Genomic DNA, 461373 nt, shown 5'->3' with positions numbered 1-461373 from the left:
GTTTATCAGCCAGACCAGGTGGTTTATCCGGCCGCCGAGCGGGCTTCCAATATCTGCGGCGGCATGGGCGCTTTGGCGGCCGATTTGCTGTTCTCCCGATTAGGGGGCTTGGGCGCCTGTTATCTATTGCTATCGCTGGCGGCCCTGGATTTCATTCTGCTAAGACGGCTAGAGGTCACGGCGCCGGCGCTGCGGATGTTCGGTTGGCTCGCTTCGCTGACTGGGCTGACGGCGCTCGCTTCGATGTATGCTCCACTGCTAGGAACCGGGCCTTTGTCAGGCGCCGGCGGCGTGCTCGGCACGCTTGGTTCTACCCTGCTGCATCAGCACTTTGCGGCCATCGGCGGAACGCTGTTAGCGCTGACCGTGACCGGCGTGGGACTCTTCCTTTGCACCGAGTACCAACTGTTGCGATTGGCGATGGTCGTGGGGATTAAGGGAATCGAGACCGCAGTTCTGGGCAAAGAAATCGTCGCCAAACGAATCAGCAAGAAGGGGGCTGCCGAAATCGCCGCGGCTGGATCGGAGGACAATGCAGAAGCTGCAACTGATCTGGAAGATGCCGAAGCAGAGATCACAGAAGGAATGACGATCCGCATCGGCGGTCGCCAGGTAGAAGCAGCTGAAGCCGACGACGACGAGAGCGAAGCCGAGGAAGCCGACGCCGAAGAGTGGGAAGAGGAAGAGTCGGTAGAAGAAGCGGAGGAAGACGACTCGGAATGGGAAGAGGAAGAAGACGAGGAAGAGGCGGAAGCGGAGAGCATCCCAGTCAAGACGTTGGCGGACAAAGTGGTCAAAGTCGAAGACGATCCGATGGCCGTGAAGAACGCGAAGTCCAAGAAGAAGGCCAAAGAGGACGATCGCGCCGCCGTCATCAAAGAATTGAACGCCGCCGCCGACGACGAGCCGAAGCATGAGCACTACGAGCTGCCGCCGATCGATCTGTTGATCGAGAACGAAGAGTTCTCGTACGAAGCCCAGGAAAGAGAAGTCCGGCAGAAGGCGAAGATCCTGGAGAAAACCTTCGCCAACTTCGGTTTCAACGTCAAAGTAGTCGAGATCGAAACCGGCCCGGTGATCGCTCAGTACGAAGTCGAGCTAGAGGCAGGGCTGCGACTTTCCAAGATCACCGGCCTGGCCGACGACTTGGCGATCGCGCTGCGCGTGCCGAGCGTCCGTATCGTCGCGCCGATCCCCGGCAAAAACACGGTCGGGATCGAAGTGCCGAACGAAGAACGCCAGATGGTCCGCCTGCGTGAGGTGATGGAAGAAGGTCTCGGACGATCAGCCAAGATGAAGATTCCGATCTTTTTGGGCAAGGACGTCTCTGGCAATCCGCTGGTCGTTGATCTGGCGTCGATGCCTCACTTGTTGATCGCCGGTCGTACTGGTACCGGTAAGTCGGTCTGTTTGAACGCGCTGATCACGTCGATCCTGATGACCCGACGTCCCGACGAAGTTCGCATGCTGATGATCGACCCGAAGATGGTCGAATTGAGCTGCTACAAAACGCTTCCCCACTTGATGCACCCGGTCGTCACCGACATGAAAAAGGCCGAGGCGATCTTGGCCTGGGCGGTCGAGAAGATGGAAGAACGCTATCAACTTCTGGCCAAGGTTGGCGTGCGACATCTGGCGGTCTTCAACCAGCTGAGCGCCGAAGAGATTTACGAACGTCTGGAAGTCGGCGACGAAGAAGATCGCAAGAGCGTCCCGACCAACTTGCCCTACATCGTGATCGTCGCCGACGAAATCGCCGACTTGATGATGACCTCGGGCAAAGAAGTCGAGCAGCATATCATTCGGCTCGCGCAGAAGAGCCGAGCGGTCGGGATTCACTTGATCCTAGCGACGCAAAAGCCGACGGTCGACGTCATCACCGGCTTGATCAAGTCCAACTTGCCAGCTCGCTTGGCGTTCCAGGTCGCCAGCCGTACCGATAGTCGCGTCGTGCTGGACGAGATGGGCGCCGACAAGTTGTTGGGCAACGGCGATATGCTGTTCTTGTGGCCCGGCACCAGCTCGCTGCTTCGCGGTCAGGGGACCTACCTGTCGGACGAAGAAATCAACAGCGTCGTCGACTTTGTCAGCACCGGCGAACAAGACTTTGTGAAAGAGTTGGTCCAGTTGAAGGTCGAAGATGGCGCCGTCGCCGACCCCAGCAAGATGAAGAAACGGGACGAGCTGTACGAGCAAGCGGTCGACGTGATCGTCGCCGAACAGCGCGGCAGCGTGTCGCTGCTGCAACGCGCGCTGGGCGTTGGTTATGGTCGCGGCGCCCGGTTGATCGACTTCATGGCTGAAGATGGCATCGTCGGACCTTACAACGGATCCCAGGCTCGCGAAGTGACAATCACCTCGATCGAGTGGGAGCAGATGAAGTCCGGCGATTCGCCTGCCGCCAAGATCGAGATCGAAGAAGACGTGATCGAAGCCAAGCCGAAAAAGAAAGCGGCGGCCGAATCAAAACGCTCCAATAAGGTTGTCCCGGTACCTGATATCGAAGAAGAAGAGGAAGAGGAATACGAAGAGGAAGAAGCGGAACTATTCGACGAAGAAGAAGCCGAGGACGAGGAGGAAGTCGAAGAGTACGACGAAGACGCCGAGTATGAAGAAGAGGACGGCGACGAAGAAGAATACGAGGAAGAGGAGTACGAAGAAGAAGTCGACGAAGAGGAGGAAGCCGAGGAAGAAGAGGAGCCGAAGAAGGGTGGGCGTCAGAAGCGGGCGTAAGCCATGCTTGCTGGGACCTACAAAAAAAGGACGCTCCCATAGAGCGTCCTCTGTTGCTGCGGCAAATCGCGTTTTACTTTGCGACGTTAAACGCCAGCTCGCTGGCGTTTTGCTGGTTGACGGTGGCTTCGGTGCGAAACACGCTGAACAATGCTCGTCCTAACGGGATTTCCATTTCGGGCTTCGCGTTTCCGTCATAACCATAAATCTGCACGCGGTAAGCCCCTTCTTGCATCCCGAATCTCGCGCCGGCAGTATTGAACTTGCCATCGATGATATCGGTAGTGAGAGCAGGTCCGGAGTTCCCTTGCGACGAGTCAGGACTGAATGTCACCGTCCCCCGCGGCACTGGCGAACCTTTGAACGTCACGACGCCGCTAACGGGGAAGCCCGTCGAATCTGCCGCACCGCAACCACTGGTCGCCAGCAGCATAACCGCGAGGAGGGCGCCAAAGGCGGATTGAATATAATTCATCATCAAAACCAAAGAGAAAGGCAAAGAGTTAAGACGAAACAAAGGATGCGCGGTGTCAGCAGCCGGTTAGTCGAGGGGAAGTGATTCGCCGCCTTTGCAACTAGCGGCCGCCAAATAGGTGTCGTGATCGATAGTTTCCGCGAGGAAGCGAACCGACGCGTCTCCCAAGGTGAACATCGCACCGCCGGGGTGACTGCTGCCGAAAGACATATCGTTGAAGCGTCCTGTTTGGTCCGAGTTGATCGCATCGTTCACATTTTTTGCTCCGACGCAGTAATAGCCGACGCGTCCGCCTCGCGACCAAGGACGATAGCGAGTCGCCTTGCCGTTGCGATCACTCCACGAGATCTCGCCGAACGCCAACGTATTACTCGTACCGTCGATCATGTCACGCATCGCACGAGTTTCGCCTTCATAAAAAATCCCTCCCTTAGAGAAACCTCCGTAAGCGGTGTCGGTGCCTGGATTATATTCGTAGGAACTGCCGGTCGCGGGATTGGTCCCCTTAGCGCCCAGCACGCCGTAATAATGCGTGGTGTAGTATTCAATGTTATCGTCGGCCATCGGTTCGTTACCGCTGGGGCAGAGATAAGCGTCTAGACGAGTTCTCAAAGCTTGCGCGTTCACTCCTGATCCGTAATTGAGCTTCGTGTCCATCTGGTCATACAAGCTGCTCTGCTCTAGGAACGGCAACAAAGCGACATGCAAGGCCGTCCGTTCCGAGTCTCCTTGGCAGCCGAGTGGAAAGCTGCCGTACGTATCGTGATAGTTGTGCAGCGCCAGTCCAAGCTGCTTTAAGTGATTTGAGCATGCCATGCGACGAGCTGCTTCCCGGGCTTGTTGCACCGCCGGCAGCAACAGAGCAATCAGCACGCCGATGATTGCGATGACAACCAACAGCTCGACCAGGGTAAAACCGGCCCGTCTGCGGAAAAGTACGGACATCAGAGAACCTATTTAACTAGAAGAGATAAGAATAGTATCAAAAAGCTAGAAACAGCCGCGCAGCAAAAAAGGAAAAGCAACAATGTCGATAGGGTAATGATCCCTTCAGCAGACCAAAGTGAGCCCGGCGCCCTTCAAATCGGACCGATGCTTGATTGGCGAAGATCACGCCTGCGATCGGCAAGCAATTACGCTCCCTAGTTCTTTGAATTACAAGGGAATGACTTGCTTTGTTCGCTAATCATCTTTTATCAAATTTTAAGTAGAATCTCAACTAGATTGCTTGCTTTTGTAGATTTCCCTCCTTCAGATCGGTAAATCGCGACTCTCAACAGGGCCAGCAAGGATAAATGGTCCTAATGGGGGCCACAGCGAAGGTGTCTATGGATTGACGATTGCTTATGCAATTGGTTAATGAAGAATCGCGAAGGGTCACCACGGATTGGCGAGCAGCCTAGAATGGGCAAGTTGCGAGCTTTATGTCCCGGTTGGTCACCCAGCGTCATTCCAGAAACAAGGGAATAAGAGGCCAAACCCGCAGCGCGAACCGCCCACCCGGCGGGAGCGTCTGGTTGACATAGAATCCTGGCAATTTTAGACTTACGTCTTCCGCACAATTTGTGAAAGACTGGCCGTTCGCCTGAAAAGGGTGCAGGGAAATGCCCAACACGCTGATCAACGTAGGCTCGCAGCAGGGACCGATTACGATTGTACAAATCGTAGTACCGGGCCGCTGTGGGCTTGGCTAGTGGAACGGCGAATCACCGACTTCCAACAGCCCTGAAGCCCTTCGCGGCCTCAGGGCTTTTTTTGTTTACTACCCGGCAGCGCCAAAAAACTAACAGCGCAGATACCCAACGTGGCTCGCCCCCGCCAATAGGGACTTTCTTCATGAGAAAAATCGAGATCTACGACACGACGCTTCGCGATGGCGCCCAGGGAGAAGGCGTGAGCTTTTCTTTGCAGGACAAGCTGTCGATTACGCAGCGCCTGGACGAGATCGGCGTTGATTTTGTGGAGGGGGGATACCCGCTGTCGAATGAAAAAGACGCCGAGTATTTTCGTCGTGTCCAAGATCTGAACCTGCAACACGCCAAGGTCTGCGCCTTTGGGATGACCCGCCGCAAAGGGATCAGCGCCGCGGACGACCCCGGGATGCAAGCGTTGATCGGCTCTGGCGCGCCGGTGGTGACCATCGTCGGCAAGACCCATGATTTTCATGTGACCGACGTACTGCGGGTGACGCTGGAAGAAAATCTGGCGATGATCGCTGACTCGATCGGCTACCTGATCAGCGCAGGTCGCGAAGTGATCTATGACGCCGAACATTTCTTTGACGGTTGGAAAGCGAATCCTGAGTACGCCGCCGAAACGATTCGCGCCGCCGCAAAGGCCGGCGCTCGACTGGTGGTGATGTGTGACACCAACGGCGGCAGCTTGCCCGAAGAGATCTCGGAGTTTGCCGCCAAAGCGATCGCCGCGCTCGCCGAATTCAACGTGCCGGTCGGCATTCACACGCACAACGATGGTGATCTGGCGGTCGCCAACAGTCTGGCCGCAGTTGATGCCGGGGCGGTGCAAGTGCAAGGGACGATTAACGGTTTTGGCGAACGTTGCGGCAACGCCGATCTGATTTCGGTGATCGCCAACTTGGGCTTAAAGCGCAAAGGATATGAGGTGATCGGCGGCGCCGGCTATCAGCACCTAACCGAGCTTTCGCGCTTCGTGTATGACACGGCCAACGTCAATCGTCGCAACAATCAGGCCTTTGTCGGACAAAGCGCATTTGCTCACAAGGGTGGCATGCACGTCCACGCGATCAACCGCGCCGCATCCAGCTACGAGCATATCGATCCGCAGACCGTCGGCAACGAACGCCGCGTGCTGGTCAGCGAATTGTCAGGCCGATCCAACATTGTCGCGCTGACGACCAAGCACAATCTGCAGGACGATCGCGAGCTGATGGATAAGATCCTGGCCGAAGTCGTCGCCAAAGAAAACCAAGGCTATCAGTTTGAAGCGGCCGAAGCTTCGTTTGACTTGTTGGTCAAGCGGGTTGCCGGCGTGTTTCAATCTCATTTCGAGGTTCTCAAATATCACGTCGAAGTTGAAGATTTAGTCGAACATCAGATGGTCGACTTGATGACCGAAGCGACTGTCAAAGTCTCGATCGACGGCGAGATTCGCTACGAAGTGGGTGAAGGGGATGGCCCGGTGCAGGCGCTGGACGTCGCACTGCGAAAGTCGCTGAACGGCTACTTTCCGACGCTCGAAGAGATGCATCTGGTTGACTACAAAGTACGTGTGGTGAATCAAGAAGCCGGCACCGCCGCGCGGATTCGCGTGACGATCGAAAGCGCCGACGAGCATGACGTATGGGGCACGATCGGCGTCAGCGAAAATATCATCCAAGCCAGCTGGAACGCGCTGGTCGATGCGATTGAGTACAAACTTTATAAAGATGAACAACGGGGTAAGTTGCCGGTGCGGGCTAGCGCCCAGTCAACTGCGGCGGACTAATCGTCGCTTGTCCCTGTTGCCAACCCCCGTTTGAGACCAAAGAAAGTGGAAGCTGTGACTTTCAATCCGAAAGATCTCCCGAATCGATTCGATTTTGTGGCCGCGCAGCAACGGATCTACCCGATGTGGGAAGAGCGGGGCTACTTTCACGCCGAGGTGAATCCCAGCAAGACTCCCTACACGATTGTGATTCCACCGCCCAATGTGACCGGCGCGCTTCACTTAGGGCATGCGCTCAACAGCACGTTGCAAGACGTGTTGATTCGCTACAAGCGGATGAAGGGTTTTGAGGCCTTGTGGGTGCCGGGTACCGATCACGCCGGCATCGCCACACAAGCGGTAGTCGAACGCCGAATCTTGGAAGAAGAAGGTCTTTCGCGCCATGATCTCGGCCGCGACCAGATGGTCGAGCGGATCTGGAAATGGAAAGATCAATACGAGACCCGTATCTTGGGTCAGTTGAAGCGGATGGGAAGCAGTTGCGATTGGGAGCGGACCCGATTTACGCTTGATCCGATGTGTGCCCGTGCGGTGCGTAGCACCTTCTTTGATCTGTTCTCCAAGAACTTGATCTACAAAGGAAAACGGTTGGTCAACTGGGATACGTTCCTGCAGACCGCCGTGAGCGACGACGAAGTCTCCCACGAAACGACCCAAGGGCACTTCTGGCACTTTAGCTATCCGGTGATTGATCCGCAGCCTGGCGAACCGCCGGTGGTGACGATCGCAACCACCCGACCCGAGACGATGTTGGGCGATACGGCGGTGGCCGTGCATCCCGATCCCCAGCGAGCGCTTGACGAACTAGAAGCGGAGCTTCGAGAGAAGCTCAAGACGGCGCCTGGCAAAGAAAAAGCGGAGATCCAGACCGAACTCGATCAATTGACCGAGCGTCGCCGCACCATGCTGCCGCAGTTAATTATCTTGCGCGATATGGCGCTAGCCGGCCGCAAGCTGATGTTGCCGCTGATCGAACGTGAGATTCCATTGATCGTCGACGAGTGGGCCAAGCCGGAAATGGGGTCTGGCTGCGTGAAGATCACGCCGGCGCACGATCCGAATGACTACGAAGTCGGCGTGCGGAATGAGCTGCCGATGATCAATATTTTGAATCCCGACGGGACGCTCAACGAGAACGCGGCTCAGTACAAAGGCTTCAAGATCTACGACGCTCGGGATCGCGTGGTTGCCGATCTGGATGCGATCGGTCTGCTGGACAAAGTCGAGGATCGTGAGATCGATCTGGCTCACTCCGATCGCAGCAAGACGCCGATCGAACCGTATCTGGCCGACCAATGGTTCATTCGGATGGATGAACTAGCGCAAAGCGCCATGGATGCCGTGACCGATGGTCGCGTGAAGATCTACCCGGCTCGCTACGCCAAAGGATACGTCGACTGGCTCAGCGAAAAACGGGATTGGCCGGTCAGTCGGCAATTGTGGTGGGGTCATCAGATCCCGATTTGGTCGCAAACTTGTCAGTTGGTGGAAGATCATAACAAGCTGGTTGCGAATTTAGAGGCTGACCCTGATATCACGGCTGGCCGCGCTTCGTATCAGATCGAGCGCGACGTCGAACGTCAGGCCGCCGAAAAGACCGGCACCATCCAAGGCGCCGCGCGCGTGGGGATGCCTTACTCGATGATTCACGTCTGCATCAACGAAGATAACGACGCGTTGGCGATGAAGTACGAGAAGCTCGGCTTTGTCCGTGAAGAAGACGTGCTGGATACCTGGTTCAGTTCGGCCCTTTGGCCCCACTCGACGTTGGGTTGGCCTGAGCAAACTCCAGAACTGGAGTACTTCTATCCAACCAGCACGTTGATTACCAGTCGCGACATCATCACGCTGTGGGTTGCTCGGATGGTGCTGGCCGGTTTGAACAACATGGGCGAGATTCCATTCCGTGAAGTCTTCATTCACCCGACCATCTTGGATGGAATGGGAGAACGCATGTCGAAGTCAAAGGGGAACGGCGTCGATCCGTTGGATGTGATCGAGAAGTTTGGCGCCGACTCGCTGCGGTTTGGGCTCGTCTATCTGACCACCGAAACGCAAGATGTGCGAATGCCGGTGCAATACGAGTGTCCGCATTGCGGCGCTTTGATTGACCAGACCAAGAAAAATCGAGTGCAGCACACGGTGGTCTGCAAAAAGTGCGAAGGAGTCTTCTCGACGCAATGGGCGCAAAGCGAAGCCGATCTGGCGTTGCCGCGCGGCGCTGTGGTCAGCGAACGCTTTGAGATTGGCCGCAACTTCTGTAACAAGTTGTGGAACGCCGCTCGATTCACGATGATCAATCTAGAAGGATTTCAGCCGGCGCCGGTCAAAGAGGCCGACCTGTTGCTGGAAGACCGCTGGATTCTCAGTCGCTTGGCTTCGGCCGAAGCCGAAATGACGCGCTGCCTAGAGACGTATCGCTATGCCGACGCCGCGCGGGCGTTGTACGACTTTGCATGGGACAATTTTTGCAGCTTCTATCTAGAGATGACGAAGGAACGTTTCACCGACGAAGCTTCGCGTCCGCTGGCGCAGCGGGTGATTACCTTTGTCTTGGATTCGCTGCTGCGGATGTTGCATCCGCTGATTCCGTTTATTACCGAAGAAATCTGGCAGTCGCTTGGTCTGTTGGCGCCGCAGCGCGGGCTTGCCAAAGTGACGACCGCGACCGACAGCATCATGATTGCTGAGTGGCCGTCGATCGACGCCGCCTGGCAAGACGCCAAGATCGAAACGCAGTTCGCCAAGTTTCAGGAAACGCTGGCCAGCCTGCGTGAAATTCGAAGTCGTCAAAACATCGCGCCGCGCGAGATGCTCGAATTTGTCATCCGCTGTGACGCCCAGACCGTCGAGCTGCTCGAAGCGATGGAGCCTTACTTTGCTTCGATGGCCAATGCGCGCGGCGTTGGCTGGGGCGAAACGGTGACCATTCCTGAGACCAACGCGCGGATTGATTTGCCCGGCATGGAAGTCTATGTCGACCTCAAAGACTTTATCGACATCGGCGCCGAAATTGAGCGTAACGAGAAACAACGCGAGCGTTTGCTCGGCATGATTACCGGCAAAGAGAAAAAACTGTCCAACGCCAGTTTTGTCGAACGAGCGCCGGCGGACGTCGTCGCCAAAGAACGTGAAGGGCTAGAAAACGCCCAGCGTGAACTGGAATCGGTCGAAGCGGCCTTGGTCAAGCTCCAGCAGAAGTAGACGACATCGCGGCGGTCTGCATCTGGCGATTTTCGCTTGGTCTGGCCGCCGCAATCGCTGCTCCGTTATAATGCAGGCGTGTCCTGTCCCCGTCTCCTCGCGAATCCACCCATTGGGTCTAATTATCTTATGCCGGTCCAAATGGAACTCTCGCGGATCATCATCAGCGAGATCAATGATCAGCAGGTCATCTACCTGAAAGAAATCGACGGTGATCGGCAGTTTCCGATCATGATCGGCATCTTTGAGGCGACCAGCATTCATCGCCGCGTCAAAGATTTTGCCTCGCCGCGGCCGCTGACTCACGATCTGATCTGCAACATCATTGATCAAATGGGGGGCGAGCTCGATAGCGTCGTCATCTGCGATCTGAATCAAGGAACCTATTTCGCCAACCTGCGGATCAAGATGGAAGGGGAGTTGATCGAAGTTGACGCGCGCCCTTCGGACGCGATCGCCATCGCGGTCACCAGTCAGCCCAATCTGCCAATCTACGTCGAAGAACATGTCTTGGACGAATCGGCTACTTAGACCTGCTCGACTAGCGCTGGCGGCCTGTTCTGCTCGTGAAGATAAGCGAAAACATGGCGTCCCAGAAGCGTAACCAAGCTTCGTTCGATTTTGAACTTTAGCGGTTGGGTTGTTTCGCGCGGCCAGAGGACTAGGATGACGGTTGGTCTCTATCCCCCGTCTTTGGAGTTCCCCCATGCTTCGGCCTCTTCTTACGCTGCTGATCGCAGTCTCATTCTCTGCTGCCGCGCTGGCCGGTCATCGGCTCGTGACGCAAGGCAACGGCAAGTTAGCCATTGTTGACGCCGCTGGCAAAATTGAATGGGAAATGCCGTTCAACGACATTCATGACATCCACGTCACCTCAGATGGACACATCTTCGCCCAAGTGGGGATGCGGAAGATTGTCGAGATTGATCCAGCCGAAAAGAAGATTGTCTGGTCTTACGACTGCGCGAATGAAAATGGGAACGCCGGCAAGCCGATCGAAGTTCACTCATTCCAACCGCTGGCCGATGGAAAGATGATGATCGCCGAATCGGGAATTGGCCGCATCATCGAGATCAACCGCGAAGGCAAGCTGCTGAAAGAAGTGAAGCTGACCATCGACAATCCGCACCCGCATCGCGACACTCGACTGGTTCGCAAGCTCGAGAATGGCAACTACCTGGTTTGTCATGAAGGTGACGGCAAGGTTCGTGAGTACGACGGCGAGTCGGGCGACATCGTCTGGGAATACGACGTGCCGCTCTTCGACAAAGAGCCGGCTGGTGGTCACGGACCCGAAGCGTGGGGCAACGCTTGCTTCGCCGCGCTGCGATTGAAGAACGGCAACACGCTGATCTCGACCGGCAATGGTCACGGCGTAATTGAAGTCACCCACGACAAAAAAGTTGTTTGGCGTTTGCAACAGAAAGAATTACCCGGCATCACGTTGGCCTGGGTCACCACGTTGGAAGTCTTGCCTAGCGGCAACTATGTGATCGGAAACTGCCATGCTGGCCCCGGTCAACCGCTGCTAGTTGAAATTGAACCGAAGACCAAAAAGGTGGTTTGGACATTCGACCAGTACGACCGCTTCGGTAACTCAGTCCCCAATTCGCAGATCTTAGACGTTGAAGGGGACGTGATTCGCTAACCACGAAGAAGGGCCATGCCTGCTGAAGCGCTGCTCAGCGGACAGCGCTTCTCTTCAATCCGTTATTCTCGCACAGCGCTGGACCAAGCGAATTGGCCAGCGCTTTCCACGGCAGACGCGGCTCTACGACACCAATACATCGGCGAAGGCTTTGTTGAGGGCCGCTAAGCCGGCTTTACCTTGCTTACCTTCGACGATGACGTTGACCATCACTTCGGACGTGTTGATCAGCTCGACGTTGATCCCGGCGTCACTGAGTGCGCGGAACATGCGGATGCCGACGCCGGTATGGCTGCGAAGTCCAATGCCGGAAACCGACAGCTTGGCGGCGTCTGTTTTGCACAAGATCTCTTCAGCGCCTAGTTCGGCGCCGATCCGCTTGGCGACCACCAGCGCCTGTTCGCTATCTTCTTTGGGGACAGTCAGGCTGAGATTCGCCGCGTCGCCGCGACCGACGTTCTGGACGATCATATCGACCAAGATGCCTGCGGCGGCGATTGCTTCAAACACTCGAGCGGCAATGCCGGGGTGATCCGGAATTCGTCGAACCGAAATAACCGACTGGGAATCGTCGAGGACAATGCTGTCGATCGTCAGATCTTCCATCGTTCGCAGCCGCGCAACCACTTCGGCAGCGTCTCGTTCACTATCGCGTGGTACGGCGGCGACTGACTCCGGTGCGTCCTCCGGCTTCACATCCAGCAAGAAGCCCGAGTGAACGGCAGCCAAGGCGCGCTGGGCGTCTTCGCGTGAGACCAGCACTGAGATCTTGATCTCGCTGGTGGTGATCATTTGGATATTGATGTTTTGGTCCGCCAAAACGCGGAACATCTTGTCAGCGACTCCAGACTGTTCGGCCATGCCCAGGCCGACGACAGAGATCTTTGAGACCTTCTCGTCATAGGCGACGCTAGCGTATTGCAAGATATGGGCCGCATTGCGGACGGCTTCCAGCGTTTGGTCCAGTTCATCCCGGGGTACGGTGAACGAAATATTGGCCCGGCCATCGGCGCCGATGTTTTGCACTACCATGTCGACCGAGATCGCTTTGGTAGCGATGCTGTGGAACAGTTCGTGCGAGATCCCAGGGATGTCCGGGACCCCTTCGATCGTGATCCGGGCTTCGTTTTTGGTCATCGCAGCGCCACTGACCGGACGCGACATCGATTCGGGCTGATCGACAATCATCGTGCCGGTGATGTCGGTAAAGCTGCTTCGGACATGAATTGGCACGCCGAACTTTTTCGCGAACTCGATCGAGCGGCTATGCATCACGCCGGCGCCCAAACTGGCCAGCTCTAGCATCTCGTCATAGCTGATCTGCAGCACGCGCCGCGCTTCGGCCAACAGTCGTGGGTCGGTCGTGTAGACGCCGTCGACATCTGTATAAATTTCACAGGCGTCCGCATTCAACACCGCCGCGAGCGCCACCGCTGTGGTGTCGCTGCCGCCGCGACCCAGCGTGGTGATGTTCAGGTTTTCGTCGATCCCCTGAAAGCCGGCGGCGATGACGATGTTGCCTGCGGCGAGCAACTCTTTGACGCGTTCGGTTTCGATCGAAATGATCCGCGCTTTGGTATGCGTGCTATCAGTGCGAATGCCGATCTGAGCGCCAGTCAGGCTGACCGCTTTGGCGCCGAGCGCATCAATCGCCATCGCCATCAGCGCAACGCTGACCTGTTCGCCGGTCGAGAGCAGCATGTCCATTTCGCGCGCCGGGGGGCGATCGTTGATCTGCCGAGCCAGTTCGACCAGAACATCGGTGTTTTTGCCCATCGCACTGACCACCACGACGACTTGGTGACCTTCTTTTTGGGCGCGGATCGCTTTACGCGCTGCGGCGACAATCTTGTCACAGTCGGCAACGCTGGTGCCGCCAAACTTTTGAACAATCAAAGACATGTTGGATTTCGGCCTTTCGGCAAGTGCTGCAGGGGGAGCTTGTTTTTTGAAATTGCGCTTTTGCGAACCGGATTGGACACTATTCCAAGGCGCAAGCCGAGGGAATTTGTCTAGCGACACCAGCACGACTTGAAGTGGCCATCTTCATTCCCTTGGCTTGCGCCTCGGGATCGTGTGACCACTTTTGGTTCATGCTGGCCGTGCTTCTCCGTTCGTCAGCTATCGAGGAAATGACGCATCATGCGCCAGCCTTCATCAAAGGAGAGCGTCGAGCTTCCGGCGTTTTCCTCGTCATACTTCGTATATTTGTCGGCAGTGACGCCGCTTCCGCAAATCGCGAGCGGTACAAAGCCATGACTATGCGTTTTGGTGCGAACCGGCGTCGGGTGATCCGGAGTGACCAGGATGCGATAGTCGCCCTGTTTTTTGAGGGCTTCATGCAACGGACCCACAATCAGGCGATCGATTTCTTCCAGCGCCTTGATCTTGGCGGCGGCGTCCCCTTCGTGCGATGCTTCGTCCGGCGCTTCGACATGGACGCAGATGATATCGGTCGTCGGCAATGCGTCGATCGCATACTTGCCTTTGGCGGCATAGTCGGTATCGGTATAGCCGGTGGCGCCTGGGACTTCGATTCGGTCCCAACCAACCAGCGCGGCCAGACCACGCAATAAGTCAACTGCGGTGATCATCTTGCCACTGCGACCATAAACATCTTGAAACGATTTGAGCGCGGGACGCTTGCCGATGCCCCATAGCCAGACGTTGGTCGCAGGCAGCTTGCCGGCGGCGATCCGCTGTTTGTTGACCGGGTGCTCGGCAAAGATCTCAACGCTGCGGCTCATCAACTCGGACAGCAAATCACTGCCGGGCCCGCGTGGGTAATCGTCAGCGACCGATTTGTCAGTCAGATCGTGCGGCGGCGTGGTGCGCGTATCTTGCGAGAACGGCGCCGGCGACTTTTCGCCGCGGTACAACAACAGGTTGCGATAGCTGACGCCGGGGATAAATTCGAGCAGATCGCCGCCGAGTTCGGCCTGGACTGCTTTCAGCAGTTCGGCCGCTTCTTCGCTGCTGATGTGCCCGGCGGTGAAGCTGCGCATTTGCTGGTCTTGCACCGTGACCAGATTGCAGCGAATCGCCCAATCTTCTGGCGCGAGCGAAATTCCCTGAGCCGCCGCTTCTAGCGGGGCGCGACCGGTGAAGTACTCGTTGGGGTTGTAGCCCAGCAGGCTAAGATTGGCCACATCGCTGCCGGCCGGCAAATGGTCAGGGACATTGTTCGCGCGGCCGACAACGCCGGCGGCGACAATTGCGTCCATGTTGGGCGTATGGGCGGCGGCCAGCGGCGACTTGCCGCCAAGCGATTCTTGAGGTTCGTCCGCGCAACCGTCGGGAATAATGATGGCGTATTTCATCGCTAGCTCGCTTTAATCTTGAACGCGAAGTTTACGGTTGCCGGCTCGCACGCTGTCGAGTCGAACGATTTCTTCTAACGCGGCGTCTGCATCGCCGTCGGTTGCGGTATGCGTCATGATGATCAACGAGACCACAGCGTTGTCGCCTTCATAGTCAGGCTCATGCTGAATGACCGACGCGATCGAAATGTTGTGCTCGCCCAAGATCGTCGCAATTTCGGCCAGTACGCCGGGACGATCGTCGACCAAAAACCGGAAGTAATAGCGACCAACAATCTCTTGCGGAGGACAGATCGCAATGTCTGGATTATGACTGGTGAACAGTTTGAGCGTGCGGAAGGTCAGCGCTGTGCGGCCCACGGCGGTATCGATCAAATCAGCGACCACAGCAGAAGCTGTCGGTTTTTGACCGGCGCCTAATCCGTGATACAGCAAGTCTCCCACTTGATCGCCGGTTACGCTGATTGCGTTGTACGCGCCGCGAACTTCGGCCAATGGGCGACCAATTTTGACCAACGTTGGCGAGACGTGCAGCTCCAAACCTTTGTCGGTCATCCGTGCGACCGCCAACAGTTTGACCCGGTAGCCCAGCTCTTGGGCAAACTGCAAGTCGACGGGGTCGAGCGAATCAATGCCGACGCGCGGAATCTCTTTCCAATCGATCGCTGCCCCAAAGGCTATATGCGCCAAGATCGCCAATTTTTGCGCCGCATCTGATCCGTCGACATCCATGGTTGGATCGGCTTCGGCGTAACCACGCTGTTGTGCTTCGCGGACGGCGTCGTAATAGTTGTCGCCATCTTCCTCCATCTTCGAGACGATGAAGTTACTGGTGCCGTTCAAAATGCCGACCAGCGACGTCACCTGGTTGGCGGCCATGCATTGCGTCAAGTTGGTGATGATCGGAATGCCGCCGGCCACGGCCGCGTCAAAGGCGATCGAACGCCCTAGTTCGTGCGCGCGGCTGAATAGCTCTGGCCCATGTTCGGCGATCAGCGCTTTGTTGGCGGTGACGATATCTTTGCCTGCTTCAAGCAGACGTAACATCGTTGTACGGGCGCAGTCGATCCCGCCCATCAGTTGGGCGACCACTTGGATCTCGGGATCGTTGATAATTTCGTCTAAGTCGTCCGTCAACACGCCATCAGGCAATTGGCAGTCGCGCTGGCGGCTTAGATCGCGGACGACCGCTTTTTGCAGCCAGAGCGTGGCGCCAGCATTTTTGGCGGTGCGATCTCCGTGGTCGAGTAGAATGCGCGCAACGCCGGCGCCCACGGTGCCGACTCCGACAATGGCGACTTTCGTTTTTGGCATGGCGATACGCTCTACTCCCCAAACTGACTGCGACTTCCAAGCGAATCATTCATCGTAGAGGGGCACGGTGAGCGTCGTCAACCGGGCTAAAGTTGTTATAGGGTAAAGGTTTCGGGGTTTCAAAGAACCGATCCCGCACGCCGTAGGACGCAGTTTGATATTCCCCGTGCTTCGGCCCTCAAATTCGGTCAGCATTGCCTGTCGACGCAGCCTGAGCAGGTCCAGGCGGCTTCTCAGCAGTAGGAAGCCTTGGCCAGGCTTACGGTTCGGATTTCATGGATTCGATTAGTGCGGGTTATCGACGGCCTGGGTAGGATCGTTGCTTATTGGAGCGATCTTGCCGTCGGAGGGGATCAGGTCGATTATTGCGGCGACCAGCGTTCGAGGCCGGAAGCCGAGGGTTCCGAAAGCCATCCTCGACAATTTGCTTGTGTCGAGCGTGCTGTTGAGTTTCTGAGGAGCCGTTAAGATAGAACCTTTGCCCCTTCGTTTTTTGTCTGCAAAGGACGTCATGGAATCTGCGCCGCTCGAATTCTTTAAGCGTTTGCTTGATACTCCCAGTCCCTCTGGCTACGAAAAGCCGGTTCAAGATCTGGTGCGCGACTATTTGAAGCCGATCGCCGAGACGGTTGACACCGACTTGCACGGCAACGTCATCGGCGCCAAGAACACCGGAGCTTCTCTCCGCGTGATGTACGCCGGGCATTGCGACCAAATCGGCATGCTGGTCTCCCAGATTGATGAAATGGGCTTTATCTACGCCCAAACGATCGGCGGCTGGGATCCGCAGCAATTGATCGGCCAGCGGATGGTGATCTGGACTGCGACCGGCCCAGTCCCGGCGGTGATTGCCCGCAAGCCGATTCACTTGCTGAGCGACGAAGAGCGAAAGACTGTGGTCGCCGCAAAAGACTTGTGGCTCGACATCGGCGCCAAGGATCAGGCCGAAGCCAAGCAGCTGATTCGCATCGGCGATCCGGTCACGTTAAAGCTGGGCTTTCAAGAGATGCGCAACGGTCTGGCCAACGCTCCGAAAATGGACAACACGACCGGTCTGTGGGTGGTGCTGGAAGCGCTGCGCCGCGCCGGTACGTTAAACTGCGCCCTCTATAGCGTTTCGACCGTACAGGAAGAGATTGGGTTGCGAGGCGCCAAAACGAGTGCGCACGGGATCAACCCGCATGTTGGGATCGGTGTGGACGTGACGCATGCGACCGACTGCCCCACGATCGACAAACGTCAGCAAGGGGAAGTGGCGCTCGGCAAAGGTCCAGTGATCTACCGCGGGCCGAACATGAACCCCAAGGTGGTCGATCTACTGATTGCAGCCGCTGACGACAAAAAGATTCCATACCAGTTAGCGGCTCTGGGCAAGCCGGCCTCCAATGACTCGAACGCGCTCCAGATGTCGCAAGCAGGTGTCGCAGCCGGCTGCGTATCGATCCCGAATCGTTACATGCACAGCGCCGTCGAGGTGGTTTCGCTCGAAGATATGGACAACGCCGCGACGCTGCTGGCCCGCTTCGCCGAGATGATTGAAGCCGAAGCCGATTTTCGACCGTAGGCTGCTCACCCTCACGTTTGGCGCCGCGGCGCTATGAGCCGCGGCAAGAGGCCGAGCAAGAAACAGAGCAGGGCGTCCCAATTGGTGACGCCCTGCTTTTTTATTGGACTGAACGAGACGGAAACTTATTCCCCGTCGCGAATCAGGTCGAAGTACTGTTGAGCGTTTTTCTCGTGATCGCGTGAGAGTCGTTTTTCGACGATTGCATCGGCGTCTTCCGACGATCCGGCCGACATCGCTGCTTTGATTTCGATCATAGTTTTACCGGCCATGTTCTTGCCGTCGACATAATCGACGATCACGCCTTTCCCTTTTTTCGGGTCGGCGCGAACTTGGGAATCATAAAAGCCGGTGTCGGTTTCTTCTTCGGGGCGATCTCCCTGACCTTGGCCTTCTCCCATGCCGTTGCCGGGACGCTGACCTTGTTGCATCCCCATCTGCCCCATGCCGTCCATGCCTTGACCTTGGCACGCTTTGCACATCGCTTCTTTGGCGGCGGTCATTTGGTCCATCGCTTCGTCCATCATTTCTAGCTCATCCATCTGGCTCTGCAGATCTTCTAGCTGCTGCGACATCTGGCTTAGCTGCTGTTGGGCTTCTTGCATGTTGCCGTTTTGCATTTGTTCGGCCGCTTCACCCAACTGCTTGGCCATTTGCTCCATGCGGCCCATTTGCTCGTTTTGCATTTCCATTTCGTCAAGCTGCTGCTGGAGCTTCGCGGCCGCTTCTTGATTGCCGGCTGCTTTTTGCTGTTCAATCTGTTGCTTGAGATCTTGTTTGGCTTGGGCCTGAGCGTCGGCCATTTGCTTCATCTTGTCAGCCATTTCTTTGAGCTGCTGACCGAGCGCCTGCTGCTCTTCTTTCGAGAGCTCGCCGTTGGCCATTTTTTGTTGCAGCGACTTCATCTCTTCAATTGCTTTTTTCAGGTCGCCATCTTTCAAGGCGTCGGCGATCTTATCGGCCGGACCTTTCGAGATATTTTTCAGCGCTTCTAGCTTGTCTTTCAGCATCTCGGACATGCCAAGCTCTTTGACTTTGTCTTTGAGCGCCTTGGCCAAATCGTTGAGCTCTAGCAGGGTGTTTTTTTGGTCGGCATCTTTTTTCTTGGCGAGCTTCTCTGTTCCTTCTTCCAGCTTTTTAAACAGCTCGCTGGCGTCGGTGAGACCTTTTTCTTCTGCTTCTTTGCGACGCTCTTCGAGTTTCTTTTTCAGTTCTTCGGTCGTCGATTTGACGATCTTTTTTTCCTGATTGACATTGGCGGCGACCGATTGGCCCGCGGTCGGATCGGGCTGCGCGTCTGGGACGAAGATCGCCACCATAAATGCGACTGCCGCAACCACGATCGGCAACAGGCCTTTCCACGAAGCACGCAACGGAAATTTTTCTCGAACGTCGATTCGCTCGACGCGACGAACCGCGTCAGAAACCAACGCTTGTCCAAATGCCGACTCGCGCTCTGCTTGACCCAGCGTCAGCGAGCTTGATACGCGTTCGCGCAGACCATAGCGCAAATCGATTTCGAGCGCCGCTTCCAGCGAGTTGCGCCGCACCACATAGGTCCAGATCACCGCGCTCCCCAGACCGAGGATCGCGGCGCCGGCTAGCCAGCTCCACTTCCAGATCTCACCATCAACGCCGATGGGCCAGATCTTGGGGACTGCCAAAGCGATTGCGGCCGCGAGATAAGCGAACAGCAAAGACCATACAAGTCGCTCTAGAAATTGCTGCGCGTTCAGTCGTCTTCGCGCCGCGCCAACTTGTTGTTGCAACTTGTCCATCATCAGGCCCCTTGGGGGATGCGAAAAATAGGGAGGATTTCTCGTAATTCGTGCCGAGAAGCTCCATCTAAGAAGTTTACCGGATTTCACCTACAAATATCCACCGAAATGGGGAAAATTTGTTGCGGTGGTACGCCGGTCGCAGTTCTTAGCTTGGGAAGTTTGCGACCGTCAGTTAGACTCCGCAGCAGGGACTTTTGTTTTCGCTATTTCGGCCGAGAATCGTTATGTTAACCACCACGCAAACCGCAGATCGACCGCTGGTAACCCCCAGCGAAGCTCCGGGGCGCGATGTGGTGATCTACGACGGGCATTGCCGGTTTTGTACAGCGGGAGTCCGTTGGCTCGACTTTTTGGGGGGGAAACGGCGGCTTTCTTACCTTTCACTGCATGATCCTCGTGTCGGTCCGTATGCTGGCGATCTGACCTTTGACCAGCTAATGGAAGAAATGTTTGTGGTCCAGCCCAATGGCCAGCGGCACGGGGGCGCCGAGGCTTTTCGGTATTTGACGCGCAAGTTGCCCCCCTTGTGGATCGTTGCACCACTCTTGCATATTCCCTACAGTCTGCCTATTTGGTCGTTTTTCTACCGTCAATTTGCACGTATTCGGTACAGATTTGGTCGAAATCAATGCGACGGGGATAGTTGCAAGATACATTTCGACTAGCCAGCGGCATTCGCCGATACCGATCTTATCTGACAATCCTCTCAATTCGTGCAGGGATGGGGCAGTCAAGGAGCCGACTACATGTTCGATTTTCGCTCGCGCGATGATGACGATAAGCCGGTGCGCATTCATCGCTTGGGGACCGAGATCGCCTTGGTCGAAACTCATGGATCGTGGCAGTTGTCGATCCAGCGCCGCAAGTGCGGCACGACCATTCGTCGACATGTCTACAGCGTTCAGCTCATCGGCCACGAGTCGCGGCTGCGCGAATTCATGACCGGGTTCTCCTCGCTCAACAGTGCTCGCAACGCCGCTCTCGACAAGATTGAGAAGCTGGAAGAGATGTACTACAAGCAGGCTTCGATCGAGGACGACTTCAAGCCGATCCCCGATATCGCCGACACGCTCAAGAAGCAAAAACAGATCAAAAAGACCGCCGGAATCAAACAACGAAGACGATTGGACTAAGAGCCTATCCGGATTTGTTCATTTTCTCGCTCGTTTGCGCGAAATTCTCGCTCTTTCGACTGCACGCCTATCGACGCCGCAGCACTTCCGTCAGATTGATAAGCAATGCGTCGCCAGCGCCGATCGGCCGTGTGACGCGTACAATTATCAGCGGAGGCGAGGCGCGCGAAAATGATCAGTGTTTTTGATTTATTCACGATTGGAATTGGACCTTCCAGCTCTCATTCGGTCGGCCCGATGCGGGCCGCGCATCGATTTCTGGCCACGCTTACCGAGGCCGGCCAGATCGACGCCGTTACACGAATCCAGGCCGAGCTGTTTGGCTCACTGGCCCTGACCGGCATCGGACACGGCACCGACAAAGCGGTCCTTGTTGGCCTGGAAGGAGAAACTCCTGAGTCGGTCGATCCCGAAGCAATCGTTCCCACCTTCGAGCGAATCCAGTCATCTCACCGGCTGAACTTGGCCGGAACTCAAGAGATTGCGTTCGACGTCGAAACCGACTTGCTGTTCCATCGCCGCAAGTCTTTACCGGCGCATCCCAACGGATTGAAATTCACCGCCTTTGCGGCGGACGGTGCTCTCCTGCAAGAGATCGCTTATTATTCGATCGGCGGCGGGTTTGTCGTTTCTGAAGCAGAGCTCACGCAAGGGCCGCCGCAAACGGCCGACCTCATCCCCTATCCGTTTGAAAAAGCGGCTGACCTGCTCCGTATCTCCCAGGAGACCGGCATGTCGTTCAGCAGCATCATGCTCGAAAACGAAAAGTCGCTGCGGAACGAAGCCGAAGTTCGGGCAGGCTTAATGCGGATTTGGGATGCGATGCAAAAATGCGTTGAGAAAGGTTTGGCCACCCCCGGCATTTTGCCCGGAGGGCTTAAGATCAAACGCCGCGCTCACGGCTTGTCGCAGGAGTTGATCAAACGCTATGGCGGCGCAAACGATCCTCTTTCGGTTCTTGATTGGGTGAATGCTTTTGCGATGGCCGTTAACGAAGAAAACGCCGCCGGCGGGCGCGTTGTCACCGCGCCGACCAACGGGGCGGCCGGGATTATTCCCGCGGTGTTGCATTACTATGCGCGCTTTTGCCCGCAAGCGAATGACGACGGCATCGTCCGCTTTTTGCTGACGGCTGGCGCCATTGCAGTGCTGTACAAAAAGAACGCGTCGATCTCTGGCGCCGAGGTCGGTTGTCAAGGCGAAGTGGGCGTCGCTTGTTCGATGGCGGCCGCCGCGCTGACCGAAGTTTTAGGCGGAACCCCGCAACAAGTCGAGCAAGCGGCCGAGATCGGCATGGAGCACAATCTGGGGCTCACCTGTGATCCGATCGGCGGGTTGGTGCAAGCGCCCTGCATCGAACGTAACGCAATGGGCGCCGCCAAAGCGATCAACGCATCGCGATTAGCGCTGCACGGTGATGGCACCCATCACGTCTCGCTCGATCGTGTCATCAACGTCATGCGCCGTACCGGCGCCGATATGTCGAAGAAGTACAAAGAGACCTCGCGCGGCGGCTTGGCGGTCAACTGGACCGAATGTTAGTTGCGTCCCGTTTCTGTGGCGTTCTTCGTGAGTGCAATAATGGAACGCGGCCAAGCCGCAGATAACGCACGGTAAAACACGATAGAGACTAAGCCAAACACTTTCACGCTAGCCCGTATCGCCGTCGAGGGAATACGACATGCAATAAGGACGCGGATTGAAGGCGAGGCCGCTTTCCCTCGCTTGCGCTGCGGGCTAGTGTTCAAGTGGTTCGAATGCACACGACCTCAAAATTCTATTTCTGGAGCGCGTCAAGAAACCGCACTCAGATCATCAAAACAACTTTACCCCGCATCCGCTAAGTCCTGCAGGTCCAATAGCCCGATCTCTTGCAGCACTTGGACCAGCCAACCGCGGATGCGCTCTTCGGTTTGATCCGATTCGTTATCTTCGTCAAGGCCCAGACCGACAAAGTGCTCGTCATCGTACATCGCCTGCGACTCATCAAACTGGTAGCCGGCGCTCGGCCACACCCCGACCAATTCAGCGCCCCGTTTTTGTATCGCTTGCCACAGCTCTCCCATCGCATCCAGAAAATTATCGGGATACCCATACGAATCTCCCATCGCGAATAGCCCCACTTTTTTGCCGGTCAAATCTAGATCGCCCAGCTTCCGCAAAAAGTCGTACCAGTCATCCTGCATTTCGCCGATGTTCCAGGTCGAGACGCCTAGCAGCAGTACATCGTACTGGCCAAGCTCGGCGGGATCTGTTTGACGGACATCGCCGATATGCGTCAGTAAGCCGCCCAGCTCTTCGGCCAATTTGTTGGCGGCCAGTTCGGTATTGCCGGTGGTCGAACCATAAAAAATTGCGATCGTGGTGCTCATCAATATTGCTTCCCAGAATGGTTGTTTTGTCGATTAAGAAACGGCCTCGAAAGAGTTCACACGCTCTGCATGGCGCCATGCTTTTACGGCGTCTTTATCCCATGAGCGTCTTTTCCAACCGTCGATTCAAGTACAATCAGGATCGAGACGCCGCGTGTTAATCGCTCGCGATTTCTATCATCCGACAGCGACAATAAGCGGCGCGTTCTTTATCGCCAAACTCAGCAAACAGCTCGATCAAGCGCGTGATGCAGCACGTGCAATCGACCGAGTAGAGTTCGTCGTGCGATGCGTCGGCGATCGCCAGGTAGGACTTTTCGATTTCGCCCAGCTGTCCCCACAAGGTTGCCAGAGACATGCGATAGCGAAACACTCGCGGCGCCAGATCGATCAGCTTCTCGACCAGAGGGATTGACTGCTCAGCAGGTTCACCCGCGCGAGACATGTAGTAGACAACTCCGTAGAGCGCGGCGTGACACTCAGGATTGTGCTGCACCGCCAATTCGCAGATGCGACGCGCTCGCTCAAACTCTTGTAGGCGCCCTAGCCCTTCGGCCAGGCAAGACAGTAATGTCGGCGGAAAATCGGTCCGCTCGGACAGTTCGCAATAGATCGAGCGGCCTTGTTCGATATCGCCCAATTGACAATGACAGTCGGCGATCGCCAACAGGGCGGCCATCGATAAGGGTTGCAGCTGACGTGCCTGCACCAACGTATGCAGCGCCGCGATATGTGACCCCTGCATTTGCAGGATCACTCCTTTTAATTCCAACGCGTCAGCGGCGACTTCACCTTCGGCCAACGCGGCGTCTACATGGTGCAGTGCTTCGGCCAACATTCCGCAACGGTAGCAAGCGACGGCGCGCTGCAAGGGATTTTGAATCACAGGCAATCTCTCCAAGCAATCAGTTGGTGAATCGGGCGTGACTAGTGATCCACGTCCTCTTCGTCAGTCGGTCGGTACGAGGAAACGGCCTCGTACTCAATTTGTGCGAGACGTGCGCGGCACGCCTCGGCTGGGGCGACTTCGCCACAGGCCGCCCACAGCAGACGTAACCGCTGGAGCGATGCGACGCAGTCTAAGGACTCGACCTCGATCACGCGCAACCGACGAACGGCGTCCAAGCGCCGTCCCGCTTCAACCAATCGCTTGATTACCGCGATTTTGTACTGGAGATTTTTGGGCTGCAGACGTTCGGCTTGCAACAGCAGCGGCAGCGCCGCTTGCGGGCCCAGTCCCGAGCGTTCCAAACCTTCGGCCACCAATACCAGCAGCCGATGGTTTTCACGAAAACGTCGCAACGAGCGCAGCCCCAGATCAACACCCACTCCAATCGCGTCCACACGCAGCAGCCCGCGAACCGCATCCACGGCCGAAGCTTCGTCGAGATTCTCGATTTCAGCCAAATGAACGTAGATACAGCTCGCCAAATCAGCCCGCTGCGAGCGGAGATAACACTCGGCTAACCGGCACTGAGCCGCCGCCGAGAGTGGAATAAGAACCGCGGCAGTTTCTAGCATCCGAGCCGCAGAGCCCAGTTCGCCCAGGCTAAATTGAATTTGTCCGGCCAACTGCCAACAGCGACCATCCGCTACCCACCGGGCATGATGACGCTGAAGCACGTGAAGAGCCTGACCACTTCGTCCCTGGCGAAACAAGTCTGCCGCAAGTGAGTAAAAATCCACCAAATCTCTCCTTCAAGCCGAAGCCACCGGTCGCAAGTAACTGCGCGAAAAGCGCAGCACACGCACCAAGCCAGCCGAGTCCGCCGTAAACGGCAAACAAGGTCGGAACATCCAGCAGAGCTGGCTTCTGCTTCAAAAAGACAGAATGGCTGGCGGCTGAAATGATAGTGAGTCTCAATAGCGATAATATAGCGAGGCACGGGTTCTGAGTCAACAGAATCGAAGCGATTTTTAGAGATTGGCCGTAAACGCCTGCCGGAGAACGAGCTACAGGGTGGCCCGGGCAGTTCGTCCAGAACTGGCCGGGTTGCGTCAGCAACAAGATGCCGTGCCATCCGATCGCAAGCTCAAGTTTGCTAAGAGAAACAACAAGACGTCAGCACGATGAGACTAGCTGGGCGCCATGCCGGCCCGGGCAAGCATTCAACTGCCGATATCTTCGACTCTAAATTCACGAAGGATTTCAGGAACGCCGTCGGTCGTAAGCTGATCAAGTTTTCGCTTGGCGGCTGCAAGCTTTTGGCTGTCGCGTGGATCGAGTGCGGCAATTTGGCCATTCAGTGCTCGCAAACGTGCGAGTTGCAATTGTTCGGCAAGTCTCAAGACCGTCTTCATTTGGCTGTGACGATCTGTCTCAGACTGTTTCGTACGCAAGGATTCAACGGCGTGCCGCAATTGATGCTCACGATCTTGCACCTTTGTAAGGTGAGTGTTTCCGCTGAACTGCCCAAGCCATTGTGCCATTTGAATTTTGGTTGTTGATCAAGGATTGGCATCGACGAACGTTGCGAGTAACGCGGCCAGTCCGGTAGGGTGGGTGGAGCAAAACCGAGAATGATTGAAACAACTTCATTCGACATGATCGGTTTGCGCAACCCACCGAACCAGCTTGCCGATACGCCGTAAATGGTGGGTTACGCAGGCCGAGTAGCAGCAGCGTCGGGATCGGAGAGCATTTTTTGAAAGCGTGATAGTTCAGCGCGTTTCAATGCGGGACCATAGTTTTTTATGCTGAGCCGCCGATTGTTGTGCAGGCGCCGTGGTCCACTTTGCGGCGCCTTGTCCAGCCTTTTGCAGCAACTGATCGAGGTCACTTGCAAACGTGGTAATCTGTTGGGGAAACGCGTTGTTGAAATAGATCGATTTCTGAGACGTCGATTGTTCGATCCACAATACCCATTGGGTGCCATCGGCGATTTGCGGGTCGGAGTACATTCGCCCCATGCTCGTCAGTTGCTTGGTGTTCACTAGGCTAACCAATGTTGCAACGTCGGTGGCTGACAGTTGAAGCGATGCCGATTCGGCACTCTGCCTTCCTTCGTAGCGGGAAAGTTGGACGGCGCCGGTCTCGTTGATCTTCACAATATCCAGACCGTGCCAACCACTGCCCCGGCCAAACTCGATGACGAAAGGCTGCGACGGATCCAGAACGAACGCGGGGCGAGCGTCGGGTTCGACCGTTAGAGTTGACATGCGCGTGTCACCCTGATTGCAGCCGACATCGAACGAGAGCAGCGTGAGAAGAATTGACCAGACCGTCGCCAAGCGAGCTCGTTTGTTATTCGATACAAGGTTAGTCAATGAGCAATCCATATCGAAGCATGCTTTCCATAGGCAATCAAGTCCGCGTCCAGAACTCTCGAAGTCGTAGCTCTTCCGGCATTCTACATCTTTGAAATGGTCGTGATCGAATTTTTCATCTACGCCGATTCATTGCCACGCAAGGCCTTGGCAACGGCACCCGTGCTCTTCTCACTAAGCCACGATCGAATCCGCAATCCGATCCGGCGAACGTGGGGGGGATGCAGGCCGATTCAGTGCCCTTTGACATTAGCGAAACCGAATTCGGCCTTGCCGCACCCGCTCTGCCAGACTGGGATGCTACTCGACCGTATAAGAGCTCCCGTTGATCGCGTTTACCACTCGCGTTCCTTTCGGAAACAGGACTACCACATCTGCGGCATTCACCGCTCCCTGCTTGAAGGCGTCGGCTTTTGTGTCCCAGACATTCGCGGCGCCTCTTTTTTCGGCGCGCGGCGTTCGAACTATTTCTCGTATTTCGGTCGGCATCCAAACATCTCCCACTAGTTCTGAGGCTTTTACCTCGAACGTTTCCGTGCGCCACTCGGATCCATCCTGCCAGCGCGCACGTCCTTGGATCGGCATAAAATCTTTGCTGATATCAAGCGTGAAGACGCGTTCCCCTTTGGCTTCGGCTAGGTGGAACGGGATCCAAGGGACGGTCAGTTCGACTGTCTCGCCGAGGACTTCACCGAAGCGAAAATGATCACGCTGGGATAGTAGTAGCGGAAACAAAAAATCGGCGTCTGGGACCGCTTCTCCAGAAAGCCAATAGCGGTAGCGGTTGTGTTTGATCACGGGGTCTTGTTGCGTATCAATTCGGCCGTTTTGATGCAGGGGATCTGTTTGCATTGCGGAGTAGTGCATCCCCAGTTCGATTTGCGGATTAAACGCGGTTTGCGTCGTCATCACAGGCTGTTCGTCGGTCGAGCGATGGAAGATCTCGGCGTCAATCCGATACTGTTGTCCTAACTGCCAGTGCGTGTAATAGTCCTTTTTGCCGGGCCCTAGCGCAGCGCCCAGCTTTCCGTCGGCAAATTCATAGTCCTTGATGACCACCGCAGCGTGATACTTCAGGTTTTGGGCGTGGTCTATTCGGCGAGAAATCGCATCCGTAACCACTTGTGTCTGTTCGCTCTCTGAGAGGTGGCTGAACTCCGACGGAGTAACAGCGAATGCTGACGCGTGAACCGTCAGCGCGATCCATAATGGAGCTAGGCCCGACCACCATCGAAAGGATCTGTTCATCTAAATCTCCGCCCGGTTTGCGATTTTCAACGACAACTTGGATGCAGAGAGGCCCGTCGGTACCCGTGCTTGCGCAATTGGGCTACGATTTTCCTCTGCCCGGCGCGATTGGTGGGTTGCGCAGGCCGATTGGAGGATGTATGAAATTGGTAATACCGATCGCGGCCTTCTTCACCCACCCTACTAGAATGGAGTGCAGTTACCCGAAGTACTGCACCGCGTTTTGGAAGATTTTCAGGCCGTCGCCCACTTCTCCGGCTTCGCCGCGGGTCCAGCGGGGGTGATGCGTCGGATCGAGATGACGTTCGGGGTGCGGCATCAGGCCGAAGACGCGGCCGGTTGCGTCGCAGGCTCCGGCGACGCCTAATTGGGCGCCGTTGGGGCAATCGGGGAACGCGGCTTCTTCGCCTGCGGCGTCGGTGTAGCGGAGGGTTAGTTGGCCCGACGTATCCAGCTGCTCCAGCGTTTTGGGGCAACGTGCGACAAAGCGGCCTTCGGCATGGGCGACCGGCAAGTACATTTTTTCAATGTCTTTGAGGAAGACGCATTTGTCGCCGGAGGTTTTCAAGTGGACCCAGCGATCGATGAAACGCTGCGATTCGTTCCAGGCCAAGGTCGCCGGCGCGTGACCATCTTCGTCGTCAGGAAGTAGAAGACCCGATTTAAGCAAGATTTGAAACCCGTTACAGATCCCCAGCACCAACTTGCCGGCGTCGACAAATTCACGCAGCACTTCGTCCAAGTGATGACGAATCAGGCTGCCGACGATTCGACCGGCGGCGATGTCGTCACCGTAGCTGAATCCGCCGGGCAAGCAGAGGATTTGGTATCCCTCGGCCAAGCTCGGCTGATCGAGCAAGCGGTTGAGATGGACGCGCTCGGCGGCGCCGCCGGCTGCTTCAAACGCAAACGCGGTCTCGCGGTCGCAATTGGTGCCAGGGGCTCGCAGGATCAACGCCTTGGGAGTCGCCATCGTCGGATACTTTTTCTTGAAAGGTGCTGCAAACAGAAAAACAGGAAAGTAAATCGCTTACCAGTCGAGCGGCGAGAGCCAGGCTTGCTTCAGTTCGTCGAGCGAAGCCGAAACCAGCGTCGTTTTGTCCAGCGAAATCGTCAGCTTCGGTTGCTCGACCACTGTGCCGATCGCCGCATGCGGAATGCCGGCCAACAGCGATTGGAACTGCTTCTCGTTCTCGGCCGGGACTTCGACCAAAAACCGCGTATTCGATTCGCTGAATAGCAAGCTGATCGCATGCTTGGCCGCTGCGTCATGCGGCATGTTGTCGAGCGAGATCTCGGCGCCAAACCCGCCTGCGAACGCCATCTCGGCGATCGCGACGGCCAAACCACCTTCGGAGAGATCGTGACACGCGCGAACCAGACCACCATGAATCGCTTTGTGCAGTGAAGCAAACGTGCTTTTGGCGACGGCGGCGTTGACCTTGGGGGCGGCGCCATCGGTTTGCTTGTGGATCAGCGACCAGTGCGAACCGCCTAGTTCGTTGAATGTCTTGCCGACGACATACAGTTTGCTGCCCACTTTTTTCAGGTCCATCGTCACGCAGCGACGGACGTCGTCGACCTGACCCAAGGCGCTAATCAACAGCGACGGCGGGATCGAGATCGTCTGCTTTTCGCCAGCCTCGTTGAAGTAGCTGAACTCGTTGTTCAGGCTATCTTTGCCCGAGATAAACGGCGTGCCGAGAGCGATCGCCATGTCATAGCAAGCGATCGCCGAACGGACGAGCGAGCCGAGCGTTTCGGGCCGATCCGTATAGCCCCAGCAGAAGTTGTCGAGGATCGCGATCTGCGACGGATCGGCGCCGACGGCGACGCAGTTCCGCATCGCTTCGTCAATCGCACTGGTCGCCATGTCGTAAGTGTCAAAATCGCCGAAGCGAGGATTCATGCCGCACGAGACCACCACGCCGCGCTGCGAAGTCAGCACCGGTCGTACAACCGCCGCGTCGCCGGGACCGTCATTCATGACGCCGACCAGCGGCTTGATGACGCTGCCCCCTTGGACTTCGTGATCGTATTGGCGAATGATCCAATGCTTGCTTGCGACATTGAGCGAGCCCAGGATCTGCTTCAGATCGCTGGCGAAATCGCACGACTTGGCGGCAGGCAGCTTCAGCGGTTTGATCGCGGCCGGCTTGTAAGTCGCTTCGCGGACGATCGGCGGACGCCCATCGTGCAGGAACTTCATATCGAGATCGCCGACTTGTTCTTTGTAGTAGAACAACTTCAAGCGGCCAGTTGGCGCGAACCGGCCGATGATGGTCGCTTCGACCCCTTCGCTGGAGCAAAGCTCTTCCAGCTCGTCCCATTTGTCATCCGGCACGGCCAAGACCATCCGTTCTTGGGCTTCGCTGATCCAGATTTCGGTATAGGACAGCCCGTCGTATTTCAGCGGAGCGCGATCGAGCCAGACGTCGGCGCCAAGCTTTTCGCCCATCTCGCCGACGGCGCTGGAGAACCCGCCGGCGCCGCAGTCAGTGACGGCGTTAAACAGGCCGCGATCGCGAGCTTCGAGCAGCACGTCGAGCACCATCTTCTCGGTGATCGCGTTGCCAATCTGCACGGCGCCGCCAGAGAGCGATTCGCTTTCGCTGGTGAGCTCAGCCGAGCTGAACGTGGCCCCATGGATGCCGTCGCGACCGGTGCGTCCGCCCAGGGCGACGATCAGGTCGTTCGGCTTCACTTCTTTGAAGGAGTGCTGCTGCGGGATCAGGCCAACGTTGCCGCAGTAAACCAGTGGATTGCCCAGGTAACGCTCGTCAAAGTAGACGGCGCCGTTGACCGTGGGGATGCCCATGCGGTTGCCGTAATCGCGGACGCCGCTGACGACGCCGTTCATCACGCGACGCGGATGCAACACGCCGGGTGGAAGCGATTCAGGATCCATCTCGGGCGGAGCGAAGCAGAAGACGTCAGTGTTGCAGATTGGCTTGGCGCCCATGCCGGTCCCCATTGGATCGCGGACGACGCCGCCGATGCCGGTGTTGGCGCCGCCGTAAGGTTCCAGGGCAGACGGATGGTTGTGCGTTTCGACCTTGAAAACAATGTTGTGCTGATCATCAAAGCGGACAATGCCGGCGTTGTCTTGAAAGACGCTGACGCACCAATCTTTGTCGCCCAGGCTTTTGCGGATCTCTTGGGTCGCGGCGAAGATCGTCTCTTTCAACATGTTGTTGAATTTGCGTTCGCCTTTTTCATCTTTGTAGGCGATGCGGCCGGCCAGGGTTTTGTGGCTGCAATGTTCGCTCCAAGTTTGCGCGACCGATTCCAGCTCGATATCGGTCGGATCTCGCCCGAGCTCGGCAAAGTATTTTTGAATGGTCTGCATTTCGACCAGCGTCAGATAGAGCTGGCCATCCTTACTAAGCTTGGTCAGACCAGCGTCATCCAACTTGCGGATCGGCGTAGTCGCCAGCGCAAATTCGTACGGCTTGCCGAACGAGAGTTGCTCGAACGGAATCGCGCCGACGATGACTTGCTCGATCGCATCGTTGGCCAACAGCTTGTTGCAAAGCTTGTCAAACAGCGGCTGCGGCAACTGCGGCAGCCAATATTTGCGGAACGTGCGGACCGCTGCGGCCGATTGACCGAAGTCAGTGATTGCCGTCATGGTGCTTTGGGCGACGGGGTCCATCACGCCGGGCTTCGGCAAGACGTAGACCATTTGCGACAAGCCGGGCGCCGGCGGCTCTGACAGAGAGTCGGCGCCTGCTTCGTCGATGATCGCCTGTTCGACGACGGTGTCGCAAAGCAATTGAGCGGACAGCAGCTCAACATGATTGCGGTTGAAGTCGGCCTGAATCAGAAAACCGCGCGACGTAGCGGCCTGCAGATCAGACACAAGGCCCAGATCGGCGGCAGCGGCGATTAGCGAATCAGCGGCAGCGTCGCGCTCGTCAGCGGACGGATAAATATCAATTTCCCACAGCGTCACGGCGATTTTTTCCGTCGTTTAGGAGTTTTTCGAGCTTGGCGTCGTTCTCTGCTTCGAGTGCTTCACGCAAAGCCGCCAGCACTTTCTCAAACTTGTCGAGCGCCTTCAAGACGTGGACCCGATTCGAGGTAAATATCTGTCTCCACAATGCGGCGTCGCCGGCGGCGATCCGCGTGGTGTCGGACCAACCGGTCGAAGTCAGCGGCAACCATTTGGCAGGGGTTGTCGCGGCGACCGCAGCGGCTGCCCAGTGTGGCAAATGGCTCGTAAAAGCCAGCGCCTCATCGTGTTCGTGGGGATTCATCCAAACCACCGTCGCCCCCAGGCAAGTCCACAATTCTTCGACCGCTTCGGCCGCTGCCTGATCGGTGTGCGGCGTCGGCGTCAGCACAACGGTGCGATCGACAAACAGGCAAGCGTCGGCATGTTTGGGACCTGCTTTGGCGCCCCCCGCTAATGGATGGCCACCGATGAATCGGGCGTTGGTGAGCCCTTGATCGAGGGCCGTCGTAATTTCATGTTTGGTGCTGCCGGCGTCGGTGACGATCGTCCCAGGGGGGCAGTGTCGATCGATTTCCTGCACTAGCCCGACGATTTTATCGACGGGGGCACAAACCACGACCAGATCAGCAGCTTGTACGCCTGCGGCGATGTCGGTGGTCGATTGGTCTATCGCCCCGACACGGTGGGCGTCGGCCAGGCTGTCTGGGTTATGCCCTACGCCCACAATCGACTTGGCCAAACCGCGGGCTCGCATCGCCAAACCGATCGAACCGCCGATCAGGCCGACTCCGACGATCGTGGCTTGATTCCACTTGGGCATGACGAGAAAGGGGGTGTTAGTCGTAAATGGCGAAATGCAAGATTCGGTTAGTTTAACAAAATCTGACCGCCTTAGCCGAGGGGCAAGGCGCTGCGAGAGACGATTTCCCCAGGTATCTTGAGAGAGAACCGTTCCAACTCCCTAAAACCGCGAGATGGCATGCTTTTTTCCCCACGCATCGGACTTCAATCGCTGGTTTTGCTCTGCCGGCGGGTCGGCACGCAGTTGGACGCCGGTGTGGATGACCGGACGATCTGGCGCCGCGAAGTCGAGCGAGCCACCGGATCACAGCGGCAGATGATGATCGAAATCCGCGACGCCGTCGAAAGCGGCTCGACCTTGGGGGATGCGCTGAAGCGAACCGGCGACTACTTCCCGCATGTTTTTCGCGAAATGGTTCGTCTGGGGGACGAAACTGGACATCTCGATCGGATCTTGCAGGAATTATCAGTGCGATATGAGCACCGGATGCAACTGCGGACTGCGTTTCTGGCCGGGATCACCTGGCCGATGATCCAGCTGGTGTTTGCGGTCGTTGTGGTTGGGCTATTGATCTGGATCATGGGGTTTATCGGTGAAATGACCGGTTCTCCGGTGGATATTCTCGGTTTGGGGCTGATTGGGACCAGAGGGCTGGTCGTCTATTTTTCGTTGATCGGCAGTTTGGTTTTTGGCGGCTGGGTGGTGTGGATGTTCTACAGCCGCGGGCAGCTTGACTTTTTGCCGATCGGCCGCATCCTGATGAGCATTCCCGGGGTTGGCTATCCCCTGAAGACCATCGCGTTGGCGCAGATGGCTTGGTCGCTGGCGCTGACCACCGGCGGCGGGCTTGATGCGCGAAGATCGCTGCAGTTGGGGCTCGAGTCGACGCATAGCGATTACTACACGCGATATATCGAGCAGGTCGATCGCGATCTGTTGGCAGGAGAAGATATCGGCGCAGCGCTGCGTCATACGAGCGTTTTCCCCGAAGAGTTTCTCGACGCGATCGATACCGGCGAAATCAGCGGCAATCTGTCCGAAATGATGGAAAAGCTGTCGGCCGACTACCAGGGTCGCGCCAAAGTGGCGCTGAACACCCTGGCGATGCTGGCCGGCTTTGGCGTTTGGCTGATGGTCGCTGGGTTGATTATTACATTGATCTTTCGTGTGTTTTTTACCTATTTGAATACGCTGAATGGTTTGTTGGAGGAGGTTGCTTAGAAGTCGCCGCGTTACGCATCTTCGCCGATTTTCAGCCCGGCCCCTTTCGCCCATAGCTGGATGATCTTGAGCTCGTCGGCGGTTGCTGCGCGGTTGGACTTACCGCTGAACTGGGCGATTGACCGGTCTTCGGTATCGACTTCGATCGTCAACAGTTTTGTGCGACGTCTAAGCGTTTCCAACTCCATGGTCCAGATAGACGAACGTCCTTCCAAGCACAGATCAATGTAGGTTCCTACGCAGTGATCCAGCGCTTGCCCTTCTTCGGCAACGGACTTGCTGTTGAGCAACTCGCGAATCGACCAGGCTTCCAGGTCTCCGCTGTCGCTTTCCTTGAGCAGGTCGAAACTTGGAACTCCGCAGGGCGCCCAATCAAACTTGCCAAACACAAAGGTTTCGTGCCGAGTCTCATGCCAGCGGGCGATCTGACGCAACAGAGACTCGGGCGTTCGTCCTCGCATCGAAAAGTTCGGCTCACGCGGCTGCCCCACTTCGGGCTGACCTTGGCCGTCGATTTCGTATCTCGGCACAAACCGTTGAAAGTGGATGTAATCCACGATCGAGTTAATATGCGAGCGAATCGATTCAAAGTGACGAATCATCCACTGCAGGACCACATTCCAGAACTTGGGGTGCTGGAAATCGATCGCCAATCGTGTGCGGATCACCGCGCGGGCTAGTTCGTCCTGGCCCCCCATCCCTTTCACTTCGCCCCAGCGCAGCGCTTGATCGACGCTGACGTTGTGAGGAGCCTGTTGAAGATGGTGAGCCATCTTCTTGGTGTAAGGAATCGGCATCGTCAGGCAATTCGCCAGGTTATGCCCAGCGGCTTGATGCAAGTACCAACCGCGAGCCGTACCTTGTCGACCGCCATGGCCTGAGAACCAGACCTGCTCGAAGAAGCGAGGCATTTCGTCGAACCGCACAAACAGATGTTGCAGCAGCGAGCGGAACTGACTACGCGGACTGCGACCGCTTGGTTTCCAAGTATGCAACGGCCGCACCCAGCGCTGATGATGCGCGGCAATCAACGGCAGCGCTTCGAGCGCTGTATTGCCGGTACGATCGCCAAACCGAGGAAAGTAAGGGGCCCCGTCCAGGAATTTGACTTTGCACTTCTGCAAATGCGTGAGCAGCGCTTCAAGCGTGACGCGGCAGATCTTGCGCTCGCTGTGGTGACCGTTATTTCGCCAGACAGCGAAATAGAACGCTCGAATCTGCGGACTCCAGAGCCCGTTCCAGAGTTGATCTTTGCAGATATTCGCCAGGGTATTCTCCACGCGGCGAGCTTCGCGACGTTTTTCCACCATCGCGGCGATTGCCTGTTTCCGAGCGGCGTGCTGGATCTCGCGGCGACGATTCGCTGGACTTTTATCGAGTCTGCGACAGAAACCATTCTCAGCGCACCAGCGGCGATACTGGGAGAGCGACGTCAGCGTCAGCGATTGGAGATGCAGCTTCAGTTGCGGATCGGTCTGTAGAATAATTTCGTTGGTTTGTTGGGTAGCCATAATGGATCAAGGGGGCGCATAGGATCTCTACAGTTTCGAAAGGACATCCGTAAACTCGCGGTGCAAGGAATCGGTTTCATGTTTAAAACTCCAATAGAAAGGGTGGATGTGGAGAGGGGGACACACATGGTAAGAGACGGTTCGCGCGCAGAGAATTTCGGAGGACGCGTCTTGACGCGCCGAGGCACAACGAGCTACCCAATCGTTGAGTATGGATTCGGCCCGCAGCGACTAAAGAAACTTCGGATCGTGATCGCCGGGCAGAATTCGGACGATTTCAACTTGATTGGCGCGGAGTCGAAAGAAGATCACATGTCGACCAAATGCAGTTGCTCGGACGTCTGCACCCAGCTCTTCCCTAGCGTCGCCGATATCGGGTTGACCTGCAACAAAGCGACATTTGTCACGCATCTTGCGAAGCCAGTATCTTGCTGCCTGCGGCTTATCTCGGGCAATAGAGAGGCAAAGAGCATTAAATCCGCTTTTGCAGCGGCAGAATATCGCAGTCGATTCATGTGGTCGAGCTCACCGCCGCTCTGATTCGACCTTGGAGATTGCCGATTCTGCTTCTGCGAAAACTTCGTCTTCGTCAAACGAATCGCCAGCATCCAATTGCCGAATTCCCTTGGCGATTTCAAGGCGTAACGCCTCTTGCGTTTGGAGCAGACGAATGCCAGCGGTGACTGCTGCTTCGATTGACTCGTATCTCCCGTTCTTCACCAAAGTCTGGAAGAATTCATCGAATTCGGTGGGAAGGGTTAGTTTCATCGAATTAGCCACAATCGAAAGAGTGAGTAGTTCACATGGTGAAGAGGGAAGCATTCAGGGGAGCTTTAAGTATAGGTCAGTCAGCTCCTAAGAAACAATCTTGTTCTCGAATACTGATCGCTTCGTCACTTGATCGGTTCGCCGGTATCTTCGACGCTGCCATCCGTTTGGATCTTGAAATTTCCTTTACGCAGCGGTTGCTTGCGATCTCCCTCGCGAAACAATTGCGAATCGACAAAGTCGACATCCTCCGGCGACAACCAATGGATGCCGAGGTTCTTGCCGGTCATGAGGTAGGTCTTCGCCGGTTTTTCCGGCGTCGAAGAGTCATAGTTGAAAGGCTGTTGCATTGAGTCTCCCTGGTCCGTCACCAGGGCGACCACGCTGGTATGCGTGGGATCGCCGGGATCGTTATCTAGATGGAAGGGCGATTTGCAACCGTGAAGTTGGCGATTGTGGGGACTGTTCCACGGTTCGTCGAATCGATAGTCCCGCAATCGCGGATCGAAATTCCGGTCAAAACCATCGTCCATAAGCCGCATCAAATATGCTCGCCAGCTATGCATCGGGCGTCCGTTGGCGTCGTAAGTGCAGCGAGGGAGGGACGCTTGATGAGTGTCTTGATAGTTGGAGATCGCAAGCATTACCATGCAGGTTTGATTTTTCGCGCGGAAGTGATCCATCTGCCATTTAGGATGCCCCATGGACGGGGTGAGAAAGACTAAAACGCACATCAGTAGCGGAACGCCGAGCAGCGCGATTGTTGTTCTGCGGGACGTCGTCTGAGGGCGATAGATCCAAAGAAACACCCAGACCACAATCAAGGCGACTGGTATGGCTAATAGGCCGGACTGGACGGCAATCGCCAGACACAACGCGATGCCGGCCGTAATCGCGAAACAAAACTTCAGATCAAATTGCATTGTGCATCCTTACAACTCCGGAATCGCATCATCCTTGCCAATCACTTCCCCTTCCCACACCGCCGTCTCGCCATCGTAAGACAAGATGCGGTGGGCGCTGCCAGGGGCGGCTGGGACATCGACTTTCGGTAGCCAGGTTGCCAGCTCTTGTTTCACGTCGGCTAGTTCGGCTTTGCCGGCCAGGTTGTTGATTTCGTGCGGGTCGGACTGCATGTCGTACAGTTCTTCTGATCCGTCGGCGTAGTGGATGTAGCGCCAGCGCTGGGTGCGGATGGTGTGGTTGCCTTGGTTGTGGGTAGTGATCGCCGGATGTTCTCGTGTGGTTGTTGCGTCTTGCAGTTGCGGCATCAGGGAGAGACCTTCGAGGTCGGGCTTTTTGGGGAGCCCGCACAGGTCGTTTAGGGTGGGGTAGATGTCAAGCAACTCCACCGGCTGCGTGCACTTGGCCCCGATCGCGACGCCGGGGCCGGCGAAGATCAGCGGGACGCGAGTCGAGCGATCCCAGAGGGTGTTTTTGCCGGTGATTCCTTTTTCGCCCAGATGCCAACCATGATCGGACCAGATGACGACGACGGTGTTTTCGGCATAGCCTTGTGCTTCGAGCGTCGCTAAGACGCGGCCGATTTGAGCGTCGACAAAGCTGGTGCAGGCCATGTACGATCGGACCAAATTGCGCCACTCGCCTGATTCCGCCAAAAACTTCTGTCGCGGTTCCGGCAACTTCCAGTGGAGATACCAAGAGAAGCGGGGCGTGTCATCCCGATCCGCCTGCATGAACGGCGGCAGTTGAACTTCGTCTTCCGGATAGAGATCAAACCATTTTTGCGTTGCGTAGCAAGGAACATGCGGCAGAAAGAAGCCGACCGACAGAAAGAACGGCTGCTGTGGTTTTGCTTCTAGCGTATCCACCGCCCAACTGGCGACCTGGTAGTCTCCCTTGTCTTCGTCGTTGTGGGGAAAGGTTCCCCAGTCGACCAGCGGGTGAGGATTGGGGGTTTTGACCAGCTTTTGTTTCGGCTGAGCGCCCACCGAAGCGTTGGGGCCAAGGTGATCGAACTCATCATCTTTCTTAGGACGACGTCCATAGGCGCCGTGATAGATTTTGCCGGTCGAATAAGCGGTGTATCCGTTTTGTCGCAAATACTGCGGCAACGTCACCAGTTCGTTGAGCGACTCGACATCGCGAAACCAGGGCGCCAAGCCATGAATGCCGGTGGTGCTGGGACGCAGCCCGGTTAGCAGGCTGGTGCGCGATGAATTGCAGAGCGGCGCCTGACAGTGAGCGTTAAGGAACACGGTTCCTCGCGCTGCGAGTCCGTCGATGTTTGGCGTTTGAACTTGAGGGTGTCCGCCGAGACAGCCGATCCAGTCATTCTGATCATCGATGGCGATGAACAGAATATTGGGCGTCTCGGCTTTGGCGAGCGAGCCGAACAGCAGCAGCGCGCAAACGGCGCAGAAGAGGGGACGAAGCATAGGGCAATCTTGGGGCGGGAGATAGAGCGAGCAGAATCAACTTGGTTGATTCTAGTCGATCAGCACGTGAGAAGCACGTGCTACGCCGTAGCGCCCTAATGGTCTACTCCGGAGATCGATTCTCGTCGGCACTATCATCGGCGCCTTGCTTGCGGGCTGCAAGGATTGCGTTGATCAACGCATCAGGCGCCGGCGGCGGCGGGTTCATCTGGTTGCAGCAAGCGGCTCTGCCCAGGATTAATGTTTCGCGGTAGTTGTCCAGGTAGTGCTTACAGCATGGACAATGTTCCAAGTGCGTTTCCATCACCGTCTGCTGGTTGGCCGGCAACGCATGGTCAAGAAACTCGGCGAGATAATCGTAGATCTCTTTGCAGGATAGTTTTGCGTGATTCATGGTTATGCACCTTGCATGTGAGGATCTAGCAAGGTTTTTAACGCCTGGCGTGCGCGATGGAGTCTGGTTTTTACAGCGCCGGGCGTCAGTTCCAAAACATCAGCCGTTTCTTCGGTGCTCATCTGTTCGATGTCGCGCAATAGCAAAACGGTACGGTAGGATTCTGGTAATTCGGCAATCTTTGTGCGAACCAATTCGCGGATTTCTCGGTCATTGACCGCGGTATCGATTGTAACGGCCCAAGCCGGCTCATGACCGTCGCGATGTCCGTTACCAGAGAATTGCGGCAGCAAATCATCAATTGGCTTTTCTGGTTTCCGGCGCCGCGTCCGTAGCTTCATCAGTGAAGCGTTCACTACAATGCGGTGGAGCCAAGTCGATAATTGCGAGTTCCCCTCGAATCGGCTAATTGACCGAAATGCTGACAGGAACGCATCTTGCAGCGCGTCTTGGGCATCCTGCTCTTGCGTCAAAAAGCGACGAGCCACCGCGAGCATCCGCCCGCTGTAGTCTCGCACCAGACGCTCAAAAGCGGCCGGATCACCGGATTGTAAGCCGTGTACCAATTCGGCTTCGGTAACGAAGGGATCGGCAATTGGGCGTTGAAAACTTTCCATGTTCGGAGAATACCAGATCGAGAATCGGTCGTCTATTCGGACAAGTAAGGTAGATTTTCCCAGGAATGCCATTGAATCGACGCTGGGCGAAGCGCACGATCAAATGAATTGCCGGGACAAAAACTAAAGGTATTGAGATGTCGAAACAGTTGGCGTGGATCATCCTGGCCTTGATCGCGGCTTTTCCGGGGACTTGTGTAGCCGATGGTCTCCGCGTCGCTTTTGGTGAAGTTGATCTGACTCCCGATTTAAAAGCGGGGAGACCGGTCTTTTTGGCCGGCTATGGCTACAACCGCCGAGCAACCGGCGTCCATGACCCTATTATGGGGAGAGCCTTGCTGTTGGACGATGGGCACAAGCGGATCGCCATCGTGGGCGTTGATCTGATCGGAATGGCTTTGCCTGATGTCCAGCGCATCCGAGATAGCCTGCCAAATATCGACTTTACGATCGTCGCGAGCACGCACAGTCACGAAGGCCCCGATGTGATCGGCATTTGGGGGCCTAACCCTTTGTCACGTGGAGTCGATGACCGATATGTCTCGTTGGTGGTCGATAAGGTTTCTCGTTTGGTCGCTTCACTCGAAAAAGAGTTGACTCCGGTAACGGTCAAATATGGCCAAGTCGAGGATGCGTCCCTGCTGCGGGATAGCCGCTTGCCAGAAGTTTATGACCCGATGCTGCGCGTTCTTCGCTTTCAAGCGATTGATAGCGGCGCCGATATCGGACTGCTGTTGCAGTGGAACGCACACCCCGAGGCGATGGGGTCAAGAAATACGTTGCTGACCGGCGACTTTCCGGCGACGACGGTCAGTGAGTTGCAAAAGAAGTATCAATGTCCGGTGGTTTATATTTCTGGCGCAGTGGGCGGATTACTCGCGCCGGCGCGTGGTCCGTTTAAGGACGACCAAGGCAGGGAATTGAAGGAGGGGGATTTCGCATACTGCGAAGCGTATGGCCGTGCGGTTGCGCAACGTGCCGAAACGGCGATTGATACGGCGAGTCCGATTACGGCGACACCGTTGGCGATTTCGACCAAACCAATCGCGATTCCAGTCGAAAACCCGCTTTACAAATTGGCTCGCAAGTTGAATGTGGTAAAGCGGCCCGGTTATGAAATGACCGATGACTTTGAAACCTTCGGCAAGCAGGTATCGAGAGAATTTCGTCCAGAGAATGCAGGCATAAAATCCGAGGTTTCGGTCGTTGCGCTAGGAGAACTGCGAATTGCCTGCATCCCAGGCGAACTCTATCCAGAATTGGTCTACGGAGATTACCAGAACCCGGTTGAGCCGAATGTTGATTTTCCTGACGCTCCGCTTGAACCGAGTGTCGACGCGATTTTCACCGACAAAAAGTGGATGCTGTTTGGGCTGGCGAACGACGAGATCGGCTACATCATTCCCAAACGCCAATGGGACAGCCAAGCTCCTTACGCCTATGGTCGCGATGATCGCCAGTATGGCGAGATCAACAGTTGCAGCGTCGAGGTTGGGCCGATCCTCATGGAATCGCTCCGCCGCCGCGCTGCTGAATTGGAAGCTGCTGTGGGTAAATAATCGCTAAGGTTTAGCCTTCCAGCTTTTCCTCGGCGGCACTCTTGCGAAAGTATTGTGGTGCTAGGCTCCAATGATCCCCGCGGAGGCCTGCCTGAAAGTCAGACCAAGCTAACAGCCCGACGGTCGCTGCCAGGGGGCGCCAACATGACTCGGGCAAGATTTGGACGCCAGCGGGGATCTCGTCCTGTAGTTTGGATAGTGCGGTTCCGCTGACGCAATCGCCGGCTTGCAGCGAGGCGATCCAGGCTTCGATTTCGACAATTGCAGTCGAGCCGTTGCATTTCCAATCACTTGCTTGCCGCTGGTATTTTGCGGCGAAAACTTCTTGCCGTTGGGCGTCGATGATAGTCTGGACGTTGTTGACGTCTGCCGGCGACTGGGCGGCGATGACGCGCAGCGTGTCGATCCCTAGGACTTCGGCCTTGGCGACGTAAGCGAGGGCTTTGGCGGTTGCGACACCGATTCGTAGGCCGGTAAAGGAGCCCGGACCGTGCGAGACGGCGATCAGCTCGACGTGGCTGGGCTCCCACTCGACACTGCGAAAGGCTTCGTCCAGAGCTGGAGTGAGTGCGGCGGCTGTTCGGAGGGCCGGGTCAAGTTCTACCTGTCGCAACAGTTGATCCCCCTCCAGCAAGGCAAAGGAAGATTGGCGGAGCGATGTTTCAAGTGCCAGCAGCTTCATGGCGATGTTGGATTTCTATACAGACGAAACTGGACGACGACGACAGTGTGGTTCATGCTTGACCTAGGTCTTTATCCTACCTAAACTTCGGGGCTAGGCCTGCAATCACAACGCCTAATAGGCTACCATTGATGCATCGCTCCGGTAGGGGAGACGCGTCAGCTGCTGTTCCGCAATACTCTCCCTCGGCATACGAAAGCCCTCGGTCAACGAAAGGTAGTCAGGCTTGAAACGAGCGCTGATTAGCGACATCCATGGCAATCTAGAAGCGCTGACCGCGGTTCTAGACGACATTCGACAGCAGGGTATCACTGAGATCTACTGCCTGGGGGATGTTATCGGCTATGGCCCCAACCCGGTCGAGTGCCTGGATCTGATTCGTCGCAAATGCACCATGTGTCTGTTGGGTAATCACGATCAAGCTGCCTTGTTTGATCCCGATGGCTTCAATCCGGTCGCGTTTCGCGCTATTTTGTGGACGCGCGACCAAATCGACAACTCTTCTGGCGGTCCCAATGTCGTCAACGAACGATGGGACTTTTTGGGCGAACTGCCGCGAACCCACATCGAGCCGCAACGGTTGTTTGTGCATGGGTCGCCGCGTGATCCCACCAATGAGTATGTCTTTCCGGAAGATGTCTACAATCAACGGAAGATGGAAAACCTGTTTGATCGACTTGATCGCTTTTGTTTTCAAGGGCACACGCACATCCCCGGCATTTTTACCCCGAGTCTCGAGTTCTTTGGGCCGGATGAATGCGACAACGTCTATCGTTTGGGTGATGAGCGAGCAATGTTTAACGTCGGCAGCGTCGGGCAACCGCGTGACGGCGATCCGCGGTCATGCTACGTGATCCTGACGGAAGAGTCCGTGATGTATCGCCGCGTCGAATACGATGTAAGCGTGACCTCCAAAAAAATCTACGATATCCCGGACCTCGACAATATGTTGGGTGACCGATTGAAAGACGGCAGATAGGATTTTGCCGTACTCCTTGCCGCTAGCCCTGCAGAGATGACTTCGATGAAACGCGCGATTGTCAGCGACATCCACGGAAATATCGAAGCGCTGACTGCGGTCCTGGCCGATATCGCGTCGATTGGGGTCTCCGAGATCTACTGCTTGGGGGACATCATCGGCTATGGGCCGAACCCCCGCGAATGCGTCGATGTTGCTCGGAAATTTGATTTCTGCATTCTGGGAAATCACGATCAGGCAGCGCTGTTTGACCCTGAAGGCTTCAGCCAGGGGGCCGAACGTGCAATCTTTTGGACGCGCGAGCAGTTAGAAGCCGGCGGCGATACCGATCCGGAAGTCGCGAATCGTTGGAAATTTCTGTGCGAATTGCCGCGAACTCGGCTCGAAGGGGACTGGATGTACGTCCACGGTTCGGCCCGAAATCCGCTGAATGAGTACGTATTTCCTGAAGATATCTACAACAGTCGCAAGCTGGAGCGAATTTTTTCGATCATTCCGAAGTATTGTCTCCAAGGGCATACGCATGTCCCCGGCGTGTTTGCCGACGATTTCACCTTTGTCGCTTCGGCGGATCTCGAAAATAGTCGATATCGCATGGGCAGCCGCAAGCTGATGGTCAATGTTGGCAGCGTCGGACAGCCGCGGGATGGTGATCCACGCAGTAGTTATGCCGTTATTCACGACGAAGAAGTCGAATTTCGCCGGGTTGCTTACGATTTTTCGGTGACAGCCGCCAAGATTCGGGCGATTGACAGTCTCGACAATACTCAGGCGGACCGTCTGTCGGACGGGCGTTAAATCCGCGATAATCGCTCTATTCTCGCTTGCAGCGGGTTAGCGGCCTCCACACGGCGTTTTGAGGCGAAATAGACGAAATGGTTTCGTTCTCTTTTGCGCGGCGTGGTTGCAAGATTTGTCCATCCCATGAGAATACAAGCAAATACGCTTTGATCACGCCGCCCAATTCAGGGTGACGTCTATTTTTATTGTCCAGCAAGGTTGAAGTTGTGGAACGTCGTGTAATTGCGTTTTCTCTGATCGCTGTCGCGACGCTCATGACGATGCAATTGCTTAGTCGTCGCAATGAAGACGCTAAGCAACCGAAACCGGATGCGGAGGTCGCTGAAAAAGCGGCTGATCCCCAGGCGAGGGGTATCCCCAAAGCCGACCAGCCCAATCCTGAAATCAAGCCGCCGGCCGAAGGGGGCGATGATCCGGTTGAAGAAGTTCGCCAGTCACGCAAGTTTGTGACCCTCGGTTCGGTCTCTTCGGCTGAAGCGGACATGTTGGTCACTTTCGACAGTCGCGGTGGCGCCGTCGCGCGGCTCGAGTTGCCGGCCGACAAATTCAAAAGTCTCGAAGATCGCCGCGATGGTGGTTATTTGGGTGGATTGATGCCGTTTAATGCGGCGGTCGGTTGCGAGATCCGTGTTGTAGGGCCGGGAACGCCTGCGGCGCTAGCGACCCCCAAAGATCCGGCGAGCGGTGTCGGTCTTCAGGTTGGTGACATCATCAAATCGCTGGCCGGTGAAGAGGTCGTCGACGTTCAGTCGTTTACTGACGCATTACGAGAAACCCGGCCCGGTGACACCATTTCGCTCGTGGTGGAACGTAAGGGTTCTGCTGCGGTTGCGTTGTTGAACTATTCGGCGACGCTGACCGAAACACCACTGGAAGTGATCAAGCCTGAAGTCTCAACGGTGGTCGACAAAGTGACCGGTTTGCCGCGGACTATTGAGCATCCGTCCGCCTACCTGACGTCGCTGTCACGAATCAACGGCTCTATGATTCCGGCCGAAGGGAAGTTGATCGAAGAATTGCCGCTGGTCAACAAGAACTGGCGATTGGTAGAAAACGACGATCCAACGATCGTTCAATTTGAGACCTTGGTGACGCCGGATGATTTACCGCAGGGAGTTCGTTTTGCCCGCTTGCGCTTGGTAAAGACGTATCAACTGCCAAAACGGCCAACGGACCCTGCTGCCGATCCTGACTACAACCCCTATGGCCTCAAGTATACGCTGCAAGTTTTCAACGACGGAACGGAAGCGGTCGACGCGGCGTTTCGTCAATTTGGGGCTACGGGGCTGCCGACCGAAGGCTGGTGGTATAGCAATAAAATCTCGCGCGGTTGGGGTGGCGCTGGCCTACGTGACGTTGTCTGGGAGTCATCCAAAGGGGACTTCAAGATGTTCACAGTGGCGGAGATCGTCGCCAAGGCGGAGGACCTAGAGAGCGATCGCCAAATTTCGATGTTCAAAGTTGACGACCAGACGCGAGCCAGCTTTGTGGGCGTGGACGCGGTTTACTTTGCATCGGCGATGGTTTTCCCGGAGCCTGAAAAGGGCCCGTCACTGTCGCGCGGCGCCGCATTTGTCGCGGCCGTTGTGGATCAAGAGCAAAAGCAGCGGACCGATTGTACTTTTCGCTTGGATGGAGCGACCGAAACGATCCAGCCGGGCGAACAACCGTTTGAAGTCTCGTGCACGATTTTCTCGGGACCGAAGAAGGAAGAACTGCTGGCACACTACGGACTGCAGAATCTTGAGTACTTCGGCTGGTTCCACTATGTCTCGACCGCACTTCTGGCCGTGCTGCACTTCATGCACGACTACATGTACATCCCCTATGGTTTGGGGATCATCTTTCTGACGCTGATGGTTCGTGCGGTGTTGTTTCCGCTGAGCCGCAAGCAAGCCCGCAATATGCTGGTTCAACAGCAGCTCGCTCCAGAAATGAAGAAGATCAGCGAGATGTACAAGGATGACCCGATCAAGCAGCGACAAGCGCAGCAAGAGTTGTTCACCAAGCACAACTTTAATCCACTGGGCGGTTGCGGGGTGATGTTCCTGCAGTTGCCGATCTTCCTGGGGCTCTATCGTGCGTTAGCTGTTGATATTCAGTTGCGTCAGGCGCCGTTTATTCCAGGCATTCAGTGGTGCTCTAACCTCGCAGCGCCCGATCAAGCGTGGTACTGGGTCGGCGTTTTGCCCGATTTTATGACGATCCATCCTTCTGCTAGTTTTCCGACCAGCTTTTTGTTCCTGGGGCCCTACCTAAACATTCTGCCACTCGTCACCATTGTGCTCTTTTTGATTCAGCAAAAGATGTTCATGCCGCCGGCGGTGGATGAGCAGCAAAAGATGCAACAGCAGATGATGACCTACATGATGGTCTTTATTGGCTTCATGTTCTTCCGCGTGCCGTCCGGTTTATGTATCTACTTCATCACTCAAAGCGTCTGGGGCATCTTAGAACGCAAGTTGATCCCCAAGCCGAAGTTGGCTGACGTGCCATCGGTGTCCGATACGGTCAACGCGAAAAAGCCGAAGAAGCGTCCGCCGGGTAAAAAGTAAGCCAACAAGAAGGCGACGGACCTAACATGTCGGCCGCACTGGAAGACACCATCATCGCGATCGGCAGCGGCGCTAGCGGAGCCCTGCGAGGGGTGGTCCGCATTAGCGGTCCTGCCGCCTACCGCTGTGTTGAGCCGTGGGTCGAGCTTTGTGATCCGCCGCCGGCTTTCGGGCGCCGGGCTGCGATGACGTCGGCGATCGCCAACCTCGGGGATCGCCAACTGGCGTGCGATCTCTACTATTGGCCCAACGACCGCAGTTATACGCGTCAGCCATCGCTCGAAATTCATACCATTGGTTCTCCGCCGCTGTTGGAAGAACTGGTCGCCGCCGCTTGTCGTCACGGCGCTCGCATGGCGGAACCAGGCGAGTTTACACTTCGCGCATTTCTCGCTGGGCGACTTGATCTCATCCAGGCTGAAGCGGTGCTCGGCGTTATAGATGCTGAAGGTGACAGCCGTTTAAAGCAATCGCTGGCGCAGCTTGCCGGCGGACTATCCTCTCCACTAGCCGAAGCGCGACGACAAATGTTGGAGCTATTGGCCCACTTAGAAGCAGGGCTCGACTTTGTCGAAGAAGATATCGAGTTCATCTCGTCGGAGGCTTTGTGTGCGCAGTTGCAGGAGGCGCAGCAATGCGTCAGGCAAGCGCTTGCCCAGCTTTCTGGCCGTGATGCTGGGGAGACCGCAATCAAGATTGTTTTTTGCGGCGCGCCAAATGTAGGAAAGAGCAGTCTGTTTAACGCGATGATCGGAGAGGCGACGGCGATTGTAGCCGACGTGTCAGGCACCACCCGTGACACACTGCAAAAGTTGATGGTCATCGGTGGAGAGCAAGTCGCGCTGATTGATACGGCTGGCCTGGAAGAAGTGCAGCAGGGACCTCAGATGTCGGCGCAGCGCTTGGGAGGCGAAGAGGTAAGCCACGCCGATATTCGCATTGTCTGCTTCGACGCGAGTCGCGTTGCAACCGATGTTGAACGGAAACTTTGGGACGATTCACCAGAAGATCGTCGCCTGTTGGTTTGGACCAAATGCGATCTGGTGAAGCCGGGCGCTACTGCTGGAATCATGACCAGCGTCGCGACGGGGCTAGGGATCGAAGCATTGCGCGCAGCAATCGGCAAGAAGTTGGCCGCTCTGCCGGCGGTCGAGGATGCGACGGCGAGTCGATGCCGCGCGAGTTTAGAGCAGGCGAGCGAATCGCTGGCGGCGGCGCTAAGTGCGGCCCAGTCTGGTTTAGGGGAAGAATTAATCGCCGTCGAGATTCGCATGGCGTTGGTCGAACTAGGGCGTGTTGTCGGTGCGATAGCAACCGACGATATTTTGGACGTAATTTTCAGCCGATTCTGTATCGGTAAATAAATAGCAAATTGAGATTCTTTGCGATCTCGGTAACGATGGGAGGGGATGCAAAAAACTGCCTAATTCTAACAATTAGTTGAGGAATTTTAACGGTTTCATGCTCGCTCTTAATTGCAGAATGTGCAGTGAACCTGTATCGTAGAGCAATACGGTGGTAAATTGTGCCCACTGGCGGTAGATCCAATTCAGGTATCTTCGTCCAAGCACAAACCGCCCGCCCTTTCTCTCAAAGCCACATCGATTTCGCTAAGTGTGAGCGACCTGCCTTGTCGTTTGTGGATGATGTTGATCACCGGATTAGGAGCTTCCCTCAATGACAATGAATAACAACCGTCGTGATTTTCTAAAGGTTTCGGCGGCTGCGGGCGTCGGCTTTTGGGCGTCGAATATGAAAGCGGCGGAATCAAAATCGCCGAATGAACAAATCAACTTTGCTTGTATCGGCGTGCAAGGTAAAGGCTCGAGCGATTCGCGCGACGCTAGCCGTGCCGGCAATATCGTCGCGATCTGCGACATCGATGACCATAACTTGGACAAAGCCGCAGGCGAGTTCGAGGGAGCGAAGAAGTACAACGACTATCGCAAGATGCTCGATGAGATGGACAAAGAGATCGACGCGGTGACGGTCAGCACGCCTGATCATTGTCACGCTGTGGTCGCTGCCACCGCGATGAAAGCAGGCAAGCATTGCTTCACGCAGAAACCACTGACCCACAGCATCTACGAAGCTCGTCGCTTGGGCGAAATTGCTCGTGAAAACAAAGTCGTGACCCAAATGGGTAACCAGGGGACATCGCACGCCGGTCTGCGTCGCGCCGTGGAGATCATCCAATCAGGCGCTATCGGCAACGTTACTGCGGTTCACGTTTGGACCAACCGTCCGGTTTGGCCGCAAGGTCAAGGATTCGCCGAAGTCGAACCGACTCCAGAATACATCCACTGGGATAACTTCATCGGTCCGGCCAAAGCGATCGACTATCGCCCTGACATTCATCCGTTTAAGTGGCGTGGTTTCTGGGAATTTGGCACCGGTGCTTTGGGCGACATGGCTTGCCATACGGTCAATATGCCTTACATGGCGCTCAAGCTGCGTGACCCCACGTCGGTCGAAGCGGTCACTTCAGGCCACAACGGGATCACCTACCCGAAATGGTCAACGATCACCTTCCAGTTCCCAGAACTCGACGGTCGTCCGGCTTGCGAATTGTTGTGGTATGACGGCGGCAAAATGCCTGACAACGCGCTGCTTGACGGCGTGCCGCGTGACGGCGAAGGCAAAGTCGCCAGCAGCGGTTGTCTGCTGATCGGTGACAAGGGGCGTCTCTATTCGTCCAGTGATTACGGCGCCAGCTTCCAGTTGTTGCCGGAAGCTCAGTACAAGGATTACGAAGGTCCGGCTGAGTCGATTCCGCGGTCGCCTGGGCACTTCAAAGAATTCGCCGACGCCATCAAGGGTGGCCCGGAACCGATGTCGAACTTCCCCAACTACGCCGGTCCGCTTACCGAGACGATCCTGCTCGGTAACTTGTCGGTTTGGGCTGGAAAGAAGATCGATTGGGACGCCAAAAACATGGTCGCCAAAAATGCTCCGGAAGTTGCGGACATTATCAAGCCGACCTATCGCGAAGGCTACAGCCTGTAAGGCTTGCCTTGGTCGAGCCAATAAATTTTGGGGGGAGAGTCGGTTGTCGACTCTCCCTTTTTTGTGCGCTGCTGCTCTCTGGCTGACCGATTGTTTGCATCTTCTACTCATTTTGCGATAACATAGAACGAGTCGACAGTCTCCCCTGTTTTACTTTCGCCTGTCAGTATCGCCATGCCATCCGGCCAGCCGACAACTTACTTGCCTGATGCGGCGACATTGCCGTTTGACTTGCGCGCATCGGTAGGGCATGCGGCGTGCGAAGATCGCCAACACATCATCGCGGATGATGACGCATTGTTGGTGGAAGCGATTAAAAGCAAAGATCGCGAAGCATTTGCAGCGTTTGTCTCTCGACAGCAAGGTTTCGTCTTTGGCTATTTGCGTTCACGAATGCTCGAACCATCCGATGCAGAAGATCTTTGTCAGGAAGTCTTCCTCCGTTGTTTCATCGGCAAGGTTCGCTTTCCTGAGCACGTGCCGGTCCGGCCGTGGCTGTTGGGAGTCGCACGCAATGTGCTGCGCGAACACATTCGTCAAGTGAACCGTCGCAAAGAAGTCGCCTGGACCGAGCTTTGTCTCGAAATCGATGCATTGGCTGACAATGACCACGACGACTACTCGGCCGTGCAAGGCTTTTTGAAGCAATGTTTGGATTCGCTCGGCAAAAGTGCTCGGGACGCCCTCGACATGCACTACTACGCTCAGATGAAGTTATCAGCGATCGGCGTTAAATTGCGACGTAGCGAGGGCGCAGTAAAGCTGCTCGTCTTTCGTGCTCGTCAAGCGCTGAAGAATTGCATCACGCGAAAGATCCACGCCAGCGCCGATGACTAACGAAGAACTAATTGAGCTGGTGCAGTCCCACACTCCGGCTGAGCTCAAGCTTGAAGAGATCGAATTGTTGCGCCAGCGGATTGCGGAATCGGCAGAATTGCGCCGCGTTCTGATCGATCAGTTGCAGATGGAGCATTATTTAACCGATGCTCTAGGGCGACTCGGTTTCTCCGCCGAAACTATCTTGGCAAAGTTTGATCGCAGTCAACGCCGCAAACAGACCATCCGCGCGATGTGGGGTGGTCTGGCGCTGATCTTCTTTGGGGTCACGGCCGGCGTCATTTATTTCTCGCAGCCCAAGACCGAAGTCGCCGATGTGACCGAGGTTCCGAAGCCCACCGAACCTGCCGATAAGCAGCCGCTCGAAAAAGAGAAGCCGATCGAACCGGAGAGCGTTGTCGAGCAATCGCCCTCTGAGATGACCCCGTTGGCTTCGCCTCGGAGCGGCGGCGCACAAGTTGCCGCTCAACAGGAAGAGTCGCAGCCAGGACCTTGGGATGTCTCACTGGCGCGGCCGGCTGTTAGTTTTGCCGATGCGTGGTATCACGATTTTGATCCGGCGCATGATGCGCCGACCGGAGACTCGCTGAAGCAATGGTTTACGCCGCTGCCCAAGCAGGGAGGTCGGTTCGAGACACAAAAGCATCACAACACGATGCGAACCAGTATGAACGGCGCCTTTCGACTGAATGCTCCTTGGACTCTTGGAGCGGCGCTGCGATTGTCTGTTTGGGACGCCGAGCAATTCGCGTTGACTTTTCTTCACGGCGACCAAGGAATATCTCTAGTTCATCACAACCGAGATTATGACCCTTGGTCGGCTTACCTCGTTACCCGGAAGCCGGGGGAAGAAAATGTCAGTCGTCGTACGCTGGCCGTCAGTGATGGTTTTGCCGATCGCCGTTCGGATCTGCACGAAGCGCCAATCACATGGTGCTACTATGATGATCAACAGCAAGAGCTGGTCATCTATCGCGGCGAAATCGAATTGCTGCGAGCGCCCCTCGCTGGCTCGCCGACCGAAGTTTTATTTGAAGGCAAAGCTTGGCTACGTGGGCTTGATTTTCAACGGCTTAGTGAATTGCCCCCGTCGAGTCGACTTGAACTTCCCGTCCTGACCGAAATCGACCGGCCTGCTGATCTCACTTGGACCGAGCGACTGCCCGAGACGGGAATTACCGTTCGCAAGCTTGACGATGGTGCTGTGGAGTTAATTGCAGAGCAGGGGGAAGGCTACATCACAGCGCCCATTCCAGGAACGGGGCTGCGCGTTGTTGATTTTCTGCTAGAAGATTTTGAAGTGGGAGGATCAGCGCTGCTGGCCTTTCGGGCGAACCCTGCTGAAGATCCGCCCCGCTACGACCCTGGCGTCGCCGTCGCCTTTGGCCGAAACAACGCGACCAACGAATACTTTCCGTTTCTCTCTTGGTGGGGAGACGATGGACGAAAAGATCAACGCAAGCCGCAGGAACTGCCGATTACCGATGTGGCAAGTCCGATCTGGATTCGGATTGTCGCGATAGACGGTCAGTCTCGATTTTGGACCAGCGTCGATGGCCGCAACTGGGCGATCAATCCCCAGCCAGCCGGCGGTATGAATCGTCAGCAAACGGAATTCGGCATTTCGATCAAAGCGGGTCAAAATCCGCGCAAGATTCGCTTACGCAAAGTAGTGGTCCGCGGGGTGAATCTGCTGTCCCAAGCCGTCACTAAAGAGTCGCTGGGCTCAGCGCCGACCGAAGTGAAACACTCGAGTGATTGGATCACCAAAGCGATCGCGGCGCGGCCGGCTGATGTGCCGCTCGAAGTATGGATGGCCGCGGCGGCGGAAAAATCCATCATTGCAGGGACCGACAATCCCCACGTTTTCAGGCAACTGGCGGACTCACTCGATGATCCCGCATCGCTTGAGAATTCGCTCGATCACCTACGCAAGTTCGCCTATCTGGTGAAGACTTGGCCAGCCGGTCAGGATGAAAAAGAGTGCTTTGAGTTTTTCGAAGCTTACGCAGCGAACTTGGTTGGTCGTCAATATGCGGATGGCCGAGCCTTTGATGTCGACGACATGCGACGCACGATGTTGGCGTTGCCAATTGATATGCGCGATCGCGTCGATCTGATGGATGAGCAGTTGATTCATCAGGCTCTCCTGCAGAAGCTTGCCCAGCACGAATGGAATGCTGCGATTGAGCTTTGCCTGAAGCAGCGAATGTACGCCGGCCAAGACGACTATCGGATGCGGCGTGATTATCAACTGCTGGCTTGGGTTTATTCGGCGGCGACGCGGGAAACCAATCTGCGGATCGAGGGAGATTGGCCTACGATCGATGCTCGCTATCGATCTCCCTTACTCGAAGAATTAAGCAAAGACGCTTACAACGTCAGCGCAGACTTGTCGGCCGCGATCGACAGTAGCGCATTTGCTGACGCTTGTCGAATCATCAACAGTGTCAACCTGCATGGAGCCAACGGCCTGGCGCCTGACCGTGAAGATCCCGATCTCTATTTTTCGCTGCCGGCCGCGATCACCATGGCGATGCGCCGCAATCCGCAGTTACGCGAAGAGATGAATCGCAATTTTTCTGACGTTGCGCGGTTGCGCGCCAGTTCCGAGATCCACTCAGGCGATGTCGAAGCGGTTGAACTGGTGACGCTGCAGTTCTACGGCACGCAAGCGGCGGCCGAAGCACACTTGTGGCTGGGTGATCAGGCGCTTGCCGTTGGTCAGGTCGCGCGGGCGATTGCGCATTATCGTCAGGCTGGTGGCGATCAATCGACGATTGACGACCAACTGTTGGACGCTCGCTTGGCGCTAGCCGCGGCAATTATTGGTGCGACGGAAAACGCGAACTTGACAACCGCGGTGTCGATCGGAGGAAAGTCGTTCTCGACAGCGGCGATCAAGCAATTTAGCGAGCAGCGTCAAGCGTCGGGTTCCGCCAATTGGAACGCCGCTCGCCCAGCGGCGCTGGAGGGAGGGAAGCTCGACTTCGCGCCGACTAATCTAAAAATTCAAGACGCCGTGCGATTGCAGTTGGACTATGGCGAAGGAGCCAATGATCGCGACAACCTCTATGCATCCAACGACGTTGACTGGGCGGCCGAGACGTTGGCCGCAACAATGACCGACGATCGCATCTTTTTGAACAATCGCTTTCAATTAGTGCAAATCAATCCCAAATCAGGCGAGATCGTTTGGAAGACGCCGCGGATTGACAGTCATCGCGCTCGCGCCCATGACAATTGGCAATTGACCAAAATGCGACCGCTCGTCGTCGGTGATCACATCTTTGTTCGAATGCTCCATTCCAATCGCCCTGAGCTGTACTGCTATCGCCGCGATGACGGCAAGTTGGTGTGGCGCGCCGAGGGTGAGCTGCCGGTCCTTTCGGATCCTCTGTGGATCCAAGGAGAACTGTTTGCGATTGTGGGAGACGAAGACTCCCAAAACTTGTGGGAGGTCCAACTGGCCCGCATTGACGCCGAAACCGGTGAGACGCTGCGCAAACATCCGCTTGTCCGGTTGCGACAGTCATGGGGTGAACGTCGGCTTTGTGCCGCAGTCGTCGCCGGCGACTTGATCGTTGCAGACTTAGGAGGCGCCGTCTTGGCTTGCGATTTGTCTGGCGGCGTGCGTTGGGTACGAAAACAAACGTCAACGCCTACTTCGGCGCGAGTCGATCTGGTCCGGCAACAAGAGATGACGCCGATTGTGAGCGAAAATCGCGTGATCGTGCGGCAACCCGGCGCGCTGTCGATCGATTGCATTGACATCGATACTGGCCGCCTCCTCTGGTCGAAGTTCGCCTCAGAGCTGGAGCGGTGCATCGGACTTGTCGATGGAAAACTGATCTATTTAGAGTCCAACGCCGCCGTCGCGATTGATACCAAAGATGGCGCTGTAGCTTGGCGGCGCAGCGACGATTGGCACGTTTATGCAGCGACGATCGCCGGCTCGCAACTAGTCGAAATTGCAGGAACCGGGCAAAAGGGGGGCAGTAACGAAATCGTTCCCTGGATTCGTTGGTTATCGCTTGCCTCGGGGGAAATGATCTCTGGCGTCCCTTTGGCGAAACTGTCAGCCAAAGATCCACAGCTCGGCAAACTACTGGTTCATCCGCAAGGCGCCTTTGTCAGCTTTCGCTCAGAAATGCGAGACCTGGATATGCGGCTGCATCGTTTGGAGCCGGAGGGAGATCCGCTTGCACTGGCGCAGTATAAACCGCTAGCAGCGACTAAGCCGCTCTCTCCCACTTTTGCCGCGGCCTGGGCAGGGCGCTTCCCGAACTGGCGGATCGTGGCAATCGAAACGACGGATAGCGCGACGATTATTGAGCAAGCTGGTAAGCTGGAGTTTCAGCTCAGTCTCCATCCGTCGAATGAATTAACGTTGATCCATCCTGTCGAAGCGGGAAAGCTCCTCTCCCTGACGGTCGATCGTACGCAAGTCAAGGGTCCAATCCGGATCTCGGTTCGCTGTGGACAGGAGACAATGTTGGAAGGAACGATGACCGACGAAGGGGATCTCGCTAAAGTCACCGTCAACTTGCCCCCCAATCGCCACCCCACGGATCTCGTACAGGTTTCTCTGCAAGGGGGCGGCAAACTTTTGGTGAGGGATCTAACGATTCAGTAGGTCGGGCAGGCAATTTTTGGTGAAACAACCAAACAGCCCGAGATTCTGCGTAACGATTCTGCAGAGTCCTTCCATATCATGGAAAGCGGTACTTTTCCCTGATTGATGGACTTGTCGTGCGATCCTATTCTTTTTCACCCAAACTTTTCGTCTGCTGGCTTTTGATCGCAATCAGCCTAGCGACCTCTCCGCCCAATGCCCGTGCGCAAGGGGATTGGGAAATCACGCCGGAAAGCGAGGCAGCGCTTGAGCGTGGTCTCGAATGGTTGGCCAAAAACCAGGGTCCCAAGGGAAACTGGGAATCGGACGATCTCGGACTGGTCGGGATGGGAACGTTGGCGTTTTTGGCGGCTGGCCATGCACCGGGACGCGGCAAATATGGCCGCACCGTGGAACGAGCGGTCGACTACCTGCTGACCAACGCTAAACCATCGGGGCTGCTTAATGTCGCCGATGCGCAGCGTGACATGTACAACCATGGCTTGGCGACATTTGTCCTCGGTCAGGCTCACGGCATGACCGGTGATCCGCGAATTAACTCAGTGCTGGATCGGTCACTCAAACTAATCGCGAATACGCAGTGCGAAGATGGAGGGTGGGACTATCGTGCTCGGCGTCAAGAGCATGGGCACGATCTCAGTCTGGCGGTGATGCAGGCCAAAGCTCTGCGGAGCGCCGTCGATAGCGGTCTAGAAGTTCCGCCGGAAGTAATTCAGATGGCGATTGCAAGCGTGCGTGACCATTACGAACCGGAAGGGGGCTCGCGCAACGCACCCGAATCGGAACAAATGAAACGGCCTGGTCAGTTCACCTATTCACGCAACGGCGGCAAATCCTCGACTGCGATGGCGGCCGCCGGAGTCGTTTGCTTGCAGGAATTCGGCCAGTATGACGATTGGCGGATTCGCAAAAATCTGGACATCATCAACGTCCAGATCGAAGAGCTAAACGACAAGCAAGAGCGTCATAATGGCAAGCTGCCGTTTGACGCCTATACGATGTACTACGTCGGTCAAGCGCTGTACCAAATTGGCGGCGATGATTGGAAAAAGTCATATCCAATTTTGCGAGATCGCGTTGTTGAAAGCCAGATTCTGCGTCCCGACACTCCTCGTGAGCATGGCAAATGGGGCGCTGGCGCTCATCTGGGCGGAATGCCGAGTGATCTGTACGGCACGGCCGTTGGATGCTTTATTCTGGCGATGCCCAATCGCTATTTGCCGATTCTGCAGGAAGGCCGTATTGAAGGCCTGTCGCAGCAGTTTAACTCGAACTAGCACTTCTCTTCCTTTTGCTTGTTACAGGCAGCGCTAATGAACTTTCTTCCCTCACTCACAGCAAGCGGTTTCGCCATTGCGGGACTGTTGTGTGCGGCGGGGCCGATCATCATTCATTTGATGAATCGTCGCCGCTTTCGCACGGTGCACTGGGGAGCGATGGACTTTTTACAGCAAGCGATGAAACGAAATCGTCGCATATTGCAGATGCGCGATATCTTGCTGATGATCCTGCGAACTGCCGCGGTGCTACTGTTTGGATTGGCTTTAGCGCGTCCCTTCCTATCGGTTGGCGCCAGTGATTTTGATGCTTCGCAACCTCTGCATGCCGTACTAGCGATCGACAATAGCATGAGCATGGGGATTGAGTCGCTCAATGGAACTTTGCTCGAGGAGGCGAAACGAGAAGCAATCGAGTTTCTCGACCAACTCCCTCCAGGCAGTCGCATCAGCGTGATCGCCGCTTGTGGATCGACTCGCACGTCATCGATCGATCCTTATCGCACGCGTGAAGACGCCGCTGCCGCGATTGCGGCGATCGACCCCACCGATCGTCAGGCAGACGTGATCGCCGTTGGAAATCAGATCGCCGTCGCCGCCGCTCGCACGCCGCAACTTTCGCCGCGAGCGATTTTTTTTACTGACCAACAAGCAGGCGCCTGGGATGACCTTCGCACGCCTGCCCAATGGGAGCAGTTCCCGCCGCTCCAAGTGGTCGAAGTTGGCGCGGATGACGCCAGCAATACCTGGATCTCTGATTTTGAACTCCAAGACTCGCTGGCTGATGTGGATACGCCCTCGACGTTCGTCGTGCGTGTCGCGCATGCTGGTGCAAATGCACGCGAAGATGTGCCGGTTGTCTTTCGTGTCAACGGAGAAGAAGTCGATTCGCAAATGATCTCGCTCGAACCAAATAGTGAGCGCGAATTGACGTTTGAATATCTGTTTGACGGCATGGCGATCGAACCGGGCAAGTCAACGTCGATCGCGGTCGAAGTTTCGCTTCCGCCTGATCGATTACCTGCTGATGACTCACGCACGATCATCGCTTCGGTCGTGGCGGCCCTGCCAGTCGTCTTTCTCGATTCGATGTCAGAAGTGGACGAAGACCCGCGCCGCAATCGATATGGTGAAACTTGGGCTTTGCGCCGGTTGCTAGCTCCGGTTACTAGTCGTCGCGAGGAGCAGCGTCAATTGATTCAAGTGCGTCATCGTCGACTCGAGGACTTGGATGCTCCCAGCTTGCGGGCGTTGCTGGAAGACGCACGCCTAGCGGTGGTTGGGGGAATCGCCGAACCGCCGGAGTTCGCCGTCGACGTCTTGACCGAGTTTGTCAACCAAGGAGGCCAATTAGTTATTTCGGCCGGGGGAGAATTTGACCCGGCGCGTTGGACTCAAGTCGCTTGGCGCGATGGAGCGGGGATATTACCAGTGCCGCTAGAACCGCTGCCGTTTGGGGTTTCATTAGACTCCAACTTCGATCGCTTAGAGCCGTTTCGCTTGTCCTATGACAGCATGAAAGACAATGCTTATTTTCAACTCTCGGGTCTCTCTGAGTCGCAGTTGCTAGATCTGTACGCCGAGCCTCTCTTTTTCAAATCGGTCATTCCGCGTGTCGATGAGGCGACAATGGCCACCATTGAAAAAACAATTCTGTCCAAAGGCAACGAGCCGGTCAATGAAGAGGAGATGACGACCAATCGATGGCTCCTGTGGCGCAATGATGTCACTCGCACAACGGGATTAACCGACGTTGCCGAACAGAAAACCGTTTCCGATGATTCAAAACAGGCAGGCGATGCTGCAGAGGCGAAGCAACCAGGAGACTCGTTTGACCGCCGTAATTTGCCACGTGTCCTCGCCCGGTTTGACAATGATCAACCCTTCCTGATAGAACGACAAATTGGCAGTGGGCGGGCATTGTTGGTCTCGACCGGCATCGACAATTTATGGAATACGCTACCTCGCACCAACGCCGTGTTGATCTTTGACCGCTTGTTGCGTGGGATGTTAGAAACCACGTTGCCGCAACGTAACTTTCCGACACTCGGCCAGATTTCGTTGCCGCTTGAATCGGCCTCGACAACGACAATGGTCGAACTCAGCCGTCCCGGCTCTGATGTTGCCGAAGAGCTGCCAATCGGATTTTTGGATGATCAAACCCGCGGCGTGACCGTGCCGCAGTTGCTTCGCGGCGGCAAGTACGAATTGAAAGTTAGCGAACGCCAACTGAGCAGCGATCCGACCCTTTCGCCGGAACCACCGCAAACCTTGGTGCTGGCCGTGCAACCGCAAGCAGGCGAATCACAAATTGATCGTCTGACTCGCGAAGATTTTCACCAGCGGGGACTTGACGAAAAGTTGAAGTGGATCACACCTGGGGAAGTGATCAGTTTGGCTGGCGCCCAAATCCGCGGACAAGACTGGTGGAAGTATCTGATCGCGTTGGCATTGGGCTGTTTACTGATCGAGATGTTGTTGATTGCTCGACCAGGTTGGGTCGATCGCATCATTTCTCGCTCGCCTGCAACGGGCGCGACTCCGCTCTCCGAGGAGGCTCGATCCTAGATGACCGAAATACTCGGCTGGCTCCTGAATATTCGTAACGCATCGTCGATTGACCATGTGCAGGTTTCGCTGGCGGCTCCCTGGGCCAGCGGCAATGCCTTTTGGGTGATCCTAGGCTGCGCGGCTGCGCTGGCCGCGTCACTTTGGTTTTATGCGAAGTTTCATCCGCGATTGAGCCTTTGGGCACGCTACTCGCTTGGGACGACGCGTGGCTTCTTGTTGGCGCTGTTGATCTTCACTTTGGCCGATCCAATCTTGCAAGTCACCGCGACTAACGATCCAGAGCCTGTGGTCTATGCCGTATTCGATGGCACCGAAAGCATGACAATCGCCGACGACTTGCCCCCCGAAACGCGTGAGGCGCTGGCCGCCGTTGTTGGACTTCAGACGCAAGGGAGTTCGGCAGCGCTTGAGACCTCTGGGTCTGCGGCTGCCTCACGCGTCCAATGGTTGCAAGCCTATCTACAAAATCCCGATGGCAATCTGCTAACCCGCCTGGCTAAAGAGCGAGGAGTGCAAATTGAACCCTTTATCTTCGACGGCCAAAATACAAGTCGCTTGCGAAGGTTGTTGGGAGATGAGGATGCGACTGACCAAATCGAACTAGCCGATGCAGCGGCCGAGTTGACGACCGAGGGACGTGTCACAGCGTTGGGCGATATGTTGCATGACTTGTCGACGCAACATCGCACGAGTCGCTTAGCCAGTGTTCTGCTGTTTAGCGACTTCGCCCAAAACGCAGGTTCTCCGCCGCTTAGCACATCTCGCAGCGGGATGAGTCCGGTCGAAAGAGTTGGCGCGCCGATCTATACGATTGGACTTGGCTCCCAGTCGGCGGTAGACATCGCCGTGGATGTACAGCCTCCTCCTAAGATGAAAAAAGCAGAGCGAGCCACGATCGCGGTTCGCGTCAATCAATCGGGCCTGACCGGCGAAACGGTGGATGTCAGCGTCTATGCCGAACCGCTGGAAGGGGACTCGCTGACCGGGATGTCCCGTATCGCAGTCGGAACCGAAACCGTAACGCTCGACTCAAGCGTCATGTATGTCGACATGCCGTTCACCCCAGAGCAAGCAGGCCGCTTTGCGTTCATCGCCGAAGTCGAACCGCAAGTTGGCGAAGCGACCCTCGAGAACAACACCTCGGTTCGCGCCGTTAACATCATCGACGACTACCTAAGATTGATGTTCATCGAAAACGAACCAACCTGGGAATGGCGCTTCGTCAAAGAAGTGTTTCATCGCGATCGCCTGGTTGGAATGCGCGGGTTTCGCACGTTCCTCCGTTCCGCCGATCCCAAGGTTCGGCAAAACAACGAACTCTTTCTGCCGACCCTGACCCCGCAGCGCAGTGAGTTCTTCGCTAATGATGTTATCTTCCTAGGGGATATGCCTTCGTCGGCGCTCAGCGATCGTTTTTGTGAGATGACCAAAGAATTTGTTGGTCAGTTTGGCGGCGGACTTGTGGTGATCGCCGGACCGCGGTTTGGACCGTCGCAACTCAATGGTACGGCTCTGGCTGACATGTTGCCGGTCAAGGTTGATGGCTCGTTGGCCCTGCGAGACGACAAAGAATTTGAGCCGCGATTGACTCCGCTGGGATTACAAACGGACTTCATGCAGTTGGGCGATACCAACGATCGCCGCGAGAATCTCGCCGCCTGGAAGTCGCTCGGCAAGCTCCCCTGGTATCAACCGGTGCAGGGAGTACATTCGCAAGCAACAGTATTGGCCGAACATCCGTTCGACCTGTGTGCCGATGGCAAAACGCCACAGCCGCTGATCGCGATTCGCCGTTATGGCGCCGGTGAAGTGATCTACATCAGCTTTAACGAACTATGGCGTTTGCGTCGTTTACACGGCGAGAAATTTTATCGCCAGTTCTGGTCGCAATTGATCAATCGACTGGGACTTAGTCACGCATTAGGCGCCCAAAAACGATTTGTGGTGAGAGCCGAACGGGATCAATATCTTGTCGATGAAAAAGCATTGATTTCGGTCGAAGCATATGACGAAAACTTTGAGCCGCTCTCGGCAACAACCTTAGCCGGTGGAGCACTGCAAGGCGAAATCGAAACCCCGGACGATGCCGGCCGAGCCATGTTGCCACGTGAGATTACGATTCCGGAACTTAGAACTGGCCGATTTGAGATCCGTGTGCCTGTCAGTCGACAGGGGCAATACATTGTACGAGTCAAAGATCCAGTGACCGACAAAGTCAGTGAGGTCCGCTTTCAAGCAACCGGCGCATCTGCCGAATTACGCAGCGCCGTTCGCAACGTCAGTTTGCAAAACGACATCGCCCAGCAGTCGGGCGGGCTTGCGGTAGAACTTCATGAGATTGATTCGCTGCTCGACAAAATCGTATTGAAAGATGTACGCGAAGAAGTAACCCGCAATGAGCCGCTCTGGGGGACGCCGTTGTGGTTTGTCTTGCTGGTCGGGTTGATGCTGGGCGAATGGTACTCGCGCAAGAGGGCGAACTTGGCATGACTCGCAGCAAACTAAATCAACTTCGTTGGCAACTTCAAAAACTGCGGCAAGCGCGTCGCAGCGTCCGATGGGGAAGTGCGCTGGCCGTTATTATCGGCAGCTTACTATTGGCGCTGTTGCTGGTGATGGGACTAGATGTCGCGTTGGAGATGAATGCCGCTCAGCGAATCATCATCTTGGTGATCGCGTCAGCCGCGCTGATCTGGATCTGGCGCCGCTTTGCTCTTCCTTGGCTGGGGAAGAGCGAAACTATGCTTGACATGGCGATGATGGTCGAACGCCGTCACGGTATCGAAAGCGATCTGGTCGGTGCGTTGCAATTTGAATCGCCAGAAGCGACCAAGTGGGGTTCGCCCGAATTAGAAACTGCCGTCATTGATTACGTCGCCGATCTCGGGGGCGATATTGACGTGTTTGACGGCTTCGATAGCAGCCCGCTTCGTAACCGTGCAACATGGGCTGCCGTCATTCTGGCGATTGCGATTGGGACGGTGATCCTCGCGCCTCGTCATGTGTTGACCTTTATGCAGCGTTTAGCGCTCAGTGAAATTCATTACCCGACCAAGACGACAATCGAGTCGCTCCGCATCGGCGGTGTGGATGTGGATCCCACGCAAGCCGCCCAAACGGTCGTAAAGATCGGTTTTGGACAGCCGTTTGACATTCACGTGCATGCCTCCGGAGTGCTGCCATCCAGTGGTATCTTTTCGCTTGCAGGCAAGAGTGGATCTACATCCTTGGATTTACTGCCGAACCTTGCGAAAGAGGAAGACGAACCGACAAGAACCTATGTTGCGGCGTTACCTAGACTCATGGAGCCGGCCGTCTATCAGGTTTCGTTGGGAGATGCTTGGACTGACCACGCGAGGATCGAAGTGTTGCCGCTGCCGACAATCGAGGCCGAGATGTCGGTCACTCCGCCTGAGTACGCCGCAGGTTTAGAGAGCGATGACTCGGCCCGCGGACTGCAACGCGCCGTGCTCGAAGGAAGCCGAGTCGATCTGAACATCACTAGTAGCAAACCACTGGCATCAGCCTTGTTGCAGCTCATGATCGGCGAAGAGATCCAATCGATCAAGTTGATCGCTGCGGACAACAATCAACAATCTTGGAAGTTGCCCAGCGGCGAAACTCCGTTGTCCAGCGTCGCCGCCCCAATTCGGTTTGAACTAGAGCTGAGAGATAAGGATGGCTTGGCGCCGCAATTTGTCCCGCGTGGTTATTTGCGTTTGAAAAACGATCGGGCGCCTCAGATCGCAGCGAGCGCCATCCATCGTGTCATTTTACCCACAGCCACGCCGGTAATCGCTTTCCGCACTAGTGACGATTACGGAGTCGCTTCGGTCAAGCTGCGACTAAAAATTGAACGGGGCGAAAACGAAGTCGCGGTAAAAACTTACGAACTTCTCGACTCACCGCTGAAAGCAAGTCAGCTTCCCTATTCGAGCGAGTTTGCGCTGCCGCTCTCTGAACTAATGCTCGAAAAAGGGGATAGTCTGAGCGTTACCATCGAAGCTCGCGACTGGCGCGGTCACGGCGAAGGGATGGCCGCGATTAGCGAACCGTTGGTGCTAGAAGTATCGGACGAAAGCGGCGTTCTCGCAGCGATCTCCGAAGCCGATCAACGGTCCGAAGAACAACTTACCGAAATCATCAAACGTCAACTCGGAATTGGAGAGGCGCGATGAACCGATACCTACATACAGCATTCGCAGCGGCGATCATGCTGATGGCGACCAGTTTCGTACTCGCACAAGAGCTGAATTCGACGACTCTGCGTAGACGCGAGATCGCTCAGGAGCGAGCTCAGACGATGGCCCGCGATTTGGTGACCAGCATCCTTGATATCCAGCTTCGTCAATTTGAAGAGAACGGGCTGGCCAAAATGCCGGTCTATGTCGAGATCAAAACGATGCGAAATAACGTCGATGGGCTGGTTGGCTCAGAGATGCAAGCAGTTGTCGAATTGCTAGTGAAAGCACAAGAGGGAGATCAGCCGACTCGCCTACAACACTTCAATGCTGCCCGGGATCAAATTCGGGAAGTTGTATTGGCGCTGATGGCCGAGCGGCAACGTCTTTATCGCCGTCTACAAATTGCCAAATTAGCGGCTCAAGTCCGCGAGTTAATCGCGATCGAAGAGAAAACTCGCGAACGGACCGTGGGGCTGCTGGATCAACCGATGCAAGAACGCGAGTCGATCGCGCTCGGTGTGATTCAAGATCAACGCGATGTCTCTGGCCTTTTTGTACGGCTAGTCCATGATCTAGGCGAAGTGACGCAATGGGGCGGCAAGGTTGGCGCTGGCGCAGCTGACGGCATTCGGATTTTGAAGGCCGCGCAAACCGGAACTCATCTCGATACTGCCGATCAAAATCTCTCGACCGGACTTTACTCGGAAGCGGGTGAAGAACAGGTCGAAGTGATCAAAGGTCTGAAACGCCTACTGGAGAAACTAGAAGAAACTCGCGGCCTGATCAGCAGCGACCGTGACGCCGCACGCAAACTGATTGCTGAGATCACGAAGAAACAAGAAGAGCTTCGAGACACGACCAAAGAAACCGACTTGACGCAGTTGACGCCGGATGCCTTAACCGAGAAACAGGAAGAAATTCGGAATGATTTAGGACAACTCGCACAGCAATTAGAAGAATTTGAACCGCTTCAACCGCTATTAGAACAAAGCAAAGCGGCCGCGCACGACGCCGTGGCTGAATTGTTTGAAGGGGATCAAGCCGAAGCGTTGGCCGATCAAAACGAAGTGCTGGGCGCGCTGGCCGAACTGGAACATCAGCTAGAATCCGCCGCCCCCCAAGATGACGCTGAGAAAAGCGCTGATGAGTTGGCTGAGGACGTCAAGAAACTAGAAGCGCTGCAAGAGAAGCTGACGGAAACAGCCAAAGATCAGGCCGCCGCCGCAGAAACTGCAAGCCAAGATCCCGCCGCCGCGCAGCAGAAAGAAGCAACCGTTGCGGAAGAACTGGCTCACCTAGCCGACGAAGCCTCGCCGACGCCTGTTGAATCGCGACTACTGGATGCTCAGGAAGCAGCCGCCGAAGCAGCGGAAGCATTGAAGTCAGCACAAGCAAACGCATCGCCAGAAGCACAGCAGACCGCTCAAGCAGCCATGCAAGAAGCTTCCGAAGCGATCGAAAAAGCCCAAGCGGAGACTGCAGCCCAATTGGCCGACCTCAAGCGGAAACAACTTGCGGTCGAGGTCGGTGAGTTAGCGCGAGCCGCCGAAGCACTCGAACGCGCTGCCGCAGCCGAACGTGACATCGCAGCCGATGCACAAGAAGCGGCGGCGATGCCCGCCGAAGCAGCGCAAGCCGCGGCAGCTGATTTGGCCCAAACCCAACAGCAAGTTGAAAAAGTCGCTGATGAAGTCGCTGCCGGGCTAGAGCACACTGCTCCCCAAGTTGCCGAAATGTTGAAAAAAACGGAACCTGCGATCACAGCCGCTGCAAAAGATCTGACCTCAGCTGCCGAGCAAAAGAATGCAGAGCAAACGGCGTCACAATTGAATAACGCTGTCGATGCCGCCCAATCAGCCGGTGAATCGCTTAAGCAAGCAGCAGCACAGTTGCGCAAAGAAGCGGGCAAGGCGGCGCAAGAGTTGGCCGAAATGACTGGCCAACAGTTGGCGCAAACCACCGCAGCCAAAGAAGCAGTCAAGCAGTCGCTTGACGCGGCCCCTTCCAGCGACAATCTACAACAATTGCAAGCCGCGCAAGAAAAAATTGCCGCTGCTCAAATGGAGCAGATGAAAGCGGAAGGAAAAACCGCCGCCGCCGAAGCCCAGCAGTTGGCGAAGGAAATCGGCAAAATCGCTCAGATGCAGCAGCAAGCCAATAATGCGGCCGCAGAGTTGAATCAAGGCAAAGCGAATTCCCCGGTCGACGCCGCCGCTCAGCAGCAACATGTTGCCGACGAAGCGGAAGGGCTTGGTGAGCAGACCGACGGCGCCATCGCCGAAGCATTGAGCAATGCAGAGAAAGCGGCTGCAACCGCCGCTAAAGAAACATTGAGCGGCGACCCCAACAAGGCCGCCGCTGCTCGTGAGGAAGCCGCTGCTCAACTTGCCTCCGCGCAGCGCAAAGCCGAACAAATGGCGACCGAGATGGCGGCGGAACCGGCTGGTCAGCCCGACGCCGCAGCTCAGGCAAAAGCAGCCGATCTTGCCGCCGAAGCGGCGCAACTTGCTGCAGATGCTGCGCCTGATGCGGCGGCGGCAGCTCAACAAGCTGCAGATGCTGGCAAAGCGGCAGCTGAGAATCTCGCCCAAGATAAACCAGAGGCCGCCGCTCAAAGTCAGGCCGATGCCGAAAAGTCTCTGGGCGACGCCTCTCAAAAATTGGCGACCGCCATTGAGCAAGCTGCTCAACAGATGGCCAAGGATCTTGCCAAACAATCGCCTCAATTGGATCAACTTGCGCAGCAAGCTGGCGCTGTCGATCCCAACGCCGCATCCGCTCTCCGACAAGCAGAACAATCTAGCCAAGAGGGGGCGGCAAGAGGAGATTCTCAGAAAGACTCTCCAGAGTCTGCAGCACCAGGGGAGATGCAACAAGCGGCAGACAGCGCACAACGCAGCATGCAACAAGCGGCGGCAGCGTTGACGGCGCGAGAACAGCAGTTATCGCGTGACAAATCAATCGCCGAGGCGCTCGCCGCTTTGTCTGAGCAACAGCAAAACGCACGAGATGAAATCGACCGTCAGGCAGACGCACTAGCCGAGAACATGCCGAGTCCTCCGATGGGTGAGCAAGCTGCTGGCCAAACGCCGCCAATTTCTCCTGCTGCTGCAGCCGCGGCGCAACAACTCGCCAGCGCTTCGCGTCAATTTGCGGAAGCGCAAACGGCGACCGGAGAAGGGGCTCAACAGATCTCAGGTCAGCAGCAAGTCGCCAATCAACCGCTGCGTGCAGGCTTGGAAGCTGCTTCGCAATTACCGCTGCCTGAACAATCACTTGCGCCTGCTCCTCCGGCTAGTGATCTAGCGATGGGAGAGGCTGGTCCCGAGACGAGTTCGCTTGGCGAATCCCCGGGCGGTGAAGCAAATCAACCTTCTTCCAATAGCCAACAACTGGGTCAGCCTGCATCGGGGCAAGGCCCCGGTCAGCAAATGGCCTCCAGTGACCCTGCCGAAGGGATGCCGAGCCCAGGCCAAGACTTGGGGGCAACCAGCAGTGAACTAGGAACCGGATTGGTTCCCAATTCGCCGCAAGCGACGGCAGACGCGATCGCAGGCGGTCAAGCAGTTCAGCAAGCGCTGCAAGCCATGCCGACTCCGCCGCAAGGCGCCATGCCGGGACAAGTCGCCGGGGCGCCAAGACCCGGCGTTGGCGATGGTCCTACAGCTCAAGCGCCGGCCCCATCCGTCGCTAGTGCTGCGACGCCGGGACAGCAGCCACAGCCTGGAGCGACTTCCAGCGTCGCCGCCGCAGGCGGAACTTCGCAAGGTGGTCAAGAGACGCAAAACCAGGATGGCGCCGAAACGCCGCTTTCCCTTTCGCCTGAAATGGAAGGAGGCGAATCGCAAGGAACGAAGTCGGCTGGAGATAGCGATGCGCAAGCGCGCCGCTTTGACAACGAACCATGGTTCGCCAAACTGCCGCCAGGCTTGCAGAAGGCGATTCAAGCAGGCGCTCGGCGTGAACCTCCCCGCGGCTACGAGCAACGACTCCGGCGTTATTTTGAAAACGTCGATTAACGAAACCAAATCAACCAGACCTATCCGATGGCGAATTCATCGCCTTCCATTTTGAGGAGCTTTCGATGAGCAGCGAACCGATTTCGCAAGACGACGTCGCCGCCGTACAGCGGTGCGAGCAGGCGTATGGACGGATTCGTGATGAACTGGCCAAAGTGATCGTCGGTCAAAACGACGTGGTCGAACAAGTCCTAGTCGCGATGTTCGCACGCGGGCACGCGCTGCTGGAAGGGGTGCCCGGTCTGGCGAAGACGTTACTCATCAGTTCGCTCTCGGACGCACTGCATCTTACCTTTAAGCGGATTCAATTTACGCCTGACTTGATGCCGAGCGACGTAACCGGCACCGAAGTAATTCAGGAAGATCCCGAAACGCGGCAACGTGGCTACAAGTTCCTCCCGGGACCGTTATTTGCCAACTTGCTCTTGGCGGACGAAATCAATCGTACCCCTCCAAAAACGCAAGCGGCGATGCTCGAAGCGATGCAAGAGCGTCAGGTCAGCGCCGGTGGTTCGGTGCATAAGCTGCCTGATCCGTTCTTCGTGTTGGCGACCCAAAACCCTCTGGAACAGGAAGGGACGTATCCGCTGCCTGAAGCCCAGTTGGATCGCTTCCTCCTACATATCAAGGTCGATTATCCTAGCGGCGCCGAAGAGTGGGATATCGCACGGCGCGTGACGACCAACCAAATGGGCAAGATCGAAGCCTGCGTGACCGGCGACGAGATCAAAGAATTCCAAAACCTGGTGCGCCGAGTTCCGGTCAGCGATCAAGTCTTGGGTTATGCATGGGCGCTGATTCGCGCGACGCGAGCCGGACAACCTGAAGCGCCAGACTTTGTTAATAAATGGGTCGCTTGGGGCGCCGGCCCGCGTGGTTTGCTCACGCTGGTCACATGTGCAAAAGCTCGGGCTATTTTGTACGGACGTTATCATGCCAGTGTTGCCGACGTGCAAGCAGTCGCCAAACCGGCGCTGCGACATCGGATCGCCGGCAACTATGCCGCCCAGGCCAATAACCTTTCTAGCGAAGATTTGATCGGAATGCTGTTAGATGCGATTCCTGCCGACAAAAAGTACGAACGTCCCGCCGCATAGTTTCTAGAAAGCTTAGTGATGTCTAGCAGCGTTTTAGCACGATATCTTGATCCTGAAGTTCTCAGCCGTGTCGCGGGTCGTAGTATCGAACCGCGCGGACTGGTGATGGGTAATCTGGCAGGTGCTCATCGTTCGCCGGCGTCTGGTTTTGCCGTCGAATTCGCCGGACACCGCGAGTATGTCCCCGGCGATGATCCGAAGCATATCGATTGGCGCATTTATTTCACGCGCGACAAGTACTTCATCAAACAGTACGAGATGGAGACGAACTTCACGTGCCATTTGCTGTTGGATATCAGCTCGTCGATGCGCTATGGCGAAGGGGACGAGCAAAAGTTGCTCTACGCTTCGCGGATGGCGACCGTTTTAGGGCATAGCATCGTCCGTCAAAGTGATAAGGTTTCGCTCGCGACGTTCGACACTCATATTCGTGGGCACATTCGCCCCAGCAATTCGATGCATCAGGTGGTGCGAATGACGCAGCACTTGGACGAAGTCGATCCGATCGAACAGACCAATCTGGCCCAGTGTCTTAGTGAACTGGCCGAGCGCATGCAGCGGCGCGAGATTGTGATGATCTTCAGCGACTTTTTTGGCGAATTAGACGCGGTGGAAGCAGCGATCCAGCGTCTAAGGTTTAGCAAGCACGAGGTTGTCCTGTTCCAGGTGATGCATCACGACGAACTCTATTTTGATATGGACGGGATGGTCCGGTTTGTTGGCCTAGAGGTCGCCGAGCAATACTTGGCGCAGCCCGAAGATCTACGAGCCGCCTATTTAGAAGCGGTTGGCGCCTTCAATGCTCAACTTGAAGAGATCGCGCTGCGAAATGGCTGCGACCATATTTTGGTCGATACCCGCGAAGATATGGCCGGCATGTTCGCCGACTATCTCAACAAGCGAATGCGGATGCCACGTCGCTGACCGCCATGCGTCGCACAGGCTCTGGCTGCCGAATGGGGCCACATGTCTCTTGATGGGGGGCGGTTTCATTTTTGCAGAAAAATGAGACCAGATTCCAATTGCGCCGTCTATTTATTCGGCATCTTCCCTTTTTTTCGACAAGACCCGAACTTGTGTTGTGGGCTAAGATTAGGGGGTGTCGTCCGTTTGGGGCGCCCCTAGAATCGCTCTCTAGATAGTTGCCCATCGAAACAGGGATTTCTCGATATGATAGTGCGAGTTGCGGCCAGCGCCGCGGTAACATGGCTGATTTTGATCCTGGCTCCGCTGGTTGTGGTGAGAGCCGAAGAAACGGAGAAGGCGGAAAGCGTGAGCAGCGAAACTGATCCCTACGCTTGGTTAGAAGATGTTGAAGGTGAACAATCGCTCGATTGGGTGCGGGCTCGTAACCTCCTCTCGCAGGCAAAGCTTGAAAGCGATCCAGACTTCTCTAAGTTACGTGACGATCTATTAGCGATCTTTGATTCCAACGATCGGATCGCATTTGTCCGTAAACGGGGAGAGTTCTACTACAACTTTTGGCGCGACGAAAAAAATGAGCGAGGAGTTTGGCGGCGGACCACCCTTGCTGAATACAAAAAAGCGGAACCCCAGTGGGAAGTGTTACTGGACCTGGACGAACTGGCTAAGGCCGAGAACGAAAATTGGGTTTGGAGCGGCGCCCAAATGTTGCGACCCGACTATACTCGCTGCTTGCTAAGCATGTCACGCGGCGGCGCCGACGCCGATGTTACCCGCGAGTTTGATCTAACCACGCGTACCTTTGTTAAGGATGGCTTTAATCGCCGAGAAGCGAAGGGAGAAATTAGCTGGATCGACATCGATCATGTCTTTATCTCGACCGATTTCGGCCCTGGTTCGATGACCGATTCGGGCTATCCTCGCATCGCCAAGTTGTGGACTCGCGGAACCAAACTAGAAGAGGCCAAGGTCGTCTACGAAGGCGAAATGACCGACTTGTCGATCAGTGCTTCGCATGACGATACGCCAGGATTTGAGCGGAATTTTGTCCGTCGAGCGATTGCGTTCTACAACAACGAGATTTACCTGCTCAACGACGATGGCTCGCTCAGTCAGATCGAAGCTCCCAACTCTGCCAGCAAGGGAGTTCATCGCAACTATCTAACGCTGGAACTACGTGAACCGTGGACAGTGGGCGAGACCACTTACACCGCCGGTTCGCTGCTGGTCACCAAATTCGACGACTTTATGGCAGGCAAGCGGAACTTCACCGTGTTGTTCGAGCCCAATGATCGCAGTGCTTTGTCGGGCTACAGCTTTACCAAAGACTACTTGCTGCTGAACGTGATGGAAGATGTCGCCAGCAAGTTATTTGTGATGCAAGCAGAAGCGGATGGCAGTTGGTCGAAGACTCCGCTGGTTGGCGCACCAACGTTAGGGACGGTCAGCGTTTCGCCGGTTGATGCCGACGAGTCGAACGAATACTTCATGACTTCGACTGATTATTTGACGCCGACTACACTTTACATGGGTGAAATCGGAAAGCAGCCGGAAGAACTAAAAGCGATGCCGGAGTTTTTCGATACGACCGGCTTGAAAGTGACGCAGCATTTTGCGACCAGTAAGGATGGAACCAAGGTTCCTTACTTCATGCTCTATCGCGAAGACATCAAACTGGATGGCGGCAATCCGACGTTGCTGTATGGTTACGGTGGATTTGAAATCTCACTGCAGCCAGGATATCGAGCTACAGTCGGCCGGGCTTGGTCAACTTTGGGCGGCGTCTATGTGGTCGCGAATATTCGGGGAGGAGGTGAATATGGTCCGCGCTGGCATCAAGCGGCGCTGAAGCAAAATCGCCTGAAAGCGTATGAAGATTTCGCAGCTGTCGGTCAAGATCTGATCGATCGCAAGGTGACTTCAACCGAGCATCTGGGGATCCAAGGTGGATCCAACGGCGGTCTGTTGGTGGGAAACATGGTCACGCTTTACCCCGAGTTGTTCAAAGCGGCCGTTTGTCAGGTTCCGCTGCTCGACATGAAGCGCTACAGCCATTTGTTGGCTGGGGCCTCGTGGATGGCCGAGTATGGTAATCCTGATTTGCCGGAGGAATGGGAGTTTATCCGCACCTATTCGCCGTATCACAACGTGAATCAAAACGTCGAATATCCGACCGTCTTCTTTACCACCTCCACCCGGGATGATCGCGTCCATCCCGGCCACGCCCGCAAGATGTTCGCGAAGATGGAAGGGTACGGCAAGGACGTGCTCTACTACGAGAATATCGAAGGAGGTCACGGCGGCGCCGCCAACAATCGTCAGTCGGCCTTCATGACCGCAATGGCGTTCACCTTCCTAAAGCAGCAGCTATTTCCACCCAAGAAAGAATAGTCTGCGCCTAAGTGTCGCACCCCAATCCAAAACGCGTTTCCATCTTAGGATGGAGACGCGTTTTGCTTTTCTAGCAGCGCCGCTTCTTGCTTTACGCGACGATTGGCGATGATCCGCCTCGCAATTTCGTCTGCAATTACGCCGATCAAGATCACGCCGCCGACGACCGCGAATTCCAGCTCTTGGATGGACCACATTTCGATTGAGTTTTGCAATACCCGCAAGATCGCCGTACCGATGACGACGCCGATTATCGAGCCTTCCCCGCCGCGTAAGCTGCACCCACCCAATACGGCCGCGGCAATCGCGTAAAGCTCGTAAAAGTTGCCGAAGGTGCTGGGCATGACGCTGCCGATGTCGATCGAAAACAGAACGCCAGCGACGCCGGCCAGGGCCGTGCAGATCATGTAACTGATGATCACTATCGTGTCAGTACGAACTCCGCTATACCGGGCAGCTTGTTCGTTTTTGCCGAGCGCCTTCAGATGGCGGCCAAATACAGTCCAGTTCAAAAAGATCGCGGCAATCACAGCAATCACCGCCAGGTAAATGATTGGCGGTTGCAACGGGACCCAATCGTACCAGTTAAGTGCAATTCGCTCCCCCGCCTCATTCAGGGCGAAGTGGCCGGCTTGATCACCTCTGCCTGGGATCCACTTATGGAAGCTCCAGTAGCCCTCGTTGATCCAGGGAAGAAATGGAACGGGAATGCTCCCCCACTCGTAGTTAATTAAGTAGCCTAGGCTTTGGAAACCGCCGACCGAAGTCCCACCGGCCGACGCACGGGCTAGTCCACGCAAGATCAACAATCCGCAGAGCGTCACCACAAACGGCTGCAGTTTTAACTTGGTGATCAACAATCCATAAACTAGGCCAAGCAGCGTTGACATCCCCAACACGGCCGCGATCGCCGCAGCCGGCGGAAGATTGTACTGCGACATGAGCACGCCAAACAAACAGCCGACCAACGCCAACATTGAACCAATCGAAAGATCGATGCCGCCGGTGATAATGACAAATGCGACGCCGATTCCCATTACCCCATACAGTGAAGTCCAGCGGATGATGTTCGCCAGATTTCCAGGCTCGACAAACCGGGGACGAAAGATGGCCGTCACCACGCAGATCAGCACCAGCAGAAATAGCATTCCCCAACTTTTATTCATATTCTGCAAACCTTGTATCGCTAGGTTGTCGCTGCGCTGTTAGCGCCGGTTGCTAGTCGCATAATAGCTTCTTCGCGCAAGTCGTTACGCTGTAGTTGTCCGGCGATGCGCCCTTCGTGCATGACCAGCGTCCGGTCTGACATGCCGATTACTTCTTCCATTTCGCTGGAAGCGAAGAGAATCGCGACCCCTTGATGAGCGAGATTCTCCATCATCTCATAAATCTCATGTTTCGCGCCAATATCAATCCCGCGTGTCGGTTCGTCGAGCAGCAAAACCTTAGGCCCCATCGCCAGCCATTTGGCGATCACCGCTTTTTGTTGGTTGCCGCCAGAGAGAAACTGAATGATCTGGTGGGGCCCCGGGGTTTTGATTCGCAGCTTTTGAATCATCTCGTCCGCTGTCGTTTTTTCCCATCGCGTTGGCAAAATGCCAGCGGTCGAAGCGCGCATCAGCCCGGGCAAGGTAATGTTCTCGCCCACCGTCATTTCAATCACTAATCCATCTTTTTTGCGATCCTCGGGAATCAGAAACAAACCCGCCGCAATCGCGTCGCGTGGACTTCGCAGTCGAACCACCTGACCGGCGACCTCCACTATTCCTCCAGCAGCGCGACGAACTCCGAACAGCGTCTCTAGTAGTTCGGTTCGTCCAGCGCCAACCAAACCGGCCAAGCCGACGATTTCCCCGGCTCTTAGTTCTAGATCGAGAGGAAAAGCAGCTTTCCCACGGACGCGGATGCCTTTTGCTGTCAGAACGACCTCTCCAGCAGCGTGCGGCGCATGCGGAAAAAATTGATCCAGATCGCGACCCACCATCAAGCGAACCATCTGCTCATGCGTTATCTCGTTTCGCGCCAGTTCGCCCGAGTTTCGCCCGTCACGCAGCGCCACAACGCGGTCGGCGACCTGGTGAATCTCGCTTAAGCGGTGCGAGATGTAGACGATACTGACGCCGCGCTGCCGCAGTGTGTTAATCACTTGAAACAGATTTTCGACTTCTCCGGTCGAAAGACTAGAAGTCGGTTCGTCCATGATCAGCACTTGGGCGTCAGATGCGAGCGCCTTGGCGATCTCGATTAGTTGTCGTCGTCCGATCGAGAGGGAAGTGAGGGAGGTCGTAGGAGGAATATCGAGCCCGACTTGCTGCAGCACTTCGGTCGCGCGACGATCCATTTCGCGGCGGCGTAAAAAACCACAGCGGCGCGGTTCTTTGCCCAGAAAGATATTCGCGGCGACGTCCAGGTTATCGCACAGATTCAACTCTTGGTGAATTAACGCGATGCCGTGCTTCTCGGCGTCACGGACCGTTCGAATCTCCACGCAATGACCATCGATTCGGATCTCTCCCCGATCAGGAGTTTGAATCCCGGCCAAGATCTTCATAAGAGTGCTTTTGCCGGCGCCGTTCTCGCCGATCACCGCCACCGACTCGCCGGCGGCAATCGTTAGACTGACATCCTGCAGTGCTTGCACGCCGGGAAAACGTTTCGAAACATGGCAGACTTCGAGCAGCGGCACGCTGGCGCCTTTCAATCGAGGGCAGTTGTTGCGGATCGCTGCTACTTGGTCGTCGGATCTTCCGCAGAGGCGGCGGCAGCTTCAGCACCGGCGGCGTATTGCGGCGGGATCGGCTTGTCGAGCAATTCGTCGATTACTCCCTGGCTGCGCTCTTGGGCGTTTAGCTGCTCTAGCTTGCCGACAAAAATTGCAACTTCGCCTCCGTCCGGGATTGCTTCTTTCACCAGCTTGCCGACGGCTCGTCCGGCGAGATAGTTGCCGGTGCCGATATAAAATAGCCGGTTCGTATCTGGAGCGTCACTGTCGTGACAGATCACTTTCATCTTTTCGCAAGCTCGATTGATCAGGTTGGTCTGATTCTCTTTGTCGATCGGCGAGAGGGCCAGTCCTTGGCAATCATCATTCAGCTTGCGTTCAATAAAACGCTTCTGTTCTTCGGCGCTGGCGGTCGGCGGATGATAGACATCGCACGACGCATTAAAGATTGGCTCGGCGCATTGAACGCCGCGTTCGGCCAAGGTCCAAAACGGATCGACCGTGTTGGTCAGAAACGCCAAGCTGACAGGCTCGGTGGTATCGTAATCTTCCCGTGCGCTGGCCGGGGCTTTTCCGTCGCCAGCCATCATCTGTTGGATGTCTGATTTGAAACCTGCCGCGTCCTCTTGGCGAATGACACGATGCGGAATGTAGAGAATTTCGCTCTCAGGCACATCGACTTGTTGGCCGCGAACTAAGGCCGATAGATATTCAACCGATTTGAAGCCGAACAAAAATGGTTGTTGTACGACGGTGCCAAAAATCTTCCCTTCCTCGATCCCTTTCAGAGTCTCAATATCTTCGTCGAAGCCGACAATTTTGATGCCGTCTAATTTTCCGGCATTTTCGACCGCCCGTAAAATCGTGGGGGGATTGTAGGCGTAAAGTCCGACCATGCAGTTCAGATTTGGATATTTGGAGATCGCGGCCTCAGCGTTTTGCTTGGCGCGATCATGATTTCCGCTGTCGGAGCGGACGTCGAGAATCGTGTATTTGTCATTGGAAAGAGGGAAATTTTGCTTGACCACTCCGCCTGATTCGCCACCGGTAGGCGATGAAGAACTGCATCCGGCTGCGGCCGAAGCGGCAACGGCGCACGCTTTCAGAAAGAGACGACGTTTCATAAGACTGGCCTAGCGCGGAGAAGGGGAATGGAGAAGGAATCAAAAGAAGGCAAGCCGCCATTTTAAAAGGACATTGGTTCATAGGCAACTGACGCACAGCAAAGCGAAGATTAATGTCAGGAAAATTCCCGTTACGATCGCGTCATTCGGTATCGCGCATAAAAAAACGCACGCCCAATGGGACGCGCGTCGGATTTTCGGATCTCCACAGTGAACCCTTGGGGTCGCTGGGAGGTCGAAATAGATAACTTAGTTGCTGGTGTTAGCCGGCGGAGGAGTCGTCGGGGGGGCCGACGGAGCACAACCGACAAACGGAGCGGCCAAGGAGGCCAGCACTACAGCAATCATCAGCGTCTTCATGATTTTCATCTTTGCGTAATCCTTCTTCAAATTGCGACGTTTCCACGTATGTGCCAGTCTAATGAATGGCATTCAGCTACTCAACTACGCGTATTTTTCCTTCGTGTAGGTTCATAAGATAAAGAGAGCGGTAAAATCGGCGCGATCAGGCTAACAAGATTCGTCGACGCCGCTTCGTGTTATTCGGTCGCGCAGACCGACTATTAGAAACAAGGTCTTTCACCTTTTTCCCCTTCCGCAGATGCTCATGCAGCCGACTCTTGTAAATCGAAAACTTCGCACCTCCACGCGCCAGTCGCTTGTGGGAGACTGGCGCATCGGCAATCTGATCGCGCGAGGTTCGTTTTGCGACGTCTGGCGAGCTCAGCCGATCGGCGGCAAGGGGATCGCGTGGGACTACGCAATTAAAACGTTACGACCTGAATATGCAGTCGATCCGTTAGCGATAGAAATGTTGCGGCGCGAGGTTCGTGTTTCGCAGCAGGTTGCGTCGCCGCGACTGACGACGGTTCTCGCCCACCAAATCAACGGCAGCGAAGAAGCGTATCTGGTCTTCCCTTATCTGACGGGGGTAACCCTTCAGCAGTTGGTGCCCCGACGTGGGCCGCTTGCCGCGCGGATTTGGATCCTGCGGCAGATTGCCGAGGGGCTTGCGGCGCTGCACGCCGCTGGTTGGCGACATGGCGATGTGAAACCAGAAAACGTCCTGATCGACGCCAGCGGCAGAGTGACGCTGATCGATCTTGGCTTCGCGACGCAAATCGGAATGGAAGAGGTTGTCGCCCAGCAGTACCAGAAGGGTACCCCGCGTTACATGGCGCCTGAACTGTTCACATCAACGCTGGCCGCTTCGGATGCGAGCGATCTGTATAGCTTGGGTGTGTTGGCCTTTGAATTGTTATCAGGGCATCGCTTGTTTGATACGGTCGACTTGGCGAAGATCGTCGCCGCTCATAAGGCGCACACTCCCCCTCCTCTGCGACGCTTCCTGCCCAATGCGCCTGCTGCACTTTCTACCTTGATTGCTCGCCTGTTGGCGAAAGACCCATTGCGAAGACCAGAGACGGCCGATGATGTGGCCGAGCAACTTCGCACGCTCGAGTTTGAGACGATCGGCTTGGTCGGTTAACCAGGTTGGCTCGCACGATCGCGAAGCCCACCTATCTGCACTATCTCGGGCTCTCGGTATTCGCTTTTTCATGGCGGCTTAAAACAACGACCCGATGCGCTGTCAGGTGAGGCCGCGTGAATTCGGCCGAGGTCGAAACCTGGCCATACAGCCCCACTTTTTGTTTCTGGTACCGTCGCAAGTTGATCCCCGGCGATGGCGTTACAAACTGTAGTACGTTGCCATCCGCGTCGGTTAACGCAAACGGCGGAGTGTAGCGGCCCGAGTTCTTCGCCGAAGAGGCGCGTTTTATTACCGGCATCAACCAGCCTTCGCCGTCAAACCGAGGATCATCTCCGACAATGTTGACGCCTGTGCCGACCGGATCCTTCGCGGCCGACGGATCGATCACATCATTGGACGGGGTAGCCGACATATTGGCCGATGCGACGTCTACGGCAGGCTTGTCGAGGGGGATTGTCGTGGAGATTTGCGAGGCTTCGCGTTTGCGAGTTTGAAGTTGTGAGAACTCCTCGATTTTTTCGACCATGACCAGCGCTTCTCCCCGCTCAAGCGGAGTGGCGCCGCTGTAACGTAATTGCTGGGCGGCCGCCTTCAATGAGTCAAGCTGCCAGCGATCGATCGGTAGCGCTACCATCTTCGTTAGTTCCGCCTCCAGCCATTGAATCGCCGCATGAAAGTCGCCGCCGAAGTCCGGCATCGTGGCCGGCGCTGCGACGGTCATTCCGGCGGATCCGATCGCCATTGAGCCGGGGACCATCGCGACTACGCTGGCTTTGGCGTGATTCAGCGGACCCGGCGGAAGACTCGCCGTAACAGGGATCTGGGCGCTGGGTTGAGCCGCGACAAATTGAGTGGTGCTGTTTTTGACCGGCTGCGGCTCGGGATTGTCGATGCTCCAGGGAGAATCTTCGGATCGCTTGCTCCATCCGCTGGCCGTCGCGTTCATCCGCGGCGACGGTGTGGTGCTGCCGGCTGCGGCGGTTGCTGCAGTATCCGAATGTTTTTCCGCCGTCTCGGCTTTGATCCAACGGAACTCGCCGGCAGGGGGAGCAATCTTGTACCATTTCTCGACCAAGCCGGTCTCTGAGTTCAGCGATTGTCCGCTCCCTAAGGTTTGGACAACTTCCCCGCGCATCAGGCGGACGTGTGCGGCGTCGCGGCGTTCTTCTAAGCGACTCCCAATAAAGCAAGGAGCTTCGTCGCGCGACACTTCCAGGAGGTTCGGTTTGTCGGTCGCGATCAACGCATCGGCCATTACCCAGCTAAAGCTGCCGTGTGGCGGTCGAATCGCAAGCCAGCCGTTTTCTTCGACGTCATAGATTTCGATCTCGGCGCCTTCTTCCAGAAAGTCGCAGACGTAGTAGTTTTCGCCAGGCCCACTAAAAATGTCCGAGACCTTCGAGACAATCACGGCTCGTTCTGGCTGCGGCGCAGCGGCGTGCATCACTGTCGCCAGCAGCAACTGAGCCACACAAGTAGCAGCAAATCGAGTTAGCGAAATGCGATCGAGTAGTCGTTTCATCAAATCGGCCCAGCTAGCGCAGTTTCCCCCCTGCGTAGATGCACTAGAGGAAATACTTGATTCGCCGCGGCAATTCAAGATCGATAGAATAGACTGCTAGCGAGAGCGACTGATTTTAGAGTGATTTTTATTGTCGATCTTATTTCCGAGTAAAAAGCGAGCGCCTCGATGTTCAAGACCGTCGCCTTCCTGCTAATCTTCGCCTTCATCGGGCTCGGCATTGCCGGAGTCGTAGTGGCCGACTTTCGTGGCTATCTATTCGCCGCTGGCACACTTTGCTTGATTGCCGGCTTCGCCCTCTGGAAATTGCGCCCGATTACCCAAGAGTAGGGCAGGGCAGGGCAGGGCATGCCTGCCGCTCGGCTCGGTTCCCACAAACGCACGACTTCCGCCATTCACCGCTTATTTCTCCGCCGCCATCTCTTTTAGTAGCGCTTGCGCGATGATATTGGCAGTTTGCCCCCCAGACGGCGTTGCCTGCAGGTTGGTTAGTACAATCAGGGTTTGCCCCGTTTCGGGATCATGTCCCATAAACGTATGGTAGCCAGGCAAAGATCCGTCATGCCCAAACATCGGACCCATCTTGGCAATGCCCAGCCCATAGCCGGCGCTTTGCGGATCGTCTGGATTGCTGGACTGGATGCTTTCGAGCTGTTCCTTATGCAATGCAGGCGACAATAGTTGGCCGCCCACAAGAGCTTCGACATACGTCGCTAAGTTTTCCGCCGTTGAAATCGCTCCACCGGCCGCCCAAGTCCACGACGGATTGGCGTTGGTCACATCGGTGGGAAGAAGCTTGCCAGCAAGGGCTTGTTGCTGTTGCTGCTCCGATAAATCTGGATTGACGTTGGTGCCAAATAAGTAACCATGCGCGAACGGAGAAGGCATCTTGGTATCATCCTGGGCCGGCAGCGACGTTCGCGTCAGCTTCAACGGTTCAAAAATGCGTTGCTGATACGCTTTCTCTAGCGACATTCCGGTCAATCTCTCGATGAGGACCCCCATCAGCACATAGTTGGTATTGGAATAATAGAACTCCGTGCCCGGCGCAAACAGCGGCTTTTGTTCGATCCCCATTTGAATCAATGCTGCCGGTGTGTAGGTCTTCTCGGGATGTTCATCCAGCATTTGATTGAAGGGCTTCAGATCGCTATAAGTCGGAATCCCGCTGCGCATTGAGAGTAGATCGGCAATCGTGATCTTGTCTCCTTGAGGAACCTCGGGGAAGAATTGCGAGACTTTGTCGTCCAGCTTCAATTTGCCTTCTTGGACCAACTGCAGAATCACCAGGGCGGTCATCGTTTTGGTATTCGAGCCGATCCGGAACGCCATGTCGGTTTGCATCGGTTGTTTCGTTTTGAGGTCAGCAACGCCGAATGCATTGAACCACTGTTGATCCCCTTTCCGCAGAAGGACAACTGCTCCGGGAACCGCATTGTCGGCAAGGATTTGCTCCACTGTCTTAGATAACTTTGCTGGGTCGGCAGGCCCCTGGCTATGCACATTGGCGCAAGTACCACAGACGAAAAGAAAAGCGATACCAAGCGAGAAAAGTCGAGAAATGTCCATGCGTCCAGTCACCGTTTTGTGGGGCAGTTCGTTTGATACCCAACTATACGTCATAAAGCTCATGCTCCCGTTCCGGCGATGAGGATTTGTGCGCTGAAACAGAGACTTGGCAGAGAGGATCGAATTGCGCGGCCCACAGAACGTCACCGAAAATCTGCCAATTAGGAGCACGCAGCCAAGTAAGAAATTTTCATAAAAAAACTGCCACTGCCGCTGGGTTGAGGAAATCGGGGGTTGGAGCGGTTAGAATCGAGCGTTCTCCTCCTGCGCTGTTGGTTACTTCTGGGAGCTTTCACGATGCCTCGATTTCTCACGCTCTCCGTCTCCCTATTGGCCGTACTTTGTTGGGTTTCGTGGTTGGATGCTGCCGATCGCCAGCCGAATGTCTTATTTATCGCTGTTGATGACTTGCGTACCGAGCTCGGCTGTTACGGCGATTCACATATCCACAGTCCCAACATCGATCGCCTGGCCGCCGCCGGCACCGTTTTTACGCGGGCCTATTGTCAGCAAGCGGTTTGCTCGCCATCGCGGACCAGTTTGATGACCGGGCTCCGGCCTGACTCGACCAAGGTTTACGATCTGGTGACCCACTTCCGCAAGAATGTGCCGGACGTCGTGACGCTGGGCCAGCACTTCAAACAAAACGGCTACTACAGCGTCAGCATGGGAAAGATCTTTCACGGCGGCTACGACGATCTACCGACCTGGAGTGAACCGGCGCGCAAGCCGAAAGGGGGCTCCGGCTATGTCTTGGCCGAAAACAAACAGACGATCGTTGATAAGCGTAAAGCGGCCAAAGCAAAGGGGCTGAAAGGTGTAAAGCTGAGCCGCGCCGCACGCGGGCCCGCGACCGAAATGGCGGACGTTGCCGACAATGCATACACCGACGGCGCCGTCGCCGATCTAGCGGTCAAATCCTTGCGAGAGTTAAGCAAGCGAGACGAGCCATTCTTTTTGGCGGTCGGTTTTGTGAAACCCCATCTGCCGTTCAACGCACCGAAAAAATATTGGGACATGTACGATCCGGCCAAGATCGAACTGGCCGCCAATCCGTTTCCGCCCAAAAACGTCACCCCTTATTCGCTGACTAGTTGGGGTGAAATGCGCGTCTACGATGGGATTCCGAAACAGGGGGATCTCTCGCCAGAGAAGGCTCGCGAGTTGAAGCATGGCTACTATGCCTGCATCAGCTATACCGACGCCAACGTCGGCAAGCTTTTGGACGAACTCGACAAGCTGAACCTGACGGATGACACGATCGTCGTCTTGTGGGGAGATCACGGCTGGAAGTTAGGCGAGCACAATTGCTGGTGCAAACATACCAACGTAGAAGACGACACCAACGCACCGCTAATCATTCGCGCTCCGGGGCAAAAATCACCCGGGGCCAAATCGACGGCGCTGGTCGAGTTTGTCGATATCTATCCGACACTCTGCGAGTTAGCCGATCTGTCGCTGCCGAACCATCTGGAAGGAACAAGCGCCGCGCCGCTGTTAGATAATCCGGATACGGATTGGAAAGCAGCCGCATTCAGCCAATACCCGCGCGGCCCAATCATGGGCTACACGATGAAGACCGATCGCTATCGCTTCACCGCGTGGAAGAACAAAAAGTCAGGCAAGGTGGTTGCGACAGAACTGTATGACCATCAAGCGGACCCGGCTGAGAATAACAATGTGGCCGGACTGACGGAGAATGCAGAGCTAGTTCTAACGCTTCAGAAGCAATTGGACGCTGGGTGGAAAGCGGCGAATCCATGAGGAGGCCCGAGTTAATTGTCTGGATAATCTTGAGTCTGATGGTTATCGCTATTGGTGCGGGATTGATCCTTGGTTTTCGTTCCGGCGTCCTCAGCATGCAGGAAACGGAGTTATTGATCCAAATCGAGGGGCCTTTCGGACTTCACGACACTTACTTCTACGACTTCTCTATGACGACTTCGATTTATGTTTTCGTGGCGATTCTAGGGGGGCCGCTTGTGCTGCTTGCGATCCTTGCCATCGGGTTGCTAAGCCGAAGCTCATGGCGAAGGAGCTAGGCAAATGCGTTCAGCTACTATTTGCGTGCTAGTTATTAGCTTGATCGTGGTCGCAATAGTTGCGGGGGTGGCAGTTGGCTTCTTTTCCGGCTTGTTCACGATCCAGGGTACTGATGTGATCGTCAATGTCGGATGGATGGATATTCGACAGGGTGTCCGGATCATTAGTTCGGACCCAATTTTGGTTGAGGCGCCGATCTATTTTTTTGTCGCCATGCTGGCCATGCCTCTCGCTCTGCTTGCGATCATCGCGGTTGCCTTAAATGGTCGAAATTCCAGACCTCGTGAGTAAGCCTAACAACTACGCCGCGATTCGCTTTTGCTCGCTCGCCGGAAGCCCCATCTCACAGTGCAAATCGGCAAACAGTTGCGCCAGTGCGTTGGTGCTCTTGCCCCAATCGAAAATCTGGCCACCAATTTCGGTCTCGGCGCCGACGAAGGAGCCCTGTTCCAGGCGGACAACCGTGATCTTTAATACGCCCTTCATCGCCAGCATGGACGAGGGGAACTCGGCCGTCAGCAGACAGCCGCCGTCACCTTGTTGGACCTCTTGAATCGGTTGGCCATTCTTCGCCAGGCTGCAGACAACTCTAGCAATCGCGCGACCAATCGGCGCGGCGATTTCTTCGGCCCGTTCTTTGCCGGTTCTCACGCCAACTTTGGCCCACATCGGCTGCACGACTTCGGCCAGACCTGCATAGGAGATCGGCGAGTCGATTACTTTGTCGCAGATCGCCAGAAAGGTCTCGGCCGACATTCCTTTTTTTGCCTGCTTCGCATGGCTGGCGATCACATCACGCACTTCGGCGACGTTAACGATCGCCTCATAACGGACATCGTGCTGCCAGTCGTCGGTCTGCGGCGGCGAATGAATCGCTAGCAGAGGATGACCACAGTGAGAACAAAACTTGCCTTGGGCTTTCGACCCGCACTCGCAGCAGAACATCCTTGTTCTCCGTGCTAGCTGAATGAGAATGACGTTGTGTCTCGTGTCTTAGTTCATCGGCAAGCAATGGGGGCGAAGTGAATCAACAAAAAAAGCCGCCAGCAATTCGCCGGCGGCCCGTCTTTTTTTGTAAGCAATGCTTGCAGAGCAACGTTTAAAACTGATGTCCCCTTTGGGGGCCGTCGTTGGTCAGCGTGAGGATCTCAGGTCCCGTTTCGCTCATCAAGATGGTGTGCTCAAACTGGGCGCTCAGCTTGTTGTCTTTGGTGCGAACCGTCCAGCCATCGCGGCGATCGAGGACTGTCTCGTGCGTGCCGAGGTTGATCATCGGCTCGATCGTGAAGCAAACGCCTGGCATCAGGAAGACGTTGTGCGTGGCGCGAGTCGGGACGTGCGGGATTGACGGTTCTTGATGGAAGCGGCGGCCCAACGCGTGTCCGACATATTCTTCGACGACGCCGTAGCCGTACTTTTTTGCTTCAGCGACGACGGCGCGGCCGATGATCGCGACACAGCACTCTGGGGTGATCGCGTCAATCGCGGCATGCATCGCGTCAAAGGCACATTGCGTAACGCTGCGAGCTTCGTCCGATACGTTGCCGATCAAAATGGTTTCGGACTGATCGCCGTGCCAGCCATCGACGATTGACGTTACATCGACATTGATGATATCCCCATCCTGCAGCACATAGCTGCCGGGTATCCCATGGCAGATCACTTCATTGACGCTGGTGCATGAACTTTTGGGAAATCCGTGGTAACCCAAACACGCAGGCACGTGTCCATGATCCAGGGTGTATTCGTGGATCAGGCGATCGATTTCGCCGGTTGTGATGCCGGCTTGTACGTGGGGACGGATGAAATCCATCAATTGGGCGTTAAATTTGCCAGCAATCCGCATCGCGTCGCGATCGGTATCGACCAGTCTCAAGTTCCTACGACCATCGAGCATGAAGGACAGCCTTCCAAGTTTTACGGTTGGGGGGCAAAATCAAACGCCGCACAGGCCCAGCGACGCGATTCATGAGATATGAAGAAGTTTAACAACGACCCGGCCGCAGGCCTACGCTTCCGCCAATAAATCAGCGCGTAAATCTTGAATCCGCAAGAAGATTGGGTTCATTTTTCGGTCCCTGCCGATTTTGCCGATCTGGGGCCGTCGATTGCGGCAAATCGGGCAAAGAATTAGAATCACGGCTTTCTTGGCGGTTGGCGAAAGCCGAACAAAGATAACGGCTTACGACCAATACCGCTTACTGACGCTATCCAAAAACCACGACAGACAGATGCCGCGCTACAATCCCGCCGAAATCGAACCCAAATGGCAGCAATTTTGGGAAGAAAATCGCACGTTTGCGACTCCAGAAATGCCGACCGGCGAGAAAATGTACGTGCTGGACATGTTCCCGTATCCCAGTGGAGAAGGACTGCACGTCGGCCATCCCGAGGGGTACACGGCGACTGATATTGTCTGCCGCTACTCGCGAATGCTGGGCAAAAGCGTGCTGCATCCGATGGGGTTTGACTCGTTTGGTTTGCCGGCTGAAGAGCACGCCATCAAAACGGGAACCCCCCCGCGAGTACAGACCGAAAAAAATATCGCCAATTTCACCCGGCAGCTGAAAATGCTGGGCTTCAGCTATGACTGGGACCGTCAAATTGCGACGACAGACATCGAGTATGTCCGTTGGACGCAGTGGATCTTTTTGCAGGTCTACGATACTTGGTACGACCGTGAGCAGCAGAAAGGGCGTCCCATCGCCGAGTTGCCGATTCCGGCTGATGTCGCCGCCGCCGGCGCCGAAGCGATCCGTGAGTATCAAGACGACCATCGTTTGGCCTACCTGAATGAAGCGCCCGTCAATTGGTGTCCTGAGTTGGGAACCGTGTTGGCCAACGAAGAAGTGATCGACGGTAAAAGCGAACGAGGCGGACATCCGGTGCAGCGAATCCCGCTGAAGCAGTGGATGATGCGGATCACGGACTATGCAGATCGGTTGGAAAGTGACCTCGAAGGCCTGGATTGGTCCGAAGGGATCAAGGCTCGCCAGCGCAATTGGATCGGCCGTAGCACCGGCGCCGAAGTTGACTTTTATATCGGCGCGGCTGACAAGCTGGCCGACTGGAAAAAGTCGCGGGCCATCGGTGGTTTTCCGCGCAAGCCCGGCAGTGATGTGCTGCGTGTCTACACCACGCGTCCCGATACGCTGTTTGGCGCAACTTATATGGTGATCGCGCCAGAGCATCCCTTGGTCGACGCGCTGACGACCAGTGAGCAAGCCGCGGCCGTCAAAGCCTATTGCAACAAAGCGGCCAGCAAGAGCGATCTGGAGCGGACTGAACTGGCCAAGGAAAAGACCGGCGTCTTCAGCGGTTCGTACGCGATCAATCCGGTCAATGACGAGCAGACCCCGATCTGGATTGCCGACTATGTGCTGATCAGCTATGGCACCGGTGCGATTATGGCCGTGCCGGCGCATGATGAGCGTGACTTTGAATTCGCGCAAACGTTTGATATCCCGGTGATCGCCGTCGTCGATCCTGGTGAATCGCAAGACGTTGAGCGGGCCGATGTTTTGGCGGGCAAAGTTTGCTCGACCGCGGATGGTGTTGCGATCAACTCTGGCAAATATGACGGCACGCCAACTTCTGAATTTAAAGGCAAGATCGCCGATGATTTGACAGCCGCCGGATGGGGGCGAACTGCCGTCAATTACAAACTGCGCGATTGGTTGTTTAGTCGGCAACGCTTTTGGGGAGAGCCGTTCCCGATTCTCAAAGAATTGGACGAAAACGGCGAGCCGAACGGTAAGGTCTTGCCGGTTCCGATCGACCAACTGCCGGTTAGCTTGCCGCATCTGGAAGACTTCAAGCCGCTGGGCCGCCCTGAGCCGCCGTTGGAAAAAGCGTCGCACGATTGGCTTTATCCGGTCATCGATGGGGTGAAGTACAAACGCGAAACCAACACGATGCCGCAATGGGCCGGCTCATGTTGGTATTACTTGCGCTTTATTGATCCCAAGAATGATCAGGTTTTGATTGATCGCGAAAAAGAAAAAGCCTGGATGCCGGTCGACTTGTACATCGGTGGCGCCGAGCATGCCGTGCTGCATCTGCTGTACGCGCGGTTTTGGCACAAAGTGCTGTTTGATCGCGGAGTGGTTAGCACGGCTGAGCCGTTCCAGAAGCTGGTCAACCAGGGGATGATTCTGGGCGAGTTGGAATATACCGGGTATCAAACCGCCGCTGGCCGTTGGGTTTCGCACAACAAGACCAAGTCCAACGCCGAAGGAGAGCGCGTCGACGCAAAGACGAGCGAGCCGGTCAATCTGGTCAAGCTGGAAGCCGACGCCGTCGAAAAGCAGGGGGACTCGTTTGTCTTGAAGGCCGACGCCAACATCAAGATTGACGCTCGCGCAATGAAGATGTCGAAGAGTCGCGGCAACGTCGTGAATCCCGACATTGTGGTCGAAGACTATGGCGCCGACAGTCTGCGGCTGTATGAAATGTTCATGGGCCCGATTGAGGCAACCAAGCCGTGGAGTATGACCGGCGTCAGCGGAGTGCGCAACTTTTTGGATCGCGTCTGGCGGTTGATCGTTGACGATTATGCCGAGACGACGTCGCTATTGGATGCGGTCCAAGAAATTGAACCGACGGTCGAGCAAAACAAAATGATCCATCGCACGATTGAAGCGGTAACGCGTGATCTGTCGCGGTTAGAGTTCAACACGCCGATCGCGCGGATGATGGAATTTACCAATTTCTTCACCAAAGAAGCGATCCGTCCGAAGTCTGCAATGAAGTCGCTAGTGCTGATGCTGTCGGCCTACGCACCGCATATTGCGGAAGAGCTGTGGGCCATTTTGGGCGAGACCAAGACGCTGGCCTATCATCCTTGGCCGAAATTTGATGAAAAGTTTACGAAGGATGACGAAATTGAAATTCCCGTGCAGATCTTGGGCAAGATTAGGAGCAAAATTGTCGTAGCGGCCGATATTTCTAAGGCCGACTTAGAAAAAGCGGCTTTGGCCGATGAACGAATCCAATCGCTGATCGAAGGAAAACAGGTCGTAAAAGTGATTGTGGTCCCTGGCCGCTTGGTCAATTTTGTCGTCAAATAAGTGAACTTGATCGCCGCTATCGGTGATTCTCCAGGCCCGCCCACTTTCTATTCTTTCATGGACAATCAGGACGAACGATGACGCACTCTTGGCACGACGTCAGCCCCGGCCATCGGATGCCGACCGAATTTTGCGCGGTCATTGAAATCCCTACCGGTTGCAGTCTCAAGTATGAGCTAGATAAGCAAACCGGTTTGCTACGGATGGATCGCATCCTTTATTCGGCCGTGCATTACCCGGCCAACTATGGATTTATTCCGCAAACGCTGGCCGATGACGACGATCCGTTGGACGTGCTCGTGCTTTGCCAAGAGCCGGTCTATCCATTGACGTTGATCGAAGCCCGCGTGGTGGGATTGATGACGATGATCGACAGCGGGAAATTGGACCATAAGATCATCGCGGTCGCGGTCAACGATCCCGAGTATTCGTCCTATCGCGAAGCGGTCGATCTGCCGAGCCATCGCCGCAATATGCTGCGCCGTTTCTTCCAGGATTACAAACAATTGGAAGGCAAAACGGTTGAAGTCGACGAAATGCAACCAACCGAGATGGCGATTCCGGTGATCGAAGAGGCGTTGCAGCGTTATAGCGAGCAGCGTCGCCGTGGCTTTATCCAAAAAGCTCCCGAGTAATCGCCTTGCTCGGCAGAACTTCTCCCGCGCCGCTCGATGCAACGCTTGCCAGAGCGGCGACGAGACTGATATGCTGGGGTGCAAAAGGGACGCACACAGAACAACTTCTTTGAGGAATCTCGGTCGTAATTATGCGTAATGTCATCTCACTGGTACTCGGCGGCGGTCGCGGCACGCGTCTTTATCCGTTGACCAAGTATCGATCGAAGCCGGCTGTGCCGTTGGCTGGTAAATATCGCCTAATCGATATTCCCCTCTCCAACTGCATCAATAGCGATCTGAATCGCATTTATGTACTGACGCAGTTTCTCTCGGTCAGTCTGCATCGTCATATCCGCCAAACCTATCGCTTTGACAATTTTCGCGGGGGGTTTGTTGAACTGTTGGCCGCACAGCAAACTGGCGATGAATCGACCGACTGGTACCAAGGCACTGCGGACGCTGTCCGCAAGAACCTGAAGTACATCAAGCAATTTGGCACGGAATATGTCTTGATTCTCGCCGGCGATCAGCTCTATCGGATGGATTACCGAAAGATGCTAGAGACGCATATCAAAAGCGGTGCTGACGTCACGATTGCCGGCATCCCGGTGACTCGCCAAGACGCCGGTTCGCTTGGCATCATGCGGTTGGATGATTCAGGCCGCGTCGTCGGCTTTGTCGAAAAACCGCAGACCGAGGAAGATCTGGATCTCGTCCGTATGACGCCAGAGAAATTGGAAGCGCTCGGAGTGAAGAGCCAAGGTCGCGACTGTCTAGCGAGCATGGGCATTTACCTGTTCAATCGCGACACGTTGGTTGACGTGTTGGAAAAGACCGACTACGAAGATTTCGGCCGCGAAATCTTCCCGGCGGCGATTCGCTCGCGTCATGTCCAATTGCATGCGTTTGACGACTACTGGGAAGATATCGGTACGATTCGCGCTTTTTACGAAGCGAACCTTTCGCTGGCGAATCCTAATCCGCCGTTCAGCTTTTCGGATGAAGATGAACCGATCTATTCGCGTGCTCGTTTTTTGCCGCCGACATTGATGTCAGAGGCGACGATCAAGCGTAGTCAGATCGCAGATGGTTGCCGAATCGGCGCTGGCTGCGTGATTGACAATAGCGTGATTGGACTGCGTAGCCTGATCGGCGAAAACGTCACCATCAAAGACTCGGTCTTGATGGGGGCGGATTACTTCGAGACCGAAGTCGAGTTGGACGACCATCGAAGTTGCGAACGCCCACCGCTAGGAATTGGTTGCGGATCGATCATCCAAGGTGCGATCATCGATAAGAATTGCAACATCGGCAAGAATGTCCGGATCGTCAATGATCTGGGGATCGAAGATAAAGAATACGACGTCGGCGTTACCGTCGTCGAAGGAATTCCGTGCGTCGAAAAGGGTGCACACATTCCGGACGGCTGGAAGCTGACCTAACGCAGTCAACGTTCTGAAACAACGATGAGAAACACCCTCTTCTGCAGAGGGTGTTTTTTTGTTGAAAAGTGTCAATTCTCGCTTTGCTTCTAGATTCGCTTGCTGGAGTATTTAGCATGTCGTATGGCCAAATGATCTTGCTCACCGCAGAGGAGCCGTGGAGTCTCGAACGAATAGAACAGCACTTATGCGTGGATTGTCAATCAGAGCCTGAGGTCGGCATGCTGATCTCTTCGCGCTCGGATGGCTCTCGTTTCCTTGAATTGCAGTGGGAGGATTGGGGGATTGCAGTCGCCTATGAGAGCGGCGAACTGGTGCTGCAGGAGTCAGCGGAAATCGCCCTGCAATATGCAATCTATCGCGACGACCAGGAGCGTATCGGCAACTGCTCGCAACGAATCATCGTCATGGCGAGTGACGATCCCGAGATGGACCATTTCAACGATTTTGTGCTGCTGCTCGAGTCACTTGAGAAACTGCCGGGCGCTGTTTTGTTTGATCCTGAAAATGAGACCTTCAATTAAGTTGTTACGCTTCGCAATTGGCACGCTGATCCGCTAAGCTAATAGGGTCGCGCGGGTCCATTTTCCAAGCTCACCCCATGAAAACAAGCCTCTCTCTGATTGTCTTCTGCACATTTGTGCAGTTTTCTGCGGCTCAGCCTCTGGTTGTCGCCTATGTGCCGACCTGGGTCGATCTGAAATCGTTTTCGCAAGAGATCGACTACGATCGGCTGACGCATATCAATATTGCGTTTGAAAATCCCAAGAACGCAATCGGCGAAATGTCGTATCGTCGCGAGAACGATCTGATTATCGCAGCAGCGCACAAGCATGGCGTCAAAGTCTTGGTCTCGATCGGCGGAGGCGCGGCCTCAGGCAACGAGCCGTTAAAAGCTCGCTATTTTGAGTTAATCGCCGAGGAGCAGCGGGCCGACTTTTGCCGCTTGTTGGTCGAATATGTCGAGCAACATGAATTCGACGGCATCGACGTCGATCTTGAAGGCCCTGCAATCAATGCCGATTATGGAAAGTTCATCACCGAACTTGCCGCTCAGTTGAAGCCGCGCGGCAAGTTGCTGACCGCCGCTCTGTCACAAGGTTACGGCGGTAAAAGTGTGCCTGACGATTGCTGGCGAAATTTCGACTTCATCAACGTCATGGCCTACGACAACGCAGGTCCCTGGGCGCCTGACTCACCAGGACAGCATTCTTCGCTCGCTGACGCCAAACGACAAATCGAATATTGGCGAACCGAGCGACGCGTGCCTGCCGCAAAGTTAGTACTCGGAGTACCGTTTTACGGACGCGGTTTCGGGAAAGACTTCAGCCATCAGGGCGAGCCATACGATCACGTCGTCGCCAAACATCCCGGCGCCGAGAAGGTGGATCAGGTTGGTGAAACAATTTGGTACAACGGCATCCCCACGATCCAAGCCAAAACGCAATACGTGATCGATGAGGCTCTAGGAGGCGTAATGATCTGGTCGTTGGACAATGACGCCAAGGGAGACAAGTCGCTGCTGAAAGCGATCGACGAAACGATTCGCAACAGTCGCGACTAACGCGCGAAAGCAGCCTTGGGCAGCGGATGAAATTGCTCTCCATCAAAGAACGTCGCAAGCGTCGCTCCTTCTGCAATCGTCGTCTCGCTTAGGTCAAAACGAACCTCTGGCGCGTAGGGACTGGCTTTTCCGCCGATAATCGCCACCGCGGCGCTATTATCGCCGGGTGAAATCTGCGATTGTCGGAGCTGGACAGTAGCCGAGAAAGGGAGCTCAGGATCGGCTTGAAAATGATGCCACAGCATTCCGCCGGCGGTCGTCAACTGCGAGCCATGCAAGTGAAATCGTAGCGGTGCGGTTGCTGCATGACTACGGACCAACCCGCCGACACCTGCATAGTGACACTCGTCCAGCCGAACCGCGGCTTCACCTGCGGCAGATACTTCAACTCCGATCAGCAGATGATTGAAGCGGCAATTCACCATCGACAGTTCAGGCAGAGATTGGACTCCGTTGGACATGCTTTCGGCAGGTTTCCAACGCACCGCAACTGTTTCGGAGTTAGCAGATCCTAGCCAGCGAAACGTGCAATCACGCAGCGAGATCGAAGCGGCGTCGACTTCTAATAACACCGTTCTACCGGCAGCTGAAGAACCATGGGCGAAAAAATCGATCCTCTCCAGCGTCAACTTCTGGGCCGACAAGCGGAGCGGTTCAGCGCCAATCTCGATGGCAGTACGGGCATTGTCCGCCGCGCAAATCGTCGAGTGATCCGCAATCGCCTGCGGAAACTCGCTTGCCGTCAAACTATTCGGCAAGACAATGCGCCGTGTTGCAGCTGTCGGGATCTCGATTGAGGCCAAGTGAATCTCAGGAGTAGGATCGCTTGGCTCCAACGTGGTTAGCGGTTTGGCCGCCAGCAGTGGAAGCAGAGCAGGGGAGCGGATTTCTCGCTCCGGCGAATTCATCGCAGAGGTTGGCCAAAATATTGTCCCCGAAGCGATCAACGCTACGACGCTAGCAACGGCGACTACGGTCCGTCTGCGTAGTCTCTTTGCTTGCTGTCGCAGGTGCGCAGGTAAGTTGGGCAACACCAGGGGCGGATCGCTAAAATAGTTTTGCAAGACTTGCACATCGGCAGCATCGGCGGGGCCTAGCAACGCGAACCAATCGGCCAAACGTACTTCAGGCTGGTTCTGACGCGCGTGCAGTTCGCACAGAAGCGGATCAGCAGTCAATGAATCAAACGGTACGCGCGGCGGTGAACCGTGGGCGATTCCGCATAGCAGTTGCCTCATCAATTGCGCCAGTTGTTGGGCATCGCTTGTCTTGCGTAGCGGACATGCCGATGGCCAGCGAATGCCGGGGAGCGGTGCGCTGCTGATTCCGTCGTCGCTCAGGAAGAGGGTTTCGGGAGAGACGCGCCCATGTCGCCGTCCTGCCGTTTCAAGCAGCAGCAGTTGGTGAGCGATCTGCCGCAGCAGCGCAATCACCACCATCGACGGCATTCGTCCGTAGCGAGTCAGCAACTCGGCCAAGGTTTTGCCTGGGGGAAGAATCGCCGCGCCCCAGTTAAACTTACCGTTTTGTCCGGTGGCGACAATTTGACCACGATAGCCGGCAAGCGGTGACAGCGTGCGGTCGCACAGCGGTTGATCTCCCACTGCTAGCAGATAGCCTGATTGGCTTTCGCTGGTGGCCTCGTACCAGGCGATCCCGTCGACCGTGATTCGCTTGCGCGAAATCAGATAGGGGCCGCAAGTAAGTTGCGATTCGCGGCCTGCGTAAAAGAATTCTGCTTGCGTTGGTGTCAGCAACGCCAGTCTTTGGAGCTTGTCGATCCAGACGATGTCCAGTTCACGCAGCGCGGCAGGCGTCCCGTGCAGTTGCTCTTCGGCGGCTTGCAGCGCAACCGGCTCGATCCAGCCGCAAGCGGCCAAGCGCTGAGAGATTCTAGCGGGGATCGACTTGGACATGAGAAAACCTGAACCGGACAAAAGAGTTCAGGCTAGTTGCTATCACAATCCCGCTGTTTGGGCAATGTTGTTTGGATAATCGAGAGTTGGCGATTCGGCTTAGTCAAACAATCGCGGGTTGCGGTACAGAATTTCCTGAATCCGATGGGGGCCGCGCTCTTCACCGGCGGGACGTTCGTGATGCCATTCGTCGTGAGTCGGCATCCAGCAATCGTCCAGCGGCCACGGATCGAACGGATCATAGCCAAGTTCGTCGGTCAGTTTGGTCGAGTTCATCGTGACATCGCCGGCTCGCGGCGGAATTGGCCCCGCGTCCAGTCGCATGCAGCCCATGAGGTTGTGAGGGTTATAGTCGCCGATCCGATTTACGATCTGAGCGATCTGATAAAGACTCAAACGACGTGGTCCGCCTGCATGAAAAATTCCGGCTGACGTACGTCCCAGCATGTCATCGATGACTCGGTTCAAGCAATCGGTGTAGGTGGGGGTTCGAATTTCGTCGTAGTAGAGAGTCGCCGGCTTGTCTTTCATGAAACGCGACTGGATCCAATCGATTGCCCCGGCGTGCCCGTTAAAGCTGACTCCCATCGGTAGCGAGATCCGTAAGATCGCCGACTCAGGGCGTTCGAGCTGAATCAGGTTTTCGGCTGCCGCCATCGTTTTGCCGTAGATCGTGACCGGATCGGTCGGTTCGTGCTCTTGGTATCCGCCTCCGAGCTTGTCGGAATAGACCAAGTCAATCGAAAGTTGCAGCAGCCGCGTGTCACTTCCTTCCAATACCGTCAACAGGTTACGAACGCTTTCAAAATTGATGCGCCAGGCCATCGATGGGTCAAGCTCGCAAGATTTCAGCGCACAGCAGCCTCCACAGTTGAGGACCGCCCGAAACTGATGCTTGTCAAACAGGCGTTTGAGACCGTCAATATCCTCAACATCGCAAGCAACGATATTATCGCCCAGCATGCGCCAATTGTTGACTTGGCGAACGCCGACGATTTGGCCTGGATACTTGTTGGTGAAGTAGGGGAGCGCATTAAAGCCGGGCACGCCTGCGACGCCGGTAATCAGCAGCGGCAAAGGGGTTTGTCGCCGATTGGTTACGGCTGACATTAGACTTACGCGATCACTTATTGAATTTTGAATCATTACCAGCGGTAGTCCGCTCCCAGCAGGCGACGAATTAGCCCGATTTGTCCGACGTGCAGCATCTCGTGCTGTCCACACCACAGCAGGCTGTCAAGTTTCGAATTGAAAAGAGAATGCGGCTCTTCAGGGGGTTCCGACAAGCGGGAAATGGTGAACTTCGGCAGCTCTTCCATGACCTGACGATGAACGTGGTGAAAAACTGCCAAAATCTCGTCCGGGCAAGGATAAACCTCAGGTTGCGGCACAGGCGTCGAACCTTTGCCGAAAACGCGTAAGAAATCGGCTGAAATCAGTTGCTCATCTCCCTCCGCTGGTCCCCGCAACCGCAGCAGAGCTAGGCGATATTGGGCCATCGCCAGATGGCCGACTTGCCATGCGATGTGTGAGACTCCTTCATCGGTCATCCGGTACCAATCCGCGTGATCAATTGACTTGATCAGATCGGTACTGTAACGACGAACCGTTTGGATTTGATGAAGAGCAACTTCCAGTGAATTCATCCTCTGTCTCTCCTAGTGCCACATTCTAGGCGCGTTCATTTCGGGTCGGTAGACCTTGGCTTCGGTACCATCCGCAGAAATTCGGGGATCCGTAGGGCCCCTTTCTCAAAAACACCCCCTTATGACTGGATTATTCGCCGCTAGTCCTTTAACTGCGATGTTTGCAAGCGGTGAAGAGGGTTATGCCGCTGGTTCCGGCTCAAATTAGGTATGCATAGCCGGGTATTGAATAAACGGTCGCTGATCGGATGGTTGCGGATCCAACTAATTAGCGAGCGAATTAGAAATCAGAAATTGCCGAGCCCACCTGACTGACCTATGTTTCACCTGGAAAATTGCCCTTGTCTATGGGAATTGATCCGTAAGCACAGTCCGAGTTATGGGTTTGACTATGTCCACCCTTCCAGGCGCACCTGCTGTGCCGACGAAATTGCTAGAACGGCATGCTGATTTGCATCGTCTCGAGTTAGTAAACCGAGAACTGCAAACTTGGTTTGGCGTTGATTTTACCTATTGGGATGGCGAGACCGGCGAGCTGATCCGCGCTGCCGAAATGCAGCCGCCTGGAGACGAGAACTATCTCTCGCCAATCGTTCGCGCTGTTTCGGCAAGAAAAAAACCGGAAATTATCGCGGAACAAGCGGGCGCATGCATTTTGGCGATGCCGCTAGATACCGGCGCGATCGTGGCGACGAGTCCGTTTCTGATCGGTGAAGCGTTCGATTGCGATGATCAGATCGACGCCCTGTCTCGCTTACTAGGAACGACCGCTGAGTATGCTTCGCAATGGGGCCGAGAACAAAATCGCTGGACAACGCAAAGCTTGGAGCGGATCGCTCGCTTGCAGTTGTCAAAACTGAGCGTGGAGGATGAGGCGCGACGTCTCTCGAGCGAAATCGATAAGATCTCGGATAGTCTCTCTTCGACCTACGAGGAAATTAGTTTGCTGTATGGGTTGACGCAAAATCTGCGTATCTCTAGCAGCGATGAGCAGCTAGGTGATTTGGCCCTGAATTGGTTGCTGGAAGTGCTGCCTTGCGAAGGATTGGCAATCCAGTTTTTGCCAAAGCTTGATGACGATGTTTCTTCTAAGGGAAAAAGCAAGTCGAAGACGCTGAGCGTCGGCATTTGCCCACTGGAACCGGAACGTCTATCGCAATTGGTTCAACATTTAAATCTCGGTGAAAAGGGTGCGCCGTTCGTTGCGAATCAACGAATCACCGCACGCGAAGAATGGCCCTTCCCGAAAGTTCGTCAGCTAATCATGGTGCCGCTAGCCGAAGGAGACAACATCTTCGGCTGGATCATGGCATTTAACCATTGCGAGAACAAAGGCTTTGGGACCGTTGAAGCCAGCTTGTTAAGCAGTGTCGGTGCAATTCTAGGTATCCACAGCGGAAACATTGAGCTCTATCGTCAACAGTCCGAGTTTGTCACCAGCGTGGTTCAAGCGTTGACTTCGGCGGTTGACGCGAAAGATCCCTATACCTGCGGTCATAGTGATCGCGTGGCGCGGCTTTCGGTTTGTTTGGCGCGACAAATGGGGCAAGATAAAGAGTCGCTCAACTTGCTTTATTTGGCCGGTCTATTGCACGATGTTGGCAAAATCGGCATTGACGATAGCGTACTGCGTAAGCCAGGCCGTCTGACGGACGCCGAGTACGAGCATATCAAGCTGCACCCCGAGTTAGGCTACAACATCCTCAAAGGATTAAAGCAGATCGAAAAAGTATTGCCTGTGGTGCTGCATCATCATGAGCAATGGGATGGAAAGGGCTATCCACACGCGTTGAAGGGAACTAACACCCCCTTGCTGGCTCGGATTACGGCTGTCGCCGACGCCTATGATGCGATGTCGAGTGACCGTCCTTATCGCAAGGGAATGCCGGAAGAAAAAGTGGATGCGATCTTCCGCGAGGGCGCCGGCCAGCAGTGGGATCCCGCTGTGATCAACGCCTTTTTTGCCGCGCGTGACGAGCTTCGTGCGATTATCAGCGAAGACTCTGCTGAAATCGTATTTGACGTTCGGGACTGGCTGAAATAAAACGGGTCGATTCGCAGGCTCAAAGCCCTATACTAGGTATATGGCGAAAAGCGAAGAAGACCGCGAAGATTTGCTGCAAGAAGCGACCGCTCTGGTCCGCCGTGGAGAATACCGCGCGCCGCAAGAGGTTGACGTGGTGACGATTGGTTTTCGCAGCAGCGGCGCGTTGAGTCTCTATTTTGGCCAAGATCCGGTCTACCAATTCAACGACCTTGGTCAACTCCGTCGCGGCTACGTCGAGGGAGATCTCTTTAAAGCGGATGACGCTCGTCTGATTCGGATGCATCGTCAGCATGAGCAATCAGCGACAACACTGGTGTCTACTCCGCTGAGCGATGTCGATCAAGCTGAGCTAATGATCAAGCTCGAATGGCGCATCAGCACGCTGGCCGAATCGATCGCCGAAGGAGAAGTTATCTGCCATGCGACGGTCCCCACCCAGGAGGATGTCGCCGCAGAGTTCCTCACCTGGTGGCAAGAGCGACAAATGAACATCCAGATCGCAGCCGCACCCAACGTCGTCGCGCCCAAGTCGTAAGCTCCACACTTCTACTTAAACTCTTGTTTTCGTCTTGGTAGCTTACGCTATTTGGCGCGACCATAAGAAACGGAATGCCGAGGGCACGGATAAATCACGGAATCTCACAGTAAGTAAGCAGATTCACCGGACGTTCAACTTACAGCTCTAGATCGCAGCGAAAGTTTCGCCGAATCGGGCTACAAAGAATTCGACGAGAAGGGAAGCGTCACGATCTCGACTGGTCCACTGGAGGTTTGCAAGGTTTCGCCTAGTTTGTCGAAGCCACGGCGGACCAGCGCCAGGCCGATCCATTGCTGAAGCGTCGGCGAATAGGTGGTCGATGTGACTCGCAGCACCGGCTTGCCTTCCACTTCATAGGTTGCGTCGGCGCTCGGCTCGGACGCAAACTTGATTCCTAGCACGCGACGATTTACATGGCCCAGTGCATCAATTCGCGCGATCGTCTCTTGTCCCAGATAACATCCCTTGGTGAAGCTGATCGCGGTCGCGTCTCGGGCGGCTTCTTGGGCAAGCTGCTCACTGGTCAGATCGCGGCCAAAGAAGGGAAAGCCTGCTTCGATGCGGAGCGTTTCTAAAGTCTCGTGCGATCCGACCGACTCTTCGCCGCCGAGTCTGCCTGCAAACTTTTCGCGTGCTTCGCCAAAGACGATAACGCCCCAGGCCGGCAGACCAACGTAAATGGTGCGATAGATCATCACGCCGTCTAGAGTGATCACTTGCAGCGGCGATTGCGGCGGAGTAATCCGCCACATTTCCTCGATCCAACTCGCTGCTTGTGGTCCAGCTACCAAGTATTCGTGCGTGTCGCTGGTTCGATCGACAACTTCGACATCTTCAATGACCGCATACTTTTGAAAGTGAGGAAGCAGCGCTTCGGCTTGATCAGGCGTGCCAGAGAGCAAGATCGAATCGTCCGTCGGCAGTGCGAAGAAGTGACCGAGGATTTTCCCTTGCAGCGTAGGAATAAACGTTTCACAACCTTGTCCTGCCGGTAGCTTCTTGATTTCAGCCGTCGACAAGTTGTGCAGGAATTTGACGCGATCGGCGCCAGACATTTGCAGGCGAGTACGGCTCGATACGTCAAAGCAGAGCCCGGATTGCTGGAGCATCGCCCATTGATCGGCAAAGGAGTTGTTGGCTGGCGAACTCATAGTGCGTACTGATCCCAATCGATATCGCTCGAAATCTCTTCCCCTTCGACCGCGACTTCAGCGAGTTGCCCATGACTGATGAAAGTACACGTTTCGTAGTACTCGCACACTTTGCGGGCCTCATCCAGATTGGCGACCGCCGCCATGTTCAGTTCGTCGACAATCGCTTCTGGCAAGTTGCTAAGCAGATAAATTTTGTTGCGGTCAAGCGTGGTCGCTAGCTGTAACGCGGCGACAGCGTCGCTGGTTCGTTCACGTCGAATTCGGCGGCGCTGATCATCCAGATCGTCATGTTCGGCAAGTTGCAACATGGTCGCCGAGGGATGCGTCGCTAGTTCGCAGCAGATCATGATCGCCCCGTTATCGTCGGCGGCAGAGGAAGCGACCGCAAGTGCACGGGCGAAATTGGCCCACGTTTGTTGTGCATGCCCGCCGCTGATTGCAACAACAGCTAGAGCGGCCCGCTTGGGAGGTTGATAACGCCACGTCTTGGCGAGTTCGGTTTGAATTTGCGCCGATAAGGTGTCAATCGCGCCGGCCCGAATTGCACTAATTGTTTCGGGGCCGTTCGCTTCGACTTGCACTCCAAACAAACAACCGAGGATATGGCCCACCTCGGTCGCTTCTCCGGCCCGGCGTTTGCGCAGCACCGGCTGTTCGACAAATGCAGGCGCCGAGAGTCGCTGCATCGTTTCGCGATCGGTGAAGGTGGGGAAGGCCGCCTCGTAGGGGCCAAAGTAGTCGAGCGACGAATCGAGACGCGCCAACCCAACCGGGATCACCATGTCAGCGTCACTGAGCGACCGATTGATCATGATCGGGCGATTCTCTTTGGTAGCACCGATAAACGCCAGCTTGTTGCGGTCATCAGGATCATGACGCTCGACCGTGACATCGGTGCGCTCCCCAATCATCTGCTGCACGATCGTTTCTAAATCTCTGGCAGAGTCGTGCGGCAGCACGATCGACAGTTGACGATCGGCCATATCAGGGCGAGCAGTTACCTGCAAAATTGCAGCGATGATTTCGTCGACTGCCGGAATATGACGTCCAATCGCAAAAGCGATCTGGTCGCCGGGAACGGTCGCGTCGGCAAGTCCGGGAAACTGCGGAGGCTTGGTCAGCGCCGCGTCGACCGCTTCCAAGACCGACGGCAATGTCGGTCCGGCGCCATCGCAGAGGGCGACGACTTTGTCATCTTTCAGTTCCAGCTCGAATTTTTGGCTTTCGCCGAACGACAGTGAGATTTGCATGGCCAGCTACGCGCGATGTGACAGCGAAACAATTCCTGCAATCTTAGAAGGGATTGTTGCTAGGGGTCAACGAGTCGAGGTTTACGCCGAGACGCTAAATCGATGATAATAGGACCGGTGCTGCGACCAGAAATTTGTCGGAAGGGATGACGTCATGCGAGTTTGGATCGTGCTTGTGGCCGTTGGCCTAGGTTTGGGGATAGGGTGCGAAAAATCGACCACTCCGGTTGGAATGCCGGTCGTCAAAACCGCAAATCCAGCGACTGAAACAGCCGCCGAAGTCCCCAAAAAGCCGATTGAACTGCTGCAAGGGATGGCCAACGCCTATGCCCAAGCCGATTCTTACTTCGATCGCGGGACGTTGCGGCTCAGCCGCACCTTAGCGGGGGAAACTACCTTTGACGACGTCCCATTCTCCGTCAAATTTAAGCGTCCCAATCAATTGCGGATTGACGCATATCAGGTGATGATCGCTTGTGACGGAAAACGGCTGATCGCCAAAATATTTGACGAAGCGACCGCCGAAATGGATCACCAGGCCCTGGTTCGCCCCGCGCCGGAGCAAATTAACGCAGAAGTTCTGTACCTCGATCCGGATCAAAGTGATCCGATTTTGTCGGAAATTTTGGTTGGCGGTCTCGTTGGCCCGCCGCCTACGTTGGAGATGTTGTTGGCCAAAGAGATGCCCGACTTTTCCCAGGAAGCGGTTCAATACGTGCTGGGAGTCGATGAGGAAATCAATGGCCGCCGTTGTCATCGCCTGGTTTACCAGACTCCCAACGGCACGCTAACGATGTTTGTAGATGCTCAAAACTTTCTGCTTCGTCGGATCGAGTATCCGCAAGAACCGATGCTCTCAGCGCTGAAAGCGTCGGATCCCGATGCAAAAATTTCGCTAGTGGCCGATTTTATCGATGCGGCGATCGACGGGCCGATTCATGAAAATGAATTTCTGTTCAATCTTAAAGGGGACGACAAACAGGTCACCTATTTTGTGCGTCCCGCGCAAGCGGCGACCAATGACCTGCTGGGACAATCACAACCAGAGTTCACGCTCGAGCGGCTGTCAGGCGGAGAAGTGATTTCGACCGACTTTCTGGGACAGCCAACTTTGTTAGCGTGGATTAATGATCACCCGTCAAGTCGTCAAATGACTGAACAATTGACCCGTTTCGCCGCCAACCCAGCATCGGGAGTGGATGTGAAACTGATTTCGGTCGATCCACGCGAAACGACCAGCGCCCAGATACAACAACGGCTTGAACAATGGGGCGCCAACTTTGCGAGTTACCGAGACATCCAGGCAATTGGCCAAAAGCAATTTCGCATCCCGGGCGCTCCTACCGTCGTGCTGTTGGACGCCAAGGGGCGCGTGCAATTGATTGAAGCTGGCGCTTCGCCTGACTTAGCAGAACGGATGTGGGGAATCGCCCAACGTTTAGCCAAGGGAGAGGATGTCGCCGCAGCGTCGCTGGCCAGTGCTAAAGCAGAACAAAAGCTATATCAAGCGGCGCTGACCGCATCCATGGCCGGTAAAAATCCGTATCGAGATTTACCGCTGCCGGCTGTCGCGCTAGCGCCTGCCCGTGAGCTGAGCCAATTTGCGGCCGAAACGGTCTGGTCAACCACAGATGTTGAGGAACCCGGGGCCGTCGCCGTTTTGCGCGATGCAGAGGGCGAACGCATCTTCACCCTCGATGCGGGGCGAGCAATTTGCGAACTCGACGTCGATGGTAAGTTGATCTCACGACATGAGCTCAACTTAGAAGATGGGGTTGTGGTCGATCGCTTGCGGGTCGCCTCGTCAGACAAAGGGCTACGCGTCGCGGTCTTTGCCGCGGGGGGGCAGCGTCTCTGGCTTTTGGATGAGCAGCTTGAGCCGCTCTATCGTTATCCGGCGAGTGATGCTTCTCACCCAGGGATTGCGGACGCTCAATTACTAAGCGGCGCCGAGCAGACGACGCTGGTCGTTGCCTTTCAGGGAGAAGTTGGCGCGCACGGTGTGGAGGAAAGCGGCCAGCGAATATGGAGCTTTCGCGAGATGCTGCAACTGCGCGATTTGGCGGTGGTCGGAGCGGGTGAGATCGCCCTGATGGACGCATCAAGCCAAGCTCTGGTTCTGGATCGCCAAGGAAAAATTCGCCGTGAAATCAGCATACCGGGACGCTCGATACTGGGGCTCGCCTATGACTTCATCTCGGGGGAAACGCTGGCCTTGGCGCTGGCTGAAATCGAAATGCTAGAGTTTGACGCACTAGCGAAAGATGGCGCGCCAACTTGGAGTTATCCTCTGCCAGCCGCTGAGTTGCCAAAGGCTTCGCCCCGAATGACGGCGGTTGCGATCGGTGCGAAGCGAGGCTGGTGCGGGCTCGGACCAGATGGCACGTTGCATCTGATGCAGGCTGACGGAGCAGCAACCGATCGTCTGTCGTTTGGAGAAATGCCGAGCGGGCTGACGACGGTCAACAGCACCGACTTAATTTCGACGCTGCCCGGACGAATTGTGCGACTTCGCTTTGCGACAGCGACGAAGTGATATCTGTTTGCTACAGGAGAACTAGCAGGGGACTCCGCTACGAATTCGGCGGCACACTCCAGCAAGCTGCCGAAATGCGGCGATCATCTCCTCAACGCTCGCTTGATTGCGACAGTCGGATTCAAGCTTGGCGGCGTAGGGAGTAATTTGTCCAAAGCCGTAACTTCCGGCCGCCCCTTTCATTTGATGGGCGATTCGACCGAGACCCTCCCAGTCTTTTTTATCGACGCAATTCAGCATCGCTTCGATGCGGTCGGGCATCTCCTCGACGAACATCTCGACGATTTCGGCCAAATCGGGATCATCCCCTAACTCTGAATAGAGCGGTTCCGTGATCGTTTGAATCGGCATGTTCGTACTCCTCTTCGGCGTGGGTTTGCCTGTGGCCCGTTGGGATGAGCGATCATTTCCCAAGTTTAGGTCATAAATCGGACGCCGATCGAGCTGAGAGGGGGAGCGAACGGGCAAGCGGCCTGATCTCGACTGCGTAAATTGCGATCTCCGGGCAATTTGCATCGGATAATCGCGCCGTTCGGCACGTTCGGACCAGGAAAATAAATCCGATCAGGAAATCAGCAACGAGGGGTTAATATGGGCGACCTGGGATGACGATAGCGTGTGATAGCGTTCATCAATGGACGAGTAGGTAATCTCTGCCAGCTGGCGATTCTCTTAGTATGTATGCTATCGAGACGCTGGCGCCGCAAGAGCCGTTTTTAGTTTTATTGTCGAGACATTTGGAGTTCTCACAGATGAAGAGCCGTCTTGTTCTCCCGGCGTTTTTGGTTGTCGCTTCGATCTTTGCCGTCGTTGCTGCCAACGCCGAAGCTGGCCTGTTTGGCCACCACGGTTGCGGATGCGAGCCCACCTGCTGCGCACCGGAACCGACTTGTTGTGCACCCGCCCCTAGCTGCTGCGATCCTTGCGATCCCTGTGGTTGCCGTATGGGCTTGTTTGGCAAACTGCGTGCGAAATTGGCTTCATGTTGCAAGTCGAGCTGCTGCGATTCGGGTTGTGGTTCGTGTGCCGCTGAGCCGACCTGCTGCGCTCCGGAACCGACCTGCTGCGCTCCTGAGCCGACCTGCTGTGCTCCGGAACCGAGCTGCTGCGAACCGTGCTGCAAGAAGCCTTGCTTCCTGAAGCGTCTGCTGAACCACTGCAAGTCGAAGTGCTGCGGTTCGAGCTGCTGCGATGCCGAGCCGACCTGCTGTGCTCCGGAACCGACCTGCTGTGGCTAATTGCCCACAACAGTAGGCCTGACTGATATTTAGAAAGAACCGCTTACCGCTGGTAAGCGGTTCTTTTATTTCTTGCATCCGCCAATACTTCTGGCCGATTCTGTTCTCGTTGATTGACGCGACCGACAAACGGCCGACAATAGACAGCAGCTGGTGATGTCCCCCCTAGCGGTTGGAACCAAGTCATCGCCAGCGTATTCGGTTCGCCAAACTCCTCCTCGTGCTCTTCGTTGGATTGAGAGAAACGCCATGTCTCGGCTTTTTCCTGTCGTACTCTGCTTTGTCGCCTTGGTCAGTTTGGGGCAGGCCTCGATGGTTTGGGGAGAGGGCCCTGATCCGATGATGGCTGACTTTGACGCGTTGCTGGTCGCCGGCGAGTTTCCGCCTGCGATCGATCTGGCCAAGCAAGCCAAAACCGCTGAGCAACGTGATCAAATGTTTGCACGCCTGGCGCGTGCTCAGGCCGCCGGCGGCGCCAAGCAAGCCGCACTCTCCAGTGCGCGCTCGATCGCCAACGATCAATACCGCACCGAAACATTGATCGGGCTAGAGAAGCCGTTAACCGCTCGACCCGGCGCAATGGGGGGCGGCGTTGAGCCTGACTTTGATCAGTTGATTGATTTGATCACCACTACGATCCAGCCTGAGTCTTGGGATTTGCTTGGCGGGCCCGGGGCCATCGCGCCGTTTGAAAGCGGCGTCTATGTAGATTCCAAAGGCACGCTGCAGCGCGCCCAACTGCGAGATCGGTCGGGACGGCTAGAGCTGATTCGCGAAGCGACTTTTGGCAATTCAGGCAACAGCCGCGCTGCGGTCAGCTCGCCGCTTCGCAAGATATCGCTCAACCGCCTAGAGCGTGAAGTTCATCTGCGCATGGCCGCCGGCGAACCCCTGACAGAAGAGATGGTGCGACTCGCCGGCATCTACAAAGTGAAATACGTCCTCGTCTATCCCGAGAGCGGGGACGTAGTGCTTGCTGGGCCTGCCGGAAATTGGGAACCCAACGCCGAGGGACGCATCGTCAGCGTCGAGACGCAGCGTCCCACGTTGCGTTTGGATGATCTGGTCGTCGTGATGCGCAACGCGCAGCGTGATCAAGGGCGGTTTGGCTGCTCGATTACTCCCTACCAAGAACGGCTCGCGGCGACGCAAGAGTTTTTAAAGCAATCGGCCGCGAAAAGTCTCAGCCCGCGTCAGCGCGATAAATGGCTAAACGACTTGCGTCAAACGCTCGGCAAGCAAGAGATCGAAGTTTACGGGGTCGACGCTGATACGCATGTCGCCAGGATCCTGGTCGAAGCCGATTATCACATGAAACGGATCGGCATGGGATTGGAGGCGGGAACGCTCGACGTCCCCAGTTATCTGTCGATGGTCGATGTGGGGCCTGGTGAATCGCCTCCGCCGATGGACGTGCTGCGGTGGTGGTTTGCCCTCAACTACTCGGCCGTGGCAACTACGGACAATCGTGACATCTTTGAAATTCGCGGGCCCGGCGTCCAAGTACTGAGCGAGAACGAGTTGCTGGCCAAAAATGGAGAACGCGTACATACGGGCAAAACCAGCACGCTCAACGAAACCTTCGCCCACAATTTTACCGCACATTATGAGGCGCTGGCGAAAAAGTATCCGGTCTATGCCGAACTGCAAAACGTTTTTGATCTTACGCTAGTCGCCGCGATCATCGAAAAAGAATCACTTGCCGGTCGCGGCGATTGGGGGCGAACCTATTTTGGGGTCGAAGGTCGCTACCGTCCTGAACGACTGTTGGTCGCCAAAGAAGTCGAAACGATCATGAACCACAAAGTGATCGACAACAAGCATATTATCGCCGGCATCAGCGGCGGCGTTCGTGTCGACGCGTCGCAGTTGATGAAAGACGAAAACTTCAAGCTCGACGAATACGGCGTGCTCGACGCCGATCTCAAAGGGAGCGTCGTCCCGCTAAAATTGGCGCCGGAAGCGTGGTGGTGGGACTAGCCGTGTGAAGACATCGCTGCTTATTGCAGCGACTTATGCGACCCATCGCATTGCGGCATTTTGTTGGAGAGCCCGCAAATGCAATCGTGTAGCCCTTTGCCGGCCAAGATTCTTGAAGTGGCTTGCTCAATTCGCGATTCGCGAGTTTTCGCTTGTTTAGCGCCGGAGAAATGAAGGAGATAGCCTCTTCTTCGCCCCGGCGTGAGCGCCTCAAACGCCGTTTTAAGCGTCGGGTTTTCGCGCCATTTTTGCTGCAGTTCGACAGGGATCTCCAGCTCTCGATTCTTGTCGAAATCAACTTTCAGGCCAGCCTTTTCGATTTCGATCGCTTCCTGGATATAGGTTTGCAGGATCGATTTCGCTTGGGTGATCTCACGTACGGCGGTGAACATCATCACCCGCCCCGCACGCGAGTTCTCGCCCGGTTTGGCTAGCACTTGGTGTGGATCTTTGAGCAATGCACCCTTTAGAAAGCTCAGCACGCAGCCTGCTTTCAACTCACCGATGATCAAGACGTTGCTGTTTTGATAGGTGTAACAAGGATTGCCCCATTTAAAGTCCTCGGTCAGCTCACAGGCAAGCAGGATCTTCCGCAATGCCTGAAGTTCACGCGGCCATTGCTTGGCGTTTTTTAGATACTCATCTACTTTAGGATTCATGCGATGATTTCTAAGAGTTGAGGTCCACCATTAACGCCTCTGCAGCGCGGCGGCCTGAAGCCATGGCGCCGTTGATCGACGCGGTGTCGCAATAGTCACCACAGCGGAAGATGCCGGGAGCGATACGCGGGTCTTTCGCCACCGGTTCGAGCGCTGGTGGAGTTTGACGGGGCAATGCGTATTGGATGGGGTAGGTACGCAGATGCCGCCAGTTGTCGACCTGCGAGCCGAACCAGGTACGAAGTTGGTTCAAGACCTCCTCCACTTCCGCTCCACCGAATGCCGTGACAGAGATCAGTGATTGCTCTGCCGGAGCATAATTCTTCGCAACTTGACTAGGGACACACACATTGTTCACCGGTCCACGTCCCTCGCCGTTGAGCAGCAGGATGGGCTCCTCTATCGGTGGCTTATCCGCAGCAAAGTACATGCACACGACGTGATTCGCTTCGCCGGCGAAGTGATTGCCAGTGAGTTGGCTCGCAGTTGGTGCGTCGGTCGCGACAACGATCTGTGGGGCTGTTAACTGCTCACCTGATGAGAGCTCTACTATTCCCTGGCTGACTTTCTTCACGGAAGAGTTCAGTCTTAAAACCCCAGCGGGAAGTCGATCTGCTAATTGTTGCGGAATGGCTTGCATTCCGGCAGCCGGCAATGTGGCGTCACCGTTGCTGAACATCCGAAACACAAAGTCGCATAAACGACGGGAAGTATTCAAATCTTGTTCTAAGAACACGCCCCCCAAGAATGGTCGAAAGAACCGTTCAATGACCAGCGGGGAGAAGCCACGCTCTTGAAGCATCTCGATCGTGGTGATCTCCGGCCGCTCGTAGAGTTGCTCCAGTTCACCCGCTGTAGTGTCGCTACGCAATTTTGCAATCCGCAGCTTGTCAAACATGGATGCTACCGGTGACAGCGCCGTCGCAATGAGATGGCGAGGTCGTCTCCAGGGATCGCTGAAACGTCGAAACGCGCCGTCGTACCAGATTAGGGCTCCTGGCTCAAACCGCTGCAATTGAAGCTCGGCGTAGTTGAGAACGCGCTCGGCCTCTGGATAAGCGGTCAATAAGACTTGAAAGCCCCGGTCAAGCAGAAAACCGTCAACGCGATCGGTCGCAATTCTGCCGCCTGGGGCAGAACTGGATTCGAGCACGAGTAGTTGGAGGCCACGCGATCGAAGTGCTTCCGCACAGGTCAATCCAGCGATGCCGGCTCCCACAATGATGACATCCCACTGCGCCATGCCAATTCTCACAATCCAGAGGTTTCCGGTTCGTCCTTCAATGGCCCAATAATTTCGGAGGTTCCGCCCTCACCGGAAAACATTTTAACAGCTTCATATCGCAGGCGTGCAGCTCAATTGCGTTGACGCGCGTTCTTTGACTTTCCACTAGCTATCCGGGCGATGTAATGCTTGATGCAGTCTACGAAGTTAGACCGGCCGAATCTTGACCGCAGTGCCGTAGGCCAAAACTTCGGTGGAGCCTTGCATGAATTCGGTCGCATCGTAGCGCATTCCGATGATCGCGTCGGCGCCTGCTTCCTGGGCGTGTTGCAGCATTAGCTCATACGCATGCTGCCGCGCCTCTTCGCAGACCGAGACATACTCAGGAATGTTGCCCCCGCCGATCGAGCGCAGCCCGCCGATCAAACCGCGAGCAATCCCGGCGGATCTGACAACAATGCCGCGAATGACGCCGCGATACTCGATGATTTGGTAGCCAGCAATTTCGTTTCCGGTGGTGACGATCATGGTTTGCTTTCGCAGTGGTTTGAATTCGATTGCTGAGATTGGGGAGCGTTTCGCGGCAGACGGCGTTGAGCCTTGCCGAATGTCAGTGAAACCCGATTAAAAGAAGTAAACTAGAACAGTGGGAAATTGCGACTCACTGCTTTGGGAACATCGCATTTCTACTCGACGGGCCGATGCATTTCAACTTCGTGCAATGTATCGAACAGGTCGCTTTCGCACCAATTGGCGATTTGCTCATCCACGACCTTAAATCTCAGTCGTAAGAACAGATCCACATTGCCTGTCTCTCGAATCGTGAACAATCCGAGCGCCGGGCAATTTCGCTGTATTGCTACCTGCTCCGCATAGTCCAGCAGAGCCGATGCAACACCGCGCCGGCGGAATGAAGGCAGCACGCCAAGACCGGTTATCCGCAGGAGCTTACCCTCGGAATAAAAACCGATGACGCCGACGTTAATTCCGGCGATCAACGCGATCGCATTGATTTGATCCCTTTCCGGCGGAGTTGAATTCGCGAGGACTTCCGCGAAGGGAGAGTAGATTTCTCGTAAAGATGCGAAGGATTCTGCTCGCATCGATCGTACCTGTTGTTGCTCTGTGGCTGGCGCGATGCGGATAGAAATCAAAAGAAGACTCTCCTAAAGGTTCATCTCTCTATCGTCTCACACCGCTTCCGGCACAAACTTCTCTGCAATATTTCCACAAAATCGCAGCTCAAACGTATTCCGCCGCGATCCTTCCATTGCAAACAGCACGCCCACTTCTGGATGCCGCTCGCAGTACGCATCCGTCTTGTCAGGCCCCATCACAAAGCAGGCGGTTGATAGGGCGTCGGACTCGGTAGCGGTGGGGGCGACAATCGTGACCGACAACACGCCTTCGGCAGGGCGGCCAGTGCGTGGGTCGAGGACGTGTCCGTAGCGACGGCCTCCTTCGATGAAGGTTTGGTACGCGGCGCCGGAGGTTCCGAGGGCTTCGTTTTGCAGCACCACTTCGCCGATTCGTTTGCCGGGCAGAAAGGGATGCGGCACGCCGACGCGCCAGCCGACGGCGCCATCGCCCAGTAGTCGCGACCCGCGACCCAGCACGCTGCTGGTGCCGCCGTGAAATAGAAAATTGTCGACTCCTTGGGCGACCAGGAACTCGCTGATCCGATCAAGCGCGTACCCTTTGCCGATTCCGCCGAGATTGATTTCCATCTCGGGCCGCTGGTAAAAGACCGAGTGGTTATCGGCGTTGAGCGTTAAGTACTGACTGCCAACTTTGGCTAGCGCCGCCGCAAGTTCGGTTTCGTCCGGCACGCGTCCTTTGCGCTGATAGAAGCCCCAGATTTTGGCGAGTGGGCCGGCGGTCACATCGAAGGCGCCTTCGGTCTCGGTATATATTTCTTGAGCTTGAACGAGCAGGCCAAAGAATCCTCGCTCGATCGGGATCGGTGCAAAATCGGCGGCGGCGTTGAGTCGCGATGCTTCGCTGTGCGAACGATAAATCGACAACTGGTCTTCGTATTCCTCTAGTTTGTCGAGCGCCGCGACCGCCGCTTCGGCGCCAAGTCGGTGTTGGCCGGCGTTCAAATAAATCGCAAACGAGCAGGCCATCGCGTCGCGACTGACTTCGACCAGATAACTGGACTGGTCTTCTGCGGCTTCCGCAGATTCGACGTTTTCGCTGGCTGTAGCTCCTTCGCCAGCGTGGCGAGCGGCCGGTTTTAGTGATTTTGGGGGCGGCAACGGTTCGGAGGTCAGCTCGTGAAGGGCGTCAACGGCTGATTTTCCCCGTAAAAAGTCACGGCGGTTCGATTTGCGAGAATTCATTCAGAGCTGTTTTACGTCGGATTGCTTGCCGAAAACTGTTTCTTCGTCGATACTTCGATTATAGCGCTCTCGGTCGGCGAAAGCGGAGTTGCCAGCGAATAAATGGTCCCAGGTCCCAATTTCGCCACAGAATTGGGGCCTGGGACCATTTATTCGCAAAGCATTTGTCGCTGACCCTTTGGCCTGCTTCTTGTGAAAAGGATCTCTCTCGTTATGCGTATCGCCCGTTTGCTGGCTCTGTTGCTTTCGATCTCTGCGGTTGGTTTGGCTGCTGCGCAACAACCGCAGCGGCGCGCGAAGCTGCCGGACAATTTTGACAATACAGGCGCCTCCTTCATTTTTTCCCGGGATGTCTTTGGCGAATTGTTAGCAGGGCAGCGTCCCGCGGCGCTCAGTCAAAAAGCGGCGCCAGCGATGGTTGCTTCAGGAGGAGGCATGTCTGGCGGCGGGATGTCGCCGCCAGCAGGCGCAGCGGCATCCAATGGAAGCGGCAAGGATTGGAGCTTTATCACGCCGGAAGTGATTCAGGACGAAGTCAAGCAATTGAATCTAGAGCTGGCTCCGATCGCGATGAACATTCGTGAGTTCAAAGGAGGTGGATACGCCATTTGCCGTCGGAACTTTACCGAATTGGCGATGTTGTTTGAGATCATCAACGAAACGTCGCAAGATGTTCGCTGGAAGGAATCCTCGCTCGGTGCGCGTGACGCTTTTTGGAAAACAGCCGACGTCTGCAAAGTAGGAACCGATCAATCATTCGCCGCAGTCAAGCAGCGCTCAACGGACCTCGACGACATGGTGCGCGGCAGTTCGCCTGCTTTTAGTGAAGGAGATCCCGAGGCGACATGGGACACCATCGCGGATCGTCCTCCGCTGATGCAGCGACTTGATATTGGCTTTGAAAAGAAGTTGAAAAAGTGGGTCGCCAACGAAGCTGAATTTCGCAGCAATAAAGCCGAGATCCTGCACGAAGCCCAAATCATCGCCGCGATCGCTCAAGCGATCAAGCAAGAAGGTTTTGATTACTATGACGATGACGACTATCTCGGCTTCTGCGACAAGATGCAGACCGCAGCCCTCGACATGGTCAAAGCCGTCAAGAATGATGACCCAGCGCTGGCTCGCGAAGCTGGCGGCGCAATCGCCGCTTCTTGTTCGGATTGCCACGGCAACTATCGGTAATATGCGAAGCGGCATGGGACGCAGCAACAGCCCAAGAAGCGATTTCAGGGCGGCGCAGTTGGCGAAACCGAAAGAGTCAATCATCGCTTTGCAAGCCGCTGGCTGATAGGCGCCCAAGAAAACGGTGATCGGCTTACGGCTTAGCGAAGCGGGGTAATAAGATGATCTCGTCTTCTCCGCTTCCATCGACTGCGGCGACAACGATGCGTTGCGGTTCGATCCGAATCTGATACGGCGCGCCAGTTAAATCATTGATCGGCGGCGATTGCGGCGGCTCTTCGCCCAGCGCCAGTTGCAAGGCCAAGTTCCAGGCGGTCGCCAGCGCTTGGTCGCGGGCCGCGATTCGTTGCTGTTGGGCGATGTCGACTAACAGCCATTGGGCGGCGACCGGCGGGTAGTCGTTGGTTCCCTCCAGCGCGGCCAGTTGAGTATGAAGGTGCGACAGCAGTTCGGTCCGTTGATGAAACGGAAGCTGAGCTGCTTCGATGATCTCGTGCATCTGTTGCAGGTAGACCGCTTCGTCGAAGTTGAGATTGCGGGAGACGGCTCGAACCGTTGCATCTAATTCGTTTTCGGCCTTCAGTCGCTGGTAATCTTCGCGGGGCAATGTCGAGAGGAACTGGCCGTCACGAATCATTTCATATTGATGCAAGCCGCAGGCTCGATCGGCGATCCAAGCGTCAGCGTCAGCGGGCCAAGCCTGAACATGGCCGGCAAGCGTTTTGGCGATGGTCGAAAGTTGCTCGCGAGTGACAGCGCTTTGCTTTGCTAACGCAGCGGCAGCCGGAAACGCTGCTTGACGCAACTCGGCGGCGATGCGGCGCGCATAGACGTGATTCACTTGGCCGAGTCGCGACGCCAGTTCCAAGGCAAATGCGATGTGTTCGGCGGCTGCGTCCAAGTCTTGATCAGCAATCGCGACGGCTGCAGAGAAAATTTCTAGCCGCGCCGCTACTCGGGTACACTCGACAAAATGAACGTCGGCCAAGTAGCCGGCAGTCGGTTGCCAGAAGTATTTCCACTGCTGCATCCGTAGTGCAGCGCGACCTCGATCAAGTTTGTCTTGATGACGCACGATGTAAGCGTTGATTTTCTCCAGCGTCAGCGGCGCGTATTGAAAGTCTTGGTTGGGGAGCCAGGCATTGGTGGTGTCGACCATCTGGTCGGCGATGGGGCCGGGATAGATCTTCATCAGCGCGACGACGCCGTTACTAGCTGGATCGAGTCCGGTGGTGATCGCTGCTTCTAGACCTTGTGGCGATTGGCCGGCGCCGATGATCGGGTCAAGCAGGCGCGTTAACTCAGGGTGGTTCACTTGACGCGTCAACGTTAGCCGGCCATAGTCGCCCGGTTTGTTCGGGTCGTGCACCAGCGGCTTTTCGCCGCAGCCGAAGAGCAACGCAGCGATGCAGCAGAAGTGGACAAAGGTAGTGAGCCGGACGAACATCGATCAGCGAACGCCAGTCGGGGAAGGCGAAACTTTTAGGGACACTGCGCTGATCGTAACAAAAGGGGCTTATAAAAGCTCGACCAATTCGGCCAACCCGGCTTCGACCAATTCGGGGCCGGTGACAAACTTGCCGGGGTGGGTCCAACGATTGATCAGCTCTTCGTCAACGCCAAACAGCTTTGCTAGCAGTACATCCATTTCTTCGTGCAAGAACTTGTAGTGTCGGACCCATTCGCGCGCTTCGGCCAGCGGGATGTTCTCTTCGCTTTGCCAACGCATCGGATGAAACAAAAGGACGCTCCAGCGCGTGACGTACCGCTGGTTGCACGCGGCGAAAGGCCAGAGCGCGGCGGAGGAGCATTCGCCGATGACGATGCCGGTCGCATTGAGCCGACGCAACTTGATTAACGAAACGAGCGCCGAAGCCGCGTACGAACTGCCGCCAGGCGAGTCGAAATAGAGAGTGCATTCTCCATCTTCCGGCACGGCGAGCAGCTTCTCGTAAAGGTCAGACATATCTTCGCCCAACTCGCCCGAGATCGCGATTTCGTACTTTTCTGGCTCTTGGTTCTCTTCCTCGTCGTGATTCACGCGGCGTTCTCACTTGAAAATAAGGGGGCAAGACTGCAATTCGGCAATCTACTCACAAATCGGTTCAGCGGGAATCGGGCCGAAATCGTCCCCAGGGGAGGCGAACCCCCTGCGTTGCATTGTATGATAAAGAGAGGGCTGAACGCTGCGGCGACGAGAATCTCAGCCTGCAAATTTACTCACTCACCAAGATCCTACGAGAGGTTATCCATGCGACAAAATCACATTCTAGCCGCATTTGTTGCGGCGATCGCGTTTGGCAGCGCTGCCTATGCTGCAGAACCAGCGAAGTTGGAACTATCGGACGGCAAGATGTCGCTAGTCGCTCCTGAAAGCTGGAAAAAAGTAGAGCCGGCAGTCCGGATCATTGATTTTGAATTTGCAGCGCCAGCCGCCGCTGAAGGGGGCGAAGCGGGACGCATTACCATTATGGGTGCTGGCGGAAGCGTCGAAGCGAACGTGGATCGTTGGGTTGGTCAGTTCGCCGGCGCCGTCAAACAACCAATGAAAGAAGAAAAGGTCGCCGGCCAAACGGTCTATCTGGTCGACATTTCAGGCGATTTCCGTGATCAACGCGGCCCATTTGCTCAGGCGGAAGTCAAAAAAGACTATCGCATGCTAGGGGCGATCATCAAGAGCGAAAAGGCAGGACAGTATTTCATCAAGTTCACCGGCCCCAAAGCGACGGTGGACCACAATGAAAAAGCGTTCAAAGCGATGGTCGACAGTCTGGAAGTAAAGTAGCGCCGCAGCGGACTCTATGCGAGCGAAACGAACGGACGAGAAATCGTCCGTTTTTTTGTCGCCATGCTAACTGAAAAAGAATTCACCCTGCGATTGGCCGTGGCCCTCCTTTTGCTTAGTCGAGAGCTATATTAGTTTGGTCAATTCAAGCGGACCGGGCTGATTGTAAGTAATTTGACGACAGAAGCGATAAAAACGCTGGTTTTCAGCGCTTCAGAAATCGGCGAGGCGAATCGATGAAGGTTGAACAGTTTCTCGAACATCACGGCATCCACTCGAACCCGTTTGCCGTCGAAGACGCGCAAACCGACACGGTGTTTAAAAGCCGCTGTATCGACAGCACCTATCACCCGGCCTGGCAAAAGGTGTACGGCGATCCCCGCGATCCCTCTACCTCGATCGTGTTTGGTGAAAAAGGCGCCGGCAAAACTGCGATGCGTTTGCAGATTGTCGAGCATGTCGCCAAACACAACGTCGATCACCCTGAATCACGCGTCTACATCATCGAATACGATGACTTCAATCCCTATCTCGATCGCTTCCGAGATCGGATGTACGGCCGCAATCGTTATCCAGAAAAAGCGCTGAAGCAGTGGAAACTGTGGGATCATATGGACTCGATCCTGTCGATCGGCGTCACTCAGTTGACCGATCAGATCCTGCAAACACGCAACGCCAAGCCGTCAGCTTGCAAAATCGAGCCGAGCGAAGCGAGCAAGCTAGATCGTAGCCAGGCCCGCGATCTGCTGCTGTTGGCCGCTTGTTACGATCAATCAACCGCCGAGACCTTCAAAGAACGTTGGCAGCATCTGCGCAGCAAGCTGCGGTTCTGGAATCCCAAAGCTTGGTGGCAATTTGCGGTTGGCGTCGGTATGACCCTCGTTACCATCGGGCTGCTGTTTCTGCTCATTTCGGGTGGATCGCAGGGGGTTCAGCCCCCCTGGTGGCTGATGCTGTTGATCTTTGTCGCCGGCTGGTCTCCTTGGCTCTGGAAAGCGTTGCGCGCTACCTGGAAAGCATGGGGAATCGTCAATCATGTCCGTACCGGCAATCGCGAGGTTTTCTCGCTCAGCCGGCTGTTGATGAACTTCACGCTCCCCGAATTGTCGTCGCAACCGCTCCCCACGCATGATCGAACCGACGATCGCTATGAGATGCTGGACAAGTTTTTTGGCGTGTTGCGTTCGCTTGGTTGCACCGGAATTGTGGTCATTGTTGACCGCGTTGACGAGCCGCATCTGATCAATGGTTCGCCCGAACTGATGAGATTGTTGCTCTGGCCGATGCTGGATAATAAGTTTTTAAAACAGCCAGGCATCGGCTTCAAATTGCTGCTGCCGATCGAATTGACCCAGTTTGTTGATCGGGAGACAAAAGAATTTTATCAGCGAGCCCGACTCGACAAGCAAAATATGATTCCGTCTTTGCAGTGGTCGAGCGAAGCGTTGCAGGATGTGGCCAACGCGCGTTTAGCGGCGGTCTCTGACAAAACGCCAGCGCCTACTTTGCGCGATCTGGTCGATGACTCGGTCTCGGATCAGCGTCTGCTCGAAGCGCTTCGTTCGTTGCGTGTTCCACGGCATCTGTTCAAGTTCCTCTATCGGTTGATGGTGGCTCATGCCAACGCCTATACGGATCAATCACCGGTCTGGCGCGTCTCGAGCCAAACCTTTGATTCGACGCTAGCAGTCTATCAACGCGAACAAGACGCGTTCGATCGCGGCTTGGGGGCTGGCTAGCAGTGCGCTCTTGAAGAGAAGGTCAGCGATTGACATTGACTCGGATCGCCGGCTTTGCAAGATTACGCCTGCGAAGTGCACCTTCGTGCGATGCTGCGGAATTCCAAGGAAGGAAGAGAATCCATGCTTTTACAACGATCCCTGTTGTTGCTGTCGGCGGCTCTATTGCTGGTAGGTTGTAACAACCAAAAACCCGCTTCTACCGCGGAAAATAGCGACGAAAACATCGAAGTAAGCTCGATTCAAGATCCGCTTGCGATCGCTTCGGTCGATCCAAAAACCGCAGTCGAATCCTTTCTCGCGGCGCTCCGTGATGGCAACAAAGAATTGACGTCAAAACTGTTGACGCAAAAAGCACGCGACGAAACGAGCAAGCACAATCTCGCTATCGATCCGGTTGGCGCTGTGGGCGCAAAGTTTGAAGTAGGTGAGACGATCTATATCACGTCCGAAAAGCGTGGGGCTCACGTCGAAAGTCATTGGTTTGACGTTGACCCGCAAGGCAAAGCGGTCTCGTACGAAATTGTCTGGATCATGCGCCGCGAAGCAGGCGGCTGGCGCGTCGCCGGCATGGCGACCGAGTTGTTCGCTGGCGAGCCGCCGTTGGTGTTGCCATTTGAAAATCCCCAGGAAATGTTCCAAGCCCAAAAGCTGGCCGAGCGCGAAATTCAGCGTCGCGGCGGAAATACTTCCCCCGAAGTTATGCCGGCCAGTCACACCGCTCGACCGGGCGAAGGGGCTGGTAGCCAATATTTCCAACGATAGTAATAAGGGGGGAGGCGGTAATTTGCCGCTCCAATCGATCCATAAGGGTGCTAGCAGGCCAAAGTCCTCGTTTTCGAGGGCTTTTTTTGTGCGCTTGTAGGGGTTAAAACATGCCTATCCGGCAAATGTTCATAATCTTACGTGCATGCCTTAATTTTTCTAAATTCCGGCTTGGCTGGTTGACTTCGCTTCTGGAGTTGATAATTTAACGACCTATGCTACGTAGTGCATGCGACCTGCGTATTCGGCAAACTTTATCACAGGATGTTCGCTGAATAAGCAGTCGCGGATTGTGGCCGCGGTCGTTATCCATGCCCTCGCAGAGGGCACGACGTACGGCTCTTGAGTTGTGGCGTGATGGTTCCCCCCTTACGCTTCAAATACAGTAGAGTTTCTTGGAGGATTCTGACATGAATCGCATTTTTGGACTTGGCATCGCGATCTTCTTCGCGATCGTCGGAATTTCCTTGGTCGGTGGTGAGCGTGAGGCGACCGCCGCCTGGGGTTGCAATGGTTGCAGTGAAGCTCCGGCTTGCTGTGGCGTAAAGAGCTGCTGTGGCCTGTTTGGTCATCGTTGCCGTGAGAAATGTAGCGGCTTGTTCGCTCATCGTGATCGTTGCTGTGGCCTGTTCGGTCATCGCTGCAAGACCAGCTGCTCGGCCGAGCCGACCTGCTGCGCCCCGGAACCGACCTGCTGTGCGCCGGAACCGGCTTGCGCTCCGGAACCGACCTGCTGCGCCCCGGAACCGAGCTGTGCTGCTCCCGAAGCTCCGGCCGCTCCGGCCGAAGTTAGCCCGAGCGACGAAGCTCCGGCCCCGCCGGCCGAAGCCAGCATTCGCATGCCGGTTCGCGTTCACACCGTCAGCTTCCGTCGCTAGTCGACATGGGGAAATGTGGATGACGGTTGCCCTGTGACAACCAGCGCCGCACGACCCTAAGAGGCAGATAATGATCGGGCTCCCAACTTGGGAGTCCGATTTTTTTATGCGCTTACCCAATTTATCACGGCAGACGTTTGATTAGACTAGAAGACGTTGTATGTTTTCCTGTTTCCCTAGATTATCGCAAATGACGTCCAACCAACCGACGACACCCGACCCGCTGCCGCTTTCCAGCAATACTCGATCGATCCTCTCGCTCGCGTTGATTGCCTATCTGTTTGGATTGTGGGTTTTGCTCAGTTGTCCGCTAGGCAACGAATACATGTCGGGTCTGCACATGCGGCTCGGGGGGCTCTTTCAAGCAGTCATGGGCGAATCGCTCGCGATCAGCGTGACTGGATCTCCGTATTACATTCATAGCGGCGAACCCTACAGCGACGATCATCTGCTACAGCTTGAATTAACCGAGGGAGTGGGGGCCGGTGAGACTGTATCGTTCAACGATCAGTTTGCCGATGGCTCGCAAGCCCAGCAGCGCCTGCGGATGTTAGCGATCTATATCGCGCTGCAAGTTCGCCTTGGCGAAGATGCGGCGCCGGCTCAATTCGCCACCTCTTTGGCAGCCAAAGCATTTCAAGAGACCGGCGCCACGCGCGGCGTCTTTCGGCTTCGCCGGCATATGTTTCAACCGATGGAATTGGGAGTTGATGGGGCCAAAGACCACAACAACCCCGGCTATTTCGAGACGACCTATGAGGCCGACGTTTGGCTTGATCGAGATGGTCAAGTTCGAGTTCTGAAACGTTCGTCGCTGGAACATGTTGCGCCTGCTGTGGGGAGCCAATCGTGATCGTCGCTATCCAAGAATATTTCGCTGATCTTTCGCGCTGCGTTACTGAGGCCTGGACCCAGTTCTGGTTTCGCGCTACTGACGCCAAATCGTTAAGCTTGCTCCGCATCGGCATTGCCTGCATCGCGCTGTTGTACGTGCTTGGCTACACGGCCGATTTGACGTTTTGGTTCGCCGCCGACGGCGTTTTGCCGGTTGCCCGCGTCTATGAGATCACCGGCATCACCGACCCCGAGGTGAACGCTTCTTATTGGTCGTTGCTTTATTATTTTCAAGATTCGACCGATCTGTGGATGCTGCACGCGTTCACGATCACCATGTTGATCGCGCTGGCAGCGGGACTTTTTTCGCGGGTCACTTCGATTGTGTCATTTCTGTTGGTCTTGTCATACGCTCAGCGTTCGCCGATCGTGCTCACGGGATTGATCGAACCGCTCCTTTGTCCGCTGCTGCTTTATCTCTGTCTGGCTCCGTGCGGCGCGCATTACTCGGTTGATCACCTGCTGCGTCAACGCAAAGGGAAGCCGGCGATCGGCAAAACTTACTCGGCCAATATCGCGATTCGTTTGATCCAAGTTCATGTCTCGATGTTTTTCGTGATGATGGCGCTTAGCAAGTTAGGCGCGAGCTACATCTGGTGGAACGGCGCAGCCATGTGGAACGTGCTCGCTCGGCCTGATTCTCCGCTGGTTGATTTCAAGTTCCTCCGCGATTATCCGCTGGTCGTGTATGCTTGGACGCATATGATCGTGTTGTTTGAACTCGCCTATCCCGTTGCGATTTGGGTCCGACCACTTCGCCCGTTGATGATCGCAGTATCCTTTCCGGTCTGGATATCGTACGCTTTAGCAAGCGGAAATTGGCTGTTTGCGTTGCTCATGCTGGTCTTAAACCTCGCGTTTTTCACCCCGCTGGTCGTGCGGCCGAAATCGGCAGTCGCCACCGCGGACAACAAAGCGACAGCGGACGCTGATCGAATTCCCGCCTCCGTTTAACTGCATGTCGAGAGCCCGTCGCGCTTGGACTCTTAACTGCCAGTCTCGCCCAAAAACTTGCCGGTAAGGAGAACTGCCCAGTGAACGATTTCACGCTGAATCGCCGTCAATGGATCGCCGCGTCAACTGCCATCGCCGCTTCCGCTGCTTGGGGCGCACCGCATGTCGCATCCTCCGCCGAGCCAATCGCCAATCGCACTGCGCCGCTGTTCAAGTTGAGCCTGGCCGCCTATAGCTATCGCAAGCTGTTGCAAGGGGATAAACCACAATTAACGATCGCCGATTTCATTGATGACTGCGCCAAAATGCAGTTGGATGGAACCGAGTTGACGTCGTACTACTTTCCGCCGAATGTTTCTCCCACTCAATTGCGCCAATACAAGCATCAGGCCTTTTTGCAAGGGATGAGCATCAGCGGCACCGCGGTCGGCAATGACTTTGGGCATCCAGCCGGCGCCGAGCGCGACAAGCAAATTGCTGACCTCAAAATGTGGATCGATAACGCCGCGATTCTGTCAGCGCCGGTGATTCGCATTTTTGCCGGCCATGTGAAAAAAGGGGTTTCGCCTGACGAGTCGCATCGGTTGATGGTCGAAGGAATGCAGGCAGCTTGCGACTATGCCGCCCAACAAGGGATCTTTCTCGCGCTCGAAAACCACGGCGGCCCAACAGCGACCGTCGAAGGCTTATTGAAGCTAGTCAAAGCGGTCGACAGCCCCTGGTTTGGCGTGAATTTAGACACCGGCAACTTCCACGGCGACGACATCTACGGTGATCTCGCCAAGGTTGCTCCCTATGCGTTGAATGTGCAAGTCAAAGTGGTCGTATCCGGGCCGGACGGCAAAAAGGTCCCGACCGATTTTGACCGGATCGCGAAAATCTTGCGTGACGCTAACTATCGCGGCTTCGTCGTCTTGGAATACGAAGAAAACGAAGATCCCCGCATTGAGTGCCCGAAGTATATCGAGCAACTCCGCGCCGCGCTTGCCTAAGCAATCGGGGATAACAGCGAAAAGCCGAAGCTCCTATCGCCCGAGCAGCTTTTGCATCTCGGCCCAACTCCGCGTATTGGCGACATCAGCTTTGGTCAATCCGCCGCGTCGGGCTTGTAAGATTCCGTAGCGGGCATAGGCCAGGCCTTCGGTTCGATGCGCGTCGGTATTGATTACAATCGGAATCCCACGCTGCTTGGCGGCAGCGCAGTAAATGTCGTTTAAGTCCAACCGCTTGGGCGCCGCGTTCAACTCTAGAAATTTCTGGTTGGCGAGCGCCGCCTGAAAGACCGCTTCCAAGTCAACCTCGTACGGCGGGCGATTGTTGATCAATCGCCCGGTCGGATGCGCGATCATGCAGACATGCGGGTTCTCCAGCGCTCCGACAATCCGGTCAGTGATCTGCTGTTTCGATTGATTTTGTCCATAGTGGACGCTGCCGATCACCCAGTCAGCTTGAGCCAACACTTGGTCAGGCAAGTCCATCCCTCCCGCTTCAAGGATGTCGCACTCGATACCTTTAAGAACCAAAAAGTCATCGTCGATCGACTCGCGAAATTCGTCGATTCGCTTCCATTGTTCTAGCAATCGCTCGCTGTTCAGGCCGTTGGCCATCGAAACTCGCTGAGAGTGATCGGTAATCGCGATATATTTCAATCCTTTTTCGCGGGCTGCGGCGACCATTTCTGCGAGCGAGTTTTGGCCGTCACTGGCATGCGTATGCATGTGCAAGTCACCCTGCAAATCACTTTCGACAATCAGCTGAGGCAGTTTGTCCGCCTCGGCCCAGCGAAATTCTTCTCGGTTTTCTCGTAGCTCTGGCGGAAAGCAGGGAAGGTCGAGCGCAGCGTAAACGTCAGCTTCTTCGGCGCCAACTAGATACGTCTCGTCTCCATTTTCCTCGACCTGAAAGACGCCCCATTCGCTGACCTTCATTCCCTTTTGTTTGGCGATGCTGCGCACGTGAACATTGTGCTCTTTCGATCCGGTGAAATATTGAAGCGCGGCGCCAAACGACTCTTCAGGCACAACTCGCAAATCTACTTGCAGACCCGTTTCGAGCCGGACTGACATTTTGGTCTCACCACGGGCCAGCGTCTCTTCGACCAACGGAAATTCGGCGAACCGATCCATCACCTCTTTTGCATCGGTCGAGACGGTCAAAATATCGATATCGCCGATTGTTTCTTTCCCGCGGCGATAACTGCCGGCAGGTTCGATCCGTTGGATGCTTCCGCATGTTTTAAAATGAGCCAACAGGTCCTGCACCACATGATCGGCCTTCGACCAATAGGTGCGATCGTCGGCAGCGGCGGCAATCTTGATCCCCTTCAAGATCGTTTCCTCGGTTTTAGCGCCAAACCCTTTCAACTCTTTAACGCGGTGCTCCTGACACGCCGCCTTTAACTGATCTAGATCAGTGATCCCCAGTTCTTTGTGCAATACGGCCGCCTTTTTTGGACCGAGACCAGGGATCCGCAAGATCGCCAAGACCGTCGCCGGCACCTTCTTGAGCAGGTCATCCAGTTGCGGCAATTGGCCGGTGTTGATCATGACGACGATCTTCTTCGCCAAATCGTCGCCAATACCGTCGAGTTCGGTCAGATCGCGCTGTTGCTCAACCATCGTCGCCAGCGGTTCGCCCAAATCCTGGATCGTACGCGCGGCGTTACGATAGGCTCGCACGCGAAACGAATTGGCTCCGTCGAACTCCAGAAGATCAGCAAGAGTCTCAAAACGGTTGGCGATTTGTTCGTTGGTCATCGGCTGGTTCCTCAAGCAGTAAAAGTGGGGGCCATGGTGCGGACAATTCACCTTGCACGATGGCTTGCAAGTCTTATCGTACTACCGATGGTTCGCACTGCGGACCCTACATCCAGACCGAAATCCCTTGGCAAGTTTCACGGAATGAAAATTTGCAAAAAAAAAAGAGGCCTGACGATTGTCAGGCCTCTTGGATCATGTTGTCTGTAGTAGCAAATTAGCGGCCGATTTGGTGCCAACTGCTTTTTTTGGCGGGGATCGAAACGGTGGGTATTTCATGGCTGACTTCGCGGGCCTTGGGAGTAGCGACTTTGTCCCAGGCGATCGGCACAATTTTGGCTGTCGGCAACAGGGCAGATTTGTCGTGCGGATTGAGCAGAGCTGGCGCCGGCGATGGGTTGGGCGTGTCGGTGCGCGTCGGGTAGTAATCAGGATCCGGGATTGGTTTGATCAACGGATTGAGTTGCGGACGTGCGACGCTGCTGGGAGCCGAGGATGGAGCCTGAGTCGTTTGTGACGACGAAGGAGCGTACGGCGTGAACGGGGCCTGCATCGGGCTGGTTGTAGGTGTACTGGGATTTGCTGTACTGGGCGAGGTCAACGCGGGAGCTGTCATCATCGCGGCGCCAGAGCCGATTGATGGCGTAGTGGTGCTTGGTTGCGGGTTGCTTGGCTGTGACGTGGTTGGTTGGGGCGATGGATTAATAATGGTAGCGCCAGGCGTGGGACGAAGCACCGAGTTTCCTTCGGGCGCTACACGCATGGTGTTTTGGCCGCCGTAGTTGGGCTGGGTCGCTTCGCCAGGGCGGAGCGTCGGCGGTTGATCGGCCGGTGTTCCGCCGGGATAGGGCGTTCCGCCTTGTTGAGGTCCGTTTTGCATCGGCGTCGCGCCTTGGTAGGGAGCGACGTTGTACTGCGAGTTGGGCATCGGCTGAGCCGCGCCTTGCGGATAGGTTGCCGGCGGATTGACCATCGAGCTGACTCCGCCTCCTTGAGCCGGAACCCATTGTCCCGGCTGGCCGGGATATTGTTGCATCGGCGCCGCTTCTCCTTGCGGATAGTAAGGGGCCGCAGCAGCACCAGGCGCGCCGTTGCAGTTGTTGCACGAGCCCATGACCGCCGGAGCGCCCACCTGCGGAGCGGCTTGCATGTATCCGACCGTCGCGCAGCTATTGACCTGCGTCTGGACGTTTTGGATCACCGGCTTGTAGGTGGTGTAGGGAACGCGTTCGGTTTCCCAGCGATAGGTGGTGCAGCCATTGTAAGCCAAGGTCGGCACGTTGCTGCCAGGCAGATAGACCGTGGTCGGTTGATAGACGGTCACCGGAATCGGTTTGTAGGTCGTTTGGTACTGCGTCTCGGGGATGTATCGCACCGAGGTCTGGTTTTGGAAGACCGGCGCACAACTCATCGGAGCCGCAGGCTGAACGTAGTTCACCTGGTAGGGCTGCGGAGGCCCGGCCGGCATGTATCCGGCGACTACTGGTTGTGGCGCTTCTTTTTTGCCACACAGCCAATCGGTCAACCAGCAATCGGCTTTGGCGGTGTCGCCAAACGACATCATCAATATCAGGGCCAGGATGGGGGCGCGCGACATAGGAATGCCTTTTCTCTCTCGCTCAAATCTTGTCGCGGATCCATCGCGTTTGCTCGGGGCAGGTCCTTGCCGCTCCGCTCGTCCGAAAAGACGATTTAAGGAAGGGTAGATCAGAAACATAAGCCAGAGCAGGAATTACAGCCGAAAATCTGCAGAAAGTCGCTGCTTGCTGGGCGGTCGCACGGCAGGGAGAAGCGGCGCCGAATAACGAGTAACGTGCGATGACACAAACTTTAGCGATCGTAGAAAATCAGCGGGGATAATTTGCATCGTCGGCAGCCTGATCGCGCAATTTTCGGCGCGATTCGTACAAGTGATACAACTGGAACAGGGTCTCACGCAGGTCAGCTGCGTTGCTTTCGCACATCATCCGCGCGTCATCCGCCGTGACCAGTTTGTCGCACTGCAACTGCAAAAGCTCGGTGAGCTGAACCGCCACAGCGGCGGTCGGTTGGGTGGTGAAGACAACCGGCAATCCGAGTGGTGCGTGACAGGTCGCCAATACTCGTCGGTGGGGCGAGGCGCATCTCCACAGCAGCCAACTGCGTGCTGGCCAGGGCAGCTGTTCGATCCCGTCGATGACCAAGATTTCAGATTGCTGCGGCAGTCGCAGCTTGCCTGACTGCTGGCCACCGGCGTGAAGCGTGACACGAACCTCGGTCAGTCCCTGCGCTGGCCAAAGGGGAGAGAGGGTTTCTAGCAGCGTTGATTTGCCAGAGCCGTGCGGGCCGACAATGGCGCCGCGCCAGTTCAAGCTGCGCAACCGGTCGATGATCTGGTTTGCCGAGTCTGGGGGAGAAAACTGAAACGGAATCGCTCCGGGACGAACCTGCCGACTTGCAAATGGGTTCGTACTAACCACGAGCGCCCCCCAAGCCGTCGCCAGCGCCCAGCGGTGGTTCGCCGCCGGCTTGGCTGAGCTCGAACTCTAACTCTTCGACCAAGTCGCGCCCCCGACCGACGAAGACCCGAACACGCACGACCCAATGGATTTTGACGATTTTGCCGGCGTAGGACAAAGGGCTGCGCGGAAGGCGAGTTTTGAGAGACTGCGGTCGAGAAAGGTCGCCATCGGCTTCGTCGCCGGGAATGAGCCGCACAAATTCGTGGGCCGACATATCTTCTTCGCCGGTTCCTTCGGTATGCCACAAGACCGAGGCTTCGATCACTTGAATATTGTTGGCAGGGAGATTGCTGATTTCAAACCGCGCAACAAGCTCGTCGTCAGCCGCGTACTGACGCGTCGGTCGATCGAGCGAAATCGAGATGTGCGGCTGATCGGTCATGCGTTCAACTTTACCACCGGATAGACGACGATCGGAAAGCTGCGGCGCTGGTTGCCAGCGCCTTTGACTTCGAGGTCGACGATCAGTTTCCAGTGGACGGCGTTGTGACTGGACTTGAACGAGTGCATCGCCGTGAGCGGAATCTGAAAGTGTAGCAGCTCTTCAAACGGCTTCCCGGGGCGAATCACCAAGCCGCGAAAGTTGGCGACCTCGGCGTCAAAGACTTTGGCGACTTCAGTTCGGACGTCGGTTCCATGCAGGAACGTCGCTTCTTCTTCGCAGATGAGTGTGACGCGCAGCTTTTTGACATGCATCCGGCCGGCTTGGGAAAGATGCAACTTGTAGTCGCGTCCCGGCAGCAGCGGGTGATTGGAGATCTCGATATAGGTCGGGCCAACGCGCGTATGCAGAGCGATCTGGCGTAAGAAATGATAGCCCGACCAAATGCCGACGGCGACCGAGGCCAGGGTAAGCGCCAACAACAGCCAATTGGGTGCGCCCCGTTCAAGATCGGCGATTGCGGCGAGGGCGAAGACCGCGGTCATCCCAGACCAAATCAAGCTGAACAGCAGTGTTGCAAACAGCCACCAGGCCGGCGAGACCTCGATTGGCAAACGATAGGCCAAGCGGACGCCGGGGCTATTGGTCAGATTCTCAGCACTGGGAATGTTGGGATAGGCGGAAGGAGGCAACAGATCGCCGATCAATTCCATCTTTTGCGCACTTTTCGCAAGCGCCGAGCGGCGCTCGGCCGAAGCGCCAAACAGCAGCAGCGTATAAAACATGCCGATCGTTCCGATCGTCGCAAACGACGCGAAGACCAGCAAAATGATCCAGAGGGTAAAGTTAGTCGAGCGGCGCAAGATCACGCTTGCCGGATCTTTGTCAGAATACCAGCAGGGATAGACCCAACCAGGGCGAAATCCATCGATCACTTTTTGCGCCGTGGATTGGTCTGCATACCAGGTCGAATTGCGGCGATAGGTCCAGCCGTAATAGTCTTGCTGACCGGTTTGGAGATGCACCAGAATCAACGGCTGATAGCGCGTCTCGCCACCGTCGAGCGTTTTTTGGCCCAGATCGGTCTCCATCACGACGCATTTTCCGGCGACAAAGGTCGCTTCAGGAAACAGAAAGGTCGCGACGGTCGATTCGAACGCAATCGACGCGACGACTGCGACCAGGCCGATGGAGCCGAGAAACAGCAGCGCAGCAAAAAACATCGCCTCTCCCACGCTTCCGAAGATCGGCGAGCCTGTGCGACGTTTTCCTCGTTTTTTCTCCCAAAGTCGGGGCCAGCGGGCCATGCGCGAGTCGATCCTCGAAGAATAGCAGCAGTGGAAATGCTGGGTGGAGTCGTTCCGGTACGCTAAAATATAGTCCGACTGACACTTCCGCCACAGGACGCCGCGCCGATGATCTGCTTACGAATCGCGTTATTTTTCGTCACGGTCCCCCTAATCGCCGTTTCTAGCCAAGCTGGAGAATGGCCGCAAATCCTTGGTCCCATGCGTAACGGCGTTGCGACCGACGAAAAATTGGCCGAGAAATGGCCAGCAGCCGGCCCACCGCTGCTCTGGAAAAAATCGGTCGGCGCCGGCTATGCCGGACCAGTGGTCGCGCGCGGTCAGGTTATTTTATTTCACCGAGTCGCCAATTTAGAGTTGGTCGAGTCGCTGGATCTGCAAACCGGCGACAAGAAGTGGAGCACCAGTTTTGATGCGACCTATCAAAGTTCGATCGTGCGTGACAATGGTCCCCGATGCACGCCGCTGATTGTGGATGACGCAATTATATTGCTGGGCGCGGCAGGCGACTTGTACTGCGTTGACTTTGAAACCGGCAAGCGGCGCTGGAATGTAGAGTTGGCGGCTGACTACGGCGCTCAAGACGGTTACTTCGGCTTCGGGAGCACTCCGATCGTGATGGATGGCAATGTGTTGGTCAACGTCGGCGGGCGTGACGGCGCCGGGATTGTCGCGTTTGATCTAAAAACAGGCCGCGAAAAGTGGAAAGCGACCGACTTTGGCGCCAGCTACGCAGCACCGACCGCAGCCAAGATCGGCGATAAGTCTTGGGCGATCTTTGTGACCCGATTGGACGTTTGTTCCATTGATCCGGCGACGGGGAATATCGGTTTTCAATTTCCCTTTGGGATGCGCGGCCCCACGGTCAACGGCGCGACGCCGATTGTGTGGGATGACAAGTTATTTGTCACCTCCAGCTATGGGGTAGGCGCCAAGTTGGCCACGATGTCCGTCAACAATGCGGCAGTGGTGTGGGCCAACGATAGTTCGTTGTCAAGTCAATACAACACGCCGATTCATCACCAGGGAGCGATCTATGGCATCAACGGACGAGAAGATGTCGGCACGGCGGCGCTAACTTGTATTGATGCGAAAACCGGCAAAGTTCATTGGTCGCGCGCAGACTTTGGGACGGCGCATCTGTTGTTGGCCGATGATAAGTTGGTTGCCGTCGCAAACGATGGCAATGTTTATTTGCTTAAGCCCAGCACCAAGCAGTACGAGCAACTTGCAAGCTTCTCTGGGTTTAGCGATGTGCCGCGAGCGATTCCGGCGCTTAGCGAGGGGCTGTTGATTGCACGAGATACGTCTGACGCAGGACGCGGGCTGTTGAAATGTTTTCGCGTCGGCCCGGTCGTGCAGAAATAAGGAACAAGCACGAAAAAGCCCGCAGTCGAGTACGGTCGACCGCGGGCAATTGTACGTCTTCCCTGAACGAAAGCGTCGCTCCTCATCGCGAACTTGGCGACTAGACGGCCATCGGTTGCGGAACCGCTTGGCGAACCTTGCGGAAAAAGCCGATGCTCTCTAGCGACGAGTAGACTTCTTCCAGCGTTTTCTCACCAAAGTTTGAAATGCTCAGAAGGTCTGCACGCGTGCAGTTGAGGAGGTCTCGAACAGTGAAAATACCACGTTCTTCAAGACAGTTTGTCGTGCGAACCGTGAGGCCGATTTCCGCGGTGCTCATTTCGAGCTTGGACATCAAGCTTTCGGATTCTTGAGCAGCAGCATTCAGAGGAATTCGCGTCATGGGTTCCCTCCCAGGCAATAGAATGGAAAATGGTTGCGGTTCGTCCCTGGAACCGCTAGTGGGTCGTTTGAAAAGCGGCGACTGCGGCGACTCGCTCTTCGAACTTGAGTTAATATACCTGTCGCGTTTTATTTGGACAGGACTTTACAAAATAATTACGAGAACAACTTGCTATCTGCTAGCACTTTTCGTAGTCAACACACCCTTAAGCAGCACGTAACGGATGACCGCCGACTTACTTCAATCTTTGACTGATCCGCAGCGGGAAGCCGTACTGCATGTCGATGGGCCGTTGTTGGTAATCGCAGGCCCCGGCAGCGGGAAAACGCGAGTGATTACGCATCGCATCGCGCATCTTTTGTCGCAAGGAGTCCGTCCTTCGCAGATCGCTGCGTTGACGTTCACCAACAAAGCGGCCGACGAGATGCGCGCCCGGCTAGACCGTTTGGCGCCCGGCGAAAATGTTTGGATCGGCACGTTTCACCGTTTTTGCGCGCGACTCTTGCGGCAATACGCAGAACTCCGCGGCTTGCAGCCGAACTACACAATCTATGACACCAGCGACTCGTTGTCGCTGCTAAAGCGAACCATTCGCGAGGCGGACGTCCAACTGACGCACGCAACTCCACAGCAAGTCGCGTCGGCAATCAGTTGGGCCAAGAACCATCTGATCGAAGCCAGTCGATATGTCGGAGGAGTCAACGCTACCGGTTCGATTGTCGAGCGCGTTTATCCCAAGTATCAAGCAGCGCTGCAGCAAGCCAACGCCGTCGACTTTGACGACTTGCTGATGCATGTCACGCTGCTGCTGAAAGAAAACGAAGAGCTGCGCAATTCACTGGATGAGCGTTTTCGTTACATCCTGGTCGACGAGTACCAAGACACCAACTTGCCGCAGTACGCGATTGTGCGGTCGATGTCGATCAACCATCCCAATCTAGGCGTTACCGGCGATCCTGATCAGTCGATCTATGGTTGGCGCGGCGCCAACTTGAAGAACATTCTGGAGTTTGAAAGTGACTTTCCCGCAGTAAAAGTGGTTCGGCTTGAACAGAACTATCGCAGCACTCCCAACATCTTGGCGGTCGCCGATGCGTTAATCGCCAACAACAAACAACGCAAAAAAAAGTCGCTCTTTACCGTAAATCCCGCCGGCAAAGCGGTCCGCGTGATTCAATACTCGACCCACAAAGAAGAAGCCCAAGCGATCGCCGCGCGGATCTCGGCCCAGGTTGCTCAGGGAAAACGTCACCCGCGAGACTTTGCGATCTTCTACCGCATCAATGCGCTGTCGCGCACCTTTGAAGATGCGTTGCGCGCCCAAGGGGTTCCCTATATGATCGTCAGTGGGGTCGAGTTTTATCATCGCAAAGAGATCAAAGATCTGCTTGCCTATGCGTTGCTAATGAACAACCCGCGAGATGATGTCGCGTTTGAGCGGATCGTCAACGTGCCGAAGCGCTCGATCGGTAAATCAACTTTGTTAAAGCTGCGCGTTCACGCCGCGGCTGAAGGGCTCTCGATGTTAGAAGCGGCCCGCGAAGCGGGGATGATTGACGGATTCTCCCAGCGGGCAGCATTGGCGCTGGCCAAGTTTGTGGCGCTCTTCGATCGGCTTTCGACCCGGATCAACGATCCAGTCGAAGCAATCCTGGGATTTGTGATCAGCGAGACCGAATTCAAAAAACAGTACGAAGGTTCGGACGACGTCGAAGATCAAACTCGGTTAGAAAACATCGAAGAACTCCTTTCGTCAGCGCGCGAGTACGACACCGAGCATCCGCACGATGGAACGCTCGAGCATTATCTGGAAGAGAAAACGTTGGTCAACGAGACCGACGACTTTGACGCCGAGATGGATCGCGTGACATTGATGACGCTGCATGCGGCCAAGGGGTTGGAGTTTCCGGTGGTGCATATCGTGGCCGTCGAGCAAGGCTTGCTGCCGCATGAACGCTCGCGCGAAAATCCAGAGCAGCTCGAAGAAGAGCGACGGTTGTTGTTTGTCGGGATCACGCGGGCCGAAGAAGAGCTTGATCTCAGCATGGCCCGCTATCGTGACTTCCGCGGCAAACGCAACATGACGATTCCCAGTCTGTTTTTGATGGAATTGCCTCGTGACCAGATGGAGGTGATGGAAGAAACAACTGCCTTCGCCCCTGATTTTCCTCTGGATGACAGCTTTTTCCCCGACTTTCCTATATCGGGCGAAAGCCCACTCGATTCGCCAAGACCGGCGCCCCCGTTGGGGATTACAAATATACGCACGGCCGCCGATCTGCTGGGTGAGCGCGCAGATGATGCGCAGCCGCGTGTCGATCCCAACGCGTTCATTCAGGGGATGGTCGTCACTCACGACGAGTACGGGCTCGGCAAAATCATCGCGCTCAGCGGTGAGGGAGCCAAGCGGACCGCGACCGTTCGCTTCGCCAGCGCCGCCGGTGAAAAGAAATTCCGAATCGCCTACAGTCCGCTACGTCCCGCCAATTCTGGTCGATCGTAAGTCGCATCGTTGAAGTCCGAAGAGATATCTGTGAAATACGAAAAAATTGCTCAACTGAAATCGGTCACGCAGTTTCGCGAGCGGCTAGACACCTTAGGCATTACCTTGCCGTGTGATGATGAGATTTTGACCGCCACAGGCGGATCTCCGTTGGCCGAACCATTGGCCTGGGGGCCGCTGACCGCCGGCAATCGGTGGACGATTCATCCGATGGAAGGTTGGGACGCAAATCATGATGGAACTCCGACCGAACTGACGATCCGTCGCTGGCACAACTTTGGGCTCTCCGGCGCCAAAATGATCTGGGGGGGCGAAGCGGCCGCCGTACAGCCTGATGGTCGCGCCAATCCGCGCCAAACGATGGCGATCGACAGCAACATCGCCGGGCTCGCACAACTGCGCGACGCGGCGGTCAGCGCGCATCACGCTGCGTTTGGTTCGACCGATGATCTGATCCTTGGTTTGCAACTGACCCATTCGGGACGCTTTTGTCGGCCGTCGCCCGATCATCATTTGCGTCCGCGAATCGCCTATCATCATCCGCTGCTCGACACCAAGTTTAAGATCGATCCGCAAGATGACTCGGTTGTTTGGACCGATGACGAGCTCGCAGGCTTGATCGACAGCTATGTCAACGCGGCGCGTTTGGCTCGCGAAGTGGGCTATCAGTTTGTCGATGTGAAAGCGTGTCATGGTTATCTGCTGCATGAGTTTCTCGGTGCTCGGCTGCGACCAGGCAAGTTTGGCGGCGACTTTGCAGGCCGGACGCGACTGCTTAAGACGATCATTCAACGGATCAAAACCGAGTTGCCAGGCTTGGAAGTCGGCGTTCGCTTAAGCGCGTTTGATTTTGTGCCGTATCAGCAGGGCGACGCATTCGGTGAGCCGATGGACTTTTCGGATTGTTTGCCGTACCAGTGCGGGTTTGGCTCGCGGCCCGAGCATCCGCTGGAGATCGATCTGGCCGAACCGATTCAATTGATTCGTGATCTCGCAGAGCTCGGCGTGATCGGCGTTAACATTACCTGCGGCAGCCCTTACTACAATCCACACATTCAGCGCCCAGCGATCTTTCCGCCGAGCGATGGTTATCAACCTCCAGAAGATCCGCTCATCGGTGTGGCTCGCATGATTGAGGTCGCAAGGCAATGCAAAGCGGCGGCGCCCAACTTGACGATGGTCGCAACCGGCTTCACTTACTTGCAAGACTATCTGCCGCACGTGGCTCAGGCGATCGTGCGCGAAGGTTGGGTCGACAGCGTCGGCCTCGGCCGTATGGTCCTCTCCTTTCCCGAGCTACCGGCCTCAACGCTGCAATCAGGCGAAATGCAACGCAAAAAAGTGTGTCGCACGTTCAGCGATTGCACCACGGCGCCACGCAACGGCATCGTCTCAGGCTGCTACCCGCTCGACCCGTTTTACAAAGCCATGGACGAAGCAAAGCAGCTGCGTGATCTAAAAAAAGCCGAAGTCGCCAAAGGCAATTAGCAACAGCGGACCGGACCGGATCGTTTTTTTTTGCGGGGGCAGATTCTTCGTAGCCCGAACGCGCGAGCGAGGGAAATGCGTTTGCAAGTCAATGAAGAAACGCAAATACCGAACATCGTCGCTAGGGATTCTCTTTAAGTCAGATATTGGTCCTTGGTCTCCCCCGATGGGACAGGCCACCGGACCGGACTCCACGTCGCTTTTTTTCTGGGAGACCGGATAACGGACTGTGGACTGTGGACTGTGGACTGGACCGCGTTACTTTTTTTTGCTTGTCTCCCATCTTCGTAGCCCGAACGCGCGAGCGAGGGAAATACGTTTGCAAGTCAATGAAGAAGCGCAAATATCGAACATCGTCGCTAGGGATTCTCTTCAAGTCAGATATTGGTCCTTGGTCTCCCCGATGGGGCAGGACCAAGTTCGAAGGACTGGACAGAGGACTGGACAGCAGTATTTTTTTGTGTGGACGTTTCTGATCCGATCTGACCGCCGTTGTCTGCGGCGGATTCGCAACCACCGCACTGCTTGTTTCAGGCTCAATCGCGTCCCCACCCCAGGCGCGCATCTTCAGCGCTCGGTCGATCTGCCGTCCATTCAGCACAGAATCCAGCCAGCGCAGCAAACAAACCCGTCAACCTCTCCCGAAGTTGCCGATCTTCAACGACAGAGCACCGCCCAAGTGAAAACAACCGGTCGCACTGTGCGCTGAAATGTATGACTAGATGCTAACAAAAGACTCAGTGTTTGTCAAGGGGCAATTTTTGCTGGGTGTTATGGCCACGGTCTTGCGTGGCCATGATTGCGTCGTGTGCCGCCCGACCGCAGAGGATAGAAGTTTTACCCACGACAAAGCCGGATGGACCTATTTTTATGCCTCTACAGACGGTCCCGCCGACGGCGCCAGAGGGCTTGTCGATCTTCTGATGATGATGCACTTCAAGAAAGAAGAAAGCGAACGGCAGGAGAAAGAATAAGACACGCCAACACGGCGATTTGTGAGGGAGGTATCGTCGATTGAACACAAACGATAATGCGCGTCTTTTGGAGTTGGTGCAAAAACGGTTCGATCAGTTTTTATCAAAGATTCCATCCGCGGTACTCCTCTCTCTCAAAGGGCCGTTGACCTGGATGGAGGAACAAGAAGGTCTAGAGTTGTTTTTTCGTGTACAGGTTCTTGAAAGCAGCGCTGAAGAAATTCATCTCGCCGTTTCGATCACGACACCCAGCCGATCCGTCGATCCGCAAACTGGTGCGCTCAATCTCGAAATATCGACGTCATTCATCCTTGGTAGAGAAAGTTAGGTTAGATTGCCGGATGGCATGGCGCTCGACTCAAGATCAGACCCTTTCCTCGTCAGTATTTTACATCCTGCTCAGGCGTCCCTTTGATTTCTACGACCTTCCCTTTTTTTACGGTGACCTCGATGACGATTGGCCAACTTTGTTTGTCGTAATCGAATTCCCCAATGGGTAGTTGCAGCGTGCCGGTGTACCAATCTGCTTGCACTGGTAATCGATTGGTCCCCACAATTTTAGCAGCGGGGATTGGCTTGCCAGCGGAAGTGGCTACAAACTTTTCTAGGTAGAGCTTGCCGTTCGAGATTGCCCACTCGGCCGTATAGCCTTTCCAGTTGGAAGGGGTCGTCACATCCAGAAACGATTTCCCCTCTCGTTTTTCCCCTTCGCGAATTTGCGATTCTAGGGGAGATTGAATGATGCTCCAACTCTGACCTCCCCAGGTAAGCTTGTCATGTTGCTGCGGACTATTTGCCACGGCGCTTTGTGGCCCAGATATTAGGCCGCAGAGCACAAAGATCGACACCAGCAGCCAGCTGAAATGATTCATGGGGAATGTCCTTCTGGTTGGGCAGCTTGAAAACATGTACTTATTTCTAGCGGAATCCCCAAGCTGGGATCGGCGATTCTCTGGCAATGTTGCCTGGAAAACAGGCGTTGCCATTGGCGCCCAGCTCAATTTTATTGACATTGCTTGGGTATTTCGTGGTCCAGAGCACGCAAATTCTCGTCATCTCTTCGCAATTAAAGCGGTATCCAGCGGCAGCGCACAGAAGTAATCAGTAGTACGGCTGAAATGGCATGAAATTTGTACTTTCACCCGCTACCCTGCAAATGAGATTACTGATAGGCGAATTTTTGAGGATGGTTCGAATGCCCAAAAAATCTGGTTTTACTTTGGTGGAGTTGTTGGTGGTGATTGCGATCATCGGCGTGTTGATCGCACTATTGTTGCCGGCGGTGCAGCAAGCCCGCGAAGCGGCGCGGCGGATGACTTGCTCGAACAACTTGAAGCAGCTGTCGCTGTCGATTCATAACTATCACGACGTGCACAATGTCTTTCCGCCGGCCGAGCTAATGCCGACGCCGGATCGCAAAGGGGGAGCGTCTTGGCTGACTCGCTTGCTGCCGCAAATGGAGCAGGGCGCCGCCTACGATCAGATGACCTTTGTCGACACCGACTGGAATGACCAGGTAGGGCCGAATCGCAATTGGAGGGTGATGAACGACCTGCGCGTCTCGGCGCTGAACTGTCCGTCGAGCCCGCTGTTGACGACGCGCGTCAACGCGACCTCTGGCGGAACACAGTCGTTGGGGGCGCCGGCCGAAATTGAATATCAGATCGCTGACTACGTGGGCAATGCAGGCTCGTTCTACAGCGGCGCTGACGCATCGTTGGATACCAAGCCCGGCGAGTATGCGATCTATGGCTATTCGGCTTGGAACGGCACGTTGATCTCAATTGATGAAATGAACACGAAAGCGATCGGATTTCGCGATCTGACCGATGGCGCAAGCAACACGATTACGATTGGAGAGCAGTCGAGTTTCTTCACGGGGCCTGACTGTGGGACCGGCAAATGCGATTGGCGCGGCGGCAGTTGGGCCGGCGGCGCTTGGTCCTGCGGAGTTGGTGGTTGGAACGAATGGTGGCTGAATGTCACGGTGGTCCGTCATGGAATCAACTGGAACGGCAGCGGTTATGGACACAACGCTCCGTACTATCGGCATACGGTGATTCGCTCGCAACATCCAGGCGGCGCTCAAATGGCCCGCGCGGATGGATCGGTATCGTTTTACGCCGAGACGATCGGATTAGAAACGCTAATGCGTCTGTTTGATCGTGCAGATGGCGCCGTGTTGGCCAGTGAGTAAATTGCAATCGAAAAGGAGCACGAGATGAAATTGCTCAGCATTTCATTGATGGTATCACTGGCCGCTTTGATCGGTTGCGGGGCCAAAGGGCCTGCGTTGGCGCCTTTGCAAGGAATCGTAACCGACAACGGAACACCGGTCGCCGAGATGAACGTCACCTTTTCGCCGCGCCAGGAGGGAGCGGCGTCGTGGGGAGTAACCGACGCCGAGGGGAAGTTCACGTTGAACTATATTGATGGTCGCCCGGGAGTGCTGCCTGGCGAGCATATTGTCTCGGTCGCGGCCCGCAATCAATTGGCCGGCGATGGTCAAACGACCCGAGCCCCGCGCCGCATTACGCGACCGCGTGAATACCGTCGAGCGATGGAAGTCGCCGTCGATCAAGATTTTGTCGAGATCGACTTGGCGGCGAAAAAATAAGCGGACAAGGAATACTCGAAAACGGCCGGCGATTATTGCTCGGCCGTTTTTGTTTCTTGCCAATCACGCAGTTCAAAACAGGCCATCTCTTCGCCGTTGCGGACATACAGCTTGCCAGCGTCGACGACCGGATGGTTCCAAGTTTTGCCGGCGAAGATACGGAACTTGGTGATTTCTTCGTGCGACTCAGGTGTTGCTTTGACCAGGGCCAACTCGCCATCTTCGCTGGCGATGATTAGGACGGCTGCGTCTTCGACCAGCAGCGTTTGTCCGTGGCCGTAGCGGCCTCCCTTCCAGATGCGATCGCCGGTCGCTGCTTCGATGCAGGTAAAGATGCGATCATCAAAGCCGTAGAAGTGGCCGTTGAACTGCACCGAGTCATTGAAGTACGGCTTCAGATTACGAGAGGTCCAAGCTTCGGTCGCCGACCAATTTTCGGCATTGTGGGCGATATCCAGCTTGCGAGTTCCCATTCCTAGGCCAGTGCCGACATAGACCGAATCGCCGATGATCTGCGGTTGCACAACCCGGTTGCCGGGCTGAATGTCCCATTCATTTTCCCATAGCACTTGCCCATCGCTGGCCGCTAACCCTTGCACGCCCCAATCGGTGACCATCACAATTTGATCGACGCCTGACAGCTTGGCCAGTTGCGGCGAGCAGTAGCTATGCTTGCCGCGTCCGCTGGTCCATTGGATATCGCCGGTTTCTAGGTCGTAGGCGACGACTGCTTTGCCGGTTTTTTCTGGTTCACCGGCGTACGATTGATCGCCTGCGAAGACGATGACTGTTTGACCGAGCACGAGCGGCGAACTGGCGAATCCCCACTCTGGGGTTTTGGCGTCGACATCTTTGGTTAGATCACGCTGCCAAATTTTCTCGCCGCTGACGGCATCGAGACACGAGAGAAAACCGGATCCCCCCAACGCGTAGAGCTTGCCAGCGTGGAAAGTAGGCGTCGCGCGGGGACCGGGTCCGGCTAGCGCTTCTTCAAATCGCGTTTCGATCGCGGACTGCCAGATGAGCTCGCCGTTGGTCGCGTCGTAACAAGTCACCAACTCTTGGTCGCCGCGCTGTTCTTGGGTGACGAGTTGTTTGCCGAGGATGCAGAACGAGGACCACCCGGGGCCGATTTTCTGTCGCCAAAGTTCTTGCGGCGGATGCTGGTCCCAATCGGTGGCGAATGTTGCGCCTCTTAAAATGCCATCACGTTGAGGACCGCGAAAGCTGGGCCAAGTAGATGTTAGTGCGGTGAGCGCCTGTTGGTCAGGTGCGAGATGCGCAGCCGGCGCCTGATCGAGTTCGGCGAGAAGCTCGGCTTCTTTGGTGGGATTCCAACGGGGCGAAAATTCGGCCGTGATCGTTCCACGAACTCCGTCCAGCCGCACGCAAAGGGTTAGCCCTGTCGCGATGACCATGACCGCCGCCAATGCGAATCGCTGTACTGGCCAGCCCAAGGGAAATGTAACCAACGCGACTATGGCGCAAGCGACTAGTGTCCAGGGCCATAGTACGACGCCCAGGACCATCGCGTTCATCGAGGGATCAGAGCCAAAGATCGCCGTCAACGCCAGCACCACGACCAGGCCGATCGCCAGCAGGCGTTCTCGCAGCCCCAAACGACAAAATGCGATTAACCACACAGCAGTCAGAATCAAAGTAGCCAACGCTCCCCACAGCATTGACATAAAATGAAACAGCGTGCTGGGCGCGATGCGACCAGGAATCGTCAGCACCGCCAACTGCAAAACGCCCAGCACGATCAACGGCCAGATCCGCGGTCGGCCGTTTGACGCAGCACGATTAGGGGGAGAGTCAGCGATTTCTGGTGGATTTGTCGTGAGTTCGCTCATTTTCTCGTTCCTGATATCGGCGCTAGGGTCTGAATTCGCTATCGAGGGATGTCGCAAACAGAGGGCTAAGCGGAAATTTATAGACCGGTACACAATTTGTCAATCAAGCGGTGTCAATTTTTTGAGATGAAGCATTGAAATCTGAAGAAGTCGCAGAAAAGATCGGGCGATTTGGCAAAGCATTCTCTCAATGGCTTGAGGTCGAAATGGCCGCGGCTGGGACGACTGCGTCTCGGGCTCGGCTGCTTTATGCGCTGAAATGCACCGGCACTTGCAAGATGAATGACCTCAGCAATCGGCTGCAGGTGACTCCGCGGAACGTGACTAAATTGGTTGACGCGCTGGAGAGTGAAGGGCTGGTCCAACGAAATCCGCACCCTGATGATCGCCGCGCCACGTTGATCTCGCTGACCGATCGCGGCATGTTGACCGTCAAAGAGACGATCCTGAAAAACGATGTGGTGCTGGAGCTGTTTGAAGAGCTGCCTGACGCCGATCGGGTAGAGCTAGGGCGAATTATCGAGCAATTGCTTGCCGGGTTGGCCCGCCGCGGGTTTTCGGCCTGAGCCGCTACCTTTCTGGACGGCAGTCAGGCTTGTGGGGGAAGTCCGTGCTGGCGTTTTGTTTCGCGCTCGTACTCTCGGTGAAACCATTGAAGTAGCATTAATGGGGCGGATATGCACTTTTGTGCGCTATTTTTCGGCAATAGTTGACAGGAACTCTTTCGTACACGTAAAGTGGTTCCAGTCACGCATCGAAAAATTCGGAAGTTTGCATGGGTGTTCATGACCGTTTGGAAGATCAGATCGCATTCGCATTGCGGCGAATCATGCGATCGATTGATCTCGAGTCGCGACAGCTGTTGCAAGAGATCGGGCTGACCTTTCCGCAGCTAGCCGCGTTGCAGGCGATTGATCGCTTGCAGCCGACCACGGCCGGCAAAGTGGCGCTCTCCATTCATCTCGGTCATGCCACGCTGACGGGCATTCTGGACCGACTGGAAAAACGGGAGCTGATTGCTCGTCAACGGAGCGAATCCGATCGGCGTCATATCAGCGTTCGATTGACTGCTGCTGGTCAAGCGTTGCTTGAGAAATCGCCGACGCTGCTGCATCGACCATTTCAGCGGCAACTGGATCGGTTAGAAGGTTGGGAGCAGATGCAAGTTGCCGCTACGCTGCAACGCGTCGCCGCGATGATGGAGAACTCAGGCGGTGAGTCGGCCAGTTTGGTTGAGTTGCAAGCAATCGAACCTAGAGTGAATGACCATTTTCCTGAAGAATTAGAATCGGCACGCCGCTTGCAAACAAATGATGGTTTGAATCGAGAGAGGCGAAACGATCCATAACCGGCCCACAGAAATCGCGCGTCCAGCCATCGCCTAAAAACGTTCGACGCCGAGCAATTAGAGGGAGGTAGTAGATGTACATCCAGCTCATCAGTCTTCACGGTCTTATCCGCGCATCGCATATCGAAATGGGACGCGACGCCGATACCGGAGGCCAAGTAAGATACGTGCTGGAGTTGGCCCGCAATCTGGCCGCTTTGCCAGAAGTTGACGGGGTCGATCTATTCACCCGCCGAATTAAAGATAAGCGAGTTTCGAGCGATTACTCTGAACCGATCGAAGAACTGGGCCCCAAGTGTCGCTTAGTTCGGTTGCCCTGCGGGCCTGGTCGCTATCTCCGCAAAGAACGACTGTGGCCTTACGTCGACGAGTTTGTCGACGCGATGATCACCTTCACGCGTCGCGAGGGGCGCACGCCGACCTTGGTGCACGGCCACTATGCGGACGCCGGCTATATCGCCAAAGAAGTTGCGTCAGTATTTGACGTTCCGTTTGTCTTTACAGGACACTCGCTCGGCAAGCCCAAATTGGCTTACCTGATGGACGAAGGTTGGACGCGCGCCGACGCAGACAAAGAACTTGCGATGGATCAGCGGATTCAAGTCGAGCAAGACTGTCTCTCGGTCGCTGATCTGGTAATTACCAGCACGCGACACGAGCGAGATCAGCAATACGCCGAATACTTCAAAGAAGAGGATCTCAACTTTCGCGTCATTCCGCCGGGAACCGATCTCGATCGCTTCTTTCCGTACTATGACTACGAAATGTCGAGCAACGGAATCGACGAGCAGTTCAAGCAGGCTCGGATGCGCATGCGGCGCGAACTGAATCGTTTTCACTTTTCACCAGAAAAGCCGATGATCTTGGCGCTGTGCCGCCCGGATCGTCGCAAAAATATCAATGCTTTGATTAGCGCCTACGGCGAAAGCAAAGAGCTGCAAGCGATTGCGAACCTGGCGGTTTTCGCCGGGATTCGTGAAGATATCGAATCGATGCCAGAAAATGAACAAAAGGTGCTGACCGACATGTTGATGGCGATGGATCGCTACGACTTGTACGGCAAGATGGCGATTCCGAAAAATCATAGTTCTGAATTTGACGTGCCAGAGCTGTATCGACTGGCCGCATCGGATCGCGGAATTTTTGTCAACAGCGCATTTATCGAACTATTTGGGCTGACGTCGATAGAGTCATCGGCGACTGGGTTGCCGTTTGTGGCGACGCAAGAGGGTGGTCCGCAGGACATTGCCGAGAATTGCAAAAGCGGCATTGCCGTCGACGTGACTGACTCTAAGGCGCTGACCGACGCGATGCTGACTTTGCTGACTGACAATGAAAAGTGGGACGAATGTTCTTCCAACGGCGTGAACCTGGTACGTAAGCTTTACTCTTGGGAAACGCATTGCCAGCACTATCTAGAAGCGGTGCGAGAAATCGTCTCGTCCCCGGCGCGCACTCCGTCAGCCGTCGGCAAGCCGGCGGTCGGACCGCGGATGGTCAATGTAGAACGAATGCTCATCACCGACATCGACAATACGTTATTGGGTGAGGATGAGACGCTTGAGCAGTTGAAGCAAGTGCTTAAAGAAAATCGTTCGCGCATCGGCTTTGGAGTTGCTTCGGGGAGAGCGCTGGAACTGATTGACGACGTGCTGAAGAAACACGATATCCATGAGATCGATGTGATTATTGGTTCGGTCGGCGCCGAGATGTACTATGGATCTGATCGCGTGCCGGTCAAAGGTTGGGCCGCTCATCTACGTTCGCGGTGGAAGCCAGAGCGTGTGCATGCGGCGCTGGATGACTTGCCGTTTTTGCATCTGCAGCCGGAAGCCCACTCGCAGCGTGAATTCAAAATCAGCTACTCGTTGGACGATTCGATGGAGCCCAGCGAAGCGCTGCCGCAGATTCGAGACGCTTTGTCCGAAACCGGCGTCGCCCATTCGTTGATCTTTTCGCATGGACGTTTTCTCGATATTTTGCCGCATCGCGCGTCGAAGGGAAAAGCGATTCGCTATCTCTCGTCGAAGTGGAACATCCCGCTCACCAACATCGCCACCGCCGGCGACTCGGGCAACGACCTGGATATGCTGACCGGCGAGACCGCCGGGATTGTGGTCGGCAACTATGATCCAGAACTCGAAGTGCTGCGCGAGAGTAAATCGTCACGCGTCTATTTTGCCGAAGCCCACTGCGCAGGCGGAATCCTCGAAGGGCTGGCCCATTATGGCTTTATCGAATCGCCCACAGCACAACTGCGGACGGTCGGCGCCTAACGCCAAATTGAGCAATGCAAAACTGCTGGCAATTTATGCTTCCGGCAGTTCAAAATCATCTTGGTCGAGCGCCGAGAATAGGTCATCGGCGCGAGTCGAGTAGGTTGATTCGTCGGCGGTCAATTCGTGGGCGATTTGATCTCCCCATGCGTCCATCACATTGACGATGGTCGGCATCGATAATTGATCGTTTCGCGCCAACTGTGCTGCGGTAACGTCGGCCAATTGCATGCTCTTTTGCGAGATCGCGGCACCTAGCGTAGTTCGTACGGTGGCGGCTCTTGAATCAGTCGTTGGTTGGGTCGCGGTGCGTGATTGCGCGACCGCGTCGATCTCGGCGCCAAACCGCAATGCTACCTCGGCGGCAATCGCAGCAACGTGGGCTTGGATCGCAGCCATCGTGGGAGAAACGCTAGCGGGCGTGATGTTGCTCACTTCGATCGATGTGGAAGCAGAACGAGCTTGGTGAGCGCTGACCGATGCCGACACCAGGTCTACAATCGACGACGCATGGTTCATCGCCGGTGTTGTCGCGGCAATGCGAAAGACCTGCGAGACCGATGTGCTGCCGTTGGTCGCAGCGATCGTAACGATGACCTCTCCGGTGAAATTGGTCGGCCGCTCTACGATCAGTTGGCCGTTTTCGATTCGCGCGGTGATGTTGCCCCCAGACTCGACGGCGCTTACCAGTGTGCTGGGATCTTCGTAGTATGCAGCATCTAGCGTGGCGATTCGGTTGTCAGCGCCGTTGTCGCCGGTCCACTTATACAGCACCGCCTGATCTCCCTCTTTGATCAGATAGTACCACTGGTAGTTCGCGTCGCGGATGAACTTCTCTTGTTGTCCATAGGCGTTGTAAGCATAGTTGGTGCGACGAAGGAACGGGTCGCTCACAAAGTTCGCTTGTTTATCAATCGCGTAGGCGTCCGAGTCCGACACGGCGGTTGCCGCCGCTTCAAGTCGGGCTGTTTCTCCCCTGGTCAGATAGTCACGCAGATCGAGCACATATCGCGATTCGCCGGTCGGAAATCGATCATTCGGAATCGGGGCAAGTTCTAGCGGTTGTTGGGCAAAGTTGACCTCGATCGAGCGGGTTTCGGTTCCGCCGGGTCGATTGGCGGACAAGGTTAATGTGACGCGCCCGGCGAATCCGTCGCGCGGAGTGACAATTAGCTTGCCGGTCGCTGGATCAATCGAGACGTCCACATCTGCCGCCGGCGAAGCCTGGCTGTTTTCATAAAACAGCTTGGGATCGTGGTAGTAGGCGAGCTCCAGCGTTGCGACGACGGTGCTTCGCACAAAACTCCCCTTCCACTCGTGCAGCAGCGCATGTTGGCCGTCAGTGGTGACAAAAAACCATTGACCGGTTTCTGTTTTGACATACTTCTCTGCCTGACGCTGGGCGTTGTAGGCGAAGTTTGTCCGCTCGAGAAAATCGTCTTTAACAATGCCATAGGGAGAAGAGCCATCGGCAGTTCCGCGGGGCACGACGACAGCAAAGCCGCTCGCTCCTTGGCCGAAGTCGTACTGCGACAAATCAATCTCAAGCGACGCGCCGGCAGCGCCCACAAATTGCGTTGGCAGCGGATCAGCGGCGATGGGCGGCGCCGAGACGCTGATCGCAAAAGTTTGCGTTGCAGTCGAGACGCCGTCCGATACGGCGATTGTAATGTGGACGTTACCGGCCGCTGCGCTGGTCGCGGAAAAGCGAAATACGCCGTCCACGATCTGGGCAGCGACCAAATTGCCGGTCTCGTCGATCGCGGTGGCGAGATAGGTGAGCGCGTCGCCATCGTTGTTGACGACCATCAAAGGAAGTTCGAGTAGACCATCATGAGCGAGTGTCTGGTCGGCAATTTCACCCAGCTGCACGGCATCGTTGGATACCGAAACGAGAAACTCTTGCCAGACCGTCTCGCCGTCGCGGGTGGCGCTGACACGGACCGTGAAATCGCCGACAAATCCATCAGGCGGATCAATCGTCAAGCGTTGGGTATCGGCATTCCAACTAACGTTTGCAGACGCCGTTCCCACCAGCGCCGCAGAGATAATAGCGCCGGGAGTCGCGGCGACATCCAGCTCAATCACATCTTGCGTGTGGTGAATCGTGACATCGTCAAGTGGATCGAGTTGGAGCGGCGCGAGCACCGGAGTTGACTCGATCGAGAAGTGCAGGCCGAACGAGTTAAGCGTGCCGACGTCGGACGAGAACGAATCGCTGACCCGCAGCTGCCAACTGCCTGCGGTCGACATCCCTGTGAACACCGAAAGATCGCCGCTCGGGCGGAAACGTCCCGTGAAAGGCGCCGCTGCGTCGCGGATCGACGTCGCCGCGTCATTATCCAGGATTGTTCCTTTGAAACCATCACCGGATCCGCCGACTGCTGCAAACAGGGTGATCTGCGTTCCATTGGGAGCGATCAGTAAGACCGTCAGGTCTGAATTCCAGGTATGGTCGATGTCGAGCCAGACATCGACGTCCGCGATCTGAAAGTTATCGGCGACTTGCAGCGGGATATCGATCGAGCCATACGTGGGCAGCTTGATCGGCCCGGTCGTTTCGTAGCTGGCGATATTTGCCAGAGCGATCGAAAACTGGGCGGTGACGCCTGAGCCGGCGTTGCCATACGCGTCGGTAACGGCGCCGGCGGCCAATTGATAGGTGACTGCGCCGTTGGCATGCGGTAGTTGCAGCCAGAATCGCGCGGTCCGATCTCCAATCAGTTCAACGGATGCGACGCTGCCGCTCGAAAGTTGCAGGTCGGTGGTGGAAAGCGATGTGGGATCGATCGCTTCGCTGAATTGTAGATCGAGATACTTGGGGAGATCATTGAGCACAGCGCCCTGCGTGATGCTGGTATCGGTCACCGTCAGTTTCGCCGCGTCATAGAAAAACTGACGGACGAACGAAGATAGTTGAAGGCCATCTCCATTTCTGGCGACCGAGCCAGCCAACAGTTCCATCCGTTGAGCCCCTTGCGTGGTGATCGGCGATTGCGAGAAATGGAAGGTCACCCGCTTGCCATCGACAATCGTCAGACTGTCAGCGGTCTGACCGTTGACGAAAAAGTCAGACGCCGAAACGGTTGACGGATCCAAATGGCCGCTGAATTCGATCGTGAAGTGAGAGAGAGGAGCATCGACCGCGGCGCCTTCGTCAATCGACGCACCGGTCACGCTGAAGTTGAGTTGTTGCAGCGTACTGAGCGCATTCAAGCGTCCGCCGGTCGCGACTTTGCCGTTTAAGCCGGCTACATCATCGGCGCCCCCGAGGATCGCTGCTTTGATTTGATCCATCGTCGCCGACGGATTGACGGCATAGGCCAATGCGATCACGCCAGAGACGTGCGGTGCGGCCATACTAGTGCCGCTGAGCGAAAGGTATCGCCCCCGGGTGATGGTGCTGACAATCCCAACGCCGGGGGCCGCAATATCCACGCTCGCGGCGCCATAGTTGCTGAAACCGGCAAGTTGGTCATTATGGTCGGTCGCTGCGACCGAGATCACGTTGTCGAGTCCGTAATTGGCCGGATATTGCGGTGTGACGTCGTTGTTGGTTCCGTTGTTACCGGCCGCGGCGACAAACAAGATGTTTTGGTCACCGCTGGCTTGGATCGCGTTGTAGAGGGCGGTGCTATATTCTCCACCACCCCAGCTGTTGTTGGTGGCGACCACATTGACCCCGTACAGTTTTTTCATCATGGTCGCGTAGTTCAAAGCGCGTACCGCATCGGCGGTGCTGCCAGAGCCCGAAGCGCTAAGAAACTTAAGAGCCATGATCGATGTCGATGGAGCGACGCCCACTACGCCGGTAGCATTGTCTCCCTCGGCGGCGATTGTGCCGGCGACATGCGTTCCGTGCATGTTGTCGTCCATCGGGTCGCCGTCGTTGTTCAAAAAGTCGTAGCCGTAGAGGTCGTCGACAAATCCGTTACCGTCATTGTCGATACCGTCACCAGCAATTTCGCCGGGATTGACCCACATGTTATGGATCAGATCGGGATGCGTGTAATCGACGCCGGTGTCGATCACTGCGACGACAACGTTGGGATTACCGGTTGTGACTTCCCACGCTGCAGGAGCGTCAATGTCGGCGTCGATTGTGCCGCCGGTTTGCCCCTGGTTATCCAGGCCCCATAGCGAATCGCCTTGCGGATCGCTGGTCGCCAAGTGAGCCGGGAGTAGTGCATTGGGCTCGAACGTAGTGACGATTGCTTGTTCAGAGAGCCATTGAGTGACGGCTTCTGCTTCAGCGTTAAAAGTGCGGAGCAGGAGTTGTCCGCTCAATCCCAGCCCCCCGATGATCTCAAATTGCAGCGTACCGCTCTCCAGCAGCGACGCCACCTCAGACAGCGCCGTAATCGAAGCAGAGATCGTTGCGTCGAGCTGAATAATCCATTCGTCGTTGTAGACATCGAGCGTGCTGTTTTTCCACGCGACCTCGGATGTCGACTCGGCGAGGGTGGCGTAGCCAGCATCGATTTGGGAATGCGCAGAAGTGGATAACTGCTCAAACCAAATCGGCGAAAGAAAGTTGGCCGAGTCGGCGGCGAACAGTTCGCGCACTTCCAGGCGTTCGATTTGGCCAAACGAGGAGCTCGCTTTTTTCGTTTTTTTAGGACGCGGCGGAAGGGGATTCAGCGCGTATCGGTGGAAGATAGACATGCAATGCTGTCGCGGACGTATCAGGTAGGAAGCGTTTTTTTGGAGGGGAGCGGTGGCGAGTGCATGTCGCAAAAGAACAACACTTGCCGCGAAAAGATAGGTCGATAGAAGCGACTCGTCGGATCAGAATTGAAACTCGCGGCGAGTCCCGGGCCGATGATGCGGAATGTAATGATTAGAAGGGATAGGGTGACGAACAAGGACTGCGGTTCGCCCTGCTTCTTAGACGTCAACGAGGAGCGACTATTTCGGGATATGTTGTCGCGTCAAAAACTGATCGATCTCGTGATTGTGCCGGGTAGACCACTGATGTCCCAAGCCTGGTGCTTCGATGAATTCAACTTGATATCCGGCCGCACGGTATTCGTCCGCATCGTGACGAACGGCGATTGCGGCTGGATCGTCTGTTCCGACGATCAATAGCATTGGGGTATTTGCGTGGGAGAGCGGAAAGTCTGCCGGCTTGGGGCCTGAATGAGCGACTACGACGTCGATATCAGATCGCGCTAACATCACGGCTTGGGCGAAGGTGGCCCCGTTGGACATGCCGATCAGAGAGACGCTGTCGATCGGCAATTGGGTCTTTAGGTGTGTTATCAACCGGTCGACAAATTGCAGGTCGCGATTTTCAGGCTGGTTCTCTGGCGTCAGCCCCATCACGCTCCACATCCCGTTCTTTCCAGTCGGATAGACGACGTAGCCATGCTCAGCGGCGGCTAGACGATCGAGCTGCGTATAATGGGCCATCGAGTCGACCGAATCTCCCACCCCATGCAGCGCGATGACCAGCGGAAGCGGAGCGTCGGGCAATGGATCAGGAACCACTAGTCGATAAGTTCTGGTCACTCCCTCCACTTCCAACGATTCGTGGGAAATGACCACGGATCTCGACGGGGAGCCAAGAATTTGAAATAGCACGATCAAGACCACCAGGGCGCATGTGACGATTGCGCACGTGATTCCCCAAAATTTTTTACTCAGTGCGTTGTGCTTCGTATGCATCGCTAGACTCGCTAAGCCAGCAAGTCCTGAAGCACGTGCCCATGCACATCAGTCAATCGGCGATCGATCCCGTCATTTCTGACGGTCAACTTTTGGTGATTGATTCCCAGTAGATGCAAGATGGTCGCATGCACATCGTAGACCTGCGTTGCATGATCACGATCCAACGGTTTGTATCCCCATTGATCCGAGGGGCCGTAGCTGACTCCTCCTTGAATGCCGCCGCCACACAGCCAGTTGGTGAAGACGTAGGGATTGTGGTCTCGACCTTTGCTCCCTTGCGTGCTTGGCATCCGGCCAAATTCGGTGGTCCATAAAACAATCGTGTCATCCAACAGGCCGCGTTGCTTGAGATCTTTAATCAGGGCCGCAGTACCGATCGCCATGCCGCGAGCCAGTGGGCCATGATCACGTTCGATGTCTTCATGACTATCCCAATTGCGGCGTGGGAAACCATTGTCGTTGCCGGACCAGATTTGGACAAATCGTACTCCGCGTTCTAGTAGGCGGCGCGCGATCAAGCACTTGCGGCCAAAGTACTCGGCTTCTTCGGCAGGATTGATTTCGCTGGGATATTCGGCCCCCAGCCGGTCGAGGCCATACATCTTTAAGATGTGCTGCGGTTCGGCCGAAATATCGAGCGCCGCAGGTGCACTACGCTGCATCTTGGCGGCCAATTCGTAAGAGCGAATTCGCGCTTCCAACCGCGAGTCTCCGGCGCGCTCGGCTGAGTGCCGCTGATTCATTCGCGCTAGTAGTTCTAATCCATCTTCGTCGCCAAGGCGTGTCACATAGTTGGAACGTGCGTGAAGATCTTCAATCGGATTGTCGCGCTGCGGAAAGATCGCCGTACCTTGCGAACTTGCCGGCAAAAATGCGGAACCCCAGTTCTTGGGACCATTGCTGGCGAAGCCGCGATGGTCGGGCAATACGACAAAGGTGGGCAAGTTGTTGTTCTCGGTCCCCAGGCCGTAGCTGATCCATGAACCCATGCCGGGAAAGCCGGGCCGATCAAATCCGGTCGCTTGCAGATAGGTCGCTTGCGAGTGAACGCCGGTCTTGCCGACCATGTTATGGATGAAGGCCATCTCATCCACGCAGGCTCCCAGCGGAGCGACCACTTCACTCAGCATCTTGCCCGATGCGCCGTGGGGAGCGAACGCGAAGGGGGATTTCATCCAAGGGCCGAGCCCGTTTTGAAACGCTTCGACATGCTCGCCGAAATCAGATTTTTCGCCATGCTTTTTCTCGAGCATCGGCTTGTGATCCCACAAGTCGATGTGACTTGCGGCGCCTGACATGAAGAGTTGGACAACCCGTTTGGCCTTAGGCGGATGATGCAGCACTTTCACTGCGCCACCGGTTTGGGCCTGAGCATCTTCGTGCAGCATCATCGCCAGCGCTAGACTACCGAGACCGGCTGATCCTTGGGCGAGAAAGTTTCTGCGAGTGAGCATCTGGTGATATTCCGCTTTAGTCGACAAAGACAAATTCACTTAGGTTCAGCATCAAGCGGCAAAGGTTGACCAATTGATGTTGTTGGGCATAGGAGATCATCTCGGCCCGTTCGATGTCACTGGGCGCTCGACCAGCGACCAGCCACATCGCGCGATCCATTTGAGCTGGCAAGTCGGGTGCTTCGCTTTCTAGGCGCGCGGCGAACTTCTCAGCCATGACGAGGTTGAAAGGATTGTTGAGCAGCGACAAGGCTTGCAGCGAAGTGAGCGTTTCATTGCGTCGCGGCGTACTTTGTGATGAGTCGGCGCAGTCGAGCGTCGTCATCCAAGGGTCGGGCTGCGAACGGACGACAAAGCGGTAGATGCTGCGACGATGCGACGCCGGATCGGACGGATCAAATTTGTGATATTCGTAATGGGGCGAGTGGGCGGTCTTCTCAAGGGCGAAGAGATAAAAGCCGGGGCCTCCCATCGAAAGATCGAGCGCGCCGCTGACAGCCAGGATCGAATCACGAATCTCTTCCGCTTCCAGGCGTCGCCGATTCATCCGCCACAAATATTGATTACCGGCGTCGATCTCTGCCGTCGCTGCGCGATGCTGCGATGACTGCTGATAGACGTTACTGGTGACGATCAGGCGATGCAGTTTTTTGAAGGATTGGCCGCCATCGCGGAACTCGCACGCGAGCCAGTCAAGCAGTTCGGGGTGCGTCGGCTCGGCTCCCATGCGCCCAAAGTCGTTGGGAGTCGCCACGATACCCTCGCCAAAATGGTATTGCCAGATTCGATTGACGATCGAACGCCAGACCAAGGGATGTTCTTTGCTGGTCAGCCATTTCGCCAGCGCCGCGCGACGTTCACCCTCGGACAAGCCAGGGGCTAGCCGCCAGTCGGCATCTTCCTCTAGTTGCAGCAACCCCGGCGATACTTCCTGCTGTGGAGTTTGCACGTCGCCGCGATGCAGCAAGTGGATGGTGCGCGGCGTTCCCTGGGTCGCATTGAAATTTCCTTGCGCGGGAAAGTGGGTCGCAGCGGCGTAAACCATACGACTGTTTGGCAGGGCAGCGATTTCTCGTTCGATCGCAGCGAGCGAAGCCTGAATGCGACTGCGTTGCTCGATTCGCTCCGGGGTTTCTAGCTTGGTCCGCTCTGCGATTAGACTGGCTAACTGCTCGGCTCGGGCTGGGGCACGGTCTTGCGCCCACTTGCCATCGGTCAGATTGTTGCGCGTCCAGCGAACCGGAGCTTCAATCGAATCGAGCGAAGTCACCTTGGCTGTCAACGCGACATTGGTTCCGGCTGCGTCCAAGGCTTGTATCTCGGCGAGCGCCAAAATATAGTCACTGGTTCGCTCGCTGAGTTGAGTCGCCGTCAAGCGGATAAAGCGGATCGGCGCCGCAAGTTCGGCAATCTCTAGCGGAGTGAGGCCAGGGTTCGGGAAATCGGTTTTGGTATAGTCGGCGACCGTCGCCCACTGGTTCGCTGCTGAAGCAACTTGCACTTGAAACCGAACGGGAAATCCAAATCCTGCGCCGATGCCGCCATAGTCATCATGACACGGATGGAGCACTATTCTGTCAATGCTGGTCGGCTGGCCAAGATCGATCTCGACCCATTTGGTGGTTGTTGCAGAAGCGGCGATGGCGCTGTGATAGCCAAACTCGGGCGATTTTTCGAGAGCGGCTTGGGCTTGCAACTCACGAATGGATTTCTCTAGTTCTTCAAATCGCGGGCCGTTGGATTGTTTGATCTGTTGCTGAAGCTTGGCTAACTCAGACTTGCGCTCCGCTTGTTTGGTTTCTAGTGTGCGTTTTTGCTGTTCGGTTTCAGGATCACTGTCGTAAGGCCGCTCGGCCCGATCGACTGCGGCGAAGATTGCTTGGAGTCCGTAGTAGTTTTCTTGCGTGATCGGGTCAAACTTGTGGTTATGGCAGCGAGCACATTGCACCGTCACGCTGCAGAAGCTGTTGATCGCGCTCGATAGCATGTCGTCACGGTCCAGGTTGCGGGCGACCTTGCCGTCAATCTTGGCTTCAGAAACTTCAACATGGCCGATAAAGTCCCATGGTCCGGCGGCTAAAAACCCAAGTCCCAACACGCCATCGGGTTCGCCAGGAAAAAGGACGTCGCCAGCGATTTGTTCTTCGACAAAGCGAGCATATGGCTTGTCTGTGTTGAAAGCACGGATGACATAATCGCGATAGGGCCAGGCGTTGGGCCGCAGTTTGTCTTTGTCGTATCCGCATGTATCGGCATACTTGGCGACATCCAACCAATGTCGCGCCCAGCGTTCACCATACTGATCAGACGCCAGCAGCCGATCGACTAGTTTTTCGTAGGCTTGGGGATCAGAGTCGTTGATGAATGCGGCGACTTCCTCCGGAGTTGGCGGTAGACCGATCAAATCGTAGGTAACGCGGCGAATCAATGTGCGACGATCGGCAGCCGGCGAAGGCTGAAGTCCCTGTTGGTCTAACTTTGCTAAAATGAACTGATCAATCGCAGACTTCGCCCAGGGATTGGCGGACTTGGGAACGTCCGGCGCGGTTAGCGGTTGATACGACCACCACGCGAAGTCCGAGACACGCGCCTCTTGCAGCCGGAAATCAGCCGGCCAGACAGCGCCATCCTCGATCCAAGTGCGGATTGCAGCAATTTCTTCGGCGATCAGCGGATCCGCGTCTTTGGGCATCGCCGCTTTGCCCTGACTGGGGGTGATCAATTCGACCAAATGGCTGGCCGACGAATCACCCGGTAAGATATAACCGTCGGCCATCGCCTGCTCGGCCGATTGCAGCGAAAAATCCCCTTTGGGCTGCTGGCCGCTGTGGCAGCTGAGACACTTCTGCTGCAAGATCTTGGCGACTTGCGGCGGAAAGCTGTCAGCGGCTCGCGTCGTGCTGACCAGGGCAAGCATCACCAGCGCAAAGGCTAAGCTAAAAACCGAATTTCGCCGGGCAGGGTTCACGATGGCGAATTCCTTGGTTGGGGCAGGTAGGGGGCAAAAGCAGAGTGGTATTATCTAAAATTGACCCGATGTAGCGAAGATTGGTACCAAAAAATCGCCGTAGGGGATACTTTTCTGGTACTAATCAGGGAGCGACCGCGCCACTTCTTAATAGCCAGTTATTCGCTTTACATCACCTCCCCGGCTGGGCTGGAGTAAACTGCGTGATGCGAAGGGTGGGAGTGCAGACCTTAGGGGGAGCGGCAAGCAGAGCCTGATGAACGACAATCCCGCCCTAGACTATGAAGAATTCCTGCGGCTTTTTACCCGCGATCAGTTGCGCGTCCTGGCCTATATTCGCTCGCTGATTCATGACCAGACGATTGCCGGCGATGTCTTTCAGGAGACGAGTCTTGAACTTTGGCGCAGCTTTGCGACGTTTCGGCGTGATCAAGATTTCACGCCGTGGGCGCTGGGAATCGCTCGACATCAAATTTTGAAGTATTGGCGCACGCGTGATCGTGATCGGCATATTTTTAGTGAGCCGCTATTGGCTGAGCTATCGGCCACGGCGATAGGCTTGGCCAGCGAAATGGAGCCGCGCCAAGAGGCGCTGGATGAGTGCGTCCGTCTGTTGAGCGATCGTCAACGCGAGTTGATTCAATTGTTTTACGGTGACAATCAGTCAGCGGCGACAATCGCCGAGCGTTGGCGGCGCTCGGTACATGCCGTCTACAAATCGCTGAAGGTGATGCGTCGTACGCTGCTAGAATGCGTAGAGTCGAAGCTAGCCAATCCCACCTAACGCCATCCACGGAACACGAAGAGAACTTTGGTGAATCGTCACGAGCAAATTCTGGAACTGGCCGATCGTCAATTTAACGCGGCGGCGACCCCGGAAGAGGTGGTCCGGCTAGAAGAATTGCTGGCCAATGATCCTAAGGCGCAAGCGGTCTACCTGCGTTACGCGCTGTTGCATGGAGAGTTAGGGATAACGCCGCCGGCGCTGCAGCGTTTAGCTGCTTCCGATGCGACGGCGCCACCACGCCAAATTGTCCATACGGCTTCGAAAGGATCCAGGCATTGGATCGGCGTCGCGCTGGTGATTGCGGCGTCGATCGTATTGCTCGCCTCGCTGACGGCTAGTTATGCAGTTTGGCAGGTTCCGCGTGATCCTGCTGCGGCGCCGCAGTTAGGTTGGAAGCCGCCGCAATCGCACTACGACAATCGCCAGCCGCCGATCGGAACCGTCGGAAAATTAGGCGCCAATGATTCGGGGCCGCTGACCTTGGCGATCCAGCAGGGAGAGGCCGAGTTCGCCTCATCAGGCGGCGCCAACTTGCGTGTGTTGGGCCCCGCTTTGTTTGGAGTGACATCGCCGCAAGGGGGCGTGCTTTACAATGGCTCGGTCCATGCGAAGCTCGAGAGCCCGCTCGCACGGTTTTCGGTGACGACCTCAAATTTACGTGTGGTCGACTCAGGCACCGAATATCAGGTTGCGATGCTCGATGATCGGCACATCCGCGTGCAGGCCTACGACGGTCAGGTTGACGTCCAGTCGCGGGTTCGTTTGCCTGCCTACTACTGGCACTTTGATGATCGAACGGGAGCGGCGGAACACCATTCTCCCACGATCTCGACGCCGATGACGTTTGGCGAGCACGCGCAGCGAGTTCCGGGGATTATCGGTAACGGCGCGGTCCGTTTCGACAATACGCCTAACTCTTATGTACAGATCGACGAAGGAACAGGCGACGAGGTTGGTAGCGGTTTAATGGCCTGCAGTAGTGGGATCACGTTGGAAGCCATGTTTATTTCAGAGTGGTCCGGCAAGTCGTTCGATTACGACGAGATTTTTCGCAAAGAAGATGGCGTCTACCGGATCTTGCTCAGCTTTCAAAATGATGGGGATGTTGGCGACTATGATCTGCCGGAAGTGACGCCGGGGCCTTGTTTGTCGTTTGGGCTGCATATCGAACAGCAGGGCTACAGCGAGTTAGACATGCCGTTGGATGGGCGAGATGGGAGACCCACGGTCGCTCAGCTGACCGACGGCCAACCGCATCATGTGGTCGCAACGTATGATAGTTTTAGCGGTCGCAAACAGATCTATGTAGATGGCAAGCTTTGTTTTGAGCATCAGTTTCCGATTGGCGGATTGATCTTGTGCGGCGGTCAGTCGCCTGCGGTGATTGGAAATATGTGGTCCAAGCAAGAGCCGTTTGCCGGCGTGCTGGACGAGGTGGCGCTGTATGACTTTGCGTTGACGGCCGATGAGATATCGTCGCACTATCAGCATGTCGCGCGGGGAGAACGCTTCTTTGGCGCCGAAGCTCAGCAACCATTGGCCGATCGTTGGAAATCAGTCACGCTGGTCGCTGCCGGAACGCATCGCATCTTTGATAAGCTGACAGGGCTGCCGGTCGATATCTTAATTCCGTAGCTCCGGCGATCACTTCACGCGATAGCCAAGCGCAGTCAGCGATTTGCGAACGCGATCGGCATGGTCCCCTTGGATTTCTAACAGATCCTCTTTCGCTTTCACCGTACCACCGCTGCCGCAATCATTCTGGAGTTGTTGAAGCAGCGTCGGCAGGTCGTTGGCGACATCCGTCAGTCCAGTAATGACCGTCGCTTTTCGTCCCCCTTTCCGCTTTTGCACGCCGACCACAGCTGTTTGACTTGCGGGCGGCAAGCGGGCCGCTTCGCGATGCAATTTTGCCGCCGCTTGTTGGCGCCGCGTTTCGCTCGCCGCTTTCTCGGCCGGCGTGCATTTGCACTGCGACTGTAGCTCACCGCAGTCGTCGCACTGCGGAGGGATATCGAAAGGCGTTCCAGCAAACAGTCGAGACATGATCGGCGGGCACTTTAGTAATTGTTGCGTGGGTAGGAAAGCGGAAGGATGCTGGATTCTTCTGGGCTTATTGGGCTGGTACTAGGTCAAGATAGGCTTTGGCGTAGCGCCGGCCAAATTCGCGGTAGGACTCAGCGTTGAAGTGGGTCTTATCGCCTTTGTGCGTTAAGCCCTCTGCCGAAACGAATGCGGCGTGAGGATGGGTTTCGGCATAGTGTTGCTGGGCCGTATCGACCTGTTGTTTGGAGTCATTCCAAGGGCTTTCAGGAAACTTACCCAACTGGCCGATGATAACGGGAACATCAGGGGCGTTCAGCTCTGTGCGGACACGGGTAACTAGCTCCTCGAGCTTTTGTTCGTAAACTTTGGCTTTCGCCGGGTTCGAGTCCCCTTCTCCTTGATGCCAAAGGATGCCGCAGAGAACGCCTGCTTCAAGGGCTTTTTTCGCACGCGGCAGCATGTCGTCATAGGGATGTGACTTGGTCGGTTTGTCATAGGCGCCGGGTTCCCACCGATCAATCGGCGTTCCGCCCACGGCACAGGGGATCAGTCCGACGGTGATCTCCGGATTAGCTTTGGCAATTTCTAGACCAAAGGTCCGGCCGAGTCCCACGCCTGCGATCCCTGGTTTATCAAAATGGATCGGGTCAGCTGCCGGGACCCATTCGCCTGCTTTGTTGAGGGTGAGGACGCGTGGATTGACTGCTTTGTCCTGGGGTTCGACTTTGCCACGACCGGCCATATTCGATTGGCCGATTAGCAGAAAGAGTTGGAACTTCTCTTGAGGAGGAAGCTCGACCCGCGCCGGCTCAGCCGAGAACGCAACGAGGGAGCAAGCAGAAAGCAAGATCAGCGATAGCGCGGCGGATCGAATAGACATGGTGGGGGGATTTACTCCGTTGGCAGATGAAAGCAGAGAATCTCGCGGTGGGAAAGTTCAGGCAATGAGAACCATTAGTTCACTTTACCTGGTGGAGAGTTAATCTCCAAAAAATAGGGATGGCGCCGCAACGGGCGCCATCCCTGATCGGTGGATCAAGTTGTCTGAGGTTCGACTTACTTGGTCAGGTGGTCGATCAAATATTCGGTCGAATTTTTGTGCTGCGGTTTCTCAGAGCCTGTCACAACTAGTTCAACTTCGACATCCGTTGCTTTTAAACGCTCGGCCAGCTTAACGCCCATGATGCCAGAATGAGTAGGATCTTTGGGCGAGTCGCCAACCACCGGAACGGGGCCCCCATAGAACAGACCGATCGGTGGATCATCTTTCGAGACATGCTCAATCGGTGAGTATTCTTTGATCCACGGCATGAGCGAGTCGCGATTTTCTATTACGGCTTCCAGATTTGGCAAACCAAAGGCATGGGCGCCATATTTATAGTTCGGAATCCACTCGCGCAGTTCTTTGGGGTCGAGCGAAACCTGAGCTCCGTTGACCGCCGCACAGTAAAGTCGCGTCGATTCGCGAGCAATCGGATCGTCGCTGTTGGGATCGGCCAGATCGTCATGAAACGCCAGCCAGAGCGAACTGCATGCGCCGGCCGAACCGCCGGTAGCGCCGATCTTCTCTTTGTCGAGGTTCCACTCTTTCGCTTTTGAGCGGACAAATTGCAGTGCGCGAGCAGCGTCGCTTAAAGGGGCTTTGACCGGCGGTTCTACTTTTTGTTCGACACCGTTTTGGACATAGCGGTAGTTGATCGCAACGACCGAAATCCCTTTGTCATTGAACGCTTTGGGATTGGTCTTTTTGTCTCCAGCACGCCAGCCGCCGCCGTGAATATAAAAGACAACCGGAGTTGGCTTGTCAGACTTCGCAGGATAAAAATCAAGCACCTGGCGCGGATGATCGCCGTAGGGAAGATTGAGCTGTTGTTTGAGCTCTTCGGCATGCAGTTGCTGAGTCAGCAACAAGAGCGCGAGCGTTAAAACAAGATGTTTCACGAGCTAAGTTCCTAGGGGTGGGACAATTGGAATGCAGGAGTTCTTTTTTATAGTATCAGAGAGCGGTTTCCAACCGAATTGAACGGAATGTTCGTAAATATTGCCATGAATCCACGGATGCGACATAAGTAATTTTGGAATTCACCAGCGAAGAACCGGAAAGTTGAAGCGAAGTACTCTGCAAAAACAACTTGAGGACGCTTGGAAGAGAGCGATCGAGAACGACTACCAGCATCAACGTATCAATTCGGAGCGTAGTCTACAGGCGTCACTTTGGGCGCAACTGAATGAAATCCTGCCAGCCAAAACGCGGAGAATGTTCCTTGAGCCAAGCATCGCGATATTAACCGAGACTGGGCGGAAAATTTTGTATCCCGACATCGTAATTTGTAACACGCGACAAGTAATCGCCGTGCTGGAGATTTAATACCAGCCGCGCAAACAGTTGACCACCCGAAAAGATCTCGCTACGCTTCAAGCAATATCCGCCAACCGAGCGGATTTATCCGTCAGTAATTCTCGTTATCGCGGCGATCTTACAGCTGCCCCAATCTACTCGATTTCTGTGAAAACGCTCTTTGTTTGGGCGGGAGTTCATTGCCGAAGTGAGACTCGTAGCGCCGGGCCGATGAACAGCGGTATTGCTGAACTTAGCGGATGCTTCTTAGAACTGCATGCCGAAACTAGCCATGTAAATGCGCCTCGTTTGTCTGCGAGGTTGGGTTGAGGTTCGTTCAACAGAAAACTTTATGACGCTTTGCCGTCATCGCTCGTTACTGCTGGGCGACTTCTTCACCGTCGACCAGGTTGCGTCCCTGGAAAGAGACTTCGGCTCCGAGCGTATTAACGCTGACATTCTCGATGACGCAATTGTCGACCAGCAGGGATCCTCCATGGATCCGCAGTTGGCCGCGTTCTGACTTCAGGGCGGTGGAGATCGAGACTCGCTGTAATTGCAACGCAAACGGCTGGTCTTTGGTGCGTGGCCCTGCGGACAACGCCAGCGCTGAAGTTGTATTGAGAATTTGGCAGTCAATCAGCGCATGCGATTTGCCAATCAACAAGACATCGGTGTTCACGTTTCCGTGAAACTTGCAATTGCGATAAACGGTCTCAGAAGCGTTGACATCGGCAATTCCATTTTCGTTGCCGTAGAACTTGCCGCCGGTGATTTCGCACTCGGCCGTTTCGTGTGCAGAGAACCCTTCATCGAAGCAATCGTAGCCTTGGATGTTCTCGAACCTCAGTTGACGGCCGTTACCGTGAACGTTGTATCCATCGTTCAAAAAGTTGCGAGTAACTAAATTTCGGACGACAAGCCGGCGACAATCGCCTCCTGTGGCGATCCCATTGACCCGCGTTGACCATTGGAGATTTTTGACGGATCCGCAGACATAAAGCCAGCCTGTTTTTTCGTCGATGTTCTCAAAGCAGAACTCGCCTGGTTGGAGATCGTCAGGTAGTGGGAAATCAGGAGAGCCAGCACTTTGTGTTCTTCCCATGCGTTGCATGACGCCGCCGAGGATTAAAAGATGGCGATCAAGCGGCGTTCGTTTCAACTGGCGGCGATAGAGTTTGTCGCCAACGGTTTCCCAACCATCTTCCGGCAAGGGATCTGCCCCATCAAGCGTGACGCCATTTCCTTCGATCGTAATGCCGGTTCGGTTGTTAAAGGAGCCTGACTGTCGATAGATTACCCCAGCCGGATAAAGCTGAATGACATCTCCATCCCTTGCCGAATGAATTCCCTTTTGCAGCGTCTTGAACGGCTGGTGCGGATCGCCAGAATTCGCATCATTGCCGGTCTGAGCATTAACACACCACTCACGAGCTGACAGCGGCGCCGTAATCAGCAGCAAAAGCACAAAGAACAAGCACGAGAAAATCTGACGCGTAGGCATAAGGGATCTAGGCAGGCAAGTAAAGAGCGGCAGGGATCGAGACCTTGGGTTGAATCGATCCTAGTTGGCGAACCAGCAAAAATCTATCCATACTGGACAGGAAATGCCTAGCAAAGCGGGGCGTGATCCCCTTGGCAAGGAATGGAGAAGTCATGCTGTACGATCGAAGAGCAGTACCGAGCGTTGTGCGGATAACGCGTCTGGATCAAACTCGAAATCAAGATGTTGTTGTAAAAAGGAAGGTTGCCCGCAGCCGGGGACCAGGCATTCCAGCTTGCCTTGCTTCGGGCAGGTAGCGAACTTGCAAATCCGCCCTAGGTAGCGATTTGTCTGCGGTTCGAACAGAAACAACTCGACGTCTTGCGTTGCGACCCCGATCGATTCTTCTTGGTAAAGTTCATTGAGCGCGAATGCTTTGGCGCGTTGCAGTTGTTTTAAACGCGAGAGATCGTGAATCCAGACGGCCAAATCAACGTCTTTGCACTCATGGAAAACTTTGATCCCTGCTTTGCGATAGGCTCGGAAGCGGGGGATTTCCATTTTCAAGGGAACGGCGACCGACCCGATCAGCGAGATTTTCTCGACTTCTGAAAACTTGGCAAGCGCTACAGCAATCCTTTCCGCCGCATTGCGGAAGTTCTGTTGTCGTTTTAGCAGGTATTCATTTTGACTTTGGATTTCGGCTTTGGTGGGCATGGAAATCATCCTCCGTATGCAGCTGATACATGCATCGCAAGGTGGCGTTATGTGGGGTTATCAGGAATCAAAAGACGACTTTACGTAATCGCAAATTGCCGCCGTCCTCCCCGAGCAATTGGCAAGCTTGGTGATAGGTCAACTGCGAGAGCCGCTCGTGAAACAAAGTAGCCGTGTTCCGCAATCTGGTGGATTCAACCATGGGCGGTTCCATCCAGAAAATAAAAGTGAGAGAAATCGCCGCGAGCCGACATCCAGGATTCGCTACATACTTGACGAGCATCGCGGACCGCCGATTTTAGCCAAGTTGTCGCTGTTAGCCAATTTCGGCGCTGAAAGATAGTTGGAGGGCGCATTGCCAAGTCGACCCAAAGCGGTCGCCGCTGCATCTGCCCAGATTGCCGTGGCTCGACCATATGGGACAAAACGCAGGTTGACATGGATTGTGCGATCCAGCCGGTTCAGCTTTTGAAATCGGCATAATTTAGCGAAGATATGTCGTGAAATCGTGGTTTATGGGTTCTAGCTAGTTTCGGGCAGCGTACCCCCAGCAAGCAAATTGCTGGTTTGTGGCGAAATATCAAAAAGAAACATTGCCTGGGATCTTGAACAAAGCGACAATCGGGGGCATCCCGCCTTGTTTTGCCTGCTCTCTGAGTCCTACCTAAAACTGGAACCGGCCATGCTACTCCGGAATCTTCTGTGGTTGTTTTCTCTACTGATCACCTTGGTGGTTGGCGCGAATTGCGTTGGTGAAGAGAACTTCCCTGCGGACGAACGCGTTTTCTTTGAGGAGAAGGTGCGCCCGCTGTTGATCGCTCAATGCTACGAGTGTCATTCGGTCGATGCGAAAGAAGTCGGTGGCAAGCTCTATCTAGATAGCCGCGCAGGAATTTTACGTGGCGGTGAGTCAGGACCTGCTGTCGTGCCGGGCAAGCCGGAGGATAGTCTGTTATTAGACGCGTTGCGGTACAAGACATTTGAGATGCCGCCTGAGAAACCGTTGCCGGAGACTGATATTCAGGTTGTTTCGCAGTGGATTCAACGCGGAGCTTGGGACCCGCGAACAGAGATCGCCGCAGCGACGCCGAAGGGGCTGGCCGTGGCGACGCCGATGGGAGAATGGAAATCGGAGGAACTGTGGTCTTTTCGTCCGCGACAGGTGATTGCACCTCCCAACGTCAACGATGAAGTCTGGCCGCATAATCCGATAGATCACTTCGTGCTTCAGCGAATCGAAAATGCAGGGACTCGGCCCACGGTCGATGCTGATCTGCGCACGCTTGTCCGACGGATTTATTACGATTTAATTGGGCTAGCGCCGACCTTGGCAGAGGTCGACTCTGTGGTAGAGGCCGCAACGCAAGATCGCCAGCATGCGTTGGAAGTCTTGGTAGATGATCTGCTGTCACGTCCGCAGTTTGGAGAGCATTGGGGCAGACACTGGCTTGATGTCGCTCGCTACGGCGAGTCGAACGGCAACGACGGCCTATCGCGCAACGCCACCTTTCCGCAAGCCTGGCGATATCGCGATTACGTGATTGACGCGATCAATCAAGATGTTCCCTTTGATCGATTTCTCACCGAGCAGGTCGCCGGCGATTTATTACCTGCGGCGTCGGCGGAAGAAAAAAATCGGCTACTCATTGCAACCGGTTTTTTGGCGATTGGCGCGAAGCCCGCCGCAGCGATGAACACGGACTTTGCGATGGACATTGTGGATGACCAAATCAATGCGGTGAGCACCGCGTTCTTGGGACTGAGTGTGGCTTGCGCTCGCTGTCACGACCATAAGCATGATCCGATTCCAACCCGCGACTACTATGCGTTGGCAGGTATCTTTCAAAGCAGTGAGACGTTGTACGGCTTGGCAGGCAACGAGAAGCTGACGGCGCCGCCGACCGACTTGCATGTGCTGAGTTCGCAGTTGCCTGAAGAGCGGGCCGAGCTAGAGCAGAAGCGGAAATCGCTGAAGTTGTCTAACAGCTATCTGGAGGAAGTTCAGCGGTTGAAGCCCATTTTTCACGCTCCGCTGGATCAGCTTCCGCCAGATTGGGAAGCAGTTGGTGCGGCCAAGTTCTCCGAAACCAAATTTGTGGAACTTAACGCAACCTATCTGCGAGGCGCAGTCCCCGGCGTCGGGAAAGACTACGCCGTCTCGTTCTGGTTTAAGAATGAGGAAGAGAATCATTCTCGGCTGATCACTGCTTATTTGTTTACCCGCGGGGAAGGGGGAGACAAAAGTATCCCCGGCGATCACTTAGGAATCGGCGGCAAGCATGATCCCAAGCGGGCAGGGCGCCTATTTGTATTTAATGGCAACGCGAAGAAAGCTTCGATCGGCGGAAGCACCGTCATCTCACCAGGCACTTGGAATCACGTCGTGATGATCCGTAGCCAAGGGCGTATTCAAGTTTATCTCAACGGCGCCCATGAACCAGAAATTGATAGCGAACTTGAACCAACTTTCGGAGCCGATTCGCACTTTTTCTTGGGAGGACGGAGCGATGGATTTGCTCCGTTGAATGGGAATTTGGCTCATTTCAGTCTGTTTGCGAAAGGGCTTGACTCGACTGCAGCCCAGACGCTGCATGCAGCCTCGGGGCAACCGCAGGGAGCAAAACAGCTTGGCTTGGCGATGGGAGTCCGCGAAAAGCAGAAGGCGATTGACTGTAAAGTTCATATCAATGGTACCGGCGCCAAGCTAGGCGCCCTCGTCCCGCGAGGCGCGTTGACTGCCTATTCCCAGGTAGCGACCGACAATCGATCCGCGGCAAATTTGCCAGAGCTAAAGATTCCAGAACAAGCGAGCGGTCGCTTGCAGTTGGCCGGTTGGCTGACCGATCCCCGTCATCCTCAAACGGCGCGCGTCATGGTGAACCGAGTTTGGTTAAAGCTGATGGGAGAAGGACTTGTCGCGACTCCGGACGATTTCGGCGTTTACGGCGCTCGGCCGACACATCCAGAACTCTTGGATTGGCTGGCGGAAAGTTTCATTGAAGCGGGTTGGTCGACGAAGCAATTGATTCGTTTGATCGTGCTTAGTCATACCTATCAACTTTCTAGTGATTGTGCTGCCGACATTGCCAAGCAAGATTCTGCAAACCAACTGTTGACGCGACATTGGCAGCGTCGACTAAGCGCTGAACAGTTACGCGACACCATCTTGCAGGCAAGTGGTCAACTGGACTTGGAATGCGGCGTAGGGAGCCCGATTCAAGAGATCGACGCGCTGATTAATAAGCCTCCCCATGAAGCGGCGACGTTGCATCGAGCGAGCAACCACCGCAGCATTTACCTTTGCTATATGCGAAATTCTCCACCACCTGAGTTAGCAGCATTCGATCTGCCAGATGGGTTGAAGGTGACAGGGAAACGCAATCAAACCGTGTTGCCGGCACAATCTTTGTTTCTGCTGAACAGTCCGTTTGTGGTTCAGCAGGCCGAACATTTTGCTGCAAGTTTGAACGCAAACGGCGCAGCGACCACCGTAGACAAGATCTCGGAGGGATTTCGCAGAGCTTTGTTACGTAGTCCCACGAAATCTGAATTGACGTCCGCCGTTGAATTTCTCGATCGACTGCAAGCCGATAACCCAACCCAAGACAATCTCCCCGAGTCCGCTGAGCAAAGCATCAATCCTTGGACTGCTTTTTGTCAGGCCTTGTTTGCGGTGAATGAGTTTCGGTACGTCGACTAAACTCGTCTGCCGGTATTCGATTCGCTTTTCAAGTTCGCATCTTTCAAACACTTGAGGCTTCCCATGATTCCATCTCGCAGAAATCTGTTGCAAGCAGCATCATGCGGGTTTGGGTACCTAGCCCTCTCGGCCCTTTGCCAGCAGTCGATCCAGGCGGAATCGTCTAATTCATTGGAACCGAAAGTTCCGCCCGTGCGGCCACGCGCCAAGCGAGTGATCTTTCTCTGCATGAGCGGTGGACCGGCCCAGTTGGACATGTTTGATTACAAGCCGCAGACGGGGCAAAAAAAGCATCCCGGGTCGGTCTATCCCTTCCGGCAGTACGGCGAGAGTGGGCAATGGATTTCGGATTTGTTGCCAGAAACGTCTCGCCATGCGGACAAGCTCTGCATCATCAATGGGATGTACGCCGACACCGGTAATCACGCCCAATCTTTTCTTCAGCTGCATACCGGCGAACGGCTCCGTAGCCGACCAAGTCTTGGCTCTTGGATCAATTATGGACTGGGAACCGAAAATCAAAACTTACCCGGCTTTATTAGCTTAAATACGGCCAAGCCCTCCGTTTACTCCAGCTCGTTCTTGCCGCCGGTTTTCGAGGGGACGCCGATCGGCACCAACGGCGAGAGCATGTCGACGGCCCACATCAAAAACATTCAGGGAAATCACCTTGCTAAAGGCGCCAAACGCCAGCAGTTGGATTTCATTCAATCGCTGAATCGGCGGCATGCCGGCGAGAGCCCCGACGCAGGCAAACTGGAGGGAGTCATTGAGTCGATGGAACTCGCGTATCGGATGCAATCGACCGCGCCGGCGTTACTAGATACCAGCACCGAAACCGCAGCAACGCTGCAACGATATCGGGTCGGCAAGTCGCTGTCGGTAGGGACCTGCAAACCTTCGGACTTTGGTCGTCAATGTCTGCTAGCTCGGCGATTTGCGGAAGCCGGCGTTCGCTTTATTGAGCTCAACCATGGAAGTTGGGACCAGCACACAGATCATCGGCGCGACTTGGAGGCCAACTGTGAAGTCACCGACGCGCCAATCGCAGCGCTGCTTGACGACCTGGAAATGCGCGGCCTGCTGGACGATACGTTGGTCGTTTGGGGAGGCGAGTTCGGTCGACCGGGGCTGACGCCTGAGGATGGCAAGAACGAAACCGGACATAACTACCGAGGATTTACCTTCTGGTTAGCCGGTGGGGGCGTTAAGCCCGGCTACACGCATGGCAAAACGGATGAGACAGGCTCACGTGCGGTAGAAGGGAAAGTTCATTTTCGTGATCTGCATGCGACCATCCTGCATGCGCTCGGACTCGAGCACGATCAACTGACCTTCCAGCACGAAGGGCGCGAGCATCGCCTGACCGGTCCTGAGGATTGTCACGTGGTTCATGAACTGTTCGCGTAGCAGTCTTGCGCTAGCAACTTCCAAAATCTCAACGCTTGTTGCATGCCCTGTAATTTAGATAGCGAGATTATCGGCGATTGGTTAGGAGCTGTTTTGAGCAGCTCGGCGTAATCCTCTAGGCAGTCTTACCGATAACTGACTGCCAGCCATCCGGAGTCCTTGCGATGCTCGCCTTCATCCTGCGCTGCTTCCTTTCTCTGATTTTGATCATTCAGCTCGTCGCCATTTCCCAAGCGGTCGAACCGACCGTTGTGCAACTTGCCAAAGGGGGCGCGGCGCCATTGTCGATTGTGATCGGCGAGCATGCTTCGGATGAAGTGCGGAAATTGGCAGACACGTTTGCCAATTACCTTACCCAGATGAGCGGAGCCAAATTTGCCGTTGAGACGGGGGATGGCAGCCACGGCATCGTGCTGGGTCGGACCGAAGATTTCTCGGCGTTGCCTTTCGCGGCGACCTTCGAGGGTGGGCCTTTTCACCGCGAAGATTACCTGCTTCGCACTCAACCGACTGGTCTGTATCTAATTGGTTCTACCGACATAGCCGTTTCGCATGCAGTCTGGGATTTACTCTATCGTCTAGGGCATCGGCAGTTCTTTCCCGGTGAAACCTGGGAGGTAATTCCAGCGCCGGCCGACCTGCAGATCGCGGTGGACGCCAACGAAAGTCCTGACTTTTACGCCCGACGCATTTGGTACAACTGGGGGCTGTGGGGTTACAACAACCAACCGTATCAAGCGTGGTGCAATCGAAATCGGGCGACCCAGGGATTTCAACTCCAGAGTGGTCATTCGTACGACGGCATTCTCGCCGCCAACCAAGAAGCGTTCGCCGCCCATCCCGAGTACTTCGCTCTGATCGACGGTCAGCGGAGAACCGAAGGCGGCGATATCAAGTTCTGCATCTCTAATCCAGGACTGCGAAAGCTGGTGGTCGATCACGCTGTTCGGGCCATCCAAGCGAACCCCACGCTCGACAGCATTTCGATGGACCCTAGCGATGGCGGTAACTGGTGCACTTGCGATGCCTGTCGCGCTCTTGGAACGCCCAGCGACCGGGCGCTGACACTGGCGAACGAAGTCGCCCAGGGAATCAACGCGTTAGGTCTCGGTGAGAAGTATGTCGGCATGTATGCCTACAACGAGCATTCACCTCCCCCGCAAGTCAAAGCGGATCCGCACGTGGTGATCAGCGTGACAACCGCCTTTTTGCGAGGCGGATACACATTTGATCAGATCGTAGAAGGCTGGCAGGCCCAGGGGGCGACGACAGGCGTTTACGACTATTTGAGCGTGGTCGCGTGGGACTGGAACATGCCTCGCGGCGGCAAAGCAGGGCGGCTTGCCGAAGTGCAGGCTTCGCTCCCTCGCTTTCACCAGCAAGGCGCCCGGTTCTATGACGCCGAGTCGGGAGACTGCTGGGGGCCATGCGGGCTGGGGTATTACCTGGCAGGCCGCCTGATGTGGGATGTCGAACAGGCCGCGCAAACCGACGCGTTGGTCGAAGACTTTCTCAGCAAAGCATTCGGCAAAGCGAAAGAGCCGATGCGCGAGTTCTATCGCCTGATCAACCAGGATGATAGTCGTCGTTCTGCGACGGATTTGATTGGCCGTATGTATCGCTGTTTGGATGAAGCGCAGAAATTGACGAGCGACCAGCAGGTCCTAGCGCGCCTCGATGACCTGTTGTTTTACACGCGTTATGCCGAGCTTTATACCCAATACTCGGCGGGGCAAACACAACTAGAGGCCGTCGCGCGGCACGCTTACCGGATGCGAAAGACGATGATGATTCATAGCTATGGGTTATGGTCGCGTTTGGTCAGTCAGCAGGCGGCCCTGACTGACGATCACCCTTGGAAGAGCGACGCCCCATTCACTGCGGATGAGCTAGCGCGTTTTTTAAGTGAAGGGATCGCCAATAATCAGCCGGTATCCCCAGGTTTTACTAGTGTCACGTTTAGTGAATCTTTGGTTCCGGTCCAGTCGCTGAACTTGCCAAAGGTAGAAATCGGCAGTTGGCCCAGCAGTCCTCAGGATCGCCAGAGTTATTTGATTTGGATCGCCGATCCTGATCAAACCCCGGTTCTTAAAGTTCGGGTTGATAAGGTCTGGGCGATTCGCGATCCGCAGTTTCGCCTGTTTTCACCGCAGGAGGTAAAAGTTGAGCCGGTCATGGTCTATCAAGACTATCGGCCCGACGGCGTCGAACACGAATTGAAGTTGGATACTCCCTACGACGGCTTGCACTCGATTGAGACGATCGACGGTGGCGATCACACCCGCATCCAGTGGCCAGCAGGAATGCCGGTAACGGTCGCGTCAGGCATCGACACGCCTGGCGTGACCAGTCACTTCCGCGGCGAATGGACGCTCTACTTCTATGTTCCGAAAGGAACCAAAGTGATCGGCGGTTGGGCTTCGCGGATCGCCAATTGGGCTCCTCGGATTTCAGGAACCCTCCGTGACGGCTCTGGTAACCAAATACTAGATTTTGCAACTTTGGATGAAGGATGGTTCACGGCGCCAGTTCCACCCGGCGAAGATGGAAAATTGTGGAAATTTGACAAATCGCAAGGGCAACGCTTGTTGATGACGGTCCCGCCTTACCTCGCTCCCTCGGCCGAACAGTTGCTGCTGCCACGGGAAGTGGTTGAGCGAGATGCTTCTCCGAGTGCAGAACCCGCTCGGTGAGAAGTTCTCTGCCGTTTAAATACGGAAAATAGAAGCATCACGGTATTGTGATCCCCGAGTCTTTTTCCGTTTCCTGGGAGCGAACAGCCCGCTTCACGAACACAGAACGGGGCTTAATGGTTAACAAAAAATAGCCAAGCCCTTTACTAGGGCTTGGCCGACTGTGATGACGATCAGATCACGCCGGTTTTGATTCTTTGAGACCGGCGGCGATTGCGTTGGAAACTACGCCAGCTTGTAGTATTCTTCCCAGCCTTGGCGTGGTTGGTTTCCTTTCAGCAGTTCGTTGGCTCGGGCGTTGTTTGTGATCTGCTGAGTCTTGGCATCGAACTGGATGTCCTCGCCCAAACGTTGCACGATACAGCCAAGCATAAAGACCTGGGTGAGCGGCCCCGAGATCGCAAAGGCTGAGTTACAGTAGGGATCGATACCAGCCGAGGCTTTCAGGAAGTTGTCCATGTGGTTGGTAGACGTTTTGCTGACAGCCGGTTTGGGGAGGTTGGCGGCAACTTCCTGTTGCTTCTTTCCGCCGACAATCTTGAGCGAATCCGAATGGGTGCCGCCGACAAATGTCAGATCGTCGCTATAGATCGCTTTGCCGCAACTGGGGAGCTCTACGCCCTGTTCGCTGGGCGGACGATTCTTCACGCCGTCATACCAGTTGATAGTCATAGCCGGCATGTCGGGGCCGCGCTCGGCGAAGTCGAACGCAATCGTGGTGCCGTGAGGGAAGATATACTCATTCGGCTTATCGATCATCACCGCTCGCACCGTATGCGGCAGACCCAGCTTCAAAAAGCGATGCACCGTGTCCAAGGTATGTGGTCCCCAGTCACCGAAGGCGCCATCACCATAATCGTACCAACCACGCCAGTTGCCCGGATCGAGCTTGCTGTTGTAGGCATGCTTGGGGGCGGTGCCAGCCCAAACGTCCCAGTTCATACCGGCCGGCATTTTCTCTGCTGGGGGGAAACCTTGGACATCTCCCCAAGGATGCCAGCGACGTCCGTTGTTCATGCAGGCATCGACGCGACGAACATTTTTGATAATGCCGTGATCGACCCACGATTCAAACTGCAGACGTTGACCGCTTGAGTGACCTTGGTTGCCCATCTGACATTTCACGCCATATTTTTGCTCCGCCTGCATCAACAGCTGGCATTCTTCGAAGGTATGGGCGAGCGGTTTTTCGACGTACACGTTGATGCCCAGCGACATAGCGAGCATGGCGATCGGAAAGTGCGAGTGGTCAGGAGTGCCGATGGTGCAAACATCAATCTTGTCCCCCAACTTCTCAAACATTTCACGGAAGTCGCTATAGACAACTGCGTCATCGCACTTGCCGTTCATTTTGCTCTTGAAGCCTTCGGCGCGTGAAGGAACCACGTCGCAAAGTGCAACGCACTGAGTCAAGTTGTGGTTGACCGCTTCTGAGCCAATCGCGGCGCCGCGGTTCGCACAACCGATGACAGCCAGGTTCAGCTTGGCATTCTTCGCGACTTCGGCTTTGGCAATATTCGATACCAGCAACGTTGCTGCGGATGCTGCGGCCGATTGCTGCAGTATCTGTCGACGATTGAGATTCTTCATGTTTCTATTCTTGTAATCCGTGTGCGTGCGAAATCCATAATCAGGTTTTACCGTTCCAGCTTCTATTGTTTCCGCTACGCTCCCTTTTTGCAACTTACTGGGGTGATCTGCACTCCACACGGCCGCTAGTGTGAATCTTGCGACCCTTACAATGAGTTCGATTGCTAAGTGTGTGCTGCCGTCCCTTTTATTCTTTGTTTCTATGCCGGCTATCGCTCGCGGCCATCCGATCTGAGATACGACTCTGCGTTGAGCAACTGGTTCGTCGTATCGCTTCTTCGTGGCGGGGCGTATTCTTTGAATTGCTCGTGCAGCAGACGAGCCGCGTGGAAAGCGAGAATGCCGTAAAGCGGCTTCAGCTGTTTGGATCTCGAGTAGCCGGGAATCCGCATGACCGGAGGCGCCTTACTAGCCGTACGGATGTACTGCTGCAGCAACGCCTCAGCGGCCCGCGGAAAGTTGCCCCAGCGTTCAATGGCCTGGAACACTGAGAAGACGACAATTTGATTCGGGTTTTCGATGGCATCCCCCTCCGTTCTCTCCGCTTCCGTCTTGAATTCCGGATGACCAGCCCAGCGATTCGCCCATTCCAGCAGCGGAGGCGTAGCATTTTCAGAGACGTCCTCCAGATGCTCCAGAATAAAATCGACACGCAACCCCAACGCTCCGCCTGGAAAACGAGTGCTGGTCGGATAATGCTCGCCGCGAGCCGTGCGGTCGAGTTGTTCGATCCAGTAGGCGATCTTCTTCGGCTTCGAAAGCTTGCGAGCGGCCTCTTTCATTGTGGCCTGCAGTTGGGCTTCGCAGATTTCTTCGTCATCGGGCGCCCTCTCGCTCCAACCGTACCAGCCGTCGTGTTCTTCAACCGCTAAGCGACAATCTTGGGCCAGCGGGAGCGATTGAAAAACACCGTTGTCACGCGCCTCAATCAAAACGTCCCGGCACATGGTCCCGAAGCACTTCGCCACTGTCTCCATCTCTGCGCTTGAAAGAAACGCGTGGCATGATGCATCGTGGCCGGTGATCGAAAGCACACCTTCCTGTTCTTGTACCTGATTGAACGCCTTGAACCAGCCGTTGAACGGATATGCCGTCTCCTCGATGTAGGATTGCCATTCGCCGTCGGACTCGGCATCCGGCCGCGTGTCGAAAACCATCGCCGTCCAGCCGGCCTGATCGAACTGAAAGCCGAGAGTGATCAACTGGATCTCCGCATCATCCTCGCCCGGCCCTGGATTGATGTAGATCGGATACTCTACAACCCGCCGCTGTATGTATTTACGAACCCGCTCTGCATCTTTCTTCAGATTTATCCGTGTGGGCATCAACTCTTCTTTCCGAAAGGGGAAATATGACTCCTGGAGGATCGGCGGCACAATGGCTCCCCGCCACAAGAAGAATCAGCTCGAACAGCTTCCTTCACTTGCATGAACATGCCTGAGAAGATGTGAGACTCAGGGGAATGCTTGCTCAAGGCTGTGCTCGATAAAGAAATGGGCGGCGGAACATACCGCCGAAATGATGTGGATTGTAAAGCCGCAAGGTAATGGTATTTTTGCCTGGCCGCAGTTTGCCGGCGAGCGGGGCGTCCCACTCAAAACGGTAGTCGTTGAGCCACCACATTCCTTGAAAGGGGCGATGGGCTACCTGCTCTCCATTAACGTACAGCCAAACTTCATTGAAGATCCCTGGAAACATCAGGTGAACCTCACCGGCGACCTGGGACTGCTCAAGGTCGACTTCTGTCGAATACCATATGTGCCCGGTGAAACTTTGATTGTCATCGGCCAGAATGCCTTGCGCCTGGGCGTATAGGTCGGTGCGTAGTGTTCTCCACTTTTCCTGGTTCGCGGCTTGTTGCCACTGCTCTTTTACTCCTATGTCGTCTGGGTCGCGGCGGAACGACCATTCCAGGGGTAGTTTGGCGATGAGGGTCCCCTGGTCCCCTGCGGTTTTCTGCAGCAACTCACTGTACTGCAGGACTTCTCCCGGCCACCAGGCGTAACCATTTTCGCCAATCCGGCGATACGTCGTAAACGTTTCATTCATGTCGGTCAGAGCTTCGCGGGCAGCCAGACCCCGTTTACCGGCCATGACCGCCTCAGCAAAGTCAATCTCGACCGCGGCGGCTGTTATCATCGCCCTATAATCCTTGAGTATTTCAAATCCACCGCGCGTGAATTTCATCCGCTCGAGATATAGTTTCTCGTTGCGATTTAGATCAGAGCGGGATTTCAGCGGCTGTAGCGTCGCCTCGGCCGCGGCCAAATGCCGCTGCAGTTCTGAAATGAGTTCCGGCGTGTAAATCGCGGGCGCAACAAAATACTCGTGTTCTGTGACGATCGTATCTTGCCAGGCTTTGAAAATCGCACCCCAGTAGGCCGACATCGGTTCTGCCGCCGGACCGTAAAACTTGGGGTAAAACTCGGCCAGCAACTTATCGACATCGGCGTCCGGATTCCAGGTCAGCTGCCCCCGCAGAAACAGATTGGTGAAGGTCGTCGCCATCGCGCCGCGGCTCTCGACCGAGATGCCCAGGATATTCGCTTTGCGATAGTGTTTGACATCACCGGCGAAGGCCTGATGCGAAGGATTGGGAAGATCCCGCCAAACCAGCATGCTTTGATCGTAATCGTAGATCACGACCCTGCCGTCCATCACCTCGGTCCACTTGTAGAGCATGTCGCGATACTCACGCCGCGGTGCGGAACGTGGGTCGTCCATGTCGTGGATCGGATCGATATCGATCGGGGCCAAGTAAGCCACGAGCGGCTTGGCCGCTTTTTCTACGCGGACCGGTGGCAACGTGATATTCGAGTAGGCCAGAAAACCAATTTTGGCATCGCTTTCGGGAGCCGCCTTCATCAGTCGCTGGGCGACCTTGTTATAAAAAGTCAAGAAGGCGTCGGTATAGGACTGAGACATCGTGTATTTGTCGTACTGTAACGCGATCAGCTCTTTGTCCTGGGGAGAGTTGGATTCATAAATCCCGTCTTCCATCCCCAACTGAACATCGTTCCCGGCAGCATAGATCGGCAGAACCTGACTGACGACATGATCTGCGGTAGCGTCATCCGAAATCGGGACGTTAAACATCGTCTTCCCTTCGGGCGCCAAGCTGGCGGTGTATCTTCCGAGGATATGGCCGTTCGGTACGCCTGCGTCATTGAAGCGGTTGCGGCGCTGGAATTCGCGAGCCCCAGTAGAGTCCGCATTCCAGGAGAGCCAATATTGGCGGACTTCAAAGGGAGACCCATAGGCATAGTCGAGCGTTTCGATCTTAAGAGTTGGCTCCAATGGTATGCACTGACCAATCGGCGTGGGCAGATACCAACGGCAGCCCCACCGCTCCAGCAATTCCACCACCGCGTAATAGTGCGATTCATCATTGCTGCCCGCCAGATAAACACGGTTGTCTACGCGGCGCAGCGCGATCGCGTCTGTCTGAAGCAATGGATTTGCTTTGGCGTGCTTGCCGATCACCTCCCGCAGCGCAGGCTCGAGCTTCAGGGCAAGCTGCCCGACGACAAGAACCGGCGATTTTCCGGCGAGAGCCTGGGTTATCGCGTTCTCATCAGCAGCGATCGCCGGTTTGGCGCCTGACATCAGGCCGATAAAGTGGGCAAGATCCTCAGCGGCTCGTTTCTCCCACTCTCCGGCGTCCGCCGCCACGACGATAACTGTAGAAGTCTTCCCGTTCTGGGTAATCATCAGGTTCTCTGCGGCGGCCAGTGGCAAACATGCCCAGAGGCTCCATCCAATCGCGTAGATGCCGATCAATGCACTTTTCATCATTTGCTCTGCCTTGCCTGTTGGATTGTGCGTGAAATCGATAGGGATTGAAGGGGCGTGCAATATTGTTAACGCCGGTTTGACAGGAGATGTGGTAAGTGTTGGAGAAAAGTCTTGCGACCAAGCAATGCGAGGCCGCAGCCAAGGAACAAACGCCAAGTGCTATTGCTTGGCCTGCGGCAGGTTGATCTTTACAAAGCTTTCAGGACCGATAGAACCGTTGCCGTGAACGATCCGGACACGGACCTCATGTTCGCCGGAAGTCGCGTAGAGCGAGCATCGATCGTTGCCCCAGCCAAAACGGCGGTCCTCTTTGACACCCGCCCAACCGAGACGTTCGCCGTAGGCCTCGGTGATGTTCCCCTCTGGCAGCTCCTCCCAACTGTGTCCGTCCACCTGAACCTGGTAGTGGTCGAAATCGATGTCGGCATTCCAGAATTGAAAGAAAATCAAATGGTTCTCGTTCGGGAAGACTTGGATCATAGCGTGGTTCGAGGGTTTCCAAGAAACGACCTCCGGATCAGAAATCGTCCAGGCAGTAAGTCGCTGATTGCGAATGTACCAAGCCGAGAACTTTTGGTCCTCCCACGGCACCGTTTTATCGTCTTTCCATTCGACGGTGTGGAGACGTTTGTTAAAGACGTCTTCCATATGCTTGTATCGCGGCGTGTTGGTGACGATGTCGTTTTGGGTCAACCATCGCAGGTAATAGAAAATATGGGCAGGGGCGGTATCCGTTGCAGGGCGGTTGCCGGTGTGGCGGACTTCGGTGACGCTCGCCAACGTGTCGTTCACAACATGGCCATGCATTTCCAAAGCCGATTGTGGAATTCCATTAACCGTATAATGGACGTCAAAATTCTCATGAGCCGTGGCGTCGATCACAGCCCATTTCTCATGTTCACGGAGGTAAATCTCTGTGATGAAGTGATTGGCGGGATTGTGCGGAACTCCGGTCTCGATAAATCGACACGGCATTCCCAAAGAGATGCAGGCCTGTTGAAAGACCATCGCCGCCTGACCGCACCAAACCGGCTCTTTGCGTTTAGCGCCTTCCAGCAGCGCGATGGCGCTCCAGTCTAGAAAAACCTTGGGTGCAGGTCGACCGTAATGGAGTGAGCCGAAGGTCCATCGCTTGAGGGCCAACGCCCGCTCAAGGTCAGTCGTCGCACCGCTGATGATCTTGTCCAGATCCTGCTCATTACGAAGTTGAACAATTTTGGGGTGACTGGGGCGATCGAAAATAAAGAACTCGGCCCACGGCGAAATGTCGGCGTGATCGTAGGCGACGATCTCGACCTTAGGTCCAAGCGTATCACGTAATGGCGAAGGGCCTAGGCGGACCAGATCTTGACCGGCGCCGACGGTTGCAAACCAGGGTAACGCGCAGATGGAGAGCAAGAGTGATCGAACCATTCATGCAGACTTTCGCCAGGGGGATATCAGGAGCAAGAGCAACGGGGACGAGAGGAAATTGTGCGAGTTGCATGCCTACTTTGGCGGATTTTCGATTGTTTTGTTGTTCACCCTCGAAGTATCCATCGTTCTACGCCAAAATCGCGACTACCATTGCGGAAAGGTTTACCATACCCTGAATCGGGGTATCAGCGACAGAAAATTCCCCACAAGCGCAAGACTAGGAAGCGTTAGCTCGGATCCAGACCATTCAGATGCCCATTCCCCGCATACCGATAAAGATTCTCAGCCTCGCTGGTGATTTTGCCAAAGGCGTTCTAGGCAATGTGATTGACGACGGTGATCGTATCGGTCAGCGCGTCGCTCTCCAATACATCGCGTCCTGCCAGGCTGCCAACCGCTGCGGGCAGCTTGAACCACGCGTCCCCAAAAGCAATCCGAAGTAGTACGATTTAGTGCAATTGCCACGAAACGTTCTGCGGGCAGAAATCGCTAAACGTTGCATCTAAAATGACTTGCGATCTACAGTGTCATTTGACGCCGTCCCCTTAATTCCTCGCACTCCTCTCTAGCCGTGTTTGAGAGTTTGTTGCCCTTTTTTGAGATGTCATGAAAGCCGCTACGATCAGTCAGTTGAAGAAGGAGCTTGTGAAGCTTGATCACGAGGACTTGTTGGACGTTTGCGTTCGGTTGGCCAAGTTCAAGATCGAAAGCAAAGAGTTGCTGACGTACTTGCTGATGAAGGCCGCTGATGAGATTGGTTATGCGGAGGATTTGTGTGATGAGATCGATGAGCGGCTGAGCACGCCGGGCAAGATTCACAAGAAGTCGCTTCGCAAGGTGGTCCGCTGGATGGACAAGTCGCTGCGTTTCTCTGGAGACAAAGAAACTGAACTGCGAGTGCGGATTCACTTTTGTCGACGGATCAAGCAGCAGCGAATCAGCTTCGGCGGCTGCCGCGTCTGCGAGAATATGGTCGCGACGCAGTTCAAGAAAATTGCCACGGCGATCGAGAAGGTGCATCCCGATTTGCAGTTCGATTACAACCAGCAAATCTCGGACCTTTAAAGCCGCCGCGAGTGGTCATTCACTGCGACGGGCTCGATCCCAAGAGCTGTCCTTATCGGGGGCTTGTTCGGTCGGGACATCCTTGCCCTTCCGTTTATCGAAGCTCAGCGAGTCAAGGTACAAACGTTCGACCTTCGCCCGCGCCCAATCTGTCTTGCGAAGAAATTTCAGGCTGCTGTTGATGGTCGGTTTGTCGTTGAAACAGTGGATGTTGATCCGCTCGCCCAACCGTTCCCAGCCATACTCCGCGACCAAGTATTCCAGGATCGCTTTAAGCGTGATACCGTGCAGCGGGTTGTTGGGCTGGGGTTCATTCATGACTATCTCGGGGCACTCGAACTCTCTCTATCGGCCAGATGTTGTAAACGGTGCTGCCCATATTAACACAGAGAGTTCGAGAGATTTGATGTCCTCTTCCCGTGCAGAACCCTCTTTGTGAAATTTCTCTGCTACCCAAATGACGGAAAGCGATCGCTCGCAATAGGTTACGGATTCCGCGTCCTTTTCGGTCCCCTCTGAGCGAACCGAACGCTTTACGAACAGAGAACTTTTGCTACCGATTCCGTAAAGCCCGCATCAGAGGATTTGTAATGCAATGATGGCGAGAAGCGGCGAGCCTGAGGATGAAGACATTGTCGATGGTGCGTCAATTTTGAGCATGGCTGATATCAAGTGCAATACGCGTCTGGGCGGAATGCTCAAAAACTACCACAAGGCCGCTTGAGAGTTGATGGTGCTCTCTGTCCTGGCGCCGCGGTTCCGGAGGAACGTGAGCGCCTCTCACTGATATTTCGCCTTTCTCACTGCTGTACGCATAAACCTCATGACAATTGAGGCTCAAAAATTGTCAATTCGCATCTTCGCGGATCGTTCGCCTGCTCGCAGATGCTAGGCTTTCTTTGTTGGAATCCTTATTGTACAGGGCGGGCAAATGTCCGCCGTAAACAATATTTCAGACACTTTTTTTTCGCGAAGCCTCTTGCTTGTGGGCGGCATTACCCCCCCCTATAATCTTCCCGAGCATGAGTATGAGTTTTACTTGTCTTAGCAACGAGAAATACGAATGGCATCGGGGGAGCAGCAAGAGAATCTTGAAGACGCGGGTGGCGGCGACTGGATCGGATTGGGAGTCGCGATTGCGGCAGCCGCGACGCTAGGCGCGTTTTGGCTCCTTTCTTGGCAGTTGGCTTTTCTCTTGATGTCGGTCGTGGTGATCTCCATTGTCATCTGGCAAGCCTGCGATCCGTTCGCTGATGCGGCCCAATGGATTGGTACGAAATTGGGCATCCCCGGCTCGGTTCGCGGCGCCACGCTCGATGCGATCGCAAGTTCGCTGCCGGAGCTGTTCAGCGGCATCTTCTTTGTGGTTCTCGCGATCAGCGCTGTGCAGGGAGACGACCCCGCCGCGATGGAAGCAGCTGGAGCGGAAGGCTTTGGCGCGACGATCGCCACGTGTGCCGGCAGCGCGGTCTACAACATGATGTTGATACCGGCCATCGTGACATTGACGATCGCTTACTATCGCCGGAGTCGACCTACGATTGATGTGGAAGACGAAGTTCTGGCGCGTGATGGCATTTGGTTCTTGTTGTGCGAAATGGCGCTGCTGGTTTTCCTCTTCCAGAACAAAATGTACTGGTGGATGGGGTTAGTCTTGATCGGGATGTATTTCGTCTACATCTTTCAGCTTTATCGCGACACGATCATTTATCGTAAACGGTTGCATGCTCTGAACGAGTACTTCAGCACCAAGGGAGTAGATACGCCAACTCCGACGGTCATCTCGGAGCTGAAGGCGCAGAACGTGAAAGTTCATTATCTTTTGGTCGATAAAATCCGTGACGAAATCAAGTCTGGAAGTTTCGATGAAAACGAGGCGGAGGACGAAGAAGACGTCCCGGATGGCGCTGGCGTGCTGTTCGGCTTTCTTGAGGTTCCATTGAATCAGATCACCGCCTGGGCGATCATTATCATCAGTACGTCAATTGCTGCGGGCGCCTGTTATTTTTTGGTCGAAGCGACCCGCCATACCGCAGTTGTTTTGGATGTTCCCACTTTTTTCGTGGCGGTGATACTTGCTGCTGCGGCCTCGAGCGTCCCGGATACCTTTTTGTCGATTGGTTCGGCAATGCGCGGCGACGATTCTGGCGCTGTATCCAATGCGTTTGGGTCGAACATCTTTGACATTTGCATCTGTCTTTCGGTTCCCCTGCTGTTGAACTCCTATCTTGTCAACTGGGGGCCGGTCTCTTTGACGCAGGACGGTGAACCAATTGCTGGGTTAGTGGGATTGCGCATCAGCCTATTTGTATTGACCGGCATTACGTTGGCGATCATGTGGCACAATCGACAGCTGACCTTTTTCAAAGCGTTGGTGCTATGTGGACTGTATGGGCTGTTCATCGCGTATGCGGTGCTCGGTTCTCTGGGAATGCTCGAAGCGATCGGACTTTAGTCGACGGTTTCTCCTGAGGAGCGGAAATGCCCGAGTGGAGCATGCCTGTCTCGGCAGGCTGGAAATTACGCGTTACTACCGGAACTTCAGCCGGTAAAGAATACGATTTGTCGCCCGGCGCTTATTTGCTGGGTAGCGGGCCGATGGCGACGATCCGGATCCCTGACGCGACGATCGCCGAGCGGCATGTCGAGCTCGATGTTCAAGCCGCTCAAGTGGTTGTGTGTGACCAGTCTGGTCGAAAAGATGGGGTGCTCGTGAATGGTGTGCCACAAGTGCGATATCACGCCGGGCCAGGCGATGAAGTTCGCATTGGCATTTTCGGCTTTCAACTTATCAACGCTGGTCTAGCTGCCGCTAAGCCCGCATCACCGTCCGGCTGGCTTGAGAGTCAGGTCGCTTCGGCGGAGAGTCGCCTTAGAAAGCTGCAGCCGCATTGGCAAGTCGCGATCGTATCAGGTTCGCTGGCGGCGGTGTTGCTGATCCTGCTGGCCCTGTCGTTTAACCCCATCATGGCCCCGATCACGGTGTTGGCGGCTAGTCTCGTCGCGCCAGCGACGATTATCACCTACTTGGTTGAGAAGTACGATAAGACAGGGATCTCGCTTCGTACTTTGGCGCTGACGTTTCTATTCGGCGGCGCAATTGGTTTTGCCGTGACCACTGTCGCCGGTTCGTTCGCCGAGATGTTCCTGGGGGGGCTCCTTTTGATACCTGTTTTCGCGGGGGTATTGGAGGAGCCCGCCAAATTAGTCGCGACCGCTTGGCGATGGCGGCATCCGGCCTATGATCGCCCCATGGATGGACTGATTTTGGGGGCGATGAGCGGCTTTGGCTTCGCCGTTTTTGAAACCGCGGGCTATTTTTTGACAATCATGTTAGTCGAGGGGGTCGGCCAGGGAATTATGGTCGTGGTCATACGCAGTCTCAGTGCGCCCTTCACGCATGGCGTGTGGTCGGCGATCGTTTGCGCCGCATTTTGGCAATCAGGGCGAAAGTTGAAAACGGCGATCTTTGACCGACGATTTCAGATTGCTTTAGGAACGGCGGTCGGTTTGCACGCGTTATGGAATTTGGGGGCGAGCGTCGGACCAATTGGTTTGCTGTTATGTATTGGTTCAGCGGCGTTAAGTTGGCGAGAATTCAACACTCGTCTCAAGAGTAACGGCTACATGCGATAGTCTACGTCGCCGACGAGATTCAAAGTGGAAATCGATATTACCCAAATTGATTCTCGAGTTGGCGTTAGCCAAATGCGCCGCCCAAACCAGATTTCTTTTCTCGCTTGGAGGCTGTGGAATCACTTTTGCTCGTTACATTTCCATTCACTTCGGCGCTTTGGGGACTAGCCGGCAGAACTGCGGGGTTTTCGTCTGGCCGCTTAGGGGGAGGTGGTGGGACGACACTGCTTCCCGGCGACTTTAGTGGAGGTGTAGGAACCTCGCTACTTTCCGGCGGCTTAGGTGGAGGTGGCGGAACGACGCTGCTTTCCGGCGGCTTAGGTGGAGGTGGCGGAACGACGCTACTTCCCGGCGACTTTGGTGGAGGTGGCGGAACGATGCTGCTTCCCGGCGACTTCGATGGAGGTGGCGGTACAACGCTATCGTTGGAGGAACCCGATTGATTGGGACTACCCGCTGACGCGGAATCTACTCCTGGCGAGCCAAATAAACTAGATCCCATTCCGGGGCGCCGTCGTTGTGATTGAACTGGATTGTTCGACGGAATATCGACATCGTCTTCGCTGGGGGCCGGCTTGGTTGGCGCTGCGGGTAATGCGGAATCAAAAACGCTTGGCGGCGTCGGGGCCGGAGGTTTGCGGACTGGGGGCTCTAGTCGATCAGGCACCGTCACGTCCGGCCCTGATTTTGGTCGGTGTGGATTGTTGGCAGGTCTGCGCGGTGGGGGAGGGATTGAAATTGGCGGCGCCGAGGGAGCTTTTGACTTAGCTGGAGGAGAAGACGCGGGCGAATCGCCCTCCTCTGCTGGTCCGACCGCCTCGTCGCCCGTAAAGAGTGTTTGCCAATCGTCCGGGACATAGACGTCCTGTCCGCTCCCCACCGCTTCCGTTCCGGTGACATGAATTGGAGTCGACGCATTCACGTTAATTGTTCGCGTCAACGACGCCGTGCGTATCGTAATGACTCCTCGCAGTATGGTGCCTGGCGATAACGCATCAATGACAAGCAACAATTTGACCGCTCCCCCAGGGCTGCTGCTTGGCTGGATGCTTAAACCAGCGATCTCACTTTGGAACTGACAGGGAGCCGGTGCGACGAGTTTGGCGGTGAAATTATGGGGATGATTCGATTGCAAACGCCCCAGTCGAATCGAGCGAGGATAACGCCACTCTCCGTCTTCCGTATCTAGACCAATGACATTGCCGCGAACGGAGACTCGGTCTAGCGTGACTCCTTTTCCTTTCGCGACCTGCAAGGCGCAAGCGTCTTTGCGATCTTGGTCATCCGGACCGGTCACTTCGACGTTAAGCGATTTCAACACAACTCCGTCCGACTCGACGAATAGTACGGGGCCCTTTTCGGCCCAAAGCGTGCAGGACTGACCTTCAATCGTCAACGGCTTCCGAATGACAGCTGGACCTTGAAACTCTTTTCTCGCTGGGGCGAGTTTTAAAACGCCGCCGGGGCTGACTTGATCGATTAGTTGTTGAATATCCTCGCTACTCATCAGCCTTTTCCACTTTGCGTCGCTACTTTGAAAATCGAACTTTCATCAGCCGGCCACGATCTTCTTTGGTAAGCAAGATTTCATCGTCGTCGCGAAGTTGACGAAACTGCTTGCGCGGCACTGGACTACCTGACGGAGAGACGAGTGAATCGAGTCCAACATTCCCCAGTAGCCATTGGCCTTGATGTTGGCGAATCGTCGCCAACATGGTCTTGTCCGAAAGTTCATTCAAACGGCGGTTTTGATAAATGTGCCATTCATGCAAAGGACGTTTGTCCCAGCATACCAGAACATGCGACTCGGAACGAAATTGTCCAGTTCTCGGTGCGTAGTAAAAATCAAGCAGCGGCAATTGATAGGGAAGGGTAGTACCGCACCAAGGGCAGCGCGGTTTCTCCCCCTCGATATAGACAAACCATTTCTCTGGACAACTGGAATTCGCGCAGGGAATCATCAAGTCCAAGGTTTTTCCAAAAGCTTCTTCCCACTCGAATGCCGACGGTCGGGCACTCGGTTCATGAAGTCCATCCACGAAGGCCTTGAGAAATACTTTACTCAAATAGGGTCCGAGTCGATCGAGTGCATGCTCCATCTTGGGCCAATCTTTGCCCTTGTGCCAATGATTGGAATCATCGTGGGGGTTTTCGATGAAAAGCGCCTTTTCACCCATCGAAAGCAGCGTGTCTTCTTCGGTTGAGACAACCGAGTTCACTTTCGGCCCTTCTAGTGGGTGACGCCGCAGCAGGTACTGGTAGAACAGCACCGCCATCGCATGCTGATCCGTGCGAGTTGACGGCAAGACTCTGAGCTTTTCTCCATGATCCATTGTTCGCAGCACTTCAGGAGCGATATATCCAGGCGTTCCCAAAACCTCTGCATCAAACTTACCCGGCACAACCAAAGCGTCGACATCAATCACGGCGCATCGACGATTGGGGGGATCCACCAACACGTTTTTTGGGGATAGGTCCGAGTGGGCTAACCCAGCTGCATGCATACGTCTGACCGCCTGGGCCATCAGCATGCACATCTGCACGTAATTCACCCAGTTGCCAAGATGCTCGTTTCCAAGCATCTTGCGCAGCTTCGGTTTGCAGAACCACGTGCCTTCTTTTTCTTTGCCCTTGAATCTTCCTGAAGCAAAAAAGAAGTTCGAAGAGTAGGTGGGAGCCAAGACGCCCAGTTTGGGTTGAATAATGATGCCGGTTGGCCAGCAGAACAAGTTTTTAAAATAGTCACCGGTTGTGCTGTGGGTTGTGGGATTATAGTCCCCCAAAATTGCTTGTAATCGCTGCATGCGATGTGGATCGCTCGACGCACTTTCATCTTTAAAAAAGCAGACGACAGAAGTTTTGTCAGCCGTGAAATAGACTCGCTTCATTCCACCTTCGCCGATTTGGGTCGGAATGTATTCGATGCGGCGTCCATCCGAGAGAATGGCGACTTCGTTTTTCACGCAAGCCTCCGGTGCAACAGGACGAGTGTCCGGTCATCGAAGGAACCCCGTTTTTCATACAGCAGCCACTGAGTCAGCCCCGTTCCGAGCTCGATGTCCGTCGCTGACCTTTCCAGCAATCCATGCAGTACTCCAGTGACGGGCTCCCCTTCGCTGGATACAAAGCCTTCGACTTCAATTGGATCGCCGCAAAATAGTTGTACGAGGCGTTTTTCCTCGGGAAAAAAGTCGTCGCTCACTCCATCCGACATTACCCCAATGCAACCGATCTGCCGCTTCACCGTGAATTTGACTCGACTGGCGAACTCGCGCTCGATTCCAGGCGTGGTCAAAAAACGCGTTTCGCTCGAATATTCGCCATGGTCCGCATCTCCCAGAACCGTGCAGTCCAAATCGCCGGCTTCGGACTTGTAGAGGACGCCGATCGCTCCGTCACCGATTTGAAGGGCCGCAACGATTTCGTGGTCGCCCCATTTCGTGTGTAACATCACCAGCAGGGTCGCGTACATGTCGCGAACGGTGATTTGACGCTGCTCGACTTCACGCAGCACACTCTCTTGCGCGATGCGGGCGGCATCGACCAAAAAGCTACGCATCCGCGTCAGGTCGCCGTTCAGCTTTTCCATATCGCCCGGCGGCGCGGTTAAACCATAATCTGTCAGTGTTGTTTTCAGGCTTCTGATCGCCACATCACAAGCGATTTGCGCAGCGACACGGGAGAGCCGAGAGGAGCCTGCTCCATCCGAAACGGCGACAATCGTCCACTTGCCGCACTCGGCGAACCCAAATGCATCGTCGCGAAATGTCCCTTTGTGGGCGTGTGACTTGCCGCGCACACTGGCGGCGATCACCTTCCAATCGTTCGCGGCGCCCACTTCGTGCTTTTCATTCGGCACGAAATCGAGATCGTCGCTAGGCGGGTCGATGTTTAACCATTGCGGCTTGACTGGAGTGAGCGGCGGCGGATCTGGTTGCGGCGTTTCTTCCTGTTTCGGGTTTTGGACGACTTCGTCGAGAGCAACATCCGACTCGGAAGATGTGTCGCTGGTCGCATGCGCATCTGTTTGGTCGGTGGAAGTAGGGACGTTGACTGGCAGCAGCTCGGCCATGAATTTGTGCTTGTCGTAGAGCTTCTGCCAGCGACGTTCTGCTTCTTGCGAGTCAGCAATCAACTCATTTTTGAAGCAGGGATTCAGGATTTCTTGGCTGAGTTCTGCGACGATAATCTTGTTGTTCAAATCAAATCCCCACTGCTTCTGAAGTGCGGAAAAGCCGAGCGAGTTGATCATTTTCAAAACGTTCGCAGCGTTCAACTCAGGCCTTGCGCCAGATTGTGCGTTTTCGCCAGACGTCGGTTGTGGATCCATCTATAAATATTCTCCAAGGCCGCACCGGCGACCAACTGGTTATGGCATCAAATTAATGCCGTCGCCCGCAGGCAGATTGGCCACATAGTTTTCCTGGGCTTGCGGATGAGCCCCTAGCGATTTGCTAGTACTGGCCACTGCTTGCGTCACCCATTGCATGAAGTTAATCAGCGTTCCGGGATTCGTATCCTTGAGGTGAATTACCGTATCACTCAGTACTCGAAGCGTTTCATCTTTGATGTCAGGACCTGCGCCGCAGACAATTAGTGACGCGAGATCGGCCAGGCGAAATTGTCCCGCCGTCTCTTGCCAGCGGTCGGTCGGTTCGCCGTCGGTGAAGAGAAAGGCCATAGGACGAAAATCCCCTTTCTGCTCCGGAGTAGTCTTCCGGACTTCGGCATCGATGCATTCGATCAAAACTTCGATTGCTTCCCCCAGCGCCGTCGCACCCTGCGGCTCAAAATCTGGCGGGCGGAACTCAGTCACTTCCATCAGCGGTACGCGTTGCTCGGCGACGCTCGCAAAAGAGATAACACTCACCCATACAGTGTCGATCGCTTGAGGATCGCTGTTCAAAGCGCTGACAAATCCTTGCAACCCCGTCTTAATCGCTTCGATCGGCTCGCCGACCATTGACCCCGAGCAATCGATCAGCAGATAAACAGGAAGCCGCCGCGATACGGGCATCGCAGAACCGACCATACGTCCTTGTCCTTTCTGATCCGAGTCAAATGAAATTGCCGATTTATGATGCGACCCCGCATTCTTTGCAAAATGCGAATGAGCTCATCATCCAGAAGTGCGCAAAACTTGCTACGGCACAATGACGATTCCTTCATCGGGAGTCGGCATCTTCACGGGGGCGTCGCCGTGCGCAGAAACGCTGGCGCTGGTGACGGACACCGATGCGGTAACCCAACGGAAAAAGGCCTGCAGCGTTCCCGGCGAAGTATCAGTTAGCTTGACGACAATCTCCGTTGCTCGCTTCAGCGAATTCTCATCGGCTCCTGAACCTGCGGCGCACGCGATGATGTTGCCGGGACGTTTTTTCTTCAGTTCATCCGCCGCACTTTCCCAATTGTCGGTTGCGATTCCGTCGGTCATCAGAAAGACGAGCGGCTTGAAGTCTCCCTTTTGTTCTGCACTGGTCTTTTTCACTTCGCGTTCGATGCATTCCAGCAACAATCGAATCGCGGCGCCCATGGATGTGGCGCCGCTGGCCTGCAACGTGGGCTCATGAAATTGATCAATGGGAGTCAACGGAACCACTTGTTTTGCGTCCGTCTCAAAGGTGATAACGCTGAGCCAGACAGTTTCGAGAGCCTGCGGATCGCTTTGCAAATCGGAACGTAAAAGCGAAAGGCCCTGTCGCACCGCTTCGATTGGCTCACCGAACATGGAGCCAGAACAATCCAACAGCAAATAAACCGGCAGGCGTCGCAGCCCTGGGCTGACTTCGGTCATGAAAAAATCCTTGTGAGAATCAGAAAAACTGGCCGCAGGCAATTCTTGCAAATGAGGACGCACAACGCCGCCTCATCGCGATGGGACACGAGCTATCCTTCAGCGCCGCTAATGTCAAATCCTCCATTGGCTTGCCCCACGGCGCCTGAAGACTTGCACTTGGGGCAAGTGATGACCGCATTGGGATCAATCGGACAGCACGATAGCGTCCCGCAATCACACATCACTGCAACCGGATTCGAGCAATACGGACAGGGAGGAACTCCACTTAGCTGAGACGTGTTGACCGATTGCGATGGCTCGCCCGACCACTCTTCCACAGCTTCTAACTTGTGAGCAGCAGCCGCATCATAGATATGGCTATGTTCTTCCCGGATAAATCGCATCAAATAGGGCTGTCGCGTTCGTACACACCAGGAGTAAAGAAAAACTTGGCGAGGCCGTGGATCACGAAATCCGCTTGATTGCGGCGCCAATTCCATCACGTCACTCGGAATACTCGGCATGGACATCGGCTTTCCTTCGCCGCCACGCTCCAAGGCGACGCTTGTGCTTTGCACCGATGCGGTCAGCCATACGAACATTTTTCGCCAACCTTCTGGCGTCATGTTTTTCAGATTGATCACAATGTCGGTAAAGCTGCGCAGGACGTCGGTATCCACATCAGGACCACAGCCGATTGCATAGATATTTGCCAGGCTTGGCTTGGTTGTCCGCAGCTTTGCAGCCGCAGCTTGGTACTCGTCGGTCGGCTGACCGTCCGTGAAAAGAAAGACAATTGGTCGGTAGTCTCCCTTTTGTGTCGCGGACGTCTTCCGCACCTCTTTTGCGATCGAATCGGCTAGCAGCCGCAGCGCATTTCCCATCGCGGTGCCCGGGCGGACGGTAAGCTTGGGAGGCTGGAACTGCACTAATTCAGTAAGCGGAATCTCTTGTTTGGCGTAGCGTGAAAAGGTAATAACGCTCAGCCACGCCGTTTCCAGCGCGCTGGGATCGCTCATCAATTCCGTCACCATCGCATTGATGCCGTGCTCCACTTGTTCGATTGCTTCGCCGGCCATCGACTCTGAACAATCTATCAGCAGATATACGGGTAGTCTGCGTAAGAACATAATAGCGCCTTGCGAAAAACGTTAATCGCGTTGAATCTTGTATAGGAGTTTAGCAGTCCGGTTTCGCGACTTCAAATTCAACCGCTCGTTTACAGAAAGTCGCTGGCATTTCTTGGCATGATCAGAGTTTGGGGATCTCGATCGTTTGCTTGATTCGCTTTCCGCCGGCCTCTAGCTCAAAAAAAGTGGAGTTGGCCGGCATGGTGAATGCGACCTTTGCAGGCAGCCCGTCGGAATACGATTTCACCTCGTTTCCAAAGCCATCGAATATTCGCCCGCTGGGCGCCACAATTTGATTTTCGCTTACCAGTTCGGCAAAAATCTCCATCATACTACGCATTTCTTTGGCGATCTTGTGATCCCAAATGTCAACATCGGTTCCTGAGTCGAGGTCGTCCAGTTCTTCCATCTGTTCGACATTGATGTCTTCGCCAATGCCGATCAAGACGCACTTCATGAAATTTCGCTGGCCTGCTTTCACCTGACGACAGATCTTGATCGTCTCTTGCTTCACTTCTTCGAGATCGTGGAGAGCGCCATCGGTCAAGAAAATATAGATGCCCATTTTGGCGTCGCGAAAACGTTCTTCAAAGTAGCGTAGAGCAGGGGCGAGTCGTGTTCCCTGTCCCATTTTGATTCGTTGGGGGCCGTTGAACTGAGCCGTTTCGCAATCTTCGGCGGTGAGATCACCGATCTCTTCCAAGCCGCCTCCATCGCCGCAGGCCCAATAGAGACAGGTCGTTCCACCATCGGCATCCAGTTCGGATGCAAGATAGGCCGTAACGCGACGGATGATCGGTTCGACGACATTTTTGGACCAAACGCAATTGCCTCGCCGTACCAGATCGGCCTGCGCTTCGTCGGAAAAAATGGGGAAGCGCTGGCCTTGATGTTCGACAATTTGCAGCCATCCTCTTTTCTCGTAGTCCGTCATTAATGCTCGATCGGGCCACTTCTTGGGCCCTTCCTCGAGTCCTCGACCGAAGACGTGAGACATCGATGCACTAGCGTCAATGGCCATGCCTGTCTGCCAGCCTTCGGATTCAGAGCCAGTTGGCTCCATCAGGATGGTGAAGTCAATTTCGGTAATCTCCTTGCCGACGCAAACATTGATCTCGCCAAACTCTTCAGCGACGATGCTGCTGGGAAGTTGGTGTTTCTTAGGCGCCGGCTCACTGCGGCCAAAAAGTCGATCCAAGAATCCCATGCTGTCCCTTAAACAAGGTCGTATGTGAGAACCTGCGTCAGTCGATAACCTTGGGCGGAAACACAGTCCACAGCTCAAGAAAAATTGTTAAAACACCACCGCCTGTTTGATTCTCTGCCCACCGACCTCAAGCTCAAAGTACTCACAATCCCCGGCCATCGAAAATGAGCCTTGAGCAGGGAGTCCGTCGGAGAAACGCTTCACTTCATTGCCCGCAGAGTCAAAAATGGCTGCGGTTGGAGCGACAATGCGATTCTCTCCAACCAGTTCAACGATGATTTCGCTCAGAGCACGCAGCTCGACGGCAACTTTATGATCCCATAAGTCGACTTCGACGCCGGTATCGAGATCATCGAGTTCCTTCATTTGAGCTTCGTCAATTTCATCACCAACGCCGATCAAAACCAATTTGACAAAACTCCGTTGTTTCGCCGCGATCTCTTGGGCAAGTTGAGTCGTATACTGTTTTACTTCGTTTAGATCATCGATTTTTCCGTCCGTGATGAATACATACATTCCGCGTTCGGCATCATCAAAGCGATCGATGAAGTACTTCATTGCCGGAACCAATCGCGTTCCATTTCCAAATTTCTCTTTTTGCGGGCCTTTCAATTCGAGTGTCTGGCACTGATCCGACGTGAAGTCGCCCAACACCTCGAATGCTCCGCCATCGCCACATGCCCAATAGACGACAGTCGTACCTCCATCAGCATCCAGCTCTGAAGCAAGATAAGCAATGAATTTGCGCGCCCATGGCTCTACGATGTTGTCCGACAGCTTCAGAAATCCTCGCTTCATCGCGTCTTTGTAGGCTTCAGGTAGTGCGACGCTTACCGTACGTCCATCCTGGTTGCGATTGACGATCAATCCTTTTTTTAGGTACTCGGCCGTCACATCATCAGGAATCTTCCCGACCAAGGCTCGTCCGTACCAATTCTTCATCGAAGCGCTGGCGTCCAACGCGACGCCAGTTTGCCATCCTTCAGCCATAGCGCCTTCGAGTTCCTGAATCCAGACGGTGAAGTCCACCTCACAGAGATCGCCGGTCCGTCGCACATAAACTTTTCCAAACTCCTTCGCAACGAGATTGCTCGGCACTTGAACTGCCTGGCTTCGAGCAGCTTGACCTTCGGAATCTGTCATCGTTTTCCCTTAGCCGCAATTGAATATTCTTGGAGGCGCAAAAAAAACTAGCGTCGTCGTTTAACCGCTAGGCGCCTGCTAACGCCTCGCTGATATCTTGAGTGACTTCGCCTTTGGGGGTGCTGACCTTAAAGCCTTTCGAGCCCGCTGGAAGCTTAAAGCGAAACTTGCCAGGCAGGCCGTCGCTGAAGCTCGAAACTTCGTTTCCTTTGTCATCAAGCACGCGACCATTGTCTGCGACGACAACCTCTTCGCTCATTAGCTCGCCAAAGACGACTCCCAAGATGTCATCCTCATCTTGCATATCCGCGGCTACGCCCGATGACCAAAGATCAATATCGCTGGCGAGCGCCGTTCCTTCAAACATGTCGTCGAATCGCTCAAGTTGACCAACATCCACTTCTTCGCCGATGCCGATCAAGACGAGCTTCAAAGAGTGCTTGCGCCGATGTCCGGCTTCCACTTGCTGCTTCAGTCCCTCACCTAGCTGTAAGCAGTAGCTGATGCAATCTTGTTCGTCTTCAATGATGCCGTCCGTGATGATTACTCCCATCACCCAGTCGGCTTGTGCAAAGTCGTTGTCAACGATTGACTTGATTACAGGAAGCAGTTTGGTCCCCTTACCCCAGTTTCGTTTGGGCCCGCTGATATTAGCCTTCTGGCAACCAGCGGCGTCGAAGGACCCGATGGCTTCGGTCTCTTCACCAAGTCCCATCGCCCAATACATCATCGAAACTTTGCCGTCTTTGGTTGTGTCAGCGAGGATCTCACCAATCTTTCGCGCAACGGCCTGAACATAGTTAGGGCTTCCTCCGCCAAAAGGTCCCGAATCGCCATAGGCGGCTTTAATAGAGCGCGAAGCGTCTAGCGCCAATACGGCGCGAGAACTACCTTCACCCGCGAGCAAGTCAGGATCCGGCATAAAACAAGTTTCCACGTCGACGGACCCGTCAGACTGCGGAAAGACATTCACTGTCGCCAACGGTTTATTGGGGGATTTGACCTTCGGCATTTTGCCTCTCCGAATCAGGCGCAGAATAGAAGAATTGAGAAAAAATCCGAGTCGTTTGCACGTCAAGAGGAAGTACGAAAAGCGTATCCTCGCCCCCCCCGAGAAGCAACCCCTTAGCGGTTTGCGAAGTGTACATTCTTCGAAAAAACTGATCCGCTTTACCGGGCGAAACCAATACACGTGCCAGGGCCGTTTACTGGGTGGAGTACTTTCGATTGCTGTACTATTTGCGCTGAAGGTCTAGTACTACATCGCTAGGTTGGTCGATGACGTCGAGTAGTGCGCCGTCATGCGGTGAGACGGGCCCCTGGACCGTCTTGCCGTTGCCGCGGCACTTTGGCCAATACGCTCGAATGATGGCGCGTTCGCGGTCTCTCACGAGTTCGTTGACGAAGCTATGAGCAGCGCCACGAGACGGATCGTAGCGGTCCCATCGCTTCAGAACGTGGAGGGTCAGTTCCTGCCGGTAGTCGTCGATGCCCGAGGGATCATGCAGTTTCTCCGACAACCGTCTGGCGCTTGTGTCACGCGATCAAAGCCAGGCGGCGCTTCGACACAAACGCCTTCGAGGTGAATCCGTAATGGTTCGCCCATCGCCACCAAGTCGGTTGAACTCCGCGCATCACCGACCACCACATCCAAAAACCGCGCTTCGCTATGACGAGAGAGCGCCTTCAACAGACCTTGCCGCGTCGCTGTGAAGTCAAGTTGCAACGCTTCCCACGTCATCGCATGGGCTGTCGCCGTCCACTCGATCACCGTCGCAACGCCCTCAAGACATGCTCTTCTCGCGAAGACGCGATGAGAGCATGGCGCCGAACGCCGTTGCGCAAATGGGCAAGCTTGAGCCGTAAGGCCTTTAATAGCAATGACTTACAGCAACATTCCAAGGCGATTCCGTAACGCGTTATGTGTAATAAGGTTACTGAGTCGATTGCGCAACGGCGTTCCATGGCACCCCGGCTGGTTGTTCTCGCTTCGTCGCCGAAGTCATCGGCATCGTATGACATGGGATCGTTTTCGGCGCCTTGCCGATAGATGGATCCCACGCCCAAGAATCCTGCACCCTCATTCCAACGAGCGCTTCTACGCCAAGCACCCAAAGTAGGAGCCGTATGCGGTAATTCCGCACGTACGGATCTGCGCGGGGGCCGCCCGGCAACGGGCGGTCCTACCGCAACCCGCTCACAAGCAAACCGTGAATTTACTTTTGGCACAGGACGCTATCGAACATCAGCTCGATAACCTTCGAACGAGACTTTGCGATCTGGCAATTCTTCGCTCGCGCTTGTGTGTTGGAGAAACAGATTTGTCGGTGTACGCCCAGATAACCACCAAACCTCACCATCCCCAAATACTGCAGCGACTCCATCAGGAGAATAGTCGCCAACTTGAGACCCATTGGTCAATTCTCGATACTGTAAAGAATCGTCCGCGAGGTACCAATTTGATGTGAAACTCATCGAACCGATGAGAAGCAATCGATTACGATTTCTTGATACGATCTCCACAGGCCAAACTCCGATAAACTTCCTCCGCGTATGTTCTAAGGAAGCTCCCGGTGTTGAGTTCGCAATAAGACGGGAAAATTGAGCACAATCCATTGCTTGACTGGAGTCAATCGCCTCCACGATTTCACTCGCTGGTCCGCCCTTCGGCTCGAACGTCGCCGCTAGTTCAATTTGCCAACCCAAAGAATCACCACACGGCGATTCGCCAAAAGAGAAACTAGGGAAGCGCCCACGTGTGTCGTAATAGAAATCAAGAAATGATGCGGCGTCACGACAGTCGATCATGACACGCCTGCGCTCCACCTCTGTCGCTGCATTTTTCAATTCCTTTTTAACCGACACGGCTACTGCCGAAACTATAATCGCCAAACTGATGAAGAGCGTTATCCACTTTAATCTTTTCACGATCTGCGTCACTCAAGACAAATATTATCAGGCGGACCATCGTAACCCTCGCCAATCGTGACTACGTAGTATATGACGTACACTGCCTTATTCCATTTCCAGGCTGAGCCTGCCCCAGCATGGGGGTCGTAGTGCTTGCCTCTGAACATGCTTGAGGCGTGATCCAAATGCGCCTCTGCCGCAACAATTACCGGCTTTCCCTGTCGCCCACCAATAACTCGAATGCTATCCGTCCCACCAAACCAAAGGTCACGACTTGGATCGTAATACTGAAAATCATATCGAGTCAAGCCGGTTGAAGTGTCAATGGAAATCGTGCCATCGCTGCGAATATGGATTGCTGGCTGGGTTGTTTCAGTAACTCGAGAACCCGGAAAAGCTGCGCTAATAATACCGAATTGCTCTCCAGGATGAGCTTTTTCTAGCTTGGCCTTGTTGATTTGCGCTTCCATAAACGTGGCATAACCGTACTTGCCGCGATTAAAGTATTGCATGACCTCGCCTCTGGATCGATTTACCCCAAGTCCGGTAATCCCGTAACATCCTTTTTCTACTTGATCGCCCCATGCGTTATCTCCCTTGATTGGGATAAAGCCATATGCATAAGACCATTTGCTGTGTGGGTACGATCCGTGGGCGATCAACGGAAACATCGAATAGTGGGCGCTGCCCCAGTCAAAGTAGACCTCTTTCCCATAGTTCTTAACAACTTGCCAGTGGTTTCCTTTGACTACTCGCACGTATACATCATCTGGAATTCCTGCCATCGATGGCGGCTTGTTGATATACTCGGTTTCGGGCCCTCCCCCCTGGACCGTCGGTGGCTTTACTATCTGAATAACTTCCAGTCCAAACGGGTCCTTTCCTATCAAGGCGCTGTTTCCCACATACCGAGCCAGATTCTCATCCCCCGCCGCAAACCCAATCGGGTCCTCGCTAATCCACCGTCCCAGATCCGCATCATAGTACCGTGCCCGGTTGTACTGCAGGTCGCTTTCTTTGTCTCGATCTCGCCCGGTGTAGGCGTAGATGTGGTCAATCGCGGCGTTGGTTTCGCTGACGATGTTGCCAAATGCATCGTAATCGATGCTGTTGGCGATTGTCACGTCTTTGGTGACCGCGTCGTAGTCGGCCAGGTGGCGGATGCTTCCTAGGTGGTCGGTCGCCGCCCACAGGACATCGCCGGCGATGGCGTCCTCGTCGGCGATGATCTGGTCGATGCTGGGGCCGTAGAGGTAGCGGTTGAGGATGGTTCCGTCCCCGTCCGTTCGGATGGCAATTTGCTGGCCGTCGTAGTAGTAACGTTCCTCGCTATCGCCGGCGTCGGCCAGGTCTCCGTCGCCGTTGGCGTCGATTTCTTTGGCGATTCGGCGGCCGAGGACGTCATACGCGTAGGCGACCGTCTTGAGCGTTGCGTCGAGCGAATCTTTCTCGGTGATGCCGATCAACCGGTTCCGATGATCCCACGAGTAAAGGAGATACGCGCCGGTGGCGATCTCGGTGCGGCGAATCCGGTTTCCTTCGGCGTCATACTGGTAATTGTAGACGCCGTTGGAGAGGATCTGGTTGTTCGGGCCGATAACATAGGCGCCGCTGATCCGATTGCCGTTTTCGTCATAGGTGAACGACTGATCGGCGCCGTCGCGATCGATGTCGGTCAGTTGATTCGTATCGTCGTAGGTGAAGTCCTGATCGCCAAAGACCAGGCTGTCCCACCCGGTCAGGCGATCGGCATAGTCGTATTGGTAAGAGTTCTGGTCGATCACCGACTGCCCGTCTCCATTGCCGATGATTGTGCCGGTGAGGGAAATCAGGAAAGAGGTCTCGTCCTCGTCGCTGGTGGTGAAAGAGAGCTGGCCGGAGTAGGATCCGGGGTAGATCGACGACAACTGAATCTGAATATTGGCCGATTGGCCCCTCCCCGTGCAGAACCCTCTTCGTGAAATTTCTCTGCTTATGAATTAACGGAAAGCGAAAGCTCGCAACAGGTTACGGATTCCGCGTCCTTTTCGGTCCCCCTCTGAGCGAACCGAACCCTTTACGGAATTATCAGGGGTTCGTCTCGGACCCCGAACCGAACCCTTTACGAACAGAGAACTTTTGCTACGACCCGACTAGACATTACGACCGGCGATCGAATCACGATGAAATGATTCGGGCGGGAATTTTGAACAGTACCGAGCCTGCTGCGGGGTGCAAAAAAGAAGATATCTCCAGCGTCATCAACGACTTCGGCATCTTAGCACGATGAAGTACATTTACCACAAATTGCTGCTCCTAATCGCCGGTTCGACCCAAAAAGAGCTGGCTGCTCAAATCCGATACCTGAAGGTCGAGAATGAGGTGCTGCGGTCCAAATTGCCCAGGCGAATCTCGGTCACCGCTCAAGAGAAGAGCCGGCTGATCAAGTTCGGCGCCAAGCTGGGCAAGGCCATTCATGAGGTGGTCTCCATTGTGGCGCCAAGTACAATGCTCCGCTGGATTCGCGAATCGAAGAAGCTAGGTGGCGTCAAACAAGTTCGAAAAGGCCGCCCACGAACCAAAGAGGAAATCCGCGAACTGATCATTCGGTTCGCGCGGGAAAACGACTGGGGCTACACCCGGATCATGGGAGAGCTCAAGAAGCTCGGTATCAAGCCGCCGTCACGCAACACGGTCAAAAACATCCTGAAAGAGAACGGGCTCGAGCCAGGACCGAAGCGCGGGGAAGGAACGTGGGACGAGTTCCTCAAGATGCATGCGGCGACGCTATGGCAATGCGATTTCTACGCCAAGCGGGTGCTGACGCTGAAGGGCTGGCGGGATCTGTATTTACTGATCTTTCTGAATGTCGAATCGCGTCAAGTCTACATCGCACCGTCGACGTTTCATCCCAATGAAGGGCGGGTGGTGGAGCAGGCCAAGGCATTTCAGAAGCACGCCAAGTCGGAAGGACTAGCTGTCGGAACGCTCATGCGGGATCGGGACACAAAATTCCAGCCTGCGTTCGATGCAGTCATTGAATCAGCGGATACTGAGGTGAAGGTGGGTGCGTTCCGCTCGCCCAATACTAATGCCTTTGTGGAGCGGTTTATCCAGACGATTCAGCAGGAATGTTTGGATCATTTTGTCGTGTTTGGCGAGCAGCACATGGACCATCTGGTGAATGAGTTCGTCGACTTCTATCACGAAGAGCGGCCGCATCAGGGGAAGGAAAATGAACTGCTGACTTCGATCGATGAGTCGCAGCCCGATGTCCTCGCGATCGGTTCCATCACCTGTCGCGAACGACTAGGCGGTGTGCTGAAACACTATCATCGCCCTGCGGCGTGAAGTTGCTCGCAACGTTTCATCCCTCTTCGACGATCAATCGCTAAATCTGGCCGCGCCATGCTGCGATCATCGTTACGCAATCGCACCGAGTCCTAGCGGGCGGCTGAAAGATCCGAGTGATGCGGGGCTCGGTCCGACACGTAATGGCGATCTCAAGAGATTTCACATCGGTCGAATACCGCGAATTTGCTTATTGCACAGGAAGGAAGCCGCGCCTGTCAAGTCCGGGCCACCTCAGCAGATCCACCCAATGCCAATAGGGTTCCGCCGCCTTCACCTTACCATCCTCTATTCTTGTTCGCGTTCGAAACAGCTTGAATTGAAGCAAACGGGGATTCCAGCAAACTCTTTCCGCAGTTTCTTCTTCTCCTCGTCGGACAATGAAGTCCCCAACAAGGAAACTACTTTCAGCTTCGAAAGTCGCTTCAGCGCGAGATAGTCATCATAAGCGAGTTGTTCAGCCCTTTGGGCCATCAGTTGTATCCGTTCAAGTTGCGGACAAGCTTTCGCAATTGCAACAAGATGTTCTTTCGACAATGGCGAATAAAGCGTTAGCTCTTTAAGTCCCGTCGATTTCTTCAGCTCAAGCAAGTCGCTGGGTTCAAGCTTTCCGCAACGGAACCGAAACGCGTTCAAGCCGGGCGCGTCGCCAATTAGAGCCAGCAAGCCATCCGCTTCGTCAAAGTGACGCCATACGTAAATCGAGTGAACTTCTTCAAGGTCTCTCAGGAAAATGTAGCGTGAGTTTTCAATTCCGCGATAATACTCCACGGAGAGCGAATTAATTGGGCCAACCTCTTTCAAGCGGGGCAACAATCTCGCATCAAACGGAGGATGAGCGCGGTCATCCGAGCCGATGATGACATTCAATCCAGTATCTGCGTTCCCGTACAAGCGAATGTTTGCGTCGTAAAACTCGCCATAAAGACTTGACGCAAACAACTTTTCCATGGTTGATTTCGCTTCACTCTGTTGCGCACAAGCTGTATTGACGAAACAAGCTGCGACGATCCACACGCTCCAAAGATCAATTCTCGCCATTTTCACACTCCGAACCACATTTGAACGTGACTATTAAAATATGCACCGCAAAACCTCGTGGACATTATTCACGAGGATAATGCTTAAAAGAAGCGACGCTCGTGTCGATCTCTTCAGCATCATGCCATTCCGGACTATATACTTTGCCAACGTTAGCGGTCATGGTCTCACCGTCTTTTCTGACCACGACCTCATAGCCCCACTCATAGTATCCAGCGACGGAGCCGCAGGTAACGAGATATGACTTGAAAATTGAGCCAGTGACGTACTTTTCTCCGGCTTCAGCGTTCACGTTAGCGTCGCGGTATTCTTTTCCAAATCGATCTTCCGTCAACTTGTCCCAGTCATAGTTGCTTGGATCAAAGTCGCGAAACCAAAACAAAGTTTTGCCAATCGGATCTTTCTCCGTTGGGTTTATTATCTGGTACGACATGCCAAGTCCTCCAGTAGGAACGTCAATGTTTCTCGATGGGGAGTCTCTGAGCGTTAATTCGCTAAAATCTTCATTCCACTTTGACACACCGTATGCGTTCGAGCCGAGGTTATCGGGATTCTCGTCTAAATGCGTCTTATCATGAGTAACTCGTCGGTGGCCATTGAGTTGAAGGACACCGCTATAGTTCACTAGATACTGAGACCAGTAGGTGTACTTCCCGTCGAGTTGTGAGTTCGGTCGCGCTGACTCGGTTGGAGTAAAGCTGAATTCAACGCTCAGACCAAAGCGGTCGCCTAGCGAAAGTTTGCTTATGTCTTTGGCAATATTGTTAGGCAGGACCGCACCGTATTTCAACCCATCAGGGGTCTGTAAGTTGGTCAATAGCGGAACGCCACCTAGTATTCTTGTGGAACGCCGTTTGTAAAAGAAGGCCAGCTTGTCATCGATCTTCTCGAACCTCTTGACCGCAACGACTCCTTCTTCTAGTAGGCCGCTTGGATCAATTAAACGTGTCGAGAAATTCCCCACATACCGATAAAGATTCTCATCCCCCGCCGCAAATCCAATCGGATCCTGGCTCATCCAACGGCTTAGTTCAGCGTCGTACCACCGATTGATATTGTACTGCAGCCCGGTTAGCGGGTCGATGTATTTGCCGGTGTAGCGGAAGCGGAACGCGTCAAGGGCGCCGTTCGTTTCGCTGACGACTTTCCCCACGGCGTTGTAGGCGATGTGGTTGACGATCGAGGTTTCGTCCAGCGCTTCGTCGTACTGGGCATAGTCGCGAACCGTGTTTTGATTGTCGGTTAGCGCCCAGAAGACATCGCCCGAACTATTTTCATCCGCGAGCAATTGATCGACTTGCGGGCCCCAGAGCATTCGATGCTGCACATCCCCAGCGTCGTTCAGTACGAAGAGGATTACGTTGCCGTCGTTGATAAAATGCCCCGACAGGTCGATGAATCCGTCGCCATTGCTATCGACCTCGCGCCCCACCATGCGGTTCAGGTAATCGTACGCGTAGCTGACTTTCCATTGCTTGACATCGGAATCGTCATACTTGGTTACGCTCGCCAGGCGGTTGCGATAGTCGTATTCAAAAACTTCGTAGTCGCCGGTGGCGACGTTCGTTTTTGAGATGCGGTTTCCTTCGGCGTCGTACGTGTGATCGTACGTGCCGTTGGAGAGGATTTGGTTGTTGTCGCCAATGACGTTACTGCCGTCGATCCGGTTGCCGTTTTCATCGTAAGCATACGCTTCGTCGTTGGCTGTGCCTGTGCGATCGGTGCCCGTCAGTTGGTCGGTGTCGTCATAGTTGTAAGTCGCGTCTTCCGCGGAGTATCCGTAGATACTAAAGCCGGTTAGGCGGTTTCCTTCGTCGTAGCTGTAGGTGTAGCCGGCGAGCGTACTGCTGCCGCCATCGACGTGCGTGATGCTCGTGAGCTGGTCGGTGTAGTCGTAGCCGTAGGTAGTGGTGACTACCGTTTCGGTACCGGCCAAGTCGGCGTAGCGTGTGATTGACGTGAATTGATACTTGTCTTCCGCGTCATACGTAAAATCAACTCGCTTTTCGGCGACGGCATTGCCGCCTGACTGGCCGGCCTGGGTGACCTGCGTCATGCGGTTCAGATAGTCATAGGCGTATTCGTTTTTCAGATCGTCCGTGCCGTCGATCTCGGCGGCCAGGCTGGTGCGGCGCCCCAGGGCGTCATACGCTTCGGCGAGTACCACATCGAAGCCGAGGGCGGCCAGGTCATGCTCGGTGCTGGTGTTGCGACCCAGGTTGTCATACGTGAACGTGTAGGTTGCGGCCGAGTCGCTCGCTTCGATTAGCTGCGATGCAGCGTCATAGTCGTACGAGATGGTATGGACCGTCGACATGCCGTCCATCCAGTTCTCGGCGATGCGGCGATAGAGATTGTCATAGTCGTACTCAATCACACGACCATTTCGGTCAGTGTATTGGGTCAGATTGCCGGCGGCATCGTACTCGTAGTAGCGAGTATCGCTCAACTCGTTCGTGTTGGTCAGCATCCGGTTGAGCGCGTCGTACGTCCAGGTGGTCGTATTCTCTTCTGGATCAGTCAAGGTGAGCAGATTACCGTTGGCGTCGTAGGTATATTCCGTCTCGCCCCCTTCGGCATCGGTTTTCAAGACGAGGCGGCCGAGGTTGTCGTAGTCGTACGACGTTCCATGCCCCAAGCGGTCGGTTTCGCTCAATCTCCGGCCAAGCGCGTCGTATTCGTAGGCCGTCCAGGAGGAGAGAAGTGAACCGACGCCATCGGGATCAGGCATGGTGACCTTAAGCGTGCGGCCAAGTCCGTCGTATTCGTAGCTGGTCGTGCCGTCGAGCGTTGACATCGACTCGAGCTGTCCTTCGTCATTGTAGACGTAGGTCGTAACAGGCGCCGCCAGTGGACCGGCGCCGTCGGGATCAGGCTCGGTGATCGTCAGGTTCCGCCCCAACGCGTCGTACGTGTAGGTTGTGACGCCCCGCGGATCGGTCATGGTGGCGACCTGACCAGCCGCGTTGTACGTGTAGCTGACATCTTGGCTTTCGCCATCCTCGACGCTGGCCAGGCGGCCGTTGACGTTGTACGTGTAAGTCGTGACCGGGGCGGTCAGTGCCCCGCCATCATCCGGATCAGGCAGCGTTTCGGTCAAGGTTCGACCGAGTGCATCGTACGTATAGCTTGTCGTGCGGCCGAGCGGATCGGTCATGCTGGTCAGTTGGTCAGACGCGTCATAGACGTAGATCGTGACCGGCGAAGTCGCCGCGCCAGCGCCATCCGGATCAGGGAGCGTGACCGAGATTTGGCGACCGAGGTTGTGCGCTCGCCACTACAGTTTCCGCGAGCCGAAGCGGCCATCGCCGCGGCGGGCCAGACTTCGCACCGAATCGAACAGGAAAATACGGCGGCAAGCAAAGCAATCTCTATCCTAAGTATGCACCTCGCAAAAGGGCTTGAGTTTCGCTGCGTCGCCGTGATGGCCTGCGACGACGAGATTATTCCGCTACAAGAGCGGATCGAGTCGGTCACCGATGATTCAGATCTGGAAGAGGTGTACAACACGGAACGACACCTCTTATACGTTGCCTGCACCCGGGCGCGGGATTGCCTCTGGGTTAGCGGCGTTGATCCGGCGTCGGAGTTCTTGGACGACTTGAAGATGTAGGTTGAAATACGATTCTCCAGTCGAGAATCCCTGTTCCGTTTCGGAATTCGAGCCTATCCAGGCTGTTAACCCAAAATGGCTTTGCGGTAGAGAGCGAGAGGGTCTCTCGTGTGACCATGGCAGATTGCCAATAACATCCGTCTGAGTGCGATCGGCAGAGAACGCTCTCGCAGCACCAGATTGCCGTAAACCCTTGCCACAAAGCCAAGAAACGACGAACGCCGGGAGCTTTCACTCTCGGCGTCGTGCGTTAACTCGATTGTCGGCGGAAATTCCGCAGACTAGATCAGCTCCCCGTGCAGAACCCTCTTCGTGAAAAGTTCTCTGCTACCCAAATGACGGAAAGCGAAATCTCGTATCAGGTTACGTATTCCGAGGCATTCGATGCGGTGATTGAATTTGCGGGCACGGAGGTAGGAGTGGGTGCGTTCCGCTCGCCCAATAACAATGCGTTTGTGGAGCGGTTCATCCAGACGATTCAGCAGGAATGTTTGGATCATTTCGTGGTGTTTGGCGAGCTGCACATGGACCATCTGGTGAATGAGTTCGTCGACTTCTATCACGAAGAACGGCCACATCAAGGAAAGGAAAATGAACTGCTGACGTCGAACGACAAGCCGCAGCCCGATGTGCTCTCGATCGGCTCCATTGACTGTAGTGAGAGGCTCGGTGGTCTACTGAAGCACTATTCGCGAAAATCGGCGTGATCGTCTTCGAGACGCTTTCTTAGCCCATTCTTCGGCTATCAACCTACAAAGCGGGCCGTGCACTGCCGCGATCATCGTTGAATAATTATTTTGAAGTTCGGTGTGGGGCTGAAAAATTCCAAGGACGCAGGGATACAGTTGGCATTGATAGACTGAACTTTGGTGCTTTCGCGACGATCTAAAGACGGGATTTAATTTTTTGCGTAGGACGGTGTGAATCATCCGTCGCTGGCAGGGCGAATTGCTTGGTCTATTACTTCTCGAAGCCTTGACAGAAGTTTCTCGCTTTCCCCTGGATAAGCGCGCAAGGCTTCAATGTCGTCCGCATAGCGCACTTCAGAGCCAGGATAGAGAATCGCGGCGTAGGAAACTGCGCGAAGCAGATCGCGATCACGAATCGCATCCCGATAGGCGTGCATTTTGTCGATGTCGACTTTCTTTGGAACTCCGGCTGGCGAAGCCTCGTCGATCTCGTCCGAAGGAGTGTGGCTATCTTCACTGCGCAATTTGTACTTCGGGTCAAAAAGTAGAATCCTGGTTTCGGCGTCCGGCGATTCAATTTCCAGGGCGATGTCAGGCCTTTGATGAAAGCTAATGGACTGAAGCGAGCCGGACTTCTTGTAGCTGCGCTCAGGAACCAATTTGATGACCACTCCGGACTGGGGATGGACTAGCACTAATGCCGGCTCGCCATCAGGAAGAATTCGAAAATAGAGTCCGCTGGCGCATCTTCGCATCAGTGAGTGCTTCTTGACCCGATAACCGGCTGCCGCCGCGCACTCGAGCACGACTTGAATCACCGCCATCGTTCCCCACAATTGGTACAGCGCCGGAACATTCTCGAGTGGCGTATCAAGTCGTGGCTCATCGATGCGGACCGCGTAAGATTTGCGAAACTCCAGGAAGCCTTGAAAAGCAGAGCGATAGGCTGGCCTGTTTAAGAGTACCATCGTTGTGCATGTAGGGAGTTCGTCAAGCAAACTAACGGAGCTGAGGAACGCTGCACGGCGTTTTGCCAATGCAAGCCGCGCGGAAAGCTGCTGTAGCTTCTCACGCAGTTGCAAATCCGAGCCGGCATTCCCGAGTGCGCGGGAAACAATCGCTAGGCGGATCTCAACTTGATGTAGGAAAAGCCGGATTAGCCGATTCTCGTAGACGTCGTATGTATGCTCCACTCGCGTATCGAGCACCGCCGCAGGGCGCTTGTCTGCGGCCAAATTGTAACCGCGACAAATTGCGTCCTTGATTCGCGCGGGATGCGGGCGGCGAGCCTGACTCGCTTTCACCCAAGGTTCATAGACTTGCAGAATCTCGTGAGGACGCTCGGCGATATCGGTGAGCACTGCCGCCAGCCCCGCTCGAGTAACTGTGCCATCGATGGCGCGATTCAGGCGCGTTACCTCCTGGGCGAGCGTCGTCTTGCTCGGAGGCAAGAGCTCAATGCCGGCGAATGCCCCCATTTTCTGCAAAGCAATTGCAACTGCTGCAGGGAACGCCATCTCTAAGTCGGAGAGCATTTGGACGAACGAGCTCTCGCTGATTTTCGTCGGAGTGATGGTCACGATCTGCCGTTCACGACCTCCCGGCCATTTAAGGTCGAGGCAGTAGTGGCCAGGATTGGACCGAGGCCACTCGGCAACCATTACGATGCGTTCTGCGAGTATTGCCAAACGAATCGGCAGATCGTGCTGCTGCAGCGTCAGCGCGGTCTTGGTCCAATCTTCCTGAGGAAGCAAGATTTCAATTTGCGCGGTGCTCCACTCCGGCGGAACCGCGAGCGGATTTCCGGCGCCGTTGAGAAAGCGCAGCTTAGAAATAGGAGGTGATTCCATGATGCCTCAATATGTCCAGCATGTGCTGCGCCTTGGAATGGCTGAGCGGAAACCCATCGCTGATCGATAGAAACTCTTCGAGCACCTTTTCGACTCGCTGCTCAGCCCCCTTTACCTTTGTCAGCACCTTCTGCAGGAGCTGCTCGTCGAGAGCTTCCTGCCACGGCACTCCGATTTTCTCGGCCTCGGCCACGTAAGACTTCACTTCGTCGATCACTCGAAATGCGAAGGGGGTGATGTCCTTGACGACATCCCAAATGCCGAGGAGGGCAGCGGCATAAGGCACTGGCCCCAAGTGCTCGGCGAGTGTCTCGCGATCAACGCCCATCTCAAGAAGTTGGGCCCGGTCGAACACTTTGTCTGCAAAGCCATGCGTTGTTTCGTCGACATTCACCGTCCCCACGAAGTAGAGATTGGGCGGCAAGTTGACATGTTCGCTGCCACCTAGATCAATTCGGGCCAGTGTGGATCGCGACCTTTGCTCCATCGCCGATAAGAACTTTGCGAAATAATATTCCACACGTGCGAGATTCATCTCGTCCAAGATCAGGTGGAAAGGACGAGCGGTTACGCCGGCCGCTTGAGACTCCTCATAGTGTTCAGCTGCACGCTGCAGGAACCGACTAAATGCCGTGTGGTGGTACTGACCGTCCATCGGATTGAAATACCCGATCAGATCCTCATTTGTCGTCCAATTAGGCGCGACGGGTACCAATTCTCGTTCCGCACCTACTGCTTTCGCGTAAAGCTCGGCTAGCCAGGTTTTACCTGATCCACTCAGCCCACAAAGGATCACGAAGCCGCGAGTTTTCAGAGAAAGATGATAGCGACGCAAAGTGCGATCTGGGATGCGCAACCGAGCGGCCGCAACATGTTCACGTATCTTGTCGAGCGACGGTTCAGTGTACTCCTTCAGAGGCGGCAACGTCTCAGTGGGCGGTTTCTCCTTACCGACGATGAACTCGTAAAGGTCAGGTGGCACTTCCGCGACCGTTGTCATCGCCCAGAATCCCTGCTTGGGAATATCCTTGGCGACTGATATATCCCATTTCACTTGCACCAAATGTGAGTACTCGTCGCGAGCAGGTTCTTGCTGAAAGTCGTATGGCGGATCGAGAACCGCTCCCACGCCCAGAACACGCGAGATCCCTTGATTTGCGACCACAATGTCGCCCGGACGAAGTTCGCGAAGCGTCCAGAGCTCGTTGGCCTTCCGGCTGATGGTTGGCTCGTGATTGTTGTATCCTTCCCCAAACTCCTCGGCGAAGGCGGCGCGAAACGCATCTTTATCAGCGAACTTTCGCAAATCGCCGATCTGCCCCCAGCCGACGCAGATATAGCCTTTATCTAGGCATTCCTCCCAGAAGCGAGCACCTTCGCCAGGTGCAATCTTGACGACGCGTTGTGAAGCCGGAGACGGAGAAATTTCTCCTGGCTTGAAGCGATCCGCAAACTCTGTCTTAAACCGTGAGAGGAACGATGGGGACAGGGCGAAAGCATATCCCTGCTTGACCTTCCCCTTCTTAGTAAAAGGGGCCTCACCGTTCGTTCGCCACTCTTCTGGTATCTCCTCCAGTTCAATGGGTGGGCTGGTATCGGTGTAACGCACGCGAACGAGGTTTCCAAGAGTACCGGCTTCCTCGCTTGGCATCGAGTCGGGCCTCGTTGTCACAGTAGGAGCCTCGATGACTTCGCCAATTGCCCGCAAAGCTCCTCGGCTGTAATGCAGCACAACTTGCCCTGGAGTCATCAGACCCAGGTTGGCATGATGCTGCACAACTCTGCCGTTGGCAGTTTCCAGCGGCGCAAAAATATAACCGCCTCGCCGTTCAGATTCAAACATCATTCCCTGGCAGACCCACCACGCATCTTGCGGCAAAGTGAGTCCGTCTAGTCCTTGGTCAAGCAGATACAGGAAATAGTCCAGCTCCAAAAAGTCTTCAGCCTGCAGAGCGTCACGTAGCTTGGTGACGATTTCCTCGAAGGCAGCTAGATCGCCTACGTGAAAGCCTAGTTTGCGAATCGCACTGGTAGAGGCGGCATTTTGAATTGCAAATTCTTGTGGATGAAACACCATCACCAAGCCGGTCGCGCTGTTGTTGCCGAACCCAGGAATTTCGAGAATTGCACTCGTCTTATTCAGCGCGTCCAAGTTATCGTCATTCAGGACTTCCAATGCTTGCCGGACGTATCCCAGGCGATCCCCGTCGTCACCTGGCACCATTGGGCCATAGACGCGCGTGGCGGTTCCCCACATGAAGTTGCCGTGGAGTTCTAATTGGCTGGACTGTAGTCCAGCGTTCAGCCGATCGAGCAGCTCGCTTGGAATTTTGGCCGTGGTCCCTAGCACCGCCTTGACGTCTTCTCCTTGACACGCTGCTGCGGAGGAATAGACCCAGATTTCGCGATTGAAGGTCGTCAATTCGATGGCATCAGGATCGCTGAGAAGATCACGGATCTGCTGGGCACGATGCCGTCGCATGCGCACTACAAATTGTGCTGACGGGTCTGCCTTGAATCTCGCGAACGCATCTATCAGCGGTTGATCAACGACGGTCGGATCAAGAACGTTTCCTTCGACTATGCTGCGGAGTTCGGTATTGCGGTGTAACAAAAATGCGATTCCGCCTGTTGTCCACAGGGGATGTTCCGAAGGGAAAAACTGCCGAAACGAGGGTGTGGCCGCAAGTTGCTTTGCCGCAGCGGCTGCAGTGATTAGTCGGGCTCCATACGACTCCATCTCCGTCGCGGATGGTAGATCGAACTGTTCGGCCATCCAGTGCCAGCGATTCAGCCGGCACTCAACGAATTCCTCCGGAAAGCCAGCCGTCAGAATGACACTGGTGAAGTATGCGGCGTCACCCCCGGATTGGTTTCCGCGCCGATTACGAAAGCCATTATCGAAAAGAGATTGGATAAAAGTGTCAATTCGTTCGACTGGTGGAGGCGTGTTCCCACCGGCAATAAGCCATTTGAACGACTCTGTTGCGATGTCGGACGACAGAAAGTCTTTAACCCGAGTGCGAAAACTATTATGGCCGCCCAGAATCGTCTTTCCCAGGCGTTTGATGCAATCCGCGACGGTCGACATCTCAAGCGGGTCCGCCATCAATGCATCGCGTAGTGCCGGGTAGAAACCGAATCGCTCGTCGACTTCACCCCACTCGTGTTCGACGAGCTGACGAGCGGCCACTGGCAAGTCACATTGCTTTCTCTCCGCCAGCCGCGCGAGAAAGTCACGAAATAGTTCTTCAGTTGTCGTCACAAGTACTACCTATCAAATGTTGCAATTTGCGGTTTGGCACGGCTTTTCGTGGCCTAGCATACTTGGCGATAGTTCGTAAGTGTATGGATTTCGAGAATAGACGAACTGCTTTCGACTGACATCCGTCCGGATTCGTCATCTGCAAGTCTGCTGTTTGGTAGTGGCCAAGTAGTCCTGGAATTGCTTTGCATATCCCTCAACAATACGTTCCGTAGGTGACTCAACAAGGATTTTGAACAAATGACCGCAGCCACACTCAGAAAGGATTGCAACCAATTCAGGATCGGACTGGATATCCGTTAACAGAAATGTCTCGATTTGATCAAGCTGGAGGCTTTGCTTCCAGTACCGAGAAAGTCCGAGCTTTTCGTAAAGCTTCTTGCCCTCAGGTGTTCCATTCATTGTAAGGAAAAGGAACGTTCGGATCAGAACTGCGTCGTCCACAACCTCAGCGGCAAGATAGCCCAGTTTATGAGCGTTCAGCCAGTACTCAACAAGGAATTGTCCAGGCTCGTCGCCTGCGACTAGTCTTGGCGTCTCGCGTAGGGATTGCCACAAATAGTCATGAACAGCCCACTCACCGTTCTCACTAAACAACTTCCGGCTGGAAGCCGGCAGGTTTAAAGATATTCGTGAGATTCGGACTGAAGTCCTCAACTCACGAAGGAGTAATTTGAAAATGGTCGCCGCCATCGCCGGGCTCGGTCCCGTCCTGGTGGCGGATGTATTCCTGAATCACCTCGTCGGTCACGTTGCCGCTGGTCGCCACAAAGTACCCGCGTGCCCACAAATGCCGCCCCCAATACTGTTTTTGCAAATGCCGAAACTCCATCAACAGCTTCCGTGAACTCTTGCCCTTGATGTACTGCATGATTTTGCTGGGCGCAAGATTCGGAGGGCACGACAGCAACACGTGAACATGGTCTCGGGAGACTGCCCCTTGCAAGATTTCAATCTCATTCGTGCGGCATACCTCGCGAACCAATTCCCGCAATCGAACGCCGACTTCCCCTCCGAGAATCGGCTTTCGATATTTGGTCACCCAGACAAAATGGTACTTGATGTCAAAACGACTATGCGAACTGGTGCGGTATCTTTCCATTCCCCGATTTTAACCGGAAACGGAAGAACCTAAAGGTTTCGCCTGAAGGCGAGGGTTTTAGACCCATCGCTTGGAAAATAAAGGATGCCCGCGCTTCGATCCGGTAGAGTTTGTCGAGGGTGTGTCCCTGCACAAAGACCGGCAATTGACGCTCAGGTCCAGGTAGTTGAAGTAAGGTCGATGGCCATTCAACCCATTCAATCCTTTTGGTTCCATAGGGTTGTCCGCATTGATACGCGACTCTTCGTCCTTCGCCTCGGGGAGTGAAATATCTCCGGCGAGGTTCTTGAACATGAAGAACAAATTGGATGAACAATATGTCATCTGAGGAACAGCTAATCTCAGGTTCGAGAAAATACAGCTCCTTGTCGATGCGTCCATGTAAAATCAAGACCTCGTCGCACGCATTGTGCAACTGTTTATAGCAGCGAGAGGAGACTTCATTATCGGCTAGGGCTTTGGTTTCGTACCGTTTTGCTTCAATATACGCGGAGAGCATTTGGTCATCGCACGGTGCCAAATGAATAGCGTCAACGATCGGCTTCACTATGGCGAAATAGTCAGTCGCCATGATTTTTCCAAGAATCGGTACCTCGATGACGACGTTGCTTATCGCGTTCTCAACATCGCGAATCATTTGCCGAATAACTGGCGTGTCCGGCGCGTCGGTCGAAGGAGCTACGGATACCTGTGGCTTGAGTGTGGTTAGAAGTTGCCGAACATAGTTGGTGTTAGCGAGTCGAGGCCAAAGTCCTAATTGGATAAGCAATCGTTTCGTGCGAGAGTCACGCCCATTTTTACGAGGTTTCGGACGGCAGTTACGTTTCTTGTTCATCGCGACAACTGTTTCAATCTCGGTGAATTGAGTAATTTAAGGTCGATTTTTCAATTTTGCTCACATGAGATTCCATGTAACGTCGGGGCCTCCTAAAGTGACACCAATTCTTGGCCGACTAAAAAAGGGGTGATCTCGTTTAACTTTCGGAAGATGACCGTGTCAATCAACTGCTCAGGACATTCCAATGCAGATGCCGAGCTTAGCAGATGCGCGACTTCCGCCATCTTCAGTTCTTTATCGATGGACCAAATCACCGATCTGCTACCGGCGAAAGATTCGGAATACACGAGCGATATTTTCTGCGTTGTTAGCATATCGACGATCAGCATTGAGTTCCAACGAATTCACCGACATAATACTCCCAGGCGACGATTTTCTGGGTGATCGCGATTGACGCACCGCTTGCTACAAAAACAGCCCGCCCGGCTCGTCGTAGATGCAGAAATGCTCTTTATGCCGAGTCGTCAAATCAATCGCCATCACCAGCGCCACAATCCCGTCAATCCGTTCCTGGCTTTTCTTCTTTGACGGCTTCCAGTTGTCTGCCGCGTCCTGCTCGATCGCCACGTTGCCTGCCATCCAGCGCAGCACGGGATTGCCAGCGTGTCGTAGCTTTCGGGCCAGCACCAGTTCCTCTAGCTTCTTGGTCGGCGCCGACATGCTCGCGTAGCCCTGGCCAAATGAAATGATCTCGAATCCATCGTCATCAAGTTGTGTAGCCAATTGCGTTGCGTTCCAGCGGTCGATGGCGATTTGTTCGATGCGGAATCGTTTTCCCAGTTCATTGATCCGGACACGGATGCGTTCGTAGTCGATCACTTCACCCGGCGAGGCATCGATGTAGCGTTGTTGAATCCAGGGGATATACGGGGCGTGATCTCGTTTTTCGCGTCGCCGAGCACCATCCTCCGGCACCCAGAAAAACGGCAGCACGTCGTAGTGGTCGTCACCGGGGAACACCAGCACCAGCGCCGAGATGTCCGTCGTCGACGATAGATCCAGACCCGCTAAACAGGTCCGTCCATCCAATTCCGCGAGTTCCTCATCGCACGCGTCCCACTTCTCCAGATTCAACCACCGCGATTCCTGCTGCGTCCATTGGTTAAGACGGTAGCGGCGGAACGAGTTTTCCTTGGCGGGTGATTCCTGGGCTTCCCGACAATCCTCAGCGAACTGTTCCGCGTCGATTGTGATTCCAAAACTCGGATTGGCCCGGCTCCAAACTTCAGGCTTGGTCCAGTCATCCTCCACATCTGCCGCGGAGACGTAGGGAAAAAACGCGGTATCCTCGACCGTTCCTTCCAGCACCTGCCGCGCATATTCGTGCTGTTCCCAGCAGATGCTGAGACGGTCGTAGCCAGCGGTGGTGATCGCCAGCATGAGCGGTTGTCTGCGAGAGGCGCCGGCGTACCGGAGCGTGTCCCACAGTTCCCGCGTCTTCTGGGCATGCAGTTCATCCACGAGTACGGCGTGAGCGTTGAGACCTTCTTTGGTGGGCACTTCCGCCGACAATGCGCGATAGACCGAGCGGCTGCGATGATCGACGATCCGCTTGGTGGATCGGACCACTTTTAACCGTGATGCCAAGTGCGGCGAATAGTCCACCATGTTGGCCGCCTCGTTGAACACGATGGAAGCTTGGTCTCGGTCGACGGCGGCGCTGTAGATTTCGGCGCCAGGTTCGCCATCGCACGTCAGTAGATAAAGGCTCAGGCCTGCGAAGAGTGTGCTCTTACCGTTCTTCTTCGGCACCTCGATATAGCCGCGACGGAAGCGACGAGTTCCATCGGCTCGTTTCCAGCCAAATAACGGCGCCACCACATCCTGCCATTGCCAATCCAGCAGTTCAAAAGACTTGCCAGCCCATTGGCCTTTCGAGTGTTTCAGGAATCGCAGAAAGAATTCACGTACGCGTTCGGCAGCTTTCTCGTCGAACCAGCAACCACGACTGACGGCGCGTTCGTCGTTGGAATTGCGAATCCATTCTTGCGGGACGGTCACTACCCGGCTCCTACAAAGAGATCGAACTGATCGTCGGCGGCTGTTTTGCGATCGACACGGATACGGCTACGGCTGGAAGGCGTCAGCCCGAACTCCACGAGAAACTTCCGCATCGTTTCCATCGCTTGATCCGCGACTGTCAGGTAGGGAGACTTCATCGGAAATCCCTTGTCGGGCGATTTAACGATGGTGCCAAACTTCTTCACTTGCTGTTCGGCATGGACCCAGCGGCTATAGACGGTGCAGTAGGCGGCCAACGCGGCGCGATCGGCGGTGCTGAGCAGTCCCATTTCGGTCAGGATCTGCGCAATGCGATGCCATTCTTCCTGCGCAACTTCATCGAGGAATTCTGGGCACGACGGAACGTCATCGGGCGCGTTTGGTTCCGCCTTGTTGATGGCCCGTTTGCCGGGATTTCCCTCGCGAATCTTCAGGACCGTCGGTTTCGGTTTACGTCCTTTCATGGTCGACGCCCCCCCGGTACCCAATTTCGCGGAAACGCGCGCGCCGGGAACGCGACGGTACAAGGCGCGTACCCCGGTATGAATGACCCCGCCCCGGTCCCTCTCGGCGGCTCCTGGGGCCTTCTGGCGGCATCTCTGCGGGTCTGTTGTTCTGTCGATAGAGCAAGCGCGGTGCTTGACCCAAATAGCTGTTTATCATGTTCCGTCTTACGTCGATGATGCGTTCGGCAGAGCACTTGCGTATTGCCTAACTCGAGTCGCCATTCGATGCGAACGTGCAGTGGAATGATGTGATCGACGTCGGTCGCCGAAGTAAGCAGGCCACGTTCCAAACAGGCTTGGCAGAGGTATCGATCCAGTTCACGGCGCTGCTTGGCGACTCGTTCCCAGTCAGCGTCATAGCCTAACGATCTAGGCGAGGGACGACGCACCTCGATGTTGCTTCGGCCAACACGTTTCACCGTTTCGCTTCGTCGCTTCATACGCTTCGGCATGGCGTCGTCTCCCTTGAAAAAGATTCTCTCGAATTGCCGCCAACAGCGCTTGATGTGTTTCTAATTGCATGGCTCATGTGTGTTAACGCGACACGGATCGCGACGAACCAATTCCAACGAACCGGAGCAAACACATGGCAACGAAGAAGACCACCTCGACTCGTAAACCCGCCGCCGCCAAGACGACCAGCACCAAAGGCGCCACCAAAGGACGAACGGCAAAAACGACGAAGTCCACGCCACCAGCGACCGAACCGAAACCGGATCCGAAACCGGAGACCAAGCCCGCGAAGGCAGAAGAACCCAAACGCATGTCGGCGATCAACGCGGCGGCGAAGGTTCTGGCGGAATCGAAAGAACCGCTCAACGCAAAACAGATGGTCGAGGCGATGGCGGCGAAGGGGTACTGGTCGAGCCCCGGCGGTAAGACTCCCCACGCCACGCTCTACAGCGCCATCTTGCGGGAGATCAACACGAAAGGGCAGGGCGCCCGATTCAAGAAGACCGAGCGAGGTAAGTTCGCCGCCAACGGCTAGGTTCCCGGACAGGTTCCGACACGACGCCCCACGCTCGCCACGGTGGGGCGTTTTTTCGTTTACGGCGTCGCTGGGCCAGATCTGGATTCGCTCGCAACACGGGGCAACGTCGCCCGCCGAAAGAAAGCTGCTGAATTCATCGCATCGGCACTTGATGTTTCCACGATTCCATGGCTCATGTGTTACATACGTAACCCCACCAACCACGGAGCGACGAAAATGACCAACGCCCACGAAACCAGACTTCGCGACGCCTTCCGCAACATGGACGCGCACCAAGCCCAGCGGATTCGGGAAGCATACTACAAAGCCGTCGAAGGCCTGCGAACCCTGGCGGAAACACTTGAGTTCGCTGACATCCCGATTGGCGAGGCGAACGACCATGCCCTCATCGAAGAGCATCTCATTGCCTGCGAGGCGATCGAGGCCATGAAGAAGAGCTTGCTGGGAAAGATTTTGTAAGACGCTCACAACGATTTCTCCTGCGGACGCTTACGATCCCGCCGTTTGCGTTTCGCCTCAACCGCCAACTCTGATGTGCAGCGACGACAGGTCCCGATCACACCGTTCTGGCCGACGTATTCGTAGAACTCCGTTTCGATGGGGCGTAACCACTGACAGCGGCGACATCGCTTCAGCCACGTATCGCCCACTCGAATGCAGCCACTGTGCACACGTTTGTGCTCAAGGCGGGTCAGCAGCCGCAAGTTCTCAATTCGATTGTCCAACTTGTCGCCGTTAACGTGGTGAAGTTCATAGCCATCGGGTATCGCTCCGTGTTGAGCTTCCCATACCAGGACGTGCTCGAACCTCAGGATGCGGTCCTTGCACATGAAGCGACGATAGCCGTACTTCGTGACATAGCCGTGCGCTTCCGGGTAAACTCTCATCGCATCGCCTCCTCGCGCGCCTTCATCGGAATTGGCGAGTCACCAGTTCGCTCCAAGATCGCTTGTTTGCCAGTGAACCTCTGGAAGCGGTCAACGATCGTGTCACAATAGAGCGTGTCGAGTTCCATCAGGAAGGCGTTGCGTCCGGTCTGCTCGGCGCCAATTAGAGTCGAGCCGCTGCCGCCGAATAGATCCAAAACATTCTCACCCACGACGGTGGAGTACTGCAGCGCACGCACAGCAAGCTCGGCAGGCTTGGCCGTTAAATGTTCCATTTGCTGCGGCGGGATCTTCTTCACGTGCCACAAGTCGGGCACATTCTTTGGTCCGTAGAAGCGATGCGCCGCTCCTTCACGCCAGCCATAGAAACTCCACTCATGTGCTCCCATGAAGTCTTTACGCGTGAGAACCGGGTGCTGTTTGTCCCAGATGATCGCTTGGCTGAAATAGAGTCCGTGCTTCTTCAGAAAAGGCGGGTAGTTCGCACAGTTGGCATATCCGCCCCAAATGTAGAAGGCCCGGCCCGGGGCGAGGACGCGAGCCATGTTGCCGAACCAGGCGTCGAGCAAACGATCAAACTCTTCGTCGGTAACAAAGTCATTCTCTAGGGGGCGATCTTTGGCACGTAGTTTCTTTGCCTTCCCATCCGACTTGTGTTTGCTTGGATCGGTAAAGCTACTGTTACCGGCCGCGATGGCTGCTTTCGATCTCGGCTCGACCTTCACGTTGTACGGCGGATCGCTATTCACGCAATGTATGACCGCGCCGTCCAACAACCGATCGACGTCTTCGTGCTTCGTGCTATCTCCGCAAAGCAACCGATGGTTTCCCAGGATCCATAAGTCGCCGGGCTGCGTGACTGCTTCATCCGGTTGCTCGGGAACATCATCCGGATCGGTAAGGCCCTCTTTACCATCGGGATGGAGCATCTTCGCCAGTTCGTCCTCGTTGAATCCGAGTAGCCCGAGATCGTAGCCAAACGACTGCAGATCTGCCAATTCGAGAGGAAGTAGAAGTTGGTCCCACTCGGCAATGGTCGCCGTTTGATTGTCGGCGATACGATACGCCTTGATCTGCTCCGGCGTCATGTCTGTAGCGACGTGGATCGGCACCATCTCCATGCCCAGCTTCTGCGCCGCTTTGAGACGGGTGTGCCCAACGATGACTATGCCCTGTTCATCAACCACAATCGGCTGACGAAATCCAAACTCCTGCAGACTCTTCGCAACCGCATCGACGGCGCCATCGTTGACGCGAGGATTATTAGGATACGGCGTGACATCCGAAATCTTCCACTGTTCGATCTTCATGAGACAGAGCTCACCAATACACGAGGGTTCGTGCTGGAAGCTCCAAGATACGGAGTGCGGCTCAATGCGAGCGGCGGGCAAGAGAACCAGAAATCTCCTGCCACTGAAGATGTCTTCATTCTAACCGATTACGCTATCGAGTCACTATTGGAAACGTGTCCAATTCGTTAGAAGCTGCTGAAAATCTTGCTGTCGACGGTGCTGAGATCGCGATGCGAGCGCGACGCCCTTTTCGACCAACGAGTCGCACCGTGATGCGCACACCATCGATCTCCACCATTTGAGAATCACCTTGCGAGTACCAGTCAATCGATTGGGCGACTGGGGTTTGGGAATCCGTTCGTTTCATGAGTTACTCCTTGTCCTGGTTGATTAACATACGACGAAGGTTTTGACGTTTCTTCGCCAACTCCAGCTGCTCTGCTTTCTCACGCTCGACCTCAGCCTCGAAGGCATCCAGGTCAATCACACCGCGAATCGAAGCCTCTACAATCTCTCGCAATTGCTCGGATGGGAGTGATTCAAGTTCCCAGGCCCGATTTCCGTGGAGTTGCACGAACCGGTCGTAGCGCGACGAGGTTTCCTTAGAGAGTTGACCTTCGTGCAGATCCATGGTGCGAACCTGTTCACTGGTCAGCGCCGCCTTCACGATATGCAGTTGATCTTCGGAGATTCCAAAGTCGTCTCGGAGCGACACGCCGAAGCTGCAGGGGATATCCTCACCCTCGGGATCAAAATCAGAGATCACGATCACCACCAAGCTCTCGCGACCACTCTCCCGATATCGGTCGACCATCGCCTTTCGGGGAGGCAGCGATGAGTAGCCGCGACCGCTGGTCATCGGCAGGCTGTACCGGGACGAAACGCTGCGCAACTGGCTCGCGACGGTATTCTTCTCAACCAACAATTCCACCCAGTTCGGCTGGCTCTGCTGCAGGTCGCGGTAGTAGTTGTCGAGAAACTCTTCGAACTCTCGACGCACAAAATCACCCACGCAGCGATGCATGTCCCAGATGACAACAGGCCGCGTCTCGTCTCCCACCGCCTCAAACGGTATCGAGCCGTCGAGACGCAACCGAGTCACCATATCGGTCGTGTCGTTGTAACAGGCGTTGTTGTTTACGAAGGGCGTCCGGGTCAGGTCGTTGCGCACCAAACCTTCGATATTCAGGAGTCTGTAGAAAATGAAGCGGTCGCTAATCGGCCAGTTGGGCTTCTCATCCAGCACGGTGCGAACGATGGCGGCGCGTAATTCCAGCTTCTGCGTAATCGCCGAACGCCGTTTTCGGATTCGCAGCGGAATCGTCTCGCTAATATCGACGTAAGCCGAGTCTTTCCGAAACCGCCGAACCCGGATATAGGCGTCGTTGGAGGCTAGGGCCAGTTCTTCCCGATACTGCTCCGACGTTGTTTTGACGCGCTGCCGATTAAAGCTTGCCAGCAATCGCATAAACTCGTCGTGGTTGCCAAAGAAGGAAACGTCGTAGCGGATGCGAACCGGAATTCGTGCCAATTGGAGCTTGCAGGCCGCCGCATAACGCCTGTGCCCCGAAAGGATATAAGCGTCGGCACTTACCACGATTGGTTCCAAAATCCCAAGCTCTGCAACGTTGGCGACCAGCGCCAGGAACGATGGCTCGTTCTCGTCCACCGGATCGTAAAGTTTGTCGTTGATCCAAGCGGGGCGTATCGCCGAAGTACACACCGCGGCGTGGCATGCCTCGACGGACTGTGTAGTTTCACCGCGCGGCAGGATAAGACCTTCTTCTTCGAGTTGCTTCCGGTGGTTCGAGACGGTCCGATTACTGACGCCGAGGCGACTGGCGATCTCTCGGTTGCTCGACCTGCGCCATTGCTCGAGAAGCGCCTCGCGGACCATTTTCGCTTTTTGGGATCTTGGTTTGGTAAGTGTCGCTGTCGCCATTGGTATCCATCCTTGAGAGTGATTAATCGTTTCCATCGAATTGGCGAACGCGCCGTCAGAGGTTGACGATTCGTTGCATCCACGTGCCTGCCAGCAGCAGCAATAGAAAGACGACGAACGCGTCGAGCGGCCCGATCACGCCGTCGACGATCATCGCCGTTCTCGCTGCCACGCTTTCCCAGCCACCATTGGTCTGCCGATTCTTCTCGTTCATGAATTCAGTCCCTCCATTGGGTGTTGCTACTGCTGCATACTGTCGCGACAGTTCCCATTGCAGTTGAGGTACGTACACGCGTGCGCGTGTGCGCGGGCGCGCACCCGCGATAACAATGGGAAGTGTCGCGACAGTGCGCGACAGTAGATGCCTGTTGGGTCTTGCCGAAACTTCCATGCTTGTCTCGTTTGACATTAGAAGGTTCCTTTCAGGGTGATCCCGTCATAGAACGGTTGCTGACCGGTACCGCGACGGCGAGTGACGCCGGGGACAGCGGCAGACAGATCGCGACCAAAAACCTGTTTCGTCGAGACTAGATTTCGCCCCTCGTCTTCGCACCAACGTTTCCAGGCGTCATACAGTTCATTGACGCCGATTCGGTTGCCAGGCTGCACTGCGCAACGGTCTCGTACGAAGGCGGAGACAGGAGACGAAAGGTCCTCGATGTCTTGAACGACATCCGCGACCCCGCTCGGCATCACAAAATGCCCTCGCTCTTGCAGACGCTGCCAACCTTCAATGGCCCAGTTCAGAATTCCCGGCAATTCGCCAAAGAGCCGATCGGTTAAACCCGAGTCTTCCTGGCCATAAAAAGTGCGCGTGAACCGTAAGATCATGAAGCGACCCGCTAACGCTCCGCTGGAATCACTTAGCCGCGGAAACTCGTTGGTCAAAAACATGAACCGCGTCCGCAATTTCAGCGTAAGGCTGCCCATAAACTTCCGATCGACCGTGAGAGCATCCTCTCCCGAAATGCAGAGCAGGCGTTCCACCACCGTGGCGATGTTGTCGCCGTGAAACCGGGCGTCGCTGACGATGGCCAGAGACTTGCCGATCAGCGGCTGCAGTCCAAACGCACCGGCTAGACTGGAAGTAGTCGGGCCGCTCACGTTGCCTTGGCCAATGAGGCGGGTTAACACGCGACCGATGGTTCCCTTGCCGCTCCGTCTTGGTCCGACCATGAGCAGCATCTTCTGCTGGGATGTGTCTGCCGTCAGGCAGTACCCGAACCATTCCTGTAATAGGTCGAGCGACTCCCTATCATCTTCAAACAACTGATGCAGGAACTCGTACCAGGCGGTCGGTGCAGGCGCTGATGGATCTGGATCGAACTCCAGAGCATTAAGCGTGAAAAACTGCGGCGTCGGCGGAAGGCGCTCCATCGTGGGCAAGTGAAGCAGCGTCGACCTGCAAGGTAGAAGTTCGTCGATCGAGAGGCCTTTCGGCGCTTCGCCCATCCAAGAAGGCGACTCGACCGAAGTAGGCAGGTGGACATGGTTTCGGATCGATTCAAGAGCCGCGTTGACTGTCGTTGGATTCGACTCGAAGTCGACCAGTTCCAGCCGATCGGAATTGCGATTGCGTCCATAACGCACCGCTCGGTGTAACCAGTCCTGCAGACGGTTCTTGACGGCGTCATCCTCGACCTCGACATAGCGGTTGTTCCGCCACTCCAAGATGTTGTTGGCGTACGAGTGAATCGTCCGTCCTTCCGGATAGAAGTGGAAGTCACGAACATACGCCTCGGCGGTCGGCAGCGTACGTTTGGAAGAAAGCACGACACGACCTGTTTTGGGATCGCGATTTCCAAGCGGAACGTAGCCCTCGCTGTCCGTCTCGAACGCCTGCCCACGCTGGCATCTTTGTTCGGCGTCGCGAATTCGCTTGAGGATCTCCTCGTCAGCCCAAACCTTCGGAAATGGCTGCTGACGAGCGTACTCCCGGATCGTGGCAAGGGCGGTTTGCTCATCCAGGTCATATTCGACCGTGCGACACGCGGCGACAAAGATACGATACGAGCCGTCGCTTTTGTCCGTGAGTCGGATGCGGAGCATGGCCGCTAAGCAGAGGGCGGCGCTATCGGTTGGATCGATAGCGACAGCGTTCACCTGCTTGGGCGCCATCGGGCACTTGGCTGGTTGCCTCACCGTTGCCGATGACGGATCCTCGCCGAGCTGGACCAACACGGCATCCGCCAGTCGCTGCACTCAGTCCAAGAGATCATCGGGATCGACAATCGCCGGTTCCGGATCCTCGTTTTCCCAGCGAATTGGATCTCCTGATTCATGCGTACTGTCTGGAAAAACCGTCTGCATGCCGGTCGAGCGGATTTCGACGAGCATGCCTACTTTTTTGCTGCGGAACTTCTTCGTCTCGAGCGGTCCAGTCACTTGATAGATCCGGTGGGAACCAGGTCTCGAAGTTCTGCCAAAGACTGCCTCCGTTGGCGGGAGGTATTGATCGGCTAGATCGACGGCAAGCGAATGATCTAGGTCGATGTCGATCAGCCAACCCGACGGTTCTCCCAACAGCACGCCGATGTTTTGGGGCGCGCCATTGAAGTATTTTCCGAGTTCCTCTTCGGTAATTCGCAGTTTCTGCCAGCCGTTAAAGCCGGGATTCTTCGAGCGATAAGGTACGGGTACGACCGACCATCCTCGCTGAGCGTATTCGAGGGCAGTGCTTGCCCCGGTTCGAACAATCATGCCGCGCCTCCTGGCTTCGCAAAGCCGTTGAGGCCTGAGTGAGAGTGGGCGGTCTTCTTCACCGCATCCTTCTCAATCCGTTCGACCTGAAAGCCGTCGTCACCGATTTCCCGCAGGAGAAAACCGGTGAACAGACGGCTCAGATCGACGCCAACCTCATTGCTGGCGTCGATCACACAGGCCCTTTGCGAAAAATCAAAGTGGTGAGCCGCGTCGAGCCGAATGCGAGCCCGACCATGGAGAGACTCCACGCCGAACAGTGCCAGGACGATGGCCGCCTGGACATCCTCCTGTTCGATGTGCCTGGCGAAAGTGAATCGATAAACAATCTTGGTCGCTGTCATGTTGGTGCTCCGAGCCGGGTTAGGTTGAGGACGAATCATCAGTTACGCCGTCTGCCTCCCGCGCGCTCGGAAAATCGATATATTCTCGAAGTCCTTGATCTTCGAAGTACTGGCCAATGAAATTCAGCGACCGATAAATGGCTCCTCGTGATAGTTGCAATCGTTTTGCAATGTCAGAAATGGAGTGACCGCTCCGGTACAACTGGCAGATTGTCTGCTCCGGGGCGATCAGGCCCTCGATAGCGGCGTCCACCTCGCGCCAATCTTCCCCGGGGACGGTCCGGTGATCGATGACGTCCAGTAGTGCGCCGTCATGCGGTGAGACAGGCCATTGGATCGTCTGGCCATTACCGCGGCACTTTTGCCAATACGCTCGAATGATGTCGCGTTCGCGGTCTCTGACGAGTTCGTTGACGAAACTGCCAGCGGAGCCACGAGCCGGATCAAAGCGGTTCCATCGCTTCAGAACGTGAAGTGCCAACTCCTGCCGGTAGTCGTCGACGCCTGATGGATCGCGTAGTTTTACAGCTAGGCGGTTGGCGCTCGTGTCGAGTAAGAAACTTGACTGCTGGATCGCCGTAGCGGCGTCGGGATGTGGGGAACGTTTCTGGATCATGCCGACTCTCCTGTGTTGGAGAATTGGCGAATGGCGTCGATGACTTCGAGCTCGTGGCGGATCTTTTCGATCGCCTCGGCGTCAAACAGTCGCAGAATGCCTGCTCGAGCGGCGGGCTTGATGTGAGGTCGCGTGGCCAGAATGTGCACCACGCGATGGAGAGGGGCGTCTAGCATTTTCGCTATGACGCCTGTGGTTCGAAGTTGGGGAACGGCAGTCATGAATCGTCTCGCTTTCTTTCTGGAGGAAAAATAACCCCTTTCCAGAGAGCGAAATGATCACGAAGTTTTTTTGAAATACCGAGAAAACAAGCGTCAAACAATGCGTGAGCGCGCATGCGCGTTCATGAGCACCCGCTATTTTACGCATTCCGGGGATCAGTTCCTAATCATCTTGAGCTTCCCTGTGCACCTGAATCCACTCTCGCATTGCCGCGGAATCACCGTAGACATCCGCTGCGGACTTGACGTGCCTCGACAGTTCTTCAGGGGAAGCCTCATCAACTAGTTGTTTGAAAATCTCATCAAACTCAAGTTTTACGTCAACGGTCTCAACGGTATCGGCTTCGCGCGACTGGGGTTGAGTATTCAGGTCCTGCTCACTTAGGCTGAAGATCTTCGCATTTCTCGCCCTTGAGCCCGCCCAACTTTGAAGACATGGGGTCTTTTTGATCGCCCTGCCAACCGTATTCGGAGCACATCCAAGTTCCTTTGCCAACTTTCGTTCACTTGTATATTTCTTGCCCTCAAGCATTTTCAATAAGAGCAGCGTACGGGCCTCCTGCCACGGCATCCCGTCCGGCCATGACATTCCGCCTTGCTGAGGTGCGTCATCGTCTCCGTTCGGTGGTATTGGACTCTCTTTTTCCACGTTGTCGGTTTTCGTTGGCGGATTTATCAGCAGCCTTACAATTTTGATCACAAGCCATGCCTTTGTGTCCTGTCCATCTTCTTGACGCATGATGGCCTTCTCGATCCTCTTGGCCAGAGAATCCACATCTCCTTTCATCGCGTGGTAAAGCAATCCGAGGGCTATCTTTCCATTCGCTTCCGCGATTTCTAGCTGATCGAGATTGGCCTTCCACCGATCCACGATGATCACATCGGTGACGCCAATCACGCGTTGGGCATACCAACGCCAATAGTTTGCCGGCGGTGGACAAGGATGCAAATCGTCATACTCCGGGTACTCACCCGTCTCGCGGTGAAACTTATCCGGCAACACGTTCAATTCTTGGAAGGCTTGCTCCAGGCGACGTTCGCGTTTGATTTCATAGGCTCGCACGGCCTCTCGATCCCGGCGCTGCTGCTCTTTGGCTTCTCCATCGGCTAACAACTCATCGAGTTCGACTTCGTTCATATTGGCTCTCCATAAGAATTTTCTGCGATCCGCGCGGATTCCGAGCGCACGAATTCGAAAGGGCGTATTGGAGATGCGAACCGGTTAACAGCTCGCACTAAAGAACAGGGTGATGAGAATGACGCACCGCTCGCATTACGGCATGGATGAGATGAACCCAATATACGAATTGACGACGATTTTGGCTCGCGCGATTATTCGTCGCATGCGAGTTCGGGGATGCTATCAGTCGCCGCAGACACCTTCGGTCACATTGTCGAAAACTTCTGCCAGCGACGCCTTGAGTTCGGCGCCGAGATACCGCTCTCTGGACACTCCTGTTGACGCAACCACTCTCACCACAGGAGTTTTTGAAAGATGAACATCGACAAAGAGGTCGCCACGATGGAGCGGATGACGGTTAACCAACTGCGGGAAAAGTACGCCGAGGTCTTTGGCGAACCGACCAACGGAAGGCATAAGCAGTGGCTGATCAAACGGATCGCGTGGCGGATGCAGGCCAACGCCGAAGGAGGTCTGTCCGAACGGGCACGGCGGCGAGCGATGGAACTTGCCAACGACGCCGATCTGAGGACGACCATCCCACGAACGCAAAAAACATCCGCCGCAGCCGAGTCACGAATCATCGCCGTCGCCACCAAGTCGCCGCAAAGTACACACCTCCTTCCAGGTATGTCACTACAGCGTGTGTACAAGGGCGAGACGATCCACGTGAAAGTGCTGGACGATGGCTTTGAGTGCCAAGGTGAACGCTACAAATCGCTCACGGCGGTTGCGAAGGCGATCACCGGCAAGCATTGGAATGGATTTCATTTCTTTGGTCTGCGTAAGAACGGCGGTGACAAATGAACAAACGTGCGAAGCCTCCCGCCGAGCCCGCCACGATCCGGTGCGCGATCTACACCCGCAAATCGACCGAAGAAGGTCTGGAGCAGGAGTTCAATACGCTCGATGCCCAACGTGAAGCGGGTGAGGCGTACATCCAGAGCCAGCGACACGAGAATTGGGTCTGTCTGCCCGACCGCTACGACGATGGCGGTTTCACCGGCGCCAACATGGACCGGCCGGCGCTGCGGCGCCTGCTGGCCGATATTGAATCGGGCAAAGTAAATTGTGTGATTGTTTACAAAGTTGATCGCCTCTCCCGCAGCCTTCTCGACTTCACGCGGATCATCGAAACGTTCGACCGAAACAAGGTATCGTTCGTTAGCGTAACGCAGGCCTTCAATACGGCTTCGTCGATGGGGCGGTTGGTCCTCAACGTGCTGCTCTCCTTCGCCCAATTCGAGCGCGAGATGATCAGCGAGAGAACCCGGGACAAGATTGCCGCCGCACGCCGCAAGGGAAAATGGTCGGGCGGTTTGCCGGTGCTGGGCTACAACGTCGAACAGACCAAGCTGGTTCTCGATGACGCAGAAGCACGCCGGGTCCGCGAGATATTTGAGATGTACCTAGAGCGTCAATCGATACTCGACGTAGGCAAGGAACTCGAAAACCGCTGCTGGCGAACCAAACGATGGACAACGAAGAAAGGTGCCGAGCGTGGCGGTCGACGGTTCGACAAGGGCTCGCTCTACGCTCTGCTCACCAACGTCGTCTACATCGGAAAGGTCCGGTACAAGACAGAAGTGCACAACGGTGAGCACGAGCCGATCATCGATCCAGAGACGTTCGCGAAGGTTCAGGCACTCTTGCAGCAAAATGGTAGCAGCGGCGGGAAGACGGTTAGAAACAAGCACCACGCTTTGCTGCGGGGACTCTTGCATTGCGCCGCCTGCCAGTGCGGGATGAGCCACAGCTATTCGAAGAAGAAGGGAAACCGGCTCTATCGGTACTACGTCTGCCAAAAGGCTCAGAAACGCGGATGGGATTCGTGCCCTGCGCCTTCGATTCCCGCGGGTGAGATTGAGCGATTCATCGTGAACGAGATCAAAGCGATTGGACGCGATCCGCAGGTAATCAGCGCAACGCTCGAACAGGTGCAGGTGCAGACCGCCCAACAAATCGAGCGACTTAACTCAGAACGGGCCGATCTGCATCAGGAACTACGCGACGCACATGCTGAACTTGGGCGCTTGGCGGCTATGGTCGGCCCCGGCGATTCTAGGCTGGCTGACGCCCATGATCGGATCCAGGAAGCGGAACGGCGTTCGACGGAGGTTGAAGACGAGTTGGCCGCACTTGGCGGTGATACCCTCGACCGGACCGAGGTTGCCGCCGCATTGGCCGAATTCGACGCCGTGTGGGCGTGTCTGGCCCCGCGGGAACAAGAACGCGTCATTGGGCTACTCGTCGAACGGGTCGAATACGACGGCGACGGGGGGAATATCTCGATAACATTCCGGCCGAGCGGGATTAGAACGCTGGTCGGCGAATTGGCGAACGTAAAGGAAGAGGTGGCGGCATGATTACGGTTCAGCGAAAGGTGGAGTTTCAGACGGCGCGGCGGGAGCGGAAGCTGCGGGAGGAGAAGGCCATAGTGGGCCGTGTGCCACGAGTGTCGCGGTTGATGGCGCTGGCGATACGGCTCGACCAGATGATTCAGAATGGCGAGGTTGCCGACCAGGCGGAACTGGCCCGGCTGGGGCACGTGACTCGGGCTCGGTTGACGCAGATCATGAATCTGCTGCAGTTGGCGCCGGATATTCAGGAGGCGATCTTGTTCTTGCCGGTGACCAAGAGGGGGCGTGATATTGTTACGGAGCGGGATTTGCGGCCGATCGCGAGCGATTTGGACTGGGGAAGTCAAAGAAGGCACTGGCAAGACGTTATCGATGACCTTTGATTCGCTTTTGCTTTGATATCGGCTCGCCAGTCAATTGGCAAATGGTAGTTTGTATTACCTTTCATCTCGATTGCACGAAAAAAATGCCAAATAGTCAGCCCAACTTCAGCACAAATTTTGTCTGAAAGGGGCATTCTACGAGGCTTCAAGGATTGGTAAGGTTAGCAGGTGCCCAATCTGATTGCTAAAAAGTTTTGAGAGAAGCGATGGAAAGACTTGATGAATACCTGACCATTAAGGACGCTGCTCAGTTTTTAGGCGTTTCTCAAAACACATTGCGTTACTGGGGACGAGATGGGCGCATTCCAATGCATCGAAATCCGATGAATGGCTATCGGCTATTTCGTCAGTCGGACTTGGAAGCGGTGCTCAAGCAGGCCGCCCAGACGCCGAAGGGTGCGAAGAAGCGCAGTGCAAAGTAGCATCGCGTTTATTTGCAAAGGTTACGGTTTACGAGTCGCTCATCGAGAAACGCGATGGATCCTGGAAATATTGTAAGTTGTCGAAACCGCGAATGGGTGCTACTGCCCAGTGAGGATAATCGCGTCGATTTGCTCCGGCCGCTTACCGGGGCTACCGACGAAGTTGTCGCTTTACACAAGTCGTTGACTGACTTGATCCGCTACTCTCTGGATAATGAGCAGGTTCGCTCTGCTACATTTCCGTTGCCCACAGTCAATGACCTAGCGGATGCGTCCAGTGCAGATCTGCTCTGGCAAGCAGCTAGGCTCACACTGCGCGAGGGGGCGGCTCCATTTCGATCTCTTGGCCGGATTTCAATTCGGCCCCGAGTCTACCAATTTGTCCCATTATTGATGGCGTTGCGAGTTGACCCAGTTAGGCTGCTCATTGCCGATGACGTGGGAGTGGGCAAAACAATTGAAGCCTTGTTGATCGCACGCGAATTGATGGATCGAGGCGAGATCAGAAGTTTCTGTGTTCTCTGCCCTCCTTACCTGTGCGAGCAATGGCAGAAGGAGCTTTCCGAGAAATTCAACCTTGAAAGTGTCATTATCCGGTCTGGCACTGTCGGGCAGCTCGAGCGCCGCAAGCATTCCAACCAAAGTATCTACAAGCACTATCCGATCCAAATCGCGAGCATTGATTTCGTCAAGAGCGATCGTAATCGGCATCTCTTTCTAATGGACTGCCCAGAGTTTGTAATCGTCGATGAGGCTCATGGCTGCAGCAATGCATCAAATCAACGCACAACCCAACACCAGAGACACTCGCTGGTCAAAGAATTAGGTGACCTGCCCAATCGTCATTTGATCCTGCTAACAGCAACTCCCCATAGTGGCATCGAGGACTCCTTTCGCTCGCTACTTTCCTTGCTTAATCCTGAATTCGGACAATGGGACACGAATTCCTTGTCGAGTGGGCAGCGGGACGAGCTTGTAAAGCACTTCGTCCAGCGAACTCGGCATGATATCGAGTCAACATGGGAAGGCGATCATTGTTTCCCGGTCCGAAAGCCAAGTGACGAGATTTATCGTTTGTCGAAGGGGTATCGCGAACTCTTTAAACAGACTTACGAGTTCTGTTCTGAAATAATTCAAGGCGGACAGTCGCTAGATAAGCGTCAGCAGCGGGTTCGCTATTGGGGAGCTCTTGCACTGCTGCGATGCGTTATGTCGAGTCCGGTTGCAGCCGTAGCGGCTTTGGAGAGACGGCACTCGAGACTTGAGACGGACGACAGCTTCATTTCACGCGAAGAGCCTGAGTACCGGGGCTTCGTGTTTGAATCGGACCAGCAGTCAACGGAGGACGACACGCCATCCGCACCAATTCAATCTGCTGACGAAACTCTGTCAGATAGTGAACGGAGGCAGCTGCGAGAACTTGCCAAGCTTGCCGAGAAATTGAAGGGGCCTGCGAAAGACGAGAAGATCGCTCGCTGTGCAGAGATTGTGTCTCGCCTCCTTGACGACGGAACCTTCCCAATCGTTTGGTGCCGCTACGTGGATACGGCCGAATATGTAGCAGAAACACTCGAAAAGGAATTAAAAAGAAAACACAAGGGTTTGCGAGTTCTATCGATCACGGGGCGTTTAGGAGATGAAGAACGTCGTGAGAAGATCAATGAACTTTCGCTTCATTCTCCTCGCATTTTGGTCGCCACGGATTGCCTAAGTGAAGGGATCAATCTTCAGGGGGCTTTCAGTTCGGTTTTGCACTATGACCTACCCTGGAACCCCAATCGTCTGGAGCAACGCGAAGGCCGTGTCGATCGATTTGGCCAACGGGCAAAGACGGTTCAATCCATTCGCTTTTTCAGTCCAGATAGCCCCGTCGACGGTGTCGTTATCGAAGTGCTGCTCAATAAAGCACAACAAATTCACAAGTCGCTCGGCACACACGTACCTGTTCCCGACGAAAGTGAAACGGTAACCGAGGCGTTGCTCAATGCCCTTTTCCTGCGAGGTGACAGGCAGATAGCAGCAGACCAATCTCAAATGAAGTTTGATTTCGGCGACGGTGAAGAGGTCTCGAAGTTTCATCAACGCTGGGACGGCAATGCAGAACGCGAGAAAATCAATCGAACACGTTTTGCTCAGCGAGCGCTAAAGCCTCAAGAAGTGCAAGCTGAGCTCGAAGCGACAGACGCGGTACTCGGTGATCCTTCAGCCGTTCGCCAGTTTGTACTCAACGCGGCGCAACGTATTCGCCTTTTGATCACGGATCTTAAGCAAGACGACACTTTCTCGATAGCGGTCAACGATGCCGACCGTTTAGCACTACCACGTCCGATTCAGTTTGCTTTGCCTCTAGGTAAGGAGGCTAGCTGGAAGGTCAGCTTTACATCACCAACCCCCGAAGGATGCGAATATCTAGGTCGCAATCACCGATTTGTAACAGCGCTCGCTCGCTTCCTGATGGAGGAAGCTATGACAAGAGGCAATGTCGCGACCGCATCGAGATGCGGCGTCATCCGCACACGAAGTGTTGACCGATTGACCGTCCTGCTTTCGCTCCGCGTTCGCTATCTCCTGAATCAGCCCGAACGCACATCGCTCCTATGCGAAGAAGTCGTTGTGATGGGGATTCAGCCAAACGGTGAAAAGAAGCGATTCACAAGCATCAGTGAAGATGATGCGTTGAGCCTGCTAGGAGAGGCAAAGCCCGACGCAAACGTCCCCATGCCGGAGAAGCGTGAATTGGTGGCCGCGATGCTCGATCGATGGGAGTTGTGGCAACCGTCAATCGAAGAGAGCGTGCGCAATCGTGCAGCTGAGCTTGCGAAGAGCCACAAACGAATCCGTCGAGCCGTTTCGATGCGGGTTCGCGAGCTATCGGTGGAACCTCAGTTGCCACCCGATTTACTCGGAATATTGGTCCTTCAACCGGTGGTCGAAGCATGACGCAGTTCCCATCGATTCGTATTGAAGGCGGTTTGCTCAGCAGCGATATTTTAGATCGGTTACTTACTGACTCGCTGCCGGGCCAGAAGCCAGCTGATTTTCGGTTGTCAGCGTCGCGAAATTTGACGGACGAGATCGCGATGAGCTTTGCTGACGCGCGATCCCTATGGGATGTATTTCAGCGTCGGCTCGATAAGCTTGCGCAAGATGATCTTGCTACGGGAGTTACCCGCGATGCCTGGATGATACCGTTTCTTGGGCTGCTGGGATTCGAGCTAAAGTACAACACCCGCGCGCAAGACATTGACGGTTTGTCCTTTGCAATTTCACACCGCAGTGGCGAGTCAGAGGCTGATCCTCCCGTTCATGTTGTCGGGCACCGTCAGCCCCTCGGGCGAGTTCCGGCGTCGGGCACTCCCCGCATGGCGCCGCATACCTTGATGCAGGAGTTCCTCAACCGAGATGATCGGCTGTGGGGAATCGTTACGAACGGGCAAACCATTCGCCTTCTTCGTGATTGCACCTTCGTGCGACGACAAGCCTACATTGAATTCGATCTCGCCGAAATTCTCGAAGAAAAGCGGTTTCAAGATTTTTCCGTTCTGTATCGGTTACTGCACCGAACTCGCTTTCCCAGCGACACGACGACCCCGGAAGAATGCTTCCTCGAACGATATTTCGAGCATTCCGAAGAGCAAGGCGGACGCGTCCGTGAGCATCTACGTGACGGCGTCGAAGAGTGCATTACACTACTTGCAAATGGGTTCTTGCGTCACGACAACAATATCGAATTGCGGCATCGAGCTTCGCCCCGATGCACCAGCGAAGACCGACTTTCCGCTGATGAGCTGTACCGCCAACTGCTTACTCTCATTTACCGATTCCTGTTCTTGCTGGTTTCGGAAGATCGTGGAGTCCTGAGCAACGTACCGATCTACCTTGATCATTACGGTGTCTCGCGTTTGCGTCGATACTTGGACCAGCCTGGTTCGAGCACCGAACACGATGACATCTGGCAATCCCTGCGAGTCCTATGGTTGGTCTTAATCAAAGACCAGTCTCAGCCCTCTTTGAATGGCGAAACCATGGCATCGGTCCTAGGATTGCCGGTGCTGAACGGAGAATTGTTTTCGCCACAGTTGCTCGATTCATGCACAATCAGCAATGCTGACTTCTTGCAGGCCTTTTGGCACTTGGCGTGGTACCGGGACCGGTCTTCGGGACCGGCTCGCCGAATCAACTATTCGGCGCTGGACGTTGAGGAACTCGGGAGTGTTTATGAAAGCTTGCTTGAGCTCCACCCCTACGTCGATGAACCCTCACGCGGTAACGTGTGTTTCGATTTCGCACGCGGAGGAGGACGCAAGGAGAGTGGCTCCTATTACACTCCACCATCTCTGGTAAATGAACTAGTTCAATCGGCGCTTGAACCAGTACTTGCCCAGCGTTTGAGTCAGTGCTCAACGGATGGCCAGCGCAGGCAAGCTATCTTGTCGATTCGCGTTTGCGATCCAGCCTGTGGCTCCGGCCATTTCCTGCTCGCTGCTGCGCGTCGTCTAGGCAAGGAGCTGGCTAGAGTCGAATCGGGCGAAGCCGAGCCGGCGCCAGAAGTGATTCGCACGGCGATTCGCGAAGTCATCTCGCATTGTGTCTATGGCGTCGACCGAAACCGACTGGCGGTTGACCTATGCAGAGTCGCATTATGGCTGGAAAGCCACACGGCAGACAAACCGTTGACTTTTCTCGATCATCGAATCCGATGTGGTGACTCGCTGATCGGTGTGTTCGACCTGGAGATCTTGCGAGATGGAATTCCCGACAAAGCATTTTCGGCTCTGGAGGGTGATAACAAGAGTTTCGCGAAGGATATGGCGAAACGCAATCGTGATGAACGTGCTGGCGCTATGGACTTGCCCGACTTCGACGTCAGCTTCTCATCACGCGAGCTTGGACAGCACAGTCGTGAAGTGGACGCGGTTGCCGACGACTCTCCGGAGGCGATTCGTCATAAAAAAAAGCTTTTTGAAGACAGTCACAAAGACCCACACTGGCGCAAGCAAAAGCACGCGTGTGATTTATGGACGGCAGCGTTCTTTCAACCTCTCCGCCCCGATCGCCCCGTGATTACCACGGCCACGCTCGATGCATTTCTGAAGGAAAAGCAGATCGACCAACAGGTTGCCGCAATGGCAACGGCGATTTCGTTTGATCAAGGCTTCTTTCATTGGCCACTCGAATTTCCCGAAGTGTTTGCCGATGGTGGGTTCGACGTGGTGCTATCTAACCCACCATGGGAGCGTGTAAAGCTACAGGAACAAGAGTTCTTTGGTCCTCGAGATGCGACAATCGCAAGTGCTACGAACAAAGCGGCAAGGAGCAGACTTATCAAGTCGCTCCCAAGTAAAAATCCTGGACTGTATGACGAGTACATCTGTGCGATTCGAGCTGCGACGGCTTCCAGTAGCTTTTTACGTGAAAGTGGCCGTTTCCCGTTTTGTGGTCGTGGAGACATCAACACCTATACCGTCTTCGCGGAATTTTGCCGCGATGCGGCGCGAAAGGACGGACGATCGGGAATCATTATTCCGTCCGGAATTGCATTTGCCGACACGACGAAGGTTTTCTTCGACGATCTTGTTTCCAGCGGTGAATTAGTTAGCTTGCTTAGCTTTTTCGAGATTCGCAAGTTCTTTTTAGCAACGGATAGTCGCGACCCGTTCTGTCTGTTGACTCTTTGTGGCAAACTCTCACTTGGTTGTGAACCTGCGATTTTCGTGTTTGACGCGAAGACGGTCTCTGAACTCCACGATGAGGAGCGGCGATTTTCTCTGACTGCGGCGGAAGTCGAATTACTGAATCCGAATACACGGACATGTCCGATTTTCCGATCTGTCAAGGATGCTGAGCTTACCAAAGCGATTTATAGGCGAGTTCCGGTCCTGTGGAAAGAAGCACGTGAGGATGTGCCGCAGGAAAATCCATGGCGAGTGTCATTTAATCGCATGTTCGATATGGCAAACGACTCTCATCACTTTCGCACTGCAGATGAATTGACCGAAGACGGATATAGTCTTGAAGGTAATATCTTCTCGAGTCCCTACGATCGATACTTACCACTTTATGAAGCAAAAATGCTGCACCATTTCGATCATCGCTGGGCGACATACAATTCGGCGACCGAATCGCGAAATGTAACGCTCGAAGAAAAGCAAGACTGTAACTTTGTGGTTCAGCCGCGTTACTGGGTGCGCGAAGAGGTCGTTGAGTCGGTTCTTCCAAAGTATCCCGAAGCGTTGGCTCGTGCCGTACGGCTTGAACACTACCCCAGCATTGACCGTATTCTTCGCTGGTGGGCTGCGGCCTACTTTGTCCGCGAAGGTCACTTTGATATTGGCGATCAGTTGCTAAAAATCAATAGCGACGACGAGCGAGAACCCACCATTGAACGCTTGCTCGGTGAGGGTACAGCTGAAGAAGTCGGCAAGCGTTTGCTCGACGACTATCCGCTTACAGAAGCAGACGCTCGAAACATCTTTTCCGAAGGCGTCGAACGACGAGGGTTCGCATTGGAACTGATCGAGCGGTTCAGCCCTGACCGATTACTCGCGTGGCGGAACATTTGTCGATCGACTGACGAACGAACTATTATCGCTTCAATCGTTCCTTTGTTGCCAATTGCTCACTCCGCTCAGTTGGCATTAATAAAACCATTCTCATCCGAAGTCAACAGTTTATTGCTTGCGGTATTGAATTCGTTTTTGATCGACTATGTAGCAAGACAGAAGCTTGGCGGAATAAATCTTACTTTTGGCGTGCTTCGCCAACTTGCGATTCCCGAACCCCAATTGTTCTGGAACCACCATGCAATACTTGGTGAGGTTCTGCCTGTAACTTGGATTTCGCGACTGGTGCGCGTGTTGGTGGTGTCCAGCGATGATATTGCAACGAGTGTCAAATCTAGTCTTGTCACTCCGTGGAGCGATGAGTTGCGTTTTCAGGCCCAGTGTGAGCTCGACGCGTTTCTAGTTCACTTGCTTTTACCCGCAGAAACCGATGGTACATGGCAATCTTCAAGCCGTGAAGGCAATCGCGAATTCCAAAACCTCTGTGATCTGTTTCCAACAGTTCGAGACGCTCTGGGATTCGTGATGGATCAATTTCCGCTGGTTGCTAGAAAAGACCATGCGGCATTTGGTGAGTTTCGTACGAAACGTCGCATTCTCGAAATATACGACGAGATGCTCACTGCTCAGCGATCCTTTAAACCCTTCAAAAGTAACGTCTTAGATGGTGACGGCAGATGATTTCTAAGTTGCATCTCCAGAAGTTTAAACGCTTCAAGGATCATACATTCAACCTCTCAACGGACTCCGTTTCACTTCTTGCCGGAGGGAATAACTCTGGGAAGTCTACACTTCTTCATGCGTTGGCCGTATGGGAATTCTGTCGTTCGTCGGTCGAGACTCAGTTAGGACGTGTCGCATTTGTAGGTGCCTTTGCGGGCAACGGCGTGAGTATTGGTGCAGATGAATTTTCGCCAGTGGCGATTCCCAATCTTCGTTACCTTTGGACCAACCTTAACACAAGCAAGAGGGGCAATCCCGGTCAACCGAATTCAACATACACAATGCGGATCGATTGTTCATGGAAGTTCCTTGACGCAAGTGGCATTAGTGTAGAACGTCAGCTGGAATTCGGCCTCAGTCTGCGTCACGACCGAATCTTCGTCAAGCCATTGTCGTCAACAGTGCAGACTGAAGATCCGATTCCTAGGTGCGCCTACTTGCCCCCCTTTGCGGGAATCACGCCCAGAGAGGAACGCATGTCGCTGGGAGCGCAAAGGAGAATGATTGGTCGTGGCCTTGCCGGAGCAGCGTTGCGAAACATCCTCTTTGATCTACATGATGGCTTTCAACACGCGCTGAAGGAGAAGCTCGCTGGTCGCACGCAATTAAACGGTCGAGAAAAAAGGGAATTTTACCAAACGAACCCTTGGTGCCAACTAATCGAGACGCTTCATCGCGTTTTCAAATGCGATTTGATCGTTCCTCCTTTCGATGATTCTTACCACGTCTCGCTTCAATTGGACATCGTTGCCGGACTTTACGATGATGGTCGATTCAAAAAGCATAATGGCTATGCGGCCCGAGATATCATGGTCGAAGGCAGCGGCCTACTTCAGTGGCTGAGTGTCTACGCGCTCGCGGTTTCCCATGAAATTGACGTCTTGCTACTCGATGAACCGGACGCGCATTTGCACCCGACTTTGCAGATGCACCTACTGGATCGGCTGCGATCGCTTGCCCGTGAAAATCAAAAGCAAGTGCTAATGGCAACACACTCGACGGAGCTGCTACGCAGTGTGGAGCTTTCAGAAATTTTCGAGATAAAGCGCAATCAAGGCAAATACTTGGTTGAAGATCAACAGCGCATAGCCCTATTTACAGGACTCGGAAGCGACTACGCACCCAATGTAGACAGAGCAAAGAGATTCAAACGCATTTTGTTCTTTGAGGGAACCTCGGACGATTCGATTGTTCAAGCAGTAGCAGAAAAGATCGGCAGGCGTTTGCCAGATAATCTGGTGATTTGGCAGACGAGCTTTAACCATAAGCAGCGTCGATCACTTTTTGAAATGCTTCGTCGCGAAATTCCGGGTCTTAGAGCGATCTCGTTGCGTGACCGTGACGAGGAGTCGCTTACAAATATAAATTCGGACTTAAAACATAACGACCATCTGGATACAAATGATTTTCAACCACGGACTTTGCGAAGGAAGAACATTGAGAATTACCTGATCGTCCCGGACGCAATCGCGAAGGCATCGGGAAAAACTGTTGACGAGGTTAACGAGTTCTTGTCAACCGAGTGGGGGCTCTCGGTGGGGCAGAATCATGCCAAATCCGATTGTGCACCGGGACTTATGGATATTGCAGGAAAGAAGTTGGTTGTTGAGGGATTGCTCCCAGCTGGCGCTGATACGGGGAAGCTCTCGATCCGTAACAAGTTCAATTGCGAACGGCATGAAATCGTCAAAATGCTCGAAGAAAACGATGTGGCCGATGACCTCAAGAAGTTGATTAACGATATTCACAAAATGTGCAGCTGATGAGGGCGAGGAAGTGAGCATCTTTGATTTACACGACCAAATTCTCGCGGATTATCGCGATTTCGTACGCTCATTCTTTGTGATTGAGGCGGATGATGCACGAACCTATGTTGAACAGCAGTTGCTCGAAACCGCACGCCTTTGGCCAGACTTTCTGCTGCAAGTCAGTCCGTCCTATGCAAGAAGCAGTAGCGTTGATGATCTTGCAGGCGAAGGCGTATTGCATCCGCTTACCGCTCAGTTGTTCCGCATCGCAGATGGATCGCCGTTCCATCTGTATCAGCATCAAGTCGAAGCTCTTCGCATCGCCGCAGAGCATCAGAGCTATGTGGTCACCAGCGGAACAGGCTCCGGTAAGAGTCTGACTTACTTTTTGCCGATCATCGATCATTTGATCCGCAACCCGACGACAGATCGTGTTTCCGCGCTGGTGATGTATCCGATGAATGCATTGGTGAATTCGCAAGTGCAAGCATTGGAGAAGCTGCGAGACGCGTATCAGCATCGGACGGGCAACACTTTTCCTGTTTCATTTGCAAAATATACCGGGGAGTCGGGCGAGACCGCGCGAACCGAGATGCGAAACCATCCACCTCAAATCATGTTGACGAACTACATGATGGCCGAGTTGATGCTTGTTCGTCCCGAGGATGACCGCTTCTTGGATCGACGTCGCGGTGGTTTAGAATTTCTCGTGCTCGATGAACTGCATACCTATCGCGGTCGTCAAGGCGCGGATGTCGCCATGCTGATTCGTCGCCTCAAACAGCGTGCTGCATCCGAAGGCCTGGTTCACGTAGGTACGAGTGCGACAATGGTCGCGGATCGCAACGCAACGCCATCGCAGCGTCGTCAAACAGTCGCCGATTTCGCTTTTCAAATCTTCGGCCAGCGCATCACGGCGGAGCATGTCGTCGAGGAGACACTAGTTCCCTTTACACTTGGTGACCGCCCGATTGGAGCGGAGTTGATCGCAGGAATGCAAACGCCGGTTCCCGATACGTTGGAATCCTTTCGCGCCCATCCGCTTGCGCGCTGGTCGGAGTGGGAGTTCGGACTGCAGACGGAAGCTGAGTCTCGTTTGGCTAGGCGCGTACCGCAGACGCTTTCGACGGCTGCTCAGCGACTGGCCGATGAGACTCAGCAAGATAGACAGACGTGTCGAGAGCTGTTGCAAGCAGTCTTGAATCAAGGCGGACAGTTGTTGCGTGATGACGGTGGGCGGGCGTTTGCGTTCAAACTGCATCAGTTCATCGGCCAAGGCCGGGCGCTATTCGCTACTTTGGAACAGGCGGGCACACGAGAGTTTTCACTCGACGGCCAGATTCTAGCTTCGCCTGGTCGGTTGTTCGTGCCGGTCAAATTCTGTCGGAGCTGTGGCCAGGACTTTTATCATGTGACGCGGGACGATTATGGAGTATCACCGCACCCAGTCGGTGTGACGCAAGAGGATGGTGGACAGGCAGGGTACTTGATGCTGTCTCCTGCACGGAATGATTGGAGCGATGATCAGGTTCCGGATGAGTGGCGCGATGCACGGGGGCGTCTAACTCGGACTTGGCGTGAGCGAGTTCCGCAAGAGGTTTGGGTTGACACCGACGGCCGTTGTTATTCGCACCCGCATGCCAGCGCGATCAAGATGTGGTGGCAGAAAACGCCATTCTCCCTGTGTTTGCATTGTGGCGAGTTCTACACTGCTCGTGAGAGTGACTTCAGCAAACTGGCGTCAATTTCAAGTGAAGCTCGCAGTAGCGCGACTACGGTGCTTGCCAGTTCAATGCTTAGGCACAGCGGGATCTACGATGGACCTCGTGACAAACTGCTGACCTTCACGGATAACCGACAGGATGCATCGCTCCAGGCGGGACATTTCAACGACTTTGTTCATGTGTCTTTGTTGCGTTCATCTCTCTACGCTGCACTGGACCAACATCGCCGGTTAACCTTTGACCAAGTTGCTCGTGAAGTCGTCTCGCATTGCGGATTGGTGATCCGCGATATTGCGAAGAATGCCGAATTGGATCCGCAATCGAATGCGGCGGCGGAAGTTTGGCGGGCTTTTACCGAATTGACCGAGTATCGGCTCTACGAAGATCTACGACGCGGTTGGCGAGTCGTCCAGCCCAATTTGGAACATGTCGGTTTGCTCCGAGTAGGCTATCTTGCTTTGGAGGAATTAGCGCGCGACGACACTCTCTGGTCCTTTCACTCTTCTTTGGCTGACTTGCAGGCTGCCGATCGCGAAGCAATCACTCGTGCGATTCTCGATCAGTTTCGTAGAAAACTTGCGATTCGCTGTCGATGCCTTCAAGAGACTAATCAACAACAGCTGCGACGACGGGCTGAACAACACTTAAATGAATTTTGGGGACTGGCTCCAGCGACGAATGAGCTGCGTGTGGCAAATCGCTTTGTAAGGACAGGCGATTCGGCTCGGCCTGTGGACGGATTCAGCCTTAACACTCAAAGTGCCATCGGGAAGTTTCTTAGGACACAACTCGATTTGACGACGGCGGAATATCAACAAGTTCTCGACGGCCTACTCTCCTTGCTGGTCAGCAATGGTTTACTCACCAGGCTCGATCCAGTCGACGACCATCAGCTTTACCAATTGGATGCCGGTGCAATCGTTTGGCTACTGGGTGATGGCAGTCCGCCTCCGGTGGATTTGATGTATGCGCGTCGTGCAACGGGGCGAGGATATGACTCCACACCCCAGCCAGTAAATACATTCTTTCAACGTTTCTATCGGGATTCTGCGTCGTCTCTGGCGGAGATGGAAGCGCGAGAGCATACCGCTCAGGTCGTCAAGTCAGGAGAGCGTGAAAGGCGAGAACGAAGATTCCGCTGGGAGGACAGCGATCAGAGCAAAGAGCAGGAGCTTGGGCGTCGCCTGCCCTACCTGGTTTGTTCGCCAACAATGGAACTTGGCGTGGACATCGCGGACTTGGATTTGGTTCACATGCGGAACGTACCGCCAACACCGGCAAATTATTCGCAACGTAGCGGGCGGGCGGGGCGTCAGGGGCAACCAGGTCTGATTTTTACCTACTGCGGAGCTCTCAACAGTCACGATCAATATTTCTTCAACCGTCGCGAAGAGATGGTAGCAGGAAGTGTGCGCCCGCCTCGCCTTGATTTGTCGAATGAAGCGTTGATGCGAGCACATGTACAAGCTTCATGGCTAGCCGAAATTCGTTTGCGATTGGGCCGTTCAATCGAAGAATCAATTGACACGGATATTGACGAACGACTGCCGCTTAGAACAGATACTTCGGCCGCAATCGAGCTGAATAATTCCCAAAAGACTCAATTGTTTGCGCAGATCCGTCAATCTCTATCTGCGGATGTTGCGACGCTCAGCGCTTCGGGCTGGTACAGCGACACATGGCTGCGGCGGATCATCGACGACGCGCCAATTCGGTTTGACCGTACTTTTGATCGTTGGCGAGAGCTTTTCCGTAGTGCGACACGCCAGTTGCTTGAGTCGCAAATGGCTCTTTTGCGTGCACGCAAGCCCGAGGACCAAGACGCAGCAAACCGTCGACAACAAGAGGCACTTCGCCAGCGAAATCTGCTGTTGCAATTGAATACTGGCCGTGAAGAGGGGGATTTCTATCCCTATCGCTACCTTGCCAGCGAAGGCTTCCTACCAGGATATAACTTCCCGGCACTTCCCGTGCGCGCGTGGGTGCCGCGAGATGATGGCGAGTTTATCACTCGCCCAAGATTCCTTGCGATCAGGGAGTTTGCTCCAGGAAACATTATTTATCACGAAGGTAGTAAATGGGAGATTTCTAGCTTTCAGTCTCCCCCGGGTGGACTTGACGAGCGTCGTTTCCAGCGGCGGATCTGTGGAGTTTGCGGTGCATTCTGTGATTCGACTCTCGATATTTGTCAGGTATGTGACACTCGGTTCGATGGCCAGAAGAGCGAAATGGTTTCGTTGTTGGAAATGCCCAACGTCCGCGTTCGGCGTCGCGAGCGAATCACATGCGACGAAGAAGAGCGAAGACGACGCGGCTATGAAATCGAAACTGCTTTTCAGTTTGCGACGGAAGCTGGCGAGGCCCGCACATCCGAGGCGGACGTGATGTTTAACGGATCAACGGTGCTCCGATTCGTATATGCACCGGCGGCAAACTTGATCCGAATCAATCAGGGCTGGCGCGGCACGAACCGATCCGGTTTCCTCGTCGACTTTGAAAATGGCGAAATCGTGACAGGAGCCGCTCAGACGGGCGGTCCACCGCGAACCCGACGAATCGATCGTACGAAGTTGTTTGTCCAAGGAACACAGAACATTCTATTGGTTCGCTTTGTCCGTCCTGATCTTTTGAACAACGAAGCGGTGCAAATCACCCTGCAGTACGCGTTGCAACGCGGATGCGAGCAAGTGTTTCAGCTGGACGAATCGGAATTGTCTGTAGAAAGAATTGGTACGGGGTCTCACCAATCAATTCTGTTCTACGAAGCCAATGAGGGTGGCGCCGGAGTTTTGGCGAAGATTGTTGACAATCCGAACGTCTTGTCTCAGATCGCCAATGAAGCACTGGAGCGGTGTCATTTTGATACTGATGGAAATGATCTTAAGCCGGACTGTCAAACCGCTTGCTATGAGTGCCTGCTGAGCTTCAACAATCAAACGCAAGCGATGCAGCTTGATCGGTTCAGCGCGAGGCAGGTTTTGATAGATCTGTCACAGTCGCAAACATTGCCCAGGATAGGTGGACGAGATTGGGCCGCGCACCTCGAGTGGCTCAGGTCATTGACCGATTCTCGCTCAGAGATTGAAAGACGTTTTTTGACCGCCATCGCTGAAAGTCATCTTCGTTTGCCAGATGAGGCGCAGAAATCCATTGAAGAACCGCGATGTATCCCGGATTTCTTCTACTCCCCCAATGTCTGCATTTTCTGTGATGGGGCGGTTCATGACCAACCAGATCAAAGGGTCTTGGATGCAAGGCTACGTGAGGCGCTTTTGAATCGCGGCTACCGTGTCATTGTTATCCGATTCGATCAGCCACTCGATGACCAACTTCAAAATTACCAAGATGTCTTTGGAAGACCGTAAATGGCTGCAGTTTTGAATGAATCCTTCGCGAGATAACCTTGCGAACGCCAGTAAATCACGTTTTTCAGAAGGTATTTTTGCGGATCAGAAAACTTCCTTGACATCTTCAGTTTGGGTTTCGCTACTTTCTTACATGGCATTTCGCGCCATTTTCGCGAGGGGCTGTTCTCGCCAAACGAAACCAATCAGATTGTTAACCCACGGCGGCCGTCGTGACAGAGAGCGAGAGAGTCTAGTGGGGAGCGTGGCGACGCACCAATAACAGCCGCCCACGTGCGATCGGCCGAGAACCCTCTCGCAACGCCAGATCGCCGCAAAACCCTTGCCAGCAAGCCAAGAAACAACGAACGCCGGGAGCTTTCACTCTCGGCGTTGTGCGTTAACTCGTTTGTCGGCGGATATTCCGCAGACTAAATCAGCTCCCCCGGTAGGACTCGAACCTACGACATAGCGGTTAACAGCCGCTCGCTCTACCAACTGAGCTACAGGGGATCGTCGAAAGAGTCTAATTTAGCTAGGTCGCTTTGAAACGCAACACCCCTTCGACTGTTTGAGGGTAGAGCTGGGCGACTTTTTGTTTGGTATTTTCCGTACGACCTGACCTGCTTGCTCGACCTGGGGAGGTCAGAGCTAGCAAGACCCAAATCGGGCGAATATTGCGCGGTTGGTTTTGCCGGGATCAGGGGAAACTCTTCCGATCAGGCCATGATCTGCGGGCGATGGAATTGCCTGGGATCAAAGAGCTGACTGGCGCCGCGGCAAGGACCTGGAGTGAGACGCTAGTTTTTTTCGATCGTACTTGCAATGACGAACTACATCGTCACTGCGAGCGGACTTTCTGCATGAAAACAGAGTTTCCACGATCGTTGTACTGCACCTCCGTCATGTAGGCTTTGATCAACATGACTCCACGTCCCGATTCGTTTTCCAGATTCTCTTCTTCGGTCGGATCAGGGACCTCGACTGGATTAAAACCAGGACCTTCGTCGGTGATACGAAGAGACACGCGATCGGCTCCGACGTTCATCTCAATCTGAACGCTTTTTTCTGGATTGTAAGCGTTGCCATGCTTGATCGCATTGACGATTGCTTCTTCCGCGGCCAAATGGATACCGAACACGTCGGACATGCCCCATGAATGCTCTTCCAGCTTGGAAAGAAGCTGCTTCACAAGACGCTGGCCTTCATGCGTGTCACTCGGAATAGTTTCCGAGCAAGTCCACAGCCAATTGTTACTTGCTCCCATAGTTTCTTGGGGGTTTCGGGAGTAACGGGAGTGCGACCTGGTAAGAGTCGCGGGACGAGCCACTAGCGGATTGAAGAAAAGAGAATGACGGCGATTGCCTGCGGTAAAACATTCCTAGCGGTTCGAACGCTATCAACTACGATTTGAAAGCGGCCAAAGCTTCTGGGACATCATCCCGAATATCAAACAACTTGTTCAGTTTAGTAATCGCAAAAACTTCCATGATTTCGGGTCGGATATTGCTCATACGGAGCTTGCCGCTGTGAGCTTTGACCTGCTTTTCTAAGTTGATCAACTTGCCCAGTGCAGAACTCGAAAGGAATTCAACATGCGCAAAGTTAAGCAGGATGTTCTTCTTTTGATCGTCTTCGACCAGCGCAGTAAATTCCTGGCCAATCTCTTGAATTTGCGAATCGTCGAGAATCTTGCGATCAATAAACTGGACGACAGTTACTCCGCTGACTTCGGAAACCCCAAGACGCCTATGATCGGCCATTTATGCACCTCGCTGGCAATGAAGCAGTTCAGCCGTCGCTTTGCCCAAAAGCAGATCGGCCATTTGACGTAACCCGTTATTTCAAATGATATTCGTGCAAACGGTGATGTCAACGCCTCCTCTTGCTAGCAGTGGGCAAGTTCCTCGATTTCGCCGGCCTGTTTAGGCCGGTTCTACTGACGGCGGCCTTTGAGCGTCACATGCTCGATCAGCAAGTAGTTGGATCCGCGATACTCGGTCACGATTCCCGAGACCGTCCAAGTGATCTTGCTGGCCGACTGCTCCATCGATTGGGCAACCCGTTCCATGGTTAGATTCTCTAAGACATGGAAATCTTGCGTTCCGTCATCGCTGATAAAGTTCATCCGGTCCCCCACCCAGTCGAATTGTCCCACGCTATCGGTAATCCGTGTTCCTTCGCGAACGCGGTTCCGACGCCGCTTTTCGTCGGCCTGGGCGCTGGCTCGGTCGGTCACCACTTCGACGTCGGGAGCCGATATCGGGGGGGGAGTTTGCGATTGCTGTTGTGCCCGAGCGACAAACGGTAGGGCGGCAAGCAGCAAAACGGCGATCACGCCTAATATGCGTAACATGGGGAACTGCTGGTGAAGGGGTGCTGAAACTACTGCGACGTAGCAATTTTAGGACACGCTTCAGGGGCGCGCGGCCGTTGCGTTATTGCCACAAGGTTGTTTTTTCGCCTCGACAAAAACTCTTGGTGAGCGTGGTCAAAAGCGTGTAAGCTAATGCTTTGCAACGCTTTAGGATCCATTTGGCCGCTGGCTTGACTGCTTTGGCGCCAAGGTTGCATTTTGGCACGGAAGACCATTTGTCCGCCAGAATTCGCCGAGTCGCCGATATGTACCTCCAGATTACGACCTTCCTGACCTGGGTGTTGCTCTTCTGCAGCCAAGCCAACGGATCTGATATCACCGTCCTGCTACAAAGCGGACGATCGCTCACCGGGACGGTTTCGCCCAAATCGAACGATCTGCAATTGTGGCTGGCGAGTGGAAAATCAGGCGTCCAGATTGTGCGCCCGATTGATTGGGATCGCATTCAGTCGGCGAAGGTGGCCGGAGAGACTATTTCAGCCGACCAGTTGCGTCGGCAACAGATTGACCTGGTCGAAGAGACCGAAGTCCACTTGCGAAGCGAAATCATTGCGCGCCCGGTGCAACAGGCGTCCTCTCACGAAGAAGCCGCTTCGTACGTCCCGCTGCTGTCGTCGCTCCACGTGAGCGCCATGCTAGAGAACTGGGACTACGATCTGATCGCGGATGGCTTGTTGTTGTCGATTGACGCCAGGGATCAATTTGGACGCTCTATGGATCTGCAAGGGCAGTACGACGCAGAACTGTATGGCTTCAACCGATACGATTTTTACACGGTTCCCTCAATGCGGGGAGTTGTTTCTACCCGGCTTGGGCGTTGGGGAGGAAAAATCGAATCGTTGAACGGATCAACGTCGATCCGGCTCCCGTATCGGGGATTTAATCCCGAGATCGATGACACGCTGGCGCCCAACGGACTGCTGAAAGTCCGTGTGATTGTGCCAGGGCAGGGGGTATTTGAACGCAAAGTCGACTGGGTCCGAATTCGCACTTACTCTCCCTATCGCGACTACTTAGAGCTGAACCAGGGATCGAACTTGCCCTACAATCGGCGGTAGTTCTAGCCGGGTTTGGGCATCGCAAGGCTGTGTAAAATCAAGACGCCACCAACCGACATCAGCGCCCAACCAAGCCACTCGGGAGGATTGATGGTTTGCTTGTTGCCGGCTTGTCGTTCGGCGGCGGGCACAAAGGCGGGGGGAATCTCGCCAGATTCCGTCTTTTGCTTGACGATCCGCTTGGCGATAAAAGAGCTCGCCTCGGTCGTCAGCGTGACCGAATCAATCACGCGAAATTGGATCCCAAGCGCAAGCACGATCAGGCCGATCATGAAGTATTGATTGCGATTTAGTTCCATGGGTAAGCTCTCAGTCGTCGGGCACATGAGCAGATGTATCCGTTAATATCGAGCTAGCGACCCCAGAATTTCAGCTGTTTCTGTGGAGACAGGGTTATAGCGCCGATGACGATCGCAGGCATATTTCGGCCTGCACGCAGCATGGGGGGCAAGTGGGGTCGGTGCAGAATGGCAAAGTGGTCTAACATTGGCGCCGAGCGGTGACTGTTTCGGGCGCCAAATCCGCGTCCTTCTTAACTGCCATGTTCTCTGCTACCCACTACTAGGTGGATTGACGCGAATCGGCTAACTTACCGGATTAAATTGCGGAACCTATCTGAAGCTATCTTCCATGAATTCTGACGCCGTGTCCTCGATCCTAAGCGACGCCGAAAGCGACGCCGAGCGCGATGATCTGTGGTCGACCAGTTTTCTCGGTTTGGTCGTGACCCAGATGCTGGGTGCGGTCAATGACAATATCTTTCGCTGGTTCGTGATCGGTATCGGCAAGGAGCAAGTCGCTACCAATATCGCTTCGGTACTGATGGCCGGCACCGCTTGTTTCGTGCTCCCCTATATCTTGTTCGCGGCGCATGCCGGCTATCTGGCCGATCGCTACAGCAAGCGGACGGTGATTGTCTGGTGCAAATGGGCCGAAGTCGCCATCATGGCGCTCGGCATCCTGTTTGTGATGACAAACAGCTTTTGGTGGCTGTTGGCGACCGTCTTTTTGATGGGGGCTCAAAGTGCGCTGTACGGGCCTGCCAAATTGGGCGCCGTTCCTGAGATGCTGAAAACCAAACATATCTCGGCCGCCAATGGACTGCTGGGATTAGGCACCGTCATCGCCGTCGCGGTCGGCACCTTCGTCGGCAATTCGCTCAGCGACTGGACCGATCAGGGGACGACCAACATTATGTTGGCGGCGGCGATCTTGGTCGGCACGGCGCTCGTGGGCGTGGGAGCCAGTTTGCTGATTCAGCCGCTACCGGTCGCCAATAGCAGCTTGAAGTTTCCTTGGAGCCCGATCGTCGCGTTCCACGAAACGATCCGCAACTTGCGCGTCTTGGGTGAAGACCGCGCTATCTTACGCGTCGCGTTGGGCACCGCTTTCTTCTGGTCGCTGGCAAGTCTCGCGCAGATGAACATCGATCAATTCGCCGCCGAGGGTGGGACCACCACGCAGCAGCAAGTTGGCCCCCTGTTGATCGCACTGGTCTCTGGCGTTGCTGTCGGTTGCGTCCTGGCCGGCTACTGGTCGCAAGGACATGTCGAGCTTGGTATCTTGCCGTTGGGCGCCGCAGGCATGGCGCTTAGCTCACTGGCCTTGTCCTTTGTGCATGGCGCCATTGTAAATCCTGACGAGACGCTCAATGCGACTTACGGGATTACTTGCGTGCTGTTGTTTTCGTTGGGGGTATTCGCTGGGCTGTTCGAGGTTCCTCTGGCCGCATTCTTGCAACACCGGAGCGATCCGCGCAAACGCGGCGTCATCCTCGCCGCTTCTAACTTTCTTACGTTCAGCGGTTGCATGCTGGTAGCAATTTTATTTATGGGCATGCGCTGGCAAGTGCGTGAGGGCTCCGTCCAAAATATTGCAGCGGTCCAGTATGTAGGCTCCCCCGAATTTGAACGAGAGCTTGCGGCTCAAGTAAAAGCCCATCAGCAAGAGTGGGAAGCAGGCCAGGGGACACGCATCACGCTTGATCAGATTGATCGCTTCGCTACAACGGATGAGCAGCGCCGCAAAGCAATTGCTGAGTTGCTGTGGGTTGAGCTGTCCTACCGATTTAAAGTTGCCGACCCGGTCGATCGCAGCAATCAGCTTGCTCGGTTTCCAGAAGACAAACAGTTGGCGGCGGCAGTTTTTCAACAGGCCGCAGGCTTGCCTCTTCTGACGTCTCGTTTTATTTTCCTCTTCTGCTGCATCGCGACGGTGCCAGTGTTGTGGTATATCCTGCGACTGATCCCCCAGCCCACCATCCGCTTTTTCGTTTGGCTCGCCAGCGAAACCTGTTATCGCATTCGGGTTTATGACCGCGAAAATCTGCCGATCAATGGCGGCGCGCTCTTGGTCTCGAATCACGTTACCTATCTAGACGGAATATTGCTGCTGCTGACCAGCAGTCGTCCCGTCCGCATGTTTGTCTGGGCCGGGAATTTCCAGAGCAAATGGGCGCGCGAATTTGCCGAATGGCACGGCGCAATCATGATCGACAACGGCCCCAAAGGGATTTTAAAAGCGCTGCGCATCGGGAACGCTGCGATTAAAAATGGCGAGCTTGTATGCATCTTCGCCGAAGGTGGCATCACCCGCAGCGGCCAAGTACAGGGGTTCAAACGCGGCCTGATGAAGCTTGTTCAAGGGACCGATGCGCCGGTGGTGCCGGTTTATCTTGACGAACTATGGGGAAGCATATTCAGCTTTTCAGGCGGCAAGTTTTTCTGGAAGCGTCCCCAAGCCTGGCGGACGCCGATTTCGATTCACTTTGGCAAACCGATTGAGGCGCCCTACGACGTGTTTAAAATTCGCCAAGCGGTGCAGCGACTTGGTTCTCATGCATTTGCGGTACGACATGACCGAGTCATTCCTCCCGTCCAAAGTTTTATCGCCGCTTGCAAAAAGCGCCTCTTCAATCGTAAAGTCGCCGACTCGACCGGCGTCGATCTAACCGGCGGTAAGTTGCTGGCTGGTGCCATGATCATGCGGCGGTTGCTCAATCGTCACGTGCTGGCCGATCGCCAGACAGAGCCGATGGTTGGCATTCTGTTACCGCCTACCGGCGCCGGTGCGATTGTCAATGCAGCGCTGGCGCTTGATCGCCGGACGACGGTCAATCTCAACTACACCGTCGGCAATGAGGTGCTGAACTCCTGCATTCGCCAGGCTGGTATTAAGCATGTGCTGACTAGTCGCAAATTCATGGACAAGTTTGAGTATCAGCTCGATGCCGAAGTTGTTTTTCTAGAAGACCTAAAGACGAAGCCGACCACGTGGGACAAAATCGGCTGCGCGGCAGCTGCGTTTTTGACTCCTAGTCGCATCTTGAATTGGCAGTTGGGGATCGATCAGATTCAGCCAGAAGATCTGGTGAGCATCATCTTTACTTCTGGTTCCACCGGCGAACCCAAGGGCGTAATGCTCACGCAGGCGAATATCGCTTCCAACGTGCAGGCCGTCGATCAGATGGGGCATCTGCATAACAAAGATGTGATGATCGGCATCTTGCCCTTCTTTCATTCGTTTGGTTATACGTTGACGATGTGGCCAGTCCTGTCCCTCGACATCGCCGGCGCGTTTCACTTCAGCCCGCTCGATGCAAAACAGATCGGTCAGCTGACCCACAAATACGCCGGCACGTTGATGTTCTCAACGCCCACCTTTTTGCGCGGCTTTATGCGTCGCGTTGAACCAGAGTTATTCCGTACGTTGGAAGTCGTCATCGCCGGCGCCGAGAAACTGCCGCGTGATCTGTGCGATGAGTTCGAGCAACGCTTTGGCGTTCGGCCGGTCGAAGGTTACGGCGCGACCGAATGTTCGCCGCTGGTGTCGTGCAATATTCCCCCCAGTCGCTCGTTTGACAATTTTCAGCCCGATCGCAAAGAAGGGACCGTTGGCCGGCCAATCCCCAACGTCTCAGCGCGCATTATTGATCTCGATACGCACGAAGAGCTCGCGTCGGATCAGCAAGGAATGCTGCAGATCTCTGGCCCCAACGTCATGCTGGGCTATCTGCATCTCCCTGACAAAACCGCCGAGGTGCTGCACGATAACTGGTACACCACCGGCGACATGGCGGTGATCGACGAGGATGGGTTCATTTGCATCACCGGACGCATCAGTCGGTTCTCAAAGATCGCCGGCGAAATGATTCCTCATATTCAGATCGAAGACGCGCTGGCTTCGTCCCTTGGTCCGACCGAAGACGAGAAGCCGCGAATCGCCGTTTCGGCCGCTCCTTGCCCCAAGCGAGGAGAACGGCTCATCGTCCTCTACACCAATATTGATAAAACGCCTGAGCAACTGCGTGAAGCGCTGGTTGCTCGCGGTTTGCCCAACCTATTTATCCCGGGGCAAGATTCTTTTTACCAAGTTGCCGATCTGCCGCTGCTAGGGACCGGCAAGCTGGACCTGCAAGCAATTAAGGAGCTGGCGCTCTCACAGGCGAATCGATAGCGTAGCAGTCGGCCCAGCCCGAAGAACACCCAATAATCCCCCCTTCGCCAAATCTGTGGGCAAACCGACTGGAAAAGTTTGACATTCTCCAGACAGAATTCCATGATAGGGGGGGCGCCTAGCGGCAAGGAATTGCCGCAATATTCCGCCTGCTAAAGCGAATACCTGGTGAACATCTAGTAACTGGGGATTCGTTCCTCACGAAAGGGGCGGTAAATGACCACCATGTATTTGATCTGCGCCATTGTAGGCGGCGCCATCTTATTCATGCAGTTTGCGTTGGCGATCATCGGCATCGGCGGCGACTCGTTGGACTTTGAGCACGAAATCCCTGACGATTTCGACTTGCCGGATTCCGACCTGTCGACAACGGCTCATGGATCGACTTGGCTCTTCGGCGTGATTTCGTTCAAAACGATCGTCGCTGCACTCGCCTTTTTCGGTGCTGCCGGCATGGCGGCCGAATCGGCCGGAGCTGGTGGATTCGCAGGACTAGCGATTGCAACCATCTTTGGTCTAGCGGCAATGTATCTGGTCCACTGGATCATGTTGTTCGTCTATCGACTCGGAATCGATGGCACGGTCAAAATTATGGATGCCGTAGGACTGCCGGCCAAGGTTTATGTGCCAATTCCCGGAGAAAATCAGGGGCAGGGTAAAGTCCAAATGCAATTGCATAACCAGATCGTCGAGTACGCGGCAATGACCGCCGAAACCGAAAAACTCTCGACCGGAACGCCGGTTCGCGTGGTGCGAGTGATCGATGAAACGACACTCGAAGTCGCCCGCCTATCGGCATAGTCGTTAACTCTGTCATAACCCGCGTCGCTGTAACTTCTACGTGACGCATTTCACTGGCGATCTCCTCGCGCCTCGCAAGGGGCGACGTACACCTATTTAGGCACGAAGTTCACACCCACACGAATTGGATCGTCCATCATGCTTAATGCTCTCCCCTCACTCTTTGCCCTCTTTGGACTTAGCGACACCGTTTTTTGGACGCTGGTGATCCTTGGGTTCATCCTGATGATCTTTTTTGTGGCTCTGATCTTCATCGCCAAACAATACAAACGCTGTCCCTCGAACCGCGTGCTGGTCATCTATGGTCGCACCAACAAAGGAAGCGCCGCCAAAACAATTCATGGTGGAGCCGATCTGGTTTGGCCGTTGATTCAAGACTACGCCTATCTCAGCCTCGAGCCGGTCCAGATTGACATCCCGCTTCGCGGCGCCCTGTCGTCCGAAAACATCCGCGTCAACGTACCCAGCTGCTTCACCGTCGCGATCGGCACTTCGCCCGGCGTGATGGATAACGCGGCCGTCCGTTTGCTCGGTTTGACCGTCGGCGAAATCCGCAAGCATTCCGAAGAATTGATCTTCGGCCAGCTGCGTCAGGTGATCGCGTCAATGCGGATTGAAGAAATCAACCGTGATCGCGATAAGCTGCTCGAACATATCCAAACGTCGCTGGAGCCGGAGTTGAACAAGATCGGACTGATCTTGATCAACGTCAACATTACCGACATCACCGACGAGTCAGGCTACATCGACGCGATCGGCCAGAAAGCGGCCTCGCTGGCGATTCAAAATGCTCGTGGTGACGTCGCCGAAAACTTGAAGATGGGCGAAATCCGCGTCGCCGAAGCTGACAAAGCCAAGTTGGTCTCGGTCGCGCTGGCCCAAAAAGAACAAGTCATCGGCACCCGCGAAGCCGAACGCGATCAGTCGATTCGCGTCGCCGAAATGCAAAAAGAACAAACGATCGGCGAACGGACCGCTGAGTTCGAGCGTGAAGCGCAGGTCAAGAACGCCGAGCGTGACAAACGCGTGAAGATCGCCGACGCCGACGCGACCGCGATCGAAGGCGAAAACCTCTCGAACGCCAAGATCGCCGCCTCGCAAGCCGCGCTCGCCGTCAAGCGGGCCGAAGCTTATCAGATCGGCGAAACCCGCAAGAAAGAGGCCGAAGCGGCGGTGCTGGAAGCGCAAAACCGCGCTATGGCCAAAGCGGCCCTCGCCGAAGCCGAACGCGTGGAAGCCGAGAAGCGTGCGTTGTTAGAAGCTCCGGCCAAAGCCGAAAAAGCGAAGATGGAAGTCGACGCCTCGGCCGAAGCATCCAAGCGCCGCATTCTGGCCCAAGCCGACGCCGATGCGATCTACGCTAAGCTAGAAGCCGAAGCCCGCGGTGAATACGAGAAGCTGGCCAAGAAGGGTGAAGGTCTCAAACAAATCGTCCAAGCGTGCGGCAGCTCGAAAGAAGCGTTCCAGCTCATGCTGCTCGAACATCTCGACAGCCTGGCCGAATCGTCGGCCAAAGCGATCTCGAACATCAAGTTCGACAAGGTCGTCGTCTGGGAAGGGGGCGGCAACAAGGATGGCCGCAGCAGCACCGCCGATTGGCTGTCCGGCATGGCCAAAACCTTGCCCCCGATGATGCAAGTGCTAAAAGACATCGGCGGCGTCGAACTGCCCGAAGCCTTCATCCGCTACGCCGAAGATGGCCCCGAAGGCTTGGCCAAGTCGATGGAGTCGAACGGAGCAGTCGCCACGGCCGCGAAGGAGGAAGACGAAGACGCGTAAGCGGTTTCGAGATCAAAACACCATGTATTACGCAGTCGCTTTCCGGAAAAGCGGCTGCTTTTTTATGCGCCAGGCTACTCGCTACTCTTCATAAAACCGACCAACAGCCAAGTGCTTCGATTCTATGCTTTGACACCCGATTAGCACCGTCTGTTCTTCTCGATCGGAATATATGTCGATTGACAAGGTGCGCGGAACTTAGGTCGATTGGGTGTTGGATAAAAACAGCAACAGCGGCTGGCAGTCTGAAGTAGCCTGGGCGCCATGGCTAGTTTCGGTAGGCCGCTTTGGGCATCGGTCCGAGGGAGCGTTGGCAAAGATTGTCCCTTGAAAAAGTCTTAGGATCTAGTTATGATGTATTCGTACATTTAAGTGCGCCGTGCGACCTGCTGGTATCAGTTTGGCGGGGCTTTGTCGTTGAAGATCGACAACTTCGAGAGAGGTTGCCGGGCCTTTTTGCTGCGCGGTAATTGGTTCTGGGGCATTGAGCGGCAAATCTGTCGAATGCGCACCTACGGAGGTGGCCCAATTCGGCGAAAAAAAACGACGTGGTCCGGTCCGCTCTGTCCGCGCCGAAAAAAACAACTGCAGGCTGGTCCAGTCCATTTGGCTGCTCAGAAAAAAATGATTCAGTCCGGTCCGGTCCAGAGTCCACTCAGCCGCTCAGAAAAAAAACATAGCAGTCCGGTCCGGTCGGTCAGGCTTTGTCGCTAAACCACGCAGCTTAACACCCAGGCAGCATGGGAGGTTCGACAAAAAATTTCGTTTGCGGTCCGGTCCAGTCCGCCAACGCCGCAGAGAGCCTGCATTCACCCGGGATACGCCGCCTAAGGTGATTCGATATTTCGTCATTGATTCGACATTCTGATTTCGACCTTCGTCATTGAAATCCGGTCGCATTCACCCGTGAAATTTGGCCCCTCAAGAAAATTCGGAAAAATCTTCCCACCCTGGGACCTATCGTGTCACGGCCCTGGGCGAAGCTATATCCGTCGCAGCAACGCGGCCGCAAGAAGTGAAAAACAGGCCCCTCGGTGAATAAGGAAATTTCCCATGATTCAGCACGAAACGCTCCTCTCGCATGCCCCATTGTTCGACGACGTCCTTTCCATCTCGCAGGCGCCGTTTGACGACAGCTGCCTGGACGACTTGTTCGAGGGCGCCATGGTCGATCCCCGGCCTTACCAGTTGCGGATCGCGTCGAAAGCGATCGCTGCCTTTGAAGCACACCGAGCGGATCCGTTTCATGAACTCTCTGCTTCCGGGGCGTCGGTCTTGGTCGAAAGTCCGACCGGCAGCGGAAAGACAGTCATGGGATTGGGCATCGCCCAGTGGATGCAAAAACATTATGGGCTAAGCATCGGGTGGGTTTCGATGCGTCGGAATCTGCTGCAACAAGCCCAGGAAGAAAATCTACGCCGTGGGTTTGACGTCAAGCTTGAGCTGATTTCGATGTTCGACAAAAACCCGCCCAAGGTCGATATGCTGATCGTCGACGAAGCGCAGCACGACGCCGCTAGCAGCATGGCCAATCTGCATTGTTCGGTTCGTCCGACCTACATTTTGGGACTGACGGCGACGCCGTTTCGCAGCGATCGGGTGAAACTTTGTTTTGATACGGTGATCAAAGACGCGGGGATTCACCAGCTGATTCAAGATGACTACCTAAGCCGGTTTCATCACTTCACGATTCCGGAATATACGCCGGAAGCGGTCGCCGAACACTACGCTCAAAGCCCTCAACATTGGGGCAAGTCGATCATGTTTTTCCATCGTCGCCAACAGTGTGACATCGCACAACGCGCACTCTCGCTCTACGGCATTCGCAGCGAAGTGGTGACGGCGACCAGTGATCGCGATCGCCAACTGGCAGATTTTATCGCTGGACGCGTGCAGGTGTTAATCAACATGAGCATCTTGACCGAAGGCTTTGACTGTCCCGATTTGAAAACGGTTTTTTGCCGACCATCGAGCCGGGCCTGCACGATTCAGATGTGCGGACGAGTCTTTCGCAAGCATGCGGCCCATCCGTTCAAACAGATCGTGCAATGCCGTAACACGCCACATCCAATCTTGAAAACTGCGACTGCCGCCGAGCAGTATGTCTGGAACGGCGAGCAATGGCGCAGCCTGAAGATGAATCGCGAGATCAGTAAAATCAGCACGCGGACGCGGCAGCTGATCGCCGGCGCCGAAGTCAAACTGCCAAAATTGGTCGCCGCGGCCCGCACGTCGAAACCGTTTTGGCAGCAGGTTCGCGAAAGCTTTTAGTCAAATCAACACCGTTGAAGAGTTGGGCGCCACGACTGTTTGAGCCGCGCGAAGCGCCGATCGATCCGAACTTTCACCCCCCAGGCGAACGAAGACACGGCTCACAGCGCCGTGGCACACGGAAAAACTGATCCACTTCCAAAAACCCATGCACGGGAGACGATGCGATGAAATGGAACTTCGAATACGGAAATGCCCGAATTAAAGATTTTCAAGTCGCCGCCGAGCGCGATCAACGCAGCGGCAAGGTGCACGTTAAGTCGATCGATCTGCACGGTGAGAAGCTAACGCCGACGCCGCGTTTCTGGCGATCGATGTTCATTCGCTTCGGTTTTTCGGAGAGCGTCTTCCGTTACTTCGATCATGGCGAAGTCTTTCAGCGTATCGCCGCGCGGACGCCCAGCGATACGGTCCGCTTTTGCGTCGAGCGCTCTGCTAAGGGAAGTCCTCGTTTGCTGTCGGTCAGCAATCCCAAGCGGCCGGTGATCATGCACGACGAGGTGATCGACCTAGTGCAGCGTTATGACGGAGACGACGTCGACTATGCCAACGGCATGATCACTAGCACGCATCGTCCCCGCAGCGGCGATTGCACGTTTGAGATCGGCGGCGATCATTTCAAGCATCGATTTGTGATGGAGACCCCGATCGACGGCTTCAGCCAACCGCGGATTTTTCTCTCATTTTTGCGGATGGTCTGCTCGAATGGGGCGATCGGCTATAGTCGCGCATTTCGCAGTGACGTCAGTTTGGGCAAAGACATTGGCCACTGCATCAGCCGGGCGCTGGACAGTTACGACAACGGCGAAGGCTATGCGGCGTTGCGACAGCGGTTTGAAAGCGCGCAAACATCGTGGGCGTCGCTGCACGAGTGCAACGCACTGTATAAGATCTTGTGCAAGTTTGATCGCAGCAAATCGTTCTCGGCCGAGAGCGTGATTCCCGACTTCCATAAAATGACAGGGCGCCTGCACGAACTGTACGGAATGGCCAATCTGGACGCGCTGAGCGAGAAGCGACAACGTATTTTGCCGGCGAAATGTCGGATTTATGACCTGGTAAATTTCGCCAGCGAGGTCGCCACGCATCACAGTGACGCGGACGCCAATCGTAGTCTGCAAGCTTATATTGGCAGCCTGATTTCGGACGAATATGACATGGAAGGCACAGCCGCTGATTCGACCGAGTTTGCTGATCTGCTGCTAGGCGAGTCGGCCGCGACCCTCAATTAACCGCGCGACCGTTGCCGACGGGGGCTGCTGCGGGTTACACTGCCAGTTCAAGGAGCGACGTCGCTCTAACCGCGTGAAGCGATTCGCAACTTCGTTCACGGAAGAACTGGTCCGGTGGCACGCAACGAACAACTGATCCGTCAGCATAAGATCCTGCAAATCCTCGAGCATTCGCGCTATGGGTATTTGCTGGAAGAAGTCCGCGACGATCTGGTCAGCCAATTGGGCCTGACGTCGCTGCATGTCCGCACGGTTCGCCGTGATCTAGAAGCGTTACAAGCGGCCGGAGTCGACGTCGACTCGCACGAATCGCCGCGCGGGCGCGTCTGGAAAATGGGGACCGGCGCTCGCGGGATGCACAAGATCAACGCATCGGCCACCGAACTGATCGCACTGTCGCTGGGACGCGATCTTATGTTGCCGCTGGCCGGAACGCCGTTTTGGATTGGGATTGAATCTTTCTGGAACAAGATCAAGGAAGAGCTGCCTGACGGAATCTGGGATCACTATCAAAAATTTCGTCAGGTGCTGCATGTCAGTGGGATCACCCCCAAGTCTTACAAAGATCAAGAAGGGGTGCTAAAGACGATCAACCGCGCGATCCAACAGCATCGTGTCGTGCAGATCTCGTATCAAACGCTGGGCCAACCCAAACCCAAAGAGCGCGAGATCGAACCGTACGGTGTGGTTCTCTATCAATCGAGCATCTACATCGTCGCGGCAGCGCGAGAGGTCGAAGATCTGGAAACTCGAGTGCGACATTGGAAGCTTGACCGCTTTAAAAAGGCGGAGGCGCTGGACGCTTATTTCAAACCGCCCAAGGATTTTGATCTCGAACAACACTTGGCGCAATCGATTGGTATCTTCGCCTCCGAAAAACCGCAGAACTTTAAGATCAAGATCAGCAGCTTTGCGGCGGCCTGGGTGCGCGAAGATCCTTGGCACCCCGAACAAAAGATCGAACCGCAAGAAGATGGCAGTGTCATATTGTCTGTCAAAGCGGCGAACGATTTAGAGATCATCCCCCGCGTGTTGGCGCTTGGCGCCGAAGCCGAAGTGCTGTCGCCGGCTTCGTGCCGCAAAGCAGTCGCCGAACGAGTCAAGCGACTTGCCCAGATTTACCAAATCGACTGACGCTTCCAGACGACGACGCCTTGAGCGTCTGGCAAGATGCGTTGCTGTTCCGTCAGCTTGTCAGGACTCGCGTACAGATAAGCGGTCGCCGAGATTTGTTGTCCATCAAACGTTTCGCAAGGTAACTCTTCGCGGCCATACAACCGCGGATAGTCTTCGACTTCATCCAGAGTCTTGAGCACCGCAGCCGCGTCACGATGCTTGAAGATCCAAAGTTCCCCTTGGATGCGATCTCCACCATGGACGAGGCCTGGATATTCGCCCAGTTCGTAAAGTCGACCTTGGGTGAATGCGGTGACTACGGTCAACGGCCGAGCAGGCCAAAACTTTTCCCGCTCTTCGCCTCGCTTCAAGGTTCCATAGGCGAAGAATGCGGTGATTTCGTGGGCCATATTTAGAATAACGTCGGGGATTGCGGCTTGGTTCGTTTACGTGTCTTGGGCGATGCCGCCGGTGCTTCGATCGGCATCTCGTTGAGCGAGAGGACCGGAATCTGAGCCGAGATCGCTTGTGCTTTCTCGACCATCGACCGATGGCAGGTCAAAAACAAGATCTGGACCCGAGGATCAAAAGCTTGCAGCACAGCCAGCGTGCGGCTTTGTCGCTGATCGTCAAAGTTAACCAATATATCATCCATCACCACCGGCAAGATTTCGCTGCCGGCGGCATAGCTTTCGATATAGGCCAGACGGATCGCCAGGTAAAGTTGCTCACGCGTACCAGTGCTCAGTTCTTCCGCCGTTTTTGGCTTTCCTGATTGAGGAAGTACGATCAATGTTCCCAGTTCATCCAATTGGCGCTCGATTCCGACGTACTCGCCGCCGGTCATTTCGCGGAAGAGTCGCCCCACCGCTTCGAGCATGTCCCCTTGCGTCTTGGCCCGATGCTTGGCCACGGCGCGATCGATCAAGGCGCGCGCCAAGACCAGCGGCGCGTACTGGTCCACTTTCTCAAGCAGTTCTCCCTTTAAGCTCTCTAGCTCCGACGCAACGGCGATCGACTTGTCGGAGCCTTCTAGCGACTCTTGTGCCTGGCGTTTACGGCCGAGCAGTTCCTTTACCTCATCCAGTTGCTGATGCAGCTTGGCGACTTCGGCTTCGCTCTCATCACGACGCAATTGCACCTCGTCCAAGTCGGCTGCGGCCAGGGCTGCGGCAAACGCTTCGGCATCCTCGGATTGGCGGATGCCGGTCAGCTCGGCTTGCAACGTCCGAAGCTCGGTCTCCAAATCCGCCAGCTGACGCGCCTTGTGCGTCGCTTCTTCGAGACCGATATCGTCGGCGACGCCGGATGCGTCTCGCCAAGCGGCAAGCTGCGTCTCAATCGTTTGCTGTTGCGCTGCACACTCGGCGACTTGTTGGTGCAAGCGAGCAAGTTGCTTTTCGGCATGTTCTTTTTGGTGATTTGCGGCGGTCACCTCTTTCAGCCGCCGATCAAGTTCCAACGCCGCTGCTTCGGCCGACAACTCACTCGGCGGCAAGCCAGCCGCCGTCCAGCAGGCGGTCACCTCTTGCTGAAAGGTATCGATCCCGGCTTGCATATCCGCGACTCGCAACTGCAAACTGGCCGCCGAGTCGCGCATCCCCCGCACTGCGTCAATCCGCGAGAGCAAGTCGATAATGATCTGAGCATCCGAAGAGCCCAAATCGGGCGCGGCGGCCAGCAGCGTACGAATCGTTTCCATCGCCGCAAGTTGTCGCTCTTGCAACTGGTGACAAGCGTCAACGGCGGTGACGCGTGCAGTCTCTAACTTTTTCAGCTCGGCGGAAACTTGCGCATGTTCTTCACGCAACTTGGTCTCGGCGGCGACCGTTTGCTCCAACGCATCGACCGCAGTTGCAACGTCGCAGGCGGCATCAACTGCCGGCAACACGCTGCTGATTTGTTGAACCAGCGCGTGATTTGCCGTAGCGATCTCGGCCAGCGAAGTTTCAAGCGTCGCGATCCGATCTTCCAATTCGCGCCAACGACGAAACTTGTCGCACCAACTCAGCATATCACGGGGAGACTGCGGAGAGATCTCCAGTGGATTCCACAATGCGCGCCATTCTTCGTGAAGCGTCTGTTGATGCTGGTTGGCGGCTTGCGTCGCTTGTTGACACCGCACGATACGACGCGTTGTTAGATCAAGATCATCGGTCAATTTGTCGCGCCGCGCGTGCAACTCGGCTTGCTCCTGACGACGATCGGCCAGCTCGTCTGGCGTTTTCAACAGCTTATCAAAATGGGCCAGCTGCTCGGCGTTCGCGGAGCCAGCTTCGATTGAATCTTGAAGTTCGCGCCATGCAGCGTCTCGTTGCTCGCGTGCTTGTTCCAATTGTTCCCGAGGCACCAAAGCATGACGCTGATCCAGCAACTCAATCTCGGCCGCGCGATCTGCGTGCGACTCTTCCTCGGCCGCTTGCAGTCGCTGGGCTTCTTCGTACTTCCGTTCCGCTTGTTGGAAGCCTTCGGCAAATCGCTGAAGCTCGCCATCGACCGGCAGTTGTTTGACGTTCACCGCTGCATAGCCTGCGAAAGTCGCGACACTATTTTCCAGCGGTTTTGCTGTCGCCTGAAGTTGTTGCAGATCGCGGCGCAGGTCGGCTTCTTTCTCGACGCGGCGACTCCACGCGTTGGCCTCACGGACCAGCGGAGCAAACTCGACGTCACTCGTCGGCGGCAAATCGAGCAAGCGTTTCTCGACGCGTGCGCATTCTCGCTGCAGGCGTTGCGCGTCTTGCTCGTAGACCTTCAACTGGCTCCGCAAATCGCTTTCGGTCGCAGCGGCTTGCTCGACTTCTTTCCGCTGCGGGTGCGACAGGGTGAACTGCGACAGGGTCGCGACGCTCCAGTCAGGGTGCAGCTCTCGCATGGCGCGATCGGCGTCGGCCAACGCGGCAGCTTGCTCTTGCTGCCGGAGCGGAATGTGGCTGCGAAAGTTCCGAATCTCGCTGACCGTCTGCACCAAGCGATGGATCGTCTCTGCTTGGCGAATCAGATCTTCGCTGATCGCGGCGGCGCTCTCACTTTGCTCTTTGGTCATTAGCTCCAACTGCGAGCGATAGCGGGCCAGCTCTTCTTCCAGCGATTGCAGCTTGGTCCGCTGCACGCCAAACTTTTCGATCGCTTCGCGCGGAGGTTGTTTCTCCCCGGCGAGAGCGGCGATCTGTTCGCTCAAGAGCGTGATCTCGCGCCAGACGGGATAGGCTTTCTCGATTCGCTCCAGATGCTTGAGCCGCCGGAACGCTTCCTCATGTTGCTGATGCAACTGATCCCGGCGCTCGACCAGTTGGTCGAGATCACGGAGCATTTCGTCATAGTGAGCTGGCCGCAGCGGCGTGCTGCGCAGTCGCGTGCGAGCCTCGCGTAGTTGCGACAGCAACTCATTGATGCGCGGCTTGCGGCCTGTCGGCAGAAAGAGGGTATTACTTTCTGTCTCAAGCGTTTTCTTCAGCGTCTGCAATTGGCCGAGACCACCCAAGCTGCCGCCGTAGAGCGCCTCGTCCATGCTGGCCGCTTTCAACCCTGCTTCGCCGGAAGCAAGCTCGGTCAGCGAAAAGCCAAACAGTTGCTCGTACGAGGTTTGCGTCACTCCCCCCAACAAATCAAACCAAGCGGGCTCGTCAAAAGTGGCATCGCCGTTCACAAACTGCCCTGTTAGCGCCGACTTGTTTGATTTCGTCCGTCGAAACTCAAACGCTCGACCATCGGCTAGCGTCCCTTCCAATTCGACCGCCATCTTGCCGCCATCGGCGAACGCGTACGGGTTACGGACGCGGAAGCCAAAGATCGCTTCGCGGATCAGCTGCAACAGCGTGGACTTGCCTGCTTCGTTGGGACCGTAGATGATCTGTAGCCGATCGCCAAACTCAAAGCGGCGGCTGGTGAAGAGGCCGAAGTTCTCGGCCTGAATCGTCCGGATTTTCACGCGGCGCCCTCCAATCCCGTCAATAAGATTTGTTCCGCGGCGGCGAGCCATTCCTCCATGCGAGTCTGCGTATCGCGCTCGTCGCTGAGATCGGCTTGCGCCGAAATCAGCTTGTCAAACAGCGACTTTAACTCGGGTGACAAAGCAGCGAGCGCTTCGGGATCTTGCTGCAGCGCGGCAACCTCGCGGGAGAGTTCGCCCAATAGATCGGCCTCGCCGCGCGTCTGCCCGCTGCGCTGGGCGCTGGTCCGAATCTTGACTTTCTCGATACAAAACTCATCGCTGATTGTTGCGGCGGCGTCTCGCACTCGGCCGATCCAGTTTCCTTGTTTTAGCGGATCGTTCAACTCGGTATGCAGTTGGCAACGCCCCGTCAGGCGAACTCGAGCGACGGTAAAACGTCCTTCGTTCTGGTCATGCGCGGCGGAGAGTGCGTCCCGAATTTGTTCGTCCAATTGCTGGGCGTCGGCGTCCGAGGCAACGACAATGTCAATCTCGCTCCAGCGAAGCACGTCAGTCGGCTCAAATCGAACCTCTTCCAAGACGCCATCGGTCACCGATCCGACGAGACAACCTTTGGCCCCTTGTTCGCGAATATGACGCCCTTGCGTGTTGCCGCTGTAGGCGACATAGGGATGATCGCACAGCGGATCATTAGCACGTAGGTGAATATGCCCTAACGCCCAGTAGTCATATCCTTTGCCGCGAAGCGTTTCGATCGTCGTCGGTGCATACGGATCATGCTCGTCATAACCTTGCAGGCTGGTATGCAGCATCCCGATGTTAAAGTGCCCCGGGACGGCGCTCGGATAGCTGATCGTCAGGTCTTCCAGCACATCGGGCCGCGCAAACCCACGACCATGGATCGCAACTTTGACCTCGTCCAGCAAGACTGTCTCGGCTTGCTTGACCGAGAGTTCATTCACGTTGTCAGGCCAACGAATCGACTTTTGTAACTTGCTTTCGGCGTCGTGGTTTCCGCGAATGTAAAAGACGCGAATCCCCTGCGCGTCCAGGCGGCGAAACTGGGCGATTGTCCATTGACCGGTGCGCATGTCTTGCCATTGGCCGTCGAATAGATCTCCGGCAATCAGCATAAACGCGACCTCTTCACGAATCGCCAGGTCAACTAGCTTTTCAAACGCGGTTCGCGTCGCCAATTGCACGCGTTGCATCATCGCCGGATCGATGCGGCCCAGTCCTTGCAGCGGGCTATCAATATGTAGGTCGGCGGCGTGAATAAAACGAAAGCTCATGAGTTCACCTCTATGATCGTATCGATCGACGCAAAATAAAGCTGGCCGTTGACTGCTTTGTCGGACAAACGCCACATCTGTTGCACTGCGCGACGATAGGCGTTGACCTGCGGTCGATAGTAGGCGGCTCGCTCGGCAAGTGCGTCTGTATCTTCAGGCGATAGGCGATCGGTCTTGTAATCGATCACGTCGGCGGCAACCACTTCATCCCCATGCTTCCACAGGACCAAACGATCGATCGACCCGTTCTGGATTCCTCCGTCAACCGCAATTGCAAAAGTTTGCTCTTGGCGCACTTCTGCGGTTGCTTCGGCTGTGACCAACTTGGGACGCGGAGCCTTGTGGCGGTCAAGCAACTGTCGCAATTGGGGCTGCTCGATTGTTTTTTGGAAGCGAGAGAGCAAATGCTCGACGTTCAACGCATCTCCCACAATTGCTCGGGCAATCGCGCGAAAACGCTCTTCATTGAGCTCAAAATCATTGAGCCATTCGATCCGTTCAAGCCAGGCATGCGTCACCGAACCGAACAAACGCCCTGTCGAGTCAGTAGACTGCAATAGGTTCGCAACCTTCAGTCGCGGTCCTCCTTCCAGCTTCGACGGCGAGAGCGCTTCGCCGCGCTGCACCTTTGCCGGCGCCATCACAATCGGCAATCGTCGCGTTACGCCTGGCGTGCGATGCGCACGCCGCACATCGGTCGCTGTCAGATGGGCGAACCACTCGGGGTCTCCCATGGCAAAGACGACATCGTTACCTTGCGGTTGCCGCTTCACGTCCAGCGCTTCGGTCAGCAAGCCGGCCATGGTGCGTGGCGTCTTTCTTTCGCTCGCCGCAGGCGGTTTGATGATGACATGCATCGCGTGGACGGCGCGGGTGATCGCTACATATAGCACGCATAGCTCTTCGACCGCTTGCTGAGTACTGGCCCCGCGAAACATCTGCTGTAGTCGCGTGGGCAGCACCTTTTGCACATCCTGGTTGGCGTAGCGCACAATGCTGGTAACCGGCGCTAGGGGCGCAGCTCTTTCGATGACGAAGCTCGGCGAACGACCGGGGAAATCTTTATCCAGGTCCAGCAATACCACCACATCAAACTGCAAACCCTTGGCCTGATGGATCGTCATTACTCGGACCGCCGAAGCCTGAGGATCAGCGACACGCTGGGTCTCTACGAACTCAACAAAATCGCTGGTGCGCAAAGTCGTTTTCGATTGATAGGCATGCGCCAACCGAATCAATTGCTCGATCCGACGCCGTTCTCGCGAATTTCCGATTTCAACCAGCACCTGAGACCAGCGGCGAAGCATGACGCCGTAGCCGTTGATCAGCAGTTCGCTGCGCAGCGATTGGGCCAACTCAGACAGCTTCTGCGAAGACATGTACGGGGGCATTTCGATTGCGGCGGCCAAAGGACTGTGCTGCACATGGAACCGCGCGACGGTATCGGCCGGATGATCGATCCATTGCAATAGCGACATCAGCAATTGAACTGAAGCCGAATCGGTCAGCGTGCCGCCCCCTTCTTCGCTGGCGGTTACGCCACGCTGGCGCAGCTCAAAGATCAACTTTCGCACCGCGGCATTGGTGCGGACCAAGACGCCAACTTCGCTGCCGGGAGAATCCTCAAGACTGCGGCAGACGCGGTCGGCGGCGGCGCTAAATAACATCTCGTCGGCAGGATCGCCATCTTCGCCGTAAGGGGCTGTTTCGACGCTGACATAACCGGGTAAGTTGGTCTTGGCGGTCGAGTGATCGGCAAAGAGTTGTTGCCAACGCTTGACTCCATCTTCAAAGCGTTCGAGCGATGGATGACGATGCAGATTGCGAGCAACCAAGTTCACAAAATCGATCACGACGGGTGAAGATCGGAAACTGACCTTCAGTTCCGTCTCGTTCAGCTCGCCTAGCTCGGCGACCACTTCCTCAAAAATCTCAGCGACTCCGCCGCGCCAACCGTAGATTGCCTGCTTCACATCCCCGACGCAAAAGAAGCTGCCGAGCGGCTGGGTTGTCACACGCCGCGCAACCGGCCGTAAAACGCTCCACTGCGCTGGTGACGTATCTTGGAACTCGTCCAGCAGCAAATGATTGATATGGCCATCCATCCGGTAGGCGACGCGGGTGGGCGTGTCTGCGTCAGCTTGAAGCGACAAAAAGCGAGTCACGTCGTCAAAGCGATAGGCCTGAGATTGAAATTTCAAGCGGCGATAGATCGTGTCAAATCGATCGAGCAGTTGAAAGGCGCCTTCGGTCTGACGGACCAGCAAATTATAGGGTTCACACGCAGCGGCGGCGACCAACGTTTGATAGGCGCGGGCGACATCGGCCGGGATTTCGGCCCGATAATACTGTAGGTCATCTTCAATGACCTTTTTCGCCAATCCTTTTTCCAGGAATCCGCCGAAATCTCCGGCGTCAAAACGGTCCAGATCTTCGGTACGAGCCTTGGTCATCCGCTTATCGAGCGGCGCTTCGAGCAGCAGCTTTTTTGCGGCGTCGATCTCTTGAGCTTGCGGCGGCTTGCGTGTCTTGAGCGCCGTCCAAACGGCAGCCGGGGTTTCTTGAAACAGCCCATACAGCTGGCTAGCGGCATCCAACATCAACTGACTGACGCCGCGGGTCGTTTCGCCTTTGCTCATCAAGTGAACGATCTCTAGTACGAGCGCCGCTTCGTTGTCGCGCAGCAGCTCTTCAATCGCGTTGACGCGCAGCTCTGCGTCATCCACTTCGTCAGCAATCGACCAACCCGGTGGGAAGCCCATCTCGAAACTGAAACACTGGGCGACCTGGATAAAAAAACTGTCGAGCGTTTGCACTCGCAGGCGATGCAGTTGACGCGTCAGTTCGCGCAAGGTGGCGACGCACACCTGGGGAGTTACTGGCGCAGCTTCAAGAAAGCTATTGAGTTCGACCAGTTTTTGGGGGTCGCGGGCCGCTTCGGCCAGGCGAATCATAATGCGGTCGAGGATCTCACCGGCGGCTTTACGCGTAAACGTGGTCGCTAAGATTTCGGCCGGCGCGTCGCCTGCGGCCAACACGCCGAGAAACCGGTTAGAAAGCTGGAACGTTTTGCCTGATCCGGCCGAAGCACGAATCAACCGATGCTGGAACGGTCTCATCGAGAAACCTCCGCGGCGGACGCCAATGGTTCGACAGCCGGGAACCAGCGGCCTAGCACGCCGTCTTGGCAAATCCGAGAGAAGTCATCTTTCTGTCCCTTCACATCGGCCGGAGGCCAAAACTCGCCGTTCCGGATCTTCCGCACCACATCCATGATTACCTCTTCGGCTTGTTCAAAATCACCATCTTCCCAAGCTGCGGCGCGATACTTTACCTCCTCGCGTTTTGCCGGAAGCGTAAAATAGCCAACTTCAACATGGGGTCCGATCCCCAGTTCGCGGGCAATCATGCGGTAGAAGGGTAACTGCACGTTGAACCATTCCCGCTCTTCAAATTTACCTTTGTGATGATCGGCCTCTGGCTTCTTCGCCGTGTCAGATGTTTTGTAATCAACGACCGCCCAACGGTTGCTATCGGGATGATGGTCGATGCGATCAATCCGTCCTATCAAGCGAACCGGAACATCGTCGACTAATAACACCGGCTCGTGCTGGGCGTTGTCGGTTTCGGTACGCACAATTTTCCAACCTTCTGCGGCGCGACGAGCCTGGGCGGCTGCGAACCATTGCAGGCGCAGCCGTAATTGCTCGACTTGTATCCGGACCGCAGGCAGCACACGCGCGCCAAATTTTTCTCGCACTAGATCGCTGAGCGCTTGTTGCAAGCAGTCACGGATGGCCGCTTCGTCAATCGAATTGCGAAACTCGCTCCGTCCAAACGCTTCAAGCGAGTCATGCGCCAGATTGCCAAACTGGGCCGCGTCCAACTCGCGGGCACTGTCCGAATAAGATCGGAGTCGCAAGATCTTTTCAAGGTAGTATCGATACGGACAATACAGATAGCGGCGAATATCGCTGGCCGTGATTTTCTCAACCGGATAAGGGCCAGGTTCAGGCAGCGGAATCTCAATCGCTTGACGAAAGAGTTCGGTCTCGCCGGATTGATATTCTACTGCGCTGTTATTGATCGGCTCGGGATCACCAAACATTCGCTCGACGGCAACCGGCAGCGCCGTATCATCGCAGCCAAACAGCAACCGACTGGGCGCCAAAGGATCTCCGGCAGAAGTCCGCTTGGCGACGATCACATCCAGATCGCGGCGGCTGTTCATCAACAGCTCAAAGGCGTAAGCATCACGCGCCAAACGCCGCGAGTTATCTTCAATCCCCAGCCGTTCACGCAGCGAGTTGGGCAAGAACAAATCGCCGTTGGCCGAACTGGGCGTTAGACCATCATTGAAGCTCGTCAATATCAACGCTGGCGCGTCTCCTAAGGGCAATTCAAGCCAACCCAATAGTTCGATCACCCCATCGCGTGGTTCTTCAGGAATCAGTTCGGACCGCAGCAGACGCAGCAAAATGTCAATCGCTTCACTGGCCGAGAGCAGCGGTTGTAACGTGTCAGGGATTTCTTCCCAGGTCGCCAACGCCGTTTGAATCGCTTCGATCGGCAAATAGATCGAGCGATACTCGTCGCTCGCCGGCGTCAGTTCACGTTTTCCATAGATCAACTGCAGCAGTTCGTTGATTGGTTGACGCCAATCGACGAGCGGACAAATCGGTTGCGTCAACGGCAGCGCAATCCGATCCATTTGGGCCATCAAATCAGCGATAGTTTCGCCTTCTAGCTCTGTTGCGTCGAGCGCGTCACGCAGATGCTCGCCAAAGAAGAGATCGAGCGTTTCTAGCGGATCACGCTCGGCTTCGATCAATCGCCAAACATCGGGATGCCGCAGAGCTTCGGCCAATGTGGCGAAACTACGCCGGCGTAAATAGTCCGAAAATGTCCGCAGCAAGCGACAAGGGAGCGCCTCGCCGACTGCCGTGCCGGGCCCAAAGCGACTATCGAGCTGATGCGTGGCCAAGCGTTGCTTTAGTTCAGGGACAAGCGCCTCGTCCGGCACGCCGATCACTACTTCTTCTGGCGCATAGCGACCGGCGAAGTTGGCCAGACAAGCGACCACTTGCTCTGACTGATCCGCAGGTCCTTCGACCAGATAAATGCGCTGGGGATCAACCACGGCGCGGCGATCGGACCAAGCCTCGGGACGCAGGCAACCATGCGCGTCAAACAAATCAGTCAGATCGACAGGTGCAGCGATCAACGTCGAGATCTCGGCGCCGTGCGCAGCTGCCTGATCAAGCATCGATCGCAAAGTTTGATTCAAGTCGACGGCGCCGATCAGCACGATCTTTTGCGTGCAGCGACATTCGTTATACTGCAGCGCAAAAAGCCTCGCTGTTTCTTTATCCCATACGCCGCTCCGATCAAGTCGTGACAAGTAATCTTGCTGCAGCAGCGCGAGGGTTTGCCAACGATCGAGCTCGGCGAATTCTGGGATCTCTTTGGCGCGCTCAGCGACGGCGGCGAAGTCCAGCTTTTCGCTCGCCAATTCGCGATGGGTTTTGCGAATGATCTCGCCATATTCGCGCCATTGCGGCAGATCGTCTGTCGCCGGCGGAAAAGGAATCAGATGCTTCAATTGTCGCGTATTGAATAAACGCAACGTTTCAGCCCAGGCCAATTGTTGCGTTAACTGACTGGCGAAGGGGCGCTTTTGCTCGTACAGCAGCTCAGGCGTTTGGCCAACGCCACACAATAGCGGAGGAACCAGCGAAGCCTGCTCAGCTTCTGCCCGCTCGACCAGCAGATCGCGTAATCGACGTCCCGCCTGACCGCCGGGCAGGATCAAAGCGTACTCGCTGAGATCCAGCAAAGGTCCGTCGCGCCGGGCCAAAGCAATCAGATGATCGGCCGCCGAAATCAGCGCAGGGCGATCCCAGCCGAGAAAATATCGCGCTAAGTCGGTCGGTCGTCCTGACATGGCTCGCCTTTGCTCTGAAAACGCTCAAGATACCCGCACCAGGTGCAGCGGAAAAGCCGCAGTGCTTTTCCTCTCGGGTGAGCGTAGCGCCAGCGAGTGACACGTTTGGTCACTCGCGCAGAACCTATCAGACGAATAAAAATGGCTTTCGCTCGCAGTTTCTCGACGAAACTGCGAGCGAAAGCCATTTTTCTGATCTTTTTTTGGGGCCGGTTCTAGGGGGGACAACTAGCGGACTAGTTCGTCGTAAACTGCGGCCGTTCCGGCGGCCATACTGCGGTCCGAGAAAGAATCACGCTGTCTCTGGAGCGCTGCGAGACGTAGTTCGGACCAGCTGATTTCGCCAGAAATGAGAGACAAGATTTTTTTGGTCAAATCCTCGGAGTCACCTGGGGCGACGAGCAGACCATCCACGCCAGGCTGAATTGCTTCGCAAACCCCTTCGACGTCGGACGCGATCACCGGCACGCCGGCCGCCATCGCTTCTAGCACGACCATCGGCAGTCCTTCACCAAAGAGACTCGGCAGTACAAATAAGTCCATCGCAAATAACTCGCGATTGACATCCTGAGTAAAGCCAATCCAATCGATGGCGTCGGTCAGTTGTAGATTTTTGACCAGCGTCTCAATTTCGCGCTGATACTCTGGAGTCTCAAAGGGCCCCACCGCACGCAACCGGACGGCATGTCCTAGGTTGCGCAAATTGGCCAGCGCTTGCAGCAAAACTTCGATTCCCTTCCGCGGGCGAAAGAGGGCCACGCAGCCGAGGATCCAAGCGCCGGTCGGAACTTGGTGAGGGGGAACTTCGGTCAGCGACGGCACGCCGTTGTGGACGACGCGGATTTTGTTGGCGGCGACTTTCAACTCAATGAGGTGCCGGTTCAAACTGTGAGAGACCGTAATCAAACGATCGGCGCGGACCATTGCCTGTGATTCAACCTGTTGATTTACCCAATTATTCCAGCGGCGAGTCGAATCTCGCGCAGTCGGACTATGAACATGATAGACGAATTTTGTTTTGCTTCCTCGCACGGCCAGCATCGCCAATAGCGCAGTTCGCGGCGTGTGGGCATGGACGATTTCGTAGCCTTCCGCTTCCAGGAGTCGCGCGACGTCGCGCGCTCGCCAAAGATCGAAGCGATGCCGCATCGCCAAATCAATGACGCGGCACTTTTCGGCTCGCCGTGACGTCAGGAACTTTCCCGGTTTTACGCAGGCAAAATCGGCCTGATAGCCAAACTCCGGCAGGCGCAGTCCCAGCAGATCTTGCACGCGTTCGGCGCCTGAGTAGTGCTCGCCGTTGATCAGATGCAGGACTTTTACCGGACGAACTTCTGCAATGGGCGCAGCAGAAACCGGCGGTGCAGCAACGGAAGCAGCGGTGTGCAGGTTGTCAGCCGAAGCCGCAGAAAGGTGGCCGTCCATCAACGAAAGTCCCGGTAGAAGTTTATGGTCCACCGAAATATAGGACTCTGGCGGCGCGGAGCGCGGCGATTCTCACGATTCTCTGGTTGTAACGATTATCGGGGCGTGAACCGGACTATGACCACAAGCCCATGACGCTCTGGATTAATTCCGGCGCCTTCGCATAGGCCAAATATCCGCCGGCGATCAGCATCCCTAGAGCCGAGATCCACAGACACACATCCCAAAGCTTGCCGGGTGCGATTCGCTGGTCACAGCGGTAGTAGCGAAAGTAAAGCGCGGCGGCCGAGAGCATCGGTAACATGATGGCCTGCATCATCCCGCTGAAGATCACCAAGATAGTTGGATGGGGATAGACGATGTAAATCACCACGCATAGTAGCGGAAAAAAGCCGCACAAAAACTTGACGCCGCCGCGGTAGGTCGCGTCTCCCTGACCGAGCAGCCCAAAGATTTGCAGCCCATCGGCATTCACCCGAGCGTGGCAAGCGTTGGCCACAAAAAACGTCGAGTACAGCACGGCAAACGCGCCAAACAAAAAGAGAGGCGGCGCATACGAGCCGAAGACTGGTTCGTACATCACGCTCAGCGAGCGGATCATCTCGGAACTTTCCGGTATCAACTTGATCCGTCCCAAGATGGCGGCGCCAAGCAAATAAAAGGCGATTGTCGCGAAGGTGTAGACGATCATCGAACACCACGCGTCATAACACATCACTCGCATCCAGCCCGAGGCGCGATGTCCCCACTCAGGCGTATCATCTCGCGGCCCGGTGAACCGAGCATACCCCTTTTCGAGGCACCAATAGGGATAGGCGATCAACTCTGTCGCGCCGACGCCGATGATGCCAAATGTCGCTAGTGCGGTTAGCAGCGGCGAAACGCCGATCGCTTCGTTGATCGGCGTAAAGCGAAAGCTGAGCCCCCGCAGAAACTCTTGCGGCGTAACCGCCCAATCGGGATTTAGCTGCAGCGCTAACAAATTGCCGACGGTCACCAGCGTAAAAGAGGCGACCAGCACCGTCGAGATTGTTTCGATAAAGCGGTACCGTCCGACCAACAACAAAATTGAGGTCACCACCCCTAGCACGGCAGCCCAAATTTCGTCGTCGATTGGCTCAATGTTTTGCTGGATCGCTTTTAATTCGGTTTTTTGTTGGGCCAGTTTGGTCCGCAATGCGCCGGCAGATGCACTTTCAGGCGAATAGTTCAGCAGATCTTGGTTGGCTGCCTGAATGCCGCGACGCAGCGCCAGATAGCGAGCTCCTTGCTCGTCGATTTTTCCTTCCAACTGCGCCAAAATCGATTGCTGGGCCGCTTTTTCTGCTGGCTTGTCACGATCGGCCGCTCGACTGATCAATGTTTCGGCGACGCGAATCCGCATTTGCAGATCGCCAAACTCGTTGTAGTAGCGTCCTTTTTCGGTTAGCGGCAGTCCCATCTGCAGCGACTGGCCCACACCGCCGACGATACCGCCCAATTGAGCAATGCTCGCGGCGGTCATGATAAACCAGTAGATCATCAACCAGTTGACCCGTGCCGGCGTTACTAGGCGATACGAGATTGCCGGGCCCGGCACTTCGTTCATGCCGTATAGCGCCGTATTGCCGCTGAAAATGGTGTAGCGGCCAAACTCGACCTGGACAAAGACCTTGATCACGCAGCCAATCATGATCAGCCAGAGAAGCCAAAAGCCTGCTTCGGCGCCAGCTTTGGTGGTTGCGATCAACTCGCCGGAGCCGACGATCGATCCAGCCACGATCAGGCCCGGCCCAATCCGCCGCAAAATAGCGATCAACGAAGTCGGGGGCGTTTCGAGACGAAGCAAATCCTCTTCCAGTTGCGGAGAGGAGTCCGGAGGCGTGGTACTCAAGCGGGGCTAACTTCAGAAGACGCGATTCATGAGGTGACCACCGCGCGCAAAGATTTGCCGCGGTTGCGAACCTACGAGACTAACGCATTCGCCCAGCTTTGGGAAGAATAAAATACAGCACGGCTATATTACGGCTGTGAACTTTCCACTTCGTAATACTCTTCGTCGATCATCATTTCGGAATCGACGGTTTCTAGTACGGTGGTCGATTCGCCGCCGCTAGTAGTGGACGAGACCGGGCTAAACGCTGAGCCGGCTCGATGTCCGTAAGCATGCGCTTCGTCGTAGACCGCATAGCAATAATCGTTGGGATGAGCGCACATCGTGCACCCAAGGCCGGCGCTGATGGATGACGCAGCCAACAGGATGGCGAGCAATTTTTTCATTGCGGTATTTCCACGAATCTAAACTGGCGAACGAGACGTAAGCGAGAGACGTCCTTACCAACTCGATCGGCAGTTTCCGATTCTGGAAATTAGAGAACTTATGCCGGTTGTACCGATTTTTCGGAATTATCCGGCTCTCGTGCGAGGGCTATGCCGCTTGACGATTGCCGCGCAGCGCCGCCCAGGGGATCAGGTCGGCCCAGTTCGGGAGCATTACGGAAGCCGGGATCGGCGCATGACGGCCGATTGCTAGCGTTAGCCAACCGGCCTTGGCCGCCGCCGACAACACGCGGGGGTCGGCGCTTTGCAGGACGCAGACCGAGTCCCCAATTTGCGTACGAAGTCGCTGATACGTCAGTACATCGGCGCCGCCGGAGCCCAATTGCCAGCTGGTGACTACTTGGTCAAACGCTTTGGTCCAAGCATGCTCGCGTGAGCGGGGATCGACCGTTTGCGTCGTTTCCCACAGCGTGATCAGTTGCACCCCATATTGGCGAACGCGTTCTAGGATCTGCAAGATATCGGCGGACGGTTTGCCGCCGAACTCGAGTTCTGGAAACTTCCGCGACGCGGCGCGCCACAGCTCGTCAACGTGCCCGTTGGAGAGACCCTTGGAGCGCAGATACTCTTTCATCGATTCCCAGTAAGGTCGCTCGCCGCTCCAAATGGCGGGTAAATAGTGCAATGTCCACTGGGCGAAAAACGCAGAGAAGTCTGCGTCCTCGCGCTGAGGCCCCACCAATTGATACAGCCAGCGCTGGCCGACGGTTGCGTCAAACAGCGTGTTTTTGGGATCGATGACGATTGTTAACCGACTTGATAAGCCGGCGCCGGCAGTGACGATCCACTCGTCGGCGTACCCATCTCTATCTTCCATCGCGGCGACTCCATTCGCTGCGTTTGAAAAATTCGCCGGCCTTAACCATGCCAGGCGAAGATCTGCGGGCAACCGTGCCAAGCCGTGTGTAGCGGCGCTGGCAAGGTCTAGCCGACTTGATTCATCGTCTCCATCCGCTGACGCAGATGAGGCGATTCGCGAATGAATCGAACGACATCCTGCCATTCGAGGTCATGCGAACGCATCGCATCCACAATTGCTAATGAGTGTTCCCAGTCTTCTTCTTCTGTGACCGACAACCGGACGTCGGCACATTCCAGTTCGCTCGGAACCGACAGAAGTTGCTGCGGGAACCAATCCGGGCGCGTCGAGAGCGACCGACTAATGTCTTCTCTTTCAGCCGCATCCGTCACAATTTCGTCTGCTTTTAAGATCGCTTTGGCACGATACCATTCGGCGAACAGACCTACCGGCGAAGCGACAGCCGCACATCCATCCTGACGACGATAAGCGACGTAATCGCACTTCTCATACATTTCGGCAGTCGTCAGCAAGCGATCAATCAGGGCCGGGTCGATAAACGGAGTTTCGACAGGGATCCGAATCACGCCGCGCGGTTGGTATTCGCGCACCGCATCGGCAAAACGTCCCAACGAATCGTGTTTGCGGCTGATATGAACCGGCGTATCGCTGGGAATCAGCGGCAGAATAGCGTTGGTGTCAAGATCGTCAGAAAGGACGACCATCACGCCGTCAACGTGCGCTTCGCTGACGCGGCGAATCATCCATTCCACCAGCGGTTTGCCGGCGATCGAGCGTTGAGCCAAGCGAGCGGGAACAATCCGACTTCGTCCAGCAGCATTCATGCTGTTTTGTTGGATGGTATCAATCTGCAGAATGGCAAGATTCTTCAGCATTACGGCGTCCTTGTAGCGTTTGCCGGCTTAGAAATTGAAATCTTTGTCGTCCCCGTAGTTAGTGTAGCAGTCTCGCTAAAAGAGGGTCAAGAGAGACAAAATGCCTACATCTCGAGTGGCATTCCGAGGACTTCGTAGATTCGAGCGTCTTTCAGCGTATCGGCGACAAATTGAGCGCCTGTAAAATCGTGATGCCGACTATGGTCACCGGGTGTCGCGACGACGAACGCGCCCGCAGCAATCGCAGCGCGACTGCCGGTATGGCTATCTTCCAGCACCAGCATCCGCTCGGGGGCGATCCCCAGCTTCTCGGCCGCCAGCAAATAGATTTCGGGGTTGGGCTTTCCGTTTTCGACGTCGCTCCCGCACAGCAGAAATTGGAGCCGCGGCAAGATGCCGAATCCTCCTAAAATACGCTCCGCCATCGGTCTGCCAGAGCTGGTCGCTACTGCTTTGGGGATTTCGGCCTGCTCAAGTGCGTTGAGCAGCGCTAGCAGTCCCGGCATCGGGGCGAGATGCTCGTCCAAGATTTTCTCAAAGATCGCGTCGGATTCAGCGGCTAGAATCTGGGGAGTCTCTTCCAGCTCGTGCCACTCAATCATGATGCGAAATGCATCCCGACTGGGACGCCCCATCATCGCATTGGTGAGCTCTTGTGTTAATGCGTGCCCGCGCCGCTTCAATAATTCGTGGGATACCTGGGGATATAAGAGTTCGGTATTAAACATGAGCCCATCCATGTCAAAGACGACGGCCTCAATCGTACTTTGTGCGCGCGAACTCATGCTATTTACGTTGCTCCTATCCGATGATCCTGCGCCACAGTTTGGCGTCTCTGGAGCCATTGTGAACTCTGCCGTCCAGGGAATACAGGGGAGTCCCGCCGCAGAGCGGAGTTGTGCGTAATCGCGAGAATGCTAGAATTCAGGGCTTGAGGCGGCGTAACGTCGTTAAGACAGCAACGGGGATGTGGCGAAATTGGCAGACGCGCTAGATTTAGGTTCTAGTTCCTAACGGAGTGCAGGTTCGATTCCTGTCATCCCCATTTTGCATTGGCTGGAGAAATCTCTCCAGCCTTTTTTTGTGCTCGGCTCCAAAAGTCGCGAACCCCGCCGAATTTTAGTCAAAAGAAATATTCTTTCCTCAATTAATCTTAACGACTAATGCCCCCCACTTCTAATTGAGGGGTTGCCGGCATCTTCCGGGGGGAGGTTGATAGCTGCTTGCACTTTCTACATAATATGCAAGATTAGAACTAAACGTATAAGGTCGTAAAACCTTGTTAGCTCGCTTCGGCGCTTTCGCTAGTTGAGCTCATATTTACCCCCCCCTCATTAGACATCACACGATTCGGAGCTTCTCTACCATGGCGAAAAAAGCTGCCGCCAGCAAAGGCAACAAAGCAAGTGCGATTCGCAAGTATAAATCAGAAAACCCGTCAGCTGGACCGTCTGCAATTTCTGATGCGCTGAAAAAGCAAATGCCCAGCGTCACCCCGCAGTATGTCAGCACGATTCTTTCGATGGACAAGCGAAAAAGCGGCGCGACCAAGAGCGGCGCGCTGACCGTTGACGATTTGTTGCTAACCAAAGAATTTGTAGAACAAATCGGCGGAATTGCGCGTGCCAAAGATGCGATCGAAAAGCTGGTTAAGCTGACCTAAGCGTCAGCTCCGGCGCAGCACAATCGAATCTTATCGCGATGCGTCATTCGACGCATCGCGATCGCTGACGCGTAGCTGCATCAATTGCTTTTGCGCGACAATTCGAACATCAGCATCTACATCATGCGCCAATTCGACAAGCCACATTTGTCGCTCAAAGCCGGCTGCGACTGAAAGTTCTTTCGCTAGACGCAGGCGTTCTTCGACACGAGGGCTCGTTAAACGGCGAGCCAGCTGTAATTCAAACGGTTGAAAACGCCGGCTGATGAGTTCTTTTTCCGCCTGCTCGACAATTTCGGGGCGCGAATCATGCAGCCAATGCATCACCTCGATATCGGCTAAATTTTTTAGCTCCTGCGGCGGATTAGGGCGTGCCGATTCAGGAAGCAATCCAGGTGTCGCCCCAACAGAGCCTGCAAACCCGGAGGGTTCTCGGCTCTCCCCCTGCGGATCGATTGGCTTGCTGGTCAAAGCCGCCGCCGTTGGGAATTCGCTTGGCGGCCGCAAGGTGCTAGCCACTTTAGCGTGGGGATTTTCGGCCGCTACCGGTAGGTAACCTCCCGGCGCTGCAGCGACTGCTGCTGGCGTCTGGTATTCAAACAGTGTCGATTTTTGTTCCGTTGGATTGATCATCGCCAGCGCAGAAACCAAAGGACGGGTTGTTTCGCGCGCTTCGGCTGTCGCCGCATGTCGGAGGATCTGGTCGATCGCGGCGTCAAACTGCGGCGCCTGGCCCGGCTCAAGTCCGAGGTTCCACGTGGCCACATCCTCGGCCATGGTGACGGCCGCTTGGCGCGCAGTCGGCGTTAGCTGGTCCCATTGTGCTTCTAACAGGATGGCGATTTGGATCGCTTCTTGTCGAAAACGGAGCGCCGCTTGATTGCGCCAGCCATTTTGCTTTTGCTTTATCACATGGCTAGCAGCCAGCGCTAAAGGGGCATTGCTACTATTCAGCGCACGAATCAGGTCCTGCTCTGGATTTTTCGAGACTACCAAATAACGCTGCAAGTAGAACTCGACTTCATCGTCCGGCGCTTGCGCTAGCTCTGCTTCGCAATGCGACTGAAGATATGCAGTGCTGATATAAGAAACCGCGCAAACTATCCCAATCGCTGCGATTAACAGCGAGACGAGTCGTCTCCAGTTGGATAAAAATGGAATCATTCGTCGGCCTGATAAGAACCCCAAGGAGCGACGATGATATCGGGGCCGCCGCTGGCGACAAGGGCGAATCATTGCGAGCGTAGCTAGCATTCGGCCGGGAATCGTTAGGACAGGAGAGTTTGACTGAGGAATCCCCCCTCCCTGAACCGATTTACCATCAGGATCGAAACAGCTTAACAGTCGGCGAAGTCGACCTGCTTCCGGGGGACGTATGACGCGCAGAGTCCGAGATGCCCATCGCATCGCGAACCATAGATATGTACGTGCGGGACGTTGGCTCGCGGCAATTGCCGTGATGATCGGTTTCGCCAATATCGTTTTGGCACAAGAAACTAAGCCCTATCCCAATGAAACGGTCGCTTTCAATCGAAGCGAACGAGAAGCCGCGATTCGCGAAATCCCGTTCGACAAATTGACCGTTCCAGCGCGAGATGGCATCCGTGATGTGATCACTAATCCCAGCATCTTTCGCCGTCTGCCGGTTCAGGTGATCGATTGTGACCCTGATCTGTACTTGTTAATGATTCGCTATCCCGAAATTCTCGTCAACATTTGGCGTTTGATGGGGATAACCAACGTCGCCGTCGAACGCACCGGGCAATTCTCGTTTCACGCCCAAGATGGCGCAGGAACGGTAAGCGATGTCGAGTTGGTCTATGGTAATCGTGATACCCATATCATGATCGCCAACGGCTACTATGAAGGCCCGCTTGCGCCAGGCAAAGTGGACGCGAAATGCGTGCTGGTGCTGAAGTCAGGTTACGCTCCGGCCGATCTCAACAGAACATTTGTCTCGAATCAATTGGACGTTTTCGTCAAATTTGATAACAAAGGAGCTGATCTACTGGCTCGCACTTTGCATCCGCTGATCGGCAAGACGACCGACGCCAACTTCGCCGAGACGACCGCGTTCCTTGGCAAGATCTCGAAAAGCTCTGAAGACAACATCGCCGGCATGCAAAGTTTGTCGCAGAAGCTGACGCAAATTGATCCAGCCCTACGTGATCAATTTGTCCAGGCGACCACCCGTGTCTACCAGCGCAGCCAAGAGGCGCAGCGACAGCAAATGTCCAACCAGTCAGGCGCTGCAGCTCGCGAGACCTTGATCGAAGAAGCGCCGCGTGCTTTTGTCGCTGAACAAGACAACGGCATACGTCCTCTCTCGGCCGAATCGACCACAGGCACGACAGTCGTACCGGTTGAAATTGCCGGACCGTTCCCACGCAAGCGAACGGCCGCCCTGCGTCGATAACGGCAAAGTAGTTGGCAGAAAATAGAGCAACGTCTGATGATGTAAATCCAGCGTTGAGGCTCAGCGCGGCGGGATACTTATGCCCGGCACGCAATAATTTGTGCCGGGCTACTTCCATTTGACGCAAGGTTATCAGGTGTACTGAACGTCTGAAAATTGTTCGACGTTCAAGAGTCTCTCTGCTTGCTACTTACAAAGCGTCTTGGCGACTTCGACCAAGGTGCGGACGCCAAACCCCGAGGCTCCCCCGTCCATCCAGGGTTTCGCTTTTTCGAGAAACGCGGGGCCGGCGATGTCTATGTGAGTCCAAGGGGTTCCTTCGACAAATTCTTCGAGGAACTTGGCGGCGGTGATTGCTCCGCCCCAGCGGCCTTCGCCGATGTTCTTGATGTCAGCGACCTGGCTTTTGATCTGATCGCCAAACTCTGGGTACATCGGCAGCGGCCACATTGGTTCGCCCATTCGCTTGGCGGCCTCAAAGATCATGTCTTGCATCGGCTCGTCGTTGGTCATCAGTCCGGCAACATCGAGACCCAACGCAACAACACAGGCTCCGGTCAAGGTCGCCAGATCGATAATGCGAGTCGGTTTTTCGTCGAGCGCGACGTTCAGCACGTCGGCCAGGACCAGACGCCCTTCTGCGTCGGTATTGAGCACTTCGATCGTCTTGCCGCTGCGTGCAGTCAACACATCGCCCAGCTTGAAGCTATTGCCGGCGACCATGTTTTCGACCAAACCGACTAGGCCAACAACGTTGAGCGGCAGCTTGAGCGCGGCAATCGCTTTGATCGCGCCTAGGACTGTCGCGGCGCCGGCCATGTCGCACTTCATGGTTTTCATGCCGTCGCTTGGTTTGAGCGAAAGCCCGCCGGAGTCAAACGTCACCCCTTTGCCGACCAACGCCAGCGGAGATTCGCCCAGCTTGCCACCGTTGTAGCGAATGATGACCAAGCGCGCATCCCGCGGAGAAGCCTGTGCAACGGCCAACAGCGAACCGCAACGCTCGGCTTCGAGCTTGGCTTTGTCCCAGACTTCGATCGACAAGTTGTAATCCTCGGCGACGACCGCCGCGGCTTCGGCAAAGGTGGCCGGGTACATGTCGGCGGCGGGACGATTGACTAGCATGCGGGTCAGGTTGATCGCGTTGCCGTAGGCGGCGCCTTTTTCGATAGTCGCTTCATCAATGCCGTACCAGAAGATTTCATCAGGCGTGGTGAGCGCCTTTTCTTTACGGTAAAGGTCCTGGCCGTGCATCCCGATGCAAAGGCCGGCGATTGCTTGTTCTGAAAGCTCGGAAGGCCAAAAGTCATCCAGAAAGAAGCCAACTTTCTTGCGTTTTTTGCTGGCTACCATTTTGGCGGCAGTTGCGGCGGCGCCATAGACAGTTTCGGCGTTGAGATCGGCTTTGGCGCCCAAGCCGATGACGATCACTTCGATGGTCGGAACGCCGGCCGGCGCAAGGATGCGGGTTGCTTCGTATCGTTTGCCGGTGATCTCGCCGGCCGCTTTCAATCGTTCTATCGCGCCACTGATCGCTGGGTCCAACTGTTCGGCGGTGGGGGACAAGCCATCGGAATAGGCGCCCACGATGATGGCGTCTCCGTCGAAATCCTGAACCGGCTGTTTTGTAGGTTGAATCTTCATTGCGGCAATCTTTCAAAGCGAAGAAAACAGATCGAGAAGCGATTTTCCTGCGTCCAGTTTAATGCGCTGCGTCTGGTCGTCACAGGAGCCCCGGCTGTTATCAGGTCGATTAACCGCTACGATTGCGGTCGGTTGTCACAAGCGGCGCAAATACGGTCGAATCTGTAATAGTTCGCCTGGGATCTGCCTGTCATGCAAATCTCCTTCAACTCCTTATTTTTTCAAACTAGCGATCATGGGCTATCGAAATCTTCGAGAATGCGTTGAAGATCTGCGGAAGCAGGGACGCTTGATCCAGATTGATGACGAGATTGACGCCTGCCTAGAAGCGGCCGAAGTCCAGCGTCGCGTCTATGTGGCCGGAGGGCCGGCGATTTACTTTGCCAACGTCAAAAACTGTCGTTTTCCGATGGTCTCCAATCTATTCGGTTCGCTGGAGCAGGCCCGGTTTCTGTTTCGCGATACGATCGATCAGGTCAAGCGCCTAATTGAGCTGAAGATTGATCCCAACGAACTGTGGAAACGCCCGCTGCGGTATGCGGGAGCGCCGCTTTGGGCATTAAAAATGATGCCGTCCAAACGGCGCGGTGGCCCCGTGCTGAAGAATCCGGCAAAGATCAACCAACTGCCGCAGTTGATCTCGTGGCCTGACGACGGCGGCGCCTACGTGACGTTGCCGCAGGTCTATACTGAGCATATCAATCAACCGGGTGCGCTGAAGTCGAACTTGGGGATGTATCGCGTTCAGCTTTCTGGCAATGAGTATGCGGCAAATGAAGAGATTGGTCTGCACTATCAACTGCATCGCGGTATCGGCGTGCATCATGCGGCTGCGCTAGCGGCGGGCAAACCGTTTCATGCCAACATCTTTATCGGGGGAACTCCGGCGATGTCCCTAGCGGCTGTGATGCCGTTGCCGGAAGGGCTGAGCGAGTTATCTTTTGCCGGCGCATTAGCCGGACATCGAATTCCGATGGCTTATGGTGCGACGCCGTTGCCGTTATACGCCGAAGCTGACTTTTGCATTGCCGGCACGATCCAGACGCAGACCAAGCCCGAGGGGCCGTTTGGCGATCACCTGGGGTACTACAGTCTGACGCATCCCTTTCCGGTACTTAAGGTCGAGAAAGTCTATCATCGCGACGATGCGATTTGGCCGTTTACCGTGGTCGGACGACCTCCGCAGGAAGATACGACCTTTGGTGCATTGATTCACGAAATTACCGGTCCGATCATTCCGACGGTACTGCCAGGGGTGAAAGCGGTGCATGCGGTTGACGCAGCCGGCGTTCACCCGTTGATGTTGGCGATCGGCAGCGAACGCTATGTGCCGTACGACGAGCGGACGCGTCCCAAAGAATTGTTAACGCAGGCCAACGCGATCTTGGGACAGGGGCAAATGTCGCTGGCCAAGTATCTGATGATCATCGCGAACGAAGACGATCCGAATTTGGATATCCACGACTTTCCGCGGTATTTCGGCCATCTGCTAGAGCGGATCGATTGGCGCCGCGATCTCCATTTTCAAACCGAAACGACGATCGATACGCTGGACTACTCAAGCGGGCAATTCAATCACGGCTCGAAGTTGGTGATGGCTGCGGTGGGGCGGCCTGTACGAGAGTTATATGGCGAATTGCCCAAGAACATGAAGTTGCCGGATGGTTTCCACACGCCGCAGATGGCGCTGCGTGGGGTGATGGTCGTGCAAGGCCCGGCATTTCAGGGATCGAATCAGATCGAGCGGTTTTGCGCGTCATTTGACAGGGATGCACCGATTAACCAGTTGCCGCTAATCGTGATCGCCGACGACAGCCAATTTGCTGCGGCGTCGCTGCACAACTTTGTCTGGACGCTGTTCACGCGCAGCAATCCTGCCGCCGACGTGCATGGAATCGAATCCTTTTCGAAAGACAAGCATTGGGGCTGCCATGGCTCGCTGGTGATTGATGCGCGGTTAAAACCCTGGAATGCGCCTCCCTTGGTCGAAGATCCAGCCGTCTCGGCAAAGATCGATGCGCTGGCGGCGCGCGGCGGCGCAATTGCGAAATATCTGTGATCCTGGTGTTTCGTGCGGCATATTGTCGCATTGCTACGCTTCGCGATTCAGGCGAAACTATTGGCTTGATTGCCGTCGATGCTATGAATCCATAGGCCATTAGATGATGCTTCTTGCAGAGAGCGCGAATCTGTTGCCGGCACGCCTGCAAATGGCGTTTACGCTCGGCTTTCACATTATCTTTGCCTGCATCGGGATGGGCTTGCCGATCTTGATCGTTGTGGCTGAGTGGCTTTCATTGCGAGACGGTGACCCGGTTTGGCGCACGCTCGCCAAGCGGTGGAGCAAGGGATTTGCGGTGTTGTTTGCGGTTGGCGCCGTATCGGGGACGGTCCTTTCGTTTGAGCTAGGGCTGCTGTGGCCAGAATTTATGGGGAAGTTTGGCCCGGTTGTCGGCTTGCCGTTTACGCTGGAGGGGTTCGCCTTCTTTACCGAAGGGATCTTTGTCGGCATCTATTTGTACGGCTGGAATCGACTCGCTCCGTTTCATCACTGGCTGTGCGGGCTGCCGATCGCGTTGGCCGGCACGATGTCGGCCTGGTTTGTGGTGACGACCAATTCGTTTATGAATTGCCCGCAAGGGTTTCAGTTAGACGCCGATGGTAAACTGCTAGACGTGCAACCGTGGACAGCGATGCTGAATCCCGCGACAGGCGCACAGACGACGCATATGATTGTCGCGGCATACATGGTGACCGGGTTTTTGGTCGCCTCGTTCTATGCTTGGGAAATCTTGCGTGGCCGCGATGGACTGTATCAGCGGCGTGCTTTGACCTTGGGGGTGCTGCTGGGGGGATTCTTTGCATTGGTGCAGGGCCCGGTGGGACATTGGGCCGGCCACGTGGTCGCGGTGACGCAGCCAATCAAACTAGCGGCGATGGAAGGTCAATGGGAAACCGAAACCTACGCACCGTTGCGAATTGGTGGGATTCCAGATCCAGAAACAAAAACAACGCCGTATTCGCTTGAAATCCCGGGGTTGCTCAGTGTCTTAGCGTTCAATGATCCCGCCGCTGAAGTCAAAGGGCTAAATGCGTTTCCAGAAGATCTGCATCCGCCGGTGCCGATTGTGCATATTGCGTTTCAAATCATGGTCGGAATCGGCACGCTGCTGATCCTTGTTGGGTTATGGTCAGGCTATTTATTGAAGTGGGGCAAATCCGCTTGGAACGAACGCCGTCTTTGGTTGCTGACGCTATTGGCCTGTGGCCCGTTGACGGTTCTGGCGATGGAAGCTGGTTGGACCGTGACCGAAGTGGGGCGTCAGCCCTGGATTGTGCATGGCTTTTTGCGCACCAAAGATGCGGTGACCCAGGCGCCAGGGGTTTGGTTTATTTTTGCGGTGACGATGTCGATCTATCTGGTGCTGGCGACCGGCTGCATTTTGGTACTGCGAATTTTGGCGAAACAACCGCTGCCGGAGAACGCAAATGTCGCCTGAGCTGATTGTGGGAATCGTGCTGGGAGCGGCGACAACGCTCTATTTACTGTTTGGCGGCGCAGACTTTGGCGCTGGCATCTGGGAAATCAACACCGCGTTTCAGTCGAGCGAGAAAGAGCGGAAGCTGATCTATCATTCGATCGGCCCGGTGTGGGAAGCGAATCATGTTTGGCTGATCTTTATCTTGGTGATCTTGTTCGCGGCGTTTCCGTTGGCGTTTCAAGCATTATGCTCAGCGTTTATCGTGCCGGCGTTTTTAGTGTTGGTGGGAATTGTCTTTCGCGGCGCTGGGTATGTGTTTCGCGCTTACTCAATTGACTCAGGCTCGCATCAGCGAATTTGGCGAACTCTGTTTGCCGGCGCATCGGCCGCGGCGCCTTTCTTTTTGGGAGCGATCGCGGGGAACTTGGCCGCCGGAGAATCAAAGATCAATGCCGCGGGAGTCTACCAGGGGAACTATCTGACCGACTGGATCACGCCGATGGCGCTGTTCACGGCTTTTTTTACGGTGGGACTTTGCTGTTATTTGGCGGCTGTCTTTTTGACCCGCGAAGCGGAAAAAGCTGACGAAGCCGAGCTGACGCTAATTTGGCGACAACGGGCGCTAGCGACCGGGATTTGGATCGGCGTGTTGGCGGCGGTCGGCTTGGTCTTTGTTGCCTTAGAAGCGCCGGAGCTGGCGCATGGTTTTGAAACTCGCGCTTGGCCGTTGGTTGCGTTTGCAGCGGTCTGCGGCACCGGCTCGCTGATCTTGCTCTTCCTGAAAATGTATACGCCTGCGGCGGTTTGCACGATGTTGGCCGCCGGCAATATTATCTGGGGCTGGGGAATCGCCCAGTATCCGGTGATTGTTCCGCCGTTTTTGACGCTGGCTGATTCGAAGGCGCCAGATTCGGTTTTGTGGGCGATGATCGGCGCGGTCGCGGTCGGCGCCGTGATTTTGGGTCCGAGTCTTGCGCTACTTTTTTATCTGTTCAAGCTGACGCCGGCAGATCAGTCCGAATATTGATGCCGCTGGTCCCACGCTGGGTGAACATCTACAATGTCGCCATCTAAGAGATGCATCATGGCCCGCGCGAAGGATCGAAGTGAACCGCATGGCGAGAATCACTTTTTACGGCGCCGCCGGAACGGTTACCGGCTCAAAATATCTGATAGAAGCCGGCAAAGCGAAAGTTTTGGTCGACTGCGGCTTGTTTCAAGGTTTGAAAACGCTACGTGAGCTGAACTGGAAAAAGCTGCCGTTTGAAGCCAGCTCGGTCAATTCGGTAGTATTGACGCACGCTCATATTGACCATACCGGCTTTCTGCCGCGATTTGTGCGCGATGGGTTTCGCAACAAAGTAATCTGCACCCCGGCCACCAAAGAACTAACCAAGCTGTTGTTGTTAGATTCGGCGAAAAACCAGAAACGGGACGCTGATTATCTCAATCGCAAGCATTTGTCTAAGCATACGCCGGCACTGCCGTTGTATGACGCCGAAGACGCGCGGCGCGCGATCAAACGCTTGAAAGCGGTCCCGCGCGGCGAATGGTACGAACTGCTCGATCCCGTCTGGATACGTTTTCATGACGCCGGGCATCTGCTCGGATCGAATATGATCGAGATGGAAATCCGCGATCGGGATCCGGCACTGCGAATCTTGTTCTCGGGGGATGTCGGCCGCTATGATGCTCCGTTGTATTTTGATCCCTCGCCGCCAACGCCGTGCGATTATTTGATTTGCGAAAGCACCTATGGTGATCGCGATCATCCGCCAGAAGACATCTTGGAGATTTTGGCGGATCGCGTGAACAAAGCTATTCAACGCGGCGGAGTGATCCTGTTCGCCGCCTTTGCGGTGGGGCGCTCGCAGCAACTGATTTATCTCCTGCAAGTTTTGATGCATGCCGGCAAGATTCCGCGCATCCCAATCTTTCTTGATAGTCCTATGGCGGTCGACGCGACTAAGATTTTTCGGACGTTTTCTCGAGATCATGACCTTAGCGAAGGCCAGTTGTCCTCGCCGAGCAATGTACTGGATGGATCGAATGTCGAACTAGTTCGCGATCATCAGCGCTCGAAGCAGCTTAACAACGTGCAAGGGCCGGCGGTGATTATTTCATCGTCTGGCATGATGACCGGGGGCCGCATCTTGTTTCATCTGAAGCGGCGGTTGCCCGATCCCAAAAACACAATTTTACTCGGCGGTTATATGGCGGCCGGAACCCGAGGCCGCGACATGCAGCAAGGGCGCTCCTTTATCCGTATCCATGGACAAGACATTCCGGTACGCGCGGCGATCGACAGCGTCTCTGGTTTAAGCGGACATGCGGGACGAAGTGAGTTGCTGCGGTGGCTGAAAGATTTGCCGAAGCCGAAACAGACGTTCATCACGCATGGCGAATCTGACAGCGCTGCCTCGTTCGCCGCAGCGCTGCGCGATCAGTATCAATTTGACACGATCATTCCGCAGTTGGGTGATTCGTTCGAGCTAGGAGAGTAGTGTCGATGGCCGAAAATAAGATCAGTGACAATCTTTCGATGATTTTGAAGTCGCCGACTTACAAGATGGCGGAGTTAGACACTGATTTTTTGCAAAGCGAAGAACTGCGGGCCGTGCGGATGGAACTGGAGTACCTGAAGCCAGAGCTGGCCTTTAAGCGGATGAATATTCGCTCTACGGTCATCGTTTTTGGCGGCACGCAAATCGTCGAAGAGCATGTCGCCGCTGAGCGTTTGCAGCAGGCGCGAAGCGCCTTGGACGCTGCGCCAACAGATCCGCAGCGAATGCGCGAGCTGGCTCGTGTCGAACGAGTAGTCGCCAAGTCGCATTATTATGAAGAAGCGCGTCAGTTCGCCAAAATTTGTTCGACCAACTGTCACGTGGATGGTAACTGCGACTATGTAATTGTGACCGGCGGCGGACCGGGCATTATGGAAGCAGCGAACCGCGGCGCCTTTGAAGCGGAAGCACCGACCATCGGCTTGAATATCACTCTCCCCGACGAGCAGCACCCCAATCCCTATGTGACGCCAGAGTTGTGCTTTTTGTTTCACTACTTCGCGATGCGTAAGATGCACTTTTTGGTGCGAGCCAAAGCGCTGGTAGTGTTTCCTGGCGGATTTGGGACCTTGGACGAACTATTTGACGCACTGACGTTGCGGCAAACGCATCGGATGCAGCAAATCCCGATCATTTTGTACGGATCAGAATATTGGAAACGCGTGATCGATTTTCAATTTCTTGCGGACGAAGGAGTCATTCGGGACGAGCATCTTGATCTTGTTAACTTTGTCGATTCGCCGGCCCAGGCATGGTCGGTAATCGCCAATTACCACGGACATCCTGTTAAAGATATCTAAGCAATTATGAGCTTGCAGCAAGAAAAACTGCGATCCCTGTTTGGTCATCCGCAGCCGGTTGCCGTGGTTACCGGCAGCGGCGCCGACCGAGTCGGAAAGACCGTCGCGTTGTATCTGGCCGACCATGGTTATCGGATTGCGTTGCACGCAAACTCGTCTTTGGATGAAGCGGAGGAAACCGCCGCACAGCTATGCCAACGCGATATCGAAGCGAAAGCTTTCGCCGCCGACCTGACCGACGAAGCGGCGATTCATGCGATGTTTGACAGCATCCATTTTTACTTCGGTCGAATCGACGTTTTGGTCAATACGGCCGCGATCTGGGAGCCAATTCGGTTCGACAAAGTGACCGCCGACGATCTGCGGCGTCAGTTTGACGTGAACGCCGTGGGAACATTTCTTTGCTGTCAGGCAGCTGGCCGGAGGATGATTGATCAGCCCAAGGGAGGAGCGATCATCAATATCGGCGATTGGGCGACGGCGCGACCCTATCCCGATTATGCGAACTATTTTCCATCGAAGGGAGCAATTTCAACGATGACTCGCAGTCTGGCGGTCGAGCTGGGAACGCGAAATCCAGGAATTCGTGTCAATGCGATCTTGCCGGGCCAAGTGATGCAACCACCGGATGCAACTGATGAGAAGATCGCGCGTGATATCGCACGTACGCTGGTCAAGCGACAAGGCGAGCCGCAGTTTTTAGCCCATGCGGCGCTATTTTTGGCGGAGAACCTGTTTGTGACCGGGGTTTGCTTGCCGGTAGATGGGGGGCGAACGATCTATGCCGGCAGCGAGTTTGATGCTAGCGATCCAGGTGCTAGCGACTAGATATTTCGCCGCATAAATACAACGTTTTGCGTGAAAATCGGCGCTGCTTTCATGACGCCATTCTCTTAGAATTCGGCACGATGCGACGTTTGGGTCGCTCTTTCCGAACGGATGTGGATAAGACTCCCGCCGCGTTTTCAAAGAGGCATGTTCGATGCGAAAGCTAAACTCCCTACCTTGGCTCCCCACCTTAGCCATCAGCAGCGCCGCGTGCGCCGTGTTGAGTTTTGTCGGTTGCGGCGGAGGCGACGCTGTTCCACCGGCTAGCGTTCCGGCGGCAACTACCAACGGCGCCGCTTTGGACGACGCTGCTTCAACAGCCAACGCGCCTGCCACACGGTCGGCGCCTCCGGTCATCCCGGCTCAGGTTGGTTCGACCAACACCGGCAATCCGGCCGCGACCAGTAATCCGAATGCCGGCGCCGCGAATCAAGTCGCGATGCAGCAGCCAGGCGCCGCCGAGCCGCAAATGCCGCCGCCGGTATCTGCCGCCGAGTTGGAAGCGGAGGTGGACATTAACAAAGTTCCGCAGAACGATCCGGTCGAACTGCTGAAATATATGAAAGCTGTGGGGGCGACAAATTTCCCCAATACTGCTTCCCAAACCGAGTTGCATGCGTTCGCCAACAAGGTTTATACCAACATCATGGAAGCTGCAGATCGTTTGTTGGCGCTTCCCAACGCAACGTCGGAACAGCGTCGTGATGCGTTACAGTTCAAGTTTCACGCTTATGAAGTGTTGGCCCAGATTAATCCGGACCAATCCGAAAAACTGATCGCCGAACGGACCGCGCTGGCGAATAAGCTGACGCAAGATCCCGATCGTATGCTGCGGACGTTTGGCATGCTGTACATGTTTGAGTACATGCTGCAGGACTTTGCGACAGGCAAGCAAGAATTAGGGAACATGGTCAAAGAAGACGCGTTGGCGATCATCGGCGACCCGTCTGCTTCGACGCAGCATCTAGAAGTTGCAATGAACGCGGCCAACGTCTTTGGCCAAATGGGACATTCTGATGTCGCTGTTCAGATTTTGACCACTGCCCGACAAACGTTCGCCAAAAGTCAGGATCAAGAGCTGGTCGAAGCTTCGGCTGGTTTGGACGACCATATTTTACAATGGAAGATCTTTGGCGCGATGATGGACGCCGCCAACGGCGACGAAGTCCGCGGCCAAGAAATGCTGCAACTGATTCAGCAACTGGTTGACTCGTTTGGACCTGAATCCTTGGAACCGGTTTCGACGATTCAAGCGATCGAGCAAAAGATGGAAGAGTTCAATCGCTTGGCGTTGGCCAAAGCGGTCAACGATTTGTTGCTGAAAAATTATAGCAACCATCCCAACATGGAAGTGGCCGCTTCGATTCGTGAAAGTGCGCTCAGCGCCAACAAGCGGCTCGCTTTGATCGGCAACCCGTTGCCGCTGGTCGGATCGAACCTAGATGGCACGCCGTTTAACTGGGCCGATTATCGCGGCCGGTATGTGCTGGTCGATTTTTGGGCGACTTGGTGTGGTCCGTGCCTGCAAGAGATTCCAAACATTCAAGAGAACTTCGTCAAATACCGCGAGCGTGGTTTTGAAGTGGTCGGCGTCAACTTGGACGACGATCCGAAAGCGCTTGAGCAGTTCTTCGCTAAACGCCAGTTGCCTTGGACCACGATCATCAGCAATGATCCCAGCGCCACCGGGTTTGACAACGTGAACGCGGTCCACTGCGGTGTGGACGGAATTCCGTTCCTGGTGCTGGTTGATCCTGAGGGAAAAGTGGTCGAAATCAACCCCCGCGGCGAACGACTGGGAGAAGTGCTAGAGAGCATCTTTGCCCAACAACCGCCTGCTGCTGGTGGAGACGCAGCTGCCGCCGCAAGCGCGAATGCGAACACTGGGGCGGCGCCGATTCGTTAAGAATCGCCTATTTGCCAACTATCTAACGTAGAAACGGAGCCTTTACGGGCTCCGTTTTTCTTTTTTTGAACCCACTGGGTCGGATACTCTACAATAGATCGCTGGGGAAATCGATAAAATTAGCCTCGGGCAATTCTACTCCACCTACACGAGGAGCTCGTTATGAAAACTCTATCGTCATTCGCGTCGCTCTTGCTGGCGATGCTCGTAATCGGAGTCGTCTCAGCCGAAGAGTTAAAAGTAGGAGCAGTCGCGCCAGATTTTGAAGTCGAGACGGTCGACGAAGGGATGATCAAGCTAGACGACTTCCGAGGTAAAAAGTTGGTGCTGGCGTTCAACCGCGCGCACTGGTGTCCCTACTGTATGAAGCAGATCAAAGACATTCAGGCCAATTACGACAAAATCAAAGCTGCCGGCGCTGAAGTGCTGGTGATCTTCCGCGAAGAGGAAGATGGGGAGAAAGGTTTGAACGAGGTGAAGAAACTCACCGGCGCTAAGTTCCCCCTCGGACTTGATTTGTCGGCGGTGCAGACTAAGCAGTATAGCGAAGAAGGTTTCACCACGTATGTGATCGACGACGAAGGGAAGATCAGCAAGGTCCTGCCAGGCACAAAACCAGATCGCCCGTTGGCGGATAAGATTTTGGGAGCATTGAAGTAGAGGCGAAGCAAATGACGAATGACCAAGCCAGAATGTCGAATGAAGCACGAAGCTTTAGACACATAATTGTTTAGTTATTTGGTTGTTGATTCGTGATTCTGGTTTCGACCTTCGTCATTTTATTGTGTGGGCTCAACGCCTGGCGGGGGAAACCATTGCACGACCGGCGGCGTGGTTCCTTGGTAGTTTTTGATCTGCAGGATCGGCTTGACGTAATGCTCAGCGCGGCGACTGCCTGATGCGCGGAAGTTGTCCCCTTTTTGCAAGATCGGCCGAGTCTCGGGAGATTCTCCCAGCGGGAACGCATTGGTCATTTCGGCGATCACCCACTGCGGGTCGCCGAGCGCCGAATTGAGATAAACTTCGGGATAACAGTGCCCCGGCACCCAAACGGTGCGGGCCGGGATCTTGGCGGCCCGGCAGAGCGCGATAAACAGCGCCGTCATCTCTTCGCAATCGCCGCGACCTTCCTCTAACGCGGCGACAGCACCTTTCAGCGGCCCATTCTCGTACATGACATGTTTATGAACGTAGTCATAGAACGCACCGATCTTGTCCCAGTCGGTACCGCCGGGCGGAGTTAACTCGGCCGAGAGCTTGGTAATTTTTGAATGGTTACTCTCAATCGCCGGGCCAGGGCTCAAATAAATTCGCATGCTGCGATCCAGGTCGCGCAGCGCTGGGGCAGTCCACTTTTCTGGCTGAGATGGCGTTTTCACACCGCGACGAGCAACTTCGTACACCAAGATCGCCTCGGCGTCTTCATGGGGTGACAAAGCGCGGATCAGCACTTGGGCCTGCTTGGTTTCGCCGAGCATCTCGAAGCTGATGTCGGATTCTTTGACGTTCTTTAAACGCTGCTCGACCAGGCGAACCGTTTGTTCGGGCCAATCCGTCGGAACGGGAAAGGTCGCGACCACTCCTTGCGCAAGGCCAGAGACATCAAGTTTGAATCCCACTTCGATTTTTTGCAGGGTGACGTCATCCCCGGTCAGCATCTTACGCTCGCCAGACTTTTCAAATTGCGCGCTGGCGGGCGCCGTCAGCGCGAACCAAGTCGCCAGACCGATTAACAGCGTACGCATCGGCTTAGCTCCCTGGCTCTTCGCGAATGAAGGTCACATGAGGCTTGCCGCCGTTGGGACTTTTTTTACCGGTCAAAAACTCGGCGACAAAGCGGACCGGCTCACTTTTCTCCGGCACGCGGAAGCTGTCCCCTTTTTGCAAAATCGGCCGCGGATCCGGGGTAAACCCAAAGGCGCGCGGGCCGGCGACGTGCGCCGGATACCAGTGCCCCTCTTCGTTGGCGTCTTCCATATAAAACTCTGCATAGCTGCTGCCGGGCACCCAGACGGTGCGAGCCGGAATATCGGAAGCGCGACAAAGGGCGATAAACAAGCCGGTCAGGTCTTCAAAGTCTGCAGTCTTTTTGCGCAGCGCGGTGACTGCCGTGGTCGGTGGTTGGCTTTCGTACTTAATGTTCTCGCGGACCCAGTCGTACAATTTCTCGACTTTCTGCCAGTCGCCGTCGACGTTTTCGAGAATCTCACGAGCTTGCTTGCGAACCGAGCTATGCCGCGATTCAATTCGAGGGCTTGCGCCGAGGTAGCGACGGATATCAGTCGGAGGGCGTTTGGGGATGACCACGCCGGTAAGATCAGCCGGCGGTTGCGCCGAGCGAACTTCAACTTCGAGCGTGATTACAGCGCCGGCGGTCTCGCCGCGCCGCAGCGATGGGACGCTGACCATCATTTGCTTGACCGAGTTTTCTAGCATGCGATAACCGATCCGAGACTCACTAGAGACTTCTTCGGTGACCATCCGAACCGTTTGTTCGGGCCAATCAGCAGGGATCGGAATCGTGCCGTACAGGCCAATACAATCGCCGCCGACGGCTTCGATTGTCATTCCCACTTGATAGCGGCTGGTGCGCGCTTCGCCCAAAATAGGCGCGTTTTTGGATTCGGAAGGCTGGACCTTCTCAAACTGAGCGAACAACTGGGGAGTCGCCAAAAGCAAGATTACGGCAGTGATGAAGGGGGTGAGTTGTCGCACCAGGACACCTCTTTCAGTAAAATAGTCAGAACAGGAAAGCACGCACGTTTGGGCAGAAGTTACTACTTGATTGTAATTCAGGGACGCAACTCGCTCAAAAGTTGCGGCGGCGGTACCAGGGGATTCGCTCGAAAAGAACGCGGATCCGTAGTGATGGTGCAGATTACGCGGCAGAAACGCCTCGATTGAACCATTCACGCTGAAAGAAAGTACCGGTTCGAAACGAAAAGCGCCTTCGCGAAACCATGGTGGCTCGCGAAGGCGACGTTGAGCGGGTGACGTTTTAAGGCGTGTCGCTTAGCGGGGGGAGGGCAGGATTTGGGTGGTCGGGCCTGACGGTTGCATCAGTACGCCCTCGTCATAGGAGGGATAGGACGAAACGGAAGGACCGGAAAAATCGGAACCGCCGCAGCACGGTTCGGATTGACGCCAACCCATACCGCCGCGACAGCCAACGACCGCCACGACCAGCATCGCGCTGGAAAGCAACAGCATGGAACGTTTCATTGCAGAAATCCTCCGCAAATGGAATCTTGGCGAGACACTAAATAGACGCATTCAAAACTGTGGGCACGCAACACTACACCAGGAAACATGATGTGCAAACGCAACGCGCGAAAAATTCGCAACATTCAAGTTGCGACTACACCACAGCCCTATCGCTAGCCGACAAACTGACCGTAGTCGATTTATTTTCACTGTCTCGCACCGCTTGTTTGACTGCCATGCCGCTTCGATCCCTGCAACTACGACGACCGCTATTATTGATTCTCGGCCTGTTTGTTTTGGCCTTGTTCGCATCAGCGCGCGCTGTTCAAGCGGACTTTCGCCAGAGCGACAGCGGCTATTGCTGTCCCAACTATCACGAAGCGATTCGCCCTGGCGACGAGATCTATCTGGTATCAACGCGCTGCTTGCCGAGCGGCTGCGGGTTTGAATTGCCGGTTGAGCAGATATCGGTGCAGCGTTATGACGGTGAGTCGGGTTGGGTCGAGTCTTCCCTTGACGAAGCGGTCGCCGGCGACTCATTTGACTGCACTTCGTTTTTCGTGCACGGCAATGGAATGGACGCCGGTTGGGCGAAACGCCGCGGTTGGGCGACGTATCACGAACTGACACGTGATTGGGGATCTGAGCATCATGTCCGCTACGTGATTTGGTCTTGGCCGACCGAGCGAGATTACAAATCGCTGGCCGGCGTTCGCCGTCATGCCGAGCGGGCAGATTCTGAAGCCTATTACCTTGCTTGGTTTCTTTCGCAACTGCCGAGCGACCAGCAGGTCAGTATCGCCGCGTTCAGTTTAGGGGCGCGCGTCGTTTCGGGAGCAATGCAATTGCAAGCCGGCGGAAGCGTAAACAGTCGCGTTCTAGAGCAGCGTTCGACCGTCGATTATCGGATTGTCTTCTTTGCGGCGGCGACTTCCACCAGCGCGTTTTCTCCCTACTGTAATCAGGTCGATGGTTTGTCACGGGTCGAGCGCCTCGTCAATTATTACAACAGCGCCGATCCAGTGCTCAAGCGATACTGGCTACTCGAGGGACGCGGCAATCGAGCCATGGGCTATGCCGGCATCAGCGGGCTATCGAGCGAAGGCTGGAGCAAAGTTCAGCAGTACAACATGGCCCGGTCGATGGGGAAAGAGCATGATTTTAACCAGTACGCCTGTAACCGCTGCATCATGGCGCAAGCCGGCGAAGTGCTGAGGTTTGGGGATGTGGAGGTGAAGCAAACAACGCCGTCGATTGAGAAAGCGACGCCGACCGTTGAAGCAGTGAAGACAGACACGGTTTCGCTGTAAAGCTGTCCTCAGGATCGCGGTTGCAGAACAGATTGGGTTGCTTCCCATCCGTGCGGGGTTCAAATTTCGACGGTATGGCGATTTGTTTTCTGAGTCTGCTGCCGAAATCCAATTCTGAGGTGGCGTGGGTCGAGGCAATTTGCACAGGGGGCTTGCAATCCGCTGACGCGGCATCCAGTTAAAAGCCCCTCATGTTTCCCCAGCGCGCAGCAAAACGCCGTGCTGCGAGTTCTCGAGCACGGCGCCGTTAATTTGACTTTGTCGGACGCGGTTTTTAGTAGCCTTCGCCCTGCAGCTCGGCCTGTTCGGCCAGAGTCGCTTGCATTTGATCCGATTCTCGCTGCAGAATAAATTCTGGGCCCTTCGGATAGTACTGGATGTCGTCCTCCATATAGTACGGGCTGGGGAGCGTTTGACCGCCGATGTCCATTTGGCAGCCGGTAGCCGCAGCGGCGATAACCGTCATGCCGCAAACCAAGGTGGCTCTCATCCAGGCTTGTCGTTTGACCATTGTGGGAATACTCCGCTGGTTGTGCGGTCCGTTGAAACAGCGTCAGTTGACGCCGGTGATGAATCTAATGCAGGGAGACTCCGAGCTGGTTCTCGGTAAAATCGCCAATATCGATATCGTCCGAACCGGATGCGAGACTTAAACCGATTAACCCGAAAAACCGGTTCATTTTCCCAGATGTCCAGCGAGGCCGACCTAGATTTGAACTCTGTCGGGCCTCCATCTGCCGCATTTTTGTGGGGTGCGAATAGGTAATCGTTTATAATGAAATGACTTACGCATGCTCCCCCCTCCATGCTAGCTACCGGGAAAGTACTTCATGACACCACGGCCCATCACCGGTTGGCTGGTTGCCTGCTCGCTTGTTTTTATCATCGCAGGCCCAGCTGATACGCTTCACGCGCAGCGACAAGACTCGTCCAAACCGAACAATGCATTCTTCTTGGGGTTTGCGCCGCTGTATGCCGGTGACTACAGCGAAGCGCTGAACGTGTTCGACAGAGTCTCTTCATCGGCGGTAGTGACGGCCAATGGTCGCTGGGTCGACTCGATCTGTTTCGCGACGATGCGCGGTGAGTGCTACTACCAGATGGGCGCCAACGCAAAGGCGCTGGAGCAATACAACGCGGCGGTGCTCCTCTATTTGCAGCATTCGGATTGGATGCTGCGCTTAAGTACTGACACGGTGCTCGCAATCGGACCGGTCAACACCGATCCCCGCACTTCGATCACTTGGGGCCCGTCAACTCGGACGACGGCGATCGGCCAATACCCCGACACCATGCTTTCGCTGCAAGGGAACACTCCGGCGCAAAATCAAGCGGTCGTCAACAACGGCGGGGTCTTCATGTCGCAGCAATACCATCCAATTCGAGCCGGCGAAATTTCGCGATGTCTGGCGCTGGCGATTAGCCGCCGCCGACAACTGTTGGGCCCGCTAGGTGAAAGTGATCCGCTTAACAAAAACTTGATTACCGCGTTGCAGCGTCGCCCGGCTCCACCGAATCATTGGCTGGGAGTCTGGGTCGATATGCAGCTTGGACTGGCGCAAGCGACCGCCGGCAAACTGCAAGATGCGATTCCAATGATTCAGCGCAGTTTGACGATTGGCGGACAGTATGATCATCCGCTGACAGCGATTGGACTGTTAGAACTGGGGCGACTCGCGCTGGAGCAGAAGAATCTCGAAGCGGCCGAAACCTACTTTGTTGAAGCGACCTATCCGGCGATCGCCTTCGGACAATACGATATTGCCGCCGAAGCGTTCGCTATGTTAGGAAGCGTGCAGCTGATCAGCAAACCCAATCAAGTTTCGAAGCAGTTAGTGACCGCTTCGGCTTGGCGAAACTTTGGCAAATTCAACGTCCTGAAAGCCTCTGTGATGATCGCGTTGGCCGAGCATCTCTCTTGTGCTGGCGACGCCGTGAAGGCAGGCGCCGCGTTAAGCGAAGCGCGACGTTCGATGAATCGCACCAACATGCTTACTGGTCGAGTCGGAGCACGCTACGCCTATCAGTTAGCGCTGATGGAATTTCAACGCGGCAATATGATCGCCGGCAGCGCCTCGTTGAATGACGCGCTGAAAATTCAGCGAGGCGCTTCGCTGCGCATCTTTCAAACGATCTTGACCAACGAGTGGTTCGCCGCCAACGTGCTGACCGAACGGGGCGCTCAATTGTTGTACGACAATTTGTTGCGCGAGCCGACCGACTCGGACTGGGCGACCGACCCGCTCGACACGATTACCTATTTGATAAATCCAAATGGTGTAGCGCTGGAGCGTTGGTTCTACTCAGCCTTAGAACGTAAGCAGCCCGAGCTAGCGCTAGAAATAGCGGATCGAATCCGGCGGATACGTTATTTTGCGACATTGCCGCTAGGGGGGCGAGAAATGGCGCTTCGTTGGATCTTGGATGCGCCGGAAACAAGTTTGTCGACCGACGCTCGCTTACAACGCCAGGATCTGATCACCAAATATCCGGTGTTGAAAACGGCACTCGAAAAAACCGTCGATATTCGCAAACAGCTGAAAGAACTGCCGGCTCAGGCCATCGAAAAGGACCAGTTTTTTGACCAGGAAAAACTGCTGCAACAACTGGCCGAAGCGACTGCGGTGATCGAAACGAAATTAGGAGAAGTCTCCCTGCGCCGTGATCGCAGCACTTTCCTCTTTCCCCCGCTACGCACAACCAAAGAGCTGCGCGAAAAACTAGGCGAGAAGCAGGTCGTGCTGGCTTTCTTCAACTCCTCGGGCGGCGTCTATGCGTTTCTGTTCACCAAAGAAGACTATGTTTATTGGAAGATCGAGAATCCGGCCGATCTAAAAAAACAAATTGTTGAGCTCTTTCGTTCGATGGGCTTGTTGAAAAAGGATGGGCCGATTGATGTAGAGACTATCGAAAACGACGCTTGGAAAGCGCTGTCGGCAAAACTGTTGTTGACCATGATGCCGACGCTGAAGTCAAGTTTTTTTGACAACTACGAAGAGCTCATCGTCGTGCCGGATGGGCCTTTGTGGTATGTGCCGGTCGAAATGTTGCATGTCGACGATGGGGCAGGGGGCTCGCAACCGTTGACCGAAAAAATCAGGATTCGTTACGCGCCGCTGGCTTCGCTGGCGATTCCGGAAATCGAAAATCGACGTCGCCCGCTTCTCTCGGCGATTGTTTCTGGTCGACTTTACGTGCGTGACGATCCAGAGACGACGAACTACTATTACGACAAGCTGGGGCCGGCGTTCGCCGCTTCGGCGCGACTGGATAAGAAAACGCCAGGGCCGACCAGTATGCTGGGTAAAACCTGGGACAATCTGGTCGTGCTCGATGATATGGAAGATCTTGATTTGCTTCCCTACGGCTGGTCGCTGGCCCAAATTGATCGCGGCAAGCCGGGCAGCGACCTGGGAAGTTGGTTTCCCTTGCCGCTCGCAACGCCGCAAGCGATTTATTTACCAGGCTTCCATACCGGCGCCGAAGATAGCCTGAAACGAGGCGGCAACGGCGAGGAGATTTTTGCCGCTGCAATGGGAACCTATTCAGGCGGAACGCAGACGCTGGTGCTTAGCCGTTGGCATAGCGCCGGGGACGCGGCCGTGCGAATGACGGCCGGAATTGGAGCTCGCTTGGATCGCCTACCGGCGAGCCAAGCCTGGCAGGAAGCCATCGCTGAAGTCCGCACCGCTCCACTCGATCCGGCGCATGAACCACGGATGCGCGTGCAAGGCGCGTTGAAGCCGCCGGCGACCGGAGATCACCCATTCTTCTGGGCCGATCTGATGGTGATTGACACCGGCATCGTTCCGGCAGAGCCAGCAACGCCGTAAAGAGGAATTATTCGAGCGATTCTGGCGACGGATTGCGGCGGAATCTGAGCCAGCGGTGCAATCGCAGCGCTTGGGCGCGCAACATCCATTGCGAGTGGTGGCAAACTCGGTAGCTCATCGACAAGCTGGTCCGCCAGTTGGCTTTGGTCTCTAAATGGTTGGGGCCCAAATCAATTCGCTGCTCACCCAACCCGATGCTGTCCTTCAGTCCGTAGGCGTACTGCAAAATGCCGAGGCCCATATGCTGAAGGTCTGGCGCATGGCCGACGCGCATCGCTTGGATTTCTTTGTGGTGATGATACTTGTAGCCAAACGCGACCATGCTTCCTTGAAACTGGAGATATCCGATATCAAGCATTCCTAGTCGAGTCGCCGCTTCATGGGTATCGCGAAAGTATCCTTGGACCGATTGGTGCGAGAGGGTGGTGCCGGTCTCAGATGCCCCTTGCCAACTGCGTGCGGCGAGATCAGTACACTTGTCAAAGATTGACCAGCTTTGTTCCAGCGATCCGTTGGGCTGGGCGTCAGGACGAAATCGCACAAACTCGATCCCCTCCATCTCGGCTCGACGGATCAAACGTCGCACATTTTGACGAAATTTTGGTTTGCGCGACTCCAGATAAGTCTCCCAGTTGTTCGGCAGATCGATGACGGAGATCTCTTTCCAGGGAGTTACCAGCGTTGACAAGCCGGCAATTTGAAACGCATTTTCGGTGCGGCCGCGATCGACTTCGGCCATTTCGATCCAGCGCAGATCGAGCAAGTCCCAGTCTCGCTTGGTTTGGCTCAGATAGCGCAATCCGACCGCCAAGGTCGCTGCTCCATTGTTGCCGATCGGGCCAAAGTAAGATCCCCAGTCCGCCAGCGGATAGGTGAGAACGCGAAATGTGCCGAGTCGCGTTTGTTCGCGGCGCACTACCAGCGGCAGAATTCCGATCGGTTCGCCGCAGGCATAAACGATCAGGACGCGCAGGCGCTGATCCTCGCCAAAATGCCGCCAATAGGCGCATAACCATTGATAGGTTTGAAAGAAAGTTGCTCGCGACATGCTCGAGAACAGGGTTTTCCAAACTGTCGCATAGGCGGCAAGGTCGGCAATATCATTGATTTCGACCACTTCGGTCATAAAAGCGTTTCCGGCTGCAGGCGAGTTGAAGCGGATCACAGTGAAATGCAAATCCTGGGCCGGCAACACGCATGGATACGTAATTGTACTTAGAAACACGCGTTGTATTCGGAGATTCTGTCAAATGGATCGTCATAAACGCTGGGCTTTGTGTTGTAAGAAGAGGACAAGATCCGGTTGTATGTTCCCGCAGCACGACTTGCGACAACCGGTTTCGCAGGGAAATTGGTGAGATCAATCCAAGTAGGGGGAGAACCGCGAAAGTGTTCATTGCCCTTGATCTGGGAGTAATGTTGAATTGTCCCCCCGTCTAGCTGGACAAGCGGTAAGCCGCGAGATGCTAAAGAATTGCCTGTGCCGCATCGTTGCGCACAATGCAAATCTGGATATAATGGTCAACAAGTGTGCGGTTGAATCCACCTTGATTTGCAATGTCGATCAAAACGGCCCGAGAAGGAGCCCTGAATGCCGGCGGAGTTAACGAGTCTCGTCGCGGAGTTGGAAACCAGTATCTCGCGTGTCGTTCTAGGCAAGTCAGATGTCGTTCGTAAGTGTCTGATCACGCTCCTAGCGGGAGAGCATCTCCTGTTAGAAGACGTACCAGGCGTGGGAAAGACTTTGGTGGGCAAGGCGCTCGCTCGAAGTTTGAACGCTGATTTCTGTCGCTTACAATTTACGCCCGATTTATTGCCGAGCGATATTGTCGGCTCAAACGTATTTAATACGAAGACGCACGAGTTTGTGTTTCATCGTGGACCGATCTTCGCCAACATCGTGATCGCGGACGAAATCAATCGTACGTCGCCGCGTACGCAAAGTGCGTTGCTCGAAGCAATGAGCGACAACCAAGTGTCGGTAGACGGCGTGACGCACGATCTGCCGTCGCCGTTTATGGTGATCGCAACGCAAAACCCGTTTGAGTTTGAAGGGACCTATCCCTTGCCAGAAAGCCAACTCGATCGCTTTTTGATGCGAATCTCGATGGGCTATCCTGATCGCGCAGCAGAGCGTCAGATTCTGGAAACGCATCGCCGAGGCGAGCCGGTGACCGAATTGACGCCGGTTTTGCATTGCGATCAGATCAAGCAATTGCAAGCAGCCGTCCGCGATATCGAGATGAATGATTCCGTGCACGAATACTTGCTCGATATCATCGACGCGACCCGCGAAACCGACGACTTGCAAGTTGGCGCTAGTACGCGTGCGGCGATCAGTCTGTACCGGGCGGCACAAAGCATGGCGATGATTGAAGGCCGAGAGTTTGTCGTTCCGGACGACGTCAAGCAGTTGGCGGTTTCGGTCCTTGCGCACCGCGTGATCCCGAAGGGCTATCTCCATGCTGGGCAACGCGAAGCCGTGGAGACGATCGTTAGTCGAATTATCGATGAGGTAGCGGTGCCAACCTAAGCCGGCCGTTAGCACTAGCTGGCGCAATCGTGCTGGACCATCCATTTCAAACGCGCCCATTCAAACGCGCTGGAGGAGGTACGAATGTCATTCTGGAGCAGACAGGGCTCCATGATCACTCGCGAAGGGACTTATTATCTCTTCGTGATGACGTTCATCGTGATCGGCGCTATGATTCGCAACTTTCAGTTGTTGATGGTCTTGGCCTGCATGATGGTCGGCCCCTTATTGTACAACTGGCGCGTCGTGCAGGGATCGTTGCGGCGACTCAAGTTTTCCCGCAAGCTGTCACATTCTGTTTGCGCAGGCGATCCATTATTGGTAGAGCTGCGCGTCGAGAATTTGGGGCGCGGTTCAGGCTACGCGATTGTTGCGTGCGACCTGATCGAAGCAGTCGACGGACCGAAAGTTGGCGAGTCTTGCGATGTCGAAGTCTTTTTTGCAAGGGTTCGTCACGGCGTTCCCGAGACCTCCACGTATCGGGCCCGCGTCCAGCACCGCGGCCGGTATCGCTTGGGACCGTTAGAGATCTCCTCCGCATTTCCTTTGGGGCTGATTCGAAACCGGTTAAAAGTTGGCGAGACGGATGATTTGATCGTCTATCCCCGGATTGGTCGGCTGACGCCTGCCTGGAAAAGAATGATTCAGGATGATCGTTCTGGCTATGCGGCAAGTCGCCGCACACACGGATTGCATGAAGGAGACTTCTACGGGCTGCGCGAATGGCGGACCGGTGATCCCAAACAGTGGATTCATTGGCGAACTACAGCCAAACGCAATCAATTGGTTGTGCGGCAGTTTGAAAAGCAAAGTGAACAAGACGTTACGATCCTGGTAGACGCGTGGGTCTCGTCCAAACCAACTCCCCAGGAAGAAGCGAGTGTAGAACGGATCGTCAGCATGGCTGCCTCCGTGGTCGCCGATCTCTCAGCCATCGGCGGCTGTCAAATGTATCTGAGCTGCGCTGGAGCAAAAACCAAGAGCCTGCAGGGTTCGGTTTCACAAGCGTTTGTTCATGAGGCGATGACCATTTTGGCCGAAGTGACTCCGGCCGCTCACAAGTCGATTGATCGCTGTTTGCACGAGGCGCTGCGCGTCGCTCGAACCGGTAAAGTCGTCGTGCTTAGTTCTCGTAAGTTGGAACTTTCGGACACGAATCTGTTTCAGCAAGTCTGGAATGATCACACGCTGCGCTCCGAAATTGGCCGTGTCATTTGCTTGTCAGACGCGCGGGATGAGCTGGAGCACCTGTTTATCGACGGCGCCACGATCAGCGGTGCAAAGGAGCCGTCATGAAGGTTGAACGATTGTTACAGATTAGCGTCGCGGTGCTTGCGGCGCTGGGCGCGATGTTATTAGGCGGGGGAGAAACGGACGACGCCGCGCTGCCGATCGCCGCCGTCTTTGCAGCGCTGATTTCGGTCTATGTGACCGATATTCAGCGGTGGTTTAGTCTGAATCGAAATCTGGCCAATGTCGCTGCGCTGTTGGCGGTTGCATTTTCAATCTCCGATTTTTGGCCCGGCAATAGCACCGAAAAGCTGCAGGCGATCGCCAAGCTGTTGATCTATTTGCAGATTGTGCTGTTGTTTCAGCGCAAGTCGACGCGCGTCTATTGGCATCTGTGCGTCCTTAGTCTGCTGCAGGTTGTGGTCGCCGCTGCGCTCCCGCTGAATGTTTCTTTTGGCTTTATGCTGATTGCTTACATGTTCGCCGCGCTGACGACGTTGAGTCTGTTTTTTATCTACCGCGAAACGGTTCGCGTCGATCCGATCTTAAAGGCAGAGCATGATGCGATTGACAATCGCCCTGTCTTTTCGTTGTTCGGCGGAAGCGATGAAGCGGCGCATTCGAGCGGCGTGATGACGGAAGCGGTTGTGTTGGAATCACGATTGCCAAAGAATCTGGCGACTGTTTTTTCTGGCTGGCAAATGTTTGTCCAAGTTTGCAAGCTGGGGATTGTGACTCTGATTGCGACGGTTGTCGTCTTTTATGCGTTCCCGCGTCCCGCACGCGATCAATGGGGAGGCGGACTCGCCGGCGGGCTCCGTGAGACCGGCTTCAAAGATCAGATCTCGTTTGACCGCATGGGGCGAATCTTGCAAAGCGACGAGATGGTGATGCGAGTCGCATTTCGCAGTCCGGTAACCGATACCCCCAAAGAATCGCCGCTAGAACCCTATTTTCGCGGCACGGTGCTCAATCGATATCAAATTCAGACTTCGAGCTGGATCACCACCTATTCGCCGGATGATGAAGGATCGACGCAATTGCCGACCGCTCCGCCTGGCGTCGAGATGATGCGGCAGCGCGTTGTGTTGAGCCCTCGCGCGCGTCTGGTGCAAACCGCTCATGGGAGCTTGCTGTTTAGCGTTTATCCCGCCTATCGAGATCGAATGACTTCGCAAGAGATCATTGATGATCGCATGGCTGGATTTTTGTCGTATGCGACCAATGATGCGCTCGCATCGAAGCCCACGCAGTACAACGTGCTGATACCTTGGCGACCCGCCGAACTTGAGAATCGCTTGCTGGCGGTGGAGAGTCGCCATAATAATAAGTCAAAACTTGATTATCGCACGAAAGAGTACCTTGATTCGCTTGAGAAGGTCGAAGTCTTCGCATTTGGCCAAATGCAGCAAGCGACTCGTGATATCGTGGAAGCTGCAAAAATCGATCCTGACAACGACTTTGAAGTCGCGCAGACGATCGAGCAATTTTTTACCGAGGATGGCGGCTTTTCTTACACCTTAGAAATTGATCCGCGCGTGCGCGATCCCAACCTTGATCCCTTGGAAGACTTTGTCGTCAACCATCGCTCAGGGCATTGCGAATATTTCGCCGGAGCGATGGCGATGATGCTGCGTTATCAGCGAATCCCTTCTCGGATCGTCGTCGGCTACAAAGGGGGCGAATATAACTCAGTTGGAAATTATTATGCCGTAAGACAGATGCACGCGCATGCTTGGGTCGAAGCGTACATTTCGCAAGCCGATTTGCCAGAGACGGTTCGCGAAAACTACCCGACCGGAGCTTGGCTCCGGCTTGATCCGACTCCTAGCGGAGAAACCCAAGTTGTCTATGAAGAGAAGACTGGGTTGCTGAGCAAAACCTTGGATTGGTTCGACTATCTCGAACTCATGTGGCGCGACTATGTTGTCGAAATGAATTCGGAACGTCAAGAGAACGCGATCTACAAGCCGTTCAATGATCGCATCTGGAGACCGCTCGGCGTCTGGTTTAACTTTGAAGAATGGCGCGTCTGGGCCAAAGCGAAAGCGGCAGGCCTGGGGATCGACATCGAAGGGGAGTGGTTCAGTTGGTACATGAGCTTGCTGACCATCTTTTGTACGATAGCAGGCTTCGCGATCTATCATGCAGCGCGCTGGATGTTGCGCCGATTCGGGCAACCCTTGTGGCGGTGGATCCGTCGGCGATTGCACTACAATCGACACGGGGTGACGTTTTATCTGCAACTTGAACGCCGCTTGGCGAAGCGCGGGATGCGGCGTTTGCCGGGACAAACTCCGTACGAGTTTGTCGATTCGCTCCGCTCACGGCTAACGCCAGTCGCGATTGACGCGATTGCGCCGGTGGTCGAATCGTATTATCGCGTTCGCTTCGGGGGAGCGATCCTTAGCGAAGAAGCGCTGGCCGGCATTGAAGATCGGTTGGCGACATTGCAAGGAGAGCTGGATCACCAGGATCGAGCTCCTCGCTTTTAAGCTTTGTCCGCGGCCAGCTGAACCGCTACAGACGCAACACAAACGGCTCTAGACGTTAAACAGGAAGTGGCAAACGTCTCCGTCCTGCATCACGTAAGCTTTGCCTTCGACGCGCATCTTGCCGGCGTCGCGGATCGCTTTTTCGGAGTGCAGCTTTTCTAGATCTGCGACCGAGTAGGTTTCGGATCGAATGAAGCCTCGCTCAAAATCAGAGTGAATCACCCCAGCCGCCTGCGGCGCGGTAGCTCCGATCGGAATCGTCCAAGCGCGGACTTCTTTTTCTCCGGCAGTAAAATAGCTTTGCAGCCCGAGCAGCTTATAAGCCGAGCGCGCGAACGTGTGCAGCGCCGGTTCGAGCAAGCCGACACTCTCGAGCATTTCCAAGCGATCGGCGGGGTCCAGTTCGATCAGCTCTGCTTCAAGACGAGCGCAAACCGGCACGACTTCGCCATCTTCCTCGGCGGCGCGAGCGCGAACTTTCGCGACTAGATCCCCTTTGCCGGTCAAATTGTCTTCATCGACGTTGGCCAAGTAGAGTACTTTTTTGGCGGTGATTAGACCCAAGCTGCGAGCTCGTCGCGCTGTTTCGGGATCAGGAAACGACATCGAGCGGACCGGCTTGCCGGCCGAGAGCACCGCATAACATTGCTCTAGCAACTCGACGCGGGCCTTGGCTTCTTTGTCGCCAGAGCGAGCCGTCTTGGCGGCGCGATCTTTTGACGATTCGACTGTCTGTAGGTCGGCCAGCATCAACTCAGTATCGATCGTTTCGATATCTCGAATCGGATCGACTGAGCCTTCGACGTGGATGACATCCGGGTCAGCAAAACAGCGGACCACATGGACAATCGCGTCGACTTCGCGAATGTGCGAGAGAAACTTGTTCCCTAGACCTTCCCCCTCGGAGGCGCCGCGGACGATGCCGGCGATATCGACCAGTTGCAGAACGGCCGGAATCACCTTTTGCGTCTTGATGAACTTCTGAATCGTTTCCAGACGCCCATCCGGGACTGGTACGATCCCCACATTGGGCTCAATCGTGCAGAAAGGATAGTTCTCGCTGGCGATGCCTGCGGCGGTCAAAGCGTTAAATAGCGTCGATTTACCGACGTTGGGAAGACCGACGATTCCAGCTTCCATAGCAGACTGACTTCATTAGCAAGGGAAATGGTGTGTTCTGAGCCAAGCCGTAGATTCTACCCAAAAATGCCCCACCGGTAAGCAGTGCTGCCTGCTCAACCGATTCGGCTCTAGCAAACGAAAAAAGGGACAATCGTAGGAGATTGCCCCTTTTTCGATGGTTCCGGCTAAGGCGGCAGCTGGATAAGGCAACTTAAGGTTAGTAAGAGCCTCGCCCCAAATTTCGCGGGTTCCGCTGGCTGGCGCCGCTGCGCGTCGGCAGCGAAGTCGGATAAGTCGACGTTTCGTACGAAGGGGCGGCATTCATCGGTCGGCCCATGGTCCTGGTTGTAGTCCCTTCGTAAATGATCTGGCCTTCTTGCGGGCTCGCGTAGTGGGGCGTTGCGTGCGAAACGGCGCCGCTATGAGCATGACCGCAGCCGCAATCGGCGCCGCAGACTCCTCCACAGCTGCTTCCGCAACTGCAAGCATCGCCGCCGCAAGAGCCGCAACCGCAACCGCGATTGCCGTAGCGAACGCCGGTCAAACCAGGGCGACAGACGCGCCCCGGATTGGGACCGATCCAATTGCCGTGGCAATCGCAAGGATCGCACTTCGGGGGATCGGACCACCATTCGCCCCAGTAAACTTCGTCGCCGCAGCCAGAGCCGCAAGTCACTTTGCTGTGCAAGTAGCCAAAGATGACTTTTGGTGGAATGATCGGCAAGCATAACTTGAACGGCGAGCAGTGACCGTTGCAGCTTGGCCCACAAGTTGGACCACATGCGTCGCCACACGTGGCCGTTGGCATCGGACCATAAGACTGGCACGCCGCGAACTGGGCGGAACCTAACACCATCACCATACAGGTGATAGCAACAATTGCTGAAAGTCGCATCGGAGAAATTCCTCTTTGCTGACGGCGGGGGAACGGGCGCATAAGACCACGGCGTAAATTCCGTTACCCTCTCTATCGGCGTTACAGTCCCACCAATCGAGAAAATCCGTACAACCGGCAAAGTTTTCCAGTCGACCAGGCTAGCAGCCGCCCGCTTCTGATTTTCAGTCAACAGCGAGCCAAGAAATAGAAAAGGCCGTCGTGTGGGGCAGGAACACGACGGCCCTAAAAGAAAGGGCGAACCCCTTCTCTTGTAGTTGGTTAATAAGTGAAGTTATCGGCTGTCTGTTGCCTGCGGTTGATCGCATTTCACATTTTATGCAAGGTCAGCTTTGCGCGAAAACGGCCAGCGCCGTTTGTTCCATACATCCCGCATCTTCGTCATTGCTGACCAGTCGGCCGTTTGGCCTCCCAAGATCTGCGCTAGCGCTGCTTCTTGGCCGCGATAGCCCGGGGGGAACCGCAATACGATCTGTGATCCTTGCTTGGTAGATTGGACCGCCAGCGATGATAGCGTTCCCTTGGCGATTTGCAGATTTGTCAAGTCGACCAGAATGTCGACGCACGGACCGATCAAAAATCTTCGGTAGCGAAAGTGCCAACCGTTTTCCTTTTTGACCAACTTTCCCAGCGTAAACCAGGGAGTCCGCGGCAGGCTGACCACCGTAAATGCGGTAAGAGACTCTGTGTCTGGAGTTAGCGGATGCCGCCGCCAAGCGACCAGATCCCAGACAATCCGCGCGCTCAGGTTCAGCGCTTGAAGCGAACGGTTCATGGTCAATGCCGAGATGATCAAGATCGGCAGCGCAAACATCAATCCCAGCGCCGGATGGATCCAACACAACGCATACATCACGACGACAATTGCGATCCGCAGAAACCGTAGCGACGTATCAACCAGCGGAAAAGGAGAGAACAAGATGATGACTTCAACCAGATTGCCAAAGATCCAGATCGCGGCGTAAAAGCCAAGCATTACGACCATAGTGAAATATGTCAGCACCTGCTCGCTCAGAGTTGGATCAGTCCCCAGATCGGCCCCCACCAAATAGATGATCAGACGAAATCCGAATAAAAATCCGACGAAATGGAAGATCGCCCCCAAGATGTTGAGCGGCGTTTTTAAATAGCTGGCGAAAGTCAAAATCGTATCTTTGAACAGTACGATCAGACTGCAGATCCCGGTGAGGATCCAAAACCAGGGCTGGTAAAAGAAATAAAGCTCGTCGCGCCTCGTCGATTCGGTCATGAAGTAAATCGCCGGGCCGGTGACTGACAGCACCATCAGCGGCGAAAGTCCGGTCGCCGTCACGCCGACGACATTCTCCATACCGCTGGTCAGCAGTCCCGATCGGCGGCGGCCAAAGTATTGCGACAGCACATGCGTTGGCGACGTGTAAATCGGAGTGGCCTGGTGGTCAGAGCGGACTTCACCCGGCTGCTCAACCGGGACCAATTCTCCCTTCACCGGCTCGGCCGCTTCCGTCCAGGTTGCCGCGGTGGCGAATATCAGCAGCGCAAAGAGTGTTGTCCGCATGGTTTAGTGGTTCCAGTCGGGGGATAGAGCTGCTTGATTTACTTCTCTATTCGTCACGAGTTGGCAAATCTAACGGTTTGACCCTGTTATTCGCCCCAATCGCCTAGTTATACTATTTGTCCTGCCAATTATGCCGGATTTGACTCCCACCGATTTTACCCCTCCCGCCTTATGACGCCGCCTCCTTTGCCGATTCGTCGGCTGCAGCACATCGCCGTTTCGGCGGTCGATCCCGTCAAAAGCCGTGATTTTTATCGCGACGTGCTTGGTTTTCAGGAAGTCGAACGTCCTCCGTTTGATTTCCGCGGCGCCTGGCTGGTCGCGTATGGAATTCAAATGCATGTGATCGAGCGTCGCGCCGGTGAGAATGAAATCGGTGCGATCGATACGCGGGCCAATCATCTGGCGTTTGAAGTTGACGACGCGTCGACCATCGTCGAGATCCTCAACGCCCATGCGATCCCGTACCTGCAACGTGTAAACGCTGGCGGCATTCACCAAACCTTTTTTCACGATCCCGACGGTAACCCGATCGAGGTCGCTGTTTACCCTGCCGATCCCCCCTTTCTTACTTGAAAAACTTTCCCCTGGGAGACTCTGTTATGAACGTAACCCGAATCGTATTTCCACTTGTCATCGCTCTGATTTTGGTGACGGTCGCCGATCTCGAAGCGGGTATCTTTGGTCGTCGACGTGAGCGGATTAAAGCTGAAGTCTCGGCCCAACTGCGGTGGGAAATGACCAACCAGGTCGCCGCCGCCAAGGCCGAAACCGCCGCCCAACTGCAAGCCGAAACCACTGCCCAAATCCAAGCGGAAGCCGCCGAACTGAAGACGCAAGTTGATGCAGCGCTGACCGACCTGCGTGAGTCGGCGAAGTCGACATTGGCCGCCGAGGCCGAAAAGTTGAAGCAGGAAACGGCCGCTCAAATAGCCAAACTGCGAGCCGACGCCGAAGCGAAACTGGCCGCCGAAACCGACAAGCTGAAAAAGCAGATCGCTGCCGCCACCGATAAACTGTCAGCCGAAGTCAAAGCCGAAACGGCCAAGGTCGCCGAGGAAGTCGAAGCTTCGCTGTTGCCGAAACTGAAAACCGCCATGCTGGACGCAATCGCTGAACAGCTACCGAAACCGCCAACCGATGGCGATTCAGAAGACAAATCCAATAACGCCGCCGTCGTTACCCCGCCGGTTCGCACCGAAGAAGAACCTGCCGCTGAGACGAAATAGTTGCACCGCGTTTCGAGCTGATTTCAGCCGCGTTCACCAACCCTGAACGCGGCTTTTTTTATGCGCGAAGCCTTCAGTAAAACTAGGGTGAGTGGAGCAAGCCGCGAGCGTTGGCGCCAACTTCAATCAACCTGCTCGGCTGGTGGGTAGCACAAGTGAATCTAGGTTGGGCCGATTATCGTGGCTCAAACGCACTTGTTTCACGCACCCTACGCGACTTGGTGCGTTCAGAGGCGCCGTTGGGGACTAGCGAATTGATTGTTCCGGCAGTCCTGATTGGATCCCTTGATCTAGCGGCATCGTGTCTGGTTTTCCGTCGCCATGTTTGGCGATCAGTCGGTCAAGTTCTTGCCGCAGTTGCTTGACTGTTTGAGCGTAAGCGGGGTCATTGATCAGGTTTTTGTTTTCGCCGGGATCTGCTTTCAGGTCGTAGAGTTCGGCCATGTGTTTGTCGGGCGAGCCATCGCCGTGCGGGTACCGGATGTACTTGTACTGGTCGGTCCGCAAGGCGCGGACGTTAGGTGTGTAGGGAAACTGGTGTTCGTAGTTGTACTCATAGTAAAAGCTGTTTCGCCAACCGGTATCGTCTCCTTGCGCAAGTCGCTTCCAACTGTGGCCGTCGATGTTCGCTAACGGCTTGGCATCGCAGATGTTAAGAATTGACGGAGCGAAATCAAGCGTCGCCGTGATGTTGTCGATTACACGCGGCTGATCGGTCGGCGTGAGGCCGGGGTAACGAACGACCAGCGGAATCCGAATCGAAGGCTCATGTCCGGTTCGTTTATCGACCATGCCATGCTCACCTTCCAACAGGCCGTTGTCGGACGTGAAGATAATCAGCGTGTTGTCGAGTTCGCCGCGTTCTGCGAGCAAGTCATACAGCCGACCGACGCTGTCATCGACCGAAAGAATCGTGCCCCAATACGCACGCACCATCCGCGCGAAGTCCTTGACCGCCTCGGGACTATCGTCGGGAAATTGCTTGCGCCAGTCGAACAGCGGACCATAGATCCCGTGCCAAGTGTCAAGACGTTTTTTGAACCACTCTGGCTTGTCCTCGAGATCGAAGGCACTGGCAGGGTATTGGATGTCGACCTGGTCAAACGCGTGCTCGTACTTTTCTTCGGGCAGATAAAAACTGTGCGGCGCCTTGTGCCCCAGCATTAACAACCAAGGCTTGTCGCCGTTCTGCTTGCTGATCCAATCTTCGGCCATGTCGGTGACGGCGGTGGTGTAGTAGCCGTCGACAACCTTCCGCCCCTGACCATTGAAATTGAACTCGGTGTCAAAGTATTGGCCTTGCCCTTTGTGCGTCACAAAATAATCAAATCCGGGACGCGGGGCGTCGTTGTTTTCGCCCATGTGCCATTTGCCGATGTAGGCCGTTGCGTATCCTTCGTCATGCAGACGCATCGGAAAACTCACCAGGTCAGCCGGGTATTCTGTAAAGTTGTTGACCACCCCATGCGCGTGTGCATAGCGACCGCTGAGGATCGATGCGCGACTCGGCGAACAAAGCGAAGTCGTGCAGTAATGGTTTTTGAACAACAACCCTTCGTGGGCCAACCGATCAATATGGGTCGTCTTTAGATGTGGATGCCCCATGCAACTGAGCGCGTCATAGCGCTGGTCATCGGTCAAGATGAACAGCACGTTAGGACGCTTGTCAGCCTTGGCTGCTTTCGCGATTGGCGGGGAAGTATCTTGCGCCCCGGACCTAGTCACCAGAAGAGAGAGCAGGGCGAGTGTGAGGAGAGTTCTCATGTGAAGTGGGCCTGAGAATCTGGATGGAGCGAGTTAGTTGCTTGGAGGGAGTGCATGGGTATTTCCAGTTTACCTTGGGGGCGAACCGATTTTTATCCCAGCTAGTTTGCATGGTAGCGGGGTGTGGATTCGCCACGAATACTTTTGACTCCAATAATTGAGTCCCGTCTTTCGTGCGAAAAGGAGAGTAATCTGGAGTGAGTTTATGGAATTTGCAAATCGGGCGAATTACGCTCGATTTGCAATAATTCGGTTTGCGAGGCGATTTTATAACGTCGCCCTATTTTTGCCCTGGAACATTGGCTGATTTGATTAAGGGTAGATTAATTGCCTTATAAAATGGTTGTTCGCTGATTTATCGCTTTGTTTCCCCTCTCTGCTGACCCTAGATTCATGGAGGGGTTAAGTTTAATTACTGAATATTGTATTTTTTCGTTGTTCTGCTCTGAGGGAGCTGCTAAAAAAAGAATTGCAATTTGGGCACCCTGTCTTTGGTGCTCTTTTTTGCTCCTTGTTTGACCTCATCTTTTCTTCAAGGGAGCTACCCCCGTGCGCAAACAGAGATTCGCCTTTACGCTTGTTGAGTTGCTGGTGGTAATTGCAATCATAGGTGTCTTGATCGCGCTGCTGTTGCCTGCTGTGCAACAAGCGCGTGAAGCGGCTCGGCGGATGCAATGTAGTAATCAGTTGAAACAGCTGGGGTTGGCGCTTCACAATTACCACGACAGCTTAGGTACATTTCCGCCGGGGACAATCATTACTCAGACGAGTGATACCCAGGGAAATTGGTGTTGGGGATCGTTCTTGCTTCCGTTTCTAGAACAGGGCAATCTTCACGATTCACTGCATGTCGGCGCGACTACGTTGACGGCGGCGATCGCCGATACCAGTCGTCTTCCGATGATTCAAACGCGGTTGGATGCTTTTCGTTGCCCCTCGGATACCGGTCCTGACCTGAACGAAATTCATCTCATTTGTGATCAGCAGTTAGCGACATCCAACTATATCGCCAACAATGCGAGCCGATCGCTGCGGAGCAATCCAGGTCCTCCTTCTTCAACCGGGTCCATCTCGTCGGCCAACGGCGTATTCTTCGCCGATAAGGGCGTTCGGTTTGCGGGCATTGTTGACGGCGCCAGCAATACAATTGCCTTTGGTGAAAGAGCATGGGAGCTGAACGGCGCAATTATCGGCGCGGCCGTTGTCTTTGGAATGCGGGATGATGTGGAAGCGGTCAACGATAACAACCGGGGACTTATTCAAGGACATGGCTGCGGCTATGTGCCGATCAACAGTACGGTTTCGCCTTATTCGCAACCTTTGCATTATCGGCGTAATTTCAGCAGTCAGCACCCAGGTGGATTTCAAGCCGTGTTGTGTGACGGTTCTACGCACTTCATTAGCGAAACGGTGGATCATGATATCTCCACGGCGCAGTGCGACAGCACGTTCGAGCGACTCTTGTCTCGTGAGGATGGCGACGTCTTGGGCGAATACTAGTCGGATTTTTTCATCGCCCTCAGCATTTGCTTCGAGACGAAATTGCTGAGGGCGAAACGTATGAGGCCTCGCTTGCTGCCGAAACCAGCGCTGTTCCGAAAACGCGCTTCGCCGCCAGGTGAAACTCATTTCTTTTATGAAAGCTCTTCCAGGTAGCTCTCCGAATATGACTCACTTAATTTTCAATTCGCGCCAACCTCTGGTGATCGCATTGGCGATGATCCTTCTAGGCGTTTCGCTCTCATCGGGATGCTCGAATAAGGGAGTGTTGGGCGACGTTTCAGGCGTCGTTACGCTGGACGGAGTCCCACTTCCGCAGGCTATCATCTTCTTCAAGCCAGATGGAGAAGGTCCGACCGCATTTGGCCGGACCGATGACAACGGTTTCTACCAACTAAACTATGTTGGCAATCGTCACGGCACTCGCCCAGGCGCCAACACCGTACGCATCACCACGCGCCAAGAAACCGAAAACGACGCCGGAAGAACTGTGTGGACGCGCGAGCAGGTCCCTGCAAAGTACAACGAAGAGACGACCCTGCATGTAGATGTAATAGCCGGCAAGAGCACACTTGATTTTGACCTCATCTCCAAATGAGTCTTTTCGAGCAGATCCAGCGGCACCGTGTCTAGGATTCCGTTGCCGCGCCAAGTTTCGAGACGCGTTTAAACCACTCTGGTTTATCCTCTAGGCGCGAATGCGCCTTTTGCCTCAGCATCAGCAGCCAAGGCTTCTCATTGGATGGCGCCCCTTCAAGAATCTGGTTGCGGTGAGTTGGCTGTATCAAAGGATCGCATGGGCGATTCTCGTTGATGTTTCTACTGGCCTGAATTTTACCACTTGTGGATTGAATTCACGTCTCCGATCCTGGGCCCACTTTGTTCTCATGGAATCCGGCCGACTAGGCGTACGTCCATGCTTGACCCCAACGACTCTCCGTCCCATCCTCCGCAACAGGGTGTGAGCGTAACGCTGGTAACGTACTCAAAACAAATTTGGACGCGATAGCCAAGCGGTGACTCCAAACGAGAAAAATGCAAGTTCCAACAATTTTATGAAAAAGCTAAGTGACGAGGTACTAATCGTTCTCTGGACGCGCCATTGCATAAGGAAAGATCTTTTTCGGCGGCTTCTCTCCATGGTTAATCCAAATGGCAAGTGACGGCATGGTTTTTTTGTAGGCCGCGAAATCTGATTCTTGCCTACTTATCTAAGGCATCTGCATCTCTTCCCTTGTCTAATTCGGAGTCTCATGAATGTCGCATAGAACGTCTCGAAAACGCTTTGCGTTTACCCTGGTTGAACTGCTGGTGGTGATCGCGATTATCGGCGTGCTGATTGCATTACTTCTGCCGGCAGTTCAGCAGGCGCGCGAGGCGGCTCGTCGATCGCAATGCAACAACAATCTGAAGCAGTGGAACTTGGCCTTTCACAACCATTCGGACGTCTTCAAGCACTTTCCGATCGGCACGCAAAACGGGACTTTTGGACCTCGTCGTACTTGGCTAGTGACGGCTTGGCCCTTTGTCGAGCAATTGGCGCTATTTGACCAGTATGATTTGACAAAGCATTTCTATGAAGTCCCACACGTTGTTCAGTCGGCCGAGACCGGCTTATGTGCGAATCGCGTCGATATCTATTTTTGTCCCAGCGATGGCGGTTCCCAAGTTTGGAAAGGGGACGTCTATTGGCGCTCGCGAGGCAACTATGTTGTTGGGTTTGGTAACAATGCCGCGGCCGACGCGTCGCTTCGCTCGGCTCCGTTTAAAAACAACGCGAAGGTAGACTTCCGGGATATCACTGACGGAACGTCAAACACGATGATGATTTCGGAGATTCTTAAAGCGGCCGAAGACACGAATAACGATGAACGTGGAGACGTTTTTAACGACGACATCACGGGGGCATGGTTTTCGACCCACTCGACCCCTAACTCCGGCGTTGACTCGCTGCGTGTTTGCGTCAACACGCTTCCCAATCCTCCATGTGATACCGGCGCAACAAAAAAGAATTCTGCGCGTAGCAAGCATCCAGGCGGCGTGAACGTGGGATTTGGTGACGGATCGGTGCGGTTCATTGCAGAAACCATCGACCTTACTACTTACAACGCACTGGGGACCACCCAGGGGGGCGAAATCGCGACGTTGCCCTAGTTCTCGACAAAAAACAGGACAACCGCGGCCGCCCACTTCCGGACTTCTCCTTGGGGTTTCCGCGCTCCGGACGAGACTGCCCGATTCGAGTATTGGAAATAACAAAAGGATAATTTTCATGGCTTGCTCTGCTTCACGCTGCGCTCACTTTCTCTCCCTGGCCTCTCCGCTGTTGCTCCTCTTGTCGATGGGGTGTGGGGTGGATGATTCGAATGCAAGACTCACCGGCGCTGTGACTCTTGACAATCAGCCGCTCAAGAATGGCTCGATTACCTTCTTGCCGATCGATGGAAAGTCGGCTACCGCTGGCACAACCATTGAAAATGGCGAGTTCTCTCTTGTCATCCCGCCCGGAAAAAAGAAGGTCGAAATTGTCGGAACCAAGGTCGTTGGACAAAGACGCGCCTATGAAGGAGATCCAAATAGCCCTCTGGTTGATGTCACGGAAGATATCGTCCCCTCACGATACAACGTGAAATCGGATCTTGTGGTCGAGATTAGTTCTGGAGCAAGTCGTGAAACCTTTGAACTGAAATCTAAATAGGCGGCGAGGGCCGAGGCTTTTCGGCTTTCCCCAATTTGCTTGGCATGACGTCTGATCCGGCAAGCAACAAATCTACGTTGCCGATCCAAGCACCGCCTACAACCGTCGCCACAGCGGATCGTCTGCCAAACGTCGCACAACACGGTTATCGCAGAGTGGTGCGTCTTTTCTCGAAGCGGGCGCCTTGCAGGATCTAGTCAGGGCGCCCCAGCTCAAAAGAAGCATGGCGCCGGTAGAAATTTTGGGCATCGTAAAAAAATTGAGAAAAGTATGTCGCCTTCGGAGGCTGCGTTACGCAATGCTTGCAGAGAACTTGGCCGTAGGCATATCTCCGAGGCTCAATACAGCAGTCGCTGAATTGAATTTCGCGGCATTGTGTTGACAGCATTCAACCTCACCGGAAAGGCAGTTTTATGCGGACTATATATTGGGGGACGATCAGTGGGGTTCAGTTGGCGGTTTCCGCCAGTTTCTGGCGGAAGCTTGCTATGTCGTTCCTGTTGTTGATGCTTCTTCCAATTACGTTGCAGGCCGGCGAAGGGAATTTAGCCCTGGACGCCGCGATTGATGCGTTCCAGGAAAAACAGAACCAGGCGCGTGAAACGCTGCTCGAAGAATTTGACAAGGTTCAAGCAAAGATACTCAAGACCCGGGCGATACCGCCTGAGACTGCGACAAAGTTGCTGAAGCAATTGGATCAGGAGAAAAAAGTTTTTGCTGAGAATTCTACGATCTTGCCTACTGCCAACGGACTTTCCGCAGCGCTGTCACGCTACAAACGCATTGTTGGGCCTGCTTATGAGCATTGTTTGAAGTCGTTCGACGAGGTTGCCGAGCAATATCGCCAACAAGGTCTGATCGCAGAGTTAGAAGCAGTGGTGCAGGCAAAAGCCGATTTTCGATCGCAGACCGAGGTCTTCGATTTCAGCGGCGTCTGGACAACGTATCACAGCAATGGCTGGCACGGCAGACGCACAATTCACGGCGTCACCGGCACAGAGCAGAATGGTAAACTGATAACCTGGACCCGCAGGGGAAGCGAGATTGTCGTCTATTTTCCCAATAACGGAGTCGAAACATTGGCAATCGACCTCGACAACACTGATCTGCTAAAAGGCAAGACCGGCCGCGGGCTGCGTTCTGAATGGCGTCGCGCGAAGTAGTGAACAAAGCAACCGAGCCGCTGCGTTTTACCCCTTGTCCGGGACAAAACAAATCTCCGCATCTGGTCCAAACACCACATACAATCGACGCCACGGCTGATCGTCGATCAAGCGCCAACTGTGGCCGGTGCCGGTGGTGTCCATCGCGATCAGAATATCGCCGGGACTCAGCGTAAACGTTTCGCCGTTTTGCATCGTAAACTCAAGCGTCCCGGACAGTGTGATCACGTATTGCGTGGTCGGCGCGTTGTGCCACTCCAGCGTTGCGTGGGGCGGCGTCTCTTTGAACATCACTGATTGAGCGTCGGTGACTTGGTTCTCAGCGATGCTGCCGCGAGTTACGTGCGAGTGCCCATCGGGACCCGTGTACAGATAGTAGGCGGGGATCATGCGTTCACGTTTTGAAGTTGAAGAACAGCAGCGGTGTCAGCGCGTACTTTGCGGCAGAGCTGGGCATCGTCAATCAGCGAATATCCGTACGACGGAATCATCGCTTGCACGCGATCGAGCCAGTCGCCTGGCTTTAGCCGGTCGGCAAAGCATTTCTCTAGCACGTGCAGCATGATCGAGACAGCGGTCGATGCGCCCGGCGAAGCGCCCAACAGTGCGACCAAAGAGTGATCGGCCGACGCGACTAGTTCGGTCCCAAATTGAAGAATGCCGCCGTGGATGGGGTCTTTTTTGATGATCTGCACCCGCTGGCCGGCGACTTCTAATTTCCAATCAGCGTGCACGGCGTTGGGCAAATACTCGCGCAAGAGTGCGAAACGCTTTTCTTCAGACTCGATCACCTGGCCAATCAGGTATTCGGTAAGTGCAAGGTTGTCTCGACCGACGGCCAGCATCGGCAGCAGATTCTCTGGATCGATCGAACCAAAGAGATCGAAGAACGAACCATGCTTGAGGAACTTGGTCGAAAAGCCGGCGTAAGGACCAAACAGCAAAGAAGTCTTCCCATCGATATGACGTTGGTCGAGATGCGGCACCGACATCGGCGGAGAACCGGTTAACGCTTTGCCATACACTTTGGCGTGATGCCGTTCGGCCAGCTTTGCATTGTCGCTGCGGAGCCAGATTCCACTGACCGGAAAGCCACCGTAGCCGTGTGCTTCAGGAATGCCTGACTTTTGCAGCAGATGCAGCGATCCGCCGCCCGCACCGATAAAGACAAATTTGGCCTGCACGTCTCGATGGGCGCCAGACTTTTGATCGCGGATATGTAGGCTCCATAATTTACCGACCCGGCGTAAGCCCAGCACCTGCTGAGAAAAATGAATCGTATTCTCTGCGGGGCGACTAACGGGGCCGAGCAATGTCTTGGTCAGTGCGCCATAGTCAACGTCGGTTCCGGTGATCATCCGCGTCGCAGCGACGATCTCGTTGGGATCGCGACCTTCCATGACCAGCGGCATCCAGCTTTCAATCTGTTGCCGGTCTGTCGAGAATTCCATGCCGTGATAACAGTGATGCGCCGAGAGTGCTTCAAAACGCTTCTGCAAAAACGTCGCATTCGCAGCGCCGCGCACAAAACTGCAATGCGGTACCGAGTGGATAAAAGATCCGGGGTCTTTGATCGCTCCCTGCTTGACCAAGTAGGACCAGAACTGACGAGATAAATCGAACTGCGTATTGACCATCAGCGCTTTGGAGATGTCGATCCCGCCGTCGCTGGTAACCGGCGTGTAGTTTAATTCGCACAGCGCCGCATGGCCGGTCCCGGCATTGTTCCAAGCGTTGGAACTTTCTTCAGCAGCGCTCTCAAGCCGCTCGAAAATCTCGATGTTCAGGTCAGGCTGCAATTCTGTCAGCAGCGCCGCCAAAGTCGCACTCATAATGCCTGCGCCGATTAGCACAACGTCCAGCGGAGCAGCGTCTGGGGAGGATGATTTCATGAGATTTCGATTCAGACGAAAACCAGGTGGCTAAATGAGGAACGGACAATTATTGGGTGGAGGGAAACCGCCAGTCTTTACGTGACCGAGCAGAGGGCGATTTTTCCCTGGTCCGATTGGGCAATATGCCTGTGAATAGTGCGGAGGATCCTCCTAAAAGGAACGTTCGACGGCAAATACGGTCTCTCACAGGGCTCTCCCCCTCTTGTCGCAACGAGCCGCAGGACCGAATCTAGTAGCTTGGTTTTGGTTGGTCACACGAAGAGAAACGCTTTGAACGAAGTTCCCCCACCGCCTGCTCCTAAGTTCGCCACTCTGCAAGAGGCGCTGATTGCGCACGGTGCGCCGCTTGACGAGAAGATCGTCGACGCGCTCGACAAATATGCACAGATTGTGTGGGAAATGAATCAAAGTCTCAATCTCACGCGTCACACCGACTACGACAAATTTGTCGCGCGGGATGTGCTAGATAGTCTCGCTTTGGCCGGACAGCTAAAGCCGGGGGATGAGATCTTGGATCTCGGTTCCGGCGGCGGTGTCCCCGGCGTCATCATCGCCATTTTACGTCCAGACGTGCAGGTTTCTTTATGCGATTCGGTGACGAAAAAAGCGAAAGCACTTGAAGAGATCGTCCATCGCACTGGGCTGTCGATTCCGGTTTATCATGCGCGCGCCGAAGATTTGCTCGAAGATTTTCGCTATCACGCAATAGTTTGTCGCGCGGTTGCCCCCCTAAAGAAATTGTTGACCTGGCTGGCCCCCCATTGGGCCTCATTTGATCAGCTTTTGGCTATCAAGGGGGGTAAATGGGTGGAAGAACGGAACGAGGCGCGTCATTTTGGGTTGTTAAGCGACCTTCAGCTTCGAAAAGAGGTCGAATATCTGACCCCCGGCAACGACCATCCGAGTGTGGTTTTGAAGATTTGGCCGGCTGGACGGAAAGAACCGTAAATTTCGGCCCGACTTCGACTTACCAATCGGTTGACGCGGCTACTGTTTCCGAAGCATGATACATGATGAGGGAACTCGTCGTTTTATGGTGCGCGGTGTGTAAATCTATTCTTACGCCGTCGCATTCCTTATATTCTGACTTTTCGTAAACAACTGCGCTCGCAGCGATTTATCGCGTTCGGGAGGATTGCGCCTTGGCCGGAACACTCGGAGATTTTTCGGAAAACCTGATTCGTCGTGGCATCGTCGGCCCTGATCAGCTTGCCGAAGCAGAGCAGCTAGCCGACAAGAAAAAAATTCAGGTCCACGACGCACTGGTTCAGCTCGGCTATGCATCGGGAAGCGACGTGATGCAGGCCCTTGCGCTGGAGCATGGGCTGGAATACGTCGACTTAGAAACGGTGCTGATTAACCCCTCGGCCGTCGAGCTCGTACCGGAATCGGTTGCCCGCGAAAACGTCATTATGCCGATGTCGGAAGAAGATGGAGCGCTGCGCGTGATCTGCAGCAATCCGTTTGATCTCGAAGCGTTCGACAAGCTGCGGTTCATCTTGAATCGCAAGGTCGAGATTGCGCTCGCTCCTCGCGAGAACATCCTGGAGTCGATCAATCGTTATTATGGCCAACAAGAGGGGGAGTCGGCCGATACGATGCTGCAGGAGTTTACGGATACGGCGATCGACTTTACCGACACGATGCAGGAAGACACCCAGACCTACTCCGAGATCTCGGCTGTCGATGACAACAGCGCTCCGGTGGTTCGCCTGGTGCAATTGATGATTAACGAGGCGGTCCAGCTTCGAGCGTCGGACATTCACGTCGAGCCGTTTGAAGACCGGGTGCGGATCAGATACCGCATCGATGGGGTCTTGGTCGAGCGGGATAGCCCCCCCCGGCGGATGTTAGGAGCCTTGATTTCTCGCATCAAGATTCTCGCCGGAATTGACATCGCCGAACGCCGGCGTTGTCAGGATGGTCGCATCAAGGCCGATGTTGGTACCAAAGAGATCGACTTGCGTGTCAATGTGATACCGACCAATCATGGTCAGTCGATTGTGATGCGTATTTTGGATAAAGACAGCATCAAGGTGGGTGTTCGCCAACTTGGCTTGTCGGAAGGTGCGTTCCAGAAGTTTCAGAGTCTCATCAAGCGTCCCAACGGCATCATTCTGGTGACCGGACCGACCGGTTCCGGAAAAACGACCACGCTATATGCCGCGTTGAACGAACTGAACCGACCTGACACCAAGATCATTACCGCCGAAGATCCCGTCGAATACTATCTGCCGGGGATCAATCAGGTCCAAGTGCGTCACAGCATTGGGCTCGATTTTGCGCGGATTATTCGAGCGATGTTGCGTCAGGCCCCCAATATCATCCTTGTGGGGGAAATGCGAGATCGCGAGACGGCTTCGATGGGAATTCAAGCTTCTTTAACAGGACACTTGGTTTTCAGTACGCTACATACGAACGATGCGCCCGGTTCCATTACACGCTTGGTAGACATGGGGGTTCCCCCCTATCTTGTCGCGAGTACAATCATTGCAGTGCTAGCGCAGCGTTTGGTGCGGATTGTCTGCGACAAATGCAAGCAGCCGTTCACCCCGAGTGACGCCGTTTTGGAGCAAGCTGGCATCACAGCCGAGCAAGCTGCTGGGGCCACATTTATGAAGGGGCGCGGTTGCGGTAATTGCCAGCGAAGTGGTTACAAGGGACGTCGCGGTATCTTTGAATTGATGCCGATGTCCACAAAAATACGAGAGCTAGCATTTGAAGGGGCATCGACCCAAGAGATTCGTCGGGCGGCCGTGGGACTAGGAATGGCGACGTTATATGACGACGGCATCCTCAAAGCCATGAAAGGGTTGACCACTCTTGAGGAGGTGTTCCGCGTCGCCAAGCAAGTCGAAAAGTAGATCGGCCTTATCGATCAACTTTTCGCAACCGTAATTTATTGCGTCGTAGGGCAGGTCAGACCGTTTTTGCGAAATGCGCCATGAAATTGGCGATTTACTTGAGCAAATGGGCCGCGACGTAACAATGACAGTGATCTGCCAGCTTTCCTAATACTTATCAAATATCCCTCATCACGGAACAGAGCGAATCGCACGACAACGCGACATCCGTTGTGGATGTCGTTGGCGGTGATTCATTCCAATACCAATCAAACACGTCAATCGGCGTACCTCCCTTGGGAGCATCCGGTTGCGTTTGCTGGCGTTATGTAATTGCTCCCACTGCTGGGGGTAATACGTCTTCTCGTTGAATGCGTTAAAGGATTCGTATGGCCACGGTTCTGATCGACAAACTGTTGCAAGCCGCCGTAAAGCAAGGCGCGAGCGATATTCATATAACCGTCGGACAGCCGCCGGTGTTTCGCTTGCATGGCCGAATGCGGCAGCTCGACACAAAATCGCTCACACCTGAAGACACCGTTTCGCTGATGAAAAGCATCACGCCGGAGCGTTGTCAGCGTGAACTTCAAGAATCAGGCAGCGCCGACTTTGGTTTTGCGTTTGGCGAGTTGGCCCGTTTCCGCGTTTCGATTTTCCGCCAACGCGGCAACATCTCGATGGTGTTGCGTCAGATTCCAAACGACATGTTGACGCCGCAGCAACTGGGATTGCCGGACAAGGTGATCGAGTTGTGCAAGCGTCCTCGCGGGCTCTTCTTGGTGACCGGGCCGACCGGTTCTGGAAAAAGCACCACGCTGGCGAGCGTGATCAACAACATCAACGAGACCATCGATCACCATATCATCACGATCGAAGACCCGATCGAATTTTATCACTACCACAAAAAATCGACGGTCAATCAGCGTGAAGTCGGGGTCGACGTCCCCAGCTTCGCCGAAGCGATTCGCCGCGCTTTACGCCAAGACCCGGACGTGATTCTGGTGGGTGAGTTGCGCGACTTAGAAACGATCGAAGCGGCGATCACCGCGGCCGAAACCGGGCACGTCGTGTTCGGCACGCTCCATACCAACAGCGCCGCCGGTACGATCAACCGTATTATCGACGTGTTCCCAACCAATCAGCAGGACCAGATCCGCACGCAGTTGGGCGAAGGTTTGATCGGCGTGTTGTCGCAAACGCTTTGCCCCAAGATCGGCGGCGGTCGTTGCGCCGCTTACGAGCTGCTGAACTGCACCTCGGGTATCAAAAACTTGATTCGAGAGAACAAGGTGTTCCGGATCCCATCGATGATCCAGACCGGCGCCAAGCATGGGATGATCTTGATGGATGACTCGCTTTACAACTTGTGGAAAGCAGAGAAGGTCTCGCAAGAAGAAGTGCTTGCCAAAGCACAGCATCCTGCCGACCTGGCCAAGCGAATCGCCGACGCCAGGCGAGGCTTGGAACAAGACGAAGCGGTCGAAGCTTCTGCTCACTAAGCAGCAGTTCGGACCAAACGAGAAACAAAAGCGCTAAGATGAAACACAACACAGAAGCAGCTAAGTAGAAGCAAGGACTTATCAATGGCGATTCGACGCCTGGGACAGATTCTGGTCGACTTAGGGTTCATCAGCGATGAACAGCTGGTGCTATTGCTCGAAGAGCAAGAGCAGCAAGCCGAGCATCAGCCGATCGGTAAAATTGCCGAAGATTTGAACCTGATCACGGATGATCAGCTGGTTCAAGCGTTGGCCGAACAATTAGGGATGCAGGTCGTCAGTCTCGACGACGTCTCGATCGCAGGCGATCTGCTGTCGCGCGTCACCGAGCCGATGGCCCAACTGTACAAAGTGATTCCGGTCTCGTTTGACGAAGAGATGAACGAGCTGTCGGTCGCCACCTGCGAGCCGCAAAACTTGTCAACCCAAGACGAGCTGCGGCAGTTTTTGGGCTACACAATCCGCGTGGTCGTAGCGACCGAACGCGACATTCAAAAAACGCTCGATCGCTATTACTCGCAAGATACAGAAAGCTTTGAAAGTCTGGTCCATGATCTCGAAGGAGACGCCGATCTGGCGAAGGCCGCCGCCTCGCTGATGGGCGACGGGCCAATCGATATCAGCGACGCCGAAGCCCTGGCCGACAGCGCTCCGGTTCGTAAGCTGCTGAACATGGTGCTGCTGATGGCGATCAAAGATCACGCCAGCGACATTCACTTTGAGCCGTTTGAAGATGAATTCCGCATCCGCGTCAAAGCCGATGGCGTCCTCTTTGAAATGGTTCCGCCGCCGCGCCACTTGGCCTTTGCGATTACCACTCGCATCAAAGTCATGGCCGATCTCGACATTGCCGAACGGCGCATGCCGCAAGACGGTCGCATCGAGCTGACCGTCGGCGGGCACCCGGTCGACTTGCGTGTTTCGGTGCTGCCGACCATGTTTGGCGAAAGCGTCGTGATGCGGCTCCTTGATCGTAGCGTGGTGTCGCTCGATCTAGAGAAAGTCGGCATGCAGCCGAAAACGTTGCAAGAGTTCCGCGTGGTGATGGAACGTCCCAACGGCATTGTGTTGGTGACCGGCCCGACCGGATCCGGAAAAACGACCACGCTTTACTCCGCGCTCAGCGAGCTGAATGAAGTCACCGAAAAGATCATCACGACCGAAGAGCCGGTCGAGTATGACATTGACGGCATCGTACAAATTCCGATCGATGCCGATATCGGCAACTCGTTCGCCAACTGCTTGCGCGCCATTTTGCGACAAGACCCTGACACCATCTTGGTGGGTGAGATTCGTGACAAAGAGACCGCCGAGATCGCGATCCAAGCGTCGCTAACCGGGCACTTGGTCTTCAGTACGCTGCATACCAATGATGCTCCTTCGACCGTTACTCGTTTGAAGGACATGGGCATTCCGACGTTTATGATCACCGCAACGGTCGAAGCTATTTTAGCTCAACGACTAGTGCGAAGAATCTGCAGTCAATGCCGCGAAGAATCAGAGCCCAGCGACGACATGTTGTTTGAGCTCAAGATGACCCCCGAAGAACTGTCAGGCCGCAAGTTCTACAAAGGAACCGGCTGCGATGCCTGCAACAGCACCGGCTACAAAGGGCGCATCGGCCTGTATGAGCTGCTGATTATGAACGACGATATCCGCGATATGATCATGCGGAACGCGTCGACCGACGAGATTCGTGAAGTGGCGCGCACCATGGGGATGACGACTCTGCGCGACGCCGGATTGAACTTGGCTTACGACGGTTTGACCTCGGTGGAAGAAGTCGTCCGAGAAACCGTGCTTGAAGCGTAGTGCGTCATCAAGTGTGCACGCAGCGAAATCGCCGCGACACCAAAAAAAATTAAACAACAAAACACGTTGAATTCACCTAATCAAAGCGACAGTGCGAAATAATCGCCTGCCGCCAACATCCTTCGACCGACGCGACCAGCCGCGCCGCTCGACAATCCAGGCTGCACGCGGGAAAAGACCATGCCTACCTATCAATTCGAAGCGATGGACACCGAGGGTCAGGAGATCCGCGATGTGATTGATGCGCCGACCGAAGATGAAGCGGTGGCCACTATACGCCAGATGGGCTACTTCATCACGCGCATTTCTGAAAAGAAAGCGCGGGCGGCGGCCACTGGCAAAAAGGGAAGCAAAGGGGGCCGCACCTTCGCCATCGGCGGCGTCAGCAGCCGGCATCTGACCACCTTCACGCGGCAGTTGGCCATTCTGCAAAACGCCGGTCTGCCGATCTTGCGCAGCTTGAAGATCTTAGAGAAACAGTCCAAGCCCGGGCGTTTGAAAAACTCGCTGATGGACGTCTGCGAAGACATTGAGTCTGGCGCCGGTTTGTCCGAAGCCATGTCGAAGTGCCCCAAGTGCTTCAATCGCCTGTACGTCAACATGATCAAAGCCGGCGAAGCAGGCGGCGCCCTCGAAGTCATCTTGCTGCGTCTTGCCGACTTCATGGAGCGAGACGAAGACCTCAAACGCAAGGTCAAAGGGGCGATGATCTACCCGGCGGTGGTCATCACGGTGGCGGTTGGTATTTTGACCTTCATCATGATCAAGATCGTGCCGGTGTTTAAGCAGATCTTTGACGACTTCGAGTTAACCTTGCCGCCCCCCACGCAGCTGCTGATCACCATGTCGACGGCGATCGTCAACTATTGGTATGTCATTCCGCTCATTCCCATGGCGATCGTGTTGTTTGTCAAACTGCTCCGCAAATTCAAACAAGGTCGCATGGGCTGGGACTTGTTCTTCCTCAACATCCCCATCGCCGGCAGCTTGCAAGAGAAAAACATCCTGGCTCGCACCACGCGGACCCTAGGGACGCTGATCGCGTCCGGCGTGCCGATCTTAGAATGCTTGAACATTGCCCGCGATACGTCAGGGCACGCGCTGTTCGAGAAGATGTATCACAACGTGTCAGAGTCCATCAAAGAGGGCGAATCGATCTTCAAGCCGATGGAAGAAAACTGTCGCGCTCCGTTCCACCCGATCGCCCTGTTCCTGTGGATGCTGTTCCCGTCGCTGCCGGCCGCCGCGCTGTGGATCGTGCCAGGCGACGTCGCCCAGTACGCTCCGACCGCCATCGGCATTACCGCCGCTTGCGGCGCCCTGTGGTACTTCATGCGAATGAAACGCCGCGTTGTCGAACTGTTTGTGACCAACATGATCGACGTGGGTGAAGAGACCGGCGAACTCGATACGATGCTGTTCAAAGTCGCCGACACCTACGACGAGGACGTCAGCGTGATGACCGAATCCTTGACCAAGCTGCTAGAGCCGATCTTGATCGTGTTCCTCGGCATCTCGGTCGGCTTTATCGTCGTCTCGCTCTTCCTGCCGCTGGTCAGCTTGATTCAAAACCTGTCGTAAACCTTATCGCCATCGGTAGCGGCGCTTGCCAGCCGCCGCTACCGTGCAACACCCAACCGACACAACCACTTACTACGAACCGCGGCAGCCAGGCCGACGCGTTTACCAGGAAAGGTTCGCCATGAAGACTCGGGCACTTGCAACACAGCATGGATTCACCAGGCGCGGATTCACACGGCGCGGGTTTACGCTCGTCGAACTGCTGGTCGTGATCACCATCATCGGCGTCCTGGCCGGCTTAGCCCTGGTCGCCATCCCGGCGGCGGTGGGACGCGTGAAAGAAGGCGCGATCACGGCGGAGCTGGCTCAGATGGAGTCAGCGCTGAAGCTGTTCAAGAATGATTACGGGGCCTTCCCGCCCGATGGGAACTCCGGAGTATACGACGGAGTGATTGCGGATCCGGATAAAATGCAGCTTGCCAAGTTGCAAGCATTGAAGTCGTTTATGCGAAAACGTTTTCCACGGATGTCAGAATCGTATTTAGCGCCAACGTTTAATGATAGTGATACTACAAATGATGCCGCACATAGGGCAGCAGCGACATTTACGGCGGGGTCAGTGGATGCGAACAGATTAGTTGGTGCCGGAGTGGCTGTTAGTGGTAAGGATCTTGCACTCGGCAGTTTGGATCCTCCTGAATCACTTGTTTTGTTCTTGTGCGGATTTAGCTCCGATGTAGAGCACCCCTTAAGTGGTGACGGCGATCGAAAAAAACTATTTGACTTCAGCGTAGAACGTTTAAAAGATCTCGATGATGACGGCTGGTTGGAGTACTATCCATCCGGCATTGACGTCCCGTACGTATATTTTAATGCATCGAGTTACATTGGGTCTAGCAATTCTGTTGCTCGTTTTCCATTTAATCCGGCGACATCGCCTGGGTTTACAAATGTTGGTCAAGCGCGTCCGTACTATCAAGTACTTGGTAGTACATCTGGCTTCGCTAACCCAGAGTCTTTTCAGCTAATCGCTGGCGGAATCGATGGACTTTATGGCGATTATGTGGATGCCAGCGATGTAAAGGTTTATCCTGGCGGCTTAGCTGGCGCTTCGATTTCACCTCTTACAGCAGTCCCTTACACCACCGACGATCGCGACAACATCACCAACTTTGCTCAGGGGCCGCTGCGTAACAAGGAGCCTGAATAATGCTGCGTAACCACGCGCGAAACAACCGCCGCGGGCGGACTGCTGCTCGCCGCGGATTTACGCTGGTCGAAATGTTGGTCGTCGTGATGATCCTCGGCCTCCTCTCGGGCATGGTCCTGATCGCCCTAGCCGGCGCCGGAGAATCAGCCCGCGAAGCCCGCACCCGCGGCCAAATCACCAAGCTCAACGAGTTCATCATGACTCGGTATGAGAGCTACCGAACTCGACGGACTCCTCGGCCGACAGGGACCCCGTCGGATCTCTCCAGATTCGATAAGAATGGCGACATGAAATTATCCGCACGCGAAATCCAAGGGGCGCGGGTCGATAACATTCGCGCACTGATGGTTCAGGAAATGCCTGATCGCAAATCCGATCTGGGAGTAGGTTATACCACCATGCCTGCAGGCAGCTATTCGGCAATTTATGCACGCAACCAACGCGCGGTGATGGCTTTCACAGGCAAGTCAAACTGGTTTGACGCGTACAATGCCTGGACTTCTGAGAATCAACATGCCGAGTGTCTCTATCTCGTGTTGGCGTCGATTACCGATGGGGAAACGAGTGCGCTCGATTTTCTACATGACAGCGAAGTAGGAGACACTGACGGGGATGGCGTCCCCGAAGTCCTAGATGGTTGGGGCAATCCGATTGTCTTTTTACGTTGGCCGCAAGGTTATGTCGGCTTTGAGAGCTCGTTGCAAGATATTCGCGTCTACGACTCGTTTGATCCATTGCGCACTCGCACACCGACTGTCACGATCGGGACTAGCATTCAGCCGCGGTATCACCCGTTAGATTCGGATATCGCAGCGCCATCAACTTTTTTGCATTTCAACATGACGCCGTTGATCGTTTCAGCGGGCAAGGATGGGATGTTTGATATCGGTGGTGATGAATCGGCAACCACCGATGGCGACGAAGGTCGCGGACTCTTGTATGTCACATCCGGGGCCTTAGGACCAGTTCAATACGTCACATCGCCCATTGATCCGTACCGAAATACGTCGACCACTACCCTGATCGATCCCGATAACAACGGACGATTTGGAGTGGGCGTTACCTTTGATATCAACGGCGACGGCTACGACAACTCCATCGACAACATCAGCAATCATTACTTGATTGTCGGAGGTAACTCGCCATGATCCGACGAATAGACTCTACTAATCAAGATCGTCGCGGCGTGACTCTGGTCGAACTGCTGGTCGTCGTTACGTTGTTGTCGATCTTGCTCGGCATCGCGGCGACGGCGGCGCGGACTGGCGCACGCGGCAAGAAGCAGCGTGAAGCGTCTCGTCAAGTGAACGCCTACATTGCTGGAGCTCGCACGAGAGCTTTAGAGCTTGGGCGTTCTGTCGGTGTCGAGTTTGTTGGCAATCGACCGAACGAAGCGCAGGCCGCTTTGACGCTCTTCATGGTCGAAACTCCGCCTCCCTATTCGGGTGACAACACATCGACTACTTGCCAGGTGACCGAAAAACCGTCGCTGCTGTTCGGCGGTCGGACTGCGCGGTTGCTGTTCAACGTTAACGATGCTTCGCTACTTTACGATAACAATTTTCTACAAGTCAACGATGTGATCTTTCTCGGGTATAGCAATCAGCCTTACCGAGTGACGCAAGTCGATGCAGTCGCGGCAAGTCAACGGTCGGTCTATATTAAGTGGGACGTAGATCAACCTGCTCCGCTACCGTGGATCAATGACTCTGCAACACCGCTGTCGCCGATTCCCTCGACCATTTTCAAGATTTATCGCCAACCGCAGCGTAATAGTGTGACGCCTCTGCAAATTCCGACGGGTGTCTGCATTGATTTGCGGTTTTCGGGCATGGGAACCACCGGACAAGAGATGACGTCGGTCTTTCCGGGTTCGACCACGGTTACCTCCGAAGAGTTCCCGAAGGTGATGTTTGGGCCTCAGGGGAGTGTGGACGCATTTTACGCGCAAGATTTAAGCAATTCCACCGCGACCAAAGTGGTCGCAGGGCGGACGTTGCCGACTGGCAATATCAATTTGCTGATCGGCCGCTACGAAAAAGTGATCTCGGTCACCGAATGGCTCGCAGCGTCGACACCATCCACAAAGTCGTTTGCGAATCTCTGTGGACTCGATCCGCCAGAGGATGGCAGCAACCTGGCCGACCCCGAGGCAATGTGGATTTCGATCAACCGTCTGACGGGCAACGTCGCAACGTCTAACAATGCGGCGGTCAGCGGATTTACAGCGGCGACGACAGACGCAGAGATTCTCGCGGCGACTCGTCGATTCGCGAAGCAGGCTCAGAACATCTCGGGCCGATAATCGAAGACAAACGTGACGTAATGAAGATAACCATGCAACTAAAACGAAATCGCCCCCAAGGTATCACGCTTGTTGAAGTGTTGATGTCGACGATGGTCGTGATGCTGGGGATCCTCGGTTTAATCGCGCTGATTCCTCTCGGCAGCCATTTGGCCGAACGAGGAACGCGCAGTGATCGGATCGCCAGCGCCGGCCGCCGTTTGCCGCGTGAAGCGAGAGTACGCGGACTTTTGAATCCCAGTGCTTGGATGGATCCGACTTCTCAGTTGGGATCGTACACGGCGACCTTTCGATCATCCGCGCTGCCGGTGCGTCAGCCGTACTTGATTGATCCGATGATGTTTGGTTTCGATATTTCCGAATTTGGAACGATGCCGCCGATCAATGATCCGCGGAAGTTCTTTCCGTATCAAAATCCTGCCTATCCGGCCAGTACGTCGGGCTTGGTCCAAATGCGACGGTTGTCGCTAGGAGCATTTAACGCAAGCTTCCCGTTTATGAAGAGCCGCGCCGAGCTGGCGTTCGTCTCCAACGACGATTACGGAGTCGGGGACTCGGGAGGCTATATTCGTCCCAAAGATCGCGAAGATCCGCTGCAGCAACGCTTTTTTAATCGCACATTCGCGTCGGGCGATTATCCAGTTCGTCGTCAGTCGCTGGGGACTTATAGCTGGGCGATCATGTTGGTGCCGGAGCCTTCTCAGACTTCGATCAACCTCTCCACAAATGTGGCTCCTCCCTTTGACTCAGCGACGCAAGCAACAGTACAGCCAGAGACCGATCTATATGCGATGTCGACCATCATTTTTCACAACCGGGCCGGCGACATTCCGACAGAATTGGATTTTCCCACTTCGACCAGCTATGCCAGCGATCCGTCCCGGTACTCGTTGAACGAACGTGTGCTGAGCGTCATTCCTGGTTCGTTCATCAGCGGCGGCGGGACCACTGGCGAAATTCAAATTTCGTCGACTAACTCTGATTTATTAGATATGAAAACCGGCGATTGGATTTGTTTGACGCGGCGGATTGTATTGAGAAATTCAGGGGTCGATTACTACCAAGGGGATCTCGTCAAATGGTATCGCATCGTCGCGATGGATGAGATCGAAGAGAATACCTCCACAATGCCGGTCTCATACAATCTACGGTTATCGATTGATGGCCCGGATTGGTACAGCGCCGATCCTGATGGAACAACGGGCGCCGCAACTGACCTAGCGCCAGAGCAAGCCATCTACATGGAAAATGTAGTCGGCGTTTACGAACAAAAGGTCCGCTTGGAGACGGGCTCTCCTTGGACTCCTTAACTACTCGCGGCTTACTTTTCACCAAGACTTTTCCAACCAGCAATCGAAGTGGCCGGATTACGGTCGTTTGACAGAATAACGGCGACGCTTTGCGGGGGCTGGCGTCGTCATGCGAAAGCAAAAAGGTAATTCCCATGAATCGGAAGCAAACGCCCCGGCGCGGGGCTATCTTGCTCGTCGTCCTTAGCGTGCTCGTGCTGTTTGCGTTGGTCGGGGTCACGTTTGTCGTGACCGCCGCCCAATACAAACGCGCCGCCGACGCCGGACGTAACAATCTCACGCAAGCCGATGTGGCCCAACAAACCGCCGACTCGGTCGCATTGCAATTGCTGCGCGGACCGAAGGTCGGCACGCCCAGCGTGCTACTCGGCAGCGAGTTGCTGCGCGATCTCTATGGTCGTGAATCACGCCGCGGCGCGATTGTTACCGTCGCCAGCCAAGCAACGGACACGACAATCCCTGATGATTTTGTCGTGTTGACAGTGACGGCGGATCCTGGCTCGAACTTTGTTTCAGTCGATGGCTACTACAACAGCTGCCTTTTGACCTATCTCGACGGCAATCTCCGTTACCAAAGTCTCCGCATCGTTGGCTACGAGTCGACCGCGACCGACGGTTCCACCGCGCGGCTGATGGTCGAAAAGCCATCGAGCCTGAACATTTCGGCCAACAATTCGTTGCTGCCATTGGTAGGTGACACGATTTTGATCAACGGTCGGCCGTTTAGCGGAACGGGCTTCGGTTACGACGATACTTCGCCGACGGGAATGAAGTATGCGAATGGTGCGTCGCTTGATTTGAAATATCGCGATAACAACATCGGTATCGACATTCCGATCGCACTGGCGCCGAACTTCGCGGCTTACGCCGCGGATGGAAAGATCAAAGGGGCGACTTTGGCAGACGATCGATTTGTCGATGCTGGAGGGGCGGATGAACCGTGGGACGCGCCCGACTACCAGAACATGGCGCTGTCGTTTTATTTCAACAATGGAACGCCTGGCTCTTCGCAAGACGTGCTCCCTTCGTTCCATCGCCCAGACCTGATCGGCTATTGGATGTCGAGGTTGGCGAGAGAATGGACGGAATACAACGCGCTTATGGATCCGGTCAAGCAAGAAGCGATGTTTCTGCAGCCATTTGGCGAAGACGGGATCTTGGGAACGAGCGATGACGACGATATCGTCGACAAGAATGACTTTACGGACGATCACCGCCGCGCGATGGTGACTTTCAAGCGGCGAATCATTTTGCGCCCGTTAAAAGAGGACAATCCGAATTTTACGGGAAGCAATTCGCTGTATTGGACAACGATTACCAATACGCCGAGTTCGGTGATGAATCCAGCGACGATATCGCCTACGACGGAAATGCAATGGGACGTCGACAACGACAAAGACGGTATTCCCGACAGCATTTGGATTGATCCGGGTTTGCCGGTCGTCACCGATCAAGATGGTCGACGTTACAAGAAATTAGCGGCAATTTTAGTTCGCGATCAGGATGGAATGCTCAACCTGAATGCGGCTGGGTTCTTCAACGGGTTTGACTCGCTCGATCCGACGGCAAATACCTATACTCTGGCCACCACAACGCTAAGCAGCACCAATCCCATTCCGAACAGTCAGGCAACGCATGCCGCTGGCGCATCGGACGCGATCGGGCGGATCGTTGGACGCGGTTATGGCCCCGCTGATCTCAATCTACGCCCGCTCTTCGGCGCGAATGCGGAGGAGTTATACAAGATTCTAGATGCTCGCTATCGCGGCGTCGGCACGAACGTTTCCGGCTTACCCGGCGTCGACGGAACCGACCGGCAAGGGAATGATCGGCTGGAGCAGTATACGGAGATTGGCTTGCCAAACGCATGGGGTTCGTCGTTGATCGGCGAATCGTTTGGGAGTTATCCACTGATTGCAGACCGGGGCACTGTCTACACTGACTTCACTGGGCGTTCACGCACGGTCGATTTTCCAATTGCCTACAAGGGAAATCCGGCCATCACGGCAATGGGGTATCCAGGCATCACGAACGTGGTCGATGATCCGTACGAGTTGAACTTGGTGCGGCCGCAATCAAGCGACTCGCCATTCACGCCGGGGGATCTGGAAGCGATTGCTCGCTTTAACGACTATGACGGCAACTACTTGTCGAGCCGCATAAAGTCGCTGATGCCTATAATGTTGAACACTGTCGCCAACCGCGCTGCAGTGACTACCCAAAGCTTTAGTATGAAGACGTTGCCAGCGCCGCCGGTCCCCTTGGATTTGCGAGATAACTCGCCGACAAACTTGCTCAATATAGATCGCGGCGATGGTGCGATGCCAACCATCGTCGACCTTGCGCGTGAGCGAATCCTGCGTGCAATGCCTGCCGCTACGGAAGACGATCGACAACGGGTCCTACGTTCGGTACTTGCATTTGAGATTTTGCGAGGGGAGCCGATGGACGTGAACCGCTTATTCAATACGCCGCTGCAGACTGCTGGCGACGCGTTTAACAAGGACATAACGTTGCCGAATATCGGCACTAGTCCATTTACGTATACGCCGCGGTACTTGAACGATTTTACGAACGCGTATTTCACAAGCGGCGATGGACGGAACGTTCCGATGCGAACCTATTCGGGAATGGACGATAGAGAGTTCGAGCCGACTTTGCCGAAGCAACTGTACGCACGTCATCTGTTCTGCATGGCGCTGCTGCTGCATGATTCCGGTTTCGAATTCCCGATCTATGCCACAAACGAATCGATTTTGTCCCCCAAACGCCATGAGCTGACGGTGCGCCGCATTGCCCAATGGGCGATTAACGCTGTCGATTTTCGCGACAACGATGCGATCATGACGCCTTTTGAATATGACGTTAATCCGTGGGACGGCTGGGGGGTTGACGGCGACCTGCTGACCGACGAAGCGTCGATGGCTTACACCGACCGTCGCATTGTCTGGGGCGCTGAGCAGCCAGATTTGTTGATCACCGAGACTCTCAACACGCACGACACGCGGGTCCGCGATACGAAGTTCGACTCGTCTCTGGAAGATCTGGCTGACATGGATTCGGATGTCGACCAGTATCGCATTCCGGAAGCTTCGACCTTCATCGAACTTTACGCGACTCGCAACATGCCGGGCAACCATCAGAAATTGCCTGGCGAGTTGTACGATGTGAACACCGGCAGTCCCACTTACGGTCAATTGCAACTTGGAAAGCTTGCAGCCAATGACCCGAATGGTGCTCCGGTGTGGCGCATGGTCGTGACCAAATTTGACGCGGATACGAGCAAAAAAATGCTGGCTCGCGTTAATGGCGCCGCCGACAACATCAACTCGATGATGTTCCAGCCGAGCGATCCAGCTCCGTCTTCCGGTGCGGTTGACCCAGCGAAGTTCAACGTTTACAACGCCGGTCAGGCATCCGACGATGACCTGTTAATTGATCGAGTGATTTGGTTTACCAATGCCGCGTTGCCTTCGACGACCGACGACAAGGATCTGTCGTGGTTGGAGGACAAGTCGTTCAAGTTCCGCGGGACGAATCCGACGCTCGCTCCGAATCGCTACTTTTTGGCCGGACCACGGCCAACGACTTATTTCGGTTCGCGTCCGGATAACGGCGCTGGATCGGATCCGAGTCAGATTACGCGTCCCGGTTCGCATTTGCTGACATTGGGCGCTGGGACGCTGAATGTGACCTATTCGACCCCAGTGACCCCGGACGATGACTATCCGGCTGGTACGGGAGTGATAAAGCCGGTGACGACCGGAATTTTTACGGCGCTAACTCCATCCACTTGGATGAACGGAGTCGACCCAGATGAAATCGTCGCGATGGGAGCTTCTGCCGACGTCGGAATGAATATTTCCGCACCGATGCCGGAAGATGGAAATTTCTATCGGGAACCGATTGACCCGGATGGCGAGGCATTGCGACTGGGTCATTACAGCCAAGCCAATCCGTTCGACAAATTGACTTCCGGATTGACCGACTTTGTGCCTGGTTCGCCACTCGACAGCGTTTCAGGAATGCCGTTGGCAGACGCGAACGCCACCGAAACCGGGACTTACAACGACTTCAAGGGTTTGCTGCTGCAACGCCTAGCTGATCCGACTCGCCCTTACGATCCGGCCTACAATCCGTACATCACGGTCGACTGGACGTCGCTTGACCTTCAGGTTTATAACGGCGAGGACTCAAACGTGCGGGTCGAAAACCCGGATGACGACAGCAGTGAAGAGGACAATGCTATTTCATTCGGCTCGCTGCAGCGAGGCGTTCGGCTGTCAAATTCGTTTAGCGGCAACGCCGATGGCAACGTGCTCGGCTGGATTCAATCAGCAACGAACATCGCCGAGTTGGGCAACCGCGAGATTTCTAAGACTTCGGTCGAAGGACATACCGCTACATCCCCCGCAACGCCGATGGATACGACCCATTTTGTGAACACGGAGTATTTCCCCCGTGCACTAAAGCACACGCTGGGATATTTGAATCGCAGTTTAGGTTCGCCGATGAACAGCGGCAGCATCAACGCCGAGTACGTTGGCGCCCCCGGCGGAAACCCCAACGATATGCCATTCGGCTTGTTCTACTGGCCCGATAGCGCCTTCATGTCGGCGCATGATCTGATGTTAGTTCCGTCGAGCGCACCGCAGCGGCTGACGTTAGAGTACACGCTTTACAAGAACGATCCGGCGCTCAAGCAGTATGGGGACGACGCCAACTCCGGCGTCGAGCAAGCGAAAGATCATTACGGTCGATTCGGTGGCCTGATGAACTTCTACAGTTCGCGAAACCAACAAGGGTTGGGATCGATCGCTGATGAAATGCGTCGCGCCCACATGTATCGCATACTTGATTATCTGACGGTTCCGTCGCGATTTGTTGGTACGCAGAAGTACTACAATCCTGCCGACTATGCAGTGGGATCAAACGGTACGACCGATCTGAAGAATCACCTTCGCTTTCCGTTCAACAAACGGAGTGAGTTCCGCGATCCTGGCAAGGTGAATTTGAACACGATCGGCAGCGAACTGGTCTACAATGCGATCTTTGATCCTTCGTTCTTCCAGTCGACCGACGTCGGTTTTCCGACTTGGACTGACTTTCGTCAAAGCCGAGCCGGTAGTTCTGGTGGCAATCGCTACAACTCCTCTGCACGGGACTTCCCGTCGTGGTTCGCAAATCCGTTCCGACCGGCGGCAGCCGCTAGCATGATGCCGCGACTAGATCCGGCCGGAATGAGCGATCCTGATTACAATCAGGTGATGCGAGTTTCTGCCGTCGATGCGACCCCGCTTCGCTCGAAAAAGCTGTTCGTCAGTTCCAGCGGCGCGTCGTCGACTGTGAACAGCGGTGATGCGGACGATCCACTGTTTGAAGTGCAAGCGTCAACCGCAAGCACCCGTTACACTGACACCACGGTCAGCGCTGCGAATCGCCTGCAGGGGATTCGTCGTCTGGATAACCTCACTACCACCCAGTCAAACGTTTACGCCGTGTGGATCACGCTGGGTTACTTTGAAGTTCAGCCAACGACCATCAGTGCGGTGCATCCCGATGGTTGGCAGCTGGGGCAAGAGCTGGGAAGCGATACCGGCGAGATCACGCGGAATCGTTCGTTCTACTTGATTGATCGTTCGATTCCGGTCGGGTACGAGCCGGGCGAAGATCACAATGTGGAAGATGCGATTTTGCTAAAACGACGCATTGACTAGCCCGCTGCATGACAAGCTAGGATCTGAAAACAGGACTGCCGTTCCGCGAGGGACGGCAGTTTTTTTGTCGGCGACTTGCCTGGCGTAGGCAGCCCGCAGGCGAAGCCGCAACTGCTTGGTGGGGGCCCCTGACTGGGTGTTGCGTCTTGATCGCCTTTCGGCCGCCAGCCAACGCCGCACAGCAGCGGGACTCTTCGTACGCCGCAGAGATGTAACACCTATCAATCAAGTCCGATGATTGAGCATCGGAGCCAAACACAGGCTCACCAGACAGGACAAAGCAGCGCGACGAAAAAAAATGAGAGCTGTCCGGTCCGCTCTGGTGAAGTGCAGGGGAGGGAAGCGTGGCGGCTGGTTCGACGGAGGTTATGCCGGCATTGCGCAGCTTGCGTGAATTGCCTTGCCAAAGGGGTTGCACATTAGCGACAATCCGCAGCGGTGGGTGAGATAGGGAGAATGACGCGCAAGTAGTGATCTATACGTTACTTAAGTGCAAATTTGCCGGTACCGGTGAAACGATTGTGCGGAGGCTTGGCGTGAATTTTTTGCACTTTAGCTCAAAGGCGGTGATTCTACCGTTGATTTCAATGGCGGAGTAATGCACATTATGTAGGTGAGCCTTTTTTCCCGTTGGAGCTATCGCTCACCCACGGCGAATCGATTGTTCGCCTTTAATCTGCAGGAGCTTGTCGATGAAATTCTCCTTTCGTCTCGCGGAAATTTTGAATCACTCTCCCGACCCTAAAAAGCGGCCGGGGACGATCAAGGCGATTTGCGACTACACGGGACTTGATCGCCATCAGGTCTCATCCCTATTAAAGAACGAAGCGAAGTATATTCCGCTGTCAGCGCTGTCGCAGTTGTGCGACTTCCTGATCAAGCATGGATATGCCGACGCTGGACAACTGCCAGGCTCGTTATTTTCGGTCGAGCCAGAGAACTTTTGGGAATTGCTGGCTCGTCGCCGCCGCATCGAGATGTGCTTGGGCGTGCGTGCTGACGAAAACTGGCCCGAAGGCGCCTGGGTGGTTGCGTCTGACACGATCTTGCAGGGAGAGTTGCTGACTGGCATTTCGACGCTGGGCGGAACGGCCAAATACCATCGCCACGATGGGCCGCCAGAGCCGGTGATGCTGAACGAGATGGGCGAGCAGATTTTTGACGCGCCGATTCCGCAGCCAGAAGACTTGTTTCAAACGCTGGTCTGGGCGCCGGGTCAGGCCGACAACGAAGAAGTGCATGCTCGCGCCAACGAGGTTTACCAAAACTTCCACGCCGCCCAAGGTGACAAGGCGCTGATCTGTTTGGGGAGTATCCGCAGCAATCCGGTCGTTGAGATTTCGATGGCCAGCATTTTTAACTGCGAACCGTACATCAGCCAGGACGAAGTCGAAAAGCCCAGCGATCGGGCTGTGCCGATTTATCTTCGACATCGAGAAAAGAACGTCGAGCATCCAGAGTCATGCAGCGGCGGCAATCGGTTGTCGAAGTCCGAAACGCCGGAGACGCCGGGCTTCTATTACGAGACGGCCGACGGCTCGTGGAAGTGCGCCAAATGGGACGAAACCACTTGGGAACCGGCCTACGTGCTATACGCCTACCATGAATCGCAGGGACGGCTTGAAATGTCGTTGGGCGGTTACTCGGGCCGCGGCACGCGACTGCTGGCCAAGACGCTTTCGAGCCGCCCCGAAGAACTGTGGCCCCCGGTTTACACCACCGGCGGCGTCCAGATCGGCGCCTACATCGTGCAGTACGAATTGAAGAAGCAAAAGAAGAATCGCAGCGTGCTAACCGCCGACTACTCGGCGACAACCAAAGTGATTCCGATCGATCCAGAAGTGATCCACCGCCGAATTCACGGCTAATTGCCGTCGATTGAACAGAGGATACCCAACGGATCGTCGAGCTTTCGACGATCCGTTTTCGCTGGGCTACGCGTCAATTTCGCGGATGACCAGATTGCGGATTTCGGTCATATCCTCGATGGCGAAGCGAATCCCTTCGCGTCCCAGGCCGCTGTTCTTGACACCCCCGTACGGCATGTGATCGACGCGCCACGAAGGAACGTCGCCGATGATCACGCCGCCGACTTCCATCTGATCCCAAGCGGCGAGGATCTTGTAGATATCGCGGGTAAAAATCCCGACTTGCAGCCCATATTGGCTGTCGTTGGCGATCTGCAGGGCTTCGTTAAAATCGTCAAACGGGGCGAGAATCGCAACCGGACCAAAGACCTCGTCGCAGGCAAGCGGCTGATCGGTCGGAACCTGCTCGAGCAGCGACGCTTCGACCATCGCGCCTTGGCGCTGGCCGCCGATTAGTAATTTGGCGCCGGCTTGAACTGCGTTGTTGATCCAGGTCTCGACACGCTCGGCCTCGCTTTCAGAGATCATTGGCCCGATGAAGGTATCTTTGGCTTGGGGGTCGCCTGATTTAAGTTTGGCGGTTGCGGCAATTAGTTTTGACTTCAACGCGTCATAGATATCGCGATGCGCCAAGATGCGTTGAACGCTGATGCAGCTTTGGCCTGATTGATAAAAGGCGCCGATGATCAAGCGTTCGACCGTATCGTCTAGATTGGCGTCCGCGTCGACAATACAAGCCGCATTGCCGCCAAGTTCGAGCACCACTTTTTTGGCGCCTGCCTGAGATTTCAGTTTCCAACCCACCTCTGGCGAACCGGTGAAGCTGAGCAACTTCAGCCGGGGATCGGTGGTAAACAGTTCGGCCCCATCCCGACGACAGGGCAAGATCGAGAAGGCACCTGGGGGGAGATCGGTTTCGGCCAAGACTTCTCCGATAATCAGCGCGCCAAGCGGGGTCAGACTGGCCGGCTTCAATACAAAGGGGCAACCGGCGGCGATTGCTGGGGCAATTTTGTGGGCAGCCAGATTGAGTGGAAAGTTGAATGGAGAAATGAACGAGCAGGCTCCAATCGGCACGCGTCGCCACATGCCGCGGTAGTTGGCGGCCCGGGCCGAGATGTCGAGCGGCATCACTTCGCCGGTGATTCGCGTCGCTTCTTCGGCCGCGATTCGAAAGGTATCGATCAAGCGGGTGACTTCGCCTTGACTGTCGCGAATCGGCTTGCCGGCTTCTACGCAGAGAGTCTCGGCCAGTTCGTCCTGAAGCTCTGTGAATCGCGTGACGCAATGTTGTAAGACATCTTGCCGCTGGTAGGCTTTGAGTTGCGACATGGGACGTGCGGCGGCGGCCGCGGCCGCAATCGCTTGCTCAATCAACTGCGGAGAAGCCAGTGGAACACGCGCAGCGATTTCGCCTGAGTACTTGTCATAAACATCGAGGTCAAGATTGGGCTGCTGGGATTTGCCGGCAAAAAGCAGCGGATAGGTTTGACGCATCGGATCTTCCCAGGCGAAAGTGACAAGAAAATTCTAGGGGAACGCGCTCAAAATATAGCGAATTGTTCGATTTTGAGAACCTTCCGGCGATTCCGCGGGACAAACCACTGGAGAGAGGGCGTCCCGGCGTACTACACTAGAGCAGGGCCGTGGATGCGAACTCCGGGGCGGTTTTTCTTCTCTTCATTCCGATGACGATTTCGCGCATGGTGAGCACCATCGACCCGATCGATTCGCGATTGAAGATCGTGACTCCAGAGAATATCGCGTTCTACTACCAGGCTGCCGGTCCTTTTCGTCGGCTGGCCGCTTTTCTGATTGATTTCGCGATCCGCGTCTCGGTTTACGTGACGCTGCTGATCGTGCTTGTCTGCACTGGGGTGTTAGACCGTTTTGGGGCGATGGCCGAACTCGGCAATGCGATCGCTTTTTTGGCGTTGTTTATCATCGATTGGTTTTACGGTGCATTATTTGAGACATATTGGAACGGCCAGACGCCAGGGAAACGCGCGTTGTCGATTCGGGCCGTGACCGTTGATGGAGAGCCGATCAACGCATTGCAGGCATTTGGCCGCAATCTGTTTCGCTATGCCGATATGTTGCCGCTAGCGCCGTTTCCGTTTGAGTGGATGCGCGAAGGGCTAGGTTTTCCCGGTCCCTGGTTGCCAACCTTTTTGATTGGGCTGATCGTTCCGACGCTCAATCCGAGATTTCAACGCTTGGGAGATTTGCTGGTCGCGACCATGGTGGTGATCGAAGACCGCAGCTGGCTGATGAAAATTGCCAAGATTGAAGACGATCGGGCACGACAGTTGGCCGATTACATCCCCCCCAACTTTGTCGCCGGTCCAAGTCTCTGCAAAGCGGTTGCGACCTATGTCGAACGTCGTCGGTTCTTTACGACGGCACGCCGGCGCGAGATCGCAAGACATCTGGCCGAGCCGATGCTCAAGCAATTTAACTTACCGGCCGACACTAGTTACGACTTGATGTTGTGTGCGTTGTACTATCGCACCTTCTTGTCGGATACTTCAGAGGATCGCACATCGGCCGATTCGCCGATTTACGCAGGCGGACCTCCAGCCAACGCGACGATACAACCGACGACGACTGAAACTACGACTTTCACCAATACCGAATTGCTGAACCGATAAAGGGACGCGTGTGAAGGTTGCCGAACTCATCGAACGTCGTCGCCGCAACTGGCAAGAGCTGGAAGTGCTATGCACGTCGATGGAAATGCGCCGCAAGAAAAAGTTAGGAGCCCGGGCGATCTCGCGATTTGCGGCGCTGTATCGCGCCGCCTGCGCGGATTTGGCGCTGGCCGATTCGTATCAATTGCCCCCTAACATTGTGGAATATCTTCATCAGCTAGTTGGTCGCGCCCACAACCAGCTGTATCGCAGTCGCAAGATCGATTGGACCAGTCTGTTTTACCAGTTGTTTATCACGACGCCGCAGCATATTTTTGTCGACCGTTGCGTGCATCTTTGCTTCTTTCTCTTCTTCGGCTTCTTTCTGCTGTCGTGGTATGTTGGCGCCCATCCGGCGATCTATCCCGGATTTACCAACGAGATCATCGGCAGTGAGAGCCTAGAGGGGATGGTCGACATGCACCGCCACTCAGTAGGCAATCGGTCGGTCTCTCCTTCCGGCGCGACATTTTATGTTCAGCACAACACTTCGATCGGGCTGCAATGTTTTGCGACGGGCATCACGGTGATCGGCGGAATCGGAACATTGATGTTCAATGCTACCTATTTGGGCGCAGTGTTTGGATACATGTCCAGCCCTGTCGTGCCGGAAGATGTGCGTGACAACTTCTTTGAATTTGTGTTGGCGCACGGGCCGTTCGAGCTGACCGCAATCGCTTTGGCGGCCGGCGCCGGACTCCGGTTGGGGATGGCGATCATCTCTCCACGGCATTGGAAGAACACGCTGGAAGAAGGAGAAGATCCAGAGCCCGGCGATGACTTGTTCGCCAAAGCAAAATTGATCGCGTTCCGTCGGTTTGACTCGTTAACAATCGCCGCGCGTCGCAGCTTGCCAATCATGGGAGCATCGGCAACTTTGTTTTGCTTGGCGGCGATGATCGAAGCCTGGATTTCGCCTTCGGCGTTGCCGTTTGAGATGAAGGTTTTCATCTCGATCTTCTGCAGTTTTCTGTTGATGATCTATTTTGTGGTGCTCGGCTTTCCGCGAGGAGAACCAAGTGCAGCTTGATAAAACTCAAATCGTGATCCGTGAGCGTGGATTGCTCGAACTGTTCGACTTGGCGCTGCTAGTTTCCAAACGCTTCGCAGCGCGGATCTTGGTGACGACTGCGGCCATCGCGCTGCCGTTTATGTTGATCAATGTCCTTCTGTTATGGAATCTACGTCCTGACTTGCCCACGGATGTAACCAAGGGGCAATACGGGCTTCTGATGGTGATCTTGATCTATCTCGAAGCTCCGTTGGCGACAGCGCTGGTGACGTTGATGCTGGGGGATGCCATGTTTCATGACAAACCTGACTGGCGGCGTATGCTGTCGGCGCCGTTTGCACTGATTCCCCGCATGTTTTGGCTGGTCGCGATGTTACGGGGAGTCGTACCAGGGATGGGATTGGTCTATCTGTGTACGCTGGATGATGGGGAAGCGGCAGGTTTTTTTCTGTTTTTGGTGATTGCCTACGCAACGATCTTGCGAGGGGTTCGTCCGTTTTTAAACGAGATCATTCTGCTCGAACGAAACCCGGTTTATGCCAAAGACGCCAACACGATGACGGTTGGGCGACGTAGCGGCGCTTTGCACAATCCCAACTTTGGCGATATGGTGATTCGCGCCATGGCGTCGACTTTGGCGATCCCGTTGGCGGCGGCCATTTGCATAAATATCTGGGCAATTCGAGGCTATCTCTTCGGCATGTGGAGTTGGGACTCGTTCATGTTGGATTTGCTACTGCCTGTTTCGCTGTGGTTGGTGGCGGCGTACATGACGGTCGCGCGATTTTTGAGCTATCTCGATCTCCGCATTCGCCGCGAAGGTTGGGAAGTGGAACTGGTCGTGCGAGCCGAAGCGAATCGCTGGAAAGGAGTCGTCGCATGAACCTCTGCAAACCATGTACGCGACTCGCTCTGATCGTATCCCTCTGCACGCTTGCTACCTGTTGGGAGCTCTCTGTCGCCGGCGCACAGGAATGGTGGGATGATCAAGGACCAAGCGGCTATGTCGAAGATCCGGTGGCGACAACTCAAGAAGAGTTGGCGCAGCTACCGGCCGCCGCTTGGTATGACGCCGAGAAAGATGAACTGGCACGTGTTCCAGTGACTCCTCCGCAAGGCAACGAATATCGCCCTGCTGCGCCGTCACCTGCCGGCAAATCGGCCAATTGGAATTGGTGGCCAGACTTTTCCTGGATAGGCGCGTTGTTCGACGGCATTTGGTCGTTGGGTGCGATCATGATTTATACCTTGGTGCTGGTCGCGTTGGGGGTGATAGGTTATTTCATCTATCGCTACCTCGAAGAGGCTGAGCTAAAAAATATTGGTGAGCAGGGGCAGAAACGCCGTGAAACGCCGGATGTGACCTCCCAAGTGGATCGATTAGAAAGTTTGCCCTTTCAAGTGAAGCGACCTGACTCAGATCTGCTGGCCGAAGCGCAACGTTGCTACGACAACGGCGACTACAACGAGGCGATCGTCTATCTCTTTAGCTACGAACTCGTAGAGCTCGACAAGAGCCAAATCATTCGCTTGTCGAAAGGAAAAACGAACGGCCAGTATTTGCGGGAGATTCGCAAAAATCTCGCGGTGCAGGAGATCTTGGAAGTGACGATGCGCGCGTTTGAAGAGGTTTTCTTTGGTCAGCAGAATCTATCGCGATCAAGTTTTGAACGTTGCTGGCAGCAGTTGGGGCCGTTTCGACAACAGCTGAGCGGAGTCGTTCGATGAAGTCGATCGTTTTCTACCACTTGCTTTTGCTAACGTGCATGCTGCTTTGCGCCGCCGCAGGCTGCACTTCGGGAGAAGTTAAAATCCCCAGCGCTTACGGCGCACGCAACGGCTATCAAACAACGGCCAGCGTGAATGGAACGCACGTCTTGGGTGAGTTGTTTCGCCAGGCCGGGTATACCGTTCGTTCAACAGAGCGTTTGTCGCCGCGCATCCAGGAGAGCGACGTTATTGTCTGGGCTCCCGATACGTTTAACGCGCCAAGCAAAGAAGCACAGACCTATTTGGAAGATTGGCTGATGTCTGGCTCCGGGCGAACGTTGATCTATATCGATCGTGATTATGACGCGGCGATCGAGTATTGGAACGCAATGCAGCAGAACGCTTCGCCAGCAGACCAGTGGGTCGCCCAGCGTGAGCAGGGAATGGCGATCCACGATTTTGCAAAGCGATCCGCCGAGTCGAGTGAAGAGTTCGACTGCGACTGGTACTCGGTGAAGCGAGACTTGCCGATCCGGCGACCGAAGCAACTCGCAGGTAATTGGGCTGAATTGATTGACGCAGCTCAAACAAACATTGTGCTCCGTTCTCGCATTTCGCTGCCAGCGGATTGGGAAAGCGAGGATTTGCCGAATCTCGCGGATCGATTTCCGGAGAGCGAAATCTTGTTGTCGACCGCCGACGGTAAAGATCCGATCGTTATTCGCTACTCGGAAGCGGACGATGCCGGCATGCAACTGATCTTGGTTAGTAACGGCTCGTTTTTGCTGAATCAGCCGCTGGTCAATCACGAGCATCGCAAATTGGCGGCCGCGCTGGTGCAAGAATGCGGCTATGGAAAGACGGTTACCTTTTTGGAAACCAACGAAGCTGGCGTCAAGATCGTTAACTCCAGCGACACTGCTCAGGGACGCTCTGGCTGGGAGTGGTTGACCGTCTGGCCGATCAGTGCGTTGGGAATGCATATCGGCCTGTTGCTGATTGTCTTTTGCTTCGCTTCGTTCCCGATCTTTGGACGACCAAAACAGCTGCCGGAGGCCCGATCTTCCGACTTTGAAAAACATATCGGCGCGCTCGGCGAATTGCTGGAAGCGACCGACGACTACGATTACGCTCAATTGCGCGTACGCCAATATCAGCAGATCGCGCGCGGCGAGACCGTCTATCGACGCGTCGGTCGCGCGCGTGTTAAGCCTTAGCCTTGCCGTTTGTCCCCTCCTGGGAGCCTTGATTCGCAACGATGAGTTCGCCAACCTCCGATACAATCGAGTTCGCTTGTTCCGCTTGCCAGAAAATTCTGCGCGTCCCGAGTTCTGCGGCCGGCAAAAAAGCGAAGTGCCCTGACTGCGGCTCAGTACAAATCATCCCTGCAGATAGCGCCGCCGACGACGCGTCCGCCGAATCAAAATTCGAGATGCCGTCCGCTGCGCACACTGCGCCTTCGACGGCCGCCAAGTCAGAAGTCGGCGCGTTTCGCTCGACTATAGATCGACACCATGCCGAAGAAGGAAGCGATACGCGGACGCGTCAGCTATTCAAAAAGATCACCAAGGAAGTCAGCAAAATCTATGTTGGCCAAGACGAACTAGTCTTGGGAACGTTGACAGCACTGTTCTCTAGCGGTCACGTCTTGATTGAAAGCGCGCCGGGATTGGGGAAGACGCTGTTTGTTCGTACGTTGGGGCGCGTGCTGGGGTGTCAGTTTGGTCGCGTGCAGTTTACCGCCGACTTGATGCCGTCTGATATTACCGGTGCGCCAATCTTCGACATGAAGACCAACGAATTCCGTTTTCGACCAGGTCCCATTTTCACGCAATTGTTGTTGGCGGACGAAATCAATCGCTCGCCTGCCAAGACGCACGCGGCTCTTTTAGAAATCATGCAAGAGTTTCGCGTGACGATCGACGGAACCAGTCACAAGATTGATCGCCCATTTTTGGTTTTGGCGACGCAAAACCCGATCGAATCGGAAGGAACGTACAATCTGCCTGAGGCGCAGTTGGACCGGTTTATGTTCAAGCTCAAGTTGAACTATCCGGAGATCGAGGAAGAGGCCGAAATCTTGCGGATGCACAGTCGCCAAGAGGATATCAATCGCCGCTTGGAAGAAGAACTGGAAGTGGTCTCTTCGCCGCAAGAAATTTTAGAAATTACCCAGCTCAATAGCGAAGTGATCGTGGACGATAAGTTGATCGACTATATCAACAAGATCGTCCGTCTGACGCGCGAATGGCCGCAGTTTCACATGGGAGCATCCACTCGCGCCGGGATTACGCTGATGCAAGGCGCGCGGACTTTGGCGGCATTCAGTGGGCGCAACTATGCGGTGCCGGATGACGTCGTGCAGATCGCGATTCCTACATTACGGCATCGCGTGATCTTGTCGGCCGAAGCGGAAGTCGAGGGACATGACGTCGATGATTTGTTGACCGAGCTGATTCGGACCGTGGAGGTTCCGCGGCTGTGAATTTCGTGAACCAGTTGATGCAATCCGAGCTGGCGATCATGCTGTTTGCGCAGTCGCAAGCTCCAGGGATCTGGCAGACCATCTTGACGGAGTTGGGGCTGAAGTCCGAACAACTCACGGCGATGCCGCTGTTGATGTTCTTGCTGTTTGCAATTCCGTTGTTGATTTTGGCCTATATCTGGCGCGTCTATCCGACGCGGTGGGCTGCGTGTTTGTTTGCGCTGCCGCTGCTTATTTCGTTTGGCGTATTGTTTCATACGGATGCTCTTCTCTACGTCTTGGTCATTGATGCGGCAATCTTGTGTTTTCTCGGATACGACTTGACGCGGCTCCCCAAGGCGAAGCATCTTTCGGCAGAGCGGGAGACGTTGCGAATCGCATCGCTACAAAAAAAACATCGTGTTACGCTTTTGATAGAAAATCACGGCGCACGGCGTTTGAAGATCTCAGTGCGGGACGATTTGCCGCAACAGTTTTTGGCGACTCCAGAAGAGTTTCGCGTTGATATCGCGCCGCGCAGTCGCGCGACGGTCCATTATGAGTTTGAGCCAAGTCAACGCGGCGCGTTCAATTTGGACTGCATCTATCTCCAGGTTGAAAGTACCTTCGGCTTTTGGCGAAAGTATATTTCAAGCCCCTGCGAAACGGTGGTGAAAGTCTACCCCGACATGAAGCAATTGTCGGAATATGCGATTCTGGCGCGGACCAATCGACTTAGTTTGATGGGGGTGCGCCGCACGCGTCGCGTGGGCCAAGATCATGATTTTGAGCGTCTCCGCGACTATACGCTGGACGATAACTACAAACATATCGATTGGCGCTCAACCGCCAGACGACGTCGCTTGACGGTGCGAGAATTTCAGAGTAGCCAATCGCAGCGGATCATCTTTTTGATTGACTGCGGTCGGATGATGACCAACGAGGCCGATGGTATTAGTCTGCTCGATCACTCGCTCAACGCGATGTTGATGATGAGCTATGTCGCGCTGCGGCAAGGGGATTCGGTCGGCGCGATCTGCTTTTCCAATGAGGTGCTTTCGTACGTTCCGCCTCGCAGCGGATCGAACCAGATGAACCACCTGTTGCACGCATCGTACGATCGCTTTCCACAGTTGGTCGAATCCCGATACGATGCGGCGTTTATGTATTTAAGAGCCCATTGCCAGAAGCGTTCGCTGGTCGTGATGATTTCTAATGTGATCGACGAAGTCAACGCGCATCAGATCGAGCAATACCTGGGCACGATTGTTGGGCGGCATCTACCGCTAGGGATCTTACTGCGTGATCATCGCATTTTTGACGCCGCCGATACCGAGAAGTTATACGGGCGCAGTCTGTTTGAAGCGGCCGCCGCAGCCGAAATTTTGACTTGGCGACACCAAGTATTGACCGACCTGGCCCATCGCGGCGTGATGGCGATGGATGTTTTTCCGGAGGATCTGACCGCGAATTTGGTCAACCAGTATCTGGAAATTAAAGCTCGCCATTTACTGTAAAGCATGAGTCGATCAGCACCGCTGCGGCATTATTTGGCAAGCACGGCCTGCCCCTCGCGCCAGTTGTCTAGTTTCTCTTGGGCGTGCGGAATTAGTTTACAAGAGTTTTCGTAGTAGACTTTTTTCAGCACTTCGTCGGGGAGACCAATGCCGTAGATGCGCCAAAAGCCTTGCGGTGGAAAAGGCTTTTCAGAATAGGGAATGTACTCGTCATACGTTTCCAAAAAACGCCAGTAGTAAGTTAGTCGTAGCTCGGGCCAGGGCCCGTCGGTTCCGAATAAGATGCGATCGGCGTGTTTGATAAAGAAGGCGCGCGAGGTGTAAGGTTGTCGTCCTAACTCGCTGATGCGCGACGACGGCTCGATGTAAAGATTGGGATACGTTTCTAGCCACTTGTCGACTGTGGCTAGATCTTCAGAGTTATTCGCAAAGTGGGCGCCGATAAAGTTGGTTTGGGGATGCCGCGCAATAACGCGATTGCGGGCCTCCAGCAGGGCGGCGCGACTCGGGAATTTGTCGGCCGGAAAATGCCAATCGGGATGACGATGCAGTTCTTCCCAGCGTTCGTTGGTTTCGTCGATCGGGTCAAAGAAAGCGGCCGGATCGGCGGTATGAATGATGACCGGCAAGCCAAGTTCGCCGCAGGCCTGCCAAATGGGATCCCAGCGGGGATCGTCAATTTTCAGCAGCGATCCATCGGCATCTTTGTAGCCAAGGCCAAATTGCTTGAAGATCTTTAGGCCGCTGGCGCCCTGTTGTTTGACCTCCGCCAGCGCCAGCGCCATGCGGCGACCAAAGTCAGGTCGCTGACAATCCCAGGTCTCTGGTTTCTCGGGATCGCCGGTTCCTTGCCAATCGATGTTGGCGTAGATCAAAAACCGGTTGGGATATTTCGTCCAAAGATAGGCGGCATGCTCGTCAAACTCATCTCCCAAGCGGCCATCGAGACTAACGCAGATCGCAATCTGTTGTTGGTCCATGACGGCGACAAAATCGTCCAGTTGCTCTAGCGAACCTCGTAGGCGATAGCGGAAATGCGTATGCGCGTCGATCACCGGATACTTGGCTTGCTGTAGCTTGGTCTCGGCGACCTTTAATTTAGGCGCGGGGAAGAATTGGTCGAGCGCCAAATTTCGCCCGTCGCGCCCATCAAGCGTCGCCGGCTCAATCCCGGAGTCTTGCCCCCAGGCCGATGGTGCGGGAAGTAGCAAGAGTAAGAAGAGAACGTATTTTGCAGGACGCATGACTTTCTTTCGCGAGAATCTTCGATCGAAGCGAGACGCAACCTTGGATGCAAAGCTTGCCTGCTAAGTTACGCAAATCGCGTATTCTGATTCTAACCAAAGCGCAAAGTCGATATCGACCGCTGGACGACGTTAGCGAATAGGGATCGGGCGACTGATCGTAACATGGTCCTCTTCGCCGGGAACATGAGGCCAAGGTACATCGGAAGGACGCAGGCAGATCGGACAGATCCCAATGCTTCCGACGGGGCCTCCGTTGATTGGATAATCGCCAGATCCACCGTTACCGGAGTCCTCGCCGGAGTTGGGTGGATCGGCAAGCACATTGCCCAAATCGCTTCCATCTCCTCCCAACAAAAGGTCCAGCTGATCGTCGGCAGGGTTGAGCATTGTCAACTCTGCTAAGAGTTGATGTTCGTTCTGCTGCGACCAGAACGAGACATGTCCATCCGCATACAAAAAGAACGAGCCGAGAACGTGACTGCTCGAGAAAGCGGAGTGATCGTCGGCGTTGATTGGCTGGTGAGAACTGCCAACCACGTGAGCGAGGTATTCTGCATGGCCGAATCCAATGCCGGTCCACGTAGCGCGGGCAGAGCCAGTCGTTTGCTGGGAGCGACGTTCGCCTGCCAGAATTGTGTTGCTAGTGCCGCGGATAAAATCACGCAGCTTCGTTTCGCTATTGTGATGAAACGGTCCGTGAAAAGGCTTGCCGGTAAAGCGGCGTTTGGCGCCGGAGTAACCGCTGGATGTTGACAACGGCGCCGGTCCAAAGTTGGCGACATAGTGCGACGCAGGAAGCGAAAACGCCGTGCCGCCACCATATTCGAATTGAAGATCCAGAGACGAGGGATCGCTGGGACAAGAGAAGGTCGTGATCGTTTGTTGACGACTTGCGTCATTAATTTCGTGCAGCATCGGCCAGTCGAGCGCCACGCGATCAGCGATCGCACCTTGCTCTAGTTGCGAGAGCAAGTGGGCGGCCCAACCCCAGCCGGTCAGCCCAAAGACTTCTTCATCTCCTGACATCGTGACGCCGATCCAACCCGGCGGCAGGCGATTTTCGGCGTCATGAAACAGCTGTGAGGCGATCCCGATCTGTCGCAGGTTGTTTTGGCAATGCGCTCGGCGAGAGGCCTCACGAGCTTGTTGAACGGCTGGGATTAGCAGAGCAACCATCGCGCCGATGATCGCAATGACGACCAGCAGTTCCACCAGCGTAAAACCGAGCGGCGAACGCTGCACTTTGATGGAGTTGTTGGTTCGCATGCAATTGCCATCTATCGGAAGGAAAACGGTATTTCTCGGAGGACGTTCCCTCGATTCTCGCTCAGGTCCAATTCAATTGCAATAAGTTTGCAGTATCAATTCATGCATAAAAAGGAGTTGAAAAATTCAAAAAAAGCGGCAATCGGTTTTGGCCTAGCCGAGTTGACTGCACCCTAGGCGGCAAAGGAGACTAGAGAGTGGTAAACATTCGTCGCTGGAGCACCCATGTTTAAGATTCATTCCGCCAAGCCGGCTGATGCGGGCGAGATTGCTGCGCTGATTCATACTTCCACCAATAGTTGGTATCAGTCGCATGGCCGCGAAAAAATTTTTCTAGGGCCTCAGGAAGATTGTTTGCTGTTTCCGGAAGTGTATGAAGATCTCGATCCCGGTTGCTGCTTGGTGGCGCACAGCGAAGCGGATGGCAGCTTGATCGGCTCTTGTTTCTACCATCCCCGCAAGACGCATATCTCGCTGGGCATCATGAATGCGTCGAGCCAATTCGCTGGCGCCGGGATCGCCAGTGCGCTGTTGGATGATATTATTGGTCTCGCCGAAGATCGCGAGATGCCGGTCCGGCTGGTATCGAGCGCGATGAATCTCGACTCGTTTTCACTCTACAGCCGACGCTTCTTTCATCCCTATGCCGTCTATCAGGATATGTTTTTTCGCGTTCCAGAAGAGGGAGGGCTGAGCCTGATTGACTTACCGACCGAACGTGTTCGCCCTGCCACGTTAGCGGATGTGAAAGAGATCGATCAGCTAGAGCAAGAGATCTGGCGGACATCGCGCGAAGGAGACTGGCGCTACATGATCGAGAATGCTCGCGGCTATTGGCATTGTTCCGTGATTGAGCGAAAAGGGAAAATCACCGGGGCCATGGCCTCGATCGGACATCCAGCGAGCAATATGATCGGTCCCGGCGTCGGCGCCAGCGCGACCGAGATGGCCGCGCTGATTTTGACCGAACTGAACCAGTATCCAGGCAAGACGCCGGTGGCGTTGATCCCTAGCAACAACGCAAAATTGGTTGCGATGATGTACGCGCTAGGCGGACGTAATTGTGAACTTCACCTAGCCCAGGCGTTTGACGAGACTCCGGTCATTGACGGCATCGTCATGCCGACGTTCATGCCGGAGACTTGTTAGGCGATGTTACTTCTCGAAGCAGTATAGGTCTTTTAGGCTTCGCAAATACAGCGAATCGCCGACGGCGGCCGGCGAAGCTTGGAATCCGTCAGGTAGCGAACTTTCGGCGACTATTTCAAACTCATCACTCGCTTTGAAGACAGTGATCTTGCCGCTTTCATCAAAGCAATAAAGATTGCCCCCGGCGGCGAACAGCGAAGCGCGATAGTTGCCGCCGATCCGCTTTTGCCAAATTTGTTCGCCGGTCAGCGCATCAACGCAGGTGGCGATCCCTTTGTCGTCGACGATAAACATGCGATCGTCCAAAATGACTTGCGACGGACGATAAGGAGCCCCTTTGGACATTCCCCACACGATGGCGCTATCCGCGATTTGACCACGCCCTGATGGATCCATTGCGAACAACTTGCGATCGCCGTCGCCGCCGGTGATGTATACCAGACCGTGCTTATAGAGCGGACGCGGAGCGGCGTTCATACCGCCGTGTTTGACTCGCCATAGTTCAGCGCCGGTTTCTGGATCGTAGCAGATCGTGTCGGTTGCGCTAGGCATCACCAGTTGGCGTTGGCCTTCGTGTTCAAACAAGCAGGCTGTGCTGTACGCTTTTTTGCGGTCGCCGTTGTCGGTGCCGTAGTCAATGTTGCGATCTTGCTTCCAAACGGTTTTGCCTGTCTGTTTGTCAAGCGCGACTGCGTATTGCAAATCGTAGCCGTCAAAAGCGACGTACAAGTTATGCTCGTCGATAATCGGAGACGACCCTGGCCCGCGCCAATGATCACACGGCAGGTCACGTCGCTCCCAGATTGTCGCCCCGGTCTCTGTATCAAGACATGCGGTGCCAAAGCTGCCGTAGTGGACGTAGATACGTCCCGCTTCGATCGCGGGAGTACAGGATGCGTAACTATTGCTGACTTCTTTCTCTTGAGGGCTCTCGGTCGTAAAGACGACGCGATCGATCAAGATTTCGCCGGTATGGCGATTGAGCGCGAGTACGGACTGTTGTTTGCCATCCTCGGTGGCCGTGGTCACCCAGATCTGATCTCCCCAAACGACCGGCGAAGACCAGCCGCGGTCGTGGATGGCGGTCTTCCATTTCAGAACTTGGGGATCGCTGAAATCAACAGGTAAATGTTCGCTGTTGGCGACGCCGTCCCCGTTTGGACCACGAAATTCTGGCCAATTGTCCCCTGCATGCGCCGCGGAAAAGGAAAGGAAAATCAAAAGTAGGGAAAACAGGCGGGACATGAATCGACTCCGTCGAGTGAGGCTTAAGGGGGGAAGATCCATTATGCGTCTTCCGGGGGCCGGGTCAACGAATTTCGTCGGTAACCCGCGGCCTACGAAAATCGGGGTTTTCCCATTAGAATGGGCCCACCACCTTAGCCGCAAGGAATCGATCTGCAATGGTTTTTGACGCACTGATTTTTGATCTCGACGGAACGCTGGCCGACACGATGCCTGCGCACTATATCGCATGGCGCTCGACTATGAAAAAATATGGCATCTCGTTTGACGAAGATCGCTTTTATTCGCTGGGGGGGTGTCCCAGTCATAAGATCGTCGAGTTGCTGGCCGCAGAGCAGGGGATTGTCCTCGATTCTCAAGCGGTCGCAGTCGAGAAGGAAGAAGCATTTTTGCTAGAAATCGCCGAGGTGACCGCGATCGAGCCGGTTGTCGAGCTGGTTTATGAATACCGGGGTCGGCTGCCGATGGCGGTTGCAACTGGGGCAATGCGATACGTCGCAGACCTGATTTTGGCTCACATCGGTCTGACCGGTTGCTTTGACGCGTGCGTCACGTCGGAAGATACCGAGCGGCACAAACCGCATCCGGACGTCTTTTTGGAAGCGGCGCGACAATTAAAAGTAGAGCCCGAGCATTGCCGCGTTTACGAAGATGCCGATCTCGGCATCGAAGCAGGGCGTCGCGCCGGCATGGAAGTGGTTGACGTCCGCAACTTCTTTACGCCGCGACGAATTACGGTTTCTTCGTGAGGTCACTTGTGCCTGCTATTTACGAACATGCGATCTCGGTCGCTCAGGCCGACATCGACATGCAAGGGCATGTCAACAACTTGGTTTATCTGCGGTGGATGCAGGACGCGGCGGTCGCCCATTCCGTGGCCGAGAATTGGGGAAAACGGCGTTACGAGGAACTCGGCTGCGGTTGGGTGGTGCGAGCCCATGCGATCGAGTATTTGTCGCCTGCTTTTGCCGGGGAAGAGTTGGTTGTGCGGACTTGGCTCTCGGACTATTTCACCGCTTCCGTCTTGCGGCAGTACGAAATTTGCCGCGTCAGCGACGACCGGACGCTGGCGAAAGCCGAAACCAAGTGGGTGCTGATTGATATGGCCAAACGGACTCCGCGACGCATCCCAAACGAAATCTTGCTGGCATTTCAGCTTGTTCCTCGCGGCGAAGCGTCCGTATAAACGTTGCAAACCGACGATATTTTCCCCTGCTTGTGGGGTGTCTAGTGCTTCTCGTTGGCTCCTTCCATCGCACTCGCTTATACTAAAAGCGTATCTTTACGGCTGGAGCGGTGTTGAAATTTACGGCGCACCGCGTTGTCGAGCGTCGTAAACTGAACCGATCCCCCTGTCTTCCCCCGACTTGCAGACCGACGTGAAGTTGATTTGTCGTCCCAGCACCGCTCTTTTTTTGGCCGCGACTTGTTTCGCGACGCCGGCGCTGGCGGACGTGTTTGTGCTTCACTCGGGAGGACGTATCGAAGGGGAATTGCTGACCCCAACGACGGAGACGCCGCAAGAGTTGCATGTTCGCACGGTCAACGGCGACATGATCCTACCGGCCGACTTTGTGACTGAGGTCATTGAGAAATCGCCGCAGCAGCGTCATTACGAAGCGATCTTACCGCAGATGCCTCCCGATGTGGAAGGTAACTGGAAGATGGCCCAGTGGTGCGCAAACAATAATTTACCGGTTCAGCGTGAACATCATCTGCAACAGATCCTGGCGCTGGATCCCGGCAATGCCGAGGCGCGACATGCGTTGGGCTACATCCTTCGCCGCGGTGAGTGGATTATTCCCGAAGTCTGGAATAAAAGCCAAGGCATGATTCGGCATGAAGGGAAGTGGAAGTTCCCGCAAGATGTCATGCTCAGCGAGCGAGCGCAGAAATACGAAGCAGGAGTTAAAGAGTGGCGCATCCAGCTTCGTTCGTATCTGCTGCAGATGAATCGTGGCGGTGATCGAGCAGCCAAAGCACAGGCGGAGATCGCCGCGATCAAAGATCCTCAGGCGACCGAGCCGCTGATCGACATGCTAAAAGATGATAAATACCAAGGTCTGCGTGAACTGTTAATTGACGCATTGGGCAATCTCGAAAACGGGCCCTCCACTTTGGCGCTGACCAAGCTGGCGATCGACGATCCGTCGGCGTCAATTCGGGATCGCGCGACCATTGTGCTTGAGCGCCGCCCGAATGATCTCGCCGCCGCTCAATTGATCGCGCTGCTGCAAAGTAAAGATAATACCGTGGTGAATCGAGCCGCTGCGGTACTCGCGCGACTCAAGCATCCGGCCGCGATTGATCCCCTGATCGATGCGTTAGTGACATCGCACCAGTTTAAGGTGACGCAAGGCAAGCCGGGCGAAACCTCGGCATCGTTCGGCAGCGGCAGTACGGGCGGTTTCTCATTTGGCGCATCGAAGCCGAAGATCATCACCCAAGATGCCAAAAACGAAGTGGTATTGCGAGCTCTGCTCGAGACGCTGCAAAAGGCGGAGCTAACCGCCAACTTTGGCTACGATGAAGCTCAGTGGAAGCACTGGAACGCAAGTCGCAACGCTCCGCCCACGGTCGATCTGCGCCGCGATCAATAAACGTTCGCTGAACCAATCTAGCAATCACGAAGCTTAGCGGATCAGATTCATCAGCGCCGGCATTTTCTGCAGCAGCATTACGATATCAGTTTCCACTACCTTCTTGTCTCCATCTTTGTCGATGAGATCGAAGTAGCGTCGCCCTTTCTCGGGCACTTCTTCGCGGAGGACAATGCCGTCACCGTTGGCGTCGTATTTCTCCATCAGTCTTCTAGCTGCAGCCGCCGCGGCGTCTTGCGGCTCTGCCGGCATACTCGCCTGAGGATCGTGCGGATGTGCGACATCAAAATAGCCGATCATCATTTCTTCCCAGGTCTGATCGCCCCATTTCACTTTTTCGTTTGGATTGGGGTTAGCGAGATTCCATTTTGAATTGTCGAAATGGGCGACGCAATGAACGACGCTCCCGGCAGCAAGGGGAAGTGGCTCTAGGAGGCGATAAGAGGTCTGCCAGTTGAAGTCATAGGCCGGCACATCAAGCAGGATCTCGTTTTTCTCTTTGCCCTTCAGTTCATATCGGAATGCTTTGCCGCGGAGATGCATGTGCGGCATCATCCCCAGTAAATAGGCGCCTTCGGTAGGAATCCGCGGAGCGTCCGCTTCGACAGCGTAGTTGCCGTCACCGGCGGGAATTTGAAACGAACGGTTCAGGGCGCTTGTTGTTTTGACTTCATATTTGATCTCTTGCGGATCAGCAAAGACTAGGCCTAGTTCGCTTTGATCGAATTGTTCGCTGCCAATCGGCGTGTAGTGAACCTGAAACACGAGCCGCGATCCAGCCGGAATTTTTTTCGCCATGCCGGCCGGAAAAGGCTCAGCCCGCATCCCGGGCACATATCCCACTAAAAATCCACGAGCGCCCCCATCCCGCAAATTGCGTTCGTTGGGACCAACCGCAAAAGCCAGAATGTGATGAACGACCATGCGATTGCCGGGTCGCAATTCGGCCGCCTGCAGCCATTTGTCTTCGGTGAAACCAGGGTTATGAATGAAGTATTGATACTTCACTTCGCCGCTGGCCTGGACTTTGACCGGTTTATCAGTGACTTGGATAACTTGATCGGGTTCAACCGGTAACGTCCAGCCATGGCTCGATGCTTGCATCGCCGGCGGCGCCTGGGTTTTGTCTCCGGCCGGTGCTCCTGCGGCGACCCATTGCAGCAGCAACTCTTTTTCGGCAGTCGGCATCGGTCGAGCATTTTTAAAATGGCCATGTTCCGGCGCGGCGTGCCAAGGAGGCATTCGTTTGTCTTCGACGACTTCGGCGATCATCTCGGCCCAGCCGGCGACCTCGTCATAGTCGGTCAGTGCGAACGGAGCGATCTCGCCTTCACGATGACACTCAACGCAGCGCTTTTGCAGAATACGCGCGACCTGATTGTAGTAGGTGACATCGCTGTCGGCTTGCGGTTGATGAACTCGGCCAATGTGGCAACCGAAGGTCTCGGTGGACGGCGTTTTAACCGGCTTGCCAGCCAAGACCGCTTCGATCGCGTCGCGCAGTTCGTGCTCGTCCGCTTTATCACGGACTACGCCGATCTGATATTGGTTGTCGATTCGCCCCCGATAGATGATCTTGCGATCTGCATCCAGCGCGACCACTTCTGGGGTGCGTTCGGCTCCGGCGGCGTCCGCTAGCTGATTGCCGACATCTTTTAGCAGAGGATAAGAAATCTTGTGCAATCGGGCGAACGCGGCGATCTCGGTGATTGCGTCATGCTGATTGGACATGACCCCGAGGATCGTGACCTGCTGCGGGGCGAACTCATTCGACAGCTCTTGCAGTCGTCCTGCGTACAGCTTGGCCAGCGGGCACTCGGTTCCCAGAAAAGCGAGGACGATTACCTTTTGATCGCTGAAATCGGAGATCGCGTAATTTTTGCCGCGGAAATCTTTCAGTTGCAAATCGGGCACGATGGCGCCCAACGGCGTTTTATCGGTGATCGAATCTCGAGCCTGGAGCGGTGAAACGAACAGTGCGGTGCTGATCAACAGCGAGCAGAGCGTCCAGCGATTCATCGATTTGAGCCCGCGAAGTGGGAGGAGGAGACCGTAGCAAGAGTGAAATGCATCCACTCGTCGTACAGTAAAACCCTGCTTCGCGTCAATTGGTTTCGCCCACGGAGGAACTTTCTGCTCCCCTCTAGGTGGTGGTCATTACAGGTTTGTTACATTGGAGAAGGTGTAGCTGAAGCCGCTGAACGGAGCCACGCCGTAAATACCGCGGGTAAATACGAGATCGATAAACTCGTCGGCCCACAGGATCGGCTGCTTGGGCACCACGACGATGTCTGAGTCACGCAACCATAGTTCGTCAGACGGAATTGGGCGTTTGCCATACAGAGCGCCTTGGATGTCTACTTTGGTGGCGATTAGACGCCAATCCTCGGCGCGGCGGAAAATCACTACTTCTCGCAGATTGCCTCCCACATTCCAGCCGCCAGCCAGCGCGATTGACTGCATGACGGTCGTCGGAGCGACCAGCTCAAAGCGGCCCGGCGTTCTAACTTCTCCCAATACATACAAGTAGCGAGGCGCCCGAGCGGTCAAAATCGGCGTCACGCCGATCCCGTCGACGACGTGAGCATAACGCTCGTCGACTTCACGCTTCAACTCGTCCAGGGTCAAGCCTTGGGCGGGAACTGATTCGATCGCCGGTAGCTGAATGGTTCCTTCTGGAGTTACGCGGACGCTTTGCGACTGACCGCCGCGTCCAGCTCGGCTGTCGACCGTGGCTCGCAAATCTTCCAGCTTGGTGTTCACTTGAAGTGGTGTGACGGTAATCGCCGGTACTTTGTAGTACCGCTTGTAATCTTGATCCAGCAGATCCGTCAGTTCGGTGACTGTTTTACGAGCGGCATGCACCTGACCCAGCAACAGCACGGTGATTGAACCATCCGGCTGAATCACCAGGTCACGGTTCAAGTTCGGATCGGTCAGCGATTCAACACGCACTTGATCGCCGACATTCAAACGATACGGCGTGGTCATCTCGTTGCGCGTCAAGCGATAAACAAACTCCAACTGATCATCCACACGCAGGCGATACTCGGGCACATGCTCCAAGCGAGCCGGCCCAATGTATTCGCCTTGGGCAAAAATTTGCCAGGGAATCGGACGGCGCGCATTCCAGTGGAGTTCGCCTTCGCAAATCGGATCGGCCGAATCGACGCCAACTTTGATCGGACTATTTTGCAGTTGGGCCGGAGAAGGGCAGGGGTCGCAGTTGGGTGGTCCCGCGCACAGCATGACCGGACTGCTCTCTTCCGGCAGATTCCAACTGGTAATCGCAGCGCCGACATGGGCTGCTTGGGGTGTTCGAAGAGCAGCTTGCGCTTGCGGGGCGATGGGTTGCGGTTCCGGCTCAGCGGTCTTGTGGACGCTCGGCGTTAGCACAAGCCCCAGCGCTCCGGATAGGAGCAACAGCCCGGCGATCGCGGCGAGCGAGCGAAAAGCGTGAGACGGATTCAAGGCGATATTTTGGTTCATTCCGTGCGGCTCAACGTTGCTGGGAGGATTGCGGTTGGCGACTAGCATCTGGACGCTGTGGCCCCATCGCAGTCGCATCGACTCGCTGTTGATTGGCGAAAGCTTCAGGCGAAACCCAACGCACAAAGTTGCTTTTCGGAGCGATCACCCCGTTGGCGATCGCGTATTGCGCTTCTGCACGAGCTAGTTTCGCCATTTCATGTTCGCCAAGCAGCTCATGTATTTTGGCCAGGTTGTCCCAGGTTTCGGCCAGCGAGTGCTGTCGCAAACCGTTGATAAGCACCTGTTTGGCGTCGGTCAATTGACCATAACGGGCCAGCATGACGCCAAGCTCGTTGGCTGCCAAAATATTTTGCGGATCAGCCAGGAACGCGGATTGATGCAATGCGATCGAACGGGGGCCGATCAACGCTTTGTCTCCACCGCTGCCCGACTTTAAAAAGGGCTGCAGCTTGGCAAGTCCGTATAACGCCGCCGAGGCTTCAGGGACTCCGCCGCACGCAAACGCCAGGCGATCTTGTGCATGCGAGAAGTATTGCTGGGCGGCGACCAACGGCGTGAGTTGGTTGGCGTCGGCGTTTTTCAAAATCGGCGTGCGATGCGATTGAATCAAACGCTGGAGATTAACGTTCGCTTCTAGCCGCGAACCCTCAGGCACAAAGTCGCTCGCTTCTTCCAAAGCCAGGAGCCCTGCGGCCAAAGCATCGCTGAACTCGTGCGTACGCCGTTCGGTATCAAGCGTTTGCGTCAAAAGTCGCAAGGCTTGAATCAACTCGGCTCGGGCCGAGAAAAAAGCGCCGCGCTGAGCCAGCGAGAAGCCATGTTCAACCAGCGACTGGGCGCGGCCCCGGACCGCCGTCATTGCATGTTGATCCAGCAGCCGATCGCGTTGCACTGGCGGAGCTTGCTCGAACGCTTGCAGCGGAATCGGCATCTGCGGCGAAGGTTCGGCAGAACTTTGCACCAGCGGCGCCGCTGGCGGCAGCGCCGGCAAATGCTGCGGTTGCGGTTGCGGTTGCGCGGAAGGCTCCGCTTCGATTCGCGGCATGAACACTGGCGGCTGGGCCGACAGTTCTGGAGTTGGGGGCAACGAGCGCAGATCGTGCGGCGGTTGCGGCCCACTGGCAAAGCCGGGTTGCAGCGGAAACAGCTCTAGTTCGTCCTGCAGGGATTCAGGCGTAGGCTGCGTCGACGCCGGGCCAGGGGCTGCTTGGCTCCAGCGCGACCCTTCCATCTGAGAGGGCTGCATGCTGGGCGCCGACTGCGGCACATCCGAGCTGGGACCGGAGATCTGTGGGCCTTCTAACGAGAAGGATGAGTCGGGTTCATCTAATCGCGGTAACGGCACGCTGACGGGCTTTTGGCGATCGACGGCGGTTTGCGGCTGCGCTTCGATCAGCGGCATATATCTGGGCGTTGCCGGCGTGGGCAGGGGCTGCAGTTCTGGTTGCGGCGGCAGTTTTGGCGGCGGCGGAAGCACGAGCGGCGCATCGGCCGTTTCTGGCAAAGGAGGAAGGCCGATCACCGACGATGCGAAGGGAGTCGGCAATTGCGAGAGCAAATAGGGGTTCTCTACCGTTGGTTGGTCGGTCGCTGAGATCTCGAGCGCTACAGGGCGAACGTCGGCCGGAAGCTGAAATCGGCGCGGCGTGCCAATCGACTTCTCAGAAGAGATGCGGTTAGCAGAGGATGCGACCGGCGCATCGGAGCATCCTGCAAACGCGGCGAGCGTTGCGGCGGCCAGCGCCGTCGGCCCCATCCAGATTGGGTGTCTGCGATCCATCATGATTCCGTTCACGAGTGTCAGTATCGCGTCGGACTCCGCCGGCGCATTTGACTCTTCGGTCGTTAGCATCGACTCGATTTGAAGCGTGCATTCACTCAATCCGGCCGGATCAGAATGTCCCGTCCAGACCGTGCTGGCGCAGGCCGAATACTCGCTACAACGCGCAGGTCAGTACGAAGATTGGAGTTGTGTGAGCGACAAATTCGTCGAATTTCGCCGCTTCGCTATGACCGTTAAAAGCCACACAGCGCACAGCGGAATCTAAGGAGAATTGCCTAGATTTGCAAGAAAAATGCAGGATGTCCGAACAGTTTTATCCTATACATCAAGTACATCTTCGCGGTGGGCAGTACCGCGTTGCAATTCGAATGCTCTTAAGAAAAAGAATTACCGTGGATTCCAACGTACTGCCGTTGCGCACGATGATCGTAGACGACGACCGTCTCATGTGTTACTTGATGACCGAGATGCTGGCCGAGGCAGGCTTTGAGACGCGTACCGCCAGCAACTGCAAGCAAGCGCTGGTTTTGTATGACGAGTTTCAGCCGGAACTTGTGCTTTGCGATTGGGAGCTTCCTGACGCAGCCGGAATCGATTTCATCCGGCATATTCGTTACGTTCAGAAAGATCGACAACCATTTATCATGATGGTCTCGGGGCACACCAGCCACGATTCGCTAGAACAAGCGATGCTTGCCGGAGCGAACAGCTATCTTACCAAGCCGGTTAAAAAAAGTGATCTCCTTGCATGTGCGAACGAAGCGTTGCTCGTTCAATATTCAGCACGGCAAAGGGACGAGCCCTTGGTAAAGCTTACCGTTTCGTCCGATTATGACCCGGTTTATGCAACCTGAAAAGAGTAACGCCACTCGATCGTTTTCGGAAAAGGCATTTGATCGACCGCGGCATTGATCTCAAAACCGGTGGAGGTTGCCGGAAACTCTGGCGCCGGATAGTGATCAAACAGTGATTGCCGAACGAGAAGTTGACTGCCCCCTGCCGGCCAACTCCACGTGTAGGCGTCGATGCGAGCCGGTTTTACTTCAGCGTTCAGCAGACTGGCGTAGCGACTGCTGATCTGTGCGGGATGAATCTTCATGCGACAAGCGACGTGAAGCTCGACGCGACGCTCTGCTGCGAAAGTCTCGACCGTGACCGACCAGTGGCTTTTCCCGGCCTGACCGACGCCCAGGGCGACAGCGCCGGCAAGGCGGTGTTCGATGCTTAATTGTTGTATCGGCGGACTGTCTGGCCACTCTTCTGCATCGTCCCCTTCTAACGAGACCAAGCACGGGAGGATCTCGTCGCCGTTGACGACCGAGACCACATGCCCAAACCGATCACCGCGGCGTGGGAAGCTGACAAACAAGCCGCGACCATCGGCATCGATCGCGTCCACAAATTGAATTTCGGGCTCACTGGACATGCTTGAAACTATTTTCCTTCGTTATCCCCTTGGCCGACGCGCCAGCGTAGATAGGCGTCGAGAAAACCTTGAATCTCTCCATCCATCACAGCATGAAAACTGCCAACATAGTGCCCGGTTCGCGCGTCCTTGACCCGTTGATCGGGATGCAGGAAATAGTTGCGAATTTGCGAACCAAAGCCGACCTTGGCCTGCGTCTTGTAACGAGCCGCATCTTCCGCTTCTCGGCGCTCTTCTTCAATCCGCGCGATGCGTGAACGCAACAGTTTCCAGGCCTGAGCCCGGTTTTTGTGTTGGCTCCGTTCGTTCTGGCATTGCACCACAACGCCGGTCGGAATATGGGTCAGGCGAATAGCGCTATCCGTCTTGTTCACGTGTTGTCCGCCGGCGCCACTGGCCCGGAACGTGTCAACCCGGACGTCCTCTTCGTCAATTTCCACTTCTTCGGTATCAGGAATCTCGGGCGAAACGTCGACCGCTGCAAAGCTGGTTTGGCGTTTACCTTCCGAGTTAAACGGGCTGATTCGCACCAAGCGGTGCATCCCGCTTTCGCCTTTGAGATAGCCGTAGGCCATGATCCCGCGCACTGCGAACGTGGCGCTGTTGATTCCGGCTTCGTCATTATCAGCGCGGTCGATCAACTCGACGGTATAGTCATTTTCGGCCGCCCAGTGCGAATACATCCGCAACAGCATCTCGGCCCAGTCATTGGCGTCTGTTCCGCCATCGCGAGCATGGATCGACACAAGTGCGCCGCATGCGTCATGCGGCGCGTTGAGCAGCCCTTTAAGTTCAAGCTGATCTAGTTCGGTCTCTAGCCGCGCGACTTCGGCTTTCGCTTCGTTGTCAAACGAGGAGTCTTCTGCCGACATTTCGAGCATTGCGTCTAGATCGCCCACTGCACTGGAGCATTCTTCCAGCGGCTCAAGAATCGACATCAACGACTTCAACTGGCCAACGACCGCTTGCGCTGTCTCTTGATTATCCCAAAAGCCAGGCGCAGCCATTTTGGCTTCGGTTACTGCCAGCATTTCTTTTTTAGTAGCGTAGTCAAAGACTGTCCTTAAGTTGCGTCAAACGTTGACGAATCGTTTCGGCACGGTCAATCGTATCGCGGTCCATCGTTTCAGTACGCCATTAAGGACAGTAGAGGGAGATCAGCAACGCCCCATTGTACTCATCGCTGCTGCTTGCGACGAGGACCAGGTTAACACTGGATTAATCCGAAAAATCAGTCGCGCTGCGCAAACTGAACGGCTTGGGCGATAATGTCGAGTCCAACCGAATCGCTCCACGCGGTAATCAGTCTGTCAAAAATGGCGCCTGGCTTGCCATCCCCCACGGCTTGGCCATTCCAGCGATTGCACGGAAGGACGCAAGGAGAAGTGCTAGTCAGCAGAATCTCATCCGCCTGAGCGACATCTTTGGGAGTCATCAGACGCTGGCTGTAGGGGATTCCTAATTGCTGCGCATGTTCTTCCAGCGCGGCGATGCTGATTCCTGGCAAGACAAGCTCTCGCGGAGGCGCAACCAAACCTTCGTCGGCAAAATGAGCGACCAGATTGGCGGTGGTCGCTTCCATGACAAAACCATCCAAGTCCAGCAAGACAGCTCGTGAGCCTGCTTCGATTTTTTTGGCTTCTAGATCGGCCAAATAATAGTGGACTCGCGAGCGGACCTTCAGGTGGCGCGGCCAGCACTCGATCGGCGTTTGCCGAGTTGTCGGGACAACCAAGGCTTGGCCGCCGGCAAACTTGCTGGCAAATCCGGCAAACGCTACTGGCCGCGTATGAATACAAACCAGCGGCGATTTGCCGGGGTGATCCAGGCTGCCCGGCGTGATAAAGATGGCGACCCCTAGATCATCCCCCGTCGTCAGCAATGGATGGTTATGAGCGACGATCTCTTGAACGGCGTCGGTTAAGTCGGCGTCCGTAAATGGAATCTCTAGTCCGACAATCGCCAAGCTGTCGCGAAGTCGCGCCAAATGCTGCTCAAGCCGAAATACTTTACCGGCGAAAGTTCGCAGTTGTTCAACGACTGTGGTTCCCATCACAAAACCAATGTCATCAATCGGAACAGTAAGGTCCGATTGCGAAATCCATTGGCCGGTACGAAATGCGATTGGTCGCGTCATAGGGGATACTTGGGTTGCGGTAGCGGTGATCTACCGCAACTCTAACGCTTCCAGCCAAAAAGTGGAGACCCTGTCCAAATCCGCAATCGTTGTGCATCTGAACTCGGTTTAGCCTAACAATTTGCGGCTACAGAGTTGGTCACAAGCCGCCCCCCACAACTTGCCAGGCGATTGCCATCATCATTCCAGCAGTCGCCAGCAGAAAGGCCCACTTTACCGCTTCACGCGTTCGTTGAATCCGTGTTCTGGCATACATCGTTCGACTCCAAATTAAAGGTCCTGGGAGGGATTCCTCTATTACTAGTATAGAAAATCCTTTCCCCCTTGGGCACGAAAATCCAGAGATTGGTTTGCCAAAAAAAACGTCCCAATCCGGAGAAACGGTTCCAATCTATCCCCTTCTCGCAGGGAAATCGGCGGAGGAAATCAACCGCCACGGGTAAATGCTAGGTTTAAAAGGCCCCCCGCACTTCTCGAACAAGGCACGCCGCTTATGTGGATGTTTGACAGCTTTTACGGATCATCCACAACGAACTCGCCGAGTAAGTATGGCGGTATTGAGGTCAGCACCGAATACGTCCCGCAGCGCAACATCGTAGTCGTGACTTTCAAGATGATCGTCTCTCTGGCGATGTTGTCTGGCGTTGGATATCTGCTATTTCGACAGCCGTACTTTCCGGATGCGCTGATCTCGCGTTTGGCGATCATCGCCGGCATCGAACTAATTTACGTGGGACTTGCATTCTTTATTGTGCCGCGCCCGAACTATGACGACATGGGTTATCTCGGCGGTCTCATAAACAATCCATTCCGCTATTCAGACAACTACAATCGCGAGTTGTGCTCGTGGTCCGTTCTGTTGGGACCAGGACGCTTTATCAGTTCATCGTTGCTTGACTACGCGACGATCTTGGGTGTGATCAAAGAGGATCCCGCTGAAGAACTGCAATTCGCACGCGAAATGGGATTGGATGTTGACGAGTCTACTGGAAGCAGTCTGGCGAGTGTGACCCGTACTGACTTGGATGAACCGAACAATCAGATAACGCCTACGGCGACGTTTTCAGCGACGCCGACGAGCAGACCGGCGCTAGGCCTAGTCCATCGCGGCGATTTCGATTAACGCTCTTTGAGTCCGAAAAGAAGTCTAGCAAGACTGGGATCTAACATGCCAAGTTGGTATCCGAGAAGTTGGGGCTAGAGAACCAACAGTCGCCGTGGAGAGATCGCGAATTGTAGCGCCTCGGCGATTTCGTCTCGATCGCGGCTTCAATTGTATTTCTGGCGTCGCCGTTAATTGGATAACGGCGACGCTTCGATTTGCCTACTCCACCAAGCCTATTTGATTTCCGGCGCGAGGAACTTGAACGGTTCGGCCTGCTTGAAATTCGCCGTTTGATCCCCAACCAAGTCATCTTCGCCCACCATTGTCAGCTTGCGAACTCCCGAACCCGGCGAGAAGTCGATCTGGCCTAGTTCGACCCAGATGGCGCCGGGGCTGTAAGTGTTCTCGAAGTAGTAGATTCGATCTTTTTGGTTGGCGACGCTGCGCCAGATCGTCGAAGCGATGTTCGGCTGATCCGGCGTGCTGATGCCGCGCGGAACGCTCACATTGCACATCACGCTCGAGACGGCGGCGGCCGCTTCACGTGGATTGGCTGATTGATCGCAAGCGTCAATGTAGTACGCGGCTCGCACAAAACGATCCGCAGCCCGATTGGTTCCCGGCAGCATGGTATTGCCACCGATTTGTCGCCAGTATGCGTCCAGGGCGATCTGATTGTCAAAGGTAGGCGAATTGGTCATGACCTGGTATTTGCGATCATGATGGATCACCAGCTTGCCGCCCAGGTATTCGCAAATCGCCGAGTCGCCGGAGGGATCCGAAATCGAGAAGTGAATCGTGGCGGCGGCGCCATTGGGCAGCGTCGGCGCGACCACGCGGAATGCATCGTTCTGTAATGCCATGACCGCTTCGTCGACGTTGGAAAAACTATCCAACACATACTGCGACCAGGCGCCGACCGACATGCCAGGACGCGTATCTCCCGGCGTCTCGTAGTCGCTTTCGGCCAAGTAAAGTGCGTTCACAACAAGGCCATGCTCGTTCATGCCGTCGCAAGTCGCCGCTTCGTAGGCCGACAGGACGACGCTGCCGTACTTCGACTTCCATTTATAGGAGCTTGGCCCAAGTCCTCCGTCGCGGTCCATGCCGCTCGGGAAGATCCACATGTTACTCTTTAGATCTTCTTTCCAGTCCATGGTTCGACCGGTGACGACCATTCCGTCTTTGCCAAAATAGACCGCCCTGGTGCAAGCGACGGTTTGATGAGCGATGACGCCAAGCGTCGCGACGGCCAATACGGCGACCGCCAAACGGCGGAAGTTCATTCGATTCAACATGATTCGCAAAATCTCTTTCTTGGACCGTAGTCGTGGTCCAAATGCCCAGGTTTTTTATACATAGTGCGAACTGCAATGGGGCAGTTCGTCAGAGACGGTTTTTCCGCCTAGGTAACCCTAGGTCGCTGCTTGCCGCACTCGCTAAAAAAACGCAGCAGGACAGCTGTCTGGCTGGGATTTTTCGTTGTCGTAAAGTTGTAATGCGTTCAGTAGTAACCAGTTGCGGCGACGTTTGTTGCGGCGTCAATAAAGTAGTACCGGCTGTAGAAAGCAGCAAGAACTTTCCAGCGAACAAAAAAAACGCCGACCATTTGGTCGGCGTTTTTGTCTTGAAGCAGATGCTCGAAGCGAATGCTCAATATTCGTCGGTTGCGCTGGTTGCAGCGGTTCCAATTCCGGCGGAGCCGGTGAAGACCTGGCGAACTTTGCGTTCGACAACTTCTTGCTTCAGTTTTTCGATCGCTTCAGCGACTTTCATGGATCCGAGATCGCCATCGATACGATCGCGAACGGCGACCGATTCGGTCTCCATTTCGCGTCCGCCGATCACAAACATATAAGGAATCAGTTCGATCTGAGCGTCGCGGATTTTGGAGCCGATCTTTTCAGGTCGGTAGTCCCCACTGACGCGGAAGCCAGCCTGTTTGAGTTCCGCTTCCACTTTGCGGGCATACTCTTCAAATTTCTGGCTGACGACCAGCACGCGAACTTGTTCCGGCGCAAGCCACAGCGGAAACGCACCGGCAAAGTGCTCGATCAACACGCCCATGAAACGTTCGAGCGAGCCAAACGGAGCGCGGTGAATCATCACCGGGCGATGCGTTTGATTGTCGGCGCCAACATACTCCAGGGCAAAGCGTTCGGTGCTGGGCAAGTTGTAATCCAACTGCACGGTGCCGAGTTGCCATTCGCGTCCGAGACAATCTTTGACGACAAAGTCTGCTTTGGGACCATAGAAAGCAGCTTCGCCGGCTTCGGCAATTGCATCGATCCCCATGTTTTTACAAACCGAGACCAGCGATTGTTCGGCCCGATCCCAAACCTGGGGATTGCCAACATACTTGCCGTTGTCAGGGTCGCGAAAACCGAGACGCACGCGATAGTCGGTCAGCCCCAGACTGGTCAGCACGTACTGGGTCATCTCGATGCACTTGCGAAATTCTTCTTCAACCTGTTCTTCGGTGCAGAAGATATGCGCATCGTCTTGGCAAAATCCGCGCACGCGCGTCATGCCGTTCAGTTCGCCGGATTGCTCATAACGATAGACGGTGCCGAACTCTGACAAACGAACCGGCAACTCGCGATAGCTGCGAGGGCGGTTCTTATAGATCATGATGTGATGCGGACAATTCATCGGCTTCAGCAGATACTCTTCGTCGTCCGCGACGTGAATCGGCGGAAACTGGCTATCCTTGTAGTAAGGATAGTGTCCTGATGTTTTGTAGAGATCGACTTTGCCGATGTTTGGCGTGAAGACCGATTGGTACTCATGCTTGCGCAGTTGTTCGGTCAGAAAGTCAGTTAACTGTTGCCGTACGATAGCCCCCTTAGGAAGCCATAAGATCAGCCCTTGGCCGACCAGCGGATTGATTGCAAACAGGTCGTGCTGCTTGCCCAAAACGCGATGATCGCGGCGTTTGGCTTCTTCCAGTTTCTCGAGATGCGCGGCGAGGTCTTCTTTGTTAAAGAAGGCGGTCGCATAGACCCGTTGCAATTGTTTGTTGTCCGAATTTCCCTTCCAGTAAGCGCCGGCGACCGAGAGCAGCTTGTAGGCGCCGATTGACTTGGGGTGGGGAATGTGCGGACCACGACAGAGATCGATAAATTCACCCTGTCGATAGAACGACAAGGTTTCGTGACCGGCCAAACCGGTTTCGATATGCTCAATCTTATAGTGCTGGTCGATATCTTTGACGACCGCCAGCGCCCCGTCACGCGTCTCTTCGATACGTTCGAACGGCTCGTTCTCTTTGATGATCTTTTTCATCTCGGCTTCGATCGCCGGAAAGTCCTCGGCAGTCAGCTTATGCTCGAGATCAAAGTCGTAGTAAAAGCCTCCTTCGATGGTCGGACCAAAGGCAAGTTGCACGCCGTCAAACAGACGCATCACGGCGCGGGCCATGATGTGGGCGCAGCTATGCCGCATCACTCCCAGCGATTCTTGGTCTTTGTTGGTCAGCAACCGCAGATTGACCGAGCCTTCGCTCGGCAGCTTGGCGTCAAACCCGACGGTCTGCCCGTCAATTTGGGCCGCCAACGTGGCCTTTGCGAGGCCAGCGCCAATGTCGGCGGCGACGTCCATGGGAGTGATTTCGATGTCGTAAGATTTTACGTTGCCGTCAGGAAGATGAACCTCGAGCATGGACCTGTCATTCTTGAATAACACGCGTCTGGCGTCATCAGCCGGCGTCGAAACAAAGGACGTCTGAAAGCCGATAGCGCCGCATAGCGGCAGTATAGAGGTCTGACGCGGCGACTCCTAGAGCGAGTCGCCGCTGCTCGCCCTGCCGCGGGCGGTTTCTTTCGCTAGCATTCCTCAAAATTCCGCATTTTTCTTGGACGCGGGCTCAGACGCTGGGGTTCGGAGCGTGAGGTCGATTGCCGGTCGAATCTTCCAGACGTGGCAACATTTTTAAGAGACGTTCATGATCGGTCAAAATCGCTTCGCCTTGATCCGGAGTGGGGTGTGCTAGTTGCGATCGCGCCGCGGATTCCATCATGGTGGCAATTTCATAAAGCGGCTGAAACCCGCAGCCGCCGCTCGAACCGCGGAGCCGATGCGTCAACATCTCGACTTTCGCCCAATCGGCCTCTTCTGCAGCGGCAAGAATTTCGGAGAGCGAATCGGGCAGTGACAAGACAAACCGATCGATCACCGGGGCCAGCATCGCCAGCGAGGGAAGCACGTCGGACGTCAACGGCTGGTCCACGCTCGCAGCAGGCGTCAAGGTTGTCGGCGTCGGCATGCTTGCGCTGGGGGATGACAGCAGAGGCTCGGCCGCTGGGGTGGGCAGGTTGCGCTGGATGGTCGCTATCAGTTGTTCAAAGACCACCGGCTTGCTGACATAGTCGCTGCAGCCTGACTCAAGACATTGGCGGCGATCGGCCGCCATCGCATGCGCGGTCATCGCGATGATCGGAACTTCGCAGCCGGTCGCTCTTAGTCGTTCACTTGCGGCGTATCCGTCCAGCACCGGCATTTGCATATCCATCAAGATCAGGTCAAACTTGCTCGCGTCGAAAATGTCGAGGGCCAATTGTCCATTCTCGACAAAGGTTAATTCGATTCCCAGCGGGGCAAGCATATTGTCGACCAGCAACCGATTGATCGGGCCATCTTCGGCAGCCAGGATGCGAATCCCTTCAAATCGTAGCGGACTCTGGATAGTAGCGTCGTTTGGATTGGCGGCGTTGTCCGCAAGGCTGCTGACAACTTGCAGAGTCTGCTGGTGAGGGGGAGCGGCGATCGTCACGGTGAATGTCGTCCCGACGCCGACTTCGCTCTTGACCGATACATCTCCTTGTAGCAATTGTGCGATGCGACGACAGATCGCCAATCCCAGTCCCGTTCCGCCAAACCGTCGTGTGGTCGATGCGTCGGCTTGGGTGAACGGATCAAAAATAAGATCCAATTTGTCGGCGGCGATGCCGATGCCGGTATCGCAGATGGCAAAGGTCAGCTCCTCGCTGGCGGCGTTCCAGTTCCCGCTGATCGAGACGGCGCCAAACTGCGTAAACTTAATCGCATTGCCGATCAGATTGGTGAGCACCTGTCGCAGGCGAACCGAATCGGTAATGACTTGCTGCGGTACTTCGCCGTGCCATTCTTCGTAGAGCTGTAACCCTTTCTCACTCGCTTTGACCCCTAGCAGCGATACGACCTCGGCGACAATTTGTCGGGGGTCGCAAGGGAGCAGTTCGGTTTCAAGTTTGCCCGATTCGATCTTGGATAAATCCAGCAGATCGTTGATTACGTCCAGCAAGCTGCGACCGCTAGAGCGGATGATTTGCAGGTATTCATCTCGTTTTTTCGGATCGTTGGCGGCGCCGCGAATCAACAGATCGGTAAAGCCGAGCAGGCCGTTGAGCGGCGTCCGAATTTCGTGGCTCATATTGGCCAAAAACTCGCTCTTGGCGGCGCTGGCCGCTTCCGCCGCCTCTTTGGCGCGTTGGAGTCCCTCTTCATATTTTTTGCGATCGGTCACATTGGACTGTGTCGCAATAAACTGAGTCAATTGCCCCTGTTCGTCAAAGACCGGTTCGATTTCGAGGGCGATCCAATACTTCTCACCATCTTTCGAATAGTTGACAATTTCGACGCTGACTCGTTGCTGCGCATGCAAGCATTCTCGGATCTGTGCTGACGTCGCGGGATCGGTACAGGGCCCTTTCAGAAAAGTCCCTGGCTTTCGGCCAGCGATCTCCGCCAAGGTATAACCGGTCAGTTCAGTAAACGCGTCGTTGACCCATTCGATGCGACCCAACGGGTCGGCGATAATCACTGATTGGCGTGCTTTGGCCGCGACGAGCGAAAGTTTGTGAATTTCACGATTCGACTTCTCCAACGCTTCGCGTGCTTTTCGCTCTTCACGAATATCTTCGATCACGACGATAAAATATTCTTCTTCTCGAATGATTGAGATTGTCAGCCGGGCCCAGATCGGTTCACCGCTTCGCGATAGGTAGCGTTTCTCAAAGGAGGCTTCGTCGAATTCACCCCGGAGAAAACTTTGAAGTCGTTCATAGTCCAACGCTTTATCGTCGGGATGGGTCACATCGGCGAAGGTTAGACGCTGCAGTTGCTGTTCGGTGTAGTCTAAAATTTGGCAAACTTTTCTGTTGGCCCGTAGCCAATAGCCGTCAAAGCCAATATGAGCGACTCCCATCGCGGCATATTCAAAGGTCTCGCGAAACCGGGCTTCGTTCTGTTCGGCGTATCGTTTGGCGATTGCAAGCCGTTCCAACGCTAACTCGTTTTCGGTTGTCTTGATTGCGAGCGCGCGAACTTCGGCCAGACTCTGGCGAATCGACAGGATCAGAAAGATATCTTCAAACACCACCCAAGCAGCATGTTCGAGCCAGCGCCAGTTGCCTGCGGCGGCGACGCCAAAAATACTTTCGGGCCAAAAGAGTCCCCGTAGCCAGTGATCGAGCGCCACGATCAGCGTTGCGGGAATCAGAATGCGGATATCGCGATAGGCGGCTAAAAAGGCTAGTGAGCCAAAGATGTAAAAGTGGGTCTCGATGCGGCCGCCGGTCAAATGAATCAGCAGCGATACGAAAAACATCTGGCTACAAGCGATCACCATTCGCGTGCTGAGTTTGCCGGGATGATAGATCGCCAAGTAACAGGGAAACAGGCAGCAAACGCCGCCGCCCAGAATGGCGAACCAGACGTGCGGATGAATGTAGCTGGATTGCCCCGCCCAGGCCCAAGGTGAGATAAATATCGTAATTAGGATGCCGACGATCCATTGAAACGGCATCAAAATTGCGAACAAATGGTCCGTATTGCAATAGTTTTTGGACATCTGCAAGTCGAAACGTCGACGTACCGCCGCTTCGAATGCTGTTGAGTTTTCCGAGTTTCGAAATTCTTCCTGTGGCATTAAATTGCCTTCGGGTAGGGAAAGGATGTCTGAAGCAACTCGGCCGAGGAGGTTGGATCAGAGCAAGCGCTGGATCCCTGCTCAGGCAAGCAAAGCCGACAGCCGAAGACCGGAAACTCCGTCGTGATGGAAGCTTCTGTCCCCGCAAGTACGTGAACCAGCGACGCGCGGCCAGCATTCTGGCCTTCATGACCGCGTGACTGGGTCACGCCGCCAGAAAACAGCAACTTCCCGTTGGGAGCAAAGGCCATCACATGTCCGCTCGACGCAACGCCAAATTTGTGCGACTCCCGGCCGCCGTGATCTAGCACGACAACTACGTTTGGCAACTGCCGGCAACGCTTGATGTTGCTGGTCTCGCTCCACTCGGCGTTGTGCGCCGCCGGAACGGTCGCCAAGACGTATAGTCGCGGTTGTTGTGCCGTCGGAGTTTCTGTAATCGCTTGCTCCAATTCGGTCAGCGAAGCGACCGAGCAGGGACAGCGGGGATGCAAAAACAAGAGCACCGTCGGCCGATCGTCGGCCAAAGTCAATTGCGCTGCGCTGGGCCAGGCTTCAAGCGGCAGAGCTTCGCCATCGATCTGGAACGAGTACGAGGTCATGCTCCACCAAGCACAACAGATCGCGATCACCCAGCCGCTTAGGATCATCGAGACCGGCCATTGCCAGCGAGAAAAGATGTTACCTGTGGATGCGCTCACTTGTTATTGTCTCGTAAAAGTTCGGCGATCCAGAGAACCTCGGGGAGCGCTTCGTCAAATGCATCCACCATGTCGGGATCGAACTGTTTTCCTCTTTCTGCGCGAATCATATCGACGCATTGCAGCGGAGGAATCGCCTCTTTGTAGGGACGCTTACTCGACAATGCGTCAAACACGTCCGCTACCGCGACGACTCGCGCTTCGATTGGGATCTCTGCGCCTGCTAGACCTTGGGGGTAGCCGGCTCCGTCCCAGCGTTCGTGATGACTCATCGCAATCCGCGAAGCAATCCGCAGCAAATCGGCATTCGCTTGACCAGCTTCGCCGGCGATGAGATTGTCGATGACGAAGTTCCATTGCGTTTCCGGCTCGACAATCGAACGTCCCCATTCGGTATGTTGCTGCATCAGCTGACGCTCTTCGAGGGTCAGTCCGCTCGGTTTGTGCAAGATCGAGTCAGGCACCGCGACTTTGCCGATGTCGTGTAACGGCGCTGCGGCTTGGATCATGCGGACCAATTGGGACGGCAGTCCGACATTCCGCGCGATCAGACCGGCGTAGCGGGCTACGCGCAGATTGTGGTTGCCTGTCAACTCGTCTCGAAATTCCGCCGCTCGAGCCAGGCAAGCGATGATCAGACCTTGGGTCCGTTCCAATTCGCGCGTACGAAGTTGGACGAGATGTTCTAGTTTTTGATTTTGATTGCGTAGCCAGTCTTTCAAATGCTGGGCGCTCAAAGCATTCCGAATCCGGGGAATCAATTCCTCGGCCAAAATGGGCTTTTGCAGAAAATCGGTCGCTCCTAACTCCAAAGCAGTGCGGCGATGTGATACGTCGGCCGAGGCGGTCAACAGAATCACAGGCGCCAACAGCTGATCGGTCGGCGTGGTAATCGCTTGCAAAAATCCGAGCCCATCCAACTCTGGCATCATTAAGTCAAGCAGCAGCAGATCAGGAGGATTGGTGCGAACGACCTCCAAAGCAGTCAGCGGATCGGTGTAAAACTCAAGCCGCTCGAATCCCTCGTTACGCAGATAGGCTTCTGCAAGGGCCAGATTGATTGGCTCGTCGTCAACGGCAATGATCCGCTTCAACCGCAGATCGCGATCACTGAATTGTAACTGTTCCGGCGGTTGGGGCTCTGTTCTCTTTTTGACAGAGATTTCGCTCTCTCGTTGCAACGACGGCGGTACGCCAACCGATTGGCAAGTTAAAGCAGAAATTAAGGAATCCATGGCTATTTGTCTTAATCCAACTGACTTCCGCCTTGGCAAGAACCAGATCGAACGAAAATGATTTCGCTAAACATGTCACGGTCACCACTCGATTGCTCAAGAATCCAGTGGAAAGTAAGCCAGGCTATCGGGGGCGTCTCTTATCAGAGGGTAGGACGTAAGTTTGATGACGTTTTGCAACCAGCGGCCAAACGCAGGCAGGATTGGGAAACCAGAGTCCGATCATGCCGGTCCTAACGAAAAAAGGGGCCAGCTGCGCCAAGCGTTGGCAAGAAACAAAAGTGACCGCCGTAGGGAGACCACGGCGGCCACGCAGTTGGATAAGGAGTCGTCAGGTGTGTGGTGTTGGAGGAAGGAGTCGCGAAGAGCCGTTAATTTTGTGTGGAGCTCCCCAGGTGATTCTCGGCTTCCTGGGAGAGCGTGAGAATCATGGGGATCTGACTCGCTACCAATGCAAGCATCGCGCCGAAAACGCCGCGCGCGACGAAAAGCCTAGTTCGAGTTGGAAATGTACAACTTGGACCCTCTAGCAGCTCGTCTCGGATCGAGCTTGCCTATTCCTCAGGCAGAGAGCGATTGCTTTGCGCGCGGTTCCTTTAGTCAAGCAAGAGAACGCGATAAATCGGACATCTTTGCCTCTCCGATTGGTGATCCAAGGAATCGATCGGCGCATTAAAAAACGTCGTCCTACAGGACGACGTTTTCAAGCGTGCAATTTTGGTTACTTTCGTTTTTTTGAATAGAGACCGCAGCGGTTCGCGAGAAGTCTTAGATGTGATTGGCGAAGCTAAGGCTTGCTTGTTAATTCAAAATCTTGGCTCTCCAGATTCTCGGCGACGTTTAGCTTGAGCTGCGAGCTTTTGTTGTATCGTGCCGGAATTGATTCGACGAACTTCGTAGAGTCCCCTTCAATGTTCGCTTTCCCACCGGGAAGAGGAACTTCTTTCATGGCCGAAATCTCAACCGCTTTATCGCCAGGCATCGTCTTCAACTCATAGACTCCATCGACGATCGCGGCCTCGGCGCTGCCGACTTGCCGCGTGGGATCACGTAGCAAAATCATGCCATCGGTGACCGGCTGGCCATCGAGCGTGACACGACCTTGGACCGTAAAAGTGGTTGGCGAACTGCTGCTGCAGCCAGATAGTAGCGGCGTCGATAGCAAAGCGATAAGGATGGTAAATCGCAACATAACTAATAATGTTCCCTCGGTAATCGGTAAACTCTGAAGCCGCGCAGAAAGTCCAGTGAGTGACGTACAACTATCCGCGTCGTGATTAGAACTCGCCGAGAACTTCGCCGCCGCCTCGTGTGCTCAGCGATTGCCAAGTGGATAGATTGATTGTCTCGGCGACAAATCGGGTCGAACCGTCCGTTAAGCAGGCCATTACCCCGCCTGGATGGTAGCTGCGAGCCGAGTTTTGCAGCGCGTCCGAAGTGCTGGTTGCAACGCAGGGAGCCTTGGGGAATGTGGTCGTCTTGCACGAGTAAATGCGATCAGCCACGCTCGTGTTTGGCGATTCGATCGTGGTGAATCCATAAGCGCCCCAAGGAGCGCCGCCCCAATAGGCGCCGATTTCTCCCCAACTGCCGGTACCGGGGCGCTTGACTCCTTCGCTCATCAGCAATGTGTTGGAAGTGCCGTCAATCACATCCCGAAAACCGTTGTTCGACTTGTAGTAGAAGATCCCGTTCAGCTTGGCGGTGCGGTGCATTTGCTGATTGCCCGTGTTGACGACATAGTTGCCCTGGAAGCCGTTGGTCGAATTGCCGCCGTTCGCGTCTTGATTCGCCTCCGATGGGCAGAGGAGCCCGTCAATTTTTACGCGTTGAATCGTTGCAGGCACATGCATCAGATAGGGCTGAGTATCCGCTTTCACCAAGTCAAACAGCGACGTCTGCTCCATGAAAGGCAAGATCGATTGCATCCAGCAGATTCGTTTGTGAATTGTCATGTCTGCGTCGTCGCCGATGAATCCCCAGGGAAGAGAGCCGTAGGTGTCGTGATAGTTGTGCATCGACAGACCAAGCTGCTTGAAGTTGTTCGAGCAGGACATCCGCCGCGCCGCTTCACGCGCTTGTTGCACCGCAGGCAACAGCAACGCGATCAGCACGCCGATGATCGCGATCACAACTAACAGTTCGACCAGCGTGAACGCTGGTCGGCGATTGGTAAGATTCATTGAAATGCCTCGATCGTGATGGAAGTAAGGATGTATCAGAAGGATCTATCCGCTAGTACTTCGCACGTTACGTGCCGAAAATTGCTTCCCACTTCATTGCGCATTGAGGACTTTTGCGCGCAAAGGACCCCGCCGGTCGCGGTAGATTTTTCAATCGGCGAGAATCAGGTTGCTGCTCTATTAAGCAACGAGGCGACCATGCAGCGAGAGGGCGTTGAAGATTGTTGATGCTAGAAGAGTAAGTGCAAGCGGCTCCTCGAATGAGGGGGACTTGAGCGAGGTTCGTTCTAAGGCTTGCTCGTTAATTCAAAATCTTGAGATCCGAGATCGGGGCCCACCTGGACTACCAAGATTGATTTCTCATTGTATCGGGCGGGCAACGCTTCGATCTTGGTTGTCGTGTCCCCTTCTTCATTGGGCTTGTTGCCGGGCAGCGGCACTTCTTTGAACATCGAGATCTCGACGCGTTTCTCGCCGGCGAGCGATTCCAATTGATAAGCGCCATCTTTGATCCGCGCTTCCACACTACCGACTTCGCCTGCTAGATCTCGAAACCAAATGTAACCAGCCGGGATCGGCTTGCCGTCTAGGGTGACTCGACCTTTGACTTGGTACTTTTGCGGACCAACCGGCCCGCAGCCAAGCGTGGCCGATGCTGCGATCAACAAGCAGCAAAGCATAAATCGAGTCATAGAAAACTGTCTGGAGTGGAACACGGTGGGAATTTCCAATCTGCTGGATTGATCGTTGTGGCCCGCGATCTCAACTTGGGCGCGCCACGGCTCTGGGCGCTGCTGAAGCATGCGGCGCCTCGGGGTTAGTAATCTCCTACGACTTCGCCGCCGGCTCGTGTGCTGAGGTTCTTCCAAGTTTGCAGATTGATGGTATCGGCAACAAATCGTGTTGATCCGTCCGCGAGTCCCACCATGACGCCCCCAGGATGATAACTGCGAGCGAAGTTCTGCAGCGCATTGGTCGTGCTGGTCGCGATGCAAGGGGCTTTGGCGAAATCGGTCGTCTTGCACGAATAGTTGCGGTCCGAAACGGTCGTATTGGGGGATTCCAGCGTCGTATAGCCGTAGGCGCCCCAGAGCGCGCCTCCCCAGTAGCCGCCGATCTCTCCCCAGGCAAGCGCATTGCCGGGCCGCTTGACCCCTTCGCTCATCAGCATGGTGTTGGACGAGCCATCGACCAAGTCGCGAAAGCCAATCCCTGAGTCGGGAAAGAAAATTCCATCCAATTGGTTGGACCGATGCATCTGATCATCGCCGGTGCAGCCGATGTAGTTACCCTGGAAGCTAAAGTTTTTTGAGTTACCGCCGCGGGCGTCAGGATTCACTTCAGAAGGGCAGATTAGGTCCGAGACGACGACCTGTTGAATGCCGGCCGACTCAGGAATGGAATGGACCTGGTCGGTTTGATCGGCGTAATAGAGATCGTAGAGCGGCTGCTGTTCGATATACGGCAGCACTACCTGAAACCAACAGAGTCGCCGATGGACGGTGATTTTGAATTCGGTGATAAAACCGCACGGCATCGTCCCATGAGTCGCATGGTAGTTGTGCATCGCCAAGCCGACTTGCTTCAGATTATTTGAGCACGACATCCGCCGAGCTGCTTCGCGCGCTTGCTGCACCGCCGGCAACAGCAACGCGATCAATACGCCGATGATCGCAATCACCACCAACAATTCGACAAGTGTAAAGCCAGAGCGGCGAGCAGAGGAAAGCATAAGCGTCTCGGATGCGAGCGTCGTTGTATAAAATCGAGAGCAAGATTCTATGCAACCCGCATGCCGCAGCGAGATTTCGCCAAAATACCGGCAAGAAACCGTCCTCAGCGCAAAGAAATTACCATTTCCCACTTAGATTGCACGAGAAATCAGCAACCGGGCGCCGTAGTCATCGGCGATGGCGCGGCTTTCCGATTGACGCCTGAAGAATGGTCGAGCCAAAAAAAAGGGCCGCATTGGGATGCGGCCCTTCTTCGTATCGCAGCGACAGCAAAACGCAACTCGGGGAGGAGTCGCGCTGTTGCTGCCGAATCGATTAATACATGTCGTGATCGCCGCCGTGTCCGCCTTTGGCGTCCTTCTTCGGCTTTTCGGCGATCAGCGCGTCGCTGGTCAGCAGCAAGGTCGCCACACTGGCCGCATTGGACAGAGCGGTTTTGGTGACGCGAGCCGGATCGATGACGCCCGACTTGACCAGGTCTTCGTAGACGTCGGTCAAAGCGTTGTAACCGAAGTTACCTTTGCCTTCGAGAACCTTTTCGCAAACGATGCTGCCATCTTTGCCAGCGTTGTTCGAGATCGTTGTGATCGGAGCGCGGCAAGCGCGGATCACGATGTTGTAGCCGATCTCTTCATCGTGGGTCAGATCTTTGGCCTTCACTTCCGCCGCAGCGCGAAGCAAAGCGACGCCGCCGCCTGGCAAAATGCCTTCAGCCGCCGCAGCGCGAGTTGCGTGCAGCGCGTCTTCGACGCGAGCCTTCTTCTCTTTCATTTCGCTTTCGGTCGCGGCGCCAACGTTGACTTTGGCGACACCACCGGCCAACTTGGCCAAGCGTTCTTCCAGCTTTTCTTTATCGTAATCGCTGGTCGACTTGTCGATTTCGCGACGGATCTGCGTGATGCGATCCTTGATGTGCTGGGTTTGGCCGGCGCCTTCGATGATCGTCGTGTTGTCTTTGTCGACGATGACCTTCTTGGCGCGACCTAGTTCAGCCAGCCCTAGGCTTTCGAGCTTGATGCCCAGGCTCTCGAAGATCGCGGTGCCGCCGGTCAGGATGGCGATATCTTCCATCATCGCTTTGCGACGATCGCCGTAACCAGGAGCTTTGACCGCACAGCACTTGAAGGTGCCGCGGAGACGATTGATGACCAACGTGGCCAGCGCTTCGCCTTCGATGTCTTCGGCGATGATCAACAGCGGCTTGCTTTGTTGAACGACCGCTTCGAGAACCGGAACCAGATCCTTGATGTTGGTGATCTTCTTTTCGAAGACCAGCACGTAGCAATCTTCCAGCACGCACTGCATCGTCGCGGCTTCGCTGACGAAGTACGGCGAGAGGTAACCGCGATCGAACTGCATCCCTTCGACCCATTCGACTTCGGTCGCCAGGCTCTTGCCTTCGTCGACGGTGATGACCCCGTCTTTGCCGACCTTTTCCATCGCGTCAGCGAGGAGCTGACCGATTTCGCGATCGTTGTTAGCTGCGATGCAGCCGACGTTCGCCATCTCTTCTTTCTTCTTGATCGGAATCGACATTCCGGTCAGCTTGGCGGTGATATCGGCGACCGCCTTTTCAATGCCCGCCTTCATATGAATCGGGTTGACGCCGGAGACGACCGCACGCAGACCTTCGTTGAAGATCGCTTCGGCCATCAGCGTCGCTGTCGTGGTGCCGTCACCGGCGACGTCGCTGGTTTTGCTGGCGACTTCACGAACCATCGCGGCGCCCATGTTTTCATAGACGTCTTCTAGCTCGATCTCTTTGGCGACGGTCACGCCGTCCTTGGTGACGGTCGGGCTGCCGAAGCTCTTCTGCAGAATGACGTTGCGTCCCTTGGGACCCAAAGTCGTCTTTACTGCTCTGGCCAATTTGGAAACGCCGCGACGAATCGCTTCGCGTGCTTCCTGGTCAAACGCAATCATTTTCGCCATGAAAGTTCACTCCTGTAAGGATTTAGCTTGTTCGGGTTGGTGATCCGTGCGAGGGATGCAGACTAATCAAGCAAAACGGCTTGAATGTCGTCTTCGCGGATCAGGATGACTTCTTCATCGCCGATCTTGAACGTGTCGCTGCCGGCGTAACGGCCGAACACCACGCGATCGCCGGGAGCAACCTGCAGCGGTGAGCGAGTGCCGTCGTCCAGCAAACGACCATTTCCAACGCTCACGACAATGCCGCGCGAAGGCTTGTCTTGAGCGGCGCCCGGCAGAACGATGCCGCCGGCGGTCATTTCTTCGCTTTCGTCACGCTTCACGACCACGCGGTCGCCGAGCGGTTGCAGACGGGGCTTAGAAGCAGTTTTCTTTTTGGTCGCGGTCGCCATTCGTCGATTTCCTCCGAGAATGATCCTGGATCTAGGAACATAGGGATATGCCGATGCCAGGGCCCAGGGGCGCACCGGCTGCCAATCTTGCGGAATTTCAAGACGAAGCTCCTTAATAGCAACCGGTGTGCCAACAAACTGGCTTGTGTCGTAAGTCCCTATATAGCAACCAACTTTGCAGCTAGAAACTTGGGCAGGAGATCTTTTGCAGCAGCGGTCTGCCAATCTGACAGCAGCGACCAGTCGCCAAACAGCGCCGCGAGATAATTGGGACCAAGCCAAGAATCGACTTGCTTTGATGTTTCGTCTCCCTGATCATGCTGCGTACCCCTGTTGGCTGCTTTTTAACTTCCCCCTTGGTGAGGGCGCCTCCCATGCAAAAGCTGATTCTCCCGTTGGTTCTGTTCTGCTGTATTAGTGCAACGGCGATCGCGGTCGCCAAAAACGGGAAAGAAAAGCCCGATCGGCCCCGCGGCACGTTTGCCGTAGAGATGTGCTCGCTCGGAAACGGCCGCTGGACGGCGATCCGCTACAACCGCGTCACCGGCGAAAGCGCCGAGATGCAGGAAGGCGCCTGGGTAAAGATCGCGGCGCCCCATAATCTAGAAGATCGAACCGGCGCCTATCGAATCGAGCTAACGCAAACCACCCCCGGCCGATTCGCCGCGTTGTTGTTTGACGAAGATGACGGCGACGCATGGCATTTGAACGATGGGCGATGGTTGCCGATCGCAGGTCACTAAGACTCGGCGAGCGGTGAATTTGCTCCCTTCAGACGTTTAGTAAATAGAGAAAGGACCGCCAAGTTGTGCGGTCCTTTTTGTCCTTGGGGATTGCTCGTCGGGTACTACTTCGCCAGATAGTAGGCGATTACGCTCACGACCCAGGCCCCCGTCCAAATACCCATGATGTGGCGCGCATGCAGCTTGTCGGCTTTTAGCCAACCCACGATAAAGGAGATGAGAAAGCCAAGTCCGCATACAGCAGTCGCCAGACAGACGATTCCAAGTGTTACTTCATCGTTCTGGAACAACTTCATGATCACCATAATGAAGCAGCCAAGGATAATTATCCCGCAGACGCCCAGCACGAACATCATCAGAATTGACAGCATTTAGTTCCCCCCCAGTCAAAAGATGTATTACCCCTGCAACAGCCGACCAATATATCGGGGGGAACTTCTGCAGCCTAGCAAGAAAATGCGCAACTGCCGGCATAATTCTGGTTTGGGACGCGGCGAGTGCAGGACTTGTTGAAATGAGAAGGCGGCGGGCAATCTACCCCTTTTTCCCATACGCTGCCGCCGGATCAACCAAGCGATCTCCCACTATTAGCGTCTCGGTCGGCGTAATCTGGCGGAAAAAACAGGTGCGGTAGCCTTCGTGGCATGCAGCGCCTGCTTGCCGAACTTTTAGCAGCACCGTGTCGGCGTCGCAGTCGACAAAGATGCTAACTACTGTCTGCACGTGCCCGCTTTCTTCTCCTTTGCGCCACAGTTTGCCCCGGCTGCGGCTGTAATAAACGGCGCGTCCGGTGGCGAGGGTCTCGGCGAACGACTCCGGATTCATCCAGGCCATCATTAATACTTGGCCATTATCGGCATCTTGCGCGATTGCGGGGACCAAGCCACCGGCTTTGACGAAATCCGGTTCGCGGGGGAGATCGATCGGCATGACCGCGGCGCCTTTTCGAGAGGGAGTTTAGGGGGCTGACTCAGTTTGCGACGCGACGGCGGGGTTGGTCAAGTCGGCAAGCGAACTTCAATTGGGGCCGCAGGGGGATTTCCCCTCTGCAATTGACATGACCCAATTTTGCCGCACGAACGGACTAAGCACACTTGAAACGGGGAGATTGAAAAAGGTTCAGCCTTCCGCCGATCTTTCCCAAAGCAGGTGCTATCACTCCGCAATGATCTGATAGTAGGCCCCCCGAAGGTGACCGTTCTGGGAATGATTCCCAGTTCGCATGATGACATTGATTGAAAAGAGGTGAGACGTTGGATAAGTCGCTGAGCCTAATCATGCCGGTTCATAACGCTCAACAGTGGCTGGCGCGCGATGTCGAACGTCTTCTCGACGTCATTCCAGAAATGACCAATCGCTTTGAAGTCATCATCATTGACGATGGATCGACTGATCACACCGAAGAAGCCGCGCAAGAGCTGGCTTACCGTTACCCGCAAATCAAATTGTGTCGTCATAGCCGCTGTACGGGGATCGCCGCTGCGATTGATACCGGTAGTCGTCTGGCGCAGGGAGAGGTCGTGCTCATCCACGATACCCGCAAGCCGGTGGTCGAAGCTGATCTGCTCAGCATGTGGTCAATGCATCAAGAGAACGCCGCACGGCCGGTAGCTGCAGCGCCGCAAATCCCGTCATCCGCGGGACTTGGGTTCGATCAGAATCTGCTAGAACGGCTGATGCGGTGGGGATCCGACGTCAAAAAAGAGCGTCCAGCCCACTCGCCAGACCTGCTGCCGCGACCGAACTTCCTCCGCAAAGTGACTAGTTTCGCGCTGGGAGAATAATTCCGGCAAAAAAACTAACAGCAGGATCGTCAGCGCTAGATGCAAACTTGTGGCATCAATTTGGAAATAGCTGATTATTAATCCTTGAAATCGTGCCAAAACTCCGCTAGAATTCAAAGTTGCTAGAGGGACATCCAGGTCCATTCTTCCTAAAAGAGGCACTTTCGGATTTATTTCGTGCCTGGAAGGTTTCTCGGGCAATCCCATCACTTTCTGGGGCCGCTCTTCAAGTCTCATCAAACCTGAGCGACTCCAGAGAAAACTAGACGTCGGGATACGCGATCACAATCAACTCAGGACAGTTGATTGCGGCAGCGGCGGGTTAGTGGAACAGAGTTCGATTTCCATTTTGTGGGCAATTTTTACATTCCGACTTGTTCGGTTTTTGGTTGCTGCGCAGCAAGGAACTTGCCGCTTTGTTTTGCTCCCATTTCGGCGTCTCCGGAACTTAGGGAGGACAGATTATGGCAACGGTTCCCTTCGAACTGACTCGCGGTTCGTTAGCCTTTGTATCTCCACGCATTCGCGCACAGCCGTCCAGGCCGCTGCATCGAATTCGAGAGGTGCGTAAGGAACAAGGCGTCTCGCTCCGCACGGCGGCGCGGCGACTAGGAATTACTTCCTCGCAAGTGCGCGACGAAGAAGAAGAAACTTCGGATTTGCTTCTGAGCCAGCTTTATCGTTGGAGTCAGGCGCTGGACGTTCCTGTCCAGGATCTGCTGGAAGAGCCAGAGTGCGATCTTTCGGCTCCGATTCGAGAGCGAGCCCAGTTGGTTCGCGTCATGAAGACCGCAAAAGCGATTCTCGAGCGGGCCAAAGAGCCAAGCATTCGTATTATGGCCGAGACGCTCGTCAATCAACTGAACGACATTATGCCGGAGTTGAATGACGTGAATGCCTGGAACAATGTCGGTCAGCGACGTTCGCTAGACGACTTGGGCCGGACGGCCGAACGGAGCTTCTCCGAAGATTCGATCATCCGCTCGATGCGCGATTGAAGTCGAAAAGATCAACTTTTGCGCGGCCCGGTCGCATTGCCGACCGCCGCGCTACGCGGAAAACGTAGAAATTTTCTCAAGACAAAACACTAGCCCGCAGCGCCAGCGAGGGAATCCGGCATCTACTTCAATTGATATCCGCATCGCCCAAACAATGCAGCGATCATGCCGCCCGTTGATCCCAATCAGCCTCCGCAGCCAGATCCAGTGGGCTATCTGCTGACTTGGACCGTCTTCGGCACTTGGCTGCCAGGAGACACGCGAGGTTGGATTCGACGCAATCAAGGAAACCAAGCCCCTGACGACATACGAGAGAAGTATGCGCGCAAGAGCATGCTCGAGACGGATGCCTTACTTGAGTCATCACAGCGAAAACTTGTCGAAGATACGATTCGGGCACACTGCATTCATCGAGGTTGGGAGCTGCACGCGCTCAATTGTCGCAGCAATCACGTACACGTTGTCGTGTCCGCATCGGCGCCGCCCAAGGTGGTTCTTCAGCAGCTTAAAGCTGGGACTGCAAGAAAGCTAAATCAGCTTGGGCCACAGAGAAATAAATGGTGGACCGAGCGTAGTAGCGGTCGGTATTTGAATTGTCAGAAGAGTTTGGAAGCAGCGGTTGTTTACGTGATTGAGGGGCAGGATCGTAAGTGATAGGCGCCGCTTTCCCTCGCTGGCGCAGCGGGCTAGTGTTCTGTTTTTTCTATTTGCGCAGCGTCCGTAGCGCGCGATGGACAATCCGCGCCGTTTGCGGCGTTGGTGATTCGCTTTGCCAGCGAGCGCAGGTCTTTTGCACCCAGTCAGGTTGTGACTTGCTGGCGTCATTCAGCCAGTTGGCGACTGAGTCTTGCACGTATTTGGTTTCGTCGCTGTTGCACGCATCCAGCAACTCGGTAATCGGCGTCGGATCTGCTTTCAGCCGTTTCAGATGGGTGCACCAAACGCCGCAGGGACGGGTGACTTCGATCGCAAAGCGGCGGATAAAAGGGTGCGAATCAACGGCCCATGGCTGCAAGCGATGGACTTCATCAATCAGCGCATCCGGGGCAGGGGAGCGAACGCACATCCACGCGATTTCGCGGACGCCTGCGTTGGCGTCGATCGCAAACTTGCGAACCCGCTTTAGTCGCTGAGCAAACGTCAGTCGCGGGTTGGCGCCATCCGAGAAAGCGGCCCAGATGCGGACAACATCGCTAGAATGCGTCGCCATCTGGTCGTAGATCGCCGCCGCGTCTGCTGCTTCGGCTAACGCCGCATGAAACGCAGCGCCAATGCCGGTACTGCGCTGCATTACGCCTGCTTCGTTTAGACTGCGGGCTGTTTTCAAAAGCGTCTTCTGCGATTTCTCGTCAGCAAAACCGATCTCAGGCAAGATCGCTTTCAGCAACTTGGCCTGGTCGATGACGAGCCATTCGACCAAGTTGCGTGATTCGATCTGCCCGGTGTTCAGCGCTTTCAGCACATCCGCCGGAACTTCGCTGCGGCGGCGAGCCGGCTTGCGGGCGATCAGCTCTTCGATGCTGCGCGGCACGGCTTGGTCCTAAGCTCCGCCAACGGTCGAATCGAAGACGCGAACTTTCGCCCAGCTTTCTTTGTTGTTGGCGATAAATTCCAAGTGACGTTCGGCAACTTGATAGGCGTTCTGGGATTCAAGGGAATCGAAGATCGTATGCAGAGCGACATCAAACGCACGATCATTGACCGGGCGATCCAGCTCAGGTGTCAGCAGGCCAGCGGCGTAAAAGATGCAGCCAGGATGACCAGACAGATATTTATGGCACTCGGCGACCAACGCTTCTTTCGCTGCATCCGATTGGTCTTTGAGCGTGAAGAAAACGTTGTGGGCGATTTGCTTGCGATCAGGCATGGGGTATCTCGTGCGTATTCAAGTCAGAAGCGGGAAAAGGCTACTCTAACTAGACTTTGTCGAATCGGCAATCGGCGGCTATTGGTAGCCGTGCCGGCGATAGAAAGCGACTGCGGGAGCCCAGGTGGAGAGAGTCTCGGCCGTTAGATGCCGAACGCCTGCTTCCCAGGCGTTCCGTTCTAAGGTGGATAGTAGTGCAGATGCAATCGCCTGGCGTCGAGCAGCGGCGTCAACCATTAACCAGTGAATGCGCCCCGCTGTCCCCTCGGCTTCTAGCGTCACTGTTCCGAGTACTTGCTGAGTGGAGGATTCGATCGCCCACCAAAGTCTGGTCGGAGAGAACCAAGCCCGCTCGGTAATCTCGCGTTCAAATCTGGATAAGCTCCAGCGTTCCTGGCCATTTAGGAAGTTGGCCCCATGCAGGCGGAGCCAATCCTCGGCAGAAGGGCGCATTGCGAAAGGGACAATCGCAGCGGTCGACTGAGTAACAGTCGGCGGCTCGGAAGAGATCCACTTGCTCAAGATTAGGGGAAGCGACATCGATATTTTGCTGAGGATTTTGGGGGAGAAACGAAAGATGGTGGTTTCTGGCGAAAAACGCGATTAGGGATGTTTTTTCCGGTTATGTCAGATGAAGGTCTCTTCACTCATGACAGAATACCACCATTCCGATTTGGCAGTTCTTGCTCATTTCAGTGATTTTAGTGGTTGTTTTGTCGTTATTCTTTTCCTCAAGTGCCTAGAGTGAAATGCGTAAGTACTGCTAGCAATTGGATTTGCGTCAATATGAGCGATTTGCGAACTTGATTCGCCGCCAAATGCGCAAAAACTTTCACCAGGTGATTGTTTTTCAGCAAATTGGGATGCATAATCTAGGTCAAGTAAAGAAAGAAGTTAAACTGGTACCCTTCAGGATCCCCCAGACATGCAAGCGGACGTGCGGAGAGCACGGCTGTTAGAGATGGTGCGATCGCGAGGATTCGCGTCGCTGCCAGATCTGGCGAGCGAACTGGAGGTTTCGGAATCGACGGTTCGTCGTGACCTAGACTCTTTAGAGGACCTAGGTTCGGCCAAACGGACGCATGGCGGCGTCTTTTATACCGGACCGGCGCCCAATCTCCCACACTTCGAGCTGCGTCAGGAGATGCAGTGGGAGAAGAAGCGACAGATCGCTCGAGCGGCGAGCGTGCTGATCGAAGATGGCGATACGGTGCTGCTGGATGGCGGAAGCACAACCTATGAGCTGGCGCAGCTATTGGTCGGGCGAACGCTGCAAGTGGTCACCAACTCACTGCCGGTCGCGAACTTGTTCATGGCCAGCAGCACGACCGATTTGATTTTTGTCGGCGGCTACGTTCATAACCGAACCGGAGTTTCGGTCGGACCGTACGCCACTGAAATGATCGCCAAGCTCAACGCTCGGCGGGCAGTGCTGAGCACCGCCGGAATCACCGAACATGGACTTTACAACAGCAATCTGTTGTTGGTCGAAACCGAACAAGCGATGGTCCGCGCCGCCGGCGAAGTGATCATCGTCGCCGATAGTACGAAATTCGGACGGCAGAGCCTGGCTCACCAATGTCCGCTGGATGAAATCGATCGCTTGGTGGTCGATGACCAGATAACGCCTGAGTGGCTAGCGGTGCTGCAAGACGCGGGGATCGATACGATCATCGCCGACAGTGCGACGCCGATTGACGCTGTACGTTAAACCCTTTGCATGCCTCGTCGATAAGTTCCCCCCTATGACGCAAGCTCCGACTCTCGATCGCTCGACCATCGAACGTATTGTTCGCCAGATTGTCGCCGGCAACTCGGCTCCGGCCGCTGCTGCCTCGTCTCCGGTGGTCAGCGCGCAGCGCAAGTTGGTGGTCAGCATCTCGGCCCGCCACGTGCATCTGACGGATGCACACGTCGAAACGCTGTTTGGTCCCGGTCACACGTTGACCCCGATGAAGGACCTGTATCAAGACGGCTTTTACGCCGCCGAAGAGACCGTGATGGTCGTCGGCCCGCGTCGTCGGATGCTAGAGAAGGTTCGGATCCTTGGTCCGACGCGCGACTATAGCCAAGTCGAGCTGGCCTTTACCGATGCGATCTCGCTCGGCATTGACGTTCCGGTTCGCGCCAGCGGCAAGATCGCCGGAACGCCGGGCTGCGTGCTGGTCGGTCCGCGCGGCGTGGTTGATCTCACTGAAGGGGTCATCCGAGCCGAACGACACGTGCATATGAATCAGAGCGACGCGAAGTTCTATGGAGTCGCCAACGGCGATCGCATGAACCTGCGAGTAGTTTCTCACGGCTGCACGGTTTTGTTTGAGGATCTATTGGTGCGAGCCGATCAGGTCAGCAAGCTAGAAGTTCACCTCGATACGGATGAGGGGAACGCCGCCAACTTGGATGCGGCGACCGAAATCACGCTGCTGAAGCAGGAGCCATGCGGGTGCAAATCGCACTAGCAAGCTTGATCTGCTGCGGCGCGCTACGAGTTATAAACGTCCGCGCCGGCTGCTTTTGAGACTGCACCTTGATGAGAGAAGGTCGGTCGCGGACGTTTTTGATAGACAACTTGAATGTGACGCCGTTTTCACGCGAGTGAACGCGGCAATTTGAAATTTCGTTTCCTGTTTTATGAATCGGGAGAGACAACCCCATGGCGAAGGCAATGGAAGCGTTGGGCATGATCGAGACGAAGGGCTTTATTGCTCTCGTCGAGGCGACCGACGCAATGATGAAAGCTGCGAACGTCAAGTTCGTTGGCTGGGACAAAGTTGGCAGCGGTTTGGTTTCGGTTTTCGTGACCGGTGATGTCGCTGCGGTCAAAGCCGCTACCGACGCTGGCGTCGCGGCTGCCGGACGCATCGGCGAAGTGGTCAGCGTTCAGGTGATTCCGCGTCCGCACGATGACCTCTCGGTCGTGTTGCCTCCTTCGGTTAACTACGGCGGCGGTTCGCCCGGTTAGTCTTCATTCACGAGTATTCCCAACAGGAATTTGAAGCGATGAACAGTGCAATTGGTCTGATTGAAACCAAGGGATTGGTTGGCTTGGTCGAAGCGACCGACGCCATGGCGAAAGCCGCCAACGTCAAAATTACGAAGCGCGTCAACATCGGCGGCGCCTTTATCACGGCTGTTGTGACCGGCGATGTCGGCAGCGTTCGCGCTGCGGTCGAAGCAGGCGCCGCGGCTGCTCAGCAGGTCGGCGAACTGGTCGGCAGCCATGTGATTCCGCGTCCGGCGGATGGTCTGGTCGAAGCCTACTTCAGCTAGTCGTCAGGTTGTTCGTTTTTTCCCGGTACGCACAGGATGGAGCCTAGGACGTCATGAAGATTTTGGTAGCCAACCTCGGTTCGACCAGCTTCAAATATCGCTTGCTTGACATGGAGAGCGAAACGCAGCTTGCCCGCGGCGGCATTGACCGCATCGGGGGCGGCGAAAGCTCTTGTTCAGTCGAGATCGGTAATTGGAGCGAAAATCGAACCGCGCATGTCCCTGATCATGCAGACGCCGTGCAGCAATGCTTGGCGCAGCTGACCGATCCGGAACATGGCTGTCTGCAATCGGCGGATGAAGTTGCCGCGATTGGCTTCAAGGCGGTTCATGGAGGACGCGTCTCGGGCGTACAACGCGTGACTCCAGAAGTGTTGGAAGCGATGTCGGAAATGAGTCCCGTCGCCCCAGCGCACAATCCGCCCTACATCAAAGCAATGCGATTGTTGGCGGAGAAACTGCCTGAGATGCCGTTGGTAGCGGCGTTTGAAACCGGTTTTCATCAGACCATCCCCAATCGAAATCGCTACTACGCGATTCCGAAAGCGTGGTCCGAAGAGTACTTGATCAAGCGTTGGGGGTTTCATGGGGCGAGCCACCGATTTATCGGAGTTCGTTCCGCCGAGCTATTGGGACGCAGCGACCTGCGAGTGATCTCATGTCATCTGGGCGGCAGCAGCAGCTTGTGCGCAATTCGCGCCGGCGAAAGCCAAGCGACCACGATGGGAATGAGCCCACAGACAGGTTTGCCGCAAAACAATCGGGTCGGCGACTTTGACGCCTATGTCCTACCGATGCTGATGGACAAGACAGGCAAGTCGTTAGAAGAAGTCCTCGCCTATCTCGGCAGCCATGGCGGGTTGTTGGGGATCAGCGGCGGGCTCAGCGGCGACATGCGTGATTTAGAAAATGCGGCCGCCAGCGGCAACGCCGACGCGCAACTGGCGCTCGACGTTTATATCAGCGAAATCCGTCGCTATTTGGGCGGCATGCTGATCGAACTGGGGGGCGCGGACGCCATCGTCTTTACCGGTGGAATCGGGGAGAACGGCAAAGAAGTTCGTGCAGCCGTTTGTGCGAACCTGAGCGAACTGGGGATTGAACTGGACGCGACGAAAAACGACGCCGTCCGCGGCGAGTCGGCAATTCATGCCGATGGCGGCCGCACGCAAATTTGGGTCATTCCGACCAACGAAGAGTTGATCGTAGCCCGGCAAACCAAGCAACTGTTGGAGAGCTGATCGATGTTCATCGCGAAAGTGACCGGCTCGGTCGTCGCCACGCAAAAAGTGCAGTCGATGGTCGGCAACAAGTTGCTGGTCGTCGAACCGTACCGCTTGGAGCCGAAGGACCGTAGTTCGCTCGTCACCACGGGACGAACCTTTATCGCCGTCGACATGCTAGGCGCCGGAGTCGGCGACTACGTGTTGATCACGCAAGGCTCCAGCGCTCGCTTGACGCCGGAGACCAAGCACTTGCCGATCGACTGTGTGGTGGTCGGGATCGTGGATCAGGCGCATATCGATCATGCCTGCGTCTATTCGCGAGAAGAGATGCAGCAGGTCGAGAAGCAACCGGAACCGAAGCCAGAACCAGTGGCCAAGAAGCCGAAACCCAAACCGGCGCCCGCTCCAAAGCCTCATCCCACTCCAGAAGCGGAACCGACGCCCGAAGCGAAATCCGACTCGGACGAATAGTTTTCACCGAACAGCGACACCCTTACGCGGCCTGAGCGCGTACTACGATAACGAAAGTTTTCGCCATGCAAATCGACGAATCCTTGATCCGCAGCGTCGTTGCCCAAGTGCTGGCCGAAGTCGGCCAGGCGCCGGCTGCAACCAGCGGTTTCACCGGTCGCCGCGGCATTTTTGATTGTGCCCACGAAGCGGTTCACGCCGCTCGTGAAGCGTTCGAGCGTCTCTCCGAACGGACCAAAGCCGATCGCAAGCAGGTCATCGATATCATCCGCCGGATTGCGATGGACCAAAAGGTCGAGCTCGGCACGATGGAGATGAACGAAACGCAAATCGGTCGTCTGGCGCACAAGATTGAGAAGCTGGAAACGTTGGGCAAAATGACCCCCGGCGTCGAGTTTCTCGAAAGCAAGGTCTACAGCGGCGATCACGGCTTGGCCATCATCGAGCCTGCTCCGTTTGGCGTCATCGGCTGTATCACGCCGGTCACCCACTCGCTGCCAACCATCACCGGCAACGCGATCAACATGATCGCCGGCGGCAATACGCTGGTGGTCAACCCGCATCCCGGCGGCAAGCTGGTCGCCGCCGAAGGCGTTCGTCGCTACAACGAAGCGATCTTCCGCGCCATCGGGATCGACAATCTGATCTGCGTGATCGCCGAGCCCACGCTCGAAACCGCGGACATCATCTTCCATCACCGCGATGTGGCGATGATCTGCGTTACCGGCGGACCGGCTGTCGCCAAAGCGGCCCTCAACTCAGGCAAGAAAGCGGTCGTCGCTGGACCTGGCAATCCGCCGGTCGTGGTCGACGAGACCGCCGATCTCGATCGAGCCGCGCGCTGCATCATCCAAGGTGGAGCCTACGACAACAACCTGTTGTGCATCGCTGAGAAAGAAGTCTTCGTCGTCAACTCGGTCTTTGATGACCTGATGAAAGCGATGGAGCGAGCCGGCGCCGTCCGTTTGAACTCGACCGAGATCGACAAGCTGACACGCGTCGCGATCTCAGAAGTCGAAGTCAACGGCAAAAAGAAAATGGTCGCCGCCAAAGATTTCATCGGCAAAGACGCCGCCGTATTGGCCAAGGCCGCCGGCAAGACGATCAACTCGCAAGTCGAGCTGATCTTTGGTGAAACGGACGAACACAACCCGTTTGTCCCGGTCGAACAGATGATGCCGTTCATTCCTTTCGTTCGCTGCCACGACGTGGACGAAGCGATCGAAAAGGCGAAATACTATGAACATGGCTTCCGCCACACGGCGATCATTCACTCCAACAATGTCCGCAATATGACCCGCATGGGTCGTGCGATGGACACCACGTTGTTTGTCAAAAATGGTCCCTGCATGGCGTCATTGGGCTTAGGGGGCGAAGGTTACATCTCGTTCTCAATCGCCACGCCGACCGGTGAAGGGGTCACCACGCCGTTGACATTCACACGGCAACGCCGCTGCTCGTTGATTGACGATCTGTGCATCCTCGGTCACCCGGGCAAGGGCTAAGCAAATGAATTTGGCCAAGGTAGTCGGCACGGCGACCAGCACCGTCAAGCATCCTTCGATGCAAGGCTGGAAGCTGCTAGTCGTGCAACTGCATCAAACCGATGGCGTGACCCCGGACGGGCATCCGCTGTTGGCGATTGATGCGATCGGCGCCGGGCCCGGCGAGACCGTGATGATCACCAGCGACGGCGAGGCGACTCGCGAATTGCTGGGCTTCCCGAAGACGCCAGTCCGTTGGACGGTCATCGGAATCGCAGACGAATAACAGAAACGCTTCGAGCAAGTCATGCAACTAAGTCCGGAACAAATCGAACGCATCGTGCGGCTGGTCGTCCAGCAGGTACGTGGGCTCTCGAAGAGTTCCGAGCCAGCTGCGCCGACCGCTTCCAGCGTCGAGATTTCAACCGATGGCAGCGAAGTTGCTTTGGCCGATCGCGTGGTCACGATGGAGACGCTGGAGGGCAAGATCGGCGGCGCCAAGGCGCTGGTGGTTTCCCCCAAGGCGATTGTGACTCCGGCTGTACGCGACGCATTGCGAGCACGCGGCGTGCAACTGCGACGTGATAGCGAAGTCGCCAAGCGAGCCAAAAAGTCAGTCGAAGTATTGGCCTTTGCCGCCAGCGGCGTCACCTCGTGGCGCGAACGAGGACCAGTCGGCGTCTTTATTGATTTGACGTCGACGGTCAAGCAAGCGGCGTTGGCCGCCAAACAAGACAAGATTGTGATTTTGCTGACCGAGTCGCCTGAGGCGGCTTGTTGTGCGGCGAATCGCGACGCGGAGATTCGTGCGGTGTCGGTCGACTCGACTGCGACGCTGGATCGAGTTCTGCCGCAAACCGCTGCGAATGTCATCGCCGTCGATCCCAGCAAGATCGCCCGCGACGAGATCGCAAACTTCATGGAAACAATTCATCGGTATCAGACCGTCGCAACACCGGCGGCGCTGCTGCAGAAATAACCACCAACTAGACGAAGAACTCATGCGAATCGCAGAAATCGTCGGCAAGGTGACGCTTAGTCGCGTTCACCCCAGCTTGCAGGGCGCCCAGCTCAAACTGGCCGTGCCGCTGACGCTGGAACATTTGCGCGGCGAGGGTGATTTTCTGGAGGATGAATTTTTGGTGGTGTACGACTCCCTTTCGGCAGGCGTGGGCGAACAAATCGCGCTCAGCGAAGGGGGAGAAGCGGCCCAGCCGTTTTATCCAGAACTCAAGCCGGTCGACGCGTACAACGCGGCGATCCTCGATACCATTCATTTACGTGACCAATAATTGACTAGTCACCCCGCAATTGACTAGCAACCCTGTCTCCCAGTTTAGCGAGCAGACAAGCGATGATGAACGTTCACCGTATCAAACAAGACATATGTGAAATCGGCCGCCGAATCTACAACAAGGGATTCGCCGCCGCCAATGACGGCAACATCACCGTTCGCGTCAGCGAGAATGAGATTCTCTGCACGCCGACGATGCAGTCCAAAGGCTTCTTAAAGCCTGAAGACATCGCCACGATCGACATGACCGGCAAGCAGATCGCCGGCAGCAAGCCGCGATCCAGCGAAGCGCTGCTGCACCTAGAGATCTACCAGCGTCGCGCCGACATCAAGAGCGTCGTCCATTGTCATCCGCCGCATGCGACCGCCTTTGCGATTGCTCGTGAGCCGATCCCGCAATGCGTGCTGCCGGAAGTCGAAGTCTTCCTAGGCGACGTCCCGATCACCAAGTACGAAACCCCAGGCGGCAAAGCCTTCGCCGAAACGATTCTGCCGTTCGTCGACAAGACCAACATCATCTTGTTGGCGAACCACGGCACCGTCAGCTACGGCGAAACGGTCGAACGCGCTTACTGGTGGACCGAGATCTTAGACGCCTACTGCCGCATGCTGATTCTGGCCAAGCAATTGGGCCGCGTCGAGTTTTTCTCAGAAGAGAAAGAACGCGAACTGCTCGACCTGAAGCAGCGTTGGGGTTGGAGCGATCCGCGCAACACCGAAGAGTACAAAGATTGCGACATCTGCGCCAACGACATCTTCCGCGACAGCTGGAAAGATTCGCTGATCGAACGCAAAGCGTTTCCGGCGCCTCCGGCGATGGGCCCCAACGCCAACAAAGCGGCGGCCCCGGTGACCAGCGATCAAGAAGCATTGATTCAAGCGATCACCAGCCGCGTGATGGCCGAGTTGTCGAAGCGATCGTAATCGGGCGTAGATCACGAATGACGAATGACTAAATCCTAATGTCTAATGTAAACGAAGATGAGCGGTTTCAGGCTTCATTAGACATTCCGTCCTTAGACATTAGTCATTGGATCCCACGCAAAAGCATCACCCACGCAGATCACTCCCTAATTGGTTGAGAGTTATGAAAGTTAGCATCATCGGCGGCGGCGGTTTGGTTGGTTCGTGTGCGGCGTTTGCGCTGCAGTGCGGCGGGATCGCTCGCGAAATCGCGCTGCTAGACCTGAATGCCGATCTTGCCGGCGGGCATGCGTTAGACTTGCTGCATGGCGCTCCGAGCATCGCCGATCAAGTTATCACCTCGGGCGGCTACGAGCATATCCCCGACAGCGACGTGATCTGCATCACCGCGGGACTACGTCGCAAGCCTGACGAAAGCCGCTTAGATCTGATCAACCGTAACGTCGATCTGTTTCTGTCGATCTTGGACAGCGTCAAAAGCGCTGGAGTCAAGAAAGATGCGATCTGCTTTGTCGTCTCGAACCCGGTCGACATTCTGACCTACTTGGCCGCCCAAAGACTGGACCTGCCGACGAGCCGCGTGATCGGACTTGGCACGCAGTTGGATACGATCCGCTTCCGCGCGTTGATCGCGCAAGAGATGAAGTTGCCGCCGACGCAAGTCAAAGCGCTCATCCTGGGCGAACACGGCGACAGCATGTTGCCGGTCTGGTCAGCTGCGACCGTCAATGGTTTGCCGCTCGACAAGTTCCCCGGCTGGACCCCCAGCAAAGCCTCGGAGTTGTTCACACGAACCCGCGGCAGCGGCGCCGAAGTGATCAAAAAGAAAGGTGGCGCCGGATTCGCCGTCGGCATCGCCATTCGCGATGTGATCGAAGCGATCGCGCTTGACAAGAATCAAGTGCTGCCAGTTTCCAGCGTGCAAAACGGTTGCTATGGCATTCGCAACGTCGCACTCAGCGTGCCCACGTTGGTGGGTCGCAACGGTGTCGCTGGGACGTTTGAAGTCGATCTCTGGCCGAAAGAGATGCAACAATTGCGTCACAGCGGGCAAGTGCTTCGCCAGACATTAGAAACCGTGCTACAACGCGTTGGCGGCAAGTAAGCCGAAACGCTCTGTTGGAATAAGCTTTGCGTGCCACGGCTCTGTGAGCCGTGTGCAGCAAAGTAATCTCTCCACCTAATTCAGCAGAGCTCACAGAGCTCTGCTAATTCTTGCCTGGCGTCCGGCCGCCAAGTTAAATCGTGTTCGCATCCCGTTGTCGCGCCGCTTCGGCGGCTGCTCGAGCCTTTTTGGCGGCTGTTTGGCTGGAGTCGACGCGAATCGTGCGCGATTCGCCTGGTAGGTTGAGGTTGGAGTTCGCTTGCTCGATCGAGGCCAAAAGTTGTTGCGGTTCGAGCGAAGTATTGTCGAGCGATCGCCAATCGTTGAGAATCTCGATCGCTTCTTCTTGCATGCCCAGCGCCAGCAGCGTGATGCTCAGCCAACGCAGGCAAAGCGGTTCTCGACAACCGTTGCGATAGGCGGTTTCCAGATAAGGTCGAGCGGCGACCCAGTTCTTTTGTGCGGCTGCTGCGGCGCCGCGTACGGCGCTGCGATATGCTTCGCGATTGGGAAAACTATCAGGCAAGGCCTGAACATGATTCATCGCTTCGGCGCGACGTCCATACTTCACATGCATGTCGATCAATTGTCGACGGAGTCGGATCGAGAGCGGATGTTCGATGATCGCCGTATTCAAGATCTCTTCGGCTGCTTCTGGTTTGCCGGCCAGTTGCGTCGCTAAGGCGAAACACGAGACGGCGATCTGATCGATATCTTCGATGTGCCAGGTCTCGGGATTGATCTGCCCGTATTTGTAGGCGGTTTCAAACGAGCGAATCGCTAGTTCCAGGTGTCCTTGCGACTGGAGATAACCTCCGATCGCGCACAGCAGCTGGGCGTCAAGCGGATAGTATTCGAGCGCGCTCAGGCACGTTTCAATCTGTTTTTCCAGACCGTTTTCTTGCTCGTCAAAAGCGGTCAAGATCCCGTAATACGCTTCCAGCGAGTCCGTAGAATTCGGTTCTGCGAGTTGTCCAGCCTGTTGATAGAACGTCAACGCGTTCTGGTGATCGCCTAGAGCTTGCATCGCCTCGGCCATGCAGATCAGCAACCGTGAGCTTGGGCCAACTTCATGAATTTCTAGGTTTACCAATTGAATATCGCGGACCGCTTTGCGGCTCTTCCGCTGCGGATCATTTTCGATCGAAGCGCGGCGGATCGGAAAGGGGATCGCGGCCAACTGCATGTCACATTCGGCCAGCGAGACGATCGGCGTTTCGCGCACGCGACCTTCAAATCGAATCTGGCCATTGTTCGGCAGCAATCGAATTTTGCCGATCTGTTCAGAGCCAATCCCGCCGGTCGCTTGCGGGATCTTGACGATCATCACGTAGGCGAGTGAAGGATCCGCCTCGGAATTAACGAACTCTCGCAGGCTTTGGGCGTCTTCGGCCGCCAGCGTTTCGCCAGCATCCAGCCACAATACCCAGTCGCCGGTGGCATGCGTGAGCGCAAAGTTGCGCGCCGCGCTAAAACTATCTTCCCATGCTCGCGGGATCGCTGTCACGCCGTGCGCTTGGGCGATCGCGATGGTGTCGTCCTGCGAGCCGGTGTCGACCAGCACGATTTGGTCTGCGATCCCGACGATCGAGGAAAGCGAACTGGCCAACGCGTCAGCCGCGTCTCGCACGATCATAGCGACGGTCAGTTTTCGCGGGTTGGCTTCCGTACTCATCGGGCAATCCATCCTTCCAGGAGAGATAGAGATATCAAGCTGGCGCAGCACGTCGCAAAATCGACGATTGATCGCAGAAGTGTACCGCTATCGCCCAATCAAATACAGGGCGATTTCGCCGCGCGCGTAGCAGTGCTAGCAAGACGAGAGCAATTGGGGTCAGGTCCCCGTTGCTCCCGCAGCTCAATCCCTAAAAATAGGAGCCCGACGTGCGAGTTATGAAGTTGCGCTATTTGGCCGGAACGTAACAAATAGAACGCGGTTACCACGGATAAATCACGGAATTACACGGTAAGAAAGATTCACTAAGCCTGAAGCTTCCCATTCTAGATTGCAGTGAAAGTTTTGCCGAATCGGCTTAGCCTTTCTGTCCCAGCGATTCTCTCTTAGCGTGTTTTCCGTCTCTCTTGCCGGGGCATCGGTGTTCCATTCTTCATGAATTGCTAGATAGCATCTTCAAAACTCGCACGTCGGGAACTATTTTGTCCGGCAGGATCCATGGAGTCGCTAGCTACGTCGAGTAATCGGCGTTGAACTTCACATACTCAACCGTCAGGTCGCTGGCCCAGACGCGGGCGCTGGCGTCTCCCTCAAACAGGGTGAGTTGGATGTGCGTTTCAAAGCTTGCTTTGATCGAAGCCGAAACGGTCTTGGCTTCAAACTTGACCGGCGTGCCGGTTTGGTACAACAGAATATCGTTCAGACGCAGCTCTAATTGGAGCGGATCAAACGCGACGCCGGCATAGCCGACGGCCGATACGATTCGTCCCCAATTGGGATCGCCGCCGGTGATCGCCGTTTTGACCAACGGGCTATCCGCGACTTCAATCGCGATCTTTTTGGCGTCTTCGCGCGTTGCACATCCTGCGACATCGATCTTGATCAAATGAGTCGCCCCTTCGCCGTCGGCCGGGATCAACTTGGCCAGTTCTTCGCAGGTCGCTTTCAGCTCGTGACGCAACTTCGCGAGTTGCGAATCGTTCAGCGGTGCGCCCCCTTCGGCGCCGCTGGCCAGCAGCAGCAGCGTGTCGTTGGTGCTCATATGCCCATCGACTCGGATGCAGTTGAACGTCTCCTCCGCGACATCGCTCAGCAGCGTTTGCGCCTGTTCGGGCGAAAGGGGCGCGTCGGTCAATACGATTCCCAGCATCGTCGCCATGTTGGGGGCGATCATGCCTGCACCTTTGCACATGCCTGCGATCCGGAAACTACGGCCATCGATTTCGACATTGCGCGAAGCGATTTTTTTGCCATTGTCAGTCGTCAAAATGCCGCGGGCCGCTTCTTCAAACGCAGGGGCTTCGGCGCCGGTTTGACCAGCGGCGGCGACGATTCCGTGGCGAATCTTCTCCATTGGCAAGTGGACGCCGATGATGCCGGTCGACATGACCAACACGTCGTCGGCGGTCGCTCCGATTTGCGCAGCGACAATTGCAGCCATCTCAGCGCAATCTTTTTCCCCCTGTTCGCCGGTGCACGCGTTGGCGTTGCCCGAGTTGGTGAGAATAGCGCGGATCTTGTTGGACGGGGTCCGGCTGCGATCCCAGCGAACCGGCGCCGCAAAGACTTTGTTGGTGGTGTAGACGCCTGCGGCGGTCGCCGGCGCATCGCACAAAATCAACGAGATATCTTCTTTGTTGGGATTGCGTTTGAGTCCGCAATGGACCCCGGCGAAGCGAAATCCAGCAGGAATCACGATCTGTTTGGTAGGTTCGTCCATTTCGCCGTCGCTTATATTTAGATGGAAACAGTGTCGAGTGAAGTTCTTTGATTTGCTCTTTGTCGCCTGAAGCACGCTTTTTGCAGTTGTGCTATTGAAGGTAAGAGGAAGAATGGAACAGGGCGAAGCCACGGATTTCGCACGGAATTACACGGTCGGAAAAGATCTTGCATGGGGCTTCCTGTTCAGGCCCTCCGGGTCGAAGGCGGTCGAGATTCCAGCTTTGTTTTCTTGCCGTGGTTATCCGTTCTTTTTCTGTGGTATCCGTGTTCTATTTCTAGGAACCCTCAAAACTCGCGGATCGGGCTACGAACAGAATCATGTCTGGTCAAACTTGTTAGTCGGCCAGGGCGGTCGTCTCCGCAAAGTCATACATCAAATTGAAGTTTTGCACCGCGGCGCCAGAGGCTCCTTTAATCAGGTTGTCGATCACCGAAATGACAATCACCCGATCTCCGACCACACGCGCGGTGAGATGGCAATAGTTGGTTCCACTGACATGCTTGGTCGCCGGCAGTCCGTCCACAACCTGGACGAACGGTTCGTTTGCATAGAACTCACGCAGCGCGGCGATGGCCTGAGCGGTCGTCACCGTCGACGTCGGCTTGGCGTAGCAAGTACTGAGGATGCCGCGATCCATCGGAACCAAATGCGGCGTGAAAATCAAGCTGCAGGATTGCCCTGACGCTTGGCCCAGGTTCTGGATGATCTCTGGCGTATGACGATGCGTGCCGACGCCGTAGGCGGAGAAGCTCTCGTTGCATTCCGGATACAGCGTTCCCAGCTTGGGCGTGCGACCGGCGCCGCTGACGCCGCTTTTGGCGTCGACCAAAATATCAGTCGGCTGGATCATCCCGTTCATTAGCAGCGGGGCCAGCGCCAAAGTTGCGGATGTCGGATAGCAACCGGGATTGGCGACCAGGTCAGCGCCGCGAATGGGTTCGCGGAAAAGCTCGGGCAAGCCGTAGATCGAATCTGGCAACCGAGCTGGATCGGGATGCTTTTCGCCGTACCATTTTTCATAAACGGCGACATCGCGCAACCGATAATCGGCGCTGAGGTCCACAACTTTCAGACCACGCTCCAGCAAGCCCGGCACTACCGCGGCGGACGCGGCGTGCGGCAAGCAGCCGAAAATACAGTCGCAGCGTTCGGCAAGTTGGTCGGACGACAGATTCTCGAGCGTCAGATCCAGCCGGCCTGTCAGTTGAGGGTGAACCGACGAGACGTGCGGGCAATCGTCTTGGCGCGTGGTCAAAGCGGTAATCTGCACTTCGCTGTGGCGCAGCAAGATCCGCGCGAGTTCAAATGCGGTGTACCCTGTGGCGCCAAGAATGCCAACGCGTATGGTCATTATGAAGCTTTCCCCAAATCAAAGACGATTGCTGAGTGCGGCGATTTCTGGTTAAGTTCGCTTTAGTATAGAACTTCGTGGCTTGGGAGACACGGGGAGTCCGCGAAGGTTCAGCCGCCGACCGCGCATTCCGCTTGTTGCAACTGCAATGCTTGGACGAAGTTCATTAAGATATGGTAAGTCGCTCCCCAAAGTTGACTGCCGCCGATCTCCAGTGAGGGGCCCGAAAGTTGAAGTCCGCGGCGATTGACCTGAATCGTCGAGTGGATCTGCTGGTTACAAAGATCGGCGAGCGGCAGAAAAATGAGCTCCGCGACTTCTCGATCACAGGGAGACCACGCAGGAACCTCGCCGCCGACCGAAACAAAGCAGCGCACCCAGAAATTGCTGACGTAGATGTAGACCGGCGATAATTCGCCGCAGATCTGATTGGCGGCGACCGCGACTCCGGTTTCTTCATGGAATTCTCTTCGGGCGGCGTCAACGGCTGTTTCGGCCGCTTCTATCATGCCGCCTGGCAGCCCGATTTGCCCCGCATGCACATCGCCTACATCCGCACGCCGGACCAGCGGCAGCGACCAGACCCCTTGGTGTGGGAAGAGATGGATCAAAACCGACGCCAAGCGCGCATCATAGCGGGGAGGTCCATGGTGACGCGCGTAGACCAATCGCGGCGAGATCGGCCCCCGGAACGCTTGCGAAGGGAGGGCTTCTGCAAGTTGCTGGTAAAGCGGGCCAGTCCAATCGGTGGAGTTAGCGCTGCTCGACGCGAAAGATTTCATAAGGCGAATCAGAATGCTCGTCGATCGGGTAAACGCGCGGAAAATCCCAACCCTGAAAATTAGGACGCGCCTGCTTGTCGACTACAACGTAGTCAATTTGGTAGTCGTGACTCAACAGGCGAATTTGATCGGTCGTCAAACGTTCATAACGATTGGTGCGCCAGCGACGTTCTTTCCAGCCGAGCAAGCTGAGCGCTTCTTGCGGAACGTCTTTGTGCGTCACCACTTCGCTGCGCTGCGCACTCCACTTGAAGCTGCCTTGATTGAGCGGAGTCAAAAAGGTCGCGTCAGGCGCGGTCTGCTCGCGGATCCAACGGCACATTGCTTGCCAGGCGGCGTAGTCAGAGACAGACGCCATTTCATCAGCCGGCGGCATCGGCGCCGTAAGTCGTGCCCCAACACGCAGCCCTAGGCCAATCCCGGTCGCTAGCAACACGACGGCGATCGACGCGTACCGCAGACTCGAGCTTTGCTCTGACGGGGTAACGCAAAACAGCCGCCAACCAACGCTTAGGCTCAACCCTAGCGGGATGGCGACGTCGCTGAGCCGAAACCAATAGAAGCGCAACAGCTTGGCGCCCAGATCGAAGTCGCCGAGCCAATAACAGCAGATTTGGTCGATCGCCAAGCCGGCTGACGCAATGCACAAGCTTCCCACCGCAAAACAGTTGATCAGTGCAGCGCCGCCGTGGCGGCGCGTTGTCCAGGCAAAGATCGCCCAACCAGCGGTGACGGTGAGAAAGCAGATCTGCCGCAGCGCGTCCATCCGATGGACGACCAAATGATGCGGCAGCCGATAGAAGACGTACAGCTGATGCGCTTCGCTTTGCATCTCGGGCGGGACTCCGGCGGTTAGCAGCAGAGCAGGGACCAGCCCCAGCAGCGAGATCAGGCCGCCCCCCATCAATCCGGTCAACATGGTTAGCAGCGGCGCCGATTTGCGGCCGACCATTAGCCAAGCGACCCCCAGTGCGACAACCGCCCAGCCGCCGACCAAGATATGAAACGCACTCGCAACTCCTAGTGAAACCCACGCCTGATTCCAGCGGTTTTGGATCGCCAGACCCAGCGCGAGTAAGACAAAGGGATAGGCGAACGTTTTACCTTCGACGCCGCCGACGACCCATTCTCCGGCGAGATGACCGTAATGGAGCGTCACTAGCCAGATTGCCGCAGTCGCGATGCTGCACCATTTTTGCGGAATGACTAGATAGCTGAGACGTCTCCAAGCGGCGGCCAGCGCAAACCAAGAGATCAAGCGGCCAATCCAAGCGACAACCGGCAGCGGCAGGAACAGCGTTAACCAGCCGAGCGTCCAGTAAAAGGTGTAATGAGCGCCCGGCGCCGAGAGAAAAAAGTCGTGCGATAGCCAAGCAGGATTCCAGTAGTGCTTGGCTTTGCAAAGATAGTGAGGTTCGTTGACCTCTGGGCCCAGCGCAAAAACATAGAGTGCGAAGATCAGCGTGATCGCACAGGTCTCGAATGCAAACTGGCCCCATCCGCCGCGCGAGCGCGAAGCGTCAGGGGAATCACCCGCTTTCGCTTCATTCATGATGAATCGGAAAATGCTTCCCTTGCCAAGAGTCGCGGCGCTCTAATTCGGCCGCGATGGTCTTGAGGGCGGTCGGTTTGTCGAGACACCAAGCAGGTCCGACAAAGTAATCTGGCGGAGCGTCTCCGATGGTCCGCTCGACCAGCATATGCGGCGGCAGAAGTTCGAGAAAATCGACCAGCGTACTCGCGTACTCGTCTAGTTCCATCAACCGAACTTCGCCGGCGGCGACTTGGTCGGCGAGCGGCGTTTTTTTCACGCAGTAGAGATTGTGGATCTTGACTGACTGAATCGGCGATGCGGCGATCGCCTGGGCGGTCGCCATCATGTCAGCGTGCGATTCGCCGGGAAGTCCCAGCATGACGTGAGCGCAAATCTCGAAGCCACGGCCCTGGCTGCGCTCGACGGCATCGTAGAACGCATCGACGTGATGTCCGCGGTTCATCCAGTCAAGCGAGCGGTTGTGGATGGTTTGTAGGCCATACTCGACCGTCAGATAGGTCCGCTCGGCCATCTCGGACAGCAGGTCCATCACCGGCGGCGGAACGCAGTCTGGACGCGTGCCGATCGCCATGCCGACGACTTTTTCGTGCGAGACTGCTTGCTCGTACAGCGGGCGCAGTCGCTCGACCGGAGCATAGGTGTTGGTCGCCGGTTGGAAGTAGGCGATAAACCGTTCGACCTTGTACCGCATCTTCAGCCGGCGGATCCCATCGTCGATCTGGTCGGTGATCTTGCGAATCGGGACTCGGCGACTAGGGCTGAAACTACGATTGTCACAGAAGGTACAACCCCCTTTGGCCACCGTCCCGTCCACATTGGGGCAAGTAAATTTTGCATCTACGCTAACTTTTTGGATTCGTTGCCCGAACTTCTTACGTAGAAAGAAGTTATACGAATAGTAGCGGTGCCCGGCGAGTCGCCAATCGGGATTTGTCTGGGGGGAAGTAAGGACCAACGGAATATTGACTGCTATTTTGAAGTTGTTAGAGTGATCGTAAGGCCAATCAAGCTCTTATCTTAAATTATTTTCGCCTTAGGCCAAGGGACGAAAAGCGAAGGGGCACTTCGAAGAGGCACGTTTATGTTTGGTGAACTCATTCCCGTGGGTGGGGGGGATCCGATTCCCCTGTTGAAAAAAAGTTTGTTGGTTGGACGTCGCGAGACCTGCGATATCGTTCTGCGATTCAAAAACGTCTCGTCCAATCACTGTCAGTTGTACATCAGTAAAGGGTACTGGTTTGTCATCGATCAAAACAGCCGCAACGGCACGAAGGTCAACAGCCATCGTGTGCAGACCGGCGAAAAACGGATCGATCCCGGTGATAAGTTGGCCATCGCCAAGCATGAGTACGAACTGAAGTACGATCCTGCCGAGCTAGGAGCCGTCGGACCGCCGCCGGCCGAAGAGAATCTGATGGAAGATATCCTCAGCAAGTCGCTGCTAGAACGAGCAGGAATCACCAGCAGCAGCAGTTCGCGACGCCACGGCGCCGAATAACAGCCGTAAGTATCAGCCGCGAGTAATTTCGGCGATTCTGGCAACGATAACAAAAGAAGCCCCGCAATCAGCGGGGCTTTTTTGATTTTGTGATCAACCGCAGTTCATCAGCCGTATCCCTGCGTCGGCAGACGCGGGGTCGGCGTGAGGCTTACGAGCTACTCTTTCTCGTCATCGCCGTCCAGCGGCTCTTCTTCCTCTTCTTTTTCTTCGTCGTCATCGTCAAAGAAGGCGGGATCGGCCTCTTCTTCGTCTTCGCCGAGCAAGTCGTCATCAAACCCGTCCCCCAGTTCTTCCTGGTCTTCGAATTCTTCAAAGTCTTCGTCGAAATCATCGTCGAAGTCATCATCATCGAAGGTGTCGTAGTCATCCACATCGTCATCGTCCGATAATTCGGCGGTGACCAGTGCGGTGACTTCGGGGGCTGCTTCGTGCATGGGATCCGCTTCCAAAGGCAAAGCGAATGGGGAAACGAGCGACATGGAGAAAACCTACCAAGATCTCGCAGAGGGAAAAAAACGGCTCAGGCGCCAGTCAAAGGGACGATTAGAAACGGACTTACGCCAAACCGTCAACAGGACTGTTGGTCTGGATGCCCGCATTTTTTTACGGAATTTATTGGATTGCCGTGAACCTAACGCCCGGAACGCGGTATCAATAGTGTATAGAACACACTATTGAATCCGAGGAGGCGAAAATCATGTTGCCTGCCGTCTATCGCGGGTCGCTCGCGTTATTGACCGACCTTTATCAACTGACCATGGCCTATGGTTACTGGAAACAGCGGCGTGCTGATCGCCTGGCGACGTTTCATCTCTTCTTTCGCAAGCTGCCATTCAGTGGGGGATACGCCGTCGCCGCCGGCTTGGAATTAGCGCTCGATTATGTTCGCCAATTTCAGATGGATGACTCGGATTTAAGCTATTTGGCCACGCTCCGAGGCAATGACGATCGACCGCTGTTTGAAGAAGAATTCTTCGACTACCTGGCCCAACTGCGATTTACCGGCGATATCGACGCGATCGCCGAAGGGACATTGGTGTTTCCCAACGAACCGCTGGTCCGGGTAACGGCGCCGCTGTTGGTCGCCCAGTTATTAGAAACGCCGCTGCTGAACATGCTTAACTTTTCGACGCTGATCGCCACCAAGTCGGCCCGCATCTGTCAGGCAGCCTGCGGTGAACCGGTGCTGGAGTTTGGTTTGCGACGAGCCCAAGGGATCGACGGCGGGCTGAGCGCCGCCAGAGCAGCCTTTATCGGCGGTGCGGCGGCGACCTCCAATGTGCTAGCGGGCAAGTTGCTGGGGATTCCGGTCCGAGGGACGCATGCTCATAGCTGGGTGATGGCCTACGGTGACGAACGAGAAGCGTTTGCCGACTACGCCGAAGTCTTGCCCAACAACTGCGTTTTTCTGGTTGACACCTACGACACGCTCGACGGCGTTCGGCATGCGATCGAAGCAGGCGAGCGCCTGCGGCAGCGAGGACACAAGTTGGCCGGCATTCGGCTCGACTCGGGCGATCTGGCGTATCTCAGCATCGAGGCTCGGCGTTTGCTGGACGAAGCCGGATTTGCGGACGCGGCGATCGTCGGCAGCAGCGACTTGGACGAATATGTGATTCAAAGTCTGAAAGCGCAAGGAGCCAAAATATCGGTCTGGGGCGTCGGCACTCGATTAGCGACCGCCTACGATCAACCGGCGCTGGGAGGGGTTTATAAACTGGCCGCGATCCAAAACGAAGCGGGCCAATGGGAGCACCGCATCAAACTTTCGGAGCAACGGATCAAAACCACCATCCCCGGCCGGTGGCAAGTGCGGCGATTTTTTCAACAAGGCAAAGTTGCCGGAGATCTGATGTACGACGAGTTGCTCGGTGAGCCGAACACCACCACGATCATAGATCCCGGCGATCCGACTCGGCGGAAGAAGCTCTCGACGAAACTGCAGAGTGAGCCGCTATTGCTGCCGGTCGTCCGCCAAGGCGAAGTGGTTTACACAGCGCCGACGTTGACCGAGATCCAATCGCGCACCCAATCGCAGCTTGCGATGTTTCATCCCAGCGTGCTGCGGCTATTGAATCCGCACAGCTATCCTGTAGGGATCGATAAGAAACTGTTTCGACTCCGCGAGCAAATGATCCACGCTGCTCACGGCTGGAGCGAGGAGGTTTAAGCCATGTCGTTCACTTACGAATATGCTCGCCCAGCGGTCACCGTAGACTGCGTGGTGTTCGGCCTGGATCAAGAGAGTCTGAAGATTTTGTTGATCCAGCGGAACGGCGATCCTTATGAAGGCCACTGGGCGCTGCCAGGCGGATTTGTCGAAATGGACGAATCGCTCGATCAGGCCGCGCTACGCGAATTGCAAGAAGAAACCGGCGTTAGTGATGTCTTTTTAGAGCAGCTCTATACCTTTGGCGAAGTCAACCGTGACCCGCGAGCCCGCGTGATCACCGTCGCTTACTACGCACTGGTGAATCTGAAGGATCACCAGATCGAAGCGGCGACTGACGCGCGCTCGGCGGCTTGGTTTGAACTGGATGATCTGCCTCCGTTAGCTTTCGATCACGATCAAATTTTGCAAATTGCACAGGAGCGATTGCAAGGCAAAGTTCGCTACCAGCCGATCGGCTTTGAACTGCTGCCAGAGAAATTTTCGCTGCGGCAATTGCAACGGATGTATGAGACGGTGCTAGGCCGCACGCTTGATAAACGCAACTTTCGCAAGAAGGCGTTGGGGCTGGGGGTGCTCGACGATTTGAACGAAGTAGAGCAAGACGTGTCGCATCGCGCGGCGCGGCTCTATCGCTTTGATCGAGAGAAGTATCTGCAGCTTGTGAAAAATGGATTCAACTTTGAATTGTAAGGAGCCGCCCCTCATGCGTGCTTTTGTACTGATCGACATCCAAAATGACTTTCTCCCCGGCGGCAGCTTGGCGATCGCCGTAGCGGATCAAATTGTGCCGGTCGTAAATGCTTGTTTGCCAAACTTTGACCTGGTGGTCGCGACCAAAGATTGGCACCCGGCCGAGCACCAGAGTTTCGCGAGTCAACACATGGGCCATGCGGTCGGCGAGCAAGTCGACCTGCATGGGTTGCCGCAGATCCTGTGGCCCGACCATTGCGTGCAGCACTCCCAGGGGAGTGAATTTTCGGCAGATCTGCAAACCGCTGCGATCGATCACGTGATCTACAAAGGGGACAATCCGCAGGTCGATAGCTATAGCGGATTTTTTGATAACGATCGTCGCCATGCCACCGGGCTGCATGCTTGGCTGCAAACGCAAGGAGTCGACGAACTTTATCTAGCTGGCCTCGCAACCGACTATTGCGTCAAATATACGGCGCTCGATGCGCTGGACCTTGGGTATCGCGTCTACCTGATTGTCGACGCATGTCGCGGGGTCAATTTAAAGCCTGGAGATATCGACGCCGCTCTTGAGGAGCTGAAGTCTCGCGGCGTTACCCTGATTTCAAGTCAAGAGATTGCTCGAAGCTAGAGTGCGAGACATGGACGAAAAACAGCTAAAAACTACCAGCAAATTTTTAAGTTTGGTGCTCCGTCATCAGCCCGATAAAATCGGAGTCACGCTGGATGAGCAAGGCTGGATCGATGTCGAGATCTTGCTCGCCGCGTTTCATCGCGCAGGTCAGCCGCTGACGTTGGCGCAACTGCAAGAAGTGGTGACCCGCAATGACAAGCAGCGGTTTCAATTCTCGCCTGACGAGCAGCGCATCCGCGCGACGCAAGGGCACTCGGTCGAAGTCGATCTGGGTTACGAAGCGGCGGTCCCTCCCATGTTTCTGCTGCATGGAACGCCTGAGCGTTCGATTGCAATCATCCTAGAAACAGGCCTGCAGAAGATGCAACGTCATCACGTGCACCTGCACCAGGATCAACAGACGGCCAGCGCTGTAGGGCAGCGCCGTGGCAAGCCCGTGTTGTTACAAATCGCTGCGGGCCAGATGCATGCCGATGGATATTCCTTTTTTGTGACACCCAACCAGGTATGGCTGACAGATGAAGTTCCGCCTGTCTACCTTACTATTTTGGAATAAAGCGAAATGAACCTGCCAGGCAAAGTGATCGCTGTCTGCGTATCGTCGACCGGTGGGATCCCGCGAATCGCGGTCGATGCGATTGAGTTGACTTTGCAAGGGATCGTGGGGGACAAACATCGCTATACAGAGCACGAAACCAACGACCGGGCAGTCAGCCTGTTTGACGTCGAACTGTACGACCAACTGCCGATCGCAGGGCAACCGGCGCCGCCAGGAAGCGTGGGTGAGAACATTACGGTCGCCGGCGTCGGACTTGGCCAATTAAGCGAAGGCGCCGAACTGCAATTGGGCGCTGTCATCGTTCGTTTAACCCGCCGCTGGACGCCATGTCATGCGCAGCATCCAGTGACCGGTGAGTTGCGGCCCAACAACGAGAAGCGAACCGGCTGGTTCGCCATGGTGATCCAGTCGGGAGCGATCGCGCCCCAGGATCGCGTGACGCTTTGTAAAAATAGCTCGCAAAATCGTTGAACCAATAACATCTTTGTCTGGACCTACTAGTTACAATTGTCATTAGTTTGCAATGCGACGTGCGCCGGACTTCTTTCGCCTGGACGGGCTTGTCTGACGCTGTAGGAAACTCGCCGCAGGATTGGATGGATAGCCATAACTTTCTGGTGCGAATCAAGTTGGTCCGATCAGTGCAACCAGACTCGATCTGCTTGCTGCGTGAACTAACTTGATGGCGAACAGCGAGTTGCGCTGCGTGCCATACTGGATTGCAAAACGCGACGGTGACGCCGTGAGTTATTTGTCAAAATATCTGACTTCTATGAGAACAGGTTTGCGATGGTACGAATGACATCTTTGGTAGGTGTTGGGCTTTGCTTGCTCATGCTCACTGCCGCGGCGGTCCAAGGGGCCGATCACTTCTTTACAGTGGGTGGAGGGCCTGTCGCGAACAGCAGTCAGATATCCCTGGAGAATAATGTTCTTTATTTTCAGCGAACCTTGGCTCGCTTGGGGCTCGACAAACTCGAGCATCAAATCCTGTTTGACGACGGCGATAGCCCGCAGCTTGATCTGCAGTTTGAGGACGCCGCCCGCGGCCCCGAAGATCTCCGCACGTTATTGGCCGAGATCATCGGCCCAACCAATGGGATTCAGTTCAACTACCGCTCAAGCTCAATCCCCGGCGTCAGCGGCGCCGCCGAACCAGAGGTGATTGAGAAGTCGCTGGCGGACTTTGCCGAGCGGCTTACGGCCGATGACCGCTTGCTCTTCTACTTCACAGGACACGGGGGGCACTCGAAGCCCGAGAAGAAAAAGGACAATGGGGACGCCAAGCAGGACGAAGGAGATAAGAAAGAAGAAGAGAAGAAGCGAGCCAAGCCGCTGGTCAACAATTTCACCCATCTCTGGAACTCCCAAGAGATGACAGTCACTGAGTGGACCGAAAAGCTCGACCGCTTGCCAGCCAACATGCCGGTTGTGGCCGTTATGGTTCAGTGCTACAGCGGCGGTTTTGGGAATCTGATTTTCAAAGGGGGAGACCCTGAAAATGGGATGTCGGATCGCCCACGCTGCGGGTTCTTCTCTACCGTGCCCGATCGTGTCGCCGCCGGTTGTACGTCAAACATCGAACAGGCCGAGTATCGCGAGTACTCTTCCTACTTCTGGGAAGCGCTGACCGGCGAGACCCGGACCGGTCAGACGGTGACGCGGCCTGACTTTGATCAGGATGGACGTTGCTCACTGCTCGAGGCGCATGCCTACACCGTGTTGACCGCCGATACGATCGACATTCCAACGCGAACATCGGACGCGCTGTTGCGACACTATTCGGCGCTGACCGGGCAAGATGGCTTGTTAACCAGCCATTCGCCGGTGGAAGTATTGCTGACGTCAGCTGTTCCGTCAGAGCGTGCGGTAATCGAAGGTTTGAGTCAACGATTTGAGTTGAATGGCGCCGATCGCGGCAAGCAAGTTGACGAAGCGATCAAGCGAATCGAAGAAGAAAAGAAAACCGTCGAGAGTGATCTACGTGACAAGCGAAACGAACTGGGGACGCCAAAACGCGAGATCGCCAAAGCAGTTCAGCGGCGCTGGCCAGCAATCGGCAGTCCCTGGCATCCCGAAGCGGCCCGCTTACTCACGGAAGACGCGGACGTCGTGAAGCAGGCAATCGTGGGTGACGAGCATTACGCGAAACTGAAAGAGCTGAACGCCCAGATCGAAGAACTCGAAGCCAAGCGTGAAAAGTTGGAACTAGATGTGGTGAAACTCGAACGCCTGAGGTACTGGTTAGAAACTCGCGCTTTAGCGATCAACTTAGCCGTGATCGCGGATCAAACGGTACGCGCCGATTATGCAAAACTGGTCCAGTTAGAGTCACAACATCTGGTCGACACCCCACCGGCGATTGCCGAGAAGGGTTAATCCAAGATGGGTTACGCCACGGCGGTGTTGAGAGGTTACCTAACTCAATCGCCTTACTGACTTCACGCTTCAAGCCAAACACAGCGGTCCGAGTTGCTCGGACCGCTGTTTCTGTTTGCAATGATCAGCAATCACCATGACATTAAGCGCCCAGTTCGGTATCCCAATAGGCTTCGCTGATGAACTTGGCCCACGACTCGATCCGGACTCGGCGAGCCGCGTAAACCGGTGACCACCGCGGACGGACAGGGACCGAGTGGAGCGGCATTCGCGCTTGGACCGGCGTCCGGTTCGCCTTGGAATGATTGCATTCGACGCACGCCAACACGCAGTTTTCCCAGCTTGACTCGCCCCCTTGGGCACGCGGCAAGACGTGGTCGATCGTCAGGCTTTCGCTGCCTGGACGCGAACCGCAATATTGGCACGTATAGTTGTCGCGCTTGAACACATTCCGACGACTGAACGTCACCGTGTTCCGCGGAACACGATCGTAGTTGACCAGCGTGACCACTTCCGGCACACGAATCTTGAGCCGCTGCGACGAGATGAACGCCTCATCCTTGTTCGGGACAAGTTGCGACCAATCTTCCCAGTCATACAACTGGTAGCTCAGCGGGTCGACAATCCGGGCCGTGCCGCTAAAGACCTTAGTCAAAGAGCGGGCCACCGAGGCGACGCCAACAGGTTGCCAGTTTCGATTAAGTACGAGCGTTGGGCGCTCGAGAATTGCCGACATCCATCTCTCCCTGAGGTTATTGTCGATGACGACTGATCGGGTTCGAACCGATTTCTAACCGTTGGTACGGACGCTCTGCCTGGTTGAGCTACAGTCGTTCAGGCTCGATCAAGGAACTTGTACGTAGGGCTGGATTCCGACCCCGGTCGGGGGTGTGGAGGGGAGCGAAGTCAGACCCTTAGCATAACACAACTGCGATTTCGACAGCAACGTTTTGTTGGCGAACCTTTGCGCGAGACCGCCACCTGACGGGCCAATCCGTAGTACGAGGCCACGGTAAAAAGCGGGGACTTGCCCAGGTTTTCCTCCCGTTTTCTCGCCTGTGCGGCGATTCCACCAATCACCGTACCGCCAAGTTCATCTACCGCCTAAGCCCGATTTGAAGTTTCGGTAAAGTTGCGCAGCGAAGCACGAAATCACAGTCACTTCTATACGGAGAGATCTCTGGGGGTGGGGTTCGCGCCGGAATGGTGATCGCCAAAACCCGGTCAGAAGACCAGCGCCGCAAAAGGTAATCACGTGCCCCGGCTTTTCAGCATCGGGCGCCATGGCTACGGCGTTGCGTGGCCACGAATGGACTCGCAAGTATCGTTGGACCGCGACTCTTTCAAAGATTTTGGAATGGTTATGCCTTCAATGACTCTGGGCGGTTGCTTGATTGCCGGCCGCAATCATCGCCACACAAGGCGATGGCGCCTGACACCCAGTAGGAACACACTTCATCGTCTCCGTTTCCGCGGTTTCGCCCTGCGTTTTCGCGGCTTGGGCGCGGTAGGGACTGGACTCGGCGGTTCTGTTTTTTTCAGCTCGGCGAGGGCGGCGCTAAGTTTGGCTATCGAAAGTTCGGAGATCGCTGGAGTGACTGGACTCGGCTGCAAAATTTTTTCGAGTGGACTCGAGGGTGATATTTTTTCGACTGGACTCTCGTCGGAAATTTTTTCTGGCGGCTGGGGCTGAGCCTGGGGCGATGCGGATTTTGCTGTTTCGCTGGGCTCGCGACGGGGTTGGCCGGTCAACTTGTCAGCCAGTGGGTCGGTTGGCTGGACTGGACTCGGCGGCGTTTCTTTTTTGGCTTGGCCTAATAGCTCGGCCGTTGTCAGGGTGATGAAGCTGGTTTCGAGCGGGTCATACTGGGGCGCGTTGGGATCGTTCAGTTCCTCCAAGCTGACCAAGCGATAGCGGGGCTCCCGCCTTGGCTGGTGCGGATTGCTGTTGGCGGCAAGGCGGATTTCGCCGGCGTCGACCATATATTCCCAGGCTAAGCCAAACTTGGTTCCGCTCATCCCGCTTTGCTCGCGGATCTTCAGCTTGGTCGCCTGAGCTGGGTCGATTTGCGACATCACGCCGCGCAGCTTCATCCGCAGATGCTCCAGCTGTGATTTGGCCGCTTGTTGAGCCACTTCTTCGGCGATTGACGGCACGTCGCGCACTGTTACTTCCCACTTGCCGCCGGCTAGATCGATGGTTCGCTCACTAGTTGGGCCTTCATTAATATCGACGCCCCACAGGTTGCTTTGCCCGGCGCCGCCGCCCAGGGTGAGCCACAACTGATGTCGCCCTGTGCCCGGTTTGAACGCTTGCCGGCGATTGACCAAAAGCCATTGCCGGGCCACGGCGCCGCAGCCGGCGCTGGCCAAGTCGGCGGCGGTCAGTGCCCGCGGCGGCAGTTGTTTGCGGGTAGGGCAACAAAGAATCGGCGTGGCGCCGGCTTTCAGGCAGCAACGAATCAGTTCGCGCTGCTGCTTGGCTTGGGCCCGCGGAGTCATGTTTAAGAAATCCGCCGTATCGATCAGCACAACTTCTAACTGGTGTCGCTCGATCCAGTCGGTCAGCCGCCGCAAATGGGCCGGATCGCTGGGATCGGTGATGTTCAGCTCCCAGACAAGTCGATCGAGCTGCGACAAATCGACCCCTGAAGCTGCACTCCAGCGCGGCGCCAAATCGGTCACCATCTGCTCGGCCTCTTCGCCGCCGACATAGCCAACGCGAAACGCCCGCTCGGCCGCGAACTGCCCCAAAAATTTGTCCCCGCTGGCAAGCGCCGCACACAGATCAATCGCCAGCGAACTCTTCATACACTTACTGGGCCCCAAAATCACCGCCGCCTGATGCCGCAACAAGATCCCCGGCAACAACCAATCCCGCGGCTTTTGACGAGCCAATAGTTGAGCGGTCGTCAGCCCTTCCCAAGGTTTTTCCGGCTGGCCAAACTCCGCCGGCTCCGCTTCTCGGCCAAAAGCCCCCAACGCCCCCGCTTCGCGATCCAAAATCAGCGGATTCGCAAAATCCGAATCCAACAGCGGCGTAAACGCCTCGCCCCAATCGACCTGGCCAGTCCGATTAGAAGCAGGTGCACTCACAACGATCGACATGGCAATTCCCCCTGATCATTCACCGCAGCGCAGCAGAAAACGTCCCGCCCCACCGGCAATGACCAACCCCCGACGTTCAGCCCAATCCCCAAGCCAAACGCCTCACATAAATAGCCCCCCACGAATCCCGCAGGCGCCCAAAACAAGCTAAACAGCAGAGCCAAGCCGAAGCCTGGTTGCCTGTACAAATTTATACCAGCAATGCAGCGGCAAGTCAACCTCAAGCGGGGGAGATTTTTGCGGCGCGATCTTCAGCACCGGCGCCATGGCCACGGCCTTGCGTGGCCATGAATGGACGTGCAAGTAAGGTCTAATCCCGACCGCTTCAAAGAGTTAGGATGTAGAAATGATCACGATTTGGAGAATTGAGGGCGACGGCTGAATTGCCCGCCTCCATCATGGCCACGCAAAGCCGTAGTGATGGCGTCTGTGTCCCGAAAACGACCCGCGTCCCCTTATTAATCACGCTTTAGATTTTTTGGTGCGGCTCCATGTTCGCAGTATTAAGCTTGGAAGAGCGAGACGCTATGTAAAATATTTGGTGTGATGTTTTTTTGCAGGGCGTAAGACATGCTCTTTCCGCGAAGACGCGGTAAGAGCATGGCACGAATGGCACAGTCATTTGAGGTCGAATTTTATTCGGCGCAAAATCCGTCTATCTGCAAGTCGAGTTTTTCGATTAAAATTCTCGACGCAGGACGATTGATCTTGCTGTGAAACCCTCCCAGGTCTCACACTTTAAAGCCCTCCCCGGTCGTTTGGCGCTTACCAGTGAGACCAGGGAGGGTTTTCTCATGGCATCTTGGTCGAATCACGCCGCTGGAGGCAACTTCAGTTTCGCGCAGGCGGTTGCTGGATTCCTGATCGCATCGGGAATCCCTTTTGTCGACATCTTGAGTGAGGAACGGATCGCTCGGGTTTTCGCCAAACACCAGCGACTCTTTGGACGCTCCTACACCACCGCAATCGTGCTGTGGACGTTTATGAGCCAAGTCCTTCGCGACGGCAAGGAAGCTTCCTGCCAGAGTGCGGTCGCTCGAATCAGCAGCTACCTTCACGGAAATAATGGTGGCGATGTCGCCCCGGACACGCGCGACTATTGCCGCGCTAGAGCGAAGCTTTCCGAAAATGCCCTGCACGAATTGACCACCGAGATCGCCGTCGAAACGGAGCGACTAGTTCAGCCAGAGCACCTGTGGAAAGGTCGACATGCCAAGCTCGTCGATGGGTCAACCTTCCTGATGCCCGACACGCCGAAGAACCAGGCCGCTTATCCCCAGAATCCCGCCCAACAACCGGGCATCGGTTTTCCGATCGCTAGGTTTGTGGTCGTGATCTCATTGGCGACCGCCTGCGTGGTCGATTGTGCGATCACCAGGTACATGGGCAAGGAGACCGGAGAGACGGCGCTGCTGCGGCAACTGATCGGCTGCTTTGTCAAAGGCGATGTGGCGGTGGCTGATCGGTTCTATGGCAACTACTGGATGATTGTGTTGCTAATGCAAGCGGAGGTGGATGTTTGCTTTCGCAAACATCATGGTCGGCACACCGACTTCCGTCGCGGTCGTCGACTTGGTAAACACGATCATGTGGTCCGCTGGGATCGTCCGAACCGACCGACGTGGATGAGCAAGGAAATGTATGACTTGATGCCCCGGTCGATTGAGCTGCGAGAGATTCGTTATGTCATCGCCAAGCCGGGGCGAAAACAAGAGCCGTTCATCATCGTCACGACCCTCACCCAGGCCGACGGCGAAGACTCGGTGCAGCACGAGGATCTCGCAGAGTTATTTGGCTTTCGGTGGAATGCGGAATTGGATATTCGGAGCATCAAGACGCACCTGAACATGAATCATCTTCGCTGTAAAAGTCCAGAGATGGTTCGCAAAGAGTTCTGGGTGACCATGCTGGCGTACAACGCGATCCGGACGACGACGCTTGGGAGTGCGTGGATCTGCGGCAGGCGACCACGAGAGGTGAGCTTCGTCAGTTGCTGCCAGTTCGTATTAGCGGCCTGGGATGTGATCGGCTCCATGACAGGCATCGAACATCGGTCTTACTGCCTCAGTCGATTAGAACAGATCGGAAAGTGCATCGTGGGACAGCGTCCAGGCCGCATCGAACCGCGAGTGCGAAAGAAACGCGGCAGCAACTACAAGCTAATGGTGCAACCTCGCCAAGAACTGCGCGAGCGACTCGCTGTCGGCGACAACTCCTTTGAAACAAGATAGTTACAACTATGACTGTGCCATTCGAGCATGGCACCGGGCTCGTGTGGAGGTCTATTCCGACCTGCGAGCACCAACTCGTGGTGAATTTGCCGAATTTATGGAAGACGGTCTCCTTGAATGGAAACCAATTCCACGAGGCTGCGATTAACAACTCAGGACTTAGTCATGCGTCTTTTGATGAATTTCTATCTCTCGAAATCGGTACTCGAAACGGAACAACTCGCCACCTTACAGTGTCTGATTATCGCAACGTTGCCGAATTGGTCATCTGAACTTCGGGTCCTCAAGAATGAATCGAGTCGCAAGGGGCAAGTTATTGGACGACATGGCGTACTCGCTGACGGAGTAAGTCAGGAAATCGCCGTGCGAAGAGGCTTCGGGGATGCCGTGCTGAAGGGAGTGGGCAACGCAATTACCTTTTATCTCAGGTCCAGCCGTTCTACAATTCCGTCGACGTCGAACCGCATTACCGTCGAAATCGAGCAAGAGACGATCGAAGATATGCCCGCGTCGGATTGGGCTTTCTCCTTTTTTGAACGAGCGGTCGGCGACCTCCCAGTTCGTTACGCGAAATCTCATTTGAGCGACGAGTTCTACGCCAAGAATATGGTGAAAAGCGAAGTGACAACCCGTGCGATTGGCGTTTCTCTCGAAGCTTCCCTGCCTGGAGTTTACTGGTTGAATTACTACGGCAGGCCGTACGTCCGCTTACTTGGTAAAAAATGCTTACTAAAGACGCCGGCCTTTTGCGTGCGCGAGATCGCAGGCGGGGTCTTGCTCGCTCTCGCTGAACAGCCGACCGAATGGGATAGCGAATCGTACAAAACTGCGGAGCGAAACGTTCGCGAGCATATCGGCCATGAGTACATCTTTTCGCGCGAGACCCCAAATCGCCCAACCAGGGCGCCCGATTTTAGCATCGCCTAACGTAACCGTTCGCCCAACCTCATGTTCCCCCGCATACTAGCGCGGGTGCCATGGCCACGGCCTTGCGTGGCCATGAATAGGCATGCAAGTAAAGTTTGATCCCGACCGCTTCAAAGCGTTAGGATGTAGAAATGATCACGATTTGGTGAATTGAGGGCGACGGCTGAATTGCCCGCCTCAGCCGTGGCGACGCAAAGCCGTGGTGATGGCGCCCGTGCCTCAAAAACGACCCCCGTCCCCTTAGAGAAAAGCTGGGTTACGCCTGTCGGCTAACCCAGCCTACGCGACTGGTATTTAACGTGGTTAGAAAACGATGACGATTACATGGCAAGAGACGCTTGGGGAATTGTTCGACGGATGGGTCAATGAGCAAACTTTAGAGGAAGCCGTCGATCAGATGGTCTTTGTGGCGGAGGATCATCCCGAGTACCATCGCCGGTTTCTTGGTGCGATCGAATGCGGCATTGAGGCTGCACGGTCTGGCGACAGTGTAGTTATCAAGCTAGTCAATCTGAGTGGTTATCATGTAAAAGATACCAATGCTGCCTTGCAACTGTTGACCGAGTTTCGACAGCTATACCTGCAGGAGTACACCCGATCGCAAGAATCGTAACGCCGTATTCATGGCCACGGCTTTGCGTGGCCATGAATACGGCCAGCAATCGCCAAGGTATTTCAAACCGCCGGACAACTCTTACCAGCCGCCGGGCGCCATGCTCTTACGGTGTCTTCACCGAAAGAGCATGCTTTGATTGGTATCGTCTAATTATTGGATTGGGCCCGGTTTGAAGACATGCTCTTCTCGCGAAGACGCGGTAAGAGCATGGCACCAGCGCTTGACGAGCAGGTTGGGTGGGTTGCGCAAATCGATCGCGTAGATTCGCAATCGTCGGACGAACGAGCCTAGTTCAGCGACTGGTTAGGCCGCATGGGTTTCATGGTGAAATTGGCTCTCCCCTCTTAATCTGATCAATCATCTTGAGGTAATCAAAACCACGCGTAGCCTCGGTCTGATAAAACTGGCCCGGGTGCCATGCTCTTACGGTGTCTTCACCGAAAGAGCATGCTTTGATTGGTATCGTCTAATTGTTGGGTTGGGCCCGGTTTGAAGACATGCTCTTTCCGCGAAGACGCGATAAGAGCATGGCGCCGGGCTGAGGGAACTGAGCATTCACGACGCCTTTGAGCCTGACTATGCACCATTGCATTTTATAATCAACTCTATGTTTGTTGATATTAAAGACTCCCAAGAGGAATAGTGGCACGTCATGTTTATTTATCCTGAGTGGAGCTGGCACACCTGGGCTTTGATGCGATACTATGGCTGGAAGCCAAATAGGCGGGCACTGCTGAAACTGAAGCTACCAGCCCATATTTCACTTTTCTCAGCGGCAGAGAACGCCCTAAACGAATTTGGCGGGTTAAAAGTCGAGACGATTAATGATGTGTGCGTGCTAGAACCGAGTCAAACGAGGTTGGCCGTTCCGGAAATGCGACTGTTTGAGGAGCTCGTCGGTCGCCGTGGCTATCCACTTGGGTACGTTGACGGAAGCGATTACTATGATCTAGTGATTGATGAAAGAGGCGTCATCTATCAAGTCGTCGATCCCATCTACACCTTTGGAATTAATATGCGTCGGGCGATTCATAACTTTGTAAGAGACCGAATCGACGATCAAATCTACTTTGAGAAACATAGAGTAAAGTGCATTACTCTGGAGTGGCCGCATGAACTTACCTAAGATGGTATGGCTGCGCGGGCGCCATGGCCACGGCTTTGCGTGGCCATGAATACGGCCAGCAATCGCCAAGGTATTTCAAACCGCCGGACAACTCTTACCAGCCGCCGGGCGCCATGCTCTTACGGTGTCTTCACCGAAAGAGCATGTCTGCATCAATGCGTTTAAACAAATCGATCACCATCGCAACGCTCCCAAGACATGCTCTTTCCGCGAAGACGCGATAAGAGCATGGCACGAATGGCACAGTCATAGTTGTAACTATCTTGTTTCAAAGGAGTTGTCGCCGACAGCGAGTCGCTCGCGCAGTTCTTGGCGAGGTTGCACCATTAGCTTGTAGTTGCTGCCGCGTTTCTTTCGCACTCGCGGTTCGATGCGGCCTGGACGCTGTCCCACGATGCACTTTCCGATCTGTTCTAATCGACTGAGGCAGTAAGACCGATGTTCGATGCCTGTCATGGAGCCGATCACATCCCAGGCCGCTAATACGAACTGGCAGCAACTGACGAAGCTCACCTCTCGTGGTCGCCTGCCGCAGATCCACGCACTCCCAAGCGTCGTCGTCCGGATCGCGTTGTACGCCAGCATGGTCACCCAGAACTCTTTGCGAACCATCTCTGGACTTTTACAGCGAAGATGATTCATGTTCAGGTGCGTCTTGATGCTCCGAATATCCAATTCCGCATTCCACCGAAAGCCAAATAACTCTGCGAGATCCTCGTGCTGCACCGAGTCTTCGCCGTCGGCCTGGGTGAGGGTCGTGACGATGATGAACGGCTCTTGTTTTCGCCCCGGCTTGGCGATGACATAACGAATCTCTCGCAGCTCAATCGACCGGGGCATCAAGTCATACATTTCCTTGCTCATCCACGTCGGTCGGTTCGGACGATCCCAGCGGACCACATGATCGTGTTTACCAAGTCGACGACCGCGACGGAAGTCGGTGTGCCGACCATGATGTTTGCGAAAGCAAACATCCACCTCCGCTTGCATTAGCAACACAATCATCCAGTAGTTGCCATAGAACCGATCAGCCACCGCCACATCGCCTTTGACAAAGCAGCCGATCAGTTGCCGCAGCAGCGCCGTCTCTCCGGTCTCCTTGCCCATGTACCTGGTGATCGCACAATCGACCACGCAGGCGGTCGCCAATGAGATCACGACCACAAACCTAGCGATCGGAAAACCGATGCCCGGTTGTTGGGCGGGATTCTGGGGATAAGCGGCCTGGTTCTTCGGCGTGTCGGGCATCAGGAAGGTTGACCCATCGACGAGCTTGGCATGTCGACCTTTCCACAGGTGCTCTGGCTGAACTAGTCGCTCCGTTTCGACGGCGATCTCGGTGGTCAATTCGTGCAGGGCATTTTCGGAAAGCTTCGCTCTAGCGCGGCAATAGTCGCGCGTGTCCGGGGCGACATCGCCACCATTATTTCCGTGAAGGTAGCTGCTGATTCGAGCGACCGCACTCTGGCAGGAAGCTTCCTTGCCGTCGCGAAGGACTTGGCTCATAAACGTCCACAGCACGATTGCGGTGGTGTAGGAGCGTCCAAAGAGTCGCTGGTGTTTGGCGAAAACCCGAGCGATCCGTTCCTCACTCAAGATGTCGACAAAAGGGATTCCCGATGCGATCAGGAATCCAGCAACCGCCTGCGCGAAACTGAAGTTGCCTCCAGCGGCGTGATTCGACCAAGATGCCATGAGAAAACCCTCCCTGGTCTCACTGGTAAGCGCCAAACGACCGGGGAGGGCTTTAAAGTGTGAGACCTGGGAGGGTTTCACAGCAAGATCAATCGTCCTGCGTCGAGAATTTTAATCGAAAAACTCGACTTGCAGATAGACGGATTTTGCGCCGAATAAAATTCGACCTCAAATGACTGTGCCATTCGAGCATGGCACCCTGGCGCATCCATTGTGAGGACTAGCAAGATGCATGGCAAGATAGACTACGCGACACCAAACCAGTTACCGGTTGCGTTTGGAGATAGTATTGGTGCAAAGGCGATTGCTCATTGGCTGGGAAGCGATATTCAGTACTCGACGGCGTCGGTTGATCGCTGGCTCTTAGCCTTTCAACGAATTGCAGCAGGCGAGGCGATTGGTGGATACCAAGGAACTGGAAATTTATTTTCAGTATTCGCCACTGGTTCAATCGTCTTTCTATCGTCAGAATACGTTGAGTCACACAAAGTCTGCATGAGTGTTGAGCAGGTGTCAGCAGCTTTGGAACAATATCGCACATTCTTAACTAGTGAATATAAATCACCCGACTTTCGACCGAAGCCGTTCTACGTAGAATTTTATGCCGATGAAGATCAGGCCTACGAGTGCTATTTGGAACACGGTGGAGTAATGGCATGACGCAATAGTATCTTGGCCTTTGGCTTCCGCATCATAACATTCGCTGGCCGGGCGCCATGCTCTTACGGTGTCTTCACCGAAAGAGCATGTCTGCATCAATGCGTTTAAACAAATCGATCACCATCGCAACTCTCCCAAGACATGCTCTTTTCGCGAAGACGCGATAAGAGCATGGCACCCTGGCTCTTTTGGCGAAGACGCCGCAAGAGCTTGACGCTACTTTCGCGGTGCGAAAGGGGACACTGGGGTTTCTGGTGTTGGTTAGGGTTGGTCGACGATTTCGACTTTCATTTCGTCGGAGTTGCCGACTAGTTCGGGGGCGTACATTCCTTCGGCGATGGCTGGCAAGGCGCTGAACTTGCCGGGGATTTCGGCACGTAATTGGTAGGTCAGGCTGTGCCGGCCGCGAGGGAGTTGGCGGACGAAGAACGTGACGCGGTCGTCGCGGAGTTCCATGTAGGCGCCGAGGCTGTTGCCGTTGTACCCGCTGCGGACCTCTTTGGCTTCGAGCCCGGCCGCTTTTTGATCCTCGAACATGATGTACTCGTAGTCGTTCTTGGACTCGAGCACGAGTTCGACTTCGACCAGATCACCGCTGGTCAATTGGGCGCCGGTTTCTAGCGGCTGGCGACGATATTTTTCGACGCGTTGATCGACCGCTTGGCCGCGATCGCCGGCGACTTTGACTGCTTTTTCTTCTGGCACTAGCTTGTAGAAGCGACGTTCGACTTTCACTTCTAGGCCGGCTTTGGTGATGAAGTCTTCAAGCGTGAAGTTGGTGAGATAGGTATTGAAGTAGACGGCGCCTGTGCCTTGGCGGCGGATTTCGATCTTGTGATCGCCGCCGGTGACATTTTTGCCGACCAGTTCAAACGTGTTGTTCACCGTGAAGAGGTTTTCTTTGGTGAACTCGGTTTCGCCCTTCTTTTGCCCGTCGATCCAGATTTCGACGGTCATTTCTGGCTTCAGTTCATTGGTCGCCCGCAAGTAGTCCGACATGGCTTCGATACACAACGACGTGTCGCGGGTCGATTTCCAGTAGGTGGCATGCTTGCGATTGTTCAGCAGGTATTTTACCAGTCGGGGCGAAGTCTTGCTGTTTGGATCGACCTTGGTCAACAGCTTCAGGTAGTACGCGTTCGCTTCGATCGGATCGCCGTACCAGTTCCACCAGTAGTTGTCTTCCGGCATCTTCAGGTAGGCGGTTTCGTTTTCTAGGTCGGTGACCAGATACTGTTCGATGTTACGCTGCAACATCGCCAGTTTGTCGGCGTCGGCCATCTTGTGCAGACCCAACGCGAACATCGCTTTGGCGTAAACCGAGAGATGGGTTCGATCGCGATAGAGGAAGTCTCGCATCGCGCGATTTTCGCGACCGGCGTCAACCAGGATCATGTAGACGAGCGCGTCGGTATTGTCGGCGGTCGTTTTCCAGGGCTGTTTTTGGCCGTCGGAGTTTTGCAGCTTTTGCACTTCGGTCGCTTGGTAGCTGGAGAGCCAGTCCAGGCCGCTGTTGAGCACGCCGGGAACGATGGCGACGTCATTTTGTTGGGCAACTTGCAAACCGTGGACAACGACCGAGGTCGTATGCGGATAGCTCCGTTCGTTGGCGCCAGAGAACCAACCCCAACCGCCGTCGGCGTTTTGCATGTTGGTCAGGCGCTGGACTCCATCGGTGACCATTTTGCGAACGGTCTCGATCTCGAAGACCGGGTTCCGCTCAAATCGCCGCCACTGTTGTGCGCGATCGGCGGGGTCGCCGAGCTCTTGGGCGTTTAGATTGTTTCGCTTGTCTTGAATCGATTTCAGATCAAGCTGCATGTCGAGCAACACTTTTTGCGTGATGACCGTCGGCAGGAAGCGATTGAGCGTTTGCTCGGTGCAACCATACGGAAAGTCCACCATGTAAGGCAACGCGTCGACCATCGCGCCGGCCAACGTTGGCGTATAGCGAATAACCAGCCGGCTGTCATCAATCTGTCGCTGCTGCGGCACGGTGACGGTGAGGGTCGCCATGTCGACCTCGGGTTGAACGGTTCCGGCCCACGATTCGGTCTTGAGCAGCCCGTGCACTTTGGCGGGGAAGCTCATTTCGACGGCGTCTGATTCTTCGTCGGTCAGCGCCTTCATCCGAATAATGGCGGTCCCGCCGGAGAGAACTTTGACGCGCCAGTCCACGCGCTGCTCGCCGCCGGCTTCGATCTTGATCGTTTGCTGGGACGGATCAAGATGCTCTAGCAAACTGCCGGGGGTTTCGAGCGAAACTTGCACCGTTTTGGCGGTCTTCAAATAGTTGTGGACGTTGGCCGAGAGGACCACTTCATCGGTTTGTACAAAGAAGCGGGGAGCTTGCAGACGAATCAGCAAGTTCTTGGTGGTGATGATCTCGGCTTCGCCAGAGCCGACGCGCGTGCCGTTGCCCATCGCCCAGGTTTTGACCTTCCAAGTGGTCAGGTTCTCAGGCATGTTGAGCGTGACTTCGGCTTCGCCTTGTTTGTTGGTGGTCAGCGCGCCGATCCACAATGCCGTATCGGCAAAGTTGGTGCGGACCGCAGCTTCGATCATTTGCGGCGGCGGAGCAGCGCCGCCTGCGGCTTGCGGTTCGGCAGCGGCATCCATCGCCATCTCGGATTTGGCCATCGCGCCGCGAGCCATCAGCATGCCGGGAGCAGAGGCCGACATCGGCATGGCCATTCCGCCGGCCATGCCGCGACCGAACGATTGTTTGTCCTGCATGCCTCCAAAGGCTTCGGCCTCCATATTCATTGCCGATAGTTCGTCGGCGACCCCTTGGCCGAAGACGCCGAGGAAGCTCATGCCGGTCTGATCGGGCGGCACTATGTTGTAGGAGGCTTTGGTGAGACTGTCTTGGGTCGACGGGTGATGGTGTCGGCGCCATTTCCAGAAGAACTCGCGGATATCCTCGACGTTGGATCCGCCAGAGATGTACTCGACCGCTTTGTCGTAGATTGAGACGACGGTCGAACCGAAGAAGGGTTCGCCGGTATGATCGGTCAGCGTGATTTTGATCTTGGCTTCTTCGCCGGGCTTGTACTTTTCTAGATTAGGAGCGACGGCGACGTTTAGCACGCGACTTTCGGGCGGAACGACAATTTCTTTGGTCTCTTGGTGGACCTGGCCATCGTAAACGGTGACCGCTTCGACAAAGAAGTTGGGCATGTCTTTTTTGATCACCGCGACGTCGACGACGGTGCTCTTGCCGGTCAACTCCAACCGTTGGGGCGGCAGATAAATGCCGTTGGTCGGACGCAGGAACAGCAGGACCGTCGTGCCGGGACGATCGGTGTTGATTTGCAGCTTGACGGTGTCGCCGGGCTGGTACTGCTTCTTATCGGGAATCAATTCGAGATGGTTAAAGCGATACTGCGATCCATCGAAGCCTTCACCGATGATGGTGAAGATAAAGCCCCCTTCGATCGCACGTTCTTTGGAATCGGTGACGGTCGCCGAGAGCCGATATTGGCCGGCGGCGGAGGCTTTTAGTTGCAGGTCGAGGAGCCCTTCGGCGCCAACTTCGCGTTGCCAGGTTTGGACTTCGGTCTCGATCGGTTGGCGATCTTTGTCGTAAGTGATTTTGTAGAGGACCACGTTGGCCGAACCGGCGACCGGTTTGCCGTCGAGCGTTTGCGCTTTGATATTGGCTTGGATGTCCTCGCCAACCTGATAGTAGCCGCGATCGAGCCAAGTAAACACTTTGAACGGTTGTCGCGCTGCCAACACATCTCCAGAGCCGACGATGGTGCGACGTGACTCGTCACGGACTTCGGCAGTGATCGTGTACTTGTGATCTTTGTCACCATGAATCGCTTTGGCGAGTTCGGTATCGATCTCGACTTTGATTGTGCCGTCGGCGCCGATCTCTACTTCTTGCTCGGCGACCAACTCAGGAGGAGTTTGCGAGAAGGGAGACCACAGAGGAAAGGGGCGCGTACAGCCGACCCAGTTGTGGAAACCGGGATACCAATGGTAGTCGTAGGCGAACCACCAATAGCCGCTGCCGTAGAACCAATCCCACGGTGCGATCGGAAACCAATCTTGGCGATAGTCAGATCGCATGATTTTGTACTTGACGGTGGCATTGGTGACCGGGGCGCCAAAGAAGTATTTGGCGCTAATGGTCGCTGCAAATTTTTCGCCCAGCATGACCGGCTCGGTCGGAGCGTCAATTTTGACTTCAAATTCGGGCTTCTTGTATTCTTCGACGCGGAACGATCCGCCGCCGTGATCGGTAAAGATGCTATACGTCCCCAGCTTGCCGTCACTAGGGATCGGCCACTCGCCCTCTAGCCCACCAAACTCGTCGGTGGTGAGGTGCTTCTCATAGACTTTTTCGCCTTGCGGGTCGTTGATCTGCACGCGGAATTGACGATTGGCGAACTGGCTAGGGCCATCTTGGTCGTACTGCGCGTGACCGAGCCAAAACTTGAACTTGGCCGTTTGGTCAGGGCGATAGACCGGGCGATCGGTGATTAAAAATGCTTTGGTTGCGTTGTACTGGGGATCGTGACGTTGGCCGAACCAGATCCCTTGAAAGCCCATGTAGGCCAGTCCGTGCTGGTTGGGACGTGCGATCACCAGCCACTGCATGTTTTCTCTGTCTACCGGCTCATCCAACTTGATTTGCCCGTCGGCGTCGGTCTTTTTCGCGAAATTTTTGGTGATAACGCGAAAGCGGTTGGTGCCGGCGATATGCTCTTGACGGAAACCAAAGAACTCGACGTTGACGCCTGGCAGCGCTTGGCCCGTCACGGCGTCGGCGGCATAGTAAAGGACGCCGCGGTCGAGTTGCTTGGAGAGGATGGCCGAATCAGCGACCCAAATCACGATGTTCGATTCGTTGCCATCTTCCATCTTCGCAGTGACGAAATAGGCGCCTGCGGTTTGCAGCGGAGCTTGAATCGTGATGCGGCGGTCGAAGTGCTGCTCGCGGGGCGTTAGATCAACGCTCCACTGGGCGATTGGTTTGCCGACATATTTTTCGCCTTGTTGATGGACGATTCGCGAGCCGATGTCTTGGATGTTGATCTGCTGATAGTCGACACGGTCGGGGTTCGACTTCAGATGGGTTTTTACATCGGTAAGCAGCTTTTCGATATCAATCGGCGACGCGGTCAGGCTCACCTTTTTGCCGTTGCGGAAGAGAAACTGCAGCTCGGCGCCTTGTCCGGCGGGAGCAATTTCGCCTCCTTGGAACTGCCCCCAATTGCCAACAATTTGTTGCAGCCGATCTTTGCGATAGTTGTTGTTGCCGGGGCCATATTTGGCGATCGCATCCCGCCAAAGCTGGGCTGCGCGGGGATACTGACGGCGATTCTCGAAGATGCTGGCCAGCTGGTCGAAGGTCGATTCGGCGTAGCTAGAGTTCTCTTCGATAATCTGCTTGTAGAGCGCGATGTGGTTGAATTCGTCCGGTAGATCGAAGCGTTTGATCCCATTGGCCAGGCGGGCGATCGTTTCGGTTTCTTTCAGCGTGTTTAGGGCAAAGGTCCCGGTCTCGGCGCCTTCGCTTTGTTGTTGTCCCCCGCGTGGCCAAAAGCCAAACTGCTGTAAAGTTTGTACGCCAAATTGTTGTTGTGCAAAATCGGCGCGTTGACGTAGTGCGAATCCCTTTAAGTTGGGGGAGTTTTCGACGGCCATCGATAACGCCCAGCGCCAGCGCTCACCGTCATTGGCCGCAGCTTCCCACGATTTGGGTTCGCTGTAGTAGATCGGCTTGCCTGTTTCATCGACTGGGGCGCCTTGCGTTTGTCCGCCGCGGCCGTAGCCTTCGTCGTAGTCGGGCAAATTGTCGGTCTCGGTTCGATATTGCAGGCGCCAAGCTTCGTTGTGGCTGCGACCGCTGAGAACAAACTGGGCGAGCTCTTGATAGAAGCTGGCGACGTCTCCTTTTTGATCGTCGCGGGCCACCAGCGGAAGCGCTTGTTCGTAAAGCTGTAATGAGCGAACGCGATCGCGCTCGATGCTATTGGTCCATTGCCCCCGATTGCGTTGTCCGCCGCGAACAAATCGGTTGTCGATCATTTGTCCGTAGTGCTGGATGCTTTGATATTGGGCGGCGACGCCTGCGAGGACGCGCCATTTTTGGGGATGAGCGGCGACCACAGATTCGAGAAAGTCGGTCGTCTCATCCATGCGGGCCAATTGCTGCAGAGAGCTGACCATTTGGTAGAGATGCGAGCGAATCTCGGCGGCGTCGCTGTCGGCGTTTAAAAAGAGAGGGCGCCCTTGTTCGAACGCTTCTTTGTAATTGCCCTCTTTGTACAGCTTGTCGAGTTGCTTGAAGTCAATCGGTGGTGCTTGCACAGTGAACGATCCTAATTGTCCGTTCAAGAAGGCTCCGACCATGCCTAGCATGGCAAGGACGAGCGTACACTCGACAAAGCGAAACCTTACGGGGGTTCTGTTGTTCATCTTTTTACCTAATGCCTGATCTCTAGCGGGTTTGCCCTGTTGCTCCGCAGCTTGCGACTTACCAATTTCGACGACGAACGACCTTAAATAGTTTTCGAGAAACTTTCGAGGCGAACTTGCGGGCTGATCCATCGGTAAAATTCGATAAAGCAGATTATGGCAGAATTATAGAAAATATTGTGTGAAACCAGCATGGATACTTGGGTGAAATAGAAATAGTCGTATTGTCGCAACTGGTCGCTTTTGCGAGGAAATGACCCCTCCAAATATGGTAAAGTTTGGTTGTAGCTACTTACCCCGCAGGTCCAGGAATCTGGATCCACCGAAAACTGTAGAAGGTGCTTCGTCGTCTACGGAGAAGAGGCGCTCCCCGTCGTGACGCTGCCCCCGCTCTTAATTCCCGCCTATCATTACGCTGATGGTTCGTCATGACCGATCCTAATAATCCGTATTATCGCTGGCTTGGACTCTCCGTTTACGGGCGTCCGGATTACTACACGCTGCTCGGCTTGCGGACTTTTGAGACCAATCCCCAGGCGATTGCTGTTCAGGGAGAACAGTCGTTCTTGCGTGTGCAGACCCAGCACGGAGGCGCCGAAGAAGCGTCGCGTCAGCAAATCTTGCAAGAGATCTCGGCCGCCCGTGCTTGTTTGGAGAATCCAGCGCAGAAGGGAATCTACGACCAACAACTGCAGCAGTACTATGCGCAGTATGGCGGACCCCCCCAATACGGGGCGTCGCCGCAATCGGTCAATCCAATGGCTACGGTCGGTTCAGCCGGCTATCCCGCTGCGTCGCCTGGTGCTTTGCAACAGCCGGTTGGCGGCGCAGGCGAAGCTCCGGTCAGTGTTGGCTCTGGCCGTCCTTCGACCGCCAAGCGAGCCAAGTCGCGTGCTTCGGGTAGCTCCAAGATGTTTTGGGCCTCGGGTTTGATGTTGGTCTTGCTGGGTGGCGCCGCCGTGGGCGGTTATATGGTTTGGCAATCGAACCAACAGCAGGAAGTCGCCGACGCCGAACTATTGGAGCCGATGGTTCCGGTAGTCGATTTAGAGACCGAAGTCGAGTCGCCGGAAGAGAAACGGAACAAGTCGAAGCGACCACCCGGCAAACGTCCTACTGCCGCGGAGTTGGCGGGATCCATTCCGGGACTAGGCGATCCCCAAGAGCGGATGGATGAGATGGGCGAGATGCCCAAGCCGAAGCCTCCGGTCAAGCCGCAACCGACTGCTGCCGAACAGCAGCAACTGCGGACGGCGATCGAATCAGCTTGGAAGCAATTAGCGGCGAAAAACTTTGGCGCGGCTCAAGCATCTTTGGCCGGCGTAGCGTCGCTCAATAAGAACGACCAGGGAGAAGCGGAGTTCAAGCGGGTCGATCAACTTGCCAAAAATCTGGTTGCCTTCCAGGCAGCAGTCGATAGCTCGCTAGAGAAGTTGCAAGGGGGCGAGCAGTTGCAAGTTGGAACGACTGATTTTACCGTTGCTTCCAAAACAGCGTCTCACTTGGTGTTGAAAGTCGCCGGACAGTCGAAGTCGTACGAACTGGCCAATCTGCCTGAGGGAGTGCGTCGAGCGCTGGCTCTTCACAGTCTCCCTGGAGATGAATCGCAAAAGAAGCTGGTCGAGGGTTCGTTTTTGCTCTTCTCTGACATTGCCGATCCTGGCCATGCGCTGGATGTTTGGAAAGCGGCCGCCGCTGGTGGCGCTGATATCTCCAGCTATCTCGCGTTGATTGACGAAAAGAAGCGTTACGCTCCTAGTGCGGCTGGAGATACGCCGATGCTGACCTCGATCCCGCCCTCGACCGAAACTCCGAGGATGGAGTCGCCGATGATGACGACCCCTTCGTCGGACCCGGTTGTCAGCGACGAAAAATCAGCGGCCGCCAAGTTGGGGCAGCTATTAACCGCCGCCAAGCAGGCGCTGGCTGAACGGAAGCCTGATGATGCTCAGCGGATCCTGGCGGAAGCGACGCCGCTGGCTGTTCTGCCGGCGCATCAAGAAAAGGTGGCGCGCCTGCAAAAGTTGACCGACAACGTGCAACAGTTTTGGACAGCCGTTAGTGAAGAGATCGCAGGCTTAACGGCCGATACCGACCTGACCGTCGGTTCGACGGTGGCGCGGATTGTCGAGAATCGCGCGGACTACCTGGTGCTTCGCGTCAACGGTGAGAATCGCCGTTACACGCTCGCCGAGCTACCGGCCGGCCTTGCGATGCACTTTGCAACCGAAAAGTTAGCCAATGACGATGCGCAGTCGAAAATGATTCGCGCTTCCTTCCTGTTGGTTGATCCTGATCCGAAGGCGGGCGCGGATCCTGCCGCCGCAATGTGGGGCGAGGCGAAGCAAGCGGGGGCTGAAGTTGGCGATCTGCCGCAAGTCGCATCCGATAGCTATGATCTGGCCGACGATTTGTTAGTTCAGGTTGCGGTTCCTAGTGACGCTTCGTTGTCTGACGCAACCAGCAAATTCCAGACGCAGTGGGCTGCCTCCTTCGCCAATGCAAAGCGTGCGAGTGATCATACGGCGTTGGCCCAAAAGCTGTTCAACGAGGGCAAGTCGATCGAAGGCGACACCCAACTGCAATTTGTCACGTTCCGTTATGCTTTGGCCGAAGCGGCCAAAGGGGGCGAATTGCCGTTGTGCAATGAGATTGTCAACGCTTGGGCGAAGCGATTTGAGATTGATCCGCTGGAGTGGGATCTCAAGTCCTTTCAGCTAGCGGCTGCAAGCGAAGGGACGCTGCAGCAAGAGCGGGTCGCCAGATATGCGCTGACGCTAGCACCGCGACTGCTAGAAGCGGGGCGTCGTGAAGAAGCGGTTGCTGTCGTCGCAACTGCCGAGTCCGCCGCTAAAAAGGCTCGCGATAAAGCATTGATCGAGCAAATTGGGCAGTTGCAGAAATCTTTCTAGCTCCCTCCTTTGGGCTTTGTATGCGGGTTTGCCCGCTTCTGTCGATTACACGAGTCGCATGGGATGCAGGCATCGCAACGCGATCTTCAATTGCGCCAAATATACGGCGGGAATCCGCCGATTATTACAGATGAATGCGTGCTCCTTAGCCCCGGAGCTCCTTTCTTGGATGGAACTTCAAGGGATGGATTCTCAAGATGTTGCAACGGTTGGTTCAGAGTCGCCGAGTTTTCGGCCTGCTTACGCTGGTGATCGGCGCACTGGCGGTCGCCTCGCTGGTGACGCCAGGCCCGCGAGAAGCGGTAGCGGTGCCGCATACGATCACTCCAGGCAATTACCCGTATGACCCGGATTGGCCAGACGTCTATCTGATCCTGCAAAACAAATGCGCTGCGTGCCATCGGCCAACATCCAAGCAACTCGATCTCTCTAGCTATGCGGCGATGATTGACGCCGAAAAATTTGGTCACAAGCTGATTGCTCCCGGCAGCCCCAAAGATTCGTTGCTGTGGGAATACGTGAATTGGAACGTGCATCAGACCGAGGGTTCGCTTGCGCCGCGTCGTCCCGAAATGCCGCCTGAAAAGTCGGCATGGCTAAGCGCTGGCCAGCTAGAAACGGTTCATCGCTGGATCTCGAATGGCGCGCTGGAGTTTACGCTGCCTGTATCGTGCAAGCCGCCGGTTACAGAGATCGATTTTCCGAGTGCTCAGCAGTGCGCCACCTGCCATCCGAAGCAATACGACGAGTGGTCGCGTTCGATGCACGCGTATGGGCAGCAAAGCCCCATCTTTGAAGCGTTTACTTTGACGTTGATTGAGCGGACCGGCGGGACGATCGGCACCTTTTGCACGCGTTGCCATACGCCGATCGGCATCGCGATGGGAGAGACCGGAAGTACGCGCAACGTCCATCGCTCGCGAATTTCGCTGGAAGGGGTAACCTGCGTCACTTGTCATCGGCGCGACACGACGCACTTCAAGGCTTCTGGCCGCGTTCCGGTGACGCCGGGAGCGTTGTTGGAGACGTGCATGTTTGGCCCGTTTAATGATTCCAACAGTGGATCCGAGACCGGTACGCATCCCGCTTCTGGTTTCCCTTACATGAAGTCTTCGCAGTTTTGCGGAGAGTGCCATGACGTCACCAGTCCAGATGGGGTTCGCTTGGAAGAAGCATTCAGCGAATGGCAAAACAGTCCCGCCGCCAAAATGGGACAAACTTGCCAGTCCTGTCACATGGGGCCGGTCCAAGGCAAATCGATCGCCGATTGCGATCGTCCGTTGGGCTACGCCGCGATCGTGCCGGGTCTGCCGAAAGATAAGCTGCCGCTCCGCAATTTGACCGACCATACCTTTGCAGGTCCTGACTATTCGTTGCTGCCGGATACCGAGTTTCCTGAGAAGCTCGACTGGATGTACGAAACCGACTATCGCGACTCGGCCAATCTGACGCCGTACCAAAAAGAGACCTTGGTAACGCTCCGCAAGAAGAATCGTCGTTCGCTGAAAATCGCGGATGCAAAACGATATGAAGTGCTTCGCAACGCCGCGGTGATCCATGTGAAATCGCCGGCAACCGCGCAAGCGGGACGCAAAACCGAGGTGCGCGTCGATGTCGAAAGCATCATGGCCGGTCACAGCTTGCCGACCGGTTTTACTGCCGAACGCCAGGTCTGGGTTTCGATCACTGTCCGCGATCCGCAAGGCCGCGTCGTGTACGCGTCAGGTGACTTAGACAAAAACGCCGACCTGCGAGACGACCACAGTTATCAGGTCTTGTCCGGCCAAATTCCTTACGATCGTGATCTGTTGAATTTCCAAAACAAGTTTGTCGCGTTGTCGAACAAAGGGACCGATCTCACGGTCGTCTTGTCGGTCAACCGCAACATTTTGCCGGTCAATGTGCTGCGGCCCAATAACGGGCTGTCGGCGTCGTTTGGCGGGCCCGGCACTTTTCGGATCGCCAAGGGAAGCTTGCCGCCGCTGTCGACGCGCGGGCAGACCTATAAGTTCTCACCAGAATGTTCCGGTACCCATCAGGTGGAAGTCCGACTGAACTTCCGTCATCTGCCGCCAACGCTGTTGGATCATATCGGGACGCCGCATTTGAAGCATCTGTTAGAAGTCGTGGTGCTCGATTCTTGGGACGGCGTGATCGAGGTGACGCCGTGAGAATCCAATCTCTAGCAATACGAATCGCCGCTGCGCTGGCCGCTGCTGGTTTGACGCAGTTCTCGTCAAGCGTCTGGGGGCAATTGCCGCAACCGCCGCAGTCATTGTCGGCTTGGGCGATCGAAAAGAGAGTTCCGCTCGATGCGCAAGCTCAGGTCCATCCTGAGGGAACCAGCAGCCAACCAGCGCAGCATGTCGAAGATTTGGTCGGCCCGCCGCCGCTTCCCGGTTACGCGCTTGAGCCAGATCCAGCGCGAGAGCCGGCGCGTATTGCTTTGTCGCCGGATCGCTTGGTGATTCCCCGACGGATTTTACCGACGACAGAAGAGAATCTCGACACATCCCTGCCTTTTGATGCTGAAACGATCCCGACGCCGGAGCCTGCGGACGACTATCTGCCGCCGCTGGAAGAAGAGCTGTGGAACCACGGCGGTTCGTACTTGTACGCGCCGGAAGGAGATCGGCTGGGATGGCCGTGTGAAGGGGATGGAGAGCATTTTGAATTGCTGCGACTTCCAGAGGATGAGGTCGCCCCGCAGCCGGTTACTTGGTTCGCCGAGTTTCTGGGGAACGATCCGATTCGCGTTTGGGATCTGACCTGGTTCCGCGGTTACAACAATTGGGAGCCGCGGTTTGTCGGGTATGGCAGCTATGAACTGGCCGCTTTGGCGTTCAGCCAGAACAACACGCGCCGCGATGGGATTGCTCACCAACTGATTACCGATTTTGATTTGCAACTGACCGGCACCGAACGGTTTCACCTGCAGTTTCGCCCCTTGGGAAAAGGGAACACCGGCGGGTCGTATTATCAATTCAATGATCCAGCCGGGTACGTCGATAACTCGACCGGCGAACCGACGCGCTATTGGTTTGAAGGAGAGTTGGACAGCATCTTCGGCGGATTCTTTGATCCGTTCGCCGTCCGCGATATGGTGGTCACCGCAGGACGTTTTCCGTTTGCGCTGCACAACGGTTTGTTGATGAATGACGAGATGTTGGGGGTTGTCGTCAATAAAAATACGATCTATCTGGGGAATATCAGCAACATCAATGTGCAGGGGATTTACGCCGCGACCGACGTGAACAACACGGCCGATCCAGATTCGGGACTGTACGGCGTCAACGTCCAGGCCGACTACGATCGCGTGTTTCACGTCTTTAGCGCGCTGGCCGTCAATACGCCGGATGCGCCGGGACGCGATCAGCAGTTTCTGGCATACAGCCGAACCAAGTTTTATGGGCCGCTCTCATTAGCCGGACGTGCACTCTTTAAATTTGGCGATAAAGCAGGGATCGGCTCGGGGCAATTATTTGTGGTCGAAAGCAATCTGACGCGATATTTTGATCACGAATTTTTGGGAGTCGATCATTGCGTCTATTACTGCAATGCGTTTTATGCGAGAGACGGTTGGAACCCGGCCGGCAGCGGCAACTACAATCGCTTGCGAACTGCGTTTGAAGTCGACCCGCTGGTGCAGATCGCTTCGGGGCAATCGGTCGGTCCCAATAGCGGCGTCGCGCTGGGGGTGCAGTTTTTCCGCCATCACGAGGATGAGTCAATCATCCCTGAAATCGCCTATCAGGCGCCAACCGGCGATCCGGTCTGGGGGCTTGGGTTGCGGTACCTGCGAAAGACGAGTCAGCGATCGTTTTTTGAAGTGCTGGGCGTGGTGAATTTCTCGGATACCCCGATTTATCGCCGCGATGGGATCTCGGTCTCGCAGACGATCATTTTTTAGTGGCCGAGAATTGAAACGAGGGCGCTGGTACTATCGTCTCGCCGGCGATTTGCCGTCGCTAAAGGCCTGGTCTCCTCAGGGCTCGAAGTATCGCAATGCGAAAAACTGCTGCGGGGCCGATTCTCCCGCTGCTGAGGCTACGTGAATCGGCTAAAATAGCGGTAGGATTTCAGACATACCCATTGAGGCGTACTCGTGACGAGCCGTATTGAGATTACTCCTGCTTCGCCGATTGTCGGTTCGATCTTGCCCCCAGGCTCGAAGAGTTTGACCAATCGCGCCTTGGTGATCGCAGCCCTGGCTCGGGGAGAATCGACGCTGACAGGCGCATTGGAAAGCGAAGATACGCATGTAATGATTGACAGCCTGCGTCGGTTGGGGATCGACGTGCAGCATGATCTGTCGGCGTGTGAGATCCAGGTTACCGGTTGTGATGGGGTGATACCGTCCGTGGATGCGGATCTGTTTGTCGCCAATAGCGGCACGACGATTCGGTTTCTGACGGCGATGGTTGCGGCCGGCAAGGGGCGTTATCGCCTGGATGGCGTGCCGCGAATGCGTGAGCGCCCAATCCAGGATTTGCTGACAACCCTGGCCGATCTGGGGGTTTCTTGTCGCAGTGAAACGGGCAATGGTTGTCCGCCGGTGGTAGTCGAAACCAGCGGGCTGGTCGGCGGGGTCGCCAAGATCGCCGGTGATATTAGTAGCCAGTACCTGAGCGGCTTGTTGATGGCCGCGCCCTACGCCGCGCAAGGGGTGACGCTGGAAGTGGTGGGTGAGTTGGTTTCAAAGCCATACGTTCACATGACCACGGCGATTATGCGGGATTTTGGGGTCTCGGTCGCAGCGGGTGATTTGAGCAAGCTAACGGTTCCGCCCGGCAGGTACGTGGGCCGCAATTATGCAATTGAGCCTGATGCGTCGGCGGCAAGTTACTTTTGGGCGGCTGCGGCAATCACCGGTGGCAGCGTGACCGTCGAGGGGCTGTCACGCGATGCATTGCAGGGAGACGTCGCCTTTTGCGAATGTTTGCGGCAGATGGGCTGTCAGGTCGAGTATGGGCCAAGCTCGATTAAGGTAGTGGGTGGTCGCCTGCGGGGGATCTCCATTGATATGAACGCGATCAGCGATACGGTGCAAACGCTGGCCGCCGTCGCGCTGTTTGCCGATGGTCCCACGACGGTGACCGGAGTTGCCCATAATCGCCATAAAGAGACCGATCGAATCGGTGATTTGGCGACCGAGTTGCGGAAGCTGGGCGCCGTTGTTGAAGAGCTGGAGGATGGGCTGACGATCGTTCCCGGCAGGTTGCAAGCTGCGGAGATCGAGACCTACAACGATCATCGCATGGCGATGAGCTTGGCGCTGGTGGGGCTGCGACAAGCCGGCGTGGTGATCTTGAATCCAGAATGTACCAGCAAGACTTACCCGCACTACTTTAAGGACCTGGCCAAGTTAGCGGGCGTCCTGTTTCGGTAGGCGTTTGCTTGGGCTATTGCGGCAGCGGCTCCAGAGTTACTTTAAGCGGCAGCGCCCCTTTGCTTTTCATCTGGGGGTCAGCGCCGAATGAGCGAATCTGATCAACCTTCAGTTCGCCGATTTCTAGGGCGCCGCTCCAGATGGCGCTTTGGCCTTGTTCGTGGACGTTGGTTGTCAGCTGAAGGCATTTTTCCAGCTCATAGCCAAACACCTTGCGCAGCGTCTCAATCACAAAATCAAAGCTGTTGAGGTCGTCGTTGTGCAGGATGATGACGTACGGCGGCTGTCGCTTGGTCTTGTTGCGCGTGTCGGTCTTGGTGTCGGATTGTGTTGCAGGTGCGTCAGCAACTGCGGATGCTGATTTCGCCAATGGGCTTTCCTCCTACGCAGGGGACAATGCTTGATCCCTTTTGGTTATCGCGGAGTCGGGCGAAAGTCAATTGTTTTTGTGCGGCAGTCGCGGCTTTCGCATTCGGAAATCGCGCGGCGGCGGACGGACGTGTCAGCCGCTGGCGCGAGTATTTCCCGAAAGGAGCGAGTCTGCTGTCCCTTCTGTCGATCGATCTCGAATTGGCGTCCGTGCCAAAGTTCGCCGCCCGTGGCGTGCCCGAGTGATTTCTAGAAGGATTCAGCCGCGTTAGTCGTTCGGAATCATCGAGTCATCGACGACCTGAAGCAACTTGGAAATGCAAAGCTTGTTCATGCTGGTGCGGCGAGTGTGCGCTTCGACACGCAGCGACTCGTGCAGGCTCTTCGGTAGGCGAACCGTGATTACGCGGGTCGGCTCTTTCGATTCGGCCTGGACGCTGGTGCGTTCGCGCAGTTTGGCGATCATCAGCTGGATTTCGCCATACTCTTCGCAATGCTCGAAGTCGTTCAGTTGCTCCGGCACGTTGAACAGGCGACGAACGACCCCTTCGACACCGAGGATCTCTCGGAAGAAGGTGACCCAGTCCGGCGACTGGCGAAACAGATCGCGAGCGACTCGCAGCGCTTCCTGTTTCTTCTCGGCGACGGACGCTTGCGGCGCCATCGTTGCTGTCGTGGCCATCGGGCTATGGCTAGCCGGCGGAGTCGGGTTCGACGCTAGTGGTGACGATGCCAGCGGCGATGTCGCTAGCGGTGACGACGACAGCGGGCTTGGCTGTGCTGACAGTCGCTGTGGGGGAGCGGCGGCATAAGGGTTGTTTTGGGGGTAACCGTTTTGCGGCTGGTTCGGGTTAGCGTACGTGCCGCCGTGTTGATAATCGGGCATTTCGGGCTCCTTCCGTTCGTTGGGAAATTGGCGTTCAGTCCTTCACCGTGAACGCGACGAATAAGGGTATCCCAGAATTGTTGCCATCGAGTCAAGAGCAGCATCGAAGTGATTGCAGTGCAAGCACTTACAGCTGACAGCATTGCATGCATTAATTGGTGGCGCCGCAGCCACTTTTTTAAGCAGGGGTGAGGTTGCACAACTTTTAAGCACTCTTCAATTTTGCATCTTGAGGAGTGTCCCTGCTGGGAACGCCAATTTTGTCCAAAATAGTTCAAAAACTTTCCCCGTCGCTGGTTTCGCGCATGAAAAAGCCCGACCAAGTAGTGGCTTGGTCGGGCTTGGGTATAGATGCTAGCGAGTTTGGACTAACCGAGCTTCTCGGCGCAACGTTCCAGCAGTTTGCGGGTCGCGATGATTCCTTCGATCTCCGGCAGTTTGCTTCCTTCGTATTCGATGCCGACATATCCGTGGTAGTCAAACTTATTGACGACGATGTCCATCATCTTGAAGTAGTCGGTTTTGGTTTCGTTTCCTTCCGCGTCAAAGTCGTGGCTCTTGGCGCTGACCGCTTTGGCGAACGGCATCGTTTCTTCGACCCCTTTGTAGCGATCGTATTCGTGGAAGTTGCCAAAGTCCGGCAGCGTGCCGCAGTTGGGGAGATCGACCGTCTTCATGACGCCGGCCAACCACTGTCCGTTGGAGGAGAGCCCGCCGTGGTTTTCGACGATGACATTAATCCCGTACGGTTTGGCGAATTCGCTTAACCGGCGCAGTCCGTCGGCAGCCAGCTTCATTCCTTCGTCGTACTGTTTGTCGGTTCGGGCATTCACACGAATCGAATGGCAGCCCATGAATTTGGCCGCTTCCACCCACTTGTAGTGTTTTTCGACCGCTTCGGTCCGTTTGGCGTCATTGCTAGCGCCCAGGTCCCCTTCGCCGTCGATCATGATCAACAGGCGTTTGACGCCCAGGTCATCGCTGCGCGAGATCATCTCGCCCAGGTATTTCTCGTCTTTGGCTTTGTTGGCGAAGAACTGATTGACGTATTCAATTGCTTCAACGCCGCACTCTTCTTTGGCGACTTTGGCGAAGTCAAGATTGTCGAGTTTGCCCCCCTTCAAAGCCTTGTGCAGTGACCACTGGGCCAGCGAAATCTTGAACGGGGCCTTGGCGTCAGCGGCCAGCAGTGACGAGGTCGGCAAAGCGAAGGCGCCGGCGATGGCGGCCGAGAACTGCAAAAAGGAGCGGCGATCAATGTGGGTCATACGAGAGGAGTCCTCTGATGGTGTGCGTTGCGTACGGGGGTTTTCACAATGAATGTGACGTAATTCAAATATATCCCGCAGAAATAAGGGGCACAACGAAAGGAGGCCAGCAGGGGCTATTTCTTCGGCGCATTATCGGCATGATCCGAACTTGAACTGCTCCGCAGGGCGGCAAATGCGGCATACGCCCCCTGATTGGCTGCCAGCGATGCTGGCGTATTGCCCAAAGCGTCACGCGCCTGAGCGTTGGCGCCGGCCTGTTTCAGGATCGTTACGGTGCTGCTCTTGCCGGCCAGCGCGGCGAACATGATCGCCGTTTGTTGCGTGCCGTTGGCCGAGTTCACATTTGCGCCGGCGCGGATCAATTGCGTTAGCGGCTTGTCAAATCCTTTGAACGCCGCCGCCGAGACCGCCGTCAGGCCCATCCGATTGCGGGCCTCTAGGTCGATTTCTGGAGAGGCTAGTAATTGATTGACCACTTCGCGGCTGTCGTGATAACTAGCGACAATCAGCAACGTATCGCCGCGGGGGCTGCGGACGTTGGGCGAAAACCCTTCGGCCAGATACTCTTGAATTGTCACCGCGTCATCATCCCGCGCCGCCTGAAATACAACGTCAATCAGCAGCGCCGCGGTCTCGTCATCCAGCTCAATGCCGGTCGCGGTGGTCAACGGCGGTGATGGCTCTGCCGGCGACCGTGCGAAGATGGTGATCATGCCGGCCACGGCCAGCAACGCGGAAGCCAGCGAGAACTTGGCGGCGAATCGCAAGAAGGTGAACATTGTGTGGTGACTCTGTTGGTTGAATCCGAGGGTTCGAGAAAAAATAAGGCGCTTCGCCCAACAGCGAAAGCTAGGACGAAGCGCCTTCCCACCCACCTATCAGCTGGCTAGTTGGCGAGATCAACCAACTTGCCGAGCGCGACGCTGTGCGCGGCCCCCTCGTTTTGATCGACCACGCGCACTTCGAGCGCGGCGTCATAACGATGCGACTGGCGCGGCATCAACGTAAAGGTCTTGCTCCAGGCCGATCCGCCGGCTCGGGTTTGATAACGCAGCGGCGCAACCGAGCTGTTATGGATCGTCGCTTTGTCGGCTTGGGCCGCTGACGGCAACTCGATTTTCACCCAGCGCGTGGGCTCGACGTTTTCGTTCGCTTGGATCATTCGCTGCACATCGTCGGCTGATTCGTTCACCGCCGCGGTGACGCGTTGTCCATACTCAGGATCAGCCAGCGTGAGAAAGCTCAAGATTCGCAACTTGACCTGACGATCCTTCACCTGCGACAAGTCGCCGGCAAAGTTTTTCACCAGGTTTGCTTGGGCTTGTTTGTCGAAGCTGCGGTAGAGTTCGCCTGCTTGTTGAAAGTTGAGCGTTTTTTCGATCCGTTGTTGCACCACCTGCGAAGACAACGGCGCCTGGCTGTACTCGAACGACTCTTCTTCGCGCGGCGTGCCTGGCATCGCGCTGGGTTGGAAGTTGACGTCCGAGGTCGTGTCGCCAAAGTTCATGTCGCCATCTTGGTTGATGTTGGTCGGCTCGACCCGAGGGCGATTGACCGGCAGCATCAGATAGTTGGCGCCGATGCGATAGCGCTGCGTATCGGCGTACGAGAAGAGTCGACCTTGCAGCAAACGATCTTCGGACGCTTCGATCCCCGGCACCACCATGCCCGGCGAGAAAGCGACCTGCTCCGTCGATTGATAAAAGTTGTCAGGCACGCGATTGATTGTCATCTTGCCCACTTTGATCTCCGGCACGCCGGTCCAGATCTTGGTTGCATCCAACGGATCGAAATCGAAGTTGTCCAATTGATCTGGCTTCAGCATTTGCACGCCCAGTTCCCACTCTGGATAATTGCCGCGGTTGATCGCGTCGTACAGATCGGCAGTCATGCCGCTATGGTTTTTGGCGGACGCGGCGGCGGCTTCCTCGGCGGTTGCCGGGTTCAAACCTTGCATGCTCCGCCAGTTGAACTTCACGTAGGTCACCTCGCCGGCGGCGTTCACCCATTTGAAGGCGTGGACTCCGAACCCATCCATCTGTCGCAAGTTGGTCGGGGTTCCTTGATCGCTATACAAGATGGTCAGCATGTGCGTGCTCTCCGGCACATGACTAAAGAAGTCAAAGAAGCGATTCGGGTCTTGCTGATTGGTGATCGGCGATGGTTTCAGCGAGTGGACCATGTCAGGGAACTTCATCGCATCGCGGATGAAGAAGATTGGCAGGTTGTTGCCAACCAAGTCCCAGTTGCCTTGCTCGGTGTAGAATTTCACCGCAAACCCGCGCGGATCACGCAGTTGTTCGGGCGAACCCTTGGGATGAATCACGGTCGAGATGCGGATAAAAACCGGCGTCGTTTTTCCCTTGGCGGAAAGCAGATCTGCTTTGGTGTAGTCTGACCAATTGTCATAGCTGACAAACTGGCCATGTGCGCCGACGCCGCGCGCATGGACCACGCGTTCTGGAATCCGCTCGCGATCAAAGCGTCCCAGCTTTTGGATCAGATGAAAATTGTCGAGCAAGACCCCGCCGCGGGGGCCGGCCGTGCGCGAGTTTTGATTGTCGCCAACCGGTTGACCGCCATCTTCGGTCAGTTGGGGGGGCGCTGCGTAACTACCGGTCATGGTGAGGACCGCCAAGATGGCCGCCGTCGCCAGGGTTCGTGTCTGCATGGTTGCTTCCTGTGGTTCTGAGATGTGAGGGGCGTGTCACCTTCGGGTGATGCAATCTATTCTCGCCCGATTTTTGTCATGCTTCCAATGCATTGCCAGGATATCTACAATGCGTATTGGTTATCGCAGGCTCGGGGGCGAGAAAATCGATGGAAGTCAGTCAGTTACGTTATTTTTTGAAAGTGGCCGAGTGGAAGAACTTCACCCGGGCCGCCGAAGACCTGCTGGTTTCGCAACCAGCGCTAAGCCGTTCGATCGGTAAATTGGAAGAAGAGTTAGGCCAACCCGTTTTTGAGCGGCAAACTCGTTCGGTCGTGCTGACCGAAGCAGGGCGATTGTTGCAATCGCGGGCAGAGCAAATTCTGTCGCTGATTGCCGATACCAAGTCGGAGATCACCGACGATGGACGAACCGGCAGGATCCGGATTGGCGCCATTCCGACGATTGCCCCCTATTATCTGCCAGGCTTGTTGCAGGCGTTCGCCGCAAATTCTCCTGATTCGACCCTAACCGTCCAGGAAGAAGTGACCGAAAAATTGCTGCAACGGGTCGCGCAAGGAGAAATTGATGTGGCGCTGCTAGCGCTGCCGATTTCGATGCAGCATATCGAAGTGGAAACGCTGTTTGACGAAGAGTTGTTGTTGGCGATGCCGGCAGGGCACCCGCTGACATCCAAAAAGCGGATCACGATCGCCGATGTACGACCTTATCCCTTTATCTTGCTGGATGAGGCCCATTGTCTATCGGACAATATTGTTTCGTTTTGCCGGCAGAAGTCGTTTCACCCGGTTTCGGTCGAGAAAACCAGCCAATTGGCGACGGTGCAAGAGCTGGTCGCGCTGGGGCACGGGGTTTCGATGGTTCCGCAGATGGCTCGGCGTCTGGATCAAGACCCGCGAAGAATTTATAGTTCGCTCAGTGCCCCAAAGCCACAGAGGACGATTGCGATGGCTTGGAACCCTTACCGGTTTCAAAGCCGCTTGGTCGAGCAGTTCAAGCAAGTAACACGCAAATATCATGGTCCCGGCGGCGCGTGAACCTAATCCGGGGGGGCGCGTCCTTTCAGTTCCGTCGCTAGAGACTCTTGGAGGTTTCGCACGGCGAGATAAGATAATGACAGAACTACTTCTTTACTCATTTCCCAGGAAACCCGAGGCCGCGTGACTCAACGAGAACGGAAACAAAGCGTCGCCGAAGAAAAATCGGTATTGGTCAAAGTCATCCTCCCCGAGACGATCGTTGGAGACGATCCTTTTGATGAGCTGGCGGGGTTGGCGACCACGGCCGGCACCGAAGTGGTCGGCCGAATGACGCAGCGCCGCGACAAGCCAGAGACGGCCACCTATCTCGGCTCTGGCAAAGTGGAAGAGTTGAAACTGTGCGCCGAGGCTTCGGAAGCGGACGTCATTATCTTTGACAACGAACTTTCGCCGGCCCAGACCCGCAACCTAGAGCAGGGGACCGGGCTCAAAGTGATCGATCGGACCGAGTTGATCCTTGACATCTTTGCGACCCATGCCCAAACCTACGAGTCGCGTCTGGCGGTAGAACTTGCTCAGTTGCAATATGCCCTGCCGCGCCTGAAGCGAATGTGGAGCCACTTGGACCGCATCAAGATGGGCGTCGGGATGCGCGGGCCGGGCGAAAAACAATTGGAAGTCGACCGCCGCTTGGTCGAGAAGCGAATTCGCGACCTCAAAGATGATCTGGCCAAAGTCCAAGGCCGGCGAGAACGAGAAGTTGCGTCGCGCCGCAATGTTATGACGATCTCGATCGTCGGGTACACCAACGCTGGCAAGAGCACTTTGATGAACTACCTGACCGAGGCGCAAGTCTTGGCCGAGGACAAACTGTTTGCAACGCTTGATACGCGCACGCGGCGCTGGCAGCTTCCGCACTGGGGGCCGGTGCTACTGAGCGATACGGTTGGATTCATTCGTGATTTGCCGCACCGTTTGATCGCCAGTTTTAAAGCGACGCTCGAAGAAGCGCGGCAGGCCGACTTGCTGTTGCACGTCGCCGATGCAAGCAATGCCGATGTCGACAATCAGATTCGCGCTGTCTATGAAGTGCTGGAAGAAATCGGCATTGAGGCGAAAGATACGCTGTTGGTGCTTAACAAGATCGACGCGGTCAGTGATCACCATACGTTAGAAATGTTGATCCAGCGTTATCCTGACGCTTTGCTGGTCAGCGCCAAGACCGGCGAAGGTCGCGAGAAATTTGCGCTGGCGGTCAGCGACGCATTGAGCCGTAGTTTTCGCGATGTGGTGGTTGAGACAGGGATCGACAATGGCAAGTTGATGGCCTATCTAGCGTCGCACGGCGAAGTGGTTTCAAAAACCTACAGTGAAACGCGGATGAGCATCCATTGTCGGCTGCCGGCGCATTTTCTCGGTCGCATTGACGATCCTGAAACGGTGATTCGCGATTATGTGCCGACCGAAACGACTTCGGACGACGATTCGATTGAAGAAGTCGCCTGAAGATGGCGCGGCGCCAGCTACGTGGAAAACGTGTGATTGTAACCGGCGCTTCAAGCGGGATCGGTCGAGCACTGACTTTGCAACTGATCCTTGCCGGCGCCAAAGTGATCGCCACCGCGCGGCGCGAAGCGCGTCTACAGCAACTTGCCGTCGACGTCGCCGCGCCGCAGCAATTGGTGATTGTGCCGGGCGACATTTGTGATCCGGCGGTGCGAACCCGATTGGTGCAAACCGCCGTCGAGCAGTGGGGCGGACTTGATCTGCTGATCAACAACGCCGGCATCGGTGCTTTAGGGACGTTTGCAGATGGATCGCCAGAGCGAATTCGGCAATTGATGGAGGTCAACTTTTTTGCTCCCGTCGAACTGATTCGCACGGCGTTACCTTGGTTACGGCAGGGCCAGTCGCCGGCGATTTGCAACATCTCGTCGATCTTGGCTCATCGTGGTGTCCCCGCCAAAAGTGAGTATTGCGCCAGCAAGTTTGCGATTCATGGTTTTAGCGATGCGCTGCGGGCCGAACTTGCTAGCGAGGGAATCGACGTAATTTTGGTCAGTCCCAGTACGACCGAGAGTGAGTTTTCGACCTCGGTGATCGAAACGGCGGGTCGGCAGCCTGCCGCAGGGAAGGGGGCGATGACATCTGCTAATGTCGCCAAGGCGACTATTAAAGCGGTTCAATCCGGCAAGCATGAGGTGATTCTCAGCCCCGGCGGCAAGGTCCTAGTTTGGCTTGACCGGTTAGCGCCAACTTGGGCCGATCGGCTGGTCGCTAGGTTTGGTTTCGACCGCTAGCTGAACTGTTCGAGGAAAAATCATCTGCGTAATGATTTCCAATTGAGTCGAGATCGTTTATCATAGGGGATGCGTTTTTCACCAATCCCTGCCTTCCGCGCATTCTTCTTCCCTGCCTAATTGGAGCGCCCAATGACCTTGAAGTCTCGTCGTCAATTCTTGGAACAGTCGATGTTTGCCTCGGCTGCCGCAGTTGCTGCGACCGCTGTGTCTCCGCTGATGGCGGATGAGCCGAAGCAAAGCACCAGCCCGAACGAAAAATTGCGCGTCTGCACCATCGGCGTCAATGGTCGGGGCATGTCGCACGTGGGCGGAATGCTAAACCGTCAAGATGTTGAATACGCCTACATTTGCGACGCCGATTCGGATGTGGCCGGCAAGCGGGCCCAGCAAGTTGCTGACAAGCAAGGCAAAAAACCGAAAATCGCGACCGACCTGCGGAAGGTTCTGGATGACGACAGCGTCGACATTATCACGATCGCGACGCCGAATCACTGGCACGCGCTGGCCGCCATCTGGGCGCTGCAAGCCGGCAAAGACGTCTATGTCGAAAAACCGGTCAGCCACAATGTGAGCGAAGGTCGCCGCATCGTTGAAGCCGCTCGCAAATACAACAAAATCTGTCAGGCCGGCACCCAAAGCCGCTCGAATCCGGGCATGATCGACACGATCAATTTTGTGCAAAACGGCGGCATCGGCGAAGTCAAAGTCGCTCGCGGACTTTGCTACAAACCGCGCGCCTCGATCGGACCGGTCGGCGACTACAAAGTCCCGGCGTCGGTCGATTACGATTTGTGGGCCGGTCCGGCTCCGATGGGTCCGGTGACTCGCAAGCAGTTCCATTATGATTGGCACTGGCAATGGCCCTACGGCAACGGTGACCTGGGCAACCAAGGTATCCATCAAATGGACATCGCTCGTTGGGGTCTCGGCGCTGACGAATTGAGCTCGCAGGTGATCAGCTACGGCGGACGTTATGGCTACGAAGACGCCGGCACCACGCCCAACACGCAGGTTATCATTCACAACTACGGCGACCGCTCGCTGGTGTTTGAAGTCCGCGGTCTGGTCTACGACAAGTCGCTGCCCGAAAGCAGCCGCAAGTTCAAAAATTCGAGCGTCGGCGTGATCTTTGAGGGTACCGATGGCTATGTCGTGATCTCCTCGTATGGCGGCGGCGTCGCCTTCGATAAGGATGGGAAGAAGTTCAAAGAGTTCAACGGTGGTGGTGATCAACATCACTACAACAACTTCATCGAAGGCGTTCGTTCGCGCGACGTATCGAGCTTGAACGGCGAAGTTCTGGAAGGTCATCTTTCCAGCGCGCTGTGCCATACCGGTAACATCTCGTACCAGTTGGGCGAAAGCGTCACTGCCGGCGAATGCCTGGAACGTTTGGAAGCTTTGGAAACGACCGAAAACGTCAAGGCGACGTTGGAGCGTTTCACCGACCATCTGAAAGACAATAAGGTCGATCTGGCCAAGGACAAAGTCCAGCTTGGTCCGAACCTGAAGATGGATCCGAAGAGCGAAACGTTTATCGGCAATGAAGCGGCCAACAACATGTTGTCACGCGAATATCGCAAGCCGTACGAAGTTCCGGCGGCCGGCAAGGTCTAGGACCTGTCAGCCTGATTGGTAAAAATCGGAAACGCCGGCACCTTGTTGCCGGCGTTTTTCGTTTTTGTTCCCCTGCGATTTCCCGCGGTCTACGCGAGAAGTTCGCACTCCATTCATCCAGCGTTCGAAATAAGGGCGTAGTTTAGAGAAGCAGAGAACCCCTATCATGAATCTTGGATCAGGAAGTCTTCCCATGAACGCGGTATCCACGGAATTGGAAATCATGGCCGGCGAGAATCGTCGTGATTCTTCCGACGCTATTCTCACGACTGCTGCTCGGCAGATGCTCGACGGCAGCGGACGTATCGAACTAGCTCGTCTCTACTGCGCTGCTTGTGACGGCGAAGTCGTCTTGTGCGGCACCGTCCCGACCGACTCGCTGAAGCTGTCGGCCGTTCGACTGGTATCGCGACTGGCGACGGTCCGGCAGGTCTCGGACTTTATTGAAGTCGCTCATTAGATCAGAAACGGTTGGCGATTTGTTTGCGACTCGTTAGCGCCAGCGGCTATACTTTTATCGAGGGCTACAGGTGCGCTTCGAGAGAAGGAATGTCGATGACGATTTCGGTACAACTTGGGGAGGATGACTCTCAACTGCTGCAACAGGTTGCAGACAAGCTAGGGCTCAGTCCGCAGGACTTGGCAGTCACTGCTATCCGTGATTGGCTAGGCGCCTCCGCCGAAGACTTTCAGCGTGCCGCTCAGAGGGTGTTGCAAAAGAACGACGAACTATATCGGCGGCTTAGCTGATGCGTTTTTTGTCACTGGGCGAAGTAATAGCTCTGCATGAGCTCGTCGTCGCCCAGTCAGGCGGCGCTGCCGGGATTCGTAATCTCGGTGCTTTACTTTCCGCGATTGCGCAGCCTCGCATGCAGTTTGCCGGTCACGACGTCTATACATCGCTCGAACAAAAAGCGGCTGCGCTCTGCTTTTCGTTGACGCTCAATCATCCATTTGTTGACGGTAACAAAAGAATCGGCCATGCGGCGATGGAAACCTTCCTACTGCCAAATGGCTATGAATTGGAAGCGCCGATTGAAGAGAGCGAAAAACTGATGCTTGATTTGGCTGCCGGACAGTTATCGCGGGAAGGTCTACTACTGTGGGTAAGAAATCATTGCCGGCCATGTAGCCGGGCTTAGCGGTCGCCCTCGGCCTCGGTCATCTTCGCTATAATGGCCGAATGAATGAATCCACCACGCCCAGCGTTGATATCCTCTATGAACAGGGCCCCTGCTTTTGTCTGGCCAAACCGGCTGGGTTATTGACCCAAGCCCCTCCGCATATTGATAGCCTAGAGTCCCGTTTTAAAGCGTTTATCCGACAGCGCGATTTTAAAAACGGCAAAGTCTATCTCGGGGTTCCCCATCGGCTTGATCGTCCTGTTTCTGGCGTCCTAACGGTTGCGCGCAATGTGCGTGCGGCGCGGCGGATCTCGCAGCAGTTTGAGACGCGTCTGGTGCGTAAGGTCTATTGGGCGTTTGTCGCCGGTCAGCCGGCCGAAGATCGCGGCGTATGGGAAGATCCGATTCGCAAAATCCCCGACGTTGCGATGGCCGAGATCGTGCCGCAATCGGATCCTGCGGCTCGCTGGGCCCGGCTAAAGTATGAAGTCGTCCAGCGCACCGAGCAGGGCGCTTGGCTCGAAATCGAACTTGATACCGGCCGGTATCATCAAATCCGCGTGCAATGCGCATCGCGCGGCTTGCCGATTTTGGGGGATGTCTCGTACGGCGGCAAGATTGCGTTTGGCCCGCAAAGCGACGATGAACGAGCACGGCACGTTGCGCTGCACGCACGCTATCTACGCTTTCGGCATCCCATGGTCGAAGAGACTGTCGCCGTCACGGCGCCTTTGCCGGAGACGTGGAATGCGATCGCCGGCTGGAACGACACGTGGGAAGCCGAGCGCGTGATCGAAGATCCGATGTCATGAGTGACGCCCCCGTCTGTTATCGAGCGAAGTGGCTGGTTCCCGTCGATCGTGAGCCGATCGACGGTGGTTTGCTTTCGGTCGCCGCCGGGCGGATTGTAGCGATAGAGGAAAACCAAACTGGCCAGCCACCGATCGATCTAGGAGATGTAGCACTTGCGCCGGCGCTGGTGAATGCCCATACGCATTTAGAGTTTAGCGACATCGCGCAGCCGCTTGGAGAAGCAGGCATGTCGTTTCCCGCTTGGATCCAGCAAGTGGTTGGTCGCCGCCGTGCGGCTGGCGATTTGCTAGAAAGGCAAAAAAAGGGGGCGATTGCGACGGGCATCCAACAGTCGCAAGAGCAGGGGATCGCGGCCCTGGGAGAGATCACGACGTTTCCCTACTCGCTCGACATGTATCCCGCGGAAGCTGGCGTCGTTTCTCTACTAGAGCTGATCGGTCTTTCGCCGGATCGCAGTACAGAACTGATTGCGGCTGCGCAGCTGCATTTACAACAAGCGGCGGCCAAGGGCCAACTTGCCGGGCTCAGCCCGCATGCTCCTTATTCGGTTCGCCAAGATATTGTCTCGGCGGCGGTGCAGCTCTCCGCTGATTCTAAAACACCGCTGGCGATGCACTTGGCAGAATCGCGGGCCGAGCTGGAATTGCTTGATCGGCAGTCAGGCGAGTTCCGCGACATGCTAGAAAAGTTTGGTGTGTGGCGCGATGACGCATTTGCACCAGGGATGCGACCACTCGACTATCTTCTTCGGTTGGCTCAATCGCATCACGCGCTAGTGATCCATGGCAACTATCTGGATGACGAAGAATTGCGGTTTGTCGCGGAGCGCCGCGAAAAGATGACACTGGTCTATTGCCCACGAACGCATCAATACTTTGGCCATGAGCGGCACCCGCTGGCCAAGCTGCACCAAATGGGAGCTGCATTAGCGATTGGAACCGACTCGCGCGCGTCGAATCCTGATCTAGCGCTCTGGCGTGATGTGCAACTTGCGGCGCAGACTTTTCCAGAAATCCCGCCTGGGGAATTTCTGCGGATGGTGACGCTGACTCCGGCGATTGCGTTGGGGATTGATTCAACCCATGGTTCGCTGGCCATGGGGAAGACCGCGAAGTTCGCAATGTTTCCGATCGGCGCCAACATTGCTTTAGGCGAGTTACCAGAGGTTATGTTGGCCGTCGAGCCATCTCTCGTTTGAAGAAATTGGAATCAGGTCCCAATTTCTTCTTCGACGACCGCTCCGCTGCTAGTGGATCGTCACTTTTCCGCTGCCGTCAACTACTTCGCCGATCTCGAACGCTTCATAGCCGCAGTCGGCGACGATGCTCTTTACGTGGTTGGCGTAGTACGAGCTGACAATCAGGGTTAGTCCGATTCCCATGTTGAAGACACGGGCCATTTCGGCGTCTTCGATCTCGCCCAGCTTTTGCATCCAGGGGAAGATCGCGGGACGATTCCACGATTGCCCGTCGATTTTCACGTCGACGTTTTTGGGGAGAATACGTTCGATATTTTCGGCCAAGCCGCCGCCGGTGATGTGGGCGATGCCGTGCACGACATTTTTGACTTTATAGTGATTCAGCACTTTGCGAACTGGCGCGACATAGATCTTGGTCGGTCGCAGCAGCGCTTGGCCGACGGTTTCGCCTAGTTCGTCGACATGCTGATCAACGGTCAGCTGGGCCAGTTCAAACACCACCTTGCGAACCAGGCTGAATCCATTGGAGTGGATTCCGCTCGAGCTGAGCCCGATTACTTTGTCGCCGGCGGCGATTGCCGAACCGTCAATCAAATGCGCTTGCTCGGCAACGCCGACGCAAAAGCCGGCCATGTCATAGTCCCCAACCTTGTAAATGTCGGGCATGATGGCCGTTTCGCCGCCGACCAAGGCACAGTCCCCTTGTAGGCAGCCATCGGTGATTCCTTCGACCAGATCTTCCAGCAGATCGGGGTCGTCTTTCCCCATCGCGATATAGTCGAGAAAGAAGAGGGGTTCGGCCCCGCAGCAGATCGCGTCATTGACGCACATCGCGACCAAATCGACGCCAACCGTCTTGTGGATCCCCGTTTTTTCCGCAATTTTTAATTTCGTGCCGACCCCGTCGGTGCAGGAAATTAAAACCGGATTTTTGTATTTGCGAGCAAATAACGAGTTATCAAAGTCGAGCTTAAAAAGCCCTGCGAATCCCCCGTCGAGTTTCATTACCCGAGGGCTGTGGGTCCGGCGGACGAGTCGCGGAAGTCGCGACATCGACTCGGCGTAGATATCAAGATCGACGCCTGCGTCTTTGTAAGTTGCTTTGGCCATTGACTTTATTCGGGCAAGCTGCGGATGAAAGAGGCTATTTTCTCGCTGCTGGTCCAGATTGTCAACGAGCCGAGTAAGTTACTGCAATATGCGGCAGAACGGCGTTTTTCGAGTTAATTCCGACGAAATACGAAATCCACCGCTGTCAAATGTTCCCGGCCGTCCAATCGTTGCTATGATCCCAGTAAACGGGATTGCGCAGATTGTGCGGATTACTTGTTGACTGGAAGAGTCACGACTGGTTCTAGTCGGTAAGGTTTTCGCAGTACGTTTTCGTTTACCCTAAGCTATTGTTTCGCCAGACGATGCAACAAGCAATCACATTCAAAAAAACAAGATAGCGAGGGGTGATTTCAACGACACGACTTCAAGTCAGGTGTTAGCTTTCATTCGCTGATGCGAGGAAGCCCGTCTGACGAAGGAGCAATGTCGTCACCTATGCTTATGGTTTATCCCCACCCAGAGTTGCAGTTTACTCATATCCTTCCGTACGGCGCCGTGCTGCACGAGCGAGGCGTACAGTTTGTCGTGTTCAGTCGCAACGCGACGGCGATGCGATTGCTGATGTACAAATCGGTGGAAGATACCGAACCGTCGGAAATCATCGACTTCGATCGAGATACAGATCGTTGGGGCGACATCTGGAGCATCTTTGTTCCAGGAGCCAGCGCCGGCCAACTGTATCACTTTCAGGCGGAAGGTCCGTACGATCCAAGTCGCGGCTTGCTGTTTGATGGCCGAGCGCGCTTGATTGATCCGTACGCCAAGGCTTTGGCCGGAACTTTTCAGGCTGCCCATGACGGCATCGTGCGACCGCCAAAGTGCGTCGTCGTCGATGACCAGTTCAACTGGGAAGGCGATCGCCATCTCCGCCGTGATTTGTCAGAATCGATCATCTACGAGATGCACGTCAAAGGCTTTACGGCCAGCGAAACCTCTGGGGTCAAAAACCCTGGAACTTACGCCGGCGTGGTCGAGAAGATTCCGTATCTGAAATCGCTCGGCGTGACCGCGGTCGAATTGATGCCGGTCCATGAATTTCCGATCATGGACATGATGACCGGTGAGAAACCGGTTCGAAACAACTACTGGGGCTATGACTCGATGGCGTTCTTTGCGCCGCATCGTGGTTACGCCGCCAGCAAAGAGCCCGGCGGTCAGGTTCGCGAATTCAAAGAGATGGTCAAGGCGCTGCATCAAGCAGGCATCGAGGTGATTCTCGACGTCGTCTACAACCATACCTGCGAAGGGAACGAGATGGGACCGATTCTCGGCTTCAAAGGGCTCGAGAACCCGGTCTATTACATGATGGCCAACGGCGGCAGTCATTACAAAAACTATTCTGGCTGCGGTAACACGGTCAACGGCAATCATCCGATCGTCCGCGAGATGATCTTCCATAGCTTGCGACATTGGGTCCACAACTACCATATCGATGGTTTCCGCTTCGACCTGGCGTCGATTTTGAGCCGCGATCGCAATGGCAACTTGGTTCCCAATCCGCCGCTGGTCGAAGCGATCGCCGAAGATCCGTTGTTGGCTGACACCAAGATCATCGCCGAAGCTTGGGACGCCGCTGGCGCCTACCAGGTCGGTTCGTTCGCCAACATGCGTTGGGCCGAATGGAACGGGCGATATCGTGACGACCTTCGCTCGTTCTGGCGCGGCGATCCCGGCAAATTGGGCGCGTTGGCGACTCGCTTGGCGGGTTCAAGCGACCTTTATCAACCCGGCGGACGTCAGCCGTACCACAGCATTAATTTCATCACGTCGCACGACGGCTTTCCGATGAATGACATGGTGTCGTACAACGACAAGCACAACGAAGCGAACGGCGAAAACAACCGTGACGGCGATAACCACAACATCAGTTACAACTATGGCGTGGAAGGCCCGACGCGGCGTCGCAGCATCGAGAAAACTCGTCAGCGACAAATCAAGAACATGATGACCACTCTGCTGTTATCGCAGGGAGTGCCGATGATCTTGATGGGAGACGAATGTCGTCGCACGCAGGGGGGCAACAACAACGCCTACTGCCAAGACAACGATATCTCCTACATGAACTGGAAACTGGTCGAAAAGAACGCCGACCTCCGTCGCTTTGTCAAAGCGTTGGTGGCGTTCCGCCGCGATCAGCCCACCGTCCGGCAAAAGCACTTCCTAAGCGGAAAGCCGACCGGTCGTCGCGGATTGTTTGACGTCAATTGGTACAGCGCACTGGGAACGGCGGTTACTTGGGATGCAGCCGAAGGAACGTTGACATGCGTTCTGGCGGCGCCTGACGCGTCCAACGATCCGCATGGCGTCGGCCGTGACGTGTTGTTGATCATGAACGCGAGTGCGGCTCCGGCTCAGTTCATTCTGCCGCCGGTCGCCAAAGCGACCAGCTGGAGAATGTTTGTCGACACCGCCGCCGAACCCCCGGCTGACGTTTATCCTGATTTGAACGGGCCCCGTCCTCCGGCGTCCGGCAAGTTTGTCATGCCCGAACGCTCGATGCGAGTTTACGTCGCCGCGCGTTAAACCCCAGATTTGCAAAAAAAGTAGAGACATTTGATCGCCCGCACCGCAAGGTGCGGGCTATTCTTTTATAGCCGCCGCTTGAGCGAGGGGCGCTCGTTCCAACATTCCCCGCTTGTCCCTCCCTGCAGATTCCCGTGGTACGCTGGAAAATTGTTGTCGTTTGCCAGGCGATCTTCGTAGCGTTATACGCTATCAGCGCCCCTTGGGTTTTGTATGCGATTGGTCCCGATGGAACCGCGTACATTCAGCAAGCAGACTTCTTTGCGCGGGGTGATCTGTGGGAGGCCGCTTCTGGTTACTGGAGCCCACTGCTGTCAGTTCTTTCGGCGCCGATGATCGCCGCCGGTCTCGATTCCGTCGTCGCATTTCGGATCGCGCAAGGCATCGTCGGCGTGGGATATGTCGCCGCAGCTATCGGCGCGACAACCCAACTGTTTGATTTAAAAGCTCGCGGGCAGTGGATTATCGGTCTGATCGCCGCGCTCACCTGCGCTGCTTGGAGCGGTGGGCTGACCACTCCCGACGTTGCGATCGCTTTGTTTTTGTTGCTTTATTTTCCGCTCTCGGCTGCGGATCGCCTGCTTACCGATTGGCGTTACGCCGCCGCGGCCGGCGCTCTGGGCGCCGTCGCGTTTCTCGCCAAATCCTACGCGTTTCCTTTCTTTCTGGCTCACTTCACTTTTTGCGTTGCGATTCGTTATTTCGCCGATCGCAAAGAGACTGCGTTCTGGAAAGCGTGCGCTAGTTGGGGAGTTGGTATCCTGGTCTTTGCGATCGTCGCCGGGCCTTGGATCGGAATCTTGTCGAGCAAATATGGCCGGTTTACCTTCTCCAACTCCGGCGCCTTCAATCACTACCAAGTGGGGATCGAAAACTTCGATTGGCACGTCCTTTACAAGCTGCAAGAGCCTGTCGAGGGACGGATCAACGTCTGGGAAACGCCAGAGAATCTGGAGTTTGAAGATTGGTCGCCGATCGCATCCCAAGAAAATGTGATGCGGCAATTGCGGCATTTCAAAAGCAACGCGCGGAAGATTGTTGAAGGTTTTTGGGTCTTTGACGTCTTTGGGATGTTTCCGGCGGCGCTGTTTGTGGTCTGGCTAGCTTCTCTGACTCACGGTCCGGGTCGCGCTCGTTTTCTGGTCGTCTGGATGATCGTGACGTGCGGTATTTATGCCGGCGGATTTTTGCCGGTCGCGTTTGAGATACGCTATATGTGGCCGGTGCTGATGCCGCTGTGCATCGCCCAACTGTGGGCATTCTGTGAGCAACTGATCGCCGGCAATCCGCAGACCAACGAAACACAACCATCCGCTTGGCGGCGCTATGTGCCGCTGGCTTTTGCGATCTATCTGATTGGCAGCTGTTCGCTGCGGCCTACTTTTTATCTGCTGCGGGATGCGGTCAGCGAACGAGCTTCGGGACGCGTGCAGCAACGCTTGGGTAGCCAACTGCAAGCAGAGAAGATCGAGGGACCGATCGCGATGATCGGCAATCGCTGGCAAGACGGGCTGCTTGTCGCGTACTACGCGCAGCAGCCCTACTTGGGAAAAACCTTCGCCACCGATTGGACGGAGGCGCAGCAAGATATCGACCAGTTTGGCGTGCAAACGCTGATCGTCGATTCGCGGGAACCGCTGGCCGCCGAAATGCCAGACCACGGCGAGTGGCGTCTAGTCGCCACCACGCCGGTGCTTGATTACCAGCTGCGAACCTATCGCAAAACGCCTGAAAAAGTCGCCCAGTAGCAGCTACTTTTTCAGTTCGTCAGCTCGCAGCACTTTGATCGCCAGCTCTTCTAGCTGCTTACGATCGACATCGCCTGGCGCGTCGGTCATGAGGTCGGCTGCACGTTGCGTTTTGGGGAACGCGATGCAGTCGCGGATGTTGTCGAGCCCGCCAAACAGCATCACGCAGCGATCGATCCCCAACGCAATGCCGCCGTGCGGCGGAGCGCCATATTGCAGCGCGTCCAGCAAAAAGCCAAAACGCTCTTTGGCGTCTTCCGGCGTCATTCCCAACAGGCCAAAGACCGTTTGCTGTACCTGGTTGTCGTGGATACGCATGGTGCCGCCGCCGGCTTCGCTGCCGTTGATCACCAAGTCGTAGGCGACCGCGCGGCATTTGCCGGGATCACTTTCTAGGTATTGCAGGTCCTGCGGTCGCGGCGCCGTGAACGGGTGATGCATCGCGACCCAGCGATCGGCTTCTTCGTCATGCTCGAACATCGGGAACTCGACGATCCACGAGAAGTGCATCTGTTTGGGATCGTACAGTTTTAGTTCGGCGCCCAGACGCTTACGCAGCGCGTACAGCGCCTTGCAAGTGACGCTAAACTTGTCGGCGACAATCAGGATCAAGTCGCCCGGCTCGGCCTCAAAGCGGGCTTTGAACTTGGCCAGCAGTTCTTCGGTAAAGTTTTTCGCGATCGGCGAGTTGAGTTTGCCGTCCGCTTCACACTTGAACCATGCTAGTCCTTTGGCGCCAAAGTCGTTCGAGACGAACTCCGTCAACTCGTCGATCAGGCGACGCGAGTATTTGTCGGCGGCGCCTTTGGCGTTAATGCCGCGGACGCGGTTTCCGGCTTCGGCGACCGATTTGAAAACGCGGAACTCAGCCTCGGCGGCCAGGTCGGTCGCGTCGATCAATTCCATCCCAAACCGCAGGTCAGGTGCGTCGTGACCAAACCGCTCCATCGCTTCGTCAAAGGTCAGTTGCGGCAGCGGCAATTGAATGTCGATCCCTTTCAGCTCTTTCGCCATTCTTTGCATCAGCCCGTCGATGATGCCGATCACGTCGTCTTTGTCGACAAACGCCATCTCAACGTCCAACTGGGTAAACTCTGGCTGGCGATCGGCCCGCAGGTCTTCGTCGCGAAAACAGCGCGCGACCTGAACGTAGCGATCGTAACCGGCCATCATCAAGATTTGCTTGTACAGCTGCGGCGACTGCGGCAACGCATAGAACTGGCCATGATGCACGCGGCTCGGCACCAGATAATCCCGAGCGCCCTCTGGCGTGCTGCGTCCCAAGATCGGCGTCTCGACGTCAATAAACTGCTGCTCTTCAAAATAGTCGCGCATCATTTTGATGATGCGACTACGGAGCATCAGCGTCTCTTGCATCGACGGACGACGCAGGTCCAGATAGCGATGCTTTAGCCGCAGGTCTTCACCTGGCAGATCTTGCTGCGTCGGCAAAAACGGAGGCGTCTTGCACTTGTTCAGCACTTCTAGCTGAACGCAGCGGATTTCGATTTCACCGGTGATTAGCTTCGGGTTGACGGTCCCTTCGGGGCGCGCGCTGACCTTGCCGCTGACCTTGATCACGTCTTCGCAGCGCAAAGCGCGAGCCGCTTCTTGAATCGCGGCGCCACTTTCGGGGCTGAAAACGATCTGCGTCTTGCCATAGCGGTCGCGCAGGTCGACAAACAAGCCGCCGCCATGGTCGCGATAGCTGTCGACCCAGCCGCACAAAGTTACTTCAAGGCCGATCTGAGCGGCACGAAGCTCGCCGCAAGTATGCGTTCGTAACACAGGAGTTTCCCGAGGTTGGGCTGCCGGTGAGGGTGAAATGCCGTATTCTAGACGGACGCAGCCAATGCGCAAAGGTTCCCCCCGGCCGAATGGATTGTCGCGGCGACGGTAAAGTTTCGCCGAATCGGCTGTTTAGACGTGTTAGGCGGACTCGGTTCGTCGCCTTCTCAGCCGACCAGCAGCGCAGGTATAACGAGCGAATGACCGATATTCTGCACATCCCCGAAGTTGCCGGGCTCAACGTCAAACGCCAGGTCGTCCGCATTCCCCCCGAGATGGACGTCCCGCTCTCGCCGCGAGTTCGGCAACTAATTGACTCGCCAGAATTCCGCCGATTGCAGCAAATTAGCCAATTGGGGCTGGTTTCGCTGGTCTACCCGGCCGCCAACCATACCCGGTTCGAGCATTCGCTGGGCGTCTACCGCACCGCGCTCCTCTATTTGCAGCAACTAGGGCATGATGAGCGGTTCGCCGAAATTATCACGCCGGCCGACGCCGAGCTGCTGATTGTCGCCGCGCTGTTGCATGACCTGGGACATTGGCCCTTTTGCCACCCGATCGAAGACCTGCGTCTGGCCAACGTGCCGCAGCACGAAATGTTCGCCAACAGTTTTTTGCTGGAAGGAGAAATCGCCGACTGTCTGCGTGACGATTGGGGTATCAACCCGCGCGACGTCGTGGCGCTGCTGTCCGAGAAGGCTCGCACCAAAAAAATGCAGGTGCTGCAAAGCCTCCTCTCGGGCCCGATCGATGTCGACAAGATGGACTATTTGCGCCGCGACAGTTTGCACGCCGGCGTTCCGTACGGCATGAACTTCGACCAGCAGCGCCTGATCGGCAGTCTTTGCTTAAATCAGGCCGGAACCGGCTTGGCGCTGACCAACAAAGGGCGCACCGCCGCCGAGATGATGGTCTTTGCCCGGTATATCATGTTCAGCGAAGTCTATTGGCATCACGCCGTCCGATCGGGCACAGCGATGTTTCAGCGGGCTTTCTATATCCTGCACGATCAACTCGATCTCGATTCCCTCTTCCGCCAGGTCGAGCAACCGATGATCGCGTCAATGCGCGGCGCCGCCGGCAACGGACCGGCCAGGGACCTGCTGTATGGCTTGTTCGGCCCGACGCGGCGCGTCTACAAACGGCTGCTCGAATACAGCTTTGTCGAAAACCCCGACTTCTACGACCTGATCGCGCGCCGACCGTACGCCTGGCTAGAACGCCTGTCGGCCGAACTGGCCAACCGGCTAAGCACGACCATGACGCGCCGCATCGCGCCGCACGAAATCTTGATCGACGCACCGCCGATCAAGTTAGAAGTGCAATTCAACATCGAGATCTACTCGCCCAAAGAAGACAAATACCGCATGCTGGGCCAAGTCTCGCCGATGGTCGAAACCTTGGCCAAACGCCAGTTCGACGACTACGTGAAAAAAGTAAGAGTCTTCGCCCATCCGGCGATCATTGATGATCTGCGGAAGATCGACAGGATTGAAGATCTTTTGGCCGATGCGATTGAGGCGATCGACTAACGGAAAGCGGAAAGCGGAAAGCGGGCGGAGTTTCGATCACGCCCAATTCTTAGGCCCAAAGCGGCCGTTCTAACCTAGCCCAGGGCGCTCGTCGCGAAGCGACGGAGCCCTGGGTTTGTGTTTATTAAATATGCTGACGTTTGATGGGGCGGATCTTGAATGCAAGCCCCATTCATTGCCACGGCGTTGCCTAACAATGATTGGGGCCTGCAATCTAGGTTGGTGACAATCAATCAAGTCGAGTCCATTCGCCTTTGCTAAAATCAATCGCTGTCAAACGGAACAGTCGTGCAAAACCAATTGCCACGCAAGTCCGTGGCCATTGGGCGTATATGCGATGATTTTCGGAGCCATTCAAACGGTGGTAAGCCATGCGATTTATCCAAAACGGTCCTTCGATCCCAGACGAACTCTTAAACGCTCGCGATGAAGGCAGAGTTGTCTTTATATGTGGTGCAGGCGTATCCATGGCGGAAGCTAAGTTGCCGACATTTATTGGATTAGCAGAACGAGTAATCTCGCGTCTTGGTGTTGAGCAGGATCTCGAGATACGCAAATTAATGGAAGTTTTTCAGGACAAAAAAATCGGCGGGTTGATCGCTGCCGATCTAGTGTTTGGTCGTCTGGAGCGCGAGTTCGAAGTATCAGACATTGAAGCTGCTGTTGCTGGTTCTCTGAATCCAGGCGATTCTCCACCGACTAGGCCGCACGAAATACTACTACGATTAGCCAAGACCCCGTTAGGAACGACGCAGCTTCTTACAACCAATTTCGATCGCTTGTTTAGCGTAGCCAAACCGGAGCTACCGAGCTTTGAACCTGGACAACTACCTAATCCGGAAGTTTTCGGCGAGTTGGACGGGATTGTACACCTTCATGGACGAGTGAATGATGCGTATACGGGAGCAACGGAATCAGGCTTCGTTCTTTCAACATCAGGTTTTGGGCACGCATATCTGGCAGAGGGTTGGGCGACCAGCTTTATAAAAAAAGTCATCGCAAATTACATTGTTGTATTCGTTGGCTACTCGGCGGACGATCCACCTGTTAGCTATCTTTTGGAAGGCCTAGGGCGAGTGAAAAACTCAAATCATCGCCTCTATGCATTTCAAGATGAATTCGACCAAGAGGGAACGGCAAAGTGGAATCAACGAGGAGTGAAGCCGATTCTATTTAATCCCGATAACGGCTATCGGATGCTTTGGGACACGCTTTCGAGTTGGGGAGAACGCGCTGAGAATCCCGACGCATGGAAAGACAGGACGCTTGAACTCGCCAAAGAAGAGCCTGACAGGTTGACTTCTTTTGAGCGAGGTCAAATCGTCCATATCATTTCCGACAATTCAGGCGCCCAAAAGTTTTGTCAAAAGCGGCCACCAGCTACTTGGCTGTGCGTACTCGACTCGAAGTGTCGCTTTGCCCCTCCAGGGCGTCAGCGTCGGTACGATCTAGATTCTCCAATCATTGATCCGTTTCAGTTATATGGACTTGACTCTGATGTTGAGCCGAAACCTCACTCCGCAGGGAATGATTATCAAGAACGAAAAGTGCCAGAGGGAGCCTGGAACGCATTTCGTTTTCAAAATTCGGAGTCAAGCATTAGCTTTGGTCCGGAAAATTATCAGGTAAACGGCGGTTCTCAGACGCAGCAATTGCCTGCTCGCTTCGGATGGCTGAGTCGGTGGCTTTCAAGTGTCCTTGACGAACCGGCTTCCCTATGGTGGGCAGCTGATCAGCCAATACTGCATCCTACATTCCGCGATCAAATCGAATGGACACTTGAAGAACTTGAACGCGAAACCTCAACGAAGTGGGTGGAGACTTGGAAGTACTTGCTAGAGGCTTGGTCAGAACGCGAGTCTCGCAGGCATCGGCGAATGGCCACGCCACATGATCTTCGACAACTATTTCAAGGTATCGAAGTGGATGGGTGGTCAGAATCGAGACTTCGAGAGAAATTTCACCAACTTAGACCATATATTTCAGCCGATCGCGGTTTTATGGCGAAGTCCATAGCGCCTCGCAAAGTAGAAACCCCCGAGTCCTGCGAACTAGTCCGTTTTAAAGTTGAATTTCCTTGCTATTCCGAACTTGCATCGAAAATACCCAGCGAATGGCTGGCGCCAGTAATCAGAGAGCATCGAAAGAACCTTGAGTTGGCCATTCAACTCTGTCGCGAAGTGGGCGATTTTCAACTCCAACATCTGAGCCCCATTAATCCCGACAAACAAAAGGGATTTGGGATTCATTGTCGCGATGATGGTATTTCGGGAAATCTCCTTTTCTTCGCGACATTGTTTGAGCGTCTGATAGAAATCGATCCAGATCGAGCAAAATGTGAGTATTTGTCTTGGCCGACAAAAGATGAGTTCGTTTTCGCCAGACTTCGTTTTTGGGCTGCATCAAAGGAAGAAGTCGCAACGGTAGAAGAATATGTAGGTGTAATCAATTCATTGAGTGACGATTCTTTCTGGGATGGATATCACCAACGTGATTTACTCATTTCGCTCAAACAAAGATGGAGCGGTTTTTCGGCGGATCAAAAAGTAAAGATTGAGAACCGAATCCTCAAAGGCATGCCGCGTTGGAAAGATCCTGATGAAAAAGAGTTTGAGGAATATCGAGTTTGGGAAACATTGACCCGTTTGAATTGGCTTTCAACTAGCGGTTGCGAATTCACCTTTGATATATCGAAGAAGATAAGCGAACTAAAATCGAAATCGCCAAACTGGACAGAAAAATCTGGCGAAGTTGCCGCCCAATCTAGAGAGCCGCGATCCGGCAGGGTGGAACACGTAACAGACTGCGGAGTTTTACTTGACGTTCCCATCAGCAAAGTACTCGAAAAGTCACGAGAAACCTCAAGAGGCGATAGCTTCGAAGGATTTGTCGAGCACAGTCCATTCGCAGGCTTGAGTTCGAAATATCCGGTAAAGGCATTGGAAGTCTTAAAGCACGCCGCCTTGCAATCCGATTTCCCAGATTGGGCTTGGCGGAACTTTTTGAGGCCCGACTATCGTAAAAATGACTCAGTGGAGTTTACGTCGGAGATATGCAATTTACTAATGTCGGCCAACCAGGATCAAATTCGCCCAATCCTTTATGACGTCACATGGTGGTTTAACGAAATTCACGAGAAGTTGAAGAGAGACCAATCCGAGCTATTTGATCAGGTCGCAATCACATTGCTAGATGCACTTACGATGCCGGGGGATCACACAAGATCAGGTATTCGCGCGGTAGGTTCGACGAGGAATTGGCAAACGGAAGCAATCAACTCACCCGCTGGTCATATTGTACGATCTCTGTTGTATGACAATCGAATCGATGAAGGGCAAGGACTGCCGGAGAGTTCCCGTAATTTGCTTGCGAGAGCCCTCGCTTTGCCCGCGGATTCACGTCAATACGCTATTTCTATTCTGTCGGGTCAGTTGAACTGGCTCTATGAACATAATTCAGACTGGACGATGGCTCATCTTCTAAATGTTTTCGAAACTGGCTCCGAAGTTGATCGCCAGGCCCTTGTAGACGGATATCTATTGCATTCCCAATTTTCCCCGTCGGTTTTTAAGTACTTGAAAGGGGATCTATTTCAACGAATAGAAGCTGCAAATGCTTTTGATGATTGGGAGTTTCAAAGTGTAGCGATGCATGTGCTCAGTAGTTGGACGCACGGAGATGAGGGAGAAAAGTGCGTCACCGATTCAGAATTACGTGATCTTCTAATTTACGGTAATCGTGGATTTCGGATAGCTGTATTGCACTATGTTCACTTTGACTTTGACAAACAAGATGCGGCCGATTGGGAATTAATAGAGCGCCTTTTCAATAGTGCGTGGCCAATTCAGAAGTCGGTCAAGAATGATCCTCCGACAGCCAATCGGCTCTTTGAAATTCTTGTGACTTGTGAACTTCGGTTTCGAGATGCCCTTGATTTGCTACTTCCAAAAATCGGGAAGCTAGAACAGGGAAACCGCATTCATTCTCTTTACGAAGATAGGAGCCATACTCTCGCATCGAAATACCCGGAAGAACTGCTCAAACTTTTGTACACAGTGCTATCCGAAGATGCGCTGAACTGGCCGTATGGTACAAGTACAGTGCTTGAAGTAATCGGTGCTTCCTCAGCAAATTTGAAATCCGATCGGCGATTACACGAACTAAAGTTTAGATTGCGTTCACTTTGAGACTGTCGAGTTGAACACTTTTTTGGCTTTTATTCAGATGCTACGGCGTCAGTGGGGGTGGACCCTTTTTTAGTCCACTGCCTATTCATCGTCACACGTCGAACGATCGAGAAGCGACCAATTACGTCGATTCATTTTATATTTCGCTGGCGTCACCATTATCTCTTCTTGCGGATGCCCGGCCACTGGCGAGGGTGGACCGAAGTTCTCGATATCCTAATCCAACGTCAGCATTGCTGGGAGTTCGCGTACCCAGGGCTGCGAGGTATGCAACGGCCTCTCTGTACCTAAGCGAGTTCGTGGGATGAGTTCTGTTCCATTTGGCTGTCAAGCATTTGCCTGGGCGATCTTTGGAAGTTGCCAGTGCGATTTCCTTCACAATTGAATTGAATGCCGATTTCGCAACTGCTTTGACCTCCTCACGCGGGGCAAAGTTGACTAGCTGCCGAGCTGGTTATTTTTTCGAGAAAGGATTGACAAAGTGCGGGTCTTTACTTAGAATGTATTTATACATTAACGCCTGGCGAGGTCGACATTCTTTCCTCGCTGCAGCGGAGGGTGCGATCCTCCCCACCGGCAAAATTGGCCGTTGAGTCAGCTCGACGGCGGGCGAGGCTGAACGGTTAATTTCTCAAGACGAATGTCTCCCCAAGTAGGGAGTTCAAACCTGCTCTTCTCCTTCAGGCGACATTCGAGCTTAGTCAGCAGGGATTCTGGCCCGGTCGAACAGTGTCAACGTCTAAACTATCCAGTTCTCCATTTGGGCAAGCTGGGAAGTTTGTTAAAAAAACATGCTTGCGAGTCCAGTGAGGCTGTGATTTTTTCCAACCCCGCTTGGCGACACAAAATCGCGGCGCTAAAACGGGGGGATGGATAATTCAAACTCACAACCAGACGTTTCTCGGGTGCGCGTGAAGCGGCCGGAGCGGTTTCAAGTTCAGTTTCGGGATGCTTCGTTGGATCAGATGATTCCGCGGGATCATCGCGTCCGGGCGGTTTGGGCGTATGTCGATTCGCTCGATCTGACGCCGCTATATCAGAAGATTCGCGTCGTCGAAGGATCGGCCGGACGCGATGCCGTTGATCCAAAAATCTTGATGGCGTTGTGGATGTTCGCGATTATTGAAGGGATCAGCAGCGCTCGACATGTGGCGCGACTGTGTACGCGCGACTTGGCTTACTTGTGGATTTGCGGCGATGTCGGCGTCAATTATCACCTGCTGGCAGACTTTCGTACGATGCATGGCGAGTTCCTCGATGAACTGTTGACCGACACGATTGCGACGCTGCTGCACCAGAATATTGTCACGCTGGAAACGGTTGCTCAAGACGGCATGCGAGTGCGGGCCAGCGCCGGCACCAGCTCGTTCTTTCGTCAGCAGACGCTGGAAAAATGCCGCGAAGAAGCGGCAGCGCAAGTAAAAAAGTTGCGTGACGAAAGCGACGACAATTCGGATAACGGCGTTAGCGACGCTCGCCGCAAGGCGGCGCAAGAGCGGGCGGCGCGCGAACTTTTGGACCGGGTGAACAAAGCCTTGGAAGAATTGCCGGAACTGCAGAAACAAAAAGATCAGCAGAATAAAAAGAAGCGCAAAGAGGCGCGTTGCAGTACGACCGACCCGGAAGCACGCAACATGAAGATGGGCGGTGGCGGATTTCGTCCGGCTTATAACGTGCAATTCGCGACCGATGCCGAGACGCGTCTGATCGTTGGCGTCGACGTTAGCAACAACGGCAGCGATGGTCATCAGATGCAGCCGATGCATGAAAACCTCTGCGAGCGTTATGACAAAACTCCCCAGCATTACATCGTCGACGGCGGGTTCGCGACCCGGGGAGGAATCACGGCGGTCGAGCAAGCCGGCAGTCAAGTGACGGCTCCGATGACTTATGTCGAGCAGATCGAAAAGCGAGGGGGCGACCCGTACGCACGCCGCAAAGAGGACAACAACGAAATGGCCGCGTTCCGCGAACGAATGAAAACGGAAGAGGCTCAGGCCCGGCTAAAACAACGCCCCTCGATCGCTGAATTCCCCAACGCCGAATGCCGCAACCGGGGCCTGCAGCAGTTTCGGGTTCGCAGCCTAAAAAAAGTGAAAACGGCGACGCTATGGTACGTCATCACCTACAACTTCATGAGGATGCTGAGTCTGGGAATCCTAAAACCGGCCTAAAAAGGAGACCCAAGCAGAGCGGAACCAAGCGACCCGCCCCGAACGGACCGCCGCCATCCACTCCAGAAAATAGCAACCGAAAATCGAGCGCCCAACCAGCCGCTAAAAAACGAAAAACGCCCGCGAGGCGAAAGGCGATGGTGACGGCGTTGGATAAACTCACAACCTCAGTCCACTTTGCCCCCCAAGAAAAAAACGGCGCTGAGTCCGGTCCACTTGCTCGGATAGTCCACATCCATCGCTGCGCTTGGAGCGTGCCAAAAAAAAAATCGGTGCCGAGTCCACTCGCCACACAGGAAAAAAAGAGGATCGGTCCGGTCCACTCCGTCACCTGGAAAATACGTATGCGGTCCGGTCCACACACAACCATCTTGGTAGAAACGACTTACAGAGATGTCATCCTTAAAGATTGACGACCGCATTTATGGCCACGCAAGTCCGTAGCCATGGTGCCCAAATTAACACTGGGTCAAGATGGGGGGATTTCGACGAAAAAAAAATCGCGTGCGGTCCGGTCCGCTACGCGATCGAGAAAAAAACGAGTGCGGTCCGGTCCGGTGCTATGGGGGAAACCATAACGTATGCCGTCACTGCCAATTCGGCAAATCGCCCAGATTAACGCTCGGGCAGAGTGTGCGGTGGGATGACAGAAAAATTAGTCCGGTCCGGTCCACTCCGGCCAGAGCTGCATGAAGAATTCGTGAGGGCGTATGTCTCACCTGGATGGAGGGGCCATCCGGCTTTTCGATCGACATTCGTCCTTAGAGCGGTTCCACTCAGTCTGTAGCGTTTCAGCTGGCTACGGCTGCGCCGGTCTGCGTTGACCTGCATCGACGAATCTAAGGATTCGCCTGCTTAGGTCGCCTTGCCCAGCTTGCCTTGCCGACGCTGAAGACGCTACAGCCTTCGAGGAAACGCTCTAGTCATTCGACATTCCGGCCGGGCCGCGCGCGGCGGCCGCTTCCGATGGTTGGCGGGTTAGCGCTTTTTGCAGGCGTTCTTCGTCTGACAGATTGGCTGGCAGCGTGGCGAAGTAGCAGAACAAAGCGATAAATGCGACAAACGCGGTTCCGACCAGCAGAGGCTGATAAGGGCAGAACTGATCGACAATCGCGGTGACGTCCGCATCGGGGGGCGTCGGCAGAAAGATGTAAGCCAGCCAATCGGATTCTTTCACTCCGTCGGCTCGCAGCATGGTTAGGCCGATCGCCAGGCTGTTGTGGGTGACGTGGTACGCCATACAAGCAAACAGGCTGCGTGACTGTACCGCGAGAAAGCCGACCAGGATGCCCACAATCGTTGCGTTGATCGATTGTTGCAGCATGCCGTGCGTGGCGCCGAAGAAGAGGGCCGTGATGACGATGGCGCCTGACTTATGCCCCATGTGACGCAAGCCTGAAAGGATGAACCCGCGGAAGGCGAACTCTTCGCAGATCGCCGGCAGCGCGGCCATCAGCAAAATCACCACCACAAACGGCAAACCTTCCAGGGCAGGGCCCAGCAATGCTTCTAGTTGTTGCGTCGTTTGGCTGTCGATCGGAAATTGATCTCGCACCAACCAACCCAGCATCGCCGAGAACGGATGAACCGCTATAGCCAACAAAATTGCCGCAGGGACCGTCATTAGGTAGGGGAGCTTCAGCAGGAAGGTCTCGCGCCAACTGCGGGCTAACAGCGCCGCCAACAACAAGACCGGCAACAAGATCGTTAAAAACTGGATCGACAAAATGTAGGCGACAAAGCCACTGCCTGTAGTCGGCAACTTGAACAAAGGGCCAGCAAAGTAGCGGATCATCAGGATCAGCAGGCCAGCCAGGATCGCTGCGCCGGCGCGCGGCGTTGGACCGCGATCGCGATAGAGGTGAATCACCCAAGCTTTCAGATCAAAGCGTTCGCTTTCACTGAATAGAACCGATTCGTTGTTGAACTGATCTATCGCCCAGCGAATCGAAAGCCAGATGCAGACTGTCGTCACCAAGATCACGCCGGGAGCATAGATCAATGCGTCTTGGTAATTCCCTTCCATGAGCGTTTTCATCAGTAACAAAACGCCGGTGACTGGGATCAAGCTGCTGGCTAGCGTAATTTCGACTGAAGGGAGAATCGGCAAGATCACCAGCGGCAGATTGACCATCAGCAGCGGCAGTAAATAGTATTGTCCCTCTTTGCTGCTGCGGGCCAGCGCTGCGACCGCCAAGGCGAGCGCACTGAAGAGGGCCGCCATCGGAATCAGCGCCAGTAGTAACCAACCGATCGACCAAACAGGCGGAGGCCCAAAATTCAAGCGTCCATCGGCTCCGGCCGCCGAAAGTTGCCCCATGACCAGCGTTGCGGTCAGCCCCATGCTGGCGAGATTTAATAACGAGGTCGCAATGCTGAAGGTCATGATCGCCAGCAGTTTGCCGCCGACAATTTCGGATCGCAAAGCCGGGCTAGAGAGCAACGTTTCGAGCGTCCCGCGTTCTTTTTCACCGGCACACAAGTCGATTGCCGGATAGAAAGCACCGGTCAGCGCCCAGACGACGACGATAAACGGAAAGATCTTGGACCAGATAAATGAGCGACGTTCAGGCTCTTCGGAAAGATCAATTTCGTCGACAGTAAAGGGGTTGGTCACTTCCGGCGGAACGTCATGCGCCGCCAGATTGCGAGCGATCATTAATTCGCGCCAGCGCTTTAGGATCGTGAGAAAACGCCCATGAGCGGCGATCGATTTTTCGCGTGCCGAGTTGACAAAGATTTGCGGTTGCGGGAATTCGGCCTCGGACTCTTGCGATTCAGATTTGGCGTCGCCGTTGACATGATCCCGAAACTGCTCGAACCGTTCAGCGAAGCCTGGGGGAAAATAGATGAGCGCGTCAAACTGGCCGGCGGTGATTGCGTCTTGCGCCGTTTGGCGGATGATTTCGGGATCGATGGTCCCTTCGAGGATTTCGATCTCGAACATGTCGGGCGACCAGTCTTCTCGCATCAAGTCGACCGAAAAATTTTCGCCATCCAGCAGCAGCGGAGAATCGGGAAGCTCAGAGGCGCCGACAATTTGCAGGCGAGCCGGGTTCTGTTGCCGGAACTGCATGACCTGCATCACCAGCAAGCCCATCAGCGGGTAGAGCAAGACCGGCAGGATGACGATTGAAAAGAGGGTGCGGCGATCACGTAGTTGATCGCGCAGCTCGCGGAACAGGATCAGCTTGATGTTGTACCAACTCATGCGTTTTAGTCTTGCTTGGCTCCGGCATGGTCGGCCATGTCTTCAGGCTCGCCGATCAAGTGGAAGAAGATCTCTTCCAAATCGGGCTGCGAATAACGATCGCGTAGTTCGGCTTGGGTTCCTTCGGCCAGGATTTTCCCTTTATGCATAATCGCAACTTGGTCGCACAGCTTTTCGACTTCGCGCATGATGTGCGAGGAAAAGATGATGCACTTTCCTTGCTCACGGAGCTCGGCGATGATCTGCAACAACGCGCGGCCGACAAATACGTCGAGGCCGAGCGTTGGTTCGTCAAATACCAACACCGGCGGATCGTGGACAATGGCGCGGGCGATCGATACTTTTTGTTTCATGCCGGTCGACATCTTCGAGCCCAGGACGTCGCGCATTTCTTCCATGCGCAGACGTTTGAAGATGGTCGCCATCCGGTCTTGCAGTAGGCCTTCTTCGAGCCCGTATAAGCGGCCGAAGTACTCGACCGTTTCCCAGGCGGTCATCCGCTCGTAGACGGCGGTATTAGTCGAGACAAAGCCAATCTGACGACGGACCATCGCCGGTTCGGTGACGACGTCATAACCGTTGACTTGGACCGAGCCGCTCGTGGGACGTAAGACCGTACTGAGGATGCGGAGGACGGTTGTTTTGCCGGCGCCGTTGGGGCCTAGCAGACCGTAGATTTGGCCCGGCATCGCGAACAGGCTGACGTGATCGACCGCGACGAATTGGCCGCGGCGGAGATCGTCGTATGCTTTGACAAGTTCGCGAACGTGAATCATTGACGACCAGACGAAAGGGGAGCGTCTGCGGCTTGCCCGCGCGGCGAGCCAGGGCTTAAGCGGAATCCATTATTGTGCAGTTAATTCTATGTGATGCGAGTGCCCAACTTGGCCTGGCAGGCGCTGAGAAGCGAAGAGAGTTCGGCTTTGTCGTCGATCAAGCGGATCGTGCGGATTAACGCGGATGCGACAATTTAGTCGTCGTCAAATTTCAGATCTTGTTCGGTCAGAATGCGGAAGTTTTTTCTGGACAAGGTTTCCATCGCCATTTCGATATTGTCGGTCATCAGCGCGACGGCCGGACGATCGTTGGGCGTGTTGAGCAGGGGATAGGCCTGGACGATGTTGACTTCGGCTTGCAGCAGTGCGGTACAGACCTGCAGCAGCGGCTGCGGCCCACGCGGCAGTTCGATCCCGATCAGGTCGCTTTCGATCAGCGCCAGACCGGCACGCTCTAAGATTTCACGCCCTTGCTCTGGTTCGCTGAGCAGAAAACGAACGAAGGCGCATTCGGTGGCGTCATTGATCGAGAGCGCGACGATGCGGACGTTCGAGCCTTCGAATCGGCGGACGATTTCCAAAAGCTGACCGACGCGGTTTTCGAGAAAAACCGTGAATTGTCGCAGCGAAGGATAGTCTCGTCCGCGCATGGTTAAATAATCGGTACCAGATTCGCCGTCAGAGCTCATGGAGATCCTTTCGTCGGCAGAACGCCCCACGAATGCGGGACGAATGACGCCTTTCGATTTCGCTAACTATAGAATACGCTTAAGGTTCGGTCAACTTGCACGTAGCCCAGCGGAGTGGTTGTGATTACGAAGTTTGAAATGCACATTCGCGTCCGTTACCAGGAAACCGACGCCCAGGCTCGCGTTCATCACGCGAACTATATCACGTATTTTGAGGTCGTCCGAACCGAAATGCTACGCGAGCTTGGCTTTAGTTACCGCGAAATGGAAGAGTCAGGGCTCTTTTTGGTGGTTGCCGAGGCCGAATGCAAATACCGCGGACCGGCCTTTTTTGATGACCTGCTGTGCGTTTCGGTCGAAACGGTCAAAGCAAAAGGGGTGCGGATCGAAAATCAGTACGAAGTGCGGCGAGACGGCGAGTTGCTCGCGACAGGGCGAACGCTGCTGGCGTGCGTGGATAAGTCCGGCAAGCCGCGACCGATTCCGGAGCGGCTTTGTTTGGTGAAATGACGAAGTCCTACGATTGCGACTTCATCAACTTGATCTCGATGGCCTGCATGATGCCGGCGGCGACTTCCGCTTTGGGCCCAGAGAGCATCGCGGCAACTTCGCCGTCACGATCGAGGATCTCCACACGAATGTCGGCGGAGTTCATCGCCTCGGGGCCGTTCAAGACGATCAAATCGCAGTTCTTTTTTTCGAGCTTCACCAGCGCGCGGAAACGGGCGTCTTCGGTCTCCAAGGCAAAGCCAACGACCCATTGAGCTGGCTGCTTTTTGGCGCCCATAGTCGCTACGACGTCGGGGGTCTCAATCAAATGCAAGGTGAGCGGCTGGCCGGTCTTGGCGATCTTGTGCCCTTCGACCCGTTCAGGGCGATAGTCGCAAGGGGCGGCGACGCCGATCAAGCCATCGCAAGCGGGAAACTCGGCTTCGCATGCGGCCAGCATTTCTTCGGTGGTGATGACCGGAATAACGCGTGCCTTGGGCGGATACTCGACCTGAACCGGGCCTGAGATGATGGTGACGTCATGTCCAGAGGCGATTGCGGCGGCGGCCAGAGACGCGCCCATGAGGCCACTCGATCCGTTCGTCATGTAGCGAACAGGATCAATGTACTGCCGCGTGGGGCCAGAGGTTATCAGAATTTGGGCCACGTTTGCACGTATCAGGAAAGGGTCGCCAAACGAGCTTGAATCGCTGCGAAAATCTCGTCTGGTTCGGACATTCGACCAGCGCCTTGATCGCGACAGCTGAGCCAGCCCGATCCGGGGCCGACCATTTCGACATTGTCGGCGACCAACTGTTGGACATTGCGTTGGACGGCCGGCTTGGCCCACATTTCACGATTCATGGCTGGCGCCATCAGGACGGGGCCGGTGAAGACGAGATAGATCGTGCTGAGCAAATCATCGGCGGCGCCGTGGGCGGTCTTCGCCAAGAAGTCAGCCGAAGCAGGAGCAATGCATAGCAGATCGACCGACTTGGCGATCTCGATATGCGCACCAAGCGGATAATGAGGATCGAACGCATCGAGCGCTGGCGGCTTGCCGGTCAGCGCGGCGAAAGTCGCCGCGCCGATGAATTTGGTAGCTGCCGACGTCAGAACGGTGGTTACGTCAATGTCAGACTGCACAAGCCGGCTGACCAGCATCGCCGTTTTGTAGGCGGCGACGCCTCCGGTAACTCCGATCGCAACGCGACGTCGACTCATAGATCGCCGCCGAAGTCGTCAAAGAATTGTCCACCATCACTTTCGCCGCCGGTG

The 461373-nt window shown here is 55.3% G+C and carries 358 protein-coding genes, 3 tRNA genes and 1 pseudogene (2 of these 362 only partly in view); 182 read left to right on the top strand and 180 right to left on the bottom strand.

The window, feature by feature from the left end; all coding sequences use genetic code 11:
• On the top strand, positions 1 to 2733 hold the 3' portion of the coding sequence (locus SH421x_RS20465; protein WP_488856463.1) for an FtsK/SpoIIIE family DNA translocase. It extends 135 nt beyond the left edge of the window; 2733 of the gene's 2868 nt are visible here — the last part of the coding sequence; its start codon lies off the left edge, out of view; its stop codon occupies positions 2731 to 2733.
• Between the two features lie 73 nt (positions 2734 to 2806).
• Here the strand turns inward: SH421x_RS20465 and SH421x_RS20460 are convergent, their stop codons facing one another.
• Together SH421x_RS20460 and SH421x_RS20455 are read right to left on the bottom strand one after the other, a co-directional pair.
• Complete coding sequence (locus tag SH421x_RS20460) at positions 2807 to 3211, bottom strand: hypothetical protein (protein WP_488851874.1); 405 nt, start codon at positions 3209 to 3211, stop codon at positions 2807 to 2809.
• Between the two features lie 63 nt (positions 3212 to 3274).
• Positions 3275 to 4153 (bottom strand): DUF1559 family PulG-like putative transporter, encoded by an 879-nt coding sequence (locus SH421x_RS20455; protein ID WP_488851873.1) that lies wholly within the window; start codon positions 4151 to 4153, stop codon positions 3275 to 3277.
• Between the two features lie 891 nt (positions 4154 to 5044).
• On the opposite strand from SH421x_RS20455, the gene cimA reads away from it, so the two are divergent.
• The 4 genes from cimA (at position 5045) to SH421x_RS20435 (ending at position 11525) form a co-directional block, all read left to right on the top strand.
• Entirely contained in the window at positions 5045 to 6673 is a 1629-nt protein-coding gene (gene cimA, locus SH421x_RS20450; RefSeq protein WP_488851872.1) for a citramalate synthase, read from the top strand.
• Between the two features lie 123 nt (positions 6674 to 6796).
• On the top strand, positions 6797 to 9877 hold the full coding sequence (locus SH421x_RS20445; RefSeq protein ID WP_488856461.1) for a valine--tRNA ligase: 3081 nt from the start codon (positions 6797 to 6799) through the stop codon (positions 9875 to 9877).
• A gap of 129 nt (positions 9878 to 10006) precedes the next feature.
• Positions 10007 to 10408 carry a bifunctional nuclease family protein gene (locus SH421x_RS20440; protein ID WP_488851871.1) on the top strand — a complete coding sequence of 134 codons (402 nt, stop codon included), beginning with the start codon at positions 10007 to 10009 and terminating at the stop codon, positions 10406 to 10408.
• 175 nt (positions 10409 to 10583) lie between these two features.
• Positions 10584 to 11525 carry an outer membrane protein assembly factor BamB family protein gene (locus SH421x_RS20435; protein ID WP_488851870.1) on the top strand — a complete coding sequence of 314 codons (942 nt, stop codon included), beginning with the start codon at positions 10584 to 10586 and terminating at the stop codon, positions 11523 to 11525.
• A 123-nt stretch (positions 11526 to 11648) separates the two neighbouring features.
• Here the strand turns inward: SH421x_RS20435 and SH421x_RS20430 are convergent, their stop codons facing one another.
• The 3 genes from SH421x_RS20430 to SH421x_RS20420 all read right to left on the bottom strand — a co-directional run bounded on the left by SH421x_RS20430 (position 11649) and on the right by SH421x_RS20420 (position 16159).
• Entirely contained in the window at positions 11649 to 13427 is a 1779-nt protein-coding gene (locus SH421x_RS20430; protein WP_488851869.1) for an aspartate kinase, read from the bottom strand.
• 215 nt (positions 13428 to 13642) lie between these two features.
• Positions 13643 to 14845 (bottom strand): cofactor-independent phosphoglycerate mutase, encoded by a 1203-nt coding sequence (locus SH421x_RS20425; RefSeq protein WP_488851868.1) that lies wholly within the window; start codon positions 14843 to 14845, stop codon positions 13643 to 13645.
• A 12-nt stretch (positions 14846 to 14857) separates the two neighbouring features.
• Positions 14858 to 16159: a homoserine dehydrogenase gene (locus tag SH421x_RS20420; protein WP_488851867.1), complete on the bottom strand. Its 1302-nt coding sequence runs from the start codon at positions 16157 to 16159 to the stop codon at positions 14858 to 14860.
• 511 nt (positions 16160 to 16670) lie between these two features.
• Here SH421x_RS20420 and SH421x_RS20415 point away from each other — a divergent pair.
• A complete protein-coding gene (locus SH421x_RS20415; protein WP_488851866.1) occupies positions 16671 to 17723 on the top strand; it encodes a M42 family metallopeptidase in 1053 nt (350 codons plus the stop codon).
• 125 nt (positions 17724 to 17848) lie between these two features.
• Here SH421x_RS20415 and SH421x_RS20410 read toward each other — a convergent pair whose 3' ends face one another.
• Positions 17849 to 19504 carry a hypothetical protein gene (locus SH421x_RS20410; RefSeq protein WP_488851865.1) on the bottom strand — a complete coding sequence of 552 codons (1656 nt, stop codon included), beginning with the start codon at positions 19502 to 19504 and terminating at the stop codon, positions 17849 to 17851.
• Between the two features lie 224 nt (positions 19505 to 19728).
• On the opposite strand from SH421x_RS20410, the gene SH421x_RS20405 reads away from it, so the two are divergent.
• The 3 genes from SH421x_RS20405 to SH421x_RS20395 all read left to right on the top strand — a co-directional run bounded on the left by SH421x_RS20405 (position 19729) and on the right by SH421x_RS20395 (position 22179).
• The gene (locus SH421x_RS20405; RefSeq protein ID WP_488851864.1) at positions 19729 to 20169 is read left to right on the top strand and encodes a thiol-disulfide oxidoreductase DCC family protein; all 441 of its coding nucleotides are present in this window, start codon (positions 19729 to 19731) and stop codon (positions 20167 to 20169) included.
• An 81-nt stretch (positions 20170 to 20250) separates the two neighbouring features.
• Positions 20251 to 20637, top strand: a complete 387-nt coding sequence (locus SH421x_RS20400) for a hypothetical protein (protein ID WP_488851863.1) — start codon at positions 20251 to 20253, stop codon at positions 20635 to 20637.
• 171 nt (positions 20638 to 20808) lie between these two features.
• Positions 20809 to 22179: an L-serine ammonia-lyase gene (locus SH421x_RS20395; protein ID WP_488851862.1), complete on the top strand. Its 1371-nt coding sequence runs from the start codon at positions 20809 to 20811 to the stop codon at positions 22177 to 22179.
• A gap of 284 nt (positions 22180 to 22463) precedes the next feature.
• On the opposite strand, the gene SH421x_RS20390 is transcribed toward SH421x_RS20395, so the two are convergent.
• The 9 genes from SH421x_RS20390 to SH421x_RS20350 all read right to left on the bottom strand — a co-directional run bounded on the left by SH421x_RS20390 (position 22464) and on the right by SH421x_RS20350 (position 32302).
• Complete coding sequence (locus tag SH421x_RS20390; RefSeq protein ID WP_488851861.1) at positions 22464 to 23009, bottom strand: flavodoxin; 546 nt, start codon at positions 23007 to 23009, stop codon at positions 22464 to 22466.
• Between the two features lie 157 nt (positions 23010 to 23166).
• Entirely contained in the window at positions 23167 to 23895 is a 729-nt protein-coding gene (locus SH421x_RS20385) for a hypothetical protein (RefSeq protein WP_488851860.1), read from the bottom strand.
• A gap of 41 nt (positions 23896 to 23936) precedes the next feature.
• Positions 23937 to 24695: a tetratricopeptide repeat protein gene (locus tag SH421x_RS20380; protein WP_488851859.1), complete on the bottom strand. Its 759-nt coding sequence runs from the start codon at positions 24693 to 24695 to the stop codon at positions 23937 to 23939.
• 423 nt (positions 24696 to 25118) lie between these two features.
• Positions 25119 to 25310 (bottom strand): hypothetical protein, encoded by a 192-nt coding sequence (locus tag SH421x_RS20375; RefSeq protein ID WP_488851858.1) that lies wholly within the window; start codon positions 25308 to 25310, stop codon positions 25119 to 25121.
• Between the two features lie 360 nt (positions 25311 to 25670).
• Positions 25671 to 26276: a hypothetical protein gene (locus SH421x_RS20370; RefSeq protein ID WP_488851857.1), complete on the bottom strand. Its 606-nt coding sequence runs from the start codon at positions 26274 to 26276 to the stop codon at positions 25671 to 25673.
• 300 nt (positions 26277 to 26576) lie between these two features.
• The gene (locus tag SH421x_RS20365) at positions 26577 to 27524 is read right to left on the bottom strand and encodes a hypothetical protein (RefSeq protein ID WP_488851856.1); all 948 of its coding nucleotides are present in this window, start codon (positions 27522 to 27524) and stop codon (positions 26577 to 26579) included.
• 199 nt (positions 27525 to 27723) lie between these two features.
• The gene (purQ, locus tag SH421x_RS20360) at positions 27724 to 28497 is read right to left on the bottom strand and encodes a phosphoribosylformylglycinamidine synthase I (protein ID WP_488851855.1); all 774 of its coding nucleotides are present in this window, start codon (positions 28495 to 28497) and stop codon (positions 27724 to 27726) included.
• A gap of 57 nt (positions 28498 to 28554) precedes the next feature.
• Positions 28555 to 31479: a phosphoribosylformylglycinamidine synthase subunit PurL gene (gene purL, locus SH421x_RS20355; RefSeq protein ID WP_488851854.1), complete on the bottom strand. Its 2925-nt coding sequence runs from the start codon at positions 31477 to 31479 to the stop codon at positions 28555 to 28557.
• Positions 31460 to 32302, bottom strand: a complete 843-nt coding sequence (locus SH421x_RS20350; RefSeq protein WP_488851853.1) for a prephenate dehydrogenase — start codon at positions 32300 to 32302, stop codon at positions 31460 to 31462. The genes purL and SH421x_RS20350 overlap by 20 nt, the downstream gene beginning before the upstream one ends.
• A 159-nt stretch (positions 32303 to 32461) precedes the next feature.
• On the opposite strand from SH421x_RS20350, the gene SH421x_RS20345 reads away from it, so the two are divergent.
• A complete protein-coding gene (locus tag SH421x_RS20345) occupies positions 32462 to 33505 on the top strand; it encodes a type II secretion system F family protein (protein WP_488851852.1) in 1044 nt (347 codons plus the stop codon).
• 11 nt (positions 33506 to 33516) lie between these two features.
• On the opposite strand, the gene SH421x_RS20340 is transcribed toward SH421x_RS20345, so the two are convergent.
• The 7 genes from SH421x_RS20340 to SH421x_RS20310 all read right to left on the bottom strand — a co-directional run bounded on the left by SH421x_RS20340 (position 33517) and on the right by SH421x_RS20310 (position 39194).
• A complete protein-coding gene (locus tag SH421x_RS20340) occupies positions 33517 to 35016 on the bottom strand; it encodes a PcfJ domain-containing protein (protein ID WP_488851851.1) in 1500 nt (499 codons plus the stop codon).
• Between the two features lie 231 nt (positions 35017 to 35247).
• Positions 35248 to 35472 carry a type II toxin-antitoxin system RelE/ParE family toxin gene (locus tag SH421x_RS20335; RefSeq protein ID WP_488856459.1) on the bottom strand — a complete coding sequence of 75 codons (225 nt, stop codon included), beginning with the start codon at positions 35470 to 35472 and terminating at the stop codon, positions 35248 to 35250.
• Positions 35473 to 35541: 69 nt separating this feature from the next.
• Positions 35542 to 35784: a ribbon-helix-helix domain-containing protein gene (locus tag SH421x_RS20330; protein WP_488851850.1), complete on the bottom strand. Its 243-nt coding sequence runs from the start codon at positions 35782 to 35784 to the stop codon at positions 35542 to 35544.
• Positions 35785 to 35909: 125 nt separating this feature from the next.
• The gene (locus SH421x_RS20325; RefSeq protein WP_488851849.1) at positions 35910 to 36707 is read right to left on the bottom strand and encodes a hypothetical protein; all 798 of its coding nucleotides are present in this window, start codon (positions 36705 to 36707) and stop codon (positions 35910 to 35912) included.
• A gap of 9 nt (positions 36708 to 36716) precedes the next feature.
• On the bottom strand, positions 36717 to 38183 hold the full coding sequence (locus tag SH421x_RS20320; protein ID WP_488851848.1) for a sulfatase: 1467 nt from the start codon (positions 38181 to 38183) through the stop codon (positions 36717 to 36719).
• Between the two features lie 103 nt (positions 38184 to 38286).
• Positions 38287 to 38577 carry an anti-sigma factor family protein gene (locus SH421x_RS20315; protein ID WP_488851847.1) on the bottom strand — a complete coding sequence of 97 codons (291 nt, stop codon included), beginning with the start codon at positions 38575 to 38577 and terminating at the stop codon, positions 38287 to 38289.
• A 2-nt stretch (positions 38578 to 38579) separates the two neighbouring features.
• Entirely contained in the window at positions 38580 to 39194 is a 615-nt protein-coding gene (locus SH421x_RS20310; RefSeq protein WP_488851846.1) for a sigma-70 family RNA polymerase sigma factor, read from the bottom strand.
• A gap of 137 nt (positions 39195 to 39331) precedes the next feature.
• Between SH421x_RS20310 and SH421x_RS20305 the strand changes: the two genes are divergently transcribed.
• Positions 39332 to 40753: a hypothetical protein gene (locus tag SH421x_RS20305; RefSeq protein WP_488851845.1), complete on the top strand. Its 1422-nt coding sequence runs from the start codon at positions 39332 to 39334 to the stop codon at positions 40751 to 40753.
• Positions 40754 to 40763: 10 nt separating this feature from the next.
• Here the strand turns inward: SH421x_RS20305 and tsaB are convergent, their stop codons facing one another.
• Positions 40764 to 41435: a tRNA (adenosine(37)-N6)-threonylcarbamoyltransferase complex dimerization subunit type 1 TsaB gene (gene tsaB / locus SH421x_RS20300; protein ID WP_488851844.1), complete on the bottom strand. Its 672-nt coding sequence runs from the start codon at positions 41433 to 41435 to the stop codon at positions 40764 to 40766.
• 226 nt (positions 41436 to 41661) lie between these two features.
• Between tsaB and SH421x_RS20295 the strand changes: the two genes are divergently transcribed.
• From SH421x_RS20295 to SH421x_RS20225, 15 genes are all read left to right on the top strand, one after another.
• Positions 41662 to 42414 (top strand): metallophosphoesterase family protein, encoded by a 753-nt coding sequence (locus SH421x_RS20295; RefSeq protein WP_488851843.1) that lies wholly within the window; start codon positions 41662 to 41664, stop codon positions 42412 to 42414.
• Between the two features lie 45 nt (positions 42415 to 42459).
• On the top strand, positions 42460 to 43212 hold the full coding sequence (locus tag SH421x_RS20290) for a metallophosphoesterase family protein (protein WP_488851842.1): 753 nt from the start codon (positions 42460 to 42462) through the stop codon (positions 43210 to 43212).
• 209 nt (positions 43213 to 43421) lie between these two features.
• Positions 43422 to 45770, top strand: a complete 2349-nt coding sequence (locus SH421x_RS20285) for a YidC/Oxa1 family insertase periplasmic-domain containing protein (protein WP_488851841.1) — start codon at positions 43422 to 43424, stop codon at positions 45768 to 45770.
• A gap of 26 nt (positions 45771 to 45796) precedes the next feature.
• Entirely contained in the window at positions 45797 to 47134 is a 1338-nt protein-coding gene (locus SH421x_RS20280; RefSeq protein WP_488851840.1) for a tRNA modification GTPase, read from the top strand.
• 313 nt (positions 47135 to 47447) lie between these two features.
• Positions 47448 to 48776 carry a Gfo/Idh/MocA family protein gene (locus tag SH421x_RS20275; RefSeq protein WP_488851839.1) on the top strand — a complete coding sequence of 443 codons (1329 nt, stop codon included), beginning with the start codon at positions 47448 to 47450 and terminating at the stop codon, positions 48774 to 48776.
• A 174-nt stretch (positions 48777 to 48950) separates the two neighbouring features.
• Positions 48951 to 49613 carry an RNA polymerase sigma factor gene (locus SH421x_RS20270; RefSeq protein ID WP_488851838.1) on the top strand — a complete coding sequence of 221 codons (663 nt, stop codon included), beginning with the start codon at positions 48951 to 48953 and terminating at the stop codon, positions 49611 to 49613.
• Positions 49606 to 54249 carry a PQQ-binding-like beta-propeller repeat protein gene (locus SH421x_RS20265; protein WP_488851837.1) on the top strand — a complete coding sequence of 1548 codons (4644 nt, stop codon included), beginning with the start codon at positions 49606 to 49608 and terminating at the stop codon, positions 54247 to 54249. Before SH421x_RS20270 ends, SH421x_RS20265 begins: the two co-directional genes overlap by 8 nt.
• Before the next feature lie 116 nt (positions 54250 to 54365).
• Positions 54366 to 55526, top strand: coding sequence for a prenyltransferase/squalene oxidase repeat-containing protein (locus SH421x_RS20260; protein ID WP_488851836.1), 1161 nt, complete (start codon positions 54366 to 54368; stop codon positions 55524 to 55526).
• A 36-nt stretch (positions 55527 to 55562) separates the two neighbouring features.
• Positions 55563 to 58094, top strand: a complete 2532-nt coding sequence (locus SH421x_RS20255; protein WP_488851835.1) for a BatA domain-containing protein — start codon at positions 55563 to 55565, stop codon at positions 58092 to 58094.
• Positions 58095 to 60587, top strand: a complete 2493-nt coding sequence (locus tag SH421x_RS20250; RefSeq protein ID WP_488851834.1) for a hypothetical protein — start codon at positions 58095 to 58097, stop codon at positions 60585 to 60587.
• The gene (locus tag SH421x_RS20245; RefSeq protein ID WP_488851833.1) at positions 60584 to 62275 is read left to right on the top strand and encodes a hypothetical protein; all 1692 of its coding nucleotides are present in this window, start codon (positions 60584 to 60586) and stop codon (positions 62273 to 62275) included. The genes SH421x_RS20250 and SH421x_RS20245 overlap by 4 nt, the downstream gene beginning before the upstream one ends.
• Complete coding sequence (locus SH421x_RS20240) at positions 62272 to 66300, top strand: hypothetical protein (protein WP_488851832.1); 4029 nt, start codon at positions 62272 to 62274, stop codon at positions 66298 to 66300. Before SH421x_RS20245 ends, SH421x_RS20240 begins: the two co-directional genes overlap by 4 nt.
• A gap of 65 nt (positions 66301 to 66365) precedes the next feature.
• A complete protein-coding gene (locus tag SH421x_RS20235; protein ID WP_488851831.1) occupies positions 66366 to 67397 on the top strand; it encodes an AAA family ATPase in 1032 nt (343 codons plus the stop codon).
• Between the two features lie 18 nt (positions 67398 to 67415).
• A complete protein-coding gene (locus SH421x_RS20230) occupies positions 67416 to 68321 on the top strand; it encodes a DUF58 domain-containing protein (RefSeq protein WP_488851830.1) in 906 nt (301 codons plus the stop codon).
• 246 nt (positions 68322 to 68567) lie between these two features.
• The gene (locus SH421x_RS20225) at positions 68568 to 70712 is read left to right on the top strand and encodes a prolyl oligopeptidase family serine peptidase (RefSeq protein WP_488851829.1); all 2145 of its coding nucleotides are present in this window, start codon (positions 68568 to 68570) and stop codon (positions 70710 to 70712) included.
• A 44-nt stretch (positions 70713 to 70756) separates the two neighbouring features.
• Here SH421x_RS20225 and SH421x_RS20220 read toward each other — a convergent pair whose 3' ends face one another.
• Genes SH421x_RS20220 through SH421x_RS20210 form a run of 3 tightly spaced genes read right to left on the bottom strand, consistent with a single transcriptional unit; the run spans position 70757 to position 74558 of the window.
• On the bottom strand, positions 70757 to 71878 hold the full coding sequence (locus SH421x_RS20220; RefSeq protein ID WP_488851828.1) for an ABC transporter permease: 1122 nt from the start codon (positions 71876 to 71878) through the stop codon (positions 70757 to 70759).
• Positions 71879 to 71898: 20 nt separating this feature from the next.
• Positions 71899 to 73398 (bottom strand): sugar ABC transporter ATP-binding protein, encoded by a 1500-nt coding sequence (locus SH421x_RS20215; protein ID WP_488851827.1) that lies wholly within the window; start codon positions 73396 to 73398, stop codon positions 71899 to 71901.
• Between the two features lie 41 nt (positions 73399 to 73439).
• On the bottom strand, positions 73440 to 74558 hold the full coding sequence (locus SH421x_RS20210; protein ID WP_488851826.1) for a substrate-binding domain-containing protein: 1119 nt from the start codon (positions 74556 to 74558) through the stop codon (positions 73440 to 73442).
• 607 nt (positions 74559 to 75165) lie between these two features.
• On the opposite strand from SH421x_RS20210, the gene SH421x_RS20205 reads away from it, so the two are divergent.
• Positions 75166 to 76047, top strand: coding sequence for a serine/threonine-protein kinase (locus tag SH421x_RS20205; protein ID WP_488851825.1), 882 nt, complete (start codon positions 75166 to 75168; stop codon positions 76045 to 76047).
• Positions 76048 to 76087: 40 nt separating this feature from the next.
• Here SH421x_RS20205 and SH421x_RS20200 read toward each other — a convergent pair whose 3' ends face one another.
• Positions 76088 to 77572 (bottom strand): SH3 domain-containing protein, encoded by a 1485-nt coding sequence (locus SH421x_RS20200; protein ID WP_488851824.1) that lies wholly within the window; start codon positions 77570 to 77572, stop codon positions 76088 to 76090.
• 168 nt (positions 77573 to 77740) lie between these two features.
• On the opposite strand from SH421x_RS20200, the gene SH421x_RS20195 reads away from it, so the two are divergent.
• A complete protein-coding gene (locus SH421x_RS20195) occupies positions 77741 to 77902 on the top strand; it encodes a hypothetical protein (RefSeq protein WP_488851823.1) in 162 nt (53 codons plus the stop codon).
• Positions 77903 to 77974: 72 nt separating this feature from the next.
• Here SH421x_RS20195 and SH421x_RS20190 read toward each other — a convergent pair whose 3' ends face one another.
• A complete protein-coding gene (locus tag SH421x_RS20190) occupies positions 77975 to 79204 on the bottom strand; it encodes a serine hydrolase domain-containing protein (protein ID WP_488851822.1) in 1230 nt (409 codons plus the stop codon).
• A 234-nt stretch (positions 79205 to 79438) separates the two neighbouring features.
• Here SH421x_RS20190 and SH421x_RS20185 point away from each other — a divergent pair, with 234 nt between their 5' ends.
• Positions 79439 to 80905, top strand: coding sequence for a sulfatase (locus SH421x_RS20185; RefSeq protein ID WP_488851821.1), 1467 nt, complete (start codon positions 79439 to 79441; stop codon positions 80903 to 80905).
• 282 nt (positions 80906 to 81187) lie between these two features.
• Positions 81188 to 81475 (top strand): hypothetical protein, encoded by a 288-nt coding sequence (locus SH421x_RS20180; RefSeq protein ID WP_488851820.1) that lies wholly within the window; start codon positions 81188 to 81190, stop codon positions 81473 to 81475.
• Positions 81476 to 81484: 9 nt separating this feature from the next.
• Here the strand turns inward: SH421x_RS20180 and SH421x_RS20175 are convergent, their stop codons facing one another.
• Positions 81485 to 82129, bottom strand: a complete 645-nt coding sequence (locus SH421x_RS20175; protein ID WP_488851819.1) for a hypothetical protein — start codon at positions 82127 to 82129, stop codon at positions 81485 to 81487.
• 154 nt (positions 82130 to 82283) lie between these two features.
• Positions 82284 to 83081, bottom strand: a complete 798-nt coding sequence (gene map / locus SH421x_RS20170) for a type I methionyl aminopeptidase (RefSeq protein WP_488851818.1) — start codon at positions 83079 to 83081, stop codon at positions 82284 to 82286.
• 334 nt (positions 83082 to 83415) lie between these two features.
• Between map and leuS the strand changes: the two genes are divergently transcribed.
• The 5 genes from leuS (at position 83416) to SH421x_RS20145 (ending at position 89876) form a co-directional block, all read left to right on the top strand.
• Positions 83416 to 86253, top strand: a complete 2838-nt coding sequence (leuS, locus tag SH421x_RS20165) for a leucine--tRNA ligase (RefSeq protein WP_488851817.1) — start codon at positions 83416 to 83418, stop codon at positions 86251 to 86253.
• Positions 86254 to 86330: 77 nt separating this feature from the next.
• Complete coding sequence (locus tag SH421x_RS20160; RefSeq protein ID WP_488851816.1) at positions 86331 to 86888, top strand: inorganic diphosphatase; 558 nt, start codon at positions 86331 to 86333, stop codon at positions 86886 to 86888.
• Between the two features lie 131 nt (positions 86889 to 87019).
• Entirely contained in the window at positions 87020 to 88312 is a 1293-nt protein-coding gene (locus tag SH421x_RS20155; RefSeq protein ID WP_488851815.1) for a glucose-1-phosphate adenylyltransferase, read from the top strand.
• Between the two features lie 116 nt (positions 88313 to 88428).
• On the top strand, positions 88429 to 88836 hold the full coding sequence (locus SH421x_RS20150; RefSeq protein WP_488851814.1) for a hypothetical protein: 408 nt from the start codon (positions 88429 to 88431) through the stop codon (positions 88834 to 88836).
• Between the two features lie 77 nt (positions 88837 to 88913).
• Positions 88914 to 89876: a glycosyl hydrolase family 18 protein gene (locus SH421x_RS20145; RefSeq protein WP_488851813.1), complete on the top strand. Its 963-nt coding sequence runs from the start codon at positions 88914 to 88916 to the stop codon at positions 89874 to 89876.
• Here SH421x_RS20145 and SH421x_RS20140 read toward each other — a convergent pair.
• The 3 genes from SH421x_RS20140 to SH421x_RS20130 form a co-directional block, all read right to left on the bottom strand.
• Positions 89873 to 91792, bottom strand: coding sequence for a hypothetical protein (locus SH421x_RS20140; protein WP_488851812.1), 1920 nt, complete (start codon positions 91790 to 91792; stop codon positions 89873 to 89875). The two genes, SH421x_RS20145 and SH421x_RS20140, sit on opposite strands and share 4 nt — an antisense overlap.
• A 99-nt stretch (positions 91793 to 91891) precedes the next feature.
• A complete protein-coding gene (locus SH421x_RS20135; RefSeq protein WP_488851811.1) occupies positions 91892 to 92902 on the bottom strand; it encodes an SDR family oxidoreductase in 1011 nt (336 codons plus the stop codon).
• Positions 92903 to 92937: 35 nt separating this feature from the next.
• Complete coding sequence (locus SH421x_RS20130; protein ID WP_488851810.1) at positions 92938 to 93438, bottom strand: DinB family protein; 501 nt, start codon at positions 93436 to 93438, stop codon at positions 92938 to 92940.
• Positions 93439 to 93856: 418 nt separating this feature from the next.
• Here SH421x_RS20130 and SH421x_RS20125 point away from each other — a divergent pair, with 418 nt between their 5' ends.
• Positions 93857 to 95482, top strand: a complete 1626-nt coding sequence (locus SH421x_RS20125; RefSeq protein WP_488851809.1) for an HD-GYP domain-containing protein — start codon at positions 93857 to 93859, stop codon at positions 95480 to 95482.
• 40 nt (positions 95483 to 95522) lie between these two features.
• Positions 95523 to 96020 carry a hypothetical protein gene (locus SH421x_RS20120; RefSeq protein WP_488851808.1) on the top strand — a complete coding sequence of 166 codons (498 nt, stop codon included), beginning with the start codon at positions 95523 to 95525 and terminating at the stop codon, positions 96018 to 96020.
• A 179-nt stretch (positions 96021 to 96199) separates the two neighbouring features.
• Here the strand turns inward: SH421x_RS20120 and ygfZ are convergent, their stop codons facing one another.
• Together ygfZ and SH421x_RS20110 are read right to left on the bottom strand one after the other, a co-directional pair.
• Positions 96200 to 97174, bottom strand: a complete 975-nt coding sequence (gene ygfZ, locus SH421x_RS20115; RefSeq protein WP_488851807.1) for a CAF17-like 4Fe-4S cluster assembly/insertion protein YgfZ — start codon at positions 97172 to 97174, stop codon at positions 96200 to 96202.
• The gene (locus SH421x_RS20110) at positions 97171 to 98427 is read right to left on the bottom strand and encodes a lactate racemase domain-containing protein (protein WP_488851806.1); all 1257 of its coding nucleotides are present in this window, start codon (positions 98425 to 98427) and stop codon (positions 97171 to 97173) included. Before SH421x_RS20110 ends, ygfZ begins: the two co-directional genes overlap by 4 nt.
• Before the next feature lie 154 nt (positions 98428 to 98581).
• On the opposite strand from SH421x_RS20110, the gene SH421x_RS20105 reads away from it, so the two are divergent.
• Positions 98582 to 100963, top strand: coding sequence for a TlpA family protein disulfide reductase (locus SH421x_RS20105; RefSeq protein WP_488851805.1), 2382 nt, complete (start codon positions 98582 to 98584; stop codon positions 100961 to 100963).
• Between the two features lie 21 nt (positions 100964 to 100984).
• On the opposite strand, the gene SH421x_RS20100 is transcribed toward SH421x_RS20105, so the two are convergent.
• Positions 100985 to 101314, bottom strand: a complete 330-nt coding sequence (locus SH421x_RS20100) for an Hpt domain-containing protein (RefSeq protein WP_488851804.1) — start codon at positions 101312 to 101314, stop codon at positions 100985 to 100987.
• Between the two features lie 1136 nt (positions 101315 to 102450).
• On the opposite strand from SH421x_RS20100, the gene SH421x_RS20095 reads away from it, so the two are divergent.
• Entirely contained in the window at positions 102451 to 104181 is a 1731-nt protein-coding gene (locus SH421x_RS20095; protein WP_488851803.1) for a DUF1598 domain-containing protein, read from the top strand.
• Positions 104182 to 104201: 20 nt separating this feature from the next.
• On the opposite strand, the gene SH421x_RS20090 is transcribed toward SH421x_RS20095, so the two are convergent.
• The 5 genes from SH421x_RS20090 to SH421x_RS20070 form a co-directional block, all read right to left on the bottom strand.
• Positions 104202 to 104840, bottom strand: coding sequence for a YdeI/OmpD-associated family protein (locus SH421x_RS20090; protein WP_488851802.1), 639 nt, complete (start codon positions 104838 to 104840; stop codon positions 104202 to 104204).
• A gap of 10 nt (positions 104841 to 104850) precedes the next feature.
• A complete protein-coding gene (locus tag SH421x_RS20085) occupies positions 104851 to 106083 on the bottom strand; it encodes a protoporphyrinogen/coproporphyrinogen oxidase (RefSeq protein WP_488851801.1) in 1233 nt (410 codons plus the stop codon).
• 189 nt (positions 106084 to 106272) lie between these two features.
• The gene (locus SH421x_RS20080) at positions 106273 to 106593 is read right to left on the bottom strand and encodes a YbjQ family protein (protein ID WP_488851800.1); all 321 of its coding nucleotides are present in this window, start codon (positions 106591 to 106593) and stop codon (positions 106273 to 106275) included.
• A 158-nt stretch (positions 106594 to 106751) separates the two neighbouring features.
• Complete coding sequence (locus SH421x_RS20075; RefSeq protein ID WP_488851799.1) at positions 106752 to 107219, bottom strand: GNAT family N-acetyltransferase; 468 nt, start codon at positions 107217 to 107219, stop codon at positions 106752 to 106754.
• A gap of 36 nt (positions 107220 to 107255) precedes the next feature.
• Positions 107256 to 108407 (bottom strand): FAD:protein FMN transferase, encoded by a 1152-nt coding sequence (locus SH421x_RS20070; RefSeq protein WP_488851798.1) that lies wholly within the window; start codon positions 108405 to 108407, stop codon positions 107256 to 107258.
• A 213-nt stretch (positions 108408 to 108620) separates the two neighbouring features.
• Between SH421x_RS20070 and SH421x_RS20065 the strand changes: the two genes are divergently transcribed.
• Complete coding sequence (locus tag SH421x_RS20065; protein ID WP_488851797.1) at positions 108621 to 109589, top strand: hypothetical protein; 969 nt, start codon at positions 108621 to 108623, stop codon at positions 109587 to 109589.
• Between the two features lie 133 nt (positions 109590 to 109722).
• On the opposite strand, the gene SH421x_RS20060 is transcribed toward SH421x_RS20065, so the two are convergent.
• Positions 109723 to 111036, bottom strand: a complete 1314-nt coding sequence (locus SH421x_RS20060) for a hypothetical protein (RefSeq protein ID WP_488851796.1) — start codon at positions 111034 to 111036, stop codon at positions 109723 to 109725.
• Positions 111037 to 111105: 69 nt separating this feature from the next.
• Positions 111106 to 111630, bottom strand: a complete 525-nt coding sequence (locus SH421x_RS20055; protein WP_488851795.1) for an ATP-dependent Clp protease proteolytic subunit — start codon at positions 111628 to 111630, stop codon at positions 111106 to 111108.
• 210 nt (positions 111631 to 111840) lie between these two features.
• On the opposite strand from SH421x_RS20055, the gene SH421x_RS20050 reads away from it, so the two are divergent.
• The 7 genes from SH421x_RS20050 (at position 111841) to SH421x_RS20020 (ending at position 118596) form a co-directional block, all read left to right on the top strand.
• Positions 111841 to 112374 (top strand): hypothetical protein, encoded by a 534-nt coding sequence (locus SH421x_RS20050; RefSeq protein WP_488851794.1) that lies wholly within the window; start codon positions 111841 to 111843, stop codon positions 112372 to 112374.
• A gap of 236 nt (positions 112375 to 112610) precedes the next feature.
• The gene (locus SH421x_RS20045; protein ID WP_488851793.1) at positions 112611 to 114113 is read left to right on the top strand and encodes a hypothetical protein; all 1503 of its coding nucleotides are present in this window, start codon (positions 112611 to 112613) and stop codon (positions 114111 to 114113) included.
• A 123-nt stretch (positions 114114 to 114236) separates the two neighbouring features.
• The gene (locus SH421x_RS20040; protein WP_488851792.1) at positions 114237 to 114878 is read left to right on the top strand and encodes a hypothetical protein; all 642 of its coding nucleotides are present in this window, start codon (positions 114237 to 114239) and stop codon (positions 114876 to 114878) included.
• A gap of 410 nt (positions 114879 to 115288) precedes the next feature.
• A complete protein-coding gene (locus SH421x_RS20035) occupies positions 115289 to 115756 on the top strand; it encodes a hypothetical protein (RefSeq protein WP_488851791.1) in 468 nt (155 codons plus the stop codon).
• 190 nt (positions 115757 to 115946) lie between these two features.
• The gene (locus SH421x_RS20030; RefSeq protein ID WP_488851790.1) at positions 115947 to 116609 is read left to right on the top strand and encodes a hypothetical protein; all 663 of its coding nucleotides are present in this window, start codon (positions 115947 to 115949) and stop codon (positions 116607 to 116609) included.
• On the top strand, positions 116606 to 117604 hold the full coding sequence (locus SH421x_RS20025; RefSeq protein ID WP_488851789.1) for an HTTM domain-containing protein: 999 nt from the start codon (positions 116606 to 116608) through the stop codon (positions 117602 to 117604). Before SH421x_RS20030 ends, SH421x_RS20025 begins: the two co-directional genes overlap by 4 nt.
• Before the next feature lie 80 nt (positions 117605 to 117684).
• Positions 117685 to 118596 (top strand): sugar phosphate isomerase/epimerase family protein, encoded by a 912-nt coding sequence (locus SH421x_RS20020; RefSeq protein WP_488851788.1) that lies wholly within the window; start codon positions 117685 to 117687, stop codon positions 118594 to 118596.
• A gap of 33 nt (positions 118597 to 118629) precedes the next feature.
• Here the strand turns inward: SH421x_RS20020 and polX are convergent, their stop codons facing one another.
• The 5 genes from polX to SH421x_RS19995 form a co-directional block, all read right to left on the bottom strand.
• Positions 118630 to 120360, bottom strand: coding sequence for a DNA polymerase/3'-5' exonuclease PolX (polX, locus tag SH421x_RS20015; protein WP_488851787.1), 1731 nt, complete (start codon positions 120358 to 120360; stop codon positions 118630 to 118632).
• A gap of 217 nt (positions 120361 to 120577) precedes the next feature.
• Positions 120578 to 121957 carry a hypothetical protein gene (locus tag SH421x_RS20010; RefSeq protein WP_488851786.1) on the bottom strand — a complete coding sequence of 460 codons (1380 nt, stop codon included), beginning with the start codon at positions 121955 to 121957 and terminating at the stop codon, positions 120578 to 120580.
• Between the two features lie 250 nt (positions 121958 to 122207).
• Positions 122208 to 122819: a hypothetical protein gene (locus tag SH421x_RS20005; protein WP_488851785.1), complete on the bottom strand. Its 612-nt coding sequence runs from the start codon at positions 122817 to 122819 to the stop codon at positions 122208 to 122210.
• Entirely contained in the window at positions 122812 to 123243 is a 432-nt protein-coding gene (locus SH421x_RS20000; RefSeq protein WP_488851784.1) for a hypothetical protein, read from the bottom strand. The genes SH421x_RS20005 and SH421x_RS20000 overlap by 8 nt, the downstream gene beginning before the upstream one ends.
• Entirely contained in the window at positions 123240 to 124550 is a 1311-nt protein-coding gene (locus tag SH421x_RS19995; RefSeq protein WP_488851783.1) for a hypothetical protein, read from the bottom strand. The genes SH421x_RS20000 and SH421x_RS19995 overlap by 4 nt, the downstream gene beginning before the upstream one ends.
• A 108-nt stretch (positions 124551 to 124658) precedes the next feature.
• Between SH421x_RS19995 and SH421x_RS19990 the strand changes: the two genes are divergently transcribed.
• A complete protein-coding gene (locus SH421x_RS19990) occupies positions 124659 to 125918 on the top strand; it encodes an outer membrane protein assembly factor BamB family protein (protein WP_488851782.1) in 1260 nt (419 codons plus the stop codon).
• Between the two features lie 100 nt (positions 125919 to 126018).
• On the opposite strand, the gene SH421x_RS19985 is transcribed toward SH421x_RS19990, so the two are convergent.
• Positions 126019 to 126300, bottom strand: a complete 282-nt coding sequence (locus tag SH421x_RS19985; RefSeq protein WP_488851781.1) for a DNA-directed RNA polymerase subunit alpha C-terminal domain-containing protein — start codon at positions 126298 to 126300, stop codon at positions 126019 to 126021.
• 223 nt (positions 126301 to 126523) lie between these two features.
• Here SH421x_RS19985 and SH421x_RS19980 point away from each other — a divergent pair, with 223 nt between their 5' ends.
• The 4 genes from SH421x_RS19980 to SH421x_RS19965 all read left to right on the top strand — a co-directional run bounded on the left by SH421x_RS19980 (position 126524) and on the right by SH421x_RS19965 (position 131593).
• Positions 126524 to 128803, top strand: a complete 2280-nt coding sequence (locus tag SH421x_RS19980; RefSeq protein WP_488851780.1) for an ATP-dependent helicase — start codon at positions 126524 to 126526, stop codon at positions 128801 to 128803.
• Between the two features lie 30 nt (positions 128804 to 128833).
• A complete protein-coding gene (locus SH421x_RS19975) occupies positions 128834 to 130291 on the top strand; it encodes an oxidoreductase (RefSeq protein ID WP_488851779.1) in 1458 nt (485 codons plus the stop codon).
• A 722-nt stretch (positions 130292 to 131013) separates the two neighbouring features.
• On the top strand, positions 131014 to 131265 hold the full coding sequence (locus SH421x_RS19970; protein WP_488851778.1) for a hypothetical protein: 252 nt from the start codon (positions 131014 to 131016) through the stop codon (positions 131263 to 131265).
• A 40-nt stretch (positions 131266 to 131305) separates the two neighbouring features.
• Complete coding sequence (locus SH421x_RS19965; RefSeq protein ID WP_488851777.1) at positions 131306 to 131593, top strand: hypothetical protein; 288 nt, start codon at positions 131306 to 131308, stop codon at positions 131591 to 131593.
• Positions 131594 to 131645: 52 nt separating this feature from the next.
• On the opposite strand, the gene SH421x_RS19960 is transcribed toward SH421x_RS19965, so the two are convergent.
• Positions 131646 to 132137: a hypothetical protein gene (locus SH421x_RS19960; protein WP_488851776.1), complete on the bottom strand. Its 492-nt coding sequence runs from the start codon at positions 132135 to 132137 to the stop codon at positions 131646 to 131648.
• Positions 132138 to 132460: 323 nt separating this feature from the next.
• Between SH421x_RS19960 and SH421x_RS19955 the strand changes: the two genes are divergently transcribed.
• On the top strand, positions 132461 to 133462 hold the full coding sequence (locus SH421x_RS19955) for a DUF1559 family PulG-like putative transporter (RefSeq protein WP_488851775.1): 1002 nt from the start codon (positions 132461 to 132463) through the stop codon (positions 133460 to 133462).
• A 24-nt stretch (positions 133463 to 133486) separates the two neighbouring features.
• Entirely contained in the window at positions 133487 to 133882 is a 396-nt protein-coding gene (locus SH421x_RS19950) for a carboxypeptidase-like regulatory domain-containing protein (RefSeq protein ID WP_488851774.1), read from the top strand.
• A 32-nt stretch (positions 133883 to 133914) separates the two neighbouring features.
• Here SH421x_RS19950 and SH421x_RS19945 read toward each other — a convergent pair whose 3' ends face one another.
• Complete coding sequence (locus SH421x_RS19945; RefSeq protein ID WP_488851773.1) at positions 133915 to 135735, bottom strand: outer membrane protein assembly factor BamB family protein; 1821 nt, start codon at positions 135733 to 135735, stop codon at positions 133915 to 133917.
• A gap of 134 nt (positions 135736 to 135869) precedes the next feature.
• Between SH421x_RS19945 and SH421x_RS19940 the strand changes: the two genes are divergently transcribed.
• From SH421x_RS19940 to SH421x_RS19930, 3 genes are all read left to right on the top strand, one after another.
• The gene (locus SH421x_RS19940; RefSeq protein ID WP_488851772.1) at positions 135870 to 136301 is read left to right on the top strand and encodes a MarR family winged helix-turn-helix transcriptional regulator; all 432 of its coding nucleotides are present in this window, start codon (positions 135870 to 135872) and stop codon (positions 136299 to 136301) included.
• Between the two features lie 209 nt (positions 136302 to 136510).
• Complete coding sequence (locus tag SH421x_RS19935; protein WP_488851771.1) at positions 136511 to 137083, top strand: MarR family winged helix-turn-helix transcriptional regulator; 573 nt, start codon at positions 136511 to 136513, stop codon at positions 137081 to 137083.
• A gap of 74 nt (positions 137084 to 137157) precedes the next feature.
• Complete coding sequence (locus SH421x_RS19930; RefSeq protein WP_488851770.1) at positions 137158 to 139359, top strand: HAD-IIB family hydrolase; 2202 nt, start codon at positions 137158 to 137160, stop codon at positions 139357 to 139359.
• Between the two features lie 33 nt (positions 139360 to 139392).
• Here SH421x_RS19930 and SH421x_RS19925 read toward each other — a convergent pair whose 3' ends face one another.
• The 4 genes from SH421x_RS19925 to SH421x_RS19910 form a co-directional block, all read right to left on the bottom strand.
• Positions 139393 to 144024 (bottom strand): S8 family serine peptidase, encoded by a 4632-nt coding sequence (locus SH421x_RS19925; RefSeq protein WP_488851769.1) that lies wholly within the window; start codon positions 144022 to 144024, stop codon positions 139393 to 139395.
• Between the two features lie 243 nt (positions 144025 to 144267).
• Complete coding sequence (locus tag SH421x_RS19920; protein ID WP_488851768.1) at positions 144268 to 144870, bottom strand: alpha/beta hydrolase family protein; 603 nt, start codon at positions 144868 to 144870, stop codon at positions 144268 to 144270.
• A 167-nt stretch (positions 144871 to 145037) separates the two neighbouring features.
• Positions 145038 to 146483 (bottom strand): DUF1501 domain-containing protein, encoded by a 1446-nt coding sequence (locus tag SH421x_RS19915; RefSeq protein WP_488851767.1) that lies wholly within the window; start codon positions 146481 to 146483, stop codon positions 145038 to 145040.
• A gap of 16 nt (positions 146484 to 146499) precedes the next feature.
• On the bottom strand, positions 146500 to 149451 hold the full coding sequence (locus SH421x_RS19910; RefSeq protein WP_488851766.1) for a DUF1553 domain-containing protein: 2952 nt from the start codon (positions 149449 to 149451) through the stop codon (positions 146500 to 146502).
• A gap of 256 nt (positions 149452 to 149707) precedes the next feature.
• Between SH421x_RS19910 and SH421x_RS19905 the strand changes: the two genes are divergently transcribed.
• A complete protein-coding gene (locus SH421x_RS19905; RefSeq protein WP_488851765.1) occupies positions 149708 to 150235 on the top strand; it encodes a sigma-70 family RNA polymerase sigma factor in 528 nt (175 codons plus the stop codon).
• A gap of 30 nt (positions 150236 to 150265) precedes the next feature.
• Positions 150266 to 151873, top strand: a complete 1608-nt coding sequence (locus SH421x_RS19900) for a LamG domain-containing protein (RefSeq protein ID WP_488851764.1) — start codon at positions 150266 to 150268, stop codon at positions 151871 to 151873.
• Positions 151874 to 151882: 9 nt separating this feature from the next.
• On the opposite strand, the gene SH421x_RS19895 is transcribed toward SH421x_RS19900, so the two are convergent.
• From SH421x_RS19895 to SH421x_RS19875, 5 genes are all read right to left on the bottom strand, one after another.
• Positions 151883 to 152284 (bottom strand): translation initiation factor, encoded by a 402-nt coding sequence (locus tag SH421x_RS19895; RefSeq protein ID WP_488851763.1) that lies wholly within the window; start codon positions 152282 to 152284, stop codon positions 151883 to 151885.
• Positions 152285 to 152351: 67 nt separating this feature from the next.
• The gene (locus tag SH421x_RS19890) at positions 152352 to 153164 is read right to left on the bottom strand and encodes a sialate O-acetylesterase (protein ID WP_488851762.1); all 813 of its coding nucleotides are present in this window, start codon (positions 153162 to 153164) and stop codon (positions 152352 to 152354) included.
• A gap of 176 nt (positions 153165 to 153340) precedes the next feature.
• Positions 153341 to 154225, bottom strand: coding sequence for an alpha/beta hydrolase (locus SH421x_RS19885; RefSeq protein ID WP_488851761.1), 885 nt, complete (start codon positions 154223 to 154225; stop codon positions 153341 to 153343).
• A 773-nt stretch (positions 154226 to 154998) separates the two neighbouring features.
• Positions 154999 to 156126, bottom strand: a complete 1128-nt coding sequence (locus tag SH421x_RS19880; RefSeq protein ID WP_488851760.1) for a right-handed parallel beta-helix repeat-containing protein — start codon at positions 156124 to 156126, stop codon at positions 154999 to 155001.
• 150 nt (positions 156127 to 156276) lie between these two features.
• The gene (locus SH421x_RS19875; protein WP_488851759.1) at positions 156277 to 156822 is read right to left on the bottom strand and encodes a hypothetical protein; all 546 of its coding nucleotides are present in this window, start codon (positions 156820 to 156822) and stop codon (positions 156277 to 156279) included.
• A gap of 682 nt (positions 156823 to 157504) precedes the next feature.
• On the opposite strand from SH421x_RS19875, the gene SH421x_RS19870 reads away from it, so the two are divergent.
• From SH421x_RS19870 to SH421x_RS19860, 3 genes are all read left to right on the top strand, one after another.
• Positions 157505 to 160522 carry a DUF1553 domain-containing protein gene (locus SH421x_RS19870; protein ID WP_488851758.1) on the top strand — a complete coding sequence of 1006 codons (3018 nt, stop codon included), beginning with the start codon at positions 157505 to 157507 and terminating at the stop codon, positions 160520 to 160522.
• A 63-nt stretch (positions 160523 to 160585) separates the two neighbouring features.
• On the top strand, positions 160586 to 161932 hold the full coding sequence (locus tag SH421x_RS19865) for a DUF1501 domain-containing protein (RefSeq protein ID WP_488851757.1): 1347 nt from the start codon (positions 160586 to 160588) through the stop codon (positions 161930 to 161932).
• Between the two features lie 164 nt (positions 161933 to 162096).
• Positions 162097 to 164625 (top strand): DUF4838 domain-containing protein, encoded by a 2529-nt coding sequence (locus SH421x_RS19860; protein WP_488851756.1) that lies wholly within the window; start codon positions 162097 to 162099, stop codon positions 164623 to 164625.
• A gap of 225 nt (positions 164626 to 164850) precedes the next feature.
• Here SH421x_RS19860 and SH421x_RS19855 read toward each other — a convergent pair whose 3' ends face one another.
• The 4 genes from SH421x_RS19855 to SH421x_RS19840 all read right to left on the bottom strand — a co-directional run bounded on the left by SH421x_RS19855 (position 164851) and on the right by SH421x_RS19840 (position 171423).
• Positions 164851 to 166215 (bottom strand): Gfo/Idh/MocA family oxidoreductase, encoded by a 1365-nt coding sequence (locus tag SH421x_RS19855; protein ID WP_488851755.1) that lies wholly within the window; start codon positions 166213 to 166215, stop codon positions 164851 to 164853.
• 209 nt (positions 166216 to 166424) lie between these two features.
• On the bottom strand, positions 166425 to 167540 hold the full coding sequence (locus SH421x_RS19850) for a hypothetical protein (protein ID WP_488851754.1): 1116 nt from the start codon (positions 167538 to 167540) through the stop codon (positions 166425 to 166427).
• Between the two features lie 145 nt (positions 167541 to 167685).
• On the bottom strand, positions 167686 to 170010 hold the full coding sequence (locus SH421x_RS19845; protein ID WP_488851753.1) for a DUF4838 domain-containing protein: 2325 nt from the start codon (positions 170008 to 170010) through the stop codon (positions 167686 to 167688).
• Positions 170011 to 170169: 159 nt separating this feature from the next.
• Positions 170170 to 171423: a transglutaminase domain-containing protein gene (locus SH421x_RS19840; RefSeq protein WP_488851752.1), complete on the bottom strand. Its 1254-nt coding sequence runs from the start codon at positions 171421 to 171423 to the stop codon at positions 170170 to 170172.
• A gap of 609 nt (positions 171424 to 172032) precedes the next feature.
• Here SH421x_RS19840 and SH421x_RS19835 point away from each other — a divergent pair.
• Positions 172033 to 172491 (top strand): hypothetical protein, encoded by a 459-nt coding sequence (locus SH421x_RS19835; RefSeq protein WP_488851751.1) that lies wholly within the window; start codon positions 172033 to 172035, stop codon positions 172489 to 172491.
• Between the two features lie 15 nt (positions 172492 to 172506).
• On the opposite strand, the gene SH421x_RS19830 is transcribed toward SH421x_RS19835, so the two are convergent.
• Positions 172507 to 172809: a VF530 family protein gene (locus SH421x_RS19830; RefSeq protein ID WP_488851750.1), complete on the bottom strand. Its 303-nt coding sequence runs from the start codon at positions 172807 to 172809 to the stop codon at positions 172507 to 172509.
• A 277-nt stretch (positions 172810 to 173086) separates the two neighbouring features.
• Between SH421x_RS19830 and SH421x_RS19825 the strand changes: the two genes are divergently transcribed.
• The 3 genes from SH421x_RS19825 to SH421x_RS19815 all read left to right on the top strand — a co-directional run bounded on the left by SH421x_RS19825 (position 173087) and on the right by SH421x_RS19815 (position 176127).
• On the top strand, positions 173087 to 173215 hold the full coding sequence (locus SH421x_RS19825; protein ID WP_488851749.1) for a hypothetical protein: 129 nt from the start codon (positions 173087 to 173089) through the stop codon (positions 173213 to 173215).
• Between the two features lie 339 nt (positions 173216 to 173554).
• Complete coding sequence (locus SH421x_RS19820) at positions 173555 to 174946, top strand: sodium:calcium antiporter (RefSeq protein ID WP_488851748.1); 1392 nt, start codon at positions 173555 to 173557, stop codon at positions 174944 to 174946.
• Positions 174947 to 174972: 26 nt separating this feature from the next.
• Positions 174973 to 176127 (top strand): PrsW family glutamic-type intramembrane protease, encoded by a 1155-nt coding sequence (locus SH421x_RS19815; RefSeq protein WP_488851747.1) that lies wholly within the window; start codon positions 174973 to 174975, stop codon positions 176125 to 176127.
• A 64-nt stretch (positions 176128 to 176191) separates the two neighbouring features.
• On the opposite strand, the gene SH421x_RS19810 is transcribed toward SH421x_RS19815, so the two are convergent.
• From SH421x_RS19810 to SH421x_RS19755, 12 genes are all read right to left on the bottom strand, one after another.
• Positions 176192 to 177634, bottom strand: a complete 1443-nt coding sequence (locus SH421x_RS19810; protein ID WP_488851746.1) for a hypothetical protein — start codon at positions 177632 to 177634, stop codon at positions 176192 to 176194.
• Positions 177635 to 177656: 22 nt separating this feature from the next.
• Positions 177657 to 179090, bottom strand: coding sequence for a protein kinase domain-containing protein (locus tag SH421x_RS19805; RefSeq protein WP_488851744.1), 1434 nt, complete (start codon positions 179088 to 179090; stop codon positions 177657 to 177659).
• Complete coding sequence (locus SH421x_RS19800; RefSeq protein WP_488851742.1) at positions 179087 to 180457, bottom strand: PP2C family serine/threonine-protein phosphatase; 1371 nt, start codon at positions 180455 to 180457, stop codon at positions 179087 to 179089. The genes SH421x_RS19805 and SH421x_RS19800 overlap by 4 nt, the downstream gene beginning before the upstream one ends.
• 39 nt (positions 180458 to 180496) lie before the next feature.
• Complete coding sequence (locus SH421x_RS19795) at positions 180497 to 181159, bottom strand: vWA domain-containing protein (protein ID WP_488851740.1); 663 nt, start codon at positions 181157 to 181159, stop codon at positions 180497 to 180499.
• Between the two features lie 111 nt (positions 181160 to 181270).
• On the bottom strand, positions 181271 to 181921 hold the full coding sequence (locus SH421x_RS19790) for a VWA domain-containing protein (protein WP_488851738.1): 651 nt from the start codon (positions 181919 to 181921) through the stop codon (positions 181271 to 181273).
• A gap of 92 nt (positions 181922 to 182013) precedes the next feature.
• Entirely contained in the window at positions 182014 to 183033 is a 1020-nt protein-coding gene (locus SH421x_RS19785) for a TerY-C metal binding domain-containing protein (protein ID WP_488851736.1), read from the bottom strand.
• Positions 183034 to 183154: 121 nt separating this feature from the next.
• Positions 183155 to 184240, bottom strand: coding sequence for a vWA domain-containing protein (locus SH421x_RS19780; RefSeq protein WP_488851734.1), 1086 nt, complete (start codon positions 184238 to 184240; stop codon positions 183155 to 183157).
• 87 nt (positions 184241 to 184327) lie between these two features.
• Complete coding sequence (locus SH421x_RS19775; RefSeq protein WP_488851732.1) at positions 184328 to 185383, bottom strand: vWA domain-containing protein; 1056 nt, start codon at positions 185381 to 185383, stop codon at positions 184328 to 184330.
• A 67-nt stretch (positions 185384 to 185450) separates the two neighbouring features.
• Positions 185451 to 186395, bottom strand: a complete 945-nt coding sequence (locus SH421x_RS19770; protein ID WP_488851730.1) for a hypothetical protein — start codon at positions 186393 to 186395, stop codon at positions 185451 to 185453.
• Between the two features lie 453 nt (positions 186396 to 186848).
• On the bottom strand, positions 186849 to 187154 hold the full coding sequence (locus tag SH421x_RS19765; protein ID WP_488851728.1) for a hypothetical protein: 306 nt from the start codon (positions 187152 to 187154) through the stop codon (positions 186849 to 186851).
• 464 nt (positions 187155 to 187618) lie between these two features.
• Positions 187619 to 188311, bottom strand: a complete 693-nt coding sequence (locus SH421x_RS19760; protein ID WP_488851726.1) for a hypothetical protein — start codon at positions 188309 to 188311, stop codon at positions 187619 to 187621.
• Between the two features lie 8 nt (positions 188312 to 188319).
• Positions 188320 to 190200: an RHS repeat domain-containing protein gene (locus SH421x_RS19755; protein WP_488851724.1), complete on the bottom strand. Its 1881-nt coding sequence runs from the start codon at positions 190198 to 190200 to the stop codon at positions 188320 to 188322.
• 358 nt (positions 190201 to 190558) lie between these two features.
• Here SH421x_RS19755 and SH421x_RS19750 point away from each other — a divergent pair, with 358 nt between their 5' ends.
• Positions 190559 to 191623 carry an integrase core domain-containing protein gene (locus SH421x_RS19750; protein ID WP_488851722.1) on the top strand — a complete coding sequence of 355 codons (1065 nt, stop codon included), beginning with the start codon at positions 190559 to 190561 and terminating at the stop codon, positions 191621 to 191623.
• Positions 191624 to 191911: 288 nt separating this feature from the next.
• On the opposite strand, the gene SH421x_RS19745 is transcribed toward SH421x_RS19750, so the two are convergent.
• Positions 191912 to 192664, bottom strand: coding sequence for a hypothetical protein (locus tag SH421x_RS19745; RefSeq protein WP_488851720.1), 753 nt, complete (start codon positions 192662 to 192664; stop codon positions 191912 to 191914).
• Positions 192665 to 192728: 64 nt separating this feature from the next.
• Entirely contained in the window at positions 192729 to 195821 is a 3093-nt protein-coding gene (locus tag SH421x_RS19740; RefSeq protein WP_488851718.1) for an RHS repeat-associated core domain-containing protein, read from the bottom strand.
• A gap of 108 nt (positions 195822 to 195929) precedes the next feature.
• Between SH421x_RS19740 and SH421x_RS19735 the strand changes: the two genes are divergently transcribed.
• Together SH421x_RS19735 and SH421x_RS19730 are read left to right on the top strand one after the other, a co-directional pair.
• Positions 195930 to 196277, top strand: a complete 348-nt coding sequence (locus SH421x_RS19735; RefSeq protein WP_488851716.1) for a 3'-5' exonuclease — start codon at positions 195930 to 195932, stop codon at positions 196275 to 196277.
• Positions 196278 to 196573: 296 nt separating this feature from the next.
• The gene (locus SH421x_RS19730) at positions 196574 to 196984 is read left to right on the top strand and encodes an integrase core domain-containing protein (RefSeq protein WP_488851715.1); all 411 of its coding nucleotides are present in this window, start codon (positions 196574 to 196576) and stop codon (positions 196982 to 196984) included.
• 218 nt (positions 196985 to 197202) lie between these two features.
• Here SH421x_RS19730 and SH421x_RS19725 read toward each other — a convergent pair whose 3' ends face one another.
• From SH421x_RS19725 to SH421x_RS19685, 9 genes are all read right to left on the bottom strand, one after another.
• Positions 197203 to 198816: a DUF2357 domain-containing protein gene (locus tag SH421x_RS19725; RefSeq protein ID WP_488851713.1), complete on the bottom strand. Its 1614-nt coding sequence runs from the start codon at positions 198814 to 198816 to the stop codon at positions 197203 to 197205.
• Complete coding sequence (locus SH421x_RS19720; RefSeq protein WP_488851711.1) at positions 198794 to 202081, bottom strand: McrB family protein; 3288 nt, start codon at positions 202079 to 202081, stop codon at positions 198794 to 198796. Before SH421x_RS19720 ends, SH421x_RS19725 begins: the two co-directional genes overlap by 23 nt.
• 135 nt (positions 202082 to 202216) lie before the next feature.
• On the bottom strand, positions 202217 to 202774 hold the full coding sequence (locus SH421x_RS19715) for a hypothetical protein (RefSeq protein ID WP_488851709.1): 558 nt from the start codon (positions 202772 to 202774) through the stop codon (positions 202217 to 202219).
• Positions 202740 to 203183 (bottom strand): IS200/IS605 family transposase, encoded by a 444-nt coding sequence (tnpA, locus tag SH421x_RS19710; RefSeq protein WP_488851707.1) that lies wholly within the window; start codon positions 203181 to 203183, stop codon positions 202740 to 202742. The genes SH421x_RS19715 and tnpA overlap by 35 nt, the downstream gene beginning before the upstream one ends.
• A complete protein-coding gene (locus SH421x_RS19705; protein WP_488851705.1) occupies positions 203155 to 204018 on the bottom strand; it encodes a hypothetical protein in 864 nt (287 codons plus the stop codon). The genes tnpA and SH421x_RS19705 overlap by 29 nt, the downstream gene beginning before the upstream one ends.
• A 92-nt stretch (positions 204019 to 204110) precedes the next feature.
• Positions 204111 to 204350 (bottom strand): hypothetical protein, encoded by a 240-nt coding sequence (locus SH421x_RS19700; protein ID WP_488851703.1) that lies wholly within the window; start codon positions 204348 to 204350, stop codon positions 204111 to 204113.
• Positions 204351 to 204426: 76 nt separating this feature from the next.
• Positions 204427 to 206022, bottom strand: a complete 1596-nt coding sequence (locus SH421x_RS19695) for a terminase large subunit (RefSeq protein ID WP_488851701.1) — start codon at positions 206020 to 206022, stop codon at positions 204427 to 204429.
• Positions 206022 to 206486 (bottom strand): phage terminase small subunit P27 family, encoded by a 465-nt coding sequence (locus SH421x_RS19690; protein WP_488851699.1) that lies wholly within the window; start codon positions 206484 to 206486, stop codon positions 206022 to 206024. The genes SH421x_RS19695 and SH421x_RS19690 overlap by 1 nt, the downstream gene beginning before the upstream one ends.
• A complete protein-coding gene (locus SH421x_RS19685) occupies positions 206483 to 206968 on the bottom strand; it encodes an HNH endonuclease (protein WP_488856457.1) in 486 nt (161 codons plus the stop codon). The genes SH421x_RS19690 and SH421x_RS19685 overlap by 4 nt, the downstream gene beginning before the upstream one ends.
• 146 nt (positions 206969 to 207114) lie before the next feature.
• Here SH421x_RS19685 and SH421x_RS19680 point away from each other — a divergent pair, with 146 nt between their 5' ends.
• Positions 207115 to 207516: a winged helix-turn-helix domain-containing protein gene (locus SH421x_RS19680; RefSeq protein ID WP_488851697.1), complete on the top strand. Its 402-nt coding sequence runs from the start codon at positions 207115 to 207117 to the stop codon at positions 207514 to 207516.
• Positions 207517 to 207735: 219 nt separating this feature from the next.
• Complete coding sequence (locus SH421x_RS19675) at positions 207736 to 207978, top strand: hypothetical protein (RefSeq protein ID WP_488851695.1); 243 nt, start codon at positions 207736 to 207738, stop codon at positions 207976 to 207978.
• 5 nt (positions 207979 to 207983) lie between these two features.
• Here the strand turns inward: SH421x_RS19675 and SH421x_RS19670 are convergent, their stop codons facing one another.
• From SH421x_RS19670 to SH421x_RS19625, 10 genes are all read right to left on the bottom strand, one after another.
• Positions 207984 to 208406: an HNH endonuclease signature motif containing protein gene (locus SH421x_RS19670; protein WP_488851693.1), complete on the bottom strand. Its 423-nt coding sequence runs from the start codon at positions 208404 to 208406 to the stop codon at positions 207984 to 207986.
• Complete coding sequence (locus SH421x_RS19665) at positions 208403 to 209716, bottom strand: DNA modification methylase (RefSeq protein ID WP_488851691.1); 1314 nt, start codon at positions 209714 to 209716, stop codon at positions 208403 to 208405. The genes SH421x_RS19670 and SH421x_RS19665 overlap by 4 nt, the downstream gene beginning before the upstream one ends.
• Positions 209717 to 210068: 352 nt before the next feature.
• Positions 210069 to 211676, bottom strand: a complete 1608-nt coding sequence (locus SH421x_RS19660) for a winged helix-turn-helix transcriptional regulator (RefSeq protein WP_488851689.1) — start codon at positions 211674 to 211676, stop codon at positions 210069 to 210071.
• Between the two features lie 19 nt (positions 211677 to 211695).
• Positions 211696 to 211854 carry a hypothetical protein gene (locus SH421x_RS19655; RefSeq protein ID WP_488851687.1) on the bottom strand — a complete coding sequence of 53 codons (159 nt, stop codon included), beginning with the start codon at positions 211852 to 211854 and terminating at the stop codon, positions 211696 to 211698.
• Between the two features lie 194 nt (positions 211855 to 212048).
• Positions 212049 to 213743, bottom strand: a complete 1695-nt coding sequence (locus SH421x_RS19650) for a DNA primase family protein (RefSeq protein ID WP_488851685.1) — start codon at positions 213741 to 213743, stop codon at positions 212049 to 212051.
• A 99-nt stretch (positions 213744 to 213842) separates the two neighbouring features.
• The gene (locus SH421x_RS19645; RefSeq protein WP_488851684.1) at positions 213843 to 214340 is read right to left on the bottom strand and encodes a bifunctional DNA primase/polymerase; all 498 of its coding nucleotides are present in this window, start codon (positions 214338 to 214340) and stop codon (positions 213843 to 213845) included.
• Positions 214337 to 214684 (bottom strand): hypothetical protein, encoded by a 348-nt coding sequence (locus SH421x_RS19640; protein ID WP_488851683.1) that lies wholly within the window; start codon positions 214682 to 214684, stop codon positions 214337 to 214339. The genes SH421x_RS19645 and SH421x_RS19640 overlap by 4 nt, the downstream gene beginning before the upstream one ends.
• Positions 214685 to 214703: 19 nt before the next feature.
• Positions 214704 to 215300 (bottom strand): helix-turn-helix domain-containing protein, encoded by a 597-nt coding sequence (locus SH421x_RS19635; protein ID WP_488851681.1) that lies wholly within the window; start codon positions 215298 to 215300, stop codon positions 214704 to 214706.
• Positions 215297 to 215521, bottom strand: a complete 225-nt coding sequence (locus SH421x_RS19630) for a hypothetical protein (protein WP_488851679.1) — start codon at positions 215519 to 215521, stop codon at positions 215297 to 215299. The genes SH421x_RS19635 and SH421x_RS19630 overlap by 4 nt, the downstream gene beginning before the upstream one ends.
• A 163-nt stretch (positions 215522 to 215684) precedes the next feature.
• Positions 215685 to 216659 (bottom strand): hypothetical protein, encoded by a 975-nt coding sequence (locus SH421x_RS19625; RefSeq protein ID WP_488851677.1) that lies wholly within the window; start codon positions 216657 to 216659, stop codon positions 215685 to 215687.
• A gap of 357 nt (positions 216660 to 217016) precedes the next feature.
• Here SH421x_RS19625 and SH421x_RS19620 point away from each other — a divergent pair, with 357 nt between their 5' ends.
• From SH421x_RS19620 to SH421x_RS19590, 7 genes are all read left to right on the top strand, one after another.
• On the top strand, positions 217017 to 217508 hold the full coding sequence (locus SH421x_RS19620) for a DUF2924 domain-containing protein (protein WP_488851676.1): 492 nt from the start codon (positions 217017 to 217019) through the stop codon (positions 217506 to 217508).
• Positions 217505 to 219067, top strand: coding sequence for a recombinase family protein (locus tag SH421x_RS19615; RefSeq protein WP_488851675.1), 1563 nt, complete (start codon positions 217505 to 217507; stop codon positions 219065 to 219067). The genes SH421x_RS19620 and SH421x_RS19615 overlap by 4 nt, the downstream gene beginning before the upstream one ends.
• Complete coding sequence (locus tag SH421x_RS19610; protein WP_488851673.1) at positions 219064 to 219444, top strand: hypothetical protein; 381 nt, start codon at positions 219064 to 219066, stop codon at positions 219442 to 219444. Before SH421x_RS19615 ends, SH421x_RS19610 begins: the two co-directional genes overlap by 4 nt.
• Before the next feature lie 206 nt (positions 219445 to 219650).
• Positions 219651 to 219866 (top strand): MerR family transcriptional regulator, encoded by a 216-nt coding sequence (locus SH421x_RS19605; RefSeq protein ID WP_488851671.1) that lies wholly within the window; start codon positions 219651 to 219653, stop codon positions 219864 to 219866.
• A gap of 54 nt (positions 219867 to 219920) precedes the next feature.
• Entirely contained in the window at positions 219921 to 222806 is a 2886-nt protein-coding gene (locus SH421x_RS19600; RefSeq protein ID WP_488851669.1) for a DUF8741 domain-containing protein, read from the top strand.
• Positions 222803 to 227110 carry an Eco57I restriction-modification methylase domain-containing protein gene (locus SH421x_RS19595; RefSeq protein ID WP_488851667.1) on the top strand — a complete coding sequence of 1436 codons (4308 nt, stop codon included), beginning with the start codon at positions 222803 to 222805 and terminating at the stop codon, positions 227108 to 227110. The genes SH421x_RS19600 and SH421x_RS19595 overlap by 4 nt, the downstream gene beginning before the upstream one ends.
• Positions 227107 to 228915 carry an AAA family ATPase gene (locus SH421x_RS19590; protein ID WP_488851665.1) on the top strand — a complete coding sequence of 603 codons (1809 nt, stop codon included), beginning with the start codon at positions 227107 to 227109 and terminating at the stop codon, positions 228913 to 228915. The genes SH421x_RS19595 and SH421x_RS19590 overlap by 4 nt, the downstream gene beginning before the upstream one ends.
• 70 nt (positions 228916 to 228985) lie before the next feature.
• Here SH421x_RS19590 and SH421x_RS19585 read toward each other — a convergent pair whose 3' ends face one another.
• A complete protein-coding gene (locus tag SH421x_RS19585; protein ID WP_488856513.1) occupies positions 228986 to 229306 on the bottom strand; it encodes a hypothetical protein in 321 nt (106 codons plus the stop codon).
• Between SH421x_RS19585 and SH421x_RS19580 the strand changes: the two are divergent.
• A pseudogene (locus SH421x_RS19580) lies at positions 229244 to 229675 on the top strand (DEAD/DEAH box helicase); the annotation flags it as partial. The gene SH421x_RS19585 and the pseudogene SH421x_RS19580 overlap by 63 nt on opposite strands.
• Here the strand turns inward: SH421x_RS19580 and SH421x_RS19575 are convergent.
• Complete coding sequence (locus tag SH421x_RS19575) at positions 229598 to 229825, bottom strand: hypothetical protein (protein WP_488856511.1); 228 nt, start codon at positions 229823 to 229825, stop codon at positions 229598 to 229600. The pseudogene SH421x_RS19580 and the gene SH421x_RS19575 sit on opposite strands and share 78 nt — an antisense overlap.
• A 69-nt stretch (positions 229826 to 229894) precedes the next feature.
• Between SH421x_RS19575 and SH421x_RS19570 the strand changes: the two genes are divergently transcribed.
• Positions 229895 to 233989 carry a Zn-binding domain-containing protein gene (locus SH421x_RS19570; protein WP_488856456.1) on the top strand — a complete coding sequence of 1365 codons (4095 nt, stop codon included), beginning with the start codon at positions 229895 to 229897 and terminating at the stop codon, positions 233987 to 233989.
• A gap of 419 nt (positions 233990 to 234408) precedes the next feature.
• Here the strand turns inward: SH421x_RS19570 and SH421x_RS19565 are convergent.
• The 4 genes from SH421x_RS19565 to SH421x_RS19550 form a co-directional block, all read right to left on the bottom strand.
• Positions 234409 to 234481: transfer RNA gene (locus tag SH421x_RS19565), tRNA-Asn, on the bottom strand.
• Positions 234482 to 234809: 328 nt separating this feature from the next.
• Positions 234810 to 235160, bottom strand: a complete 351-nt coding sequence (locus tag SH421x_RS19560; protein ID WP_488851663.1) for an ATP-binding protein — start codon at positions 235158 to 235160, stop codon at positions 234810 to 234812.
• A gap of 211 nt (positions 235161 to 235371) precedes the next feature.
• The gene (locus SH421x_RS19555) at positions 235372 to 235731 is read right to left on the bottom strand and encodes an STAS domain-containing protein (RefSeq protein WP_488851661.1); all 360 of its coding nucleotides are present in this window, start codon (positions 235729 to 235731) and stop codon (positions 235372 to 235374) included.
• Between the two features lie 173 nt (positions 235732 to 235904).
• On the bottom strand, positions 235905 to 236324 hold the full coding sequence (locus tag SH421x_RS19550) for a hypothetical protein (RefSeq protein WP_488851659.1): 420 nt from the start codon (positions 236322 to 236324) through the stop codon (positions 235905 to 235907).
• 236 nt (positions 236325 to 236560) lie between these two features.
• Here SH421x_RS19550 and SH421x_RS19545 point away from each other — a divergent pair, with 236 nt between their 5' ends.
• Positions 236561 to 237403: a hypothetical protein gene (locus SH421x_RS19545; protein ID WP_488851657.1), complete on the top strand. Its 843-nt coding sequence runs from the start codon at positions 236561 to 236563 to the stop codon at positions 237401 to 237403.
• 2 nt (positions 237404 to 237405) lie between these two features.
• Here the strand turns inward: SH421x_RS19545 and SH421x_RS19540 are convergent, their stop codons facing one another.
• A complete protein-coding gene (locus SH421x_RS19540) occupies positions 237406 to 237702 on the bottom strand; it encodes a hypothetical protein (protein WP_488851655.1) in 297 nt (98 codons plus the stop codon).
• 331 nt (positions 237703 to 238033) lie between these two features.
• On the opposite strand from SH421x_RS19540, the gene SH421x_RS19535 reads away from it, so the two are divergent.
• From SH421x_RS19535 to SH421x_RS19510, 6 genes are all read left to right on the top strand, one after another.
• Positions 238034 to 241858: an MFS transporter gene (locus SH421x_RS19535; RefSeq protein ID WP_488851653.1), complete on the top strand. Its 3825-nt coding sequence runs from the start codon at positions 238034 to 238036 to the stop codon at positions 241856 to 241858.
• A 216-nt stretch (positions 241859 to 242074) separates the two neighbouring features.
• Positions 242075 to 242659, top strand: a complete 585-nt coding sequence (locus SH421x_RS19530) for a hypothetical protein (RefSeq protein WP_488851651.1) — start codon at positions 242075 to 242077, stop codon at positions 242657 to 242659.
• A 138-nt stretch (positions 242660 to 242797) separates the two neighbouring features.
• A complete protein-coding gene (locus tag SH421x_RS19525; RefSeq protein ID WP_488851649.1) occupies positions 242798 to 244438 on the top strand; it encodes a flotillin family protein in 1641 nt (546 codons plus the stop codon).
• Positions 244439 to 245491: 1053 nt separating this feature from the next.
• Positions 245492 to 246709: a DEAD/DEAH box helicase gene (locus SH421x_RS19520; protein ID WP_488851647.1), complete on the top strand. Its 1218-nt coding sequence runs from the start codon at positions 245492 to 245494 to the stop codon at positions 246707 to 246709.
• 167 nt (positions 246710 to 246876) lie between these two features.
• Positions 246877 to 247941 carry a DUF932 domain-containing protein gene (locus SH421x_RS19515; protein ID WP_488851645.1) on the top strand — a complete coding sequence of 355 codons (1065 nt, stop codon included), beginning with the start codon at positions 246877 to 246879 and terminating at the stop codon, positions 247939 to 247941.
• A gap of 114 nt (positions 247942 to 248055) precedes the next feature.
• Positions 248056 to 249075 (top strand): helix-turn-helix transcriptional regulator, encoded by a 1020-nt coding sequence (locus tag SH421x_RS19510; RefSeq protein ID WP_488851643.1) that lies wholly within the window; start codon positions 248056 to 248058, stop codon positions 249073 to 249075.
• Here the strand turns inward: SH421x_RS19510 and SH421x_RS19505 are convergent.
• The 11 genes from SH421x_RS19505 to SH421x_RS19455 all read right to left on the bottom strand — a co-directional run bounded on the left by SH421x_RS19505 (position 249060) and on the right by SH421x_RS19455 (position 266409).
• Positions 249060 to 249467: a gamma-glutamylcyclotransferase family protein gene (locus SH421x_RS19505; protein ID WP_488851641.1), complete on the bottom strand. Its 408-nt coding sequence runs from the start codon at positions 249465 to 249467 to the stop codon at positions 249060 to 249062. The two genes, SH421x_RS19510 and SH421x_RS19505, sit on opposite strands and share 16 nt — an antisense overlap.
• 2 nt (positions 249468 to 249469) lie before the next feature.
• Positions 249470 to 252985 (bottom strand): AAA family ATPase, encoded by a 3516-nt coding sequence (locus SH421x_RS19500; RefSeq protein WP_488851639.1) that lies wholly within the window; start codon positions 252983 to 252985, stop codon positions 249470 to 249472.
• Positions 252982 to 254241 (bottom strand): metallophosphoesterase family protein, encoded by a 1260-nt coding sequence (locus SH421x_RS19495; protein ID WP_488851637.1) that lies wholly within the window; start codon positions 254239 to 254241, stop codon positions 252982 to 252984. The genes SH421x_RS19500 and SH421x_RS19495 overlap by 4 nt, the downstream gene beginning before the upstream one ends.
• Positions 254238 to 257360, bottom strand: a complete 3123-nt coding sequence (locus tag SH421x_RS19490) for a UvrD-helicase domain-containing protein (protein WP_488851635.1) — start codon at positions 257358 to 257360, stop codon at positions 254238 to 254240. Before SH421x_RS19490 ends, SH421x_RS19495 begins: the two co-directional genes overlap by 4 nt.
• Positions 257357 to 260185: a PD-(D/E)XK nuclease family protein gene (locus SH421x_RS19485; RefSeq protein WP_488851633.1), complete on the bottom strand. Its 2829-nt coding sequence runs from the start codon at positions 260183 to 260185 to the stop codon at positions 257357 to 257359. Before SH421x_RS19485 ends, SH421x_RS19490 begins: the two co-directional genes overlap by 4 nt.
• Before the next feature lie 228 nt (positions 260186 to 260413).
• On the bottom strand, positions 260414 to 261610 hold the full coding sequence (locus tag SH421x_RS19480) for a glycosyltransferase (RefSeq protein WP_488851631.1): 1197 nt from the start codon (positions 261608 to 261610) through the stop codon (positions 260414 to 260416).
• Positions 261611 to 261725: 115 nt separating this feature from the next.
• Complete coding sequence (locus tag SH421x_RS19475; RefSeq protein ID WP_488851629.1) at positions 261726 to 263483, bottom strand: Nramp family divalent metal transporter; 1758 nt, start codon at positions 263481 to 263483, stop codon at positions 261726 to 261728.
• 128 nt (positions 263484 to 263611) lie between these two features.
• Entirely contained in the window at positions 263612 to 263869 is a 258-nt protein-coding gene (locus SH421x_RS19470; RefSeq protein ID WP_488851627.1) for a hypothetical protein, read from the bottom strand.
• Positions 263870 to 264017: 148 nt separating this feature from the next.
• Positions 264018 to 264746, bottom strand: a complete 729-nt coding sequence (locus SH421x_RS19465) for a hypothetical protein (RefSeq protein WP_488851625.1) — start codon at positions 264744 to 264746, stop codon at positions 264018 to 264020.
• Between the two features lie 107 nt (positions 264747 to 264853).
• Positions 264854 to 265624 carry an NTP transferase domain-containing protein gene (locus SH421x_RS19460; protein WP_488851624.1) on the bottom strand — a complete coding sequence of 257 codons (771 nt, stop codon included), beginning with the start codon at positions 265622 to 265624 and terminating at the stop codon, positions 264854 to 264856.
• Positions 265625 to 265728: 104 nt separating this feature from the next.
• Positions 265729 to 266409 carry an HAD family hydrolase gene (locus SH421x_RS19455; RefSeq protein ID WP_488851622.1) on the bottom strand — a complete coding sequence of 227 codons (681 nt, stop codon included), beginning with the start codon at positions 266407 to 266409 and terminating at the stop codon, positions 265729 to 265731.
• Positions 266410 to 266587: 178 nt separating this feature from the next.
• Between SH421x_RS19455 and SH421x_RS19450 the strand changes: the two genes are divergently transcribed.
• Both SH421x_RS19450 and SH421x_RS19445 read left to right on the top strand, forming a co-directional pair.
• Positions 266588 to 266669: transfer RNA gene (locus SH421x_RS19450), tRNA-Leu, on the top strand.
• A 321-nt stretch (positions 266670 to 266990) separates the two neighbouring features.
• Positions 266991 to 267287: a hypothetical protein gene (locus tag SH421x_RS19445; RefSeq protein ID WP_488851621.1), complete on the top strand. Its 297-nt coding sequence runs from the start codon at positions 266991 to 266993 to the stop codon at positions 267285 to 267287.
• A 30-nt stretch (positions 267288 to 267317) separates the two neighbouring features.
• Here SH421x_RS19445 and SH421x_RS19440 read toward each other — a convergent pair whose 3' ends face one another.
• Complete coding sequence (locus SH421x_RS19440; protein WP_488851619.1) at positions 267318 to 268451, bottom strand: hypothetical protein; 1134 nt, start codon at positions 268449 to 268451, stop codon at positions 267318 to 267320.
• Positions 268452 to 268662: 211 nt separating this feature from the next.
• On the opposite strand from SH421x_RS19440, the gene SH421x_RS19435 reads away from it, so the two are divergent.
• Positions 268663 to 269703: a hypothetical protein gene (locus SH421x_RS19435; protein ID WP_488851617.1), complete on the top strand. Its 1041-nt coding sequence runs from the start codon at positions 268663 to 268665 to the stop codon at positions 269701 to 269703.
• Positions 269704 to 269889: 186 nt separating this feature from the next.
• Here SH421x_RS19435 and SH421x_RS19430 read toward each other — a convergent pair whose 3' ends face one another.
• Positions 269890 to 271347: a leucyl aminopeptidase gene (locus SH421x_RS19430; RefSeq protein ID WP_488851615.1), complete on the bottom strand. Its 1458-nt coding sequence runs from the start codon at positions 271345 to 271347 to the stop codon at positions 269890 to 269892.
• 235 nt (positions 271348 to 271582) lie between these two features.
• Between SH421x_RS19430 and SH421x_RS19425 the strand changes: the two genes are divergently transcribed.
• From SH421x_RS19425 to SH421x_RS19390, 8 genes are all read left to right on the top strand, one after another.
• Positions 271583 to 273406: a UbiD family decarboxylase gene (locus SH421x_RS19425; protein WP_488851613.1), complete on the top strand. Its 1824-nt coding sequence runs from the start codon at positions 271583 to 271585 to the stop codon at positions 273404 to 273406.
• Positions 273407 to 273509: 103 nt separating this feature from the next.
• Positions 273510 to 274847, top strand: coding sequence for a cytochrome ubiquinol oxidase subunit I (locus tag SH421x_RS19420; RefSeq protein WP_488851611.1), 1338 nt, complete (start codon positions 273510 to 273512; stop codon positions 274845 to 274847).
• The gene (locus tag SH421x_RS19415; RefSeq protein WP_488851609.1) at positions 274837 to 275856 is read left to right on the top strand and encodes a cytochrome d ubiquinol oxidase subunit II; all 1020 of its coding nucleotides are present in this window, start codon (positions 274837 to 274839) and stop codon (positions 275854 to 275856) included. Before SH421x_RS19420 ends, SH421x_RS19415 begins: the two co-directional genes overlap by 11 nt.
• A gap of 88 nt (positions 275857 to 275944) precedes the next feature.
• A complete protein-coding gene (locus tag SH421x_RS19410) occupies positions 275945 to 277333 on the top strand; it encodes an MBL fold metallo-hydrolase RNA specificity domain-containing protein (protein WP_488851607.1) in 1389 nt (462 codons plus the stop codon).
• A 5-nt stretch (positions 277334 to 277338) separates the two neighbouring features.
• Positions 277339 to 278193, top strand: a complete 855-nt coding sequence (locus SH421x_RS19405; protein WP_488851605.1) for an LOG family protein — start codon at positions 277339 to 277341, stop codon at positions 278191 to 278193.
• A gap of 6 nt (positions 278194 to 278199) precedes the next feature.
• A complete protein-coding gene (locus tag SH421x_RS19400; protein ID WP_488851603.1) occupies positions 278200 to 279021 on the top strand; it encodes an SDR family NAD(P)-dependent oxidoreductase in 822 nt (273 codons plus the stop codon).
• Between the two features lie 154 nt (positions 279022 to 279175).
• Positions 279176 to 280927 carry a TlpA family protein disulfide reductase gene (locus tag SH421x_RS19395; protein WP_488851601.1) on the top strand — a complete coding sequence of 584 codons (1752 nt, stop codon included), beginning with the start codon at positions 279176 to 279178 and terminating at the stop codon, positions 280925 to 280927.
• Positions 280928 to 281089: 162 nt separating this feature from the next.
• Positions 281090 to 281587 (top strand): peroxiredoxin family protein, encoded by a 498-nt coding sequence (locus SH421x_RS19390; RefSeq protein ID WP_488851599.1) that lies wholly within the window; start codon positions 281090 to 281092, stop codon positions 281585 to 281587.
• A 119-nt stretch (positions 281588 to 281706) separates the two neighbouring features.
• On the opposite strand, the gene SH421x_RS19385 is transcribed toward SH421x_RS19390, so the two are convergent.
• The 3 genes from SH421x_RS19385 to SH421x_RS19375 form a co-directional block, all read right to left on the bottom strand.
• Positions 281707 to 282672 carry a transglutaminase-like domain-containing protein gene (locus tag SH421x_RS19385; RefSeq protein WP_488851597.1) on the bottom strand — a complete coding sequence of 322 codons (966 nt, stop codon included), beginning with the start codon at positions 282670 to 282672 and terminating at the stop codon, positions 281707 to 281709.
• A gap of 4 nt (positions 282673 to 282676) precedes the next feature.
• A complete protein-coding gene (locus SH421x_RS19380; protein WP_488851595.1) occupies positions 282677 to 283642 on the bottom strand; it encodes a transglutaminase-like domain-containing protein in 966 nt (321 codons plus the stop codon).
• 297 nt (positions 283643 to 283939) lie between these two features.
• On the bottom strand, positions 283940 to 284149 hold the full coding sequence (locus tag SH421x_RS19375) for a hypothetical protein (RefSeq protein ID WP_488851593.1): 210 nt from the start codon (positions 284147 to 284149) through the stop codon (positions 283940 to 283942).
• Between the two features lie 92 nt (positions 284150 to 284241).
• Here SH421x_RS19375 and SH421x_RS19370 point away from each other — a divergent pair, with 92 nt between their 5' ends.
• Entirely contained in the window at positions 284242 to 285441 is a 1200-nt protein-coding gene (locus SH421x_RS19370) for a hypothetical protein (RefSeq protein ID WP_488851591.1), read from the top strand.
• 274 nt (positions 285442 to 285715) lie between these two features.
• On the opposite strand, the gene SH421x_RS19365 is transcribed toward SH421x_RS19370, so the two are convergent.
• On the bottom strand, positions 285716 to 285907 hold the full coding sequence (locus SH421x_RS19365) for a hypothetical protein (RefSeq protein WP_488851589.1): 192 nt from the start codon (positions 285905 to 285907) through the stop codon (positions 285716 to 285718).
• On the opposite strand from SH421x_RS19365, the gene SH421x_RS19360 reads away from it, so the two are divergent.
• Together SH421x_RS19360 and SH421x_RS19355 are read left to right on the top strand one after the other, a co-directional pair.
• Complete coding sequence (locus tag SH421x_RS19360; RefSeq protein ID WP_488851587.1) at positions 285906 to 286094, top strand: hypothetical protein; 189 nt, start codon at positions 285906 to 285908, stop codon at positions 286092 to 286094. The two genes, SH421x_RS19365 and SH421x_RS19360, sit on opposite strands and share 2 nt — an antisense overlap.
• Positions 286095 to 286271: 177 nt before the next feature.
• Positions 286272 to 289274 carry a CHAT domain-containing protein gene (locus SH421x_RS19355; protein WP_488851585.1) on the top strand — a complete coding sequence of 1001 codons (3003 nt, stop codon included), beginning with the start codon at positions 286272 to 286274 and terminating at the stop codon, positions 289272 to 289274.
• A gap of 7 nt (positions 289275 to 289281) precedes the next feature.
• Here SH421x_RS19355 and SH421x_RS19350 read toward each other — a convergent pair whose 3' ends face one another.
• Positions 289282 to 290499, bottom strand: coding sequence for a GNAT family N-acetyltransferase (locus SH421x_RS19350; protein WP_488851583.1), 1218 nt, complete (start codon positions 290497 to 290499; stop codon positions 289282 to 289284).
• A 366-nt stretch (positions 290500 to 290865) separates the two neighbouring features.
• Between SH421x_RS19350 and SH421x_RS19345 the strand changes: the two genes are divergently transcribed.
• The 3 genes from SH421x_RS19345 (at position 290866) to SH421x_RS19335 (ending at position 295532) form a co-directional block, all read left to right on the top strand.
• Positions 290866 to 291807, top strand: a complete 942-nt coding sequence (locus SH421x_RS19345; RefSeq protein WP_488851581.1) for an AAA family ATPase — start codon at positions 290866 to 290868, stop codon at positions 291805 to 291807.
• A gap of 111 nt (positions 291808 to 291918) precedes the next feature.
• A complete protein-coding gene (locus SH421x_RS19340) occupies positions 291919 to 293103 on the top strand; it encodes a DUF58 domain-containing protein (protein WP_488851579.1) in 1185 nt (394 codons plus the stop codon).
• On the top strand, positions 293100 to 295532 hold the full coding sequence (locus SH421x_RS19335; protein ID WP_488851577.1) for a transglutaminase TgpA family protein: 2433 nt from the start codon (positions 293100 to 293102) through the stop codon (positions 295530 to 295532). The genes SH421x_RS19340 and SH421x_RS19335 overlap by 4 nt, the downstream gene beginning before the upstream one ends.
• A gap of 48 nt (positions 295533 to 295580) precedes the next feature.
• Here the strand turns inward: SH421x_RS19335 and ychF are convergent, their stop codons facing one another.
• The 3 genes from ychF to SH421x_RS19320 form a co-directional block, all read right to left on the bottom strand.
• Complete coding sequence (gene ychF / locus SH421x_RS19330; RefSeq protein WP_488851575.1) at positions 295581 to 296672, bottom strand: redox-regulated ATPase YchF; 1092 nt, start codon at positions 296670 to 296672, stop codon at positions 295581 to 295583.
• A 199-nt stretch (positions 296673 to 296871) separates the two neighbouring features.
• Entirely contained in the window at positions 296872 to 297549 is a 678-nt protein-coding gene (locus SH421x_RS19325; protein ID WP_488851573.1) for a hypothetical protein, read from the bottom strand.
• A gap of 316 nt (positions 297550 to 297865) precedes the next feature.
• Positions 297866 to 299086, bottom strand: a complete 1221-nt coding sequence (locus SH421x_RS19320; protein WP_488851571.1) for a hypothetical protein — start codon at positions 299084 to 299086, stop codon at positions 297866 to 297868.
• 171 nt (positions 299087 to 299257) lie between these two features.
• On the opposite strand from SH421x_RS19320, the gene SH421x_RS19315 reads away from it, so the two are divergent.
• Complete coding sequence (locus tag SH421x_RS19315; RefSeq protein ID WP_488851569.1) at positions 299258 to 299662, top strand: VOC family protein; 405 nt, start codon at positions 299258 to 299260, stop codon at positions 299660 to 299662.
• 26 nt (positions 299663 to 299688) lie between these two features.
• Positions 299689 to 300315 (top strand): hypothetical protein, encoded by a 627-nt coding sequence (locus SH421x_RS19310; RefSeq protein ID WP_488851567.1) that lies wholly within the window; start codon positions 299689 to 299691, stop codon positions 300313 to 300315.
• Positions 300316 to 300561: 246 nt separating this feature from the next.
• On the opposite strand, the gene SH421x_RS19305 is transcribed toward SH421x_RS19310, so the two are convergent.
• The gene (locus SH421x_RS19305; protein ID WP_488851566.1) at positions 300562 to 302079 is read right to left on the bottom strand and encodes a sulfatase family protein; all 1518 of its coding nucleotides are present in this window, start codon (positions 302077 to 302079) and stop codon (positions 300562 to 300564) included.
• Positions 302080 to 302628: 549 nt separating this feature from the next.
• Between SH421x_RS19305 and SH421x_RS19300 the strand changes: the two genes are divergently transcribed.
• From SH421x_RS19300 to SH421x_RS19280, 5 genes are all read left to right on the top strand, one after another.
• Positions 302629 to 303579, top strand: coding sequence for a DUF1559 family PulG-like putative transporter (locus SH421x_RS19300; RefSeq protein ID WP_488851564.1), 951 nt, complete (start codon positions 302629 to 302631; stop codon positions 303577 to 303579).
• Between the two features lie 166 nt (positions 303580 to 303745).
• Positions 303746 to 304177 (top strand): carboxypeptidase-like regulatory domain-containing protein, encoded by a 432-nt coding sequence (locus SH421x_RS19295; protein ID WP_488851563.1) that lies wholly within the window; start codon positions 303746 to 303748, stop codon positions 304175 to 304177.
• Between the two features lie 659 nt (positions 304178 to 304836).
• Positions 304837 to 305733, top strand: coding sequence for a DUF1559 family PulG-like putative transporter (locus tag SH421x_RS19290; RefSeq protein ID WP_488851561.1), 897 nt, complete (start codon positions 304837 to 304839; stop codon positions 305731 to 305733).
• Positions 305734 to 305932: 199 nt separating this feature from the next.
• Positions 305933 to 306277, top strand: coding sequence for a hypothetical protein (locus SH421x_RS19285; protein WP_488851559.1), 345 nt, complete (start codon positions 305933 to 305935; stop codon positions 306275 to 306277).
• A gap of 488 nt (positions 306278 to 306765) precedes the next feature.
• Positions 306766 to 307440, top strand: a complete 675-nt coding sequence (locus tag SH421x_RS19280) for a hypothetical protein (protein ID WP_488851557.1) — start codon at positions 306766 to 306768, stop codon at positions 307438 to 307440.
• 27 nt (positions 307441 to 307467) lie between these two features.
• Here the strand turns inward: SH421x_RS19280 and SH421x_RS19275 are convergent, their stop codons facing one another.
• Both SH421x_RS19275 and mqo read right to left on the bottom strand, forming a co-directional pair.
• On the bottom strand, positions 307468 to 307830 hold the full coding sequence (locus SH421x_RS19275; RefSeq protein ID WP_488851555.1) for a cupin domain-containing protein: 363 nt from the start codon (positions 307828 to 307830) through the stop codon (positions 307468 to 307470).
• A complete protein-coding gene (mqo, locus tag SH421x_RS19270) occupies positions 307827 to 309332 on the bottom strand; it encodes a malate dehydrogenase (quinone) (protein ID WP_488851553.1) in 1506 nt (501 codons plus the stop codon). Before mqo ends, SH421x_RS19275 begins: the two co-directional genes overlap by 4 nt.
• Positions 309333 to 309605: 273 nt before the next feature.
• On the opposite strand from mqo, the gene rsmG reads away from it, so the two are divergent.
• The 11 genes from rsmG to SH421x_RS19215 all read left to right on the top strand — a co-directional run bounded on the left by rsmG (position 309606) and on the right by SH421x_RS19215 (position 329420).
• Positions 309606 to 310283, top strand: coding sequence for a 16S rRNA (guanine(527)-N(7))-methyltransferase RsmG (gene rsmG / locus SH421x_RS19265; RefSeq protein ID WP_488851551.1), 678 nt, complete (start codon positions 309606 to 309608; stop codon positions 310281 to 310283).
• Positions 310284 to 310477: 194 nt separating this feature from the next.
• Positions 310478 to 312199, top strand: a complete 1722-nt coding sequence (locus tag SH421x_RS19260) for a GspE/PulE family protein (protein ID WP_488851549.1) — start codon at positions 310478 to 310480, stop codon at positions 312197 to 312199.
• A gap of 368 nt (positions 312200 to 312567) precedes the next feature.
• On the top strand, positions 312568 to 313677 hold the full coding sequence (locus tag SH421x_RS19255) for a type IV pilus twitching motility protein PilT (protein ID WP_488851547.1): 1110 nt from the start codon (positions 312568 to 312570) through the stop codon (positions 313675 to 313677).
• An 84-nt stretch (positions 313678 to 313761) separates the two neighbouring features.
• A complete protein-coding gene (locus tag SH421x_RS19250; protein WP_488851545.1) occupies positions 313762 to 315489 on the top strand; it encodes a GspE/PulE family protein in 1728 nt (575 codons plus the stop codon).
• Positions 315490 to 315669: 180 nt separating this feature from the next.
• Entirely contained in the window at positions 315670 to 317070 is a 1401-nt protein-coding gene (locus tag SH421x_RS19245; protein WP_488851543.1) for a type II secretion system F family protein, read from the top strand.
• 121 nt (positions 317071 to 317191) lie between these two features.
• Positions 317192 to 318220 (top strand): type II secretion system protein, encoded by a 1029-nt coding sequence (locus tag SH421x_RS19240; RefSeq protein ID WP_488851541.1) that lies wholly within the window; start codon positions 317192 to 317194, stop codon positions 318218 to 318220.
• On the top strand, positions 318220 to 319368 hold the full coding sequence (locus SH421x_RS19235; RefSeq protein WP_488851539.1) for a type II secretion system protein: 1149 nt from the start codon (positions 318220 to 318222) through the stop codon (positions 319366 to 319368). The genes SH421x_RS19240 and SH421x_RS19235 overlap by 1 nt, the downstream gene beginning before the upstream one ends.
• A complete protein-coding gene (locus SH421x_RS19230; RefSeq protein ID WP_488851537.1) occupies positions 319365 to 320525 on the top strand; it encodes a prepilin-type N-terminal cleavage/methylation domain-containing protein in 1161 nt (386 codons plus the stop codon). Before SH421x_RS19235 ends, SH421x_RS19230 begins: the two co-directional genes overlap by 4 nt.
• Before the next feature lie 32 nt (positions 320526 to 320557).
• Positions 320558 to 321835: a type IV pilus modification PilV family protein gene (locus tag SH421x_RS19225; protein ID WP_488851535.1), complete on the top strand. Its 1278-nt coding sequence runs from the start codon at positions 320558 to 320560 to the stop codon at positions 321833 to 321835.
• 134 nt (positions 321836 to 321969) lie between these two features.
• The gene (locus SH421x_RS19220; RefSeq protein ID WP_488851533.1) at positions 321970 to 327552 is read left to right on the top strand and encodes a hypothetical protein; all 5583 of its coding nucleotides are present in this window, start codon (positions 321970 to 321972) and stop codon (positions 327550 to 327552) included.
• A 692-nt stretch (positions 327553 to 328244) separates the two neighbouring features.
• Complete coding sequence (locus SH421x_RS19215; protein ID WP_488851531.1) at positions 328245 to 329420, top strand: helix-turn-helix domain-containing protein; 1176 nt, start codon at positions 328245 to 328247, stop codon at positions 329418 to 329420.
• 66 nt (positions 329421 to 329486) lie between these two features.
• On the opposite strand, the gene SH421x_RS19210 is transcribed toward SH421x_RS19215, so the two are convergent.
• Positions 329487 to 330917: an aldehyde dehydrogenase family protein gene (locus tag SH421x_RS19210; RefSeq protein WP_488851529.1), complete on the bottom strand. Its 1431-nt coding sequence runs from the start codon at positions 330915 to 330917 to the stop codon at positions 329487 to 329489.
• Positions 330918 to 331123: 206 nt separating this feature from the next.
• Between SH421x_RS19210 and SH421x_RS19205 the strand changes: the two genes are divergently transcribed.
• The 7 genes from SH421x_RS19205 to SH421x_RS19175 are packed head-to-tail and all read left to right on the top strand — an operon-like array spanning position 331124 to position 338813.
• Positions 331124 to 332071, top strand: coding sequence for an RDD family protein (locus SH421x_RS19205; RefSeq protein WP_488851527.1), 948 nt, complete (start codon positions 331124 to 331126; stop codon positions 332069 to 332071).
• A gap of 10 nt (positions 332072 to 332081) precedes the next feature.
• Positions 332082 to 333140 (top strand): stage II sporulation protein M, encoded by a 1059-nt coding sequence (locus tag SH421x_RS19200; protein WP_488851525.1) that lies wholly within the window; start codon positions 332082 to 332084, stop codon positions 333138 to 333140.
• The gene (locus SH421x_RS19195; RefSeq protein ID WP_488851523.1) at positions 333130 to 334005 is read left to right on the top strand and encodes a hypothetical protein; all 876 of its coding nucleotides are present in this window, start codon (positions 333130 to 333132) and stop codon (positions 334003 to 334005) included. The genes SH421x_RS19200 and SH421x_RS19195 overlap by 11 nt, the downstream gene beginning before the upstream one ends.
• Positions 334002 to 334850 (top strand): hypothetical protein, encoded by an 849-nt coding sequence (locus SH421x_RS19190; protein ID WP_488851521.1) that lies wholly within the window; start codon positions 334002 to 334004, stop codon positions 334848 to 334850. Before SH421x_RS19195 ends, SH421x_RS19190 begins: the two co-directional genes overlap by 4 nt.
• Entirely contained in the window at positions 334847 to 336049 is a 1203-nt protein-coding gene (locus tag SH421x_RS19185; protein ID WP_488851519.1) for a DUF4350 domain-containing protein, read from the top strand. The genes SH421x_RS19190 and SH421x_RS19185 overlap by 4 nt, the downstream gene beginning before the upstream one ends.
• Positions 336050 to 336090: 41 nt before the next feature.
• The gene (locus tag SH421x_RS19180) at positions 336091 to 337317 is read left to right on the top strand and encodes an AAA family ATPase (protein ID WP_488851517.1); all 1227 of its coding nucleotides are present in this window, start codon (positions 336091 to 336093) and stop codon (positions 337315 to 337317) included.
• Positions 337314 to 338813, top strand: a complete 1500-nt coding sequence (locus SH421x_RS19175; RefSeq protein ID WP_488851515.1) for a DUF58 domain-containing protein — start codon at positions 337314 to 337316, stop codon at positions 338811 to 338813. Before SH421x_RS19180 ends, SH421x_RS19175 begins: the two co-directional genes overlap by 4 nt.
• A 29-nt stretch (positions 338814 to 338842) precedes the next feature.
• Here SH421x_RS19175 and SH421x_RS19170 read toward each other — a convergent pair whose 3' ends face one another.
• Together SH421x_RS19170 and SH421x_RS19165 are read right to left on the bottom strand one after the other, a co-directional pair.
• Positions 338843 to 340057 carry an amidohydrolase family protein gene (locus SH421x_RS19170; protein ID WP_488851513.1) on the bottom strand — a complete coding sequence of 405 codons (1215 nt, stop codon included), beginning with the start codon at positions 340055 to 340057 and terminating at the stop codon, positions 338843 to 338845.
• Between the two features lie 132 nt (positions 340058 to 340189).
• Positions 340190 to 341326, bottom strand: coding sequence for a DUF1559 family PulG-like putative transporter (locus SH421x_RS19165; RefSeq protein ID WP_488851511.1), 1137 nt, complete (start codon positions 341324 to 341326; stop codon positions 340190 to 340192).
• 225 nt (positions 341327 to 341551) lie between these two features.
• Here SH421x_RS19165 and SH421x_RS19160 point away from each other — a divergent pair, with 225 nt between their 5' ends.
• Complete coding sequence (locus SH421x_RS19160) at positions 341552 to 342475, top strand: GNAT family N-acetyltransferase (RefSeq protein WP_488851509.1); 924 nt, start codon at positions 341552 to 341554, stop codon at positions 342473 to 342475.
• 6 nt (positions 342476 to 342481) lie between these two features.
• Here the strand turns inward: SH421x_RS19160 and SH421x_RS19155 are convergent, their stop codons facing one another.
• Positions 342482 to 343720, bottom strand: coding sequence for an outer membrane protein assembly factor BamB family protein (locus SH421x_RS19155; RefSeq protein ID WP_488851507.1), 1239 nt, complete (start codon positions 343718 to 343720; stop codon positions 342482 to 342484).
• 158 nt (positions 343721 to 343878) lie between these two features.
• Here SH421x_RS19155 and SH421x_RS19150 point away from each other — a divergent pair, with 158 nt between their 5' ends.
• From SH421x_RS19150 to SH421x_RS19140, 3 genes are all read left to right on the top strand, one after another.
• Positions 343879 to 344469, top strand: a complete 591-nt coding sequence (locus SH421x_RS19150; RefSeq protein ID WP_488851505.1) for an HAD family hydrolase — start codon at positions 343879 to 343881, stop codon at positions 344467 to 344469.
• Positions 344470 to 344477: 8 nt separating this feature from the next.
• A complete protein-coding gene (locus tag SH421x_RS19145; protein WP_488851503.1) occupies positions 344478 to 344906 on the top strand; it encodes an acyl-CoA thioesterase in 429 nt (142 codons plus the stop codon).
• Positions 344907 to 345099: 193 nt separating this feature from the next.
• Entirely contained in the window at positions 345100 to 346320 is a 1221-nt protein-coding gene (locus SH421x_RS19140; protein ID WP_488851501.1) for a HEAT repeat domain-containing protein, read from the top strand.
• Between the two features lie 33 nt (positions 346321 to 346353).
• Here the strand turns inward: SH421x_RS19140 and SH421x_RS19135 are convergent, their stop codons facing one another.
• From SH421x_RS19135 to SH421x_RS19125, 3 genes are all read right to left on the bottom strand, one after another.
• Complete coding sequence (locus tag SH421x_RS19135; protein WP_488851499.1) at positions 346354 to 348339, bottom strand: redoxin domain-containing protein; 1986 nt, start codon at positions 348337 to 348339, stop codon at positions 346354 to 346356.
• A 138-nt stretch (positions 348340 to 348477) separates the two neighbouring features.
• Entirely contained in the window at positions 348478 to 349887 is a 1410-nt protein-coding gene (locus SH421x_RS19130; protein ID WP_488851497.1) for a polysaccharide biosynthesis/export family protein, read from the bottom strand.
• Entirely contained in the window at positions 349820 to 351664 is a 1845-nt protein-coding gene (locus SH421x_RS19125) for a tetratricopeptide repeat protein (RefSeq protein ID WP_488851495.1), read from the bottom strand. Before SH421x_RS19125 ends, SH421x_RS19130 begins: the two co-directional genes overlap by 68 nt.
• A 323-nt stretch (positions 351665 to 351987) precedes the next feature.
• Between SH421x_RS19125 and SH421x_RS19120 the strand changes: the two genes are divergently transcribed.
• Complete coding sequence (locus tag SH421x_RS19120; RefSeq protein WP_488851493.1) at positions 351988 to 352449, top strand: response regulator; 462 nt, start codon at positions 351988 to 351990, stop codon at positions 352447 to 352449.
• Here SH421x_RS19120 and SH421x_RS19115 read toward each other — a convergent pair.
• The 3 genes from SH421x_RS19115 to SH421x_RS19105 form a co-directional block, all read right to left on the bottom strand.
• Positions 352437 to 353021: a hypothetical protein gene (locus SH421x_RS19115; RefSeq protein ID WP_488851491.1), complete on the bottom strand. Its 585-nt coding sequence runs from the start codon at positions 353019 to 353021 to the stop codon at positions 352437 to 352439. The genes SH421x_RS19120 and SH421x_RS19115 overlap by 13 nt on opposite strands.
• An 8-nt stretch (positions 353022 to 353029) precedes the next feature.
• Positions 353030 to 354143, bottom strand: a protein-coding gene (gene prfB, locus SH421x_RS19110) for a peptide chain release factor 2 (protein ID WP_488851489.1) whose coding sequence is annotated in 2 segments (ribosomal slippage) — positions 353030 to 354073 and positions 354075 to 354143 — 1113 coding nt in all. Because the reading frame shifts where the segments join, the coding sequence is not laid out codon by codon here.
• A gap of 109 nt (positions 354144 to 354252) precedes the next feature.
• On the bottom strand, positions 354253 to 355158 hold the full coding sequence (locus tag SH421x_RS19105) for an aminotransferase class IV (protein ID WP_488851487.1): 906 nt from the start codon (positions 355156 to 355158) through the stop codon (positions 354253 to 354255).
• Between the two features lie 493 nt (positions 355159 to 355651).
• On the opposite strand from SH421x_RS19105, the gene SH421x_RS19100 reads away from it, so the two are divergent.
• Positions 355652 to 356281 (top strand): hypothetical protein, encoded by a 630-nt coding sequence (locus SH421x_RS19100; protein WP_488851485.1) that lies wholly within the window; start codon positions 355652 to 355654, stop codon positions 356279 to 356281.
• Positions 356282 to 356496: 215 nt separating this feature from the next.
• On the opposite strand, the gene SH421x_RS19095 is transcribed toward SH421x_RS19100, so the two are convergent.
• The 11 genes from SH421x_RS19095 to SH421x_RS19045 form a co-directional block, all read right to left on the bottom strand.
• Entirely contained in the window at positions 356497 to 357561 is a 1065-nt protein-coding gene (locus SH421x_RS19095) for a linear amide C-N hydrolase (protein WP_488851483.1), read from the bottom strand.
• Positions 357562 to 357916: 355 nt separating this feature from the next.
• Positions 357917 to 359923, bottom strand: a complete 2007-nt coding sequence (gene thrS / locus SH421x_RS19090; RefSeq protein WP_488851481.1) for a threonine--tRNA ligase — start codon at positions 359921 to 359923, stop codon at positions 357917 to 357919.
• Positions 359924 to 360128: 205 nt separating this feature from the next.
• Positions 360129 to 363092 (bottom strand): PAS domain S-box protein, encoded by a 2964-nt coding sequence (locus SH421x_RS19085; protein ID WP_488851479.1) that lies wholly within the window; start codon positions 363090 to 363092, stop codon positions 360129 to 360131.
• A 77-nt stretch (positions 363093 to 363169) separates the two neighbouring features.
• Positions 363170 to 363871 (bottom strand): hypothetical protein, encoded by a 702-nt coding sequence (locus SH421x_RS19080; protein WP_488851477.1) that lies wholly within the window; start codon positions 363869 to 363871, stop codon positions 363170 to 363172.
• A complete protein-coding gene (locus tag SH421x_RS19075) occupies positions 363868 to 365106 on the bottom strand; it encodes an HD-GYP domain-containing protein (protein ID WP_488851475.1) in 1239 nt (412 codons plus the stop codon). Before SH421x_RS19075 ends, SH421x_RS19080 begins: the two co-directional genes overlap by 4 nt.
• Before the next feature lie 787 nt (positions 365107 to 365893).
• On the bottom strand, positions 365894 to 366298 hold the full coding sequence (locus SH421x_RS19070) for a hypothetical protein (RefSeq protein WP_488851472.1): 405 nt from the start codon (positions 366296 to 366298) through the stop codon (positions 365894 to 365896).
• An 85-nt stretch (positions 366299 to 366383) separates the two neighbouring features.
• A complete protein-coding gene (locus SH421x_RS19065) occupies positions 366384 to 367289 on the bottom strand; it encodes a DUF1559 family PulG-like putative transporter (RefSeq protein WP_488851470.1) in 906 nt (301 codons plus the stop codon).
• Positions 367290 to 367576: 287 nt separating this feature from the next.
• Positions 367577 to 367981: a hypothetical protein gene (locus SH421x_RS19060; RefSeq protein WP_488851468.1), complete on the bottom strand. Its 405-nt coding sequence runs from the start codon at positions 367979 to 367981 to the stop codon at positions 367577 to 367579.
• A 125-nt stretch (positions 367982 to 368106) separates the two neighbouring features.
• Positions 368107 to 369021, bottom strand: a complete 915-nt coding sequence (locus SH421x_RS19055) for a DUF1559 family PulG-like putative transporter (protein WP_488851466.1) — start codon at positions 369019 to 369021, stop codon at positions 368107 to 368109.
• Positions 369022 to 369337: 316 nt separating this feature from the next.
• Positions 369338 to 370954, bottom strand: a complete 1617-nt coding sequence (gene groL, locus SH421x_RS19050) for a chaperonin GroEL (protein ID WP_488851464.1) — start codon at positions 370952 to 370954, stop codon at positions 369338 to 369340.
• A gap of 62 nt (positions 370955 to 371016) precedes the next feature.
• Positions 371017 to 371346 (bottom strand): co-chaperone GroES, encoded by a 330-nt coding sequence (locus tag SH421x_RS19045; protein WP_488851462.1) that lies wholly within the window; start codon positions 371344 to 371346, stop codon positions 371017 to 371019.
• A gap of 374 nt (positions 371347 to 371720) precedes the next feature.
• Between SH421x_RS19045 and SH421x_RS19040 the strand changes: the two genes are divergently transcribed.
• Complete coding sequence (locus SH421x_RS19040) at positions 371721 to 372089, top strand: hypothetical protein (RefSeq protein WP_488851460.1); 369 nt, start codon at positions 371721 to 371723, stop codon at positions 372087 to 372089.
• A 104-nt stretch (positions 372090 to 372193) separates the two neighbouring features.
• Here the strand turns inward: SH421x_RS19040 and SH421x_RS19035 are convergent, their stop codons facing one another.
• The gene (locus SH421x_RS19035; RefSeq protein WP_488851458.1) at positions 372194 to 372460 is read right to left on the bottom strand and encodes a hypothetical protein; all 267 of its coding nucleotides are present in this window, start codon (positions 372458 to 372460) and stop codon (positions 372194 to 372196) included.
• A 163-nt stretch (positions 372461 to 372623) separates the two neighbouring features.
• Positions 372624 to 373019 (bottom strand): phosphoribosyl-AMP cyclohydrolase, encoded by a 396-nt coding sequence (gene hisI, locus SH421x_RS19030; RefSeq protein ID WP_488851456.1) that lies wholly within the window; start codon positions 373017 to 373019, stop codon positions 372624 to 372626.
• A gap of 323 nt (positions 373020 to 373342) precedes the next feature.
• Between hisI and SH421x_RS19025 the strand changes: the two genes are divergently transcribed.
• The 3 genes from SH421x_RS19025 (at position 373343) to SH421x_RS19015 (ending at position 375525) form a co-directional block, all read left to right on the top strand.
• Entirely contained in the window at positions 373343 to 373873 is a 531-nt protein-coding gene (locus SH421x_RS19025) for a glycosyltransferase family 2 protein (protein ID WP_488851454.1), read from the top strand.
• Between the two features lie 563 nt (positions 373874 to 374436).
• Complete coding sequence (locus SH421x_RS19020) at positions 374437 to 374871, top strand: helix-turn-helix domain-containing protein (protein WP_488851452.1); 435 nt, start codon at positions 374437 to 374439, stop codon at positions 374869 to 374871.
• A gap of 165 nt (positions 374872 to 375036) precedes the next feature.
• Entirely contained in the window at positions 375037 to 375525 is a 489-nt protein-coding gene (locus SH421x_RS19015) for a transposase (RefSeq protein ID WP_488851450.1), read from the top strand.
• A gap of 49 nt (positions 375526 to 375574) precedes the next feature.
• Here SH421x_RS19015 and SH421x_RS19010 read toward each other — a convergent pair whose 3' ends face one another.
• The 3 genes from SH421x_RS19010 to SH421x_RS19000 all read right to left on the bottom strand — a co-directional run bounded on the left by SH421x_RS19010 (position 375575) and on the right by SH421x_RS19000 (position 377278).
• Complete coding sequence (locus SH421x_RS19010) at positions 375575 to 376402, bottom strand: DNA alkylation repair protein (RefSeq protein ID WP_488851448.1); 828 nt, start codon at positions 376400 to 376402, stop codon at positions 375575 to 375577.
• Positions 376403 to 376411: 9 nt separating this feature from the next.
• The gene (locus SH421x_RS19005) at positions 376412 to 376738 is read right to left on the bottom strand and encodes a Dabb family protein (RefSeq protein WP_488851446.1); all 327 of its coding nucleotides are present in this window, start codon (positions 376736 to 376738) and stop codon (positions 376412 to 376414) included.
• A gap of 78 nt (positions 376739 to 376816) precedes the next feature.
• Entirely contained in the window at positions 376817 to 377278 is a 462-nt protein-coding gene (locus SH421x_RS19000; protein ID WP_488851444.1) for a GNAT family N-acetyltransferase, read from the bottom strand.
• Positions 377279 to 377663: 385 nt separating this feature from the next.
• Here SH421x_RS19000 and SH421x_RS18995 point away from each other — a divergent pair, with 385 nt between their 5' ends.
• From SH421x_RS18995 to SH421x_RS18940, 12 genes are all read left to right on the top strand, one after another.
• On the top strand, positions 377664 to 378449 hold the full coding sequence (locus SH421x_RS18995) for a DeoR/GlpR family DNA-binding transcription regulator (RefSeq protein ID WP_488851442.1): 786 nt from the start codon (positions 377664 to 377666) through the stop codon (positions 378447 to 378449).
• A gap of 34 nt (positions 378450 to 378483) precedes the next feature.
• Complete coding sequence (gene pduL / locus SH421x_RS18990) at positions 378484 to 379197, top strand: phosphate propanoyltransferase (protein WP_488851440.1); 714 nt, start codon at positions 378484 to 378486, stop codon at positions 379195 to 379197.
• 194 nt (positions 379198 to 379391) lie between these two features.
• Positions 379392 to 379700 carry a BMC domain-containing protein gene (locus SH421x_RS18985; protein WP_488851438.1) on the top strand — a complete coding sequence of 103 codons (309 nt, stop codon included), beginning with the start codon at positions 379392 to 379394 and terminating at the stop codon, positions 379698 to 379700.
• 38 nt (positions 379701 to 379738) lie between these two features.
• A complete protein-coding gene (locus SH421x_RS18980) occupies positions 379739 to 380008 on the top strand; it encodes a BMC domain-containing protein (RefSeq protein WP_002654586.1) in 270 nt (89 codons plus the stop codon).
• Between the two features lie 53 nt (positions 380009 to 380061).
• Positions 380062 to 381249 (top strand): acetate/propionate family kinase, encoded by a 1188-nt coding sequence (locus SH421x_RS18975; protein ID WP_488851435.1) that lies wholly within the window; start codon positions 380062 to 380064, stop codon positions 381247 to 381249.
• Between the two features lie 3 nt (positions 381250 to 381252).
• Positions 381253 to 381705, top strand: a complete 453-nt coding sequence (locus SH421x_RS18970; RefSeq protein WP_488851433.1) for a EutN/CcmL family microcompartment protein — start codon at positions 381253 to 381255, stop codon at positions 381703 to 381705.
• A gap of 65 nt (positions 381706 to 381770) precedes the next feature.
• Entirely contained in the window at positions 381771 to 383210 is a 1440-nt protein-coding gene (locus SH421x_RS18965) for an aldehyde dehydrogenase family protein (protein WP_488851431.1), read from the top strand.
• A gap of 4 nt (positions 383211 to 383214) precedes the next feature.
• Positions 383215 to 383475, top strand: a complete 261-nt coding sequence (locus SH421x_RS18960; RefSeq protein WP_488851429.1) for a EutN/CcmL family microcompartment protein — start codon at positions 383215 to 383217, stop codon at positions 383473 to 383475.
• Positions 383476 to 383496: 21 nt separating this feature from the next.
• Positions 383497 to 384168 carry a hypothetical protein gene (locus tag SH421x_RS18955; protein ID WP_488851427.1) on the top strand — a complete coding sequence of 224 codons (672 nt, stop codon included), beginning with the start codon at positions 383497 to 383499 and terminating at the stop codon, positions 384166 to 384168.
• A gap of 22 nt (positions 384169 to 384190) precedes the next feature.
• Entirely contained in the window at positions 384191 to 384481 is a 291-nt protein-coding gene (locus SH421x_RS18950) for a EutN/CcmL family microcompartment protein (RefSeq protein WP_488851425.1), read from the top strand.
• 62 nt (positions 384482 to 384543) lie between these two features.
• Positions 384544 to 385407 (top strand): class II aldolase/adducin family protein, encoded by an 864-nt coding sequence (locus SH421x_RS18945; RefSeq protein ID WP_488851423.1) that lies wholly within the window; start codon positions 384544 to 384546, stop codon positions 385405 to 385407.
• 163 nt (positions 385408 to 385570) lie between these two features.
• The gene (locus SH421x_RS18940; RefSeq protein ID WP_488851419.1) at positions 385571 to 386512 is read left to right on the top strand and encodes a lactate/malate dehydrogenase family protein; all 942 of its coding nucleotides are present in this window, start codon (positions 385571 to 385573) and stop codon (positions 386510 to 386512) included.
• Between the two features lie 133 nt (positions 386513 to 386645).
• On the opposite strand, the gene SH421x_RS18935 is transcribed toward SH421x_RS18940, so the two are convergent.
• The 6 genes from SH421x_RS18935 to mnmL all read right to left on the bottom strand — a co-directional run bounded on the left by SH421x_RS18935 (position 386646) and on the right by mnmL (position 394553).
• Entirely contained in the window at positions 386646 to 388187 is a 1542-nt protein-coding gene (locus tag SH421x_RS18935) for a tetratricopeptide repeat-containing glycosyltransferase family 2 protein (protein WP_488851417.1), read from the bottom strand.
• A gap of 511 nt (positions 388188 to 388698) precedes the next feature.
• Positions 388699 to 389907, bottom strand: a complete 1209-nt coding sequence (gene argJ, locus SH421x_RS18930; RefSeq protein ID WP_488851415.1) for a bifunctional glutamate N-acetyltransferase/amino-acid acetyltransferase ArgJ — start codon at positions 389905 to 389907, stop codon at positions 388699 to 388701.
• A gap of 337 nt (positions 389908 to 390244) precedes the next feature.
• A complete protein-coding gene (argC, locus tag SH421x_RS18925) occupies positions 390245 to 391261 on the bottom strand; it encodes an N-acetyl-gamma-glutamyl-phosphate reductase (protein WP_488851413.1) in 1017 nt (338 codons plus the stop codon).
• Positions 391262 to 391371: 110 nt separating this feature from the next.
• A complete protein-coding gene (locus SH421x_RS18920) occupies positions 391372 to 392043 on the bottom strand; it encodes an NUDIX hydrolase (RefSeq protein WP_488851411.1) in 672 nt (223 codons plus the stop codon).
• Positions 392015 to 393595 (bottom strand): DUF6798 domain-containing protein, encoded by a 1581-nt coding sequence (locus tag SH421x_RS18915; RefSeq protein WP_488851409.1) that lies wholly within the window; start codon positions 393593 to 393595, stop codon positions 392015 to 392017. Before SH421x_RS18915 ends, SH421x_RS18920 begins: the two co-directional genes overlap by 29 nt.
• Complete coding sequence (mnmL, locus tag SH421x_RS18910; protein WP_488851407.1) at positions 393588 to 394553, bottom strand: tRNA modification radical SAM protein MnmL/YtqA; 966 nt, start codon at positions 394551 to 394553, stop codon at positions 393588 to 393590. Before mnmL ends, SH421x_RS18915 begins: the two co-directional genes overlap by 8 nt.
• Positions 394554 to 394679: 126 nt before the next feature.
• On the opposite strand from mnmL, the gene SH421x_RS18905 reads away from it, so the two are divergent.
• Positions 394680 to 395096: an FHA domain-containing protein gene (locus SH421x_RS18905; RefSeq protein ID WP_488851405.1), complete on the top strand. Its 417-nt coding sequence runs from the start codon at positions 394680 to 394682 to the stop codon at positions 395094 to 395096.
• Between the two features lie 158 nt (positions 395097 to 395254).
• Here SH421x_RS18905 and SH421x_RS18900 read toward each other — a convergent pair whose 3' ends face one another.
• Positions 395255 to 395578, bottom strand: coding sequence for a hypothetical protein (locus SH421x_RS18900; RefSeq protein WP_488851403.1), 324 nt, complete (start codon positions 395576 to 395578; stop codon positions 395255 to 395257).
• 218 nt (positions 395579 to 395796) lie between these two features.
• Here SH421x_RS18900 and SH421x_RS18895 point away from each other — a divergent pair, with 218 nt between their 5' ends.
• The 6 genes from SH421x_RS18895 to SH421x_RS18870 all read left to right on the top strand — a co-directional run bounded on the left by SH421x_RS18895 (position 395797) and on the right by SH421x_RS18870 (position 401537).
• Positions 395797 to 397269 (top strand): nicotinate phosphoribosyltransferase, encoded by a 1473-nt coding sequence (locus SH421x_RS18895; RefSeq protein WP_488851401.1) that lies wholly within the window; start codon positions 395797 to 395799, stop codon positions 397267 to 397269.
• 3 nt (positions 397270 to 397272) lie between these two features.
• Positions 397273 to 397962 carry an NUDIX hydrolase gene (locus SH421x_RS18890; protein ID WP_488851399.1) on the top strand — a complete coding sequence of 230 codons (690 nt, stop codon included), beginning with the start codon at positions 397273 to 397275 and terminating at the stop codon, positions 397960 to 397962.
• Positions 397963 to 397975: 13 nt separating this feature from the next.
• A complete protein-coding gene (gene pncA / locus SH421x_RS18885) occupies positions 397976 to 398596 on the top strand; it encodes a bifunctional nicotinamidase/pyrazinamidase (RefSeq protein WP_488851397.1) in 621 nt (206 codons plus the stop codon).
• A 10-nt stretch (positions 398597 to 398606) separates the two neighbouring features.
• Positions 398607 to 399155, top strand: coding sequence for an RNA 2'-phosphotransferase (locus SH421x_RS18880; protein ID WP_488851395.1), 549 nt, complete (start codon positions 398607 to 398609; stop codon positions 399153 to 399155).
• A gap of 6 nt (positions 399156 to 399161) precedes the next feature.
• Positions 399162 to 399629: an MOSC domain-containing protein gene (locus tag SH421x_RS18875; RefSeq protein ID WP_488851393.1), complete on the top strand. Its 468-nt coding sequence runs from the start codon at positions 399162 to 399164 to the stop codon at positions 399627 to 399629.
• A 327-nt stretch (positions 399630 to 399956) separates the two neighbouring features.
• A complete protein-coding gene (locus tag SH421x_RS18870; RefSeq protein WP_488851391.1) occupies positions 399957 to 401537 on the top strand; it encodes a hypothetical protein in 1581 nt (526 codons plus the stop codon).
• A 142-nt stretch (positions 401538 to 401679) separates the two neighbouring features.
• On the opposite strand, the gene SH421x_RS18865 is transcribed toward SH421x_RS18870, so the two are convergent.
• The 3 genes from SH421x_RS18865 to SH421x_RS18855 form a co-directional block, all read right to left on the bottom strand.
• Positions 401680 to 402273 (bottom strand): HNH endonuclease, encoded by a 594-nt coding sequence (locus tag SH421x_RS18865; protein ID WP_488851390.1) that lies wholly within the window; start codon positions 402271 to 402273, stop codon positions 401680 to 401682.
• 27 nt (positions 402274 to 402300) lie between these two features.
• Positions 402301 to 402371 (bottom strand) — tRNA-OTHER (locus tag SH421x_RS18860).
• Between the two features lie 621 nt (positions 402372 to 402992).
• Positions 402993 to 404645, bottom strand: a complete 1653-nt coding sequence (locus tag SH421x_RS18855; RefSeq protein WP_488851389.1) for an AAA family ATPase — start codon at positions 404643 to 404645, stop codon at positions 402993 to 402995.
• A 794-nt stretch (positions 404646 to 405439) separates the two neighbouring features.
• On the opposite strand from SH421x_RS18855, the gene SH421x_RS18850 reads away from it, so the two are divergent.
• The 4 genes from SH421x_RS18850 (at position 405440) to SH421x_RS18835 (ending at position 409545) form a co-directional block, all read left to right on the top strand.
• Positions 405440 to 406876, top strand: a complete 1437-nt coding sequence (locus SH421x_RS18850; protein ID WP_488851384.1) for an IS4 family transposase — start codon at positions 405440 to 405442, stop codon at positions 406874 to 406876.
• 165 nt (positions 406877 to 407041) lie between these two features.
• Complete coding sequence (locus SH421x_RS18845) at positions 407042 to 407803, top strand: hypothetical protein (protein WP_488851388.1); 762 nt, start codon at positions 407042 to 407044, stop codon at positions 407801 to 407803.
• A gap of 313 nt (positions 407804 to 408116) precedes the next feature.
• Complete coding sequence (locus SH421x_RS18840; RefSeq protein ID WP_488851387.1) at positions 408117 to 408416, top strand: hypothetical protein; 300 nt, start codon at positions 408117 to 408119, stop codon at positions 408414 to 408416.
• 655 nt (positions 408417 to 409071) lie between these two features.
• A complete protein-coding gene (locus SH421x_RS18835) occupies positions 409072 to 409545 on the top strand; it encodes an SUKH-3 domain-containing protein (RefSeq protein WP_488851386.1) in 474 nt (157 codons plus the stop codon).
• Positions 409546 to 409803: 258 nt separating this feature from the next.
• On the opposite strand, the gene SH421x_RS18830 is transcribed toward SH421x_RS18835, so the two are convergent.
• Positions 409804 to 411240, bottom strand: coding sequence for an IS4 family transposase (locus SH421x_RS18830; RefSeq protein ID WP_488851384.1), 1437 nt, complete (start codon positions 411238 to 411240; stop codon positions 409804 to 409806).
• Between the two features lie 228 nt (positions 411241 to 411468).
• Between SH421x_RS18830 and SH421x_RS18825 the strand changes: the two genes are divergently transcribed.
• Complete coding sequence (locus tag SH421x_RS18825; RefSeq protein WP_488851382.1) at positions 411469 to 411900, top strand: hypothetical protein; 432 nt, start codon at positions 411469 to 411471, stop codon at positions 411898 to 411900.
• 261 nt (positions 411901 to 412161) lie between these two features.
• Here the strand turns inward: SH421x_RS18825 and SH421x_RS18820 are convergent, their stop codons facing one another.
• The gene (locus tag SH421x_RS18820) at positions 412162 to 418224 is read right to left on the bottom strand and encodes an alpha-2-macroglobulin family protein (RefSeq protein WP_488851381.1); all 6063 of its coding nucleotides are present in this window, start codon (positions 418222 to 418224) and stop codon (positions 412162 to 412164) included.
• A 536-nt stretch (positions 418225 to 418760) separates the two neighbouring features.
• Between SH421x_RS18820 and SH421x_RS18815 the strand changes: the two genes are divergently transcribed.
• From SH421x_RS18815 to aroA, 4 genes are all read left to right on the top strand, one after another.
• Complete coding sequence (locus SH421x_RS18815) at positions 418761 to 421244, top strand: flagellar basal body-associated FliL family protein (protein ID WP_488851379.1); 2484 nt, start codon at positions 418761 to 418763, stop codon at positions 421242 to 421244.
• Between the two features lie 197 nt (positions 421245 to 421441).
• Complete coding sequence (locus tag SH421x_RS18810; RefSeq protein ID WP_488851377.1) at positions 421442 to 423415, top strand: multiheme c-type cytochrome; 1974 nt, start codon at positions 421442 to 421444, stop codon at positions 423413 to 423415.
• Positions 423412 to 425154 carry a hypothetical protein gene (locus SH421x_RS18805; protein WP_488851375.1) on the top strand — a complete coding sequence of 581 codons (1743 nt, stop codon included), beginning with the start codon at positions 423412 to 423414 and terminating at the stop codon, positions 425152 to 425154. Before SH421x_RS18810 ends, SH421x_RS18805 begins: the two co-directional genes overlap by 4 nt.
• Before the next feature lie 195 nt (positions 425155 to 425349).
• On the top strand, positions 425350 to 426633 hold the full coding sequence (aroA, locus tag SH421x_RS18800) for a 3-phosphoshikimate 1-carboxyvinyltransferase (RefSeq protein WP_488851374.1): 1284 nt from the start codon (positions 425350 to 425352) through the stop codon (positions 426631 to 426633).
• Between the two features lie 13 nt (positions 426634 to 426646).
• On the opposite strand, the gene SH421x_RS18795 is transcribed toward aroA, so the two are convergent.
• From SH421x_RS18795 to SH421x_RS18775, 5 genes are all read right to left on the bottom strand, one after another.
• Complete coding sequence (locus tag SH421x_RS18795; protein WP_488851372.1) at positions 426647 to 427003, bottom strand: ATP-dependent Clp protease adaptor ClpS; 357 nt, start codon at positions 427001 to 427003, stop codon at positions 426647 to 426649.
• A gap of 267 nt (positions 427004 to 427270) precedes the next feature.
• Positions 427271 to 427888 carry a hypothetical protein gene (locus SH421x_RS18790; RefSeq protein ID WP_488851371.1) on the bottom strand — a complete coding sequence of 206 codons (618 nt, stop codon included), beginning with the start codon at positions 427886 to 427888 and terminating at the stop codon, positions 427271 to 427273.
• 368 nt (positions 427889 to 428256) lie between these two features.
• Positions 428257 to 429156: a sugar phosphate isomerase/epimerase family protein gene (locus SH421x_RS18785; RefSeq protein ID WP_488851369.1), complete on the bottom strand. Its 900-nt coding sequence runs from the start codon at positions 429154 to 429156 to the stop codon at positions 428257 to 428259.
• 116 nt (positions 429157 to 429272) lie between these two features.
• Complete coding sequence (locus SH421x_RS18780; RefSeq protein ID WP_488851368.1) at positions 429273 to 429938, bottom strand: ankyrin repeat domain-containing protein; 666 nt, start codon at positions 429936 to 429938, stop codon at positions 429273 to 429275.
• Positions 429939 to 430045: 107 nt separating this feature from the next.
• Complete coding sequence (locus SH421x_RS18775; protein WP_488851367.1) at positions 430046 to 431830, bottom strand: catalase; 1785 nt, start codon at positions 431828 to 431830, stop codon at positions 430046 to 430048.
• Between the two features lie 149 nt (positions 431831 to 431979).
• Here SH421x_RS18775 and SH421x_RS18770 point away from each other — a divergent pair, with 149 nt between their 5' ends.
• From SH421x_RS18770 to SH421x_RS18730, 9 genes are all read left to right on the top strand, one after another.
• Positions 431980 to 432867: a LysR family transcriptional regulator gene (locus SH421x_RS18770; protein ID WP_488851366.1), complete on the top strand. Its 888-nt coding sequence runs from the start codon at positions 431980 to 431982 to the stop codon at positions 432865 to 432867.
• A gap of 123 nt (positions 432868 to 432990) precedes the next feature.
• Positions 432991 to 434316 (top strand): GTPase HflX, encoded by a 1326-nt coding sequence (gene hflX, locus SH421x_RS18765; protein ID WP_488851364.1) that lies wholly within the window; start codon positions 432991 to 432993, stop codon positions 434314 to 434316.
• A 2-nt stretch (positions 434317 to 434318) separates the two neighbouring features.
• Positions 434319 to 435110: an SDR family NAD(P)-dependent oxidoreductase gene (locus SH421x_RS18760; RefSeq protein ID WP_488851362.1), complete on the top strand. Its 792-nt coding sequence runs from the start codon at positions 434319 to 434321 to the stop codon at positions 435108 to 435110.
• Between the two features lie 132 nt (positions 435111 to 435242).
• Positions 435243 to 436730, top strand: a complete 1488-nt coding sequence (locus tag SH421x_RS18755) for a Gfo/Idh/MocA family protein (protein WP_488851360.1) — start codon at positions 435243 to 435245, stop codon at positions 436728 to 436730.
• A 193-nt stretch (positions 436731 to 436923) separates the two neighbouring features.
• Complete coding sequence (locus SH421x_RS18750) at positions 436924 to 437190, top strand: BON domain-containing protein (RefSeq protein ID WP_488851358.1); 267 nt, start codon at positions 436924 to 436926, stop codon at positions 437188 to 437190.
• A gap of 95 nt (positions 437191 to 437285) precedes the next feature.
• The gene (locus SH421x_RS18745; RefSeq protein WP_488851356.1) at positions 437286 to 437480 is read left to right on the top strand and encodes a hypothetical protein; all 195 of its coding nucleotides are present in this window, start codon (positions 437286 to 437288) and stop codon (positions 437478 to 437480) included.
• The gene (locus SH421x_RS18740) at positions 437480 to 437872 is read left to right on the top strand and encodes a type II toxin-antitoxin system death-on-curing family toxin (protein WP_488851354.1); all 393 of its coding nucleotides are present in this window, start codon (positions 437480 to 437482) and stop codon (positions 437870 to 437872) included. The genes SH421x_RS18745 and SH421x_RS18740 overlap by 1 nt, the downstream gene beginning before the upstream one ends.
• Before the next feature lie 41 nt (positions 437873 to 437913).
• Positions 437914 to 438666, top strand: coding sequence for an RluA family pseudouridine synthase (locus tag SH421x_RS18735; RefSeq protein ID WP_488851352.1), 753 nt, complete (start codon positions 437914 to 437916; stop codon positions 438664 to 438666).
• Positions 438663 to 439865, top strand: coding sequence for an amidohydrolase family protein (locus SH421x_RS18730; protein ID WP_488851350.1), 1203 nt, complete (start codon positions 438663 to 438665; stop codon positions 439863 to 439865). The genes SH421x_RS18735 and SH421x_RS18730 overlap by 4 nt, the downstream gene beginning before the upstream one ends.
• 48 nt (positions 439866 to 439913) lie before the next feature.
• On the opposite strand, the gene purM is transcribed toward SH421x_RS18730, so the two are convergent.
• On the bottom strand, positions 439914 to 440975 hold the full coding sequence (purM, locus tag SH421x_RS18725) for a phosphoribosylformylglycinamidine cyclo-ligase (RefSeq protein WP_488851348.1): 1062 nt from the start codon (positions 440973 to 440975) through the stop codon (positions 439914 to 439916).
• Positions 440976 to 441413: 438 nt separating this feature from the next.
• Between purM and glgX the strand changes: the two genes are divergently transcribed.
• A complete protein-coding gene (gene glgX / locus SH421x_RS18720) occupies positions 441414 to 443501 on the top strand; it encodes a glycogen debranching protein GlgX (RefSeq protein WP_488856455.1) in 2088 nt (695 codons plus the stop codon).
• A 134-nt stretch (positions 443502 to 443635) separates the two neighbouring features.
• On the top strand, positions 443636 to 445249 hold the full coding sequence (locus SH421x_RS18715; RefSeq protein WP_488851346.1) for a hypothetical protein: 1614 nt from the start codon (positions 443636 to 443638) through the stop codon (positions 445247 to 445249).
• Positions 445250 to 445252: 3 nt separating this feature from the next.
• On the opposite strand, the gene aspS is transcribed toward SH421x_RS18715, so the two are convergent.
• Entirely contained in the window at positions 445253 to 447037 is a 1785-nt protein-coding gene (gene aspS, locus SH421x_RS18710) for an aspartate--tRNA ligase (RefSeq protein ID WP_488851344.1), read from the bottom strand.
• 200 nt (positions 447038 to 447237) lie between these two features.
• On the opposite strand from aspS, the gene SH421x_RS18705 reads away from it, so the two are divergent.
• The 3 genes from SH421x_RS18705 (at position 447238) to SH421x_RS18695 (ending at position 454930) form a co-directional block, all read left to right on the top strand.
• Complete coding sequence (locus tag SH421x_RS18705; protein ID WP_488851342.1) at positions 447238 to 448569, top strand: HD domain-containing protein; 1332 nt, start codon at positions 447238 to 447240, stop codon at positions 448567 to 448569.
• Between the two features lie 371 nt (positions 448570 to 448940).
• Entirely contained in the window at positions 448941 to 452756 is a 3816-nt protein-coding gene (locus tag SH421x_RS18700) for an SIR2 family protein (RefSeq protein ID WP_488851340.1), read from the top strand.
• Between the two features lie 869 nt (positions 452757 to 453625).
• A complete protein-coding gene (locus SH421x_RS18695) occupies positions 453626 to 454930 on the top strand; it encodes an IS1182 family transposase (protein ID WP_488851338.1) in 1305 nt (434 codons plus the stop codon).
• A gap of 919 nt (positions 454931 to 455849) precedes the next feature.
• On the opposite strand, the gene SH421x_RS18690 is transcribed toward SH421x_RS18695, so the two are convergent.
• From SH421x_RS18690 to SH421x_RS18680, 3 genes are all read right to left on the bottom strand, one after another.
• A complete protein-coding gene (locus tag SH421x_RS18690; protein WP_488851336.1) occupies positions 455850 to 458141 on the bottom strand; it encodes an ABC transporter permease subunit/CPBP intramembrane protease in 2292 nt (763 codons plus the stop codon).
• Between the two features lie 5 nt (positions 458142 to 458146).
• Positions 458147 to 458917 (bottom strand): ATP-binding cassette domain-containing protein, encoded by a 771-nt coding sequence (locus tag SH421x_RS18685; RefSeq protein WP_488851334.1) that lies wholly within the window; start codon positions 458915 to 458917, stop codon positions 458147 to 458149.
• A 194-nt stretch (positions 458918 to 459111) separates the two neighbouring features.
• Positions 459112 to 459606 (bottom strand): acetolactate synthase, encoded by a 495-nt coding sequence (locus SH421x_RS18680; RefSeq protein WP_488851332.1) that lies wholly within the window; start codon positions 459604 to 459606, stop codon positions 459112 to 459114.
• Positions 459607 to 459726: 120 nt separating this feature from the next.
• Between SH421x_RS18680 and SH421x_RS18675 the strand changes: the two genes are divergently transcribed.
• Positions 459727 to 460116, top strand: a complete 390-nt coding sequence (locus SH421x_RS18675; RefSeq protein ID WP_488851330.1) for an acyl-CoA thioesterase — start codon at positions 459727 to 459729, stop codon at positions 460114 to 460116.
• Positions 460117 to 460123: 7 nt separating this feature from the next.
• Here the strand turns inward: SH421x_RS18675 and SH421x_RS18670 are convergent, their stop codons facing one another.
• The 3 genes in view from SH421x_RS18670 to SH421x_RS18660 are tightly spaced (at most 11 nt apart) and all read right to left on the bottom strand, a layout consistent with a single transcriptional unit that may run on beyond the window.
• Positions 460124 to 460762: a phosphopantothenoylcysteine decarboxylase domain-containing protein gene (locus tag SH421x_RS18670; protein ID WP_488851328.1), complete on the bottom strand. Its 639-nt coding sequence runs from the start codon at positions 460760 to 460762 to the stop codon at positions 460124 to 460126.
• An 11-nt stretch (positions 460763 to 460773) separates the two neighbouring features.
• Positions 460774 to 461319 (bottom strand): flavoprotein, encoded by a 546-nt coding sequence (locus SH421x_RS18665; protein WP_488851326.1) that lies wholly within the window; start codon positions 461317 to 461319, stop codon positions 460774 to 460776.
• On the bottom strand, positions 461316 to 461373 hold the 3' end of the coding sequence (locus SH421x_RS18660; RefSeq protein ID WP_488851323.1) for a DNA-directed RNA polymerase subunit omega. Its footprint extends 206 nt past the window's final position; 58 of the gene's 264 nt are visible here — the last part of the coding sequence; its start codon lies beyond the right edge, outside the window; its stop codon occupies positions 461316 to 461318. Before SH421x_RS18660 ends, SH421x_RS18665 begins: the two co-directional genes overlap by 4 nt.

It is taken from the genome of Blastopirellula sp. SH421 (assembly GCF_057808535.1).
The sequence above is the reverse complement of the archived record's forward strand: the minus strand, read 5'-3'. Positions and strand labels throughout refer to the sequence as shown.

Excerpts from the sequence above, each read along its gene's own strand:
- SH421x_RS19070 (WP_488851472.1), bottom strand. The coding sequence starts at position 366,298 with ATGTTGCGATTTACCATCCTTATCGCTTTGCTATCGACGCCGCTACTA.
- SH421x_RS20410 (WP_488851865.1), bottom strand. The coding sequence starts at position 19,504 with ATGATGGACAAGTTGCAACAACAAGTTGGCGCGGCGCGAAGACGACTG.
- SH421x_RS19240 (WP_488851541.1), top strand. The coding sequence starts at position 317,192 with ATGAAGACTCGGGCACTTGCAACACAGCATGGATTCACCAGGCGCGGA.
- SH421x_RS19210 (WP_488851529.1), bottom strand. The coding sequence starts at position 330,917 with ATGCGTCAAACCTATCCGCTGCTTTTTGCCGGCAAATCCCAGCAGCCC.
- polX (WP_488851787.1), bottom strand. The coding sequence starts at position 120,360 with ATGACCAACGAACAAATCGCCAACCGTTTTGAGACTCTTGCTGATCTT.
- SH421x_RS20105 (WP_488851805.1), top strand. The coding sequence starts at position 98,582 with ATGCGAGTTTGGATCGTGCTTGTGGCCGTTGGCCTAGGTTTGGGGATA.
- SH421x_RS18955 (WP_488851427.1), top strand. The coding sequence starts at position 383,497 with ATGCAACTAAGTCCGGAACAAATCGAACGCATCGTGCGGCTGGTCGTC.
- SH421x_RS19660 (WP_488851689.1), bottom strand. The coding sequence starts at position 211,676 with ATGGAAACGATTAATCACTCTCAAGGATGGATACCAATGGCGACAGCG.
- SH421x_RS19895 (WP_488851763.1), bottom strand. The coding sequence starts at position 152,284 with ATGTCTCGACTGTTTGCTGGAACGCCTTTCGATATCCCTCCGCAGTGC.
- SH421x_RS20225 (WP_488851829.1), top strand. The coding sequence starts at position 68,568 with ATGATAGTGCGAGTTGCGGCCAGCGCCGCGGTAACATGGCTGATTTTG.
- SH421x_RS19095 (WP_488851483.1), bottom strand. The coding sequence starts at position 357,561 with ATGTTGAATCGAATGAACTTCCGCCGTTTGGCGGTCGCCGTATTGGCC.
- SH421x_RS19420 (WP_488851611.1), top strand. The coding sequence starts at position 273,510 with ATGATGCTTCTTGCAGAGAGCGCGAATCTGTTGCCGGCACGCCTGCAA.
- SH421x_RS20040 (WP_488851792.1), top strand. The coding sequence starts at position 114,237 with ATGCTTTTACAACGATCCCTGTTGTTGCTGTCGGCGGCTCTATTGCTG.
- SH421x_RS19390 (WP_488851599.1), top strand. The coding sequence starts at position 281,090 with ATGAAAACTCTATCGTCATTCGCGTCGCTCTTGCTGGCGATGCTCGTA.
- SH421x_RS18665 (WP_488851326.1), bottom strand. The coding sequence starts at position 461,319 with ATGAGTCGACGTCGCGTTGCGATCGGAGTTACCGGAGGCGTCGCCGCC.
- SH421x_RS19790 (WP_488851738.1), bottom strand. The coding sequence starts at position 181,921 with ATGACCGAAGTCAGCCCAGGGCTGCGACGCCTGCCGGTTTATTTGCTG.
- SH421x_RS19870 (WP_488851758.1), top strand. The coding sequence starts at position 157,505 with ATGCTACTCCGGAATCTTCTGTGGTTGTTTTCTCTACTGATCACCTTG.
- SH421x_RS20210 (WP_488851826.1), bottom strand. The coding sequence starts at position 74,558 with ATGAAACGTCGTCTCTTTCTGAAAGCGTGCGCCGTTGCCGCTTCGGCC.
- SH421x_RS18690 (WP_488851336.1), bottom strand. The coding sequence starts at position 458,141 with ATGAGTTGGTACAACATCAAGCTGATCCTGTTCCGCGAGCTGCGCGAT.
- SH421x_RS19455 (WP_488851622.1), bottom strand. The coding sequence starts at position 266,409 with ATGAGTTCGCGCGCACAAAGTACGATTGAGGCCGTCGTCTTTGACATG.
- SH421x_RS19535 (WP_488851653.1), top strand. The coding sequence starts at position 238,034 with ATGAATTCTGACGCCGTGTCCTCGATCCTAAGCGACGCCGAAAGCGAC.
- SH421x_RS20110 (WP_488851806.1), bottom strand. The coding sequence starts at position 98,427 with ATGCAAATCTCACTGTCGTTCGGCGAAAGCCAAAAATTCGAGCTGGAA.
- SH421x_RS18945 (WP_488851423.1), top strand. The coding sequence starts at position 384,544 with ATGATGAACGTTCACCGTATCAAACAAGACATATGTGAAATCGGCCGC.
- SH421x_RS19400 (WP_488851603.1), top strand. The coding sequence starts at position 278,200 with ATGAGCTTGCAGCAAGAAAAACTGCGATCCCTGTTTGGTCATCCGCAG.
- SH421x_RS18940 (WP_488851419.1), top strand. The coding sequence starts at position 385,571 with ATGAAAGTTAGCATCATCGGCGGCGGCGGTTTGGTTGGTTCGTGTGCG.
- SH421x_RS20290 (WP_488851842.1), top strand. The coding sequence starts at position 42,460 with ATGAAACGCGCGATTGTCAGCGACATCCACGGAAATATCGAAGCGCTG.
- SH421x_RS19645 (WP_488851684.1), bottom strand. The coding sequence starts at position 214,340 with ATGATTGTTCGAACCGGGGCAAGCACTGCCCTCGAATACGCTCAGCGA.
- SH421x_RS19150 (WP_488851505.1), top strand. The coding sequence starts at position 343,879 with ATGGTTTTTGACGCACTGATTTTTGATCTCGACGGAACGCTGGCCGAC.
- SH421x_RS19315 (WP_488851569.1), top strand. The coding sequence starts at position 299,258 with ATGACGCCGCCTCCTTTGCCGATTCGTCGGCTGCAGCACATCGCCGTT.
- SH421x_RS19060 (WP_488851468.1), bottom strand. The coding sequence starts at position 367,981 with ATGACTCGATTTATGCTTTGCTGCTTGTTGATCGCAGCATCGGCCACG.
- SH421x_RS20400 (WP_488851863.1), top strand. The coding sequence starts at position 20,251 with ATGTTCGATTTTCGCTCGCGCGATGATGACGATAAGCCGGTGCGCATT.
- SH421x_RS19335 (WP_488851577.1), top strand. The coding sequence starts at position 293,100 with ATGAAGGTTGAACGATTGTTACAGATTAGCGTCGCGGTGCTTGCGGCG.
- SH421x_RS19850 (WP_488851754.1), bottom strand. The coding sequence starts at position 167,540 with ATGCCCACACGGATAAATCTGAAGAAAGATGCAGAGCGGGTTCGTAAA.
- SH421x_RS20000 (WP_488851784.1), bottom strand. The coding sequence starts at position 123,243 with ATGACCGATCAGCCGCACATCTCGATTTCGCTCGATCGACCGACGCGT.
- SH421x_RS19595 (WP_488851667.1), top strand. The coding sequence starts at position 222,803 with ATGACGCAGTTCCCATCGATTCGTATTGAAGGCGGTTTGCTCAGCAGC.
- SH421x_RS19130 (WP_488851497.1), bottom strand. The coding sequence starts at position 349,887 with ATGCGACTGCGATGGGGCCACAGCGTCCAGATGCTAGTCGCCAACCGC.
- SH421x_RS20130 (WP_488851810.1), bottom strand. The coding sequence starts at position 93,438 with ATGAATTCACTGGAAGTTGCTCTTCATCAAATCCAAACGGTTCGTCGT.
- SH421x_RS20270 (WP_488851838.1), top strand. The coding sequence starts at position 48,951 with ATGCCATCCGGCCAGCCGACAACTTACTTGCCTGATGCGGCGACATTG.
- SH421x_RS19880 (WP_488851760.1), bottom strand. The coding sequence starts at position 156,126 with ATGCCTACGCGTCAGATTTTCTCGTGCTTGTTCTTTGTGCTTTTGCTG.
- SH421x_RS20145 (WP_488851813.1), top strand. The coding sequence starts at position 88,914 with ATGAAAACAAGCCTCTCTCTGATTGTCTTCTGCACATTTGTGCAGTTT.
- SH421x_RS19785 (WP_488851736.1), bottom strand. The coding sequence starts at position 183,033 with ATGTTCTTACGCAGACTACCCGTATATCTGCTGATAGATTGTTCAGAG.
- SH421x_RS19055 (WP_488851466.1), bottom strand. The coding sequence starts at position 369,021 with ATGCTTTCCTCTGCTCGCCGCTCTGGCTTTACACTTGTCGAATTGTTG.
- SH421x_RS19905 (WP_488851765.1), top strand. The coding sequence starts at position 149,708 with ATGAACGACAATCCCGCCCTAGACTATGAAGAATTCCTGCGGCTTTTT.
- SH421x_RS19555 (WP_488851661.1), bottom strand. The coding sequence starts at position 235,731 with ATGGCCGATCATAGGCGTCTTGGGGTTTCCGAAGTCAGCGGAGTAACT.
- SH421x_RS20135 (WP_488851811.1), bottom strand. The coding sequence starts at position 92,902 with ATGTCAGCCGTAACCAATCGGCGACAAACCCCTTTGCCGCTGCTGATT.
- SH421x_RS20435 (WP_488851870.1), top strand. The coding sequence starts at position 10,584 with ATGCTTCGGCCTCTTCTTACGCTGCTGATCGCAGTCTCATTCTCTGCT.
- SH421x_RS20010 (WP_488851786.1), bottom strand. The coding sequence starts at position 121,957 with ATGTCGCGCGCCCCCATCCTGGCCCTGATATTGATGATGTCGTTTGGC.
- SH421x_RS19180 (WP_488851517.1), top strand. The coding sequence starts at position 336,091 with ATGAGTTCGCCAACCTCCGATACAATCGAGTTCGCTTGTTCCGCTTGC.
- hisI (WP_488851456.1), bottom strand. The coding sequence starts at position 373,019 with ATGCCGATCGATCTCCCCCGCGAACCGGATTTCGTCAAAGCCGGTGGC.
- SH421x_RS19230 (WP_488851537.1), top strand. The coding sequence starts at position 319,365 with ATGATCCGACGAATAGACTCTACTAATCAAGATCGTCGCGGCGTGACT.
- SH421x_RS20150 (WP_488851814.1), top strand. The coding sequence starts at position 88,429 with ATGTCGTATGGCCAAATGATCTTGCTCACCGCAGAGGAGCCGTGGAGT.
- SH421x_RS19345 (WP_488851581.1), top strand. The coding sequence starts at position 290,866 with ATGCCGGCGGAGTTAACGAGTCTCGTCGCGGAGTTGGAAACCAGTATC.
- SH421x_RS18960 (WP_488851429.1), top strand. The coding sequence starts at position 383,215 with ATGAATTTGGCCAAGGTAGTCGGCACGGCGACCAGCACCGTCAAGCAT.
- SH421x_RS18780 (WP_488851368.1), bottom strand. The coding sequence starts at position 429,938 with ATGTTCACCTTCTTGCGATTCGCCGCCAAGTTCTCGCTGGCTTCCGCG.
- SH421x_RS20440 (WP_488851871.1), top strand. The coding sequence starts at position 10,007 with ATGCCGGTCCAAATGGAACTCTCGCGGATCATCATCAGCGAGATCAAT.
- SH421x_RS18900 (WP_488851403.1), bottom strand. The coding sequence starts at position 395,578 with ATGTCGCTCGTTTCCCCATTCGCTTTGCCTTTGGAAGCGGATCCCATG.
- SH421x_RS18995 (WP_488851442.1), top strand. The coding sequence starts at position 377,664 with ATGCAAGCGGACGTGCGGAGAGCACGGCTGTTAGAGATGGTGCGATCG.
- SH421x_RS18680 (WP_488851332.1), bottom strand. The coding sequence starts at position 459,606 with ATGAGCTCTGACGGCGAATCTGGTACCGATTATTTAACCATGCGCGGA.
- SH421x_RS19155 (WP_488851507.1), bottom strand. The coding sequence starts at position 343,720 with ATGTCCCGCCTGTTTTCCCTACTTTTGATTTTCCTTTCCTTTTCCGCG.
- SH421x_RS20280 (WP_488851840.1), top strand. The coding sequence starts at position 45,797 with ATGTCGGCCGCACTGGAAGACACCATCATCGCGATCGGCAGCGGCGCT.
- SH421x_RS19440 (WP_488851619.1), bottom strand. The coding sequence starts at position 268,451 with ATGATTCCATTTTTATCCAACTGGAGACGACTCGTCTCGCTGTTAATC.
- SH421x_RS20100 (WP_488851804.1), bottom strand. The coding sequence starts at position 101,314 with ATGCCGATTCAAACGATCACGGAACCGCTCTATTCAGAGTTAGGGGAT.
- SH421x_RS18775 (WP_488851367.1), bottom strand. The coding sequence starts at position 431,830 with ATGCAGACACGAACCCTGGCGACGGCGGCCATCTTGGCGGTCCTCACC.
- SH421x_RS20330 (WP_488851850.1), bottom strand. The coding sequence starts at position 35,784 with ATGAAACTAACCCTTCCCACCGAATTCGATGAATTCTTCCAGACTTTG.
- SH421x_RS19045 (WP_488851462.1), bottom strand. The coding sequence starts at position 371,346 with ATGGCGACCGCGACCAAAAAGAAAACTGCTTCTAAGCCCCGTCTGCAA.
- SH421x_RS19185 (WP_488851519.1), top strand. The coding sequence starts at position 334,847 with ATGAAGTCGATCGTTTTCTACCACTTGCTTTTGCTAACGTGCATGCTG.
- SH421x_RS19320 (WP_488851571.1), bottom strand. The coding sequence starts at position 299,086 with ATGCGGACAACACTCTTTGCGCTGCTGATATTCGCCACCGCGGCAACC.
- SH421x_RS19955 (WP_488851775.1), top strand. The coding sequence starts at position 132,461 with ATGCCCAAAAAATCTGGTTTTACTTTGGTGGAGTTGTTGGTGGTGATT.
- SH421x_RS19835 (WP_488851751.1), top strand. The coding sequence starts at position 172,033 with ATGAAAGCCGCTACGATCAGTCAGTTGAAGAAGGAGCTTGTGAAGCTT.
- SH421x_RS19460 (WP_488851624.1), bottom strand. The coding sequence starts at position 265,624 with ATGCTGAAGAATCTTGCCATTCTGCAGATTGATACCATCCAACAAAAC.
- SH421x_RS19675 (WP_488851695.1), top strand. The coding sequence starts at position 207,736 with ATGACCAACGCCCACGAAACCAGACTTCGCGACGCCTTCCGCAACATG.
- SH421x_RS20085 (WP_488851801.1), bottom strand. The coding sequence starts at position 106,083 with ATGGCGCAGTGGGATGTCATCATTGTGGGAGCCGGCATCGCTGGATTG.
- SH421x_RS20430 (WP_488851869.1), bottom strand. The coding sequence starts at position 13,427 with ATGTCTTTGATTGTTCAAAAGTTTGGCGGCACCAGCGTTGCCGACTGT.
- SH421x_RS19625 (WP_488851677.1), bottom strand. The coding sequence starts at position 216,659 with ATGAACGAAGTCGAACTCGATGAGTTGTTAGCCGATGGAGAAGCCAAA.
- SH421x_RS20090 (WP_488851802.1), bottom strand. The coding sequence starts at position 104,840 with ATGAATCCTAAAGTAGATGAGTATCTAAAAAACGCCAAGCAATGGCCG.
- SH421x_RS20070 (WP_488851798.1), bottom strand. The coding sequence starts at position 108,407 with ATGAATTCTCGCAAATCGAACCGCCGTGACTTTTTACGGGGAAAATCA.
- SH421x_RS20190 (WP_488851822.1), bottom strand. The coding sequence starts at position 79,204 with ATGAGCTTTATGACGTATAGTTGGGTATCAAACGAACTGCCCCACAAA.
- SH421x_RS19490 (WP_488851635.1), bottom strand. The coding sequence starts at position 257,360 with ATGAGACCGTTCCAGCATCGGTTGATTCGTGCTTCGGCCGGATCAGGC.
- SH421x_RS19855 (WP_488851755.1), bottom strand. The coding sequence starts at position 166,215 with ATGAAGAATCTCAATCGTCGACAGATACTGCAGCAATCGGCCGCAGCA.
- SH421x_RS18835 (WP_488851386.1), top strand. The coding sequence starts at position 409,072 with ATGTTTATTTATCCTGAGTGGAGCTGGCACACCTGGGCTTTGATGCGA.
- SH421x_RS19610 (WP_488851673.1), top strand. The coding sequence starts at position 219,064 with ATGATTACGGTTCAGCGAAAGGTGGAGTTTCAGACGGCGCGGCGGGAG.
- SH421x_RS19505 (WP_488851641.1), bottom strand. The coding sequence starts at position 249,467 with ATGGCCCACGAAATCACCGCATTCTTCGCCTATGGAACCTTGAAGCGA.
- SH421x_RS19615 (WP_488851675.1), top strand. The coding sequence starts at position 217,505 with ATGAACAAACGTGCGAAGCCTCCCGCCGAGCCCGCCACGATCCGGTGC.
- SH421x_RS19170 (WP_488851513.1), bottom strand. The coding sequence starts at position 340,057 with ATGCGTCCTGCAAAATACGTTCTCTTCTTACTCTTGCTACTTCCCGCA.
- SH421x_RS20095 (WP_488851803.1), top strand. The coding sequence starts at position 102,451 with ATGTCTCGGCTTTTTCCTGTCGTACTCTGCTTTGTCGCCTTGGTCAGT.
- SH421x_RS20250 (WP_488851834.1), top strand. The coding sequence starts at position 58,095 with ATGACCGAAATACTCGGCTGGCTCCTGAATATTCGTAACGCATCGTCG.
- purQ (WP_488851855.1), bottom strand. The coding sequence starts at position 28,497 with ATGGCGACTCCCAAGGCGTTGATCCTGCGAGCCCCTGGCACCAATTGC.
- SH421x_RS18830 (WP_488851384.1), bottom strand. The coding sequence starts at position 411,240 with ATGGCATCTTGGTCGAATCACGCCGCTGGAGGCAACTTCAGTTTCGCG.
- SH421x_RS19585 (WP_488856513.1), bottom strand. The coding sequence starts at position 229,306 with ATGATCGATGATCGGCAAAAAGTAAGTCAGACTCTTACCGGAGCCTGT.
- SH421x_RS19800 (WP_488851742.1), bottom strand. The coding sequence starts at position 180,457 with ATGGATCCACAACCGACGTCTGGCGAAAACGCACAATCTGGCGCAAGG.
- SH421x_RS18915 (WP_488851409.1), bottom strand. The coding sequence starts at position 393,595 with ATGAATGAAGCGAAAGCGGGTGATTCCCCTGACGCTTCGCGCTCGCGC.
- SH421x_RS18870 (WP_488851391.1), top strand. The coding sequence starts at position 399,957 with ATGACATCTTTGGTAGGTGTTGGGCTTTGCTTGCTCATGCTCACTGCC.
- SH421x_RS18695 (WP_488851338.1), top strand. The coding sequence starts at position 453,626 with ATGGATAATTCAAACTCACAACCAGACGTTTCTCGGGTGCGCGTGAAG.
- SH421x_RS19075 (WP_488851475.1), bottom strand. The coding sequence starts at position 365,106 with ATGGATTCCTTAATTTCTGCTTTAACTTGCCAATCGGTTGGCGTACCG.
- SH421x_RS19635 (WP_488851681.1), bottom strand. The coding sequence starts at position 215,300 with ATGATCCAGAAACGTTCCCCACATCCCGACGCCGCTACGGCGATCCAG.
- SH421x_RS19480 (WP_488851631.1), bottom strand. The coding sequence starts at position 261,610 with ATGGACGGCCACCTTTCTGCGGCTTCGGCTGACAACCTGCACACCGCT.
- SH421x_RS19840 (WP_488851752.1), bottom strand. The coding sequence starts at position 171,423 with ATGGTTCGATCACTCTTGCTCTCCATCTGCGCGTTACCCTGGTTTGCA.
- SH421x_RS19135 (WP_488851499.1), bottom strand. The coding sequence starts at position 348,339 with ATGAATCGCTGGACGCTCTGCTCGCTGTTGATCAGCACCGCACTGTTC.
- map (WP_488851818.1), bottom strand. The coding sequence starts at position 83,081 with ATGCTCGATGGTCGTAGGAACTTGAGACTGGTCGATACCGATCGCGAC.
- mqo (WP_488851553.1), bottom strand. The coding sequence starts at position 309,332 with ATGAAATCATCCTCCCCAGACGCTGCTCCGCTGGACGTTGTGCTAATC.
- SH421x_RS19435 (WP_488851617.1), top strand. The coding sequence starts at position 268,663 with ATGACGCGCAGAGTCCGAGATGCCCATCGCATCGCGAACCATAGATAT.
- SH421x_RS19590 (WP_488851665.1), top strand. The coding sequence starts at position 227,107 with ATGATTTCTAAGTTGCATCTCCAGAAGTTTAAACGCTTCAAGGATCAT.
- SH421x_RS20390 (WP_488851861.1), bottom strand. The coding sequence starts at position 23,009 with ATGAGCACCACGATCGCAATTTTTTATGGTTCGACCACCGGCAATACC.
- SH421x_RS18790 (WP_488851371.1), bottom strand. The coding sequence starts at position 427,888 with ATGCCCGATTATCAACACGGCGGCACGTACGCTAACCCGAACCAGCCG.
- SH421x_RS19990 (WP_488851782.1), top strand. The coding sequence starts at position 124,659 with ATGATCTGCTTACGAATCGCGTTATTTTTCGTCACGGTCCCCCTAATC.
- SH421x_RS20460 (WP_488851874.1), bottom strand. The coding sequence starts at position 3,211 with ATGATGAATTATATTCAATCCGCCTTTGGCGCCCTCCTCGCGGTTATG.
- SH421x_RS19220 (WP_488851533.1), top strand. The coding sequence starts at position 321,970 with ATGAATCGGAAGCAAACGCCCCGGCGCGGGGCTATCTTGCTCGTCGTC.
- SH421x_RS19385 (WP_488851597.1), bottom strand. The coding sequence starts at position 282,672 with ATGCGTACGCTGTTAATCGGTCTGGCGACTTGGTTCGCGCTGACGGCG.
- SH421x_RS18845 (WP_488851388.1), top strand. The coding sequence starts at position 407,042 with ATGCGTCTTTTGATGAATTTCTATCTCTCGAAATCGGTACTCGAAACG.
- SH421x_RS19160 (WP_488851509.1), top strand. The coding sequence starts at position 341,552 with ATGTTTAAGATTCATTCCGCCAAGCCGGCTGATGCGGGCGAGATTGCT.
- SH421x_RS18970 (WP_488851433.1), top strand. The coding sequence starts at position 381,253 with ATGTTCATCGCGAAAGTGACCGGCTCGGTCGTCGCCACGCAAAAAGTG.
- SH421x_RS20405 (WP_488851864.1), top strand. The coding sequence starts at position 19,729 with ATGTTAACCACCACGCAAACCGCAGATCGACCGCTGGTAACCCCCAGC.
- SH421x_RS18705 (WP_488851342.1), top strand. The coding sequence starts at position 447,238 with ATGACCGATATTCTGCACATCCCCGAAGTTGCCGGGCTCAACGTCAAA.
- SH421x_RS18750 (WP_488851358.1), top strand. The coding sequence starts at position 436,924 with ATGAACGCGGTATCCACGGAATTGGAAATCATGGCCGGCGAGAATCGT.
- SH421x_RS19860 (WP_488851756.1), top strand. The coding sequence starts at position 162,097 with ATGCTCGCCTTCATCCTGCGCTGCTTCCTTTCTCTGATTTTGATCATT.
- SH421x_RS19600 (WP_488851669.1), top strand. The coding sequence starts at position 219,921 with ATGGATCCTGGAAATATTGTAAGTTGTCGAAACCGCGAATGGGTGCTA.
- SH421x_RS19795 (WP_488851740.1), bottom strand. The coding sequence starts at position 181,159 with ATGGTCGGTTCTGCGATGCCCGTATCGCGGCGGCTTCCTGTTTATCTG.
- SH421x_RS18980 (WP_002654586.1), top strand. The coding sequence starts at position 379,739 with ATGAACAGTGCAATTGGTCTGATTGAAACCAAGGGATTGGTTGGCTTG.
- SH421x_RS19745 (WP_488851720.1), bottom strand. The coding sequence starts at position 192,664 with ATGGCGAGAATTGATCTTTGGAGCGTGTGGATCGTCGCAGCTTGTTTC.
- SH421x_RS20155 (WP_488851815.1), top strand. The coding sequence starts at position 87,020 with ATGCGTAATGTCATCTCACTGGTACTCGGCGGCGGTCGCGGCACGCGT.
- tsaB (WP_488851844.1), bottom strand. The coding sequence starts at position 41,435 with ATGAAGCTGCTGGCACTTGAAACATCGCTCCGCCAATCTTCCTTTGCC.
- SH421x_RS18880 (WP_488851395.1), top strand. The coding sequence starts at position 398,607 with ATGGACGAAAAACAGCTAAAAACTACCAGCAAATTTTTAAGTTTGGTG.
- SH421x_RS19225 (WP_488851535.1), top strand. The coding sequence starts at position 320,558 with ATGCAACTAAAACGAAATCGCCCCCAAGGTATCACGCTTGTTGAAGTG.
- SH421x_RS19815 (WP_488851747.1), top strand. The coding sequence starts at position 174,973 with ATGCCCGAGTGGAGCATGCCTGTCTCGGCAGGCTGGAAATTACGCGTT.
- SH421x_RS19115 (WP_488851491.1), bottom strand. The coding sequence starts at position 353,021 with ATGTCCAGTGAGCCCGAAATTCAATTTGTGGACGCGATCGATGCCGAT.
- SH421x_RS19035 (WP_488851458.1), bottom strand. The coding sequence starts at position 372,460 with ATGCTGTCAATTCTGATGATGTTCGTGCTGGGCGTCTGCGGGATAATT.
- SH421x_RS20395 (WP_488851862.1), top strand. The coding sequence starts at position 20,809 with ATGATCAGTGTTTTTGATTTATTCACGATTGGAATTGGACCTTCCAGC.
- SH421x_RS19825 (WP_488851749.1), top strand. The coding sequence starts at position 173,087 with ATGATGGCGAGAAGCGGCGAGCCTGAGGATGAAGACATTGTCGATGGT.
- SH421x_RS18785 (WP_488851369.1), bottom strand. The coding sequence starts at position 429,156 with ATGACCCACATTGATCGCCGCTCCTTTTTGCAGTTCTCGGCCGCCATC.
- SH421x_RS18735 (WP_488851352.1), top strand. The coding sequence starts at position 437,914 with ATGAATGAATCCACCACGCCCAGCGTTGATATCCTCTATGAACAGGGC.
- groL (WP_488851464.1), bottom strand. The coding sequence starts at position 370,954 with ATGGCGAAAATGATTGCGTTTGACCAGGAAGCACGCGAAGCGATTCGT.
- ygfZ (WP_488851807.1), bottom strand. The coding sequence starts at position 97,174 with ATGAGTTCGCCAGCCAACAACTCCTTTGCCGATCAATGGGCGATGCTC.
- SH421x_RS20445 (WP_488856461.1), top strand. The coding sequence starts at position 6,797 with ATGTGGGAAGAGCGGGGCTACTTTCACGCCGAGGTGAATCCCAGCAAG.
- SH421x_RS18875 (WP_488851393.1), top strand. The coding sequence starts at position 399,162 with ATGAACCTGCCAGGCAAAGTGATCGCTGTCTGCGTATCGTCGACCGGT.
- SH421x_RS18760 (WP_488851362.1), top strand. The coding sequence starts at position 434,319 with ATGGCGCGGCGCCAGCTACGTGGAAAACGTGTGATTGTAACCGGCGCT.
- SH421x_RS19325 (WP_488851573.1), bottom strand. The coding sequence starts at position 297,549 with ATGCGACTTTCAGCAATTGTTGCTATCACCTGTATGGTGATGGTGTTA.
- SH421x_RS19620 (WP_488851676.1), top strand. The coding sequence starts at position 217,017 with ATGAACATCGACAAAGAGGTCGCCACGATGGAGCGGATGACGGTTAAC.
- SH421x_RS19445 (WP_488851621.1), top strand. The coding sequence starts at position 266,991 with ATGGCGAAAAAAGCTGCCGCCAGCAAAGGCAACAAAGCAAGTGCGATT.
- SH421x_RS19980 (WP_488851780.1), top strand. The coding sequence starts at position 126,524 with ATGACCGCCGACTTACTTCAATCTTTGACTGATCCGCAGCGGGAAGCC.
- SH421x_RS19430 (WP_488851615.1), bottom strand. The coding sequence starts at position 271,347 with ATGAAGATTCAACCTACAAAACAGCCGGTTCAGGATTTCGACGGAGAC.
- SH421x_RS18770 (WP_488851366.1), top strand. The coding sequence starts at position 431,980 with ATGGAAGTCAGTCAGTTACGTTATTTTTTGAAAGTGGCCGAGTGGAAG.
- SH421x_RS20340 (WP_488851851.1), bottom strand. The coding sequence starts at position 35,016 with ATGGCTACCCAACAAACCAACGAAATTATTCTACAGACCGATCCGCAA.
- SH421x_RS18700 (WP_488851340.1), top strand. The coding sequence starts at position 448,941 with ATGCGATTTATCCAAAACGGTCCTTCGATCCCAGACGAACTCTTAAAC.
- SH421x_RS20365 (WP_488851856.1), bottom strand. The coding sequence starts at position 27,524 with ATGAACAGATCCTTTCGATGGTGGTCGGGCCTAGCTCCATTATGGATC.
- argJ (WP_488851415.1), bottom strand. The coding sequence starts at position 389,907 with ATGGACGAACCTACCAAACAGATCGTGATTCCTGCTGGATTTCGCTTC.
- SH421x_RS19775 (WP_488851732.1), bottom strand. The coding sequence starts at position 185,383 with ATGACAGATTCCGAAGGTCAAGCTGCTCGAAGCCAGGCAGTTCAAGTG.
- SH421x_RS19995 (WP_488851783.1), bottom strand. The coding sequence starts at position 124,550 with ATGGCCCGCTGGCCCCGACTTTGGGAGAAAAAACGAGGAAAACGTCGC.
- SH421x_RS20205 (WP_488851825.1), top strand. The coding sequence starts at position 75,166 with ATGCAGCCGACTCTTGTAAATCGAAAACTTCGCACCTCCACGCGCCAG.
- SH421x_RS18975 (WP_488851435.1), top strand. The coding sequence starts at position 380,062 with ATGAAGATTTTGGTAGCCAACCTCGGTTCGACCAGCTTCAAATATCGC.
- SH421x_RS19465 (WP_488851625.1), bottom strand. The coding sequence starts at position 264,746 with ATGGAAGATAGAGATGGGTACGCCGACGAGTGGATCGTCACTGCCGGC.
- SH421x_RS20060 (WP_488851796.1), bottom strand. The coding sequence starts at position 111,036 with ATGTTCGTCCGGCTCACTACCTTTGTCCACTTCTGCTGCATCGCTGCG.
- SH421x_RS20235 (WP_488851831.1), top strand. The coding sequence starts at position 66,366 with ATGAGCAGCGAACCGATTTCGCAAGACGACGTCGCCGCCGTACAGCGG.
- SH421x_RS19930 (WP_488851770.1), top strand. The coding sequence starts at position 137,158 with ATGTACATCCAGCTCATCAGTCTTCACGGTCTTATCCGCGCATCGCAT.
- SH421x_RS19310 (WP_488851567.1), top strand. The coding sequence starts at position 299,689 with ATGAACGTAACCCGAATCGTATTTCCACTTGTCATCGCTCTGATTTTG.
- SH421x_RS19770 (WP_488851730.1), bottom strand. The coding sequence starts at position 186,395 with ATGCCGAAGGTCAAATCCCCCAATAAACCGTTGGCGACAGTGAATGTC.
- SH421x_RS20415 (WP_488851866.1), top strand. The coding sequence starts at position 16,671 with ATGGAATCTGCGCCGCTCGAATTCTTTAAGCGTTTGCTTGATACTCCC.
- SH421x_RS19830 (WP_488851750.1), bottom strand. The coding sequence starts at position 172,809 with ATGAATGAACCCCAGCCCAACAACCCGCTGCACGGTATCACGCTTAAA.
- SH421x_RS19705 (WP_488851705.1), bottom strand. The coding sequence starts at position 204,018 with ATGAACAAGAAACGTAACTGCCGTCCGAAACCTCGTAAAAATGGGCGT.
- SH421x_RS18865 (WP_488851390.1), bottom strand. The coding sequence starts at position 402,273 with ATGTCGGCAATTCTCGAGCGCCCAACGCTCGTACTTAATCGAAACTGG.
- SH421x_RS20080 (WP_488851800.1), bottom strand. The coding sequence starts at position 106,593 with ATGATCGTCACCACCGGAAACGAAATTGCTGGCTACCAAATCATCGAG.
- SH421x_RS20345 (WP_488851852.1), top strand. The coding sequence starts at position 32,462 with ATGCTTTTTTCCCCACGCATCGGACTTCAATCGCTGGTTTTGCTCTGC.
- SH421x_RS19205 (WP_488851527.1), top strand. The coding sequence starts at position 331,124 with ATGGTGAGCACCATCGACCCGATCGATTCGCGATTGAAGATCGTGACT.
- SH421x_RS19520 (WP_488851647.1), top strand. The coding sequence starts at position 245,492 with ATGATTCAGCACGAAACGCTCCTCTCGCATGCCCCATTGTTCGACGAC.
- SH421x_RS19000 (WP_488851444.1), bottom strand. The coding sequence starts at position 377,278 with ATGTCGCTTCCCCTAATCTTGAGCAAGTGGATCTCTTCCGAGCCGCCG.
- ychF (WP_488851575.1), bottom strand. The coding sequence starts at position 296,672 with ATGGAAGCTGGAATCGTCGGTCTTCCCAACGTCGGTAAATCGACGCTA.
- SH421x_RS19680 (WP_488851697.1), top strand. The coding sequence starts at position 207,115 with ATGGCAACGAAGAAGACCACCTCGACTCGTAAACCCGCCGCCGCCAAG.
- SH421x_RS19405 (WP_488851605.1), top strand. The coding sequence starts at position 277,339 with ATGGCCGAAAATAAGATCAGTGACAATCTTTCGATGATTTTGAAGTCG.
- SH421x_RS19670 (WP_488851693.1), bottom strand. The coding sequence starts at position 208,406 with ATGAGAGTTTACCCGGAAGCGCACGGCTATGTCACGAAGTACGGCTAT.
- SH421x_RS20240 (WP_488851832.1), top strand. The coding sequence starts at position 62,272 with ATGAACCGATACCTACATACAGCATTCGCAGCGGCGATCATGCTGATG.
- SH421x_RS19655 (WP_488851687.1), bottom strand. The coding sequence starts at position 211,854 with ATGAACGAGAAGAATCGGCAGACCAATGGTGGCTGGGAAAGCGTGGCA.
- SH421x_RS20255 (WP_488851835.1), top strand. The coding sequence starts at position 55,563 with ATGAACTTTCTTCCCTCACTCACAGCAAGCGGTTTCGCCATTGCGGGA.
- SH421x_RS18950 (WP_488851425.1), top strand. The coding sequence starts at position 384,191 with ATGCGAATCGCAGAAATCGTCGGCAAGGTGACGCTTAGTCGCGTTCAC.
- SH421x_RS19215 (WP_488851531.1), top strand. The coding sequence starts at position 328,245 with ATGAAATTCTCCTTTCGTCTCGCGGAAATTTTGAATCACTCTCCCGAC.
- SH421x_RS18965 (WP_488851431.1), top strand. The coding sequence starts at position 381,771 with ATGCAAATCGACGAATCCTTGATCCGCAGCGTCGTTGCCCAAGTGCTG.
- SH421x_RS20065 (WP_488851797.1), top strand. The coding sequence starts at position 108,621 with ATGCGTATCGCCCGTTTGCTGGCTCTGTTGCTTTCGATCTCTGCGGTT.
- SH421x_RS20175 (WP_488851819.1), bottom strand. The coding sequence starts at position 82,129 with ATGTTCTGCTGCGAGTGCGGGTCGAAAGCCCAAGGCAAGTTTTGTTCT.
- SH421x_RS20425 (WP_488851868.1), bottom strand. The coding sequence starts at position 14,845 with ATGAAATACGCCATCATTATTCCCGACGGTTGCGCGGACGAACCTCAA.
- SH421x_RS18745 (WP_488851356.1), top strand. The coding sequence starts at position 437,286 with ATGACGATTTCGGTACAACTTGGGGAGGATGACTCTCAACTGCTGCAA.
- SH421x_RS20320 (WP_488851848.1), bottom strand. The coding sequence starts at position 38,183 with ATGCTTCGTCCCCTCTTCTGCGCCGTTTGCGCGCTGCTGCTGTTCGGC.
- SH421x_RS18825 (WP_488851382.1), top strand. The coding sequence starts at position 411,469 with ATGCATGGCAAGATAGACTACGCGACACCAAACCAGTTACCGGTTGCG.
- argC (WP_488851413.1), bottom strand. The coding sequence starts at position 391,261 with ATGACCATACGCGTTGGCATTCTTGGCGCCACAGGGTACACCGCATTT.
- SH421x_RS19245 (WP_488851543.1), top strand. The coding sequence starts at position 315,670 with ATGCCTACCTATCAATTCGAAGCGATGGACACCGAGGGTCAGGAGATC.
- SH421x_RS20305 (WP_488851845.1), top strand. The coding sequence starts at position 39,332 with ATGTCGAAACAGTTGGCGTGGATCATCCTGGCCTTGATCGCGGCTTTT.
- SH421x_RS19780 (WP_488851734.1), bottom strand. The coding sequence starts at position 184,240 with ATGGGATTCTTGGATCGACTTTTTGGCCGCAGTGAGCCGGCGCCTAAG.
- SH421x_RS19235 (WP_488851539.1), top strand. The coding sequence starts at position 318,220 with ATGCTGCGTAACCACGCGCGAAACAACCGCCGCGGGCGGACTGCTGCT.
- SH421x_RS20140 (WP_488851812.1), bottom strand. The coding sequence starts at position 91,792 with ATGTCCAAGTCGATCCCCGCTAGAATCTCTCAGCGCTTGGCCGCTTGC.
- glgX (WP_488856455.1), top strand. The coding sequence starts at position 441,414 with ATGCTTATGGTTTATCCCCACCCAGAGTTGCAGTTTACTCATATCCTT.
- SH421x_RS19295 (WP_488851563.1), top strand. The coding sequence starts at position 303,746 with ATGACTCACTTAATTTTCAATTCGCGCCAACCTCTGGTGATCGCATTG.
- SH421x_RS18850 (WP_488851384.1), top strand. The coding sequence starts at position 405,440 with ATGGCATCTTGGTCGAATCACGCCGCTGGAGGCAACTTCAGTTTCGCG.
- SH421x_RS20325 (WP_488851849.1), bottom strand. The coding sequence starts at position 36,707 with ATGCAATTTGATCTGAAGTTTTGTTTCGCGATTACGGCCGGCATCGCG.
- SH421x_RS19305 (WP_488851566.1), bottom strand. The coding sequence starts at position 302,079 with ATGAGAACTCTCCTCACACTCGCCCTGCTCTCTCTTCTGGTGACTAGG.
- SH421x_RS20420 (WP_488851867.1), bottom strand. The coding sequence starts at position 16,159 with ATGCCAAAAACGAAAGTCGCCATTGTCGGAGTCGGCACCGTGGGCGCC.
- SH421x_RS19015 (WP_488851450.1), top strand. The coding sequence starts at position 375,037 with ATGCCGCCCGTTGATCCCAATCAGCCTCCGCAGCCAGATCCAGTGGGC.
- pduL (WP_488851440.1), top strand. The coding sequence starts at position 378,484 with ATGACGCAAGCTCCGACTCTCGATCGCTCGACCATCGAACGTATTGTT.
- SH421x_RS20220 (WP_488851828.1), bottom strand. The coding sequence starts at position 71,878 with ATGAATAAAAGTTGGGGAATGCTATTTCTGCTGGTGCTGATCTGCGTG.
- SH421x_RS19725 (WP_488851713.1), bottom strand. The coding sequence starts at position 198,816 with ATGGAATCACCTCCTATTTCTAAGCTGCGCTTTCTCAACGGCGCCGGA.
- SH421x_RS19700 (WP_488851703.1), bottom strand. The coding sequence starts at position 204,350 with ATGCTGATCGTCGATATGCTAACAACGCAGAAAATATCGCTCGTGTAT.
- SH421x_RS19280 (WP_488851557.1), top strand. The coding sequence starts at position 306,766 with ATGTCGTTCCTGTTGTTGATGCTTCTTCCAATTACGTTGCAGGCCGGC.
- SH421x_RS19690 (WP_488851699.1), bottom strand. The coding sequence starts at position 206,486 with ATGAAAGGACGTAAACCGAAACCGACGGTCCTGAAGATTCGCGAGGGA.
- SH421x_RS19190 (WP_488851521.1), top strand. The coding sequence starts at position 334,002 with ATGAACCTCTGCAAACCATGTACGCGACTCGCTCTGATCGTATCCCTC.
- SH421x_RS19875 (WP_488851759.1), bottom strand. The coding sequence starts at position 156,822 with ATGCCCACCAAAGCCGAAATCCAAAGTCAAAATGAATACCTGCTAAAA.
- SH421x_RS19970 (WP_488851778.1), top strand. The coding sequence starts at position 131,014 with ATGCTAACAAAAGACTCAGTGTTTGTCAAGGGGCAATTTTTGCTGGGT.
- SH421x_RS19410 (WP_488851607.1), top strand. The coding sequence starts at position 275,945 with ATGGCGAGAATCACTTTTTACGGCGCCGCCGGAACGGTTACCGGCTCA.
- SH421x_RS19810 (WP_488851746.1), bottom strand. The coding sequence starts at position 177,634 with ATGAGTAGCGAGGATATTCAACAACTAATCGATCAAGTCAGCCCCGGC.
- pncA (WP_488851397.1), top strand. The coding sequence starts at position 397,976 with ATGCGTGCTTTTGTACTGATCGACATCCAAAATGACTTTCTCCCCGGC.
- SH421x_RS19605 (WP_488851671.1), top strand. The coding sequence starts at position 219,651 with ATGGAAAGACTTGATGAATACCTGACCATTAAGGACGCTGCTCAGTTT.
- SH421x_RS19365 (WP_488851589.1), bottom strand. The coding sequence starts at position 285,907 with ATGACGGTTATCGCCGCTGCGGCTACCGGCTGCCAAATGGACATCGGC.
- SH421x_RS18740 (WP_488851354.1), top strand. The coding sequence starts at position 437,480 with ATGCGTTTTTTGTCACTGGGCGAAGTAATAGCTCTGCATGAGCTCGTC.
- SH421x_RS19375 (WP_488851593.1), bottom strand. The coding sequence starts at position 284,149 with ATGAAACGTTCCATGCTGTTGCTTTCCAGCGCGATGCTGGTCGTGGCG.
- SH421x_RS19125 (WP_488851495.1), bottom strand. The coding sequence starts at position 351,664 with ATGCTAACGACCGAAGAGTCAAATGCGCCGGCGGAGTCCGACGCGATA.
- SH421x_RS19485 (WP_488851633.1), bottom strand. The coding sequence starts at position 260,185 with ATGTCAGGACGACCGACCGACTTAGCGCGATATTTTCTCGGCTGGGAT.
- SH421x_RS18895 (WP_488851401.1), top strand. The coding sequence starts at position 395,797 with ATGTTGCCTGCCGTCTATCGCGGGTCGCTCGCGTTATTGACCGACCTT.
- SH421x_RS19630 (WP_488851679.1), bottom strand. The coding sequence starts at position 215,521 with ATGACTGCCGTTCCCCAACTTCGAACCACAGGCGTCATAGCGAAAATG.
- SH421x_RS20265 (WP_488851837.1), top strand. The coding sequence starts at position 49,606 with ATGACTAACGAAGAACTAATTGAGCTGGTGCAGTCCCACACTCCGGCT.
- SH421x_RS18815 (WP_488851379.1), top strand. The coding sequence starts at position 418,761 with ATGACCGATCCTAATAATCCGTATTATCGCTGGCTTGGACTCTCCGTT.
- SH421x_RS19255 (WP_488851547.1), top strand. The coding sequence starts at position 312,568 with ATGGCCACGGTTCTGATCGACAAACTGTTGCAAGCCGCCGTAAAGCAA.
- SH421x_RS19890 (WP_488851762.1), bottom strand. The coding sequence starts at position 153,164 with ATGTCTATTCGATCCGCCGCGCTATCGCTGATCTTGCTTTCTGCTTGC.
- SH421x_RS20315 (WP_488851847.1), bottom strand. The coding sequence starts at position 38,577 with ATGAATCACGCAAAACTATCCTGCAAAGAGATCTACGATTATCTCGCC.
- SH421x_RS19105 (WP_488851487.1), bottom strand. The coding sequence starts at position 355,158 with ATGACGCGACCAATCGCATTTCGTACCGGCCAATGGATTTCGCAATCG.
- SH421x_RS18730 (WP_488851350.1), top strand. The coding sequence starts at position 438,663 with ATGAGTGACGCCCCCGTCTGTTATCGAGCGAAGTGGCTGGTTCCCGTC.
- SH421x_RS19570 (WP_488856456.1), top strand. The coding sequence starts at position 229,895 with ATGCAAACGCCGGTTCCCGATACGTTGGAATCCTTTCGCGCCCATCCG.
- SH421x_RS19495 (WP_488851637.1), bottom strand. The coding sequence starts at position 254,241 with ATGAGCTTTCGTTTTATTCACGCCGCCGACCTACATATTGATAGCCCG.
- SH421x_RS19360 (WP_488851587.1), top strand. The coding sequence starts at position 285,906 with ATGCCGCAAACCAAGGTGGCTCTCATCCAGGCTTGTCGTTTGACCATT.
- SH421x_RS19470 (WP_488851627.1), bottom strand. The coding sequence starts at position 263,869 with ATGAAAAAATTGCTCGCCATCCTGTTGGCTGCGTCATCCATCAGCGCC.
- SH421x_RS19415 (WP_488851609.1), top strand. The coding sequence starts at position 274,837 with ATGTCGCCTGAGCTGATTGTGGGAATCGTGCTGGGAGCGGCGACAACG.
- SH421x_RS20180 (WP_488851820.1), top strand. The coding sequence starts at position 81,188 with ATGCGTTCAGCTACTATTTGCGTGCTAGTTATTAGCTTGATCGTGGTC.
- SH421x_RS19935 (WP_488851771.1), top strand. The coding sequence starts at position 136,511 with ATGGGTGTTCATGACCGTTTGGAAGATCAGATCGCATTCGCATTGCGG.
- SH421x_RS20050 (WP_488851794.1), top strand. The coding sequence starts at position 111,841 with ATGCGACAAAATCACATTCTAGCCGCATTTGTTGCGGCGATCGCGTTT.
- SH421x_RS19005 (WP_488851446.1), bottom strand. The coding sequence starts at position 376,738 with ATGCCTGATCGCAAGCAAATCGCCCACAACGTTTTCTTCACGCTCAAA.
- SH421x_RS19750 (WP_488851722.1), top strand. The coding sequence starts at position 190,559 with ATGAAGTACATTTACCACAAATTGCTGCTCCTAATCGCCGGTTCGACC.
- SH421x_RS18920 (WP_488851411.1), bottom strand. The coding sequence starts at position 392,043 with ATGAAATCTTTCGCGTCGAGCAGCGCTAACTCCACCGATTGGACTGGC.
- SH421x_RS18840 (WP_488851387.1), top strand. The coding sequence starts at position 408,117 with ATGACGATTACATGGCAAGAGACGCTTGGGGAATTGTTCGACGGATGG.
- SH421x_RS19085 (WP_488851479.1), bottom strand. The coding sequence starts at position 363,092 with ATGTCCAAAAACTATTGCAATACGGACCATTTGTTCGCAATTTTGATG.
- SH421x_RS20120 (WP_488851808.1), top strand. The coding sequence starts at position 95,523 with ATGGCGAAAAGCGAAGAAGACCGCGAAGATTTGCTGCAAGAAGCGACC.
- SH421x_RS18855 (WP_488851389.1), bottom strand. The coding sequence starts at position 404,645 with ATGTCGATCGTTGTGAGTGCACCTGCTTCTAATCGGACTGGCCAGGTC.
- SH421x_RS19575 (WP_488856511.1), bottom strand. The coding sequence starts at position 229,825 with ATGCTCCGCCGTGATGCGCTGGCCGAAGATTTGAAAAGCGAAATCGGC.
- SH421x_RS19530 (WP_488851651.1), top strand. The coding sequence starts at position 242,075 with ATGACCACCATGTATTTGATCTGCGCCATTGTAGGCGGCGCCATCTTA.
- SH421x_RS19950 (WP_488851774.1), top strand. The coding sequence starts at position 133,487 with ATGAAATTGCTCAGCATTTCATTGATGGTATCACTGGCCGCTTTGATC.
- SH421x_RS19740 (WP_488851718.1), bottom strand. The coding sequence starts at position 195,821 with ATGACCGATCCGCTCGGCCGCACGACAAGCTATACGTACGATGCACTC.
- SH421x_RS19665 (WP_488851691.1), bottom strand. The coding sequence starts at position 209,716 with ATGAAGATCGAACAGTGGAAGATTTCGGATGTCACGCCGTATCCTAAT.
- cimA (WP_488851872.1), top strand. The coding sequence starts at position 5,045 with ATGAGAAAAATCGAGATCTACGACACGACGCTTCGCGATGGCGCCCAG.
- SH421x_RS19515 (WP_488851645.1), top strand. The coding sequence starts at position 246,877 with ATGAAATGGAACTTCGAATACGGAAATGCCCGAATTAAAGATTTTCAA.
- SH421x_RS19550 (WP_488851659.1), bottom strand. The coding sequence starts at position 236,324 with ATGTTACGCATATTAGGCGTGATCGCCGTTTTGCTGCTTGCCGCCCTA.
- SH421x_RS20035 (WP_488851791.1), top strand. The coding sequence starts at position 115,289 with ATGAATCGCATTTTTGGACTTGGCATCGCGATCTTCTTCGCGATCGTC.
- SH421x_RS19715 (WP_488851709.1), bottom strand. The coding sequence starts at position 202,774 with ATGGCGGCGACCATTTTCAAATTACTCCTTCGTGAGTTGAGGACTTCA.
- thrS (WP_488851481.1), bottom strand. The coding sequence starts at position 359,923 with ATGCTCGAGGTTCATCTTCCTGACGGCAACGTAAAATCTTACGACATC.
- SH421x_RS19250 (WP_488851545.1), top strand. The coding sequence starts at position 313,762 with ATGGCGATTCGACGCCTGGGACAGATTCTGGTCGACTTAGGGTTCATC.
- SH421x_RS18755 (WP_488851360.1), top strand. The coding sequence starts at position 435,243 with ATGACCTTGAAGTCTCGTCGTCAATTCTTGGAACAGTCGATGTTTGCC.
- purM (WP_488851348.1), bottom strand. The coding sequence starts at position 440,975 with ATGGCCAAAGCAACTTACAAAGACGCAGGCGTCGATCTTGATATCTAC.
- SH421x_RS20200 (WP_488851824.1), bottom strand. The coding sequence starts at position 77,572 with ATGAAACGACTACTCGATCGCATTTCGCTAACTCGATTTGCTGCTACT.
- SH421x_RS19925 (WP_488851769.1), bottom strand. The coding sequence starts at position 144,024 with ATGTCTATCTTCCACCGATACGCGCTGAATCCCCTTCCGCCGCGTCCT.
- tnpA (WP_488851707.1), bottom strand. The coding sequence starts at position 203,183 with ATGGAAAGATACCGCACCAGTTCGCATAGTCGTTTTGACATCAAGTAC.
- SH421x_RS20030 (WP_488851790.1), top strand. The coding sequence starts at position 115,947 with ATGACGTCCAACCAACCGACGACACCCGACCCGCTGCCGCTTTCCAGC.
- SH421x_RS18890 (WP_488851399.1), top strand. The coding sequence starts at position 397,273 with ATGTCGTTCACTTACGAATATGCTCGCCCAGCGGTCACCGTAGACTGC.
- SH421x_RS19355 (WP_488851585.1), top strand. The coding sequence starts at position 286,272 with ATGACACCACGGCCCATCACCGGTTGGCTGGTTGCCTGCTCGCTTGTT.
- SH421x_RS19340 (WP_488851579.1), top strand. The coding sequence starts at position 291,919 with ATGATCACTCGCGAAGGGACTTATTATCTCTTCGTGATGACGTTCATC.
- SH421x_RS20350 (WP_488851853.1), bottom strand. The coding sequence starts at position 32,302 with ATGCCCAAGTGGAATCAAGCCACGATCGTCGGAGTCGGCCTGATCGGC.
- SH421x_RS19425 (WP_488851613.1), top strand. The coding sequence starts at position 271,583 with ATGGGCTATCGAAATCTTCGAGAATGCGTTGAAGATCTGCGGAAGCAG.
- SH421x_RS19290 (WP_488851561.1), top strand. The coding sequence starts at position 304,837 with ATGTCGCATAGAACGTCTCGAAAACGCTTTGCGTTTACCCTGGTTGAA.
- leuS (WP_488851817.1), top strand. The coding sequence starts at position 83,416 with ATGCCGCGCTACAATCCCGCCGAAATCGAACCCAAATGGCAGCAATTT.
- SH421x_RS19395 (WP_488851601.1), top strand. The coding sequence starts at position 279,176 with ATGCGAAAGCTAAACTCCCTACCTTGGCTCCCCACCTTAGCCATCAGC.
- SH421x_RS19685 (WP_488856457.1), bottom strand. The coding sequence starts at position 206,968 with ATGAAGCGACGAAGCGAAACGGTGAAACGTGTTGGCCGAAGCAACATC.
- SH421x_RS19820 (WP_488851748.1), top strand. The coding sequence starts at position 173,555 with ATGGCATCGGGGGAGCAGCAAGAGAATCTTGAAGACGCGGGTGGCGGC.
- SH421x_RS19065 (WP_488851470.1), bottom strand. The coding sequence starts at position 367,289 with ATGAATCTTACCAATCGCCGACCAGCGTTCACGCTGGTCGAACTGTTA.
- SH421x_RS19945 (WP_488851773.1), bottom strand. The coding sequence starts at position 135,735 with ATGAGCGAACTCACGACAAATCCACCAGAAATCGCTGACTCTCCCCCT.
- SH421x_RS19985 (WP_488851781.1), bottom strand. The coding sequence starts at position 126,300 with ATGACGCGAATTCCTCTGAATGCTGCTGCTCAAGAATCCGAAAGCTTG.
- SH421x_RS20310 (WP_488851846.1), bottom strand. The coding sequence starts at position 39,194 with ATGGAAAGTTTTCAACGCCCAATTGCCGATCCCTTCGTTACCGAAGCC.
- SH421x_RS18685 (WP_488851334.1), bottom strand. The coding sequence starts at position 458,917 with ATGATTCACGTTCGCGAACTTGTCAAAGCATACGACGATCTCCGCCGC.
- SH421x_RS20375 (WP_488851858.1), bottom strand. The coding sequence starts at position 25,310 with ATGAAGACGGTCTTGAGACTTGCCGAACAATTGCAACTCGCACGTTTG.
- SH421x_RS20230 (WP_488851830.1), top strand. The coding sequence starts at position 67,416 with ATGTCTAGCAGCGTTTTAGCACGATATCTTGATCCTGAAGTTCTCAGC.
- SH421x_RS19540 (WP_488851655.1), bottom strand. The coding sequence starts at position 237,702 with ATGGAACTAAATCGCAATCAATACTTCATGATCGGCCTGATCGTGCTT.
- SH421x_RS19845 (WP_488851753.1), bottom strand. The coding sequence starts at position 170,010 with ATGATGAAAAGTGCATTGATCGGCATCTACGCGATTGGATGGAGCCTC.
- SH421x_RS20160 (WP_488851816.1), top strand. The coding sequence starts at position 86,331 with ATGACGCACTCTTGGCACGACGTCAGCCCCGGCCATCGGATGCCGACC.
- SH421x_RS19275 (WP_488851555.1), bottom strand. The coding sequence starts at position 307,830 with ATGATCCCCGCCTACTATCTGTACACGGGTCCCGATGGGCACTCGCAC.
- SH421x_RS20455 (WP_488851873.1), bottom strand. The coding sequence starts at position 4,153 with ATGTCCGTACTTTTCCGCAGACGGGCCGGTTTTACCCTGGTCGAGCTG.
- SH421x_RS20245 (WP_488851833.1), top strand. The coding sequence starts at position 60,584 with ATGACTCGCAGCAAACTAAATCAACTTCGTTGGCAACTTCAAAAACTG.
- SH421x_RS19040 (WP_488851460.1), top strand. The coding sequence starts at position 371,721 with ATGCAAAAGCTGATTCTCCCGTTGGTTCTGTTCTGCTGTATTAGTGCA.
- SH421x_RS19640 (WP_488851683.1), bottom strand. The coding sequence starts at position 214,684 with ATGACAGCGACCAAGATTGTTTATCGATTCACTTTCGCCAGGCACATC.
- SH421x_RS19865 (WP_488851757.1), top strand. The coding sequence starts at position 160,586 with ATGATTCCATCTCGCAGAAATCTGTTGCAAGCAGCATCATGCGGGTTT.
- SH421x_RS19525 (WP_488851649.1), top strand. The coding sequence starts at position 242,798 with ATGCTTAATGCTCTCCCCTCACTCTTTGCCCTCTTTGGACTTAGCGAC.
- SH421x_RS18985 (WP_488851438.1), top strand. The coding sequence starts at position 379,392 with ATGGCGAAGGCAATGGAAGCGTTGGGCATGATCGAGACGAAGGGCTTT.
- SH421x_RS20275 (WP_488851839.1), top strand. The coding sequence starts at position 47,448 with ATGACAATGAATAACAACCGTCGTGATTTTCTAAAGGTTTCGGCGGCT.
- SH421x_RS19100 (WP_488851485.1), top strand. The coding sequence starts at position 355,652 with ATGTGGATGTTTGACAGCTTTTACGGATCATCCACAACGAACTCGCCG.
- SH421x_RS20185 (WP_488851821.1), top strand. The coding sequence starts at position 79,439 with ATGCCTCGATTTCTCACGCTCTCCGTCTCCCTATTGGCCGTACTTTGT.
- SH421x_RS18810 (WP_488851377.1), top strand. The coding sequence starts at position 421,442 with ATGTTGCAACGGTTGGTTCAGAGTCGCCGAGTTTTCGGCCTGCTTACG.
- SH421x_RS20045 (WP_488851793.1), top strand. The coding sequence starts at position 112,611 with ATGAAGGTTGAACAGTTTCTCGAACATCACGGCATCCACTCGAACCCG.
- SH421x_RS18935 (WP_488851417.1), bottom strand. The coding sequence starts at position 388,187 with ATGAGTACGGAAGCCAACCCGCGAAAACTGACCGTCGCTATGATCGTG.
- SH421x_RS19165 (WP_488851511.1), bottom strand. The coding sequence starts at position 341,326 with ATGCGAACCAACAACTCCATCAAAGTGCAGCGTTCGCCGCTCGGTTTT.
- SH421x_RS19915 (WP_488851767.1), bottom strand. The coding sequence starts at position 146,483 with ATGCTCACTCGCAGAAACTTTCTCGCCCAAGGATCAGCCGGTCTCGGT.
- SH421x_RS19960 (WP_488851776.1), bottom strand. The coding sequence starts at position 132,137 with ATGAATCATTTCAGCTGGCTGCTGGTGTCGATCTTTGTGCTCTGCGGC.
- SH421x_RS18905 (WP_488851405.1), top strand. The coding sequence starts at position 394,680 with ATGTTTGGTGAACTCATTCCCGTGGGTGGGGGGGATCCGATTCCCCTG.
- SH421x_RS20195 (WP_488851823.1), top strand. The coding sequence starts at position 77,741 with ATGTTCAAGACCGTCGCCTTCCTGCTAATCTTCGCCTTCATCGGGCTC.